At 33.1% G+C, this 449,667-nt stretch carries 350 protein-coding genes and 2 pseudogenes; 125 read left to right on the top strand and 227 right to left on the bottom strand.

The window, feature by feature from the left end; translation table 11 throughout:
- Positions 1-806: 806 nt before the first annotated feature.
- From ACWNT5_RS13310 to ACWNT5_RS13195, 24 genes are all read right to left on the bottom strand, one after another.
- Positions 807-1,250, bottom strand: a complete 444-nt coding sequence (locus ACWNT5_RS13310) for an RDD family protein (protein ID WP_299611420.1) — start codon at positions 1,248-1,250, stop codon at positions 807-809.
- Between the two features lie 96 nt (positions 1,251-1,346).
- The gene (locus tag ACWNT5_RS13305; RefSeq protein WP_456517598.1) at positions 1,347-2,165 is read right to left on the bottom strand and encodes a hypothetical protein; all 819 of its coding nucleotides are present in this window, start codon (positions 2,163-2,165) and stop codon (positions 1,347-1,349) included.
- Positions 2,166-2,348: 183 nt separating this feature from the next.
- The gene (locus tag ACWNT5_RS13300) at positions 2,349-2,699 is read right to left on the bottom strand and encodes a hypothetical protein (RefSeq protein WP_299611425.1); all 351 of its coding nucleotides are present in this window, start codon (positions 2,697-2,699) and stop codon (positions 2,349-2,351) included.
- Positions 2,700-2,714: 15 nt separating this feature from the next.
- A complete protein-coding gene (locus tag ACWNT5_RS13295; RefSeq protein WP_456517597.1) occupies positions 2,715-3,314 on the bottom strand; it encodes an FEKKY domain-containing protein in 600 nt (199 codons plus the stop codon).
- Positions 3,315-3,484: 170 nt separating this feature from the next.
- The gene (locus ACWNT5_RS13290) at positions 3,485-4,123 is read right to left on the bottom strand and encodes a hypothetical protein (protein WP_456517596.1); all 639 of its coding nucleotides are present in this window, start codon (positions 4,121-4,123) and stop codon (positions 3,485-3,487) included.
- Positions 4,124-4,142: 19 nt separating this feature from the next.
- Complete coding sequence (locus ACWNT5_RS13285) at positions 4,143-4,901, bottom strand: DUF6882 domain-containing protein (protein ID WP_456517595.1); 759 nt, start codon at positions 4,899-4,901, stop codon at positions 4,143-4,145.
- Positions 4,902-5,106: 205 nt separating this feature from the next.
- A complete protein-coding gene (locus ACWNT5_RS13280; RefSeq protein WP_456517594.1) occupies positions 5,107-5,574 on the bottom strand; it encodes a hypothetical protein in 468 nt (155 codons plus the stop codon).
- Positions 5,575-5,672: 98 nt separating this feature from the next.
- Positions 5,673-6,524: a hypothetical protein gene (locus ACWNT5_RS13275; protein WP_299611312.1), complete on the bottom strand. Its 852-nt coding sequence runs from the start codon at positions 6,522-6,524 to the stop codon at positions 5,673-5,675.
- Between the two features lie 197 nt (positions 6,525-6,721).
- Entirely contained in the window at positions 6,722-7,189 is a 468-nt protein-coding gene (locus tag ACWNT5_RS13270) for a hypothetical protein (protein WP_299611315.1), read from the bottom strand.
- 703 nt (positions 7,190-7,892) lie between these two features.
- Positions 7,893-8,492, bottom strand: a complete 600-nt coding sequence (locus tag ACWNT5_RS13265; protein ID WP_299611318.1) for a DUF4738 domain-containing protein — start codon at positions 8,490-8,492, stop codon at positions 7,893-7,895.
- Positions 8,493-8,566: 74 nt separating this feature from the next.
- Complete coding sequence (locus tag ACWNT5_RS13260; protein ID WP_299611322.1) at positions 8,567-9,337, bottom strand: hypothetical protein; 771 nt, start codon at positions 9,335-9,337, stop codon at positions 8,567-8,569.
- Between the two features lie 188 nt (positions 9,338-9,525).
- The gene (locus tag ACWNT5_RS13255) at positions 9,526-9,981 is read right to left on the bottom strand and encodes a hypothetical protein (RefSeq protein ID WP_456517593.1); all 456 of its coding nucleotides are present in this window, start codon (positions 9,979-9,981) and stop codon (positions 9,526-9,528) included.
- A gap of 194 nt (positions 9,982-10,175) precedes the next feature.
- A complete protein-coding gene (locus tag ACWNT5_RS13250; protein ID WP_299611325.1) occupies positions 10,176-10,553 on the bottom strand; it encodes a hypothetical protein in 378 nt (125 codons plus the stop codon).
- A gap of 76 nt (positions 10,554-10,629) precedes the next feature.
- Positions 10,630-11,361 carry a hypothetical protein gene (locus ACWNT5_RS13245; protein ID WP_456517592.1) on the bottom strand — a complete coding sequence of 244 codons (732 nt, stop codon included), beginning with the start codon at positions 11,359-11,361 and terminating at the stop codon, positions 10,630-10,632.
- Between the two features lie 194 nt (positions 11,362-11,555).
- On the bottom strand, positions 11,556-12,086 hold the full coding sequence (locus ACWNT5_RS13240) for a hypothetical protein (RefSeq protein ID WP_299611429.1): 531 nt from the start codon (positions 12,084-12,086) through the stop codon (positions 11,556-11,558).
- Between the two features lie 169 nt (positions 12,087-12,255).
- The gene (locus tag ACWNT5_RS13235; RefSeq protein WP_299611432.1) at positions 12,256-12,783 is read right to left on the bottom strand and encodes a hypothetical protein; all 528 of its coding nucleotides are present in this window, start codon (positions 12,781-12,783) and stop codon (positions 12,256-12,258) included.
- Positions 12,784-12,991: 208 nt separating this feature from the next.
- Positions 12,992-13,645: an SH3 domain-containing protein gene (locus ACWNT5_RS13230; protein WP_456517591.1), complete on the bottom strand. Its 654-nt coding sequence runs from the start codon at positions 13,643-13,645 to the stop codon at positions 12,992-12,994.
- Positions 13,646-13,725: 80 nt separating this feature from the next.
- Positions 13,726-14,613, bottom strand: coding sequence for a hypothetical protein (locus ACWNT5_RS13225; protein WP_456517590.1), 888 nt, complete (start codon positions 14,611-14,613; stop codon positions 13,726-13,728).
- A gap of 202 nt (positions 14,614-14,815) precedes the next feature.
- Entirely contained in the window at positions 14,816-15,289 is a 474-nt protein-coding gene (locus tag ACWNT5_RS13220) for a hypothetical protein (RefSeq protein ID WP_456517589.1), read from the bottom strand.
- Positions 15,290-15,470: 181 nt separating this feature from the next.
- Complete coding sequence (locus ACWNT5_RS13215; RefSeq protein WP_456517588.1) at positions 15,471-16,625, bottom strand: DUF418 domain-containing protein; 1,155 nt, start codon at positions 16,623-16,625, stop codon at positions 15,471-15,473.
- A gap of 79 nt (positions 16,626-16,704) precedes the next feature.
- Complete coding sequence (locus ACWNT5_RS13210) at positions 16,705-17,598, bottom strand: alpha/beta hydrolase (protein WP_456517587.1); 894 nt, start codon at positions 17,596-17,598, stop codon at positions 16,705-16,707.
- 134 nt (positions 17,599-17,732) lie between these two features.
- A complete protein-coding gene (locus ACWNT5_RS13205) occupies positions 17,733-18,386 on the bottom strand; it encodes a hypothetical protein (RefSeq protein ID WP_456517586.1) in 654 nt (217 codons plus the stop codon).
- Positions 18,387-18,567: 181 nt separating this feature from the next.
- Positions 18,568-19,383: a LytR/AlgR family response regulator transcription factor gene (locus ACWNT5_RS13200; RefSeq protein WP_456517585.1), complete on the bottom strand. Its 816-nt coding sequence runs from the start codon at positions 19,381-19,383 to the stop codon at positions 18,568-18,570.
- 121 nt (positions 19,384-19,504) lie between these two features.
- A complete protein-coding gene (locus ACWNT5_RS13195) occupies positions 19,505-19,858 on the bottom strand; it encodes a hypothetical protein (RefSeq protein WP_299608078.1) in 354 nt (117 codons plus the stop codon).
- A gap of 250 nt (positions 19,859-20,108) precedes the next feature.
- On the opposite strand from ACWNT5_RS13195, the gene ACWNT5_RS13190 reads away from it, so the two are divergent.
- The 3 genes from ACWNT5_RS13190 to ACWNT5_RS13180 are packed head-to-tail and all read left to right on the top strand — an operon-like array spanning position 20,109 to position 21,763.
- Positions 20,109-20,918: an RNA polymerase sigma factor gene (locus tag ACWNT5_RS13190; RefSeq protein ID WP_299608075.1), complete on the top strand. Its 810-nt coding sequence runs from the start codon at positions 20,109-20,111 to the stop codon at positions 20,916-20,918.
- On the top strand, positions 20,911-21,357 hold the full coding sequence (locus ACWNT5_RS13185) for a hypothetical protein (RefSeq protein WP_456517584.1): 447 nt from the start codon (positions 20,911-20,913) through the stop codon (positions 21,355-21,357). The genes ACWNT5_RS13190 and ACWNT5_RS13185 overlap by 8 nt, the downstream gene beginning before the upstream one ends.
- Complete coding sequence (locus ACWNT5_RS13180) at positions 21,344-21,763, top strand: hypothetical protein (protein ID WP_456517600.1); 420 nt, start codon at positions 21,344-21,346, stop codon at positions 21,761-21,763. The genes ACWNT5_RS13185 and ACWNT5_RS13180 overlap by 14 nt, the downstream gene beginning before the upstream one ends.
- Before the next feature lie 59 nt (positions 21,764-21,822).
- Here the strand turns inward: ACWNT5_RS13180 and uvrB are convergent, their stop codons facing one another.
- The 5 genes from uvrB to ACWNT5_RS13155 form a co-directional block, all read right to left on the bottom strand.
- The gene (gene uvrB, locus ACWNT5_RS13175; RefSeq protein WP_456517583.1) at positions 21,823-23,829 is read right to left on the bottom strand and encodes an excinuclease ABC subunit UvrB; all 2,007 of its coding nucleotides are present in this window, start codon (positions 23,827-23,829) and stop codon (positions 21,823-21,825) included.
- 80 nt (positions 23,830-23,909) lie between these two features.
- Positions 23,910-26,396: a T9SS type B sorting domain-containing protein gene (locus ACWNT5_RS13170; RefSeq protein ID WP_456517582.1), complete on the bottom strand. Its 2,487-nt coding sequence runs from the start codon at positions 26,394-26,396 to the stop codon at positions 23,910-23,912.
- 127 nt (positions 26,397-26,523) lie between these two features.
- Positions 26,524-29,943 carry a T9SS type B sorting domain-containing protein gene (locus tag ACWNT5_RS13165; protein WP_456517581.1) on the bottom strand — a complete coding sequence of 1,140 codons (3,420 nt, stop codon included), beginning with the start codon at positions 29,941-29,943 and terminating at the stop codon, positions 26,524-26,526.
- Positions 29,944-29,969: 26 nt separating this feature from the next.
- Positions 29,970-30,809: an ABC transporter permease gene (locus tag ACWNT5_RS13160; RefSeq protein ID WP_299608058.1), complete on the bottom strand. Its 840-nt coding sequence runs from the start codon at positions 30,807-30,809 to the stop codon at positions 29,970-29,972.
- Between the two features lie 4 nt (positions 30,810-30,813).
- Positions 30,814-31,713 (bottom strand): ABC transporter ATP-binding protein, encoded by a 900-nt coding sequence (locus tag ACWNT5_RS13155; protein WP_456517580.1) that lies wholly within the window; start codon positions 31,711-31,713, stop codon positions 30,814-30,816.
- Positions 31,714-31,876: 163 nt separating this feature from the next.
- On the opposite strand from ACWNT5_RS13155, the gene ACWNT5_RS13150 reads away from it, so the two are divergent.
- On the top strand, positions 31,877-32,944 hold the full coding sequence (locus ACWNT5_RS13150) for a hypothetical protein (RefSeq protein WP_299608053.1): 1,068 nt from the start codon (positions 31,877-31,879) through the stop codon (positions 32,942-32,944).
- Positions 32,945-33,100: 156 nt separating this feature from the next.
- On the opposite strand, the gene ACWNT5_RS13145 is transcribed toward ACWNT5_RS13150, so the two are convergent.
- Both ACWNT5_RS13145 and ACWNT5_RS13140 read right to left on the bottom strand, forming a co-directional pair.
- Positions 33,101-34,846, bottom strand: a complete 1,746-nt coding sequence (locus tag ACWNT5_RS13145) for a hypothetical protein (protein WP_456517579.1) — start codon at positions 34,844-34,846, stop codon at positions 33,101-33,103.
- 154 nt (positions 34,847-35,000) lie between these two features.
- Positions 35,001-36,512, bottom strand: a complete 1,512-nt coding sequence (locus ACWNT5_RS13140) for a hypothetical protein (RefSeq protein ID WP_456517578.1) — start codon at positions 36,510-36,512, stop codon at positions 35,001-35,003.
- Positions 36,513-36,755: 243 nt separating this feature from the next.
- Between ACWNT5_RS13140 and ACWNT5_RS13135 the strand changes: the two genes are divergently transcribed.
- Entirely contained in the window at positions 36,756-37,448 is a 693-nt protein-coding gene (locus tag ACWNT5_RS13135) for a hypothetical protein (protein WP_456517577.1), read from the top strand.
- 9 nt (positions 37,449-37,457) lie between these two features.
- Here ACWNT5_RS13135 and ACWNT5_RS13130 read toward each other — a convergent pair whose 3' ends face one another.
- From ACWNT5_RS13130 to ACWNT5_RS13100, 7 genes are all read right to left on the bottom strand, one after another.
- Entirely contained in the window at positions 37,458-38,516 is a 1,059-nt protein-coding gene (locus ACWNT5_RS13130) for a nucleoid-associated protein (protein WP_299608045.1), read from the bottom strand.
- Positions 38,517-38,528: 12 nt separating this feature from the next.
- Positions 38,529-39,038 (bottom strand): IS1096 element passenger TnpR family protein, encoded by a 510-nt coding sequence (locus ACWNT5_RS13125; protein ID WP_299608042.1) that lies wholly within the window; start codon positions 39,036-39,038, stop codon positions 38,529-38,531.
- A 43-nt stretch (positions 39,039-39,081) separates the two neighbouring features.
- Positions 39,082-40,122: a COX15/CtaA family protein gene (locus ACWNT5_RS13120; RefSeq protein ID WP_299608039.1), complete on the bottom strand. Its 1,041-nt coding sequence runs from the start codon at positions 40,120-40,122 to the stop codon at positions 39,082-39,084.
- Between the two features lie 35 nt (positions 40,123-40,157).
- On the bottom strand, positions 40,158-41,582 hold the full coding sequence (locus ACWNT5_RS13115; protein WP_299608036.1) for a CCA tRNA nucleotidyltransferase: 1,425 nt from the start codon (positions 41,580-41,582) through the stop codon (positions 40,158-40,160).
- Positions 41,583-41,685: 103 nt separating this feature from the next.
- Positions 41,686-42,255 (bottom strand): L-threonylcarbamoyladenylate synthase, encoded by a 570-nt coding sequence (locus ACWNT5_RS13110; RefSeq protein WP_299608034.1) that lies wholly within the window; start codon positions 42,253-42,255, stop codon positions 41,686-41,688.
- On the bottom strand, positions 42,255-43,241 hold the full coding sequence (locus ACWNT5_RS13105) for a glycosyltransferase (RefSeq protein ID WP_299608031.1): 987 nt from the start codon (positions 43,239-43,241) through the stop codon (positions 42,255-42,257). Before ACWNT5_RS13105 ends, ACWNT5_RS13110 begins: the two co-directional genes overlap by 1 nt.
- A 24-nt stretch (positions 43,242-43,265) precedes the next feature.
- A complete protein-coding gene (locus ACWNT5_RS13100) occupies positions 43,266-43,907 on the bottom strand; it encodes a class I SAM-dependent methyltransferase (protein ID WP_299899710.1) in 642 nt (213 codons plus the stop codon).
- A gap of 108 nt (positions 43,908-44,015) precedes the next feature.
- Here ACWNT5_RS13100 and ACWNT5_RS13095 point away from each other — a divergent pair, with 108 nt between their 5' ends.
- The 3 genes from ACWNT5_RS13095 (at position 44,016) to ACWNT5_RS13085 (ending at position 46,628) form a co-directional block, all read left to right on the top strand.
- A complete protein-coding gene (locus ACWNT5_RS13095) occupies positions 44,016-44,963 on the top strand; it encodes a hypothetical protein (protein WP_299608027.1) in 948 nt (315 codons plus the stop codon).
- A 12-nt stretch (positions 44,964-44,975) separates the two neighbouring features.
- Positions 44,976-45,776: a glycosyltransferase family 2 protein gene (locus ACWNT5_RS13090; protein ID WP_456517576.1), complete on the top strand. Its 801-nt coding sequence runs from the start codon at positions 44,976-44,978 to the stop codon at positions 45,774-45,776.
- Between the two features lie 69 nt (positions 45,777-45,845).
- A complete protein-coding gene (locus ACWNT5_RS13085) occupies positions 45,846-46,628 on the top strand; it encodes a lipopolysaccharide kinase InaA family protein (RefSeq protein WP_456517575.1) in 783 nt (260 codons plus the stop codon).
- 5 nt (positions 46,629-46,633) lie between these two features.
- Here ACWNT5_RS13085 and ACWNT5_RS13080 read toward each other — a convergent pair whose 3' ends face one another.
- Positions 46,634-47,395, bottom strand: a complete 762-nt coding sequence (locus ACWNT5_RS13080) for a glycosyltransferase family 2 protein (RefSeq protein WP_456517574.1) — start codon at positions 47,393-47,395, stop codon at positions 46,634-46,636.
- 18 nt (positions 47,396-47,413) lie between these two features.
- Here ACWNT5_RS13080 and ACWNT5_RS13075 point away from each other — a divergent pair, with 18 nt between their 5' ends.
- A complete protein-coding gene (locus ACWNT5_RS13075) occupies positions 47,414-48,283 on the top strand; it encodes a glycosyltransferase family 2 protein (protein WP_456517573.1) in 870 nt (289 codons plus the stop codon).
- On the opposite strand, the gene ACWNT5_RS13070 is transcribed toward ACWNT5_RS13075, so the two are convergent.
- The gene (locus ACWNT5_RS13070) at positions 48,280-49,344 is read right to left on the bottom strand and encodes a glycosyltransferase family 9 protein (RefSeq protein ID WP_456517572.1); all 1,065 of its coding nucleotides are present in this window, start codon (positions 49,342-49,344) and stop codon (positions 48,280-48,282) included. The genes ACWNT5_RS13075 and ACWNT5_RS13070 overlap by 4 nt on opposite strands.
- Positions 49,345-49,500: 156 nt before the next feature.
- A complete protein-coding gene (locus ACWNT5_RS13065) occupies positions 49,501-50,316 on the bottom strand; it encodes a 2,3,4,5-tetrahydropyridine-2,6-dicarboxylate N-succinyltransferase (RefSeq protein WP_456517571.1) in 816 nt (271 codons plus the stop codon).
- Between the two features lie 126 nt (positions 50,317-50,442).
- Between ACWNT5_RS13065 and ruvX the strand changes: the two genes are divergently transcribed.
- From ruvX to yidC, 7 genes are all read left to right on the top strand, one after another.
- A complete protein-coding gene (gene ruvX, locus ACWNT5_RS13060; RefSeq protein ID WP_456517570.1) occupies positions 50,443-50,853 on the top strand; it encodes a Holliday junction resolvase RuvX in 411 nt (136 codons plus the stop codon).
- Between the two features lie 33 nt (positions 50,854-50,886).
- Positions 50,887-51,231 carry a four helix bundle protein gene (locus ACWNT5_RS13055; protein ID WP_456517569.1) on the top strand — a complete coding sequence of 115 codons (345 nt, stop codon included), beginning with the start codon at positions 50,887-50,889 and terminating at the stop codon, positions 51,229-51,231.
- Positions 51,232-51,280: 49 nt separating this feature from the next.
- The gene (gene def, locus ACWNT5_RS13050) at positions 51,281-51,871 is read left to right on the top strand and encodes a peptide deformylase (protein WP_299608002.1); all 591 of its coding nucleotides are present in this window, start codon (positions 51,281-51,283) and stop codon (positions 51,869-51,871) included.
- Between the two features lie 111 nt (positions 51,872-51,982).
- Positions 51,983-52,402, top strand: a complete 420-nt coding sequence (locus ACWNT5_RS13045) for a DUF5606 family protein (RefSeq protein ID WP_299607999.1) — start codon at positions 51,983-51,985, stop codon at positions 52,400-52,402.
- Positions 52,403-52,573: 171 nt separating this feature from the next.
- Positions 52,574-53,263, top strand: coding sequence for a hypothetical protein (locus ACWNT5_RS13040; protein WP_299607996.1), 690 nt, complete (start codon positions 52,574-52,576; stop codon positions 53,261-53,263).
- 253 nt (positions 53,264-53,516) lie between these two features.
- The gene (locus tag ACWNT5_RS13035; protein WP_456517568.1) at positions 53,517-55,160 is read left to right on the top strand and encodes a CTP synthase; all 1,644 of its coding nucleotides are present in this window, start codon (positions 53,517-53,519) and stop codon (positions 55,158-55,160) included.
- 91 nt (positions 55,161-55,251) lie between these two features.
- A complete protein-coding gene (yidC, locus tag ACWNT5_RS13030) occupies positions 55,252-57,138 on the top strand; it encodes a membrane protein insertase YidC (protein WP_299607990.1) in 1,887 nt (628 codons plus the stop codon).
- A 41-nt stretch (positions 57,139-57,179) separates the two neighbouring features.
- On the opposite strand, the gene ACWNT5_RS13025 is transcribed toward yidC, so the two are convergent.
- On the bottom strand, positions 57,180-58,166 hold the full coding sequence (locus tag ACWNT5_RS13025; RefSeq protein WP_299607987.1) for a fasciclin domain-containing protein: 987 nt from the start codon (positions 58,164-58,166) through the stop codon (positions 57,180-57,182).
- A gap of 242 nt (positions 58,167-58,408) precedes the next feature.
- Between ACWNT5_RS13025 and ACWNT5_RS13020 the strand changes: the two genes are divergently transcribed.
- The 3 genes from ACWNT5_RS13020 to ACWNT5_RS13010 all read left to right on the top strand — a co-directional run bounded on the left by ACWNT5_RS13020 (position 58,409) and on the right by ACWNT5_RS13010 (position 61,664).
- The gene (locus ACWNT5_RS13020) at positions 58,409-59,098 is read left to right on the top strand and encodes a toxin-antitoxin system YwqK family antitoxin (RefSeq protein ID WP_299607984.1); all 690 of its coding nucleotides are present in this window, start codon (positions 58,409-58,411) and stop codon (positions 59,096-59,098) included.
- Between the two features lie 138 nt (positions 59,099-59,236).
- Positions 59,237-60,424, top strand: coding sequence for a tRNA 2-thiouridine(34) synthase MnmA (gene mnmA, locus ACWNT5_RS13015; RefSeq protein ID WP_456517567.1), 1,188 nt, complete (start codon positions 59,237-59,239; stop codon positions 60,422-60,424).
- A 295-nt stretch (positions 60,425-60,719) separates the two neighbouring features.
- Positions 60,720-61,664 (top strand): NAD(P)H-dependent flavin oxidoreductase, encoded by a 945-nt coding sequence (locus ACWNT5_RS13010; RefSeq protein WP_456517566.1) that lies wholly within the window; start codon positions 60,720-60,722, stop codon positions 61,662-61,664.
- Here the strand turns inward: ACWNT5_RS13010 and ACWNT5_RS13005 are convergent.
- On the bottom strand, positions 61,661-62,959 hold the full coding sequence (locus tag ACWNT5_RS13005; protein WP_456517565.1) for a glycosyltransferase: 1,299 nt from the start codon (positions 62,957-62,959) through the stop codon (positions 61,661-61,663). The genes ACWNT5_RS13010 and ACWNT5_RS13005 overlap by 4 nt on opposite strands.
- 122 nt (positions 62,960-63,081) lie before the next feature.
- Between ACWNT5_RS13005 and mazG the strand changes: the two genes are divergently transcribed.
- The 7 genes from mazG to ACWNT5_RS12970 all read left to right on the top strand — a co-directional run bounded on the left by mazG (position 63,082) and on the right by ACWNT5_RS12970 (position 77,712).
- Positions 63,082-63,855, top strand: coding sequence for a nucleoside triphosphate pyrophosphohydrolase (gene mazG, locus ACWNT5_RS13000; protein ID WP_299607972.1), 774 nt, complete (start codon positions 63,082-63,084; stop codon positions 63,853-63,855).
- Positions 63,856-64,141: 286 nt separating this feature from the next.
- Complete coding sequence (locus ACWNT5_RS12995) at positions 64,142-65,662, top strand: helix-turn-helix domain-containing protein (RefSeq protein ID WP_456517564.1); 1,521 nt, start codon at positions 64,142-64,144, stop codon at positions 65,660-65,662.
- Positions 65,663-66,157: 495 nt separating this feature from the next.
- On the top strand, positions 66,158-67,696 hold the full coding sequence (locus ACWNT5_RS12990) for a helix-turn-helix domain-containing protein (protein WP_456517563.1): 1,539 nt from the start codon (positions 66,158-66,160) through the stop codon (positions 67,694-67,696).
- 354 nt (positions 67,697-68,050) lie between these two features.
- Complete coding sequence (locus ACWNT5_RS12985; RefSeq protein ID WP_299607963.1) at positions 68,051-71,116, top strand: SusC/RagA family TonB-linked outer membrane protein; 3,066 nt, start codon at positions 68,051-68,053, stop codon at positions 71,114-71,116.
- A gap of 18 nt (positions 71,117-71,134) precedes the next feature.
- Complete coding sequence (locus ACWNT5_RS12980; RefSeq protein WP_299607960.1) at positions 71,135-72,592, top strand: RagB/SusD family nutrient uptake outer membrane protein; 1,458 nt, start codon at positions 71,135-71,137, stop codon at positions 72,590-72,592.
- Positions 72,593-73,330: 738 nt separating this feature from the next.
- Positions 73,331-76,339, top strand: coding sequence for a SusC/RagA family TonB-linked outer membrane protein (locus ACWNT5_RS12975; RefSeq protein WP_456517562.1), 3,009 nt, complete (start codon positions 73,331-73,333; stop codon positions 76,337-76,339).
- An 11-nt stretch (positions 76,340-76,350) separates the two neighbouring features.
- Entirely contained in the window at positions 76,351-77,712 is a 1,362-nt protein-coding gene (locus tag ACWNT5_RS12970; protein ID WP_456517561.1) for a RagB/SusD family nutrient uptake outer membrane protein, read from the top strand.
- A gap of 206 nt (positions 77,713-77,918) precedes the next feature.
- On the opposite strand, the gene ACWNT5_RS12965 is transcribed toward ACWNT5_RS12970, so the two are convergent.
- From ACWNT5_RS12965 to ACWNT5_RS12905, 13 genes are all read right to left on the bottom strand, one after another.
- Positions 77,919-81,359 (bottom strand): starch-binding protein, encoded by a 3,441-nt coding sequence (locus tag ACWNT5_RS12965; RefSeq protein ID WP_456517560.1) that lies wholly within the window; start codon positions 81,357-81,359, stop codon positions 77,919-77,921.
- A 269-nt stretch (positions 81,360-81,628) separates the two neighbouring features.
- Complete coding sequence (locus ACWNT5_RS12960; protein ID WP_456517559.1) at positions 81,629-82,258, bottom strand: class I SAM-dependent methyltransferase; 630 nt, start codon at positions 82,256-82,258, stop codon at positions 81,629-81,631.
- A gap of 20 nt (positions 82,259-82,278) precedes the next feature.
- Entirely contained in the window at positions 82,279-84,330 is a 2,052-nt protein-coding gene (locus ACWNT5_RS12955) for a DUF349 domain-containing protein (protein ID WP_456517558.1), read from the bottom strand.
- A gap of 139 nt (positions 84,331-84,469) precedes the next feature.
- The gene (locus ACWNT5_RS12950; protein WP_456517557.1) at positions 84,470-85,198 is read right to left on the bottom strand and encodes a shikimate dehydrogenase family protein; all 729 of its coding nucleotides are present in this window, start codon (positions 85,196-85,198) and stop codon (positions 84,470-84,472) included.
- A complete protein-coding gene (locus ACWNT5_RS12945; protein ID WP_299899679.1) occupies positions 85,195-86,223 on the bottom strand; it encodes a DUF368 domain-containing protein in 1,029 nt (342 codons plus the stop codon). Before ACWNT5_RS12945 ends, ACWNT5_RS12950 begins: the two co-directional genes overlap by 4 nt.
- A 7-nt stretch (positions 86,224-86,230) precedes the next feature.
- On the bottom strand, positions 86,231-87,196 hold the full coding sequence (locus ACWNT5_RS12940) for a DUF368 domain-containing protein (protein WP_456517556.1): 966 nt from the start codon (positions 87,194-87,196) through the stop codon (positions 86,231-86,233).
- 120 nt (positions 87,197-87,316) lie between these two features.
- Positions 87,317-88,714: a tetratricopeptide repeat protein gene (locus ACWNT5_RS12935; RefSeq protein WP_456517555.1), complete on the bottom strand. Its 1,398-nt coding sequence runs from the start codon at positions 88,712-88,714 to the stop codon at positions 87,317-87,319.
- 409 nt (positions 88,715-89,123) lie between these two features.
- Positions 89,124-90,314: an aspartate aminotransferase family protein gene (locus tag ACWNT5_RS12930; protein ID WP_456517554.1), complete on the bottom strand. Its 1,191-nt coding sequence runs from the start codon at positions 90,312-90,314 to the stop codon at positions 89,124-89,126.
- Positions 90,315-90,400: 86 nt separating this feature from the next.
- Complete coding sequence (locus tag ACWNT5_RS12925) at positions 90,401-92,284, bottom strand: OstA-like protein (RefSeq protein WP_456517553.1); 1,884 nt, start codon at positions 92,282-92,284, stop codon at positions 90,401-90,403.
- A gap of 162 nt (positions 92,285-92,446) precedes the next feature.
- On the bottom strand, positions 92,447-92,971 hold the full coding sequence (locus tag ACWNT5_RS12920; protein ID WP_456517552.1) for a hypothetical protein: 525 nt from the start codon (positions 92,969-92,971) through the stop codon (positions 92,447-92,449).
- A 143-nt stretch (positions 92,972-93,114) separates the two neighbouring features.
- Positions 93,115-96,918 carry a M48 family metallopeptidase gene (locus ACWNT5_RS12915; protein WP_456517551.1) on the bottom strand — a complete coding sequence of 1,268 codons (3,804 nt, stop codon included), beginning with the start codon at positions 96,916-96,918 and terminating at the stop codon, positions 93,115-93,117.
- A gap of 274 nt (positions 96,919-97,192) precedes the next feature.
- Positions 97,193-98,386 carry an enoyl-ACP reductase FabV gene (fabV, locus tag ACWNT5_RS12910; RefSeq protein WP_456517550.1) on the bottom strand — a complete coding sequence of 398 codons (1,194 nt, stop codon included), beginning with the start codon at positions 98,384-98,386 and terminating at the stop codon, positions 97,193-97,195.
- A 220-nt stretch (positions 98,387-98,606) separates the two neighbouring features.
- Positions 98,607-99,224 (bottom strand): trimeric intracellular cation channel family protein, encoded by a 618-nt coding sequence (locus ACWNT5_RS12905; RefSeq protein ID WP_299899672.1) that lies wholly within the window; start codon positions 99,222-99,224, stop codon positions 98,607-98,609.
- A gap of 272 nt (positions 99,225-99,496) precedes the next feature.
- Here ACWNT5_RS12905 and trxB point away from each other — a divergent pair, with 272 nt between their 5' ends.
- Positions 99,497-100,465: a thioredoxin-disulfide reductase gene (trxB, locus tag ACWNT5_RS12900; RefSeq protein WP_299607917.1), complete on the top strand. Its 969-nt coding sequence runs from the start codon at positions 99,497-99,499 to the stop codon at positions 100,463-100,465.
- A 60-nt stretch (positions 100,466-100,525) separates the two neighbouring features.
- Here the strand turns inward: trxB and ACWNT5_RS12895 are convergent, their stop codons facing one another.
- From ACWNT5_RS12895 to ACWNT5_RS12865, 7 genes are all read right to left on the bottom strand, one after another.
- The gene (locus tag ACWNT5_RS12895) at positions 100,526-101,383 is read right to left on the bottom strand and encodes a GIN domain-containing protein (RefSeq protein WP_456517549.1); all 858 of its coding nucleotides are present in this window, start codon (positions 101,381-101,383) and stop codon (positions 100,526-100,528) included.
- 216 nt (positions 101,384-101,599) lie between these two features.
- A complete protein-coding gene (locus tag ACWNT5_RS12890; protein ID WP_456517548.1) occupies positions 101,600-102,382 on the bottom strand; it encodes a DUF4440 domain-containing protein in 783 nt (260 codons plus the stop codon).
- A gap of 166 nt (positions 102,383-102,548) precedes the next feature.
- Positions 102,549-103,268 carry a head GIN domain-containing protein gene (locus tag ACWNT5_RS12885; protein ID WP_456517547.1) on the bottom strand — a complete coding sequence of 240 codons (720 nt, stop codon included), beginning with the start codon at positions 103,266-103,268 and terminating at the stop codon, positions 102,549-102,551.
- A gap of 49 nt (positions 103,269-103,317) precedes the next feature.
- Positions 103,318-105,078, bottom strand: a complete 1,761-nt coding sequence (locus ACWNT5_RS12880; protein ID WP_456517546.1) for a PspC domain-containing protein — start codon at positions 105,076-105,078, stop codon at positions 103,318-103,320.
- A complete protein-coding gene (locus tag ACWNT5_RS12875) occupies positions 105,075-105,416 on the bottom strand; it encodes a PadR family transcriptional regulator (RefSeq protein ID WP_027392197.1) in 342 nt (113 codons plus the stop codon). Before ACWNT5_RS12875 ends, ACWNT5_RS12880 begins: the two co-directional genes overlap by 4 nt.
- Before the next feature lie 54 nt (positions 105,417-105,470).
- Positions 105,471-106,004 (bottom strand): zinc metalloprotease, encoded by a 534-nt coding sequence (locus ACWNT5_RS12870; protein ID WP_299899662.1) that lies wholly within the window; start codon positions 106,002-106,004, stop codon positions 105,471-105,473.
- A gap of 6 nt (positions 106,005-106,010) precedes the next feature.
- Complete coding sequence (locus tag ACWNT5_RS12865; protein WP_299607899.1) at positions 106,011-106,463, bottom strand: DUF4870 domain-containing protein; 453 nt, start codon at positions 106,461-106,463, stop codon at positions 106,011-106,013.
- Positions 106,464-106,617: 154 nt separating this feature from the next.
- On the opposite strand from ACWNT5_RS12865, the gene ACWNT5_RS12860 reads away from it, so the two are divergent.
- The 3 genes from ACWNT5_RS12860 to ACWNT5_RS12850 all read left to right on the top strand — a co-directional run bounded on the left by ACWNT5_RS12860 (position 106,618) and on the right by ACWNT5_RS12850 (position 108,316).
- Positions 106,618-107,073, top strand: a complete 456-nt coding sequence (locus ACWNT5_RS12860; protein WP_456517545.1) for a DUF4442 domain-containing protein — start codon at positions 106,618-106,620, stop codon at positions 107,071-107,073.
- A gap of 113 nt (positions 107,074-107,186) precedes the next feature.
- Complete coding sequence (locus ACWNT5_RS12855) at positions 107,187-107,987, top strand: TIGR00266 family protein (RefSeq protein WP_299899660.1); 801 nt, start codon at positions 107,187-107,189, stop codon at positions 107,985-107,987.
- A gap of 131 nt (positions 107,988-108,118) precedes the next feature.
- Complete coding sequence (locus tag ACWNT5_RS12850; protein WP_246615842.1) at positions 108,119-108,316, top strand: hypothetical protein; 198 nt, start codon at positions 108,119-108,121, stop codon at positions 108,314-108,316.
- Between the two features lie 16 nt (positions 108,317-108,332).
- On the opposite strand, the gene ACWNT5_RS12845 is transcribed toward ACWNT5_RS12850, so the two are convergent.
- Positions 108,333-109,283 carry a LysR family transcriptional regulator gene (locus ACWNT5_RS12845; protein WP_456517544.1) on the bottom strand — a complete coding sequence of 317 codons (951 nt, stop codon included), beginning with the start codon at positions 109,281-109,283 and terminating at the stop codon, positions 108,333-108,335.
- 166 nt (positions 109,284-109,449) lie between these two features.
- On the opposite strand from ACWNT5_RS12845, the gene ACWNT5_RS12840 reads away from it, so the two are divergent.
- Positions 109,450-109,749 carry a hypothetical protein gene (locus ACWNT5_RS12840; RefSeq protein ID WP_299607885.1) on the top strand — a complete coding sequence of 100 codons (300 nt, stop codon included), beginning with the start codon at positions 109,450-109,452 and terminating at the stop codon, positions 109,747-109,749.
- Positions 109,750-109,832: 83 nt separating this feature from the next.
- On the opposite strand, the gene ACWNT5_RS12835 is transcribed toward ACWNT5_RS12840, so the two are convergent.
- From ACWNT5_RS12835 to ACWNT5_RS12805, 7 genes are all read right to left on the bottom strand, one after another.
- On the bottom strand, positions 109,833-110,252 hold the full coding sequence (locus ACWNT5_RS12835) for a DUF2141 domain-containing protein (RefSeq protein WP_456517543.1): 420 nt from the start codon (positions 110,250-110,252) through the stop codon (positions 109,833-109,835).
- A 201-nt stretch (positions 110,253-110,453) separates the two neighbouring features.
- Complete coding sequence (locus ACWNT5_RS12830) at positions 110,454-111,788, bottom strand: DUF58 domain-containing protein (RefSeq protein ID WP_299607881.1); 1,335 nt, start codon at positions 111,786-111,788, stop codon at positions 110,454-110,456.
- Complete coding sequence (locus ACWNT5_RS12825; protein ID WP_299608102.1) at positions 111,788-112,780, bottom strand: AAA family ATPase; 993 nt, start codon at positions 112,778-112,780, stop codon at positions 111,788-111,790. The genes ACWNT5_RS12830 and ACWNT5_RS12825 overlap by 1 nt, the downstream gene beginning before the upstream one ends.
- A 4-nt stretch (positions 112,781-112,784) precedes the next feature.
- Positions 112,785-113,969: a DUF4350 domain-containing protein gene (locus ACWNT5_RS12820; RefSeq protein ID WP_456517542.1), complete on the bottom strand. Its 1,185-nt coding sequence runs from the start codon at positions 113,967-113,969 to the stop codon at positions 112,785-112,787.
- Entirely contained in the window at positions 113,962-114,684 is a 723-nt protein-coding gene (locus tag ACWNT5_RS12815; protein WP_456517541.1) for a hypothetical protein, read from the bottom strand. The genes ACWNT5_RS12820 and ACWNT5_RS12815 overlap by 8 nt, the downstream gene beginning before the upstream one ends.
- A complete protein-coding gene (locus tag ACWNT5_RS12810) occupies positions 114,677-115,600 on the bottom strand; it encodes a hypothetical protein (protein WP_299607872.1) in 924 nt (307 codons plus the stop codon). Before ACWNT5_RS12810 ends, ACWNT5_RS12815 begins: the two co-directional genes overlap by 8 nt.
- A complete protein-coding gene (locus tag ACWNT5_RS12805; protein WP_456517540.1) occupies positions 115,581-116,549 on the bottom strand; it encodes a stage II sporulation protein M in 969 nt (322 codons plus the stop codon). The genes ACWNT5_RS12810 and ACWNT5_RS12805 overlap by 20 nt, the downstream gene beginning before the upstream one ends.
- A gap of 39 nt (positions 116,550-116,588) precedes the next feature.
- Here ACWNT5_RS12805 and ACWNT5_RS12800 point away from each other — a divergent pair, with 39 nt between their 5' ends.
- Positions 116,589-117,314 carry an RDD family protein gene (locus tag ACWNT5_RS12800; RefSeq protein WP_299607865.1) on the top strand — a complete coding sequence of 242 codons (726 nt, stop codon included), beginning with the start codon at positions 116,589-116,591 and terminating at the stop codon, positions 117,312-117,314.
- 12 nt (positions 117,315-117,326) lie between these two features.
- On the opposite strand, the gene ACWNT5_RS12795 is transcribed toward ACWNT5_RS12800, so the two are convergent.
- Positions 117,327-118,088, bottom strand: a complete 762-nt coding sequence (locus ACWNT5_RS12795) for a peptidylprolyl isomerase (RefSeq protein ID WP_456517539.1) — start codon at positions 118,086-118,088, stop codon at positions 117,327-117,329.
- Between the two features lie 38 nt (positions 118,089-118,126).
- On the opposite strand from ACWNT5_RS12795, the gene ACWNT5_RS12790 reads away from it, so the two are divergent.
- Both ACWNT5_RS12790 and ACWNT5_RS12785 read left to right on the top strand, forming a co-directional pair.
- Positions 118,127-118,726 (top strand): NUDIX hydrolase, encoded by a 600-nt coding sequence (locus ACWNT5_RS12790; RefSeq protein WP_299607859.1) that lies wholly within the window; start codon positions 118,127-118,129, stop codon positions 118,724-118,726.
- A 167-nt stretch (positions 118,727-118,893) separates the two neighbouring features.
- On the top strand, positions 118,894-119,697 hold the full coding sequence (locus ACWNT5_RS12785; protein WP_299607856.1) for a lysophospholipid acyltransferase family protein: 804 nt from the start codon (positions 118,894-118,896) through the stop codon (positions 119,695-119,697).
- A gap of 84 nt (positions 119,698-119,781) precedes the next feature.
- On the opposite strand, the gene ACWNT5_RS12780 is transcribed toward ACWNT5_RS12785, so the two are convergent.
- From ACWNT5_RS12780 to ACWNT5_RS12765, 4 genes are all read right to left on the bottom strand, one after another.
- Entirely contained in the window at positions 119,782-120,546 is a 765-nt protein-coding gene (locus tag ACWNT5_RS12780) for a YARHG domain-containing protein (protein WP_456517538.1), read from the bottom strand.
- A gap of 140 nt (positions 120,547-120,686) precedes the next feature.
- On the bottom strand, positions 120,687-121,475 hold the full coding sequence (locus ACWNT5_RS12775; RefSeq protein WP_456517537.1) for a cupin domain-containing protein: 789 nt from the start codon (positions 121,473-121,475) through the stop codon (positions 120,687-120,689).
- 95 nt (positions 121,476-121,570) lie between these two features.
- The gene (locus tag ACWNT5_RS12770; RefSeq protein WP_456517536.1) at positions 121,571-122,545 is read right to left on the bottom strand and encodes a helix-turn-helix domain-containing protein; all 975 of its coding nucleotides are present in this window, start codon (positions 122,543-122,545) and stop codon (positions 121,571-121,573) included.
- Positions 122,546-122,720: 175 nt separating this feature from the next.
- The gene (locus ACWNT5_RS12765; protein ID WP_299607843.1) at positions 122,721-123,137 is read right to left on the bottom strand and encodes a hypothetical protein; all 417 of its coding nucleotides are present in this window, start codon (positions 123,135-123,137) and stop codon (positions 122,721-122,723) included.
- A gap of 457 nt (positions 123,138-123,594) precedes the next feature.
- Here ACWNT5_RS12765 and ACWNT5_RS12760 point away from each other — a divergent pair, with 457 nt between their 5' ends.
- The gene (locus ACWNT5_RS12760; RefSeq protein WP_456517535.1) at positions 123,595-124,971 is read left to right on the top strand and encodes a hypothetical protein; all 1,377 of its coding nucleotides are present in this window, start codon (positions 123,595-123,597) and stop codon (positions 124,969-124,971) included.
- Positions 124,972-125,070: 99 nt separating this feature from the next.
- On the opposite strand, the gene ACWNT5_RS12755 is transcribed toward ACWNT5_RS12760, so the two are convergent.
- The 3 genes from ACWNT5_RS12755 to ACWNT5_RS12745 all read right to left on the bottom strand — a co-directional run bounded on the left by ACWNT5_RS12755 (position 125,071) and on the right by ACWNT5_RS12745 (position 127,382).
- Positions 125,071-125,256 carry a hypothetical protein gene (locus tag ACWNT5_RS12755; RefSeq protein ID WP_456517534.1) on the bottom strand — a complete coding sequence of 62 codons (186 nt, stop codon included), beginning with the start codon at positions 125,254-125,256 and terminating at the stop codon, positions 125,071-125,073.
- Positions 125,257-125,458: 202 nt separating this feature from the next.
- Positions 125,459-125,620 (bottom strand): hypothetical protein, encoded by a 162-nt coding sequence (locus tag ACWNT5_RS12750; protein ID WP_299607835.1) that lies wholly within the window; start codon positions 125,618-125,620, stop codon positions 125,459-125,461.
- Positions 125,621-125,765: 145 nt separating this feature from the next.
- Positions 125,766-127,382: a helix-turn-helix domain-containing protein gene (locus ACWNT5_RS12745; RefSeq protein ID WP_456517533.1), complete on the bottom strand. Its 1,617-nt coding sequence runs from the start codon at positions 127,380-127,382 to the stop codon at positions 125,766-125,768.
- Between the two features lie 155 nt (positions 127,383-127,537).
- Here ACWNT5_RS12745 and ACWNT5_RS12740 point away from each other — a divergent pair, with 155 nt between their 5' ends.
- Positions 127,538-129,412, top strand: a complete 1,875-nt coding sequence (locus tag ACWNT5_RS12740) for a T9SS type B sorting domain-containing protein (RefSeq protein ID WP_456517532.1) — start codon at positions 127,538-127,540, stop codon at positions 129,410-129,412.
- Between the two features lie 3 nt (positions 129,413-129,415).
- On the opposite strand, the gene ACWNT5_RS12735 is transcribed toward ACWNT5_RS12740, so the two are convergent.
- From ACWNT5_RS12735 to ACWNT5_RS12690, 10 genes are all read right to left on the bottom strand, one after another.
- Positions 129,416-130,171 carry a LytR/AlgR family response regulator transcription factor gene (locus ACWNT5_RS12735; protein WP_299607828.1) on the bottom strand — a complete coding sequence of 252 codons (756 nt, stop codon included), beginning with the start codon at positions 130,169-130,171 and terminating at the stop codon, positions 129,416-129,418.
- 171 nt (positions 130,172-130,342) lie between these two features.
- On the bottom strand, positions 130,343-130,648 hold the full coding sequence (locus tag ACWNT5_RS12730) for a 2TM domain-containing protein (protein WP_299607826.1): 306 nt from the start codon (positions 130,646-130,648) through the stop codon (positions 130,343-130,345).
- Between the two features lie 44 nt (positions 130,649-130,692).
- Positions 130,693-131,004 (bottom strand): 2TM domain-containing protein, encoded by a 312-nt coding sequence (locus ACWNT5_RS12725; RefSeq protein ID WP_456517531.1) that lies wholly within the window; start codon positions 131,002-131,004, stop codon positions 130,693-130,695.
- A gap of 20 nt (positions 131,005-131,024) precedes the next feature.
- Positions 131,025-131,339 carry a 2TM domain-containing protein gene (locus ACWNT5_RS12720; RefSeq protein ID WP_299607821.1) on the bottom strand — a complete coding sequence of 105 codons (315 nt, stop codon included), beginning with the start codon at positions 131,337-131,339 and terminating at the stop codon, positions 131,025-131,027.
- Between the two features lie 10 nt (positions 131,340-131,349).
- Positions 131,350-131,694, bottom strand: a complete 345-nt coding sequence (locus tag ACWNT5_RS12715) for a 2TM domain-containing protein (RefSeq protein WP_456517530.1) — start codon at positions 131,692-131,694, stop codon at positions 131,350-131,352.
- Positions 131,684-132,028: a 2TM domain-containing protein gene (locus tag ACWNT5_RS12710; RefSeq protein WP_299607816.1), complete on the bottom strand. Its 345-nt coding sequence runs from the start codon at positions 132,026-132,028 to the stop codon at positions 131,684-131,686. The genes ACWNT5_RS12715 and ACWNT5_RS12710 overlap by 11 nt, the downstream gene beginning before the upstream one ends.
- On the bottom strand, positions 132,021-133,373 hold the full coding sequence (locus tag ACWNT5_RS12705) for a 2TM domain-containing protein (RefSeq protein ID WP_299607813.1): 1,353 nt from the start codon (positions 133,371-133,373) through the stop codon (positions 132,021-132,023). Before ACWNT5_RS12705 ends, ACWNT5_RS12710 begins: the two co-directional genes overlap by 8 nt.
- Positions 133,374-133,421: 48 nt before the next feature.
- On the bottom strand, positions 133,422-134,042 hold the full coding sequence (locus ACWNT5_RS12700) for a hypothetical protein (RefSeq protein WP_456517529.1): 621 nt from the start codon (positions 134,040-134,042) through the stop codon (positions 133,422-133,424).
- Positions 134,043-134,142: 100 nt separating this feature from the next.
- The gene (locus tag ACWNT5_RS12695; RefSeq protein ID WP_456517528.1) at positions 134,143-134,571 is read right to left on the bottom strand and encodes a DUF2141 domain-containing protein; all 429 of its coding nucleotides are present in this window, start codon (positions 134,569-134,571) and stop codon (positions 134,143-134,145) included.
- A gap of 202 nt (positions 134,572-134,773) precedes the next feature.
- Entirely contained in the window at positions 134,774-136,927 is a 2,154-nt protein-coding gene (locus ACWNT5_RS12690) for a TonB-dependent receptor (RefSeq protein ID WP_456517527.1), read from the bottom strand.
- Positions 136,928-137,126: 199 nt separating this feature from the next.
- Between ACWNT5_RS12690 and ACWNT5_RS12685 the strand changes: the two genes are divergently transcribed.
- From ACWNT5_RS12685 to ACWNT5_RS12675, 3 genes are all read left to right on the top strand, one after another.
- The gene (locus ACWNT5_RS12685) at positions 137,127-137,930 is read left to right on the top strand and encodes a GLPGLI family protein (protein ID WP_456517526.1); all 804 of its coding nucleotides are present in this window, start codon (positions 137,127-137,129) and stop codon (positions 137,928-137,930) included.
- Positions 137,931-138,054: 124 nt separating this feature from the next.
- Positions 138,055-138,924 (top strand): GLPGLI family protein, encoded by an 870-nt coding sequence (locus ACWNT5_RS12680; protein WP_299607802.1) that lies wholly within the window; start codon positions 138,055-138,057, stop codon positions 138,922-138,924.
- 16 nt (positions 138,925-138,940) lie between these two features.
- Positions 138,941-139,822, top strand: coding sequence for a GLPGLI family protein (locus ACWNT5_RS12675; RefSeq protein ID WP_456517525.1), 882 nt, complete (start codon positions 138,941-138,943; stop codon positions 139,820-139,822).
- Here the strand turns inward: ACWNT5_RS12675 and ACWNT5_RS12670 are convergent, their stop codons facing one another.
- Entirely contained in the window at positions 139,823-141,121 is a 1,299-nt protein-coding gene (locus tag ACWNT5_RS12670; protein ID WP_456517524.1) for an NAD(P)/FAD-dependent oxidoreductase, read from the bottom strand.
- 207 nt (positions 141,122-141,328) lie between these two features.
- On the opposite strand from ACWNT5_RS12670, the gene ACWNT5_RS12665 reads away from it, so the two are divergent.
- Together ACWNT5_RS12665 and ACWNT5_RS12660 are read left to right on the top strand one after the other, a co-directional pair.
- Positions 141,329-141,823 carry an RNA polymerase sigma factor gene (locus ACWNT5_RS12665; RefSeq protein WP_219008303.1) on the top strand — a complete coding sequence of 165 codons (495 nt, stop codon included), beginning with the start codon at positions 141,329-141,331 and terminating at the stop codon, positions 141,821-141,823.
- 2 nt (positions 141,824-141,825) lie between these two features.
- The gene (locus tag ACWNT5_RS12660) at positions 141,826-142,449 is read left to right on the top strand and encodes a hypothetical protein (RefSeq protein ID WP_299607793.1); all 624 of its coding nucleotides are present in this window, start codon (positions 141,826-141,828) and stop codon (positions 142,447-142,449) included.
- A gap of 32 nt (positions 142,450-142,481) precedes the next feature.
- Here ACWNT5_RS12660 and ACWNT5_RS12655 read toward each other — a convergent pair whose 3' ends face one another.
- Entirely contained in the window at positions 142,482-143,663 is a 1,182-nt protein-coding gene (locus ACWNT5_RS12655; protein ID WP_299607790.1) for an LETM1-related biofilm-associated protein, read from the bottom strand.
- Between the two features lie 175 nt (positions 143,664-143,838).
- On the opposite strand from ACWNT5_RS12655, the pseudogene ACWNT5_RS12650 reads away from it, so the two are divergent.
- From ACWNT5_RS12650 to ACWNT5_RS12635, 4 genes and pseudogenes are all read left to right on the top strand, one after another.
- Positions 143,839-145,149, top strand: a pseudogene (locus ACWNT5_RS12650) (DUF4331 family protein).
- A gap of 152 nt (positions 145,150-145,301) precedes the next feature.
- Entirely contained in the window at positions 145,302-146,594 is a 1,293-nt protein-coding gene (locus tag ACWNT5_RS12645; protein ID WP_456517523.1) for a tetratricopeptide repeat protein, read from the top strand.
- 27 nt (positions 146,595-146,621) lie between these two features.
- Positions 146,622-148,853 carry a TonB-dependent receptor plug domain-containing protein gene (locus ACWNT5_RS12640; protein WP_456517522.1) on the top strand — a complete coding sequence of 744 codons (2,232 nt, stop codon included), beginning with the start codon at positions 146,622-146,624 and terminating at the stop codon, positions 148,851-148,853.
- 360 nt (positions 148,854-149,213) lie between these two features.
- Complete coding sequence (locus ACWNT5_RS12635) at positions 149,214-150,185, top strand: hypothetical protein (protein WP_456517521.1); 972 nt, start codon at positions 149,214-149,216, stop codon at positions 150,183-150,185.
- Positions 150,186-150,199: 14 nt separating this feature from the next.
- On the opposite strand, the gene ACWNT5_RS12630 is transcribed toward ACWNT5_RS12635, so the two are convergent.
- The 6 genes from ACWNT5_RS12630 to ACWNT5_RS12605 all read right to left on the bottom strand — a co-directional run bounded on the left by ACWNT5_RS12630 (position 150,200) and on the right by ACWNT5_RS12605 (position 154,208).
- Entirely contained in the window at positions 150,200-151,000 is an 801-nt protein-coding gene (locus ACWNT5_RS12630) for an anti-sigma factor (protein ID WP_456517520.1), read from the bottom strand.
- Between the two features lie 2 nt (positions 151,001-151,002).
- On the bottom strand, positions 151,003-151,533 hold the full coding sequence (locus tag ACWNT5_RS12625) for an RNA polymerase sigma factor (protein ID WP_456517519.1): 531 nt from the start codon (positions 151,531-151,533) through the stop codon (positions 151,003-151,005).
- Positions 151,534-151,638: 105 nt separating this feature from the next.
- Entirely contained in the window at positions 151,639-152,241 is a 603-nt protein-coding gene (locus ACWNT5_RS12620) for a superoxide dismutase family protein (protein ID WP_456517518.1), read from the bottom strand.
- An 86-nt stretch (positions 152,242-152,327) separates the two neighbouring features.
- On the bottom strand, positions 152,328-153,071 hold the full coding sequence (locus tag ACWNT5_RS12615; protein ID WP_456517517.1) for an LVIVD repeat-containing protein: 744 nt from the start codon (positions 153,069-153,071) through the stop codon (positions 152,328-152,330).
- Positions 153,072-153,082: 11 nt separating this feature from the next.
- A complete protein-coding gene (locus ACWNT5_RS12610) occupies positions 153,083-153,601 on the bottom strand; it encodes a hypothetical protein (RefSeq protein ID WP_456517516.1) in 519 nt (172 codons plus the stop codon).
- Positions 153,602-153,725: 124 nt separating this feature from the next.
- Positions 153,726-154,208 (bottom strand): YdeI/OmpD-associated family protein, encoded by a 483-nt coding sequence (locus tag ACWNT5_RS12605; protein ID WP_299607765.1) that lies wholly within the window; start codon positions 154,206-154,208, stop codon positions 153,726-153,728.
- 478 nt (positions 154,209-154,686) lie between these two features.
- On the opposite strand from ACWNT5_RS12605, the gene ACWNT5_RS12600 reads away from it, so the two are divergent.
- Positions 154,687-157,908, top strand: coding sequence for a M36 family metallopeptidase (locus ACWNT5_RS12600; protein WP_456517515.1), 3,222 nt, complete (start codon positions 154,687-154,689; stop codon positions 157,906-157,908).
- A gap of 40 nt (positions 157,909-157,948) precedes the next feature.
- On the opposite strand, the gene ACWNT5_RS12595 is transcribed toward ACWNT5_RS12600, so the two are convergent.
- Entirely contained in the window at positions 157,949-158,824 is an 876-nt protein-coding gene (locus tag ACWNT5_RS12595) for a DoxX-like family protein (RefSeq protein WP_456517514.1), read from the bottom strand.
- 164 nt (positions 158,825-158,988) lie between these two features.
- On the opposite strand from ACWNT5_RS12595, the gene ACWNT5_RS12590 reads away from it, so the two are divergent.
- Positions 158,989-161,250, top strand: a complete 2,262-nt coding sequence (locus tag ACWNT5_RS12590) for a fibronectin type III domain-containing protein (RefSeq protein ID WP_456517513.1) — start codon at positions 158,989-158,991, stop codon at positions 161,248-161,250.
- A 191-nt stretch (positions 161,251-161,441) separates the two neighbouring features.
- Positions 161,442-161,834 carry a hypothetical protein gene (locus tag ACWNT5_RS12585; RefSeq protein ID WP_456517512.1) on the top strand — a complete coding sequence of 131 codons (393 nt, stop codon included), beginning with the start codon at positions 161,442-161,444 and terminating at the stop codon, positions 161,832-161,834.
- A gap of 105 nt (positions 161,835-161,939) precedes the next feature.
- On the opposite strand, the gene ACWNT5_RS12580 is transcribed toward ACWNT5_RS12585, so the two are convergent.
- The 9 genes from ACWNT5_RS12580 to ACWNT5_RS12540 form a co-directional block, all read right to left on the bottom strand.
- Complete coding sequence (locus ACWNT5_RS12580) at positions 161,940-162,575, bottom strand: response regulator (protein ID WP_456517511.1); 636 nt, start codon at positions 162,573-162,575, stop codon at positions 161,940-161,942.
- Positions 162,572-164,512, bottom strand: coding sequence for a tetratricopeptide repeat-containing sensor histidine kinase (locus ACWNT5_RS12575; RefSeq protein ID WP_456517510.1), 1,941 nt, complete (start codon positions 164,510-164,512; stop codon positions 162,572-162,574). Before ACWNT5_RS12575 ends, ACWNT5_RS12580 begins: the two co-directional genes overlap by 4 nt.
- 53 nt (positions 164,513-164,565) lie before the next feature.
- Positions 164,566-165,447, bottom strand: coding sequence for a hypothetical protein (locus tag ACWNT5_RS12570; RefSeq protein WP_456517509.1), 882 nt, complete (start codon positions 165,445-165,447; stop codon positions 164,566-164,568).
- A gap of 16 nt (positions 165,448-165,463) precedes the next feature.
- On the bottom strand, positions 165,464-166,405 hold the full coding sequence (locus ACWNT5_RS12565; RefSeq protein WP_456517508.1) for a leucine-rich repeat domain-containing protein: 942 nt from the start codon (positions 166,403-166,405) through the stop codon (positions 165,464-165,466).
- 29 nt (positions 166,406-166,434) lie between these two features.
- Positions 166,435-166,905 carry a hypothetical protein gene (locus tag ACWNT5_RS12560; RefSeq protein WP_299899578.1) on the bottom strand — a complete coding sequence of 157 codons (471 nt, stop codon included), beginning with the start codon at positions 166,903-166,905 and terminating at the stop codon, positions 166,435-166,437.
- A gap of 112 nt (positions 166,906-167,017) precedes the next feature.
- Positions 167,018-167,485 (bottom strand): hypothetical protein, encoded by a 468-nt coding sequence (locus ACWNT5_RS12555; RefSeq protein ID WP_299899576.1) that lies wholly within the window; start codon positions 167,483-167,485, stop codon positions 167,018-167,020.
- A gap of 54 nt (positions 167,486-167,539) precedes the next feature.
- Positions 167,540-168,721 carry a fibronectin type III domain-containing protein gene (locus ACWNT5_RS12550; protein ID WP_456517507.1) on the bottom strand — a complete coding sequence of 394 codons (1,182 nt, stop codon included), beginning with the start codon at positions 168,719-168,721 and terminating at the stop codon, positions 167,540-167,542.
- Positions 168,722-168,855: 134 nt separating this feature from the next.
- The gene (locus ACWNT5_RS12545; RefSeq protein WP_456517506.1) at positions 168,856-170,070 is read right to left on the bottom strand and encodes a bifunctional alpha/beta hydrolase/OsmC family protein; all 1,215 of its coding nucleotides are present in this window, start codon (positions 170,068-170,070) and stop codon (positions 168,856-168,858) included.
- A gap of 156 nt (positions 170,071-170,226) precedes the next feature.
- Positions 170,227-170,448: a hypothetical protein gene (locus tag ACWNT5_RS12540; RefSeq protein WP_456517505.1), complete on the bottom strand. Its 222-nt coding sequence runs from the start codon at positions 170,446-170,448 to the stop codon at positions 170,227-170,229.
- Between the two features lie 123 nt (positions 170,449-170,571).
- Between ACWNT5_RS12540 and ACWNT5_RS12535 the strand changes: the two genes are divergently transcribed.
- Positions 170,572-170,727, top strand: coding sequence for a hypothetical protein (locus tag ACWNT5_RS12535; protein WP_299607719.1), 156 nt, complete (start codon positions 170,572-170,574; stop codon positions 170,725-170,727).
- A gap of 122 nt (positions 170,728-170,849) precedes the next feature.
- On the opposite strand, the gene ACWNT5_RS12530 is transcribed toward ACWNT5_RS12535, so the two are convergent.
- From ACWNT5_RS12530 to ACWNT5_RS12510, 5 genes are all read right to left on the bottom strand, one after another.
- Positions 170,850-171,566: a DUF547 domain-containing protein gene (locus ACWNT5_RS12530; protein WP_299607717.1), complete on the bottom strand. Its 717-nt coding sequence runs from the start codon at positions 171,564-171,566 to the stop codon at positions 170,850-170,852.
- 357 nt (positions 171,567-171,923) lie between these two features.
- Complete coding sequence (locus ACWNT5_RS12525) at positions 171,924-172,496, bottom strand: cysteine hydrolase family protein (RefSeq protein ID WP_456517504.1); 573 nt, start codon at positions 172,494-172,496, stop codon at positions 171,924-171,926.
- 5 nt (positions 172,497-172,501) lie between these two features.
- Entirely contained in the window at positions 172,502-173,179 is a 678-nt protein-coding gene (locus ACWNT5_RS12520; RefSeq protein ID WP_456517503.1) for a DUF2490 domain-containing protein, read from the bottom strand.
- Between the two features lie 18 nt (positions 173,180-173,197).
- Positions 173,198-175,156: a S9 family peptidase gene (locus ACWNT5_RS12515; RefSeq protein WP_299607709.1), complete on the bottom strand. Its 1,959-nt coding sequence runs from the start codon at positions 175,154-175,156 to the stop codon at positions 173,198-173,200.
- Between the two features lie 11 nt (positions 175,157-175,167).
- A complete protein-coding gene (locus ACWNT5_RS12510; protein ID WP_299607706.1) occupies positions 175,168-178,380 on the bottom strand; it encodes a VPS10 domain-containing protein in 3,213 nt (1,070 codons plus the stop codon).
- Positions 178,381-178,644: 264 nt separating this feature from the next.
- On the opposite strand from ACWNT5_RS12510, the gene ACWNT5_RS12505 reads away from it, so the two are divergent.
- Entirely contained in the window at positions 178,645-178,878 is a 234-nt protein-coding gene (locus ACWNT5_RS12505) for a hypothetical protein (protein ID WP_299607704.1), read from the top strand.
- A gap of 3 nt (positions 178,879-178,881) precedes the next feature.
- On the opposite strand, the gene ACWNT5_RS12500 is transcribed toward ACWNT5_RS12505, so the two are convergent.
- Positions 178,882-179,235 carry a hypothetical protein gene (locus ACWNT5_RS12500; RefSeq protein ID WP_299607701.1) on the bottom strand — a complete coding sequence of 118 codons (354 nt, stop codon included), beginning with the start codon at positions 179,233-179,235 and terminating at the stop codon, positions 178,882-178,884.
- A 266-nt stretch (positions 179,236-179,501) separates the two neighbouring features.
- Entirely contained in the window at positions 179,502-180,644 is a 1,143-nt protein-coding gene (locus ACWNT5_RS12495; RefSeq protein ID WP_456517502.1) for a serine hydrolase, read from the bottom strand.
- 235 nt (positions 180,645-180,879) lie between these two features.
- Here ACWNT5_RS12495 and ACWNT5_RS12490 point away from each other — a divergent pair, with 235 nt between their 5' ends.
- Together ACWNT5_RS12490 and ACWNT5_RS12485 are read left to right on the top strand one after the other, a co-directional pair.
- A complete protein-coding gene (locus ACWNT5_RS12490; RefSeq protein WP_299607695.1) occupies positions 180,880-182,010 on the top strand; it encodes a vWA domain-containing protein in 1,131 nt (376 codons plus the stop codon).
- A gap of 38 nt (positions 182,011-182,048) precedes the next feature.
- Positions 182,049-183,512 (top strand): magnesium chelatase, encoded by a 1,464-nt coding sequence (locus ACWNT5_RS12485; RefSeq protein ID WP_299607693.1) that lies wholly within the window; start codon positions 182,049-182,051, stop codon positions 183,510-183,512.
- Positions 183,513-183,520: 8 nt separating this feature from the next.
- Here the strand turns inward: ACWNT5_RS12485 and ACWNT5_RS12480 are convergent, their stop codons facing one another.
- The 9 genes from ACWNT5_RS12480 to ACWNT5_RS12440 form a co-directional block, all read right to left on the bottom strand.
- Positions 183,521-184,345 carry a DUF1853 family protein gene (locus tag ACWNT5_RS12480; RefSeq protein ID WP_299607691.1) on the bottom strand — a complete coding sequence of 275 codons (825 nt, stop codon included), beginning with the start codon at positions 184,343-184,345 and terminating at the stop codon, positions 183,521-183,523.
- A gap of 8 nt (positions 184,346-184,353) precedes the next feature.
- Positions 184,354-186,417 (bottom strand): response regulator, encoded by a 2,064-nt coding sequence (locus ACWNT5_RS12475; protein WP_299607689.1) that lies wholly within the window; start codon positions 186,415-186,417, stop codon positions 184,354-184,356.
- A gap of 11 nt (positions 186,418-186,428) precedes the next feature.
- On the bottom strand, positions 186,429-188,510 hold the full coding sequence (locus ACWNT5_RS12470) for a hybrid sensor histidine kinase/response regulator (protein ID WP_299607687.1): 2,082 nt from the start codon (positions 188,508-188,510) through the stop codon (positions 186,429-186,431).
- A 130-nt stretch (positions 188,511-188,640) separates the two neighbouring features.
- Positions 188,641-189,657 carry a pirin family protein gene (locus ACWNT5_RS12465; RefSeq protein WP_299607685.1) on the bottom strand — a complete coding sequence of 339 codons (1,017 nt, stop codon included), beginning with the start codon at positions 189,655-189,657 and terminating at the stop codon, positions 188,641-188,643.
- A 12-nt stretch (positions 189,658-189,669) separates the two neighbouring features.
- A complete protein-coding gene (locus ACWNT5_RS12460; RefSeq protein WP_299607683.1) occupies positions 189,670-190,131 on the bottom strand; it encodes a DUF3291 domain-containing protein in 462 nt (153 codons plus the stop codon).
- A 92-nt stretch (positions 190,132-190,223) separates the two neighbouring features.
- The gene (locus ACWNT5_RS12455) at positions 190,224-190,802 is read right to left on the bottom strand and encodes a YdeI/OmpD-associated family protein (RefSeq protein WP_299607681.1); all 579 of its coding nucleotides are present in this window, start codon (positions 190,800-190,802) and stop codon (positions 190,224-190,226) included.
- 9 nt (positions 190,803-190,811) lie between these two features.
- The gene (locus ACWNT5_RS12450; RefSeq protein ID WP_456517501.1) at positions 190,812-191,471 is read right to left on the bottom strand and encodes a DUF2490 domain-containing protein; all 660 of its coding nucleotides are present in this window, start codon (positions 191,469-191,471) and stop codon (positions 190,812-190,814) included.
- Between the two features lie 38 nt (positions 191,472-191,509).
- Positions 191,510-192,094: a hypothetical protein gene (locus ACWNT5_RS12445; RefSeq protein ID WP_299607677.1), complete on the bottom strand. Its 585-nt coding sequence runs from the start codon at positions 192,092-192,094 to the stop codon at positions 191,510-191,512.
- 109 nt (positions 192,095-192,203) lie between these two features.
- Positions 192,204-193,070 carry a hypothetical protein gene (locus tag ACWNT5_RS12440; protein WP_299607674.1) on the bottom strand — a complete coding sequence of 289 codons (867 nt, stop codon included), beginning with the start codon at positions 193,068-193,070 and terminating at the stop codon, positions 192,204-192,206.
- Between the two features lie 263 nt (positions 193,071-193,333).
- On the opposite strand from ACWNT5_RS12440, the gene ACWNT5_RS12435 reads away from it, so the two are divergent.
- Positions 193,334-194,971, top strand: a complete 1,638-nt coding sequence (locus ACWNT5_RS12435) for an ABC-F family ATP-binding cassette domain-containing protein (RefSeq protein WP_299607672.1) — start codon at positions 193,334-193,336, stop codon at positions 194,969-194,971.
- Between the two features lie 7 nt (positions 194,972-194,978).
- Here the strand turns inward: ACWNT5_RS12435 and ACWNT5_RS12430 are convergent, their stop codons facing one another.
- The 11 genes from ACWNT5_RS12430 to ACWNT5_RS12380 form a co-directional block, all read right to left on the bottom strand.
- The gene (locus ACWNT5_RS12430) at positions 194,979-195,509 is read right to left on the bottom strand and encodes a CIA30 family protein (RefSeq protein WP_299607670.1); all 531 of its coding nucleotides are present in this window, start codon (positions 195,507-195,509) and stop codon (positions 194,979-194,981) included.
- Positions 195,510-195,528: 19 nt separating this feature from the next.
- Positions 195,529-195,696, bottom strand: coding sequence for a Lacal_2735 family protein (locus ACWNT5_RS12425; protein WP_299607668.1), 168 nt, complete (start codon positions 195,694-195,696; stop codon positions 195,529-195,531).
- A 117-nt stretch (positions 195,697-195,813) separates the two neighbouring features.
- The gene (locus tag ACWNT5_RS12420) at positions 195,814-196,110 is read right to left on the bottom strand and encodes an ankyrin repeat domain-containing protein (protein WP_299607665.1); all 297 of its coding nucleotides are present in this window, start codon (positions 196,108-196,110) and stop codon (positions 195,814-195,816) included.
- Positions 196,111-196,138: 28 nt separating this feature from the next.
- Entirely contained in the window at positions 196,139-196,942 is an 804-nt protein-coding gene (locus ACWNT5_RS12415) for an arginase family protein (RefSeq protein WP_299607662.1), read from the bottom strand.
- Positions 196,943-196,976: 34 nt separating this feature from the next.
- A complete protein-coding gene (locus ACWNT5_RS12410; protein ID WP_299607659.1) occupies positions 196,977-198,617 on the bottom strand; it encodes a M1 family metallopeptidase in 1,641 nt (546 codons plus the stop codon).
- Positions 198,618-198,629: 12 nt separating this feature from the next.
- Positions 198,630-199,565: an alpha/beta hydrolase gene (locus tag ACWNT5_RS12405; RefSeq protein ID WP_299607656.1), complete on the bottom strand. Its 936-nt coding sequence runs from the start codon at positions 199,563-199,565 to the stop codon at positions 198,630-198,632.
- A 54-nt stretch (positions 199,566-199,619) separates the two neighbouring features.
- Positions 199,620-200,960, bottom strand: coding sequence for a M28 family peptidase (locus ACWNT5_RS12400; protein WP_456517500.1), 1,341 nt, complete (start codon positions 200,958-200,960; stop codon positions 199,620-199,622).
- 643 nt (positions 200,961-201,603) lie between these two features.
- A complete protein-coding gene (locus tag ACWNT5_RS12395; protein ID WP_456517499.1) occupies positions 201,604-203,331 on the bottom strand; it encodes an amidohydrolase family protein in 1,728 nt (575 codons plus the stop codon).
- A 182-nt stretch (positions 203,332-203,513) separates the two neighbouring features.
- Positions 203,514-204,692: a nuclear transport factor 2 family protein gene (locus ACWNT5_RS12390; protein ID WP_456517498.1), complete on the bottom strand. Its 1,179-nt coding sequence runs from the start codon at positions 204,690-204,692 to the stop codon at positions 203,514-203,516.
- A gap of 108 nt (positions 204,693-204,800) precedes the next feature.
- On the bottom strand, positions 204,801-205,922 hold the full coding sequence (locus ACWNT5_RS12385) for an MFS transporter (protein ID WP_456517599.1): 1,122 nt from the start codon (positions 205,920-205,922) through the stop codon (positions 204,801-204,803).
- 53 nt (positions 205,923-205,975) lie between these two features.
- The gene (locus tag ACWNT5_RS12380; protein ID WP_456517497.1) at positions 205,976-208,180 is read right to left on the bottom strand and encodes a bifunctional alpha,alpha-trehalose-phosphate synthase (UDP-forming)/trehalose-phosphatase; all 2,205 of its coding nucleotides are present in this window, start codon (positions 208,178-208,180) and stop codon (positions 205,976-205,978) included.
- A gap of 92 nt (positions 208,181-208,272) precedes the next feature.
- Here ACWNT5_RS12380 and ACWNT5_RS12375 point away from each other — a divergent pair, with 92 nt between their 5' ends.
- A complete protein-coding gene (locus tag ACWNT5_RS12375) occupies positions 208,273-210,033 on the top strand; it encodes a glycoside hydrolase family 15 protein (RefSeq protein ID WP_456517496.1) in 1,761 nt (586 codons plus the stop codon).
- A 180-nt stretch (positions 210,034-210,213) separates the two neighbouring features.
- Here the strand turns inward: ACWNT5_RS12375 and ACWNT5_RS12370 are convergent, their stop codons facing one another.
- The 6 genes from ACWNT5_RS12370 to ACWNT5_RS12345 form a co-directional block, all read right to left on the bottom strand.
- Positions 210,214-211,533, bottom strand: coding sequence for a DUF4302 domain-containing protein (locus ACWNT5_RS12370; RefSeq protein WP_456517495.1), 1,320 nt, complete (start codon positions 211,531-211,533; stop codon positions 210,214-210,216).
- A 20-nt stretch (positions 211,534-211,553) separates the two neighbouring features.
- A complete protein-coding gene (locus ACWNT5_RS12365; protein WP_456517494.1) occupies positions 211,554-212,480 on the bottom strand; it encodes a substrate import-associated zinc metallohydrolase lipoprotein in 927 nt (308 codons plus the stop codon).
- A gap of 8 nt (positions 212,481-212,488) precedes the next feature.
- Positions 212,489-213,967 (bottom strand): RagB/SusD family nutrient uptake outer membrane protein, encoded by a 1,479-nt coding sequence (locus ACWNT5_RS12360; protein WP_456517493.1) that lies wholly within the window; start codon positions 213,965-213,967, stop codon positions 212,489-212,491.
- 12 nt (positions 213,968-213,979) lie between these two features.
- Positions 213,980-217,429 carry a SusC/RagA family TonB-linked outer membrane protein gene (locus ACWNT5_RS12355; protein WP_456517492.1) on the bottom strand — a complete coding sequence of 1,150 codons (3,450 nt, stop codon included), beginning with the start codon at positions 217,427-217,429 and terminating at the stop codon, positions 213,980-213,982.
- A 738-nt stretch (positions 217,430-218,167) separates the two neighbouring features.
- Positions 218,168-218,965, bottom strand: a complete 798-nt coding sequence (locus ACWNT5_RS12350; protein ID WP_456517491.1) for a sugar-binding protein — start codon at positions 218,963-218,965, stop codon at positions 218,168-218,170.
- 271 nt (positions 218,966-219,236) lie between these two features.
- Positions 219,237-221,531 carry a starch-binding protein gene (locus tag ACWNT5_RS12345; RefSeq protein WP_456517490.1) on the bottom strand — a complete coding sequence of 765 codons (2,295 nt, stop codon included), beginning with the start codon at positions 221,529-221,531 and terminating at the stop codon, positions 219,237-219,239.
- A gap of 769 nt (positions 221,532-222,300) precedes the next feature.
- Here ACWNT5_RS12345 and ACWNT5_RS12340 point away from each other — a divergent pair.
- Positions 222,301-223,095 carry a hypothetical protein gene (locus ACWNT5_RS12340; RefSeq protein ID WP_299899523.1) on the top strand — a complete coding sequence of 265 codons (795 nt, stop codon included), beginning with the start codon at positions 222,301-222,303 and terminating at the stop codon, positions 223,093-223,095.
- A 117-nt stretch (positions 223,096-223,212) separates the two neighbouring features.
- On the opposite strand, the gene ACWNT5_RS12335 is transcribed toward ACWNT5_RS12340, so the two are convergent.
- The 10 genes from ACWNT5_RS12335 to ACWNT5_RS12290 form a co-directional block, all read right to left on the bottom strand.
- Complete coding sequence (locus ACWNT5_RS12335) at positions 223,213-225,021, bottom strand: acyl-CoA dehydrogenase family protein (RefSeq protein WP_299607632.1); 1,809 nt, start codon at positions 225,019-225,021, stop codon at positions 223,213-223,215.
- A gap of 33 nt (positions 225,022-225,054) precedes the next feature.
- Positions 225,055-226,245, bottom strand: coding sequence for an acetyl-CoA C-acyltransferase (locus tag ACWNT5_RS12330; RefSeq protein ID WP_299899521.1), 1,191 nt, complete (start codon positions 226,243-226,245; stop codon positions 225,055-225,057).
- An 85-nt stretch (positions 226,246-226,330) separates the two neighbouring features.
- Positions 226,331-228,736 (bottom strand): 3-hydroxyacyl-CoA dehydrogenase NAD-binding domain-containing protein, encoded by a 2,406-nt coding sequence (locus ACWNT5_RS12325; RefSeq protein WP_456517489.1) that lies wholly within the window; start codon positions 228,734-228,736, stop codon positions 226,331-226,333.
- Positions 228,737-228,755: 19 nt separating this feature from the next.
- A complete protein-coding gene (locus ACWNT5_RS12320; protein ID WP_299607627.1) occupies positions 228,756-229,211 on the bottom strand; it encodes a MarR family winged helix-turn-helix transcriptional regulator in 456 nt (151 codons plus the stop codon).
- A 193-nt stretch (positions 229,212-229,404) separates the two neighbouring features.
- Positions 229,405-231,177: an AMP-dependent synthetase/ligase gene (locus ACWNT5_RS12315; RefSeq protein ID WP_299607625.1), complete on the bottom strand. Its 1,773-nt coding sequence runs from the start codon at positions 231,175-231,177 to the stop codon at positions 229,405-229,407.
- A gap of 274 nt (positions 231,178-231,451) precedes the next feature.
- Positions 231,452-233,863 (bottom strand): M14 family metallopeptidase, encoded by a 2,412-nt coding sequence (locus tag ACWNT5_RS12310; protein WP_299607623.1) that lies wholly within the window; start codon positions 233,861-233,863, stop codon positions 231,452-231,454.
- 87 nt (positions 233,864-233,950) lie between these two features.
- The gene (locus tag ACWNT5_RS12305) at positions 233,951-236,350 is read right to left on the bottom strand and encodes a M14 family zinc carboxypeptidase (RefSeq protein WP_299607621.1); all 2,400 of its coding nucleotides are present in this window, start codon (positions 236,348-236,350) and stop codon (positions 233,951-233,953) included.
- A gap of 169 nt (positions 236,351-236,519) precedes the next feature.
- Positions 236,520-240,185 carry a phosphoribosylformylglycinamidine synthase gene (purL, locus tag ACWNT5_RS12300; protein ID WP_456517488.1) on the bottom strand — a complete coding sequence of 1,222 codons (3,666 nt, stop codon included), beginning with the start codon at positions 240,183-240,185 and terminating at the stop codon, positions 236,520-236,522.
- A 157-nt stretch (positions 240,186-240,342) separates the two neighbouring features.
- Entirely contained in the window at positions 240,343-242,160 is a 1,818-nt protein-coding gene (locus tag ACWNT5_RS12295) for an endonuclease (protein ID WP_456517487.1), read from the bottom strand.
- Positions 242,161-242,180: 20 nt separating this feature from the next.
- Positions 242,181-243,389: an RsmB/NOP family class I SAM-dependent RNA methyltransferase gene (locus ACWNT5_RS12290; RefSeq protein ID WP_456517486.1), complete on the bottom strand. Its 1,209-nt coding sequence runs from the start codon at positions 243,387-243,389 to the stop codon at positions 242,181-242,183.
- 75 nt (positions 243,390-243,464) lie between these two features.
- Here ACWNT5_RS12290 and ACWNT5_RS12285 point away from each other — a divergent pair, with 75 nt between their 5' ends.
- A complete protein-coding gene (locus tag ACWNT5_RS12285) occupies positions 243,465-244,523 on the top strand; it encodes a WD40/YVTN/BNR-like repeat-containing protein (RefSeq protein ID WP_456517485.1) in 1,059 nt (352 codons plus the stop codon).
- Positions 244,524-244,585: 62 nt separating this feature from the next.
- Here ACWNT5_RS12285 and ACWNT5_RS12280 read toward each other — a convergent pair whose 3' ends face one another.
- The 9 genes from ACWNT5_RS12280 to ACWNT5_RS12240 form a co-directional block, all read right to left on the bottom strand.
- Positions 244,586-245,029: a sensor of ECF-type sigma factor gene (locus ACWNT5_RS12280; RefSeq protein ID WP_299607608.1), complete on the bottom strand. Its 444-nt coding sequence runs from the start codon at positions 245,027-245,029 to the stop codon at positions 244,586-244,588.
- A gap of 95 nt (positions 245,030-245,124) precedes the next feature.
- Complete coding sequence (locus ACWNT5_RS12275; RefSeq protein WP_299607606.1) at positions 245,125-245,772, bottom strand: hypothetical protein; 648 nt, start codon at positions 245,770-245,772, stop codon at positions 245,125-245,127.
- A 31-nt stretch (positions 245,773-245,803) separates the two neighbouring features.
- Positions 245,804-246,343: an RNA polymerase sigma factor gene (locus tag ACWNT5_RS12270; RefSeq protein WP_299608097.1), complete on the bottom strand. Its 540-nt coding sequence runs from the start codon at positions 246,341-246,343 to the stop codon at positions 245,804-245,806.
- Between the two features lie 974 nt (positions 246,344-247,317).
- Complete coding sequence (locus ACWNT5_RS12265; RefSeq protein WP_299607604.1) at positions 247,318-249,144, bottom strand: ABC transporter ATP-binding protein; 1,827 nt, start codon at positions 249,142-249,144, stop codon at positions 247,318-247,320.
- A 29-nt stretch (positions 249,145-249,173) separates the two neighbouring features.
- Positions 249,174-250,904: a phospho-sugar mutase gene (locus ACWNT5_RS12260; RefSeq protein WP_456517484.1), complete on the bottom strand. Its 1,731-nt coding sequence runs from the start codon at positions 250,902-250,904 to the stop codon at positions 249,174-249,176.
- 157 nt (positions 250,905-251,061) lie between these two features.
- Positions 251,062-252,009 carry a glycosyltransferase family 2 protein gene (locus ACWNT5_RS12255; RefSeq protein ID WP_456517483.1) on the bottom strand — a complete coding sequence of 316 codons (948 nt, stop codon included), beginning with the start codon at positions 252,007-252,009 and terminating at the stop codon, positions 251,062-251,064.
- Positions 252,010-252,519, bottom strand: coding sequence for a DUF4199 domain-containing protein (locus ACWNT5_RS12250; RefSeq protein WP_456517482.1), 510 nt, complete (start codon positions 252,517-252,519; stop codon positions 252,010-252,012).
- 214 nt (positions 252,520-252,733) lie between these two features.
- Entirely contained in the window at positions 252,734-253,261 is a 528-nt protein-coding gene (locus ACWNT5_RS12245) for a DUF4199 domain-containing protein (protein WP_456517481.1), read from the bottom strand.
- A 143-nt stretch (positions 253,262-253,404) separates the two neighbouring features.
- Positions 253,405-253,935 (bottom strand): DUF4199 domain-containing protein, encoded by a 531-nt coding sequence (locus ACWNT5_RS12240; protein ID WP_456517480.1) that lies wholly within the window; start codon positions 253,933-253,935, stop codon positions 253,405-253,407.
- Positions 253,936-254,168: 233 nt separating this feature from the next.
- Between ACWNT5_RS12240 and ACWNT5_RS12235 the strand changes: the two genes are divergently transcribed.
- The 3 genes from ACWNT5_RS12235 to ACWNT5_RS12225 all read left to right on the top strand — a co-directional run bounded on the left by ACWNT5_RS12235 (position 254,169) and on the right by ACWNT5_RS12225 (position 256,512).
- Complete coding sequence (locus tag ACWNT5_RS12235; RefSeq protein ID WP_456517479.1) at positions 254,169-254,645, top strand: hypothetical protein; 477 nt, start codon at positions 254,169-254,171, stop codon at positions 254,643-254,645.
- A gap of 101 nt (positions 254,646-254,746) precedes the next feature.
- Complete coding sequence (locus ACWNT5_RS12230) at positions 254,747-254,998, top strand: type B 50S ribosomal protein L31 (protein WP_219008121.1); 252 nt, start codon at positions 254,747-254,749, stop codon at positions 254,996-254,998.
- 335 nt (positions 254,999-255,333) lie between these two features.
- Positions 255,334-256,512: a GlmU family protein gene (locus tag ACWNT5_RS12225; RefSeq protein WP_299899486.1), complete on the top strand. Its 1,179-nt coding sequence runs from the start codon at positions 255,334-255,336 to the stop codon at positions 256,510-256,512.
- Positions 256,513-256,609: 97 nt separating this feature from the next.
- Here the strand turns inward: ACWNT5_RS12225 and ACWNT5_RS12220 are convergent, their stop codons facing one another.
- Together ACWNT5_RS12220 and ACWNT5_RS12215 are read right to left on the bottom strand one after the other, a co-directional pair.
- Positions 256,610-257,671, bottom strand: coding sequence for a hypothetical protein (locus ACWNT5_RS12220; protein WP_456517478.1), 1,062 nt, complete (start codon positions 257,669-257,671; stop codon positions 256,610-256,612).
- 203 nt (positions 257,672-257,874) lie between these two features.
- Complete coding sequence (locus ACWNT5_RS12215; protein ID WP_456517477.1) at positions 257,875-259,395, bottom strand: ABC transporter substrate-binding protein; 1,521 nt, start codon at positions 259,393-259,395, stop codon at positions 257,875-257,877.
- Between the two features lie 241 nt (positions 259,396-259,636).
- On the opposite strand from ACWNT5_RS12215, the gene mtaB reads away from it, so the two are divergent.
- Complete coding sequence (mtaB, locus tag ACWNT5_RS12210; RefSeq protein ID WP_456517476.1) at positions 259,637-260,947, top strand: tRNA (N(6)-L-threonylcarbamoyladenosine(37)-C(2))-methylthiotransferase MtaB; 1,311 nt, start codon at positions 259,637-259,639, stop codon at positions 260,945-260,947.
- Positions 260,948-261,027: 80 nt separating this feature from the next.
- Here mtaB and ACWNT5_RS12205 read toward each other — a convergent pair whose 3' ends face one another.
- Positions 261,028-261,330 carry an N-acetyltransferase gene (locus ACWNT5_RS12205; RefSeq protein ID WP_299608094.1) on the bottom strand — a complete coding sequence of 101 codons (303 nt, stop codon included), beginning with the start codon at positions 261,328-261,330 and terminating at the stop codon, positions 261,028-261,030.
- Positions 261,331-261,612: 282 nt separating this feature from the next.
- Here ACWNT5_RS12205 and ACWNT5_RS12200 point away from each other — a divergent pair, with 282 nt between their 5' ends.
- The 3 genes from ACWNT5_RS12200 (at position 261,613) to ACWNT5_RS12190 (ending at position 263,734) form a co-directional block, all read left to right on the top strand.
- Positions 261,613-262,272 (top strand): alpha/beta hydrolase, encoded by a 660-nt coding sequence (locus ACWNT5_RS12200; RefSeq protein ID WP_299607581.1) that lies wholly within the window; start codon positions 261,613-261,615, stop codon positions 262,270-262,272.
- A gap of 72 nt (positions 262,273-262,344) precedes the next feature.
- Positions 262,345-263,292 carry a lytic transglycosylase domain-containing protein gene (locus ACWNT5_RS12195; protein ID WP_299607579.1) on the top strand — a complete coding sequence of 316 codons (948 nt, stop codon included), beginning with the start codon at positions 262,345-262,347 and terminating at the stop codon, positions 263,290-263,292.
- A 73-nt stretch (positions 263,293-263,365) separates the two neighbouring features.
- A complete protein-coding gene (locus ACWNT5_RS12190) occupies positions 263,366-263,734 on the top strand; it encodes a sulfite exporter TauE/SafE family protein (protein ID WP_299607577.1) in 369 nt (122 codons plus the stop codon).
- A gap of 111 nt (positions 263,735-263,845) precedes the next feature.
- On the opposite strand, the gene ACWNT5_RS12185 is transcribed toward ACWNT5_RS12190, so the two are convergent.
- From ACWNT5_RS12185 to ACWNT5_RS12175, 3 genes are all read right to left on the bottom strand, one after another.
- On the bottom strand, positions 263,846-264,988 hold the full coding sequence (locus ACWNT5_RS12185; RefSeq protein WP_456517475.1) for a glycerophosphodiester phosphodiesterase: 1,143 nt from the start codon (positions 264,986-264,988) through the stop codon (positions 263,846-263,848).
- Between the two features lie 233 nt (positions 264,989-265,221).
- A complete protein-coding gene (locus tag ACWNT5_RS12180; protein ID WP_299607574.1) occupies positions 265,222-266,061 on the bottom strand; it encodes a TlpA family protein disulfide reductase in 840 nt (279 codons plus the stop codon).
- Positions 266,062-266,209: 148 nt separating this feature from the next.
- Positions 266,210-266,725: a tetratricopeptide repeat protein gene (locus ACWNT5_RS12175; protein ID WP_299607571.1), complete on the bottom strand. Its 516-nt coding sequence runs from the start codon at positions 266,723-266,725 to the stop codon at positions 266,210-266,212.
- 171 nt (positions 266,726-266,896) lie between these two features.
- On the opposite strand from ACWNT5_RS12175, the gene rpmH reads away from it, so the two are divergent.
- The 3 genes from rpmH to ACWNT5_RS12160 all read left to right on the top strand — a co-directional run bounded on the left by rpmH (position 266,897) and on the right by ACWNT5_RS12160 (position 270,665).
- Positions 266,897-267,055, top strand: coding sequence for a 50S ribosomal protein L34 (gene rpmH / locus ACWNT5_RS12170; protein ID WP_081414554.1), 159 nt, complete (start codon positions 266,897-266,899; stop codon positions 267,053-267,055).
- Between the two features lie 110 nt (positions 267,056-267,165).
- Positions 267,166-270,018, top strand: coding sequence for a carbamoyl-phosphate synthase large subunit (gene carB / locus ACWNT5_RS12165; RefSeq protein ID WP_299607569.1), 2,853 nt, complete (start codon positions 267,166-267,168; stop codon positions 270,016-270,018).
- Between the two features lie 110 nt (positions 270,019-270,128).
- Positions 270,129-270,665, top strand: a complete 537-nt coding sequence (locus ACWNT5_RS12160) for a YybH family protein (protein ID WP_299607567.1) — start codon at positions 270,129-270,131, stop codon at positions 270,663-270,665.
- A 5-nt stretch (positions 270,666-270,670) separates the two neighbouring features.
- Here the strand turns inward: ACWNT5_RS12160 and ACWNT5_RS12155 are convergent, their stop codons facing one another.
- The 14 genes from ACWNT5_RS12155 to ACWNT5_RS12090 form a co-directional block, all read right to left on the bottom strand.
- Entirely contained in the window at positions 270,671-271,333 is a 663-nt protein-coding gene (locus ACWNT5_RS12155; protein WP_299607565.1) for a methyltransferase, read from the bottom strand.
- On the bottom strand, positions 271,333-272,856 hold the full coding sequence (locus ACWNT5_RS12150) for a B12-binding domain-containing radical SAM protein (protein WP_456517474.1): 1,524 nt from the start codon (positions 272,854-272,856) through the stop codon (positions 271,333-271,335). The genes ACWNT5_RS12155 and ACWNT5_RS12150 overlap by 1 nt, the downstream gene beginning before the upstream one ends.
- Positions 272,857-272,963: 107 nt before the next feature.
- Positions 272,964-273,857 (bottom strand): glycosyltransferase, encoded by an 894-nt coding sequence (locus tag ACWNT5_RS12145; protein ID WP_456517473.1) that lies wholly within the window; start codon positions 273,855-273,857, stop codon positions 272,964-272,966.
- A 2-nt stretch (positions 273,858-273,859) separates the two neighbouring features.
- A complete protein-coding gene (locus ACWNT5_RS12140; RefSeq protein WP_456517472.1) occupies positions 273,860-275,539 on the bottom strand; it encodes an ATP-binding cassette domain-containing protein in 1,680 nt (559 codons plus the stop codon).
- Positions 275,539-277,131: a glycosyltransferase family 87 protein gene (locus tag ACWNT5_RS12135; RefSeq protein ID WP_456517471.1), complete on the bottom strand. Its 1,593-nt coding sequence runs from the start codon at positions 277,129-277,131 to the stop codon at positions 275,539-275,541. The genes ACWNT5_RS12140 and ACWNT5_RS12135 overlap by 1 nt, the downstream gene beginning before the upstream one ends.
- Positions 277,128-277,868, bottom strand: a complete 741-nt coding sequence (locus tag ACWNT5_RS12130) for a glycosyltransferase family 2 protein (RefSeq protein WP_456517470.1) — start codon at positions 277,866-277,868, stop codon at positions 277,128-277,130. Before ACWNT5_RS12130 ends, ACWNT5_RS12135 begins: the two co-directional genes overlap by 4 nt.
- Position 277,869: 1 nt before the next feature.
- Complete coding sequence (locus tag ACWNT5_RS12125; protein ID WP_456517469.1) at positions 277,870-278,913, bottom strand: hypothetical protein; 1,044 nt, start codon at positions 278,911-278,913, stop codon at positions 277,870-277,872.
- A gap of 73 nt (positions 278,914-278,986) precedes the next feature.
- Complete coding sequence (locus ACWNT5_RS12120) at positions 278,987-279,967, bottom strand: hypothetical protein (RefSeq protein ID WP_456517468.1); 981 nt, start codon at positions 279,965-279,967, stop codon at positions 278,987-278,989.
- A gap of 552 nt (positions 279,968-280,519) precedes the next feature.
- Complete coding sequence (locus ACWNT5_RS12115) at positions 280,520-281,896, bottom strand: B12-binding domain-containing radical SAM protein (protein ID WP_456517467.1); 1,377 nt, start codon at positions 281,894-281,896, stop codon at positions 280,520-280,522.
- Complete coding sequence (locus ACWNT5_RS12110; RefSeq protein WP_456517466.1) at positions 281,893-282,684, bottom strand: class I SAM-dependent methyltransferase; 792 nt, start codon at positions 282,682-282,684, stop codon at positions 281,893-281,895. Before ACWNT5_RS12110 ends, ACWNT5_RS12115 begins: the two co-directional genes overlap by 4 nt.
- On the bottom strand, positions 282,677-284,140 hold the full coding sequence (locus ACWNT5_RS12105) for a B12-binding domain-containing radical SAM protein (protein ID WP_456517465.1): 1,464 nt from the start codon (positions 284,138-284,140) through the stop codon (positions 282,677-282,679). Before ACWNT5_RS12105 ends, ACWNT5_RS12110 begins: the two co-directional genes overlap by 8 nt.
- Positions 284,133-285,032, bottom strand: coding sequence for a nucleotidyltransferase domain-containing protein (locus ACWNT5_RS12100; RefSeq protein WP_456517464.1), 900 nt, complete (start codon positions 285,030-285,032; stop codon positions 284,133-284,135). Before ACWNT5_RS12100 ends, ACWNT5_RS12105 begins: the two co-directional genes overlap by 8 nt.
- A 101-nt stretch (positions 285,033-285,133) precedes the next feature.
- On the bottom strand, positions 285,134-285,670 hold the full coding sequence (locus ACWNT5_RS12095) for a YceI family protein (protein WP_456517463.1): 537 nt from the start codon (positions 285,668-285,670) through the stop codon (positions 285,134-285,136).
- A gap of 15 nt (positions 285,671-285,685) precedes the next feature.
- Positions 285,686-286,054, bottom strand: a complete 369-nt coding sequence (locus ACWNT5_RS12090) for a hypothetical protein (RefSeq protein WP_299607538.1) — start codon at positions 286,052-286,054, stop codon at positions 285,686-285,688.
- Positions 286,055-286,179: 125 nt separating this feature from the next.
- On the opposite strand from ACWNT5_RS12090, the gene ACWNT5_RS12085 reads away from it, so the two are divergent.
- Entirely contained in the window at positions 286,180-286,563 is a 384-nt protein-coding gene (locus ACWNT5_RS12085; RefSeq protein WP_456517462.1) for an OB-fold protein, read from the top strand.
- A 34-nt stretch (positions 286,564-286,597) separates the two neighbouring features.
- A complete protein-coding gene (locus tag ACWNT5_RS12080; RefSeq protein ID WP_299607534.1) occupies positions 286,598-287,452 on the top strand; it encodes a DUF5777 family beta-barrel protein in 855 nt (284 codons plus the stop codon).
- A 75-nt stretch (positions 287,453-287,527) separates the two neighbouring features.
- Here the strand turns inward: ACWNT5_RS12080 and ACWNT5_RS12075 are convergent, their stop codons facing one another.
- The 14 genes from ACWNT5_RS12075 to ACWNT5_RS12010 all read right to left on the bottom strand — a co-directional run bounded on the left by ACWNT5_RS12075 (position 287,528) and on the right by ACWNT5_RS12010 (position 307,202).
- Positions 287,528-288,349 carry a heparin lyase I family protein gene (locus tag ACWNT5_RS12075; protein WP_299899446.1) on the bottom strand — a complete coding sequence of 274 codons (822 nt, stop codon included), beginning with the start codon at positions 288,347-288,349 and terminating at the stop codon, positions 287,528-287,530.
- A 13-nt stretch (positions 288,350-288,362) separates the two neighbouring features.
- Positions 288,363-289,481, bottom strand: coding sequence for a T9SS type A sorting domain-containing protein (locus ACWNT5_RS12070; protein WP_456517461.1), 1,119 nt, complete (start codon positions 289,479-289,481; stop codon positions 288,363-288,365).
- A gap of 123 nt (positions 289,482-289,604) precedes the next feature.
- The gene (locus ACWNT5_RS12065; RefSeq protein WP_456517460.1) at positions 289,605-290,798 is read right to left on the bottom strand and encodes a T9SS type A sorting domain-containing protein; all 1,194 of its coding nucleotides are present in this window, start codon (positions 290,796-290,798) and stop codon (positions 289,605-289,607) included.
- Positions 290,799-290,971: 173 nt separating this feature from the next.
- Positions 290,972-291,652: a bifunctional 4-hydroxy-2-oxoglutarate aldolase/2-dehydro-3-deoxy-phosphogluconate aldolase gene (locus ACWNT5_RS12060; RefSeq protein WP_299607525.1), complete on the bottom strand. Its 681-nt coding sequence runs from the start codon at positions 291,650-291,652 to the stop codon at positions 290,972-290,974.
- A 1-nt stretch (position 291,653) separates the two neighbouring features.
- On the bottom strand, positions 291,654-292,658 hold the full coding sequence (locus tag ACWNT5_RS12055; RefSeq protein WP_299899440.1) for a sugar kinase: 1,005 nt from the start codon (positions 292,656-292,658) through the stop codon (positions 291,654-291,656).
- Positions 292,659-292,679: 21 nt separating this feature from the next.
- Complete coding sequence (locus ACWNT5_RS12050; protein WP_456517459.1) at positions 292,680-293,441, bottom strand: SDR family NAD(P)-dependent oxidoreductase; 762 nt, start codon at positions 293,439-293,441, stop codon at positions 292,680-292,682.
- Between the two features lie 43 nt (positions 293,442-293,484).
- The gene (locus ACWNT5_RS12045) at positions 293,485-294,792 is read right to left on the bottom strand and encodes an MFS transporter (RefSeq protein WP_456517458.1); all 1,308 of its coding nucleotides are present in this window, start codon (positions 294,790-294,792) and stop codon (positions 293,485-293,487) included.
- Between the two features lie 3 nt (positions 294,793-294,795).
- Positions 294,796-295,164, bottom strand: a complete 369-nt coding sequence (locus ACWNT5_RS12040; RefSeq protein WP_219008159.1) for a cupin domain-containing protein — start codon at positions 295,162-295,164, stop codon at positions 294,796-294,798.
- Positions 295,165-295,167: 3 nt separating this feature from the next.
- Positions 295,168-297,441 carry a heparinase II/III domain-containing protein gene (locus ACWNT5_RS12035; protein ID WP_456517457.1) on the bottom strand — a complete coding sequence of 758 codons (2,274 nt, stop codon included), beginning with the start codon at positions 297,439-297,441 and terminating at the stop codon, positions 295,168-295,170.
- Positions 297,442-297,474: 33 nt separating this feature from the next.
- Positions 297,475-299,022 carry a hypothetical protein gene (locus tag ACWNT5_RS12030; protein ID WP_456517456.1) on the bottom strand — a complete coding sequence of 516 codons (1,548 nt, stop codon included), beginning with the start codon at positions 299,020-299,022 and terminating at the stop codon, positions 297,475-297,477.
- 18 nt (positions 299,023-299,040) lie between these two features.
- A complete protein-coding gene (locus ACWNT5_RS12025; protein WP_456517455.1) occupies positions 299,041-301,455 on the bottom strand; it encodes a chondroitinase-B domain-containing protein in 2,415 nt (804 codons plus the stop codon).
- Entirely contained in the window at positions 301,455-302,948 is a 1,494-nt protein-coding gene (locus ACWNT5_RS12020) for a RagB/SusD family nutrient uptake outer membrane protein (RefSeq protein WP_456517454.1), read from the bottom strand. Before ACWNT5_RS12020 ends, ACWNT5_RS12025 begins: the two co-directional genes overlap by 1 nt.
- An 84-nt stretch (positions 302,949-303,032) precedes the next feature.
- Positions 303,033-306,179 carry a SusC/RagA family TonB-linked outer membrane protein gene (locus ACWNT5_RS12015; protein ID WP_456517453.1) on the bottom strand — a complete coding sequence of 1,049 codons (3,147 nt, stop codon included), beginning with the start codon at positions 306,177-306,179 and terminating at the stop codon, positions 303,033-303,035.
- 309 nt (positions 306,180-306,488) lie between these two features.
- Positions 306,489-307,202 carry a FadR/GntR family transcriptional regulator gene (locus ACWNT5_RS12010; RefSeq protein WP_299607502.1) on the bottom strand — a complete coding sequence of 238 codons (714 nt, stop codon included), beginning with the start codon at positions 307,200-307,202 and terminating at the stop codon, positions 306,489-306,491.
- Between the two features lie 843 nt (positions 307,203-308,045).
- Here ACWNT5_RS12010 and ACWNT5_RS12005 point away from each other — a divergent pair.
- From ACWNT5_RS12005 to ACWNT5_RS11940, 14 genes are all read left to right on the top strand, one after another.
- Positions 308,046-308,687, top strand: a complete 642-nt coding sequence (locus ACWNT5_RS12005) for a GNAT family N-acetyltransferase (protein WP_299607499.1) — start codon at positions 308,046-308,048, stop codon at positions 308,685-308,687.
- Positions 308,675-309,865 (top strand): argininosuccinate synthase, encoded by a 1,191-nt coding sequence (locus ACWNT5_RS12000; protein ID WP_299607497.1) that lies wholly within the window; start codon positions 308,675-308,677, stop codon positions 309,863-309,865. Before ACWNT5_RS12005 ends, ACWNT5_RS12000 begins: the two co-directional genes overlap by 13 nt.
- On the top strand, positions 309,862-310,839 hold the full coding sequence (gene argC, locus ACWNT5_RS11995) for an N-acetyl-gamma-glutamyl-phosphate reductase (RefSeq protein WP_456517452.1): 978 nt from the start codon (positions 309,862-309,864) through the stop codon (positions 310,837-310,839). The genes ACWNT5_RS12000 and argC overlap by 4 nt, the downstream gene beginning before the upstream one ends.
- A gap of 1 nt (position 310,840) precedes the next feature.
- The gene (proC, locus tag ACWNT5_RS11990; protein ID WP_456517451.1) at positions 310,841-311,635 is read left to right on the top strand and encodes a pyrroline-5-carboxylate reductase; all 795 of its coding nucleotides are present in this window, start codon (positions 310,841-310,843) and stop codon (positions 311,633-311,635) included.
- Between the two features lie 153 nt (positions 311,636-311,788).
- Positions 311,789-312,928 carry an aspartate aminotransferase family protein gene (locus ACWNT5_RS11985; protein WP_456517450.1) on the top strand — a complete coding sequence of 380 codons (1,140 nt, stop codon included), beginning with the start codon at positions 311,789-311,791 and terminating at the stop codon, positions 312,926-312,928.
- Between the two features lie 2 nt (positions 312,929-312,930).
- Positions 312,931-314,127, top strand: coding sequence for a glutamate-5-semialdehyde dehydrogenase (locus ACWNT5_RS11980; RefSeq protein ID WP_456517449.1), 1,197 nt, complete (start codon positions 312,931-312,933; stop codon positions 314,125-314,127).
- Positions 314,105-314,917 (top strand): glutamate 5-kinase, encoded by an 813-nt coding sequence (gene proB, locus ACWNT5_RS11975; RefSeq protein WP_456517448.1) that lies wholly within the window; start codon positions 314,105-314,107, stop codon positions 314,915-314,917. Before ACWNT5_RS11980 ends, proB begins: the two co-directional genes overlap by 23 nt.
- Positions 314,917-315,270 (top strand): four helix bundle protein, encoded by a 354-nt coding sequence (locus tag ACWNT5_RS11970; RefSeq protein WP_456517447.1) that lies wholly within the window; start codon positions 314,917-314,919, stop codon positions 315,268-315,270. The genes proB and ACWNT5_RS11970 overlap by 1 nt, the downstream gene beginning before the upstream one ends.
- A gap of 41 nt (positions 315,271-315,311) precedes the next feature.
- Positions 315,312-316,256 (top strand): N-acetylornithine carbamoyltransferase, encoded by a 945-nt coding sequence (locus ACWNT5_RS11965; RefSeq protein WP_299607478.1) that lies wholly within the window; start codon positions 315,312-315,314, stop codon positions 316,254-316,256.
- 208 nt (positions 316,257-316,464) lie between these two features.
- Positions 316,465-317,250 (top strand): acetylglutamate kinase, encoded by a 786-nt coding sequence (argB, locus tag ACWNT5_RS11960; RefSeq protein ID WP_456517446.1) that lies wholly within the window; start codon positions 316,465-316,467, stop codon positions 317,248-317,250.
- A 107-nt stretch (positions 317,251-317,357) separates the two neighbouring features.
- Positions 317,358-318,440 carry a M20 family metallo-hydrolase gene (locus ACWNT5_RS11955; RefSeq protein WP_299608091.1) on the top strand — a complete coding sequence of 361 codons (1,083 nt, stop codon included), beginning with the start codon at positions 317,358-317,360 and terminating at the stop codon, positions 318,438-318,440.
- 17 nt (positions 318,441-318,457) lie between these two features.
- Complete coding sequence (argH, locus tag ACWNT5_RS11950) at positions 318,458-319,735, top strand: argininosuccinate lyase (protein WP_299607472.1); 1,278 nt, start codon at positions 318,458-318,460, stop codon at positions 319,733-319,735.
- A 239-nt stretch (positions 319,736-319,974) separates the two neighbouring features.
- Positions 319,975-320,709: a hypothetical protein gene (locus tag ACWNT5_RS11945; protein ID WP_299607470.1), complete on the top strand. Its 735-nt coding sequence runs from the start codon at positions 319,975-319,977 to the stop codon at positions 320,707-320,709.
- A gap of 137 nt (positions 320,710-320,846) precedes the next feature.
- Positions 320,847-321,728 carry a carbohydrate kinase family protein gene (locus tag ACWNT5_RS11940; RefSeq protein WP_299607469.1) on the top strand — a complete coding sequence of 294 codons (882 nt, stop codon included), beginning with the start codon at positions 320,847-320,849 and terminating at the stop codon, positions 321,726-321,728.
- Here ACWNT5_RS11940 and ACWNT5_RS11935 read toward each other — a convergent pair whose 3' ends face one another.
- The 7 genes from ACWNT5_RS11935 to ACWNT5_RS11905 form a co-directional block, all read right to left on the bottom strand.
- Positions 321,729-322,538, bottom strand: a complete 810-nt coding sequence (locus ACWNT5_RS11935; RefSeq protein ID WP_299607468.1) for a 3-keto-disaccharide hydrolase — start codon at positions 322,536-322,538, stop codon at positions 321,729-321,731.
- A gap of 15 nt (positions 322,539-322,553) precedes the next feature.
- Entirely contained in the window at positions 322,554-323,606 is a 1,053-nt protein-coding gene (locus ACWNT5_RS11930; protein ID WP_299607467.1) for a sugar phosphate isomerase/epimerase family protein, read from the bottom strand.
- Between the two features lie 61 nt (positions 323,607-323,667).
- The gene (locus ACWNT5_RS11925) at positions 323,668-324,813 is read right to left on the bottom strand and encodes a Gfo/Idh/MocA family protein (RefSeq protein ID WP_456517445.1); all 1,146 of its coding nucleotides are present in this window, start codon (positions 324,811-324,813) and stop codon (positions 323,668-323,670) included.
- A 2-nt stretch (positions 324,814-324,815) separates the two neighbouring features.
- On the bottom strand, positions 324,816-326,048 hold the full coding sequence (locus ACWNT5_RS11920) for a nucleoside permease (RefSeq protein WP_299607463.1): 1,233 nt from the start codon (positions 326,046-326,048) through the stop codon (positions 324,816-324,818).
- Positions 326,049-326,069: 21 nt separating this feature from the next.
- Positions 326,070-327,056, bottom strand: coding sequence for a sugar phosphate isomerase/epimerase family protein (locus ACWNT5_RS11915; protein ID WP_299607461.1), 987 nt, complete (start codon positions 327,054-327,056; stop codon positions 326,070-326,072).
- A gap of 25 nt (positions 327,057-327,081) precedes the next feature.
- On the bottom strand, positions 327,082-327,720 hold the full coding sequence (locus ACWNT5_RS11910; protein WP_299607459.1) for a gluconate 2-dehydrogenase subunit 3 family protein: 639 nt from the start codon (positions 327,718-327,720) through the stop codon (positions 327,082-327,084).
- 10 nt (positions 327,721-327,730) lie between these two features.
- Positions 327,731-329,422, bottom strand: coding sequence for a GMC oxidoreductase (locus tag ACWNT5_RS11905; protein WP_456517444.1), 1,692 nt, complete (start codon positions 329,420-329,422; stop codon positions 327,731-327,733).
- Positions 329,423-329,757: 335 nt separating this feature from the next.
- Between ACWNT5_RS11905 and ACWNT5_RS11900 the strand changes: the two genes are divergently transcribed.
- The gene (locus ACWNT5_RS11900; protein WP_456517443.1) at positions 329,758-330,648 is read left to right on the top strand and encodes a hydroxypyruvate isomerase family protein; all 891 of its coding nucleotides are present in this window, start codon (positions 329,758-329,760) and stop codon (positions 330,646-330,648) included.
- A gap of 428 nt (positions 330,649-331,076) precedes the next feature.
- Here the strand turns inward: ACWNT5_RS11900 and ACWNT5_RS11895 are convergent, their stop codons facing one another.
- From ACWNT5_RS11895 to ACWNT5_RS11880, 4 genes are all read right to left on the bottom strand, one after another.
- Positions 331,077-331,430, bottom strand: a complete 354-nt coding sequence (locus ACWNT5_RS11895) for a hypothetical protein (protein ID WP_343914087.1) — start codon at positions 331,428-331,430, stop codon at positions 331,077-331,079.
- A gap of 71 nt (positions 331,431-331,501) precedes the next feature.
- On the bottom strand, positions 331,502-333,043 hold the full coding sequence (locus tag ACWNT5_RS11890; RefSeq protein ID WP_456517442.1) for an acyl-CoA carboxylase subunit beta: 1,542 nt from the start codon (positions 333,041-333,043) through the stop codon (positions 331,502-331,504).
- 2 nt (positions 333,044-333,045) lie between these two features.
- Complete coding sequence (locus ACWNT5_RS11885) at positions 333,046-334,488, bottom strand: acetyl-CoA carboxylase biotin carboxylase subunit (protein ID WP_456517441.1); 1,443 nt, start codon at positions 334,486-334,488, stop codon at positions 333,046-333,048.
- A gap of 48 nt (positions 334,489-334,536) precedes the next feature.
- Positions 334,537-335,022: a biotin/lipoyl-containing protein gene (locus tag ACWNT5_RS11880; RefSeq protein ID WP_456517440.1), complete on the bottom strand. Its 486-nt coding sequence runs from the start codon at positions 335,020-335,022 to the stop codon at positions 334,537-334,539.
- 252 nt (positions 335,023-335,274) lie between these two features.
- Here ACWNT5_RS11880 and ACWNT5_RS11875 point away from each other — a divergent pair, with 252 nt between their 5' ends.
- From ACWNT5_RS11875 to ACWNT5_RS11840, 8 genes and pseudogenes are all read left to right on the top strand, one after another.
- A complete protein-coding gene (locus tag ACWNT5_RS11875; RefSeq protein ID WP_456517439.1) occupies positions 335,275-336,921 on the top strand; it encodes a tetratricopeptide repeat protein in 1,647 nt (548 codons plus the stop codon).
- Between the two features lie 674 nt (positions 336,922-337,595).
- A complete protein-coding gene (locus tag ACWNT5_RS11870) occupies positions 337,596-344,597 on the top strand; it encodes a BspA family leucine-rich repeat surface protein (RefSeq protein ID WP_456517438.1) in 7,002 nt (2,333 codons plus the stop codon).
- Positions 344,598-344,821: 224 nt separating this feature from the next.
- Entirely contained in the window at positions 344,822-349,342 is a 4,521-nt protein-coding gene (locus ACWNT5_RS11865) for a BspA family leucine-rich repeat surface protein (protein ID WP_456517437.1), read from the top strand.
- Positions 349,343-349,659: 317 nt separating this feature from the next.
- Complete coding sequence (locus tag ACWNT5_RS11860) at positions 349,660-353,643, top strand: immunoglobulin-like domain-containing protein (protein WP_456517436.1); 3,984 nt, start codon at positions 349,660-349,662, stop codon at positions 353,641-353,643.
- A 309-nt stretch (positions 353,644-353,952) separates the two neighbouring features.
- Positions 353,953-359,307 carry an immunoglobulin-like domain-containing protein gene (locus ACWNT5_RS11855; protein ID WP_456517435.1) on the top strand — a complete coding sequence of 1,785 codons (5,355 nt, stop codon included), beginning with the start codon at positions 353,953-353,955 and terminating at the stop codon, positions 359,305-359,307.
- 301 nt (positions 359,308-359,608) lie between these two features.
- Positions 359,609-360,793: pseudogene (locus ACWNT5_RS11850) on the top strand (cytochrome-c peroxidase).
- A gap of 137 nt (positions 360,794-360,930) precedes the next feature.
- Complete coding sequence (locus ACWNT5_RS11845; protein WP_299607444.1) at positions 360,931-361,530, top strand: LysE family translocator; 600 nt, start codon at positions 360,931-360,933, stop codon at positions 361,528-361,530.
- Positions 361,531-361,586: 56 nt separating this feature from the next.
- Positions 361,587-362,087 (top strand): DUF1761 domain-containing protein, encoded by a 501-nt coding sequence (locus ACWNT5_RS11840; protein ID WP_343914096.1) that lies wholly within the window; start codon positions 361,587-361,589, stop codon positions 362,085-362,087.
- Positions 362,088-362,136: 49 nt separating this feature from the next.
- Here ACWNT5_RS11840 and ACWNT5_RS11835 read toward each other — a convergent pair whose 3' ends face one another.
- Together ACWNT5_RS11835 and ACWNT5_RS11830 are read right to left on the bottom strand one after the other, a co-directional pair.
- On the bottom strand, positions 362,137-363,150 hold the full coding sequence (locus tag ACWNT5_RS11835) for a metal-dependent hydrolase (RefSeq protein ID WP_456517434.1): 1,014 nt from the start codon (positions 363,148-363,150) through the stop codon (positions 362,137-362,139).
- A gap of 1 nt (position 363,151) precedes the next feature.
- Positions 363,152-364,339 carry a hypothetical protein gene (locus ACWNT5_RS11830; RefSeq protein WP_456517433.1) on the bottom strand — a complete coding sequence of 396 codons (1,188 nt, stop codon included), beginning with the start codon at positions 364,337-364,339 and terminating at the stop codon, positions 363,152-363,154.
- Positions 364,340-364,605: 266 nt separating this feature from the next.
- Here ACWNT5_RS11830 and ACWNT5_RS11825 point away from each other — a divergent pair, with 266 nt between their 5' ends.
- From ACWNT5_RS11825 to ACWNT5_RS11800, 6 genes are all read left to right on the top strand, one after another.
- Positions 364,606-365,037: a response regulator gene (locus tag ACWNT5_RS11825; RefSeq protein WP_299607440.1), complete on the top strand. Its 432-nt coding sequence runs from the start codon at positions 364,606-364,608 to the stop codon at positions 365,035-365,037.
- Between the two features lie 37 nt (positions 365,038-365,074).
- On the top strand, positions 365,075-365,485 hold the full coding sequence (locus ACWNT5_RS11820; RefSeq protein WP_299607439.1) for a response regulator: 411 nt from the start codon (positions 365,075-365,077) through the stop codon (positions 365,483-365,485).
- Between the two features lie 152 nt (positions 365,486-365,637).
- On the top strand, positions 365,638-366,060 hold the full coding sequence (locus tag ACWNT5_RS11815) for a response regulator (RefSeq protein WP_299607438.1): 423 nt from the start codon (positions 365,638-365,640) through the stop codon (positions 366,058-366,060).
- Positions 366,057-366,470, top strand: coding sequence for a response regulator (locus ACWNT5_RS11810; RefSeq protein ID WP_299607436.1), 414 nt, complete (start codon positions 366,057-366,059; stop codon positions 366,468-366,470). The genes ACWNT5_RS11815 and ACWNT5_RS11810 overlap by 4 nt, the downstream gene beginning before the upstream one ends.
- Positions 366,471-366,589: 119 nt before the next feature.
- Positions 366,590-369,301 carry a TonB-dependent receptor gene (locus tag ACWNT5_RS11805; RefSeq protein WP_456517432.1) on the top strand — a complete coding sequence of 904 codons (2,712 nt, stop codon included), beginning with the start codon at positions 366,590-366,592 and terminating at the stop codon, positions 369,299-369,301.
- Between the two features lie 62 nt (positions 369,302-369,363).
- Positions 369,364-371,187: a YfiR/HmsC family protein gene (locus ACWNT5_RS11800; protein ID WP_456517431.1), complete on the top strand. Its 1,824-nt coding sequence runs from the start codon at positions 369,364-369,366 to the stop codon at positions 371,185-371,187.
- A gap of 9 nt (positions 371,188-371,196) precedes the next feature.
- On the opposite strand, the gene ACWNT5_RS11795 is transcribed toward ACWNT5_RS11800, so the two are convergent.
- Positions 371,197-371,418 (bottom strand): hypothetical protein, encoded by a 222-nt coding sequence (locus ACWNT5_RS11795; protein ID WP_219009713.1) that lies wholly within the window; start codon positions 371,416-371,418, stop codon positions 371,197-371,199.
- A gap of 434 nt (positions 371,419-371,852) precedes the next feature.
- On the opposite strand from ACWNT5_RS11795, the gene ACWNT5_RS11790 reads away from it, so the two are divergent.
- Complete coding sequence (locus ACWNT5_RS11790) at positions 371,853-372,371, top strand: DinB family protein (protein ID WP_456517430.1); 519 nt, start codon at positions 371,853-371,855, stop codon at positions 372,369-372,371.
- Between the two features lie 11 nt (positions 372,372-372,382).
- Here ACWNT5_RS11790 and ACWNT5_RS11785 read toward each other — a convergent pair whose 3' ends face one another.
- Positions 372,383-372,958 carry a uracil-DNA glycosylase family protein gene (locus ACWNT5_RS11785; RefSeq protein ID WP_299899366.1) on the bottom strand — a complete coding sequence of 192 codons (576 nt, stop codon included), beginning with the start codon at positions 372,956-372,958 and terminating at the stop codon, positions 372,383-372,385.
- A 544-nt stretch (positions 372,959-373,502) separates the two neighbouring features.
- On the opposite strand from ACWNT5_RS11785, the gene ACWNT5_RS11780 reads away from it, so the two are divergent.
- The 13 genes from ACWNT5_RS11780 (at position 373,503) to ACWNT5_RS11720 (ending at position 395,533) form a co-directional block, all read left to right on the top strand.
- On the top strand, positions 373,503-375,143 hold the full coding sequence (locus ACWNT5_RS11780; RefSeq protein ID WP_299607425.1) for a TldD/PmbA family protein: 1,641 nt from the start codon (positions 373,503-373,505) through the stop codon (positions 375,141-375,143).
- A gap of 29 nt (positions 375,144-375,172) precedes the next feature.
- Complete coding sequence (locus ACWNT5_RS11775) at positions 375,173-376,489, top strand: TldD/PmbA family protein (RefSeq protein WP_456517429.1); 1,317 nt, start codon at positions 375,173-375,175, stop codon at positions 376,487-376,489.
- 173 nt (positions 376,490-376,662) lie between these two features.
- The gene (locus tag ACWNT5_RS11770) at positions 376,663-377,283 is read left to right on the top strand and encodes a DUF4159 domain-containing protein (RefSeq protein ID WP_299607421.1); all 621 of its coding nucleotides are present in this window, start codon (positions 376,663-376,665) and stop codon (positions 377,281-377,283) included.
- 14 nt (positions 377,284-377,297) lie between these two features.
- Complete coding sequence (locus ACWNT5_RS11765; RefSeq protein WP_456517428.1) at positions 377,298-378,299, top strand: AAA family ATPase; 1,002 nt, start codon at positions 377,298-377,300, stop codon at positions 378,297-378,299.
- A 22-nt stretch (positions 378,300-378,321) separates the two neighbouring features.
- Positions 378,322-379,218, top strand: a complete 897-nt coding sequence (locus ACWNT5_RS11760; RefSeq protein ID WP_299607419.1) for a DUF58 domain-containing protein — start codon at positions 378,322-378,324, stop codon at positions 379,216-379,218.
- Between the two features lies 1 nt (position 379,219).
- Positions 379,220-380,509, top strand: a complete 1,290-nt coding sequence (locus ACWNT5_RS11755) for a BatA domain-containing protein (RefSeq protein ID WP_299607418.1) — start codon at positions 379,220-379,222, stop codon at positions 380,507-380,509.
- A complete protein-coding gene (locus ACWNT5_RS11750) occupies positions 380,509-382,749 on the top strand; it encodes a tryptophan-rich sensory protein (protein WP_299607417.1) in 2,241 nt (746 codons plus the stop codon). The genes ACWNT5_RS11755 and ACWNT5_RS11750 overlap by 1 nt, the downstream gene beginning before the upstream one ends.
- The gene (locus tag ACWNT5_RS11745) at positions 382,742-384,496 is read left to right on the top strand and encodes a hypothetical protein (RefSeq protein WP_456517427.1); all 1,755 of its coding nucleotides are present in this window, start codon (positions 382,742-382,744) and stop codon (positions 384,494-384,496) included. Before ACWNT5_RS11750 ends, ACWNT5_RS11745 begins: the two co-directional genes overlap by 8 nt.
- 326 nt (positions 384,497-384,822) lie before the next feature.
- Positions 384,823-388,371, top strand: a complete 3,549-nt coding sequence (locus ACWNT5_RS11740; protein ID WP_299607414.1) for a hypothetical protein — start codon at positions 384,823-384,825, stop codon at positions 388,369-388,371.
- 12 nt (positions 388,372-388,383) lie between these two features.
- On the top strand, positions 388,384-393,057 hold the full coding sequence (locus tag ACWNT5_RS11735) for a DUF6443 domain-containing protein (protein WP_456517426.1): 4,674 nt from the start codon (positions 388,384-388,386) through the stop codon (positions 393,055-393,057).
- Positions 393,058-393,059: 2 nt separating this feature from the next.
- Positions 393,060-393,578, top strand: a complete 519-nt coding sequence (locus tag ACWNT5_RS11730) for a hypothetical protein (protein ID WP_299607411.1) — start codon at positions 393,060-393,062, stop codon at positions 393,576-393,578.
- Between the two features lie 151 nt (positions 393,579-393,729).
- Positions 393,730-394,353: a DUF922 domain-containing protein gene (locus ACWNT5_RS11725; RefSeq protein WP_456517425.1), complete on the top strand. Its 624-nt coding sequence runs from the start codon at positions 393,730-393,732 to the stop codon at positions 394,351-394,353.
- Positions 394,354-394,393: 40 nt separating this feature from the next.
- Positions 394,394-395,533, top strand: a complete 1,140-nt coding sequence (locus ACWNT5_RS11720; RefSeq protein WP_299607408.1) for a tetratricopeptide repeat protein — start codon at positions 394,394-394,396, stop codon at positions 395,531-395,533.
- Between the two features lie 114 nt (positions 395,534-395,647).
- Here ACWNT5_RS11720 and ACWNT5_RS11715 read toward each other — a convergent pair whose 3' ends face one another.
- The 14 genes from ACWNT5_RS11715 to ACWNT5_RS11650 form a co-directional block, all read right to left on the bottom strand.
- The gene (locus ACWNT5_RS11715; protein WP_299607407.1) at positions 395,648-397,069 is read right to left on the bottom strand and encodes a TolC family protein; all 1,422 of its coding nucleotides are present in this window, start codon (positions 397,067-397,069) and stop codon (positions 395,648-395,650) included.
- Between the two features lie 12 nt (positions 397,070-397,081).
- Positions 397,082-397,750: an ABC transporter ATP-binding protein gene (locus ACWNT5_RS11710; protein WP_299607405.1), complete on the bottom strand. Its 669-nt coding sequence runs from the start codon at positions 397,748-397,750 to the stop codon at positions 397,082-397,084.
- A gap of 184 nt (positions 397,751-397,934) precedes the next feature.
- Positions 397,935-398,678, bottom strand: a complete 744-nt coding sequence (locus ACWNT5_RS11705) for a GIN domain-containing protein (protein WP_299607403.1) — start codon at positions 398,676-398,678, stop codon at positions 397,935-397,937.
- Positions 398,679-398,732: 54 nt separating this feature from the next.
- Positions 398,733-401,156: an ABC transporter permease gene (locus ACWNT5_RS11700; RefSeq protein ID WP_456517424.1), complete on the bottom strand. Its 2,424-nt coding sequence runs from the start codon at positions 401,154-401,156 to the stop codon at positions 398,733-398,735.
- Between the two features lie 162 nt (positions 401,157-401,318).
- Positions 401,319-403,766, bottom strand: a complete 2,448-nt coding sequence (locus ACWNT5_RS11695; protein WP_456517423.1) for an ABC transporter permease — start codon at positions 403,764-403,766, stop codon at positions 401,319-401,321.
- 14 nt (positions 403,767-403,780) lie between these two features.
- A complete protein-coding gene (locus ACWNT5_RS11690; protein WP_456517422.1) occupies positions 403,781-406,135 on the bottom strand; it encodes an ABC transporter permease in 2,355 nt (784 codons plus the stop codon).
- 58 nt (positions 406,136-406,193) lie between these two features.
- Positions 406,194-408,578 carry an ABC transporter permease gene (locus ACWNT5_RS11685; protein ID WP_456517421.1) on the bottom strand — a complete coding sequence of 795 codons (2,385 nt, stop codon included), beginning with the start codon at positions 408,576-408,578 and terminating at the stop codon, positions 406,194-406,196.
- A 43-nt stretch (positions 408,579-408,621) separates the two neighbouring features.
- Positions 408,622-411,039, bottom strand: a complete 2,418-nt coding sequence (locus ACWNT5_RS11680; RefSeq protein WP_456517420.1) for an ABC transporter permease — start codon at positions 411,037-411,039, stop codon at positions 408,622-408,624.
- A gap of 14 nt (positions 411,040-411,053) precedes the next feature.
- A complete protein-coding gene (locus tag ACWNT5_RS11675; RefSeq protein ID WP_456517419.1) occupies positions 411,054-413,480 on the bottom strand; it encodes an FtsX-like permease family protein in 2,427 nt (808 codons plus the stop codon).
- Positions 413,481-413,505: 25 nt separating this feature from the next.
- Entirely contained in the window at positions 413,506-415,887 is a 2,382-nt protein-coding gene (locus ACWNT5_RS11670; RefSeq protein WP_299607391.1) for an ABC transporter permease, read from the bottom strand.
- Positions 415,888-415,923: 36 nt separating this feature from the next.
- Positions 415,924-418,308 (bottom strand): ABC transporter permease, encoded by a 2,385-nt coding sequence (locus ACWNT5_RS11665; protein WP_456517418.1) that lies wholly within the window; start codon positions 418,306-418,308, stop codon positions 415,924-415,926.
- Positions 418,309-418,333: 25 nt separating this feature from the next.
- Positions 418,334-420,739 (bottom strand): ABC transporter permease, encoded by a 2,406-nt coding sequence (locus tag ACWNT5_RS11660; protein WP_299607388.1) that lies wholly within the window; start codon positions 420,737-420,739, stop codon positions 418,334-418,336.
- Positions 420,740-420,776: 37 nt separating this feature from the next.
- Positions 420,777-421,454, bottom strand: coding sequence for an ABC transporter ATP-binding protein (locus ACWNT5_RS11655; protein WP_299607386.1), 678 nt, complete (start codon positions 421,452-421,454; stop codon positions 420,777-420,779).
- Positions 421,455-421,483: 29 nt separating this feature from the next.
- The gene (locus tag ACWNT5_RS11650; RefSeq protein ID WP_299607384.1) at positions 421,484-422,734 is read right to left on the bottom strand and encodes an efflux RND transporter periplasmic adaptor subunit; all 1,251 of its coding nucleotides are present in this window, start codon (positions 422,732-422,734) and stop codon (positions 421,484-421,486) included.
- A 208-nt stretch (positions 422,735-422,942) separates the two neighbouring features.
- Here ACWNT5_RS11650 and ACWNT5_RS11645 point away from each other — a divergent pair, with 208 nt between their 5' ends.
- From ACWNT5_RS11645 to ACWNT5_RS11630, 4 genes are all read left to right on the top strand, one after another.
- Positions 422,943-424,292, top strand: a complete 1,350-nt coding sequence (locus ACWNT5_RS11645; RefSeq protein ID WP_299607382.1) for a sigma-54-dependent transcriptional regulator — start codon at positions 422,943-422,945, stop codon at positions 424,290-424,292.
- The gene (locus tag ACWNT5_RS11640) at positions 424,282-425,625 is read left to right on the top strand and encodes a sensor histidine kinase (RefSeq protein WP_299607380.1); all 1,344 of its coding nucleotides are present in this window, start codon (positions 424,282-424,284) and stop codon (positions 425,623-425,625) included. The genes ACWNT5_RS11645 and ACWNT5_RS11640 overlap by 11 nt, the downstream gene beginning before the upstream one ends.
- 177 nt (positions 425,626-425,802) lie before the next feature.
- Positions 425,803-426,633: a GLPGLI family protein gene (locus ACWNT5_RS11635; protein WP_456517417.1), complete on the top strand. Its 831-nt coding sequence runs from the start codon at positions 425,803-425,805 to the stop codon at positions 426,631-426,633.
- 35 nt (positions 426,634-426,668) lie between these two features.
- Positions 426,669-429,404 (top strand): carboxypeptidase regulatory-like domain-containing protein, encoded by a 2,736-nt coding sequence (locus ACWNT5_RS11630; RefSeq protein WP_456517416.1) that lies wholly within the window; start codon positions 426,669-426,671, stop codon positions 429,402-429,404.
- Between the two features lie 33 nt (positions 429,405-429,437).
- Here ACWNT5_RS11630 and ACWNT5_RS11625 read toward each other — a convergent pair whose 3' ends face one another.
- From ACWNT5_RS11625 to ACWNT5_RS11610, 4 genes are all read right to left on the bottom strand, one after another.
- Complete coding sequence (locus tag ACWNT5_RS11625; RefSeq protein WP_456517415.1) at positions 429,438-430,052, bottom strand: pyridoxamine 5'-phosphate oxidase family protein; 615 nt, start codon at positions 430,050-430,052, stop codon at positions 429,438-429,440.
- Between the two features lie 127 nt (positions 430,053-430,179).
- Positions 430,180-432,924 (bottom strand): ThuA domain-containing protein, encoded by a 2,745-nt coding sequence (locus ACWNT5_RS11620; RefSeq protein ID WP_456517414.1) that lies wholly within the window; start codon positions 432,922-432,924, stop codon positions 430,180-430,182.
- 20 nt (positions 432,925-432,944) lie between these two features.
- Positions 432,945-435,668: an RICIN domain-containing protein gene (locus tag ACWNT5_RS11615; protein ID WP_456517413.1), complete on the bottom strand. Its 2,724-nt coding sequence runs from the start codon at positions 435,666-435,668 to the stop codon at positions 432,945-432,947.
- 43 nt (positions 435,669-435,711) lie between these two features.
- Entirely contained in the window at positions 435,712-438,228 is a 2,517-nt protein-coding gene (locus tag ACWNT5_RS11610) for a T9SS type A sorting domain-containing protein (protein WP_456517412.1), read from the bottom strand.
- Between the two features lie 696 nt (positions 438,229-438,924).
- On the opposite strand from ACWNT5_RS11610, the gene ACWNT5_RS11605 reads away from it, so the two are divergent.
- The 9 genes from ACWNT5_RS11605 to ACWNT5_RS11565 all read left to right on the top strand — a co-directional run bounded on the left by ACWNT5_RS11605 (position 438,925) and on the right by ACWNT5_RS11565 (position 445,193).
- Complete coding sequence (locus ACWNT5_RS11605; protein ID WP_456517411.1) at positions 438,925-440,367, top strand: arginine decarboxylase; 1,443 nt, start codon at positions 438,925-438,927, stop codon at positions 440,365-440,367.
- A 36-nt stretch (positions 440,368-440,403) separates the two neighbouring features.
- Complete coding sequence (gene speB, locus ACWNT5_RS11600) at positions 440,404-441,348, top strand: agmatinase (protein ID WP_456517410.1); 945 nt, start codon at positions 440,404-440,406, stop codon at positions 441,346-441,348.
- Positions 441,338-442,312 carry a deoxyhypusine synthase family protein gene (locus ACWNT5_RS11595; RefSeq protein ID WP_456517409.1) on the top strand — a complete coding sequence of 325 codons (975 nt, stop codon included), beginning with the start codon at positions 441,338-441,340 and terminating at the stop codon, positions 442,310-442,312. Before speB ends, ACWNT5_RS11595 begins: the two co-directional genes overlap by 11 nt.
- A gap of 2 nt (positions 442,313-442,314) precedes the next feature.
- The gene (locus tag ACWNT5_RS11590) at positions 442,315-442,620 is read left to right on the top strand and encodes a hypothetical protein (protein WP_456517408.1); all 306 of its coding nucleotides are present in this window, start codon (positions 442,315-442,317) and stop codon (positions 442,618-442,620) included.
- Between the two features lie 11 nt (positions 442,621-442,631).
- Positions 442,632-443,048, top strand: coding sequence for a VOC family protein (locus tag ACWNT5_RS11585; protein WP_343914144.1), 417 nt, complete (start codon positions 442,632-442,634; stop codon positions 443,046-443,048).
- A gap of 4 nt (positions 443,049-443,052) precedes the next feature.
- Entirely contained in the window at positions 443,053-443,832 is a 780-nt protein-coding gene (locus tag ACWNT5_RS11580) for an RMD1 family protein (protein WP_456517407.1), read from the top strand.
- 25 nt (positions 443,833-443,857) lie between these two features.
- Positions 443,858-444,274, top strand: a complete 417-nt coding sequence (locus ACWNT5_RS11575; protein ID WP_456517406.1) for an NUDIX hydrolase — start codon at positions 443,858-443,860, stop codon at positions 444,272-444,274.
- An 11-nt stretch (positions 444,275-444,285) separates the two neighbouring features.
- Positions 444,286-444,540, top strand: coding sequence for a hypothetical protein (locus tag ACWNT5_RS11570; RefSeq protein ID WP_456517405.1), 255 nt, complete (start codon positions 444,286-444,288; stop codon positions 444,538-444,540).
- A 299-nt stretch (positions 444,541-444,839) separates the two neighbouring features.
- The gene (locus ACWNT5_RS11565) at positions 444,840-445,193 is read left to right on the top strand and encodes a hypothetical protein (RefSeq protein ID WP_456517404.1); all 354 of its coding nucleotides are present in this window, start codon (positions 444,840-444,842) and stop codon (positions 445,191-445,193) included.
- A gap of 156 nt (positions 445,194-445,349) precedes the next feature.
- On the opposite strand, the gene mnmE is transcribed toward ACWNT5_RS11565, so the two are convergent.
- The gene (gene mnmE / locus ACWNT5_RS11560) at positions 445,350-446,753 is read right to left on the bottom strand and encodes a tRNA uridine-5-carboxymethylaminomethyl(34) synthesis GTPase MnmE (RefSeq protein ID WP_456517403.1); all 1,404 of its coding nucleotides are present in this window, start codon (positions 446,751-446,753) and stop codon (positions 445,350-445,352) included.
- A 239-nt stretch (positions 446,754-446,992) separates the two neighbouring features.
- Between mnmE and ACWNT5_RS11555 the strand changes: the two genes are divergently transcribed.
- Positions 446,993-449,422: a trypsin-like peptidase domain-containing protein gene (locus tag ACWNT5_RS11555; protein ID WP_456517402.1), complete on the top strand. Its 2,430-nt coding sequence runs from the start codon at positions 446,993-446,995 to the stop codon at positions 449,420-449,422.
- Positions 449,423-449,667: the final 245 nt, after the last annotated feature.

Below are 449,667 nucleotides of genomic sequence, written 5' to 3'. Positions count from 1 at the left end.
AGATCCAAATTCAATAGTATTGGAAATTCATTTTTGATATTTTTCGGTAAATGTCTAGAGCAATAAATAAGAAAGTTAGGAGCCATTTCAGACACAATTTCTTTCTTTTTGTTTAAAGCTTCCATGCATCTTCCCATAATTTTCGTTTTAATGACACAGAACGTTTTATATATGTGTCGTAGCAGAGCAAAATGTTACCCTACTTTTCATTTTTTCTGCGCATTGATTGCTAACTTTTACTTTCTGCAAGCATTGCGCCTTCATAAATATAAAACAACCATTGGATTGATCACTTTGCTGCTATGGCACATATATCGTGTTATCGCGCGTTTATTTTTTCAGTCACCAAGCTTAGCAAACATGCCAGGCAAGGTGATATACCTTGCGTAATTACTCCGTCAACTTTATTTTTCTTTTCTCGCGATCACCTTGCAATCATCGGGTAGGAGACAGGTGTTACCAAATTAGCCTGAACTTTTTTTTATTCCGATTGTGATCAGCCAAAAAAGCGATTTTTTAGCACGTTACTGCTCCGTAATCCTCCTAAATTTTGGTTTTTTCAATCGCTTTTTCTTGAATTAGTCCTTAACCATCACAAATATACTCAGACCATTGGGTGGTTAACCGTTCGTTGCTTTCGTTCTACTTTTTAGATTCCAAAAATGTTGCGATAACGTTCTGTGTATGGCTTGTTGCGGAATTTTCCGAAGGAAGATTCCAATGAAACACTAAGGTAGCAAATCTGCAATGAATTCCGTTTAAGGAATTCAGCCGCAATGAGCTATACACGTTGTTTCCATACGTTTTTATTTTTCCTTTTTAGGTTTTACAACTATTGTTTTCGCAACAATATCTCCAACCCGTTGATTTTTTTCAGAATTATTTATCGTTAGAATTCCAACTAACCCAAAAAAGAACATGTCAATTGGATCAAACAAATGCCTTAATAAAGATTGTCCGAATGATAATTTTTTGGAAATTCCATTTATTGAGATCGGTTTTAATCCTGCAATTGAATTCCCTATAGTAGCTCCGAATATTTGTTCAAGTCCGATCGTCATTATTGCCCAAAACAATATTGGTATCAAAGCGGGTAATCCATTCACAGAATAACCTCCGTCAGAACCCGGTTCTCCGTAAGTATATACATAAGCAGAGAAAAATCCGTAAATAATTAAATAGTCGATAAATCCAGCTAAAATTCTACTTCCAACATTAGATTCCGTTTTCGTATCCGTAGAGTTAGTCATTTATTTAGTTTTGATAATGTATGGTAACGTCTCTTGTATGGTGCGTTTGCTTCCCGAAGGGAGCAAATGAACTATACAAACTATTGTACACTGTTTTTATTTAATTATAAAATCCGAAATATTTAATTTTTCAGATTCCATTTTTTTCTCATTTAATATTCGGTCAAAAGGAATCCATCCTTTTTTGGTCAATTCTTTAGAAACTCTTTCCGCATATGAATGAGCAAAGTTTTCTTTTTCTTGTGAAGGTATTTTATCATAGTCAGCCCAAAAATCATATTCATAGTCTTTTCTTGATGGTCTCTCCACTTTTTCTAAATACTCAACATAATGTCCAACTTCGTGAATAAATGTCCGATAAAGCATCGTATTTCTTAATCCATTAATTGTTGGATGAATAGTGAAATCCCTTTTACTTTCGACCATTTTATGTCCATCACTAAATAATCTTTCGAATTCCTTTCTATCTTCGTTTTTTAGAGATTTGGACCACTTTATTTTTCTGTCAAAGTCAAAAGATTCCAACATTATGGCAGCTCCTTCGTGTTTATCAATTTCTACAAAATAGTTTAGTCTTCCCCAAACAGGTTTTAAAGTTTCTTCTCGTCTTTTAGGTTGTCTTAAAACAATTAAATTTAAGCCTTCCAAATCCTTTGGATTGAGTAGTTCAATAATTTTCGAAATATCATCTACAGTACAAGGATGGATACTATTCTTTCGGGTTTTTTCTACAAGAAATTTGTATTGTTTACCGTATATATTTCTTTTAACAACAGTATATTCCTCAAGTTTCTCCCAAAATATTCGAAGGTCATTCCAACTATTAGAAATTACATTCCGATTATTTTGTCCATAGCCTTGTTTGGCTGTTCCGATATTTTTATTTCTTCTTGTTGGATTAAACATTTTCGTCAATAGTGTACAACGTTTTATATATGTGTCGTAGCAGAGCAAAATGTTACCTTGCTTTTTGATTTTTCTACGCATTGGTTGTTAACTTTTATTTTCCGCAATCAGTGAACCTTACCAAAAATACAAGAACCAATCGATTGATCACTTTGCTGCTATGACACATATATGTTGTTGTGCAACGTTTTTTTATTCAGATTTTAATTTATTGAACTTGATTTCTATTCTTTCAGGTCTGTCTAAATACTCAATATATTTATTGTTGTAATAGGCTCTTTTACCAACTATAGGAATTGAGTCATAATAATTAAAATTAATGGAATCTTTTTCAATAACAGCCTTTCCTTTCCATATTTTACTTGTTGTAATTCCACTTAATTCAAATTCAAAAGTACTATCCTTGAATACTGTCAGATGTATATGTCCGAGAGGAGCTTCTCTATGTGCATAGAGAATAATATTTTCCATATTAGGTTTTCTAAAGCAAGAAGCTAAAGTTGTTAAAACTCCAATTATAATTACTAGTTTTTGAATATTCATAATTTACAACGTATTCTACTTATTTTTTAATCCGACTACATCTTTCCGTATTTCTTTCCGCCAATTTTTTCCGTATTTCTTGTCAAGATATTCAAAAACAGTTTTGTTGTATTCATAAAGACTTTCTTCAGGAACTGCTTCGCATCCAAATTCTACAAAATTTAGGTTGTATTTTTTAGAGAATTTTTCGTCAGACTGATAGACAATTGGAGCTATCCCTCCAGATAATAATAAATTAATTTTTCCAACCTTAATATGATCAAGAGCTTGCTGTCTGTCAATTCCAAGATTAGGTTTGAGTATAATATTCAGGTTAATATTTTTTCCACTAATTATATTTATTATAGTGTCCAATGGTTTATAACCCATCGCGATAGTTTCAATCCTTTCTATACTATCTCCGGGCCTCAAATTATAAACATATTTGAATTCTCCATTTTCACTTGTTGAAGCACCTCTTGATCTAGAATCAAAAGAAACAATAACATCAGATAATGGCTTGTTGTTAACAGAGGAGTAAACTATTCCACTTATCTCTACAGTATTTTCCTTTTCAGATTGAGCAATACTGGACAGAGTGATAAAAAAGAATAATATGTTTAAAATTTTTGTCATATGTTGTACAACGTTTAATATATGTGTCGTAGCAGGGCAAAATGTTACCCTGCTTTTGGTTTTTTTTGCGCATTGGTTGCTAACTTTTTCATTCTGCAAGCACTGCGCTTTGCCAAAAATACACGAACCATTCGATTCATCACTTAACTGCTATGGCATCATATATTTTGTTATCGCTCGTTTTTTGATTTTAAATGATCAATTATTTCCCGTTCCAAATTTTGGTCAGAATATTCATTTGGAAGAATCAAATATTGATATCCCCAAGCAGTATTGTCTATATTTAAAAGACCGTAGTTCTCCTTAAATAACATAGCTCCATTTCCATCAACTACAGGTTCTTTTAGTTCATACAAGTCAAATCCTTTATTTGAAAAAATACCGTTATAATAAACGTCATTTTTTATTTTCTGAAATTCAAATGAACCAAAGAATAATTGACTTGTTTTTGGTAAGAATTTCACATCAGTTATTCTAGTTGAATCTGGTAAGTTATAATAATGATATTTCACAATTGAATCCGTATAAATTATTTCCACTCTATATGGGATTTCATATGCAAGCGTATCTAATTTATATGAGTGCATAGTTCTGTTTTCCGTCCGATTATAGATTTCACTTTTTAATTTAAAGTACTCAGAATCAGTTTTACTTCCCATTATTGAAACTCCGAAAATTAAAATTAAAGAAGCTCCTACCACAATTATGGTGATGATCACTATTAGTATATGAATTATTCTTTTCAAATGAGAGATAACGTCTCTTGTATGGTGCGTTTGCTTCCCGAAGGGAGCAAATGAACTATACAAACTGTTGTGGTTAGTGTTTTTATTCGTCTAAATTAAATTCTTTTATTTCAAAATAACACTTTTCACAGACTAACTTAATTTTTGCAAATTCCATTGATTCGTCATTCCAACCGTCCGTTTTCACTCGTTCTTTTTCGCATTCAGAGCACCAAGCTTGAAAATCATCTTCTTCGCCTAATTCCATTCCACGAAAAGCTTCAAAAGCTTCTTCAAATCCAGTTTTGGTTTTGGTATTTAGATGTTGGCAGATAAAAGCTTTTCTTAATTTTCCGTGAACTCCACAGTCAATTAATTCGCTTTCTATTTTCTCAACATCTTCTTTTGTTATTTGCTCTGTGAGTAAAAAGTATTTTTCTAAATGATCAGAAATTACTCGATAAGTTCCAATTCCACCAAGTATATCAAACGCAATAGAAGTCAATTCCCAACCTGTGTATTTATCTCCGTCAAAATGAGCATTAGTAAGATTTTCATATTTCTTCTTTTCTCCGAACTCCTTAACTTTTATGGTCTTGAATTTTCTCGGTTCAACAGAGTGTTCATTTGCCCAAGCCCACATCCAAGTATTTGTCTTTTGAGAAAAAGTCCCAACAGGTATGTATTTGAAATAAATTTCTTTGTCATCTGAATACAATCTCAACGTTTCGCTGGATTGATTATAGAACCAATTTGCATAATTGTCAATGTCAAATTCCGTTCTGAATTCGTTTTGAAATTCAGTCAGCTTTTGACAAATATTGTCCGCATATTTTTCGTATTTCAGAGATCTAAATATCAATTCTGTTTGTTTTTTCTACATTAACCACAACGTTTAATATATGTGTCGTAGCAGGCTAAAATGTTACCTTGCTTTTCGATATTTCTGCGCATTGGTTGCTAACTTTTACTTTTTGCAAGCATTGCGCCACTGTAAAAATACACAGACTTTTCGATTCATCACTTAGCTGCTATGATCACATATATGTTGTTGTGTGTTCGTTTTTTTATAACTCATACATCCAATTCATGTCGGATTCTATCCAATACTGTCCGTCCAGGTCATTTCTGTCATAATCTCCAAACATTGCCTCAGCAAAAACTATTTGGTCATTATCAATTTTAAATAGTCCATAAAATGGATCTTGATAAGATTTATAGCATTCGTGGTCATTTGGCTTTGATAACCAGTTTATTTTTCCCCAATATTTTAAAAATTTATTCTTTTCTATTTCTAGTTTAAGAATAATCACATCATCCGCACCGAAATTCCGTTCGTTTTTATTCTCAGCAGACATAAACTTAGAATTCAATAATAATGCGGTTAAATATTCTAGATCACTTTTCCTGTCCAGTTTAGATAATTCTATTATACCATTTTTATTAAATAAAGGAATTATTATTGAACTGATTTTTGTCAAAAGTTCGATAACATTCTGGTCAGCATTATCCGTCCACTTTTTTTTATTCCCCATTAGTTTATCAAGTTCAGTTTAATGACACACAACGTTGTGTGTATGAATCGCTGTGGCTTTTGGCCACTATGATTTTATACACCTTGTTACCAGCTGTTTTATTTTTTATTCCACCATCTATTTAGAGTTCTGAATTCAGTTCCATCATTGAAGCTTGTCCATCCATTTTTTTCATACTTTTCACATATATGCATTTCACCATCTCCACAATCAAGATCAAATGTGAACGGAAGTCGATAATCACCCCAAATACACTTTTTTACTTTACCACTTTTATAGCTCTTCCAAGTTCCCACATAGGTTCGGTTGTAATAGCCATCGGCAATAGCAAAACTCTCATCTAACTTAATACTTTTAGTAGTATGATTTATTTTAATTGCACAATCAAAAGTGCCTTTAAAAGAGCCTACGTGGTTTTGATTTTTGTCCTCAAAAAACTCATACTTAGCAAAAAGTTCTCCTTGACCATTGAAATCATAACCCTCTTTTACTTCAAAAACCTTGAGTATTTTCAACTTACCTTTAAAATCACAAATGTTTCCTTTTACATTTGATTTTCCATAGATCAGGAATGTTAATTTATTTTTTTTATCAACTTCTGTTTTTGATATATGAATTCTTATTCTTCTATTATCTAATCCAATAATTCCATTCTGCTGTTTGTTGTAGGTATTAAATAAAGAATCTAAAACAAAATTATAGTCAGATATTTCTTCTGTTACTTCAGTAGCAACTTCCGATATTCTTTTTGTTTGAAGCTCTAAATACTCTTGGCTAAAATCAGATTGTTTTGGATCAAAGTTCTCGCAAAGATGTCCGTTATAATAAGGGTCAAAATGTGCAGAATTATCTGCTGATAAATTACATCCGGTCCATTCACAATAATTTTTGGTTTGTCCGAAACAAAAGGAAGTTGAAAAAATAAGAATTATTAAGTGGTTTAGTTTCATTTGTTTCAAATTGCTGGTAACGTTTAGCTATGCATAGTGCGGAAGCAGAAAATCGCTAGTCTTCGAATCAGCACTTAGCCAAAGTTTGTGTTTTATTTTTATCTTTTCCAAAATACTAAATTTAAATCTTTGGTGACAAACCAAACAGGCAAAGCCCTTTCGGTCAAACCCTAATCCGCATTATCGCATAGGTGTTGTTAGCTGGCGTTTTTTTCTATACAATTTCTTTCAAACTCTCCAAATATTTTATTCAATTCAGTCCGTTGCGATTCCGTTATTCCATATTCCAAATCATTTAAAACCTCTTTGATAACATAATATTCGTCAAGATTTTTAATCTTCTTTTTTTCGAGTACTTTTTTGGGTAAATTTTTGATTTGAGAAGTCAAAATATTTAATGAAGGAAATTTTTTCGAAGTCAAATTGTTATTCAGTTCCGTTTTTAAATCATTCGGTAAATCTTTAAGTTCAGTTAATGAATCTCTTAATCCCTCTCTCAATCCTCTTCTAGCTAGGGATTCACTTTCCTTTTCCCAATTTCGTAACACATTTACAGGAGAAAACTCCGCATTAGGATCCATTTTTGCATATTTCGCTTCAAATTCCCAAATAATTGTGAAAATTTCTTTGTAAAATTCGTAGTTCGATTTATTAATTTTTATCATTTCTAATGACAGCTAACGTTTAATATATGTGTCGTAGCAGAGCAAATTGTTACCCTGTTTTTTGATCTTTTTGCGCATTGGTTGCTAACTTTTCCATTCTGCAAGCATTGCGCCTTCATAAATATACAATAACCAATCGATTGATCACTTTGCTGCTATGGCACATATATCTTGTTATCGTGCGTTTATTTTTTTCCAGTCACAAACCTTAGCAAAGCTGCCAAGCAAGGTGATATTACTTGCGTAATTACTCCATTAAATTTATTTTTTCTTTCTCGCGATCACCTTGCAATCATAGAGTAGGAGACAGACCTTACCAAATGAACCTGAACTTTTTTAGTCAGAAGCTGGTCAGCCAAAAAGCCGATTTTTTAGCACGTTACTACTCCGTAATCCTCCTCATTTTTGGTTTTTTTATCGCTTTTTTCCTCGATTAGACACTAACCATCACAAACATAATCAGGTCATTGGGTGGTTAACCGTTCGTTGCTTTCGTTTTACTTTTCAGATTCCTAAAATGCACGGATAACGCTAAATATATGAATTGGAGCAAGGCAAACATACCTGAACTAATTGATCTATCTGCGCACTTTTATTTCTTATTAAACTTATAAAAATCTAGCGCCATTGCAAAAAGGAAATGACCTTTCGTTTAAGCGCTAAATTGCTCTGATTTCATATATAATGTTTTGTGTAGCCTTTTTTATATTTCTTCATCGACTGATTCTTTTATTTCAAATTCACCAGTATTTATGTCAAAGAAATGTTGAAATGCGAATGTCCAATCATCTCCTTCAGGTTTTGATATTACTCCAAATAATTCGATTTGTTGGTCTTTGATTTTGTTAAACCAATATCCATGAAACCTGGAAATATCAATTAACTGTTGACCAGCATTCTCCACAAATTTTTCTTTCTGAAATACTGTGTCGATTAGAACTTTTGTGCCTTTTTTTATCGTCAAGTGATGTTCAAAATCACGATACTTATGAATATTTTTTACTCCATCACTATCAAATTCATCGACAACATATGAGTCTAAAGAATTTTGAGTGATAGAAATTCGCATGTCCAAATTGTCAATCAAAGTATCTTTTTTGACAGTTTCTTTTTCTAGAGGAAAGAATCGTTCAATAGTATCATTTATCTTTTGTTTTTTTTCAACAGATTTCTCATTTTGGACGACCTCAATTTCGGTATTTAATTCCTTTTTTGAGTTAGAATTTATATTTTCAGGCTTTCGTTCAGATTTGCAGGAGATAAAACCTAATGTTAGCACAAGAATTATGATTTTTACTTTCATATAATATTTTGGGTTACACACAACGGTTTGTGTAAAATGCGTTTTAATGCATTTTTACACTTTGTTAGCCAAAGTTATTTTTCGTACTTATAATAAGTTTCTCTTACTATTTCTTTGGTTTCGTAATCTTTGACAACCTCCTTTTTAAGAAGTTTATCATTGGAATAGTAATGTTCTATTTCATCCATAAATTGAGCTTTCCCCATAATTTTAAGCCCCTTCCCAATTAAATTTTTTTTGTAAGTTAAATGGGGAAATTCAATTAGTTTGAATAGCATATTGTCTTTGTATTCATATTCCGTTTTTTTAACAGAACCTTCATACTGAAAATTTAAGCATTCTTTTAAAAAACCATTTTTGTCAAAAGTATATTTTACCCTTTCAGGTTCATCTATATGTATTACTTCACATACAGATTTATCTTTATTCCAATTATGTTGGATTATGTATTTAGAGTCAGGGTAGATATAATTTTCTTCTATTAAATACTCTCCAGAATATTTATAAGTGCCAGTATAAACTGTTGTTTTTTTACCATCTCTAATTTCGGTAAGATTTTCTTTTAGTTTTATACCGTTCGATTCAGAAATTTTTTTAATTGAATCTAGTTTTTTTTCAGTTATCGATTCTTCAAACAAATAAAATCTGATTTCAAAATCATTGTCATTTAAATATTGATATTCAGATAAAACTCCATTTAGGTAGTTAATTATCTTTATTACTTTACCATTTAAATAGTAATACTCTTTATGAATAAATTCTTTACCTTCTTCAATAGAGTATATGGTTGTTTTGGTGAAGTCTAATGGTTGTTTTAATAAATCAAAATGCCCTTTAAATATCATTTGTGTTAATTTTGGCTAACGTTCAATATATGTGTCGTAGCAGGGCAAATTGTTACCCTGATTTCGACAAAAACTGCGCATTGATTACTAACTTTTTCTGTCAGTAAGCATTGCGCCTTACCAAAAATACAATAACCTTTCGATTCATCACCTAACTGCTATGATCACATATATCGTGTTGTGCATAGTTATTTTATATTTATTTCATTCAGATTGAGCTCAAATAGGTTTCCAAATTTCTCATCATCTATTTTACTAATTTGAATATTACTCCAAGTCAATTCGGTTTGTATTTGTTCCTTTTTTCCGTTCCGTGTAACCGTAATATTGATTGGAATACTTTCTTTTTTCGTTTTGTAGAATTTGAGTAGGTTTTCAGCTTTTTCATAAAGATAGGAAGTCAAATGCGAAGCTAATTTCGTATCAATTTTATTTGAAGTTAGATTTATTTCTATAAATTTCTTTTCTAAGCTTTTATCTTCTAGTCCGTGCAGAAATTCTATTGTAGGGAGTTTTATTTTTTCAATTTTGGCAGATTCCGATTTTATAGTTCCGACATATTTTATCCTGTATATTCCACAAGCTTGTCCGAAAGAGTATTGAATTGTCAAACTTAAAATTGTCAGTAAAAGTATTCTTTTCATTCTCTCTTTTCTAATTATGCACAACGTTTAATATATGTGTCGTAGCAGAGCAAAATGTTACCTTGCTTTTCGATTTTTCTGCGCATTGGTTGCTAACTTTTACTTTCTGCGAGCATTGCGTCTTACCAAAAATACAACAACCATTCGATTGATCACTTTGCTGCTATGCCACATATATCATGTTGTAACCTGTTTTACTTTTTTATCAATTCAGATATTTCTTCTAGATTTAATTCTATCATTTTTTTATGAACAACTCCTACAAAAATTACAAATAACCCTGTCAAAACAAGTCCCAATAAGACTCCATTTTTATATATGATTGTGATTGTCCATAAAATTAAAACAACTAACGTCAAAATCAGAAGAGTTTTTTTAGGTTTAACCGTCAGTTTTACATCTGGAATATTTAGTTCGCAATTAAAGTCATAGAAAGCTTTTCCAAGCACTAATATTCGGTCATTTTCTATTTCCATTTTTTTACTGTCAAACTTTTTAAGAGAATCTATTACTTCGGATTTAGTTTTTTGAGTTTTTATGAGTTTATTTATGTCAAGTTTATTAATATTCATTCGAATAGGTTACAACGTTTCTTGTATGGTGTCGTAGTATCCCGTAGGGTGCTATGCACTATACAAATTGTTAGCATTAGTTTTTTATTTTCATAACTTCAAATCCCATTTCTAACATCATCTCAGCATAATCTTTTTCCGCTTTTTCAAATTCGGGCAATTTAAATAACTTATCATCAATTGGCTCTTTAGAAATGTCAATTAATGTCATTTTTATTGTAATAGAATTATTCAAAATTTTTATTATCTCTAGAGGATATGAATTACTCAATTCAAGAATTTCATTTAAATATTCAAAATTATGTTTTTTAAAAAGTTGAGGGTTAAGTTTAGCCGTCTCTGTGTTATAGAAATAATATTCTTCAGCCAGTTTTCCCCAAGAAAGCCTTATACCATTACAAGATATTCCATTAATAATTTTTGAAGAGTCTATTTTTTCAATTTTACGCTCTTTAAAATCGATATTCATTGAATTATATTTATTCGCATCGGTTATAGTAACGTAATCAAAGTCTTTTTGAAAAGAATAGATTTTATTTAAGTTTGATTTATAAATGGCTTTTTGCTCCAAATTAGTGTTTGCAATTTTTGCATAGTTACCTCCTTTAATAAATACACTAACCGAATCATAGAATTCTCCATCTTTCTTCATTTTTTCAATTATTTGCTCTTTCGAGATCTTAAAATCACCAATTTCTTTTGGTTTAATATCAAACTCAACTTTATAAATCAATTTTCCCTCAAAAGATTGTCCATACGATAATGAACAAATTATTGCAGTAAATATTCCGAATAGAATTTTTTTCATTTCTTTTTTGTAATTAATGCTAACGTTTTATATATGTGTTGTAGCAGGGCAAATGTTACCCTGTTTTTCGATTTTTCTTGCGCAGTGATTGCTCACTTTTCCATTCTGCAAGCATTGCGTCTTCATAAATATACAATAACCATTGGATTGATCACTTTGCTGCTATGATCACATATATGTTGTTGTGGTTAGTTTTATTTTTTCAGAAACCAAGACTTTTCAGTCAATTCAGATAGGTTATTAGCTGGAATTCCGTTCAATTCAGTCATTTTTTTACAAACTTGATCAAAATCCGCATCTTCATAATATGCCATATCCATTATATGATCAGTTTCTCCAAATCCACCAGCACCAATTAATATCTTGTCAGACATCCTAAATTCATTTGATAATTCTGTCAGTATTTTAAAGAGTTCTTTTGAGATGTTTCTCTCTTCAAAATATAAACTTGAAAACCTTTCGATACTCCCAATACAAATTACTTTTTTATAAATATCAATACTAAAACTATCACCTTCTCCCATTATATACTCGGGTTCTCCATTTTCAGAAGGGATGTGTTTAATCAACCAATTTCCATCTACATTTTTAGTAAATGTCCCGTGTTTTTCCAAATGCAAATATTCGGGTTTTAATCTTTCGAAAACTGTTTTCAGTTTATGTTTTATTTCCTCAACCGAATAATCTTTTTCCTTTGGGATTATACAGTCAATACTTGTTCCCATAATCTATTTTAATTAACCACAACGTTTAATATATGTGTAGTAGCAGAGCAAAATGTTACCCTATTTTCGACAAAAACTGCGCATTGATTGCTAAATTTAACTTTCTGCAAGCATTGCGCCTTACCAAAAATACAACAACCATTCGATTGATCACTTTGCTGCTATGACATCATATATCATGTTGTGCAACGTTTATTTTTTCAGTCAGTTTATCCATTTCGGATTTCACTAATGGTTTTAATTCGTAATCCTTTAGTTTATTCAAATATTCTTTTGCTGAGGATAATTCCTTCCGTTCATATTCAATATTTGCCAAATTCAACAATACAATTGAAGTGTCATTTTTTGTTCTAAGTCCAATTTCAAGAGCTTTGGTCAATTCAGATTTTGCTACGTCGAATTCATTTTTCTCAGATGCAATTATTCCAGTTGTGAAATGGTAGTAACTTTTTTGCTGTTTAGACAAATTATTGGGATTTCTCACTTTAGAAATCAATTTTTCAGCTTTGTTAGTGTTTTCTTTTTTGAGTTGTTGAAATGCAGCATAAACGGTTCCGTATCTAAAATATCCATATCCGAAAAGTCCAGCTGCTAATATCGTCAGACCAGTATTGATATAGTCTTCTCTTAAATAAAATAGAATTGCCATCACAAAACAGGCAATGATTAGAATAACTCTAATTAGTGGCGTAAACATAAATCTTAAGTGGTTTATTCAAATGTTGCACAACGTTTAATATATGTGTCGTAGCAGGGCAAAATGTTACCTTGTTTTTGGCTTTTTCTGCGCATTGATTGCTAACTTTTTCATTCTGCAAGCATTGCGCCTTTATAAATATACACAAACCAATCGATTGATCACTTAGCTGCTATGGCACATATATATTGTTGGCAAATCGTTTTTTTTATGGAATTAATATTAATCGTTGTTTCAATTTATTATTTCCGAAAACCCAAACTAATAAATAAGCTCCAGCTCCGTCACTATTCCATTGATGGACAATGTAATCACGATTATTTTTATTAATAACAATATTGTTGTCGCATTCAAATAGATCTTCGTAAAAAACTTGCGCGACATCGATTTCTATTCCGTTTAATTTAACCTCAATTTCAGTTATTTCCGTTTTTGGCAAGTTTCCATCCGTTCCATAAATCCTTCGTCCGTTTATCTTGGTTAGCCATTGTCCATCAAAATTGGAGATTTTATCCTTAACGTTAAACTCTTTGAGTATATATTTAAATGAAAATTCCGTTCCTTTGAATGTTTCCAGTTTTTCAATAGGATTCAAGCGACTTTTATGAATATATCCAATTAGATTGTCTTGTTCATCACAATTCAGGTGATATTTGTTTTTAGGTATATGTACTTTTATCCAATCACTTTCAGATTCTTCATAGCTGAATACTTCAGAGTCTTTTATTTTGTGTAGAATTTCAGATTTGGAGTCGGGAAGCTTGCGAACGTTCGTAAAACCATCTTTATCTTTTATAACAGCTATTTGTCCAAAAACACATTTACCAAGAAAAAGGATTATTATTAAAGCGAAACTCCTCATTTATTTAGATTTTATTCAATGTTTGCCAACGGTTTGTGTAAAATGCGTTTTAATGCATTTTTACACCTTGTTATCTATAGTTATTTACTTTTTTTATATAATTTTTTTAATTCTGATTTGAGGCTTGAATATTTAAAGTACTCGGGTTTTGTCATTATTGAATTTTGATAAATTTCTACTGTTACTTTTTTACCGTTAATATTTGATTCAGCATTTATATGAGCTAAAATAATTTCATATAAAAGTCCAATATGTCTTTCATTAAACATTTCCGTTTTCTTGTGTCCAATCCATTCAAAATCTTCATATTGGAAATCTGTATAATAAAAGTATTCTTTACTATTAAACTTTGGCATTCTTGATGAAAATTCAATTAGTTTTTGGTAATTCTTCATCATTTGAAGCACTCTAAATCTGGTACCTAGAGCATCCATTAGGTTTAGGAATACTATAGCTTTTTCAGTTTTAGATTTTAATCCGTAACTATCTAGTTCTATATTATGTTGGCTCAAGTCAGTTTTATTAAAAATCATAGCAACAGTACTATACAATCGATGATAATAATTGTCTAATAGCCACCTCTCATCAATCTTTTTACTAATAAACTCTTTAGCAACCTCAATACTAGTTTTAGGCTCGTTCTCTTTATCCGTTAAATTGTAATGTATTTCGCGAATTACATACCACATTACCAAATCATCATAATCCGGTCTATTCTGGTATTTTTTATCTAAAATCTCAATACTTTGTTTTGATTTAGTTTGAAGTATATCTATTATATTACTTAGTTTTTCGGTTCTTAACTTTTCTAAATCTTCCACAGTAGACTTTTCAGTTAACATTACATTCTTGGAATAATATTCACCGATTTCAATTAGTTTATTTAAATCAGAATCACTTATTTCAATTTGCGAATAAGTATGCTTTGATATAAAAAAAAGTAAAATCAGAAAGAATAGTTTTTTCATAAATAAGAGTTTCCTTTAATTATAGATAACGTTTAATATATGTGTCGTAGCAGGGCAAAATGTTACCCTGCTTTTTGATTTTTCTGCGTATTGGTTGCTAACTTTTGCTTTCTGCAAGCATTGCGCTTTCATAAATATACAACAACCATTGGATTGATCACTTTGCTGCTATGATCACATATATGTTGTTGTGCATAGTGTTTTATTTTTTTATCAGTTTTATAATCAAATATGGCATCAATATTCCTATTCCGATTAATATTGTTGAGTATAGATCAAAAGGTTCAGTCTTTAAGTAATTTGGAATCAAAGGGTTTGAATTTTTTGCTGAAAAAACCATTATATAAAGTCCAATTCCAAATATTACTAGAACAAATACCAAAACGGTTATTATATCCATAATTAATTCATTTATTTTGAATTCTTCTCTGGTCGAGTTATAAATCATTCCAAAAAGTGGAATTGTTGACAAAGCTAAATAATCAAGAGTATTTGTTGAGATTCCAAAAAAGTAATCTGTCAACCGTTGAATATTTTCCGTCAACTCGATTTGAAGTTTTGCTCCAAAACCAAAGTTCAGAGTGAGAAATGTCAGTCCGCAAAGTCCGTATATGAGATATTTTATTCGGTTCGGTATTTTATTCAATTTATTAGACTTTTTTTGAAGTGCTTTCATTATGCACAACGTAGTGGTATGTGCACTAGTGTGTATATTTATTATTATGTAACCGTTTACAAACGTATATTAAACGTTTAATTCGACGGTTGTTTTTTGTTTTGTGATCGGAATTTACTAAAAATTCTATCGATTGATATGGTAAGCCTGTTTTATTATCATTTATATTTCTAACCAAGCTTTAAATCCAAGTAGCTTTATACCATAAGGTTTCAAATGGTCCTTGCTTATATTGTTTTGCCCACCATTTACAGAATATACCAGTTACAATTGTAAGTGCTAAACCTATTAATAATCCATAGGTTGCGCCTGTATATTTGTATAAACCCAATCCCCAACCATAGAATATCGCTCCTCCCAGAATGGATTGTATGATATAATTAGACATGCTCATGCGCCCGAACCGAGAAAAATACATCAATACATTTCGAGCTTTTGTTTTATAAAAAAGTAAGGTAATTCCTGACACCAGTACCAGCATGAATGAAAAATTGGTAATGCTAGTTTCTATAGTTAAAGCAGATCTTCGAATTATGTCACTTTCGATAAAATGATCCATGTTTCGTTTTAAAAGATATAACGGAATGAAAGCAATTATTGAAATCTTTAGGATTTGTGTCCAAAATTCTAAGTTCTTATCAGTTTCATGAAATTTTTGATGTTTCCCTAATAGATATCCTAATAGAAAAAGCGCTAGAATAGTGAAAAACCTTCCGTTTTCCCAGTTCCAACGTAAAACGCCTATTTTTCCGTTCGTTAGATTTCCAATTATAGTATCCCATAATGAAGGTTCTCCAACGTATGTTAGCATCTTACCAAAATAACTCCAGGAGATAGGATCATTGATTTTTTCATCGGGATGCTGTAAGGCATATATTAGATTTGACCACTCATATGGTAATACTAAAAGGATTATTGCAATACCTAAAATGATACTGTCTTTCAACTTGGAAAATGGAATTAACAATACTCCTAATACTGCATATATAGTTAATACATCTCCTTGGAAAAATGCTGAATTAAGGATTCCAAAGGCAAGTAATAATATCATTCGCCAGGCAAATCTTCCTGCGAAAGATTGTCCTTTTTCCTTTTGTCTAGAAAGCTGAATGGCATAGGTGACTCCAAATAATAAAGCAAAAATAGAGTAGGACTTACCGCTAAATAAAAAGAACATGGTTTCCCATATGGCTTCATCTAAAGATTTCATCCAAGCAGGCAGGTGTTCGGGAAAATAATAAATGTCAAAATGTTCTATAGAATGTAAAAGCATGATAGAAACGATAGCGAAGCCGCGCAATACATCCAAGATGTGTATCCTTGTTTTAGTGCTCATTGTTCTTTTTAACTTTTTTAGATATCGTAATGTGTTTTATCAAATTCTAGTCTTTGTTATCGTGCATTTATGACTCATTTTATTCCAAATACTTATTGATAAATGCCATCAATTTCTTAGTATATGCTGCTCCGCCTTGCTCGGCAAGACCTACATGTCCGCCATCTTCCACAATGATAAGTTCTTTATCTTCTGATTTTAGATTTTCGTATAATTGTTTTCCATAGGTAACGTCAATATTTTGATCAGCATCACCATGTGCAATAAGTACTGGTTGTTGAATTTTTTTAACAGAAAGGATAGGTTTTACCTGATCGGGATCGAAATCTGCAATTTCTCCCGCTCTTCGTAGTGCATAATCCGAAATAGGTTTGATAATGATTCCTTTCATCATTTTCTTAGAGTAATCGTATACGATTTGATCCATTTCCGTGAATGTACTTTCGATAACTCCGAATTTAATTCGGTTGTCAAATGCTAATGCTTGGATGGCAATCGCACCACCAAGTGAGTTTCCCCATATCCCGATATCGATATTTTGGTTTTTTGCTTGGATCCAATCTACGATTTTAGAAATGTCTTTTTTTTCATAAAATCCATAGGTTGTAAATTCGCCATCACTTTCTCCATGCGCTCTTCCATCAAAAACTATGGTTTCGATACCCTGTTCCGAAAGTAATTTTGCAACTCCTAATCCATGTTCTTTGCAACTTCCGATTCCGTGTATAAAGATTATAATTCCTTTTTTGGTGTCTAGGTTACTTTTTATCAAATATCCTTTTAGTTTTATAGCATCAGTAGCCGAAATTTCAAAAGTTTCGCTTTCCAGTCCTAAATCCGATGGAGCTAGCTTTTCATTAATTCTTAGCGGTTTGATAATAGCATACGGAGCAGAATTGTGAACATAAAAACCCATAATAACACCCACTACAATAACTATAAGTAGAACAATTTTCAGGATTTTTTTTAGCATATGGTCTATAGGCTTTTGTTGTTATGGTACCAAGTAATTCTAAGTAGGTTCTGAGAAATAAATAAGAGACTCTTACAATATACTTTAATTAAATGAATACTTGCTTAGATACTTCTAGCATCAAGTTATTTTTATCATTTTGGGATTTTTTTTAATCCATTTTTGTAGACATATACCATAAAAGCAATAATCAAAAGCATGCTTAGTACAGATGGGATATATTGACTATGAGGTTGATATTTTTCTAATACTGTTCCGGAAAAAGCGGATAGTAAGGCGGAAAAAGCACTAATCATTTTATAAATATGTTCGTATATCCAAATTCGATGTTTTTTATAAGTACCAATCGGAATTAAATATTTTAGAAAATCATATGTGATTACAAATAGTAAAGCTCCAACTGTACTATAGATGACTATAGGTGACCAAATCATTCCAATGGATTTAAAATAATACAGAAAATACCCTAATACCAAAAGACTAACCACAGAAGCAAGAATATCTATTTTCTTCGGGATATTGGATTTTAGAAGTAATACCCGATATCCAGAAAATGAAACATATCCACTTAGTACGGTAATAACAAGTAAAAAAGTATTTCTGCCAAAAATAAATACTCCCATTAGGCTAGTTGCGATAACTATAGCTATAAGTTTTAAGAAGTATCTTCCAGTTTTGTTATGTGTTTTACCACCTTTGATAGCGGTTAAAGCAATTATTCCGAGTAGGAGTGCTATAGCTCCTGTAATAATGTGTGCCAATATGTTTAGTTTGTGAGCAATTTCCATAATTAATTATTTTAAAATTCAATGTTGTTTGAATTGCAAATAATTGAAATGAAGTTATTTATAAAAGCGAAAAAGGGTGAGTGGTCTGTATGATTGGCGAATGATACAGGGAAAAAGGTGAATGACATTCCATGCAATCTGTATGGAAGTCTTCAAATTACTTTTTATTTAATATGTAAGATTACTCGATTTTTATAAGCTTCCGAATCGTATCAATATAGCTCTTACTGCTGGTAATAGCTTCTAAATTTATGGTAAAAGCAATAATATAACGACCATTTAGATGAGGTGTTATTTTTTTGATATACGTTTTATTGACAATATATTTTCTATGGACTCTCGAAAAATTTTTATCCAATCGTTTTTCTAGAAATAATAAGGAATAGTCGCATAGTTTTTTTTCACCTTTATCATTATATACAAAAGAATAGTTGTCAAAAGCTTCAAAATAAACAATACTATCAATAGGTATGAGAAGAATATTTTCACCTTGCTTTACAGGAACACTCGTAATATTGGATGTATGTTCTGTTATTGTCGGCTCTTTTTTATCTTCAACCAGTGTAGATTTGGTGGTTTTATTTTTTAAAACCTGGTTTTGAAAAAAACTAAATCCTAATAGTAAAGAAATAATACCGTTAAAACAGTACATTTTTCCGGATGAAAATGGACGAAATTGTTGGCTCTTAAAAATCAGCGATCGGATCAAATGCTCTATTTCTGTAGCCAATATTCCTAGTAAGAAGAATATTATTGTAACAACGATATACATTTTGACTTTTGAAGTGAATAGTGTTGTGAACCATGATTTATTCAATCCAATAGCTACCAGCGTATAACCGATAATAAGACTTGTAGATAGTGATTGGATGCACCATTGTATCCAATTTAGAGAACCATTCATTATATAATTGGCAGTGCCAATTCCGATCCCAACTAATAAAATATGGGGAATGAAACGATTTGCTTTTTTTAATTGAAATGGAGTAGCGGTCATTATAAATTTATCTACTTTCTTAAAAGTACGATTCTAATTTATACAAAAAGTGGAGACAAACGTTAGTATTGTACTACAATTTATCTCCACAATGATGAACAATATTCGTTCTTGACCTATATTAAATAGCTAGTTCGGATTTGTGTAAACTTACCACAGTAAGTACAGCAGCTCCATTAATCCAGTAATAATAGGCATCAATACCTTTAAAGGAAAAAATAAAAGGAGCTATAATAAATACAATAGCTACAAGAAAGTCTACTAATAAATGTCCTTTATAAGGAATCACTTTAATGATACCTAAATGATGATCAGTTAATATGGTCAGTAATAATGCAGCCATACCAGTAGTAACAGAAAGCCATAAAGCTAAAGGGTTCGATTGACCTAGGTTTAATAAAAATGGGAGCGCCATTAATGCAATAGCAACAGGATAATCTAAGAAAGCGTGTATTCTTTTGGTTACAAATTTCATAGTTCTTGATTTTAATGATTATTGATATAAGTTGTATCACAATTGTTGTGACTAATTACATCACAAAGGTCTTTTATAATCAATGTTTTCATGCTACAAAAAAAAGACTAAGAATTGTACTTTTTAACAGTGATGGATAGAAAACTATAGATAGATAATTTGTTAGAACTCATAGTGAATATAGAATAAATGCATAATTTTTTCCATCCTATGTCACACTTATTCAGGTTATTTTGTCTAATATAATAGTATGGATCAAGAAACTTTAGAAACATTAGTGCGTCGTGCAAATACTGGAGATCAGGAATCTTTGGAAAAAATAGTATTGACAATTAAAGATTATGTGTATAATCTTTCTCTGAAGATGTTATTATTTCCTGAAGATGCAAAAGATGCTACTCAGGAAATATTGGTAAAAGTAATCACTCATTTGAGTACATTTAACCATAAGAGTAAATTTTCTACTTGGGTATATCGTATCGCTACTAATTATTTATTAACTCAAAAGCAAAAGAAAGCCAAAGAGTTTCCAATGCCTTTTGCCGACTACGAAGTATTGATTGATTCCGGACATTCTGATCGTGTATCTTATGCTTCTAATGATGGAGAATTGAAGTTGCTAGAAGAAGAAGTAAAAGTAAGTTGTACGCAAGGGTTACTATTGTGCTTAAAACCTATAGATAGGATCATTTATATCCTGTCTGATATTCTAGAATTTAATAGTAAGGAAGGAGCTGCTATTGTAAATATTACTCCCGAAAACTTTAGAAAAAAATTATCGCGTTCTAGAATGAAAATTAGAAATTTTCTGAAAAAAAAATGTGGTTTGGTGAATAGCAATAATCCTTGTAGGTGTGTGAAGAAAATTGATTTTTTGGTAGATCAAAACATTATTGAACCTAACAGATTACGATTTGCTGAACTTAGTAAAAGGAGTATTGACCTGATAGAAAAGATCGATCAAGTGGAAAAATCAATTGCGGTATATCGTTCCGTGCCTTCGTTTACTGCACCAGATATTATTTTTAAAAACATTAAAGCTATTTTATCTCATGAATAAACAAGGTTTTGATCTAAAGACGTTCGTTTTTGTAGTAGTACTTACCAGTATTTGGATTCATATTTCTGAAGTATTTAGATACTTTGTACTAGTCATGCCACGAGTAAAATCCTATTGGAATAATTCTGAATCTATTGCAGATATGAATTGGATGATTTTTGGTATTTGGGGAATATGGGATACAGTCTTAACGGCGATGATAGTATTTACATTTTGGCTATATAGTCAGCGATTTGGAAATACGAATCGTTCGGTTATTTCTTCGGCATTAGTGTCATGGGTGTTTTTCTTTGTGCTTTTTTGGGTTGGCGCTGCCAATATGGGATATTCTGATTGGTCCATACTTTTGATCACTTTACCATTGAGTTTCGTAGAGTTGCTCATTGCAAATTTTATAGCTTCTAAACTTTATAAAAAATACGAGTATGCAAAAGTCTAAAATTGTCAATATTCCAGTAGCTATGGAAAAATACTTCGGAAAAGGAACAATGCTTCATCCTTCAGTAACTGCTATTGAAGAATTGATTGAACAAATTCCGGTTGGAAAAGTGACAACGATTCAAAAGATCGCATCTCACTTAGCTAAGGTTGAAGGTACAGATGTTACTTGTCCAATGAGAACAGGTAATGCGATTAAAAAAATAGCAGAACGACATACATTGTTGGTTACAGATCTAAAAACTCCTTTTTGGCGAGTCGTACGAAATGACAAAAAACTGATAAAATCAAAAAACTATGAGCAGTGGATTTCTAAGATCGAAGATGAAGGTTTTGAAATTGAGTATACAAAAGGAGGAGAAGCCAAAATCAGTATTACTGATGATCTTATATTTTCTTTTGCATAAAAATTACAAAGAAATGCATATCAATAAATAGGTCACTGTATCCTTCCGTTATTTTTCCATTAAACTTTTTGATTCTGTATTTTTTCTTGCAACATTTTAATTTCATCCCTTAGTCTTGCTGCTGTCATAAAATCTAACTCTTTTGCAGCTTTTTCCATCTCTTTCCGAACATTTCGAATACGAGTTTCTAGTTGTTCTTTTGTGAAATAAGCAGTTTCTTCTTCTGCAGCTTTTAATGTTGGAGCAGTTTCGAATTGATAAGGCTCTACTTTTTTCCCAGCTAATGCATTATCCAACGACTTTTTAATTGCTTTTGGGGTAATTCCGTGTTTTGTATTGTAAGCTATTTGCTTTTCTCGTCGATAATTAGTTTGATCAATGGTTTCTTGCATACTTTGTGTAATCTTATCCGCATACATGATCGCCAATCCATTTACATTTCTTGCAGCTCTTCCTATGGTTTGTGTAAGAGATCTATTATTTCTTAAAAACCCTTCTTTATCAGCATCTAGTATTGCTACTAATGATACTTCGGGTAAATCTAATCCTTCTCTTAATAGGTTTACACCAATAAGTACATCAAAAAGACCTTTGCGCAGATCTTGCATAATTTCTACGCGCTCTAGTGTGTCTACATCACTATGAATATATCGACAACGAATATCTATTCTTGTTAGATATTTCGTTAATTCTTCTGCCATTCTTTTCGTTAAGGTAGTCACTAAGATACGTTCATCGACTTCAATACGTTTTTGCATTTCTTCTATCAAATCGTCGATTTGATTTAGGCTTGGTCGTACTTCGATAATAGGATCCAGTAATCCGGTAGGTCTAATAATTTGTTCCACATAGGTTCCCTCGCTTTTTTGTAATTCATAATCAGCAGGCGTTGCACTTATGTATATTATTTGATTTTGTAGTGCCTCAAATTCTTCGAATTTTAATGGTCTGTTATCCATGGCTGCAGGAAGTCTAAAACCATACTCTACCAGATTCTCTTTTCTGGATCGATCACCACCATACATCGCATGTGTTTGCGGAATAGTTACATGACTTTCATCTACAATCATTAAATAATCATCAGGAAAATAGTCTAACAAACAGAAAGGTCTTGTTCCTGGATCTCTTCCGTCTAAATATCTGGAGTAATTCTCTATTCCCGAACAATACCCTAACTCTTTGATCATTTCTAAATCAAAATTAGTACGTTCTTCCAGCCTTTTGGCTTCTAGAAATTTTCCTATTTCTTTAAAGTATTCTACTTGTTTTCCAAGGTCTAAGGCTATTTGATCAATAGCACCATGTAATACCTCAGGAGAAGTAACGAACATATTTGCTGGATAAATATTTAGACGGTCATATTTTTCAATGATTTCATTAGTTTGTACATCAAAGGCTTCAATTTCTTCGATCTCATCTCCAAAGAAATGTACTCTAAAGGCATCATCGGCATAGCTTGGATAAATATCTACGGTATCTCCTTTTATCCTGAAATTTCCATGTAAAAACTCTCCTTCCGTTCTGGAATATAAACTTTGTACTAATTTATGTAGTAATGCTGTTCTAGAAACAAATTGCCCTTGCTGAATAGATATTACGTTTTTCTGAAATTCTATAGGATTTCCAATACCATATAAACAAGAAACAGAGGCCACAACGAGTACATCTCTTCTTCCTGAAAGTAAGGAGGAGGTAGCGCTTAAACGTAGTTTTTCAATTTCATCATTAATAGATAAATCTTTTTCTATATACGTTCCAGTGGTAGGGATGTAAGCTTCTGGTTGGTAATAATCGTAATACGAAACGAAATATTCAATAGCATTTTCGGGAAAGAATTGTTTAAACTCAGAATATAATTGTGCTGCTAGGGTTTTGTTATGCGCTAGTACCAAGGTAGGACGTTGTACTTCTGCTACTACGTTTGCTGCTGTAAACGTTTTACCAGAACCAGTAACTCCTAAAAGTGTTTGATATCTTTCCCCTGCTTTAATAGCATTAGCAAGTTGTTTTATAGCTTCCGGTTGATCTCCGGTTGGACTAAATTCAGATGTAAGTTCGAACTTCATTATATAGGCCTATCTTTTCTGAATAAAGATACAGAATACTACTATGATTTCTCAAATAGAGTATAAGTTTTAGGGAAAGTTTATCGTATGAGAGAAAAGCTTCCAGTTCTCACCCTTCCATCATCTAATTCTACCCGATACCAATATTCACTAGAGGGCATTAAAGCACCACTGTAAGTTCCATCCCATCCATTACCAGAAGGGACTAGCTGCTTTAGAAGTTTACCGCTTCTATCAAAAATATATATGATAGAATTTCCAAGTACCTGCGCAGAAATACCTTTTACATTCCAGGTTTCATGAAACCCATCTCCATTAGGAGTAAAGTATTTAGGAAATCCAACTACAGAAATATCCTGAGTAGCTTCAGGACCACATCCATTTTTATCTCGAACATAAACCGTATGAAAACCGGGCGGAACATCTATAAAAGTTGGACTATCCTGATATGTTCTGATACTACTCCCGTTAAAAGCAATAGCATATTCATAATCCCCAGATCCAGATACATTGATGGTTATCGTATTATTATCTGAAGCATCATTAATTTCTATAGGTTGGATAATAGTTGCAGGTGTAGAAAGAGAAACTGTTACGGTTCTCATTTTAGCACAATTTGTTATGCGATTAGTTACCAGGACTTCATAAGTTCCTTCTTGCATTATGCTAATAGTTTCAGAGGTTTCACCAGTAGACCATAAATAATTAAAATCATTAGGGTTAATTCCAGGTTGGATACCAGCATTAATAGATACGCTTTGATTTGGACATATAATCACATTTTCTTGTTCTTCTATATCAGGTAATGGATTGACAAAAAGAGCTACTTCGTTAATACCAAAACACTGATTTAAATTGTCCTCTATTCTAGCGTAGATGATATCTTGACCTTGCGTTCCAGATGTTACGTTAGTATAAAAAGTGATAGCATCATTTTCACTAAGGGCGTTTTCGATAGTTTCGTAGTATGCTACAGAAAGGTTTGGGTTCCCGATTCCAGATAGTATTTGACTATCTGCTTGTGTTAGATCAAATTCACTAAAACCATCTTCAACACCATCATCATCACATTGGGCTAGTGATGCGTTATTGGCAGAGGTGACACTTACTAATAGATCTAAAGTAGTCACTTTAAAACAACTATTAGTATTGTCGATAACACGCGCATATAATTGTTGATTCGGAATCGTATTTTGATAATTGGTTATGTTCGTGATAGAGGGAGAACCATTATTTGCTGAGTTTAGATCTTCAAAAAAAAGAACAGAACGATCAGCGATTCCACCAGTTATAGAATTTATCGCTTCTGTAAGGTTGAATAAGGTAATCCCATCGGTAGGATCGTTATATTCATCACATTGTATTAGTGATGAGGTGTTCGCTATCGGTAAAGGGTCGACTTCAAGCTCAAAACTTACGGTACGGAAACAAGAAGTTGATCCGTTTTCTTGTACTCGAGCATAAATAGTTTGAGGATTTGAGGTGTTTATATATGAAATTGTTTTATCAATCACATTCATAGCTGTATCAGCATCGGATTGCGATAGGTGATAGGAAACAGTATAATTTGAAGGGTTTAGACCATTAAGAATTTCAACATCTTTAGTGCTTAATAAAAAGTCAGAAAAACCATTGGAATCATCTCCGTCATTCATATTATCACATACGGTAAAGTTACTTGGAGTACGTATTGCTGGACCAGGATTAGCGATTAATAAGAAAGTATCTATTATGAAACACTCCGTTATTGTATTTTCGATTCGTACATAAATTGTTTGATTGTTTTGTATACTTAAATAAGGACTGCTTAGAGGATTATTACCTAAACTAGCGTCTTCTTCCGTACTATGATATGTAATTACAGTATTTGTTTGAGTTCCTAATATTGCAGCTGTGTTACTTTCTAAATCAAAGTTGGTCTGACCATCATCTGGATCAGAAACAACATCACACTCTGTTAGGTCCAAGTTCACAGGAGTTCCAGTATCCGCAGTGTTAATCGGAGAATCTGGTAATACGGCTGTTCCTGTAAACTCCAAATCAAAACCACCATTTTGAGAAAAGTTATCAATCAAAATATAATATTCTTCTCCTGCTAGCGCATCGATAGATCTAACAAAACCATTTCCATCGCTTCCAGGCCCTTCACTCAGATCTGTTTCTGTATCGTTAAGACCAGTAAGAGTGGATACTCCCGCTGCTGGAGGATTCGTAGAAGAACATCGTATTGAGCTACCTAACGCATCACAGGTTACATTTGGGCCATAAACAGCAAAATCATAATCTTCTTCAGGACTAGTTGCTTCTGGTGTAATGGTAAAAGCTAAGGTACCAGATTGTACAATATTAACCCTAATCCATAAACTTTGACTTTCGGAAAATGAGCAATCTGGAGGATTGCTATTAGGTGATGCAAAATCATTTGTACCCACACCATTAGAGTTTAACTCTAAATTTGTATTACCACAAACAATGATACTATTAACACAGTCAGTAGGTTCATTTTGCGCATTACCTTTAAAAAATGATATTAAGAATACAAAGCCAAAAAGTAAAATCTTTTTCATCAAAGTTTTAGTTACCCCGCGAATATACTAAGAACTCATCTGCGGAATTGCTTTAGGTTAAAAAAATATACGATAATTGTATGATTCAGATTGTTTAAAAATGTCTAGCGGGGATAAATTGTTGTAATTATCTTATTAGAGAAAAACTACCAGTTCTTATACGACCATCTTGAAGTTCTACACGGAACCAATATTCACTAGAAGGCATTTTAGCACCACTATAAGTACCATCCCAGCCATTACCAGAAGGGACCAATTGTTTTAGGAGTTTTCCACTTCTATCGAAAATATAAATAATAGAATTGCCTAGTACTTGAGCCGAAATACCTTTTACATTCCAGGTTTCATGAAACCCATCTCCATTAGGAGTAAAATATTTAGGAAATCCAACTACAGAAATATCCTGAGTAGCTTCAGGTCCACATCCATTTTTATCTCGGACATAAACCGTGTGAAATCCAGGAGGAACATCCGTAAAGGTTGAGCTATCCTGATATGTTCTGATACTACTCCCATTAAAAGCAATAGCATATTCATAATCTCCAGAGCCTGATACATTAATGGTCACCGTATTATTGTCTGAGGCATCATTAATTTCGATAGGCTGTATTATAGTTGCTGGCGAAGATGATGTTACGGTTATGGTTCGATCTTTAGAGCATCCTGTAAGTTGACTTGTCATAGTAAGCAGATAAGTTCCTGCTTGCGATACACTTATAGTCTCGCTGGTTTCTCCATTTGGAGACCATGAATAATTGAAATCATTTGGATTTCCAGAGTCTAATCCAGAGCCAATAGTAATGATTGTTCCTTCACACAAAAAGGCTTCGGCTAATTCTTCTATATCTGGTAACGGATTGACAAAAAGGGCTACCTCATTAATACCAAAACACTGATTTAAATTATCTTCTACTCTGGCATAGATAATATCTTGGCCTTGAGTTCCAGAAGTTGTATTTGTATATACGACTATTGAGTTTGTTTCACTGAGAGCATTTTCAATAGTTTCATAGTACGCTACGGATAGATTTGGATTTCCTATTCCAGATAGTACTTGTATGTCAGCTTCTGTTAGATCAAATTCTCTGAATCCATCCTCAATACCATCATCATCACAGACGTTTAATATGGCATCATTTGCCGAAGTAGTACTTACTAATAAATCTAAGGTAGAGATCCTAAAACATCCTGTTATATCATCAATTACTCTAACGAATAATTGCTGATTTGCAGTGGTATTTTGATATGTATTCGTATTAGTAATAGATGATGTGCCTACATCCGCAGAACCCATATCTTCAAAAAATAGAACAGAACGATCCGGAGCTCCTTCTGTAATTTGATCTATTGCTTCGTTCAGGTTGAATAAAGTAATACCATCATTTGTATTTAAATATTCATCACATTGAGATAAAGAAGTATTATTGGCAACAGGCAATAAATTAATGGTAACTGGAATCTCCAGAGTATCAAAACAATCCGTATTTAAATTGTTTTCTAACCTAGCATACACTGCAGGCATGGTGTTAGACAATACTGCATTTGTTGGGTCAACTATGGGATTTGTATTGTTTTCTGCATCTACTAATGTATTATGGTAACTTAAGTTGAAATCAGCAGTACTTTGACTTCCATAGATATCATTATTGGCTGTAGTTAAATCATAAGTAATCATTCCATTGGTATCATTTCCATCATCAGCATTATCACAGGAAACAACTGAATTTGTAGGAAATGCGGTTGGAGTATCAAAAACTTCTATGAGAAAGCTCGCTGTGTTATAACAATTTATATTATCCACATTTTCTATTCTGATAGCGATGGTTTGTGGATTATTCTCTGTAATAAAGTTTTGTGGTAATTCATTATTATTAGCATCAGCATCTGCTATTGTTCGAAAGTAGCGAACTTGAAATTGAGTAGGATCTTGAGTTCCAAGTACTGTAGAAGTGTAAGTTGATAAATCTATTTCTGTTAATCCATCGTTATTGTCATCACAAATCATTTCTGTTGCTGGGATAGCTGCTATCATAGGAACTTCGAAAAACGTAACATTTGCAACTCCTACTAGTGGACAACTTCCATCATTAAGATCAACTTCTAATCTGTAATTTCCAGCAGTAGTTATATCTAAGAAAAATGTATTATTTGTAATTTGAACATCATCTACAAACCAAGTGTAAGTGGCTGTTGGAATATCTTGATGAGCTAATCTATAGGTGTCACCATCACACAACATAAGATTTACGTTGTTAGGATCACCACTATTTATGATATCAATCGTTTGGGCAAAAATTGATTGAATGAATGGAGGTAGTCCTATTCTAGATCCTCTATTTCCATCAATATTTATTAATAATCCTTGATCTCTGTAGGTAATATTTGCGGCTATTTCTTCGGGATTCTCGATAACACCAAGATAGTTTCCAACTCCTGAGTCAAAATCATATAAAGCTCTGTATATCTTTCCGTCAGGTCCTAATTGTAACGCACCAGCGCTAAAATTGGAAGTTTCTTGACCATTTTCGTTTATAATCCTAGTACCACTGGCGGCAATTTGATCATTAGGTAAGGTTAAATCGAACTGCATTAGAAATCCATCTCCAAAACCACCTATGCCTAATCCGACTGTTGTATACAAACGTTGTCCACTTTGAGAAAATTCAATACCATACGGCGCATCTCCGTCATATAATTCCACCTCATTGCTCACAATTCCGGTACTACTATCAAAATCATAAAACAACACTTTTCCAGGGCCATCGCCTCCTGTGATTCTTGATAAACCAAAGTGTACAACTGCAAGTTTATCTCCTTCTGGCGAGGCTTTGAGATACCCCAAAGCATTACGTCTATATCCTGAGATAGGAACAATTACTCCTACTTGCGAAGTAACGGGAGTAGTATTTACTCCAGTTTGATCTACACTAAACGCATAATAGGTATCTATAAAATGAGTGATTACCCAAAATGAATCGCAATCATCACTTTTAACTGCAGTAATTTTTTCGGAACATTTATATAGGCTTTCTCTGGTGTCCGATGTATTGTATGTTATTAATGGAAGGTTTTTTTGTCCAGAAACGACCGCTCCATTTCCACCGTCTAGAGACATATCAACTACCGAATACAAGAGTCCGTCATTTACACCATCACCATCGGAAGTACTACTATCATTATCAGCATTGAAATGATGAGGTTCATCTACCGTAAAAACAATGTAAATATTTGGAGTATTTGGCTGTGGAACAATAAGAGCCGAGGATGTACTGGAGGTATCTCCTCTTAAATCTGTACCATTTTGCATTGGAACATGATTTCTGGTAAAGATGGTAGATCCATCTGTGTAGAAAAGAAGGTCTCCAGTTGCATCAGAAATTGTCGTGCAACCTTCTAAAGTATTTACTCTACCATTCGTAAGTGGAGTGGGAGGTGTTGTACTAAAATTTATCCCCGCATTTTGTCCAAAATACCAATTGTTAGCTTCTCCTTGTCCAAAAACGGAGAAGCTAGCAAATAATAATAGAACAAAAATTACTTGTTTCATGAATTGAGTTCGAAAACTCAAATATATTATAAATCTCTCTTTTTAAGAAGATAATACGAAAGTCTCACAAATATTGCTGTCCAAACTAATACGATTAGTATCTCATACCAGTGTACAGCATAGTCTCTTTGGAAGTTTTCACCTAGTTGATTCGCTGCTGATTGTATGAAATTTAATCTTGTTATAGGTTCATTGATCAAATTAGACATACTATCCAAAGGTAAAAATGGTATTATTTTATCAATGATGTCTGAATCGAATTTCCATTTTATCAAACCAGAAAACAATCTAAAAGCCCCTTCGATAAGTTGCCAGAAAATTAAAAACCCTAAAGCAAATGCAGAGCGTTTAATGAGAATTCCTAAAAACATACAGAAAGAAAAGAAACCTACTAGCTTTAGGAAATACGCGAAAATAAATTCTAAATCAGAAAATATAATAGATACTTCGTTATAGTCTGAAAATACTAATCCAAGTATAAGAGAAACTAGGAATAAGAATATCGTGGAGACCAAAGAAAATAGAACTACTGTAAGAAATTTAGAAGCTAAAAACTCTTTTTTGCTTAATCCATCTATTAAATTTTGTTTTAAAGTTCTGTTAGAGTATTCATTGGCCATTATGGAAACGATAACAATAGCTAAGAATAATTTTAACCAAGCAGCAATCCAAGAATTGAAGTGCCAGATATAAGGAAAGTTAAAAATTCCTTGATCTGCTAATCTAAAATTAACTCCACCAAAACTAAATTCATAGGAAGCAATTAGAGAAATTAATAAGATTAAAACAAAATATGTGATCGTCAACACCTTCGCCGACTTATTGTATCGTAATTTTTGAAATTCTATATTGAGTAGTCGTAACATGGCTTTAGTTTAAATTGTTGGTTAATTGTAAGAATTGTTCTTCTAAACTTTCTTTTCGTTTTACAAGATGTGTTAACGTAATTCCAGCTTGGTGCAATTGCTTATTCAGACTTTCAGCATCCAATTCTCTATTTAGGAATGCAACAATTTTGTCGTCTTCCTCTTTTACGTTTCCAAAAATATCTTGCTCTGATAACCACTTAATGAGCACACTGTTTTGATTACTATTTAATTCGAAGAAACCATGACTAGCGTTCATTTCATCTACGGGACCAGAATATAGTTTTACTCCTTTTCGAATAATAACTACATGGCTACATACTTTTTCCACTTCATCTAATAGGTGAGAAGCTAATAAAATGGTAGTTCCCTGTGAAGCGATAACTTTTATGATTTCTCTGATCTGATGAATTCCTTGTGGATCTAGTCCATTAGTAGGTTCATCAAGTATTAGAATCTCAGGATCGTTTAATAAAGCAGAAGCAATCGCTAATCTTTGTTTCATACCCAAAGAAAACGTTCTGAACTTACTATCCTTACGGTCCAAAAGACCTACTAATTCCAGTTTTTCTTCGATTTTATTTGTTGAAACCCCCTTGATCTGACATACTAGTTTTAGATTTTGTGCTGCTGTCATGTAAGGATAGAAATTTGGACGCTCGATTATAGCTCCTACCTTTTTTAAGGCTTCATGGGTAGATGTAGATCCATCGAACCAAGTAAAGTCTCCCGAACTTCTATTTACTACATTAAGAACAATACCTAGGGTAGTGGATTTACCGCTTCCATTAGGTCCTAAAATACCGTATACGTTTCCTTTTTTTATCGTAAAGGAAAGATCGTTAACGGCTGTTATACTTCCGAATCTTTTGGTAAGATTCTTCAAGGTTAAAATGGTTTCCAATTGTGATTATTTTTTGGTGGTTATATTAAACTAGACGACTACACTAAGATTTTGTTACAATAAAAAATGGAATCTTAGACTTTAAAGGTTTTTACAATGAATATTGGAATAAGGTTGTTGAAGTGCGTTTCTTTTGTAAATTGCCACTAGAAAGTAGTTGCGTATGGATGAGAAATTGATGTCTAAAAAAAAACCTACCTATCCGATCAATGATAGTTTAGATAGTTATTTAAAGGAATGTAATCGTAAGATAAAAATCCCAGTATTTTATGATGATTTATTGCGGTTTTCAGGTTCGATTGTAGTGTATGATAACAATGATGAAGATACTTTATGGGTGCGTGTATATTATGAAGAACATGAGCGACCAGAGATTGAATCTAGCCTAAAAAAAGTATACACCATCTTACATTCTGACGGTAATGAGGATGCGATTGAGTTTTTAAATATTGATGCGATTGATTATTGTACGTTTGGAAATTCTAAACCATTTAGAGTACGAGTTCGAAATATATTAAATGATAACTATACGTACATTTATGTAAAAAAGGCAGATGCATCTCGTATTTATGGGTTGGAATTAGAGCATATGTTCTCACCAAATAGGATTAATTTTTTGGTATATAAAAACACATTGATCGAAGAGCATATTGCAGGCATTCCTGGTGATGTGTTTATCAAAGATTTCTTGCCAGACCTAAGTGACCAGGCAAAAGCACAAATTGCCAAGGAATTTGTAAAGTTTAATGAACGTTGTCAAATGCGTTTATTGGGGGATATGCGTTCTTATAATTATGTGATTATCCCAATTCATGATTTTGATCATGTGCAGTATCGCATACGAGCCATAGATTTTGATCAACAATGTTTTGAAGGGAAATTAAAAGTATATCAACCACAATTCTTTAAAGAAAACTTTGATATGGTGGATATCGTTTTAAATAGATTACAACCAAATTCAATTGAACAATATAAGAAAGAAGAACGTTCTGTTTTGGCAAAAAGGATACTCAATTCCAGATCTCGTTATGAAACGTTAATTGCTTGTATGTGTGCTGATACGATTTCTACTGAAGAACATTTAAAAGAACTACGAGAACATCTTTATAATTTTACACTGGATCTAAAATTTCGTAGAAGTAAATCCATGGGCGAAGTACTGAAAACTGCATTGGATTTTGTAAGAAGAAATTATGAAAATGTAAATATGAATCGATTGTTGGAAAGGTGATGGAGTTCGTACTTCCAGTGTTAGGTAATAGAAGTTTGAAGTCGGAAGTATTATATCGGATGTTTGTTACTAGATTTTTGAAGTCAGAAGACGGATGTCAGAAGTCTAATTATGTATTACACTCCTGACATCGGATATCCAACATCTGGCCTCAGACTATTTTAGTCTAGCTTCTAGCGCAGTATTTTTCTTTTTAAGTGTTTCTACCTCTTTTAGGAGAAAGTCCGTCTTCTTGTTCTGTTCAATCATGTAAAGTGTTAGCTGTTCGATTTTTTCGAGTAATTTTTTGTTCATTTCTCCTAATTGGATACCATTTTGAGCTACTTCTGCTGCAGAAGGGATGTTTTTTAAGTGTCCTTTTTCTGATATATGTTGTTCTACTTCTTGTAGTGTAGGCAAATTGTAGTCTTCTTCAAAGACATAATCTGGCCAGCCTACTAGATCTACTTTTACTTCTTGAGTATGAATATTACCGTTTACAGCTAATTTAGCATCAGGAGTGTATGTTCCAATACCAACATTACCATTATTAGAAACGGTCATTCTTTCTACTGGATAATTATTAGTATTATTAGAGGTAAAAAAACCTAATCTCGTGTTACTTCCCCAACCTGAATTTGCGATAGCTTTGATGATAGCTTTTCTTCCTGCTTGAGTTCCAGAAGTATTATTGGCGGTAGAATGTTCAGTGCTTAAAATAATTTCTGCACTATTGCCAACTGTAGCATCTTGTTTTCCTTGTACAATTAGAGAACCTGTCCCATTCGCATTACGGATATGTAATGATGAATTTGGATTCGTTGTTCCTATACCTACGTTACCATTGGTCATCAATACGGTTAAGAATGGATTGTTAGAGCTATTTCTAATATTTAACTTACCTCCGAAATGGTCAATCCATGCTTTGTTTTCTCCATTTTCTCTAAATAAAAATCGTCCTGGGAAATTAGTAGCAGGATCTACAATAATGTTTGCTGCGCCATAAGTTCCATTACTTATTGATTTGGCAGATATACCTCCTTCACCAGTAAATTGAACGTGTAATTTTTGACTTGGATTAGTGGTGCCAATTCCTACATTACCATTGGTGTTTAATACAATAGCATTAGAATTATTATTATAGTTATATAAACTAAATTTTCCAATTGTGGGATAGTTAGAAAGAAACCCCCAACTGCTTTTACCCGCATCTTGAAAACGCAAAATGGAAGGTTTTCCATCTGTAAAAGAATTTAGATGAATTTCTGCATTATTATTTACTTCTGATTTCACTTCAAGTTCTGCTGAAGGACTCGTAGTTCCTATTCCTACATTACCCGATACTGCTAAATGCGTATTAACAGGTAATTGTGTAGATGCATCATAACCAATACTTACTCCTCTATACTGCGATTTATCACCAACATCAGGTTGTAAATGTAGTGTAGAATAGTATTTTCCATAACTAGCAACATCAGAATGTCGAGCGATTATCCACGCTTTTCTATCGTTAAATCCAATTGAATTACCGAATTCCATTCCACTATTAGAGCTTCGTGATTTAAAAAATAGATCTCCACTACTGGAAGCTGTTGGATAAGATGCTGTACCATTAGGTAAATAGATGCTAAGTTTTGCATCTGGATTAGTTGTTCCTATTCCAACATTACCGTTTAGGTTAACTCTAAAAAGATTTTTGTAGGTGTTTGTTGTATTAAATTCTGAAAAGTCTTCAATTGAAAAAGCATTGCCATCATTCCATAATCCTAAGGAAAGTCTATTCCATTGAATTAGATGTCCACGATATAGCTCTCCAGCGCTATTTGTGTCTTCCAGATAATGTCCTTGATTAGTTGGTATTTGTGCCATACCACAAAATGATATCATTACAAATCCTATTAGTAAAATTACATTTTTCCTCATGTTTAATTTTTAATTGGTTTTAATTTGAAATATTTCTATCCCAAAAAAAATATAATGCTTTTAGATATGTGTCATATGGAGACTAAATGTTACCGTGAAAACTCGGATTTTCTAAAAAAAACATTTACTTTTTAATGTTTCATAAACCATTGTTCTAGCGTTTTACTTGTTGTTTTAAAAGATTGATTTCCTCTTGTAACATTTCAGATTTCTTAATAAGCTGCTCTGTCTTTTTATTCTGTTCTATCATATAAAGTGTTAGCTGTTCAATTTTTTCGAGTAATTTTTTGTTCATCTCTCCTAATTGGATACCATTTTCAGCTACTTCTGCTGCAGAAGGGATGTTTTCTAAATGTCCTTTTTCTGAGATGTGGTGTTCTACTTCTTGTAGTGAAGGTAAATGATAATCCTCTTCAAAAACGTAATCTGGCCAGTCATTATAAAGAGCAACTTTTACTTCTTCCGCGGCTATCTTACCCTTTACACCTAATTTATATCCTTGAGTATTAATTGTTCCAATACCAACGTTACCATTTGGAGAAACTGTCATTCTTTCTACGGGATAACTACTAATATCACTGGATGTGTAAAAACCTAATCGTGTATTTTGACCCCAATTAGAATTTGCAACAGCTTTGATAATTGCTTTTCTTCCAGTATTAGTTCCAGAAGTATTATTGGCTGTAGAATGTTCGGTACTTAAGATGATTTCTGCACTATTGCCAACTGTAGCATCTTGTTTTCCTTGTACAATCAAAGAGCCTGTTCCATTAGCATTACGAATATGTAACGATGAGTTTGGATTCGTTGTGCCAATTCCTACATTACCATTTGAAGCAATTCTCAGAGCGTTGATCTCTGAATGATTACCATTCCAAATGCTAGTATTAAATTGGAATGCTACATTTCCATGAGAACCCGATTTATCAGAGATCGCTTTTATAGAAGCTCTATGGCCTGGTAAATTATCATATAAATTACTTAAGCGTATTTCTGAAACAAGTTCATCATTTCCAGTGTTTGGAGCTTTACCAGTAATATTAACGATAGGTGTAGTATTTAAATCTTTTATTTGAAGTTTCTCTTCTGGATTAGTAGTTCCTATACCAACATTACCATTTCCTTTAATTGTCATTCTTGGATTTCTGCTATTAGATCCTGTATTAAAGTAGATCCCATCATAGGCATTGATATCTAATGCGTCTGGGCTATTATCTCCATCATCATATGTTAAGATAGATAAGTTATATTTATTAGAAGTTGAAAACCCTTCTCTAAAGAAAAGCCCTTTCTGATTCCCTAATTGATAAGCATCCAATAACAAAGACCCCTCTACGTGGAGTTTTTCAACAGGATTTGAAGTTCCAATACCAAAATTACCTGCACCATTTAATCTTGCTCTTTCGATACCACCACTTAAGAAAAGAATAGAATATTTATTGTTTTCATTTTCACCAGCATCCAAATAAATATGGTCAAATCTGGATTTAAATAACCATTTCCCAGGAAATGTGCCGCCAAAACTATGGATTCTATTGAAACCTCCATTTGCACTTGGAAATTGTAACTGATGTAATCCCATATTTAAATCTTGAGTTTGTGTTTGAGCTTTTAAACTATAAATAGCTCCAATAATTAGAATGATGAATGCAATATTTTTTCTCATGTTTCTTTTTGTTTATTTTTAATTTGCAGCATTTTAGACTCTGAAAAAAATGGCGCTTTTATATACGTGTCATTTGATTACTAAATGTTACCCTAAAAATTTAAGTTTTTCTTTTTTTGTTAAAAATCAGGCGCAAAAGTATAGAAAATGGATGGATTAGGGTTTCGTTTTTAAAAGGAATTGAAGCGGTGTTTTTTGTAACAAAACAACATTAATTGTCACTTATATGTAAAGTGTATTTTTATGAAAATAAATCCTTGGGCTTTTGGTGGTTTGTTTTTATTGGTATCTTCTATTTGGATGTATCATAATTTTGAGCTTCCTACCTTTTATCCTTTTGAGAAAACAGGGACAGTCAAAGCAGTTGCTTTTCAAGCTAAATTAGTAGTTCCTAGATTGCCTGGTATTGGAGGTGAGCATGATCAAATCGTACATTTTATCTATAAGATTGACAATATAGTATATGTGTCTAAACATAGAGCATATAGGTCTGGACAGTTTCAGGCAATTGGAGATTCTTTATTAGTTCGATATAGTGTAAACAATCCACAAAGAACAGATCCAACTCGATATTATCATAATGTATCTAGCAAACCAAGATATGATTATTTAAAAAAAAGTTTTTTACATACAAAGTCAAATGGGTACACAGCATTAGATCTACATGCCAATATATTTACCTATGAAGATTATGGTGCATACGGTAAGCTCTTGACAAAAACTACGGGTACTCACAAAATGCAAGACTCTACACTTGTTTTGACTCCCTTGATTTATTATAAGAATAGAAAAGTAGGAGATAGCATAATTGAAGAACCTAAACCGATGAATGAAGATTTTGAAAAAATCTATTTAAGTACTTTTAAACTAAATCCCAGTGGCAATCTTATTGAGATAAATTCAAATCTTACTTTTAACTTAACTGGTCAGAAGTAAGCGGTTTGGTTAGTCTTTTTGCTCTTTGTTAAAGTATACCAGGTAGTAGTACATTTGCTTTTCTTCATCCCAACCTTTTTCTACAAATTTTTCTGCAGATTCTGGATTGATAAAATCCATTTTAATTTGGATGTTGGTATCTAAATTAATCGTGTTTTTGATCTTTTTCCTAGCTGCAGAAACTGCAGTATTAGCAATAGGAAATTCTGTAAGATCTTCGATATGATATTTTGGAGCCTTTTCAGTTTTGTAATGTTTAAACTCGGGAATTAGATCCGGATTATCGATTACTTCATTTAAAAAAGCAGATTCTTCGAAGGTGTCGTTTTTGGCAAAGTGATTTACAGCACGATTCATAAACATCACTTCTTCTTTTTTGTCTTCTGCTGGTAGTACTACATCTTTAGCAAAATCCTGGCAGAATTTCATATACTTCTTGGTATAAAAATTTTCATCTGCAAAGGCTTCCACTCCTAAGAAGTGTTCTAACCAATACTTTGTGTCATAACGGTTAGAATCAACAGAAAGAATTTTATATCCTTCTTCTTGTTTATGATTAAAAATTAAACATCCTTTATCTAATTTATTTAGATTTACACCTTGTTGATGTAGTAGTTCTATATTCGTTCCTTTCTCTGCAAACTGAAGGAAATCATATTTCAATTCTGACTTGAAAATCCCTACGGCATTTGTTTTTTCATTATCTATAGAAAGATTCTCTAAATACACTACATAGACTTCTCCACTTTTGATATGCGGATGTTGGGATTGTTCATATAAAAGGGAAGCAATTCTCTTTGATTTTTCGTGAGCCGAAGATGGGTTATTGAATATTTCGGTAACGATTTTATATAGCGGATTAAATTCTACATCTACCTCATTGGTAAACTGAAAGTAATTCTCCTCTTTTTCTCTAAACGGTTTAAAAAAGTATTCCTTTAATAAAGCGGTTAACTCGTCATTAAGTGTGTAAGGAGCATCGGATAGAAATATGTTTTCATTTCTGCTCTTGTTACCTATTTTGTGAATCGATAACGATTCAATTTGGGTGCTATATAAATTGATCATACTTTCTTAATTTCAATTCCAATGTTCATCAAAACCTAATTCATCGTAATCATCAAGGTCTAAAAAGCCTTCCCCTTCATCATCTTGGTCTAAATCATCAGCTTTAAACTCTTTATCGGGCGCATTATCTGGTATTTGTCCGTGTACGAACATTACATTAGGATATTCTCTTCCGTTTTCATATTCAGCAATTTCCGCAAGCTCAACCAAAAATGTCCACATGCTTAAGAAGTCATAGACATAAATCAATCTAGGCGATGCCTCGTGTACCACATCGATTAATGTTGTTTCGTTCATTAATCGTACTGGCTGATTACCATCACTCATATCAAAAAGAGATATCTCTTCTCCTTGATTCCATTGCTCATCACTGACATAAAAAGAGGCCATTTCCATGCCATCAAAACCAAAGGATTGGTTAATAACATTATGAAACTGCTCTAATGTAGCGTCTTGTTCGATTTCGATATCTCTAAATACGTCTTCTTCTGTATCTAGGATAATTCTGAAACGGTAAACCATTCTTGTTTAATTTGGATTTGCAAAGATACAAACTTGTTAGTGACTATTTTAAATTTTCAGACGTCAATCCCTTTTTTTTAAACACTTCGAGTAGGATATAAAACTGAACTCCAAATAGTAAAGATGATATAACTAAATGTAAGGGTTGTGAAAGGAAAGGGAAATCAAAATAATACATTAAAATTCCAGTAAACGCCTCTAAACCGATAAAGGCAATGACCCAATTTAATTTAGATAATCCAAGTTGCATTTTGTTATTATACCACAACAGCCATAAGTTAATCAACACGATAAGGATAGAAAATGATCGATGAATATAAAAGTTCATTGTAGGTGGATCTAACCATTGAGATTTTGCTAGTTCACCAACAATTTTGATTTGTTCATCCACATACTGTCTTACCTGAGTACCTAAAGCAACCTGAACTAAAGTAAGCACTGCAGAAAAAAACAATACATTCTTAAAAGTTGAACTGATTTTGAATGTTTTAGTCTCCTTTTTTGTGAGAAATAAAATGTATAGCAATATGGCTAGTATTATAAATGCTACTAACATATGTATTGTAATTCTTAGCGGAAGAAGATTAGAATCTACTACTATTTTACCTAACCAAGCTTGAAATGCCATTGCTATAATGGTGAGTCCCGCATACAGCGTTATTTTTCTTTTTTCTTTCCAGAACCAAAGCGAAAGAATAAACATTAAAAGAATAGGGATTCCAGATACTACTGTAACCAGTCTATTAATATATTCGATCCAAGTATGCCATACATTAAATTTAGCATAGTCATGCTTTGTATAGGGTTCCCAATTGGTAGTTTCATATGTTGATGTAGATGTAAAATCTTTATTGGCGATTCTTAATTCTTCATCTACTATTACAATAAACCCTTCCTCATATTCATGATTGGGTTTCCATTGTATTTGACTTTCTTCGGTAGGAGGGATATAATATCCGAAGCATTTTGGCCAATCCGGACAGCCCATTCCAGAACCCGTCATTCTTACCACAGCACCTGCAATAATGATTAAATAGATAAGGACTACAGACGTAACTACAAGCGGTCTAAAATATTTTTTCATGTGTTAAGAATCTAAGTTTTAAAGGATTTAAGTTGCTAAGAACTTTTTAACCCTAATTCTTCCCCTTTTTTTATCATAAACTGAAATGCAGCTTCATGTTCATTTGGGATATCTCCTTCTAATATGGCTTCTTTTATCGCTTCTTTTATAATTCCAATTTCTTTAGAAGGTTTTATGTCAAAAGTTTTCATGATTTCTTCTCCACTCACTGGAGGCTGAAAATTTCGAATATGATCTCGTTCTTCTACCTCTACCATTTTCTGACGAACAATTTTAAAATTGTTATGATATTTTTTAAAACGCTTCGGGTTTTTAGTTGTAATATCGGCTTCGCAAAGCGTCATTAATTCTTCGATATAGTTGCCAGCATCAAACACTAATCTCCTAACAGCAGAGTCCGTAACATCTGATGCAATTACAATTGGTCGAGAGCTCATTAAAACCATTTTCTGAACAAATTTCATTTTATCATTCAGAGGCATTTTTAATCGTTTAAATAGTTTATAGACCATTTTTGAGCCTACAAACTCATGACCATGAAAAGTCCATCCAACTTTTTTACTAAATCTCTTAGTAGGAGCCTTTCCGATATCATGTAATAGCGCTGCCCAGCGTAACCAAAGATCATCCGTGTTTTCTGCAATATTATCTACTACTTCTAAAGTATGGTAAAAGTTATCTTTATGTCTCTGTCCTTCTACTTCATCAATACCTTTTAACGCAACTAATTCCGGTAATATATAGGGCAGTAATCCAGTTTTTTCCAAAAGTAAAAACCCAATAGACGGTTTTTCACTTAATAAGATTTTATGGAGCTCGTCTACAATTCTTTCTTTAGTAATTATTTTAATACGATCTTTATTCTTGGTAATGGCTTTTAAAGATCTTTCTTCTATCTTGAAATTAAGTTGTGTAGCAAATCTAATGGCACGCATCATTCTTAGCGGATCATCAGAGTAGGTAATATCTGGATCTAATGGTGTTCTGATGATTTTGGATCGAAGATCTTCTAATCCATCAAAAGGATCTAAAATATTACCAAAATTGTCTCTAGAAAGACTTAATGCCAAGGCATTGATCGTAAAATCTCTCCTGTTTTGATCATCTTGAAGCGTTCCATTTTCTACAATAGGATTTCTACTATTTTCTCGATAAGATTCCTTTCGGGCACCAACAAACTCAACTTCTATATCTCCCGCTTTTAGCATGGCAGTTCCGTAGGTCTTAAAGATTTGAATTTTGGGTTGGTTAGGAAGTAATTTAGAAACTTCTTTTGCTAGTTCGATACCACTACCAACTGCTACTATGTCAATATCCTTTGCAGATCCTCGTTGTAAAATATAATCTCTTACAAACCCTCCAATGACATAACTGTCTAATTCAAGATTGGATGCAGCTTGGGTTATCGTATTAAAAACAGCATGTTGTAATGCTTCTTTGTAATTATTCTCTTCCGACATGAATCAATATACTCGATAATCGAGATTTTAAAGTTTCGAGGGTATTCTCGAAATCAACAATTGTTCTTATTATATATACCTGGTATACAAAGGTGATGAAACTTTATTTCCTTATAATTTTAACGGTACTATCTCCACCGATTTTTATAATAGAAGAAGGTTTAGCATCTTTATTTTGTAAAGGCAAATTTACGACATAGTCAACGCCTTCCAAAATCTCTTTACTCATTTCTTGCAGGTTTCTCGGAGTCGGTTTGCCACTGATATTTGCTGATGTAGAAACAATAGGCCTTTTAAACTTTCGTATTAATTTACTACAAAATGGATCTCTCGCTACTCTTATTCCAAGTGTATTATCTTTTGCGATTAGATTTTCAGCAACTCGTAAAGGTCTATCATAAATAATTGTAGTGGCCTTTGTAGCATATTTTAGAATGTCATAAGCCACTTCGGGTACTTCCTCTACATATTGCTGTAACATTTTAAAATCACTTACTAAGCATAATAAAGCTTTGCTGTCCGCTCTTTTCTTTAGTGAATATATTTTATCCACAGCTTCTGCATTGGTTGCATCACATCCAATTCCCCAAACGGTGTCAGTAGGATATAAAATAAGTCCTCCTCTTTTAAGAATTTCTATTGTTTTCTCTATTTCTATTTTTTGATTTTCCATTAATTAAATTTTGGAACCATATTCTCTTTATCAAGGTATTTAGGGATCTCTTTATTTATAGTTTCGCCGGCAATTACCTTTTCATATAGTTTTAAATAAGATTCTGTCATCATCTTAGAGTTGAAATACTTTACCGCATACTCATGGCATCTTTTTGGGTTATAATCAAATTCTTTAATGGCTTTGGCGATGTCATTAGAATTATTGCCAGTATATCCAACTTCGGGAGTGATTAATTCTGGTAGAGAACCGTTTTCGGTACCAAAAACAGCACAACCTGCATACATACTTTCGGTAATAGCTATTCCAAAAGGTTCATGCCAAACTACAGGAAAAACCAAGGCTTTAGACCGCTGCGCAACTTCCATCTTTTTGTCATTTTCCACCATTCCATGGAAGATGATATTTTTATTTAGGATATATTTTAATCCTCTTTTAAAATTTCTAAATGTCCAACGTTCACCACCCATTACATGTAGTTTATTACCAGATTTTAAGGCGATATCTGCAGTGCCAAATAAGTTTTTTACTTTCCACGATGCTTTGGCAAGAAAATGAAGATAGGTTCTTTCATTATCAAGTATTGGATCAGGATAATCATCCCAATCAATACCATTATACACAAAAGCAGTAGATCCATATCTTTTTGCATGATTTCCAGAAACAAAAACCATGTTGATATCTAAGGTTTGATCTGGAGATGGATTGCCTTCCATAGTAAAGATATATGGTTTTCCAACCGATTGGTTTAAGGAATGGAAAAGATGTACTACATCTACATCACTTGGGATTTGCTCTTCTAATGATTTTTCTTCGTCATAGTGAATAACAGTAGCAAAATCTGAGCTAGACCCTTGTTTTGCTAAAAAATAGACTTTATGACCTAATTTAGAAAGTTCTTTTCCTAATCCCCAAATAACTCGTTCGGTACCACCATATTTTTTAGCAGGTAATACTGCCGTTTTATCTTCAATAAGTATATTCATTGTTTGTTTAGGTAATTTAGATAGTTACTTTTTTACCACAGTGGCATATTGTAGATACCTCATGTCCATCGCAGTAAATAGGAAAGGTAAGTTGTAAAAATATGGTTTGATGGATTTAGTTTTATTTATCCCTTTGTGGGTAATAATCTTATATCCTAATCTGGTATACATATTGGCTATACTTTTTCCCGTAAAAAACCTTAAGTGAGTTTTATCCATGATACCATGATCTTCATACTCCCAATTTTTATTCAGTACTAAATTCTTTAAAGCACTGTGATATCTCATATTCGGAATAGAACTAATGATTACGCCATCTTTGGATAATTTGCTTTTCATTTTTTCTAGCACCACATATGGATCTACTAAATGTTCCAAAACGTCATTGAAATAGATAGTGTCAAAATAGTCATCTGGGAGCTCATCTATAAAACCTTCTACTTCTCCAATAAATACTTTATCTAGGAGTTTTTTTGCTTTTTCTCCTTCTTCCTTCATTAATTCAATACCCCATGTTTCGGTTTGAAATTTTTCTTTTATCATAGAAGCAAAAGCCCCTTCACCGCATCCTACATCCAATAACGTTTTTGTGTTTTTAGGAAGAAAATCCAACATTTCATGACGTGTGTTATTAAAATAGTTATCGGGTTTATTATCGTAATCCATGGATCTTCTTATTTTTTGTTAGAGAAATTTGTTATGAGTGAATTAGTTTTATTCTAAAACAGTCTGGTTGTTTAATATAATTGTTAATATTGTACGATATTTGTCTATATGAAAGTTACACTAATAAGCCTGGATAATTGGGGTTTTAATCAATTTATTGCCAAAGAATTAGAGCGTCGAGGGATAAAGGTGAGTCAAATCAATTTTTATCAACTACGCTATAAGTATCCTTCATTCTTCCATAAGGTTTTTAATTTCTTTGCAAAACTATTTTTTAAATATAACATAAAAAAGAAGTTTTTAGAGAAAAAAATTCTTGAAGAACTAAATAAGAATGGGCATCAGGATAAAATTTTAATTATCAAAGGAGATTTTTTAAATCCTGATTTCATTCAACAAATCAAACCTTACACAGATACATTGCTTGGTTTTTTTAATGATAATTATAAAAGGTCTCCCAAGATTGCTAAAATATATAATGAGTTTGACAAGGCTTTCTCTTTTGAAAAAGATGATGTCAAACAGTTTGATTTTTCGTTTATTACCAATTTTATTTATAAAGAAAAATTAACAAGTCCTAGCAAACCACAGCAGGATGTTTTTAATATCAGTTCGTCTGGAAAACGCGATGGAGTAATTCAAAATATAGCCAGAGCTTTGGATAAAATTGAAGTCAATTACAAAATAGTAATTGTAGGAAAAACCGAAGGTTTTAAGGATGATACCCAAATTACATACACCAAGAATACTATGAACCTGGAGCAGGTAGAAGAATTTATTGCGCAATCCAATGTTTTATTAGATGTTCATAGAGAAAATCAATCTGGGCTAACTTTTAGAGTTTTTGAAAGTATGGGGTTTTCTAAAAAATTGATAACGACCAATAAAGATATTGCGACGTATGATTTTTATAACCCTAATAATATTTTGATCATTGACAAAAAAGATATAGATATCCCTAAAGCTTTTTTTGATACTCCGTATGAACCCATTCCTAAGGAGATTTATGATAAATATACTTTGCCTTTTTGGGTTGATGAGGTTTTTGGATTTTAGAAGTTTATACGTATGAAAGAATATCCTAGTGTAGCATTATTAATTTCTACATATAATTGGCCAGATGCCTTAAATTTAGTATTAAAAAGTGTTTTGAAGCAATCAGTTTTACCAACGGAAGTAATCATAGCAGATGATGGCTCTACAGAAGAAACAAAAACGCTGATTGATACTTATAAGAACAGTTTTTCTGTTCCGTTACATCATGTTTGGCATGAGGACAATGGGTTTACAAAAACTCTGATCCTAAATAAGGCGATAGCCAAAATAAAATCTGATTATATTGTTCAGATTGATGGTGATATTATTTTGCATAAACATTTCATAAAAGATCATTTAAATGCTAGTAGAGATAAAATGTTCTTGTATGGTACACGAGTAACATTAACAAAAGAAAAATCTAAACGGTTATTGTCTGCTAAGAAAATAGATCTTACTATTTTTTCTAGTGGTCTTAAAAAGCGAATGAGAATGCTGTATCTACCGTTTGTGTATAAAAACAGAAAACCTGATGAAGCCATTTCCACCAAGCTACGAGGAGCAAATATGTCTTATTGGAGAAAGGATGCTATTGCCATCAATGGATACAATGAAGATTTTTTAGGTTGGGGATTCGAAGATTATGATTTCGGACAACGCTTAACATTTATGGGGATTATGCCTAAGAGGTTAAAATTTGCTGGAATATGTTTTCATATCTATCATAAAAAAGCGGTGTTGGAAAATCCGGAGAAGGGTAATGAAATTCAAAACAAAACAATAGCAGAAAGAATTACAAGATGTGATAATGGTATTGATAAATACTTGAAGTAAGATTAAAGTATTTATCAAGATAAATTGTAGAATCTATAAAATTCAGGTCATTTATAAATCCGAAATAAAATGTCAAAAAGATTTGTAGTACATTCTTCTAAAATAAATCTAGAATCGGTAGTAAAAGATGCTATTGACAATTTCGATAGTTATACAAAGATATTAGGAGATGCAGAACGTAACGTGATCAAAATAGTAGATCTTGAAAGTAAGAATTACACTATAAAATCCTTTAAAATTCCTAATATCGTTAATCAAGTAGCATATCGATTTTTTAGGAAATCCAAAGCTGAAAGATCTTATATGTATGCTAATAAGCTACTAGACTTAGGGATTAAAACACCTTTTCCTATAGCTTATGAAATTAGAATGACTCCTCTTTTATTTAAAAAGAGTTTTTATGTGAGTGAACTTGTGGATTGTGACCTTACGTATCGAGAATTGACTACAGACTTTAGCATTTCTGATCATGAGAGCATACTTAGAGCTTTTACTAGATTTACCTATGAATTACATAAAAATGGAGTGAATTTCTTAGATCATTCACCTGGAAACACATTAATCAAAAGAACAACCGAAGGTTACGAGTTCTATCTTGTAGACTTGAATAGGATGGAGTTTGGTGAAATGGATTTTGAAACGAGAATCAAAAACTTTGCACGTTTAACAATTCACGAGTCGATGATACGAGTTATGAGTAATGAGTATGCAAAATGCACAGGAGAAGAAGAGTCAGAAGTATTCAGGTTAATGTGGCAGTATACTCAAGAGTTCCAAAATAGATATCATAGCAAACGAAAATTAAAACGAAAAATCTTCTTTTGGAAGAAGAAGTATCGCGATGAACAATAATTCTCTTACCGTCTGTTTTTCTGAATTAGCTCTCTTAGTTTAGAATATTTGAGAAAGGTAATATTGGCAGTTTGAACCGAAATTACAAAACCATTAAAACCATCTAAGAAACCAAGACGTAGAAAATAAGCTTTAAAAAATGCCCAAGTGGGATTAACTATAATTTTCCAAAGGGGTGCTTTCTTTCCTAACTCAAAATAAGATTGCGCAGATATAGAAGAAAACTTGTCTGTTTTTAAATTAAATTCTTGATAGGTGGCATAATTCCAGTGTAAGAGATCACCTTTGAGTTTTGATGCTTTTTTTGAGTCGTATAATTTAAAGGAATCATGGGGGTTAATGCCTTGCCATTCTCCTTTGCCTTTTATGAATGCTCTTAGTTTTTTATCAGGATACCAATCAGAAAACTGTATCCATTGACCGCAGAAGTTATTATATCTATTTACATAATAGCCATCATACATCCAATTGGATTTTAACTGTATTAGAGAATTTTGAAGTTCTGCTGATAAAGCTTCATCTCCATCCAAAGAAATAATATGATCATAAGAAGCTTTTGTGATTGCGAAATTTTTTTGTTCGATATATCCTAAAAACTGTTGTTTAATGAAAGTAACGCCGAATTGTTTACAAATCTCTTCTGTTCGATCTGTAGAAAAGGAATCTACAACTACTATTTCATCTGCAACACCCACAAGAGAGGATAAACATCTTTCTATTTTTTTTTCTTCATTATAGGTAATAATAACAGCAGATAGTTTAATCATTCGGATGTTTTAAGATTGATGAGGCTAAATATAGCGTATCGTGCAAAAATAGTTATTTTTACGGCAATGCAATTACCAGAAATAACAGTTATCATAAGTACGTATAATCAACCTATGTGGTTGCAAAAAGTTTTATGCGGTTATGAAAATCAAACAGTAGATCATTTTGAAATTATCATCGCAGATGATGGTTCTACCGAAGAAACTAAAACAATGATCAATGAGTTTTGCAAAACTTCAAGATTGCAAATAGAACACGTTTGGCATCAAGATCTTGGGTTTCGTAAGACGGTTATTTTAAATAAAGCAATACCCTTGGCTAATTCCGATTATTTATTGTTTACAGATGGAGATTGTATTCCCAGAAATGATTTTGTAGCAACTCATTTAAAACTTCGGAAATCAGGTTGGTTTTTATCTGGTGGTTATTTTAAATTACCTAAAGATATTTCTGAAGAAATTACAAAAAATGATATCGTAAGTCAACGATGTTTTGATGTGGATTGGCTTCTATCGAAAGGATTGCAATCTTCCTTTAAATTAAATAAGCTTACTTCCAAAGGATTTAAGGAACGGTTTTTAAATTTTATTACACCTACAAAAGCCACTTGGGATGGAATGAATGTTTCGGGTTGGAAAAAAGATGTTTTGCTAGTGAATGGATTTGATGAACGTATGCAATATGGTGGAGAGGATAGAGAGATAGGTGAACGTTTGTTTAATTTGGGTATTAAGGCGAAACAAATAAGATATAGTGCCATATGTCTGCATTTACATCACGAAAGAGGTTATGTTGCACCAGAAATGATCACCAAAAATAAGGCAATTCGAAAAGTCACTAAGCGCGAAAAAGTCATTAGGACTCCGTTTGGAATCGAAAAGGATTAACGATTTAATTTTTCGAGATATGACCTTAATTTAGGAATGATTAATTCGGAAGATAAGCTCTTGTATAATTCTAAAGCTTGATCTTTCATTTGTTTAGGAGTTTTATCTCCATATAATTCAGGTTTAAAATCGTACAGATGAACAGAGTCATGTTGATGTTCATCTTCAAACATATTCCAATCTTTTTTAATAATCCAAGGAGAAAAAATAGTGAAAGTTGATTTGCCTAGTGCTTTGGCCATGTTTACAGCGCCACCTTCATTACCAATTAAAGCATCACAATGCGAAAGTATGGCAATGAACTCTCGTAAGCTTTTTCCAAAAACGTTGAAATGAATATGTTCCTTAGTCACCTCAGAGGTTAACTCGTAAATAGCTTTTGCATCAGCTTCTTGATTTGGAATATAGTTAAATAAGATATTGGCTTTCGTACTAGATACAATCTCATCAATTACCGTTGCCATATATTCAAATGGTAGTGTTTTCCTAATTTCACTTCCTAATACACTTATCATAATAAGTTTTCTTTCAGAGGTAATTCCGTTTGTTTCCAGATACGATTTGGATGTTTTCTTTTCTTTATCTGTGAGGAAAATTTTCGGGCGAATAATATTAGTGGCTAATTCCTCTTCGTTATGTACTAATCGTAAACGGTTTTCTATAGCTATAGATGCATTAGTGATGGGTTCTGGTTTTCTTCGAATAACCTTGGTGTAAATAAATTGTGTATACCATTTGTAAAAAGATATTTTTTTGGGAGCTTTCGAAAAATAAGAGATGAGGTTGCTTTCTAGTTTGCCATAGGCATCAATTACTAAATCATATTTAGATTTTTTAATATTCTTTAAAAAAGAATAAAAGGCTCTCTTACTTTCTCGATATTCGTTTTTAAATTCTATGATGTTATGAAAATATGGATTTTCAAGAATTACAGGTTTTGTATTCGAGTTTACTAAATAGTCAATGGTAGCATCGGGATATTTATAGGTGAGTGCTTCACAAATAATGGTGCTCGTAAGAACATCACCTATCATCTTTTGCTGAATGACTAATATTTTCATCTGCTCTTTTTTATTTTTTAATTGTCATATGTAATTCGTCAAGAATTATTTAGATAAGTATCAACAGAGTTTTATGACTCATTTCATGTTTATGATTTAAAAAAATGAGCCTGTCTAGTAAAAGACAAGCTCACAAGTATACTGATTTATTTCTAATTATACAGCTACATCATGCTCTCTTAGAGCGTCATTAAGAGAAGTCTTTTTGTTGGTGCTTTCTTTTCTTTTACCAATAATTAATGCACAAGGAACATTATATTCTCCAGCAGCAAACTTCTTAGTATAGCTTCCTGGGATTACTACTGATCTAGCAGGCACCACTCCTTTCATTTCTACAGGTGTATCACCTGTAACATCTATAATTTTAGTAGAGGCTGTAAGTACAACATTAGCACCTAGTACAGCTTCAGTCTCCACACGAACTCCTTCTACAACAATACATCGAGATCCAATAAATGCATTATCTTCTATAATTACAGGAGCTGCTTGTAATGGCTCTAATACACCACCGATTCCAACACCACCACTTAGGTGTACATTTTTTCCTATCTGAGCACAACTACCAACTGTAGCCCAGGTGTCTACCATTGTTCCTTCGTCTACATAAGCTCCAATATTTACATAACTTGGCATTAAAATAGTTCCCGCAGAAATATATGCACCATGTCGAGCAACAGCATTAGGTACTACACGAATCCCTTTGGCTTCATATCCTCTTTTTAATGGAATTTTGTCGTGGTACTCAAAAATACCTGCTTCTAAGGTTTCCATTTTTTGAATTGGGAAATAAAGTACAACTCCCTTTTTTACCCATTCATTTACTTGCCATCCACCTTCTACAGGTTCTGCTACACGAAGGTCTCCAGCATCCAATAGGTCTACAACTTTTCTTATAGCCTCTTGTGTTTTTGATTCTTTTAAAAGCTCTCTGTTATCCCACGCTTTTTCTATGGTTTCTTTTAGTTGGTCCATGTATTAAAAAATTTTGGTAAAGATAATAGCTTCGATGGAAAAACATAGACAGATTAAATATTTTAGGATAGTCTTAATAATTCGCACTATATTATAATATTATCATACTTTTGCACAAAATAGTATATGGCAAGAATTCTGGCAATAGATTATGGAGCAAAACGATGTGGTATTGCGGTAACAGATGAATCTAAGATCATCGCATCTGGATTAACTACTGTGGATACAAAAGAATTACTAGGTTGGCTGCGAGATTATGTTGCTAGTGAAGATGTAGAATTGTTTGTTGTGGGAGAACCTAAAAGGATGCATGGAGAGGCGTCTGAAAGTGAGAAGCTGATTCAACCGTTTTTAGAAAAATTATCAAAAATTTTGCCTGAAATTCCGATAAAAAGAATAGATGAGCGATTTACTTCTAAAATGGCTTTTGATACAATGATCGCCAGTGGGATATCTAAAAAGAAAAGACAAGATAAAAAGTTAGTAGATCAAATTAGTGCCACTATTATATTACAGGATTATCTTTATAATTTATAATGAATATTTTTTAATGAATATTGTGTTTTTATTATGGATTTGAAGATAAGATCAAAAAATTTTGCTCATCAATGTGTTAAATTAGCACTTGATCTTCCTTCTAATAAGTTAGGCAAGCATGTAGAAGGTCAGTTAATAAGGTGTTCAACATCTGTCGCGGCAAATTATAGAGCAGCTTGTTTAGCTCAAACTAAAAAAGGATTCGTTTCTAAACTAAGTATTGTAATAGAAGAATCTGATGAATGTATATTCTGGATTGAATTTCTTAAAGATGAAGATTTAGTCCAAGGAAGTGAATTAGATAAAGCATTAAATGAGGCTAAAGAATTAACAACTATTTTTATTTCAAGCAGAATAACAGCTTCGAAAAACCTTTAAATTAATAAGTTTGGATTATTCATTATCCAATAAAAATTATAAATTCTAAATGATTTTACCAATTGTAGCATACGGTGATCCGGTTTTAAAGAAGAAAGCAAAGGAAATTAATAAAGACTATCCTAAGCTTTCAGAATTGTTAGAAAATATGTTTGAAACCATGTATAATGCACATGGTGTTGGATTAGCAGCTCCGCAGATAGGACTTCCTATTCGTTTGTTTTTAGTGGACGCAGAACCTTTTGCGGATGATGATGAGCTTTCTGAAGAAGAAAAAGAAGTATTGACAGGATTTAGAAAAGTCTTTATAAACGCCACCATTGTTGAAGAAACTGGAGAAGAATGGGGGTTTACAGAAGGTTGTCTAAGTATTCCAGATGTTCGTGAAGATGTCTTTAGAAAGGAAACGATCAAAATAAACTACTTCGATGAAAACTTTGTGGAGCACACGGAGACTTATAGTGGTTTGGCAGCGAGAGTAATTCAGCACGAGTATGATCATATCGAAGGAATTTTATTTACAGATAAACTATCCAGTCTTAAAAAGCGTTTGATTAAAGGAAAGCTTACGAATATCTCTAAAGGTAAGATCAATGCAGATTATAGAATGAAATTTCCGTTAGCTAAAAAGGGACGTTAACAGTTTATCGTATTTAATAAAAATATAGAAGTATCTTAATTATTTATGTTGGCTAAAGTTTGATTTTTAAAATTGAACTATTGATATTTGCCAACTTCGAAAAAGAAATTTATGAGCTTAGACAAAATTTTATCAATTTCTGGAAAACCAGGTTTATATGAATTAAAAGCGCAAACACGAAGTGGGTTTGTAGCCGAATCATTAGCAGATGGAAAAAAACTTTCTGTTAGTATTCAGAATAATGTTAGTATTCTTAGTGAGATTGCGATTTATACTTTTACTGAAGAAGTTCCTCTAAGAGAGATCTTTAAAAGGATTCAGGAAAAAGAAAATGGAGAAAAAGCGATAAGTCATAAAGAGTCCAAAAATAAATTAGAATCATACTTTAGTGAAGTATTACCGGATTATGACGAGGATAGGGTATATGTAAGTGATATGAAAAAAGTAATACAATGGTATAATATTTTACAAGCTAAAGGAATTACTGATTTTGAAGATCCGGAAGCATCAGGGTCTGATGAAGAAGAATAAAATTTCTTTTTTGGCAAAATTAAAATCCTATCCTGTATGGATGGGATTTTCTTTTTTTAAGAAAATATTAACTGTTTTTAATAATAACAAAATGTTTGCTCAGGTCACTAATGTAATGAAAGTCACTTGTGATGGGTGATTACAAATTACTAATTTAAAACCTAAATTAAAATGAAAAAACTGTTTTTAATCCTTTTATCAATTTTTATTATATCGTGCACTAAAGATGAAATAAATACTCTAGAAAATTTATCTTTGGATAAAAAAATTGAAGAATATAAATATATATATGAGGGCAAAACATTTAGTTTGCAAATTGATTTCTCTGAAAAGAATAAACCTAAAATAATCGAAGGAAGGGACAATGAAAATCTAAAGCAAATTTTTGAATTACGAGATTTGGTGTCTGTTGTTAATGGTGATGATTTGAATATATTTTACCTTTATGATAATCTAAATGTTTATAAAAAATCAGATGTGTATAAAAAGTCAATCGAAACTTTAGTCGAAAATCAAAATATAGAAAAAAATGATAATTTCTATGGAGTTAAAGTTTTTAGAGATAGAAATTTTGCTGGGCCTTCTCAGGTATTTTCTACTTCTCAGTATAATTTACATACTATATATATGCCTGTCGATGGTAGAATATGGGGTGATAATATAACATCACTTAAACTGTCTGGTGCTTTTAACTTAGGGATATATAAAGATGCTCGATACACTGATAGATCTACATTTATTAATAGTTATGGTAGGTTAACGGAGTATAGAGATCTAGAAAAACTCACATATGGATCTTGGCCCTTTGGAGTTAGGAACTGGAATGATGATATATCTTCTTTCAGGCTTTATAGAAGATAAGATTAATAATTCTATATTCTTATTTAAATTTAAACACTAAGAAAATAATAGAAAACTATATAAAAACCAGTCAACTGACTGGTTTTTTCTTGTTTGTGGAATGTTTTTTTGTTCATTTTCAGTTTTTTATACTGTTGAAGAATTATGGATAAGTAATGCAAATATTGCCTAGTTTTCAATGCTTTATTTGGGTTCTTCTTTGTATTTTTGCGCAAAATTTAAACACAACCCTACAATAAATAGTAAAGTTTACATGGCTAATACCAAATATGTTTTTGTAACTGGAGGTGTATCCTCATCTCTTGGAAAAGGAATTATAGCAGCTTCATTAGCAAAATTACTTCAGGCGAGAGGATATAGAGTTACGATTCAAAAACTAGATCCCTATATAAATGTTGATCCAGGAACTTTAAATCCTTATGAACATGGAGAATGCTATGTAACTGATGATGGTGCAGAGACTGATTTAGATTTAGGGCATTACGAACGCTTTCTGAATACTCCTACTTCACAAGCAAATAATGTTACTACTGGTAGGATTTATCAGAGTGTTATCGAAAAAGAACGTAGAGGTGAGTTCTTAGGTAAGACCGTACAGGTAGTTCCTCATATTACAAATGAGATAAAAGAAAGAATACAAATTCTTGGAAAAAGTGGTAATTATGACATCGTAATTACAGAGATAGGTGGAACTGTTGGTGATATAGAATCTTTGCCTTATATAGAAGCGGTAAGACAATTAAAATGGGAATTAGGAGATAACAACGCATTGGTTATTCATCTAACATTAATTCCGTATCTATCTGCTGCTGGTGAATTAAAAACAAAGCCTACTCAGCATAGTGTAAAGACCTTAATGGAAAGCGGAATTAAAGCTGATATTTTGGTATGTCGTACCGAACACGAATTATCAGAAGATCTAAGAAGAAAACTAGCCTTATTCTGCAACGTTAAAAAAGAGGCAGTTATTCAGTCTATTGATGCTTCTACGATTTATGATGTGCCTAATTTAATGCTTGAAGAAGGCTTAGATACAGTAGTTTTAAGACAATTAGTGTTGCGAGACGATAATGTTCCTAATTTAGATAAATGGAATGATTTCTTGAAAAGACATAAAAATCCGAAATGTGAAGTAACTATTGGATTAATTGGTAAGTATGTAGAATTACAAGATTCTTATAAATCAATTTTAGAAGCATTTATTCATGCTGGAGCTGAGAATGAAGTAAAAGTGAATGTAGAGAGTATTCATTCAGAGTATATAGATGAAAAAACCATTGAAAATAAAATAGCGCACTTAGATGGTGTATTGGTAGCTCCTGGTTTTGGAGAAAGAGGGATAGAAGGTAAAATTAAGGCTGTTCAGTTTGCTAGGGAGAAAGGATTACCATTTTTCGGTATCTGTTTAGGAATGCAAATGGCAGTTATAGAATACTCTCGTAATGTTTTAGGTTTAAAGGATGCTTGTTCTGTTGAGGTAGACGAAAACACTGCTAATCCAGTTATTAGTTTAATGGAAGAGCAAAAGAATATTACCGATATGGGAGGCACTATGCGATTGGGGGCATGGGATTGCGAGTTAATAGAAGGCAGTAAAGTATCCGAGGCATATGGAACTTCTTTGATCGCTGAAAGACACCGTCATCGCTACGAATATAATGATCAATATAAAGAGCAATTAGAAAAGGCAGGATTAAGAACTACAGGAGTGAACCCAAAAACAGGATTAGTAGAAATTATCGAAATCCCTGAACATCCATGGTTTGTTGGAGTTCAATATCATCCAGAATATAAGAGTACAGTTGCAAATCCTCATCCTTTGTTTGTGGCATTTGTAAAAGCAGCCGTAACGTATGCTAACTCCTCCAAAAGTGCCAAAGTGGCACAAAAATCTTAAGTGGCGAGATAATTGACAATAAAAAGTAACAAAAATTAAGAAAACGTGTCTGATTAGTTAATCATATACGAGAGTATTTATACACAGATCAATGGAAGAAAAGAAATTTGACCTTAATACAGTAATTGGATTTGTTCTAATATTTGGAATTTTTGCGTGGATGTTTTATATCAATAAACCTACACCAGAAGAAATTGAAGCTAAAAAAGCAGAACAAGAACAAGTTGAAGCTAAGAAAAATGAAAGTGAGAATGTAGCAACCGATTTTGTTCCCGAGAGCAAAGCTGTAGCAGTAGATCCTAAAGATTCATTGGCAATGGTACAAGCTAAATCTACTTTAGGAGTGGTAGCTTATTCAGCTAGTTTGCCATCTGCAGTAGATAAGGTTACCACAATTGAAAATGAAGTTCTAAGTCTAAAAATTAATAACAAAGGAGGATATATTGATGAAGCATTGCTTAAGAACTTCAAAACGTATGATTCCGTTCCACTATATTTAATCAAAGATGGAAAGAATGCATCTTTCAATCTGAATTTCGGAACTACAGACAATAGAATTTTAAATACGAGAGACCTGTTTTTTGAACCTTCATTGACCAAAAATGGTGAGAATAGTGTTTTATCTATGAAATGGAAGGTTTCAGAATCTCAATTTTTGGAATATCGTTATGAGTTGAAACCTAATGAATATATGTTAGATTTTTCGATAAGATCACAAGGATTACAGCAAGTATTCAATAGCAGTCAACCTATAAACTTAGATTGGAAATTACAAGCGATAAGACAAGCGAAAAGTGCTTCATATGAAAATAGATATACAGAAATTCTGTTTGAATATGATGGTGGAAAAGATGATTATACTGGTCAAGGTGATTTTGCAGAGGAAAAAGAAGAAGATGTAACCTGGATTGGGTTTAAGCAACATTTCTTTACTTCGGTTTTATTAACGGATACTCCGTTTAAAACAGCCACTATGGCTTCTAAAAATATTGCAAATACCAGTGATTTAGATGATAAGGATATAAAGGTTACTAAAGAATTTGCAGCTACAGTTCCTTTAGAGTTAAATGGAGGAGAATTAAATTATAATATGGACTGGTATTATGGGCCTACGGATTATAAAATCTTAAGTTCTTATGATCGCAATCTTGATGAGATCGTACCATTAGGATGGGGTATTTTTGGGTTCATTAATAGATATTTATTTATTCCGTTTTTTAGCTTACTAAGTGGTTTCTTGCCTTATGGTATTGCGATCATAGTAATGACTATTGTAGTGAGAATTGTATTGTCCCCTGTAACCTATAAATCTTATGTTTCTCAGGCTAAAATGAAAATTTTACGCCCTGAAATCAATGAGATTAATGAAAAGTATAAGGATAATGCGATGAAAAAGCAACAAGAAACTATGGCCTTGTACAGCAAAGCAGGTGCAAGCCCAATGAGTGGTTGTTTACCAGCTCTAATGCAGATTCCAGTTTTCTATGCCTTATTTAATTTCTTTCCAAGTGCTTTTGATCTTAGACAGAAGAGTTTTTTATGGGCAGATGATTTATCTAGTTATGATACCATAGCGAAACTTCCATTCGAAATTCCTTTCTATGGAGATCACATCAGCTTATTCCCAATATTAGCTTCGATTGCTATTTTTATTTATATGATGATGACTACAGGTCAAACCATGCAACAGCAGCAACCAGGAATGCCAAACATGAAGTTTATCATGTATTTATCGCCATTGATGATGTTAGTATTCTTTAATAATTATGCGAGTGGGTTATCATTATACTATTTTATCTCTAATTTAATTACTATTGGTATTATGCTAGTGATTAAGAATGTTATTATAGATGAAGATAAAATTCATGCTAAAATTCAGGAGAATAAGAAGAAACCGAAAAAGCAAGGAAAGTTCCAGAAGAAGATGAAAGAATTAATGGAACAAGCAGAGCAACAACAAAAAGCTAAAAAGAAATAATTTAAAAACCCCCCATTTCTCGTGAAATGGGGGGTGTTTTTTTAATTTGGTAAAGATGGTGAGGCCACCATTACACGATCAATTAGGTGAATAACTCCATTTGATGCTTGTATATCTGTTGATATAATCGAACTAGCATTAGATGAATCTACACCATTTGCTCTTACAGTTTTAGCAGTAGCATCAATAGTAATTTCTCCAGATAATGTGGTAACATTACCATCAGTTAAATCTGCTTCTCTAACATTATTATCAGGAATTACGTGAAGATTAAGAGCGTTTTCAAGTATATTTTCTTCTATATCTCCAGGGTTATTCCAAGAGGGGTTAGTAGCTAACAAGTTCTCAAATGCAGCATTATTAGGCGCAAAAACAGTGAAAGGACCATCACCTTGAAGCGTTGTTACATAGTCAAAGTTATAAGCAGTTAATCCTTCAAGCAATCTTGATAAATTAGGGTCTACACTAGCAAATGTTGTAAGATCTGGTAACTCTATAACGGCATCTATTTTATGGATCACTCCATTTGAAGCTGAAATATCAGCAGATGTCACAGTTGCTGTACCATTGAAAACGACTCCATTAGTGGTGTTAAAATATACACTTAAATTAGTGTTGTCCGGTCCCGAGGTAGACGAAGTTTGCGTATAGCCAGCTACATTATTCGCTAATGTAGTGGAAGTTACTTCTCCAGCAATTACGTGATTGAGTAAAATTTGCTGTAATTCATCAGTAGGAATCGCATTGATATCAGCGTAATTGTTCGCAGCTAAAAATGCTTCCATAGCGGAATTTGTAGGAGCTAAAATAGTGAAAGGACCATCACCATTTAATACAGAAACGAGATCTCCATCTGCAGCTGTCAAAGCGCTGACTAAAAGCGACAAGTCCGAATCTCCAGTAGCGATAGTAACAATGTTATCTGTTGAAATGATTACATCTCCGTCATCATCACTACCACAAGAAAAAGTACTTAATACCAAGACTGCAAGGAACAGTGCATTGGTGATTTTTGAAATAATTTTCATTTTTTTGAGTTTTAAAAGTTTATTTGTTCAATTTGACTAACGAGGCGTTTGTTTTATATATTTTTAATTTTTAGTTAAACAAAAGTTAACTTAGGTTGTTTTTATACTTAGTTAATTGTTTTTTTAGAAGTTTTAATGTTTTTTTTGTAAGATATTTATTTAAAAGTATACCCTTGTAAAAAATCAAACTTTCCAAGCTTGGTATACTTTTTGGTCTATGAAGTTGGTTTAAATTTTATACTATGCAAAGAATATTTTTGTTTCTGTTTTTCTTGGCTCTTGCTTCTAATGGCTTGTATAGCCAGGTGTTTAACGCTTTTGATTCAGAAGGTGAAAGACATGGGAAATGGCAAAAAAAGTATGATAATAGTAATCAAATTAGATATGAAGGAACTTTTGACCATGGCAAGGAAATAGGAGAGTTTAAATTTTATAAACCTAATAGTGGGAAAATACCAACGGCTATTAAAATATTTTCAAAGGATAATGATAGTGTACAGGTAAAATATTATACAGCAAGAGGAAAGGTGATAAGTGAAGGAAAGATGTTAGGAAAGGATCGTGTTGGAATATGGGTATATTATCATAGAGGATCAACAAAAGTGATGATGACTGAGGAATATAAACAAGGTAAGCTTGATGGAGAACAGAAAACGTATTTTGAAAATGGACAACTTACAGAAAAAACTGTTTACGTAAATGGTGAAAAACAGGGTAAGAGAATAGTGTATTCCGAAAAAGGTATAATGATAAAGGAATTCACCTATGAAAATGATCAATTACATGGAGTAACAAAGTATTATGATGCGAATGGGAATGTACAAATTGAAGGTAATTATAAAAGAGATCGAAAAGATGGAGTTTGGAATTACTATGAGAATGGAAAGCTAATTGAACAGAAGAGATTTCCTATCGAAAAAAGTAGATCTTAGTATAATATTTAAAAATATTGGCATAGATAAAACCTTAAAGTAATGCGAGAGCATTACTTTTTTTATTTATTACTTTTGCAAAAGATTTGAGTACCGGTTTTACTTTAATAATTTAGGTAAGTAAGAATAAATAATATAATGAAAAGGGTAGTAGTAGGTTTATCAGGAGGAGTAGATTCTAGTGTGGCAGCATATCTATTGAAAGAACAAGGATATGAAGTTATTGGTCTTTTTATGAAAAATTGGCATGATGATTCTGTGACTATTTCTGATGAATGTCCTTGGTTAGATGATAGTAATGATGCATTATTAGTAGCTGAAAAATTAGGAATTCCATTTCAAACGGTAGACTTAAGTGAAGAATATAAAGAGCGTATAGTGGATTATATGTTCAATGAATATGAAAAAGGTAGAACTCCAAATCCAGATGTTCTGTGTAATAGAGAAATTAAGTTTGATGTTTTCTTAAAAATAGCAATGTCTTTAGGAGCGGATTATGTCGCTACAGGTCATTATTGTAGAAAAGATACGATTATACAAAATGATAGAGAAATACATCGTTTACTAGCTGGTAAAGATCCTAACAAGGATCAATCTTATTTTCTATGTCAATTATCCCAAGAGCAATTATCAAAAACATTATTTCCAGTTGGAGAATTATTAAAACCAGAGGTAAGAGAAATAGCCAAAGAGCAAGACCTTATTACTGCAGATAAAAAAGACTCACAAGGTCTATGTTTTATAGGGAAAGTAAGATTACCCGAGTTTCTTCAACAAAAGTTACAACCAAAACAAGGAGATATTATAGAAATACCTTCTTCAGAAGAAATGTTTCATAGAATAGTACCTGATTTCAACTCTAAACAAGAAGAATTGGAGTTTTTATCATCAAAATATGAATATAATGTAAATGATGGTAAAGTAGTCGGTAAACATCAAGGAGCTCATTATTATACTAAAGGACAACGCAAAGGATTGGCTGTAGGTGGTACTCCCGAACCATTATTTGTTATAGAAACAGATGTCGAAACAAATGTGATTTATACTGGTCAAGGAAAATCACATCCTGGATTATATAGAAAAGCATTATTTATTAGTAATGATGAATTGCATTGGGTAAGACCAGATCTTAAATTGGATGTAGACGAAGAATTACAGGTGATGGCTAGAATTCGTTATAGACAGCCTTTAGATAAAGCTACTTTGCATCAGGTGGACTCAGGAATGTATATTGTATTCGAGAATCCTCAAAGTGCTATTACCGAAGGACAATTTGTTGCTTGGTATATCGATGATGAATTAGTTGGATCAGGCGTAATTTCTTAGATTAACCTTTGCCCGAAAACAATTTTTTTAATTTATTGTTTAGTGCTGATTTTGTGGATTTTTATTAAGTGGGTACTCGTAGTTGTTTAAATTCGGTTATAGATAAATTATTTTTTAAATCTTAGTACCTTAAAATCACTTAAAATTCGGATTTTTACCATTGAAGGTAGATTGGTTTGGACTAAAATGTTAGAGGGAACCAAAATTAAGTTGTAAGGTAATCTATCTAATAGTCTTTATTTAATGGAATTATTAATAGATAATTCCAAATGTGTACTAAAGATATCAAAAACGAATGAATAGAATCAAAGATCTTTTTAAAATTCAATACCCAATAATACAGGGAGGAATGATTTGGGCAAGCGGTTATAAGCTCGCTAGTGCTGTTAGTAATTCTGGAGGATTAGGACTTATTGGAGCAGGCTCCATGTACCCAGATGTTTTGCGAGAGCATATTCAAAAATGTAAAAAAGCAACAGATAAACCTTTTGGAGTAAATGTTCCTATGTTGTACCCAAACCTTCAAGAGGTAATAGAGATAATTATTGAAGAAGATGTAAAAATAGTGTTTACCTCTGCGGGTAATCCCAAAACATATACTTCTTTTTTGAAATCTAAAGGTATAACAGTAGTTCATGTGGTAAGTAGTTTAAAGTTCGCTTTAAAAGCTCAAGAAGCTGGTGTAGATGCTGTTGTAGCTGAAGGGTTCGAAGCTGGAGGACATAATGGAAGAGACGAAACAACAACTTTAACCTTAATACCAATGGTGAAAGAAAAGGTTGATATTCCATTAATTGCTGCAGGAGGAATTGCTACGGGTACCTCTATGTATGCAGTAATGTCGTTAGGAGCAGATGGAGTACAATTAGGGAGTAGATTTGTTGCTAGTGAAGAAGCTTCATCACATCAGGATTTTAAACAAATGGTAGTGGATGCGAAAGAAGGAGATACTCATCTTACCTTAAAAGAATTAGCACCAGTTCGTTTATTAAAGAATAAGTTCTATCATGATGTCGCAGAATTGTATACAAAAGGTCCATCTATCGAAGAGTTAAAAACGTTGTTAGGTAGAGCTAGAGCAAAAAGAGGAATGTTTGAAGGTGATCTCGTAGAAGGAGAATTAGAGATAGGTCAGGTATCTGGATTAATTCATGATATCAAACCTGTCAGAGAAATAGTGAAAAAGTTGATTTCAGATTTTGAGATTACTAAACAAAGAATGCAACAGTTAGAAATTTAATCATTGGATGAAAAAAGCAGGTTTTCGATATACTTTTCGCAAATTTCTAAGGTTTTATATGAGTTTAAGAGGTTTTGTACTCGTTTTACGTTCTTTTTGTAGCTATCATTCATTAAAATTTGATCAACTGCTTCTTTAACGGAATAGCTTCTTGGTCTTTCGGTTTTTAAATCTATACCTAATCCACAATAATCTATACGAGCACATATTTCATTTTTACCTTCATTGATACCAGCTGTGACCATCGGAACACCATGTTTAATACTGATCATAGAGCTTCCATATCCGCCATTCGTAATAAATAGATCTGTCAAAGGCATGATTATCTCAAAAGGAATAAAATCTTCTATATAAATGTTTTTCTGAGGATATTGATTTTTTAATAGTTTAGTATCGTTATTTCCCGTTACTACGACAATATTAAAAGAACTGTTTTTAAAAGCTTCCAAAGAAGGAATAATCAATTTTTTATGATTTTTTTCTACAGTACCTTGAGATACTAAAATTGTTTTTTTCTTAGGATCTAATATCGTTCCCCAATCTTTATTATGATTGTTGATAGATTTTTTATTCCAAGTATTTAATGCACCAACATATTTTATAGATTTAGGAATAGCATTTCTTGGGTAATCCATTTCAGGAATTCCATTTTGCAAAAATACCGTTGCATTTAATGGAGAAATGTCAAATATATTATGATCTGTTGGTGGCAAGTTCAAGCTCGCCAATAATTCATTATATGCAAATTTGGTTTCCTTGAAAATTAATTTTTCAGCCATTAATTTTATGAAATTTTGCTTTCTTTTGCTTAAAAAGTTGCCAGCAGGCTGATGTCCCAGTCCGTATTGCGGAATATCTGCTGAAGATAAAGCTAAGGGAACAACACCTATACCAACCACTGGAACATTCAATTTATCCTTTACGATCGTTCCTGGAAAAGTGTTGTCAAATATCAGAAGATCAAAAGGGAAAGAGCTAAAAATATCTTTCACATCTTCATAATAGTCTTTCATTCGGTGTATAAAAAGATTTATGATGTCAAATTTAATATGTGAAATCCCTTTTAATTTCTTCCGTTCTGGATAAGCTTCGTCTAATTCAGAGATTTTAATTTCCTTTGCAGTTACAAAAGGAATATATGGAATTTCCATTTGCTTTAGTTTGTTCTCATAGCTTTTTCCAGTGTACCACCGTACGTCATATCCCTTGTCCTTTAGATATACAGCTAGCTCAGTCATTGGGTTAAAGTGACCATCTGCAGGAATACAGGCAAACAAAATCTTTTTCGGAGGCATATTGTACGTATTTACAAAATTTATAAGGCCTCAAATCTATACTTTTTTAAGAGAAAAAGACTTTCCCGTTAAAATTAAATTGAAGATTTTATAATCGTTACTTTTGATATAAAACTAAACTAATGAATTCTAGAGCAGATCAACTAAAAGCCTTTGATAGATTACTAACTATAATGGACGAGTTAAGAGAGCAATGTCCATGGGATAAAAAACAGACCTTACAGTCATTAAGATATTTGACTATTGAAGAAACGTATGAATTAGGGGATGCTATCTTAGAGAATGATTTAAATGAAGTAAAAAATGAATTAGGAGATTTGTTACTTCATATAGTTTTTTATTCAAAAATAGGCAGTGAGACAAAGGATTTTGATATTGCAGATGTTGCTAATGGTATATGTGAAAAATTGATTAACCGTCATCCACATATTTATGGTGATGTGAAAGTTGATAATGAAGAGGACGTGAAACGAAACTGGGAAAACCTTAAGTTAAAAGAAGGTAAGAAAAGTGTTTTAGAAGGAGTTCCTAAATCTTTACCTGCCATGGTAAAAGCAAGCAGGATACAGGATAAAGTTGCTGGTGTAGGTTTTGATTGGGAAGAACCAAAACAGGTTTTTGAAAAATTAGAAGAAGAACTTTCAGAGTTGCAGTATGAAATCGAAAAACAGGATATAGATAAAATAGAATCCGAGTTTGGAGATGTGTTATTTTCCATGATCAATTATGCCAGATTTCTAAATATTAACCCTGAAGATGCTTTAGAAAGAACCAATAAGAAATTTATAAAACGCTTTCAGTTTTTAGAACAAAAATCTAAGGAAAAAAACAAAAACTTAAAGGAAATGTCTTTAGACGAAATGAATGTTTTTTGGGAGGAAGCCAAAAGACTATAGTATGTTTCTTATCCACATAAAAGATGATCAATACATTTTCTTAGTGTAAAAAGTGTTCAAAAAAAGTGATTTTATTCACTTTTTTTTGTTTTTTCGAAATACGTTTTTGATGTGTTTTTTTACTTATTTTACGGTAAACCCATATTTTATAAGAAAATTTTATATTTTGCAAACCCTTGATTTTACTGGTTTTTTTAGTAAGATATTATCGGGAAATCCTCTGTTATGAAAAATTTATGAAAAAGTTGTCGTAAATTAGGAGTTATAATTATGTAAAAATAATTGTGTGGCTAACTCAAACAAAAATACATCAATACCATTATTGAGTATTCTTTTATTAATGCTCGTTTACTCTAACTTCAAAAGTTGGAGCAATACTTCATTTTATAGTAATGAGGTAAATGGTGTTTCTTCTTTTGAGATAGTTCAGAATGACGATGAGGAAAAACATCAACAAGACGTTATAGACAAATATCTTCAGAGTTTGAATGATAAGAGGGCAGATTCCCTTGCTGTTTTTCAAAAGTTAGCTTTCACTTATTCTGAAATGAACGAACCAGAACTCGCGGTTCAGTATATCGATAGATATGTTAAATCAAGTTTAGATATCAATTTTGTCGGACATAGTTTCTTCGATTCGATCAGTGATTCGCCAGCGTATCAATTAATAGCTGCTAAATATCTTAAAAAGATAAATTTGTGGTCCATTATTTGCTTATATATAAGTCTTATCGGTTTTTTCGTTGCAGTAGTTTTAAATCTAAGGAAAAGATCGGATAAAGTGTCGAATTTACTAATGAGTTTTTTCGTTTTACTGCATTCATTTTTTATTCTTCATATTTGTGCGCTATTAACAAACTACCAATATTATTTTGCTCATAGTTTATATATTTCTACTTCTTTTTCATTTTTATATGGACCTCTTATCTACTTCTATTTTAAGAGGGTTATTCAGAAACATAAATTTAAGACTTTAGATGTTTTACATATAGTACCTACAATAGGATTAATCGTTTTTCTGCTTTTGCCAGTCTATGTGCAGTCTTCAGAAGAAAAGCTCAGAATGCTATTGAACAGAACAGTTCCGCATGGAGCATTGATAACGGTAATGAAGTTAGTATCATTAGTGTTTTACGGAATTTTGGTCGTAAGAATTTATGTAAAAGCATTTAAAAGCAAACGGAAAGTTTCGCGAGAGGAATTTGTTTGGCAAAGAAACATCGTCATCTTTTGTTCTGTTTACATTCTAACATATAGTATATACGCGTTTTTAATAATATCCAAGATTTATAGTGGTTTCTTGTTTAATATGCAGGTTGGCCTAATGGCTTCTCTAGTGTTGTATGTAAGTTATACAGCTTTTGTGCAGCCTAGTATTTTTGGTAGTCTCAAAATTATTAGAACGCAACCGAAGGAAAAAATACAGGCTACAAAATATGTAAAATCTGGACTTACAGAAAGTTTGTCAATAGAATTAAAGCAAAAACTACTGCACTTATTAAATGATCAAAAGGTGTATAAGCAAAATGATATAACCTTGCAGAAGCTATCTGAATTAATGGATACAACAAGACATAATACTTCTCAGATTATTAACGAACATTTTAATTTAAACTTTTTTGAATTAATTAATAAATATAGAATTGAAGAGGCTAAAGAGCTATTAAAAGAAGAGAGACATAAAAACTTTAATATTATTGATATTGCCTACGAAGTTGGTTTTAATAATAAAGTTACTTTCAATAAATCTTTTAAAAAATATAACCAAGTTACTCCTTCTGAATATCTTAAATCATTGGTTGCCTAATTTTTCATGGTTTTTTAGTAAACTTTCTTCGGAAAAAGTAAAATTTATTCGGTAAAGGTAAACCTTGATAAGGTTTGCCTGTTTTTGTTTTGATGATTACTTCTTTTGTCTTGTAATCATTAAAAGGAGGTGCGGTTCTTTTATAAACCTTGTTTAGTTTTATAAAATGAAATATTTGAGTTAGCCATGAAGATATTTTTGCCCTCCTTTTATTATTGCTTTATGGCTTTGATAAATTAAAAATTTAAGAGGCTAAGAATTCATAAAAGAAGAGTATTAATTTAGTGTTAATTAACACTGATATTAGTTAAGAATTTAACAAAAAAACAGAAAGGGTTATTTAGTTTTTTTACTTTTAAAAGATTGCTTAACAGGAGTTTATTTTTTTAGATTCCTCTTAACATCGTTTTATTATCTCCTATATGTTCGAAAAATTTTATGAAAATAGTTCTACACAAATAGTATTTTTAGCCATCCCTAATTTGCCAAGTGATTATGTGTCAAACTCAACAAAACGTAAAGTCTACGATCACGCGAACTATTATTTTATATTTAATTTGTGTAATAGGTTTGTATGCTAATGATATCGCATTTATTCCTCAAGATAATATGGTAAAAGATACCATTAAAAAAAGCAAGGTTCAAGATGCTTTTTTTGGTTCACAGAATTATGATACAACTATCCATAAGTATAATGCTTTACCTAAAACTAGCTATAGCGATTCTATTGATATATTTAAAAAGGCAGCTTTTTCTTATGCTCAATCTAAGCAATCAACAGAAGCGGCTATATTTATAGAAAAATATATTGGGGCAACTTTAGATGTTTCATTTATAAATCATAGTAATTTTGAATTAATAAAGGACTCCGCTGTTTTTAAAAAGCTGCAAAAGAGATATCAACGGAATATTAGTGGATGGGCATTGTTTTGTCTTTATGTAGGATTTATCGGGATTTTTATTTCAACCATATTAATATTTCGACCAGTAAAAGATAGAAAAGCTAATTTCCTAATCGGTTGTTTTCTTTTATTGCATTCATTCTTCGTTTTAAGAATTAGTATTTTTATTACCAATTATGAGTTCTATTTACCTCACACACTATACGTTTCAGCATCTTTTTCGTTTTTGTATGGGCCATTGATATATTTTTATTTCAAACGGATAAACGAAAATTACACCTTTAAGAAAAAAGATTTGTTGCATTTAATTCCTACGGTGCTATTCGTAGGGTTAATGTTGCCTATCTATATGTTATCAGGTACGGAAAAACTTCGAATTATTATTGATAATGATAGACCTTATGCTTTGTTTATTATGATAGCTAAATTGTTGTCTTTAATTATATATGGGGTTTTATTAATTTCCAAATATTTGAAAAGAGAAATTGAGGATGAAAATGTAAATCAATCCGAAATAAATTGGCAGAGAAATTTAATCCTGTTTTATAGTTTGTATACTATTTTTTATGGGTGTTATGTTCTTATTTTCGAAAAGTACGAGATAGGTAGTTTATTGTTTAATTTACAGGTGTTTATAATGACTTTTTTGGTGCTCTACATAAGTTACAATACCTTCTTTAATTTAGCACTAATAAAAGAGAAAAAAGATGTATTAGCATTACCTATCAATGAAGTAAATAAGCTACCTAGTACTTATAAATATAGTTCTTCAAGTTTAACAGCTAGGTTGTCCGTTGAGTTAAAAGATAAGCTTGTTTATTTAATGGATGTGGAAAAAGTGTATCGCGATAACGATATCACTTTACAAAAATTAGCAGATCTTTTGGATACAAATCGACATAATACTTCACAAGTTATCAATGAACATTTTGGTCTTAATTTTTTCGACTTAATTAATTCATACAGGATTAACGAGGCTATGAGTATCCTAAAAAATGATAAATCAAAAAGTATAAATATTATTGATGTAGCTTACGAAGTTGGATTTAATAACAAAGTTACTTTTAATAAATCTTTCAAAAAATATAATCACGTTACTCCTTCAGAATATCTTAGGAATTTTAGTGTCTAAAATTAAATTTTCTTTTTTCTTAGATAGTTTTTCCCTTTTAAAATTTAATAAATAGAGCAGAACATTGGTGTGTATACTTCTAGACAAATCTTCAAGCATAAAAGTTAGGTAAATAGGTAAATTTTTATCGGTAAAAGGGTAAAGCTTGATCAGTTTTAACTGGTTGACCCCCCATAATTACTTGTTTTGTCAAAAAATTGCAGAAAAGGAGTAAGGGAAATTGTTCTATCTACGAAATTATGTTATTCCTTTTATAATATATCGCAAGATAAATTGAATTAGCCATCAATTTTCAATTTACCGTACTCCTTTTCTGCAATTTCTAACTGAGGTTTAATTTATGAAAATTTATTTATGAAACAACTTAATTACAAATTATTACTATTTGTGTTTTTTGTCACCAGTTTTGTTTTTGCGCAGCAAAAGATAATCACTGGTAATGTCACAGACAGTGACGGATTGCCCTTACCGGGCGTAAACGTGGTGGTAAAAAATACTGCAAATGGAACACAAACTGACTTTGATGGTAATTATAGTATTACAACAAACAGAGGGGCTGTTTTGGTGTTTAGCTATGTCGGTTTTACCAATAAAGAAGTTATTGTAGATACTGCTGAAACTATTAATGTTAGTTTGGTAATATCTGCATCTGAACTAGAGGAAGTAGTAGTAACTGCTTATGGATTAGGAAAGAAATCAACTGTAACTTCTGCAATATCTACGGTAAGAGCAGATGATATTGAAGATTTCGTTCCATCTACTAGTATTGATAATATACTACAAGGTCAAGCCGCTGGGGTTCAGGTAACGGCAGCAAATGGTAGACCAGGAAATACTGCTTTCGTTCAGATTAGGGGTGTTGGTTCTATTTCATCTAGTACTACTCCGCTTTATGTTATTGATGGAGTGCCAGTTCCTATCAACGAAAATGAGCAATTCAATCCACTTAATAACTTGAATCCTAATGATATCGAATCGTTAGCAATTTTAAAAGATGCAGCTTCTGTGTCTAAATATGGTTCTAGAGGGGCTAATGGAGTTGTATTAATTACTACTAAGAAAGGAAGATCTGGAGATGCAAAAATCACCTTTACTTCTTCTTATGGTTTTGGAAAACGAATTGCAGATCCTTTTGATTTATTAAATGCAGAACAAAAACTAAATTTAGAGCAAGAGTTTGCTAATTTGGGTGTAGGAGCAGCACAATCATTACCAGGAGCTACAGCTACACCTGAAGAAAGACAAAGGTTGATTTCTTTTGATACTGATTGGGAAGAAGAATTACTTAGAACATCAGTGATTCAAAATAACAATTTATCTATATCTGGTGGATCTGATAAGCTTACGTACTTTTTATCTTTAGGATACAACCTAAATACGGGTATTATTGATCGTATTGACGGTTTTGAAAGAGTATCTGCAAGGTTAAATACTACCTATCAGGCAAAAGATTGGTTAACTGTTGGAGCAAACGTTTCTGCTTCTAGAAGTACTACGGATCTTCCAAGAGATAGAAATAATGTTCAAAATGCATTTAGAGGTTTATATGATTATAATCCATATGCGCCATTGTTTGCTAGAGATGCAGACGGAAATGTTGTAACAGATGCTGATGGTAACCCAGTATTTAATAGAGGAGGAGGGATATTCTTTCCAATAGCAGAGGCATTAATAACAGAACCAGAAGATAATAGAAATGTGTTATTGATAGGATCACTATCAGCTGATATCAGATTATCTGATAAGTTTTCTAATCGCTTTCAGGTAGGTGTAATTAATAATAGATTTAATAGAACAGCTAGATCGCTTCCAGGCGGAGTTTTACAAGGTTTTGTTGGAGATAGCCAATTCCCAGGTACGCAGACAGAAAATGTTGCCTTAGATTTAGAATATAATGTGTCTAATATTCTTACTTATGCAGATCAGTATGGTGATTCTCACAATCTTTCAGCGAGTTTTCTTTTAGAATATAATGAGAATATCAGAAATGAATTATTCGTAGCAGCAAGAGGGTTTCCTTCACCGGATATTCCTTTCATAGATGTAGCAGCAGAGTCCACGAATCAAGGGTCTAATGAGGCTAGAAGAATTCTATGGTCTCAAGCATTATTCGCTGATTATGATTTTGAACAGAAGTATATATTGTCAGCTTCGTTAAGACGTGATGGTTCTTCAAGATTTGGTCCTGATAACAAATTTGGTACTTTTTATAGTGGTAGCGTTGCATGGAATTTAGCAAAAGAATCATTTTTAAGTGATTCTGCATTCAATAATTTAAAACTAAGGGCTTCATATGGTACATCTGGAAACCAAAACATACCAGATTTTCAGTTTTTAAGTGTTGCCGGATTCAATACATATAACGGTAATACTACTGTAATACCATTACGTGTTGGAAATCCTGAAGTACAATGGGAAGCACAATCTATTTTAGATATCGGATTAGAATTCGGATTGTTTAATAACAGATTAAATGGGGTTGTTGATTACTTTAAAAAAGTGTCTGACGATTTATTATTAAACAGACCTATTTCACAAACAGTGGGAGATGAAGATAATGGTATATTCCAAAATATTGGAGAGATTCAAAACTCTGGTGTAGAGATAAGTTTAAATGCTGATATTATTAGAACTGAAAACCTACAAGTTTCTTTAGGAGGAAATATCACATTTATAGATAATAGGGTAAATAAATTAGTAAATGGACAAGATATTATTACAGGTTCGTTCGGAAATATTATTTTAAGAGAAGGAGAAGAACTATTTTCTTATTATTTAGTGGAGTATGCAGGTGTTAATCCTGATAATGGTGCACCTCAATATGTTGATCTTGATGGTAATTTATCAGAGACCTATAGTGATTCGTTCCTGAAAATTCAAGAAGGGAAGTCTCCACTTCCAAGCTATCAAGGAGGTTTCTTTGGTAGTGTTAATTACAAAGGATTTGGTTTAAGAGCTGACTTCGTGTATCAGGGAGGTAATTATATTTTGAATAACCAAAGAGCACAAGGTGAGTTTATTGGAAATATTGATGCTAATTTAAGAACGAGTGCTTTTAATTACTGGAGACAACCTGGAGATACCAATGTGTTACCAAGTCCATTATTTCAAGCAGATGCGGATCAAGCAGGTACTACAAGATTCTTAGAAAAAGGTGATTATATAAGATTAAGAACATTAACTTTAGAATATAATCTTCCTAATAAATTCTTAGAGCCACTACCGATAAACCGTCTTCGTCTTTATGCTACAGGTCAAAATATTCTTACTTTTAGTGACTATGAAGGAGATCCAGAAATTGGGATTGGATCTGGTGAAACAGGAGAACCGGGAGATGCTAACTTCGTTCAAGGTGAGTTTTCGTTATTTAGTTATCCTCAAACGAAGGCTTACATCTTTGGTATGGAAATAGGATTTTAATAAAAAATAAAATATAAAATGAAAAATAAGTTTTTTAAAATATTTCTTGTCTTTTTCACATTCACTTTTATGGCATGTGACGACGAGTTAAACGATTTGCAACCATTTGTAGAGGTAAATCCGGATGATTTCTTCGGAAGTGTTTCTTCATTTCAGAATGGAGTAGATGGAATATATAGTCAATTATGGAATTATTACTCAAATCCAGGGTCAGGATTGCAGTCAATTCCTGATATTATATCTGATAATGTAATACAAGCGCAAAGCGGAAGACGTTCAAATGATGATTATTATGATTATCGATATGTTCCGACTACAGGTGGTGCAATTGCATTATATTGGAGTGAAGCATATGAAGCAATTAATGCTGCTAACATATTAATCCGTAATATTGATAAACTACCAGAAGGAGATGATAAGGATAATATATTAGGACAAGCTCTAGGAGCAAGAGCATGGGCGCATTTTGATTTAGCTAGGATTTATGGACCTATACCAACACAAAGTGCTGGTGCTAACGGAGAGTTAGGAGTAGTTTATATAAAAACAGAAGATGGGGATACTGGAGATCCTTTTGCACAGCCAGCAAGAGAAACTATAGGCTCTAATTATGCAGAGATCATTGATGATTTAGAGCGTGCTAGTCAACTTATAGGAAGTGATAATGGTGAAGGTCGTCTTAATAGAAATGGAGTTTTTGGACTTTTATCAAGAGTTTATCTCTACAACGGAGATTATCAGTTAGCTATTGATGCAGCTAATGAAGTTACTACAGATTTGGCGAGTGCAGATGATTTACCAGGTGTTTATACAGATTCTAATAACTCAGGAATTGTGATTGAATTATCAGTAAATACTTCTTCAGAAGCTAACTTTAACAATGTTGGAGTTCTTTTTAGTCAGTCTAACGCTGATAACGATATATTAGAATTCGTAATCGACTTTGATTTCTTTAACAGTGTTTCTACAACAGACGTAAGAAGAGATGTTATGCAGTTCGTTGGTAATAATAATGGAGTAGAATATAATGCTGTTAAGAAATTCCTAGGTGAAGAAGGACAAATTAATGGACGTGTCGATATAAAAGTGTTGAGAGCTGCAGAAGTGTTATTAAATAAAGCTGAAGCACAGTTTGAGCTAAACCAGCAAGCAGCAGCACTGGCTACCTTAAATGAGCTACGAGCTACAAGATACACTCCTTTTACTGCTGGAACGGAAACAGGTCAGGCTTTAGAAGATGCAATTCAATTTGAAAGAAGAGTTGAACTTTCTTTTGAGGGGCATAGATTTTTTGACCTTAAAAGAAGAGGAGAGGCTATTGAAAGATCTAATAATGGAGATGTGATTGATGGTACTGGTACACCACCAGAAGTACTTACTATCGAACCAGGAAATTTTAGATTTTTATTTCCAATTCCTCAAGCAGAGTTAAACGCAAACACTGTTATTGCTGAACAGCAAAATCCTGGTTACTAATTTAAAATTGTGATAGGAATGTAATAAGAGATTTTTAGAAATAATTATTTCTTATTCTTTAAGCAAAGGTCATTGTTGGCATATCGCCTTCAATGACCTTTTTTTATTCTAAGAGGGTTTACCCCTAGGCTTACTTTGCCAGTAAAACGTAAACGGTTTGAAAATGAAAGGTCCTTTGATTGCTCTGTTAACTTGCTCCGGAGATTTTAACTTATATCATTTAAGACCTCATTATATCTAGAAAAGGGAGGTAACTTCATTTTAATTTATTTAGCGCTAGCTAAGAAGTTTCTAAACAATTTCTTAACTGTAAGTTAAACCATTATAAAGTTAGTTTAAAGAATTCAAGCACGGTATCTTCTTTGTTTTAATATATGAATGCGATGACAATTTTAGAAATTGTCAGAAAAAAGAGAAGATTATTAATTACTGTTTAATAATCTTCTAGAATACTACATATAACTGCAATTCATAGTTATGTATTTTGAAATCAATTTGTTAGCGGGTAAAGGGTAATTTTTATCGGCAAGGTAAATGTTTATAGGCTTTACCTGATTTCTTTCCCTCTATAACTTCCTTTACATGGTAATCATATAGCTTAGGCAAGAGAATTACCGATAGTGGTCGTGTAGTTTATTCTTATCGGTGATGTATTATTGAGTTAGCCTTCAATATACTCTTGCCTTCCTTTATGATTAGATCAACAATTGGAGTATAAATCTTGAAAAAAATTAATGTATGAAAGTAAATCATTACAATTTGTTAATGCTTGTTTTTTTTATTTCGGGCATTGCAATGGCTCAGCAAAGATCAATTTCTGGGTCTATTAAGGACAACAAAGGAATTCCTTTGCCAGGTGTAAATATCCTTATTAAGGATACGAATAGGGGAACTCAGAGTGATTTTGATGGAATGTATACTATCGAAGCAGCTAGTGGCGAAACAATTATGTTTTCTTTTTTAGGATATATTACAAAAGAAATTGTGTTAAACAATCAAAATATAATAGATGTTATCTTGGATGAAGATGTAAGTGCTTTAGAAGAAGTAGTTGTCGTGGGTTTTGGAACACAATCGAGGCGGAAAATTACTGCGAATATTGCTTCTATATCTTCCGATGAAATTAATGAAATTCCAACACCAAGTTTACAAAGTAGCCTAACAGGAAAGGCAGCGGGTGTACAGGTAACTCAATTAAATGGTAAGGTAGAAGGAGGGATAAAAGTAAGAGTGCGAGGTGTAGCTACGATATCTTCTTCACAAGAACCACTCTATGTTGTAGATGGAATCCCTATTACTAATGCGGATGAATCTATTAATAATTCACCTATTAATCCTCTTATTGCATTAAATCCAAATGATATCGAATCTATCGATATACTTAAGGATGCTTCTTCTGCAGCAATTTATGGGGCTAGAGGAACAAATGGGGTAATTATTATTACTACAAAACAAGGTAAAAGAGGAAAAACAAAGGTTTCTCTTAATTCATCTTATGGAATCAGTAGTGCTACAAATAAAAGAGATTGGCTAAATGCAGAGCAATATGTGGAGTTAATGACTGAATCAGCCTTGAACGCAGGATTTAGTCAGGCAGGAATAGAAGGACAGTTTGATTTCTACGCCAATGGTCTGGATTGGAGAAATGGAGAGGTTGATACAGATTGGCAAGAGCTTGCTCTAGTAGATGGATCAGTACAGGATTTTGGAGTGTCGGTTTCGGGCGGAAGTGAAAAAACTAGATTCTATATGTCTACAGCTTATAACAATACAGATGGTATTGTAAGAGGCAATGAATTAGAGAGATATTCATTTAGAACAAATATCGATCATACGCTTTCCAAGAAATTTAAAGTAGGAACTAATGCAAGTATCTCAAAGTCGATAATAGACAGGATTGCTAATGATAATGCATTTGCAACACCACTTCAAGCAATTGCACAATCACCGTTATCTCCAGCTTATTTGGAAGATGGTATTACTCCTAATAATGAGTCAACTGAATACTATAATTTCTTAGGCGATGAATTTAACGGTAGTTTTAAGACAAATATCTGGAGAATTTTAGCCAATACTTATGCAGAATATCAAATTTTACCAGATTTAAGTTTTAGATCCGAGATTGGATATGATTTTCTATCCCAAGTTGCAGAGAGATTTTCAGGAAGTCTTACGCAATCGGCGTCCGTTGGTGGTTTTGGAACTGTTAATGCAGTACAAACAGAGAAATATAATTTGAATAATTATTTTACTTATGCCAAAAGATTTGACAATACGTTTGATTTGGAAACAACTGTGGGGATGAGTTATGAGGATAGTCAGAGAAGATTGCAGTTTGCTCAGGGACAAGGATTTCCTTCGGATGACCTACAAACATTAAATAGTGCAGCCGAAATTACTGCTGGGGGATCTACTCGCACAAGATTTAATTTCCTTTCATATTTTGGTAGAGCTACTTTATCTATTGCGGATAAATATTTATTGAAAGCAAGTTTGAGATATGATGGTTCTTCACGTTTTGGTGAAGAAAATAGATTTGGTTGGTTCCCAGCAGTGTCAGCCGGATGGATTGTATCAGAAGAATCATTTCTTAATAACTCAGAAATACTTTCATTACTGAAACTAAGAGGAAGCTGGGGGATTACAGGAAATGCTGGTATTGGGAATTTTGCAAGTTTGAGTTTGTTCCAAGGAACTCCATATAATCAAAGAGCTGGATTGGCACCAACTCAACTAGGAAATCCTGCATTAAAATGGGAAAAAACTACACAGTATGATATCGGATTAGACTTTGGTATCCTTAACAACAGAATTTCTGGAGAAATTGATTATTATGAAAAAGCTACAGATGATCTATTGCTTAATGAACCAGTTCCTGGTACTTCTGGTTTCCCAAATATTACAAGAAATGTTGGGGAAATAAAAAATAGTGGATTTGAATTTGTAATCAATACTAAGAATATTGTTTCTTCTGATGCTAGTTGGAGTACTTCTTTAAATCTTTCTACGATTGATAATGAAGTGACTAATTTACCTGGAGGAGATATTATCGCTGGTAGAAATATTGTTAGAGAGGGAGAAACAGTATCTTCTTTTTACTTAGTAGAATTTGCGGGTGCTGATCCTGCTAATGGAGATGCATTATTTATTCGAAATACAGTAAACGCTGATGGTACGATTGATAGAAGTACAACAAATAACTTTAATGAGGCAAGTAGAGTTATTGCCGGTAGTCCATATCCAGATTTAATTGCTGGATTGACAAATAATGTTACCTATAAAGGAATTGACTTTTCATTTACGTTTCAAGGAGAATGGGGTGCTTCTATTTACAATAATGGAGGTCGATTCCAATCTGGTAACGCTAGATTCTTTGATAATCAAACTACAGATCAGTTAAGAAGATGGCAACAACCAGGTGATATTACAGATGTGCCACAAGCGAGGTTATTTTCGACTAATGGTCAGCAAGCTTCTACTAGATATCTTCAGGAGTCTGATTTTATCAGGCTAAGAAATTTAACATTAGGATATACCGTACCTCAAGAAGTTACTAAGAAGTTTTATATGGAGAGGATAAGAATATATTTTACAGGTTTTAATCTGTTAACTTTTACTGATTTTGATGGATATGATCCAGAATCTACAGCAGATTTTAATGGTAACTCTAATATTCAAGTTGGAGAAACATTTTATTCGGCACCTCCCGCTAAAACATACACTTTAGGTATAAATATCGACTTTTAAAATATAAGAATATGAAGACAATAAAATATAAAATATTAGTATTACTTTCCGCAGTGGTTTCCATTGTTGGATGCGAGGATAATCTCGAATTAGAACCAGAACAAAGTTTGTTGCCTGAGGTAGTGATCACTAATCCGGCTAACCTTCAAAATGTTTTAACCGGAATTTATGATGAAGCAGGACAAGGTGTTTCTTATGGAGGGCAGATTAATCTAGCTGCAGAATTATTGGCTAATGATACAGACCTTTCTTGGAATGGTACATTTGAACAACCTGCGCAATTAATAGAAAAACAACTAACACCAGATAATACTTTTGTAAGAGATTATTGGTTAAACGCATATGAAGTAAATAATCAAGCCAATATCGTTTTAGCTAATTTAGACGTATTCGAGGACGAGTCAGATCGGAATAGAGTCGAAGGAGAAGCAAAATTTTTACGTGCACTAGCTTATTTTGATCTTGCTAGGTTATTCGGGCAATCATATGAAGCAGGTGGAGGAAATACTCAACTTGCAGCTCCAATAGTACTAAATGCAATTTTAAATCCTGCAGATATTACATCTCCTTCTAGAGATAATGTCGAAGATGTTTATGCTCGTGTAATAGAAGATTTACAAAGTGCTTACAATTTGTTACCAGATAGCAATGGAGTTTTTGCAGATAAATACGCTGCTCAAGCCCTTTTAGCTCGTGTGTATTTACAACAAGGTAATTATAGCGGAGCAAGAGATGCCGCTAATGATGTGTTACAAAATAGTGGACATGCACTTACAGCAACTTATGACGGAGCATTTAATAATGATGGGGATTCTAGTGAAGATATTTTTGCATGGCAAGTAACTAGCCAAGATGGAGCTAATCTGATGAATACTTTTTGGGCAGGACAAGATTTTGGAGGAAGACAAGGGAATCCTGATGTGTCTATTAATGCATCGTTTTTCAATATTTTTGATGATCCTAACGATGATAGATCACAGTTTTTTTATACAACCTCTAGTGGAACGGCTACAACTAAATGGCAATCTCAGTTTGCAAATATTCCTTTTTTACGTGTAGCAGAGATGCATTTGATTAGGGCTGAATCTAATTTTAGACTATCTACAGCAATAGGATTAGCACCTCTTGCAGAAATTAATGCGCTTCGTGGTAGATCAAATGCGGTGGCACTTGGAGCAATTACATTACAAGATATTATTGATGAACGTAAAAGAGAATTAGCATTTGAAGGATTTGCATTGCACGATATAAAAAGGTTGCAAGGTACAGTTGGTACACTAAATTATGATGATAATTCCTTAGTAATGCCAATTCCACAAAGGGAAAGGGATGCTAATCCTAATTTGATGCAAAATCCAGGGTATGGAAGTTAATTGTTGAGTTTTTATACTTTTTTAAAACTGCCTAGAAATGAACATTGAAATTATATTCGTCAGTAGAGTGGTACGTAAAAATGATTTTTCAAAATAATTTTCTAGGTAGTTTTTAATGTAGGATTTGCTTAATTTATAATAGAAAAGCCCCTTACTTATAGTTGTGTAACTTAAGTAAGGGGCTTTAGTTATTAAATCCACACTTGCTAGCGTTTAATTACCTTTTTTGTTAAAGATTTACCATCCATAGTAATTTTACAAAAGTAAATTCCACTTGCTAATGGGGTTTTACCGAGCTCATATTGATGAATTCCTTCATTTATTTTACCATTTATAATGGTTTGTGAAGCACCGTATACATTTATTAATTCAATTTTTACCAGACTTGTTGATTGTCTAACTTGTAGTTGTAGTACAGATGTTTCTTCAAGAGGATTTGGAAATACCTTTACATCTTCAACAGATAGTTTGTCATCAGTATTGTTTAATCTAAGGTTGTCTGGGTTTTGGTCATACCAAGTACCGTTATAATACCATCCATTCTGACACCTATTGAGATCTGGTGTTTGGGATCCACCATTATTGCTAAATATTAAATTAGAACAAGAAGTATTAGATAAGGTATAACTATACCAACCATTAGCGTCTAATGTCATAGCTTCTCCAGGCCAAGCTGTTGTTATGCCAGATGGTGTAGTATTCCAAAAGTAGATCGTTGGAGATGTAAAAGAATCTGATTTAAAATATAAGGTAAGATCTTGATTTTCTTCTGGATTACTGTCATACCAAGTGCCATTGTAATACCATCCATCTCCGCATCTTTGAAGATCTTCTGTTTGTGATGATCCATTATTGCTAAATATAATATTGGCACAACTTATAGTATCAAAAGTAAAAGAATACCAGTCGTTGCCAATAGGATTCATTACCACTCCAGGCCAAGGTATATTACTTGCTGTCGGAGTAGTGTTCCAATAGTATATAGAAGGGTTTGTTAAATTACCTTTGTAATATATAGTCATTGAATCAGTAGTGCCGTCTGTAAATGTGAAAGAATTGCTTGCTATTGGAGAAGTTAATCCTTCTGAATCATATGCAATTGCTTTTATGGTAGTATCAGATGTAATGGATATTGGGTTCGTATAACGAGTTGAGGATGATGAAGGATCATTACCATTTAATGTATAATAAATTTCAATTCCTGCGGAAGAATTGTCTGTAGCACTTAATGTAATGTTTACAATTTCTCCGATGTTAAAAGTTCCACCGTTAGGAGATATAGATACTACTGGAGGGGTATTAACATTAACTCTAGGATCAGTATCATACCATACTCCATCATCGTACCATCCATCTCTATCTCTTATTAAGTCATCAGTTTTAGCACCACCATTATCATTGAATAGTAAATTAGTACTCTGAACGCCTTCAAAAATATATTCATACCATTCAGAATTGTCTATTTGATTCATTTGAGGACCTGGCCAATTACTAGTTGGTAATACATCTGGTGATTCATTCCAATAATGAACATTCGCCTGAGACCAAGAAGATGGTTTCTTAAAATATACGTGTAATCCTTCAATAGGACCAATTCTATAATTTTTTGTTAGAATATCTGAAGCTACTCCATCTCTATCATAAACGATAGCTTTGATAGTGGTAGATTCTGTGATCGTAAATGCACTGTTATATAAAGTACTCGAACTATTTGGAGTGGATCCATCCAACGTATAATAAATAGCGTATGGAGCACCAGCTCCTCCAACACCATCCATAGTAATTTGAATAGGATCTTCGGAGTTGGTAGTATTTGGATTCATTATAACTACAGGATTACTTGGTCCATTAACGCAATTCTCGAAGAAACCACCACCGCAGCCTCCAATGAGTCCAGGTCCATTAAGTACATAGATCCCTGCAGATCCAGAAGTTACAGTGAAATTCAACACTCCGTTTTGCGCAAAAATTTCTCTTCCCGTTACAGCATCTCTATACACACCATTAGTCATTCCGGAGATGCTAAAAGATGCATTTCCATCTTTTGCTAACCCTACAGCAACTTCACTATTTTGATGTACTCTACGATACGATACGGCATTTCCCGGAGCTTCTTTCCAGTCCCAACTTCCTTTTTGGAGTGCTGGAACAGCTTTTCTAATAGCATTTAATTTTCTTATGTGTTGGTATATTTTGTGACTAGGAGCTTGGTCTATTACATCTCCGTAGTAGGCTCTACCAGTTTTATCAATTGATTGTTCGATACCTGCAGCATTATGAATATCATTAAATTCTCCAGCTTTAAATCTCATTTCAGTTCCATAATACACTACTGGAATTCCTCGCCATGTAAACATAAAGTTCATACACGCGGCTAAATTTTCATCGGTACCGCCATATCTTCTGTTCCAATCATTATTAGGACCAAAATCATGATTATCTAACCATGTTATCAAAGTAGAAGGATCACTATATAAATGGTCATAACGTGCTGCTGCTTTCACTGTTGGGAAAGATTGTCCTTCTTCGAAAGTTCCGTGAAATGTCGCTTCACCAAAGAAATCAATTACAGCAAGTTCTAAAGGTTCTGAATTGTTTACTGCACCTCTCCAAGTATAATAATGCGGATTGATTTCATCAACAGGATGTAACTCGTGTCTTAGTTGCGCAACTTCTCCAAAAATAAAGAGATCAGGGTTAATAGCCTTAAAAGCATCGTAGAAATAGATGATATCTTCTTTACTCATATGCTTAACTGTATCCCAACGAAATGCATCAACTCCCATATTAATAAATGTAGCATATGCATTTACAAGATAGTCTCTAACTACTTGACTTCCTGTGTTTAAGTCTGGTGTGTCTCCAGCTAAAGCTCTATTGTGTAAATTTTCTATATCATCAAAACCTTGTGCAAATCCATTCCCTGAATGATGATACCATTCTGGATCCGAAGTATCTACATAGCTTTCTTTGCTAGGAAAATTAAAGGCAGAAAGATCTTGATTATAAGGAGGTGGCATTTCTGCAAGGTTAGCACGACTCCAGATTAGTCCATCTTCTGGATTTGGTGTTAAACCATCATACTCCCAATTGGGGTTGTCTGGTGCGTACCAGGGTTTTGTAGGATCTGTGTTATATTTTATTTCTGCAACATCTTTAATCCCAAAACGACCTGCATGATTGGTAACAACATCTAATACAATCTTCATATCACGCGCATGAACTTCATTTATCAAATCCTGAAACGTAGCTCCAGGAGATTCTAAACGGGGATCTACTTTAGTAAAATCCCAAGCATGATAACCATGATAGTCTAAAGGGCTTCTGTTGTGCACGATAGGAGTGATCCAAATAGCTGTGAAACCAAGATCCTTTATATAGTCTAGTTTTTGGATTAATCCTTTAAAGTCACCTTTCCACGTTACATCATTGGGATCCGTAATAGTAGGATTGATATTCGGGTCCGGATTGTAAGAGGACCATTCTGTAGGTACATTGTTATTAGGGTCACCATCAAAAAAACGAGTGGTTAAGAGGAAATAAATGGTTTCTTCTCTAAAATCAGTTTGTGCATTTACAAAAAATGAATTGAGTGATAAACTCCATAGACAAATAATGCCTAAGAGTTTAGGTAGTGAGTTTTTCATAAGTTTTAGTGTTTGAATTGTGTCTTGTGTAATAATCTTCTTTTGAAAGAAGTTGGTGTTTAAATTGTCATATAGTTATTAAATTTTAAATATTATTATATTAGTGATATTATTTTATCGATAAAAATGATAATTATGCAATTTAGGGAATAAATAAGTACTAATAGAAGTAGTTAATTACTCAAACGTTTTCGTGTTAATAAGATTTGTAATGAGAGTATTGTAGAAGGTATAATATTTGAATTTTGTTAGATATAAAACAAAATACATTATCGTCTAAAACAAATCAGCTTGTCCGAAATAATTAGTTTGCTAAAATTAAATTTAGATTGTATCCATTGCAATGTCTTTTCTGTGTAAAAGAAAACGTGAGTAGGGTCGTTTTTATACCACCAAGAATTAAAATTAATGGATGAATTATAAAGATACGTTTTACAATATAAAGTACCATTTTCTTCAAGTAAGGAATGTAGTAGAGCAAATTCCTTATTCGGATTGTGAAAATGTTCCATTACTTCGCAGCAAGCAATATAATTATAGGTTTGTCTTAATGCATTGGGATTGAGATCAAAAAAGGGATCATACGTGGTAATATCATACCCTTGTTTTCGGAGCATTGTAGTTATAACCGGTCCTGTTCCACTACCAAAATCTAAACCTTTATGATGTGGTGTATAGTTTTTAGCGATAGCATTAACAATAGGAGATACGAAGTTCTGGTATCCAGAATCGGTTACATCGTTATTATGAATTTCATACCGTTCTTTTTCTTGTTCATCTGTTAGGTAAAAAGAAGGGTCTAATGATATTCCACTACAGTTAATGCATTGATAATATATGCGCTCTTGTATTTCAGTAAATTTCTGGGTTTCTGAACCGCAAAGAGCGCAATTAATCATTAATTAAATCTATGGACTTATTAAAGTTCTTTGATTTTTTTGAGTTTATTTTTCCAAACGACTAGACTCTCTTTATGTTTTTCGATATTTTTTCTTACATCAATCACAAGAGGGTTAGAGTCATCGGCATTCTTGAAAAACTGTAAATTATTTTCTAGTTGTCGAATTTCATTATGAACCTCTTCTATTTTTTTACGAATAAAGTTTTGTTCATTTCGTAGTGCTCTATCATCTGATTGGTTGGCTAGAGAATTTAGTTTATTCTCGTATTTAATCATTTCGGTTTCTTGACGACTTAGATTTAATTGCTCAAAAAAGCCGTCCAATACCTTATGATAGTCAGACTCTATATTTCTTTTTTTATAGGGTACTCTCCCTAAACTTTTCCATGTTTTTATATTCTCCTTAATGGTATCTAAATCGTTTTTAGGATCACCAGATAATTTCAATTCTTTGAGAGCTTCAATATGTGCTAACTTTTTCTCGTAAGAAACTAATTCTTCTTTATTTGCTTCATTTTTCTCAGCATGAATTCTATCGAAATAAAAGTTGCAGGCATCTTTAAATCTTTTCCAGATTCGGTCGCTGTCTTTTCTAGGAACATGACCAATCTTTTTCCAGTCTGCTTGGATTTTTTTCATTAATGGGGTAGTAACAGAAAAGTCATCACTATCCTTATTATCCTCAGCAATTTTGATCAATTCCATCTTTTTGTTTAGATTATCGAATTGATCTTTTTTAAGACCTTTATAAAAGGCATTTTTATTTCTGTTAAAATCTCGAACCGCACTTTTAAACTGACTCCAGGTTTCTTCGTTAGCACTTAATGGAACTTTTCCCGCTTTAAAGAAATCTTCTCTTAATGCTTCTATTTCTTTAATTTTTTGTTGCCAACCATTATGATTTTTTGGGTGGTCAGAAGAAACTTCGATTATTTTATTGATAATTCCTTGCTTTACCACTAAATTCTGTTCATAAACTTTATCCTGAACTTTGAAAAATTCTTGTCGGTTTTCATGAATTTGTTTGGTAAGAGCACTAAATTTCTCCCAGATAGGCTCTCTATATTCTTTAGCAACAGGACCTAAATCTTCTTTCCACATTTTATGAAGAATTTGTAATTCTCTAAAAGCTCGATTTACATCTGTTTCTTGTGCAAGTTCTGTGGCACGTTCTATAATTTTTAGTTTCTGTTCTAGATTGTGCTTGAAATCAAGATCCCTAAAGTCTCTATTGAGATGAAGGAAATCATAAAAATTTTCGGTATGGTGATGATACGTATTCCAAACGGTGTTGTATTTATCTCTTGGAATTGGTCCTGCATTGTGCCACCTTTCTTTAATTTCCTTAAAGTGATTATAAGTAGAATTAATGTTTTCTTCTACGTTTAATAGCCCTTTAAGTTCTTCAATAATATCTAATCTCTTTTGAAGGTTTACCTGAAGGTCTTTTTTTAGATTTTGGTAGTAAGCGTTTCTTTTTTCTTTATAATCAAAATAAACAGAATTGAATTCTTTTTTGAGTGGAGTAGAATAGTAAAAATCAATAATATTACCTCCTTCAGCTAAAAACTCATCTTTTTTCTGTTCTACTTCTTCATTAAATTTAGCGTTAAACTCAGTCTTAATCTCTTCTACATGTTCTTTTATAGCTTGAATTTTCTCATTTTTTATAAGATGCCTTAATTCTGAGATAAGCTGATCTTTGGTCATGGCATGATAATCTTTCTTTTCAATATCATGACGTTCTAATTTTGCCTCATCTTCGCTATCCTTAGCTACTGCTTCATCCATTTCATTTTGAATCGCATCATTGGAAGATTCTGTAGGAACTTCTTCCTTAGAAATTTCTGCTACCGCTTCTTCTTTTTCTGAAGATGATGTTTCTTCTGTTGTAACTTCAGTATTAGAAGCTTCTTCTAATTTTGCGCCATCATTGGCAGCATTTTCTTCTACTACAGGTGTAACAGATTCAGATTCTTCGGTAGTAGGATTCTCTATACTTTCAATAGGAGATTCAGCCTTTTTTTCTTCATTTCCATCTGCCTGAGGCAGGTTATCGTGTGTGGACATCGTATTAATGTTTTTGTTTATCGGAGACTAACGATTGTCTAAGATACTAACATCTTATATAAACTCAAAGCAAATACTTCGTTTTAGGAATTACATTTGTAGGAAAAGTATATTATTTATTAGGAAGTGATATTAAAAATTAAGAATTCCAGATTTCCCAGGATCTTTCTGCTTGTAGCACGAGCATCCGTAGGCCATTAATAATTTTGGCACCTTTATCTTTACCTTTTCTCATAAAGGTTGTTTCTTCTGGATTATAGATAAGATCGTATAAAATATGATTCTCGCCAAGATGCTCAAACGGAATATCTGGATGATTTTGAACTTTAGGGTGTGTTCCTAAAGGAGTACAGTTGATGATTAATTTAAAATCTCTAATGATATCTTCATCCAAATCGTTATAACTAAGTTCTTTAAAGTCTGGATTTCTAGATACAAAAGTATACTTAATATCTAGTGTTTCTAGCGCATAGGCAATTGCTTTAGAGGCGCCACCAGTTCCAAGAATTAGTGCTTTTTTTACTTTTGGGGTAAGTAGTGGTTTTAGAGATTCAGTAAAACCATAATAATCACTATTGTATCCTGTAAGCTTTCCATTATTTTCAAACTTGATAACATTAACAGCTCCGATTTCTTTTGCTATTGGATCCAAAGTATCTAAATATGGAATCACTTCTTCTTTATAAGGAATAGTGACATTCATACCATGTATTTCCTTATTTTCGAGTACCTCTTTAAGCTCTTCAATAGATTTAAGATCAAAGTTTACGTAATGATGTGGTAGATTTTCTTTTTCGAATCTATTAGAAAAATAATTTCTGGAAAAGGAGTAGCCTATATCTCTTCCTAATAATCCATATGTACTCATATTGGTTTGGTTTTTACAGTTTTTTCTCCATACCATTCTAACCACAGCACAATTCCAATACCCACAAGTATGAAAAAGAAAGCAATGTATGTAGACATGATTGAAAAATCTGGTAGATATCGATCGTAGTTATCAAGTATTGGATTGCCTTGTGCATCTATTAAAATTTGACCTACTTCATCTTTTTTATACATTTTATATTTCCATGGCCAAACTACTCCTAATGAGCCTGTAATAAAACCAATAATCGATGCAAAAGTGGCATTTTTATAATGTTTTAATACGTATCCTAAAAAATGTGATAACGTTACTAATCCAGTAATAGAGCCAAGACTAAAAACTACGAGAACTTTTAATAATCGGATTCTATTTTCATTTTCTGTAAAAGATAAATCCCATCGTATAAGATCTGCTATGGTATCGTATAAAGCATTTACAGAATCTACGAGTAACAGCACATAGTTTCCAAATAAGATAAGAATAAAAGAACCTGACAAACCAGGCAAGGTCATACCAGAAACACCAACAATTCCACAGAAAAACACAAAAAATAAGTTGTCATTTTCTTTTGCTGGCTCCAAAAGACTAATGCTAACTCCTACGATAGTACCGATAATGATAAAACAAATATTTCGTCTGTTCCAGTCATCAAAGTCTTTTACGATATAATAAATAGATCCGATAATCATCCCAAAAAAGGCGGACCACACATATAACTCATAATGAATGATTAAATAATCTAGTATTTTAGAGACACTAAAATAGCTAATGAGCATTCCTAAGATTAACAGTGCTAAAAATCTACCATTAATATATCTCCAGAAGCTAGAAAATCTAAAATTGATAAATAATTTGAATGCTTTGAGATTTATTTTCTGCAAAGAGTATATGAATTCTTCATAAAAACCAGCAACAAAAGCAACTACTCCTCCAGATACACCAGGTACTTTGTTAGCAGCTCCCATAGCCAACCCCTTGATGACTAAAAAAAACTTATCGCTTAACGTTCTGGTGTTTTGGGCCATGAATTATTTACTTTTCCTTTTTTGTTGCAAGTCGCTCTAATATAAGAATTAAAAGAAAACCAATAGTAACAAAAATAAGCACCCACATTACTCTAGGATCTCCTTCATAACTCGCTGGTAGAATACTTTTTTCTATAAAAGGCACTTCTATGCCTTCAGAGTTTGTTCTCCATGAGAGTACTTCTTTCCAAGGCCAAAGTTTATTTAAAGAACCGATCATAAAACCAGTTAGTAATGCTAAAGTGATATTTTTATGATTGTCGAACATCCAATTGAGAACTTTAGAGAATAGTTTTAAACCGGCTACAGCTCCAATTCCAATTATTACGATTTTATAAAAAGATTCCCATAGCAAACTAATATTAAAGGTCGTGAGTCCTTCTCGAAACTGATTCAAGATTCCGATAAAAGTTTCATAAGCTCCTAGAATCAATAAAATAAATGCGCCCGAAACTCCAGGTAAGATCATAGCAATTATAGCAATGAACCCGCAAAACAATAAGTACCAAAGACTTTCTGGAGAAGCCATAGGTTCTGCAATTGTAATAAAATAGGAGATTACAGCAGCTAATACAATACTAATAAGGACTTTTGGGCTCCATGCAGTAATCTGTTTTCCTATGTAAAGGATACTTGCGAGTACTAATCCGAAAAAAAAGGACCACAATAATAAGGGTTCATTATGTAATAGCCATTTAATTATTTTGGCAAGAGATAGAATACTAATGGCAATTCCAACAAATAATGCTACTAGAAAAGAAAGATTGTATTTTTTCCAAGTATCTTTTAATCCATCTTTTTTCCAGTCTTTAAAAAATGCAATATTAAGATTGTTTATCGTAGAAATTAATTCTTCATAGATGCCAGATATAAAGGCGATCGTACCTCCAGAAACTCCAGGAACAACATCAGCAGCTCCCATAGCAATTCCTTTTAGTGAAACTAATAGGTAGTCCTTAAGACTTCGTTGCATTTTTTGTGCTTTTACAATGGTTATACAAACAAATGTATGTATTTTTTGTTGTAAAACATGCGGTTATCTAAGGAAATTGAAAGACTCAATTTTATTGTAAAATAAACAATAAATCAGGTATTATCTTTTGTATTCTGAGATAATATTTTGAACTAAAGAAAGGTTGAAAACTGACTCAAACAGCTCTTCTAAAACAATCGTATATTCTTGATCTAATTCCAAACCTTTTCTAAGGTGGAATTCACCTTTGCTATATTCTTGTTGCTCATAGTATAATCCAGCTAATCGATATTGAATCTCAGCATTTTCGGGATAAAATTCTATGGCTTGGTTCATGTTTTGAATCGCAGCATCTGATTCACCAATATATTTTAGGATATCAGATCTATTAAGCCAAGTTTCTAACTCGTAATTACCCAGTTCTAATGCTTTTCTGTATCCACGTTCTGCTTCTTCGAAAAATGCCAGGCGATTATTAATCTTGGCATAACGTTTCCAATAAAGTACATTTTCTGCATCGATACTAATTGCTTTATTTGTATAGTAAAGTGCTTTTTGATAATTACGCTTTCTCATGTAAAAATCAGTAATTGCAATCCATCCTTTATCTAATAACGGATCTTCATGTACCGTTTTAGAGAAATGTTGAATTGCTAAATCATCGCTTCCAAGTTTTTCAAAACATTTTCCTATTCTTAGTAAAGCAAATGAAGTTGGATCATCTAGTTCTAAGGTGATACGATAATTTTCTATTGCCTGTTCATATCTCTTTAGCTTTTCTAATACTTTTCCTTTTTCTAAGTATGCACCGATAAAGTATTCATCACTAATGATAGCAAAATCAAAAGCAGCTAATGCTTTTTCATATTCTTTGATGTCAAAATATTGCTTGCCTACCTGATGCCAGGCTACTTCGCAATATGGGTTTTTATCCAAGAACATATTAAGATACGTAATAGCTTCTTCATGTTGTTCCAAGAAATCAAAACAGTAAATAATGTTATACAAAGCTGAGTAGTCTTGATCATCTGCCTCTAAGCATCGCATGAAGTTTACTTTCGCATTTTCGAAGTCATCCATAAACAGATATTCCATTCCTATGAGGGAATAAACATCTGCTTCATCTCCAGTATATTGCAATGCAGTGGTTAATAACTCAATTGCTTTTATATGATCATTTTGTTTAGAAAGGATGTTAGCTTTCTGAATATAAATTTCTTCGTTTTCAGGCTCTAAAGCATGAAGCTGCGCTAAAAGATGATCTGCTTTATCCAAACGATCTTCGAAAACTAAAACCTCTACTTGTAGTAGCTTTAAGTTAACAGAAGATGGATGTTGTGAAAGCCCTAAAGAAATAGCTTTTTTCGCTTTAGCAATTTTCCCATTTTCTAAATAATGATGGATTATTGATTCAAACTCATCAGAATCAAAAAATTTCACATCATTAGATCTCAGCATAGACTCGTAACGACTAATTGAGAAATTGTTGTCTTCGAATTCTTCGTGGTTAAATTTCATCCGCTTGTGTTATTTAATAATATCAGATGTCATTCGCATGATTATATCTCTATTATAGAAACGTAATATATGCTCATTTCATACACGTTGATTAAAGATGCTCAATAAATCATAATCGTATTACAAACTTTTTTTGTCTTCCCCAACAAATAAGAGTAATACAAAATACTTTACATAATTTATTGTTAGCATTATTGATTTCCTCTGTATTAAAATTACGAATGAAATGTCATCATACTACTTCAGAAATCAATTGTTTTTAACAAACTAATTAACAAAATGTGTACCATTTAAAAATGAATGGTTTAACATGTCCATTAAAAAAAGCCAGATGTTCTATCGAATTGTGTTTTTGGTGAGATAGTCCTTTAAATATAAGGAATTTAAATGAATTTAGTATAGAATATAATTAGTTTTTTGGATATTCAATATTATCTAATACCTCTAGGATAATTTGGCATCCTTCCTTTATTTCTTCTTTAGAAATAGTCAATGGAGGTGTTATTCTCACTGCTTTTGGTTCAAAAAGCAACCAAAATAATATCAAACCATTGTCTTGGCATTTTAACACAATTTCATTAGCAATATCAGGAGTAACGGTCATTAAAGCGAGCATCAATCCTACACCTCTAATTTCTGTGATTAAAGGATGTACTAATAAAGATCTAATTAATTTTTCTTTTTCTAGGGTTTCTGACATTAAGTCACTTTGTGAGATTTCTTCTAAAGTTGCCAAAGCGGCAGCTGCAATAACCGGATTACCTCCAAAAGTGGTAATATGACCTAGTTTTGGATTATCCTGTAACTGATTCATCATTTCTGAAGAAGCCGTAAAAGCTCCAATCGGTAATCCGCCACCCATACCTTTACCCATTACTATAATATCTGGAGCCATATCGTAATTCTGAAACCCGAATAACTTGCCCGTTCTACCAAATCCAGGTTGGATTTCATCAAGAATTAACAGGGCTCCAACTTCTTCACAGCGTTTTTTTACTTTTCTTAAATAGTCATTTTTAGGAGTAATAAATCCTGCACCACCCTGAATTGTTTCCAAAATAACTCCTGCTGTTTTATTGGTGATTTGTTCTAGATCATCCTCTTCATTAAAGGATATGAAGGATACATCTGGAATTAGTGGTCGAAAGGCTTGTTTCCTTTCTTCATAACCCATCACACTCATAGACCCCATTGTGTTACCATGATAGGCAAGCTTAGCAGCAATGATTTGACTTCTTCCTGTAACTCTTCTTGCTAATTTTAGAGAACCCTCTATTGCTTCAGTACCAGAGTTGGTTAAATAAGTTTTCTCCAAAGGATCTGGTAGGAGAGAAGCTAAGAGTTTCGTAAGTGCTACGGCAGGCTGTTGGATATATTCTCCGTAAACCATAACGTGCAAATATTTATCTAGTTGCTCTTTTATGGCATTTACCACTTTTGGGTGTCTATGGCCTAAACTACAAGCAGAAACACCAGCAACGAAGTCTAAATACTTTTTTCCATTAGTAGCAAAAATATAACTTCCCTCAGCATGAGATATTTCCATCGCTAATGGATGCGGAGTCGTCTGGGCTTGATATGTAAAAAAATCTTCTTTCACCTTGGCAAAGGTAATCCAAACTAATGGGAGTTTAAATATCTTATGAAGTTTATCTTACTGGTGAGTTTTAACGTAAAAAGAAGGTATTACTTTTCTCTGTTAACAGTGTCTGTTTTTTTCGTGTTTTTAAGCGTTGTTACTGTAATGCTATCTCTTTCTTTTGCAGTGCGATTTAAGTTTGGGTCTACAAAGCTTACCTTTTTGGACTTCTTTTTGGAAGAGGTAGAATCTTTTTTCTTAGCGTTATTCAATTCCTCATTGATTTTTTTCTCAGTAGATTTATCTAGCTCTTCATTTGTTTCTTTGAGTTCTGCATCCTCTAGCCTTTGTTCTAATAAACGAGAACCTTCGGACTTGTTTTCCTCCAATCGTTTTAAGGTTTCTTCATCAAAGAAATCTTCATCTTCTACGGGTAATGGAATTCCAGTGATCTTCGTTAGTTTTGGAGGAGATTCTCCTCTAAAAAGATCTTTTTTGCTAAGTATCTGTTCATCGCCACGCCATACAAAACCAGATAATTCTCTTGCATTTTCTGGTAAATCGATTTCTCTATATAAAGTGCCATCAATATTTTGATAATAATAAACATCAACAATTTCTCTTTGCTCGAGTAGCAGTTTTATAGAACTGGATAATACTTTATTAATACCTATCAATTTTAATTCACCTTCACTTTCCCTTTGATAAAAAATTGTCTCGGTATTTTTGTCAATATCTACTTGGTATATCTCATTATCTTTAAAAAGTCCATAGAGCGTTTGTCCTTTGACCTGATTGTAACCAGCTTTAAGAGTATCTTCTTGAACAAGAAATGCATTTTGATATACAACAAGAGAATCTAATTTCTCAGTTTCTGTATTAGAAATGATTTTGATTGTATCTCCTGTCATCTGATTTCTCTGAGACCATAAAATGGGTCTGCCTACCATTTTGGTATAACCAGTAGTTTGATCTACATTTATAGAATCACTCTTTCCACTCATATTACTTTTAAAAATTCGAACATCATAAAAGCCATTCATGATTCTATGTTCAGGTTTTCCTGTAACCATAAGTGTGTCACTATGGATATAAATAGAGTCTTTTTCTTGTAATGTAGCTGCTAAGGCCCTTTTGGTAATAAAAACCGAATCTTTGTCTTTAAAAACTTCGGCATAATGGCCCGTGATAACAGAATTATTAGCTGTATCTAAAACTTTGATATTATTAGTAGCAGAAGCAAATTGTATAGCACTGTTATAGAAGATACTATCTCCAAATACAGTACGATTGTCATAATCAATTCGTGCATTTTTTATCGCATAGCCTGTTTTTACTTTAGTATCATAAAAACCACGTTCACAATATAACGTACTTTCTTTTCCTTTTACGGTAGAAGGACCATATAAATACGCATGTCCATTTTCGGTGTAATAATCTAATCGATCGGAATCTACCGTGTTTTCTGGATTTACAATTTTCACTTGAGTATTAAATGAATATTGTTTTCTATCCATAAAGTACCTTCCGATTTTACTGGTTAACGTATTAGAAGAATCTTTTACCGTTCCACCACTTCGGTAATATGCTTGTTGACGAAGTCTGTCAAAGAATAGCGTGTCTGTATTTAAAGTATTAGAAGGAGTCTCTAAAAAAACATTTTCTCTAGCATAAGCGAATTTACTATTCCCATTATATTCTGCATACGCACTTGTCATAGTTAGGGTGTCACCTTGCTTCATTTTTACATTCCCAAAAGCTCTTACAAATTTGTCTTCTCCATAATGAACAGCTTGATCACACCAAATTTCAATTCCCTCATGTTCGATAAATACCTGTTTATTCACCTTCGCCAAAATGGTAGCTCCTGGAAAACGCTCTTCATTTTTTATGGTACGGTCTGATTGAACCTTAATTTTCTTGCTCTCTTGAGAAAAGGCAATTGAAGAAAACAGTAGTGTAAAAACTATATAGAAAAATGTATTTTTCAAGTATTTCTGATTTGTCTGCAAAATAACGAAATTTGTATGTAATGATTGTACGTCTTCCGTTATAAATACTTTTCAAATGTTGTTTTGTTGCATTTTATCACTTAATCAAAAGATGATAGTGTAAGTATGTTACCCGTAGTTTTGGTTTCATGGAATTAAAGACTATAATCCCAAAGCTTTAAGCATTTTTTGCGCTCTTCCAGAAACTGATTTTCTAGTATCTGAAGTCAACCTTTCTAAGTGCGGAATGATCCATAATTTTAGATTCTCATCTTTTTTAGACCATTTGGTTAGCGTATTCATGGTCTGATTCAATACAATCCAATCATTATGATTAGCTAGGTTGTTTTTCATGATTTCCTTTGCTTTTTTGATTTGTCCATCACTCATTTCTTTCTCTAACATTTCGAACAATTGAGACAAAGTCCATTGTGTAGAAGCTTGATCAATTTTGGAAATCTCTGATAAAAATCTATCTATATATGGAATCAGTAAAGGTCTATTAACTTTACAAACTCGTTTCATAGCGTTAGAAGTTCTTAACCTAACAATTTCATCATTACTAAAATAACAATTGAATAGCTCATTAAAAAGTTCGTTTTCGGCTAATACTTCTTCAACTACTTCTACCGTATCACCTAAAGAATTGGGATGCCCACCTGTCAATCTTTCCTCAAAGTTTGTCATAAATAATATAGATACAAATCAATTTATTTATAAAAGTAGTCAAAACTAATGTTTCTAATTATTAATTGCATTTTAAGAATAAAAAACCAGCCACTTTAGTTAGTAGCTGGCTGAGAAAGGATGTATTTCCAAGTTATCAAAATTTAGTTTCCTAAAAATGGTTGTTCATGAGCAAATAATAGTTGATTTGCATGTTCTTTCCATATTTCTGGTGCTTTATGTTCTGAAATAATATATCCCAAAGCATACATATGTCCTTTGAAATATAGCCGTTGTTCTTTAATAATATTTTCGGCAGCCGTATAATTATTAGATTTAATGGACTCAATGAATTTATTCAGGTCTACAAAGGAAACCCCCATTTGGTTAATTTCATTGATGATTTTTGAGTATTCATTTTTTTCTAGGATATTCCAGGCTAATGCATACCATATTGAATGACTATTTATACCTTCTTTCTCATCTAACAATTTGACATCATTTTTCATTTCTTCGCTAGCTCCTTCAGAAATGGCAAGAAACCTAAGAATAAATGGTTTAAATGTTTCGTTGGACTTAATAAAGCTATATGCCTCTTTTAATTTTCCTTTCGACATAAGTACGTATACATAGTATGGATCACCATTTATTTTATTAAGTTTTCCTTGGTCAATATTTAGATAATATTCCAGATCATCACTAGTAAAGTTTATTTTTAAAGGTCTTTTGTTTTTATTGATTTTTCTTCGAACTCTTTCAGCATCTAAAGCAATTACTCCTTTAAGACCATTTATCTTACTAGCTTCGTTAAAAGCTTCAAGACTCTTTTCCCAATTTTCATTTTGACCATAAATATTTGCAGCGGCGTAAGCTAACCATGAATGATTGGGCCATTTTTCATATCCTTGGACAAAAGTATTGTCTTGATATTTAGAATCTTCTAAACACCTTGTGTTTAGGTAGTATAAATCTGGATTGTCTTTTTCTTTCTCAAAGGACTGCTGAATTTCATTACATATTTTGTTTTTCTCATCATCGCCAACCATATCCATTTTGGCTCTTTTTGCAATAATGTCATTTCCTAAACGCTCTATTCTTTTATCAATTATGGAGTTAGGATTTTTTACATAGGGTAATAAACTCATCCAGGATAATAAATTGTTACTAGTGCTAGAATCCCATAAAACATGAGTATTAATTAGTTTGTTTAATTCTGTAGAATCCTCTACAATCGATATCATATCATAAGGATTATCACTATAGGCTACTAAAACGTCTTTTCTTGTTCCTTCATCATCCATTTCTGGTGGGGTTTCTAAAATATAATCCGCGTTGCTATGAAACCATCTGGAGGCTCCTATATTACGCTGCTTAGGTCTAAAACCATTTCCTGGTCCGTAGTAAGCCGTATATTCAAAGAAAACACCTGCGTTACTTACATTATAAACATACTCTTTGCCAGGAGAACTTGTAGACTCCATAAAGTTTTCAATAACTTCTCCATTTGGATCATAGGCAACGATATGATAATCTGTGTTATGATCTACAGATACTGTAATATTATCTTTTGTTTCAACTTCTAATTCCTTTTCTCCATTTAAGACTACGGTAACATCCATTTCTAGTCCGTTGTAAATGGTTAGATCTGTAGATTGAGAAAAGCTTCCTAGAAACAATGCTCCTCCGATTAAAGTTAAGGAAATTGCAAATTTAGCAGTAGCGCCAAAAAAGCCTTCACCTATGATAAATCGGTCCCATAGTTTTAACTTTCGTTGAATAGGTCTTTCATTACCACGAGTAAGCAATTTGTATGAATTTACAGTGTTGATCGGATCGGGTAATGTCCTTGTAATAGGAGTTTTGTTAAGAAATGATTTTTTAATTTCTTCTTCTATGTCTAATAGATGTTCTAATGAAGAACTTCGTAAAAAGTTTAAGCCGTTTAATGCCTCTCCAGCCCATCCATCGACTACCTCCGACCACTTACTTATATTATCACTTGTTGGTGAGGATAGTTTTAATTCTTCAAAAAAATCGGAGAATTTCTCTTTTGTGGAGTTAGCTAGTAGTTCTTTATTTAGTTTTATTTCGGTACTCTTCTGAAATGCAGAACGAATAGATTTGTAATAATCATTTCCGGAATTTATAATATCTGTAAGTTCATCTGAACTAACATTTCCATCTGCTAGCGCTATATTAACAACATTGTGATATTTTGTTGCAGCATCGTTTAAATCGGCAATAGCATGTTCGGCATAATGGACCAAACTACTAACAGATTTTAGATAGTCGTTCCAGTTACCACCTAAAAAAGTAGCAGCGTGATAATATGTAGATCGACATATCGTATCGTGTTTTTTAAGATCATCTAAAATCGAAGATTCTTCCTGTTCTAATTTTTGAAGAATTGTTTTAACATCTTTTCTTTTAATTCGTTCACCTCGATGCCAGATTTCTCTTTTTTCGATTGTTACTGCTTCATTAATGATAAGGTTTAAAGATAAAATTTCTTCTTTAACTTCCTTTAAAGCTTCTAGTTTTTCCGTGAGATTTGATTGATAAATAACATCAAAATTAGAAGTAATTTCACTTTCGGTCATATTCATAGAATACATCTCATTCGTATCTTTAAAATTTAAAGTGAAAAACCTATTTAAAAAATTAGATCGATATTTTGGATCTAAAAAAGTCCAGCTGAAATATTCTTTATCTTGAAATTTCAGAGATTCTTCATCAGATATTATCTCTGATTCAATTTTGCTGGTAGCGATTAATTTTGCAGTCATCTCTACTTCATATTTAGTAGCATCTGATAATAGGATTTCTGCGGGTCTTTCATCTATAGGAGCCGATATGTATATTTTTTTAGCGTTTTCTTCTCTGTCTTTATCGGCTGGATGAGTAGACCACATTTTTGGAGGGTTAAAAGCTCTATTTCCAAAAACTCTATGTAGCTCAGGATTAATATCTAATACTTTAGGTGATTTTCCATAAGTTGGATCGTCCAATACCCAAGACATTTTTTCTATATAATTAGTCTGTAGTTTGTATAAATTATAAATAGCCTTTTTATCGTCTAATTTGGTGTTTACAGTATTTAAAGCATGGTCATATGCTTCGTCTGCAACTTGTAATTTGGATAGTGCATGAATCAATGCATCGCTACCAGTTAATGATACGGCAACAAGATCTGCTTGAAATTCCATCTCTCTTGATAGTGCTCTTTGAGCAATCATAACCACGCTAAAACATGTTTCGATTAATGAACGAACTGCCCAAACCAGTATGGATAATATCCAACCTATCCAGGCTATCCGAATGTCTATACTTGAAATACCAGCTAAGAAATTATCGAAAATGTCTCTTTTGTTAATTATTTGTACAGCTATCTGCTGTGCGATATAGACATATCTTCCAAGTAACATAGAACGTTGAGCGAAATGACCAAATTCATGTGCTAATACAGCTTTAAATTCACCAAGATTTAGAACATTCATTAATCCTAAACCAATTTCTAAGTTTTTCTTCGAGGGAAAGATTAAGTTGATAATTGATAAATCATATGATACACTTGCGTTAACACGAGGAGATAAAAATACTTTTTTTGGTCTGGGAGCTCCAGCTTCGTCGGCTAATTTGTATAAATAATCAAAAAGTACAGGTTCTTCTTTTTCTGTAATGAATACATCTAGTGGTTTTTTTTCTCGTTTGTTAAAAATAAAAAGAGATTTTATCATGAATAAGCTTAAAAAAGCATATCCACCAGCTAGTATGTAATTCCAAAAAGTATCACCTTCCATAAAGGAATAATAGGCTAATCTTCCAAACCAGATAATTAATGTAATATAAATAATAATAAAAAATAGGAGTCCAAGTACAGACAGCCAAACAAACTTTTTAAAAGAAGAAGAAGGTTTTGTTAGTCCCTCTGGGATACTATGAGAACTTTTAGAGTATAAACTTTTCATTATACGCATTATTTGATGGTTAGTTAAAAAAGAACATTAGTCTATAAGAAAGCTCGACAACAATTGCCATGCATTTTGGAGACTATTGATTATGATGTTCTTAGGTAAGTGTCAAATACGTATAAAATGTTACCCTTAATAATCCATTTTTTTATATTAGGGATCAAATTATTAACTATCAAGTGTTTAATAATTACGAGAAACTATTACAAACACTAACAATTAGATATCAAATACAGGTTTATAAAAAATGATTTTATAAGACTCAGTTAAATTAATTCTGCAAACCAGGAATTTCCACGATTTCATTCACATCTTCATCATAATTCACTCCTTCTACTTTAAAACCAAAAAGGTTGAAGAAATCAGTGTTATAACCTTCGAGATCACCAATGCTTCCTAAAGTCTCCGTGGTTGCATTGTCCCATAAATCCTTTATTTGAGCTTGAATATCTTCTCTCATTTCCCAGTCGTCAACTCTTATTCTACCTTCCGTATCAGTATTTGGTTGCTCTGTAGTGTATAATCTTTCTGAGAATAGTCTTTCCATTTGCTCTATACAACCTTCATGAACATTATTTTCTTTCATGATTTTGTATAGCAACGAAATATATAATGGGATTACCGGAATAGCTGAACTTGCTTGTGTAACTAAAGCCTTATTTACAGAAACATATGCTTTACCATTAATACTTTTAAGACTATCGGAAATTTTAAAAGCAGTAGCCTCTAAATCATCTTTGGCACGACCAATAGTTCCTTTTCTATACACTGGTTCTGTAAGTTTAGGACCGATATAGGAATATGCTACAGTAGTAGCATTTGGAGCTAGTAGATTTTCTTTTTGTAGAGCATCTATCCAAAAATACCAATCTTCTCCACCCATAACTGCAATGGTATTCGTGATATCTTCCTCTGTTGCAGGATCAATAGACACTTGCGAAACATCACCTGTATGAAAATCAACGGTTTTATTCGTGTAAACACCACCAATTGGTTTTAAAACTGATTTATGTTTTATACCTGTCTTAGGATGTAATCTCACTGGCGAAGCAAGACTATAGATAATAAGATCAATTTGTCCAAGATCTTTTTTAATTAGTTCGATTGTTTGCTGTTTGATTTCATCAGAAAAAGCATCTCCATTAATGCTCTTCGCATATAAACCTGCTTGATGTGCTTGCATTTCGAAAGCTGCACTATTGTACCATCCTGGAGAAGCAGGTCTATTGGGCTTGGGAGGTTTTTCTAAAAACACTCCGATTGTTGCAGCATTAGAACCAAAAGCACTGGTAATTCTGGAAGCTAAACCAAAACCTGTAGAAGCACCAATGACTAAAACATTTTTTGGACCTTCTATAGGATCTTTTGATTTGACATAATTTATTTGATTTAGGACATTTTTTTCACATCCTTTTGGGTGTGCCGTTAAGCAGATAAATCCGCGAGTTCTTGGTTCTATGATCATTGTGCAATTTCTTTTCCGATGTTACGAACATAGCCCAAAAAGTACCTATTTCCAAAGAAATAATGGGATATTAGTATTTTTTTTAAATAAGATAAATTTAATCATGAAATCTATAAAAGTTTTCTAAAAAGAATATTATTTCTAATTAAGTTCGAATCACTTTCAATAAAAAGGTAAAACGTTTAGTTCTAGATAGTGAGTTTTTATGACAAAATTATTATTACTTTTTGGTAATAACTGTAAATAAAGGTAATGATATTCGATATTTTACAACTATTAAACGGATGACAATAATCAAGAGTGTTGTGCTTACGTAAATGATGTTCATAGGCGTATTGAGTTGATATAACACCATAAAACAAATTCCTCCAGCTATCGATGCAGTAGCGTATATTTCTTTTCTAAAAATAACAGGTATCTCATTACATAAGATGTCTCTAATAACGCCACCGAAACATCCTGTCATGGCTCCCAGAGCAACCGAGACTATAGGTGCAAGATCTGTTTGTATTCCTTTTTCTACTCCAATAATTGTAAAAATTCCTAATCCGATAGTGTCAAATAAAAAAAGAGATTTTTTAAGATAATCCAATTTATTTCTAAAGATGATAGATAAGATAGTAACGCCACTAATTAAATAAAGGTTTAGTGTATTTTGCATCCAGGAAACAGGTGTAGCACCAATCAATACATCTCTTAGTGTTCCGCCTCCAATAGAAGTTACAAAGGCAATAATGAATATTCCAAAAAGATCAAATTTTCGGTTCATTGCACTCAAAGCTCCTGAAATAGCAAATGCGATGGTTCCTAAGATGTCTAAAATATCAAAAAAAGTCATCCTTTTTAATTTTGATTAAATGTAGGGTATCTAATCTTAATTATGATTTTTTATGTTGATAATTATGGTTTTTCTTTAAGAATATTTGTTTTAATTTTTATTTTTATTTTAAAGTTGTCTGATAGTCAATTACTTATTTGAAGATGTTCCGTAAAAAGTTCCAAGAAATGATCTATTTAAGATGTCTATAAGTGGATAACAATTCTTAATAACTTTAGTGTAAGGTTTCTCTTCAAATTGCTACTTTTACATCAGTAATTAAAGTGAAGATTATGTCAGATACTATAGAAAGAATAAAATGCCTTATTATAGGTTCAGGGCCTGCAGGTTATACTGCGGCTATATATGCAGCTAGAGCGGATCTTAAACCAGTTATGTATACAGGTATGGAACCTGGTGGTCAATTAACTACCACAACAGAAGTTGACAACTTTCCTGGTTATCCAGAAGGGATTGATGGTCCAACGATGATGGTGCAGTTACAACAACAAGCAGAGCGTTTTGGAACTGAGGTTCGTATAGGAATGGTAACTGCAGTAGAATTTAGTACAGAGGTTGGAGGAATTCATAAAGTTACTGTAGATAATACAAAGGAAATAGAAGCAGAAGCAGTAATTATTTCTACAGGAGCGACTGCTAAATACTTAGGCTTACCAAGTGAGCAAAAGCTAAGAGGAGGAGGAGTATCTGCTTGTGCGGTTTGTGATGGATTCTTTTATAAAGGACAAGATGTTGCGATCGTTGGAGCAGGAGATACAGCAGCAGAAGAAGCAACTTATTTAGCAAATATATGTTCTAGTGTAACAATGCTAGTGCGTAAAGATTATATGAGAGCTTCTAAGGCGATGCAGCACAGAGTAAATGCTACACCTAATCTGAAAGTGCTTTATAATACCGAGGTAGATGAGGTTTTAGGTGATCAGGTAGTTGAAGGTTTACGAATGGTAAACAACCAAACAGGAGAAAAATCGGAAATTTCAATTACAGGTCTTTTTATAGCTATTGGGCATAAACCTAATACAGATATATTTAAAGGTCAGATTGATATGGATGATACTGGATATATTATTACTGAAGGTAAATCAACAAAAACAAATCTTCCAGGTGTGTTTGCTTCTGGGGATGTACAAGATAAAGAGTATAGACAGGCTGTTACTGCGGCTGGAACGGGTTGTATGGCAGCCTTAGACGCAGAAAGATATCTTGCCACAGTTGAAACTAGTGAAGAAGTTTCTGCTTAAAAATACATTTGTTAAAAAAAATAGCCTGATAAGTTTTAAAATTTATAAGGCTATTTTTTTCTATAATTTCAATAAACCGGGACTGTAATCTATTTTTTTCTTATACAAAGTGGCTTCATTAGCAAATTGAGTCATTTTGATAATAGGTTCTCCTAAAAGATAAATTTCAGTTTCATCTTTTGCTTCAATAGTGATTTCTTGATTGGTTATAACATAACAATCACTAGAACCTTCTGCGATTAGCGATGTTTTTTCTGAAGTTAACTTTTCTCCATAAAAATCTGTATTACCATCTGCTCTTAGTAGCATTGAAGTTGTTTTTCCTTCTAATTTTGCATATCCTTTTTGGTATAAATCTACTTTTAGGCTATCTGTTTCTACAATTCCTTTTAGTTCTGCATCATCATTTACTTGGTAAAAAGCCTCATTTGTTTGTACATGTAATTCTACATTTGATTTACCATTAGAAACACTGGTAGTTTGATCAGCTTCGATACTAAGGAATACTTCAGTGTCATCATTGGATTCGATTCTAATCGCAGGAGTTTTAATAAGAGCAGTTGATTTAAGGTGTACCTTATTATAAGACACTATTTTCTTTAAATCCTGAGCATATCCAATTTTAATATTTAGTGCTTTGGAGCGCTTTATTCTTTTGTCTGATTTAATTGTTAGAACACTATCTTTTACGCTTATATTAATGATTTCCTGTAAGTTACTGTCTGCTTCAATACTAATTAGATTATCACTGTCTTCCTGAATTGTAACTTCGAAATTATCATTGAGTTGTATGGTATGGAAGGCGTCAACGGATTTTTGTTCTGTCACAACAATTTTATTCCCTTTTATTTTTTCTTTCTGAGCATATATATTTCCTAAGCTAATAATAAATAATGCAATAAGCATCCAAGTTCTCATAGTGCGAAAGTTTTTATTTTTAAACTTTAATTTTTTCATTTCAGTATAATTAATTTGCTAAAACTATCTGTGCAAATCATATTTGTACTATAAAGATAATTTTACAAAAGGACATATTCCAAAAGGTGTACCAAAAAAATAACCTCTATAGGATTAGAGGTCATTTTTATCTGTAAAGAGCAGAATGGACAGGTTGTGGTTTAAGTACAATATTAGTTAATTCAATTTCTTAGCTTCTTCTACTATTTTCCCGTTTTCACGAACGATCATCTTTGAAACTATCTTATTCTCTGTTACAAACTCAAAGGTTAGGGGACTCTGCTTATGAAAAAATAAGGTTTCGGATTGTGGATGCACAATGGATTGCATTTTACCAGCTTTAATTTCTAATAAATTGTCTTTTTTGGTGATAACCACGGTTCCTGTTTGTGGAGCTTTATAAGTGCCTAAATATTGCTCTAATATTTTATCTGATAGTAAAATTTCTTTCTTATCTGTATTCTGCGGAGCTGGTTGATGGTCATAACTCAATACTCTGGTCATTACCCATTGATCGTTTTTATGTTGCCATACATGTGTAAATTTTGCAATTTGGGTTAATTGTTCTTCCTTACCCTTTTCTGTTACATAAAATAGGTGTTCGCCACTAATAATAGCTCCGTAGTTGTTAAGCGGATATACCGCTACAGTTCCTTCTACTACTTCTCTTCGAACTCTAGGACCAGCTGGATTACACAATCCATTTTCTACAGTAGACATCATTTTTTGAAGCCCTTTGGTAAGTCCTCCTTTATCATGATAGAATTCGAAATCTTCTCTAAAAAAAGTTCGAAATTTTTCGATATTACAAGTGTTATAAGATTCCCAGAATTCTGAGTCTAGTTTTAGAATTGTTTGGGTTAGATCATTTTTTGGATTTGGTTGTTGTGCTTGGATATGAAAGTTCGCAAACAATAGGATGCAAACCCATAGGGTGAAATAGTTTGATTGTGATTTCATTTTGTTTTTTGATTGATTGCGTTTTAAAAAAAATAAACCACCTGAAAAGCGTAAAATATCTAAATAACTTGTCTGTCAACAGTGGATGCTTTTCTGGTGGTTCGTATTTTTGGTTGGTGTGGTTGGTGTGGTTGGCTAGTTTGTATTTATTGGTTAGGTTTTAATTTTAGTGTCTCTTTACATTTCCTCCAGAATTTTCTACTTCATCAACTTTTTCTGGTGCTCCATAATAATTGATATTAGCTCCACTAGTTGCTTTTCCAGTGAATTGGTTTTTGGCATGAATTCTAATCATAGCACCACTAGTAGCTTTTGCTTCAGACACGAGACTTAATAATTCGTTAGCTCTAATGTCTGCGCCACTTGTAGCACTTGCTTTATGGTTATTTACTTTTCCAGTAAGATCCATCATAGCGCCACTAGTTACTGATGTGGTAAGGGTTTCTGCTTTTACTTTTAATTCAATATCCGCACCGCTTGTTCCGCTAATTGCTAAATCTTTTTGAACAACAGGTCCTTGAGAAGTTACTCGAGAACCACTAGTTGCAGAGATTTTACCTAATTTATCATAAGATACATATACAGTTTTTTCATCTGCCTGATAGATGTTTTTATCAGAAGTAATATAAAGTGTTTCTTTTTCTACATAAACCTCTATATGTTGATGTAGATTTTCATTAGCTTCTATAATTACTTTTCTATCTTTTTTGTTTGTCAAAACTACGTCTAAACCTCGACTTGATTTTATAGTATCAAAGTTTTCGTTAATGGTCTTCTCTTTTCTGATTACTTCGCCTTCTCCTCTAATTCCGTCAAAAGCTATATTACAAGAGCAACATAAGGCAGTAACACATAAAGTAACGATGATTTTTGCTATTGTTGTCATAATTAGGATTGATTAATTTATTAAACTGTTCGTTTTTTGATTATTATTTTTAGTTATCGGTTTGAATTTTTATTCCGTTCTCGTCTATTTTAATATCAACTTCTTCGCTTTTGATTTGAACACCATCCTCATCAATTTTTAGGTTGGCGTTTTCATCTTCAGAGTTGATATTGATTTTTACACCGTCGTTAGTATCGTTATCATCATCTTCCCACTCATTGTATTGCCATTCGTCTTTTGGACAGTCCTGACAAGTAAGCTTACCATCTGTTAATGTTAAATACTTTTCTTCTTTTCCGTCTACTGTTAAGTAATCATTGTATTTCCAAGAGTTGTTAAATCCTGATGTGTTTTGATCAACAAATACAGTCATTCCTTCAGGGATGGAAATTATAATTTCGATTTCCTGATCATTGTATTTTTGTGCATAATCGGTGATGGCATATCCATCTAATAACAAGGTGTTTCCTTTGATATCGTAATTGTATTTTAATGCAGCAGCTCTTTCTTTTGCCTCATCATAGCTACTTCCTTCTGCATTTTTTCTAATTTCCAATTTAGGAATAGAATCTTCTCTATTTTCTTTTAAGAATATTTCTATATCCTGGATTACAATTACTTTGTTATCATTCTCATCTCGTTTGATTTTAAAATCATTTCTATGGTACAGACCTCTTACATATCTATCGTTACCGACCATTTTAATGTTTAAAGTATCAGTTGGGTTTAGATATAAATTTCTAGAATCTTCAATCACTTCTGCATCATAAGCTTCTTGAGTTGCCTGACGAATTCCAACTATAGTTAATCCGATTACAGAAAAGATCCAAACCGCTAATAATCCTAATTTTGCTGGTGTTCCTATAGATTTTAAGTTGTTTATTACAATTTTTAAGCCTAGAATAAATAGGAAGAAAAATGGAATTCCAACTGCAAATAATGTTAACATGGATACTAACCAAATTGGAACATTAGGACGATTAACCACATCGATATATTCTGTAAAAGGAGTTTCGATAAAACCAAATGTACCTACAGTAAATAAACTAATAAACAAACTAATTAAAGTGATACCAGCTACCAGGATTAGAAGTACTCCGATAAACTTTACAAATATTTTCAGTATTACTAATAAAACATCTCCAAGTGCTTCAAAGAAACTCGTAGATCCACTTTTTACTTTATCACTATATTTTTGGTAATCTACATCCTTTACTTTATCGGCAACATCATTAAATCCTTCTTTAATTTTTTTTTCAATATTACTGATGTTTACAGCTTCACCTTTCATCGCCAAATAATCTGCTGTGCTTATTGCTTCTGGAACAAAAATCCAGAATGCTATATAGATAAGAATAAAAGCTCCACTAGAAAAGATGGTGAATAATATCCATGCTATTCTTAACCAAATAGGATCAATTCCTAAATAATGTCCTAATCCAGAACTTACCCCACCTACATAAGAATTAGAGGTGTCTCTAAATAATTGTTTAGATTTTGTTGGTCTCTGGTAAGATGTTTTAGGCTCGTCTTCAAAGATTTCTTCATCTAATCTATAATCTTCGGGTTGTCCCATTACTTCAATTACTTCATCGACTTCTTTAATACCGATTACTTGTCTTTCGTCTTTTATTTTTTCACTGAAAAGCTCGGCTATCCTAGCTTCGATATCAGCAATAATCTCATCCCTTCCTTGAGAGTCAGTAAATGAACGTTTTATCGCCTCAATATAGCGCTGCAGCTTTAAGTAAGCGTCTTCATCTATGTGAAAAAATATGCCTGCTAAATTTATATTAACTGTTTTGTTCATTTTTGTTTCTTTTTTTGTTTAGTAACAATGGTTACTGCATTTTGTAATTCGTCCCAAGTGGTATTTAGTTCTTTTAGGAATAGTTTTCCTGTTTCAGTAAGTCCGTAATATTTACGAGGTGGTCCTGATGTAGACTCTTCCCAGCGATAGCTTAGTAATCCGGCGTTCTTTAACCTAGTTAATAAAGGGTATATTGTGCCTTCTACAACGAGCATCTTTGCGTCCTTAAGTGTTTCTAAAATCTCCGCTACATAAGCATCATCGTCCTTAAGAATTGAAAGTATGCAATATTCCAGAACACCTTTACGCATTTGCGCTTTTGTGTTTTCGATCTTCATAAAACTGAATTTTTAAAAAGTTAAACTGTTCATTTTTTGATTAATGATTGATGGTTATTTAAGTATATATTGATCTGAAAATACAACTCCTGCGATAAAGACAGTAGATAAAAAATAATTGATTAGGTTAAATTTTAAATTGTATTTCTGCTCTTTCGATGTTTTAACTAATAATATAAATAATGTAAATCCTACTGTTAATGGTAATATCCAATATCCAAGTCCTAACCAGGCACTAATTCTAGCTTCATCATTGGGATTAAAAATAGATATAATCATTGCCAGTACTCTAGAGTAAAATGCAAAAAATAAAAATGGATACCAGTATTTATTGTTTGTTTTTCTAATAAAATAGAAAATAACAAATGCCTGAATAATAGTAAACATTGGTCCGGCTGCACTTACCAATTGTTGATGCCAACCATACTGGTATTCTCCTTCTAACAAAAATGCTGAATTTAGAGTCATTCCCATTTCATATCCTAAGAGTTTCCCAGTGATGAAGTGAGCTAACTCATGAAAAAAGAAGGAGGATACCACTGCTATGGCAGTAATTAGAATATATTTTATGTTGATTGATGAATTCATTCTAATTTACTTTATAAATCTTATGGTTAATGGATACCTATATATTTCTCCTTTATTACTTTTTAGCGCAGCGGATATGATGAAAATAATTTCTAAGAAAAAACCTATCAGTGCAATTACTCCAACAAAAGAAGCACCTATTAACGTTCTAAATCCACCATCCGTGGAAAAGTTGATATCAAAACCATTGTGATTGAAAATATCGAATAAGGTGGCATCTCCAAAAATGTTAAAAATGAAAAATGGAAAAGATATCATTCCTAATATGATTGTATACAACAGTACACTTAACTGAAAATTAATAGCTTCCTTACCGTGCTCATTTATGAAGTCTGATTTTTCCTTATTCGTAGTCCAAAGTAGGATAGGAACAATGAAATTTCCAAAAGGTATAAAGTATTTACTGAATACTCCAAGGTGCATAAAAGTTGCGATGTTATTATGGTTATTAGTTGACATTTTTAAAAGTATATAATAGTTTCTTATGCAAATATATATCTAAAAGAAGGTATTATGCAAAACATAGTACCGTAATTTAACATAAATTTAAGATTTAATAATGTTTTGTATGTCCATTCTTTTTCAATATTTTAGAAGACTTAAAATGTATTTTATGAAGATGACACCAGGAAAAATCAACACCTTCGCAATGTTTAAGTTGCCTTCTGCTTGGCTATGTGGGGTGCGTGTAAAAAAGATTAATGAATCTAGTTGTACAGTTAGTGTTAAACACCGATGGATGAATCAAAATCCATTTAATTCTATGTTTTGGGCTGTTCAGGGTATGGCTGCAGAGATGAGTACAGGAGCGATGGTTTCTGGTCAGATATATCAGAGTGGTAAGAAAATATCCATGCTTGTAGCTACTAATAATGCTACATTTACGAAAAAGGCTACAGGAAGAATAACTTTTGTTTGTAACGATGGGGATTTGATTAAGGAAGCTATTAAGAAAACCATCGAAACAGGAGAAGGACAAACGATATGGATGAAATCTGTAGGAACGAATAAAGATGGTGTAGAAGTTTCCATCTTTAATTTTCAATGGACGATAAAACTGAAAAGTTAATTCTCTTTCTTGAGAATGATTTTATTGATTTACCAAAAATAGTTTGTAACGTTTTTGCGTAATTATGAACTCATATATAAAGATATTCATTAATCAATAAATAAATTACAAATATGACAGCACACGAAATTGACTACACCATTTATGGTGAAGAGATGCAATATGTAGAAATAGAATTAGATCCTCAGGAAGGTGTTATTGCAGAAGCAGGGAGCTTTATGATGATGGATGATGGCATAAAAATGAGCACCATTTTTGGAGATGGTTCCCAAAAGGATCAAGGAGTGATGGGAAAGATCTTTGGAGCAGGGAAAAGATTACTTACGGGAGAGAGTTTATTTATGACAGCCTTTTATAATGAGGTAGTAGGAAAAAAGCGTGTTAGTTTTGCCTCTCCTTATCCAGGAAAAATTATTCCAATTGATCTTACTGAATATGGTGGAAAGTTTGTTTGCCAAAAAGATGCATTCTTATGTGCTGCAAAAGGAGTTTCTGTGGGTATAGAGTTTTCTAGAAAATTAGGAAGAGGTTTATTTGGAGGAGAAGGTTTTATCATGCAAAAATTGGAAGGTGATGGAATGGCATTTGTACATGCTGGAGGAACAACAGCCAGAAAGGTATTACAACCGGGAGAAAAATTAAAAATAGATACAGGTTGTATTATAGGATTTTCCAAAGGAGTAAACTATGATATCGAATTAGTGGGAGGTATCAGAAATACCATTTTTGGTGGAGAAGGATTATATTTTGCTACTCTCACGGGACCAGGAGTAGTATATATTCAGTCTTTACCATTTAGTCGATTAGCTAATCGAGTATTAGCAGTGGCACCAAGAGCAGGTGGTAAAAGTAGAGGAGAAGGCAGTATTCTCGGAGGTTTAGGAGATTTATTAGATGGCGACAATAGTTTTTAATTAAGTTAAATAAGGGTTAAAAGACGGTTTTTTAGTTTTATTTGACTATATTAGACTTAACAACTTTAAAAATGTAAGTATAATCCTACAATTACTTGTGTTAAACTAATAACTTAATCCCTTATTAATTTATGGCGAGAGCGATGTTTGATTACACAAAAACTGTACTAAAAAAAGTTAGTTTTGATGTTAATCTATTTACAAAAGAAGTAATTAAAGCACTAAACAGATTACTTCCCCACGAGATTGAAGAATTAAAACTTTGGATTCAATCTTTAGCAGTAAATAAACCAGAGTTAGAACCTTGTTTAATCTATTTAAAATCATAAAGAAAAAAGCGACTTTTTAGTCGCTTTTTATTTTTGCTATAGGGCTAATAATTTCCACATTCTGAAATGTAATCGCTCCTTTTACTACACCAGCTATGGTAGTATGTAATGCCTCAATGATTTGCATTTTGAGTTCGCTTTTATGATAAATCAAACTTACTTCTCTTGCCGGAGAGGGTTCATTAAAGAAATGTAGATTACTTTTTTCTTTATCGTTAATATCTAAGGTATGCAAATAAGGAAGTAGTGTCATGCCTAAGCCTTCATTAGATAATTTTACTAATGTTTCGAAACTTCCACTTTCTAATTGAAAATGGTCTTCGTCATAGCTCTTTTGTGTTTTGCAAAGATTTACAATACCATCTCTAAAACAATGTCCATCCTCTAAAAGTAACATATCGTCTATATCTAAATCAGCAACATCTATTTTTTTCTTTTGGTTTAATCTATGACTTGGAGGAATGTAACCAACAAATGGTTCGTAGTATAATACACGCTCTTTTATACTCTCGTTCTGCAATGGTGTTGCTGCAATTGCCGCATCCAAATGTCCATCGTGTAATCTTTCTATAATTGCCTCTGTAGTAAGCTCTTCAATTTTTAATTTTACCTTAGGATATTTCTTAATGAAATTATGTAAGAACATTGGGAGTAATGTTGGCATTACAGTTGGAATGACTCCTAATTTAAATTCGCCGCCTATATATCCCTTTTGTTGATCTACAATATCTTGTATACGTTCACTCTCATTAACAATATTTCTTGCCTGCTGCACTAATTTTTTGCCTACTTCTGTTAATTCAATAGGCTTTTTACTTCTGTCAAAAATTAAAATAGCCAATTCTTCTTCCAGTTTTTGGATTTGCATACTTAAAGTTGGCTGTGTTACAAAGGTTTTTTCTGCTGCTTTCGTGAAGTTTTGATGCTCAGCAACAGCTAATACATATCGTAGTTGTGTAATGGTCATGATGTTAATTTAGGTTGACAAAAATAGAAAAGCTATCGATAAAACTTATTAAGAATATGCTAAAAATTTGTTTTTTCTATTGAATTTTTTCTTTAAAAATGTTTACCTATTTCTTTTTGTATACACTAAACATTGAAAAAACTTTACTAATAAAAAAAGATAAGTGATGAAATCAATTACAAAAAAAACATTAATACTAGGATTAGGACTATTTACATTTTTTACTTCTTGTTCTGAAGAGGATGTTATTGAAGATCTAACAGGAGGATGTGTGCCTTTAGCTGCGGTAGAAAACTATAGTGCTACATTAGAAAGATATTCTAATGATCCCACTGCAGAAAATTGTGAAGCTTTTAAAGCTGCTTCCATTGCCTATTTAAATGAATTAGATAGATGTCCGTTGGTAGAAGATGCAGACTTAGAAGAAGCATTACAAGATGCTAGCGAACTTGATTGCGAAGGGTAATATATTATAGAATTTATAAAGGGTTTTACTTTAATTAAAGCAAAACCCTTTTTTTTGATTGATGTATATTGTTTTTCGGACGCTTAGAATCTGATTTCTAGTTCTAAATCTTCATTACCAACTTCGAATTTAGCATCGCTCCATAATGGAGGTCCAAAACTCATATTGTTATTAGATATCCCATAACTTTCTTTTGGCATACCATTTTCTTCAAAATCCATTCTTTCATTACTATTAGCATCATGTACACAGGAGATTCCATATTCTCCAGGAGTAATATTGGTAAAAGTAATTTTAGCAATTCCATCTTTAATTTCACCTTTAACAGATTGAATAGGAGCAGTTTTCATAAAAGTAGCCTCATCATACAATCCAAATAGTACAGCACCATCAGAACTAGATACATTAGGAACAGTAACTGTGATGGTTATGCCTTGGGTGTCTTGTGCATTCATTACAAAGTTGATGGCTGTCATGGTTAAAAATAATACAAGAGTTTTCATAAGAGTTTAGTTTTTTGATTTTTATTATTCTGTTTTGATGATTCAAAAGTCTAAAAATCATGGTACTCTTTATAAAGTATCTAACTCAACTGTAGAATTTGGCTGATGAAATGTAGTATGTTGAAGGAGTAGTGAATAACATAAGTTTTTCAGACCACCTAAGAACAACAAAAAACTGAAGATAGAAGTATGAATTGATAGTTACAATAAACCTCTGGCTTTAATCTCAAGGTATTTATTAATAGTGTTGACTGTAAGATCTTCTGGAGCGGTTAGTATAGAGTGAATACCATGTTTGCTCAGTTCGTTAACAATCATTTTCTTCTCGTAAACAAATTTTTCGGCAATAGTTTTTTCAAAGATTTGTTTTGTAGAATGAGCTGGTTCATCTAGAAAAGATTTCAGTTCAGTATTTTTGAAGAAAATAACCACCAATAGATGATTTTTTGCGATAGCTTGCAAATATGGTAACTGTCTGTTGAGACCATCTAATGTTTCAAAATTAGTATATAATAGCAATAGACTTCTTTGATTAATATTTCTCTTTATATCTGTATATAGTCTAGCATAATCCGACTCTGAGAAATCGGTATTAATATTATATAAAGTCTCCAGAATTGTATTCATTTGACCTTTTCTCCTTTGAGCAACAACCATGTTTTTTACATTTCTTGAAAAGGTAAACATTCCAGCTTTATCTTGCTTTTTTATGGCGATGTTAGAAATTACCAACGTAGCATTTATGGCATAGTCCAATAGACTTAATCCATTAAAAGGCATTTTCATAACTCGACCAGCATCAATTACCGAATATATAGGTTGAGATTTTTCATCTTGGTACTGGTTTACCATTAGATGATTTCGTTTTGCGGTCGCTTTCCAGTTTATGTTACGAATATCATCTCCAGTAACATATTCTTTAATTTGTTCAAACTCTAAAGTATTACCAATTCTTCTGATCTTTTTTAAACCATATAACTTTAGCTTATTGGTAAATGCTATGAATTCATATTTTTTAAGTTGTAAAAAGGATGGATAGTTAGGCACCATCTCTTCATTGGAGTATTTTTGCTTGCGTTCTATTAATCCTATTGGCGAACTGGTAAATATATTAACATTTCCAAAATGGTATTCTCCTCTTTCAACAGGTTTTAGTTCATAATTAAACTGTTTTTCCTGAGATGTTTTAAGAGTAGATGTTATTTCAAAATTTCGTTCTTGAAACTGAATTGGAATTTCGTCAATAATTCTTATGCTAATTTTAAAACGATAGCTATTAGAAACCCTAATATGGATGGGGTTTTGATCTCCATTGGATAGTTTTTCAGGAAGAATTCTTGCAGCTTTGGCTCCGGTTTTATTTCTGTACAATAATAGAATATCGAAAAAAGTAATAACTAGTAAGGTGTATATTAAAAGTTTAGCTACACCAAAAAGACTCTCGTAGAAATAGGAAACTATAAAAAGTGCCGTAATTGAAAAAAATACGGTAAAGAATAATTTTTTAAAATATAAACTTTTCAAAAAGGCTTTCACTAACGAGGAATTTCTATGGTTTCGATAATTTGTAATACTACTTTTTCAGTTGTGAACCCTTCCATTTCCCTTTCAGGAGTTAATATAATTCTATGTCTTAACACAGAAGGAGCTACTTTTTTAATATCATCTGGTGTAACAAAATCTCTTCCATTAATAGCTGCATGCGCTTTAGAGGCATTCATAATCGCGATTGATGCACGTGGAGATGCCCCCAGATATAAATTTCCGTTATCTCTGGTATTGCTAATAATAGAAGCGATATAGGTCAAAAGATTTTTTTCAATAATCACACTCTTAATGATTCCTTGATATTCTGCAATTTGACTAGCAGTTAAAATCGATTGAATAATATCGGTAGGAATTTCATTTTTTCGTTGATCGTGTCCTTCTAGGATGCTGATCTCTTCTTCCATTGATGGGTAACCTACGTTTATTTTGAATAAAAAACGATCTAACTGAGCTTCTGGTAATGCGTAAGTTCCTTCTTGTTCTATTGGGTTTTGAGTTGCAAATACAAGAAATGGTGCTTTCATTTCATTTTTAATACCATCTATAGTAATTTGCCTCTCTGCCATTACCTCAAAAAGTGCTGCTTGTGTTTTTGCAGGAGCGCGATTGATTTCATCAATTAGAATAATATTGGAAAATATAGGACCCTTTTTAAACTCAAACTCTGAAGTCTTTACATTAAAAATAGACGTACCAAGAATATCACTTGGCATTAAATCAGGTGTAAATTGTATTCTGCTGAAATCCACAGCCATTGTTTTGGCAAGAAGTTTTGCTGTTACGGTTTTGGCAACACCAGGAACTCCTTCTATTAATGAATGGCCATTAGCTAATATGGAGATAATTAATAATTCGATCATTTCTTGTTGACCAATAATGACCTTGCCTAATTCTTCTTTTATCTTTTGTACAGATTCTTGCAAGTCTTTTAGATCAATTCTATTATTGAATTCTAAAGGGTTTTCTGTCGTTTCTTCCATAGTATTATAATCTAAATTCTTCAATTTTTTTGTTTAACTCAACGACATCTCCTTCATTATGAAGTGTTCTATTGCGTAAACTATTAATATAATCAATTAGTTCTTTTGTTTCATCTTCAGACTTGTTACTTTTTACAGCTAGTCTATGAATAAAGTCGTTATCTAATTTATTCGTATCGATATAAAATTTACTCCTTATTTTTTCCAAAAAATAGGTGATTTTTTGAGCTATTATATTGCTATAATCTTTATGCTGAAAGTATAAATCTCCTATGGTTTTAGTGAATTCAATAGAGGTGTTCTCTAAAGGTTTAATAACAGGTATAATCCTTTGTTCTCTCTTTCCTCTGAAAAGAATGAAAATCAAAACCCCAAGGATTAGTAAATAGTAAGCCCAACTCAATGGGATTTGATTTAATACAAATCGCATAGGAGATTCTATGACTTTTCGTCCTGATTTGATATAATCATCCCAGTAGAACGTATCTGTTTCTAAAAACGAAATAAGCGCTGCTGTATAATGTGCATTATCCGTTAGCATGTAGTAATTAGAAAATGCTTCGGGCAATGTATTCAAATATAGTTTACCCTTACCTTCAGAGATCTCAATGAAATTAATTTGATCCAATGGCTCTAGATCGTTTTTGTAATAGCCTAAAGCTTTTGTTTTTAAGGTGTCAAAACTTTGAAAAACAGTTTTGTAGATTTTCTTCTTGAATTTTACTGAGTCGCTATTTTTAAATGTGTTCGAAAAGAAGTTGGGCTTTATTTCTTCCTCAGTTAACTGGTAATCAGTATTTGTTTCTATATTAAGAGAATCTTTAAATACTTTTCCAAAACTTGTTCCGGCTAAAAAAACTTTATTTCCAGATCTTACAAATTCTATTAATTTTTCATAGGATCTTTTATCTAGGTTGATGCCAGAATTAATAAATAAGTACGCTGAATTTTCTTCATATGAACTATTGGATAAAAAGTCGTAAGGATTTTTGTTAATCAAATTTACTTCACTCTGTCCATTATAGGTTTTTAGTTCTTCAAAAGCAATATAACAACCAAACGGAATTTTATCGCTCGATATGTAGCTCGAGTTCCAATTTATAGGTTTTGGTCGAGTGACTTCAACGATTATAATGGTTAAAAAAGCTAACCCAAAAAGAATTAATATGTTTCTCGATTTTTTATCCAATTTTCTCTATGTTACCTTTTATTTCGTCAAAGGATATTTTTGCATTATGATACTTTTCTTGATTTAGATCAAACTTTCCGTACCAGATATATTCATACAAGTAAGAAACCTTTTTAAAAAGTGATCTTAATTGTTCATTCTTAATTTCTCTTTGATAATCACTATTGGTTTTTTCAAAATGATAATCGATGATCTTCTTTACAGACAATTCTTGTAAAGTCTTCATATACATATATCTAATGGCTAATCGATAATCATTTATAGATAGTGCATCCTGTATTAATTTATCTAAATCTATTTTTTCAATATGTTCTTCCGAAAAATGTATAGGTGCAACTACATTATTTTTTTTGCCAAAAAATGAAGCTACTTCCTTTCCTGCAAGAACTCTAATAAGTATGTAAATGACGATAGCTATAAAAATCAGATAAATCAGGTTTTTTAGTATTTCCGCTAATTCAGGACTTATTTCTATACCAAATATATCTTGTAAGCCATTAAAAAACCAGTTTATAATTCTTGCTAAAATATTTTCAGCTTCTCCTTCTGCAGTGGTATAATCAAAATCTTTATCAGAGTACCTTTCTGGAATATCTTCTTTAAATTCATGAATAGTAATTTCGGCGGTATCTATAGAAACACTAAGAGAATCCGTCTGAGAATACGTGAAGTTTATTAATAATAAGATGAATATGTAGAAAATGTTCTTATTCACTTGCACCAATTTGATCAATCTTTTGTCTAGTATTCACATTATATTTTTCTTCATGAAGTGCATAGTACAAAATACCATTTATGAATTGTGAAAGCGATTGTGAATAGGCAATTACCACAAAAAATATACACAGTCCAAAAGTATAAATAACCTTGGCTAAAACAGATTCACCAATTGCAGTATCTATACTAACAGCATGGTAGGTATAAACACCAACAATAATTCCTGGGATCATCAATATCAAAAGAAGAATTAACCCTACAAGAATACCTAAAATAAAATTGGCACCAACCGTTTTCCAAAAATTACTTTTTACTAAATCCCAGCCTTCTCCAAATGCATCAATAGGGCTTTTATTTTCATTCAACATTACCATAAAAGAAATACCGAACCATGCCGTTAATGCAAAACCAATAACATTTTGAGCAAGAAATCCAATTAGCGGTATAAAAGATAATACTAAGGATATGATCATGTAGATGACATAAATTACAGCAAGTAAAAGAATAAAAATTAAAATACGGCCTATATTATCTCGAACTATATTCCAGACTAGTTTTTTATCTGTTACTACCTGCTTTTGTTCATCATAATTTATCATGTAAGACGAAGCTAAACTATAATTAAGTGCCGCAATGATAATAAAAACAACAAAAAACAACAACACTCCGAAACCAACTAACATTGCAGATTCATCTTGAGTACCATTACCAAAACCGGTTTCTACATTATACATGCCTATAAAACCGGTAACCATTAGATAGCTAATCCCTAAAAGAAGAAAAATAAAAATACCATTGTAACTTATAAATACATTTGTAAAACTTTTTAAGTTAAGTTTAAAAAACTCAAAGTATGTATTTATAATGTCACCAAAATCTCTACTTTCTTTTAACTCAATGTAATTCTCTTTCATAAATTTTATTTAGATATCTGGGGTATATTATATAATAGAATATTATCAATGCTAACGAACTGAATATAATGGTCATTGCTAACCAAACAGGCATATTGGAATATCTGGTAATAAATCCTTCTATAAAGCCAGCGATAATAAAAAAGGGTATCGTACTAACTACAATTTTTAAACCATCTTTTGCTCCTTTCATAAAAGAAACTCTTCTAGAAAATGTCTTAGGAAACAATATACTATTTCCCATGACGATTCCAGCGCATCCGGCAATAACAATTACCGAAATTTCTATTGTACCATGCAACCATACTGATTTAGAAGCCTCAAATAACAACCCTTTTGTGTAGAAAAACGTCATAAATGCGCCAAGCATAATTCCATTACTAAATAATACGTAAACAGTTCCTAAAGAAGTGATTACTCCAAAGGCATATGCTATAAATGCCACTCTAATATTATTAATAGTGATACCTAAAAACGAACCTACCATGCTACCACTTTTATAAATTCCTGTAGGATCACCTTTGTCGATATTGTTTAAAGTTTCATTTACATACGCATCGCCAAGAATAAGTCTTAGAAAAGAAGAATCGTTAATTGCGGAAATAATACCAATACAACAGGCAATAGAAAAAACTAAGAATGTAAATAACAGTGTTTTTTGATGCTGATAAAAGAAAAGGGGGAATTCCGTCTTCCAAAATTCTACAATCCTATTTTTACTCTCCTTTTTATTGATGTATATTTTTTGGTGTGCTTGAGATGCTAAAGAATTTAAGTATAATAGTGTTTTACTATCTGGGTAATATGTCTGCGCATACGACAAATCATTTGTGAGATGAACATAATACTCAGCAAGTTGATCTGGGCTAATCCTTAAATTTTGTGTAATAGCTTTTTCAAAAGCGATCCATTTTTCTTTATTTTGCTTGACAAAAGCTGCTTCCCGCATCGATCAATTTTTTACTCAAATATAATTAGTTAAATATAAATGGCAAATATAGCAATCAATACAACACAAAATGTAAACTTGGATTACAAAACTGCTGGGATAGGGGAAAGGATGCTAGCTTTTTTAATTGATTTTGCAATATTTTGGCTTTATCTATTTATTGTCAATTATATTACCTCACTAATTGGTACTGCTTTTTCTGATAATTGGACTGTTTTTGGTATTCAATCTCTTTTGTTTTTACCTGTTTCTTTTTATTCTTTGTATATGCATATTATTTTTAATGGTAGAACTGTAGGTAAAATGTTATTAAAAATAAGAGTTGTAAGAGTAGATGGGTTACCAGTACATTGGAGTAATTATTTGGTGAGATGGATGCTTAGATTAGTTGATATTTGGATTTTTCTTTCATCCGTGGGTGTACTTAGTATTATATTTTCTAACAAACATCAACGATTAGGAGATGCTGCAGCAGGTACTATTGTCATTCGTACTAAACAAAAAGTAAAAATTTCTCATACCATTCTTGAAGATCTTAATGAAGATTATGAGCCTAAGTTTTTAAACGTGACTCAGCTTACCGATAAGGATGTAAGATTGATAAAAGAGACGTACAGAGTTGCAGTTAGATCAAATGACTTTCAGACACTTACAGCTTTACGAAACAAGGTAGAAGATGTACTTCAGGTAAAATCAGAATTGTACGATCGTCAGTTTTTGGATATTGTCTTAAAAGATTACAATTATTTTACTCAGAAGTTATAAATCCTTTGTGGATTATCGAATTACTTCTGCTTTTATAAATATATTTTCCTTTGGCCATTCACTTCCGTCTACTGGTACATTAGAAATTTTATCAGCAACATTCATTCCTTTTACCACTTTGCCAAATATAGTATGTTCTCCATCTAAGTGATGTGCTCCTTGTTTAGCAATTACGATAAAGAATTCATAAGGGGTAGAACGATTGGAAGGATTATCTACCCATTGTTTAGAAAGGGCAACAGATCCACGATTATGAGTCAGTCCTTTAATAGGTTCCTGAGGCAAGGTGTAATCACCAATCTCATGACGTCTTTGCGCCATTTGTCTTCGATCACTATTTCCACCTTGTATTACAAAACCCTTCGCAACTCGATAAAAAAATGTTTCGTCAAAATATTTCTCTTTCACCAGATAAATAAAATTGGCGCGATGTATTGGAGATTCTTTATAAAGCTGTATGTCAATATTCCCGAATTTGGTTTTTACACGAACTAAGGTTTCAGGGTTATTTTTACCATACTCTAATAAGAATTCTCTCATATTCTCATTAGTAAGTTTAAAAGGTTCTTCTTCTTTTTCCGCTGTGTTTAAAGTCTTGGAGTCGTTTTTAGGTATTGAATTCTCAGTTTTTTGTTGTTCAACCTCTTTGTTAGAAGTCTCTTTCTCATTTTTTAGTACATCCTCTTTAGTTTTTTTAGAATGTGTATCTTCACAACTGCAGAAAATTAAAGAAATAATACAACTACCTATTAAAATTACTCTGGTAAATGACATTCGAAACATTTAAAAGTTTGATTCCAAAAATACAGAAAATGTCAGTACCTGGAGAATCTTCTCATTTTATAATGGCTCCCGAAATTCGAAAACAAGAACTCTATAAAATTAAAATCGAAGAGAGAAATCCCAGGAATGCTGCTGTTCTAATGCTTTTTTATCCAAAAGAGCATCAGACCTATTTGGCCTTAATACTTCGTCCGACATATGAGGGTGTACATTCTGGACAAGTAGCATTGCCTGGCGGTAAAGTTGAAGAGTCGGATCATAGTTATGAATCTGCAGCATTGCGTGAAACCTGGGAAGAAATAGGAGTATCTTCTGATATCATTCAGGTATTAAAATCATTAACTAAAGTGTATATTCCACCTTCGAATTTTTGGGTACATCCGTTTTTAGGATATTCTCAGTCATTACCCAATTTTGTGCCTCAGGAAGAAGAAGTAGCTAAGGTTATAGAGGTATCGTTGTCACAATTGTTGGATGATCAATATGTGATTTCTAAAAAATTATCAACTTCTTATGCAGAAAATATCGAAGTACCTTCCTTTGAATTAAATGGTTACGTAGTTTGGGGAGCAACAGCAATGATGCTTAGTGAACTTAAAATGCTCTTAAAATCTGCTATAGAACACTGATTTTGTATATTTGGCACCTGATTTCTTCGAAATATTTAGAAGAATTTAACTGAAATTGTATCTATTATATGATTAATTGTAATTAGTTTTAAATGTAACTAATTAAAAATCAGGAGCTGTTTGTGTACGGACGATTAATGATAGATATTAGGTAAATAAAATTTTTTATGGGATTATTTAAAAGAAATCCTTTTGGTCATATATTATTTTTAAAAACCTGGCTTATTAGAATCATGGGCGCTATGACGCATAGGCGTTATAGAGGTTTTAATGAATTACAGATAGAGGGAAGTGAAATTTTTAAAGATCTTCCTGATAATAATGTTCTTTTCGTTTCAAATCATCAAACGTACTTTGCGGATGTAGTAGCGATGTTTCATGTTTTCAATGCTAGCTTAAGTGGTCGTACGGATTCTATTAAAAATATAGGATATCTATGGAAACCTAAGTTAAACTTGTATTATGTAGCAGCAAAAGAAACTATGAATGCAGGTTTACTAGCAAGAATATTAGCATATGCAGGGGCTATAACCGTGGAAAGAACCTGGAGAGAGAAAGGTAAAGATATCAATCGACAGGTGAAAATGAGTGATATTACGAATATTAAAAGAGCACTTGAAGATGGTTGGGTGATTACTTTTCCGCAAGGAACGACTAAACCTTTTAAACCTATTAGAAAAGGAACAGCTCATATTATCAGACAGTATAAGCCTATTGTGATTCCAATAGTAATTGATGGTTTTAGAAGATCTTTTGATAAGAAAGGTATTAGAATAAAGAAAAGAGGTATTCTGCAATCGATGGTAATTAAAGAACCATTACAGATTGATTATGAAAACGATTCTATAGATGATATTGTTGGTAAATTAGAGTTTGCTATAGAACAACATCCATCTTTTCTAAAGGTTATTCCGCAAGAAGAAATTGAGGCAGAGGAAGAATTAAATAAAAAGCGACAGTGGGAGTATTAGAACAAAACTAGTAAGCTTAACTAATAGGTTTTTTATGATAATTCTTACAGTTTTTAGAGGTAAACCTGATAACAATAGAAAATATTATCCTGCAACAGTTACTTTATGGAATTTGTAAGAACAATTATTTTCGATAATAAACTGTATGATGATAGATTGTTCTGAAATCTGATCCTCTTCTCCTTTTTCTCTATATAAAGAACAGTTATTTATCTGAATAGAGATCCACTTATTTTCATCATCATATCTAAGAAAAATTTCATCTTCGCATTCATCATCTTTGATATGGTCTAAATCCCAGTTTCTTTTTAAATAGTAGGTTTTAGAAAAGACATATCCGTCTTCATCAGTATTCAAATCATTGATATCAATACTCTTTAGAAAATCCTTTAGCTCTTTTGAAAATATTCTATATCTGCCTAAAAAGTCAAAATCACTTTTGGCAAATTCAGGTTTTAATTTTTTAATAGTCTTATTAAGACAATTTGATGATTTAGCGGTTTTTTGAGTAGAGTTCGCAGCATATTGTTTTTCTACTTTTTTGATAAGTTCAATATTTTGCTTCTCAATATCAGTAAGTATAATCTCTTTTTGTTCATTTGGTTTGTACCAATTCTTTTTCAAAAAGTAATCGTTTAGAATAACGTCTTTAAAGACATAACCTTTTCTTGCAAATATTTCATTTCGTAAAAGCCTTAATTCGATAGCCGTTTTTCCTTGTAGTTGTTCTACCGTTATAAGAGATTCGCTAATATCTCCTAAAGACTGAGTTGAACTTGCGGTTTTATTTTCCTGTTGTGTACAACAGGATAGGAGTATCATGACGATATAAAGAAGAGGTTTTTTCATGGTGTAATTATTGCTTAACGTTGGTATGGGCAAAATATGATATTACATTCAATTTTTCTATGAAATACCTAAAATCTCCCGAAAAGATAATTACTCATGTTTAGATGGTCAAATAACCATAAAACCTTATAGTATATTTATTAATTATTTATACTGCTTGTTTTTTCAATTGTTAGATATTTTATTAATCCATGTCCTTTCGATTTCCAAGTTCCAATCATCTTTTCAGGAATTATAAAGAAGTCCCCACTATAAAAAGTTGTTTCGGTATTGTCTGATGTCTTTATCGTGACCATACCCGATAATAATTGGATCAATATTTCTTTAGTATCTTTTATTTTTGATAGAGAAGGCTCTTCCGCTTTTAAGCTAATTGTTAATTCTACACCTTTTCGTAAGGTCTGAGTAAACTTACGATTCTTATCTAATTGAATATGTGCACCTGATAAGACAGATTTATCAAATAATTCATGCGTAAGATTTTCTGAAATAATTGTTGAATCAGCTCTTTTGGTGGTGATTACTGATAGTTCATAATGAAGGTGTTTGCCAGCTTTTATTTCCCATTCACCAGTGTATCCTTTTGGAGCAAAAAAGTAATCATTGGAGTGAAATAATTGGGCTTTTCCATGTTTAGGTTTGATAATGGCTTCACCATGATACATATATATAAATTCATCGAACCAAAAGTTTTCGAATTTATTATTCCAGGTTTCCGTTGAAACTACATAAATACTGATGTCATTGCCACGATATAAACGCTTTTGATAAAAATCTTTTTCAGGCTCATCTTTTAAATCTATTTTTTTTAGGCCAACTCCAGATAAAACAGATTTATCCAAAAGAATAGGATTTTTAACTTTGTCTTGCCCTGTTGTTATTGCTGATAGCAAGACCAACAATAGTATAGTAAATGTTCTTTTGTCCATTGTGTTTATAAAGTTTAAGAATTGTGTATACGAATATGAAACTTTATAGTATATAGAGACTTACTTTAAAGAGAAGAAAAGTGCCGTTTTCTAAATCAGGAGTTATTTTTGATAAATTCTTTGGGAGTCATTCCTACTTCAGCTCTAAAAACCTTAAAAAATGTTGTTTTGGAACCAAATCCAGCTTCTTCTCCTATAGCTTCAATAGTAAGTCTTGTTTCTGAAGTAAGCATCTTTTTGACTTCTCTAATTCTAAGTTGATTGATAAAGGAGGTAAAACTTAGTTGAAGATTGTCATTTAGAATTTGAGAAAGCACATGTGGTTGAATTCCTAATTCATCTGCCAACTCTTTTACTTTTAAATTTTGCTTTTTATACAATTGATGGTCAATAACACATTGTTTGATTTCAAGAATTAGTTTCTCTGCAGTTTTATCTTCAATTTTTCTATTTCGATACTTATTGCTTTTTCTGGCACTTAAGAAAAACTTTAAAATTGTTACATAAATAATAATGGTAGCACCTATAGGCCCAATGATATAGCTAGTGAATAATGAAATAGAAAAGGATAGACACAATAAGGTGAACGCTGTTAAAATTATCAGTTTGGTATAGATTTTTTGTTTTGCCCTATGTTTCTTATACAATTGGAACCATGATGCTACAATATAGATAGTTAATATCCCATGAATTATAAAACGTATCGTATGATCCCATAATAGGAAAAAAGAGGAGAACGGGATCGCTATACTAAAGATGACAAGTACAATTACAACCGAAAAGAAATGGATAAAATCTTTTGGTTTTATATGCTTACTACTTATAAAAATATACAAACTTACACCCATAAGTAAGTTGGATAACAAACCAATTTGAATAAGTATTGGGGCGATCTTACCTTGAAAAAAATAAAAACAAGAAATTCCAACTCTAGCAGTTACGAATAATAGAAATATCGCTAGAAATAGATAAGGCTTAAATGTTTTATATCTCAAGAACAGATATATAGATATACATAACGTATTAAAAATCCCTAAAGCACTAAAGAAGAATAAAATTTCATTTTGCATCTTCAAAATAGGTCTATCATTATATGAATACAAGAAGTTTATTTAAGTAATTAACTTCGAATAAAAATAGGGAATTATATTTTTCAAAATGATGTATTCAAAAAAACTATAATACTAAAATAGCATCTAAACTCCGATTAAGAGTTCAGATGCTATTCGTTTAAATTTTTACGTTTTAAATAGTAAGGTCTACATCCCCAGAAACTAGATTTATATGACAACAATCTGAACTTATAACATAGTTACTTCTAATAACTTCTTGATTGTCTATAAATCCTCTAAATTGAATTTCTTGTTGTAAGTTCACTCCGATGCTACCATCTTCTGCCAAAGGATATCTCCCTTGTCTTAACCATTCTTCGAGTTCTTCAGGTAGCAGTGAAACGGTAATATTTTCATTAGTATCAAGATTGATAACTTCAAATGAATCTAGTTCTACAGGATCTTGATTTTCATCAGTAACTGTTACAGAAAGTCGTATAAGCACTAAGGTGCAAGCTACATCATCACACTCATCTTCGTCACAGGACATTTGAGAGGTTGCCAATAGAAGCGATAGTGCTATGGCAATTAATTTAAATGGTTTGTTCATTGTTTTTTGCTTTTTTATTAGATGTAAAAAAATATTATTGGTTGCGTATGCGCTAAGTTTCTGTTAGCTAGCTAACATTTACAGTAATACTGCTATGTTAAAGCATTTTAGATAAAGTGTTAATGTTCTTATAAATTCTGTGAATTTTTCATTATGCTTGATGCATAGTGGCTTTGGTTTTAACTAATTGTTTTTGAATCATTTATGTGGTTTTGGTAAGTGTCTTAAGTTTTTGACAGCTAATAATTACCTTTTGTTAATGCTGTAAGTATGCAGAAATCGAAGCGTACCAAATTATAGTCAAGAATTTTAAAGAGTAACGAACTTCCTTTCTTGATGTTTACATCATATTCGGCCGAATAGACAGTAGATAAAAATTGAATACATGTTTTACTATTTGTATGGATGTTATTCAATACGTAACGTAAACATAGACTTAAACTCAAAAAAGAATAAAATGAAAAATCTAAAATTAAGCTTATCTGCGCTTTTGGCTGTTGTACTTCTTGTTACCTCATGTAATGACGATGATGATTTTATCTCCGATGGAGGAGGAGAGCCTGATGCATTTGTTGGAGCTGTATATGCAATGACAAATGGAAATGGTCAGATTTCTGGAATTATACAAGGAGCAAATACTATAGTTTCTTATGGAAGAAATGCAGACGGAACCCTAACACCAATTGGCCCTGTATCTACTGGTGGAAATGGAGGAGATTTTGATGGAGGAGAAGGACTGGATCCACTAATTTCTGCATACGCACTTACAAAAACCGATGACAATGAAAACTTACTGGCAGTAAATGCTGGTAGTAATACCATCACATCATTTAATATTCAAGATGATTTCTCTTTAGAAATGGCTGGTACCCCACAGCCTACAGGAGCAGAAGGACCTAATAGTATTGCCTATACTTCTGTAGATGCAGATGGTGTAAAAGGAATTGTGTATGTGTCGAATATTTCGAGAACAGAGTTTTTGGGAGAAGGAGAACCAGGACAACAAGGAACGGTAACAGGATTTTGGTTGTTAGAAGATGGAACTTTATCACGCATTGCAGGTTCTACCAGAAATTTAGCAAACAGACCTTCTGCTGTTCAGTTTTCACCAGATGGTAATTGGTTAGTAGTAGCATCTATAAATTCTGGAGCAGCAGCATTAGCTTCTGGAAGCGAAGATGAACTTGTGGTATATGCTGTGAATAATGATGGTACCTTATCCGCTAATCAAGTAGCAGGAGCAACCTCAACACTTAGAGATAATGTAGAAGGTAGAAATCTACCATCAGCCATAGGATTTCAGATTGTAGGAAATAATTATGTGGTGGTAACAGAAGCAAGAGAATTTCAACCAGACGGAACTCCACCCGCATTTCCGGCTTTGCAAGATGGATCAGTATCTACTTGGCAAATTCAGGGTGATGGAAGCTTAAACCCTATTAGTCTGGATGTGAGATCTGGAGAAGGAAATACAGGTAGAACTGCTTGTTGGCTAGATTTTACAGCAGATGGAAGTACTTTCTTTGTGTCTAATGCGATTGAAGCAGGATTGGCATCCTTTAGCTTTAATAACGGAGTAGTAACCTTATTGGATCAGGTAGCTGCGCAAGGAGTAGGAGCCACAGGTAATACTACGGATCCTGGTGCTGCATTCGGAACTACCCAAGGATGGATCGATATGTGGATTAGCGATGATGGTCAATTTTTATACCAATTGTATGGGCTAGACGGCACAATAGGAATCTATAGAGTAAATGGACAATCGTTAGAGTTCATTGGCGAAGAATCAGGAAACTTACCAGATACCAATACCCAAGGTATTGTAGCGATATAAAAATTAATTGTTTGTTTTAGTAATTATTATTTTTCCTAAAACCCCAAAAGATGAGTTGTCTTTTGGGGTTTTTTATTGGACTTATAAAATAATAAGTTATTACATAATCTGGCAATATCCCCAACGACAGAAGAATTCTTCATATTCGAATCCAGGAATGCCGTTTAGGGCACTACAATCTGAATGACTGCGACATTGCATACCCGTATTCCCTCCATTAATGGTTTTTTGTTCTTCTTTTTTTAGTGTTGTTACTCCTGTAGTGTTTAAAAGATTTTTAAGCATGATTATATGTTTTAGATACCTACTCTGTTGCTAAGGTTTTCGGTTACCCCTTATCAAAATGAAGCCAGAAAGCTATTTTGATTCGGATACCAAAGTAATAAGTGATCAACCTGTTAAAAAACAAGTATTCGCTATTTTAAACAAAATAGCCATAAAAAAAACCTGCAAATTTTTGCAGGTTCTAAATACTTACAAGTATTATTTAATCAGGTATATAACAAAAAGGAATCACTGCGCCACCCTGTTCCCAATAATTACTTGTTAAAACGGTACTTCCACCTTCAATTTTAGTCATGGAATCGTTACTAATCCTTGCTACAGTTAGCTTTTTTAGAGAGATCTTTTGTGTTTTGTTGTTTTTCATTATTCGAATTGTTTGATCGTTAGTACAGTATCCCTTTTTTTTGAGATATTCTTATCTGGAAATAAATGTATTTCGATAGAAATATATTTGGTTTAAAGCATCTGTGGTAATCTTATATGGCTAAATTGTTTAAAATAGCGATCATTTATACCTTGATTTCTGATGTTGTTTCTTGCTTATTTAAGCTCTTGATATAGTAAGAAGGATTGATTCCTGTTTTAGCTTTAAAATGCTTTACCAAAGAGTAACTACTTTTATATCCAATCTCGGAAGCTATGGATTGAATAGCATAGGATCTAAATTTTGAATCCTCCTGTAATCTCTTTAGAACATAGGTAATTCTAAGATCATTGATATATTCGGTAAAACTTTTCTCTTTGTGTTGATTGATGGTTTGTGATAAATAGGTGGCATTTGTTTTTAACTTCTTTGCCATAGTTCGCAAATTACAATCTGATTTTAGAAAATATTCCTGCGTCTCTAATTTTTCGATTCCTTTGATGATCTCTTGCACCTTTTGGTCATCAATACTAATTTCTTTTTTAGATTGTTCTTGAATTTCTGTTTGTTTGTTTACAGATTCTAATTGATTGATTTCTTGCATTAAGTTTTGAAATACAACTTTATTAGATTTTTGTTTCTTGATGTAATTGTAGGACAGTATTACCATTGCTAGAGAAATTACCAACAAAAAAATAAACAATTTGGTTTTTGCTTGTTGCTGATTATTTTCGAGATCAGTTATTTTTTGTTGTAGTTGGTTAGTCTCTTTTTCATGAATGATATCTATCGTTTGATCTTTATCTTTTTGATAAGCGTCATTAAGTTCCATGTATTTCTTTTGCCAAAAGCTTCCTTTTTCGTAATCCTTTTTTTCGTTGTAACAATTAGCTAAAAGTAAATGTGCTCTTATCGCAGGAGGTTTAAAGAAATCTGTTTCTTCAAAATTATTAATGCCATCTTCTAGTATGGGAATTGCTTTATCATATAATCCTTGCTCATAATAACAACTACCTGTGTAGTAGGTGGTGTTTATGATAGGAAATGCTTTGTTACTAATTTCTTGAGTAGCTAATATATTTTTAGCTTTCAATAAATAATCTAGAGAAGCATTATATTGTTTTTTATGATAATAGACCATTCCTTTTTTAATATACAAATCCAGAATAGCCTCTTTATATGAAAGTTCTTTACTGATTTCTAATGCTTTTTCTACATAAAATAGGGTTGAATCATATTCTTCTCTAGCCAAATACACTTCACTACTAAGTACAAGAATACTTACATGTGCATCTTTTCGATACATATTTGTTTTTGGAATGATTTCAAGAGAACGAAGCGCAATGTTTAATGCTTTTTCCGACCGATTCATCCTTCTTAAAATAACGATTAATCCAGCATTGGCTTTAACTTCTAATTCTTTATGCTCTGTAAATTTAGCAAACTGTAATCCTTTCGTATATTCTTGCAGTGCATCTTTATTTTTTCCATTTCTTAAGTATATGTGACCTTTTAATGTATGTATTATAGATACTAAAGAATCATTTTTGAGTTCTTTACTGATTTTTAAAGCCTGATCATAGAATTGTATACCTACATCATAATCTTCAGAACTATATAAATCAAATCCTTTATCAACTAAAAAAACCGCTTTTTGTAACTCCTTGTTTTCTTGAGAAAGAGTGTGAGTAGTAATTGAAAGAAATAGTATTATAATAGGAAAGACGTACTTATTGAGAGTGTATGGGTATAGAGTAGTCATTTTAGATGATTTGTGAATAATGTAAAAGTGGATCGGACGCTATTCTTTTTTAGAATTTGCAACATAATTTACTTTCTGTTGCAAAATACTTAAAAATTTAAAGTTTGTACTGGGATACCAGTTGTCTATTTACGGTAATAGTCTATATTCGGACTATGAAGCGATCTCATTACACTTTTTGTGTTCTGTCTTTACTCTTGTTTTCTCCGTTTGCCTTGGTGGCGCAATTGGGCTTTTGTAATGGGAATTCTGGTGACCCAATTTTTAATGAAACTTTTGGAACAGGAACGACTATTGGACCCGCATTACCTCCGGGTAGTACAACGTATAGATATGTAAATACCGCGCCAGATGATGGAGCATATACGATTTCTAGTTTTACGGGATATTTCGATTGGCATGATACCGAGGATCATACGCCTGGAGATACGAATGGAAAATGTTTTATTGTCAACGCAGATTTTACGGCAGGAGAATTTTTTAGAAGACCAGTAACGGGATTATGTGAAAATACTTCTTATGAATTTTCAGCTTGGTTGTTAAATTTATTGCCATCTAGCGGATGTGGAGGAAATGGAATTCCAGTGAATGTAAATTTTCAAATATGGGATGTTACTGATACTAATTTATTAGCTTCTGGGAGTACTGGTGATATTTTTTCTACGGCAAGTCCAAATTGGGAACAGTATGGTTTAGTATTTCAAACTTTGCCTGGGCAAACATCTGTTGTATTGAGAATGAGTAATAACGGTGATGGAGGTTGTGGAAACGATTTGGCAATAGACGACATTGTTTTTAGAACATGTGGAGATTTTATCGATGTTACGGATACACTAGATAATTCTAGTATTACTGAATGTGAAAGTGATGCTCCAATCTCAACAACTTTAACTGCAACTCCAGATTTTTCGATTTATACAACCCATGCTTATCAATGGCAAGAAAGTTCTGACAATGTGAATTGGACTGATATTCCCGGAGAAACTAATGATATGTTTACTACACCTTCATTGTCAACAACAACTTATTATAGAGTAAAAGTTGCAGAGGATGCTATAAATCTTATTAATCCATTGTGTATCGCTTTATCAGAAACCTATGAAGTAAATATAATAACACAGCCTGTTGCACCTGTAAGTAATGGAAATGTTATTAATTGTGATAACGAAAATCAGGGAGTCTCTGTAAATGTTCCTAACGGTATTACGGTAAATTGGTATGATAGTGTAGCAGGCGGAAGTCTTTTGCAAGCTAATTCTACAACATATGTTACGGATGTTTCAGGTACTTATTATGCCGAGGCTATTTCTGAATTGGGCTCTTGTATATCGAATACCCGAACTGCCGTTAGCTTGGATTTTTTTGAATCTCCAGAAGTAACAGATGAAGAAACCTCTTTTTGTTCAGGAGGAAGTGTGGTATTGGATGCCGGAATTACTAATGTAACGTATTTATGGAATACTGGTGAAACAACTTCTAATATTACTGTAAATGTTGAAGATACATATACTGTGACAGTTACGGATAGCAACATGTGTTCTAGTGTGAAGACTATTGTAGTTATAGAAAGTGAAGCTCCTGTCATTGAGGCTATTACATCTATTGGTGATACCATTACTATTACAACTGCAAATACTGGCGAGTTTGAATATTCTATAGATGGTGTTAATTACCAAAGTAGTAATGTGTTTACGAATTTAGAAGGTGGCCTATATGAAGTAATGGTAAGAGAAATAAATGGATGCGGTACGGATTCAGAGGAATATATATTGTTAGTATATCCAGAATATTTCACACCAAATAATGATGGTTTTCACGAGTTATGGCAGATAGAAGGGATACAGCAGTTTCCCTCGGCTTCTATCTATATTTATGATCGCTATGGTAAACTACTAAAGCAATTGCTTCCTGACAGCACAGGTTGGAATGGTACGTATCTAGGCAGACAAATGCCTTCTTCTGAATATTGGTTTCGAATAGATTTACAAGACAGGTCTAGTGTTACTGGGCACTTTTCGTTGATTCGGTAATAATTATTCTAACCAATCTTTAAAATCCTTTACACGTTCTCTTGCCACTATAATTTCTTGCTCATTAAAATGATGTAACTTTATCTGTAACCTGGAATTCGTATAGGAAATAATATCCTTTATTGCATTGATGTTGATATAAAACTTGCGGTTTACCCTATAAAACTGTTTCGGATTCAATTCACTCTCCAAAGACTCTAAAGTGGTATCGATCAAATAATTCCGATTTTCATTTGTATGAAGATAAGTTCCTTTATTTTCAGAATAGAAACATTCTATATCTTCTACAGAGAATATTTTAAGATGTTGACCTACACGTGCTGTAAACCGTTTCTTATATTCTCTATCCATAGGGTTTACCAAAAGTTTTTTGATATCCTCAAAATCTACTTGTAGTGATGGAGTAGTAGGTAATTGCTCTTTGTATTTTTTTACAGCGGATTCCAATTCTTCATCATCAATAGGTTTCAGTAAATAATCAATACTATTTAATTTAAAAGCTTTTAAAGCATATTCATCATAAGCAGTTGTAAAAATAATAGAGCTCTTAATCGTAATAGAATCAAAAATCTCGAAAGATAAACCATCACTTAACTGAATATCCAGAAAAATAAGATCAGGATGTGGATTATTACTAAACCATTCTATGGATTCGCTTACAGAATGCAGCATCGTATCTACTTTAATATCAAGATCATCAAGCATACGACTAAGTCTCCTTGCTGCGGGTTTTTCGTCTTCTATTATGAGTACATTCATATTTTAGTTTGGATTGTTAGATTGTTGGATGAATTAGATTATTGTTTTTTTTATGTGATTTAGACTTGATGTTTGCAAAAGCTGATTAACTATATTTATTGTAATATAACAAAAAAGATAAGGTTAAATATGCCAATTTCACGCTTCTGTAATTCAATCTAATTATCTAATTTATTCCCAAAGTTGCTTCTCTCTATCTTCTTCATCCATATACTTTCGTATTCTTCGCTCTTCCCAATCTTTATCAAACATCGGATTGATTCTATAAGCTTTTACCGCATGAAATGCTAAACCGATTCCCCAACCAAATGCTGCCCATAAAAACCAAGCGTAGCGCCATTCATTTTGATAATAATTTAATCCCGCTAAAAATCCTATAATGATGATATACGAAAATAGGTTATTATAAAACTTCTTTAGTTCTTCTACGCGTTCTTTTGCACGTTCGTATCTTTTTTGTTCTTCGAAATCTTTCATTGGTTACTGTTTTGTTAGTTATTGTATTATTTTACATCGAATGATCATACATCTAGCGTATCATCTTCGTCCATAAGCTCTTTTATTTTCCTTTGTTCCCAGCTTTTTCCAAACACAAAATTGCGTTTAAAGACTCTCAGTCCATGAAATAGCAATCCTATTCCCCAAAAAAATGGAGTAGCATATAAGTGCCATTGTGCCCAGTTTTTAAATCCCTGACTGCTAAAGTTGGTATTGATGAAAAGGATGATGATATTAATGACAATATAAAAAGTAAGGTGTGTATAGAAACCTCTTTCATCATCAACTCTTTTTTTAGCTTCTTTATATCTCTTATCTTCTTCTATTGGTTTCATGACGAATAGTATTATGATTTTTATAGAAAATTATTAAACTTTTCTTTATCCAAAATCTCTTTGATTTTTCTTTCTTCCCATTGTTTGCTAAATATTATGTTAGGATTGAAAACCTTTACCCAATGAAAAAATAAACCAATACCCCAGAAAAACGGAGTGATATACAAATTCCAGTTAAAGAAGTCACTAAAACCATTATCTAAAAAATCAGCATTAATGAATAACAAGAAAACATTGACAATTACATATGCGGTAAAATGGCTATAGAATCCTTTTTCTGCTTCAACTCGTTTTTTTGCGTTTAAATATTTCTGTCTTTTTTCTAAATTTTCCATGATTCTTTTTTTATTGATTAGTATCGTCCATTAATTCTTTGATCTTTTTTTCTTCCCATTTCTTACTAAATAAAGAAAGGGTAAATGAATTTTTCTTCAATTTTCTATCTCTAAATACCCATAATCCATGTGCAAGTAAAAATATTCCCCATAATACTGGAGAACTGATCAAATTAATCACTAAATATCCATCATATATATACTCTTGAAATTGTAAAATTACTGCTGCAATAATTACATTAATTATCAAGTAAACACCCAAATGTGTATAGAATATACGCTCTTCTTTTACTCGTTTTTTAGCGTACTCATATTTTTTATTTAATTCTGATGTTTCCATGATATTACAATTCATTGTTTTTATTCATAAACTCTTCAATCTTTTTTTCTTCCCATTCTTTACTGAAAATTGAGCGATTAAAAAGTTTTCCTAATCCGTTTCTATGTCTAAATGTCCATAATCCGTGACCTAATAATCCTATTCCCCATAACACGGGAGTACTTACTACATTCCATGGCAGGAAGTCGTTGTATCTTTCACTATTCACATAATCGCCTATTTGTATCTTAAAAATAAAAATGATAATGTTCATTACTACATATACTGTGGCATGTGTGTAGAATCCTCTTTCTTCGGCTACGCGTTTTTTTGCACGATTATAGGCTTTTCTTTTATCCATCTTATTCATAATCTCCTCTTTTAGATTCTTCCATATACTTTCTGATTTTCTTTTTTTCCCAATCTTTGCCAAATATTGGGTGATGATCAAATGCTTCTGCATAATGGAAGATTAATCCTAATCCCCAACCTGCCATTGGAAAAATAAACCAAGGAAGACCAAAACCAGTGGTTTTATAATTGATGAATATCAAGAACGGAATTACGATGCAGTAGGCGACCAAACTTCCGTAGAATTCTTTCATTTTCTTTACTCGATCTTTAGCTCTTTTATATTTTAGGTCTTTTGCGATTGCTATATTTTGTGATGTTGTCATATCGATTGATGTTATTTTTTTAGTTAATATCGGGAGCTTTGCAATGAAAGCTGTTTCAGTCTTGAATACAGAAAACTCTCTTTTGGTAAGTAATCCATATCGTTGCTGTACATTTCCTAAACCTACACCGCTGCTTTGTTTGATAACTTCTTTGGTTTGTAAGTTGTTTTCTACAATTAGAAAACCATCATCTTCATAAATTTTGATATGTAGTGGTTTATCCGGCATTACTACATTATGCTTAATGGTGTTTTCTAATAAAATCTGCAAAGACAAGGGAACAACTTTGGCCTCGGGATTAGAAGCTTTTTCGGGCATTTCAAAAATAATGCTGTCTTCAAACCTAAGCTTTAACAAGGTCATATATGTTTTTGCAAATTTTAGTTCTTCATCTACGGTTACCAATTCTTTATCTTTTTGTTCTAATACATATCGATATACTTTAGATAACGACGTGGTAAACTTTTGAGCCATTCTTGGATTTTCATCAATTAATGATGTCAAAACATTTAGACTGTTAAACAAAAAGTGGGGATCTAATTGATTTTTTAGAGCATCAAATCTTGCTGATGCTGTACCTGCTATTATTTTTTGTTCGGTTACCTTTTTTTCTTGTAAGGCTTTATAAAAGTAAATGGTATGAAAGAACAATGAAATAATTGCTGTGATCAATAGTGGGAATACATAATCTCCAAAAGATTGATCTGCTAAAAACTCATTAGTTGTTTGTCTTTGTAGTACTACAACACTTGCAATAAACTCACAAATAAAGTATCCTAACATGGTTACTACTATAGAGCCACCAGCACCAATTAATATTCGTTGTATTCCTTTATTTTTCCATTCAAATTTATAATTGATATATCTAAAATATAACACATTGATATACGTGAGAAAGAAACTATATAAGAAGTTGATAATCCAGTATTGTATGCTTAAGAATCTATCAATTTTGAAACCGTTAGCGAATAAGTTAACGATAGTTATTGCGATAGATACTCCGAATGCAATGATCAGTACTCTTCTTAAATCCTTCATAGTATAATTTTGGTATTATATCGAATCGATGAACAAGTCTGCTACGCCTTATTCGCAGTTTTGTTGTATCCTTTTTATCTGATCTTTTCCCCAATCTGGATAAAAAGGTGTTGTGTTCGATTCTTTTTCAAAGTACAAGATAGCTTTTTCTATTTCAGGACAAAAGGCCTTTGGATCCTTACCCCAGAATTTAGCAGCTCCCATTTGCCACTCTGCATGATATAAGGTTGCTCTTGGATTTTCGGGCTCTATTTTTTTTGCTCTTTGATATAATTCTTCGACTTTAGGCGAATGTGTCATTCCATATTTTGTTCCATCATACACTACATATGCTGTATTTAGCATTGCTTCCAGAATTAAAATTTCGGCATTGTCTTTGGAAAAGGTCTTAGCTTCATTCAAATAATTCTGAGCTTTCTTTAAACGGGATTCAATTTCCTCAGCGTCTTTGGTATTAAATGTTTTTATAATATGTATTTGCGCTGCATAATAAAAAGGTAACCAATTGTCTTTTTCTGCTCTACCGATTCGTTCGAATAGATTTGCTGCATCGTCGTTTTTTTGATTGCCCCAAAGCTCAAAAGCTTTTCCCATTCCTTTTTCATATGCTTGTTGTGCGTTTGATGTTAGTACTATAAAAAAGGAAGCTATAAGGATAATTGTTTTCATAATTTTTTGTTGTTTTAGTTTTACATGGTAAATATCCTTCAACAACAGAAAATTTGGAATTAAATCATACCGAACTGTAGTTTATGATGGATGAATTGTATCAAAATTTAATAGATTGGATCACATCTCCATTAGAAACTGAGAATTTAGCATCCTCCCAACTTGGTGGGCCAAAGTTTCCTTTAGCATTATTACTAGTGCCGTAAGGTTCTTTAGGTATTTTAAAAAAGTTTGTATCTAGTTTTTCGTTATCATTTTCGTCATGAAATAATGAGATAGCATAGGTGCCCGCTGGAATATTTTCTAAAGTAACGGTAAGCGCTCCTTCTTTACTTTTTACTTTGGTAGATTTGAATATCTTTTTATAGAAGTTTTCTTCGCTATTATACAACCCAATTCTGATGGTGCCTTCAGAAGATTTGATATTTGAAATATCAATTTGGATGGTGTTTTCATCGTTTTGTGCATAAGTAGTAAAAGAGCTTACTAGACAAATAATAATAAAAGTGAAATAATAAGTGGTTTTCATGGCTTAGTTTTATTTATAAAATTAAACATATGTTTTTGCAAGTGTTTGATTTGTAGTTTATTTTAAGATTACTTTTGGTTGTGTTTATGAATTTAAAGACAGTAAACAAAAGTTTACATTGTCGTTTTTGAGTTTTCTCTTGATACAGAAAATGTCTGGAGATGTAGTACTAAGTGGATTTATTAGTTTGATGACATTTATTTTATAGATTATCGAGTTGATTATCGGTTTTATCATCGCTAATGGTCCAGAAGAAACCAATGATAAAAAAACGATCAGCAGTTGGTCTGATAGCGCGTCTGGCAAAATTTCCATTTACATCAGGAGTATTGGCATATTGATAATTAAATACATTGTCAAAACCTAATACATTGGATACAGAAACGAACAAGATCTTCTGTTGACTTATTAAATAAGCCCAACTCATATTCAAAGAATTAAATGTTCTGGTTTTTGAGCCTAGAAAATCAGGAGTGTTTGGGTCTGTATACGGCCGTCCCGAAGCAAAATTATAGGTGGTACTAATTAATGATTTCCAATCTTGGACCCAATATTTACCTACTAATGATAAATTATGCTTGGCAGCAAAATTTGGAGTGGCGCGTTCTGGATAATTCCTATAATTTCTTTTTGTATCCAGATAAGAATAGCTAGCCCAATACTCAAAGTTTTTAAAAGATTTATTATCTCTCCAATATAAATCTAATCCAGCTGCATATCCATCGCCATTATTAGTAAAAGTACTTCCGAACTCAGGAAGTTCTGTATCGAATTTAACTAAACGATCATAGCCTTTATAATATGCTTCAGCTCTTAAAGTTCTCCCATTGTTCTGATACAAATAGTTAAGGATATAATGTGATGATTTTTCTGGATCTAAAGAACTGTTGTATTTTAAAACGTCTTGTTGAGGTGCTTGATAAAAATCTCCATACGCTAAAGAGACTTGTGATTTCTCTGCAATTTTATATGCTAGTGATGCTCTTGGCGATATTCTGGTAATATCTAATAAGGAATTATGTGTACCTCTTATTCCAACTTGCATCGCTAGCTTTTTGTTAAAAAAGATGTTTGCTTCCCCAAAAGCTGCTGTACTATTGTTATTGAAACTACTTTGAAAATTTCCGAAGGTAGTAGCACTAACATCTTCTTTAAAATCTCCCAGAAATTGCTCTATACCAAAATTTAGTTTAAATCGATTATTAAATCTTTTTCTAAGTTTTACTTTTAAATGAGCACTGTTGTCATCTGAATCAACATTTGTATCTTCAATTTTAATGTCATTATGATCATTAGCAAAGCTCACACCTGTTGCAAGAGTCCAATCATTCCCTAATTCACCTTTATAGGAAGCATTGAGATATAAATTTCTATTGGTTAAACCAAAGTTAATACCTTCAGGAATATTGATGTCTTCTTGAATTAATTCGAAATCGGCATAATTCAATCCTCCATATAGTTTAAACAAACCATTGTTAAATTGATGTCTATATACAGCTTCTCCAGACAGTGATTCAAAAGGTTTTATCCAATCTACTCGTTGAGAAATAACTTCTTGATAAGGTTTTAGATTCAAGTAAAAAGCATTGATACTTAATGAATTTTTCTCCCATTTTTGAGTATTACCTACACCAAGACCTACTGAAATAAAGGAGAGGTCTGTCTTTTCCTGGTCGGGTTGATCAATGGTGTTGAGAAGAAGTACACTTGATAGTGCGTCTCCATATTCTGCTGAATATCCTCCAGTTGAGAAATTAGTTCCTTTGAATAAGAAAGGGGAGAAACGACCACGTGTAGGAATATTGTTTGCAGTTGCAGAAAACGGTTGGAAAACACGAAGTCCATCAATATATACATTAGCTTCATTGGCATCTCCACCACGAACAAAAAGTCTACCATCTTCGGCAACTGTAGAAGTTCCTGGTAGTGTTTGGAAAGCACCAATATAGTCTCCAGCAGCACCAGCGGTAGTAACAATATCTAAAGGTGTTAGCACAGATGCTTTGCTATTGTCTCCAGCAGAAAATGTACCAGCATTCAGGATTACACTTCCGAGAGAGTTAACATCTTCTTTCAAAGTGATTTTTAGGTTTTTCATTTCGTTTACTATTGCGTTTAAAATAAATGTTTCAAAAGAAAGAAATGATACTACTAAGATTTGATCTCCTGTTTCTGCAGTCGTAAAAGAAAAGCTTCCTGTATCCGTGGAAGATGCACCATCATAAGTTCCTTCTAGATAGATGTTTGCACCAGGAATTGGTATGCCAGAAGGGTCCGTTACAGTTCCTGAAATAGTGGTTTGAGCGGTTAAAAAAAGAGAGGCAAGTAGTGAAATGGTAAATAATAAATATCTCATTTGATGTACTGTTGTTTTTTGATTGACAGTTCAAAAGTGTATTAAAACGAAGATTCTAAAAATTGATTCTTACTGAATTGTAGAAAATGTAGGATGGATTGTTAGGAAAGGGAAATAGTATATTTTGAAAAAATAAACTAAAAAATTAGTTGAATCTTTTAACTAATTTTTTAGTTTTACATTTCTTAATCAATGAACTATGAAAAAAATACTCTTTTTATCAATTTTTCTTATCGCAATAGGAGGGAATTCTCAGGAGATGACGGTTTTTTATAAAGAAGAACGTAAATCTGATTATTATCAATTAAGAACATATGTTTTTGAAAAAAGAATGAGTAAGCAAGATTTACAATTGATTAATGATAAAGCGAAGGATCATAGCGATGAACTTGCTAATTATGGTTATGCAAGTGTACTTAGAATTGATCATGAGAAATCAATTTATTATCCATTAGAGCGGCAGTTTAATGATACAATTAATAGTACTGTTTCTTATGGAAAGGACGGGAAACAAACTTTTATTAGTAGAGAGACCTCGGAAAAAGAGTACAAAATTGTTTATATAAATCAAGATACAAAACAAAAATCAAGTGTAGAATATGCTTATGGTAAAGAATATCTGATCGATGAAGAGCTGGTTGATCTAGAATGGAAGTTTACCAATCAGACAAAAATTATTTCTGGATATTTGTGTAAGAAAGCATTGGTTTTTAAAAGAGAAAAGCAAGAGTATACAAGTTATAGCTATGGAAATTATCGAGTAAAAGGGCGTAAACCTGTTGAGGTTTGGTATACGGAAGAAATCAAATCGTCATTTGGACCTTTAGGATATTGGGGGTTACCTGGTCTGATAATAAAAGTGATTGAAGAGGATGCAACTATCTTTTTAGATAAAATTCTTTATACGCTGGATGATTTTGAAGTAAAACCACCAACTCAGGGAGAAAAAATTACTAGAGAGGGATTAGAAGAAATACCAGCGTTACTTTTTCATGAACATTAATTTTTTAATAAACTTATGATTTGAGGTAACATTTTTAGACGAAATGACACATACTTATATAGTCTAAATTTATTATCAAAGGATCCAATTCCTTAGACGAATCATCATTAACCAAAATCTTTACATGAAAATTAAATTATTGATCATACTTTTCTTTATTTCCTTTTTAGGGAAATGTCAGGAAATTACTGTGTTTTATAAAGAAAAGCGTAAGCCAGCTCAAGTATCAACAAAAGAATCTTTTGACACTGATGAAATTTCTGATTATTACAGAGAACAGTTTGCTAAAATTAAGGAAGCTATAAAGTCAGGAGTCAGTAAAGATTCTATTATGTTGATTAGAGAGGAACTTGAGAAAGAAGGAGAACGTATTTCCGCAAGGATTAGTGAAAGAGAGAAGAATAAAAAACCACTAACTATACCGTACTATGACTATATTACTGTATTAAGGATTAATAAAGAAAAATCATTGTACTACCCACAGAATGAAGTGAGTAATGATACCGTTTCTCATAGTCGTACCAATAAAAAAGGACGTGAATTAGTAGATGAGAGAATAAACTATAATGATTCGGAAATTATCTATTTGGATACCTCTAAAAAGAAAAAGATAAGTTCTCTAAAAGTGCATAAGTTTGATTATAAAGGAAGAAAATTTCTTATAGAGGAAACATTAGAGCCACAGGAATGGGAACTAACGAATAAGGTTAAAAAAATCGATCAATATATTTGTTATAAAGCCATACTTAAAAATACGGATAAAAAAGTAGAAGCTTGGTATACCAATAAAATCAAAGCTTCTTATGGACCAAAAGGGTATTACGGACTTCCTGGTCTTATATTAGAGCTAAAAGAAGGGGAAAAGATAGTAAGCTTTGATAAGGTTTCCTTATTTCCTTCGGAACCGATCATCATAAACCCACCTAATGAAGGTGAAAAAATTACTAGAGAAGAGTTAGAAAACTTATCTACTAAGATATTTAATGAATATTAATGTACTCAGAAGTGATATGAAAAAAATCTTAATAAGTATTATAGTATTGACTTCATTTATGGCAAAATCTCAAGAGTTAACAGTCTATTATAAAGAAAAGCGTAAACCGGCTCAAGTCAAAAAGAAAGAATCTTTTGATTACACTGAGATTGATTCATTTCTAATAGAAGGAATGAAAAAATTTAGGGCAACACATAAACCTGGTGTTGGTAAGGACTCTATCCAACTCTATAATCAAAAATTTAGAGCAGTGTCAGATAGTCTATACGCTATAGTAAAAGAAAAATTGAAAAAGAAAGAAAGGAATAAAGCGCCATTGGCAATTCCATCTTATGATTATATCACTATTTTGAAGGTTAACAAGAAGGAATCGTTATATTACCCGCAAGACAACGTAAGTAATGATACAGTCTCGAGAACTAGTTTCAATAAAAAAGGTAAAGAATTGGTTGATGAACAGATTAATTACAACGATTCAGAAATTATTTATCTAGACATTTCTCAAAAGAAAAAGATAAGCGCTTTAAAAGTACATAAATTTGATTTTAGAGGGAGAAAGTTTTTGATCGATGAAACATTAGAGCCACAGGAATGGGAGTTAACCGAAGAAACCAAGAAAATCGATCAATATCGCTGTTATAAAGCAATACTGAAAAACTCGGATAAAAAAGTAGAAGCTTGGTATACTAATAAAATTAAAGCTTCTTATGGGCCAAAAGGGTATTACGGGCTTCCTGGTCTAATATTGGAACTAAAAGAAGGTGAAAAGAAAGTAAGCTTTGATAAGGTTTCCTTATTTCCTTCTGAACCAATCATTATAAATCCACCAACAGAAGGTGAAAAAATTACCAGAGAAGAGTTAGAAGGTTTGGCTCAGAAACTATTTGATCAGTATTAATTAAACCCTTTCAATTGCATTTTCTTCTTTGTTCTTAAATGGTCTTACAATTAATCTAGCGGCTTTGTCGTAGTTGATATAATTGTAGGTCCAATTAAAAAAGGTTACAAAACGATTTCTAAAACCTACTAAAAACCAAAGGTGTATAAACATCCATATAAACCAGGCAAAGAACCCTCCAAAACGAAATTTACCTATATCAACAACGGCTTTATTTCTTCCGATTGTTGCCATAGATCCTTTGTCAAAATAAGAGAAAGGAATCATAGGTTTTCCTTGTAATTTACGCTTTATGTTTTTTACTAAATGACTTCCTTGTTGTATCGCTGGTTGTGCAACCATAGGATGTCCTTTAGGATACGCTTCTGTTTGCATCAATGCAATATCACCAATAGCAAAAACATCCTCATACCCTTCAATTTGATTAAATTCGTTGACCTTATAACGATTTGCTCTAGGAATAAGAGCATCCGCTTTTAACCCTTCTACAGGAGCACCAGTAACACCTGCAGACCAAATGAAGGTAGCACTTTGTAATGATAACTCCGTATTGGTAGAAACTACGTTGTTCTCGTAATTGGTTACTTGAGTATTAGTATGAATATGCACTCCCATTTTCTGTAAAAACTTAGAAGCTTTTTCGGAGGCATTCTGACTCATAGGTGGTAACACTCTATCTGCTCCTTCAATAAGATGGATCTCCATTTCGCTAAAATCCATATCAGGATAATCTCTGGGGAGTACGTTTAATTGTAACTCTGCAATTCCACCAGCTAACTCAACACCTGTAGGTCCAGCTCCAGCTAGCACAAAGCGAAGCAGTTCCCTTCGTTTTTCTGGATCAGTAGTAATTACCGCTTGTTCCAGGTTCTCTAACATCAAACTTCGTAAGTTCAAGGCTTGCGGAAGGTTTTTCATTCGCATGGAGTTTTTTTCGATTGTCTGATTTCCAAAAAAATTGGTACGTGCTCCAGTGGCGATAACCAGATAGTCGTATGTAATGCTGCCAATAGATGTATGAACTTCTTTATTTCCTGGATCTATAGAGGTAACCTCTGTCATTCTAAAATAGGTGTTCTTACCTCTTTTTACGATTTTTCGTAATGGATAGGCAATAGAATCTGGTTCTAATGATGAGGTTGAAACTTGATATAATAAAGGCTGAAATGTGTGATAATTGTGTCTGTCTAATAGCACGAGTTGTACATTTTCTTTCACCATTTTTCTGGCTAAAGCTACTCCTGCAAAACCACCTCCGATAATCACTAATCTTGGTAAATTAGTATAAGGAATGTTCATAAATAAAGTGTTGTTCTACAAAGATAAACTGATAATGTCATATAGACTACAGAATATTTATTTTTGTTGATTGCTTCGGTAAAACTGATTGAAAATCAGTTGCTAAAATATTTTTGTTCTAAAAATAGTATCATTAAAAATAAATTTTAGTTCAGAATGTGTAACGTATTTGTTTTATTATCTACTTATAAGATGTAACTAACTAAAGTGAAGAAAGAATTAGAACATAGTTTTGTAACCAATCTTGAGCAAAATCAAAATATAGTGCACAAGGTCTGTAGGATATATACCAATGACCCAGAATCGCATAATGATTTGTTTCAGGAAATTACTATCCAGTTATGGAAAGCGTATCCAAAATTTAGAGGTGAATCTAAATTTAGTACCTGGATGTATAGAGTTTCATTGAATACTGCTATTACACTTTATAGAAAGTCAAAACGAAGTATTAAAACTTCTGATTTTGATGCGATGGATTTTAAAATCACCGCAGAAGAGTATGACGATGGAGTAGAGCAGCAATTAAAACTTATGTACGCGGCAGTAAAACAATTAAATGATATCGAGAAGGCGTTAGTTTTCTTGTATCTGGAAGACAAATCATATAAAGAAATTGCAGAGACTATGGGAATCTCTGAAGTAAATGCAAGAGTAAAAATGAATCGAGTGAAGACGAAGTTGAAAAAAATATTAAACCCATAAAGATGGATGAATTAGAATTATTAAAAAAAGACTGGAAAAGCCGAGATTCGGAACTTCCAAAACTATCATATAATGAGATCTATAAGATGATTTTAAAGAAATCATCATCTATAGTTAAGTGGATCTTTTTGATAAGTGTCATAGAGTTTGTTTTATGGTCTTCGATAGACATTATGGTGAGGCTATCTGGTGAGTATGATGATCTTGAGATTTTAGGATTAGAAAATTTTTCAGTGATATCTACGATTTTATCGTATGGAATATTAATCTACTTTATTGTCCGTTTTTATATCAATTACAAAAATATAAAGACTACAGATTCGGCATCGGTGTTGATGAAAAATATCCTGAATACAAGGAAAACTGTAAAACAGTATGTTTGGGTGAATATTAGCTTTTTGTCTTTAACAACGTTGGTCGTTATTATGTACATGACTTTTTATACAGATACGTATGAAGCTCAATCCGCTGATCAGAACATTCCATTATATGTAGTAATCATTACCTCGGTATTGGTGTTAGCAGTTTTCATTGGATTATTAGCATTGCTGTATCGAGTGGTATATGGAATACTAACCAGAAGGCTTAAAAAGAATTATCAAGAACTTCAGAAACTTGAAGTATAAACAAAAAATCCCTGTTCAATTCAGGGATTTTTTTATTTATTTTCATTAAATGCCGAAGGTAAAAGCTGAGGTATAAATTTTACCAATAACGGTAAAAGGAGACTTCCTCCAGGCAATATAAAAATAGCTAATGACGGAATGGTTTTACAAACGTCTAATAGCTGCTGTTTCATTTGTTGTTTTTCTTCCTTAGAAAGGTCTCTTACTGCAGATTGTCCTAATAATATCATTAAATCCTTACTCTCAGAGATTTCTTTTATAAGTCGTTTCTTATTTCTTAGGATAAGAATACTTACAGTTCTTGAAGTCTGTTTGTAAAAATGAAGCGCTGGATTCGAATAATTGAAAAAAGAAATCTCATCTTTATGATCATTTACAAACCTAAGAACAGAATCCAATGATTCCTGAACCCATCTGTTTGATAATGCTAACTCTGCTCCCAAAGCACGCATAAAATCCTGTTCTCCAAGATCAATTTCTTTATCATTCCAAACGGCTAAACTTGTAAGATCAAGAATATAACGTTTCTCTAAGTCATCGGTATAAGTATCTAGATCGACTTGGTCAAAACTTGCATCCTCCTCCGTACTAATCGTGGTATATCGTACCGAAGAAGCGAAAAGTTTTACTAACAATTCATAATAATCATCTTTCTCTATTTTAGAATTTAATGCCAGAAATACAATATTTGTTAAGGTTTCTTCCAGCGACGCTGCATATTCTATTGGGTTGATATCATGAATTAGAAAATGTTCAAAAGCAAGTACATCAATAAAGAGTAATGCATTTGTAAGCAAATGACTAAAGTTCTTTTTAAAAATAGATTCATTCGTTTGGATACGAGTGTTTATAATCTTTTCAAGTTTTTCACTCTTGTTAGAAGTCAATGAATTGATAAAAGAAAAGAAAGACTTTTTCGTATCTAAATATTCATAAAACTCAACTAATGCATTGATACAATCTTTAGAACTTCCATTGTCGATAGTTTCATAATAGGTCACTACCAATGCAGAGAAAAGATTAATTTTTGTTTTCTCTTCTTCCGAGTAGGTTATTTCGGAGTCTAACGATATCGCTAATGAAATGGAAGTGCCATAAATAAAACCAGCTTCTCTCAGTTTTGGATACAATTCATCTAGAGATGATACTGGGAGAGCGTCTAAGTCAAATTCTCTTAAAAACTTATCTATCCAACCAGAAGTTGATGGGTTCATGAGTCTATTGGTTTATGGCAAAGTTAAATTTATTTTTCTTCTAAAGACAAACTCAAAGGATTAGTATATGCAAATTTAATACTTAACTATTTTTTAACACTTTTAGGAAAACCGTCTTCTTCATAAGCTCGTAAGTAAAAGCGTAAACATTTAAAATTAAATAAAAATGAACAAGATTAGAAAAACAAATTTATACATCCTTGGCGGGCTTTTAAGTTTAGGGATTGTTTTAATGGCGGCAGACCACATTGATGCACCGGATGTAGTAGGCAGCACAGCAGACATTACGGATCTTTATGCATTTGAAGGGGGTAACCCAGATAATACGGTATTCGTAGCAAATGTTCAAGGATTACTAGCTCCTGGAAGCTTGGCAAGTTTTGACGAAAATGTCTTAGTAGAGATCAATATCGATAATGATGGGGATCTTGTAGAGGATTTGGTCATACAAGCAATACCAAGAGATGGTATAATGTACTTTTTTGGACCTTATCAGCCTACTCAAACAGGCCTGAATAGCACAATCAATGAAGATACTCAGTATTTAGGACAAGTAGCCATTAGTACAGGTGCCAATGCTACAACTTCTGAAGCAAATGGTATATCCTATTTCGCTGGTTTAAGAGAAGACCCTTTCTTTTTTGACTCCAATCAATTTAATGCAATTATTGGTGGAATGGCACCTGGAGGATTTAATAATCCAGGGAATGATGATTTTGATGGTACCAATGTATTATCTATCGTAGTAGAAGTTCCTAATTCACTATTAGGTGGAACCTTCAGCCATCCGGCAGGAACAGGTGTTGAAGTATTTAATACTTGGGCAGAAGCTAAAAGAAAACAATAATCAAAAATTTAATAATACATAATTATGAAACTTAATAATTTTAAAAATATATCAGCAATATTCATATTAACTCTAGGATTTGTTAGTTGCAGCAGCGATGATGACGTTATAGTAATTGATCCACCAGTAGCGGTAGATTTTTCTGGAACATTTTCTCAGGAAGATCAGATGGGAAGACCAGGAATCAATACAGTTTTTAGCGCAACACCAGATATCGAAAACGATTTTAATGTTACTATTCCTTCTCAACAGGGAGCAGCTTTTCAATCCTTATTCGAAACGCAATTGGCCAATCTTCATGGAGCATTTGGTGTTACTTACGAAAACAATATTTTAGGATTAGACATTACAACCTTAACAACAGTTCTTGCTTCTGATGTATTACAAGTTGCTCCAGATGCACCGACAACATATTTTGATGGAACTAATGTGTTAACTGGTAGAACTTTAACGGATGATGTGATTGACGTTTCTTTAATATTACTTTTCGGAGGTCAAAATGGAGATCGCTTTAATGGACAAGATATTGACGGAGATGGAACTCCAGACTTGCCAATCTTGGTAACAGATGGTGTTAGTAATGCCGGAGAAACTCCCTCTAATACTTTTCCGTATTTAGAAGCACCACACGGTTCTTAATATTATAAACAACATAATTTACTGTCAAACTGAGTCTGCCTTTTAGCATAAAAAGTCAGCCCTCAAATGACTTTGTATACCCTATAATGAAAGGGAAAGTAGACTCAGTATGGGCAGTAATCTTTAATTAACAAAATCAAAAAACAATACTTATGAGAATTCTAATAAATATAATGGTCTTTCTTATTAGTGTATTAGTACTATCCTGTGGGAATAAAGAACAACTAATTACTAATTCAGAGGAGTACGCTCAATATCTTGGCGTAACAGAAAACCAAGCATCTAAAGAGGCAAAATTACAACTAGAGTTTTGGAATAAAAGAATAAAAAAAGATAGTTTACAACTTACAGCACTGGGGCCAGTGGCTTCTGCCTATACTCAACTTTTTGAATCTACTGGAGAGATTAAATACCTAAAATTAGCGGAAAAAGCATTAACCAAATCTTCAGCAATAGCTACGATTGGAAAATCAGATCATCTTTTAGCACTTGCTCATAACTATATCTCTCAGCATCGCTTTATTGAAGCTAAGGACGCAGCTATGGGAGCATATGTATTAGGAACCAATACGAATGCTACTGAAATGGTACTTTTTGATGTGTCTATGGAATTAGGGGAGTATGATAATGCGCACAAATATTTAGAAAAATTTGCAAATCAAAATGATTATAACTTTTTAATTCGCTTGGCAAAATGGAATGATTATAAAGGAAATCTAGATGCTACTATACGAAATATGGAGAAAGCTTTGAAAATAGCACTAAGTAGTAAAAATGATAACTTATTACTTTGGTCATACACTAATTTAGCTGATTATTATGGTCATGCCGGACGAATAAAGGAATCATACGCACACTATATAAAAGCCTTAGAAATAGATCCTGCAAATGCTTATGCAAAAAAAGGAATCGCTTGGATCACATATTCTTATGAAGATAGACCAGAAGAAGCTTTGAAAATATTAGACGCAATAACAGATACTCATCAAAGTCCAGATTATTTTCTATTAAAAGCAGAAATAGAAGAATACCTTACTAATGAAATAGCAAAAAAGATAAACTTAATCAAGTACAGCAACGCTATAAAAGATAAATCATACGGTGGTATGTATAATGTACATACAGCATTACTATTAGCCGAGGAGTATGAAATATTTGATAAAGCACTGGAAATAGCTGATGTGGAAATAGAGAATCGGCCAACTCCACAATCATATGATCTAAAAGCATATATATTACTTCTAAAAGGAGAGCATAAAAAAGCACTAAAAATAGCTGAAGAATTTGTTGTCAATAAAACTTTTGAACCTGTCGCTAATCTTCATATTGCCCAAATCTATAAGGCAAATAATCTATTAGGAAAAGCAGATCCAATTTTTGAGGATTTAAGGGAAAGCTCTTATGAATTAGGTCCGGTCATGTCCAGTGTAATAACTAACCTATAATTATTTAAAAGGTCTAAATAAAATACCATGCAAAATATTCTAGTAATACTTTCACTGATATTCGGTGTGTACGGCTACACCCAAAACCAAACCGTAAAAGGAAAAGTTGTTGATACGTTTGATGTTCCACTTGGTGAAGTATATATCTACAGTAATGAAACTAAAAACCATACACATACATTAGAAAACGGAACTTTTATCCTAGGAGATATTAAGGTAGGAGATACATTAACCGCGCGATTGCTAGGTTTTGAAACGAAAAACATCGTTCTGAAAAAAATGGACATTGAAAACGGAATTACACTAGTATTAGAAAATAAAATCTTCCAGTTAGATGAGTTGATTCTAAAACAAGAAATTAATCCTTTACAGTTGATTAATAAGTTAGATATGAAAGTTAATCCTGTAAACTCGTCACAGGAACTATTGCAAAAGGTACCAGGTTTGTTTATCGGTCAGCATGCTGGAGGAGGAAAAGCAGAGCAGATTTTTCTAAGAGGTTTTGATGTAGATCATGGAACTGATGTTTCAATTTCGGTAGATGGAATACCTGTGAATATGGTATCTCATGCACATGGACAAGGGTACGCAGATTTGCATTTTATCATTCCAGAAACGATAGAAAGCATACGTTTTGGAAAGGGTTCATATACAGCTGATCAAGGAAACTTTAATACTGCAGGATATGTGGCTTTTAACACTAAAGACAGTTTTGAGAATAATCAAATTAAAGTAGAAGCAGGTCAATTTAATACATTAAGAACCGTAGGTTTATTCAATTTTTTAGGAGCTTCTAATCAAGGAAGAGGAACGGTAGCACTAGAATATTTAGAAAGTGATGGTCCATTTGATTCTCCTCAAAACTTTAATAGAATTAATTTTGTGGGAAAGTATACAACCCAATTACAGGATACGCAAAAGATAACTTTTTCTGCCTCACATTTTACCTGTAGATGGGATGCTTCTGGTCAAATACCGAATAGAGCTATAGTTCAGGGATTAATTTCACGATTTGGTGCTATAGATGATACCGAAGGTGGTAATACATCCAGAACTAATTTCAATTTTACCTATAACAAGTATTTAGGAGACTATAGTTCTTTTAGAACGAATGTGTTTTATTCACTTTATGATTTTGAACTATATTCTAATTTTACATTCTTTTTAAATGATCCTATAAACGGAGATCAGATTAGACAAAAGGAGCAGAGAAATTTATTCGGTTTTAATAGTGTTTTTAACACTAAAAAATATTGGGATCAAGTAGAAGCAGTTTTTAATACTGGAATAGGACTTAGAAATGACGCTGTTAAAGGGAACGAATTATCCAGAACTGTAAATAGAAATGAAACTTTAGAAAACGTAAGTTTAGGAACAGTAAATGAAACCAATGCCTATGTCTTTGCGGATGCAACCATAAACTTTGGGAAATTAAAAATAACGCCAGCAGTTCGTCTGGACTATTTTAAATATACGTACGAAGATGCTTTATTAACTCCTTTTCGAATACAATCAGAATCCAAAGCTATTATTGCTCCCAAATTACGGATTGAATATGATCCAATTGATAACTTACAACTGTTTGCTAAGTCTGGAATTGGATTTCATAGTAATGATACCAGAGTAGTAGTCACCCAAAAGGGAGAAGATATTTTACCAAAATCTTATGGAATCGATGCAGGGATTAATTGGAAACCGTTTTCAAAAGTATTTTTAAATACGACATTTTGGTATTTAGGTTTAGAACAAGAGTTTGTCTATGTAGGTGATGAAGGTATTGTAGAACCAAGTGGGGAAACGAGAAGGTTTGGGATAGATTTCAGTGGACGATATCAGGTTAATGATTGGTTGTTTTTAGATACAGATCTTACTTATACTCATGCCAGAAGTGTAGATGCGTCCGATGGAGAGGATTATATTCCGTTAGCACCAAAGGTTACAGCGGCAGGAGGAATTAGTATAGAAAATTTTAATAATTTCTCCGGAAGTCTACGATACCGTTATTTAGGAGATCGTCCTGCCACCGAAACGAATAGTATTGTTGCAGAGGGATATACAGTTATCGATATGTCTTTAAATTATCGATGGAAACAGTTTGACTTCTCCGTTAGTCTCGAAAACTTATTGGATACAGAGTGGAATGAAACGCAATTTGCTACCGAATCTAGACTTGCAAACGAAAGTGAAGCCGTAGAAGAAATTCATTTCACACCAGGAACTCCTTTTTTTGCAAAAGCAGGTATAACCTACAGATTTTAGAAATTAATAGTAATTAGAAAAACAGGAATAAGTAAGTTAATTGGTTTTGTTTTTTGATGTTGTTAGAAGAAGCTTGTTTGTTGAGGTACAAACAGGCTTTTTATTAATGAAGTGTTTTAAACTTTTTTGATTTAAGTGAAAAATAGCAGTTTTGTGATCAGATGAAGTAATTTTTTAGTTGCATAGCAGCGCTACGGAAGTCAAAAATTGCGGAATATGGGTGCAAAAAAGCATTTTTTTAGCAAATTGAAAAAGTTTAAACCACTTCAATATATACAGAAATAATATTTCACCGAAAACGGGTATTCTAAAATAATTTCTGTTGTATATCTTTGGTTACCATATGTAATACGCTAATCAATGATTAATTCAAAGTGCTTTTTATTCGGTTTTATCTTTTTTTGTGTCATTTCTTTTTCTTGTAATTCTTCAAAAACATCCAAAGTAGAAGATACAAGGCCATATTTTGAAGGGGAAATTAAATTATCCGAAGCCAGAGGATTGTATGGTGCTTTAACCAAGGTAAATACCACCTACTATATTTCAGAAAATCGAATAAAGAGAGAACAAAGATGGGGAGGAGTCTATAGTGTTCTAGATAATTATGCGGGTATTATTATCGATATGGAAAAGGATAGCGTAACGATGTATTATGCGGATAAGTTTAGTAAGGTGAAAAATAAGCATACACTTAGTATTAAAAAGTATAAAACGTATTTAGAAACCAAAACAATTCCTAACGGTATTCCATCTCCAGTAGACCATACATTCGAGCTTCTACCAGAGTATAAACTAATACATCATGTTAAAGATTCTACGGTAATCCATGGCTTTACTTCAGATTTTTCCAGATATCATGATAATTCTGATTTTTTAAAACAGGATATTTTTGATTCCAAAGAAATAAAAGTGAAAAGAGATTTTTTAGAGCTGATTTTTATAAATCTTCCTAAAGAAATTAATTTTCCACTAGCGTCAGAATCAAAGCTTACATTTTCTGAGATCAGTAACGATTCCATTATCAAAGGAAAACAAACCAAGGCTTTAGATCAATTTGCCAGGAAATTACTACGTAAAAAAGACTCAACTATTAACAAAGAAAGTGATTTAGAAAAACTAGCTAGCAATAAATGGTTGAATCTTGGTCTTAAAATATTAAAAAAGGGAGTAGATCTTAATATTCACGTAACTACAGAGGTTTCTGAATTTTCTGCTAGAGAACTTTTAGATATCGATATATCTTTGCCCTCAGGAGATTTTACAAGTGTTTTAGAATTTGATGATTTTTTAGAAGATCTCCCAACTGGTGGTGGAGGAGATTTCGATGATTAAGTAGATTTTTTTATTTAAGAAGCTACCGTTCCCAAGGTGTATAATTGCTCTAGCGTAGGAGATTCACTTCCACCTTCAGGTTCTAAAGTAATACCAAAAGCTTCAGATTCATTGGCGTTTTTTAGAGAGAATATTTTGTTTTCATCTTCCGTAAACGTATCTAAAATTCCTAAACTTGTTGGAGTAAGAGGATTAAGTTGTAAAGACCATACTTGGTAAACCTTTCCTGGAGGAGGTGTAGGCAATCCAGCTACATCGATATATGCAGTTTGTTTGTCTTTGTCCCAATAAACTGTAGCATAGGCATTAGGATCCACTTTTTGAGCTTCTAAAGGAATCTGTAATATATCTTTATTTCTAAGGACACTTAATAATGATTTTGTATTGGATAAATCACTTTCTATAACATTCAGTTTTCCTTCTAATACGTTTTGTTCTATCTGGGATTGTACAACTTGCTGTCGTAATTCTTTATTCTTCGCAAATTGAATAAACAATCCAACTAATAGTGCAATAGAGGCTGCCCATCCTAGGTATGCTGTCCATTTGGTTCTTTTAGCATGTATAGGAATAGTCTTTACATCAGTGTCTCTAGAACTTAGTTTGCTTTTAATCGAATTAAAAACCGTTTCCGGATTATAAGGCGCAGTGGTTGCAGAAAGTTGTAGTAGCGATTTTTCAATTGCTCTTACTTCTTCTTCGATTTCAGGATATTCCTTTAGAGCCTTATATACTTCAGCATTTTCTTTTTCAGAAAGTGCTCCATATACGTAAAGCTCTAAAATTCCAGACGATATGTATTTTTCGATATCCATTTTTATTCTGCTAAGACTTCTCTTAATTTATTAATACAAATTCTGTTCCGAGTTTTAATAGTTCCTATTGGGATGTCTAATTCCTCTGAAGCCTCCTTTTGTGTATATCCCTTAAAAAATAGTAAGTCAATGACTTTTCTACAAATTGGTTCAAGTATATCAATATACTTTGTAATACCAATAGCATCCATTTTATTAGAAAAATTACTTTTTTGTTCTAATATATCTACGAAATTATCAGCGGTTTGGTTTTGCTTAGCGTTTTTAAAAGCAGTAGATCTTGTTTTATCAATGGCAGCATTTCTTGCAATGTTTAGTATCCAAGTAAAAAATCGACCTTTCTTCTCTGAATAGGAACTTGAATTATTCCATATTTTTATGAATACATCCTGTAATACTTCTTCTGCAAGGGTTTCATCTTTTAGAATGGTATATATAATTCCCAAAACATTTTCAGAATACATTTCGTAAATACGTTCAAAAGCCTTTTCGTTCTTTTGTTGTAATTGCAAAATTAATTCGTTAGGCTGCATAAAGATGAAATCGTGTAGTACGAATGTACTGTTTTTCTATAAAAAACAAAAGAGTCTAGTAGAGAAGACTATTAGACCCTTTTGATATATTATTTTGTAGTTAGTTTATTTGATAATTCCTCCACAACTCACTCTGCTTCCAGCAGCGCCAGAAGGTTGCGATTTAAAATCATCAATACCCTGATGTACAATAATTGCTTTTCCGACAATATCTTTTTTATCATCTCCACAACCGATACACCATTCGTTAGTAGCAAATGTAATGGCACCTTTTCCATCCGCAGTAGCATTGAAATTACCAATATCTCCTTTATGATATCCTTCGATTGCTCCCCATTTTCCATGAGGTTCCATAGTAGGATTCCAGTGCCCTCCAGTAGACTTTCCGTCATCTGATGAACAATCTGCTTTTTCATGGATATGGATAGCATGCTCTCCTTCTGCTAGTCCATTTAAATAGGCTACCATGGTAACTACACCACCATCTTCGGTAAAAGTTATATTTCCGGATACTTTACTGCCACTCTTCGGAGATAAGGAAATCGCTAATGTTTTTACATTTTGAATTTCTTCTTTTTCCTCGTTAGTTTCCTTCGAAATTTCTTCATTTACCTGTTTGTCATATGCTTTTCCTTCTTTCTTTTCACCATTGCAACTAACAAGAATGATGGATAAAAAGGCAATTATCGCAAAACTGAGCGTTTTCATATTTCATGGGGTTCTTTCGTTAAGTGCTACCTAAGATAGGGTTGTTTTCGCTTATAGCAAAGGATTTAAGAGGTTTTTACGTTTTGTTATATAGAAATTGTACTTAATTGTGTGATGCTAATTCCTGTATTATTGTCAGCAGCTAGTCTATATTGATACAAACCTGTCTCTCCGATAGCAATTAAAAGATCTTCAGAAATAATCACGTCAAAAGCTTGTTTATTTACAGAAGTAACCAAATTAGATTCTGCAGGATTCGAGATGTCGAACACTTTGATTTCGTCATCACAAACTATTAAGAAATCCTGATATAATCCTAACCCTCTTGGGAAAGTCAAATTTCTGGAACTTACCAATATAGGTTCTGTTACCGTTGTAATATCATATATTTCTAAAAGGTTTATATTGTTACCACAAAAGGTGTCTGAGTGTAAGGTAACGTAGGCATGCGTATCATTTGCAATAACAGGATCACAGGCTGTAAAATGTGCTACTTCAGATAATTTTTGAGGAAATTCTGGATTAGTCAATCCATAGATAAACATTCCGTTTCTAGAACCTATGTACAAGTAATTCTTGTAACTAAAAAGAGTTTCGATATCAAAACCAATAGGAATAGTATTTACCTGGACAGGATCTTTTATATCGGTAATATTAAAAACAGTGAGGTCGGTGTTATCCACGGTATATAGATAATCTCCTACTAGCGTAAAAGTCGCTAATGATCCTCCCTGACCGTCGGAAGAAATAGGAGCTGAAGTATCAGAAGAATCAGAATCGCAACTAAATATTATAAAGGAAGTGAGAATCATATAGATATATTTTTTCATAATGTTTTCTTTTAATTGATTAGAGTCCAACCTACAACGACGTTATCCGTGGGAATATCAAATGGTAAAAATCCATCTGGTGAGCGTAATTCTGGAAATACATTGACTACTCGTTTTGTGAGCGTAATTCCATTTGCAGTATCATATTCTACTGCGATGAGGTCAGTAGCTTGATTGATATAAATCATGTTATCCCTAATCGCCAAATCCGTAGATCCTGGAGCTTCTAAAAATTTGATGGGAGTTGGAGAAGATGGATCACTATTATCATACACATGAAAACCTTTATGTACTTCATTGATAAAAAGTAGATCATCTTTTATATAGATTTTTCCAGAAGTAGTAATAGAGATTGGGTCTTTTAATGAAACCGAATTTTCAAAATCATTTCGATTTATTAAAATTGGTTCATATTGTGATCCCATTATGATAAAATCATCATCATTGTCTTCGCAGTCCGCAAAAAAAGGACAGCAGCTTTGCAGTAAAATAAGGAAGGTCCCTAATAGAAGTAATTTCGTTTTTTTCATCTTTTGATTGTTTGCTTAAAAGATGAAATGATTTAAAAAAGGTTGCGTATAGGTTTTCTAGTTTGGTGAATTTTCAAATGGTATTCCTTTGGAATCTCTACTTTTTTGAGGTGTTTTTATAAGATTATAATTTCTTGATTATTTGTTTTTTATCTCGGATTCCGAGTTTTATGTTTTCAGTGATAATAAGTGATTTATCTATTCTGGTTTGGGAGTTTTTGTATTGCAATACATAGTAAATAAGACTTCTTTTCATTCCATCAGTAAAAGATTCAAAAACTTCAGAAGCTTCAGGGTCACTTTGCAATACAGCTTCTAATTCTTCGGGCATTTCTACACCATATTTAGAAGTGTCTTCTAATAATTGTACTTCAAAATAATCATTTGGAAAGACGTTTACTACTTTTTGATTTTTTTTACTAAACATGAAATAATACTGATCCTTTCGTTTTAATAATGCTGCATGAAATTTAATGGAAAATTCCCCAAAACTTATTTTTACAATAACTCTTTTATGATTTTGAAGAATGAAAGGTGTCACAATATCTTTTGGGATCAATACAGTATGCGTAGATAGTAGGGTAGTTTCGAAAATGGTACTTTTCATTGATGCTATTTAGATGTTTAATAAGTTATGATGTCTTTTTACTTTTTAAGGTGGTAAAACCATGGTTAAAGTATTCAAAAATATATAAATATTTGAGTGTAAAGATTTAGTATCAGAATAAGTTGTTTAATGTTTTTTTGACTTTGTTAGTCAAATTGATAAAAATTGATCAGTAAAAACGATTTTTTGCCCAAAAAGAGAAAAAAAAATCTACAGGTATACCGTAATTAGAGAACGGGATAGTTATTATTCTGATTCTTAGGAATTTTAATTTAACCTAATGTTAATATTTTCTAAACTCTAGTGTTTATATAGGTTAACTAACAAATGATAGTTTGATAAAAAGCCCTCTTTTTTTTAATGAAGAAAAATCAATGAAAATGTAAAATTGTTAAACTTCTTTCAGAGTTTTGATATATGTGCAGGAAACATTTGGGTTTTTGTTAACTTTATTTAACACAAATTCAAATTTATACATATGAGAAAAATGTACTCGTTTGTCTTACTGACATTACTAGTAGGGCAGGCAATGTTTGCACAAAGCATTATGGATGGTATTGTTAAAAACCATCTAAACGGAACGACCGCAAAGTCGGCACTCACAATGGACGATGTTTCTGAGTGGAAAGTAACGGATGTTGTTCCTTCACTAAACCCAGCGATTCAGCATGTTTATGTTCAGCAGTATCATTTGGATATTCCTATTCAATATGCTACGTATAAACTTACTGTAAAGAATGGGCAGGAGGTAACTTGGGAAATTGATCAATTTGTAAAGGATGTTAAGTCCAAAGTAAATTCTGCAAAAGCGTCTTTATCTCCTGAGACAGCAATTATGAATGTGGCCAAAGCTCATAATCTAAGTACGCCTAGATTAACCAAATCTAATAGTAAAGTTAAGGGTGATTGGGTATATGAAAATTCTGGAATTTCATTAGAACCTATTAAAGCTAAACAAGTTTACATTAAACAAGATGATCAATTGATACTTACCTGGAAAGTTAGTTTGTATCAAAAAGATGGTCAGCATTGGTGGAATGCTAACGTAGATGCTACTACGGGAAGGATTTTACATACCGAAGATTGGGTAATCAAATGTAATTTCGGTGATTCAGATCACGCGGCTCATGATCATGACGGTCATAATCATGGAAAATCTGTACTTTTTGGAGCTGATATTCCAACTGCACCTACAGAAGCCGAAGCAAAGGCTATGGCTTCGTTTGCACCAGATTCCTATAATGTTTATCCACTTCCTGTAGAATCTCCAATTCATGGAGGTCGTTCTATTATAACTGATCCGGCGGATGCAACGGCTTCTCCTTTCGGATGGCATGATACAAACGGTAGTGCGGGAGCGGAGTTTACGATTACACGTGGTAATAATGTATGGGCTCAAGATGATAGTAATGGTAATAACGGGACTGGTTTCTCTCCAGATGCAGGAGCTAGTTTAGATTTTGACTATCCAGTAGATTTAACACAGCAACCTAGTTCTTATAGAAGTGCTGCAATCACTAATTTATTCTATTGGAACAATGTTATCCACGATATCTTCTATCAGTATGGTTTTGATGAAGCTAGTGGTAATTTCCAAGAGAATAACTATGGACGTGGTGGAGCAGGAGGAGATTCTGTAAATGCAGATGCTCAAGATGGTAGTGGAACAAACAACGCGAATTTCTCTACTCCTGGAGATGGAGGAAATCCACGTATGCAAATGTTCTTATGGAATCAAACGAATCCAGGAAGAGATGGAGATTTTGATAATGTAATTATCGTACACGAATATGGACATGGAATTTCTATAAGATTAGTAGGAGGACCAAGTTCTAATGTACTTGGTGGTTCTGAGCAAATGGGAGAAGGATGGTCCGATTACTTTGGATTAATGCTTACCATGAAAGCTGGAGATGTTGGTACCGATGGAAGAGGTGTAGGTTCTTATGTATTAGGTCAGGCACCAGATGGAGCTGGAATTCGACCAACAAGATATTCTATTGATAGATCGATAAATAACACAGATTATGCTGATATAGGTGGTTTAGCAAGACCTCATGGAGTAGGATATGCATTTGCTACGATTTTATGGGATATGACATGGTTACTAATAGATGCTGAAGGATTTGATCCAGATTTCTATAATGGAACTGGAGGAAATAATATAGCATTAGCTTTAGTAACAGAAGGATTAAAAAATACGGCTAATAACCCTGGTTTCGTTTCTGGTAGAGATGGAATTCTTCAGGCTGATCAAGATTTGTATGGAGGTCAGTATGAGTGTTTAATTTGGAAGGCATTCGCAGAGCGTGGTGTTGGTCAAGGAGCTAATGAAAATAATAATGGAGGAACTAATGGTCAAACGGATCAGACAGTTTCTTTTGACAATCCTTGTGATGGTGGTGGACCTGGACCTGGTGGAGACGAGTGTTCTGGAGATATTGCTTCGTTCCCATATAGCGAAAGTTTCGAAGGATCAATTGGAGATTGGTCACAAGTAACAACAGATGACTTAGACTGGACTGTAGATTCTAATGGAACTCCTTCTAATGGAACTGGACCTAGTAGCGCTGCAGATGGAAATTCTTATATCTACGTGGAAGCTTCAGGTAACGGAACAGGATATCCTAATAAGAGAGCTATTCTAAATTCACCTTGTTTGAATTTCAGTGGATTAACTTCACCAACATTAAGCTTCCAGTACCACATGGTTGGTAGTGCAATCGGAACTTTTGCTGTTGAAGCTAGAACGGACAATACAGGAGAGTGGACTAGCGTATTCAGCAGAACAGGAGCTCAGGGAACTGACTGGAATACTGCAAATGTAGATTTATCTGCTTATGCAGGTGAAGCAAGTGTACAACTTCGTTTAAATACGGTAACCGGATCAAGCTGGCAAGGTGACGTTACGATTGATGATTTAAGCATTACGGATGGAACTACTCCTCCAGATCCAACTTGTGATTCAATCGACTTTAACGCTTTCACAATTACTTCATTCTCTAATCAGGATGCAGCTGGAGATTTCTCTATAGTAAGTGGAGGAGCTGGTTTATCATTAAGCAATAACACTTGGAAGTTTATCGCATTAAACTATACTGTTACTGCTAATACAGTAATAGAGTTTGACTTTAGCAGTACTTCGCAAGGAGAAATTCATGCAGTTGGTTTTGAAAATGATAACTCTTTAACTTCTACTAGATATTTCAAAGTACATGGTACACAGAACTATGGAGTAACGAACTTTGATAATTACTCTGGTGGAACAACTACTTACACCATTCCAGTAGGTAATTTCTACACAGGAAGTATGGATCGATTAGTATTCATTAATGATAATGATGCAGGATCAGGTAATAACTCAATTTTCTCGAATGTGAAAATATATGAAGGATCTTGTGGTAGTTCAGCGGTAGTAGCGGACTTCGGACCAACAACTCCAATTTTAGGAGATGAGGATGAAGAAAGTGTATCTATATTCACTATTGCTCCGAACCCATTAAAAAGAGGTGGAGTATTACAACTTTCTATGAATAATGCTAAGAGCACAAATACTACTTACTCTATCATGAATATGATTGGTCAGGTAGTTGGACAAGGAAACGTAAGTGGTAGTCAAACTATCAATGTAGGAAACCTTGATGCTGGTATGTATTTATTAAAAGTGCAGGGAGAAACAAAGAGATTCGTAATCAAGTAGATTAGATTAATATCTTAAGTTAGTTAGAAAGCCGTTTTACTTATAAAACGGCTTTCTTCGTTTTAAACAAGGTACTGTAAGAGATTGTTTTACCATATAGAATAACTAATAAAGGCGTTAACCCATGAGGAATTCTGAATACCACTTCGTGTATATTTTGATGAATGGATTGTAATGGGAAATCCAAATAGAAATTTGCCGCAATTCTGGCAATTGCAGTTAGTAATCCCCAAATAACGGCATACCATAAAGCGTATAACTGAAGCTTCGGAATAAAAATAAGAATAGCAAGAATAAAATCGATAATACCTGCTATGTATAAAAATGTAATCGCATTTTCTTCAGAAAACCCAAGAATTTGAATAACCATATCTACAAATTTTCCTGGGACTGGATAAAAACCAAAAGCATATAATCCATGACAGAAGAAAGTAAAAGCGATAAGAAGTTTAAGTATAAAGATGAACTTTTCTAAATTAAATTTTTCTGAGAAACTATACAGTAGAACAAAAGGTAATCCGAATTGAATACTATGCTCAAAAAACTGTGCAGCATGATAAAATTTTTCCTTAGTCATTAATACTATAAGTAATATTAAACTAAATCCTCCAATCAATATCGGAATTCGAAACCATTTTCTATTGATGTTTTTTATCAGAATAACGGAAATAGCAGCTATCAGATACAGTACTCCGTTGAGTTTTATAATAGTCTGTATTACACTATCGGTTTTAGCACTTGTTACATATTCTTGCCAAGGAGTTTTAAATAACCCTTCGATGATTGGTTTTAAGGTGGATTCATCCCAAAAAAAAGTGCGATAAGGTGCATCCCAAAATAAATGTTGATAGGCTCTACCTATAAAAATGAGAAATACGCAGGTCTTAAGGAGTAGTTGAGTTTGATTACTTTTCATTTTGCAAAGTAACATAGCAGTATGTTAATAGACTGTGAAATGATGGTTATTTTTTTTCTAGGTTAAAGGTGTGAAATTTAAGTATGAATTAAATATCAGGAATTATTAATTATTTACAAATCGATACACTAAATTTGAGTAACTAACTTAATCATATTACCAAAATGAAACAACTTATTACACTACTTTTAGTGGTTTGTGGGCTGCAACTCCATGCTTCAAATGATAAATATCGCTTAACCCTAAGAGGAAATCCATCGACCTCAATTGTGATAGGATGGAATCAATATTCTGGCAATAATGTAAGAGTATACTACGGAACTACAGATTACGGAACTAATTATAATAGTTATCCATTTACTAAAACACCAGATAGAACAGTATCTTACAAAGGAATGAATAATACATTTGCCAGACTGACTGGTTTACAGCCTGATACTGCATATTATTTTGTGATAAGAGATAGTCAGGGAACGAGTGAGCGTTTCTGGTTTAAAACAGCACCTGCTGATAAAAGTAGATTGTCATTTATTGCGGGAGGTGATTCTAGAAACAATAGAACACCAAGACAAAATGCCAATAGATTGGTGGCTAAACTAAAACCTCATGCAGTATTATTTGGAGGAGATATGACTGATGATGATACGAATAGTCAATGGAGAGATTGGTTTAATGATTGGCAGTTAACAATTGCTTCTGACGGCAGAATGTTTCCTATTGTAGCGACCAGAGGAAATCATGAAGATAGCAATAATAGTGTTTATAATTTATTCGATACTCCATCATCAAGTGTGTATTATGCACTAACTTTTGGGGATAATCTCGTAAGAACATATACATTGAATACGGAGATTTCTATTTCTGGTAATCAGACTACTTGGTTACGAAATGATTTGAATGCAAGTACGAACGTTATTTGGAAAATCGCACAATATCACAAACCTATGCGACCTCATGTTTCTTATAAATCGGAAGGATACAGCCAATATAATAACTGGGCGCAATTATTTTATGATAAAGGAGTAAGGTTGGTGGTAGAATGTGATGCACATACCGTAAAAACCACTTGGCCAGTAAGACCATCTACAGGATCAGGTAGTGATGAAGGTTTTATAAGAGATAACCAAAATGGAACAGTGTATGCCGGAGAAGGATGTTGGGGAGCTCCATTACGATCTAATAATGACAATAAAAATTGGACTAGGAATTCTGCTAGATTTAATCAATTTAAATGGATTTTTGTTGATGAAAATAAAATCGAAACCAGAACGATAAGAGTTGATAATGCTTCGCAGGTTGGTTCTGTATCTAACAGTAATGTTTTTCAAATACCTTCTAACTTAGATATCTGGAATCCTTCTAATGGTAGTGTAGTTACGATCAATAAGGGAACTACTACAGATCCTGATACAGGTCGTATAGAAGTAGCGATAAGTAGCGGAAGTGACGATGTAGAAGAACGACAAAATGGAGATATGTATACCAACAGTAGTGATTTAGAACTGGTATACGATAGTCATAGTAATGCTGGTAATCAGGTGATTGGTCTTAGATTTAGATCTTTGGCATTACCAAAAGATGTAACCATCACAAACGCCTATTTGCAATTTACAGCAGATGAGAGTAATAGTGCTAATGCAGAATTAGAAATTGCTTTACATGATAGCAGTAATTCTTCAGCATTTAGTACAAGTGATTATAATGTTTCGAATAGAGCTTTATTTTCAAGTAAAGTAGTTTGGAATCCAAGTTCTTGGTCTAGCAACCAGAGTGGTTCTGGACAGCGAACTCCGAACTTGAAAAATATGGTGCAGCAATTGGTTAATAAAAACAACTGGTCTTCTGGGAACAATGCTACTTTTATTATCAGAGGAATAGGAGTTAGTTTAACCAACACTTCTGCAAAAAGAGTTGCGGATTCTTACGAAGGAGGAGCCAGCAAAGCCGCAAGATTAGTTGTAGAATATAGTACGGATGGAGGAACAGATCCAGTAGATATTTGTTTAGGAATTGCTCCTTGGCAAAGTGGAATTAGCTATTCTGTTGGTGATAAAGTGACTTATCTAGGATATTTGTATGAAAGGACTGCATCGGGTTGGACAAACCTTGGTGCCTGTGGTACGACAAGAAGTGCTACTGAGACTTCTAAACTTATATTTCCTCCGCTAGAAGATGATATGACTTTTAATATACATCCTAATCCTTTCCAGGATGAGATTTATATTACGACGTCTAAAAAAATAGATCATAAATATCAAGTTAAGGTATTTGATTTGGGAGGGAAAGTCATGTATCATAAAGAATTAAATAGTAATTCTGGAGATACGATGATTATTAATAACATACAGCAATCTGGAATCTATATACTATCCATAAGTGATGATCATGGAAAAATCATAAGAACACAACGATTGGTAAAAAAGTAGTGTTTATCAATACATCGAAGATGTTTACAAACCACTAACCTATATGGATTAGTGGTTTTTTTGTTTTTCCGTTGAGAAATCTTAGCCATATTGTTACTAATTATATTATATAACATTTTGATAATCATTAGATAATCGATATTGGAGCTTTAATAAAGAACTTTGTAGGAAACTCTTAAACCAAAACTACCATGAAACTACTAAGGTACATTACATTGATATTGATCGTTTGCTTTTTTGTATCCTGTGAAACTGAGCAGGTAGTAGATCAGACCATAGCAATTGAAGAAAAAAGTGATGTTCGTTTTGATGTGATTATAAAACTGGTAGATGAATGGTCTGGACAAGAAATTCCAGCAAGTACCTTACCTGGTTATGGTGCTACCAATCTTGAAACAGGAGAAATCTATTTTGATTCCAGATACGAAATTGGATTGTTCGAAAGTCTTCCTGTAGGAACCTATCGATTCGATGCACGTGATGGGTATTTTGATGGAGCGTCTTCGGCAATTGTAGAAGTAAGTGGAGAAAATGAAACTCCAGAAGGTTGGATCGAAGTAACACTACGATATTGGTCAGAATAAAGACCTAAAGAATTTTTATACTTTTCATAATGGAAAAAGGGAAGCGTGAGTCCTGTATAGCTTCCCTTTTTGTTTTTAAGTTTATGATAAATTAGGTGCAGGAATCTATAACAATCCTTTTTCAATAGCTTTTTTGATGATACCAACACTGTTTTTTGCTCCTAGTTTGCTCATGATATTCATGCGATGGGTTTCGATTGTTTTTACGCTTACAAATAGTTTTTCAGAAATCTCTTGTGTAGTTAATTCTTCGGCAATAGCTTCCAATACTTCTTTTTCTCGTCTGGTGAGTTTTACTAAAAAACCTTTGTTTGTCTGCATGCCCAAAGATTCATTGAGTAATTTTTTCTCTATATCTCTTTGAATGTATTTTCCGTTTTCTAGGACAACTTTAAATGCAGATAAAAGCTCTAATTTACCTGTGTTTTTTAATAAATACCCATCTGCGCCATTACTGAGCATTCGTTTTATAAAAGAAACTTCATCGTAATTAGAAATAGCAATGATCTTTAATTTGGTATGTAGTTGCTTTAATTTTTTGCAAAGTTGTATGCCATTAATATCAGGTAGATTAATATCCAGTAATAAGATGTCCGGTTGGTCAGTTCCAATAGATTCTAGGGTCTGAGCGCCGTTATTGTAAAGTCCTACAATAGTAACTTCGTTTACACCTTCGAGCATTGTTTGAATACCTTGTAGTACAATTTGATGATCATCTGTTATGGCGATTTTGGTGGTCATGCTAATTTTTTGGTATTAATATCAATTACATAAGATGTTCCTTGTTCATCAGAAGTTACGTCCAGTTTTCCATTTAAATAGGTTATTCTAGAGTTTATGTTTTGAAGTCCTATTCCTTCGATATTGGTTTCGGAAGTGTCAAACCCTATTCCATTATCTTCAACCGTAAGTTGTATAGTGTTATTTTCCTGATAACTTAATTGTACGTGTATTTCTGATCCTTGAGAATGTTTCAAGCTATTATTTACTAATTCTTGTACAATCCTAAAGATATTGACTTCAGCTTTCTTGGGAATCTCTATTGTAGAACCTACAGTCTGAAAAGAAACTTCTACATCCTGAATGCTATTAGTAGTACTGCAATAATCCTGTAAGGTTTCTACCAAACTAAAGTTTTGCAGAGCAGGAGGGACTAGATTATGGGAAATGGCTCTTACTTGTTCACAGGATTTATCTATCATGGCCACAGCTTCATGAATCACTTTGTTATTTCTTTCCAGTAATGAAGTGAGTTTATATTTTATAGCAGATAAATCTACGTTTACTCCATCATGTAATTCTTTTGCCAATCGTAAGCGTTCTTTTTCTTCACCTTCTATCAATGATTCTAGAGTTTTTACCTGTTGTTCTCTTTTAAGGGTTAAAATCTCTTGATCTTTTCGTTTTTGACGTTGTTGATATACAAACCAGATTAAAATTGAAGTCAATAGTAGAAAAATAGCTAATCCTGCCATTATTACGTTTTGAGATTGTTGTTTTTGAATCTTAGCTTCTTGGGATTTTAATTCTAATTGTTGCTTTGTGATTTCTTTGTCTTTTTTTTCGGTTTCATATTTAACATCTAAGTCATTGAGTTTTTCCTTTAACTCGAGACTTTCTAAACTATCTTTTCTTGTATAATATTGATGTAATAATTCATTTGCTTTTTGATGGTTTCCGCGCTTAGTTTCAATGGTACTTAGATAGAAATACATTAAATTCTCGTTAGAAACTGTTTTATTTTCTCTAAATATCTCAAGAGCTTCCTTTATGTGTCTTTCTGCTTTATCTAATCTGTTGGTTTCTATATAAACATTTCCTAAGTCGGATAACGAACCACCAATAGCAGATTTATTATTCATTTTCCTTCTTAAGACGAGTGCTTTTTCCAGATATTCTTCTGCTTTTGTGAAGTCTTTATTTTTAGAATAAATCATGCCAATGTTTCTATATTGGTATGATTTTACTCTGGTGTTATTTGTTTTTTCTGCAATACCCAAAGATTTTTTAAAATAGCCTAACGCTTTCGAAGTACTATCCTGCTTCATAGAAACCAAACCCAAACCGTTGTTTACAATAGATAATAAGGTAGAATCTTTTTCTGCTATCGCAATATTTGCAGCGCTTATATGATATTCTTTGGCTTTGTTATACTGACTCGTATTCTTATAAATAACTCCAATAGCGTTTAGTATTTTTGCTTTTTGGAGTTGCATGTCTTTCATATTCTCTATATATGATATAGCTTTGAGGTATGTGGATAAGGCTTGCTCTTTTTTATCCTGATACACTTGAACCGTTGCTAATTGATAAATAGATTTTACAAATTCAATACTGTCCTTTGTTTTATTGGTATATGCCAAGTATTTTTCAATAAAGTTTTCAGCTTTATTATAATCCCCTTTCATTCTGTTTAGAACTCCGTTATTATACACGGCGTTCATCTTCATTTCTTCATTATTTTCTTTATTGCTTAAATCGAATAAGGAATCATTATACTTCTCAGAGGCCACAATATCTATATTAACCAGAGCGCGTGATAATTGGTTATATAAATTCATTTTAACTGTAGTGGTGGGATTCATCCTTAATTCATTCTGAATACTGTCTATGATTTTATTTTGAGAAAATCCAGAAGAAAGAAATAGGAATAATAGTATTCGTAGTGTGCCTTTCATAAATGATAAGATGTAATTCAATAAAGATAATTTATAAATCATTTATAAATGAGTTAATTACATTTTAAATTTAATCGATAATATCTTGTGTTATCTAAATAAGTACCACCATCTTTGCCATAAGTAACATGATAGTATCTGGACTCCCCATTATTGTAGTGCAAATACAAAAATACTTTTCCTGCTTCATCCTTAAATTCCCATTCGCCCTGATTATCTTGAGTACCTCCGCTATATCCATGTGCATTTTCACTTTCTACAGAAACATTAGAACCTCCGTAATACATAAATGTACCAGATGCACATAAGTCTATAATTCTAGTAACGCTGTAACTGCCACTCACACCACCAACACCACCAGGAGAGAATGTATTCTTTTCATGCTTCAGTCTTTTTCCACCTAACTCACGTTTACATATGGATGCATTGAAGCTTTCGTTTACTTTGGGTCTGGTAAGTTTTAAACTGTTTTTTATTTTTAAAAGAATGCTTTTATGCACGTCCGAAAAATCATTTGTTTTTGTCATAATCATGGCTGTTACACCATAACCATTGGGATTAAGACAACCATACGCCAATACTTTTACAGCTTGTCCTTCAGCAGTTCCGGTATAATAGCGTTTTACATAATTGGTTTTTACTTCGATATTATTTTCTGGGGTAAGAGAAATTCCATGTTCTACAATGTTTTTAGAAAATTCCTCTTTAAGCGCATTAATTGTTTTTAGCTCGTTTACAATAAGCATAACGAGTCCAGTTTCGGTTTGAGATTGCATGGCATATCCATCATTCATCTCTTTGCCAAACCATCCATTAGGAATCGTAAACTGTACTCCATATTCTGGATATTGAACAATTCCTGTTTGTAATTGCTGAGCGTTTAAAATATTGATCATTATTATTAAAAATAAAGAAGTTATGAATCTAGTTTTCATTAGTAGTTAGTTTTAGTTATTGGCAGACCACATTGGAGTCGAAGTTGATAACAGTTCCATTTTGTGTTTCTAAATCGCAAATACTTTGAGGAATAGTTGTAATTTGATTATCGGTGATGTCCAGAGATTCAAGTTGTTGTAAATATTTCCATTGCCAAGGAATAGAAGTTAGATCATTACTATTTAGTTTTAGTTCTTTTAAGGTTTTTAGCTTTCCTAAATATTGATTAGAACTTGTGCTGATAATCTGGTTTCTATCTAAAAACAGTTTTTTAAGTTGCTTTAAACCTGAAATGTTTACGGGAATAGTTGTGATTTGATTCCTAGCAAGATTTAACTCTTCAAGTTTTTCTAATTTGTAAATGTTATCTGGAATGGTATAGATCTCATTCCAAAAAAAGTTAAGTCCTACTAAATTTTCTATCTCTAATACTGCTTCTGGTATGTTTTGAAATTCATTAAATGAAAATGATAACCATCTTAAATGCTCTAATTTGTTGAAGTTCGATGGTAAAGTAGATAATTGATTAAAGCTAACATCTAAGTGTTGTAAATTGGTAAGTTTCCCTATTTCATTGGGCAAAGTATCAATATTATTACTACCAATAAATAACTGGGTTAAAGACGTTAAGTAATGTATTTGAGAAGGTAAAATGTCTAAATTCTTGTCTTGAAGATTTAGAATTATAATTTGACCTGCTGGATTTGTAATTACTCCAGAAAAATTATGGATATCCGTTGCGTAAAAATCAGTTTTGTTAAATACCCAACCCAAAGAATTACCTGGATTTTGTTTATCTATGGTATATAATACTTTAAGCTGATTTTTAAGATAATCATCATTATCTGATTTGAAATCATTATCATATAAACTATAGGATGGTAAATCTTCTTGTTCAGAACAACTAATAAGTAGTAAAGACATTAGAAAAACGAATCTAAATATGGATGTTTTCATAATCATTATTATTTGTCGTGATTTTGTTTTTAAAGTTTGGTTAGATGCAGAATTTCTGGTGGGTTATTACTTACACGCTCTTCAAATTCTATAGTAGTTCCATTATCGTTAATAGCGGTAACGATCCATTCTTCTATCAGATCTCTAAGTAGATTGTTTACTATTGTTGATGAACTATCTTCTCTAAAAGAGATATCAACTATAGTATATGTTTGACCGTTAATTTCGTCACTAAATAAGTCGTATTCTCCATCGATATTTAAATCTTCCACATCTGCTTCTACATGATCAATAGCGTTAAATAGAAAGCGGAATTCTTCATAATCCAAAGTTCTATCTGTTTGGTTCTCAAAGTAGCTTATTACCCAGGTTCCGCTAAGTTGTTCTTTGGTTAGTGTTGGAGGAGTATTATTAGCACTTATAGTGTCGTCATCATTACTGCAACTTAAAATCAAGATAAGTACTAATAAAGGCGTGATTCTTTTAAAAATATTTTTCATGTGTTTGTGTTTTATTTTTTTGTAATTGTCACATAGAATTCACCATTAATCACTTCAGTGGGTATCACCTTATTATTATGGTTCATTTCATGATATAAAGTTTGTTTTTGGATTACTCATTGGTATTGGTAACTCTTTCAAGATGTAATACTTCTAGATCAAATTGTGGATTGAGTGCTTTTTCAAATTCTATTTTTGAAGCATCTAAGAGCACTTGTTTTACAGGCCAGTTACCACGTATGTTTTCTAAAACTTCATGAGCATCATCAGTAATGTCTAATCCAATCTGTAGTTGCCAAACTCTCTCGGAATCTATTTCGAATGGATCTACCTCGTAGCTACCAAGTGTAGTAGCCTCCTCATTGAATGCTCGTAGCGCTGATGATTCTCCATCAAATTCTAATAAAATATTAATTCCGTCATAGCTTATATTCCGAACTTGATCTTGATATAAGCTGATACGCCATACACCTTGTAATTGTTCTGGTGAGAATGGAATAATTTCTTCATCATCATCACTGCTACAGCTGCATAGCAATACAAATAAATAGATGCTTAAAATTTTCGTTAGTGTTTTCATTGTTTTCTAATTATAAAATTTGATTGTTTTGTAAAGATGTGGGTAGTTGATTGCTTATTCTTGGTAAACCCATTTAGGGAAAAGGGATATATCGTTTACCGAATATCTTGCAGAAATCGGATAACCAGATTCGTTGTATTCGTACGCTATATTGAATTCGATATTTAGGTCTCCATTTCTATAATCTTGTAAATTGATTATATTATGATTTCCTCTTACAAATTGAATTCCATATCCATCGATATTAAAAGTACCAACTCGAAAAGACCTATACTCTCTCGGGACAGAAAATAGGGTTGGGATGTTAAATTGAAACTGCTCTTTGATGATGGGGGTCCAGGGATTTTTTTTGTTGTCATAGGCATAAACCTGTCTACGTGATGTTTCATAGGTGATACCTTCGTCATCACTAGTTTGAAATGTACGCTCCACTAAATTTCCAACATTATCATAGGATAATAACCATCTGTAAAAAGTCAATTGAACTCCATCTGTATTATCAGAGGTATGTCTCCTTTCAAAATGTAGCACGGTAAGATTTCCTGAAGTGTCATAGGTGTACTTCATTTTGGATACACCGACATAATTATTATCTCCGGTTCTGAGGATGTTAAGTTCGCGTATACGATCTTGATCATCATAAAGAAATTTTAAATCTCCTTTGCCAGTACCATCACTAACTTTTGTGAGTAGTCCGTTAAAATTATAAGTATATGTGGTATTACCTATGGATAATAAACGACCATTATCGTCATAAGCCATAGTATTAGTAACACTTTGGAAGCTTTGTATAGACTGTACTAATACATTATTATTGTCATATTCATATAGGAAATTATTATCCGAACCATTATCAGATTCAAAAAATAATAGTTTCATATAATCGGTTTTGAAGGTAAATGGTACTTCTATTTCATTTCCATTACCATCATTGGCAATGATGCTACCTTGATACTCTCGATCATATAAAAGGTCATCTATGATAAAACTGGTTGTATTTTGTGAAATGATTGGAGTGTTTTCCAGCATTACAGTATATTCTATAGTATCATTTTCAGGATCCTCCGCATTTGTCCAGCTTAACTGAGCTGTGTTTTTATCAATAGCTATATTGATTGTAAACTCCGTTGGTGATTGATTTTCTATTGATAATCCTTCGGTCGAGTCATCATTACTGCAGCTTAATATTAACAGTAGTAGAATAAATAAGTTGGAAATTTTAATGCTATTCCTCATCGTTACATAGTTTATTATTTACTTCTGCAAGCTATTATGATAGCATCTAAAAAAGGTAAGGGCATACCTTGATTTATAAAAATCAGGGTATACCCTTAGATGTATAAAGTACTAGAATATCGGATTATTCCATGTTACGATATCAGTTTAGTAATTACTTGTGTTTCTGTATGTAAAGTTTTGTGTACTGGACATTTATCAGCTATCTGAAGAATTCTAGCGATTTGTTTTTCATCTAAATCACCCTCCAATTTAATTTCTCGATCGAATGTATCGATTTTAGCAGTTGGATCTTCACAATTCTCACAATCGTCTATATGCCTTCTATCATAACTGGTGTGGACTTCTACATTTTTTAGGTCCCATCCTTTTCGGGAAACGTACATCTTAATGGTCATTGCCGTACAGGCGGATAATCCTGCAGAAACTAATTCATATGGAGAAGGTCCAAAATCATTACCACCGACACTTTCTGGTTCATCAGCTACCATATAGTGATTCCCTACTTTCATTTGAGTAGTGTATCCTTCATCATTTCCTAAACTGACTACTACCTGATGTGTACTCTTTAGTTTAGGTTCTTCAGGAATGTCTATATATCTAGATGACCAACCAGCAATTACATTTCCTACGTATATAGAATCTTCTTTACGCATTAGTAAATGATCTGCTCCATCTAAAGTAACGAAGCTTTTAGGATGTTTTGCAGCGTGATATATATCTTCTGCATTTTTGATACCTACCGTAGTGTCTTGTGGAGAATGCAACACCAGTAAAGCTTTATTTAGGTTTTTTGCTACTGTAGCTAATGATTTTGTTTCTAAATCATCTAAGAATTGTTTTTTGATGGTGAAATCTCTACCACTTAGATTGATTACAGCTTTTCCATTGGCTTCAATTTCATCTAATCCACTGCGTAACAAATGCTGTACATGAGTTGGATCTGAAGGAGCTCCGATAGTAGCCACCGTTTTGATAGCATGAAGTTTTGAAGCGGCGAATATTGCTGCAGCACCTCCTAAAGAATGACCAATAAGTAGGGAAGGAGCTTGATAATTTTCAGTAAGAAAATCTGCAGCTGCTACTAGATCTTCTACATTACCCGAGAAATTGGTATCGGCAAAATCACCTTCACTTTCTCCTAATCCAGTAAAATCAAATCTAAGAACACCAAAACCTTGAGAGGTTAACGCTCTGCTGATATTACGAACGGCACCTAAGTTTTTATTACAAGTAAAACAATGTGCAAAAAGTGCAAAATTATGCGGATGTTGATCTGCAGGAAGTTCTAAACGACCAGAAAGGACCTGACCCTCGGCGTTGGTAAAAGAGATTTTAGATAGACTCATTGGATTGTTGTTTTTCTAAAAGTCGAAATTTTTATTCTTTTCTAACTTTTAGAATAGGTTAAAAATGTGTTAACATCTATGAAGTCGATCTATGATATATAGATAAAATCATACCGATTCAAAATGATGAATTGGTATGATTTAATAGATTTGTTCTTATGCTAAATGTGCTTCGCAAGGTATCCAAACCTCATCTCCATCTGCATCGATAGATGATCCGCAATCCATCATTACGGATCCCTCTGGATAATACTGAACAAAAGTACAGGTATTTACCTGTTCTGGCGTGCATTGATCTCTTTGTCCACCGCCAATTTTGATAAGTTCTACTCTAGAAAGTTTTTTAAAATGACCGAATTTTTCTACTAATGTTTTCATAAGTTTTAATGTAATTAAAAGAATAAAATATACTTCCTTTAAAAATACATTAAAAAGTGATTTTTTCCCCTTTTTTAAATTAATTTAACTAGCTTTAAGATGTTCAATCAAAATTTTAAAATTATGCTACAAAAAATTCTTAATCTAAAAGGAGTAAATGAGTTACCAAAAGCTCAAATGAAAATTGTAAAGGGTGGATTGGCTTGCTTTGGAGATGATGCTATATGTCCAGCACATTCAGTATGTGTCAACAATTTTTGCACAAGTAATGGTTGCTAAATAGAAGATTTAGTTATAGGTAGACTTTTAATCTACCTATAACTGTTTGTTTGATAAAATATTTTGGGGTAATAATATCTTTGTTGTCCCGTGGAAGGACCTTAAAATTTATCGAGATTGGTTTATTTTTGTTCATTCAGACTCCAATCATATTCCAGATATGCTATTTTGGATGATTTTTGAATTTTTTCTTTAGCATACTGATTTACATAATCTTTTATATCTCCGTTATTAAAATCTTTCGCATACCATTCAAATACTTTGGACAGCTTAACATCATCATTAGCTACCAAATTCTTCGAAGGATCGTTTATGTATTCGATAGTTTTATCTTCTAGTGCTTGAGTAATATTTCTACTCGTGTACGCTCTATTCCATAGTTTTGGCGATGAGGTGGCAGCGCAATTAAGAAGGAAATGAATTCTTGGTTCATTCATTTTTCTTAGTACTTTATGTTCTATATCATCAAGACTATATTCTTTATTATTAATCGTTATGGATTTTTTCTTCCAAGGATTTTCTAAATCATTAATGGATTTAATGGGATAATGATCGATGACCATTTTCATAACAATGGCATTGTATAAGTTTACCCAATACGCAAGCTTTTCTGTAGCCTCGGAATTTTCTGCAGGATAGTTAGTAGATAAAGATTTGAAGTATTTATCGAATAAAAATTTATCTCTAATAAAACCTTTATAATCTACTTTACCGTCATTAGATACGTTCAGCAATAAAAGCTGATCCCATACCATATGATCGATATGATTTTTTTGCGCCTGTATATCAGTAATAAAACTGAATAAAGTTAAGACAGTGAATATTAGAAATTTTTTCATAACAAAACTGTATTAGATTTAGGGGAAATTACAACTTAAATTATGTTAATTACGGTTATACCGTAAATCTATGAAATTTTTATCGATAAAAAGCAAATTTTAACGATAAAAATACAATAATTTATGATTTTAACATTTTGAAAGCTTCTAATATATAGGCTTATACTACGAATTCAAGGAGTTTTTGTGGTGAAAAAATCACCTGTTTTGTCTTAGTTTTATGGAAAGAATTGATAGATTTTTGTTTTTTAACTCTGCTACGTATTTCAAATCAAAATTGAGATATTATCTCTTAAGAGTTATTGCGATTATTAGCATAAAATATCAACCAAGTAGCTATAAAATTATTGAAAAAATTTATTCAAAATTACTGAGTAAACTCTCGGTTTTTATGATAGTTGCGAATTCATCTTTTAGATTTGCAATTTCAATATCATGAACCATTTGAGCACTATACCTTTCTCCATTAACACCTATTTTGTCAAAAGCAGCAACACCATCTTCTATCAGAAATGTTTTAAAACCAAAGTTAGAAGCCATTCTGGTACTCGTAGACACACAATGTTCTGTAGTAAGCCCAACAATAACCAGTGTGTTGATCCTTTTATGAGTTAGTTGTTCTCTAAGATCTGTACCTATAAAGGCACTATTTACATCTTTTTCTATGATTGGTTCATGAGCTAAAGGCTTGATAAAATCCTGAAAATCATTCCCGGATTTACCTTTTGCCAGAGGAGATTCAGGATTTGTAGAACAATGCTTTACGTGATATATAGGAAGTTCTTCAGATCTCCATTTACGTAGTAAAGCTTCAATATTTTTTTCTGCATCAGGATTATTCCGTTCTGTACCATAATATCCTGGACTATTGATCCCTTTTTGAACATCTATTAATAATAGTGCCGGATTATCCTTTTTTGTAATTGTCATGATTTCTATTGCTTACTTCTAAAATCAGTATTATAGATAATACCTAGTTGTACTCTGTCAAAATTAATTCCTGTAAAGTGATTTTTTAAATATCCTACCTGAATGCTAAAGTTGGACTTTACGTTATATCCAATAGCTCCGTATAGTCTGTTTTGACCAAAAATTGGTTCTTGTAAATTGATAAAAATTTCATCATATACATTCAGAAACCATTTATCATTAAAAGGGTAGGTGAGTTGCAAACGATACCTAGCTCGATGTTCTGTAAAATCATCTGCTTGTGTACTGATAAAACGTTGTTCTAATCGATATCTATGTTCGAATGCTACTTTTCCAACTTTATTTTTGAGGATAAACTGTTCGAAAATTCGATGTTCATTGCTATTTTCCTCACCAGGAATATCGGCAAAGGTTCCATCTGTGTTAATATATCCATATCCAATTGTAGCAATTGCATTGTCAGTAATATGATAATTAAGCCCAGTTCGCAATAGCAATTGGTTAAAAGTGTTTGCTACTTCATAAAATCGAAACTGTGCCTCGGAATGAATGCTAAGTTTATCAGTTATTCGATTTGTACCAAAATACATATACCAAGCGCCTAACTCATCTTCACCAGTATTTTGCGCATTAACTTGAGTGATACAGGCTAACAATGCAATTGCTAAAATTGTTTTCTTCATAAAAATATACTTATTCTTTTAAGAATCAGATTCTACAGTTTTTACTTCTTTTTTTCCATCATTAATGACATCTGATCCAGATCCTTTAAGGTAAGTATTCAGAAATTTTAAAACTTTTCCGTAAGCTTCAATTTGATTTTCTTTTTTAACAAAACCATGACCTTCATCTTCAAATAGAACATACTCTACTGGAACACCATTTTTTCTAACTCCTTCAACGATCTCATCAGATTCTACTTTTAATACTCTTGGATCTTGAGCTCCTTGTAATACAATCAGAGGTTTCGTTACTTTTTCTGTATGAAACAAAGGAGAGATTTTACGTAATCTTACAGAATCAGCCGTATTGGGATCTCCCATTTCTGTATATAAAGCATCTTTGAAAGATTCCCACCATGGCGGAATGCTTTTTAAAGTTCTTAACCAATTGGTAACACCAAATATATTCACACCAACCTTAAATTCTTCGGGAGTATACGTTAATGCAGCCATTGTCATATAACCTCCATAAGAACCACCGATAATTCCAATTTTGTTAGGGTCGATAATATCTTGTTCAGCTAACCAATCTTTACCGGCTACGCAATCTTTTAGGTCCTTATCACCATGATTTTGGTCATCCATCTTATAAAATGTCTTTCCATAACCACTACTTCCTCTATTGTTAACAGCTAAAATAGCATATCCATGATTTACCAAATACTGAATAATTGAGCTAAATCCTTGTCTTGATTGTCCTCCAGGTCCTCCATGCACCCATACCAAAGCAGGAACTTTATTGGTAGCTGATGCTTGCTTAGGTTTATAATATATTGCTGGAATTTCTAATCCATCAAAAGATTTAAAACGCACAACTTCAGATGCTACTAAATGATCCGCATTGATATCTTTATTTAATACATCTGTTAGCTGATGGTATTCTTTGGTAGCTATGTTATATGAATATACGTTTCTTGGTGTGCTAGAACCGGCAACATTTAGAAAAGCCATCGTTTCATCTCTAGAAAAACTAGCGCTAGAGATTTCTTTATCTTTAAAGGTGGGGAAATCCATTGGTTTTCCAGTAGCCACATCTTCTACAGCCATCACTGTTTTAGCATCCTCATTGGTGAACATTACTTTGTATTTTCCGTTTCTGGTAAAGTAAAAAGAAGTGATATCCCAATCTTTCTGAGCTACTTTTTCCTTAGTTCCATCCTCGAGATTGTATTTCATCAAATAACTAAATTCTGCACCATCATCACTGGTGTAATACAAAAATTTGTTATCAGGAGAAAAATCTTCCGGAGAGTTACCACTTAGGTTCTCATTAATCTTAGTTCTCTTACCAGTTTCAGTATTTAATACAAATAAGTCCGTGTCGTTTGTATTTACTGGCTTTAATAAAGCGATATATTTTCTATCATTAGACATACCAGCAAAATCAAATCCATCTTTATTTTCATAAATCACCTTAGACGAGAAGTCAGAAATATTCATTTCATAATGATCCATAAACTTCGGATTTCTTTCGTTACTTCCGTAGAAGAAACTTTTTCCATCTTTGGACCATCCTCTAAACAAGGCGCGTACATTCTTTTCTGGAGTAAGTCTTTTAATTCCAGCGCTATCTTTCATGAAGATTTTAAAAATTTCATCTCCATTACCATCCATTCTGAATAAAATCCTATCATCTTCTGGGAAATATGATATTCCGTATATAGACGAACTATCGGATTTAGTTACTGGGATCAATTCACCTCCTTTTACCGAGGTGGTATACATATTATAGATTCCAGAACGATTGCTGGTCATCAGCACTTTGGATTTGTCTTTTGAAAACCCATTGGCAAATGCATTTTCATTGTCCATAAACTGTTCTATAGAATATTCTTCTATTTTTACAGATTGTGCAACATCTTGCGTTTCTTCTTTAGCTTCTTTTTTACAGGAATAGAATAAGAGAAGTCCCATTCCCAGGATAACGAGTTTTTTCATTGGTGAACGTTTTAATTGATTGTGAAAGTCTTTATTTCCCTAAAAGGAGAAGTGTCTAATTTTTCAATTGCCTGTTGGTACGGTAACCATTCATCTTTAAAAAAGTTGTTGGTTTTATTAATCGCATCAGTAAGAGCATCTTTTGCATGCTTCATTAGCGTTTTTTCGGTTGTGGTTAATCCATTTTGTCTACTGCCTGTGTACCATCCTGCGGTGCCCATTCGTTGCATTACAGTGACTTCTGGATTTCTGGTAATTCCTTGCCTTTTATCTTCTTTACCTAAATAAATAGCAATTACTGAATCTATTTTCTTCGTAATTTCTTTGGAAGATTTTATTTGATCTTTAAACTTCTCCTTATCTAGTTTTTTAAGCTCTTTCTGATATTTTGTAGCAATTTCTTTACTTTCTACTAATTGCTTTACGGCATCTGCAGCTGTTTTTTGCATACTTTCTAGCTCTTTTGAAGCCGCATATATTTCATTAATATTCTTTTGAGAAACTTGTAATCTTGGATCAGATTTTACCGTGATATTGGTTTCAGATTTTTGATCACCATATTCCATAACCAATTTGTAAGTTCCTGGTTTTACACCAACACCTCCTGGCTCTCTTTTCTGTTTTTGAATTTTTCTAGAAGGGCGTTGTACACCTTTTTCATCCATAAACCATCTCATTTTATGAATACCAGTAGAGTCTGGAGTCTTTCTTTTAAGCGTTCGAATAAGCTTATCTCCATTATAAATTTTTAAATGTACAGAATCCCATTTCACTTTATTCTCTTCTTTTTCGTCCTCTTCTTCTTTCTCATCCTCTTTCTCATCTTCTTTTTTATCCTTAGACGCTTTCTTTTGTTCTACGGTTACAAAAAATGAAATATGAGCTCCACCATCACGATTTTCACCATTAAATAATGCATCCCCACCGAAACGACTTCCTGTTGGTTGCTGATATGCCGCTTGGTATGCTGTTGGTGGTTCGAATAATTGTAATTTTTGGGTAAGGATGCTTTTGTTTTTAGCAATGCCTCTTAATGGTCTGATATCATCTAACACCCATGCAGCTCTACCAAAAGTTCCTATTACTAAATCATGTTCTCTCGGTTGGATTACAAGATCTTTTACCGATACAGTAGGGAATCCAGACGTCCATTTTGTCCATTTATTTCCAGCATCCACAGAAATATATAATCCGTCATCTGTTCCTAAGAAAAGTAAATTTTTCTCTACAGGATCTTCTACAATACTTAATGCGTAACTTTTTACGTCATTACTATCAACAATTCGTTGCCATGTTTTACCATAATCTACCGTTCTATAGGCATACGGAGTATAATTAAATCTTCGGTAGTCATTAGCGACTAATAGCGCTTCTCCTTTTTTCTTGTTAGATGCTTTGATCTGTACTATCCAGCTTCCAGTAGGCAATCCTTTGATATTACTAGAAATATCTGTCCAATTTGTTCCTCCATTTCTAGTTATATGTACTCTACCATCATCGGTAGCGGCCCATAGCATATTTTGTTCTAGCGGAGAAGGTTCTATGACTAAAACGGTACAATGGTTCTCTGCTCCGGTAGCATCCATGGTTAGTCCACCGCTTTCTGCTTGTTTTAGTTTCTCAGGATTGTTGGTCGATAAATCTGGAGATATGACTTTCCAAGTAAGTCCTTTATCGGTACTTTTATGCACAAATTGACTACCAAAATAGATAGTGCTATTATCAAACGGATCAATATTGATAGCAGCATTCCAATTAAATCGTAACTTAACTTCTGGATCTGGGTGTGTAGGTTTTACAGTATAATTATTTCCTGTCATCCAATCATAGCGACTTACAAATCCTTGTTGACTCATGGACCATCCGTATCTTGAATCGTCTTTGTCTGGTACCACATCAAATCCATCACCAAATGATATTTCTTGCCAATAAGAATTTCTTATTCCTTGTGCTTTCCATACATAAGCTGGTCCTCTCCAACTTCCATTGTCTTGCATTCCTCCGTAGACATTGTAAGGATATTCATTATCTACATTGATATGGTAAAACTGTGCAACAGGAAGATTGCCAATAAATCTCCAGTTTTTTCCACCATCTTTTGTAATATTTAAACCTCCATCATTTCCATCAATCATAAAGTTACCATCTTCAGGATGAATCCACCAAGCATGATGATCTGGATGTACACCGTTATCAACGCCGTAAGCAGGCATTAATTGAGTGAAATTCTTTCCTCCATCTTCTGATACATTCACATACGTAAAAATAGAATATACTCTATTTTCGTTTTGTGGATCTACATATATTTCAGAATAATAAAATGGTCTGTTACCTATATCGTTTTTATCATTTACCTTTTTCCAATTAAAACCTCCATCTTCAGATTTGTATAGGGCATTTTTCTTTGCTTCGATTAATGCATACACAATATTTGGTTTGTTCCTAGCGATTGCTATTCCCATTCTTCCTAAATCTCCTTTTGGTAAACCATCTTTGTCTGTTCTTTCTTTCCATGTTTTTCCACCATCATGGGTAATGTATAAACCAGAACCTTCTCCTCCAGATTTAAAAAACCAAGGATCTCTTTTGTGTTCCCATAAAGCTGCAATTAGTTTATTGGGATTTGTCGGATCCATAACCAAATCTGCGGCACCAGTTTTATTATTTGCAAAAAGAACTTTTTTCCAGGTTAGTCCACCATCCGTAGTTTTAAAAATACCTCTTTCAGGATGTTCTCCCCAAGGAGAACCAATAGCAGCTACATAAACGATATTAGGATCGGTAGGATCAACAATAACTCTATGAATATGTCGAGTTTTTTCTAATCCCATTAATTTCCAATTTTTTCCACCATCTAATGATTTATAGATTCCATACCCACCATTAAGACTGTTTCTAGGATTTCCTTCACCAGTTCCTACCCATATTACTGATGGATTAGATTGCTGGATTGCAATAGCACCTATGGAGGCAGTAGCCTCGTTATCAAAAATTGGATCCCATTTAATTCCACCAGATGTAGATTTCCATAAACCACCAGAAGCGGTACCAGCATAAATAATATCAGGATCCGAAACAACTACATCTATAGAGGTAACCCGACCACTCATTCCACCAGGACCTATGTTTCTAGGATGAACTTTTTTAACATAATCCATCGAAAAATCTTGGGCGTACATTCCGGAAACCAGAATTATAGATAGTAGAAATAGTAATTTTTTCATTTTAGTGTAGAGAGTTAATTAAATTGAAATTGTTTTAAAACCTATGCGTGATTTTAATAGGAGAATATTTCCATTGGATTGGGCAATATTTCTATTAGAATGATTAGAGTTGTCGTGTTTTGGAAGCGTTAAAAGAAAATATCTTTTTAACATTTTTGATTGATTATAAAATTGAAAAGCTAAAGTTAAGAAAATGACAATGCGAAATTCTTAAAGGGGTGTTAAGGTGAAAAAGCGATACCTTTGGAGTATAAAATAGATCTTATGAAATTTATTGAACTTACTTTACATAATCATATCATTGTACACGGATTTGATGCAAGAAATCAAGAAATCACAGAAGAAGTAACGGTAGAGATTCCATCCAAAAAAATAGTTTCTGTAGATAGAATTTTATCTGTTAGCGAAAAATTTATCCTCATCAAATATGCTTTTGATAGAATAATTTATTGGGAATATATAGAAGATTACAACAGCGTAAAAGAAATGCTTACGTAATTATTAAGGTATCATAACTTTAGCTTTCTTACTATCCCGAGCGGATATTAATTCGAAATCCTTATTTACTTTAACAATAATAATCTTTCCAGTATGCAGATTTATCATTTTCCATCGAAATCCATAGGAGGTTTCAAAAATTGCTGATCTTGCCATCTTACGCAAATCAACCTCGTCAATTTTTTCGATAACTTCTGTAGCTAATACATCTAATCCACGCTGTTTTACTTCTTCGTCAGAAAGTTTGCGATCTTTTTGAATTTCTGTTAAAAAGGAGCAATCCGATCTATCTAAAAAATCATTTGGATATATAAAAGTGTAAGAAAATAAAAAGAAGAATAGTATATGTTTTTTCATATGTAATCAGTTTTAAGAATCATATACTATTATTAGTAATAGTATGTGATTACTGGATTATAAATTGTGTAACCATACTGTTGTTGTTATTTTGTACTATATGCTGACGTTCTTAATGTAAGGGGAATTATAAATTTAACTCTTTTATGTTCGATTAAATATATAATTTTGTTAAAAAATAATTATTAAATCTTAAAAAAGATTGTTTTATAATAATATATTAATAGTTTTTTTGAAAAATTCTTAAAATATAGGAAGATGTAGCATTACTTTTTTCTTTCTAATTCTAACTGATATATTTTTCTGCCCAATTCTGCTAAGAATGGAATTCCAATTTCATCATATTCGTATTGATCATCGTTGAAAATCTCATTTTCATTTACATGAATGGTAGCAGATAAAAGAAATTCTATATTGTTTTCTGAATCCTTAATGTAGGCGCAATCCGTTAGATATCCATACGCATATCCTACTTTATTATGGATCTCAATATGTTGCGGAATGTCATCTTTGGTATCTCCGAACATAAAAAACTTTACATAACCGTCATAATATTTGGTTTTATCATAACCAGATTCATGGGGCAATAGTTTCATCGTCTTTAATAGGAAACGATGATCAGCTTCGGAAATATTAAATGATTTTTTTTTGTCATAAACTTCGGGAAACTGAACTCTTTTCATTAGCTCATGTAAAGACCTTAGCGGAAGATAATTCTTCTTAGAAAAATCTTTAGGTTGTTTTATAAGAGAGTCGTTTTCGTAATAACCTTTTCCTTTGGAGATGTTGATTAAATCCAATTTTGAAGGTGTACTATTAAATATAATCTCTTGACTATAAATAGTCAGACTATCTGTGATACGTTTTTTAAAAATAATCGGTTGCGTCTTTGAAGCATCTGCGTTACTCGTAGATAATCTGTGAGAAATTCTCCCGGATATTTCTTTTGATGTTAAGTTTTGATTAATGTAGTCTTGTCCTAAAAACTCAAATAAACGATTATAGGCATCATTATCACTCACAGAAAAAATTTGGATAATATCATTTTCAATAGATGAATATAAGTTTCCTTGATTCACACTATATTTCGTTTCTCTATTAATAGGAATCCCATTATCCTTTAAATTGTTTAGCTTTTCTAATGCCATTACGGCTATTGGAAACTTAACGGAACTTGCTGGATAAAAATAAATGCTGTCCGCTACATTAAATTCATAATCGGTAAAGGAAACTTCGTTTTTTGAATTTCGATCAATCTGAGTATATAAAATTTGAATTTCATGTTTTTCGAGCTTATTGATCACCCTTGATATATTCGGAGACTCGGATTGTAAAATAGTATCTAAAGGGTTTTCTGAAGTACAAGAACATATTAAAATACCAAGAAGAATAAGTAGTTTTAATTTCATAGACATGTATTAAATAAGGCGGGTAAATGAATCATTTGTGTTTTTTAAATTAAAATCTTTGCTCTAAGAATTAGCTGTCATTCATCATACTAAGTTAAATATAAGAATTGTTTTGCTAGCCTGTTCAAATAAAAAAAGGGAACCCAATAGAAACAATTCCAAAACATTTGTTAATTCTGTGTGATTCCATAATAGTTGGGGCGGTATCTTTTGTAAAATATACTAAATTTATATAATGAAAGAGAAAAAGGGAATTTTTAAAAAAGGTTTTGCTTTTAGACATTATGAAGCTCCAGAACAATCTCCATTCGAAAAACTTTTCGACATTTTTCAGGAAATAATAACTCATACTTCGGGTGATCTTGATGAAGCACTAGACTGGATGAAAGAATTAGATAAAGAGTATCAGCTTACTAGTGAGGATTATACTTTAGATGATTTTGTAGAAGACCTTAAGAAAAAAGGTTATATCCGAGAAGAAATTAAGCCAGATGGAAAAGGAGGAATGTCCATAACTGCAAAAACAGAACGTGCAATTAGAAAAAGAGCCTTAGATCAAATTTTTGGTAATTTAAAACGCAGTGGATCTGGAAATCATCGTACTAAATATACAGGACGAGGTGATGAGCATGCTGGTGAGTATAGAAACTATCAATATGGTGATGCATTAGAAAGGATATCGATTACTGAGAGTTTAAAAAATGCCCAAATTAATCATGGCATTGGTGATTTACATCTTACCGAAGATGATTTGGTAGTCGAAGAGACTCAGTTTAAAGCTCAGATGAGTACAGTATTGATGATCGATATTAGTCATAGCATGATTTTGTACGGAGAAGATAGAATTACTCCTGCCAAAAAGGTAGCTATGGCTCTAGCAGAGCTAATAACAACGAGGTATCCTAAAGATACACTAGATATTCTTGTTTTTGGGAATGATGCTTGGCCAATAGCTATTAAAGATCTACCGTATCTGCAAGTTGGCCCTTATCACACCAATACCGTTGCAGGTCTTCAATTGGCAATGGATATGCTGAGGCGGAAGCGAAACACTAATAAACAGATTTTTATGATCACGGATGGTAAACCTAGTTGTTTAAGACTTCCAGATGGTCAGTATTACAAAAACAGTAATGGTTTAGATCGTAATATTGTGAATAAATGCTATGTGATGGCACAACAAGCAAGAAAATTACACATACCCATCACCACTTTTATGATTGCGCAAGATCCTTATTTAATGCAATTCGTAAGAGAGTTTACTTACGCAAACCAAGGAAAAGCATTTTATACTGGTTTGAAGGGGTTAGGAGAGATGATCTTCGAGGACTACGAAACAAATAGAAAAAAAAGAATTAAAGGATAAAACAATATTGAGTTTATAATACTTCCGAAAAAGAAAATATGGACATTAACAGCATAAAGACTTTAGAACAGTTAGAAGCATCAGGATATAAAAGTAAAAGTATAAAAGACGAATTACGAGATAATCTCAGAGAAAAAATTAGTAATAATCAAACTACATTTACAGGAATTCATGGTTATGAAAATACTGTAATTCCTGAATTGGAAAGAGCTATATTATCTCGACATAATATCAATTTGTTAGGATTACGAGGACAGGCTAAAACACGTTTAGCTAGGCAAATGGTGAACTTATTAGATGAGTGGATTCCTATTGTAGAAGGATCAGAAATTAATGATGATCCTTTACAGCCAATATCTAGATATGCGATTAACCTTATTAAAGAAAAAGCAGGTGATACTCCAATATCCTGGATTCATAGAGATGATCGTTTTGCAGAAAAATTAGCTACTCCAGATGTAACAGTAGCAGATATTATTGGAGATGTAGACCCTATAAAAGCCGCGAATTTAAAATTGAGCTACGCAGATGATAGGGTGATACATTTTGGAATGATTCCAAGAGCTAATCGTTGTATTTTTGTGATTAATGAATTACCAGATTTACAAGCTCGTATACAGGTAGCTTTATTTAATATTTTACAAGAAGGTGATATCCAAATAAGAGGTTTTAAGTTACGTCTTCCTCTGGATATGCAATTTGTATTTACCGCAAATCCAGAAGATTATACTAATAGAGGAAGTATCGTTACTCCATTAAAAGATAGAATTGGTTCTCAAATTCTAACGCATTATCCAGAGACTGTAGCGATTGCAAAAACTATTACTCAGCAAGAAGCTCAGTTAGATTCTAGACAGAGTAGTTTAGTTCATGTTCCTGAGCTCGCTAAAGATTTATTAGAACAGATTAGTTTTGAGGCGAGAGAAAGCGAGTTTATCGATGCCAAAAGTGGTGTTAGTGCCAGAATGAGTATTACTGCTTTTGAGAATTTATTGAGCACGGCAGAATATAGAGCACTGAAATCTGGTGACAATCAAACATTGTTACGATTAAGCGATTTTATGGGAGTTGTTCCGGCTATTACTGGTAAAGTAGAATTGGTATACGAAGGAGAACAAGAAGGTGCTGCTTCTGTTGCGCTTACACTAATTTCGGATGCAATTAAATCATTGTTTCCAGATTATTTTCCTAAAATAGAACGTCTTGAAAAAGAAAGTGAAACAAGTCCTTATCAAGAATTAATTGACTGGTTTTTTGAGGAAAGTGGTTTTGAACTGTTGGATGAAATACCAGAGGCAGAATATATCGAAAAGTTAGATGCTATAAAACCACTTAATGATCTTCTGAATAAGTATCAGGAAGATATCGATAAAAAAGACAGCTATTTTATGAAAGAGTTCCTATTATGGGGACTGGTAGAGCATAAAAAATTGAGTAAATATAGATTGTCCGAAGGTTTTAGATTCAGAGACTTGTACGGAAGTTATATAAATGATCTTTAGATCTTATTTTACCACCAAACAATAAAACATTTGTCATAAGAATCTTCATTACGTTTTATCCAAAGTAATGGAGATTTTTTTTTCGAGAGTTGTACTTCTAAAGACTCGTGAATTGTATTGTAGGAATGCCAAATTCTATGATCTTTTGGGTTTGTAACCCAATCTTTTTTTGAAGGAATATAGTATAGATAATGGTGATATTTTTCTGAATTGAAATCATGCCAATGTATCCAGAAACCAGAGATACAATCATTATTAATTTCGGGTAAAATTTTGTTTTGAAAAGATAAAGGAATAAATAACTGACCAAAAAAAGAGACTCTTTGTTTTATTGTATCCGTAGAAATGTCTAGTTTTTGTAAGGCTTTAATCGTCTCAGACTGGTAGAGTAGAGGAAATTGTTTATGCTTTAATTTTGCTACTTTTTCTAACAAGCTGTCTTTTTGATTAGGACCAATCCATCGTTCTAATTCATTTTTGCTTCTTTGAGGATCATAGAGATAGAACTTGTATACTAATTCTATGTGTAAAAGACATTTTTTAGAAATGTCTTCAATAACAAAGTCTAGTTCTCCAATGGTAATTTTATCCTTAAATATTTGTAGGTTTTTTACGAGTAGTTGATAGTCTTTAGATGAGTTTATATAGTATTCAAAGAAATGTTCGATTCTTTTTCCTAAAACTTCATTATCTCTAATTTTAATGTTTGTTGGGTTTTTTATAACACATTCGAAATTTTTTAAATCTAATTGAGATAATCCAAAAAGAGAATCACCGTTCCATAGTGGTTTACTACTAATAAATCCATTGTATTGATGGTCGATAGAAGTCATTAAGAGTTCTATTTCTTAAAAATGGAAATGTATTTATCCAGAATAGGGCGTAATATTTTTCGATCTACGGGTTTAGCTAAAAAGTCATCGCATCCTGCGGCTAATGCTCTTTCAATATCTTCTTCGGTAGAATAGGCAGTTTGTGCAATAACCGGTAATTCTGGTCTTAATTTTTTGATCTGTTTGGTAGCATCATATCCATCCATAATGGGCATTTTGATATCCATTAACACCAAATCAATTTTGTCGTTTTTTTGGCAGATCTCAACTGCTTCCTGACCATTTTTGGCTCTATAAATAACGAATTCAAAATCAATCATTTTGGTTAAAACAGTTCTCAAAAATAGGAAATTGATTTCTCCATCTTCTGCAATAAGTACTACATGTTTTTGCAATGTTCTTTCTTGTAAATTAGTAGTTGTCGGTTCTAAATTATTCAGCATTGAATCTGGGGTAAATGGTATTTTTAATATAAAGGAACTACCTTCATTTTCTTTGCTAGAAAACGAAATTTTCCCTCCAATTAAATCTGTATATTCTTTTGCTATTGCCAGTCCTAAGCCTAAACCTCCAAAATTTTTAGAAATTTCTTTTTCGGATTGAGAGAAACTCTTAAAAATAATGTCTTGGTCTTTTTGTTTAATTCCGATGCCAGTATCTTTAATCGATATGGTAACAAAATTTTCTACAATATAAGAAAATATTGTTATGGATCCGGTACTGGTAAATTTAATGCTGTTATCTACCAGATTACTTATGATCTTATATAACTTTGGTTGATCTGTAAGAATGATATTTTCCCCTGGTTTTATTTCATTTTTGAAATAAATCTCTAGATTTTTTTCTTTAGCCTTATCTGTGTATTTAGTAATTATCCGCTCTAATAATTCTTTTAAATCCGTTTTCGAGAACTTTACTTTGCTCTGTTTTGTTTCTAAGACTGAAATTTCCAATATGTCATCCACTGAAGCAATTAGATCTTTTCCACTTTTTATAATGATATCGGTATACTCTCTTCTTTCTTCTTCGGTTAATGTATCTGATTTTAGTAATTCAGAGAATCCCATGATACCATTCATCGGTGTTCTAATTTCATGTGAGATGTTTTGAATAAAATTAGTTTTTATTCGATTACTCTCTTCTGCTTCCTCTTTTGCAATTCTAAGTTCTTTTGTCTTTTGTTTTATTTTAAATTGTAAATAAAAATATATTGAAACGACACCTAATAGCACTAATGTAAAAATTAGTGAAAAAATAATCCAAAATTTTGGCTTTTTATAAAATGGTTTAACCATATCAAATAGCCAATTATCTAATATTGCCTGCTTTTCTTCGTTGGAAATAGCTTTTGAAGCTTTAGAGATGATGCTGTTGAGAATTTTTTCTTCTTTACGCACAGCAATGCTAGGTATATAACTAAAATCTATTTTATTAATAACTTTTAGGTCATTAAGTCCTTCAGATTTAATAAGATAATTTACTACCGCTCTTCCTCCAATATATGCATCTGACATTCCTGTCTGAACACTGCGTAGGCATTCAATATCATCAGAATAATTATTGATCATTAGATTTGGGTAGTTTTCTTTTAGATAATCGTCAATGGAATACCCTTTTGGTACAGCAACTTTTTTGTTGAGAAACTCTGAGAAATGTAGCCCGCTATCCACTTCTTTTCTAGTCACCAAAACAAAGGGAGTTTCAAAAAACTTAGTGTAAAAGTTTAAGTATTCTTCTCTTGTTTCAGTTTCTTGCATCTCGAGAATAATATCAACTTTTTTTGTTTTAACGTCTTTCAATAAAAGGCTCCAATTGGAGTAATATTTTTTTTGAAACTTATAATTGATCTTATTTTCAATTAGATTAAAATAGTCAACTAAAATACCATCAATACTATCTTTTTTGTTTATAAATTGATAAGGCGGATAGTATGGGTATACTGCCACATTTACAGAAGTTTGCTGGGCAAGCCATTCTTTTTCCGACGTACTAAGTATTTCCTTCTTAGAACAAGAAAAAGTGATACATACAAAGCATACTAAAATGGAAATATAAAATATTTTATTTGGCATAGTTTGTCGATTTAAGAAGCTTTGTTTCTTTTATTGAGTACAGAAAAATATTTATTTAGAATGGGCTTTAAAATTTTTCTGTCTACAGGTTTGGACACAAAATCATCGCATCCTGCATCCAGAGCTTTTTGAATATCTTCTTCTATAGAGTAAGCGGTCTGCGCAATTACGGGTAAATTCGGTCTCATTTTTTTTATATAAGCAGTAGCATCATATCCATCCATAACTGGCATTTTGATATCCATTAGTACCAAGTCAATATTTTTATTTTCCTGGCAAATGGAAACCGCTTCTTTTCCGTTTTTAGCACGATATATCGTAAAGTCATAATCATTCATTTTAGTAAGAATGGTTTTTAGAAATAGAAAATTGGTTTCTCCATCTTCAGCAATTAATATGATGTTCTTTTCTGGCTTGGCAATAGGCTTGGATGTTCGTGTTGTTTTTGCGCTTATTTTCTTTAATGGATTATATGGCACTTTTAGGGTAAAGGAAGTACCCTTATTTTTTTCACTGATTAGCTGTAGTTGCCCTCCAATAAAATCTGTATTCTTTTTTGCAATAGTTAACCCTAATCCCATTCCACTATAATCACCAATTGTTTTATCTGTGCTAGATGGTATTGTTAAACTTTCTATGATTTTATTTTTAGTAGTTTCACTAATACCGATACCTGTATCCACAACTGAAATTGTTAAAAATTCTTCTTCTACGTCGCAGAAAAGTTTAATAGATCCGTCTTCGGTATATCTAATGGCATTATCAATAAGAATATTTAATATCTTGTTTAATTTAGGCCTATCCATCAATACTATGTTTTCTTGATCTTTTAGCTTGTTTTCTATAAGAAATTCAATGTTTTTTTCTTCCGCTTTTATTTTATAATTAGAAATTAGGTTTTGAAAAACATTCTGAAGATTAACTTCTATAAGTCTTAATGTAAATCTATTTGATTGTAATTGAGAGATTTCTAAAATATTATCTATAATAGAGAGTAATTCTTTACTATTTCCGATAATCATTTGAGTATATTTTTTCCTGTCTTCAAGACTTAGATCTTCATTATTAAGAAACTCGGATAACCCTATGATTCCGTTCATTGGGGTTCTAATTTCTTGAGGGATATTATAAATAAAGTTTGTTTTTAATCGATTACTTTCTTCAGCAATATCCTTGGCAATCATCAATTCATCAGTTCTTTGTTTGATTTTATACTTTAGATACGAATTAAATGACATACCAAATAATAACGACAATAACGCTACCAATGCGATAATGGTCCAAAATTTAGACGTTCTGTAAAATGGAATGACATTGGTATAAAACCAGTTATTTACGATAGCTTGCTTTTCTTCTTTGGTGATTTTGGAAATTGTTTTGGAAATTATACCGTCTAAAACAGTGTTAGTTTGATTAATAGCAAAACCAGGTTCATAATATAGGTCAGTCCCAGACTTTATTTTTAGATTATCCATTTTTTTTGATCGGATATAGTAGTTAGCTACTGCTTTAGGACTAATAGTAGCATCATAATCACCTGCGTTCACTTTGGACAAGCAAGTAAGTTCATCATATAGTGTTATAATATTAAAATTAGGATATTTCTTTCTTAGATTTTCGGTGATAGCATAGCCTTGGGGTAAGACAATAGATTTTCCTGAAAGACTTTCTACATCATTTCCGAAATCTACATTGTTTCTAGTAACAATTACATTTTGAGATTCGAAAAGAGGTTCGTAAAACTTTAAATAGTATTCTTTTTCATCAGATTGTTGTATTTCTAATATTAGGCTGGCATCATTATTTTTAACACCTTCTAATAGCTTGGGCCAATCATCATATCTTTTTCTTTTGAATTTATAGTTGATTTTTTGTTCAACGAGTTCTAGATATTCGATAAAAATACCATCGATTTGATTCTGTTCATTAATAAATTGATAAGGCGGATAGTATGGATATATAGCAACTGTTATACTATCATTTTGAGCTAACCATTTTTTTTCGTTTTCATCTAATAATGAAGGTTTTGAACAAGATTGAATTATAAAAAATATAGGGAGTAATGGAAGTAAACAAAGTATTTTTTTTGGCATAAGCTTTCATTATTTAAATACTTAACTTTTTTGATTCCATTAATAAAGATAGTACTTTAATCATAGTTTTAAAAGGAGAATCTTTTGAAAACTATGAATATAGTATGTGAAATGTAGTTATTTAAAAGCTTTAACTAGGTTTAATAATTTCTGTTCCATCAGGATATAGAGCAAAACGCCCTTTTGATTTTTCATGTACATGGTCATGACTAGGCCAAGGCCAACCACCAAATTCGGTTTGTTGATATTCTAAAATAGCATCCCTTATTTCATTATGATTATTCATCACAAAAGGCCCTTGTTGAACAACAGGTTCATTTATAGGTTTTCCTTGTAGCAATAGAAAATGTGCTTCGGTATTTCCATTGGTAATGGTTAGTTCTTTATCGGCATGGACTCTAATTTCATGATTAACCGAGATTTTATATCCATCAACAATGATCTCATCTCCTTTGAAGAAATAGAGAGAACGATTAGCATCTTTAGAAGCGTTTGGAAAGGTGTAAGTAGCGTTAGGAGCCATTTTAATTGTCCAAATAGCAATTTCATTATTAGTATCAGCTGCCCAAGAATCGGGAGCAGGAGCAATTGCATGAGTTGTATCAAGACTACCAGCAATTAATGTAATTTCTGTAGAAAGATTATTATCATCTACTTTGGTAAGCTTTGGGATTTCTTCATTCCATAACATTTTAAAATGAGGGGCAACCATTTTATTTGCTTTTGGAAGATTTAGCCAAATCTGAAATAGTAAGAATGGGTTTTTCTGATCGGTATTAAGAAGCGGAAACATTTCAGAATGTTGCACTCCTTTTCCTGCCGTCATCCATTGCACGTCACCATTACCAAAACGCCCAGCAGCTCCCAAAGAATCTGAGTGATCTACCAGTCCTTTTTGTACAATCGTTACTGTTTCAAACCCACGATGCGGATGTGCAGGAAAGCCAGGTACTGTCTGACCATGATACATTCTCCATCCATCTTTTCCCTGGAAATCTTGCCCTATATTTCTCCCTTCTAAAGAAGCATCTGGCCCCAATTGTTGATTCCCTTTTGGATATAGATCTTCATGATAGGCACAGAATAAAAAAGGATCCTGAGTTTGCCAGGTAAACCCGAGAGGTTTTATAGAGATAATTGCAGCCATGAATATAGAATATTATAACTTTTGGTAATTGGTAGCATCTTCTGGAGTAAACTTACTTTTAAAAGAAAATGCATAAGGAGTTTCACCATGTTCTTGTAGATAATATAGTCGCTCTTTTGCTTCAGCTGGACTGGGTTCATGGCCATCTTCTACATACCAAAAAGCCATATGCATACGAGGCATTTTATGAAACCATTCTTTCTTACGTTTTAGAATTTCTACATGTGCAGATTGATATGTGAAATTAAAAAGGTCTTGCATGCTTTCCCAGACAGACATGTTGATGATTAAGAATAAATTATCAAAAACTGTAATGGCGGTTGCATTTCCTTCATCTCCTTTTAATCTCCATACGAAACCATCACTTTTTTCAGCTAATTCATTAATACGATCTAGATTATTTACAAAATCAGCCATAATAGGATCATTTATAGGCGCTAACATCTCTGCTATGTTTACTTGTGCTAGTTGCATTTGTTTGGTTGTTTTAACTCTAAATTAAATATAAAGAAATCAAAATATCTTAAAGTGTTGTTAAGTAAGAATATCAATATTCCTCTTTTCATTTATCTCCCTTGATCTCTAGCTTTTATATTCGCTTTACAAAGCCTGATGATTTCTTTTATTCTTTTATCTCTTGTTTCGGGTCGTTTTGCCTGATAAAGCCAATACAAATAATTTTTTCTATAGCTTTTAGAAAAACCTAGGTAGTTATTAAATGCTACTGGTGATTGGTCGAAAGCTGTTTGTAGGTCTTGTGGTATAATGCCATTTTCTACATTGTCAAGTGCGGTCCAAGATCCGTTTTCCTTTGCGATTTCTATAGATTTTAATCCGCTTTCATGCATTAAATTATCTTTTATTAAATCTATGATATAGGTCTTATTTAATTTACTCCAAACACTTTTAGGTTTTCTCGGACAGAAATATTGTCTTCTTTTTTCGTTATCAATTTTTTTAACCGTAGAATCTATCCAACCATAACAAAGAGCTACTTTTACAGCTTCTTCCCAACGCATACTAGCCTGATCACTTTCTACTTTATAAAAAATTAAATAAATACCATCACTTGCTGCATGATTTTGATGTAACCAATTTCTCCATTCCTTATCATTTTTAAAATACAGTTCTGGTTTGGGTTTCATATGGGTTTCTTATTTTTTGTTTGTAAAGGCATGATAATAATTGATACTTAACCATAATCTATTTTTAGTAGGTGAATTAAGAAATTGACTAATTCTATAATCAGGACCTATCTCAATTTTACTTTTATCATTCATGTTATAACCTAGGAAAGGAATTAACCGTAGTTCTAAATCTGAATTGGAAGCTTGATACGATCCAAGATATTCGTTATTAATTTTTAAGTAAAATTCTTTAGGGTCAACTCGATATCCGTTAAATGGAATTTCTACAGTAAATCGATATCGTAGTCTGAATTCTGGAGATTCTTTAGTGCTAAATGTTTGATCAGTTACAAAACGATGAGCTATTCGAATAGCTTCTAATTGTTGGGCTATGGAATACTGAAATATAGAACGATGCACAAGTTCATCTTTTTCAATGCGCAATAGATAGCCAACATTAAAAACATGATCAGATGATAGTTTGTAAGAGAGAATATTGGTTATATCTGTTAAGAGGTATTCATACGAAAACTCTTCTGAAGGACTATGTTCCCATAGTTGTTGACGAGATTCGATACTGTTAATTAATTTGAAACGATCCGAAATTTTATGAGAGATTACGATTTTAGGTAATAATCCAGAAGTAAATGATGTTTGGGCATTCGTATAACTATTTAAAGAACACATACAGAATACGATAAGGAGACAAAATCTTTTCTTCATCACTAATATAGGAGATTATCAGTGTTATCATTCACTACTTGTAACATCTTCAATAAAACTCCATCATTAGAATAAAGTAATTCATAATAATGAGAATGTTTCTCTTTTTTACCCTTTACAATTAGTTCGTAGTTTGTTGTGTACGCTGCTTTGGTATTTTTTTTATTTATCAATGAAATTAAGGTAGACCGATCACTGACCCATTGTAATTGAGTTTTTTTGATTTTTGATTTTGTGAAAATACTATCTAAAGAAGATTGAATTGTTTTTTGTAAATCGATGGAAAGTTCTGAGAAAGGAATTTTTATTTCTACATCTTCAGGCTTGCCTTCGTTTGTAAACTCTATACTATACTTTCTTTTTTGATAAAAAGTTTTGGCTTCTATGCTTTTCCCATTTTGACTTTCTTCGATATACCATTTGATTTTTTTTTTGAAAGGACATTTTTTAATAAAATCCAATGCTTCTTTTGGTACCTGTGAATATTTGATACGATATTCTTTTTCTACTTTATTTTGAGCATTTACCGAAAGGGTAGAACCCATGCTGAAACAACAAATCCATATCCATAAATAACGTGCAAACATAAGCTTTGAATTCTTTTATGGAATGTACAAAAAATAGATAAATTTCATAAAAGAACCCATACTATAATTAAGATAGTATGGGTTGAATGATTTTGTGTAATACATCGATCTAGTAGAACCTCGTATATGCTCTAAAGTTTCCTGTATTATATGGTCTTGTACGTTTTACTTGTCGTTCTGTATTGGTAGACGTATAGTAATAGTAATACCAATACCCATTTGGTAAATCTACCTGATATTTTAGTACCCATTTCCAGTCACTAAATGGCCAAGAAGCAGTGTTTTCCCAAGCGTAAAATTGCAATCTTGTTAAACCACATACCACATTCGTTCTAGTGTAGGTGTCGTCTAATTCTTTCCAATCACCACCGTAAAAAGAACTACGAGTTAGAGAATTCCATAATCCATTATCACAAAATCTAATATCAGTTGGTGTAGAAGTTACAGGAACACCACCACAGTAGGAATTCATAAATGTGGTTGCTCCTATATCATAACAAGACTTTTGATCAATATTTGTATAATTAGGGTCATTGATTTCTAATAATGCTCCACTATTTTCTATTTGTCTGCCAGATGATTGTAATGCTGATGGCGAAGCTGTCTTAGCTATACGATCAGGAATAGATACCGATGTCTTTGTCAAAGAAATAAATAAATTAAAAGGCGATTGATCAATACTATGTAAGCTTTCTTCTTTATTGTTAGCAGCTTCACCATACAGCGTTTCTGCTACAATCATCTCATCATCGTCTCCTAGCGCAATAAAATGATATTCATGACCATCTTTTTGGATTTTGGCTACTTCAAAGGATGTTTGAGTTAATTCATTGATATATTTTGCATCTTTCGTTGGACTATCTTGTAGTTCTTGTACAGAATCATCGTATAATTCTTCTTCTTTGTTTTCACAAGATAAAAGTGAAATACTAAGTATTCCAACAAAGATAAACGGTTTAAAAATTGATTTTTTCATTTTTTTAAGTTTTAAAAGTATTCAACTAATTGATTAAGGTGTTCCGGAAATACCATGTTGTAGACAAAATTATTTATTAACTAGTTGTTAGTCAATGAGTAAATAACGGTTTTTGTATAGGTGTATCACCAGTTTTAGATGGGGCTTTTTCCCGAAAGCTTTAATTTTGTTAAGGTTTCCATAGATATGAAGTAATTCTATGACAACGATTTTCGTTGATCTCAACCTTTTTTATAGTTTTGCATTTTTAAAAATGAAAACATATGATTTCTGTAGATGGATTAGCGGTAGAGTTTAGTGGAACAACCTTGTTTAACAATGTTTCTTTTGTTATCAACGAAAACGACAAGATCGCTTTAATGGGTAAAAATGGGGCCGGAAAGTCCACTATGATGAAAATCATTGCAGGTGCTCAAAAAGCAACCAGAGGTAATGTTAGATGTCCTAAAGAAACTGTGATTGCTTACTTACCACAGCATTTACTTACAGATGATAATTGTTCAGTATTCGAAGAAGCTTCTAAAGCTTTTAGTGAGATTCATGAAATGCAGCAGGAAATAGATCGGTTAAATAAGGAATTAGAAACTCGTACAGATTATGATTCTGAGGAATATATGGGAATCATCCAAAAGGTAACTGATTTAGGAGAAAAGTTTTATGCAATTGAAGAGGTGAATTATGATGCTGAAGTAGAAAAAGCATTGCAAGGATTAGGTTTTAAAAGAGAGGATTTTACCAGACCAACCAGTGAGTTCAGTGGTGGATGGAGAATGAGGATTGAACTTGCTAAAATTCTATTACAAAAACCTGATTTAATTTTGTTAGATGAGCCAACCAATCATGTAGATATTGAATCTGTAATATGGTTGGAAGATTTTTTAAAAAATAAAGCTAAAGCTGTTATAGTAATTTCCCATGATAAAGCTTTTATAGATAATATTACGAATAGAACTATAGAAGTTACAATGGGTAGAATTTATGATTATAAGGCTAATTACTCTCATTATTTACAATTAAGAGAAGAGCGAAGATCTCATCAGATTAAAGCTTATCAAGAGCAACAAAAGTTTATAGCAGATACCAAACAGTTTATCGAAAGGTTTAAAGGAACTTATTCGAAAACAAATCAGGTAAATTCTAGGGAGCGAATGTTGGAAAAATTAGAGTTAATAGAAATTGATGAAGTGGACAACTCATCTTTAAAACTTCGATTTCCTCCTTCTGCCAGATCTGGGGATTATCCTGTGATTGCAAAAGAATTGTCTAAAAAGTATGGAGATCATGTTGTTTTTAAAGAGGCAAGTATGTCGATTGCTAGAGGAGAGAAAGTATCTTTTGTAGGTCGTAACGGAGAAGGGAAGTCAACAATGATAAAAGCTATTATGGGAGAAATTGATTTTGAAGGTGAATGTGCTTTAGGGCATAATGCCAAAGTAGGATATTTTGCTCAAAACCAAGCCTCATTGTTAGATCCAAATCTCACAGTTTTTCAGACAGTTGATGAAGTTGCTAAAGGAGATGTGAGGACTCAAATCAAGAATATTTTGGGACAATTTATGTTTAGTGGCGACAATATTGATAAAAAAGTGGGCGTCCTTTCTGGAGGAGAAAGAACTAGATTGGCGATGGTAAAATTACTTTTAGAACCTGTAAATGTGCTGATCTTGGATGAGCCTACAAATCACCTAGATATTAGATCTAAAGATGTATTAAAAGAAGCACTAATGGCTTTCGACGGAACATTAATTCTAGTATCGCATGATAGAGATTTTCTCTCAGGATTATCTAATAAAGTATTTGAGTTTAAAGAGAAAAGAGTTATTGAACATTTTGAGACAATTGATGCATTTTTGGAGCGTAACAGAATGGAAAACTTGAGAGAAATACAATTAAAAAATTAGATTGAATCTATTCCAACACGATTTTATCGATCTCTAATCTAAATTTTTCTTGTTTTTTGTTGCCAATTAAAAATGCTATTTCTTCCATTTGTATGGAAGGATAGTTTTGCATATCCAACGATACACCTCTAAAAACTGGATACATTTCGGATAATGGTATTTCAATAGTTTGCCATTCTCCTGAAGTTTCGAAATGAGCTATGTATGAATGACGATCATAGGTATTCGTTTTAACTCTAAATTGATATCTCTTTTGATCACCTTTTAACGTAATCAAGGCTTTTGTATACCCTTTTACTTTTTTGGTCGAGAATCGGTACCGTACCATCGAAAAACCTCCATTGTTTTCTAAAGAAATGGCTCCAGAGAAAATAGCATTTCCTTTATCATTCAGCGTTATTTCACCTTTAGATAAGCCTCCCATTACGCCGTCGTTAACAACAATCCAATCGGAAAGCTTATTCGTTTTTTTAAAATCAAAAATAGTGAGAGAAGGAGTCGTCAATCCAATAAAAATTAAAAATAGATATGTATTCACAGAATTAATGACTATTTATCTAATCAGGTAATTGTTCTATTTGTTCTAAGATCTCAGCAGCTTCGGCCTGTTTTTCGTCACTAGCCTTTCGATTGGTATGAGACAACTTATACGATTCTTCCATCAACGTTTTATACTTTTTTTGTAAACGCTCTTTCTCAGTTTTCTTCTTAAATATAGCAAACATAGTTTTTGTTTTATCTAAAGATAAAGGGTAAGCTTTTAAACAGATGAGAAAGTTATCTTAAATAACTTTTTTATAAGAGTCTTTATATTAATTCTAGATAATATGTACTAGTAAATATTAGTTTGTAAGGTAGGTCTTTAGTAACTCTAAAGCTTCGATGTTTGATTTTTCTTTCGCTAAGGATAAAGCAGTATCTCCACTAAACCCTTCTTTGGCATTAATATCAGCACCATGTTCTAAGAGATATTTAGCAATCGAAAGATTATCAAATCGTATACTTTCTATTAGCGGTGTGGTCATCGCCTCAGGATGTTGATAATTAATATCTACACCATTGGTAACATAATATTTTACAAGCTCTAGATCTCCAGTTTGTGATGCTAATAGCATATCTTTCCAATTACCCCCAGACATAAAAGTTATATATTGATAAAAACCTTAATTAGACCAATAAGTTAATGATTTTTTTGATAGGAGTTAATTCGGAAATTTCCGTGGTAACAGATTCTAAGACACTACTTCCTACAATGGTAAAATGTTCTTGTAATGTTTGAATATAGTTTTCGGCCTCAAGAATTTTTACACCTTTAGAAACTTGGTAATATGTTTTATCATAATCATTGGGTTCCAAACAATCAAAGTCGAAGTGAAGATAAAGATGTGTGATTTTTTTAGATTGTAAAGTACCTACAAGATCTAAAATATTTACTTTTTTAGGGGCATAAATATTGCCATCCTCAATTCTAGTTTGTTCTGTGCTATCTATATCTCTAACTCCAATATAATGAATTTGAGAAGCGGTAATGGTAGAAAAAAGTAATGGATTCATATGCTCTGAACCTTCTCCTAATAATGTTCTAAGCGGCATGCCATGAAAATTACAACTAGGAGAATCGCAAGGGCGGTTAATATCGGCATGAGCATCAAACCAGATAACTCCCAGGTTTGGATAAAGTGCGTTTAGATACGAAACAGGAACAATCTCTAATCCACAATCTCCTCCAATGGTAGTAATGGTTTTTGGTTGTTCTGCATCAATCTTATTTTTAAGACGAGTTAGTTGTTCGAAAATCGCATCATAGTTATTAATGTCGTGCTTTTTCTCTCCATTTGGACCTGCTTCAATGTTAGATAATGGGATTTTAATAAATCCTGGATCTTCTACATATTCTAAAATAGTTTGTGCACCATTTTCTATCGTTTTACCAGTACCAGATCCTTGCCATTGAGGAAAATATATTTTCACAGATTTTAAGTTTTAGAGATGAATATGTATTTGATTATATAGATTTTCCTTTTACATAAAAATTAGGGTCTATGTCAATTTTGTCAGCTTTTACCTGAAGAGTTTGCCAAGAAGCGTTTGGCTGTATCCATTTTTCTTTCCCGTCTATTTTTAATCGCACAGGCATATCAAAACCTTTAACAATATCGATATATCGATATTTAAGCTCTTTATTATCTAAACGATATTCCAAAGTAGGAATTCTGGTATCACGTAAATATTGATTAAAAAATTCAGTGAGGTCAATTTTTGATTGCTCACTTATATAATCTTCAATTTCTTTTGTAGTTACTGTTTTATGATAAAACTCTTTGTTTAGTCCTCGTAGTATAGATCGCCATTTGTCGTCATCTTCAATAAGTTGGCGTAGCGTATGTAGCATATTAGCACCTTTATAATACATGTCGCTAGATCCTTCATTATTCACATCATAATGACCTATAATCGGTTTGTCATTTCTAATTCCTTTTCTTGTGCCAATAACATAATCTGAAGAAGCTTCTTTTCCATAATGGTAGTCCAGAAATAAATTTTCTGAATATGCGGTGAAACTTTCATGTATCCACATATCGGCAATATCCTTATAGGTAATATTATTAGCAAACCATTCATGACCCGATTCATGTATTATTATAAAATCGAATTTTAATCCCCAACCTGTTCCGGATAAATCATTACCTAGATATCCGTTTACGTATTTATTTCCGTAAGTCACAGAACTCTGATGCTCCATACCTAAATAAGGAACTTCTACCAGTTTAAAGCTATCCTCATAAAAAGGGTAGGGGCCAAACCAATGTTCGAAAGCTTTCATCATTTTTGGCGCATCTTTAAATTGCTTCTTAGCAGCCTCAAGATTATATCTTAGTACATAATAATCCATATCTAACAGGCCTTTTTCTCCTTTGTATTTTTCTCCAAAATGGACATAATCCCCAATATTAATGTTTACGCCATAATTGTTTATTGGATTATTAACAAACCAATGATAGGTCTTTGTATTTGGGTTTCGCTCTTCAATCTTACGCAGTCTCCCATTGGAAATATTCATTAAATCTTTTGGCACAGTAACACTCACCAACATACTATCTACTTCATCGTACATATGATCTTTATTTGGCCACCAAACACTTGCTCCTAATCCTTGACAGGAGGATGCTACGAAGTGTTTGCCATTTGTGTCTTTTTTCCAGGAAATACCACCATCCCAAGGAGCTCTGACGGCTTCTCTTGGTTTGCCACTGTAGTGAACAATTATAGAATTAATACTTCCTTTTTTCTGTTTTTTGATCAATTCTATAAAATGAGCATTTTCTTCAGAACGAACTTTTAGTAGTTTTCCATCTTGTTCTACTTTTTCTATAGTTAATGGAGGCTGCAGATCCACTTGTAACGTGCTTTGATTTTCCAATACTTTATATTGAATTGTATTTTTACCTGAAATCGTTTTTTTTTCGGGATCCACTGTGATGTCTAAATGGTAGTAAGTAAGATCCCACCATGATCTTTCTGGCGTAATGGAACCTCTTAAAGTGTCTTGTCTTGTGAATTTTTGATGCGAATCAAAAAGAGATGTCTGTCCGATAATTGGAATACTTGAGCATATCAAACATACTACTAAAAAAAACTTATTCATTTTCAATTTAATTTATTGTAATAGGAACTCTAATGGGATGTGTACACGTTCATTCCAACTTTTCTCATTATGACCATCTCCTTCAAATTTTTTGGTGATCCAGTTCTTTCCTTCTTCATACCCTTTATCTTTCATCATTTGGTCCACTTGTTTCTGAAAAGGTTCATATTGAGCGTCTAAACCTTCGGTTCCAAAATCAAAATATATTTTATGTGTTTGAGGATCGGGTAGAGTAGATGGTAAGGTTTTGATATAGGCTTCGCCCAAAATAGGAACTGGCCAATGAGTAGATACACATCCTGCAGCTCCGAAAACTTCTGGATATTTGCATATTCCGTATAACGATATTAATCCACCCATTGAAGATCCCATAATTGAAGTATCTTCCATTTTAGTGGATACATTATAAGTTTTATCAATAAATGGTTTTAATTCTTCAACTAGAAATTTCAAATATTCATCAGAATATAAAGAATCGAACCCTGTATTTTGTTTTAAAGCTGCTTTTGCTTCCGGATTGTTTGTAGCTTCAGCTGGAGCTTCTGGCATATATTCTGAAAAACGCTTTCTCTCAGTGTTCCAAGGGGCAACAACAATAGTATTTTTTATGCTACCAGCTTTAATTAAGCTATCTATCGTTTCATCAACTCCCCAATCGATACCTGTATAAGATGTTTTAGGGTTAAAAACATTCTGTCCATCATGCATATACAATACTTTGTATTTCTTATTAGAAGTATCGTATCCATTAGGCAAGAACACTTCTACGTTTCTAGGGATTACGTATGCGGATTTAAAGTTCTCATGAATAACAACTTTTCCCTTGGTTTCAATGGATAATTTTTCTGCTATATCAACATTTACGGATGATTTTTCTTTTACGGTTTCTTGTTTACAAGAAAATGTAAATAATAGCGCTGTGATGATGAAGAAGTTTAAGAATTTCACACGTTTACATTTAAGTTGTTACACATTAATAATTTAATTTAGAACATACTCCATTTACTTTCTAAAAATGGCAGTAGGGAACACAACCTGACTTTCAAATCCGTTTTTTCCTACAGTTGCTATTCCAAAAAAGTAATTATCAATAACAATACCATCGAGTACAAAGTTATCTACATTACCAACAAATCTACTATAATCCCAGGTAGGCGATGTAGTATCTCTCCAATATATTTTATATCCTTGGATATTAGGATCATTTGATTTTTCCCATTTAAACTTCACAGAAGGTTCCACTATTCCACCAATTTTAACTTCTGTTGGAGTTGGTGGAGCCCATGCGATGGATGCAAGATTGATTGCATTAACAGCAGTTAGTTTAGCTGCATATTCAAAGTTTACATGTTCTACTACATCTCCATATGCAATCCCATCTTCTTTTCTAATGTCTTGGTGTTGCTGAGTATAGTTTTCATGAGCCTCCATAATTCTAATTCCAGCGAATCCAGCATCATTAAAAGGACGATGATGACCACCACGACCAAATCTATCTAGTCGATAGATCATCATAGGATTCATTTCTGGCATATATGTTTTGGTAGTTTTATGAATATACCGAGCCAACTGACGAGAAATTCCATCCACTTCGCCTCCATAAAAACGTCTGTTTTTAACTGTTCTTTCATTGTCAGTTAGATTGGTTGGTTCAGAGAAAATTCTAAATGTTCTATTATCGATAACACCATCTACACCTTTGATATTACCAATCATATCATTATTCATAACTCCAACAATATCCCAATTGTTCTTTTTGGCATAGTTGGCCAATCCTTTTCCGCCAAACAGTCCTTGTTCTTCTCCAGAAAGGCCTACGTAAATAATACTACTTTCAAATTTGTATTTGGACAATACTCTTGCCGCTTCCATCGCTCCAGCCATTCCTGTTGCATTATCATTAGCACCAGGAGCATCATCAGCAAAGTTATTTGGGTCAGAAATACGGGAATCGATATCTCCACTCATAATAATGAAGCGATTAGGGTATTTAGTTCCTCGTTGTATGGCAACTACATTTACAACCATTACATCTTTGGTAATACGTTGATTTGTTCCCTTTTTAACAAGGTCTTTTTGATAAAAAACTTCTAAACAATTATTACATTTTTTGGATATGGTTTCAAACTCAGATTTGATCCACCTTCTGGCAGCACCAATTCCTCTTATATTGGAAACTGTATCGCTTAAGGTATGTCTGGTACCAAAACCAGCTAATGTTTTAATATCTGCTTCTATTCTTTCGCTAGAAATAGCATTGATAATATCATATATTTTTGGGTTTGTTTGTGCGCTAGCAATTATTGAAAATAAAAAAAGTGTTGAGGTAAAAAAAATCTTCATTTGTGTTAATTTGATCGCGTAATTTAAGTAAAAGCAATCATTGGGAGTGACTCCTTAACAAATTTATAAGACCTACACGATGGCGCTTTAATATGAAACATAAATGAATTGATTTATCATAGTTATCTTTTAAAATGTACAAATATGGATTTTCGAACATGTATTTATACGATGCTCTTTTCATATCTAACTTTTTGTTCATGTATAAGAGTGCCATAGCAATCTGATACTAGCATTTTACCATTCAATTGAGTTTTGATTTTAAGAAAAATTTCATTTGTAGATTTAGCTATTAAGTTTATCTCTATTATCAAAAGATATGTAAGGTGGTTCACGATCTTCTAGATAATTAACATTGATTATAGAAGGAGCTTCATAATCTGTAATCCACCAATGTTCTATAGCAAAACGAAGAGTATGTTCTTTGCGTTTCTCATTTAAAAAAATAGCTTTTATACAAAACCTTTAGTAGTCTAATATTATTTTTACAACTTCTCATTCTTGCACCAAATATTGATGCCTCCGTTTTTTAGTAGTTTTAAAATGGCTCAACATAAAATCAAACTCTTTGTCCGTTAATGGAACAATTTCTTAAATATGTAGTTGCACAGGATGTTTCATTTGACTGTAACCTCTATTCGATTCATCTTAAGAAGGTAACTTTAGCTATTTTACCATTTTCTACTTCATAGATTGCTATAACATTGGAGTAACGATCTCCAAATCTTACATATTCTCGATCGACTACTTTATTACCAAGAACAATACGGTTTTTAATTTCACAGTATAAGTTTGGAACCTTTTCAAACATAGTTTCAAAACTTTTTTTCATGTCTGCTTTACTAGAAATGGATAGCTCATTAGGGAAGTTGTAGATCTTTATGTCATCCGAATAAGTGTCCATAAAAGCATCTATATTTCTAGCATTGTAGGCATTTACTTGTCTTTGTACAATTTGTTCTGCAGTTTCTTTTAAAAGCTCTTTAATATTCAATATTTCTCCACTTTTAATAACTTCTTCTATTGAATTTAAATTTTCAATATTTTCAACAGGATTTTTAGATAGAATAACCAAATCGGCTAATTTTCCTTCCTTAATAGATCCAATATCACCTTCTAGCCCAAAACCTAAAGCAGCATTAATTGTAGAAGCTTTTATAATATCAAAATTAGATATGTTTGATTTTTTCATAGCTTCAATCTCTTGGATGTATGAAGAAGCGTGGATTGTACCTATATTTCCAGCATCTGTTCCAGTAGCTATATTAATTCCTTTTTCAGTTAGTTTTAAAAGGTTTGTAAGCATTATGCTATCGCGAGTTCTATTTCTTTTTTCTAAGGATTTTGGATCTTTTCTTAGTTTTTTTATTCTGTCTGGAATTTCATTATCAGAAAATCTATTCATATCGGTTAATGTACCATATACTTTTGGATTTGCATAGGTTAGATCTTGTATATGATTGCTAGGGTTAGCTAGATATGCCTTGCCATAATTTTTACCAACAATTAAAGTTGGTATATATGTTACTTTATGATCTTTAAGCATTTTGATAAATTCATCATCTACAAGTTGATCATTTACACTATGCACTAAAATATCGGCACCTGCTTTTACCGCTAGTTTTGCAGTTTTTAGATTAGTTGCATGAACTGTTAATTTCAGGTTGTTTTTATGAGTTAACTCAGCAATATGAGCAACGATAGGATAGGTTTTCTCTGCAGGTAATCCATTACCTGATATATACCATATTTTGATAAAATCAGGTTTGTAAGCAATCATTTTATTAAATAGTTTCGTGGCTTCTTGTTTAGAGTTGATTTTTTCTATAGGGATGTCTTCCAGACTGGAAAAAGCTTTAGGTTGATATGGAGAAAATAAAGGACCTGTAACATAAACATTTGGAGAAATATTATGTTTAGCAATACTATCTCGTACAGTAAAATTATAAAAAGGACCTCCAACATCCATTACCGATGTGATACCTAATTTTAGATAGCGTTTAAAATTATCGGGGATTATATCTTTTGCAAACTGTATCTCATCTTCATAAGAAAAGTTATTTGTTAGATCGATTGCATCTGGTCTGGTATATAAGCTTCCTGTTTGAAAAAAATGTATATGAGTATCAATCATACCAGGAATTAGAAACTTATCTGTTCCGTCAATAATCGAAACTTCATTATTTACTTTTATTTCGTCAGCAGTAATTTTTGATATGCGATCTTTTTCAATAAGTATATTCCTGTTTTTTTGAATTTTACCGTTTTCTACATCGATAAGATTTATGTTTTTGAGTAAAATTGATTGAGAAAAACCTGAAAAAGTCGAGCATATAACTACAATAGTGATTAAAACGAAATTTCTATTCATTAGTGATTTGTGTGATTGTTAATTTTATTAATACAAATGTCAAGTATAAAAAAATATTAGATACGTGAAAAGAAAAAATAATTCTAAATAAATATGTGTTTCCGTTTAAATTATATTTATGAATCTTATTAATTAAATTTTGATACTAAGAAATGTTATTTTGCCTTTATTATTGATGAATTCTAAAAAAAAGTAACCTTAGCTATTTTACCGTTTTCCACTTCATAGATCGCTACAGCTTTTATCTTTTTACCATTTATGAGTACTGATTCTTCGTCAATGACTTTGTTTCCGTATATAATTCTATTCTTTACTTCACAGTGCAGATCTGGAGTATTTTCAAAAAAGGATGCGTACCCTTTTTTTAGATTATCTATCCCTTCATAACTTAATTTATTAGGATAGTAATACACTTTTACATTTTTTGAGTATGTTGAGGCGAAGGCGTCAATGTTTCTAGCGTTATAGGCATCTAATTGCTGCTGAACGATACGCTCTGGTGATACATCAGAAACTATGGACAGTAAAGTGCTAATGGAATTTGTGGCAATTCTTGTAATATTCCCAAGTCCTGGATCTGTAGAAGTATAAAACAAGCTCCAATTTTTATCTGTTTTTGGATTAAACTTATAGATTATATTTCCTTTAGGCATTAAAATAGTTCCGTTTAGTAACCAATACATATCTTCGGCCTCTGGAATCGTATTTATAATTTTTTTCGTTTCTCCAGAGATTGGATTTAATGACTTTATTTCCCATTGTTCATTTTCTTTGCTGATATAACTGATGAGCTTAGAGTTTGGAATTTTATGTAATGATCTTCCTATTTTCTTTTGAAGAGTTGCATTCGTCTTATTTTTTAGGTTAGAAATCACCAGTGACAGACTCTGATCCTCTAATACAGAGGAAACAATTATATCTTTATCATACCAACAGTGATATCCAACTACAAGATTTTCTAATAATACCTTAGGTTTCCCAGTTTTAAAATCATACGAGTACAATAGTTGCTTGCCTGTGGTATCCAATCTAATAGCCGAAATAGCCCTTTGATTCGGGATTTTAGTAGGTGAATATTCACTTCCTTCTAAAGTATTAGAAATCCAATCAATTTTGTTGTCTCTAATATTATACGCAGCTATATCAGTTTGTCCATTTCTGGTAGAAGAAAACAAAACAATATTATCGTTATAAAAAGAAGGCTGATTGTCATAGCCTGGATTGTTTGAAATATTTCTTTGATTGGTAAGCTTTAGTTCATTATTCTCTGTTGAAATGTCGAATAAATATACTTCTGTATCCGTTTGAGCTGTACTTAAAAAAAAATGGGATAGTATTACGAAAAAAAGAATGTTTCTCATCGGTTTTGTTTTCTAAAATACAGGTAAATATCAAGTATTTTCTTAAGTATTTGTTAAGAGTTATTTCCGATAATTAAGAGTTAATAAATATCAACTTTAAAATCAAGTTTACTGTTTTCGAGAAGCGTAAAGACCAATTAGTGGACCAATTCCCAAAAAAAGGAATATATACATAGAATCCATATGGTTGACTAGATAGGAAAGTAATTGAATACTAAGAATCGTTATTGCAAAACCAATACAATTTACAATCGTAAGTCCAGTTCCTCTAAGTTCTGGAGGAGCAGCACTAGCTACCATTGTAGAAAACTGAGGAGAATCAGATATCACCACCATACCCCAGAAACATAACAGGCCTAAAAATATTTCTACTGGTAATTGAAATAGGAGCGGAGAGATTAAGCAAAAAAGCCCAGAAATAATTAGTGAATACCGTGCCACTTTTCTACTTCCAGTTTTCAAGGAAATATAACCACCCAAAACACACGAAAAGAAACCAATAGCAATGATCGTAAATGACCAGAGGGATATTGGAATTCCTATTCTATGCTTTTCGACATAGGTTTTTAATAGTACTGGAACAAAGCCCCAAAATGCATAAAGCTCCCACATATGACCGAAGTATCCGAAAGCAGCTTTTCTAAAACTAATAATTCCAAAAAGTTCAGTGATTACTCCTAATTGTAATTTAGAAACGGGTTTTCTATAAGGACCATTAGGAATACAAAAATAAATTAATAATCCGCCAAGTAAGGCTAGCAAACTAGTAGATTGGATTACGATTTTGTAGTCGCTATTCCATGATAGTTCTTTTAATAAATGAGGAAGTGCAGTACCCATAACTAAAGCACCTACCAAATATCCTAATGCTTTTCCTAAACCATCTTTGTAATAATCGGAGGCTATTTTCATACCAACAGGATAAATACCGGCTAGAAAAAAACCAGTTCCAAATCGTGCTGTTAGAACATTAAGAACAGTAATGTTGGGTATTAATAGAGCAATATTACAAAGCGCTCCCAAGATTGCTGAAATCATAAATACTTTTGATGGAGAAAATCGATCTACCAATGTAAAAAGGGCAAAAGTGAGCGTACCGATAATAAAACCAAATTGAACCGTTGATAAAAGATATCCTAGTATATTAAAACCTACATTAAACTGAGCTGCAAAATCATCTATAACAGCGTTTCCTGCAAACCACAAAGACGTACAGAAAAACTGCGCAATAATAATAACAGGAAGTATATAGATCTTTGGTTTCAGAATATTTATATTAAAAGTTAGTTAAGCTCTTGTAATAATTGATGAACCTGATTTGTATCTTCTACGTAAAACTTGGCAATCGTTTTTTTCAACCCTACTTTAATGGTATATGAAGAAGATGGTAATTCTTTGAACATATATTCATCTGTCCAATCATCACCTATGGCAAAAATAAAATCATAGTCTTTTTCTACAAGCATTTTGCAAGCAGATTTTCCTTTGTTGATACCACTTACTTTTATTTCTAATACCTTATCACCTTCTAAAATTTCGAGATTATGGTTAGCGATGAGGTGTTGTATTGTGGTTTTTAATTCCATAGATCTTAGTTTACCAAGATCTGGATCTACGTTTCTAAAATGCCAAGCTAACGAATAATTTTTTTCTTCGATAAGAGAACCTGGTGTTCTGTCTGTAAACGATTCTAATACAGGAGCAATAGACTCGAACCAATCGTTATTTACTCTTTCTAATAGTTCCCAATCTTTATCTACGTCTTTTAGCCAAGCTCCATGTTCGGTAATTAAGGTATAATCTTTATGACCGAACCATTTATTAAAAGTAAATTTATCTCTACCAGTTATCAATATGACTTTATTTCTTTTATCTTTTTGAAGACTATCTAAAATATCAAATATTTTTTGAGTGGGTTTAGCATTTTCAGGAATTTTCTCAAAAGGAGCTAAAGTTCCATCATAGTCAATAAATAAAATTCGATTTTTAGAAGTTTCGAAATCTGATAATAAATCTTTCTTTAGTTCGGGAGTTAATTTCTTTAATGAGTACTTTTTAGCTGTGGTTTTAGTGTTTTCTAGAGATTCCATGAAATCTTTGGCCCATTTCTCTACATTATATCTTTTCAATCTCTTTTGGAGCGCAGTATTTCTTTTTATCTGTTCTTCTTCAGGCATCTCTAAAGCAAACTTTAGGGTATCCGCTATTTCTTCAAAATTATTTGGATTGATAATAAGTGCTTCGCTCATCTCTTTTGAAGCACCTGTCATTTCACTTAAGATAAGAACCCCTTTTTTATCAACCCTAGAAGCGATGTATTCTTTGGCAACCAGATTCATTCCATCTCTTATAGGAGTTAGCAAAGCCACTTCACTAGAAGTATATAAATCAATTAAATTCTCAAAAGGCATCGAACGATAAAAATACCAAATAGGAGTCCAGCTTACTTCCGAGAATTTGCCATTAATTCTACCTACCAGTTGATCAATTTCATTTTTTAGTAGTTGATATTGTGGAACGTTAGATCTAGAAGGTACCGCAAGCATTACTAATCTTGCTTTTCCTCTAAATTGAGGGTATTTATCTAAGAAATATTCAAAGGCTCTTAATCTGTTAGCAATCCCTTTTGTATAATCAAGTCTATCTATGGATAAAATGAGTTTTGCACGATCTCCATCTGCAAGGTGCTCATCTATTTTTTGTTGTATTTCAGTTTGATCCTGTTTTTCTTTTTCATTATGTAAGGTAGCGGCATCATGAAACTTTTGATAATCAATACCCATAGGGAAAGAATCTACTTTAACAATTCTGTTATCCAGCTGTACATTGTTAAAGTTAATTTCTAATCCTAAAATTCTTTGCGCGGAACTTAGAAAATGTCTTTCATAATCATACGTATGAAATCCAACTAAATCTGCTCCTAATAGTCCTTTTAGTATTTCTTTTCTGCAAGGAATTGTTCTAAATACTTCATATGAAGGAAAAGGAATATGCAAAAAGAATCCTATGGTTACATTCGGTTTCTTTTTTCGGATCATTTCGGGTAACAGCAGTAGTTGATAATCGTGTACCCAAATAGTATCATTTTCATCAAGGTTTTCGATGACAATATCTGCGAATTTTTGGTTTACCGATTGATATATATTCCAACTATCTTTTTCAAATTTGGTATATTCCATGAAATAGTGGAATAGTGGCCATAAAGTATTATTACTAAAACCATAATAAAATCCATCAATTTCTTCAGAAGTTAATGGAACTCCAACACATTGATGTTTTGTCAATGCATTTTTTACCAGAATTCTTTTATTATCGTCTAATTGTTCTTCAGTAAGACCACTCCAACCGATCCAAATACTATCACTTCCAGAATGAACAGATTTCATTCCTGTTGCTAATCCTCCAACACTTGGTATCGTATTAATGGAATTATTGTCAATTTCTAATTGTAAAGGCAGTCGATTTGAGATTATGATAGTTTTACTCATAAAGCTTGGTGAAAGTTGGTTGACTAATTTTGATTGATTAAATTTCGGTTCAGCGAATAAAGGTACGTTTATTTAAAAGAACTTGAAATTATATGAATAATTTGGACTACGGAATTATTGGAAATTGTAAGAGCGCAGCGTTAATTTCAAAGAAAGGAGCTATTGATTGGTGTTGTCTTCCCAATTTTGATTCATCTTCAGTTTTTGCAAAAATTCTGGATGAAGATAAAGGAGGAACTTTCGAAATTTTAGTGAGTGATGATTATAAGGTTTCTCAGAAATATATAATTAAAACAAATATTCTGGTAACGGAATATAATAATGGAACGGATGTTTTTGAAAGTATTGATTTTATGCCGCGATATCAAAATGAAGATGGTTCTTATCATGCACCGGCAGATATCATTAGATACATTAAGTTAATTTCGGGTAAACCGACTTTTAGGGTAAATTATGATCCTAAGCTAGAATATGCAAAAGAGGATACTTACTCAAAAGTAACTGAAAATTATATTAAAAGTATCACAGATAAAGATAAGTATGATACCTTATATCTATACTCTGATCTTGATTTAGAAACCATTCTGAATTCTGAAGAAATTACATTGACTGATAACGCTTATTTTTTGATAAGTTATCATGAAAAGATCTTGAATCAATCTTTAGAGCTTTGTTATCTTAAACTACAAAGGACAAGAGTATATTGGATGGATTGGAGCGAAAAAACAACTTCTTACAAATTGTATAATCAAGAAATCCTAAGAAGTGCTTTAGTGCTTAAATTATTGAGTTATGAAAAGTCAGGAGCTGTACTAGCGGCTGCAACTACTTCACTGCCAGAAACCATAGGAGAGGTACGAAATTGGGATTATCGTTTCTGTTGGATTAGAGATGCCTCTATGGTGATAAAAGTGATTTCAGATCTTGGGCATAAACAAGTAGCACAACGCTTTCTAAGATTTATAATCGATATCATACCTGATAAGGATGAAAAGATTCAGATTATGTATGGAATTAATGGAGAGAAGGATCTTACGGAAAAAACACTTGATCATCTTAGTGGTTATAAAAATTCTAGTCCAGTTCGAATCGGAAATGCTGCTTTTCACCAAAAACAAAATGATATCTATGGTATCTTAATGAATGTAATTTATCAACAGTTTGTAAAGTTTGATGCTGCTGTAGATGATAGCGAAAGTCTATGGACAATTAGTAAAAGTATTGTACATATTGTGAATGTAAACTGGGAAAAACCTGATAAAGGTATTTGGGAATTTAGAACAGAAGAACGACATTTTACATTTTCCAAATTACTTTGTTGGGTAGCTGTGGATAGAGCCATAAAAATTGGTGAATTAATAGGAAAAACTGATAATAATGAAAGGTGGAGAGAACTGAGAGATCGAATTTATAATGATATATATGAGAATGCTTGGAATGAAGAGGTGCAAGCGTATACACAATCTTATGGGTCGGCTGACCTAGATGCTTCTACTTTATTAATGGAGTCCTATGGATTTATAGAAGCAAAAGATCCGAGATTTGTGAATACCGTAAAAGCTACCGAACGAGAGTTATGTAATGATGGATTGTTGTATAGATATAAAAATAAAGATGATTTTGGATTGCCTTCTTCTTCATTTACAATCTGTAGTTTTTGGTTTATAAATAGTTTAAACAAAGTAGGAGAGAAGGAAAAGGCCCGTAAAATGTTTGACCAATTATTATCCTACAGTAACCATTTAGGGTTGTTTAGTGAGGATATAGATTTTAAATCTAAAAGATTACTGGGTAATTTTCCACAAGCATACTCTCATCTAGCATTAATAGAAACTGCAGTGAATTTTTCATAAAATGTAATCGAAGAGGAGGAGTTTATAGAAACTATAATAAAACTACGAGTTGTTTTATAGAGTTTGAGTTAAGTGTAAAGGAGAAGTTAGATTTATAAACAATACGATTTACGTAAAAAAGAAAATCTTTGGGAATCAAAATTCCCAAAGATTTTAAAAATAGGCTAACTCTCATTCTTACTATATTCCGTAAACAGAGAAATTAAGATTTGGTGCAGCTACGCTTGTGAATTTATAGGATGGATTGCTACTAAACTGACTTTCATTTGTTTGTGTCATATAAAATCCATCTGCACTAAATAACAAGGCGAATATATTAATAAGACCATCCGGATCTCCGAAGAATTCAGAAAAAGTAAAAACTACTCTCTCATTTGCAATAACTTCTCTGGTGAATGTAGCAAAATTGAAACTTCCGTCATTCATATTAAAAATAAAATATGATTGATTAGAAAAGAAAGGATCATCAAGAACCATATCGACTCTATACAGGTTACTCACTTTACCTAGGTTTATGAAATTCTCTGAAGTTTGACTAAGAAAAGTACTTCCAAAAGATTCGTCTAAGTAGGAGTAGGTTGAAAAATCCACTCCAAAAGAATTTACATCAGAAGAGGCAAGATCAGGGATGATTTCGGTAGCTACAGGGGCTAAGTCATATCCTATTATGGTTGTCACACCGCTATCTACAGAGGTGTAGGTGCCAAAATCTTGATCATAAACAAAAGTAGTAATACTTAAATCTCCAAGTGTTAATGGCTGTAAAAAGCGAAAACCTTCATTGGTAACCGTAATAGGTAAAATTTCCGTAGAAATAGATCCGTTAGCGACATCAAAATTAGTAACTCCAGCAGTTCTTTCTAAATCATCAAAATAGGTAAACGTCCTATTATATAATATTTCATTGGAGTCATTTAGGACTACTAAGTTCCGAATAAATCTAAAAGTGTTATTCTCATCTTGTAATTGTGTATAGAAATCTCTTAGATTTTCAATGATTTCTTGATCTTGTGCTGATGCTTTTTCAAAAATTATTTCTGTTGGGTCAGAAATATCTGTTTTACTCCTAAATATGATCTGAGTGTCACTTACTTCTTCGAATATAAACTCAAATTCAGCACCAAGACTAAAGTTTTGAGCTTCGAACAAAGCGTGGAACGTAGTATAATTTTCGAATACTAATTCGGGAAATTGGCTAATTCCTACTCTATAAGTTGTTTCTAAATCATTCTGACCACCTAATACATCTGAAACAATATCTACTGTGTTATCTTCATTAAAATTTAAATAAATATTATTTCCGCCAAAATTACTTCCTGGCTGGTATACAGTTTTCCACCCAAATTCTGAATTAATTAAGACATCGCGATAAGATTCTAATAATTGATTTACTCTGGTATCAGAATCTTGTTCGAACAAAGGTTGAACATCATCATCACTACACGCAAAAACCGCTAATAGTAAAAAAAATAATGAACTAATTTTTATATTTCGTAACATATTATTTATGTTTTGTGTTATTAATTAAGGGTATTTAAAAATTCGTCTCTCACTATTAACAAATCAATACCAACATCTTCTTTCATGTATCGTAAAACAGCGTTATACTTCTCCTGAATTCTTTGACGCCCAATATTTCTTTGAAAACAAGCTTCATCTCCACCAGCACAGCTTTCTAAAGTTAAATAGGTGTTTTCAAATTCAACGGGATCTGTAGTAATTATTCTGGCAACAATTTCGGCAAAGTCTTCCGCTACAGATGAAGTACCATAAGGTGTAACCATACCGCGTGAAATAGCGTTGTTTATAGATTGAGTGCTGTTTTCGCTTCCGGAAATCAAGGTAGTCCAAGTTCCTGGAGAAGTATAATCTTCTCCCGAGATTTCATAGAATGATTCTACATCGAAGTTGAAATTTTGATCTATAATATGAGCAAATTCATGATGCAATGTTCTAAATGATTGTATAATCCATTGATTATTATCAGGACTATAATCATTAACCTGAGTTAAAGTTACTCGTACTCCAGCATCTGCCGTTCCCAAAGTAATAGTACCATCACCATTATAAAGGGGAGATCCTAAAAAGACAATCTCTGCTGGAAAATATCTCTTCAAAAACTCTTCTCCTTGGTCAGATCCCAAATTGTATGGTTCTATCCAAGCTTGTTTTATTAATTCTGCAACTGGTTGTACTACATCTCTTCTAGGAGGAACTGCAGTTCTGTTTGGGTCTATATAACGATCTACAAATTTGTAGATGATAACACTTCCGTATGGGTCTCTAAACTCCTCTTTTAAATAAATATCCAGTGGGTCTGTAGACTCTTGCTCTTGTTCAAAAATATTTTCGGCCGTAATGCTTTTTTCTCTTTCACAACTAATAAGTGTAATACTTAACAAAGAGATTGTAAAAAGCTTTTTTATAGAATTATTTGTTTTCTTCATGTCTAATATTATCTAGGATTAGGTGCGATTCCAAAATCTATTGCACTATCTGGGATTTGAATTGCTTTTCTTAAATCGTTTGTAGAAAGTTCTAAAGTCTCTCCTCCAAAATTTTCGGGAAGTCTATGTGATATTGAAAGATTAAATCTTTTTATGTCAAACCAACGAAGGCCATGATCCCAGAATTCTTTTTTTCTTTCATCCAAAATTAGTTGTTCAATCGCATTAATTGCATCAGTAGCATCGTAATAGGTGATTAACTGATTGATATCGTTATATTCCTGATTGTTATATCTCAATCTTGCAAGTACATTAATATCTAATAAAGCGTCGTCTTGCGATCCGTTAAATAATAACGCTTCTGCACGGTTTAATAAAACTTCTTCACCTTTTAATTCTATAGAAATGTGGTATGGTAATCCGGAGTTAGAGCTTAAATTTTCTCTGAAAAAGTATTCTCTTAATCTAGCCGTGTATCTTGCGTCTGTTCCTACATTCCAAATACCTGTTGAAGTTCTTTGGTCAAATGCATTTAATGGATTGTTAAATAAAACTCCTAAGTCGGTGATGTTTAGTCGAAAGCCTGTTGCATATCTTTGATGATTACTGAATTTTTGCATTACTAATACATTACTGTCATCAGTCGTCTCATTGTATTTGTCTGCAATGTCATTATATGTTGATCCTTGTAGATTATCATATTTTTTAACATATAACTCTGGATTTCCATCAAGGAAAAGGTCACTATATTTAATGCAATTTTCATAATCTCTTTTCCATAGATAAAAGCGGGAGGCAAATGCTAATCCTGCTTTTTTTGTAAAATGATATTTTTTTGATCCAGAGAAAAACTGATCGTTTATGAGAGACAATCCTTCCAAAAGGTCTTTTTCTACTAAATCATATACTTCTTGTACCGTGTTTCGTTCGTAAGCAGGAAGAAAACGGGTTTCTGGTTGAAGCACGTATGGGATGCCTAAATTTGTAGATGCGTTTTGATCATAATGCAAAGCAAATACATTAACCAACATAAAGTGGCTATAAGCTCTTGATAATAATGCTTCTCCTTTAATTGCATTTTTAAAATCAGCATTTCCAGGTAAATCATCTATTACAGCTAGCACCTCATTGGTTTGTGCAATAGCTTCGTAGGATCTATCCCAGAAATAAGTAGGAGTATCCTGTGAGATTCCGTCTACATCTTGCCAGGTGTATAATTGAAGTGAATTTTGATCAATAAAATTACCTCCAGCATTGGATATGACACCACCATTTTCTAATCCAGTTGGACCAGCTAAATCTGTGTACATATCTGTAAAAGCGTAACTACCTTGCGAATAAGAGTCAGCAACAACTTTTGCTGCTTTTTCTGCAGTGTCGAGTTCTAATCGGTCATCTGGTAATTCATCTAAATAGTCATCACATGATGTGAATGACAAAATAAATGAAACCAGTAGTATATATGGTGTTAATTTATATTTATTCATTTTTTTTAATTTTTAGAAACCAACGTTAAGTGAAAATGTAAGTGATCTAGCTACGGGTAGTGCTGTTCCTCCTGAATTGAAAAATTCTGGATCTTGTCCGTTTAGAGCTTTGTCAGAATATATAAGGAATAAATTTTCTCCTTGGATTCTAAATTGCGCTGATTCAATGCCTAAACCTTCTATATAGTTTATGGGGATATCTAATCCTAACGCCATCGATCTCATTCTTGCATATGTGCCATCAGCAACTCTTGCGTCACTTATGTTATACAAATCGTAAGCGTTATCAGCTCCTAGTTGATTTTGTATGGTTCTGTCACTTAGGATAGCAGGTATATTGGTTGTGTTTTCGTCTCCAGGTAATCTCCATCTGTTTATCAAATCACCTGATAAAGAGTTGAAATCAGTATAAGAAGGTCCAAAATTACTATTAAGACGGATCTTGTAATCAAATTTAAAAGTGATATTTGCACTTAGTGTCAGATTTTTATACCTAAAAGTGTTATTAAAACCACCTGCACCTCTTGGTTGTGTGGGACCTTCATATTTTAATATTTGTTCAAGATTTTCTCTTTCCTGAAGATTTATATTTGTGACAATATTGTTGTTTTCATCAAAGAAAGTTGGAATACCAAACTCATTTAATCCTGCAAATCTCGTTGAGTATAAGGCAGAAATCTCTCTTCCGGAATATGGAGCTCCGGATGGCTGTGTTAACTGTACTAAGGTAGGGTCAAAAAGCAATTCTGTGATTTGCTCTGTATTATATCCAACATTAATATTGGTATTCCATTGGAAGTTAGAAGTTTTTAAATTCACAGTAGAAATTCCAAATTCATAACCTTCGGTTTTAAGATCTGCATAATTTCCACTCTGAAAAGCCTGTCCGCCAACACCACTGGTTTTCACTATCCCAATTAAGTCAAATGAATTTCTGTTATAGTAACCAATTTCTCCACTAAGTCGATTCTCGAAAAAAGAAAATTCTATTCCCGTACTAAATTCTTTAAGTTTCTCGAATGTTAAATCGTCATTAGCCAATGAGTTTATAGCGATTACAGTTTCTTGATCGGTTGGTCTTAAAGGAACCCTACTACGCAAGTCCAAGGTGGCACTGGTTAATGGCCCTCTTCCTCCAGAAAGTCCATAAGTAGCTTTTAATCTTAATTGATTGATCCAATCTGCTGTAATGAAATTTTCTCGATGAATATTCCACGCACCACTTATGTTATAACTGGTAAGATATCGTGATTTAGAACTAGTTCCTTGTAAATTTGATCCATCGTAACGTAAGGTACCGTTTAAAATGTATTTGTTTTTCAGGGTATATCCTGCGTTGGCAAAGAATCCAACAAATCTGTCTCTTAGATTACTTATTCCAAAATATTGATCATTCTGATTCGTTAGTTGGTCAATAGCATCGGGATCTGTATTTACTATATACCCATTATCGTAAGATATGCCAATACCCGTGTACTCTCTGGAACTTCTTGTAGAAGATTTTATTTCTTGTCCTAAAAGGAAGGTGAATTGATTGTCGTAATTAATTTCTGGATTCCAGGTAATCGAATTTCTTATGTAGAAATAATTTAATACATCTTCGTTATAAATATTTAACCCTCCTTCTGGTAGAATTGAATATGCTGGTCTTGTAGGATTTTCAGGATCTTGGTATAGGAAAGGATTTATATTTACTAAAACACCTTCGTCAGCTCTAAAAGCTTCTGCTTGGTTAGAATTATCACCAATTATGTGCTCTCGTCTGGTGATAGCTTGTCTATAATTTACAATAGAATTGAACGTCAAATTATCTTTTATCTTATAATCGAGGTCTAATTGTGCAGAAATATCAGCAACATCAATGTTAATGCTATTATTATTTAATTCGTTAATGATATTAAAAGGGGCATAGTTTTTTCTGAAATACTCTAAATTACCATTTTCGTCATAAGGGGTAACGCTACGACTATTTGTAAGTGAGTAATTATATGGATTAATATCAAACTCTCGATTATATTCACCGGTAATTGGATTAAAAGTTCTATTATTCGTTCCAGGAACAACTTGATCTCTGATGCTAAGTGCAAGAGTTGTGCCTAACGTTACTTTTTCTGAAACTTTAAAAGTATTTCTTAATCTTGTTGTTAATCTTTCTGCTTGATCTCCGATCGTAACACCCTCATCCCGTAAATAACCTAAAGAAAATAGATATGTAGCATTATCAGATCCTCCAGATAGGCTTACTGAGTGATTCTGGACTGTAGATATGTCAGAAAAAAGTACTTTGAACCAGTCTGTGTTTGCAGTTTGGTATCTTCTAAAAAAATCGTCTGATAGTTGTCCATTAGCTCCGATTTCTACATCATTTGTTCCTCTTAGATTAAAATAACTTCCTAAAACCCCATAAGATTCAGCAAATTGCGCTGTAGTAAGATCGATTAAATTTTTGTCTACTAATTCTGCGTAAACAGATAATTCCTGTTGTGAGTTTAAGACGTTAAACTGTTCATATCGAGGTCTTAATCTGTAAGAGAAATTACCTGAGTAATTTATTTTTAAGGCTCCATTTTTACCTTTTTTAGTGGTAATAACGATTACACCGTTTTTTGCTCTTGCTCCATATAAAGCGGTTGCAGAGGCGTCTTTAAGTATTGAAAAAGATTCTATATCATCCGGATTTAATCCAGCAATGGAAGATCCAATGACAGAACTTATATCTCCTGAGCCCAACTCGTCTTGAGATAATTCTATATTGTCTTCTAGGATAACTCCATCAACAACCCAAATAGGATTGTTATTTCCATTTAAAGAAGTGTTACCACGAATTCTAATACGTGGAGAAGCACCGAAAGTTCCAGACAAATTATCCACAACTACTCCGGCATCTCTACCTTCTAAAAGTCTAGATGCATCTCTTGCACCATCAATTTTGATATCCTCGGCTTTCAGTCTAGTGGCTACACCGGCAAATAACTTTTTGTAGCTTTTTCTATATCCATCGGTAATAATTACTTCATCCAATGACTCAACCATAGCTTCCATCTGAATAGAAAATTCTTTTCTGTCTCCAGTTATAAGTATTTCCTGATCCAAAAATCCTAAACTTTGAATTTTAAGAGTTTCTCCTTTTGAAACAGAAATGGTGAAATTTCCGTCAAAATCAGTAATCACTCCGCGTTGCGTGCCAATAACCGAAACGGTAGCTCCGGGAAGAGGCATGCCTCTATCATCCGTGATTTGTCCAATAATTTCAAATTTTCCCTGAAATAAAATTATTTCGGTAGTATTAAAAGAGGTTTTGGGGTTTAATGAAAATCGTTCCGAATTATTCATTTCAGTAATACGACTTTCTCCATTAATTACATTTAGACAACACAAGATAAAGACGACAGAGAGTAAAGGTCTGCTATGCTTTGTGTCTAAGGTGATTCCATAATGAAACTTGAGTAGTTTTTTTTTCATAAGCTTTGTTAAGTTTTAAAAATACAATTAGGGATTGGTTGTGCGTAAAAAACTACATTTTTATTCGTTTTTTTTAAATGAAAGTTTATTACGAGATCGCGAAATTAACAAATTTTACGGATTTTTAGAGTTTTTAACACAAAATATTTACGTTTAAACCGTAATTAGTAAATTTTTATTTATAAAGGGTTAACAATAATTTATTTTTATATTTTGTATATAGGCGGTTATATTGTTGTTTTTAACGATACTTTTGAGGTTTGTTTTGTAGAAAATTACTCGTTTTTGTTGGAAAAGATCTCTACCTACTGGTTCTGCTGTTATTTTGAAAGATTTTGCAGTTAAAAACAATCATATATTGCTATGAAATAACAGATTATTCTAAGCTCTAACTAGGTGAAAGCTTCTGTTAATTATAGACTTGTAGATAAGCAGATTGTCAAAAAAACAGAGGAGATGGAAAAAACAGAAGAGATGGAAAAAAACAGAAGAGATGAATAAATCCTATTATGAAAATAGGGAGAAACGCCATTTTGCCATTTTTAAGAATCAGACTTTTTGCAAAATTTACTGAATGATATTATTGAAGTTAATCAGGAGTTTTAATAATCATTTCTATAATTCCACATTTTGTAAGATGGATTTGTGAAATATCTAAGTTGGTTAATTAAATTTTCAAAAGACTAGAGTTTATGTTTTTGTTTAGAGCCTTCTTTGTTATTTTAAGGCGGTGGTTTGTTATTCTACTAAAACAATAGTGCCAAAGATATCTGCATTGATCCAACCTTGGTTTTTATCTTCTCCTGGTACAAAAACAGAACCCATAAAGTTTTCTCTTTCTTTGCTGGCATCGTTATCATTGTATGCAATCGCAAAACCTAGCTTTTGATCTTTAGATAATACAACAGGATCATTAGTTTTCCCTTCTTCATAGGTATCATCAAATACAATCATTTCGAATTCCCAAACAGTAACATCACCATCTGTCTTGCGCTTCATTTTTACATGATTGTTGTATAACAGAGGTTTTTTACTGGCATCTAAATCTACCACATTACCATCTAATGCTACATGATATGCAAATGCGTTATTATTATATTGGTGTTCACCTCCAGAGTTATCAGCATCTATAAAAATCTCTACACAATCATCATCCCACCAAAGTTTTAAAGGATCTTTATATTGATCATATAATACATCATCTTTTATTTCTACTAAAATATATAGTGCTTCTGGTGTCCATGCCATTTTATAGCGTCCAAAGAAATCGTTGACATCTGGAAATTCTCCTATCCAATTTTGATCCATAGGATACCATTTCGTTTCATTCCAAATAGGATCATTCATATCACCGTCTATAGTAGGAGTAATTTCTGCCTTCTTTATATTTCTTAGCTGATGGTCTTTTTTTTCTTTTTTAGCAATTTCTAAAGGTTGTTCTGTACTATCAGCAATTGTTTTATCCGAATTATTATTTTCCTTCTTTTTACAAGAAATGATTAAGATTAATGAAAGTAAGAAGACTATTTTTTTCACAAGATTATTATTTATAGTTATTGAATTTAAATTTAACAGGATCGGAAAGATATTAAAAACATTCACTCATTTTTGAGGAATCTATAAAAGTTAAGATTTTGTAAAGTTGATAATCAATATTTAAATGCTCTAAGGATTGAACCGAGGATGATTAACTTAAAGGAAAGGGTGAATTCTAATCATAAAAAAAAGCGGTCGTTTACTTCAAACGACCGCTTTTTGACTGACATATCAACATGTGATATGATGGTAAGTAATTAGGACAAAAAAATTATTGTTTTACAATTTTAATTCTTTTCAGTTTTGCTCCATTAAGGGTAACCGTACAGAAATATATTCCAGATTCGCGCATATCATTAGCGTTGATCTCAATAGTTTGATTTCCTTTTAAGGTACTTTCGCTATAAATTGTTTTTGTCTGACCTAAAATATTCGAAATAGACACACTTAAGACACCGTTTTCTGGAGTATTAACACTTAAGGTTCCTCTTTCTCTTACAGGATTTGGCCACAGCGTAACGTCTGTTTCTATAATCGAACTATTTCCTTTATCAGCTTCATCAGCTAATTCTAGTGCTCTTGTAGAAGGACAGTTATTCGGACAATTTGCAGACCAAGTTCCTGTTCTTTGTCCGCTACTACTTCCGGTAACAGTAAACCATCCATCTGTACCTCGAGTAAGGTCTACAGTTTGTTGACCATTTCCATTATTGAATACAACTCCGATATCATTTGCGGATACTCCGTTTGGTATTGTAAATGTTTTTCTTGCCCAAGAAGTTCCACTTAAATTGGTCATCACATCTCCTGGCCATCCAGGGGTTCCAGCTAATGTTTGGTTTGTAGCTCTATTGAATAGATATAAATTAGCATTAGTACCCCATCCACTACTAGGTTTTTGGAAGTTTAATGTAACATCATTAGATCCTCCTCCAGATGAGCTACAGTCAGATGGACAAGTATCAGACCACGTTCCATTGGTATACCAACCGTCTGTACTTCTGGATAAATCTCCAGTTTGATTGCTTCCATCGTTAAAGATTACTCTTATGTTAACAGCAGATACTCCAGCGGGTGGTGTTAATGTATAAGAATACCAAGGAGTACCAGAGATGTTAGTCATCTGTTGTCCTGGCCAACCAGCAGTTCCTGAAATAGTTGCATTAGCTGAAGCATCAAAGAAATATGCGTTGATTGTATTTCCCCAAATAGATGGTTTTTTGAAATTAACAGTAAAAGGAGCTACAGTTTCTCCACCACCTGTATTATCTCCACCACCTTGTGTCCAAACAGCGTAATCACTTCCAGAAGTTCTTAGAGTCCATCCACTTCCATTAGGAGACCAATTACCACTTCCTAATTTCATGGCAATAGTACCATTTCGTCCATCGATATAGGCTGCATATAAATCATTTCTTGCTTCTGCAATGTTAATAGAAGATCCAGCAAATACTCTTACATCTTTTCTAATTGCGATTAAATCTCTAATCGCGTTTTGTACTCCGGCTCCAGCATCAAAGAAGTGTGTCCAGAATACCATTGGATTACCAGGGTGTGTTAAAATGTAAGCGTATCCTTTTCTTAAATTGGTTTCTCCTCCGGGAAATACAAAATTAGATCCACAACATTGTTGCGCTTCTCCAGTGTCATGATTATCTAAAAAAGTTACGGATTTTGTTGGGTTGATTCCGATCATTCCAGATGGATTACCAGAAAAGTCTCTTAGGTAAGATAAATTATTATCTCTTAGCGCATTTTGAAGACTTACTTTAGTATTAAAATCAAATGCAGATGAAGATCCTTGTGTCCAGTTTACAAAATTGTTGGTTTGTACTCTGCTACTTTCTAGTAATTCTCCCACTGCAAAATAAGGATTTGTAGCATCGTTATATTCTTTGTTGTATATAGGATTATATCCATGTACGAAATCATATCTCCAACCATCGAAACCTAAATCATTTCTTAAGAAATTCATCCACGCGATGATTTCTTGTCGTACTTCTGGATTTTCATGATCTAAATCTCTTGCAGCAGCAAATCCACCACCAGATCCATCTGCTTTTAGAGCATTACCAGGAACAAAATCACCATTGATACTAAACTCTACTGGGAAGTTTACAAAATTTCTACCTTCATCATCGGCAGTAATAAAATAAGTTGGCCAAGCAGGATTGGTAAAAGTAACGGCGTCATTGCTACCAACTCTATGGTTGATTACAATATCACTAATTACTCTTACATCCTGAGAGTGATACTGGTTGATTAGATTTCTCAATTGTGTTTCTGTACCGTAGGCACTGTTAAAATTATAAAGTTCCCTTGGAAGGTATCCCTGTGGCGCTGCTGAGTTACTTGGAGGCGGCATCCATATTAGATCAATACCAGCATCGCTAATCGTACTACTTACACTGGTTACTACATCATACCAAGTTTGACCAGCAGGTTGGTTTTGAACATTCCAATCAAAGGCTTGGAACATAACGTCTTCATCTTGTGCTTGCATCTGCATAAGCGGGAAGCAGCATAAGAAGCTTACTAAAATTTTAAAAAGGGTTTTTCTTTTCATTTCATAAGATTTTTTGTGTTCTTTAGTGAGAACGGAGGTTTTAAATACGTAAGTAAATTTGTGTTTTTCTCAAATTTTCGCTGTCGGAAAAAAGAGCCTGAAGAGATTAATAATAAGCTGGTCGTATGTATTTGAAATAGGAATAATCGTAACACTGATTTACGTTACACCATTTTAAAGAATTTTTAAACTAATAGTCTTTTGGTAATTATTCGACTGATGACATATTAGTTATAACGACAAGTAATAAGTAATTTTTTCTCGGCAATCTTTATTTTAGAAATTTATTCTTGTATTCCTGACTGAATATTTAAAAGAAAAGTTTGTTTAATTAGAGTAGCTCAAACAATTTAGAAATTTTCGGAGGAGGTGAAATTGTTTTCATAATTCGTAAATTTTAGTTTGTAAAAGTGTTTCTTGTGTTAAATTTCCACTAAGTTATTACGAAATATTCAATTTTTGAGTTTCTAAAAGTTACTACAACGTTTTCGTGTTGATAAATTCTTACTATTTCACATAATATGTTGAGAAACAAGCTATAATTAACAATTTTTTATAGTATTTCGGTAATTTTTAGGATTTTGCTAGTACGCGCTACTTTTTGTTGTATCCATCATATCTTCTAGAAATCATCAGTTTAGAATTTTTTAGGTTTACTTTTAAAGACTGTCTTTACGTTATAATAGATTAATGTTTTCATAATATTTTCTTTGTCTTTAAAGAATTTTACTAGGGTATCTTTAAGGAACCAACTTAAATATATTTTATTATGAAAATTCATTTTAGATTTTACGGATTATTTTTTTTATTCCTTTTGGTGTTATTTTCTTGCGATAAACAAGAAGATATACAAACAAAAGAAGTGCTTGGTTTAGAAGTGCACCAAGAAGACCATTTAGAAGGAAATAAAGAAATAAATGGCTTTCAGATTGGTTATAAGGTAACCAGTAAGGATTTGAATTACTATCAGGTTAAAGTTTCTATTAATGATGTAAGAATTACAGCTTCGATAGATTACAGCAACGAGTTTATTGAAATTGACGGAAAAAATGTAATACTTTCTACCAAAGAAAAAGAAACGCTATTGATGTTAGGAGAAGAGTTATCAATGTATTTATTTAAAGATGGTTCTGTAGATAATTTTACAATGGCGGAGTTTACCTTATTACGATTATTAGAGTATTGGGCGAAATCACCGAATAATTATCGTTACGAGAAAATCGTAATAAAAGGTTCTCAAACAAATTTGTCGAAAGGTAATGATGAAGGTATTACCTGTATCAGAAAGAACACCTATGTTACAGCCGAATATGATGATAACAATGGACAATCCTTTAGTGATCGAAAACTAGTTAATGGAGATCGTTGTTTAGGTCGCTGTGGATCTGGATGTCCAGGAATTTTTACTATTGCCAGTGCTTGGACTAAAGATTGTTTAGATCATGATCAGTGTGGAAGAGTGCTTGGAGGAAGTACGAATCCTTTTGATAGAAATTGTGGAGATGAGTATGGGCAAGCTGCTGATGACTTCCTTTTTGGTGTGATCCGTGGTTGTAGAGGATAATTATATAATATAAGAAATAAAAAACCGCCTTTCCCCAACAGAAAGGCGGTCTATTAAATCAAAATTAAACAACTTTCCTAGTTTTAATCCTTAGGATAGGATTTATTAAAATTATTATTAGAAGCAGTATCCGTTTTCTGCGGCTACTTTATCTGCAATTTTAGTTCTTAATGCAACAACATTTGGCTGGTTTGCATATTTAGTAAAACGCTTAAGTCCCATAAGCATCATACGCTGCTCATCACCTTCAGCAAAAGAAACAATCGCTTCTTTTCCTTTCTTGATAATAATGTCTACGGCATTGTATAAATATAATTGAGACATAGCGATCTGGATTTCCTGAGAATCTTCTCCAAAACGTTTTGCATTTTTCTCTGTACGTAAGATCGTAGATTCAGCCATATAGATTTCGATAAGAATATCTGAAGCAGCCATCAATAATTGTTGGTGCTCTTCTAATTGTGGACCGAATTTCTGAACAGCAGATCCTGCTACCATTAAGAATACTTTCTTAAGTTTAGCAAGAATTTCTTTTTCTTCAGAAAATAATACGGAATAATCCGGAGTATCAAAAGAAGGAATTCCTGTTAGTTCATCAGCAACTTTCATTGCTGGTCCTAAAAGATCTACATGTCCTTTCATTGCTTTCTTCACTAACATTCCCACAGCTAACATTCTGTTGATTTCGTTAGTACCTTCATAGATACGAGAAATACGAGCATCTCTCCAAGCAGATTCCATAGGCGTGTCTGCAGAGAATCCCATTCCTCCAAAAATCTGGATACCTTCATCAGTAGTATTCTGAACGTCTTCAGAAACTGCTACTTTCAAAATAGAACACTCAATTGCATATTCTTCAACTCCTTTTAATTCAGCTTCTTGATGCGTATTTCCTTCCGCTTGACGGATAGCAATTCTATCTTCAATATTTTTCGCAGCTCTATAAGAAGCAGATTCATCAGCATACGTATTCGTTGCCATTTCAGCAATCTTAGCTTTGATCGCTCCAAAGTTCATAATTGGAGTCTTAAACTGAATACGCTCATTAGCATATTTTGTAGCTTCTCCAATTACTCTACGTTGTGCATCCAAACAAGCAGCTGCTAATTTGATACGTCCAACATTTAAGGCATTCATTGCAATCTTAAATCCGTTTCCTCTTTCAGATAACATATTCTCTACAGGAACTTTAGTGTCGCTAAAGAATACCTGACGAGTAGAAGAGGAGTGGATTCCTAATTTCTTCTCTTCATCTCCAAGAGAAATTCCATTAGAAGGATCATTTTCTACGATAAATCCTGTGATATTTTTATCATCTCCAATACGAGCAAATACAATAAATACATTACAGAACCCTGCATTAGAGATCCACATTTTTTGACCAGATATTAGGTAGTGTGATCCATCTTCTGATAATACGGCTTTTGTTTTACCAGAGTTTGCATCAGAACCAGCACCTGGCTCTGTAAGACAGTACGCTCCAAACCACTCACCAGAAGCTAATTTAGGAACATATTTTTGTTTTTGTTCTTCATTACCATATAATGTAATTGGCATAGTACCAATACCAGTATGTGCTCCAAATGCAGTACTAAACGATCCTGTAGCACCAGAAATGTAATCACATACTAACATCGTAGAAACAAATCCCATTCCTAGTCCACCATACGCTTCAGGAACTGCTACACCAAGAAGACCAAGCTCACCAGCTTTCTTCATACATTCCTCTGTAAAAGCATAATCTTTTGATTCAAATCTTTCCCAGTGTGCCCAAAGTTCGCGATCAACGAATTCTTTAGTACTATCACGCATCATCTTTTGCTCTTCAGAAAAATCTTCTGGAGTAAATACATCTTCAGCTTTCGTTTCTTTAACAAGGAATTGTCCTCCTCTAAGAATGTCTTTATTTAAAGTTTCTGTACTCATTTTATTAGTGTTATTTCTTTATTCTAGTTTTTTTTAATTCAAAAATTCAAAAATACCTGCAGCACCTTGTCCGGTTCCAACACACATGGTTACCATTCCGTATTTTCCTTTCATATCACGTTTACGCATTTCATCAAATAGCTGCACGGATAGTTTTGCTCCAGTACATCCAAGCGGATGTCCTAATGCGATAGCTCCTCCGTTTACGTTTACTATATCCTGATTGATATTAAGTTCGCGCATAACCGCTAAAGATTGTGATGCAAATGCTTCGTTAAGTTCAATAAGTTCTATATCGTCTTGCTTAAGACCTGCTTGTTTTAATGCTTTAGGAATAGCTTTTACAGGACCAATACCCATAATTCTTGGTTCTACACCTGCAGCAGCATAGTTTACTAATCTAGCAATTGGTTCTAGATTAAGTTCTTTTACCATGTCTTCACTCATTACCATTACAAAAGCAGCACCATCACTCATCTGTGAAGAGTTTCCAGCGGTAACACTACCACCAGCAGCAAATACAGGACGTAGTTTACCTAATACTTCTTTGCTTGTTCCAGCACGAGGCCCTTCGTCTTTAGTTACAGTATATGATTTAGAAGCTTTTTTACCATTTTCGTCAACATAAATTTGCTCTACATTGATTGGAACGATTTGATCCTGGAAACGATTTTCTGCCTGTGCTTTTAAAGCTTTCATATGAGAATTGTAAGCGAACTCATCTTGATCTTCTCTAGAAACCTTAAACTGATTCGCAACAGCTTCGGCAGTATTTCCCATTCCCCAATAATAATCTTCATGACCAGATTTTGCTAAATCATAGTTTAATTCAGTCTTATATCCGGTCATGGGAACAGAACTCATACTTTCTGCACCACCAGCGATGATACAGTCTGCCATTCCAGCTTGTATTTTTGCAGTAGCCATACCAATAGTTTCTATTCCTGAAGAACAAAATCTATTAACAGTTACTCCTGGTACATCTATAGATTCTAATCCCATTAATGAAATTAAACGAGCCATGTTTAATCCTTGTGATCCTTCTGGCATCGCATTTCCTACGATCACATCGTCGATACGGCTCTTATCTAGTTGAGGAAGTTCTTTCATCATGTGCTGAATTGTTTCAGCGGCTAACTCATCAGTTCTTTTAAATCTGAAGACTCCGCGAGGTGCTTTTCCTACGGCTGTTCTATATGCTTTTACTATATATGCGGTTTTCATTTCTTTATGGATTTTTAGATTATTTGATTTTTAGATTGATTGGATAGTTGATAACCTTGCAATCTTGTAATCTAATTACTTAATGCTAGTTTCTTAAAGGTTTACCTTTTTTAAGCATGTGTTCTATACGCTCTAACGTTTTGCGTTCTGTACATAATGATAAGAAAGCTTCGCGTTCTAGATCTAACAAATATTGTTCTGTCACGAAAGTTGGTTCGGATAAGTCTCCTCCAGCCATTACGTAACCTAACTTATTTGCTATTTTATGATCATGTTCTGAGATGTATTTACTAGCTTCCATAGAATCTGTACCTACTAAGAACATTCCTAGTGCTTGTTTACCAAGTACTTTTACATCTTTTCTTTTCACTGGCTGTGTATATCCTTGCTCAGCCATTAATTTAGCATATGCTTTAGCAGTAGCAATCTGACGATCTTTATTAACTACTACGATATCTTTTCCTTTTTGAAGAAGATTAGTATCAAATGCTTCGTAAGCAGAAGTCGATACTTTTGCCATTCCGATAGTTAAGAAGTGCTCCTGAAGAACATTTAGCTCTACATCATCTTTTCTAAAAAGATCTGATGCTCTTAGTGCCATCTCCTTGGATCCACCACCACCAGGAATTACACCAACTCCGAATTCTACTAATCCCATATAGGTTTCTGCTGCAGCCACAACTTTATCGGCATGAAGTGAAATTTCACATCCACCACCTAATGCCATTCCGTGAGGAGCAACTACTGTTGGGATAGCTGAGTAACGCATACGCATCATAGAATCTTGGAAGTATTTTACTGCCATATTCAATTCATCATATTCTTGCTCAACAGCCATCATAAAGATCATTCCAATGTTAGCTCCTACTGAGAAATTAGCTGCTTGATTACCAACTACTAATCCTTGGAAATCCTTTTCAGCAATATCGATAGCTCTATTTAATCCTGCAAGCACATCTCCACCGATAGTGTTCATCTTACTTTGGAATTCTACATTTAGGATTCCATCTCCAAGATCTTCAACTACAACACCACTGTTTTTGAAAACTTCTGTGGATTTACGGATATTATCTAAGATGATAAATGCATCTTGTCCTGGAACTTTTACTTGTTCTTTTTTAGGAATATCATAGTAATAAGTAGCACCTTCTTTTACAGTATAGAAAGAAGTACTTCCTGAAGCGATCATATCATTTACCCAAGCAGCTGGCTCATATCCTTCTGCCTTCATCATTTCGATTCCTTTTTCAACGCCTACAGCATCCCAGATCTGGAAAGGTCCATGTTCCCAACCAAAACCAGCTTTCATAGCGTCATCAATCTTATAAAGGTCATCTGTGATTTCAGGAATACGATTAGATACATAAGCAAAAAGAGCGGCTAAGTTTTTACGATAAAACTCTCCAGCTTTATCCTTTCCTGCTACTAATACTTTAAAACGATCTACTACTTTATCAATAGTTTTGGTCATTTCTAAAGTAGCAAATGACGCTCTTTTCTTTTCTCTATATTCTAGCGTATCTAAATCAAGAGAAAGAATGTCCTTTTTTCCTTCTGGAGAAACGTGCTTTTTATAGAACCCTTGTCCTGTTTTGCTTCCTAACCATTTATTTTTCATCATGGTATTGATGAAATCAGGAAGTTTAAATAATTCATGGCGTTCATCATCCGGGCAGTTATCAGCAATACCATTTGCCACGTGAACTAAGGTGTCTAAACCAACCACATCTACAGTTCTAAAAGTTGCAGATTTTGGGCGACCTATTACAGGACCTGTTAATTTGTCTACTTCTTCTATAGTTAATCCCATCTCTTTTACCATATGGAATAAACTCATGATACTAAAGATACCAATACGGTTACCGATAAAAGCAGGTGTATCTTTTGCTACAACTGAAGTTTTACCCAAGTATTGCTCTCCATATCCATTTAAGAACTCAAGTACTTCAGATGAAGTGTTTGGTCCAGGAATGATTTCGAATAATTTTAGGTATCTAGCCGGGTTAAAGAAGTGCGTTCCACAAAAATGCTTTTGAAAATCTTCACTTCTTCCTTCATTCATAAATTTAATTGGAATACCAGAAGTATTAGAAGTAATTAAGGTTCCTGGTGTTCTATACTTTTCTAAATTTTCAAAAACTTGTTTCTTAATATCAAGTCTTTCTACGACAACCTCGATGATCCAGTCTACATCAGCTACTTTTGCGATATCGTCTTCCAGATTTCCAGTAGTGATACGAGCAGCAAATTTTTGACTGAATATTGGTGAAGGTTTGGATTTAAGAGCGGCAGTTAGTGAATCATTTACTAACCTGTTACGAACCACTTTACTTTCTAGTGTAAGGCCTTTTGCCTTTTCTTTGTCGTTTAATTCTCTTGGTACGATATCTAATAATAGTACTTCGACACCGATATTGGCGAAATGACACGCAATACCTGAGCCCATTATTCCTGAACCAACGACTGCAACTTTTTTAATGACTCTTTTCATTTTTTTTAACTTCTGGTTGTTAAGATGTTATAGATTCTTTATTCGTGTAAATTTTCTTTGTAGCTATGAGATCATTAATCATTTGAAAAACCTCTAAGAAAGTATCAAGTTTCTCTTTTGGAACATGCTTTCGTACAGCATGATCGAAAGTAAATACTACGTCTTTAGAAAAGTTTCTCATTTCTAATCCAAAAGGAGTTAGATAAATTAATACGCCACGTCCATCTTGAGGATTTTTCTTTCTGAAGATCAATCCTTTTTCTTCCATGGTTTTCAAAGTTCTTGATAGACTAGTGGCTTCCATACCCATTTTTGGGCCTAAAGAAGTAGATGGTGTTCCATTTTCGGGATCAATGCTTATTAAAGCAAATCCGGTTGCCATAGTACTTCCTTTTTTACTTGCTTCCTCGTTGTACATCTTGGCTACAGCCATCCATGTAGCGCGGAGTGCATAATCAATTGTTTTTTCTCTCATTCAGAAAATTTGTTATGCTGTAAAGGTAAGAAAAATTTATTATGCACGCATAATAAATTGGATAAAAAATTACAAAAAGAGCAAGTAATTTACATTTTTCTGATGAATTAATAAAAAAACTCCCCATAAAATGAGGAGTTTACTGATTTAAAGTTAAAGTTTTACACCATACATTTGTAATCAGTGAATTGAATTAGCCATAAATCTTAGCGTATAAATCTTGGTATTTTGCCTTGATTACACGTCTTTTTAATTTCATAGTAGGAGTAAGGTGTCCAGCATCGATACTCCACTCATCTGCAGTTAGTTCAAACTTTTTGATGCGTTCCCATTTTCCAAATTTTTCGTTATGTTCGTCTACTTCTTCTTGGAAACGGTCAATTACTGTTTGGTTGGAAACAATTTCTTCATGAGTAGCACCAATCGAAATTCCTTTTCTCGTGGCCCAGTCTTTCACAAATTCAAAATTAGGTTGAACGAAAGCAGCTGGCATTTTTTCTCCATCTCCAATGACCATAATTTGTTCTATAAAACGAGATTGTTTCATCGCATTTTCGATTACTTGAGGAGCAACATATTTTCCTCCAGAAGTTTTGAACATCTCTTTTTTACGATCTGTGATGCGTAAGAAACCTTCACCATCTATTTCTCCAATATCTCCAGTATGGAAATACCCGTTTTGTAACACTTCTTTACTTTTTTCTTCATCCTTATAATATCCCATCATCACTTGAGGACCTTTTACAAGAATTTCTCCATCTTCTGCAATCTTAACTTCGGTTTCGGGAATCATTTTTCCTACAGTACCTATTTTAAAACCTCTATCGCGTACATCGTTTACAGATACTACAGGAGATGTTTCGGTTAATCCATAGCCTTCCATCACACTGATTCCAGCAGCGTTAAATACTCTGGCAAGTCGAGATTGTAATGCAGCACTACCAGAAGCAATTACTTTTAGATTCCCTCCTAAAGCTTCTTGCCATTTACTGAATATAAGTTTTCTTGCTATTCCTAGTTTCTTTTCATACCACCAACCGTTGGCTTCGTATGGCTCATATTTAAGACCTAATTCAACAGCCCAGAAAAATAATTTCTTTTTGATTCCAGTAAGATCTGTTCCTTTAGCAATAATCTTATCATATACTTTTTCTAATAATCTAGGAACCGCAGTCATTACGTCTGGTTTTACTTCTTTTAAATTATCACTAATTGTTTCTAGTGATTCTGCGAAGTAAATACCAACTCCTCTATATTGATATAAATACATCAACATTCGCTCATATATATGACATACAGGTAAGAAGCTCAATGCTTTTGTTTCTCCATCTACAATTGGGAATCTTGTAGAACTATGCAATGCATTGCTTACCACGTTTTTATGGCTTAGCATTACACCTTTTGGTCTTCCGGTAGTTCCGGATGTATAAATCAAAGTTGCTAGATCGTCCTCTTTTACAGACGCCATTATTTTTTCTACCTCTTCTTGATTGCTGTCGTCTTTTCCAAGTTCTAAAACTTTATTCCAACTATCACAACCGTCAAGGTCAGTAAAAGAATATACTCCTTTTAGTGAAGGAACATTTCCTTTAATGTTATTTACTTTTTGTAAAACTTCGTCATCAGACACGAAGCAATACATAGATTCAGAGTGATTTAATACATATTCATAATCTTCTTGAGAAATAGTAGGGTAGATAGGCACATCCTGAGCCCCAATTTGTAATACACCGATATCTACAATATTCCATTCGGTTCTGTTATTTGAAGAAATAATAGCAACCTTATCATTTGGTTTTACACCTAATCGTAAAAGACCACGACTGATCTGATTTGCTTTTTCTACATATTCTTTCGTTGAAGTAGCGACCCATTCTCCATTATATTTGGTGATTAAGGCTTTGTCTAGGTTATATTTCTCTAATTGGTAATGCGGAAAATCAAATAATCTAGTAATTGTATTCATACGTTTTTCAGATAGTTTTACTCTGTTTTAAAGAACTTCGATCACTTGGTACGTTCTTATAAACATAACTGTAACCGTTATTATAAAGTTGCACAAATTTTTTGGTTTATTACTTAAAATTCTCTTACTTTTTAATTACAAAAGAATTTTAAAAACTACTATGCGTGCATAGTTTCGCAAATTATAAAAAATATAACAATACACAACCCTAATATATAAAAAAAGGAGCTATCTTTTGATAACTCCTTAATTTTTATAGGTTTTAATTGAATTTTTATTGTTTTATGATTTTAAAAGTTTTTACACTTTCTCCTAATTCAATCGTTAAAAAGTACAATCCAGTGTTTAATTTTGAAAGATCAAATTCTTGATTTCCAGAAGCTTGTTTTTTTGTCATTACTTCTTTGCCTATTACATCTCTCAATTGAATATTAAAATTACTCGTAGCATTCGGAGTAATAGTTAGTATATCTTTTAAAGGATTAGGGAAAACTACAAATTCAGACAATATGTTCTCCTCAATGTCTAGTGTGTTTTGATTTAAAGTATTTATAACGAGATCATCAAAGTAAAAACCATCTTGCTCTACTTGATCATCTGATACAAACTGAAACCTAACTTTTATAGTTTCTCCAATATAATCACTCAGACTAATTTCTTCTAATACCCAATCAGTTTGGGTGCCATCATATAAGGGTTCTCCAGTAGGTTGTATTATATTACTACTTCCAGAATTAGTGAATTTACCACATTGCGGAATCCAGGAAGCTCCGTTGTCTATAGATACTTCAAACTGAGTGTAATCCCAATTATTTTCAATATCCCATTTCGCATAGAATTGAACATTTGCTGCAATAACGCTGGTAAGATCAATATTTTGATCAAGTTCGATTATTTTTCTTTGATTTGGGCCATAATTACCACTTGGTGATTCGGTAATAGATGATGAAGCGGAAACAAAAGTAGTACTGGTAGTGCTCCATCCAGCTCCAGTAAAATCATTTAGAGTGTCGGCGTTATTATTAACCAATGCTTGAAAAGAACCAAATCTTTGAGTTACTGTGGTAGAATATTTGATGATGCCTCCATCTGCTTCTATGGTATAAACGATTTCATCTCCCGTATTGACGGTATTTTTTAAATTGATCACTATTTGATCATTGATAGGATTTCCTATAGTAAGATTTGTATAACTTTTAGAAGCTCCAACGCTTTCGATATTGCTGCTTACAGGAATGATACTTACTGTAAAATTACCATTGCCATTCAGTCCTAAACGATTTATAACATAATCTGCATTATAGGTTATATTATCACCAATAAATTCAGTCTGATTACTCTCAACCTTTGCAAAATTATGAGTCATTTTAGCTGCAGTAATATTTAGATACATCATCTCTTTACAAATACGATCAATCAGAACGGAAGTAGGCCAGAATGAAGTCCCTATTTCTGGCGAAAATCCAAAAATTCTATTATGTGGTTGTATAGTACCGCCGTACATATAATCAACACTTCCGCCAGCAGCAACAGTTAAATCAGTGATAAGTATGTTGCTATAATTATTCTGTGATACTAATTCTTCTGAGATTGTTTGGTAAATATCTCCTTCTGGTGTGGGGTTATTGGGTTCATAACCATATGGCATCAGTAGTAATTCGCCAGAAGTATGATTATCCATAGATATTGTAAAATTATGCTGTTCTACAAACCATTTCATGGCTCGTGTTTCTACTTCAGAAAATGCGCTAGTACCTGCATAAACATTAGAGGAGGTGTCATTGGAAGTTCCTACAGTGTTCCAAGTGGATGTAGCGATAGTGCCATCTATATAATGGTCATAATTTCGGTTATTATCTACTCCATGGGTGTTAAACCTATTTTTTCTCCATAAGCCTCCTCCATTTGGGTTTGTAAGCTCATTATACAGATATCCGTCTGGGTTTACCACTGGTATAAAGTACAATTGTGTGTTATCTAGGATCGCTTTGATTTCTGAATCAGTTTCATAATTTTCTAGTAAATACCACATAAAGTAAATTAGCTGTGATAAGCTTGCAGGCTCTCTAGCATGGTGTATTGAATTGTATAATATTTCTGGTTCAGAAGACTCATCGGTATTAGGATTGTCTGAAATTCGAACCCATTGCAAAGCATTTCCTCCAATTGATGGAGAGACATTGTTATCGGGAGTTCCATTAGTTAAAAAATTACCTACATCAGCTCGGGCAGTGATTAGGTTTGGGTATTTAGAGTGCATTTCGTCTAGATTATCTAACATTTCCTGATATGTCAGATATCCCCCCATAGATCCTAAACTAAAATTTGAAGGAGTAGGGTATATGATAATAGGATTGTTATTTGCTGGACAAGAAAGGTTTTTAGTTACTTTTTGATTTTTAGCAATTTTGTTTTTTTTAAGAAAATCGGATGTAACATCTTCGATTAAAATTTCAAAATCTATACCAAGGCGTTTTATAATTTCTATCTCTCTTTCAGAATAATCTGAAATGATAAAAATTCCTTGTTTATGAATACCATGATCCATTGGAATCCCTTCTTTTTCTAAAAGTCTGTAATTGTCAGGGGTGTTATAGTTGATTTTAACTTTTTTATAAATAGATGATTCCTGAGCTATTGCAAAACAACAAACTAGGGACATCATTATGAAAAGTACTGTTTTCATCGATTTTAAAATTTTGTTTAATGATATTAAGGTTTTTTTGATAATCAAAAGGACAAATAGATAATCTTAAGTTGATACTAAGTTTTATTATTGTTTGATAATTTTAATTGTTTTCGTGTTTCCAGAAACTTCAATATTTAAGAAGTATAGACCAGATCTAAGGTTCGATATATTAAATTCTTGTGTTCCTGTCATTTGATTCCTACTCATCACTTCTTGCCCCAATATATTTTTTATATAAATATTGTAATCTCCCACATTTGCAGGTGTAATGGTTAGCATGTCTTTTGCAGGATTTGGGAAAACTTTGAATGCAGACAATAAATTTTCTTCAACATCCAAAACATTTGGATTTAAAATATTGACTATTAGATCATCAAAATAGAATCCATCTTGTTCAATTTGATCGTCTGATACAAATTGAAATCTAACTTTTATGGTTTCACCCAAATAATCACTAAGACTAATCTCTTCTAGTATCCAATCATTTTGTACGCCGTCATACAAAGGCTCGTCTGTTGGTTGCCCCGCATTTGTACTTCCAGAATTGGTGAATTTACCACATTGGGGAATCCAAGAAGCTCCATCATCTATAGATACTTCAAACTGAGCGTAATCCCAATTATTTTCAATATTCCATTTCGCATAGAATTGAACATTTGCGGCAGTAGCATCTGTGAGATCAATCATTTGTGAAAGTTCTATAGATTTATTTTGATTAGATCCATAGTTTCCAGTAGGTGATTCTGTTATAGAACTGTTAGATGAAACAAATGTAGTTGTTGTTGTAGACCAACCAGATTGGGTGTAGTCATTTATATCACTGGCATCATTATTAACTACTTGTTGTAATGCTCCAAACTTTTTGGTAACCTGAATAGATTCGGTTAATAAACCTCCATCTACTTGAATTATATACTCTATGTCATCATTTGTATTTACAGAATTGTCTAGAACAATCTCTATGCTATCTGATATATCTGTACCTATCTGCGTGTTCGTGTAATTTTTTGGATTTCCTACATTAGAAATGTTTGATGATATGGGAGTAATCGTTACAGTGAAATTTCCATTTCCAGTAATTCCTAATCTTCTTAATGTAAAATCAGCGTTAACAATTAAATTGTCTCCTACAAAAACGCTCCCATTACTTTCTATCTGCGCGTAGTTGTTGGTCATTTTTGCAGCGGTAAGATTGAGATACATCATTTCCTTGCAAATTCCATCTATCTGATTAGATACGGGCCAAAATGAAGTTCCAACCTCTGGTGTGAAAGAAAATATCTTATCATGAGGTTGTGTAGTTCCTCCATACATAAAATCATCACTATCTCCAGAAAAAGGAGCGTCTCTTAGTGGACTATATCCATTTTGAGAAGTAAGTTCAGCGCCAATTGCGATAAATATATCTTCATCGGGAGTAGGGGTATTGTCTGCATAAGAATATGGAAAGTATAATAATTCACCAAATGTATGATTGTTCAAAGCGATAACAAATTCATGCTGCTCTGTAAACCATTTCATAGCTTGATTTTCTACTTCAGAAAATGCACTCGTCCCATGATATGTCTGAGCACTGGTGCTACTAGAAGATCCAGGACCTCCCCATGTAGCATTTGCGGCATTTCCATTTGGATAATGGTCGTAGTTTCTATTGTTGTCAACACCATGTGTATTAAACCTATTTTTTCTCCAAAGACCACCTCCGTTGGGGTTAGTTACTTGATTATAAAGGTATCCATCTGGATTTATGACTGGAACGAAATATAATTCGGTGTTATCAACGATTTGCTTTACTTCTGGATCAGAGTCATAATTCTCTAGAAGGTACCACATATAATAAATCAATTGAGAGAGACTTGCAGGCTCTCTGGCATGATGAATTGCATCGTATAAAATTTCTGATTCGTTTTCATCAATATCCGGATTATCAGATATGCGAACCCATTGGATGGTATTACCGCCGATCGAAGGAGTTACTAAATTATCTGGGGTTCCATTGGTAACAAATGTGCCGATATCTGCTCTTGCCGAAATTAGATTGGGATACTGGTTTCTCATCGCATCTAGATTATCTAGCATCTCTTGGTAAGTAAGGTATCCACCCATAGATCCTAATGCAAAATTTGATGGAGTAGGATAAATATTTATTGTCCCATTTCCTGAAGGACAGGTAGGATTTCGGGCTGCTTTTTGATATTTAGCTATTTCGTTTCTCTCAAGAAAATCTGCTTCAGCATCTTTGATTAGGATTTCTACTTTATATCCTAGATTTCGTGCGATATCAAGTTCTTCTGAAGAAAAATCTGAAATGATGAAGATTCCTTCTTTATGCTGGCCATGATCCATAGGAATTCCTGCATCCATAAGGACTTTATAATTAGCTCGAGAATTATAGGTGATTTTAGCTCTGCTATAGGTTGGTTTTGTTTGAGCAATAGATAGGGCTGAAACCAAAAAAAGTAGGGTACATAGTAATTTTTTCACGGTTTACGTTTAAGGTTTTAAAAAATAGTTATTTATACTTTAATTAAGTATATAACAATTTAGGATCTTGTTTGAGGATCCAAATAACTGTTATATGTTAATAACAGTTATATTAAAATAAACCCTAACTTTTTTTAACAATTAACTATAGTAAATTAAACTATTGCTGTTATTGTTTTGCAATCCATTCTCTAGCATTTACAAAAGCTTCTATCCAAGGAGATACTTCATCGGCTCTTCCATCTGGATAATTAGCCCAGTTCCATTGAAATGTGGAACGCTCGATATGTGGCATCATTACTAGGTGTCTCCCAGTTTTATCACACATCATAGCCGTGTTATAGTCAGATCCGTTTGGATTTGCAGGATAGGAATCATATCCATATTTAGCAACAATATTATACTGATCTTCAGAAAGAGGAAGGTGGAATTTACCTTCTCCATGAGAAATCCAAACACCTAATGTACTTCCAGCTAATGATGATAACATAACCGAATTATTCTCTTGTATTTTTACAGAAGTAAAATTACTTTCATGCTTATGAGAATCATTATGATGCATTTTTCCATGCTCACTATGATTAGGGTTAATAACTTCTAGTTCCATAAATAACTGGCAACCGTTGCAAATACCTACCGATAGTGTATCTTTTCTTTCGAAGAATTTTTTTAATGTGTTGTTCGCTTTTTCGTTATAAAGAAAAGCTCCTGCCCATCCTTTTGCTGATCCTAAGACATCACTATTAGAAAATCCTCCTACAGCTCCAATGAATTGTATGTCTTCTAATGTTTCACGTCCAGAGATGAGATCGGTCATATGCACATCTTTTACATCAAAACCAGCTAAATACATGGCATTGGCCATTTCACGCTCCGAATTACTTCCTTTTTCTCTAATAACAGCTGCTTTCGGTCTTGGTTTAGAAGCATCAATTACAGGTAGTTTTCCAGTAAAATGTTTTGGAAATTCGTATTGTAATGGCTGATTCGAGAAATTCGTGTAGCGATCTTCCGCTAGATTATTTGCAGTTTGCTTTTGATCTAAAAGATAAGAGGTCTTATACCAGGTTTTTCGTAAACTTTCTATTTCAAGTGTATGTGAATCATCTCCATTTGTAATTCTTAAGGAAGCTTCATTTGTAACACTACCAATATTGAAGAATTCGATATTGTTTTGAGATAAAACGGTTTCTACATCTGCATTAGCAGTACTCTGGAAAACAATACCGGCATTTTCAGCAAAAAGTACCTTGATAGAATCTTGCTCTCCTAGTTTAGATAGATCAATATTTGCTCCTAAGTTTATATCTGCAAAACATAGCTCTAATAATGTAGTAATCAGTCCTCCAGAAGCTACATCATGACCGGCAACAATCTTTCCATCTCGTATTAATCCTTGAATTGTATTAAACACATTCTTGAAATTCTCTGGGTTTTTTATACTCGGAGCTTCAGTGCCTATTTTATTAACGATTTGAGAAAAAGAAGATCCTCCGAGTTTAAAAGTATCTTGAGATAGATTTATATAATAGATGTTCCCTTCATTTTTCTTAAAAACAGGTTCTACTACTTTGGTAATGTCATTACAGTTAGCAGCAGCTGATATAATTACTGTTCCAGGAGAGATTACTTCTTCATTAGGATATTTTTGTTTCATAGAAAGAGAGTCCTTTCCTGTAGGTACATTAATTCCTAAATCGATAGCAAAATCAGAAATTGCTTTTACTGCTTTATAAAGCCTAGCATCTTCTCCTTCATTTTTACAAGGCCACATCCAGTTAGCAGATAGTGATACGGATTGTAATCCATCTTTAAGTGGTGCCCAAACAATATTTGTTAGTGCTTCAGCAATAGAGTTTTTACTACCAGCCTCTGGATCTATTAATCCTGAAATAGGGGAATGACCTATAGAAGTGGCAATACCTTCTTTAGATGTATAGTCCAATGCCATGACTCCACAATTATTTAGCGGTAATTGCAGAGGACCTGTACATTGCTGCTTAGCTACTTTTCCGCCTACACAACGATCTACCTTATTTGTTAACCAATCTTTACAAGCAACTGCTTCCAGTTGTAATACTTGTTCTAGATAGTCTACTATACTTTCGTTTTGATATGTAATACTACTGTAGTTACGATCAATAGTTTTATCAGTCATGATCGTTTTAGGAGAACTACCAAACATATCACTTAGTTCTAAATCCATAGGAGTATCTCCTTTGGTTTTAGACTGAAATGTAAAACGATCATCACCAGTAACATCACCCACTTGGTACATTGGAGAACGTTCTCTTTCCGCAATACGTTCTAAAGTTTCAATATCTTTTTGTCCGATAACAAGCCCCATTCTTTCCTGAGATTCATTACCAATGATCTCTTTCGCAGAGAGTGTTGGATCTCCAACTGGTAATTTATCTAAATCAATATGACCACCTGTTTCCTCTACTAATTCTGATAAACAATTAAGATGTCCGCCAGCACCATGATCATGAATAGAAACGATGGTATTAATATCACTTTCTACCATTCCTCTAATAGCATTGGCAGCACGTTTTTGCATTTCAGGATTAGAACGCTGAATAGCATTTAATTCGATACCGCTACTAAATTCTCCTGTATCAGCAGAGGATACTGCAGCACCTCCCATACCAATTCGATAGTTCTCTCCTCCCAGAATAACAATTTTATCTCCAGTAGCCGGTTGATCTTTTAATGCTTGTTCATTTTTTCCGTATCCTATACCACCGGCTTGCATAATTACTTTATCGAATCCTAATTTCCGTGCATCTTCTTCATGCTCAAAAGTAAGTACAGAACCCGTAATCAAAGGTTGTCCGAATTTGTTTCCAAAGTCTGAAGCTCCATTCGAAGCTTTAATTAAAATATCTACGGGTGTTTGATATAACCATTTTCTTTCGTCCACAGCCTGTTCCCAAGGGCGATTCTCTTCTAATCGAGAATAAGAAGTCATATATACAGCGGTTCCTGCAAGAGGTAAAGACCCTTTTCCACCCGCTAGACGATCTCTGATTTCTCCTCCAGAACCTGTAGCAGCACCATTAAAAGGCTCAACAGTGGTTGGGAAATTATGGGTTTCTGCTTTCAATGAAATAACGCTATCAAACTTTTTTTCTTCGTAAAAATCTGGCTTGTCAGCACTTTTTGGTGCAAACTGCGTTACGCTTGGTCCTTTAATAAAGGCAACATTATCCTTATAAGCAGAGATAATATCGTTAGGATTGGTCTCTGAAGTTTTCTTAATCAATTTAAATAGAGATGTAGGCTTTTCTTCTCCATCTATAACAAAAGTTCCATTGAATATTTTATGTCTGCAGTGTTCAGAATTCACTTGAGAAAAACCAAACACTTCAGAATCGGTAAGTTTTCTCCCGATTTTTTTAGCAACTTCTTCAAGATATTCAACTTCATCTGGGCTTAATGCTAATCCTTCAGCTTTGTTGTAAGCATCAATATCCTCAATCTCTAAAATTTCTTCTGGCTTAATATCTATAGTATAAATATCCTGATCTAAACGATTATACTTTTGCGAAAGCATAGGATCAAAATCAGAAAAATTAGAATCAACAGCTTTGAATTCTTCTATTCTAATGATCCCTGAGATCCCCATATTTTGAGTAATCTCTACAGCATTCGTACTCCATGGAGTAATCATAGCGGCTCTAGGACCAACAAAAAAAGCGTCAATAGACGCCGTAGATATCTTAGGTTGGTTTCCAAATAACCAGCTTAACTTTTTATTATTTTCTGTTGAGATTTCATCAGTAGTTTGTACTGCAAATACTTTCTCATTTTGGTTTCCGAAGAAATGGATCATGCTCCCAGACTTTGAGTTGTTTTTAATAAGCTGCAAATTTACTACTTTTCTATAGAAAGTGTTATATAAAAATTCAGTTGAATTATGGAGTTATTCACTAAATTTTAAACAATCCTTAAAGAAATAAAAAAGCGGCTTTCTTTAGCCGCTTTTCTTATTATCGTATCAATACTTTTTTGGTAATACTCCGTTTGGAAGAAATAATTTCTACCAATAACATTCCTTGCGGGAGGTTGGATATTAGGGTGTTTTCTAATAAATTTTTCTTTGAAAATATCAGCTTCCCTATAATGTCATAAACATTTATTTCAGCACCAGTAATATTTGCTGTGTTTATTGTTATACTTCTGTCTGAAGATGGATTTGGATATACTGTAACAAGTTTTTCCAAGTTAAGATCATCAATTCCCAGTGTAGGGTCATAACAACTCCAAGATAAATCATCAATAATTACTCTATCACTGGTAGTGGTTTTATCTGTAAAAGAAACTATAATATTTCCAGTAACATCAATGTTGTTTATAGTGGTCGTTTCTTGGACATCGCTGTAAGGTATTGTTCCTACTACTGTTCCGTTAACTTTAAGATTAAATGTTCCCGTACCACCACTAAAGGCTCTTAGCGTAGTTACGGTTAAGGATCCAATTCCTCCAGAAATTGAAGAAGATGTTAGTTCACCATTTCTAATAGTAATTGCGCTTCCTGTTAATGTTTGATCTGTTCTGGCGTCTGTAGCAGTCCATTCTCCACCGTCGTCACCAGTCCACATACGTTCAGCATATGCACTAGAAGCAGCTCCAATATTACTAAATGTTTCGGTGGCGCAATCAGTTCCGCCAGTTCCACCTGCTAATGTAGTTCCATTTACAGAAGCACTTTGTGAGGATTCATTTCCAGCTGCATCTTTTGCCAAGATGGTAAAAGCATATGTGGTTTCTGAGTTTAAACCGGTTACAGTGGTAGTAGTAGAAGAGGTAGATTTATTAAAAACACTATTTACATATACATCATACTCTGTTACTGCTATATTATCTGTAGAGGCTATCCAGGACAAATCAATACTATTTGACGTCTCATTAGAAACCATCACATTAGTCGGTACCGATGGTGCTTCTGAATCAATTGTAGAACTCCAGATCATTTCCACGTATTCCGGATGATCTATAAATGGATTTCTATTATTTTGTCTGCCAAAAATTGCATTATTTCTGTCCATCTCTCTTGTAGATACAGGATCTTGATTGTGCCAAGTGATAAGGATGTTTAAAAATGTTTGATCAAAAACTTGATCACTAGTTCCATTAAACATACTATATGAATAACTAGCTACATCATCTTCATAACGAGTTGCAAAATAAAAATGCATTCTAGCGATATCGCCTTTAAATTCATCTATAGGTTCAAAAACAGTGGCGGTATATCCTGCAGAATAACCAGAGTTCAGATTATTACCTCTTTTCGAACCATTTGTTGTAGTTAAGTTCGCTGTTTCCACCCTTCCGAAAGGAAAACTACCACGAGCCCCATTAACAAATTTGTCTGAGGGAACGACAAAATGGGCATCCGAGCGTTGCGGAGTAACCTGATTAAAAACAGATTGCGGAATGATATGTTCTCTATTATAAAATTCTCCTTCTGAAGTTCCTCCAGTTCCAGGGTCTTGATCTGTAAAGTGAGTATATTCGTAATCATCAGCACCTGTAGGGTTTTCTGAATACATGTCTAGGACACTTCCATTATTTTCATAATAGGAATCCGAATCTGATGCTACATAAGTAGTGTACAATCCACTATATCCAGGATCTGTTGATTGAAACTCAGGAGATAATCCATCATTATCACTATCAATAATATTTTTTAACTGCGTTTTTAGTGTATATCCAGACCCTGTAGCCGAATTGTAATATCCAGTAGGAACCTGACTAAACCCTATACAAAATGTACAAAGCGCAATAAGAAGTAGTTTTGTTTTCATTGTTTGTTACGTAAGTTGAGTTATTTTCTTTGTAGCAATGCCATATAGAATCCATCAAAACCTGATTCTGATGAAAGTACTTTTTTGTCTTTTACAAAGGTAAATTCTTTTCCTATTTCTTTGTTTAAGAAAGTTTTAACCTGTTCTTGGTTCTCAGAAGGCAAAATGGAACAAGTAGCATACACTAGTTTTCCTCCTGGTTTTACCATTTTAGCATAACTCTCTAATATTTCAGATTGTGTTTGCTTTATTTTTTGAAGAAACTCTGGTTGCAATTTCCATTTGGCATCAGGATTTCGGCTTAGTACTCCTAATCCACTGCAAGGCGCATCAATGAGCACACGATCAGCTTTTTTATGGAGTTTTTTGATATCCTTAGAACTTTCTATTATTCTAGTCTCTATATTATGAGCACTTGCTCTTCTGGCTCTTCTTTTAAGTTCCTTTAGTTTGTTACCGTAGATATCCATGGCAATCACCTGACCTTTATTTTCCATTAATGCAGCAAGGTGCAATGTCTTTCCGCCGGCTCCAGCACAAGTGTCTACAATTCTCTGTCCTGGTTGTACATCTAAGAAACTAGCGACTAGCTGAGAAGAAGCATCCTGAACTTCAAACAATCCTTTTTTGAAAGCTTCTGTAGAAAATACATTGGCTCTTTCTGTAAGTTGTAATGCAAATGGATAACCTTTAATGAATTCTGTATCAATATTTTCATCTTCTAAAATACCTCTAAGCTTATCTCTAGAAATTTTTAATGTATTTGTTCTTAGTACAACAGGTGCTTGTTCATTAAGTGCTGCTATTTCTTTTTCCCAAACAGGTCCAAGTTCTTTTTCGCCCAATGCATCCATCCAATCGGGAATGGATTCTCTAAACTTTCTAATTTTACTGAGTTCATCAAATCGTCCTTTGATACGTCTTGTTGGTGTGGGACCAATTTGTTTCCAATCAGGTAATGTGATTCCACGTAAGGTGGCCCAAACAGCAAATATTCGCCAAAGATTTTCTCTGGTAAAAGGTTCAGAAACATTTGCTATCTCAGCATATAAGCGTTTCCAACGTACAATGTCATAGGTAGTTTCAGCAACGAAACTCCTGTCTCGAGATCCCCATCTCTTATCACGCTTTAATAATTTTTGAACTACCTTATCAGCATAAGCATCCTCGTTAAAAATTTCATTGAGTCCATCAATTACAGCAAATACCAAATTCCTATGTAAACGCATCCTTTATTTTTTTAAGGGATGCAAAGGTAACTCTTTGCTTTAGAATAGTATTATATTTGATCAAAAATATTGGGTATGAGATTTTTACTATCGATATCAGTTATATTCCTTTTTATAAGCTGTATACCTAAAGAACCTGAAGTGGTTGCTCACAATTTTTCTGAGATTGTAGTCACACCTTTTTATACAGATTCTGTTAGTATTCGGGCAATAACAGTTTCAAATGATGAGGTTTTCTTTGCTGGTAGTAATAGTATATATGGAATATTTCAAATAGAAGAAAACTTTGATATAAGAAAGAAAAAAGTGAGTACGTTAGAATTTGAAGGAAAAAAGATTCAATTCAGAGCAGTTGCAAGTACGAATACTCATTGTTTTTTGCTCAGTATTGCTTCTCCAGGACTTTTGTACAAAATAAATAAAGTAACTGGCGAAACGAAGCTAGTTTATAAAGAAGAACATGAAAAAGTGTTCTACGATGCTATTGCCTTTTGGAATGATAATGAAGGTATCGCGATGGGCGATCCTACAGAAAATTGCTTATCTATAATTATTACTAGAGATGGAGGAGAAAACTGGACTAGAATTTCATGTGATCAATTACCAAAAGTGGTAAAAGGGGAAGCTGCCTTTGCTGCAAGTAATGGAAATATTAGGATCGTAGGTGATAATGTATGGATTGTCTCTGGTGGAATGGCTTCTAGAGTGTTTTATTCTAGTGATAAAGGAAATACTTGGAATGTATACGATACTCCTATAATACAAGGAAAAGAAACAACAGGAGCGTATTCTATGGATTTTTATAATGAAACTACCGGAATTATTTATGGAGGCGATTACACAAAACCAGAAGAGAACTCACAAAATAAAGCGATTACAAATGATGGAGGTATAAGCTGGAAACTTATTGCAGATGGAGTAGGAGCAGGGTATAAAAGTTGTATAAGGTATATTCCTAATAGTGGTGGTAAAGAAATGGTAGCTGTAGGTTTTACCGGAATCTCAATTTCTAATGATGCTGGAAATACTTGGAAAGAAGTGAGTAAAGAAAGTTTTTATACCATTCGTTTTATAAATGATAGCCTTGCTATCGCTGCAGGTAAAAATAGAATAGCAAAAGTATCTTTTAAATAAAAAAGGTAAATGAAATAAAGTTTCCATTTACCTTTTAGTATATGTTATTGTAAAATCATCTACTAATTTGCTCTTCTTCTATCTCGTAATTGTTTTAAAAGTCGTTTGTTAAAATCCATTTCGGCTTTTACCAGTTTTAGAATCTTTTTATGTGGAATTACGGTACTTAGATTTTTAATTAACTGTTTACGTGCTAAGAATTTTTTCTCTTCGGCAGATACATAATTAGTCAAAAAATCTTCAGCTTCTTGTTCACTGATATTTTCTAGGCCATTAGCTTCTTTTATGGCGCGTATGGATTTACGTTCGTTTCTCTTTAGATTTTCCATAGCTTCTTCGTGCTCATTGTAGATGGGCCAAAATTGCTGAGCTTCTTTAGTACTTAAATCTAACTGTTCTGTAATGTATGCGATTTTTAATGCTTTTACTTTTTCTCTTGGTCCTCTTTGACCAAATGAGAAATTAACGGTAAAAATAACTACGCATAATAGTAATATCTTTTTCATGTTTTAATATCTTGTTTTAGAGATTACATGGAAACGACGGTTCATTTCCTTTTCGTAAATCCAAATATTTTTTATAGTTTGTTTCATGCTTTCTCTTATTCTGTGTATATGATATCATCCGACAATTCTTCATCAGAAAGATAAGATTCTAATTCTTCTTCACTAATCTCTTCATCTACGAAGGTATCAGTTAAACTAATTTCTTCATCTAATAATTCCGCTATTTCCGAGTCACTAAACTCTGCGTTACCATCATCAAAATACTGTTGGATGTCTGCAATTGCTACACTCCCGAAAGCATCTTCAATTTTTTTATCTGAAGGAAACACCACTGAAATTAAAATTGCAATCATAGCTGCTATACTTATTACATATACTATATTCTTACGAGATACCAATGATATCACCTTTGGTTCTGCATTAGCTTTGGTAACAGTTTTTTCTAAAATATTTTTTTCTACTGTTTCAAAATAGTTACCAGGAGTAGTGAAATTATTTTTCGAAATTAGATCTAGAGAAGGAGAATCTTCCTTATGTATTGCTAGTGTATCTAATAACTGTTCTTCTAAGTTGTTTAGATAACCTTCTGGTGCTGTAAAGCCTGATTTTAAATCATCTGAAAGAATAGAAGATGCTTCTTTATCCTTAGCAATTTTATCAAAAAGCTTCCCTTCGAAAGTATCGAAATAGTCTTTCGGGATTTTAAATCCTTGTTTGTCGTTATGTAGATTATTCTTTTTCACTATATATAAGACGATGTAAAAGTAAAAAGGTTTAATTGGTTTTTAAGAATTCTTCTATTTTTTTAGAAGCCAAATGGTAAGAAGCTTTTAATGCTCCTTCGCTGGTTTCTAAAATATCAGACATTTCTTTGTATTTTAATTCCTGAAAATATTTCATATTAAACACCTGTTGCTGCTTTTGAGGTAATTGTGCAATTGCTTTTTGTAACTTAAGCTGTATAGCATTACCTTCAAAATAGACATCAGCTTCTAAGTTTTGAATCAGTTGCTGTTGTAACTCTTCATTACTGATATTATATTTTTTTGCTTTCTGGTTTAAAAACGTAATGGATTCGTTCGTAGCTATACGATACATCCATGAGTATAATTTACTTTCTCCCTTAAACTTACTAATGTTTTTGTACACCTTAATAAATACATTTTGAAGGACGTCATCAGTATCATCATGACTTTTTACCATGTTTCTGATATGCCAATATAGTCGTTCCTTATATAATGAAACGAGTTTTGCAAAAGCTTGATTGATATCCTTATCAGTTTGTAATGCTGTAAGTAGGTTTTCTTCTTCTATACTATTCAAAAGCAAATTATAGTTTTAAACGGTTAGTGGTAACATACGTTAATTTACTCTTAGACTAAGTTAAGTAAAAAAGGTTTAATGCGTATTTAAATTTATTTTTTGTAGGAAAATGTAGGAATATTGTTATATTTAATAGATAAAATACGTTAAAATTAGATAAAAAACGTTTTTTATTTGGAAATTAAAAAATAACTCTTATCTTTGTCATGTAATTATGAGTTAAAGTTTTCATTTCCCCCAAAATGAAAAAGTTTTTTAAAAGTTGAGTTTTTATTTTATAAAATGCCCCCTAGATTAAAGATGATTTGTTTCGAAAAAGAGTGCTATTAGGCACTCTTTTTTGTTTTATTGATGTTTATTTAAATTTACGCATCAATCTAATGATTATAAAAAAGTAAGAAAAATACTACTTTATTATAATTTTTGATTTTTAAACAAAGATAAAAAGCTTTTTTTTTGGATAAAAAGCTTATAAAATTTGTTTAAATGAAAAATAGTAGTATCTTTACAGTGTAATTAAGAGTTAGTACTTTCATTAAACCCCAAGATGAAAGTTTTTAATAAAAGTGAGTTTTAATTTTAGATTAAGCCCCTAAATTAAGATGATTTGTGTGAAGAAAAAGAGCGTGGAGACGCTCTTTTTTATTTTTATATAATTGAGATTCATGTATGTGTTATTTTGTGTTATTGAAAGAAAAATACTACAAAATGATATATTTAGGTATATATAAATGTTAAAATGCATTTTTTTTAGATAAAATACACAAAAAAGTTTGTGTATTCGAATTTGAGTTGTATATTTACAAAGTGAAAATGAGTTAGTGCTTTCATTTCCCCCAAAGTGAGAGTTTTTATAAAAGTGAGTTTTAATTTTAGATTAAGCCCCTAAATTAAGATGATTTGTGTGAAGAAAAAGAGCGTGGAGACGCTCTTTTTTATTTTTATGTAATTGACAATCAGTTTGTTTAGTTGTCAAAAGATTGCATGGTTACTAATTTTTGATAAGCACCGTTTTTAGCAATCAGTTCCTCATGAGTACCTTGTTCTACAATTTTTCCTTTTTGCATTACAACGATTAAATCTGAATTTTGTATTGTAGATAGTCTATGCGCAATTACAATACTCGTTCGATTCTTCATCATATTTTCTAATGCTGATTGTACTAATCGTTCACTTTCTGTATCCAGCGCAGAGGTAGCTTCATCTAAGATCATGATAGGAGGGTTTTTAAGAACAGCTCTTGCTATTGATAGTCGCTGCTTTTGTCCTCCACTTAATTTATTACCACTATCTCCAATATTAGTATCAATACCTTTTGGTAAATCCTTTACAAATTCCCAGGCATTGGCAATCTTTAAGGCTTCTAATATATCCTCTTCAGAGGCATTTTCATCTCCAATAAGCAAATTGTTTTTTATAGTATCATTGAAAAGGATAGAATCTTGAGTTACCAATCCCATTAATCCTCGTAAAGAATTTTTACTAAGATCTCTGATGTCTATATCATCTATTTTTATAGCACCTTTATTTACATCATAAAATCTGGTGACTAGATTAGCAATTGTAGATTTACCACTTCCTGATTGCCCAACAAGAGCGACAGACTTCCCCTTTGGAACTTTTAGTGTAAAATCATTCAGTACATATTCATCTTCATATTTGAACGATATATTTTCTAAGAGAATATCAGAGGTGAAATCATCTTTCTGTTTTGCAGTTGGCTTGTCCTCTAGTGGAGAAGTGGTATTAAGGATTTCCAATACACGTTCTGCAGCTGCATTTCCTCTTTTTACACCATAACTTGCTTTAGAAATAGCCTTAGCAGGTGTAAGTATATTATATGCAAGTCCCATATAAACTATAAAAAGACTTGGATCAAGGGTTTTTTCAACGAGTACCATTTGCCCTCCAAACCATAATAATATTGCTATGACCGCAATTCCTAAAAATTCACTAGTAGGAGAGGCTAGATTTTGCCTATTTAATAAAGTATTGGAATAATTGTAAAACCTTGATGTAGAATCTCCGAATTTCTTTCCAAAAATCTTCTCTGCATTAAACCCTTTAATTACTTTAAGACCGCCAAGTGTTTCTTCAACAATCGAAAGAAAAAAACCTTGTTCCTGTTGTACTTGATCAGAATGTTTTTTTAACTTCTTACCAATAAGAGATATTAGAAAACCTGAAACTGGAATAAAGACAAAAACAAAAATAGTAAGCTTAACACTTATTAATAACATAGCAAAAATTGTAAAGAGAATCATTAAGGGTTCTCTAACAATTAGTTCCAGTATGGAAAGAAAGGAATGTTGTATTTCTAAAACATCTGTAGAAATTCTTGCAATGGTATCGCCTTTTCGTTTTTCGGAAAAATAAGATAGTGGTAGGTCAACGGTTTTCTCATATAGTTCATTCCTAATATCTTTTAGAACACCATTTCTTAAAAATGTTATGAAATACATGGCTAAATAGCTAAAGATGTTTTTGAGAAAGAACATACTTATTACCAATATTACCATAAAAATTAATACATCTTCATTTCCTTGTTCTGCTTTTTGAGTGACAAAATAGTTCAGATAGCTTTCAGAATATTCTCTAACCTTAAAAATTCCTAACCATTCTGGTTTTTCATGTACTCTTTTGGTTTTATCAAATAAAACACTTAGCATCGGGAATAATGAAACCATTGCTAAAGTTCCGAATAATGCGTAAAAAATATTAGAAATTATATTTAAAACAGCATAGATTCTATAAGGCTTCGCAAAGCGAAGAATTTGTTTAAAGTAATCCATTCAATGTTTAGAGACGATAAATACCGTCGTTAATTTATTTGTAAATCTTTTTTGATGGTTGCTATTTTAGTATTCAGTTTTTGTTCCACAGTATCAAAAGCTGACAAATCGTCAAGCGTTTCTTGTACACTCATATAGAACTTAATCTTAGGTTCGGTACCACTTGGTCTTGCTGCTATCTTACTTCCAGCTTCTGTATAAAAAATTAATACATTGGATTTTGGAATGTCGATTGCCTTTTCTGTTCTATCCAAAACATTCGTTGCAATACTTGTCTGGTAATCTTCAATAAGAACGATTTTCTCATTGTTTACATGAGTAGGAGGATTGTTTCTAAGATCGATCATGGTCTGCTTAATCTCTTCAGCTCCTTTAATTCCTTTTTTGACTAGTGAAACCAGATTTTCTTTATAAAAACCATGCTCCACATATAGATTTAACAGTTCTTCATAGAAAGAACTTCCATTTGCTTTTGTGTATGCTACAATTTCACAAGCTAATAGAGTAGAGGTAACTGCATCTTTATCGCGCACAAAATCTCCAACCATATACCCAAAACTCTCTTCACCACCTCCAATAAAATGCTTTTCAGGAAAATCTTTGATCAATTTTGCGATCCACTTAAATCCTGTAAGTACTTCCATATATGATACATCGTAGGCTGTAGCTAGATTTTTCATCATAGGTGTAGATACAATAGTGGAGGCGATAAATTCATTGCCTTTTAGTAATCCTTTTTCTTTATAATGCTTTAATAAAAACCAAGTCATTACAATCATGGTTTGATTTCCATTGAGCAATTGTAATTCTCCAGCAGTATTTCTAACGGCAATCCCTAAACGATCACAATCAGGATCTGTACCAATAACAATGTCTGCGCCTACTTTATTCGCTAATTCCATAGCCATGGCTAATGCCTCTGGTTCTTCTGGATTCGGAGATTTTACTGTCGGAAAATTTCCATCAGGCACCTCTTGTTCTTTTACGATATGTACATTTTTATATCCAGCTTTTTTCAAGGTATCCGGAACAGCGGTAATAGATGTGCCGTGCAAAGAAGTAAATACAATGGTGGTATTGTCTTTGGCCTCTTGATCAGCAGCAAAACTTCCGTTTTTAACACTATTTTCTATAAAAGGAACATCGATCTCTGTATCGATCTTTTGAATAAGATCTGAATTCGTATCAAACTGAATATCTGCATAATTCAGAGAATTAATCTCTGCAATGATTTCACCATCTTGTGGAGGTACCAACTGACCACCATCTTGCCAATATACTTTATATCCATTATACTCTGGTGGATTATGACTAGCCGTTAATACAATACCACAATGACATCCTAATTCTTTTACGGCATACGAAAGTTCTGGAGTAGGTCGTAAGCTAGAGAAAAGATATACTTTAATGCCATTGGCAGAGAACACATTGGCCACCACTTCTGCAAGAGTATCACTATTATTACGGCAATCATAAGCAATTACCGTTTTGATTTCTTCGCCAGCAAATACTTTTTTTAGGTAATTACTTAATCCTTGTGTGCTTTTTCCTAAGGTGTATTTATTAATACGATTGGTTCCCACACCCATCACACCGCGCATACCACCGGTTCCAAATTCCAGATCTTTATAAAAGCTTTCTTTTAATGCTTCTGCATCTTGCTTTTGTAAGTTGGTGATTTCTTCTTGAGTTTGCTGGTCAAAAACTGGTGATAACCACTCTTCAATTCTGGTTTGTAGTGAGGTGTCTGATATTTGCATGTTTCTAGGTTTTAGTAACAAAAATACTATTTAATTTTCGTTTGTGGGGTACTTAGAAAAGGTCGTATTTGGTTAAACTTTGGTTATATATTAGTATATTAAAAAATCCTCAATTTGTCACCTGTAATTTTAATGATACCAGTATTTTCATACGGTTCTAAAGGTGAATTTTTTCGGAAATATGATATCGTTCTTTGGTTCTTTTGCTGGTAAGCATGATTTCTCCCAGAAAACCGGCTAAGAAAAACTGAGTTCCCAAAATCATAGCTGTTAGGGCGATATAAAATTCTGGTCGTTGCGCAATAAGTCTTCCTTTTTTTGCAATAAATAATTTGTCGATTCCTAAGTATAATGAGAAACAGAAACCAATGATGAACAATATAGTTCCTATCAATCCAAAGAAGTGCATCGGTCTTTTGCCAAAGCGCGACATAAACCAGATCGTTATGAGATCTAAGAATCCATTGACAAAACGATTCATCCCGAATTTCGTTTTACCATATTTTCTGGCTTGGTGTAATACTACTTTTTCACCAATTTTATTAAAACCAGCATTCTTTGCTAATACAGGAATATATCGGTGCATTTCGCCATGAACATCAACATGTTTTACAACATCTTTTTTGTACGCTTTTAATCCACAGTTAAAGTCATGTAGTTTTAATCCCGATGTTTTTCTAGCAGCAGCATTAAAAAGTTTAGAAGGCAGATTTTTAGCAATTACAGAATCGTAACGTTTCTTTTTCCAACCAGAGATTAGATCGTATCCGTCTTTGCTAATTAAATCATATAGTTCTGGGATTTCCTCAGGATTGTCTTGTAAATCTGCATCCATGGTGATGACTACTTCTCCATTCGCGGCTTCAAAACCTGCATGGAGTGCTTGGGACTTCCCATAGTTTCGTAAAAACTGTATTCCTTTTACATTAGGATCTTCTTTTGATAAGGTTTGTATAGTATTCCAGGAACCATCAGTACTACCATCATCGATAAATAAAATCTCATAGGAATAGGAATGCGTACGCATCACTTTTACAATCCACTGATATAGTTCTGTAAGAGATTCTTGTTCGTTTAATAAAGGTATTACTACAGAAATATCCATTTATTTTGATGCTTCTTTTGTTTTGTAAACTGATCCAGCGATTAAAGAAATCACTGTTCCTAAAAATACAAACCAGATGGTGTACATAATTACTCCAAAATACGATTTACTGCGATCTTGATTGGCCAGATTCTGTTTTGTTTGCTCTAACTGATCAGGACTAAATTGCTCCGTAAATCGTAATGTCATATTTGTCTGAAAATCTGGATCTATATACATATCATATATATAAGCCATTGTACAATACAATAGTCCAATCACTCCCATTATAATAATACCTGTTTTTAATGCATCAACAATCGTTAATGGGTTTTTTAGCTTTTTGTACTTTTTGATCACAAAAACAATAATATATATCTCTAATATAAATGCAAGTATAAAAGTAAAATAGTAAGCAATAGGAGAGAGTTCTAGTATTCTGAATAGATAATCTAAAGCAACTCTGGCAATTCCTGATATAATAGCTACACCAACAATATATGAGAGAAAATTTTTCTGAGAAACCTCCATAAATCGTATTAAAATGATTTGGTTGACAAATATAGGTATTCCATCTTAAGAACATTGCATAAAAAAAGACTATCTAAAAAGTTGCTTTTCGGTGTCAAACTGAGCTTGTCGAAGTTTTAATATCTAGACTTTTAATTTGTCTTCGACAGGCTCAGACTGACAATACGAGCTTTTTAATACTTTTTAGATAGCCTTTTTAAAGAATATAATTTTTTTAGTACAGAGGTTCTTTCTTTTTAACTGCAAGACAAGCTAATAAACCTACAATGATATAAATTAGGATTCCCCAGAACCAACCTTTTATTTGAGTTACTAGACCGAACTGGTTTTCTTCTTCCATCTTAGCCACTGCTTTTTCGATTTCAGATTCTGGTGTTCCGAATTTTTCCATAAAACCAACTGAAGATTCTATGATTTGTTCGTTAATTGCTGTTGCAGCATCTGGATCTATTACCACATAAATTAAGATATTAACTACCATACTGATTAGTGTACCAATAGCTACCGTAATGAGGTAAGAGGTAAAAGCATCTTTAAAACTTATGTGGCCACCTAGTAATTTTCTACTTTTTACGGCAGATACAATACCAAAGACAATAATTAAGATAGCAATACCAATTCCTGCCATCCAATTGGTGTACATACCTTGGTAAGCAGTATAAGCAATAACAGTAATAAGTGCTAAGACTACGCCTAATATTACACCAAGAGATATTGCATTAGATTTAACAGATTTTTCCATATTTATAAAATTTTTGGTTATTTAGATATAACACATAAGTACACAAATGTAGTAATTTGTTACATTTTTGATCAAAAAAGATCTGAGTGGATAGAGAAGTATGAAAGAAATTGCTAGATAAAAAACAAGCAATTAGTCAGTTTTTATTTAAAAGGATCTCTTTTCTTTTGAACGATTAAACCTCCAATTAATGAGAATAAAAAACCCATAAATAGATTTACTCCTATAGCAGCAACAATTTGAATAAGAGGTGAAGTGTATTTTTTTGTAATAGCTATTTTTCTATCAATATTTTCTTGAGTGAAATCAGTTGCATTTTCAGCAATAATTTTGATTTGTTTGTCTCCTAATTCTGTTATAATACCAGGATCAATTACTTTGATTAATATGAGTTTCCATAAAACAGCTATTAATCCCCCTAAAATTGCAACACCAATTCCAATTTTGAGTGCTTCCTTCAAATTGATAAAGTTATCATTAGATTTTTTAAAACTAATTATTGCTGTTATAATGCTAGAGATAGTAATCAAAGATAAAACTGATGCATGAAATAAATTTTGTTTTGCATAATCTCCTGTTAAGTATGTGTACAAACCAAAAAGTATAGTTAGTAAACCATAAATTAAGCCATATTTTAGGATATATTTTTTTATAGGAATACTCTTACTTTCCATTACATTATTTTGGGTTATTGTACTGTTTTCTCCCTTCAAATATAGTAAAATGTTAGTAACAAGACAGTTATTTTCTACTTTTTAGCGTAATAATTAATAAAAAAAGACTATATTTACGTTGTAAAACTACGGGTAAACCATCATTTTTATTGTTTTTTACAAGTCAAACATAATAAAAGGTAAGATGCACTTTAGCCGTTTTTTTCGCTCTTTAACTCCCAAAATATTGTAATATGAAAACAAAATTACTTTATCTAACAAGCTGCATGCTTGTATTATTTACTGCTTGTTCTGTAGATGAACACCAAAATGAACTTGAAATCGAAGAAAATAAAACTAAGGTTGTAGAACTTTTCAAAAAATTTTCTAAGGATGTTGTGGGTTCTCCAGAGTATACAAAAATTATTAATCAAATAGATGTTAAAAATTCTGAAGAATTAACAGCCGAAGAACGGGAAAGATTAGAACAAGAGTTGTTAAGTCAGCAAAGTCCAGAATTTGTTATTTTATATAATTATGTTGTTGATTTGGAATTATCTCGAGAGGAACTTCGCACTATAGTGTTTGAATACTATTCTATTTCAAAAAGAAATGCATTAGAAGTTAAGAATGATGGAGATGGTTGTGCAGTGACAAGTGCTTTAGGAGATATGTTTATATGGCTTGCAGAGTTGGTTTGTGAAGTTAAGAGTGAGCAAGTTGATGGCTGATTTCATTAAGTGATAGATTTTTTGCTTAATTAATTTTATTTCATCTTGCTATTTTATAAAAAATACTTACATTTGCACCTCGAAAATGATAAGATATAACCATGAGAAAAGATATTCACCCAGAAAATTATAGACTAGTTGCCTTCAAGGACATGTCCAATGATGAGGTTTTTATTACTAAATCTACTGCGAATACTAAAGAAACACTTGAAGTAGATGGTGTTGAGTATCCGTTAGTGAAATTAGAAATTTCAAGAACTTCTCATCCTTTTTATACAGGTAAGTCTAAACTTATCGATACTGCAGGACGTATTGACAAGTTCAAAAACAAATATGCTAAATTCAAAAAGTAATTTAGTAAATACAACAAACAGAAAGCCTTTCGATAAAGAAAGGCTTTTTTGTTTTTATACGTTACCGTATTTTTGATTCCGAATTATGAAAGTGGGTGGCGGAAGATATTTTGAAACAATAAATGTCACACTGAGCCTGTCGGAGCAAATTGTAGGTTATATTTCCTTCGACAAACTCAGGATGACACGAAGTTATTGATAAAATATATCGGATTATGGACTCATTAAAATATTTTTTTGATCTTCGACACTTGTTCGCCTATGAAGGAAGATTAGATGAACAAAACAAGTATCAATACAAAACCAATTAGAACAAACATATCATCTAAACAACTATGAACTATATTCTTTTTGATGGGGCTTCCAGAAATGCATTATTGCCTTTTACTTATACGCGTCCTGTGGCAGATATTAGAATCGGAGTTTTAACCATTCGCGAAAAATGGGAAAAATATCTAGGATATACTACTTCTACTGTTACTGAGGATTATCTAAGTGAAAAATATCCAATGGTAGAAGTCGAAGAAAATGTAATGATCAATGCTTCGTTTCTACCAACAAAAAATTTGGTAGTAATGATTCAGAACTTACAGTCAGAGCAAGCTATCTTTTATGAAGATGAACCTCTAGCTTTTTATACCAAAGAAGATCAGGAGGTGGATTTTGACACCTATGACGTGATTCAATATAGTTATGAGGTATTAACGGTAAAAAATACATGGGATATTTTTTCTAAGAATGAAGAGGCAATCAAAGAAGATTTTGCCTTACTTACAGAGGATAGAACCAGTGAGCCGATTCCAGATAGTGTTCAGGTAATTGCACCAGAGAACATATTTATCGAAGAAGGAGCAAAGCTAGCATTTGTTACTTTAAATGCTTCTAATGGTCCTATTTATATTGGTAAGGATGCAGAGATTATGGAAGGTAGCTTAATAAGAGGACCTTTTGCCTTATGTGATCATGGAACCATAAAAATGGGAGCTAAGATATATGGAGGTACCACAGTAGGGCCGTTTTCTAAAATAGGAGGAGAGGTAAGTAATTCTGTCATATTTGGATATTCTAATAAAGGGCATGATGGATTTATTGGAAATACAGTACTTGGAGAATGGTGTAATTTAGGAGCTGATACGAACACATCTAATCTTAAAAATAATTATGCTCCAGTACGATTGTGGAGTTATGAAACCGAAGGATTTGCAAAAACTGGATTGCAATTTTGTGGATTAATGATGGGAGATCATTCTAAATGTGGAATCAATACCATGTTTAATACCGGAACTGTAGTAGGAGTAAATGCTAATATTTTTGGGAGTGGTTTTCCACGTAATTTTGTGCCTAGTTATAGTTGGGGAGGAAGTAACGGCTTTTCTACCTACTTAACCAAAAAAGCTTTTGAAGTGGCAAAAGTAGTAATGGCAAGACGCAAAATAGATTTTACCGAGACAGATCAAAAAATCTTGGAGCATGTTTTTGAAGAAACAAAAACTTGGCGAAAGAGTTATGAGTAAAACCTTAGTAAGTTATAAAACGAAAAAGGGTAGTAAGTTTTCTTACTACCCTTTTTATATAAACTAAGATACACTTTTAAATAGTGCTATTTCTTTTTTATTGTCTAGTAAAGAAAGACTTTATAGCTTCTTCTCCAGGATCATTTACTGTAAATGTTGAGCTAGTAACTTCTTCTAAAGTAACGGAATAAGCGTCACCGTTTTCATATGTTGCAGGATCTCCATTTGTTGTTTCGTTAAAAATAACTAGCGTTAGGCTAGATTCTTCTTCATCATATGCCCAATATCCAGTGGCAGCATAATCATACTCTTGAGAGTCAAAATATGAAGCTTGGCAATTTTCTATAGTTGCTGAATAGTTATAGTCTCTGTAAGACTCATTAAATGTTTCGGATAGTGTTCCGTCTGCATTAAACGTGATTTTAGCTAAATTGATAGTGTAACAATACGCATCGTCTATGGTTAAACTAGTATCATTGTTACAGGTAACTGTGCTAGAATCACAAGTTTCTTCACCGACAATATCGGTGTCTGTTTCTCCTCCATAAGTAACTTCTTCTTTAGTAAGATTCCAAGTACCAACTAAATTTGGGTTTCCTCCCCAAGCTTCAACTTCTACACATACTTCTACAGGTGCACTAATATTCCCATCAGTATCATAGATACAGATTAGATAGCAAAAGGTACCTGGTGATACAGTATCTTCAAAATCTACATCAATTTCAACATCCTGATTTTTGGATTGATTTTTAGATTTACCAAATAATGTCTTTGCTTTACTATTAGATCTATTAGGTCCAGTAACATTCCAGTATTCATCTGCCATTGTTCCATCTGCAGATTGTACCTGAATGTAGGCTCCTGCATAATTTGTAGGAGCAGTAAAACTGATATCAAAACCATTTTTCTGAAAACCAGATTGTGATGTTGTACTTAGGCTAAACGGTAATGTTCCTGTTGGTGTTGGAGCATCTCCAGGAACTCTAGTACCATTAGTAATGATAATTCCGTCAGAAACATCATCAGGATTTAATGAGATTTCTTCAGTAGGGTCAGGAGTTACTGTTACGATTCCTGGTCCATTATTGGAGTCATCATCACTACAGGATACTGCGGCCAAAAACAAGGAAGCCATGGCAAATAGATAGGTTTTTTTCATTTGTTGTTTGTTTTAGATGTTAAGTGTCAGATAAAATTTACCAAAGAACGTTGGAGTTTTTGATACTCCAATTTCAATAGTTAATTCTAAAAGATTTAGGTTAATTAAAATTAATCGATGCCGAATATAGGGAAAATTCACCGATAAAATACCGTTTTTATCGATAAAAAGTTAATTTTCTTACTTTGATGATTTTTAGGAATTTATTTTTCTTTCCAAACTCGTTTTAACACCAAGAAGTTTTGTGGATTATTGGTAAGTCCCTTCACATTTTTTTGAACAAATCGTGTAGCCTGATCATAATATAAAGGTACAATAGGTGCGTGGGCAATCACAATAGAATCCATTTTTATATATAGTTGCTCTCGTGTTTTTGGATCGGTTACAGAAAAACTTTGCTCATATAATTGATCAAAAGTCTCATTTTTGAAATGCGTATAATTAGGGCCGTTTGGCGTAAAGTTTTTGCTATAGAAAGGAGATAAGAAGTTTTCGGCATCTGGATAATCGGCAATCCAACTAGCTCTGAATGTATCCAATTCACCACTCCATTTCTTCTTTCGAATGGTAGCAGGTGTCATAACATCTACAACAACAGTAAGTCCTACTTTCTCCATTTCTCTCTGGATAAACTCAAATAGGCTTTGGTAATTGTTATCCGTAGCAATCCTTATGGTAGGAGTTTTATTTCCACTTATTCGTATGTATTCTTTAATCAATTTCTCTGCCTTTTCAGGATGATACGTATATCCTTTTTGTTGGTTGTATCCTGGTAGTCCGTTTGGTATAAAACCACTATTTGCGGGTGTTCCAACTCCGTTTTTGAGATAGGTGATCATTTTTTGTCGATCAAAACCATAATTAATGGCCTTTCTGATGAGTTCTGATTTTACTTCATCATTTTCGCCATCAAGATAAAATCCCAAATATTCAGAATTTAAATAAGGGCTTTTTGTAAATGTAATCTTATCCTTGAATTTTTCTCTTAACTTACCACTAGGTGTTAATAGTTCATCTTTATAAGAAGCATCTAAACTGTTTAGGAAATCAATTTTGCCTTTTGCAAATTGTAAAAATTCGGTTTGTTTGTCTGGTAAAAAAGTTACAGAGATAGCTTCAAGATAGGGTAGTTGTTTTCCAGTTGCGTCTTTTTCAAAATACAATTCGTTTTTACGAAGAACGAGTTTGATATTTTCTTCCCATAATTTGAATTTAAACGGACCAGTGCCAATAGGATTAGCTCTAAAATCACTTCCGTAAAATTCCACAATTTCCTTAGGTACTACAGAGCAGTAGCGCATGCTCATTAGTCCGAGAAATGCAGGAAACGGTTTCTTTAATTTAATCTGAAAGGTAGTATCGTTAATAGCTTTATATTTTTCGACATTTTTTAAAACCCAATTTCCTGGAGAAGCTACTTTTGGATCTATAAGACGATTGAAGCTATATTCAAAATCTTTGGCGACAACAATTCTGGTACTGTCTGTTGTTTTGAACTCTGGATGTTTATGAAATTTTACATCATTTCTTAAAAAGAAGGTGTATGTTAGGTTGTCATCACTAATATTCCAGTGTTTAGCAATATCAGGTTGTACGTGCAATGAGTCATCAAGTTGTACTAAGCTGTTAAATAGTTGATTTGTGGTCCAAATAATCGGAGGATTTCTGGCAAAAGCTGGATCTAAGGTTTGGATATTAGAATATTCGTTATAGCGAAATATCAAATGTTCTTTATTCTTATTGTTAGTCTCATTACAAGAAATACAAAGAAGGCAAAAGTAAGTTGCTACAAAATAGTTAGTTAAAGAAGTTAATTGGTTGATTTTCAATTTTAGTAAACGAATTATTGTTGGTATCTTTGACGGCTTTTAATTAGGATACTAACAAAAGTTGGAATCATGGATTAAAAACCAGTGTAAATATAAATAGATTTCTTTCCCTGTGGAAATGACTTTATAAATGTTGATGAGAAAAAAAGTTGCTTTTTATACCTTAGGTTGTAAACTGAATTTTTCGGAAACCTCTACCATTGCCCGAAGTTTTACGGATGAAGGCTTTGATCGTGTAGATTTTTCCGAGAATGCAGATATTTATGTAATCAATACATGTTCTGTTACTGAAAATGCTGATAAAAGATTTAAAACCATTGTAAAGCAGGCACAAAAGTCTAATCCGGATGCTTTTGTGGCAGCAGTAGGTTGCTATGCGCAATTGAAGCCAGAGGAACTCGTAGCGGTTGATGGTGTTGATTTGGTATTGGGTGCCACAGAAAAATTTAAGATCACCGATTATATCAATGATTTATCGAAAAACGAGTTTGGAGAAATCCATTCTTGTGAGATAGAAGAAGCAGATTTTTATGTAGGAAGTTATTCGATAGGGGATCGAACCCGTGCTTTTTTAAAAGTGCAAGATGGGTGTGATTATAAATGTACCTATTGTACAATTCCTTTGGCTAGAGGAATCTCTAGAAGTGATACTTTAGAAAATGTGTTGAAGAATGCAAAGGAGATTTCAGAACAAGGAATCAAAGAGATTGTTCTTACTGGAGTAAATATTGGTGATTATGGAAAAGGGGAATTTGGAAACAAAAAACATGAGCATACCTTTTTTGAACTAGTTCAAGCCTTGGATGACGTTGATGGTATAGAGCGTTTGCGAATTTCTTCAATAGAACCGAACTTGTTAAAAAATGAAACGATAGATTTTGTTTCTCAGTCGAGAACTTTTGTTCCTCATTTTCATATTCCTTTACAATCAGGAAGTGATGAGGTGTTAAAAATGATGCGACGCAGATATTTGAGTGATTTATATGTAGATCGCGTAAAAAAGATCAAAGAGGTTATGCCTCATGCGTGTATCGGAGTAGATGTTATTGTTGGTTTTCCGGGAGAAACAGATGATTATTTTTTAGATACCTATAACTTTTTGTCAGAATTAGATATATCTTATTTGCATGTTTTTACCTATTCTGAAAGGGAAAATACGGTGGCAGCTTCCTTGGATGGAGTAGTGCTGCAGAATATACGAAAAAAGAGAAGTAAGATGTTACGAGGGCTTTCTGTAAAGAAGAGAAGAGCTTTCTATGAGAGTCAGATAGGAACGGAGCGAACAGTCTTATTCGAATCTGAGAATAAAGAAGGATATATTCATGGTTTTACCGAGAATTATGTAAAAGTAAAAATGCCTTGGGATCCTTCTTATGTAAATACCTTGCGAAAGGTAAAATTGACGCATATTGATGATGATGGGATGGTACGTTTTGATTTACTATAAAAGCAATCTTACAATGATTCTATTAAAATAAAAAGCCTGCTGATAAGCAGGCTTTACTTTTTTTAATTTACTCGGTGCGACTATATATTAATGCCAACAGGAAGTAAATCTTTGTATTTTCTTCTATTCTTTCGCATAAACTTAGCGATGATAGGGCTCGTAGGAACAAGTCTAATATTACGCTCTTCGATAATATTAAAAACAGCTACTATAAAATCTTCTGAATATCCCTTTTCTATTTGCTCTTCGCTCATTACAAGCTTGGTAAGGAATATTTTTCTCTCTTGTTGAGCATACTCGATCTTTGATTTCTGACCTTCAATAGTAGTTTCGAATTGTCTTAGGAATTCATTGTCTACTATCTCTAATTCGACATCGCTCATGTTCTCCATATGTTTTAATTTACTATTTAAAAAATTAAAAGATTTTCGAAAGCTATAGCTGCTTTTTAGAAAATTAAAATAGCATAAAAACCATGTAAAAGTTGGATGAAATTTTGTTAATTTGTAACAAGCCTAACTAAGATTTGTTAGTCTATTTTTTTCCTTTTACAATAATTTAATACCCTGTTTACTTTTTTCTGATAAAGTATTACTATAGTTTTGAGCTGCAAAGATAAGAAAATTAGAACTTTAAACTGATAAATCACTGTTAAAATACCTAGTATGAAGGAAGTTACCCATGTTTATTTCGTTCCAGGCATGGCTGCAGATGTATCCATTTTTGAATTTATAAAATTACCTGAGGTATCTTATCAAACTCATACACTTCCTTGGAAGATTCCGGATAAAAATGAATCGATAGAAGCGTATGCCAAGCGAATGTGCGAAGAGATTGAGCATGAAAATTGTGTGCTAATAGGTGTTTCTTTTGGAGGGATTATGGTTCAGGAAATGAGTAAGTATTTGAAATTAAAGAAATTAATAATTATTTCGAGTGTTAAAAACAAGTACGAATTACCTAAACGAATGCATATTGTTCGCAAGACTAAGGCGTATAAATTAATGCCTACTTCTTTGGTTTCTAAAATTGATAATTGGGAAAAACTAGCTTTTGGAGACTTCGCCAAAAAAAGAGCAGCGATGTATCAAAAGTATTTATCTGTAAATGATAAAACGTATTTAGATTGGGCCATAGAAAAAATAGTATGCTGGGATCAGGAAGAATCTATTGATGGGATAGTTCACATCCATGGAGATAAAGATATTGTTTTTCCTATTTCGTATGTAGATAGCTGTATAACAGTTGAAAAAGGTACTCATGTCATGATTATTAACCGTGCAAGGTGGTTTAATAAGCATTTACCTGAAATTATTGAGAATTAATTGCCGATATTCCAATATTTTACATTATTTTGGAAACTTAGAAAGTATTTCCCCTATAAAACCTACTTAAACATGAAGATGATTAGAAAAATGCTGATTTTTTTAGGTGCGCTATTTACCTTTAGTATTTTGGTTAACGCCACCCAAGAAGAACCTCAAAAACCAATTGCGCAAGAACTTTTAGAAGAAAAGTTGATTAATGACTACAATGTCTATGCTGTACCTATGCCAGAGAATATCAATTTCGCTGGTGAGTTAGTTCCGGTTGAAAACCCTGATATTCGAGAGCGAATGGATAGAGAGCTATTAGTAAATACATACTGGCAATCTAACGGTTTGTTGCTTTTTAAAAGAGCTAATAAATATTTTCCGATTATAGAACCGATTCTAAAAGAAGAAGGAGTTCCTGATGATTTTAAATATCTTGCTGTAATCGAAAGTAGTTTAACACAAGCTGTTTCTCCAGCGAGAGCTACTGGTTTCTGGCAAATTCTAAAGACAACTGGAAAAGAATATGGTCTAGAAGTGAATAACAATGTAGACGAGCGTTATCATATAGAAAAATCTACAAGAGTTGCCTGTAAGTATTTAAAAAATGCAAAAGAGCGTTTTGGTAGCTGGACACTAGCTGCAGCTGCATATAATGCTGGTCCTGCTGGGATAAACAAGCAATTGCAGCGACAAAAAGCAACTTCATATTACGATCTTTTATTAGGACAAGAAACAGGAAGATATGTGTTTAGAATTGCTGCGGTAAAAGAAATCCTTAGCAATCCTAAGAAGTATGGATTTAATTTTAGTCAAAAAGACTTATATGAATATATTCCTACTTTTAATGTATTAGTGGATGAGCCTATAGCAGATTTTAACGAGTTCGCAGCAAAATATAATATCAATTATAAAATTTTAAAATTGCATAACCCTTGGTTACGCGAAACACACCTGAACAATGGAACAGGTAAGGAATATCTAATTAAAATTCCTAGAGAAGGATATTATAAAACAGGAATGGGACAATAAACTTCATTGCTTTTCCATAAAGATTACGTGTTTTATGTATGTACGATTACCACAATTATTGTAAAATTGTGGTATGGATACAATGACTATTATTTCGTTAGTGGTAATTGGACTACTAGCGGGTTTTCTTAGTGGAACTATGGGCATAGGTGGGAGTGTTGTCATGATACCTCTTCTAATCTTATGGGTTGGCTTTACGCAGCACCAAGCACAAGGTACAAGTTTAGCGGTGCTTTCTGTTCCTGTAACACTATTAGCAGCGTTTAATTACTACAAAGCAGGACATGTAAATTGGAAATTTGCAGCTATTATTGCGATAACGTTTATTATAGGTGGCTACTTAGGTAGTAAATTGGCTATTTCTGTTAATCAGTCAATACTAAAAAAAATATTCGGTGGTGTATTATTATTGGTAGCACTGAAAATGATTTTTGGAAAATAAACCCTTTATTCAAACTAAAACAATTTTTTAATATCAATGAAAAAGCCTCTTTTTGATTAAAAAGAGGCTTTGATATAAATAGAATAATTTCTTGGTCTACATATAGACTTATTAGTTTTGCCAAGTGTCTAATGCATTAACTGCTTCATCTGTATAATCTGTAAAAAGACCATCTACGCCTGCATCAAAAAATAAGTGATACTCTGTTTCAGGGTTACCAGCACTCCATTGTGTATTTTCATTACGAAAGGTATATGGGTGTACTAATAAATTGTTTTCATGTGCTAAGGTTACAAAATCCGTTGGAGGTAATAAAGTAAGCTCTCCAGAATCTTCGGTTTTGTACGAAATGATGAAAGGTTTCCACGGACCAATTCCGTCAGCGTAACTAGCAGCGAATTCCATTCCTTCTCTAGTGGTGAAAAATTCGTAGGTTCTAGTATCTCCATTGCTGTAAAAATCGAAAGGAGCACCATAAGATATGAAGTCTCCTACAGGAACATTGTAGTCTAAAGATCCATCCTTGTTAATATTATAAGTAGAAATTAATTGTACAAGTTTTACAGAAGACTTGTTATTGATATATTGTAATGGTTCTACTTCAAAGCATTGAACAAATACTGGAGCACTTTTTCTGTTTATATGATATTTAGAAAGCACTTGTAATAATTTGTTTTCCATAAAATGTGTTCCAAAAATCTCATTATGAAATAAAGGATGTTTAATCTCAGGATAGATACCTACAGTTCTACCTCTTTTAATAGATTCTTTTTTTGCCAGTAAGATGATCTCCTCGAAAGTTGGGATATCAAATAAGTTGTCAAAGACCGTAGGTCTTCCATTAAACGGTTGTATTGCTTTAAGAGTTTTGATTTGGGCAAGAGTAAAATCTGAGGCAAACCAATCAGTGATCATTTTACCATCTAAGTTTTTAGTGGTTTTTAAATTAGCAAACTCAGGAAGTTCAGAAACATTTGTTGTGCTGGAAAGAAAAGGTTCATGACGAGCAATTAAATGACCGTCTTTGGTAAGAACTAAATCTGGTTCGATAAAATCTGCATCCAATTCAGCAGCTTTGGCATATCCTTCTAAAGTATGTTCTGGTAAAACTGATTGTGCACCTCTATGAGCAATTATTAAAGGTCTTTGACCATCACCAGATCCTGGATCACCACTGGAATCATCAATGAAGTCACAAGAAGTAATCATTGTAATAATTAATGATAATAGTGTAATACGTTTAAGAGTTTTCATTTTTGTAATTTTAAATTTCGCACAATAAATGAAACTTAAATTAGCTTATTGTAAAACTAAGGTTACACTACGATCACTTTAATACTACTAAGGTTAAATTTTTGAGAGATGTGATATAAATACCTTATATAAAGGGGTAAGATTATCAATGATTATCCATCTTGATAATCTGATTAAATATAATTGTAATCTTGATAAATAATAATTAAGGATTAAGAGATAAAAGGATGTTCTTATTTATTATCTCTTCTTCTTTGATTTTCTAAAGAGTCTTTTTCTCTTCTATAGCGTTCGTACTCTTCATCGATGTCACGTTCTTCTTGGGTACGAGTATCTCCTCTTTCTCTAGACTTTTTCTTTTCTTCCTCTTCAGCTTTAGGGACTAATTCACCTTTAGCATCAAGATCTGCTATTAATAAAGAGACACCTTTGGATAATGAGTTATAGTGTATCGTATAAGAGTTGCTTAGTGTTTCACTAGAGTGATGTGTAACAATTTTACGAATATCCAATAACTTCTTTTCGTTATCCATAAAATACATCATCGGAAAACCTAACGAATGTTTTAGGTTGTTAATAATGTAGGAGTTTTGATTCGTAAGCTCATTAACATATAGAAGCTGTATGTTTTCACTATATTCACCTACTTTCTCCTTTAACCTTTCTTTTGTGTCCCAAAACAAGACAATAAAATCAATTTGATCATGGAATTTATCAGCAAGGTCATTTAGTGCTGGTATTTCTCCTATACCAGGAACACACCAAGTGGCATAGGTAATAAGGAAGATAGGCTTTTCTATTTCTTTAAATGAGATAGGCTCTCCTTTTAATGGACTCATTTTAAAATCGTCCATATAGGTTCCAACCAGATGGTTTTGAACTAAAGAATCAAATAAGAATTGCGCATATTCCAGATCTTGGTCTTTGTATGCCTCATTACTTTTGAGATTATATTTTTTGATATGAGCTGCAACAGCTATGGAAAAAGGAACTTTTCTTTCTGTTTGTCCAATTTGTCCAAAAGTATTTCCAATACACAAAAAGAGTATTCCTAGAATTAATATTTTCTTCATTACAACCTTGTTACGATAGCTAAAGTACTATAAAGTCTTTAAAAATAACAGTTTTCGTAGTGTAAAACGTTATTTTTTGGTCTCAGTACACTATTTATTTCACCCCTAAAACTAATAGATAACGTAATTGTAGGTACAATTAGTGTGCCTAAATTCTTTTCATTTGTTGTTTCATCATGGAGATTTGCTCTTTTAGCATACCATGCTTATCTAACTTTTTAGCTTCGGTAAGTAAATTTTGAGCTTCACGCTTTCTGCGTTTGGTCATTGCAATTCCTGCTAGGTTAAGTTTAGCAACGGCTAGATCCTGATTCATCGATAGACCAAGTTTGATTGCTTTCTTTAAATATTTTTCTGCTTGCGTAATATTTGTTTGAGACAACATGATCCCTAAAAGATAGTTATAATATCCTTGTTGTTTCGTTGTTAAAGCACTTTCTGGATTTTTAATTTTATCCAACCATTTCTTTGCTCCAGGAAAATCTTGTTTACGTAATCTTAGAAAAGCTAATAAGATTAATTCGTTTTTAAAATATAAGAATACAAAAACTGAAGCTAGTAAAATTAGCATGATCCCATTACCAATATATCCTTCTATCATTTGCCAAATGGCAGTTCCAACAATTAATGCGGCTATTACTAATTTAATATTTTTGTTATACATGAAATCCGTTATTTTTTAATCGCGGCAAAGGTAATAAAAACAATTAAAAAATTTTGATAATTAGGTTTGCGAAAGTAAAAACTCTTCGTATATTTGCCCGCAGTTTTGGGATGAGATGCCCAATAGGTATTTAAAAAGAGATTTCAAGAAGATATATAAAGAGAGATAGCAATGAAAAGAACGTTTCAACCATCGAAGAGAAAGAGAAAAAACAAACACGGTTTTAGAGAGCGTATGGCTTCTGCTAATGGTAGAAAGGTCCTTGCTCGTAGAAGAGCTAAAGGTAGAAAAAAGCTATCTGTTTCTTCTGAATTAAGACACAAGCACTAATGATTGTAGTGCAGTGAAAATATTAAGGTGTTACTTTTAGGAGTAACGCCTTTTTTTATATCTAGTCAATACCTATAAAATATTTTTAATTTTTCAATACCAACACCAAAATGCCAAAAGATCAAAAACTAAAAAGTATACTAATCATTGGATCAGGTCCAATTATCATTGGACAAGCTTGTGAGTTTGACTACTCAGGATCGCAAGCACTACGTTCATTAAGAGAAGATGGAATAGAAACAATATTAATAAATTCTAATCCAGCGACTATAATGACGGACCCTTCCATGGCAGATCACGTATATCTAAAGCCATTGAATACTAAATCTATTATAGAGATTCTTAAGAAGCATCCTAATATAGACGCAGTGTTACCAACCATGGGAGGACAAACTGCTTTGAATTTATGTATCGAAGCGGATGAAAAAGGAATTTGGGAAGATTTTGATGTTGAGATTATAGGTGTTGATATCGATGCAATCAATATTACTGAAGACCGCGAAAAGTTTAGAGAATTAATGCTTCAAATTGGTGTTGGAATGGCACCGCAAGCAACTGCAGGGTCTTATTTAAAAGGAAAAGAAATTGCTCAGGAATTTGGATTTCCTTTAGTAATTAGAGCTTCTTATACCTTAGGAGGAGCGGGAGCATCTTTTGTATATAAAGAAGAAGATTTCGATGAATTATTAACTCGTGGATTGGAAACATCTCCAATCCATGAAGTAATGATTGATAAAGCACTAATTGGTTGGAAAGAATATGAATTAGAATTATTAAGAGATGCCAATGATAACGTAGTTATTATTTGTGCTATCGAAAATATGGATCCTATGGGTATTCATACTGGAGATTCTATCACAGTAGCTCCAGCAATGACACTTAGTGATAAGACATATCAGAAAATGCGTGATATGGCGATCCATATGATGCGTAGTATTGGTGAATTTGCTGGTGGTTGTAATGTACAATTTGCTGTGAGTCCTGATGAGAATGAAGACATCATCGCAATTGAAATCAATCCTCGTGTATCTCGTTCTTCGGCATTGGCATCCAAAGCTACTGGATATCCGATTGCAAAAATTGCTGCTAAATTGGCGATTGGTTATACACTAGATGAATTAGATAATCAAATTACAAAATCTACTTCGGCATTATTTGAGCCTACATTGGATTATGTAATCGTAAAAATTCCTCGTTGGAATTTTGATAAGTTCGAAGGTTCTGATCGCACTCTTGGACTACAAATGAAAGCAGTAGGTGAGGTAATGGGAATTGGACGTTCTTTCCAGGAAGCATTACACAAAGCTACACAGTCATTAGAAATTAAAAGAAATGGTCTTGGTGCAGACGGAAAAGGATACAAAAACTACGATCAGATTATCGAGAAGCTAACTTATGCTAGTTGGGATCGAGTTTTTGTGATCTATGATGCTATTCAGATGGGGATTCCGTTAAGTCGTATTCATGAGATTACTAAGATCGATATGTGGTTCTTAAAGCAATACGAAGAACTACATTTACTAGAAAAGGAAATTTCTACTTATACCATCCAATCATTAACTAAGGATTTGATACTGGAAGCGAAACAAAAAGGATTTGCTGATAGACAAATTGCACATATGGTTGGTTGTTATGAAAGTGAAGTATATAATAAGAGAGATGAACTCGGAATTAATAGAGTTTATAAACTGGTAGATACTTGTGCTGCGGAGTTTAAGGCGCAGACACCTTATTTCTATTCTACGTTCGAAGCAGAAACGCAAACTCCAGAAGGAGAAGTAATTGTTGCTAATGAAAGTGTAGTTACAGATAGAAAGAAAATCGTGGTATTAGGTTCTGGTCCTAACCGAATTGGACAGGGAATCGAGTTTGATTATTGTTGTGTGCATGGAGTTTTAGCATCTGCAGAATGCGGATATGAAACGATTATGATTAACTGTAATCCAGAAACTGTTTCTACGGATTTTGATACAGCGGATAAATTATATTTCGAACCTGTTTTCTGGGAGCACATCTATGATATCATCAGGCATGAAAAACCTGAAGGTGTTATCGTACAGTTAGGAGGTCAAACAGCATTGAAATTAGCCGAGAAACTTGATCGTTATGGTATTAATATCATCGGAACGAGCTATGAGTCTCTTGACCTTGCTGAGGATCGTGGAAGTTTTTCTACACTGTTAAAAGAGAATAATATTCCTTATCCAGAATTTGATACAGCAGAAACTGCAGATGAAGCGTTGGCAGTAGCGGATCGTTTAGATTTTCCAATATTAGTACGTCCATCGTATGTATTAGGAGGTCAAGGAATGAAAATTGTGATCAACAAGCAAGAATTAGAAGAGCATGTAGTTGATTTACTTCGTAAAATTCCGAATAACAAGTTATTATTAGATCACTATTTAGATGGAGCAATCGAAGCTGAAGCAGATGCGATTTGCGATGGAGAAAATGTATACATCATCGGAATTATGGAGCATATTGAACCTTGTGGTATCCACTCAGGAGATTCAAATGCAACATTACCTCCGTTCAACCTTGGAGAGTTTGTAATGCAACAAATCAAGGATCATACACATAAAATTGCTTTAGCATTAAATACAGTTGGTCTGATTAATATTCAGTTTGCTATAAAAGATGATACGGTTTATATCATAGAAGCGAATCCAAGAGCATCTAGAACCGTACCTTTTATTGCAAAAGCATACGGAGAACCTTACGTGAATTATGCAACTAAGGTAATGTTAGGGGAAAAGAAAGTTACAGATTTTGATTTCAAACCACATTTAGAAGGGTACGCAATCAAACAGCCGGTATTTTCTTTTAACAAATTCCCAAATGTAAATAAGAAATTAGGTCCAGAAATGAAGAGTACTGGAGAAAGTATTTTATTTATAGATGATCTTAAGGATGATCAGTTCTATGATCTATACGCTAGACGTAAGATGTATTTGAGCAAATAATTTTATACTGCATATAACTAAAATCCCGTTTTCTGACGGGATTTTTTTGTTCGAATATATTAGTTATAGATTATTAGTATACCTTTAGATAGACTAAAATTTAAATATCGATGATGATTAATAGCAGAATGGTAATACGAGTATGTTTTCTTTTTGGGTTTATACTATCCAGTTTAAGTACTTTGGCACAAACCAATGTTGAAGCAATACAACAACATATTGATAAAACTGTTTGGGCTTCTTTTCAGAAAGCATATGAAGCAAAAGATGCCGATGCGCTAAACGCAATTTATGCTACTGGTGTCATACGAGTAACACCTAATGGTATTGATACAAAGGATGATTTTAAACGTAAGAATATAGAGAGTTTTAAAGCTTCTAAAGAAAGTAAGACTCAAATCAAACTCGACTTTTGGTTTGATTCCAGGCATACTAATGAAGATACCTCATATGAAGTTGGTTTCTATAAAATAGGACTTACTACCAATGACAAAACTCAGCTTATTTATGGTCAATTTCATATTGTATTAAAAAAGATAGAAGGAGTTTGGAAGATTACTCAGGATTGGGATACCACTATGATTAATGGTCATAAGATATCTGAAGAAGATTTTAATAAAAAAGAACCTATAGTTTTTTCTGAATAAATGACCTATTTAGATGCGATCTTAAAAATATAATTGATTTCTCCCAAGATCTTTTTTTCAAAGAAGATTTTCAAGTTAAGATCAAATTTCGAGGTTATACTCTTTATATGCTCGATATCACAATCGTTAGATAGAATCATAAAGACATTAGATGAATTTGTGATATGATTCGGAATTTGTTTAAATAATTTTTCAAAATACTCGAAGTTCTCTCCACAAAACCAAGCTTTCTCTTTCGTGTTTTTTGGGGTTCTTGGGTAATATGGAGGATTTATAATGATGTAATCATAGATTCTATTTTGCAAATTATCAAAAAGATCTGATTGTATTATTTCTAGATCTAGATTGTTCTTTAGTGATGCTTTTTCTAAATATTGCAATGCAATTTTATTGATATCTGTAGCCGTTACAATAGCTTGTTTTTTAGATGCGTATAACGAAATGATGCCAGATCCACAACCTAGTTCGAGAAGTGTTTTGTTTTCCAGATTCATGGGGTTGATAAAATCTAGCAAAATTTTTGTGCTTAACGTAAGATGAGGAGGGAATACTTCTGGATGGACAAGTACCTTAATTCCATCATAACTGTATTTTCTTGGTTTTAAATAGAATAATTTTAAACCTAGTTTTAAAAATGGATGTGTTATTTTCTTTAAAAAAAGCCTCACTATTCAGAATAAAATCCTTGTATTTCCGGTTGTCTATATTTCCATATTTTGTGCAGTGCCTTTATCTCATATGGATATTTGTAGATTTGATTTTGATATCTAATACTGGCAATGATTTGTAATATTTTTTTCTTTAAACCTTTAATTCTAAAATCCGAAGCTGTGGGATAATAGCCATTTAACACGGTTTCAAAGTCTTTGATTTTATCAACCATTTCTGGAGTTAGCCAAGGTGTTAGAGGATTTTTTCTTAAGTCAAATTTTTCCCATGCAGGATCTAACCAGTCTTCAAGTTTTTTAGGAAAACTAAATCCAGCATCTTGGATTTGTTCATACAATTCAGATCCCTCAGTTGCTACAGGACTGTAGAGGTAAATAATAATTTCAGCATTGGGATTGATCTCTTTAATTTCTCTTATAAATTGAATATCCCAATTAATCTGATCAATCACTTTTTTAGGAGAATCGGCGGGCATACCAAGTACGAAAGAAAATTCGGGAATTATCCCTATTGGAGCTAATCTTTTTGCAAAATCTTTTATCGTTTGGCCTGTTTGGGTACCACCTTTATTCATTTGTTTTAGGATCTCGTCATTTCCAGTTTCTGCGCCAAGAAAGATCATTTTGCATCCCGCTTTTTTCATTGTTAGGAGATCGTCATCACTATATTTATTAATCGTATCGATTCTTCCTTCTCCCCACCAAGTAATTCCATCATTCATGATTAATTCAGAAAATTCGATAACTCTCTTTCTGGAAGTGAAAAAGTTGTTGTCATGAAATTCAATAGCATCTATTCCGTATGTGTTTTTAAAATATTTTACATCTTCATATACTGTTTGCGCCGATTTCGCTTTCCAACGACCATCGTAGATAGGAACGACAGCGCAAAATGAACAGGTAAAAGGACAACCTAAACTAGAATGATAAGAAAATGTTTTCTTTCCTAAGAAGGTCTTACTCAGGTAATGTTTTAAATCATAAAAGGTATTTAGATGTTGATATGGTAATGGAGGTAAAGTATCTTGATCAAGTAATTTTTCTTTTTGCGTTTGTATGATATTGCCTGCTGGATCAAGAAAAATAAGATTTTTAATATCTTTTATTTTGGCGTATTCCTTTTGTTCTAAAGCATCTAATAACGAAGGGAAAGCAACGTCTCCTGGTCCACTAACTATATAATCTACATAACTAGCTTCGATACAAACTTTGTATTGATTAGAGGCAAAATATCCTCCCCAAATAGTGATGCACTCAGGAAATTGTTCTTTTAGTCTTTTGGTAAAAGGAATTGCTTCTTTTAGCTGAGGTCCTGGCATCACAGTAGAGCAGAAGTACTTGTATTCTCCGGTAGAGAAATAACTAAGTATTTTTTTCCAAGGGTCTCTTTCTAAATTACCATCTATAAAAACAAAATCGTACTTTCCATAAATAGAGGCACCAACTTGTAATATAGAATTAGGAATTCTATGTTTGGCATTGGCACTTCTGGGATTAAATATGATTATTTTGTTTTTAGTCATTATTTAAAAAACTTACGTTATAGTAGTATGTAATTATTTTATGTTTTTAGATACTGTGAATATCAAATAAACTTGATAGGAAATGTTTTACCAATTAGAAGTTTAATCTATTTTAGAAAAACAACATAAGATCTTCTAAACAGATAGAGTTTCAAGTTTTTTATGATTATTTTAATCCCTTCAATATTTAATTTGATATGTGCATTTGATTTTTTTAGAAACGTTTTAAATTGAACGTTGTCTGCATTTATTCTTGCCATTTCACTATAAATATAGCTCTTTCTATTTAGATAGTGTGGTCTTAGAATTTTTTTACTTTCATATAAATGTTGTAATGTTTTTAAGTATTCGATAAAAGGTCCTTCGCTTTCTCTCGATGACATATTATCTCTGTGTTTTCTAAGTTTGATAAGACTTTTGTGTATGAAGTATGTTTCATGGATACTTACAATTCTTGCAAAAAAATCATGTTGTCCGTCATGAAAACTCTCATCTAATAATCCTATAGTTTCTAGAATGTTTGATGTAAAGGTATAGGAAGAATAGGATTGAATTCTATTATATAACAAGTCCAGAAGTATATTCTTTTTAAAATCTTTATGAAATTGATAAACTTTGTTTTTATACATTCCTTCTTTGCTAAACAGCGACAAATTATGCGCACTCATCTGTAAGTTTTTATGTTTTAGAAATGTTTTGAGTGTTTGATCAAGTTTCTCAGGATGTAGGAGATCATCAGAGTCTAAAAAAGTAATGAGCTCACCAGTTGCATTTTTAAGACCAATGTTTCTTAAAACACTTAGTTTTCCAACCTTATTAATTTTGTGATATATAATTTTATCATCTTTATAACTTCGTATTACCTCTTCTGTATTGTCATTAGAACCGTCGTCTATTATAATGTGTTCATAATGTTGATAAGATTGATTTCTAACACTTTCTATGGTTTCTCCAATCAATTGAGCTCTATTATATGTAATGGTTATGATACTAAATTTCATGATTACTTTTTTAGTTCAATTACGGAGTCATACATGTTTTTAGTCTCGTCTATATGATGAGATACGGTAATGATTGTGCAGTTGTTTTTGGACGCATAAGTTTTTAGAAAGCTTAATGTTCTAATCTCAGCTTCTTTGTCTAGATTATTGGTAGCTTCATCCAATATGAGGATTTCTGGGTTATTAATGATGGCTCTTGCTATACAAATTAGTTGCAATTGACCACCAGATAAATTACCAGCATCCGATCCAATAAAAGTATGTATCCCATCTGGAAATTGATTTATTATTTTATCTATTTTTAAATCAGAAATCAATCCGTTAAGTTCTTCCTTATTGTAATCTGTTTTATTTAAAACGATATTTTCTAGAATCGTACCTTCATAGATAAAAGGTTTTTGTGTGAGGTAGGTGAAAAGATTAAAATATTCATATTTATTTTCTTCCGTGATTTTAATATCATCTATATAGATATTTCCAGAAGTAGGTTTTATAAGTTTAGAAATAACATTTAATAGGGTAGTCTTTCCAACTCCTGAGTTTCCAGAAATAGCAGTAAACTTTCCTTTCGAAAATTTTAAATTCAGATTGTCTAAAATCTTTTTATCCTGATCATAGTAGAAAGAAATATCTTGTAAAGAAATTTCCTTTTCAAAAGAAATTATAGGGTTAGTTGTTCTTTTGTCTTTGGAAATATTAGTCTTCTTTTCAATAATATCTAAGGTATATAGGTGTGCTTTGAAATTGGTAAAGGCAATATTTAATTTATTTAGTGATGGGATTGCTTTAAACAATAAGGCTGCGAATACGGATAAAAAAACCGTAGCGTTAGTTTTGTCAGTGATCAAAACATTAGTAATCATGAAAATTACGCATAAGATTAAAATCAAAATAATCTCTGTTTGCTTTGTACTATTTACCCTTTTGGCATGCAGTATTGCATAGCTTTCGTTAAGCGCTTTGTTAGAGTTATGAAATGCATTTAGGAAATATGCAGAGATATTCGAAGATTTTAAAGAAAGATAACCGTTTAGCAAATTATTTAGGTTACTAATATTTTGGTTGTAATCGTTAATTCGTGTTTTGTTTATTTTTTCTAAATCAGCGCTATTATATTTTTTATGAACCATAAAAATCACAACCATAATCATAATGATAAGCAGAGTAGTTATGTAATTAAAGAAAACACCTATAAGACATAGTATAAATAACAATAAAAGTTCGCTAAGTATGGTATTGAGAGATAGTAATACGTTACTAACAAAATCGTTTGGAACAAATATGATATCCTTTGCAACTGTAGACTTTTTTTCTTGCTTGAATGCTACGTAATTTTCTAACAAGTAAAATTTTGATAACAATGAAGAATATTCTGAACCTAGTTCAAATGCTTTTTTAGCCTGGTATTTATTTATTTCTATGGCTATATAATTTTTTGCAACAAAAAATAAGATGACCACACCTAGTAACACATATCGGGTATTGGTTTCAATAGTGACATTAAGAAAATCGAATGAATGTTTTTGCCCTAAAATGGATATGATTACAGGAATCAATAAAAAGATAGAAAAGGCATCAAGAATTAATGAGAAAAATGAAAGCAAGGAGAAATACTTCGAAGTCTTTCGATACTCTTTTGGAATCACCCGTTGTATTCGTTTTATTAAAATCAAAAAATTCATTAATACTTATTTTTTGTCAAGATTATCTTTCTAAAAGTGTAAAAACCATAGCCTCTTTGAGTATCCGAAAGATAAATCAAAGTATCTTCATTGATAATTGCGGGTTTATATTTGTTAGAAGGATCATCTGTAATTTTGGTTGCACCATGATAGATCTGATTGTTTTTTATGCTAATTTCATAATTTATACTTTTTACATTGATGTCTGTCGGCTTAGTTTGACTTCCTTCTTCTGTCCAGTACTTATACATTAACACCTCATTTTCTACATAATAATCATATATCAACGCTTGGTGTTGATCTTTTTCGAGTAGGTAATTTGTATCTGGATTTATCTTTTTTTCATCATTATTCCACAAGAATATAGCGGAAACACATAGGCTAATAGGCAAGATACTTAGATGCCATTTTGCTAAATTTATTTTTTTGAAGAAAAGGAGACACCATAATGATAAATATAGGAATAGTTTTAAAAAAGAAAAGGGTAGAGGTAAATTGTAGGTATAGTGAAATGGAAAATTACAAATAAGAAATAGAATAGCTACTCCAAATAAAACCAGATAGTCTTTTGAATTTTCTCTGAGTAATTGAATTAAAAGTATAATAAGTAAAATATTGCTATAACTACTTCCGTATGGAGACAGTAAATAAGATGCAAGTATCCAGTATGAAAACCTAAGAAGTTTTGACTTTTGATTCCAAGTAATTAATAATCCATATCCTATGATTAGTAGTTTAGATACTATTAATAGCAAATAATATATGCTGGGACTATGAATTATAGCATCCGGATTTTTGATCTCATTGTGTATAAAAACATGTTTTAGAAACATTAATATGGATTGATACCCTTTAATAAACTCTCCTGATATCTCTCCTTTATTGGCTTTTGGTAGTATGTTTTCTATAAAATACATCCATGCATCGAAACCGTTTACAGAGATGGAAATAGCTAAAATTATAGCAGTACAAAACGCTAAAACCAGAAAGCTTTTTATTTTTTTTTGGAAAAGTAAAAACCCAAAAAGAATTAAAGGAAATACTTTTAGGAGTATTGCAATGGACCATAAGATTCCCATTTTCAATCTTTTCTCCTGCTTATAAGCTAAAAAACCTTCAGAAATTAAAAAGAAGAGTAACAAGTATACCTGACCAAAAAGGATATTATTTTTGATAGGAATTAAGAATACCAGAAAAACAGTAACATAATGGATGTTTGAGATTTTATAAGTAGTAAATATGTTTTTTAGTGTATACAGAAATAAGATTAGACTTAAAGAATTAAAAACAATTTTTGCGGTAGAAAAACTAAATAATGTAAAAGGAACAAAGAACAAAGCCAGAAATGGAGTGTTCGGCGAATAACTTGCAAAAACGTTTTTTTGAATCTCGAAGATTTTTTGATTAAACCATGTAGGGTCATAAATAATTTTAGAGAAACTTCCGTTTTCTAAGAAATAAGCTCCAAAGTAATAATTAGCAAAATCATGAGGTAAAAAGAAATAGGATTTTATAATATATATAATACCCATCAATAGTAGTGGTAAGATATATAGTATCCATTTCTGTTCTTTTGCTAAAATCCCTTTCATTCAAATAAACGTGATTTTAATATTTTACTATTATGAAGAAAATATTGGATTGATACTCTAACAATACCTAAACCATAGATAACACTTCTTCTAAAGTTTATGGAAGAAGCTTCTTCAAAATATTTGGTCGGACAAGATACTTCTCCAATACGAAAGCCATGAAAGCAGCATTGTGCTAATATCTCATTATCAAAAATAAAATCATCCGAATTGTCTTTAAAATTAATTTTTAGCAGCGCTTCTTTAGAAAAACATCGATATCCCGTATGATATTCTGATAATTTCTGATTGATCATTATGTTTTGGAAAAGGGTGAGAATTCGATTCGCTATATATTTATAGATAGGCATTCCTCCCTGTATAGCTCCTTTTCCTAATATTCTGGAACCAAGTACTACATCATAGATATCATTTGCTACTAAATAAGCCATCGAAGGAATGAGTTTGGGAGTGTATTGATAATCTGGGTGTAGCATGACTATGATATCAGCACCAATGGCCAATGCACGTTTATAACATGATTTTTGATTTCCGCCGTACCCAATATTGGTTTTGTGTTCTATAATATGTTGAATTCCAATTTCATTTGCAAGCTGAACGGTTTGATCCGAACTAAAATCATCTGTAAGAATTACTTCATCAACAATATCAAAAGGAATTTCTTCAAAAGTCTTTTGTAATGTTTTTTCTGCGTTGTAGGCAGGGAGAATAACTACTATCTTTTTTGAATGTAACATACTATTTTAGATGATTAACCTCATTAGCAGATTTCTCGCGCATACTTTCGGGAATCTCTAAGGATTTCCAAGGTGCTAGTGCATCAATATCTTTTCTATGGTATAAATCACCAATAAATCCAAATTCATGATGTCTGTGTGTTTTTAAATGTTTTAATTTGGTTTTTACTTCTTCAATAGAAATACCCCACTCATTCGAAATATGTTCTGCAGAAGGTTCCATAAATGAAATATAGGATATTTCCATTTCAGTATGTAATCTCTTATTTCTAATTTCTTTATCCTGCCAATGTTTGTCCTGATATGATCGTAGAAGTTTATTATTCCTATCCAAAGAGTCTTTTAATTCTGGGTACGTTAAATATCCAGGATAGTTATTTTGTTTGCTAAATAAAGGTTGTATTCCTGTTTCATGACACCAAATACACTTTGCTGGTTTTCCAGCATTTGTGACCGTTCGATCTGCAACGTCTTTAATATTTCCATTGCGGTCATATATTCCAAACTTTAGTTGACCATTATTCATTATTTCTAAAGTTTCATATTCGAATATTTCTTTTGATACAGAATCTACTTCGGCGGAGATATATGCTTGTCTATTTTCTGTGTTATTTTTTGATATAGAAATAATTCTGTCTACGAGTGATACACTGGAATCATCGATATAGCCTTTTATAGTATCAAAAGCATATGAAGTATGATACTCTTGAAGCTTGTTAGGTATATCTACAATTTTGTAATAATGATAGGAGCTACCAATAGTAAGTGCTATGTATCTTCCGAGATCAATAGCATTGTTTTTTTTATATTCTTCTGTTTTTTTTAATTGAGAATGAAGTTTCTTTAGGTATTTGGATGCATTTTTATTGAATTTTAATTGTTGGATATTTAAAGTTATTATAGGTTCTTTATTTGTTGAAATACCTACCGTTTTCGTATCTGCTACCAGATCAGAACCTAAAAAGGATAAACACCATTTTAGAGCAATCACATTTTTGGTAAACGTGTCCTCGGGATATGATTTATTCCATTTTAAATTAATCATATTACTCTTTTTTGGATAACTAAAAGAGAGTATCAATAGCGTAATTGTAATTAGCAATATTGGAATACCGTATTTATATTTTTGATATTTCATATATATAATAACTTTCTTGTTTGACAATACTACTATTAAAACCTTTCAAGAATTTATAGTTTAAAGAATTTGAAAGTGTCATTTGTTTTTCAGTATTTAAAGAATGGGTAGATATAAAAATAACACTCTGATTTACATTGTTTAGCACCTTTTGTAAAGAATCATTTAAAGCTTTCTCTGGATTTTGTACTATTGGAATTCTACGATTCCATTTACAAAAACTTTCATAGCTGTCTGCATCGAGGAAAAAAATAGGCTTTTCTAGATAACTGCTCAAAGGAGTGCCGCCACATCCTTGGGTAATGACCATTTTATTATTGAGATTGGATGTTTTTAGATAAGTAATGGTTTGTTTGGAATTCGAAAAGGGTAAGGATAAATCTATACAAAATGTAGTTATTCCAACGATCATTTGTGTTATTAACATGCTGTAAACAAGACTCTTTTTTATGTTTTTTAATAACATTAATGAAAGTTTAGAATTGACTATGTTTGCTTGAAACGGGTAGTAGTGATTAATCCATAATCCTGTGATTATTAAAAGAAAATGTACTCCAAAAAATCTAGGTGCTGATACTTGAGTAACAAAGAAGAAAACTATCGTTCCCAAAATTCCTAAATAAGCATAGATTAGAACCAACTTATTTTTAAAAAATAAGAAGCAAGGAATGAATATACTTATAATTCCTAGTATGATTGCAAACGGTTTGCTAAGATTTACAATCAAGTGGGTGTTCCAAAAATGAAGCGTTCTAAAATCAGGAATAAAAAATACTCCTTTAAAAAATGTAATTGCACTTTTAGAAAGTTTTTCAAATACAGAAAGATCTGTTGTTCTTTCAAAATATAAACTATCGGAAGGAGGAATGATTTGAATAACTGAAAGCGCTGTGATCCCTACAAAGATTAGAGTACCAATAAGAAACTTCTTTTTTAAAAAGAAATCTTCTTTCGGGATCATTTCAAGAAAAATGATACCAAGCAATGCGAATGAAAGTATTATAAAAATTGAATGGACATGATTTGCAATAGCCAGAAAAGTAATAAAAAGAATAAATTTTTCATGTCTGTCTTTATAGATTGCTAAAGCACAGAATAAAAATAAAACTCCTAATCCATAATTTCTGCTAATTATATTGTACTCAAAAAATATAAAATACCCGAAAATGAATAATATCTTAAATAATAAAGAAAAAGGGGCTTTTTTAAGAAATATGAAGACTGCTATGCTAGAAATAATAATGTGTAGCAATTGCATCCAAAAAGGGTTCGAAGAAAACCGGTTAATGTAAAATAGTATTATATTCCAAAGTATCGGGTGTCCTTCATAGCTGGTATTTATTATAAGATCGGATAGAGAGTTGCTATCTCTTCCTAACAACCAACTGTGGGATTCATCTAACCAAAGTTCATGATGAGTAATCCCTATAAAGCTTAGAATAAAAAAAATGAAAACTAAGGAGTAAGGAGCAAATTTTTCCGAAAATAAAATTAAAAAGCTACCCATTATCTATTATCTAAACTTGTAATATTTCATTAAAACCAAAGCAGCCATAGATTTGAGTTTTAATTTATATTTCGAGATTAATCCATTACCCTTTTTAAAATAGTTTACTTCATTTACAATTCTTCTTACGGCATAGTCATAAAATTTACGATGGTAAGTTCGTTTAAAATCAATATCTCTATCTGTTGAGGTATTCCAATCAGGTTGTATGGTAATATCATTTTCTATTTCATTATAAAGTGATGTTCCTTTGATAGGGTAGGCAACTGTAATGGTAAAATGTGTAGGATTGGCAATTTTGAGATGATGAATAGTTTCTGCAATATCTTTTTCGTCTTCTCCAGGATATCCAACCATGATAAAAGTTCCTGTTTCAATACCTAATTTATTGGTTTTTTGAATGGCTTCTCTAACAGTTTCTACTTTAACACGTCTATCCATAGCATCCACAATTTTTTGTGAGCCACTTTCTGCACCAATCCAAATACGATAACAACCAGCTTCTTTGAGTTGCTGTAGTACTTCATCATTTAATCTTTCGGCTCTGGTAATACATTCAAAAGGGATGATAGCATCTTGTTTGATTACTTCTTTATGAAATTCTCCTAACCATTTATGACTTACAGTAAATACATCATCTACAAACCAAATAGTATCAGGATTATATTCTTCTTTTAACATCGCAAGTTCCTGCGCTACTAATTTTGCAGGTCTTCTACGATAACTTTGACCATAAACCGCTGTACTACACCATTTGCATGTATATGGACAACCACGTTGTGTACTAACAGTCATAGAACTTTGTCCATGATTGTTTTTCCAGGTTTTTAAATACAATTGCATATCTATCGCTTTCCTATTTGGTAATGGAAGGACGGATAGATCCTTCATTTTAACCCTTGCAGAAGTTTTGATTACTTTTTCATTATCCAGATATGCAATTCCAGAGACATTATTAATTTCCGTTTTATTTTTTATAGCTAAATAAAGTTCATATAAAGTTTCTTCGCCTTCGCCAATTACGATATATTGTGCTCCTGATTTTAAATAATTTTCGGTATTGTAAGTGACATCTGGACCTCCTAAGACTATTTTTGGGAATCCATATACAGCATCCGTACTAAGTATTTTTATTAGTTCTATAACTTCTACTTTAGTCATAAGATTTGCATATATCGCAACAAGATCTGGTTTTTTAGCTTGAATAAATTGTAACTGTTCTTCTTTCGAACTAAAAGTAGTATCAAAAACATAATTTTTTACATCATACTTCTCTAGATATGAGGAAATATATAACTGACCTAATGGAGGATATGGTTTCATAATCCTATGTTCTTTAGGATCTGTACTTAGGTAATATGCATGGGTTAATACGATGCTCATTTCTTAGATAATGAGATTATGTAATGATCACTGAAGCTGGATATAAAAGTAGTGTGTTTGAAAAACGAGTCTAAACGATTTAATAATTTTAATAATCCTAATCTGTTTTTAAAAAAGCTTTCGAGGTAGGAGGGAGGAATAAAAAAACCAATTGGTTTAGTTTTCTGAATGCGAAAGTAACTGCTAGAGTTCTTTTTTATATCCTTAGAATTATAGTACCAAGTTTTGACCGAAGTATTTTCAACGTTTGCGAGAACTGCCTTTTTCGTATTTCGTCTAAATACGTTGCTGAAATTACCTTTCATTATAAAATAAAGGCTTTCCATAAGGCAATTTTTAGGCATGATAACCGCTACGATTTTACCGTTAGGTTTTAGTTTTTTTGCTGCAGCACTAAAAAAGTTTTCTAATTCTAGAGGAGAAAGACAATTTAAACCACCAAAATCTGAAAAGATAAGATCAAAAGACCTATTAAAATCTGTGTTGTCTAAACTATTAATGTCTAATTGTCTAAAATCTGGTTGGTTACTTTCTTTAGTAAGTTTTGAATTTGCTACAGCGATCATTTCTGTTGATATATCTGTAGCTATAATATGATGGCCTAAGGTTGAAAGCCAGATTGCGTCATGACCAGTTCCGCAGTTGACCTCTAAAATGTCTAAGCTGCTATTTTTAGGAAACGTAGTTATTAGAAAATCGTGCACTCTTTTTCTTTGAAGTTTGCCGATATGACTATTTGTGAAAACAGTATCATAAGAAATAGCGGATATGTCAAAACTTTCATTCATTTAAATGTTCCATTCTTTTTAAAACTTGTGCGTCTATAAAAGCACTTGGGAAATAATATAAAAGGTAAGCTATTCTTTTCACGGCAATGGCAGATACTTTAGAAGGGCTTTTGAATATTTTTTTTAAAAATTGTAATCCTTGACTTTTTCTGTATTCTTTATGCACATATCTGTGTAATTTTCTATAGTATTTAGAATTGTAAGTTCCCTTAAACATCATAGCTAAATCATCAGAATCAGTCCAATTTGCTTTAAACTTTAGATCATCTTTAACCTTTTCATAAAACTTGGTTCCAGGAAGCGGATAGGATACAGAAACTCCCAAATCATCAGGAATAAGTTCTTTGATCATTCTGATAGTCTCGGAGATGTCCTTTTTAGTTTCTCCCAAGTATCCAAATTGTATAAAAAATGCTACTCGGATGTTTTTTTCTTTTAATAGATGAGTTGCCTTATATATTTCTTCAACTTTAGTTCCTTTATCCATAGCATCTAATATAGACTGGGAACCACTTTCTGCTCCTACCCAAACTTCTTCCAAACCAGATTCTGATAAAGCTTCTATAGTGTCTTCTTTTAGCAATAAATCTACTCTGCTTTGGATATAATAATTGAGCTTCGTATTTGTTTTCTTTAGCTCATAATTAAAGCTTTGTACCCAACCAGGAGTAAGTCCAAAAATATCATCGCACATCCAAAAGCGAGATACCTGATAGTTTTTTTGTAACAATTGTATATGTTTAACAATGTACTCTGGTGAATGATTGTTATATCTATTGCCATAAATAGGTTTAGCACACCAATTACATTTAAACGGACATCCTCGTGTAGTAGCAAGATTTAAGGTAAACTCTTTGCCACTACGTGTCCATATTTCTTTATAAGATTTTATGTCGACTAGATCCCAAGCAGGTAACGGAAGATCATCTAAATTTTTTAGAACTTCTCTTTTTGGATTTGTAATAGTTTCTTCATTTCTAGAATATACAATTCCTTTAATTTTTTCAGTTGCCCCTTTTTGATTAAGCGTTTCAATTAACTCTAATAGTGTGTTTTCTCCTTCTCCTTGAATAATGTAATCTGCACCATTATAAAGATATTTAGAATAATGATCAGTGGCATCAGAACTATTTACAATAATAGTACAATTATGAGTTTTTCCAATTCTCATCATTTCAAATGCTGCTTCTCGCATCGTGGTAAGACACATTTTGGTTAAATAGTTAAAACCATCATCGTACAATACAAGAAATTTAGGTTTTTTATGAATAATCTCTTTTTCTATTTCATAAGGGTTATCTTTTAGATTCGTGTCAAAAAGATCAACTTTAAACCCTTTTTCTCTCATTAAAGCGGCAGCATATATTGTTCCTAGAGGTGGATAAGGAGTTTTGTTATCCCATTGCTTCTGGTCCAGTGGATAATAATAAGAATGTGAAAATAAAATATCAAGCATGTTCTTTTTCTAATTCTATATTATACCTTGATTGAAATTCTTGGTATTTTTTATTTAGTTTATTAATTACTTGTTTTTGAAAGTTTTGAGGGTGATGTTTCGATACACCTTGTGTGGACTTCATAGCTATTTTGAAATCTTCTTTGCTTAAAGTCTTAAATTTATTGTTCCATTTCTTAAGAGTAAGTTTTAGAAATGTTGATTCCAAAATGTTTCCGAGTTTACTAAGCAATAAGAATTCGATGGATCTTGAGGTTATAGGTTTTCTTTTTGCAGAGATAATTGAAGGTTTTCCAATTTCTAGATTAGGAAGAAAATTAGAAACCCAGCGATTTTGATTGTAAAATTCTGTAAAATCACCAGTAATTGGAATCAGCGTTAAAAGTTCTGTAGCGGTAAAAATATTTTTCTCAGATATTTCCAGAGAGTTTTCGGTTACGAAATAATTAATACAAAAAAACTTTCTGGAGTTCAATAAAAAAATCTTTTTGTATAACATTAATAAGGTTCTAGCAACCCATAATCTTTCAGATTTGGTAATTACAAAATAATCAACGTCTCCATTTATATCATGATAATTTTTAGATAAGGATCCTGAAATTCCAACTGCTTTTACGTACGGGAATTTGGAAATAAATGCTCCTTTCCTAATTGCCTTGTCCATAACAGAATTAGCCATTTTATTACCTTTAATTCGTCGTTTTACCAAAGAAGGATTATTGTCTAAAAAATAGAAGTCATTATCGATAGATACGACTCCTTTTTGTTTTAAAAGATCCAATTCATGATTTACTTCATTTTCATCAGCTGCAGAAGAAAATAAGAAAATTTCCCTAGCCGAAAGGGGATACTTAAAAATTGAAAAATAAAGGAGTGTTTTAAGTGAGTTCATTCGGGTTGTAAGAGTTAAGCCTTTTAAAATTAAAATTTGTGTTGAAAAAAATGAAAATGTCTGTTCGTATAGAATTTATTTTAATTTATTACCGTTGTTATTTATTTCTTTATTAGAAGAAAATTTAAGGATACCGAGATATCATCTGCAATTTTTTTACTTACAATACTTGGTATTTTAATATCAAAATCTTCTGGTTTTGCAATGAATGTTGATGAAATAGAAATTGTATTTCCGTCTTTTGTTATGATCCCTTTAGTTTGTATCTCTTTTGATTTTCCGTGTAGCGATAACTTCCCCTTAATGATATATTCTTTTTGTAAATTTTCTACATCAAAGTCTACTAGTACGCCTTTAAAAGTAGCTTTTGGAAAATCATCAGATTCGATATAGTTTTCATTAAAATGTTCTTCCATTAAGGCATTTTTAAATCTAAAACCTTTTACCAATGCTAGAGAAGCAATTTCTCCATTATCAGTATTTAAGATCGCCGTTACTGTCGTGTTTTTTGCTTTTACTTCTTCGAAAGAAGGTACGGAAGCTTCAAAACTAATAACACCTTTTTTAGTAATGAATTTTCCTTGGGCAAGGACAGTTCCAGAAATAATAAAAAGAAAAACGAATATGATATTTTTCATAGAATGGTTGTTATTTTATTGTTCTAATAATCCATCTGTATTCCACTGTAAAATGATATCAATAGTTGCCTGTGGAAGTCTTGGGCCACCTGCAGGCATCAAAAAACTAATATCTTCAGAGGATACTCTATCTAGCAGGCCACGATTATCTACAGCTTCTTTTACCTGTGTAAAATTTAATAAAGGCATTGGAGCAAAGTTAACAGGAGGGTCATTATGACAAGCAATACAGTTTGTGTCGATAATAGATTTCACGTCAGATTCATAGGTAACTAAGGTAACAGGAGGCGTTGTGTCAACCAAATCATCTTCGCTATCATTCTCGCAACCAATATGTATAAATAGTGCACAAAAGACAAAGAATTTAAGAAAATGTACTTTCATAAGTGAGTTATATATTAAGTTTTGGTCGGTAGAAATTAGATCAAATTTCATTCATATGCAAAAATATGTTTCATTCGGAGGATAATTTTCATACTTTTAAAACAACTTAAGCCTAATACTTCGTTATGAAAAAGCTTATAATAATTCTAGTCATTTTAGCCATTGGTGGTTTTTTTGGGTATAAATATCTGTATCAATCTCATAGAAATATTGAAAAGGAAGAAGCGTCGTTTAATTTAGAGGCAATTAGTTTGGTGAAAGAGTTTTCCAAGGATGCAGAACTAGCTTCGAAGAAATATTTAAACAAAACTATCATTGTAAAAGGAGCACTTACAGAAATTGAATCAAATTCTTTAATGCTTGCAAATGCTGTCTACTGTACTTTTGATGCCAATCATGGTATCTTGGAAACCAATTTGAATTCCGTTTACTCCATAAAGGGAAGATGTATTGGGTATGATGAATTGTTAGAAATAGTAAAACTTGATCAGGCATCCATAGTAAAATAGTAAAAACACTTATTCTTATTATAATATCGTCTTAATGAAAAAACTCATTTTAATTTTATTAATATTCCCTTATACTCTATTAGCTCAGGATGATTTGTTAAATGAATTAGAGTCCGGTATACAGGAAGATAATTATGTATCCTCAACTTTTAAAGGGTTGAAGATTGTTAATTTTGAATCCACAAAACTGGTTAATAAGAGAAATCTATTTTTTATTGTAGCGCATCGATTTGGTAGTGTAGAAAACGGAATTGATGACTTCTTTGGATTGGATCAAGCGGTTACTCAATTAAAATTTATTTATGGGATCTCTGATGCCGTTAATATTGGAATTGCCCGAAGTTCATTTCAGAAAACTTATGGAGGTCACGTAAAATATAGGTTATTTAGACAAAAGAAAAATGGTTTTCCGTTAACAATCGTAGGATATAATTTAGTAACCGTAAATACTGGTTTAGATACAGATCAATTGCCAAAATTAGAATTCAATAACAGATTGTCTTATGTTTCTCAGGTTTTGATTGCTAGGAAATTTGGAAAAAGGTTATCTCTAGAACTTGCGCCTTCCTATCTTCACGAAAATTTTGTAAGATTTGATGATCAGGATAATTCTCAATTTATTATGGGTGTTGGTGGTCGTTATAAACTTACAAAACGATTTAGTTTAAATGTAGATTATGGATATCATTTAAACAGAAGTAGTAGTTCTGCGTTCAAAAATCCACTGTCCATTGGCGTAGATATAGAAACTGGTGGTCACGTTTTTCAATTACATTTTACCAATGCACAACCTATGTTCGAGAATGGATTCCTTGGTCAGGCTTCTGGTGATTGGGGTGATGGAGATTTTTTCTTCGGTTTTAACCTAAGTAGAGTTTTTGATCTTTAGTATAAAATTTCAGTCGAGCTAATTATTATTATTATGTAAAGTTTTTGCAGGTAATGATTTCGTTGTTTTTTAGAGCTATAATTCAGTGATCACAAAGTCAGCGAATAATATTTCTTCATCTCTAAGATCTTGTGAATTTTTTAGACTCCTATAGATACCCCATTTAGGTCTAATGAAGTCGGCTTCTGTTTTCCACATTTTTAGGTCATTGTTTTTATACTCTAATATAGTTTTACCTGTTTTTAGATTTTTAATAATTATAGAAAATTTAGCTTTTCCTTTTTCGTCATAAGTTACTGTTTCGATCACATCTACCCAATTACCTTTCAGCTCGTCTAAATTTACCTTGGTTAGGGTGTTTTGATCCAAACCAGAGGCATATCGTAATTCTAAACGATCAACACTTCCTTTTCTGGCAGTTAATGTAATAAGAGGCATATCTTTATCCAATCCTCCTACAGCTTTTAGTTGATGTAAGTGGGTAAATCTTTTAGAAGGTTGAAAACCTTTATCCAGTTTAAATTTCCATCTATATTCAACTGTTTCTCCTTGTACTCCTTTGAGATGATCAGGTGAAGATTTGTAGCTTTTAATTTCGTTACGTTGTCGATCGAACTTCTTACAACGATCATTATCTTCTTCTACATGGATTACAAATTTAAATACATGTTTCTGTAATTCTTTGCTAAAAATCTCACTAATATGAGTGTCTTTAAAATTAGAATGGTTATCACAATCACCTTTTTTTATTCCAGGTGCTTCTATAGGGTTGTAACCAGGAGCTAATTTAGAAGCAATAAGCTGATAGGTGTCTCCAGGTCCATCGGCACTAAGCGAAACTTGGGTATATGAGGTAGCATATAAGAAAAAGATAGATAGAATGACAATTGATCGCATATTGAATGTGAGATTAGTTCATTTTTACAATTTTCTCCACAGAAAAGGTATTGGTTTTATGATCTATTAGTTTAATAAAGTAGAGTCCATTAGAAAGAGTAGTGATATCAAATGCATCAGTTTTTAATATTCTACTTTTACGAACTAATTGTCCAGATTGGTTAGTGATTACTATTTCGTAATCACTGATGTTTTCTAAAAAGGTAATATTTATGGTAGCGTTTGCTGGATTTGGGTATATATCAAATAATTTTTTTTCTGACACAGTAGGTACTGATAAATTAGGATTTTCGGTAATGGAAAAATTAGCGTATAACACTTCTTCATCTCTTAGATCGGAAGCAGAATTTAAACTTCTATAAATACCCCATTTAGGTCTTATAAAATCTGCATTTGTTTTCCACATTCTTAAATTAGAAGAAGAGTAGTTTAGAATTTCTGCACCACTATCAACATTGGTAATAATAATACTATAGTTAGAGTTCCCAGTTTCTCCATAGGTAACCGTTTCAACTACTTCTACCCAATTTCCTTTTAGTAAAGAAAGATTTGCAGTGGTTAGCGTAGATTGCGATGTGGTAGGTGCGTATCTTAGTTCTAATCGATCTTCAGTTGCTTTCCTTGCAGTTAGCGTGATTAATGGTTGACTTTCTTCTGCAGCATCCGCACCAACTGATTTTAATTGATGTAAATGGGTGAAACTGGTAGAGGGTTGAAAATTAGCATCGATTTTAAACTTCCATTTGTATTGAACTGTTTCTCCTAATGTACCTTTTAGGTTATCAGGTGAAGGTGCGTACGTTTTGATCTCATTACGTTGTCTATCGGTAGTATTACATTTGTCACGATCTATATCTTCATCTACGTGGAGAAGAAACCTAAAAACATTGATACCTAAATCAGAATCAAATAGCTCATCTATATGACGATTTCCATCCGTACCAACATAAGTAGAATGATTGTCACAGGTACTTCCTGTAATTCCAGGAGCTTCTATTACATTTCCACTGGTAGGTGCAAGAACGCTATTAATGAGTTCATAAGTATTTCCTGGACCATTAGCATCTAAGGTGACCTGTGCGGTTATACTATAACTTACAATTAAACCAAAAAATAAAATAAAATGTTTCATCGATTACAGGGCGTTAAGTTATTGATTTTAATCATGATATCCCCACAAAAAATGCAGGGATATCAAATAGATAGTAGTAAACTCAAATTTAAAATCAAACCATTATTTTGATTTTATGCGTTCTTATTTTTTTACGATTGCTTTGGTGATTTTTGCACCATCACCGTATATATTTAAATAGTACAAACCAGTAGCAAATGGTGTTAGATCAACAACATCTAAGTTTTCTTTTTTGTTCAATAAAATTTGACCTGTAACATCCACAACCTCTAAGGATTGTATAATATCATTTTTAGAATTTATGTTAATTACATTCGATGTCGGATTGGGATAGAAAGAAATATCATCAGTCAATTCTTGTTCTGTTACGGATAATAACGCAACAGTAGGGTTTAAAGCTCCATATATATCACTAGGAATAACATAACCAGCGAATTCTTCTGGAGATACACGTGCTGTATTACTAGAGAACTCCCAATTAGGACCTGTTCCATCAAAAGAAGCTGCTATCCAATCTGAAGCTGCAAAACCTGTAGAGGTACCTTGTCTACCCCAGAAGTGTACATTACTTCCTGTGTTTTCTATTACTGTAGCACCAGTATCTGTAAAAATACTAGCAGAGTTTTCAGCTAAATCTCTTACAACGATAATTTGCCCATATCCGAACTCTCCATTATCTCCAGCATCAAGTAAGTCATCTTCATCTAAAAAGCTTACTGAATCATATCGTGTCCACATCGTATGATCACCTGTCGCATCGATAATACCATCGTCATTAGCATCTATATCAATACCACTAGGATCACTAGGAGCCTGTATTAGCATATAAGTAGCACTCCAATCTTCAAAATTTCCATCATAACCAATGTCTGGCGTAAATGAAGAAACATTACTACTAGAAGATCCAGTAACATCGTTTCCTACAAGTTCGATAGTAACCACAGTAGTCCCCGCTGCGATAACGCTAGAATAAGGGTTTGTAGTAACTACACTTGTATTTTCATCAGTATAATTTGCTACAATAGCTAGAAATCCGTTAGAACCAAAAGTTCTTGTTCCATCACCTAATTGAATCACTTCTCCAACTTCTCCATAGTCACTTCTAGATGCTTCTCCGTCACCTTCTACATTTATCAGATATAAATCTGAAGGGATTACAGCATCTGGAGTACCTCTTATCTCTATATACTCATTAGTTAAATCTGGACCATTAGGACTTAAAATCAATTTATTGATATATGTACCTGATCCTGAAGGGATTTGAGAAAACCCCAAGGTCATAGTTAGCATTGTGCAGATAAGTAATAAATTTTTCATAATTATTTCATTTAGAGAATTGGTGAAATTATATTTGGTCAACCAAATTGGTTAACCAAATATATAGATTATTTTTATTTAAGACAATTTTTGTGAAAAATTATTTAATTTAATTGTTTTTGTATCAATTTGATATTTTAAAAGAGGGTTTTACTGTAATATCAAAATAGAGGTTATAGAATGCGATTTCGTAAGCTTTTTACAATGTTTATTGAGTTTTTAGTAAGCTCCGTGATCTTGTCATAATCTAGTTTTCCATTCTTATCTTTTACGATAAGTTTAGATCCCATACCAACACAATGTACGCCTGCATTGAACCAATCAGTTAAATTTTCTTTTTCAGGAGTGACTCCACCACTTGGCATAATACTAGTCCATGGGCATGGAGCTTTTATACTTTTTACAAAATCAGCTCCACCGATTTGAGCAGCAGGAAATATTTTTACAATTTCAGCGCCCAATTCTTCAGCATAGTTAATTTCTGTAAGAGTAGCACAGCCAGGTAACCATGCAACTTTTCTGCGATTACAGACTTTAGCTATTTCTTTATTTAAGATTGGAGAAACAATAAAGTTAGCTCCTTTTTGAATGAATAAAGAAGTGGTGCCAGGATCTACAATAGATCCAACACCTAAAATCATACCTGGTAATTCTTTTTGTATCCATTTGGCAACTTCGCCGAAGATATCTTGAGCATGATCACCTCTATTTGTAAATTCAAAAACACGTGCACCTCCATCATAACATGCTTTGATAACTTGCTTTACAATATTAATATCCTCATGATAGAATAAAGGTACTATACCTGTATCCTTTGTTATTTGCGCTACTTCGATTCGTGTATAATCTGCCATATTATCTTTTTATACGTCCTGATAAGTTTCCTTCAATTATATGTAATACTTCGGCTTCTGAAACCAGATTTGCATCTCCTTCTATAGTGTGTTTTAAAGCACAAGCAGCATTGGCAAATTGTAAAGCTTTTTGATCATCATAATGCATTAAACCATGAATTAATCCAGCAGCATAAGCATCACCTGTTCCAATTCTATCAACCACGTGGGTTATTTCTAGTTCATTGGTTTCATAAAAATCAACACCATTCCATAGGCGCGCTTTAATTTTATGCCAATTAGCATTTAGGGATACTCTTGTTTTATCAAAAACACCTTTTAGATTCGGGTACTTTTGGATAAGAAGCTTGCTTGCTTGGATAAAATCTTCATTTTCGTAGGAAAAACTGGTATCTAGTAATTCATTAATTTCATTAGGTCCGCCAATGAATACGTTTGATAATTCTACTAATTGATTAAGAATATCTTTTGCCTTGTGTCCATAATTCCAAAGTCCACTGCGATAAGCTGGATCTGCGGAAATGGTAATTCCTTTTTGGTTAGCAATCTCTAATCCTTTTTGCAAAGCTTTATATGCATTTAAGGAAAGGGCAGGAGTAATACCTGTCCAATGAAACCAATCACAATCTTCAAGAGCTTTTTCCCAATTAATAACATCTGGATCAATATGACAGAAAGCAGAATTAGAACGATTATATGCAATCGTACTTGATCTCATGACCGCACCAACCTCCAGGAAATAAAGTCCCAGAGGATGATACGAGTCAATAATCAAACCAGTATCTACTCCCAGTTTCTGCAAGTAGCTCTTTACTGCGTCACCAACAAAATCATTGGATACTGCAGTGATATGTTTAGTATTATTTCCGAACTGTGCCAAGGAAATGGCGACATTGGCTTCGGTTCCACCAAAGTAGTATTCTAATTGGTTAGATTGTTTTAATTTTTTGTTTCCCAAAGGAGCAATACGCATTAAAACTTCTCCAAAGGTTACTACTTTTTTCATTTTATATTTTTCAGGATGTTATTAAATACCTAACGCTTGTCCACCTCCGATTTGGATAGTCTCGGCAGTTATAAACGCTGCACTATCACTTGCTAAGAACGAAACAACAGAAGCTACATCTTCTGGCTGTCCTAACCTTCCTAGCATAATATTGTTTGCCCAAGACTTAAACACTTCAGGTTTAGTAGATTTAATTTGTTTATGGAAATCAGTATCAATTGTACCAGGAGATACTGCATTAACTCTAATTCCGTACTCTGCTAAATCTTTTGCCAATCCTCTTGTAATTGCATGAACTGCAGCTTTAGAAGTTCCATAAATTCCTGCTCCTGGTCCTCCAGCGGTCCATCCAGCATTGGAAGTATAGTTGATAATAGAAGATCCTTCTGCTTTTTTAAGAAATGGGATGGCAGCTCTTGAAGCAAAAAATGTAGAATCAAGATTTAATGCCATTACGAATCTGTAAAACTCTGTGGTCATTTCCTCAAATCTAGATCTACCACCTAGTCCACCAGCGTTATTTACTAGTACGTCTATTTTACCATATTTCTCACCGATTGCAGTAATATTTGATGTAACGGCTTCTTCATTAGTGACGTCAAATCCATAATATTCTGCAGTGATACCTTGTGCTGTAAGTTCTTTAACTCTTTCAGCTCCTTTTTCATCTTCGATACCATTTAAAATCACGATATATCCATCTTTTCCTAATCTTTCCGCAACTGCAAATCCTATTCCACCAGTTGCACCTGTTACTACAGCAACTTTTTCTTTTAAACTCATTTTTTAAACTTTATTTATGTTGATTAATTTTAATTCTTATTATTTAGCTCTTTACCTTTACTGGTTCAACTTTTGGTATAAGCACCCATACAGAAAAAACTACAATGGCTACAAGTGCAGCTCCAATTAGAAATACAAAAGAGTATTTGTCTATCGGTAATTTATTTCCAATGTACCATGTTAAAACTGCTGCTGCGAATTTTGCAGACATGCCTGCTAATCCAGATAAAGTTCCTACCGATTTTCCGTTGTATAAATCACTTGGTAGCGTTTGGATATTACCAATTGCAGTTTGAAAACCAAATAGAATAACTGCCATAATGAGTACAGCAATTAGTGGACTACCCGGATTACTTAAAGAGAGTAATGCTGGAAGCATAATAGCGCATCCAATGGCAATGGTTGTTTTTCTAACTTTGTTGGTACTCCAGCCTTTAGCAAAAAATGATTTAGCTATTAATCCACCAAACCAAGCTCCTATCATGGCTCCAAGGAAAGGAACCCAACCTAATTTGGTGATTCCTGCGATATCCATTTCAAAAACATTAACCAAATAATTAGGTATCCAGATTACAAAAATCCACCAAATTGGATCAATCGCCGCTGAGGCTAGAATAACTCCCCAGCTCTGTTTGTTTTTCAAAAGCTTGCCGTAACTTAAACTCTTCTTTTCGGTCTCTTCACTAGAATTTGATTCATTCTTTTGTCCATCGATAATTAAATTTCTTTCCTTATCAGTTATCCAAGGGTGTTTTTTTGGCGAGGTTTTTACATAAACAAACCAAGGAATTAGCCAAACAAATCCTAGAATAGCAATAATTAAAAAGACAAATTGCCAATGTAATTGTTGTGCTAAAAGTCCTATAAGAGGGATGGAGATTAATGCTCCAAAAGATGCTCCAAAGTTAAAAATTCCTTGAGCAACTGCTCTTTCATTTGTGGGGAACCACTCAGCATTTCCTTTTGCTGCTCCAGGCCAATTACCAGCTTCTGATAATCCTAACAACATTCTTACTAAAGTGAAGCCTAAAAAACCTCTCACTATAGCATGTAAACCTGTGGCTAATGACCAAAAGCCTATAGAAATGGCAAAACCTAATCGGGTACCTACTTTATCAAAAATTCTTCCAAATAGTGCTTGTCCTAATGCATAGGCGATAATGAAATAAAAGCCAATATCACCATATACTTTTTTGCGTCCTTCTTGGTCCAAATCAGGATAAAGCTCATCGGCAATACCTCCTTCAGTTTCCCATAAAACAGAAAACGCTTGTCTGTCTATGTAGTTGATAACAGCTGCCAAGGCAATCAAACCTATAACCCACCAGCGTAATCCTTGTACCTTCTTCATCAATTATTTCTTTTTGAAGTCAATTTCTAAAAAGTCTTCTCGTATTGGACTGAAAACATCAATTAATACTCCAGCTTCTAAACAAACTGCTCCATGAGAAACATTAGGAGGGATGAAAAATCCATCTCCTGCATTTAATATTTTCTTCTCATCTCCAATTGTCACTTCAAAACTTCCTGATTCCACGTATGTTGTTTGTGAATGAAAATGGTCATGGATATACCCTATAGCTCCTTTTTCGAATGCTACTTTTACCATCATGATGTTTACATCATAACCAATCATCTGACGTGTAATTCCTTCTGCTGCTTGCTCCCAAGGTTTGTCTTTTGTTACAAAAAATACTTCGCTTTTTATTTTAGAATAGCTCATTGTTTAGTTGGTTTTTAAATTATAATTTCCTGTCCATTGAAATTCTAGATCTTCAATGGTTACTGTATGTTTTTTGTGTGGATCGTGATCGTTATTCACTATTGCTAGCGTATAGCTTTCATTATTATTGAATATTGCTTTTACGATAGTGTAGTTTTCATCTGAAAATAATAATTGAATGTGTTTCACACGAGAATGCGGATTCTGAACGGATTCTAACTTAGGATCAAAATTTCCGTGCGGCTCAATAATATTCACGAAAACATGGTCTTTTTTATCATTTTCTCGCAACATATAAGAAGCATCATTTCTGAGATTAAATTCGGGATCGTTAGCTCCTAATAACGAAAAAACCATTTTACTATCCTTAGAAACAAGACTCGAGATAGAGTAGAAGCGGTTCTTATTAAGCCAAGTAAATGTGGCTAGGTTATGATCACTTTTACCTTCTGCAAGTTTCCATAAATGTTGATATCCGTTTTTTGTACCAAGTGGTGATAATGTATTTGCTTTGATATACTCAAAATTAGTTTCCATTAAATGTCCTTGATACATAAAATTAAAATCATATTGATGTTTGTTAGCAGAAGCTATGCGATACACATCGATTATAAAAGGAGGTTGTTCTGAATTTTTACCCTCTACTAAAGCAATTGTTCTTTGCATAGTTATGTCATCATATGCATTTTCTTCTTTAGCACTAACAATTTGAAGATCTTTATCTCTTACGTTAGAAAATAATAGTTTAGGACTTACCTCGCTGGAAGCTTTGACATTCGCTCCAAATTGCGATGTTTCATTTATAGTAACCGTATTATGAGCGATTGTTTGTTTAGCCCAAGTTTTGTTTTCTGGTAAATAGCGACCTCCTTGCTTAGATTCTACATTTAAGAATCTTGCAGCACCATAATCTTGAATGATTTCTTGTTTTCCGTCGTAAAGGAATAATGAAAGTCGGTCAAAATGTCCATGTCCCATACCTTGCGATGCAAACTTAAAGACCGTAGTGAGTTTTTCATTATCTTGTAAATTTGGCATACGCAACAATGCTAATCCACCATCATTTCCATCTTTACCATCGGTAATAAGTAGTGATTTTTTTTCGTATTCTTTAGCATTGAAATTCTGAAGTGCTTTTGCAACAGAAAGTCCTGCACCAGATATACTTACTTTATTATGCTCATGGGTAATAGGCAGTAGCGAACTATCATTATAGTAGGCATAAGCAATATTGCTGGCGAATATCAATTCACTGGTTAAATAGTTTTTTTCTTTTAATGCATCATTAAAAGGGAAAAAAGCTCCATTTTCATCAGTAAGTTGCAATACTGTGGTTACAGCTTTGCCTAATAATTGATCTCGGTATTCGAAGATTTTAAGATCAGGTTGATTACGTTGGATAGCCTGCCCGAAAAGCATAAAGGGCATCATAGCGTATCTCTGATAATAAGGTCCTTCAGAATAATATCCTTCTGGAGAAAAAAGCATGTCTATTTGTTTAAGAAAACCGGTTTTCTTGTCCTTATTACTTCCGTACAGAGCACGGTCTACCATATCCTGGTCTTTGAGAACATATCCTGTCATACCTACGCCCGCTACTGCCCAGGTTCCATGATTATGAATTTTATTAAAGGTTTTTTTGGAATCTACACTTATAAATTCAGCTACTTTTCGGAAGACATTGTTTTCTATTGTTTTTTTATCTTCTGATGAAATAGCATCACTTACCAAATTGTAAGCTTGAATAGAATTAACTAACCATACACTTTCGTTTAATCCTTGCCAAAATAATTTTCCTGCAGGATGATTTTCTTTTCTTTTTGGATGCAATGGTAACTGAGGATACATATCCGCATAGGCAAGTAACATATTTGTTACGAACTCAGAATACTTGCTATCTTTAGTAATCATAAATGCAATTCCCGCAGCGTACATTTCTCCATAATTACGCTTGTGTTTTTCATGAGAATAACCGCCACCTGGATCTTTTGGTACTGGAACTTCTATTCCATTTACGATTGCTTTATCAGCCTTTGTTTTTTGTTCTTCAAATGAATTTCTTAAAATCTCATTTGAGTCTAGTAATTCTTTTATTTCATTTGCTTCCGAATTGGATAAAGAAAGTACAGGTTTTTGATTTTTGGTTTCTGTTTTTACTTCAGCTTTAGCATCTGTTTTTAGTTCTGAGTTACAACTAAAATTGAGGATGCATAGGGTTAGGGCTAGACAAAGAATGTCTAACCTTAACCGTATAATATGTGAAGGTGATGGGATCATATATGCTTTTATGATTGTTATTATATATTGTTCTTATCCTTGGTCTTTCCAAAAAGTTTCATCAGTAACTGATGCTGGTGAATAATCTACAGCTCCGAATTCTGTAAGTACTCTATCTGTAACAATGATCCAGTCGTAATCCGCAGACCTAGGAATGTTATCAGAAGAGCTTCCTGCAGTAAGACGGAAATGAAATCTAGAGAAATCCGCCGCATTGTCCATAAATCCGTTAAGTCTAACAGCTACTAATACCCATTCTCCTGCTGTATCTAATAATTCTCCATTAGATTCTCTTCGTTGAGCACTAGAAGTTCCTAGATATATTTTAGTTCTACAGTTAGCACCATTAATTCTCATCCAGAAATGCAGAACTGGATTTCCTCCAAATCGACCATCTGGATCTACCAATGCTGCAGATTCTTCTCCCATTTCCTCAGTTCCATATGCATCACTAAAATCATATCCATAGATAGATGCCAATGTACTTGTAGTAGCTGTAGGATAATCTATATGTAGATATCTACTTCCAAAAGGTTCTGTCATCCCCGTAAATCTAGGCTGTTCAGAAGCCTCTTCACCCAATGATAAAACTACTTGGCTAGGATCATTTTTGTTATCTCGTACAGTTTCTAATGCTTTAGTATCAAAATCATAATATTCGTAGTATGGGCCATTAATGTATGGAATATTAAATGTTGTCTGACGATCTTCGGTATCTGTTATGATCACCTCAGAAATACCTGTCGATACTCCAGATGGCACCATAAAAGTTAAATCTGTCGGAGATGTGGTTATTGTAGCTTCTATACCATCTACAGTTACCGAGGTGGTAAAATTGATATTAGCACCAGTTATCGTTACCATATTATCACGAGTCATTATTCTCGGAACATTATCTGGCTCTGGAGTAGGTATATTTACCAGAAAAGAAGAGCTTAATTCTTGTCCTATTTCTCCAGTATTGCTATTGTAGTTTAAATTTACTGCAACCGGATCCAAGGTCCCTGGATTAGGTACTGTTACTACAATTACACCAGTTTCCTGAAATGATATTACACCTGCTACATCACCAAAGGTAACACTAGAAACCACTCCTAGATTAGCTCCTTCGATAATAAGAAGGTCATTCGCTGTAGCCTCATCTGGGATAACACTTGTTACCGATGGAACAGGGTAGGAAACATTAACAGTTTCATTAGAAGTAGCTGTAAATTCAAGATTTTCGGCACCTTGTCTACTTACATCATTTATTAAAACTATTTGTCCAGAAACTACTGCAGGATCTACTCTTAGTAAAATCTGAGTGTCACTTATTTTACTTTTAATTTCTGTAGGGATACCTCCGATAGTTGCTCGATCTACAAATTGTAGAAACTCTCCCTCTACTAATACATCCTCAAGAATTTCTACATTAGACGGAGAAAAACCTGTAATAATTGGTGTAGCAGACTCAATTTCTTCCACAGTCTGATCTACTTCAATATCTGCGTCGCAAGAAGAGGATATAACGAATATCAACATTAAACAGAAAACTAGCAAACCTGCTAAGATTCTTTTAAAAGATGCTTCATAATTTTTCATAATTCTATGGTGTTAATTTTATTTTTTAGTTTCCCATTTCAGACCAATAGCTTGTTGCCTTAGTAAAGGTGACTTTTTACTTGGAATGAAGTTTTCTTTATCGTCCCATTTCGGGTTTTTATAAAATACATCTTTTGCAGATGCTCCTTTTGTTGCTTTTACCGTTCCGCAATCAAAAATGACACAGTTGGTAATCTCATTTTTGTTTCCTTTTAAACTTACAGGGTTTATAACTTTATAGCTTTTTTCAAATACTGAATTTTTAATAGCTATGGTAACAATTCCTTTAGTCCTTAAAACAGTTCCTTTTTCCATATTTCCTACATTACTGAATACAGAATTATCAACTAGGAGTTTACCTCCTAAAGTAGATTCATCGTTACCGCCACGGAAATAATTTATAGCCCATTGATCGATATCTTTAAAAATCGTATTTTTTATGATAACTACTTGAGCACTATACCTTCCTAAATCATCTTTTTCTTCACCTAGGTTGATACCTCTGTAGGCATTTTCAATTCTTGAATTCACGATGCTTATAGAATCAGCAAAAGTTCCTTTATATCCTTTAAAAATACTACCGCCATTTTTGTTTTTGAAACCTTTTATATGACAGTTATTAATAAATACAGAGTATGGATCGGAAATTCCTTTATCAGGAGAAACTACAGCATATTTTATAGGAGTATTCGATGTAGCGTTTATCTCAATGTTATCTATTTTTAAGGATTTTCCACCTTCGACTCTAAAAAAATAGGTTGGTTTTTTTTCTAAACCTTCCTGTATTTTTAAAATTGCCTTAGGTTCGTTTGCGCTTCCTTGTATGGTAACACTGTTTGTGATTTTTATGCCTTTTTCCAGAGTGTAGGTTCCTGGTTTTAATTTTAGAATACTTCCATCAGGTGCTTTTTTCAATGCTTTACGCAAAGTACCTACACCTGGTTCCACTTCAATAACTTCGGTAATTGTCTTAGTTTTTTGTGGTACGAATTTAGAATCCCATGAAGTTCCACTTTTTAATAGTAGTGCTTTCGGGTATTTTTTATTCCCTAAGTTAAAAGCTCCTGCGACAAAAGTCGTTCTTTTAGCTCCAGTGATATCCAATCTTGTAGGTTTGCCTTCACTCTTGGAATTCTTTAGTAAGGCTTCGTTTTCAACTTTTGGTATATATAAAATGTCTTCAAAAGTATCCCAGTTTACTTTTACTTTTGTAAAACCGTCTTTCTCAAAAGTACCTTTTGTATCAAGTATATTACCATAGAATTTAAACCCATCTAAGGAGTCATATACAGAAGCTATTTCACCATTATGAGTATTGAAAATTATATTATTAGCAAATACAGTATTTTCTGGTGCTAATGATCTTTCTTCATCTTTACCAGCGCAAAATTGAATAGGAGAACAATTGATTACTGTATTATTAACAATGCTTACATCCTTAACTTGGTGGTAACGATTAGCGGGGCTGTTTGGAACCCCATTCATTACTACAATAGGACCTCTAAAACCATCACCAGTTAGATTCATCATAAGATTATTTCTAATCATATGGCCCGCATTAATCACTCTGATTCCTCCGGTATTTGGTTTTTGGTTTCCAATAAAGACATTACTTTCGATTAAGCATCTATTACCATGTCTTAATGTTAACACGCCTTCACTTTCTAGAAATAAATTATTGCTATAGACATTATCACAGGATTTGTTAGATATAATTTCTACTTCTCCGTTACATTTTTCGAACACATTATCTTCTACAATCGTTCTGGATGATAACAAAGAATTTTTGCTAGTTCCGATTCTGATAGTCTCGCCTCCATTAAATCCTAAAGGAGGTCTTTCTCCGAAATAATTATGATCAATTCTATGATTGTTTTCAATGTGTTTTTCACCTTTTAACCAAACCACAAGAGTAGTTCCTGAATGAGTTTTACCAGCAAAGTAATTATGATCTACACGATTGTTTTTACCCCAAACGCTGATCCATTTATAATCAATAGATTTAGATCTAGGGTTGAAATAGGTAATAGCACAATCTGTTAATCTAGAATGATTAGCAAATTCCTTAGAATTTACTCTAAAGGAGATAACTGACTTACCAGAAGAATATCCATTTTTGAACCATAGCCCTTTGACTATTAGATGTTCTCCAGCCATTTTTAAGTTAGAATCACCTGAAATAACAACTTTACCTGATTCTTCAGCTTCAATAGTTATAGGGTTTTCAGACGTTCCTATACCTTTCACCACTAATTTTACATCTTTCCATTCTCCGTTTTTAAGAATGATACGATCGCCAGCTTTTACAGATTTTATAGCTTCATTAAACTCAGAAAGAGTAGCTACTTTAATCTCGTTTGCAAGTCCTGCATATCCTACAAAAAGTAGAATTGGTAAAGTAATAGTGATGATATGTGTTTTTATAAACATCATTAATAACCTACGTTTTGAGCTAAATTAGGGTTCAAGTCAATTTCTCTTTGCGGAATCGGTAACAGTAACTGGAAGTCCGAGATTGGACTTGCATCTAAATCCGGATTATCAGGATTGTTATAAGCAAATTCAGTTACGAAATGTTCATTGATTACTGTTAATGCTCTATTAGTTCTTAATAGATCAAAAAATCTATGGTTTTCGAAAGCGAACTCTAAGCGTCTTTCATCCTCCAAAGCAAGTTTAAAGGCAAAACTAGAACTTACATCAGCTTCTACGATTGCTGTCAGACCTGCTCGTTCTCTCACTTTATTAAGCTCAATTAAGGCTTCTGAAATTCCTCTAGCATCTACATATGCTTCAGAAAGCATTAATAGTACATCAGCAAATCTAGTTACTGGCCAATCTACGTCTCCATCATCTAATGCATTAAAATCTGAATTGTATTTAGTAACATGTTTGTTAAATATTTCAGTTCCATTTGTTGCTATGTAGCTATCAGCCATGGAAGAAGGTTTTCTTTGGTCATCAGTTGCATAAGAATCAGACACATCTTCAGTAGGAACGTTAAGTCCATCACCATTACCGAAAACTACATTTCCATCACTCTGTAGTGGTGCAAAGAAATTTGGGAAAGGAGATCCTAAACCAATTAATCCTTGTTCATATCTAACTGAGAAAATTACTTCGTTATTGATTTCATTTCCAGGTTCGAATAGTTCGTCATAATCAGGGAGTAAATCATTTAATCCTCTATCTCTTACATACTCCAATTGAGTGATAGCAGCCTCCAAGTCTCTAGTAGGACTTGATAGGTGAACTTTCCCAAGTATTGTTCTTGCTGCAATTCCAGTTGCTCTTCCAAATTCTGAATCGTCATACTGCTCTGGAAGCAATGCTATGGCATCCGTAAGATCTTGAATAATAAAATCATATACTGCTGTTTGCGGTTCTCTGGATAATTGAAACCCTTCTTCACCGATAAGGATTCTATCAACAATTACAATACCTCCGTATAATCTGGTAAGATTAAAATGCATCAATGCTCTTAAGAATTTAGCTTCACCTTCATATTGATTTCTTAGATTCTCATCTTCTGCAACATCTAGGTTAGCTAATATTCTATTTGCTAAAGCAATTGTTTTATAACAACTCGAGTAATAACTCTGATTAATAGAATTATTGGTGTCTACGGTTAGTCTATCTAAAGTAAATCTTGGAGCGTCCGATTCTGGAGATCGATCCGGATTCGTAAATGTGTTATCAGAACGAAGTTCTGTAACGTTCCATTCAACTGCCATTACATCGTATAAACTAGAATAGGCGGCGATGATTCCTCTATTTAATTCTTCCTGATCTTCATAGAAGTTGTCATCCGTTCTAAACGAAATTACATCTTCTTCAAGATCACAAGACACCATTAATAATGTCAAGAAAAAAACATAAATCTTAAAATTTATGGATCTGTTCTGAAGTTTAAAAATATGTTTCATTATCTAATTTTTTGTAGTCAATATTTCGGTTTTTCAAGTCTGTTGTAACAGAAGTTTTTCGAAATGGACTATTATTATTTGCTTTTAGAAATTGATGTCTAGTCCCAGTGCAAGTTGTCTTTGTACTGGTGTAACACCTCTTTGATATCCTCTAATTAGAACATTATTACGATCAGTATTTCCTTCTGGATTATTACCCAGATAATCATCAGCGGTTTGGTACCATAAATTTTGACCAGAAAGGTAAATTCTCAATTTTTCTAGTCCCATTTTTTTCACGGAGTGTGTAGGTATAGAGTATCCTAATACAACTTCTCTTAGAGAAGCGTAAGAAGCGTCTTGTACTGCATAATCTGTTTCTAACCATGGAACTCCAATTCTAATTCCTGGTCTGCTTGCTGGGATGTTTTCATTAAACCATTGTCCTTCGGCATATACAGAACCATATCTCGCAACTTCATTATAGAAAGCTTCACCCCAAACTACTTCACCTCCTTGTGATCCTTGGAATGAGAAGTTTAGATCAAGGTTTCCATAGTTAAAAGTACTTGTGAATCCCCAAATAAAATCTGGGAAAGGATCTCCAATAACTGTTCTGTCATCTTCATTAATGATTCCATCACCATTTACATCCACACGTTTCAATCCACCAACAGCATCAGTAATACCACTTGGACTGTTAGCTAAATCTTCTGCATTCTGAAAAATACCATCAGTTTTATATCCATAGAACTGAATATAAGGTTCACCTACACGTGTAATGTATTGATCTGTACGTTCTCCATTGTTAATAGCTCTCTCAGATCCACCAAAAGATATAAGTTTGTTTTCATTAAAGGAAATGTTAGCACTTCCTTGCCATTTTAGTTTTCCTGTACCAAGATTTGTAGATAGAGCAAATTCCCATCCAGAGTTTTGTACTTTTCCGATGTTGTTCCACTGCTCATCAAAACCAGTAGTATTAGAAATTTGCTGCCTTAATAATAGTTTTTCAGATAATTTATAATAGTAGTCGACTGTAAGATTTACAGAACCATTAAAAAGTCCAAGATCTACACCATTATTAAATTCTGTATTTGTTTCCCAAGTGATATCAGGATTTCCTTGTAAAAAGTCTACTTCTCCCTGACCTGTAGTTACTCCACCAGTATTTCCTAAGCTATAATTACTGAAGTCTACAATGGTTTGCGATAAGAAATCGAATAGAGGAGGAGCTGCTCCACTAATTCCCCAACTAGATCTTAACTTTAAAGTATTCACGGTATTTCCGATACTGTTTCGCCAGAAATTTTCATTAGCTACATTCCAACCTACGGAAACAGATGGGAAAAACCCGTATTTGTTGTTTTTACCAAACTTATTAAAACCATCTGCTCTACCTGCTAAAGAAATTAAATAGCGATCTTTAAAAGCATAATTCACTCTGGCTAAGTAAGAAGATAAAATAGTTTCATCTTTTATAGTAAATGTGTTGTCTAAATCTATAATAGTACCACCATTAAGTGTAGTGATATTTTCGTCATCAAAGTTTGTAATTCTTAAATTACTTAATCGCTCGGCAGTATTTTCGTAAGTAATACCAACTAATAGTCCAAGGTCATGACCATTAAAGTCTCTATTATACGTTAAAGTATTTTCATTTATGTATTTTACAGTAAGTTGATCAGCTAATAATCCTTCAGTTTCTCCATCTCTATCTCCGTCAGAACCAAAAAACTCTTCTCCTGTTCTGTATCGTACATATCCACCTAAAGATGATCTAAGAGTTAATCCAGTGGCTATTTTCCATTTTACAGAACCATTAGATAATAGTCTATATTCAAAACGATTTCTCCTACTAGCTTCTTGTCTGGAAATAGGGTTAAAATTGGATGAAGTCCAAAGTGCTTCTATATTTCCGGTATTTTCTACCTGTCCAGTAACTGGGTCTACATAATCAAAGTTTAAATCTCTAAAATGTAATGCATGAGCAAAACTTCCAACAGGTTGTCCTGTTAAGTCTGATGTATATTGATTATGTCTAACAGGAATCCAAGTCTCATATCTTCCAACATCTGTAAAATTGATAGAAGATCTTCTGGTAAGGGTATAAGAAGGATTTATTTTAAGATCAAAACTTAAATTGTCTGAAAGTTTCGATTTTAGCCTTGCAGAAAGATTTAATCTTTCTAAGTCATTATCTTTTCTTAGACCTTCGTTATAGATGTAGTTGGCAGATACTAGATAATTTGTTCGAGCACCTCCACCAAATACATTTAATTGATAGTTTTCGATTCTTGCCTGATTTCTAAGAGCTTCTTCTTGCCAGTCTGTTGCACCACCAATATTTTGAGCGATGGTTCTTTTCCCTATTTGTACATTATCATAGTATACGAGATTAGGTTCTCTATTTTCTTGTTGTGCATTAAAATTTTCAACTAACTGATCTCTACTTCTGTCTAGGTCTGCAAATTCAATGGCATCAAGGATATCGATACTTCTAGCTGCCTGTTTAATTCCAGATAAGGATTTAAACTCAAAAGACGTCTTTTCAGCTTTTCCTTGTTTTGTTGTAATTAAGATTACACCATTTGCACCTCTAGATCCATATATAGCGGTAGAACTTGCATCCTTTAATACCTCTATAGATTCTATGGTACTCGGGTTTATAAATTGAAGTCCATCATCAAACGGAAAGCCATCTACTACTACTAGAGGAGCAGAACTAAGACTTATCGAACCGATACCTCTTACGATAATTTCAGGGTCATCACCGACATTACCGCTTGGGTTTCTGATCTGAACTCCAGCAATTTTACCTTTTATACTATTTGATACATCCGAATATGGAAGCTCGTCTAGATTGGTGTTTTCTAGTTTTGCAACAGAGGCTGTTAAACTTGATTTTTTCTGAACTCCATAACCTATTACTACAACTTGTTCAAGTTCTGAAGCTTCTTCTTGAAGTGAAACATCAAGTCTGGTTTGATTTTCCACAACTATGGTAACTGTTTTTTTACCTGTGAAAGAAAAGGAAAGAACGTCTCCTTTAGTAACGTTTATCTGGTAATTCCCATCAAAATCGGTAGTAGTTCCTGTATTTGATTCAAGTATTAATACGTTAACTCCAGGAATTGGAATTCCATCTTCTAGTGAAGTGACCGTTCCCTCAAGGGTAATGCTCTCTTGAGCAAGCATTGTACTATGATATAGAACAATCAGGATGATTGTTATGATCTTTTTGAAATACATAAGTAATTAGTTTTGTTTTTTTAATGCTTTCTTTTAAATCAATAATTGGTCATCAATGAGTAAAAGCAAACCCTAATTTTGTAATTACTTATCACTGAACAAAGCATAAAAAAGATATACTAATTAGCATTTATCAATTTTTAGTATCTTTGTTTTAATCTATCTATAAGTAATTATAGTTATAATTTTACTTCTTAGACCAAGTAAAGTTTGAAAATAAAGGGATTAGTGTGGTAGCTGTCCCTTTTTTTAGTTGTATATCACATAATTTGATTGGTATTAAAATTGTTTCTTTAGTATTGTTAAGTTTTAATCATAGCAATATTTGTATAGATCTTTAAAGTGTTCCTCTAGTTTAGCAACTGCTCGATCTGGGTCTCTATCCACGATAGCATCTATAATAGCTTGATGTTCTCTAATGAGTAGATAATTTTCATCTTTATTACAAACTTTGTTAGCAACAAAATGGGTTATTATTTCTGGGGTAATTACAAGCATTAAAGAATTGATTACACTATTGCCACTAGCCTCAGATAATTTTAGATGAAACATTAAATCTTCTTCTACTGCGCTTAGCCCATTTACCGCTTTTTCACTATAAGCCTCATGGGCAGCAAGGATTTGCTTTAAATGTTCATCTGATCTTCTTGTAGCAGCTAGTCGAACAGCATGAGTTTCTAATATCAATCTGGTTTCTACCAGTGATTTAAAGTCTGGTTCTTGTAACTGCAAAATATCCGTCATCATTCCGTTTAATGCAGTTACACCTATATTAGATACTCTCGTTCCACTCTGAGGATACTTTTTAACAAGTCCATAGAATTCTAATCTTTGAATTGCTTGTCTTAATTGATTTCTACTTACACCAAGTTGCTCAGCCAGCACTCGTTCTGCAGGAAGTTTATCTCCTGGTTCGAGTTGCTTAGAAACAATTAGTTCTCTTATTTTAGAAATAATTATCTCTTCAGAACCTTTTTTAGAATTGGATGAAACGTCCGATTCTTTTTCTGTTTTAATACTCATATACTGGTTTTGATTTTAACTGGTTGACCAATCTGGTTAACCAAAAGTATAGTTTTTTTTTATTATCACAAAATTTAAATGTTAAAAATATTATGAAACTGTAAAAAAAGCATTGTTTTTTCGTCGAATATTCATTCTAAATCCTTTTCGTATTATATTATCGATACTTGTAAGCCCAAGTGATCATTAGTAAAAATGACTATTTGGTCTATAAATTCGCCTTACAATAATATTTATTCAATAATATGGTGTTAATATATTAAAAAGTAAGTTGTGTTCTTAATAAAGTGTTTAAAATGAGTATAATGTAATTTTTTGATGGTTTTTTTGAAACAAGTTCTTTATTAAGAATCAAATTTTGCGTTTGTCGTAATTTTTGTGAAATTTGATTTTTATTTTTCTTCATCAAAACTATTTTGCGTAATATTGTATCATCTAGTTAACGAAAGGGGCTTCGGCCGACGATTTAGAGTTACTATTATGAAAACGGCAATAAACATTTCGAGAAAAGTGAAAGTTCAATTTCAGAACATATCTGTTACTACTGCATTCAGAGTGCGCCGCTTTCGTCGCCCCTTGGGGGTTTAAATTCATTTAGAAGTAGGTGCGTCCTGCTTCCTTCCAAATTCCATTTTAGTTAAATAATAGTATCAAAGATGACTTTGTACTAATTCGAGTATGGTTATATCCATATTTTATTTTCACTGGAATTATCAAGAAATTTTAAGAATCATACACTAGTCTATGTTTCATTTTACTGTGGATTCATAGCTTCTGTATACTAATATTTATCATTAATTATATCTATATCTGATGTAGAAAGCAGATAGTAGAAATAACAATATGAAACAGATAGAAATTATCATAGCAACAGACAAGCATTTACATTTTGCTCAGGAAATATGTGATGTAATATCGGATTCTGCAAAAGTCAGAGGAACTGGTATTGCTAAGCGAACGCCTGAGTATATACAAACAAAAATGATAAACGGTAATGCTATTATCGCTTTATACGATGATAAGTTTGCAGGGTTCTGTTATATAGAGGTTTGGGGACATGAAAAGTATGTTGCACATTCAGGTCTTATAGTTCATCCTGATTATAGAAATCAAGGGCTGGCAAAAAGAATTAAAGAATTCACTTTTAATTATTCTTTGAAGAAGTATCCTCACTCTAAAGTATTTGGAATTACAACGGGATTAGCCGTTATGAAGATCAACTCTGATCTAGGATATAAACCAGTGACTTTTTCTGAGTTAACAGATGATCCTAAGTTTTGGGCGGGTTGTAAAACATGTACAAATTATGATATTCTTAAAGCAAAGGAACATAAAATGTGTCTATGTACAGGTATGTTATATGATCCTGCTAATAAAGTAAAGAAAAAAGAAAAATGGTACGATAAAAAAGTACTTAAAAGATTAAAAAAAATAAAACAAACAATGCTTACAAGCAATAAACAATTATTGTTATGGAAAAAGTAGTAGTAGCATACAGCGGAGGTTTAGATACTTCCTATTGTGTAAAGTATCTAATTCATGAAAAGAATTTAGAGGTGCATACGATCTTGGTAAATACAGGTGGTTTTTCTGATGAAGAATTAGACCAAACAGAGAAGAGAGCTTATGAACTGGGGAGTACATCACATGTGAATAAGACCATTCTAAATGAGTTTTATCAGAAAGCCATTAAGTATCTAATTTTTGGGAATGTCTTAAAAAATAATACGTATCCGTTGTCAGTCAGTGCCGAAAGAATTTTTCAAGCAATCGAAGTAATCAATTATGCGAAAAAAGTAGGAGCTAAATATATTGCTCATGGAAGTACTGGAGCTGGAAACGATCAGATAAGATTTGATGTTATTTTTCAAACACTTGCTCCAGAAATTGAAATCATCACACCGATTCGAGATTTAAAATTATCCAGGCAAGAAGAAGTAGAATTCCTTAAAAAGCATAATGTACACTATAGTTGGGAAAAAGCACAATATTCCATTAATAAGGGTATTTGGGGAACGAGTGTAGGAGGTAAAGAAACGTTAACATCTCATGATCCACTTCCGGAAGCTGCATATCCTAGTCAGCTAACAAAGGATAAAGAAGAAACAATCACTTTAAATTTTGAAAAAGGAGAACTTGTAGGTCTCGATGGTATTAAAGATACACCTGTAAAAAATATTCAAAAATTAGAAGAATTAGCAAGTGCTTTTGCGATTGGTAGGGATATTCATGTAGGTGATACGATTATAGGAATCAAAGGAAGAGTTGGATTTGAAGCTGCTGCGCCACTAGTGATCATAAAAGCACATCATTTGCTAGAAAAGCATGTACTTACTAAATGGCAACAATATTGGAAAGAACAGTTAGCTAATTGGTATGGAATGCTATTACATGAAGGTAACTATCTAGATCCCGTGATGAGAAATATTGAAGTTTTCTTAGAAGATTCTCAAAAATCAGTAACTGGGGATGTGACTGTAAAATTGAAACCTTATCACTTTTTATTAGAAGGAATTGAATCTCCTTTTGATATGATGAAATCAGATTTTGGTCAATATGGAGAAATGAATAATTCATGGACTTCTGATGACGCTAAAGGTTTTATCAAGATTTATGGAAATGCGAATAAAATATATCATAATGTAAATCCTACAGAATCATGATAAAAGTTGGAATCATAGGAGGATCTGGGTATACAGCAGGAGAATTAATTAGGTTGTTAATTCATCATCCAAATGTAGTACTAGATTTTGTGTATAGTACAACAAACGCTGGTGTGTCTATTAGTGATCAGCATGTGGATGTTTTAGGAGATATTGATCTAGCATTTACGGATACTATAAATCCTAATATAGATGTTTTGTTTTTATGTTTGGGACACGGACGATCAAGAGCTTTTTTAGAAGAACATACCTTTTCTAATCATACTAAAATTATAGATTTAGGAAATGATTTTAGATTAGAAAAAGATCATGTGTTTGATGGAAGAGAGTTCGTTTATGGATTACCAGAGCTACAAAAGGATAAGATTAGGTCGGCTCAGAATATTGCAAATCCAGGGTGTTTTGCTACAGCAATTCAATTGGCATTATTACCATTAGCATCTGCTAACAAAATCCAAGATGCCGTACATATTAATGCAACTACGGGAAGTACTGGAGCAGGAGTAATGCCTGGTGGGACTACCCATTTTAGTTGGAGGGATAATAACTTTTCGAGTTATAAAGTGTTTACGCACCAACATCTCGATGAGATCAATCAGAGTATTCATCAATTACAAAATAATTTTAATACTCCCATTTTCTTTATTCCGAATAGAGGAAATTTTAGTAAAGGCATTTATGCAACTTTATATACGAAGTATGATGGTTCCGAAGAAGAGGCATTAGCGTTATATAAAACCTATTACAAAGATTCCAAATTTACAGTGGTTTCCGAGAAGGAAATTTATTTAAAACAAGTAGTGAATACCAATAAGTGTATTCTTCATCTTAGTAAAAAAGATGGAATGCTACTGATCACTTCTGTAATTGATAATTTGATTAAAGGAGCTTCTGGTCAGGCAATTCATAATATGAACTTAATGCTGGGAATAGAAGAAAAAACAGGACTAGAATTAAAAGCAAGCGCGTTTTAAAATGAACAAAATAACAATCATAGGAGGAGGTAACTTAGGTAAATCAATTATATCAGGTTTAGCTAGTAGTGATTTATTTGAAGCAAAGAATATTACCGTTGTTGATAAATCGAAGTATAATTTAAAAGAGGTAGAAACAAATTTGGGTGTATCTACATCACAAGATATTTTAACTTCTATAAAAGATGTAAAGTGGGTTATCTTATGTGTGCAGCCCAGACAATTAGATGCAGTTCTTCAGGAGATTAAAGATGAAGTAACAACAGATCAGATATTAATATCTACCGTAACAGGTACATCTATAAAAGAGATAAATGAGGTAGTCCCTAATAACAAGGTTGTGAGAGTAATGCCGAATACGGGAGCGGCAAAAAAACTATCAATGACCTGTATAGCGGCTAATGAAGATGTGAAAGAAGAATTATCAATGGTCGAAAAGATGTTTGATACGATCGGAGAAACCTTGGTGATCGAAGAACGGTTAATGCAAGCAGCTACAGTATTAGGAGCAAGTGGTATTGCATTCTTCTTAAGATTCTTGAGAGCTATGATACAAGGAGGTATCCAAATGGGATTTCATCCTCACGAAGCTCAGATTATTGCTGTGCAGACCGCTATTGGAGCAGCCACCTTAGTAGCAGAAAATGGAACACATCCTGAACGGGAAATAGATAAGGTGACAACCCCACAAGGATGCACTATAGAAGGATTGAATGAAATGGAACACCAAGGGCTTAGTTCCTCGGTAATTAAAGGAGTAATGGCATCCTATGAAAAAATTAATACAATAAAGTAGTTGACTGTTTTTGGTTATTAGTTGATAGCTACCTACTAATAACCATTAATAGTAAAGCTATATGAATATAAGAATTAGATAATACAATGATTAATTGTTTTGCTTTAACCATAAAAACTAATAACAATTAACCAATAACAAATAACAAATAAAATGAAACTATTTGATGTATATCCTCTTTATGATGTAGAGCCAGTAGAAGCTCATGATAGTATCGTAGTGGATAAAAATGGAGTGGAGTACTTGGATTTATATGGAGGTCATGCAGTAATATCAGTCGGACATGGACATCCTCATTATATAAAAAGGATGAAAGAACAATTGGATAAGATTGGTTTCTATTCTAATGCCGTTCATAATAGTTTGCAAACTGATTTGGCGAATAAATTAGGTCAATTATCGGGATACGAGAGCTATCAGTTGTTTTTATGTAATTCTGGTGCAGAAGCTAATGAAAATGCTCTAAAGTTGGCTTCATTTTATACACAGAAGTCTAGAATAATTTCATTTCATAACGGATTTCATGGTAGAACATCTGCAGCGGTAGCAGCAACTGATAATGCCAAGATCAATGCGCCTTTAAACAAACAACAAGATGTTACTTTTTTGCCTTTAAATGATTTGGATTTACTAAAAACCGAATTATCCAAAGGTGATGTTTGTGCTGTTATTATAGAACCTATTCAAGGTGTAGGAGGTTTAGATGAAGGAACTACGTTCTTTTTTAAAGAATTAGAAAAATTATGCAAAGAAAATGAAGTCGTATTAATTCTGGATGAGGTACAATCAGGATTTGGAAGAACCGGAAAATTCTTTGCGCATCAATATCATGGAATTACTCCTGATATTATTTCTATTGCCAAAGGTATGGGAAATGGATTCCCGATTGGAGGCATTATGATTGCTCCGCATATTGAGCCGAGTTATGGCATGCTCGGAACTACTTTTGGAGGCAATCATCTTGCTTGTACAGCAGCTTTAGCAGTCTTGGAAGTATTAGAAGCTGAAGAATTGATTGATAATGCAAGATTGACAGGAGAGTATTTTATTACTAAAGCTTTAGAAATCCCTGGTGTTCAACAAGTAAAAGGAAAAGGGTTGATGTTAGGATTAGAGTTTGATTTTGAAGTAGCCGAACTAAGAAAAAAGTTAATCTATGATGAGCATATTTTTACTGGAGGTGCTATGAATAAAAAGTTACTAAGAATTCTTCCACCATTAACAATTGGTAAAACGGAAATAGATCAATTTATAAAGGCATTACAAACCGTGTTAGTGCCAGAAAAGATATAAAAATGAATACTATACTTGATATATCAGAAAGAAATGCTGTTCTGAAAAAAATGGCTGCGTTAATTGCAGAGCACAAGGATACTATTATTGAAGCTAATAAGAGTGATCTTAATTCATATTCTGGAGATGATTTAGCAATGGGAGACCGATTAAAAGTGGATGACTCCAAAATAGATATAATGATTGCTTCCCTAGAACAATTGGCTAGTCAAGAAGATCCTGTTGGGGTAGAACGTTTTCGATTTACCCATGATAATGGAATGCAAGTATATAATAAAACGGCTTCATTTGGAACGGTTTTAATTATCTATGAATCTAGACCAGATGTTACAGTGGAGGCGGCAGGAATAGCTTTTAAATCTGGGAATAAAATTTTACTAAAAGGAGGAAAAGAATCCTTGCAGTCTAATCTTGCGATAGTTAAGCTATGGCATCAGGCTTTAAAAGATAACAATATATCAAGTGATTGGATAGAGTATCTAAACTACAATAGAACCGAGACTCAATCTTTTTTAGAAAAGCCAACCCAAAATGTGGATTTAATTATTCCAAGAGGAGGAGAAAAGCTAATCGCCTTCGTAAAGAAACATGCCACTTGTCCGGTAATAGTAAGTGGAAGAGGAAACAATTTCGTGTATGTGCATAAGGAAGCAGATCGTGCACTGGCGTTAGATAATATTATTAATGGTAAAACAGATAAAATCTCCGCTTGTAACGCTGTAGACAAGGTTCTTATCGATAAGAACTTGCCTAATAAAGAAGATTTTGTAAAAAACCTGATCATCACCTTAAAGAATTTTAATGTTGAAATACTAGGAGATGCTTCGCTCTCTAAATATGATGAAGTAGCTCAAATTTCAAATCCTAATATATGGGAAGAAGAATTTTTAGATTATAAAATAGTAATCGGAGAAATAGAAAACGCTCCCGAAGCAGTTTCTAAGATTAATAAATTTAGTGGAGGACACTCTGCCGCAATAATTACTAGAAATCAAAAAGAAGCAGAATCCTTTATGGCATCTGTAGATTGCGCAGCAGTATATCACAATGCTTCTACGCGATTTACAGATGGATTTCAATTAGGTTTAGGTGGAGAATTGGCGATTAGTACAGATAAACTGCACCAAAGAGGTCCTATTGGACTGCAACATTTGGTAACAAATAAATGGTATATACATGGAGATGGGCAAATCAGATAAAAAGAGAATTGTCCTAAAAATAGGATCCAATGTTCTTACCAAAGAAACGGATCATATTTCTAGAGGCAAAATTGAGGATATAGGTAATCAGATAGTTGCGTTACAAGATCGTTATGAGTTTGTAATTGTAAGCTCTGGTGCAATTGCAGTAGCAAAGCAATTTGTAAATCTAGAGAGTAATGGTAAAGAGATTACCGTAAAACAAGCTTTAGCATCTATTGGGCAACCACATTTGATGCGAATTTTTCAAGAAAGTTTTAGGGATTTAGGGTTGCTTACTTCTCAATGTTTATTGTCGTATTCTGATTTTGAAAGAGAACAGTCTAAAAAAAACATTGTAAATACGATTAATGTCTTGATAGCGAATAACTACATCCCAATTATCAATGAAAATGATACGGTTGCAACAGACGAAATTAAATTTGGAGATAACGATAAACTGGCGGCGTTAACAGCTTGTTTATTAGATGCAGACTTATTACTTATTGCTACCAATACCAATGGTATATGTACCAAGGAGTCAGTAGAAAATAAAACCTTCAAAACAATAGATGAAGTAGATGATTTAGAGCTTTTGAATAATGAAATTGTTTCTTCAACATCTAAACATGGAACTGGCGGAATGAAATCAAAAGTACAAGCCGCTAGCATAACTCAGGACTGTGACATAGAAACATGGATAGCCAACGGTCTCGAAGACAATTTTATGGTAAATGCAATTAATAATACTGTTCCTTTTACTAAGATTAAAATATCAAATAGAAAAGAGACTATAGAAAATAGATATTAATGAGTAAAAGACATAATTATAAAAATCTAAAAATTTGGAAACTTGGGTTGGAGATAGCCAATGACGTTTCAGATGTTTTATTGAAATTTCCGAAACATGAAATGTATGAACTAAGTTCTCAAATGAGTAGATGCTCTGTCTCAATACCTAGTAATATTGCTGAAGGTTCCGCAAGAACTGATAAATCGTTTAGTCATTTTATAAACATTTCCTTAGGATCTTCTTTTGAATTAGGAACTCAATTATTAATAGCTAAGCATAGAAATTATATAGATAATAACGAATTAAAAAAACTAGAGAATAAGTTAGAAGAGTTTCAAAGAATGACTATGAGTTTTCAAAATAAACTTTAAAAGTCTCCACTCTATTTTCTTTATTCTTAAATCTAGAAAAAATGAATAATTATTTTTCAGTACACGATATAGATGTTCTTACTTCTTGGGTTGAAGAAGCGATTGATTTAAAGAAAAACCCTTTATCTCACAAAGAATTAGGAAAAGATAAGACAATCGGTTTATTGTTTTTTAATCCTAGTTTAAGAACTAGGTTAAGTACGCAGAAAGCCGCTTTAAATCTTGGGATGAATGTGATGGTAATGAATTTTGGTGGAGAAGGATGGTCCTTAGAATATGGAGATGGAACCATCATGGATCAAGGTAATTCGGAGCATATTAAAGAAGCAGCACAAGTAGTATCTCAATATTGTGATATCGTAGCAATACGTGCTTTTGCGAAGTTAGAAAATAAGGAAGAGGACTATGAAGAAAAAGTTTTAAAAAGCTTTATGAAATATGCCAGCGTTCCTATTATTAATATGGAAAGTGCTACAGGTCATCCGCTACAAGCGTTAACAGATGCAATTACAATAACAGAATATAAGCCAATACATAAACCAAAGATTGTACTTTCATGGGCACCGCATCCGAAAGCCTTACCGCAGGCTGTCGCCAATTCTTTTGCAGAAATGGCACAAAAAATGGACGCAGAGTTTGTAATTACCCATCCAATGGGGTTTGAGTTAGCCAGTCAGATTACCAATGAGGTGTCCATAGAGTACGATCAAGCAAAAGCATTCGAAAACGCTGATTTTGTATATGTGAAAAACTGGAGTTCGTATAAAGACTACGGAAGTTCTTCGCAAGATGAAAGCTGGAGAATTACAAAAGATAAAATGGATCTTACCAATAATGCGAAGTTTATGCATTGTTTACCAGTAAGAAGAAATGTAGTGGTTGATGATGCAGTCATTGATAGTGAGAACTCTGTAGTTATTGAACAAGCAAACAATAGAACCTATGCTGCACAGTTGGTGATGAAAAAGATTTTAGAAAAGAGTTAAGGTATGAAAGTAAAAGATAAATTATTAGTTGCTAAATAAGTAGAGTATAAGCGGTATTGAGTAAGAAGAAAATAAACTATATGTCACACTGAGCTTGTCGAAGTGTATTTTACAACTGTAGTTAATATGGTCTTCGACAAGCTCAGACTGACTACGCAGCCTTTTAAATTAGTGATTTTAGATGGCGCGTAGGCTATAAATGATAATTATGAAAACAAAAGATAAATTATTAGTTGCTAAGATTGGTGGTAACATCATCGAAAATAAAGAAGCGTTGGATTCTTTTCTGCGAGATTTTTCCAAAGTAAAAGGACCAAAAATTTTGATTCATGGAGGAGGAAAATCTGCTACAAAATTAGCATCTAAATTAGGTGTGAAGACAGAAATGATTGATGGAAGAAGAATCACATCGGCAGAGAATTTGGATATCGTGGTAATGACGTATGCAGGTCTTTTAAATAAAACTATTGTTTCAGGTCTTCAAAAATATAATTGCAATGCTTTGGGGCTTACGGGTGCTGATGCAAATGTGATCGTAGCGAATAAAAGACCAGTACAGTTTATAGATTATGGATATGTGGGTGATGTTACAACGGTAAATAAGGATACGTTAAAGGGATTTATAGATTTAGGAATAACACCTGTGTTTTGTGCGGTAACACATGATACCAATGGTCAATTGTTTAATACTAATGCAGATACTATTGCATCCGAAATTGCTTCAGCGATGAGTACAGATTACGAAGTAGCGTTGTTTTACTGTTTTGAACTAAAAGGAGTTCTCGAAAATATTGAGGATAAAGATTCTGTAATAGAGCATATTGATTTAGAAAAATATTCTGAATTAAGAGATCAAGATATCATTGCAGATGGTATGTTGCCCAAATTAAAAAACTGTTTCGATGCATTGCATAAAAACGTAAATAAAGTGCATATAGCCAATGCAGATTTTATAAAAGATAACTCAATAAAACATACGACTTTGAGCTTATAAATATAAGATGATAAACTTTTAAAATCTGGACTAATAAAGAGAGATAAATTATCATGGAGAAAGAAGATAATACCATAAATACAACTGTGATAGACAACCATACTACTATGAATAATTCAGCTTTAAGTATTCCTGAATTAACTAAAAAAGCAATAGATCTGTTGCATCAGTTAATAGAAACTCAATCTTTTTCTTCAGAAGAAGAAGGAACAGCTTTATTGATAGAAAATTGGTTCCATCAATATGAAATACCTTTTGAAAGAGAGAACAATAACATTTGGGCATATAATAAGAATTTTGATAAAGCAAAACCTACAATTCTTTTGAATTCTCATCATGATACGGTAAAACCTAACGGTAATTATACCAACGATCCATTTAAGGCTTTTGTAGAAGATGGAAAGTTATATGGCTTGGGAAGTAACGATGCTGGCGGATGCTTGGTATCTCTCATAGCAACTTTCACCTATTTTTATAACAAACAAGATCTGAATTACAATTTTGTAATAGCAGCCACGGCAGAAGAGGAAAGTAGTGGTCCGTTAGGATTAAAAAGTATTCTGAAATATCTAAAAAATGTAGAGTTTGCTATTGTGGGAGAGCCTACATTGATGCAACTAGCAATTGCTGAAAAAGGATTATTGGTATTAGATGTTTCGGTAAAAGGGACTGCCAGTCATGCTGCACATCCTAATGATGATAATGCAATATATAATACACTAAAGGTGATTGAATGGTTTAAGGATTACAAATTCGAAAACAGTTCAGAGACGTTGGGAGATGTAAAAATGACTGTGACTCAGATTAATGCTGGCAATCAACATAATGTGGTGCCATCTCACTGTAATTTGGTTGTAGATATTAGAGTAAATGATAAGTATAAAAATGAAGAAGTCTTAGAATTAGTTAAAGACTCTTTGCCGCAGAATGTAGAGGTAAAACCAAGATCACTGCATTTAGGGTCGTCATCTATACCAAAGGACCATCCAATTGTTACCTCTGGAATTTCATTAGGAAGAACCACCTATGGATCTCCAACACTTTCGGATCAATCGGTATTAAGTTGTCCATCGCTAAAATTAGGACCAGGAGATTCTACAAGATCGCATTCTGCAAATGAGTTTATCTATGTAGAAGAAATCAAAGAAGGAGTCGCTTTGTATATAAAGATATTAGAAGGTATAATTTAGAAAAATAAAAATAGTAGATGAAACTTTGGGATAAAGGATTACCAACCGATCAGAAGATAGACATGTTTACTGTTGGAAACGATAGGCAATTGGATTTGGTAATTGCTAAATATGATGTGAAAGCAACGTTAGCACACGCTAAAATGTTACATAAAATTCAGTTGCTCTCAAATGAAGATATCGTTGCCATCGAAAAAGAACTCGATGTCTTGGCACAACAAATTGAGCAAGGTACTTTTGTAATTGAAGATCAGTTTGAAGATGTGCATTCTAAAATAGAGTTTGAGCTTACTCAAAAAATTGGAGATGCTGGTAAACGAATACATACTGCCAGATCCAGAAATGATCAAGTTTTAGTAGCAATGCATTTATACCTAAAGGATGAATTACAACAGATAAAAGATCAGGTAAAAGAATTATCTGAAAATTTATTAAAGTCTGCAAAGCAGTATGAAGAGGTGTTGCTACCTGGATATACACATCTTCAGATTGCCATGCCATCCTCATTTGGATTATGGTTTTCTGCTTACGCAGAGAGCTTTGTGGATGATCTTTATTTTGTAAATGCGGCTTTAAAGGTAGTAGATCAAAATCCATTAGGAAGTGCAGCTGGATATGGAAGTTCATTTCCTATAGATAGAGAGTTTACTACAAAAGAGCTAGATTTTGAGACATTGAAATACAATGTAGTTGCCGCTCAGATGAGCAGAGGAAAATCCGAAAAATCTACTGCTTTTGCCATGAGTAGCGTGGCAGGTACCTTATCCAAATTAGCAATGGATGTTTGTTTGTATATGAGTCAGAATTTTGACTTTATGAGTATTCCTTCAGAATTTACAACAGGCTCTAGTATTATGCCACATAAAAAGAATCCTGATGTATTTGAGTTAATAAGAGGAAAGTGTAATAAGATTCAAGCATTACCGTATGAATTGAGTTTGCTTATGAATAATTTACCCAGTGGATATCATAGAGATTTACAGTTATTGAAAGAAGGCATCGTACCTGCAATTCAGGATTTAAAAGCGTCTTTAGAGATGGCGATTTATGCCCTAAAGAATGTGAAAGTAAACGAAAGTATATTGGAAGACACCAAATATGATTATTTATTTAGTGTAGATACGTTGAATGCGTTGGTAATGGAAGGAATGTCTTTTAGAGATGCCTATGTAAAAATCGGGCAGAATATCGAAAAAGGAAATTACAAACCTGAAAAGAACACAAAACATACACATATAGGAAGTATTAACAATCCGTGTATTGATAAGATTAAAGAGAAATTAAATTCAGTATAAAACAATAGTATTTAGTTATTCCAGCAAAGGCAGGAATCCATTTTAGATAAAGAAACATAAGATATATAAGAGAAGCTGAAGCTGTTAATTGAGTGTAAGTTGAGTTAGTTTAATTTTTTCGCTTCAGCCTAGACCCTCAGAGGAGTAGTTAACCACTGAGGGTTGTTTTTTCGCAGATGTTTACTTTCGGGTGTCTTTTTTTACTAACGGGTATATGTTTAATCTTAAAACCAATTATGATGAAAAAAGTAAGTAAACTTTTTGTAGTATTTCTATGCGCCACGATGGTCATTTCATGCTCAAAAACTGAGACAGAAGGCACTATTCCAGAAAATGTTCAAACTAAGAATTTTCAAAAGTCCGAAGGAATTTATACAACCAAAGCAAATAAGGCATTACTATATGCGCTGGTTCATATTTACGGTTCTATAAATGCTAAGGAGAATATGTTAGAATTATTAGAAAAAGCAACCGTAGTTAGTGGTAAAGGGATTTTGGAAAAGATCGATTTAAAAGCACAACCATATCCCGAAGAAGAATCAGCTTTTGTAAAAGAAATGGTTTACCAAGAAAATAGTAGAGCAATATTGATATCTGGTATTTATAACCCAAAAACAAATAGAAAAGGAGATTTAGTTTTCTTGAGTTATTTGAATGAGGTTACTGTTCCGGAAAATCTAGGAAATCAAGATGGAATTTTTCTGTTCGGGGAAGGTATTCTAGCTAATAATTTCGAAGAGGATACCAAAACCTGTTATACCGGTTTTACTGGTTGGGACTGTTTTTCTTGCAACTGGTATATCTGTCCTGTCTCTGAATATTCTAGATGTTATATTTGTCCATATGTACCAGATGATTTTATGGAATATCTTGATATGCTTAGTATTCCCGAAATGTATCTTGACTTTTTTGTAGAGCCAATAGATTTTGAAGATATTAAACCAGAAACTCCAATCATTGAACAGTTTTTTTAGAATTTGGAATACATTTTAGAACCAAAAACCTTGATACTTTTATTTCAAGGTTTTTTTATGTTTTCACCTAAAACTTCAAGTATTGGTATTTCTTTTTATAAAGACAAAAGAATATCTTTAGTACTTAAATTATTTTTATGCAAATAAGCTGTTTTGGAGAAGTACTTTGGGATATATTTCCTTCTCATAAAAAAATAGGAGGCGCACCACTGAATGTGGCATTGCGTCTAAAAACTATGGGAATTAATACCACTATTATTACCAGAGTCGGTGATGACGAATTAGGAGATCATATTACTTCTTACATTCTAGAAAAAAGCCTTTCAACCAATACGGTTCAGAAGGATCAAGAATATAAAACGGGAGAAGTTTTAGTAAACTTAGATCACGAAGGTACTGCTTCTTATGAAATTACCAGACCGGTGGCATGGGACTTTATTGAGAATTCTGAAGCTCTCAAAAAGGAAGTAGCCACTTCGGATGCATTTATTTATGGGAGTTTGGCGGCTAGAAATGATGTTTCTAGAAAGACTTTGTTGGAGCTGTTAGAGCTTGCCAAGTTTAAAATATTGGATGTTAATCTTCGCCCACCACATTATGATGCAGCTTTACTTTTAGAATTGATGCAAAAGGCTGATTTTATAAAACTCAACGATGAAGAATTGGATGAAATCTGTACCTTTTTCAACATACAAGAAAACACAGTTGAAGATCAAGTAAAAGCTGTAGCAAAACATACAGAAACTTCCCAAATTTGTATTACCAAAGGAGGAAAAGGCGCTACCTTATTTTATAACAATAGTTTTTACAATAATTCTGGATACGAAGTAAAGGTAATAGATACGGTAGGAGCTGGGGATTCCTTTTTAGGCACCTTAATTTCGAAGCTAATCCAACAAGCCGATCCACAAACAGCCATAGATTATGCATGCGCTATTGGTGCTATGGTAGCAGGTAGCGAAGGAGCGAATCCTGTTTTTACAGATAAAGAGATTCAAGCATTTATAAATGCTCAGTAGCTACTTCAATTCCCGTATCCATATATTGCGATAATGTACTGGATTGCTATGATCTTGTAATTTTATAGGACCTTTTCCATGAGGAATATTCTTCGGCGGACCTATATATTCTGTAGTTCCTAAAATCTCTACATGATCCTGCACCAATACACCATTATGAATTACCGTAAAAGATCCTGACGTTTTCTTTTTACCGTTTTCAAATTCAGGTTGGTGGAATATGATATCATAAGTCTGCCACTGATCATTAGGTTTGGTAGCATTGACCAGAGGAATGTGCTGTTTATAAATAGAAGTAGCTTGTCCATTAGCATACGTACGATTTTGATAACTATCTAAAATCTGTACTTCATATCTATTTTGAAAAAACACACCACTATTTCCTCTTCCTTGTCCATCACCCACCAAAACATCCGGCGCTTTCCATTCTAAGTGTAATTGAACGCTACCAAAATTTCTTTTAGTTTGTATATCTCCTGTACCTGGTTTCACCGTCATGGTGTTATCAGGATTGATAGTCCAACCAGCTTGTGCAGAATCTTTGGTCGCAATCCATTGCTCCAAATCCGATCCATTAAAAAGAACAATAGCATCGGAAGGAACATTCATCGAATCAAAAGAAATGGCTTTTGGTTCTGGATCCCAAACTTCAGTTTCTTTAGGATCTGTAATTTCTTTTGTGGGAGTAGGAGTTTCTTCCATCTCTTCCTCAATCTTGTTTTCCTCAGCAATAGTAGTGGTCTCTTTTTGTTTCGTATCACAAGCATATAACATACCGCTGATGATAAGAAAATAAATAAGGTTCTTCATTTTGAGTTTTTTAAATTATAATCCTAGTATTTTTTTTAGTTGCTCTTTGTCAATATCAGCACCAGCAAAATCATCAAATGCCTTTTGCGTGGCTTCAATAATATGACTTTGGATAAACGGAGCACCTTCTCGGGCACCTTGTTCTGGAGATTTAATACAACATTCCCATTCCATTACCGCCCAAACATCACATCCGTATTGAGTAAGCTTAGAGAAAATAGTCTTAAAATCTATTTGTCCATCTCCTGGAGAACGATATCTTCCTGCACGATCTATCCAATCACTATATCCACCAAACGCACCTTTTTTTCCGGTGGGATTAAATTCAGAATCCTTCACATGAAAAGCTTTGATAAATTCATGATAATGATCAATATATTCGATATAATCCAATTGTTGTAACACAAAATGACTTGGATCATATAGTATGTTTACTCTTTTGTGGTTACCTGTAGCTTCTAGAAAACGTTCAAAAGTAACACCATCATGTAAATCTTCTCCTGGATGAATTTCATAACAAACATCTACGCCTTGCTCATCAAAATGATTCAAAATGGGTAGCCATCTTTTTGCTAATTCTTCAAATCCCATTTCTACCAATCCGGCAGGACGTTGTGGCCAAGGATGCATCGTATGCCATAAAAGGGAACCAGAGAAGGTGCCATGCGCACTAATTCCTAAGTGGTTACTAGCGGTTGCAGCATTTTTTACTTGAGTTATCGCCCATTCTGTACGCTTTTTAGGATTGTTTTTGCAATCATCAGGAGCAAAATTATCAAACATCAAATCATAGGCGGGATGCACTGCTACCAATTGTCCCTGCAGATGCGTAGATAATTCAGTGATTTCTAATCCGTAATCTGCAATCTTACCTTTGAGTTCATCGCAATAGGTTTGACTTTCTGCAGCAGTATCCAGATCAATAAGTCTGGTCTCCCAAGTAGGGATTTGAATACCTTTATATCCTAAATCAGAGGCCCATTTGCATAATCCATCAAGTGAGTTAAAAGGAGCTTTGTCATCCATAAATTGAGCAAGAAATACTGCAGGCCCTTTTATTGTCTTCATTGTCATAAGTTTTTAGTGGTGGTTTATATGTGTGATTGGTTAATTAAAAATTTTACTAGGATCATAATGTTACCCAAGCGGCATTATTATTACTACTTTCTACGGCAGCATAGATGAATTTCATTCCACGCACCCCATCTGCTACGGTAGGAAAATCTAATTGATCTGAAATCGAGTTTCCATTTTTAAACGCGAGGACTTCTTTGGCAAAACTTCTATAAATAGTAGCAAACCCTTCTAAATATCCTTCGGGATGTCCTGCAGGGATTCTTACATAGTCAGAAGATTCAGGATACGTTCCGTTTCCACCTGGAGTATAGATCTGTTTGGGTTGCTCTAACCATTTAACGATTAACTGATTTGGATTCTCTTGATACCATTCTACACTTCCTTTGGTACCATAAATTTTAACACCCAGATTATTTTCTTCTCCCGTTGCGATTTGAGAAAAAGAGATGATTCCTTTGGCTCCATTCTCGAAACGAACTAATATATTGCCATCATCATCTAGACTACGACCTTCGCCAAAAGCGGTTAAATCTGCCGCAAGTGCTTCAATTTTTATATCTGTGATATATTCAATCAAGTTTTCGGCATGTGTGCCGATATCACCCAAAGCACCTCCAATTCCTGATCTCTTTGGATCTACTCGCCATGCAGCTTGTTTTTGACCAGTTTTTTCTACTGAAGTAGAAAGCCAGCCTTGCAGATAGTGAGCGTTTATTTTTCGAATGGTTCCTAAGTCTCCTTTGGCGATCATAGCTTTTGCCTGTTTTACCATAGGATATCCTGTGTAATTATGAGTTAGCGCAAATATTTTTCCAGTAGATGCAACTACTTTTTCTAATTCGATAGCTTCTTCTAAAGTTAAGGACAGTGGCTTATCACAAATCACATGAAACCCATATTCTAGAGCGATTTTAGCAGGAGGGAAGTGCATATGATTAGGAGTTACGATAGATACAAAATCCATTCGTTCCTCTTCAGGAAGTTTTGCCTCTTCCAGGATCATTTCTTCAAAACTGCCATACACCCGTTCATTAGGGATGCCTAGTTCTTTCCCAGAAGCAAGACTTTTTTCTTTACTAGAAGAAAATGCACCACAAACTAAATCAACCATTCCATCAATACTGGCGGCTTTCCGGTGCACATCTCCAATAAAGGATCCTGTTCCACCACCGACCATTCCCATTTTAAGTTTAGTCATAGTTAGCTTTCTTTATATTCTATTTTTTCATTTTTGAAGAAGATAGCAAATAATAGCATTACTGCAGCTGCAAAAATTGCTGGGAATATCCAAATGCTATTCCAGTTATGTTCTCCATCTGCGATTACATTAGCATCCGTAATTTTTCCAGCTACATAAAACCCAATAAGCATTCCTAATCCATAGGTTGCTAGTGTAATTAAACCTTGTGCAGCACTTTTAAATTTTTCTCCTGCTTTAGAGTCTGTATAGATTTGTCCAGATACAAAAAAGAAATCATAGCAAATACCATGTAGCGCAATTCCAACAATGAGCATAAATGCAAGTTCGCCCGAATTTCCGTAGGCAAATAATAGGTATCGTACTCCCCAAGCTAACATTCCAACGATTAATGTTTTCTTGAAACCAAAACGTTTAAAGAAAAATGGTAAAAGTAACATGAACAGTACTTCGGATATTTGACCAATAGTCATTTTACCTGCAGGATTGCTAACACCAATTTCACCTAAGAATTGTCCAGCATGTTGATAATAGAATGCGAGAGGAATACAGATTAATATTGAGGCTAGGAAAAACATGAGAAAGTTTCTGTCTTTTAGCAGTTTGATTGCTTCCAACCCTAAAATGTCAGAAATAGTTACTTTCTGATCTTTTCCAACCTTTGGAGGTGTTTTGGGTAATGTAAAACTAAAAACTCCTAGAATTGCAGATGCAATTGCTGTCATTAAAAAGGTGTTTTTCAGCATTCCATTAGCTACACCTTCTGGAGAATCCCAATGAAAAACATAACTAATGACTAAACCAGCAACAATCCATCCAACGGTTCCAAATACTCTTACAAAAGAGAATTGTTTCGCCGGATCTGTCATTTGGTTAAACGATACAGAATTTACCAATGCCAATGTTGGCATATATACAATCATATATCCCAAAACATAGGGAAAGAATACCGAAAAATCAGTAGCGTTAGACATTTGATACATTAGCAATGCTCCGATGAGATGTAGTACTCCCAAAATACGTTCTGCGTTAAAAAAACGATCAGCAATAAGCCCGATAATGAAAGGAGCAATGATAGCGCCCCACGATTGTGTAGAATATGCCATCGCAATTTCACCACCACTAGTATCGAGAGAGTTAGGTAAATAGATTCCCATAGTAACAAACCAACCACCCCAGATAAAGAACTCTAAAAACATCATTAGAGATAACTGAAATTGAATAAATTTCTTCATAATTTAAGAACGATTACCTGGTTACTTAGATAGCTTTATTAATAGATCTCTGGTGGCAATGATGCCATCAATTTCGCTTAGTCGTTCTCCTTCATATTCAACCCCAATATATCCTTGATATCCTGCAGTTTTGATGATATCCATCATTTTTTTAAAGTCGATAGTCGTTTCATTTCCATCGGCGTCAAAATCATACGATTTAGCACTTACTCCTTTGGCAAATGGCATCATTTCTTCGATACCTTTATATTTTGGATATTCTTTTACGCATTTGGCACCCCATCGCGCACCGCCTTCACGTTCTAAACAAAAGTTCCCAAAATCCGGAAGTGTTCCGCAGTTTTTCATGTTCACATTTTGCATCACTTTTACTAATAAAGATGCATCAGATGATAAATAGCCATGATTTTCTACAATTACGTTGATACCCTTAGTAGCTGCATACTCCGATAATTTCTTTAATCCATCAGTTGCAACTTCAACCCATTTTTCGGGATCATTGGTGCCAAATAGATTTACTCGGATCGAATGACATCCTAAAAACTGAGCAGCATCTACCCATTTCTTATGATTTTCAACGGTTTGGTTTCTTTCTTTTTCACCAAGAACGGCTAGATCACCTTCTCCATCTACCATGATAAGTAGATTTTGCACATTGTACTGATCACTTTTATTTTTTAGCGCATTGAGAATCTCATGTAATTCCTTCTCTGGGTCACCGGCATCTTTATATAGATGCGTGTATAACTGACTTACATATTCAATACCGGTAAAACCAAGTTCTTTTGCTTTTTTTGCAAAATCCATAGGATCTAATTTTCCAGATTGGATTTCTTTATGAAGCGACCACTGGGCTAAGGATAATTCGAAGAATGGCTCTGGTTCCTTGGGTGCTTCTTGTATGGTTTCTTCTTCTTGAGTTTCGGTTACAGTAGTTTCTTTAGAGGTATTCTTGCAGGAACTAATAATAAGCATACATATAAGCCCCTTAAAGATTGTTTTGTACATAATTTTAAATTTAGTTAGGTAATAATTATAAAGCCCAGTCCTTTCCACCAGTAAGATTTTGAACAGAATCACAACCGATATATTCTCCAGGAACAGGGAGGTAGTTTAATACGTTTTCGCCAATTTCTTTTGAGGTTTTAAATCCTAAAATAGAAATATCTCTTACTGAATATAAGAAATTAAATGATATAGCCTCTTGAGATACATTTTCTATATCTTCGGGAGTATTTACTTTAGATATTTCTTCCCAATGTGCTTTTCGTGTTTCTTTAGGAAGTTTTAAGTATTTAGCTAATAAGGCATCATATTCTTCTGCGGTAACATCATCAATATTTTTTTCTTCACTAACTCCTAATTTTTTCAGGATCACACCAGCACCATATTTAAACATCTGCGTTTCTTCAGTTTCTTCGATACCGTGATTTATAAATTTATCAATAAACATAGGTATGTGTAATGCTTTCGCGCCAGGAATATCTGTTTCTGGTAAAATAAGATCCACGATGTGATCTAAGGCTTTTCCTTCATCCACAGATAATAGTTCTGGTGTCCAATCCAATATGTACTCTTTTTTACAGCTTTGCAATAGACTGAAAAGGGTGGGAGTAGCAGCAATATATCCTGCTGATAGTCCAATATTTCTTAATGCTTGTCTTCTGTTCATAATACTTAGATTAAGCGTTTTTTTGAATTTGTTCTGCGGCATGATTTGCTGCACGAGCCGTAAAAGCCATGTACGTAAGTGATGGATTTACACAACTCGCTGAGGTCATAAAAGAACCATCGGTAACATAAACATTAGGAACTGCGTGAATTTGGTTATTTCCATTAAGTACAGACGTTTTAGGATCTCTTCCCATACGAGCGGTTCCCATTTCATGAATTCCTAAACCAGGTGCTCCAATATCATCCCAAGGCTGTATATCTGTAAATCCTGCTTTAGAAAGCATATCCATTGCTTGTTGTATCATATCCTTACGCATCTCTAGCTCATTTTCTTTAAACTCGGCATCAAATGTTACGGTAGGTAATCCCCATTCGTCTAGATTATCATAATCGAGCGTCATTTTATTTTCATGATAGGGTAGACACTCACCAAATCCCATTAGTCCGAATCGCCATCCTCCAGGTTCTAATATTTTTTCTTTTAATTCGGCGCCATAACCAAGCTCAGCAATAGTTTCTTCCCAGTTGGATCTGCTAGCTCCTCCCTGATATCCGTAACCTCTTTTAAAATTCTCTTGATCTGTTTCGCCACCAATGTTTCTAAAACGTGGAATGTAAATACCATTAGGTCTTCTTCCTTTATAAAACTTGTCTTTATAGCCATCATATTTTCCAATAGCTCCAGCTTTAAAATGATGGTCCATAATATTATGCCCTAATTCTCCAGAATCATTTCCCATTCCATTCGGAAAACGTTCTGATTTTGATTGCATTAATATACTTGCCGAAGCAATGGCTGAAGCACATAAGAAAATAACTTTGGCTGTAAATTGCATTTTCTCCTTAGTAAGTGTATCAATGACTTCTACTCCAGTAGCTTTCCCAGTTTTATCATCATAGAGTACTTGATGTACGATTGAATTGGGTCGCAAAGTCATATTACCTGTTCTTTCTGCGGCTGGTAAAGTGGATGAATTACTGCTAAAATATGCTCCAAATGGGCATCCACGCATACATCGATTACGATATTGGCAGTTCATTCTGCCTTCAAAAGTCTTGGTTCCGGTAATATGAGCGGTTCTTCCGATGGTTAGCAAGCGATCTTCATAATTTTCTGCGATATTCTTTTTTAGATGCTCTTCTACGCAGTTTAATTCCATGGGTGGCAAAAATTGACCATCTGGTAATTGTTCCAAGCCTAATTTTTCTCCGCTTACTCCAATAAACTCTTCTACTTTATCATACCAAGGTGCAATATCTTTATAGCGTACCGGCCAATCTACAGCAATTCCTTCTTTCTTATTGGCTTCAAAATCAAAATCACACAGTCTATAACTTTGTCTTCCCCACATTAGTGATCTTCCACCTACATGATATCCTCTAATCCAGTCAAAACGTTTAGTTTCATTGTATGGGTGTTTAAGATCATTTACAAAAAAGTGACGGTGTGCTTTATCAGTAACATACCCTGTTCTATGTTGTTTAGGTTGTTCGGCAATTTCTTCTCGAGAAGGTTCTCCTTTAAATTCGTAATCCCACGGATCATCATTAGCAGTGGTGTAATCGTCGATATGCGTTACCATACGACCTCTTTCTAATACGAGTGTTTTTAAACCTTTTTCACAAAGTTCTTTAGCAGCCCAGCCACCACTAATTCCTGTTCCAACGACAATAGCGTCAAATTGAGGTTCTTGTTCCATACTTTTTTGATGTTTACAGACAGTCTATACGTTACATTAAAAGATGAGAGATTGCGATCAATCTTCTCATTTTATGTTAAAATAAATTAATCTCGAATCAAGCTGATCATTGCTTAATTGAGTACGCTCTGATAGTAGTTTTTTGTTTGTCTGTTTTCTTCTTGTTCTCGAAGAAAGGTATTTTGAAAAATGAAAAATTATAGATTCATCTTTCAATTGTTATTGTTTGCACAATTTTGCTTCTAATATAAGAAGTTTGTTTCTGTATTAACAATAAAATTAACAAATCATTAATTAAATTAGCTGTGTTTTATGAACTATTCAATTTTGGGGTTATGGCTAAGCTAAATAGAAGAAAAGCAATTCAGAATATATCTTTGGGTTTTGGAGCATTGAGTATCAGTGGTTCAGCGTTTGGGAAAACGATATCACAAGATTTTTCGAGAACTTTTTCGGATAGATTAAAAGGAAATGTAAATCATGCAGTTTGTAGATGGTGTTATCAGAGTATACCATTAGAAGAATTCGCAGAAAAGTGTAAAAGCATTGGGATCAAGGCTATTGATCTTTTAAAACCGGAAGAATGGGAAGTAGTGCAAAAAAAAGGACTTTCTTGTTCTGTAGCTACGGATACATTTGCTAGTATTACAGAGGGTTTTAATGATGAGAAGAATCATGAAAAATTACAAAAGCAATATATAGAGCTTATTTCCAAAGCTTCTCATGCAGGAGTACAACAGGTGATTGTGTTTTCTGGAAATAGGAATGGGATCTCTGATGAAGAGGGTTGGGAGCAATGTGCTAAAGGATTAGCACCTTTGGTGAAGCATGCAGAGAAGAATAATATTACGTTAATCATGGAACTGCTAAATAGTAAGGTTGATCATGCAGATTACCAATGTGATCATACTCCTTGGGGTGTTCAACTTGTGGATAAGATAGGTTCTGATAGTTTTAAATTGTTATATGATATTTATCATATGCAAATTATGGAAGGAGATATTATTGCTACCATTAGAAAGTACAAAGAGTATATATCGCACTATCATACAGGAGGTGTGCCAGGAAGACATGAAATAAATGACTCACAAGAATTAAATTATCCTGCAATTTTGAAAGCAATTGTGGAAACTGGATTCAAGGGATATGTAGCCCAAGAATTTATCCCTACTTATGAGGATAATCTGGCAGCCCTTAAAGAGGGAATACTAATATGTGATGTATAATTTTTGATCGTACTAGAATAGATCAATCCTTAATATTTTTTTAACAAAAACAGACTCAAATGGCTAAATACCCACTTATCTATGTGGGGAGAGGGTACATATATAGGTAGGGGTTTCATGTAAGATATAATACAAAGGGGTACTTATATAGGTGGGGCATTGTTTGTAAAAGGATTATGAGGGGTACTTCCAATAGTGGGTTAGGGTACCTCAGAGCTTAGTGCAACCTAGTAAAAAGCAAAGTGACACTAAGTTTAGAGGAAAGTGAGACTTCCCTTTTAGCTTCGACCATCTTAGTAATGAGGGTAGGAAGAGGGGACTTCAGAAGTAGAGGGAGGGTACTTAACAAGTACCCCTAGTTGGTAAAAAAAACTTAATATTTTAACTTTTTGAATGCAGTTTAAACCACTTCAGTTACACCTTTGTTCCTAAATGATGGTTTTTAGATCCTGCACCACATTTATATTATGGCGTAAATATGCGAAAAGGATAAATAAAATAATCATAGCTACCGTAAACCCTAATAAGTTTCCATTTTTACTACTAGATACCTTTTTGGAAGTTTTTAAATAAGCTTTGGATAATTTTTTAGTGTATTTAGAAACTAAAGCAAAAGCAGGTGCAAAAATCAATACTACTATTAGCATATCGATTAGCACCAAAAGATAGCCTTGTTCATGAATTTGTTTTTTTACAAGTTTAATAACAAATTCGTTAATCAAAGCTGCGCAAAGAACAGCAATAGCATAGATCGCAAATTTAGTGAGTTGTCTATTATTCATGGGGCATTTTCCTATAATTACTTCATCGTAAAAATAGGAAAATGTTTGTGACTTCTCCCCAAGAAATTTATTTATAAAGGAATATTGCCGTGTTTTCTTTTTGGTTGATGGATCTCCTTATTTTCTAGCATGCTAAATCCTTTGATCAATTTTCTTCTGGTATCTTCTGGTAAGATCACTTCATCTACGAATCCGCGCTGTGCGGCTCTGTAAGGATTCGCAAAAGTATCTGCATACTCAGTTTCTTTTTCTGCTAATTTTGCTGCTGGATCATCCGCAGCTTTGATTTCTTTTCTAAAGATAATTTCACTAGCTCCTTTGGCACCCATAACCGCTATTTCGGCAGTTGGCCAAGCAAAATTAAGATCTGCACCAATGTGTTTAGAATTCATTACGTCATAAGCTCCTCCGTAAGCTTTTCTCGTAATTACTGTTACCTTAGGAACAGAAGCTTCGCTTAAGGCATATAGTAATTTGGCTCCATGGACAATAATACCATTCCATTCCTGATCAGTTCCTGGTAAAAATCCTGGAACATCCACCAATACCAATAAAGGAATATTGAAACAATCACAGAAACGTGTAAAACGAGCAGCTTTTTTAGAACTATTTACATCTAAAACTCCTGCTAAAAACATAGGTTGATTCGCCACAATACCAACACTTTTACCTCCAATTCTGGCAAAACCTACAATAATATTTTCGGCGTAGTTTTTATGAATCTCAAAGAAAGAATCTTCATCAATAATTCCACCAATCACCTCATGCATATCATAAGGTTTGTTAGGATTTTCGGGAATGATATCTGCTAGAACAGCTCTTTTCTCGTCACCTAAGGTATACGGAAGCGCTTTTGTGGTTTCTTTATTGTTTTGTGGTAAATAACTCAGTAATGTTTTAAGATCTTCTAAACACTGAATGTCATTAGAAGAAGTGATATGCGCTACACCAGATTTTGTAGAATGTGTGCTTGCACCTCCTAATTCTTCAGAAGTAACTTCTTCATTAGTCACTGTTTTTACTACATTAGGTCCTGTTACAAACATGTAACTAGTATCTTCTACCATTAATGTGAAATCAGTAATCGCAGGAGAATATACGGCACCACCAGCACAAGGTCCCATAATGGCAGAGATCTGAGGAATAACACCAGAAGCTTGTACGTTTCTATGGAAAATGTCTGCATATCCACCCAAAGATCGCACTCCTTCCTGAATTCTAGCACCTCCAGAATCATTTAGTCCAATAATTGGCGCTCCCACGTTAACCGCTAAGTCCATAACCTTACAGATTTTCTCGGCATGTGTTTCGGATAAGGCTCCTCCAAATACGGTGAAATCTTGTGCAAAAACATAGACCAATCGTCCGTTTACAGTTCCATATCCTGTAACGACACCATCACCATAGTATATTTCATCTTGCATACCAAAATCAGTAGTTCTGTGAGTAACCAGAATACCAATTTCTTCAAAAGACCCTTCATCCAAGAAGTATGAGATACGTTCCCTAGCGGTTAGTTTCTTTTTTTGGTGTTGCTTTTCGATACGCTGTTTACCACCACCAAGATGTGCCTGATCAATCTTTTCTTGTAAAACTTTTATTTTCGAGTTCATATCTAGTGTGTTGGTAATCTTAGTTGTTTTTGATCTTCTTGATATTGTCGTAATGCTATCAATGCAGCAATTCTGGCTTCTTCTTGCATTTCTGTTTTCAGAGCATCAGCGGTATAATATTTCTTTACAAAATGAGTGTCGAAATTTCCTGATCTAAAGGCTTCGTGTTGGCATACAAATTTTCCAAAGGATAAGGTAGTCTGCACACCTTTTACTTGATAGTGATCAATAGCTTTGATCATTAATTCGATTGCTTCTTCTCGTGTTTCTCCATAAGTGATTAATTTGGATAGCATTGGATCATAGTAAATAGGAATATCCATTCCTTCTGCGTACCCATTATCTACACGAATACCATCACCAACGGGTATTTGATAGGTTTCCAGATTTCCAACACTTGGTAAGAAATCATTCATAGGGTCTTCTGCATAGACTCTTAATTCTAATGCATGTCCTTTAATGGTTAAATCTTCCTGTTTGATGTTTAACTTTTCACCTCTGGCAACTTTGATCTGTAGTTCTACAAGATCCACCTCAGTGATTAATTCAGTTACTGGATGTTCTACTTGTAGACGTGTATTCATCTCTAAGAAGTAGAAGTTGTGCTGCTCATCCAATAAAAATTCTACTGTTCCGGCACCCACATAATCACAAGCTTTAGCTACTCTAACCGCAGCTTCTCCCATTTTAGTTCTCAATTCTGGACTTAGTACAGCAGAAGGAGCTTCTTCCACTACTTTCTGGTGTCTTCTTTGTACACTACATTCTCTTTCAAAAAAGTGTAATACATTTCCATGGGTATCAGCCATCACCTGAATCTCGATATGTCTTGGAGAACCTACATATTTCTCGATAAAAACAGAACCATCACCAAAGGCAGAAACAGCCTCACTAATGGCACGTTGCATTTGAGATTCTAGATCTTCTTCCTTTTCTACTACACGCATTCCTTTTCCTCCACCACCAGCAGAAGCTTTGATCAAAATAGGAAACCCGATTTCTCTGGCAATTTCTTTAGCTTTTTCAGGATCTGTGATCGCTTCTTCGATACCTGGTACCATAGGGATGTCATATGCTTTAACCGCTTCTTTTGCCGCTAGCTTACTTCCCATAACTTCAATCGCTTTGGACTTAGGTCCAATAAAAATGATATCATTCTTTTCTACTTCCGAAGCAAAATCAGCATTTTCACTTAAGAATCCATATCCAGGATGTATAGCATCCACGTTTAATTCTTTGGCGATTTCAATAATCTTATTTCCTAATAAATAAGATTCACTAGAAGGAGCTTCACCAACGCAAACGGCTTCATCGGCAAATGCCACATGTGGTGAGTTCCTATCTATAGTAGAATAGATAGCTACCGTTTTAATCCCCATTTTGCTAGCCGTTTTCATTACCCGTATAGCAATCTCGCCTCTATTAGCGACCAATATTTTTTTCATAATCGTTTAGAACTTATGATAGATTTATAATTAGTGTGATAAGAACTATTATTCGAACTCGATTAATAGTTTTCCTTTATCTACTGCATCTCCTTTTTCGACTTCGATGGATTTAATAGTTCCTGCTCTTGGCGAAGTAATGATATTTTCCATTTTCATGGCTTCCAACACTAATAGATAGTCTTCCTCTTCAACTGTTTGTCCAACGGCTACCTGAATATCTATAATTAATCCTGGCATTGGAGATTTGATAGAATTTACTTGTTTAGAAGCACCAACAGAAAATCCCATTTCTGCAATCATCATCTCTAATGAATCAGCAATGTCCACTTCATAGGTATTAGAGTTTACTTTTATGCTGTATTTCTTATTGTTGAAATCTGATTGGATGATCTCACTATGATACGATTTGTTCTTGTCGAGAAGATGAAATTTTGAATCAGAAGTCTGGATAATATCCGTTTTGGAGACTTCTTCCTGGTCTATAGTATATTCAAAATCCTTATTTACTTTTACCTTATATGTTGCATTCATAAATAATCATTCATTTGGTGGATAAATATAGGTATTTATATTCAGCATAGGGATTTCTTGTGAAATTTTTAAAAATTGTTTCATAAAGGGTGTCTTTTCTGAGAAAATGAAAAAAAGAAAGTACTGCGTATTTTAGAGGGTGGGGTTGCAAAAAGGTGTCAAAAGGGTTTCATTGTGGTAGCAAATAAATTATCTTGTATTTTTGAAACTAATAAACCTTTTGTCATACACGATTAAAACCTAATATTCCTTTTGAAACTTTTATACCCTATCATTTTTATCTTTTTAAGTACGATACAATGCTTTGGTCAATCCCATGATAGTTTGGCTACTGTTTTGAAATATAAAATAGAAAGCGCTACGACAGATTCTGCACGAATTAGTTATAAAATACAATTGATAGAACAAATGCGTCGTTTTGATGTGGATACCACCAGAATTATAATCAACGATGTATTAGAACAACTTAAAAATATCCAAAGTCCGAAATCATATCATAAGAGTAATGAGGCGCAGGCTATCAATTATCTTGGTATTCTAGATATCAAACAAGGTAAAATAGAAAATGCTTTGGAGAATTATCTGAACGCACTTAATATCAGTGAAACTATAAATGACTCAACTACGATTGGATTTTCATTACATAATTTGGGCATGTTTTACAGACGCCAAAAAGATTTTAAAAAATCAAAACAGTATTTTAAAAATGCAATTACAATCAAAGAAAAGTTAGATGATATCGAAAGTTTGGCAGTATCTCATCATATGTTGGCAGTTGCCTATTATGAAAATAAACAACTAGATTCTTCCAGAAATCATTTGGCTATAGTTAAAGGTTTACCTTGCTCTGCTCTTAGAAAATCGAAAGCGAATGGAAGTTTAGCGGCAGTGTATTATTCAAATAAAGAGTATGATAAAGCCATTCAGATCTATAAAGAAAACATTGGTATTTCTAAAAAAGCAAAAGATTTGAATGAGTTAAGCGTAAGTTATTTAAATGTAGCAGTGTTATACAATGCTTTACAACAATATGACAATGCCGTTCCATATTTAGATAGTGCTATTGCAGAAGCTAAAAAGATCAAAAATAATGGACTATTAAGAACGCAGTACTATAGTAAAAGTAATCTGAATGAAACTAGGGGAGCGTATGAGCAAGCATTACAAGATTACAAGATCTATAAAATGTATAATGATTCTATTAATAATACAGAAAAAACCAAACGTATTACAGAATTAGAGCTCAATTATAAATTTGATAAAGAAAAGCAGGCAAGTGAATTACGATTGGAAAATGAAACCTCTAAGAAGCAATTGTACTTATTACTTTTTGTAATTGCAACTATTATGGGAGGTATTATTTTCTGGTTGACACGTAAAAACGCAAAGCAACGAATAGCCTTATCAAATAAAGAGTTAGCAACTGAGCAATTAGAAAAAGTAAAAGCAGAATTGGCATTAGTTACGAAAGAAAAAGAATTGAGGAATGCAGTTATAGAAAATTCTTTACGACAAGAAGTATTGAGTAAAACTTTGGGTGATATTAAAGATATTATCAAACTAGAAAATGAAAAAGAACGTAAAGCTGCTTTACAATCATTATCAGCATCCTTACTTTCGGAAAAAGCAACTACCACCAGTACTACAGATCTAAAATCTTATATGGATACCGTAAGTATGGATTTTAAAGTGATTTTGGATAATAAATTTCCCGATTTAAAAGAAAAAGAAAAAGAGTTATTGTGTTTAATGACCTTAGGACTCAATGCTACGGAGATTAGTAAACTACAAAACAATACCGTTTCAGCCATTAAGTCTGCACGCTCTCGTATTCGTAAAAAAATAGGAGTAGATTCTAAACAAGACATTATCGAGTTTATTAAGAATTCCAATATTTAATTAGTCCATAATTTTACTGCAGGAGTTATGATGTCATACTGAGCCTGTCGAAGTATAACTTTAGAACTTCTCTTTTTGGGCTTCGAGAACCTCAGCCCTCGATGAGCATGTACTCTTTGGTTTTCGAAGGATCTCAGTTCTAGATGTGTTCGGACCCTGAGGTTCTCGAAGGGTCTCACACCTTGATATGTATATATCTTCAGTCCTAGATATGATGAGGTCGGGCTTCGAGAGCCTCAGCCCTCGATGTGTATGGCCCCTTAATTACTAAAAAGGTCAAATTTTGAATATAACATATCGTCAGTTCGAGTGTCCCGATGTATATCGGGATGTATCGAGAACCAATTCTAGTCTTCATCATGTCGGGCTTCGAGAGCCTCAGCCCACGATACGAGTGAACTCTCAAGTTCTCGAAGGGACCGATATAGCAACTATAAAGAAAAGGAAAACAAACCTGCAACCCCAAAAACACCCCGTTGCATCCCTTTTGCAACCCCTAAATTCTTTGTAGCCCTTAAAATCCTGTTAATTTTGCACTCGATTTTAAGAATTTATTTCAACTCTTTTTTTAATAAAAAGCCCCTTATGAAATGAGCCATTAAAATGATTTTTATTGAACTGATCATTACTATTGGTGAATTCCATCTGGCTGATAAACCTTATACAAGCAACAGATGAAACACTTTTACATTACACTATTTTTTATTGTTAGTTTTTTTACTGCTGGATTTGCTCAAAATGAATTTATTACCACTTGGCAAACCACAACAGCTAATGAAAGTATTACCATTCCCACTACAGGATCTGGATATAATTATTCAGTTGATTGGGGTGATGGAACTTTAGAAACGGGTTTTACAGGAAATGCTACCCATGAATATGCTGTAGCAGATACCTATACCGTTAAAATTACAGGGGATTTTCCAAGGATTTACTTTGCAAAAGCGGGTGATAAAGATAAAATTAGAACCATAGAACAGTGGGGGACTATTCGATGGACTAGTATGGGAAACGCTTTTGATGGATGTTCGCAATTGATATTGAATGCAGATGATACCCCAGATTTATCTTTGGTTACTAATCTATCTTCAATGTTTGAAGATGCAAGTAGTTTAATGGATACTAAGGGTAGTATTAGAGACTGGGATGTTAGTGCGATTAGAGATATGACGGGCATGTTTGCGTCTGCAAATGATTTTGGTCAAGACTTAGGTAATTGGGATATTTCTAATGTTACTAGTATGGTAAGTATGTTTTTTAGGAGTGGTTTATCTACTGAAAACTATGATGCTACTTTAATTGGTTGGGCTAGCTTGGATGTAGGTGAAACCATACCTTCTAATATTTCGGTTGATTTTGGGAGCAGCACTCACTGTTTAGGTACTTTCGCTTTGAATACATTAACATCAACACCAAATAACTGGATGGTTTTAGATCGGGGATTCAATTGTGATGATAGCGACGCATTTATAACTACCTGGAGGACTTCTTCAAATAATGAGACCATTACGATTCCAACTATAGGCTCAGGATATGAATATTATGTAGATTGGGGAGATGGTTCGGTTGAAACTATAGAAACAGGCGATGCAACTCATCAATATATCTCAGGTCCTGGCGATTACCAAATTAGAATATGGGGTAATTTTCCACGAGTCTATTTTAACAATAATGGAGATAGAAATAAAGTTATTTCCGTAGATCAATGGGGAACGAACAAATGGCAAAGTTTTGAATCTGCCTTTAATGGAGCAACTAATCTAGTACTAAATGCCACGGATATACCAAACCTATCTGAAGTTGAGAATTTAAGCAGAATGTTTCAATCTACAACAAATTTTGTTGATAATGGTGGAAGGATGAAGGATTGGGATGTAAGTGGTATTGAAGATATGTCCAATATGTTTACGGATTCAAATTTTAATGAAAATATTGAAAACTGGGATACTAGCAATTTAAGTAATTGGGTTGATATGTTCTCAGGGGCGATTAATTTTGATCAAAATTTAGGAAATTGGGATTTAAGTAAAATAGCGGATAGAAGTTTTATTACTTTTTTTACCCTTTCTGAGGAAAATTATATTAAAACATTAAATGGTTGGGGGATTGATGATAGTGGAATGGATGGAGATGGTATTGATGATATTCCTTTTGAGGTTTTACTAATTTTTCAGCAACTAACTAGCTATTGTTTGGGTATGCAAGCAGAGGCTAACTTAACTTCAGATCCCTATAACTGGCAGGTTATTGGTGTAAGTGAAAATTGTGATAATGCTTTTATCACTACCTGGCAAACCACAGCAGCAAATGAAACCATCACCATACCTACAACTGGATCTGGATATGATTACCATATCGATTGGGGAGATGGTACTGTAGAAACTGGTTTTACAGGAAATGCTACACATGAATATGCTACCGCAGATACTTATACCGTTAAAATTACAGGGGATTTCCCAAGGTTTTATTCTCCAGGAATGGGAGGGTATTTTACTAATGCAGCCAAGATTCAATCCATAGAACAATGGGGCACGCAACAGTGGGAAAGTATGGAAAATGCTTTTGATAGTACAACCAATTTGGTGATTAATGCTACCGATGTTCCAGATCTGAGTATGGTAACCAGTATGCAAGGAATGTTCTTTTTAAATTCTAGTCTTGTTGATAACGGTGGTGCTATAAGCACATGGGATGTAAGTAATGTGCAGGATATGGGGTACCTATTTAGAAATACTCCCTTTAATGAGGATATCAGTAGTTGGAATACTCAGAATGTTACCAATATGAGTAATATGCTGGCTAACTGTCCAAATTTTGATCAAAATCTTGGTAATTGGGATATTAGCAGTGTAACTAATATGTCTGATATGTTGGTTACCTCAGGACTTTCTTTAGCTAATTATGATGCTACCTTACTTGGTTGGGCAACGGACTTTAGTGGAAATACAACTGATGGAATTGATGATATTCCTGCTAATATTACTTTTCATGCAGGTTCTAGCAGCTATTGCTTAGGAGTGGATGCTCATAATACGCTTACAAGTGCACCTTACAATTGGACCATAAGCGATGATGGAACCACTTGTGCTTCTACAGATTTTTTTATTACCACTTGGCAAACCACTTCAGATAATGAAAGTATTACCATTCCAACGTTTGAAAATGGATATAACTATTCAGTTGATTGGGGAGATGGAACTGTTGAATATGGATTTACAGGAAATGCAAGTCATGAATATGCTACTGCAGGAACTTATGTAGTTAAAATCAATGGTGACTTTCCTAGAATATACTTTTCTGGAAACACATCTATTGCAACAAAAATTTTAAGTGTAGAACAGTGGGGAACTATTGCCTGGAATTCCATGTCTGATGCGTTTAATGGATGTTCTAATTTAGTAATCAATGCGACGGATGCTCCAGACTTAAGTAATGTTGTTTTATTAAGTCAAATGTTTGCGGCTTGTACTTCTCTTACGAATGAAGATTTTAATCATTGGAATCTCTCAAGCGTAACAAAGATAAACGGAATGTTTGCAGGCGCAACAAACTTTAATGGTAGTATCAACGAATGGGATGTGAGTAATGTTGATAACATGGAGGCAGTTTTTGGAGGAACAGGATTGTTTAACCGGGATTTGAGTGATTGGGATGTATCTAATGTTGTTGATATGGGATTCATGTTTTTTAACGCTACAGGTTTTGATCAAAGTCTTGGTGCATGGGATATATCTAGTTTAAGAATCACAACCGGAATGTTTAGTAATGTAGGGCTTTCTACAGCTAGTTATGACGCAACTTTAATGGGTTGGGCAAGCTTAGATACTGGAGAAACACAAATACCTACAGGAATTTCTATTGTTACAAATCACCTAACGTATTGTCTTGGAGTAGATGCGCACAATACGTTAACCAGTGCTCCCTATAATTGGTCTATTACCGATGCAGGAACTACTTGTGCTTCCACAGATTTCTTTATTACCACTTGGGAAATAGCCACAAATAATGAAGAAATAGCACTTCCTATCACAGATACGGGGCTGGATTTTATAGTAGATTGGGGAGATGGTATGATTACCAATGAAACCGAAGAGGCTTACCATACCTATGCGAATGCAGGAACGTACACCATCCGTATTTCAGGAAACTTTAATCGTATGCGTTTTAATGGAAATGCAGATAGGAATAAAATCCAAACCATAGAACAATGGGGAAGCAATACTTGGACTTCTATGGAGGATGCTTTTAACGGTTGTACGAATTTAGAAGTGAAAGCAGTGGATAGTCCGGATTTATCAAATGTTACTTCACTTGAATCGATGTTTCGCTCATGCCATTCCTTAGATAAAGATTTCAATGTTGATTTTTCTGGATGGGATACCAGCGGGGTTGAAAATTTTACCTGGGCATTTGCAGATGCGATCGCATTTAACAGTAGTAGTATTACTAATTGGGATGTAAGCGAAGCAACCCGCTTTGATTTTATGTTCCTAAGTGCTACCTCTTTTGATCAAGATTTAAGTCAATGGGATATTAGCAGTGCCACGAGTATGGACACAATGCTTCGAGATGCAGGAATGTCTACAGAGAATTATGACGCGACTTTAATCGGTTGGGCGACTTTAGAAACGGGAGAAACACAAATTCCTAGTGATATTGTATTAGATGTTGATGCCACCTATTGTTTAGGAGAAGCTGCCAGAAACACATTAACAAGTACCTTGTATAATTGGCTCATCTTTGATGAAGGAGCTGTTTGCTCAGCAACAGATTTCTTTGTTACTACTTGGCAAACGACTACAGCGAATGAAGTAATCACTATTCCTATTAGAAGTACAGAAACTTATAATTATAGCGTAGACTGGGGAGATGGAACTATAGAAACGGGTCTTACAGGAAATGTAACACATACATTTGCAACAGCAGGAATCAAAACTATAAAGATAACAGGAGACTTCCCAGCGCCATTTTTTACAAGATTAACAGGTGGTGATGAAGGTAAATTGTTAACTGTAGAACAATGGGGTACACAACAATGGACTTCAATGCAGAATGCTTTTCAGGGTTGCTATAACTTAAAATTGAATGCTGATGATATTCCTGATTTATCACAGGTAACAAATATGTCAAGTATGTTCAGGGATTGTACTAACCTCGAAGACTTAAAGGATGTAATGAATTCTTGGGATATGAATACTATCGAGTCTATTTCTTCTATGTTTAAAGAGTGTACTCTATTTGATGAGAATATCGGGAGTTGGACATTTAATAGTTTAACTGCAGCTTTTAATGCCTTTGAGGGTGCTGTAACTTTTAACCAGAATATTTCAAACTGGGATGTGAGTAAAGTAGATCAATTAGACGCGATGTTTAAGGATGCTACTTCTTTTAATCAACCAATCGGGAATTGGACTTTAGGAGTTGTAGATTATATAGATAGAATGTTCCAGGGAGCAACCGCTTTTAATCAGGATTTAAGTAATTGGGATTTTAGTAATGTGTATGATGCAGGAAACATGTTCGAAGGTGCTTCATCCTTTAATCAGGATCTTTCTAATTGGGATATTAGTAATGTAGAATCATTAGATAACTTTTTTATCGGTTCGGGAATGTCTCAGGAAAATTATGACAACACTTTGATCGGATGGGCAACTTTAGAAGCTGGAGAAACTACAATCCCAGCTAATTTAACACTGGATGCTACGGTTGCTCATTGTTTAAGTGTCGATGCAGTAAATACGCTAACCAACGCACCTTATAATTGGACCATCAATGATGGAGGACAAGGATGTGTTGACCCAGTGATAACTTTATTAGGAGATAATCCACAAGTAATAGAAAGAGGTGATGCGTATACAGAGCTAGGTGCTGAAGTTACCTATGGTGCAATAGTAACAATCAATGCAACTTCTGTAAATACAGATGTGGTAGGTAGCTATTCGGTTGCTTATGATGCTGTAAATACGGTATCGGGAGCCACTGCAACACAAGTAACCAGGACTGTGGAGGTTGTAGATACTACCGCTCCAGTAATTACCTTAAACGGGCTAAATCCACAAATCATTGAATTAGGAGATCCGTATGTAGAACTGGGAGCAACAACCGATGATGGTAGTCCAGTAACTTTAGATACTAATATTGGTCTCTTGGTTAGTGATGTAGGTACATATTCGGCAATGTATTTTGCTGTAGATGCTTATGGTAATAGTTCTACAGTATTTAGAACAGTAGAAGTGGTAGACACTACCGCTCCAGTAATTACCTTAAGCGGAGCAAATCCACAAATCATTGAATTAGGAAATCCGTATGTAGAACTGGGAGCAACAACCGATGACGGTAGTCCAGTAACTTTAGATACTAATATTGGTCTCTTAGTTAGTGATGTGGGTACATATTCGGCAATGTATTTTGCCGTGGATGCTTATGGTAATAGTTCTACAATATTTAGAACTGTAGAAGTGGTAGATACTACCGCTCCAGTAATTACCTTAAACGGACCAAATCCACAAATCATAGAATTAGGAGATTCGTATGTAGAACTGGGAGCAACAACCGATGACGGTAGTCCAGTTACTTTAGATACTAATATTGGTCTCTTAGTTAGTGATGTGGGTACATATTCCGCAATATATTTTGCCGTGGATGCTTATGGTAATAGTTCTACAGTATTTAGAACAGTAGAAGTGGTAGACACTACCGCTCCAGTAATTACCTTAAACGGACCAAATCCACAAATCATAGAATTAGGAAATCCGTACGTAGAGTTGGGAGCAACCACCGATGATGGTAGTCCAGTAACTTTAGATACTAATATTGGTCTCTTGGTTAGTGATGTAGGTGCGTATTCTGCAATGTATTTTGCAGCAGATGCTAGTGGTAATAGTTCCACAGTATTCCGAACAGTAGAGGTGGTAGATACGACTAATCCAACCGTGGTATGTCAAAATATAACCGTACAACTAGATGACACAGGAAATGCTAGTATTACCGCGGCTATCATCGATAACGGTTCTACAGATCTTTCAGGCATAGTATCACTAGCAATTGATGTGACTGATTTGGATTGTACAAACGTTGGAGACAACATGGTTACCCTAACGGTTACCGATGCTAACGGAAATACAGATATGTGTATGGCTACTGTTACGGTAGAAGATTCCATTTCTCCAGAATTTGATATAACCACAGTACCAACAGATATGGAAGTGCCTTTTGATACAGGTGATATGTATACGTTGGCTGATTTTACTACTGATGTAGTGGTGACTGACAATTGTGATAGTAACAGTGTGTTTGCGACGACGATTACACAGAGTCCTGTGGCAGGTACATTATTAGCAGCAGGGGATCATGTCATTACACTAATAGCAACAGATGATAATTCGAATATAGAAACAGTTTCTTTTACGATTACTGTATCCGCGATATTGAGTGTAGAAGAAAATGAAGAGTATCTGTTCACGATATATCCAAATCCAGCGAAAGATCAGGTTTGGATCACTGGATTACAAGGTGAAGCAGAAGTAACGATTTCAGATATCAATGGTCGCATATTAAGAACAATAAAAGTGATGAACGATCAAGCGATTTCTACCACGGATTTATCTGAAGGAGTGTATTTGATTACGATAGAACAAAATGATATCAATCAAACCATGAGATTGATGAAGAATTAGAATACTAAATAATCATCGGCAAAAGGAAGTGTTACAAAGTTAAGGGGTTGTAACATGGAAATTTGCCAAACAAAACCATCCGCCTCAGACGGATGGTTTTTTGTTTATAGTATTTTGCAACCCCTTTGCAACCCCTGTTTTCTTGGTAAAACTTAATATCTTGTTAATTTTGCACTCGATTTTAAAAAATGTATATCAACTCTTTTTCTAAAAGACCCCTTAATATGAAACACATTTACACTGCACTTTTTTTGATTGTTAGCTCTTTTACTGTAGGATTTGCTCAGGATGAGTTTATAATTACTTGGCAAGCCACTGATGATCAAAAAGAACTTTCTATACCCACCTCTGGATCTGGCTATAATTATACTGTAGATTGGGGAGATGGAGTTATAGAATCCAATCAAACAGGAATTAGTTTTCATACATACGCAAGTAATGGTATTTATACTGTGAAAATACAGGGAGTATTTCCTTCGATAACCTTTGGTAACAATCCTGATTTTAGAGTTCCAGCTCAATTAGTATCCGTAGAACAATGGGGATCAAATGCCTGGACGGATATGACCAGAGCGTTCTCAGGTTGTACAAACCTAGTGATTAATGCTACAGATATACCAGATTTAAGTAATACTACTTCTTTGGAAAAAATGTTTGATGGGACTACCAACTTTGTGGATAATGGAGGACAACTTGGAAATTGGAATGTGTCAACTATTGAAAACATGATCGATATGTTCAGAAATTCTGGAATGAATGTAAATATAGGGTTATGGAATGTGGGAAACGTAATAGATTTTACAGGGATGTTTACCGGAAATACCGCATTTAATCAAAATATAGATGGTTGGAATATTGGGGAGTTTGTGACTGGTACTATAAATATGAGGGCTATGTTTGACTCTGCTAGTAGTTTTAATAGTCCTTTAAATACATGGGATATAAGTAGAGTCATAAACATGTCAAGTATGTTTGGGTTTGCTACAGCGTTTAATCAGCCTCTTGATAATTGGGATACGAGTAGCGTAGAGAATATGGGAGGAATGTTTTTTGGAGCATCAGACTTTGATCAAAATGTTGGTGATTGGAATCTTTCTAGCGTAACCGCTATGGGGGCTATGTTCCAGTTAGCTGGACTTTCCACAACAAATTATGATGCTACCTTAATTGGTTGGGCTACACAAGATGCGGGAGAAACGATACCATCAAATATTAGCATCAGTTTTGAAGGAAGTCAATATTGTATTGGAGAAGCAGCAAAGAATACATTAACCAGTGTTCCTTATAATTGGTCTATCATAGATGATGGTGCAGCGTGTGCTTCTACAGACTTTTTTATAACCACATGGCAGACCACTACAGATAATGAAAGTATTACTATACCGACTACAGGAGCTGGATATAATTATGCAGTAGATTGGGGAGATGGTACTATTGAAACAGGATTTACGGGAAATGCAACACATGAATATTCAACTTCAGGAAACTATACAGTAAAAATTATTGGAGATTTCCCAAGAATTTTCTTTAATAATCAAGGGGATAGAAAAAAAATTATGTCGATTGAGCAATGGGGAGATCAAGAATGGCAAAATATGGCACAAGCTTTTAATGGCTGTGAAAACTTAAAATTAGAAGCAACTGATTTACCTAACCTTAGCCAAGTAATCAATGCTACTAGAATGTTTGCAAATACAACAAATTTCGAAGATTTAGGAGGAGTTATTGGTCAATGGAATACTGGAAATATTAATAACATGAACGCCATGTTTATTAGTTCTGGATTTAATGAAGAAATAGGAAATTGGGATGTATCTAAAGTAACTAATTTTAGTGGGATGTTTTATGATTGTCCTAATTTTAATCAAAACTTAGCTAATTGGGATTTAAGTGAAGCAGTTAACATGCGCTCTTTTATAAGTACCACTTCACTAGCTACAAGTAGTTTCTCAATGGAAAATTACGATAAAACCTTAAAAGGTTGGGCAACACTCACTACAGGAGAAACAAGAATTCCTAGAGATCTTGTTGTAGGTGTTAATTTAACCAGATATTGCGATGCATTTGTAGAACGTAATTTATTAGTTAGTGACTACGGTTGGAGAATCTCTGATCTTGGTTTAGGGTGCCCAGAAAATGATAAATTTATAACCACATGGGAAGTTGCAGCTGGTGAAACTATCACGATACCTACATTTAGTGGAGAATCATATCGTTATGTAGTAGAATGGGGAGATAATACAACCAGTGCAGCCGTAGATGATACACCATTATCACATACTTATGAATTTGGTAGAACTTATAGGGTGAAAATAACAGGAGAGTTCCCAAGAATTTATTTTAACAATACGGGTAGTAGAAACAAAATTATTTCCATAGATCAATGGGGAACACAGCAATGGGATAGTATGAATCGTGCTTTTGCTGGTTGTAGTAACTTAGTGTTAAATGCTGATGACGTACCAGATTTATCAACCACAACAGACATCTCATTTATGTTCGCTGGGGCGACTTCTTTTGAGGATCATAAAGACATTATGAATAGTTGGGATGTTTCGAACATTAGCAATATGTGGGGTGTTTTTGATACTGCTACGGCTTTTAATGAAAATATAACTTCATGGAATGTTGGAAATGTGACCAATTTTAGTAGAATGTTCTATCAAAGTGGTTTTTCTCAAAATATAGGTGGTTGGAATATTGGGGAACAGGTTACAGGTACTATAAATATGACCGAAATGTTTGCTAGAGCAACATCCTTTAACCAGGATCTTAGCAATTGGGATATGAGCAAGGTAAGTAGCTTAAGAGAAATGTTTCGACAAAACTTTGGTTACGATCAATCACTAGGGGATTGGGATATATCGAGTGTGACAGATATGAGAAATATGTTGTTTAGTTCAGGATTATCGACAGAAAATTATGATCAGACCTTAATCGGTTGGACAACATTAGATGCAGATGAGACTCAAATCCCAGTGGGAATTACATTTAATGCAGGAAATAGTACCTATTGCTTAGGAGAATCGGCACGAAATACTTTAACTGCTGCACCTTATAATTGGATAATCAACGATATGGGGCAAGCTTGTATAACCCCAATAATTACTCTATTAGGAGATAATCCACAAGTAATAGAAAAAGGAGATATGTATACCGAATTAGGAGCTGAAGTTACCTATGGAGCTACGTTAACTATCAATTCGGCGTCTGTAAATACAAATCAAGTGGGTAGTTATACGGTTACTTATGATGCTATAAATACAGTTTCTGGTGAAACTGCAATGCAAGTAACCAGAACAGTAGATGTCGTAGATACTACCGCACCAATAATTACCTTAAATGGAGCAAATCCACAAACTATAGAATTAGGAGCTGGATATACTGAGTTAGGAGCGACTACCGATGATGGATCTGCGGTAAGTATTGATACTTCAGAATTTATGGATGCAGTAGGAAGTTATACGATCTATTATGACGCTACCGATGCTGCTGGTAATGTAGCTATTCAAGTGACCAGAACAGTGGATGTCGTAGATACTACCGTACCAGTAATTACCTTAAACGGCGCAAATCCGCAAACCATAGAATTAGGAGCTGGATATACTGAGTTAGGAGCTACAACCGATGATGGTTCTGCAGTAAGTATAAATACTTCAGAATTCATGGATGCAGTAGGTAGTTATACGATTTATTATGATGCTACCGATGCTGCTGGCAATGCAGCTATTCAGGTGACCAGAACAGTGGATGTAGTAGATACTACCGCACCAGTAATTACCTTAAACGGAGCAAATCCACAAACCATAGAATTAGGAGCTGGATATAATGAGTTAGGAGCTACTACAGATGATGGATCTGCGGTAAGTATTGATACTTCAGAATTTATGGACGCAGTAGGAAGTTATACGATCTATTATGATGCTACCGATGCTACTGGTAATGCAGCTATTCAGGTAACCAGAACTGTGGATGTAGTAGATACTACCAATCCTACTGTTGTATGTCAAAATATAACCGTACAATTAGATGATACAGGGAATGCTACTATTACGGCCGCTATGATTGATAATGGCTCTACAGATCTTTCAGGCATAGCATCAATTGTTATTGATGTTACAGATTTTGATTGTACTAACATTGGAGATAACATGGTTATGCTAACAGTTACTGATACTAATGGAAATACGGATATGTGCATGGCTACTGTTACGGTAGAAGATGAGGTAGCTCCAGAATTTGATATGACTACAGTACCTATGGATATGGAAGTACCTTTTGATACTGGTAATATGTATACGTTGGCTGATTTTACAAGTGGAGTAGTGGTTACAGATAATTGCGATACTAACAAAAGTGCATTGGCTACGACGATTACGCAGAGTCCAGTAGCAAGTACATTATTAGCAGAAGGTGATCATGTAATCACACTTACAGCAACAGATGATAATTTGAATATCGAAACAGTTTCTTTTACCATTACCGTATCTGGTGTACTAAGTGTAGAAGAAAATACAGAAGACATATTCTCGTTATACCCAAATCCAGCTACGGATCAATTTTGGATTACAGGAGTAAGCGGAGAAGCAGAAGTAACTTTTTATGATATCAACGGTCGTATGTTACAAACCATAAAAGTTATGAATGAACAAGCGATTTCTACGACTGATTTATCCGAAGGAGTGTATTTGATTAGGATCGAACAAAATGATATCAATCAAACGATGAGATTGATGAAGAATTAGAATACTAAATAATCATAGGCAAAAGGAAGTGTTACGAACTTTAAGAGATTGTAACATGGAAGATTACCAAACAAAACCATCTGCTGCTGCGGATGGTTTTTTTTTATATCCAATTGTTAAAAATTAAATATTTATTAAATGTCTCCCATTTGTCTCCTTTTTCTTTTTATGGATACTTAAGTTGTTGACTACTATTGCAAAAAAAAGTTTGTACCCCCATGTGTACCCCCACGATTATTTGTACAATAAATAGTAAGTAGTACCATTGCACCAAAATTAATATAGAATATCCAAGTAATTTATAAAGCTCTTAGTTTATGCAAAAAAAATACCTTTTAATTATTTTACTTTTTTTAGTAGGAATTACAACAACTAATGCGCAATATACCAGTATTCCTGATGCTAATTTTGAGGCTGCTCTGGTAGCTTTAGGATATGATAGTGTAAGTGGTGATGGACAGGTTTTAACAGCCAATATCGAAAATGTTACCACACTTGATTTAGATAGTAAATCTATTTCTGATCTTACTGGTATTGAAGATTTTATTAATCTAGAAACCTTAGACGTACGTGATAATACACTAACTGTTTTAGATCTTTCTTCGAACATAAAATTATTAAGTTTGATTGCTTTACGTAATCAATTAACTTCTTTAGTAATTTCAGGTTTAACGGAGCTGACGTATATAAGTGCTGGTTACAATAATTTAACAGCTTTAGATGTATCGACTAACATAGCCTTAGAAGAACTTTATATAAGCTATAATGACATTGTAAATTTAAATATATCGGATTTAACACGATTAGAAGTGATTAATCTCACAAGAGTGAATGAGTTAGAAACATTAACACTAAAAAATAATATAGCTTTAAGAAGTATTGGTGCATCGCGTTGTAACTTATCTAGTTTGGATTTAGTAGAATGCCCCAACCTAGAGACAGTGGCACTTAGTGTGAATAATTTTACATCCTTAGACTTTAGTAATAACCCTTTATTAACCACTGCTTACTTAAGTGAAAACGAGTTAACCTCTATAGATTTTAGATTAAATCCTTTACTTACAACTCTTAATATGTCAGAAAACCAATTGACCAGTGTAGATTTACGTACAGGAAATACTCAAGCCTTTACTAGCATACTTTTGGAAGATAATCCAAATCTTACTTGTGTATCCATAGATGATCCAGTATATGCATCAATGCTGTTAGCAGAAAGATTGGATGCTCAAACAGTTTATAGTAAGGAGTGTGGAACATATACTTATATTCCTGACGAAAATTTTGAAGCAGCTTTAGTAGATTTAGGTATTGACAGTACACCAAATGATTACCATGTTTTAAATACAAGTGCAGAAGCTGTGACCGATCTTAATGTTGCCAATAGGGGAATAACAGATCTTACTGGAATCAAAGCTTTTACTGGAGTAACTACATTAAACATAAATGAAAATCAGATTCAGGAAATTGATCTCTCTGCAAATCTCCTATTACAAGACCTTGATGTTTCCGAAAATCTACTACAGTTATTAGATCTATCGATGTTACCAAATCTTACTAGTGTGAACATTCAAGAAAATTTATTGTTTGATTTCAACCTACAAAATGGTAACAACACAAATATTACCAGTTTTACAGCAACAGATAATGATGATTTGGCTTGTATTTTGGTAGATGATGAAACCTTTGCTACTACCAATTTTACGAGTATCGATCCTCAAACTAGTTTTAGTAGTACCACTTGTGGAACAGTGTATACAGCAATTCCAGATGCTAACTTCGAAAATGAATTAAGTGCATATGATGATGTCCCAAATGATGGGCAAGTGCCAAGATTAGCTGTTTACAATGTATTGTCTTTTGACTTTGCTAGTAGCAATATTGCTGATATGACAGGTATTGAAGATTTTTATAATATCGAACGAATAGATTTAAGGCGTAATAATATTAGTTCTATTGATCTTTCTAATAATCCTAAATTAAGAGAATTAGAAATAGACGATAATGTTTTAACAACTCTGGATCTAACAAACAATCCAGCGCTTCAAGAATTAATTTTGAATGACAATGATCTTCAGACATTAGATTTAACTCAAAATACTTTATTAAAGATATTAGATCTAGAAGATAATTTTAACCTGAATTCTATAGACTTAACTAATAATGTTTTATTGGAATATTTAATTTTATCTGATACAAATCTTAGTACTATAGATTTATCAAAAAATGTAGCGCTAAAAGACTTAGAGTTTGATGATCCTAAAATTGCTCATATTGATCTATCTCATAATATATTGTTAGAGGATATAGAGTTTGATGGAGCACCAGAATTAGAAAGTGTTGATTTAACTGGATTGACCAAACTCGATTACTTTTATATTGAAGAGAGCAAACTAAGTTCTATAGATTTTAGCACAAATATTGCATTAACAGAACTAGAATTTTATGATACTGCGGTTACAAGAATAGATTTTTCAAATAATGTATCATTAGAGGATATCTACATATCAGATAATACATTGTTAACAGAAGTAATCTTCTCTAATCAGACATATCCCAATCTCGATTATATCTCCGCAGAAAATACTCAATTAGAAAGTATCGATGTTTCAAATTTACTAGTATTGAATGAACTAAATATTAGTAATACAAAGGTAAAACGACTTGATCTTTCCAGTAATCCTGCAATGGATGAGCTATATGCATCAAACGCACAATTAGAATTTTTAAATGTACAAAACGGCAACAATAGTAACTTTACAGATTTTGAAATTGATGGAAATCCAAATTTATTCTGCGTACAGGTAGATGACGTGGATTATGCAAATGCTAACTTTACAGTTAAAGATGTACAAACAACTTTTGGTCTAGATTGTACACCTCCTGTTATTACTTTATTGGGAGATAATCCACAATTTGTGGAGTGGAAATCATCGTATACAGAACTTGGAGCTATAACGGATGATGGTAGTACGATTGTTATAGATGCTTCTTTGGTAGATGTAAATCAGTTAGGTAGTTACCAAGTTACATATAATGCTACCGATGCTGCTGGAAATATGGCTGAGGAAGTTGTGAGAACTGTAGAAGTTGTTGATACTACCGCACCAGTAATTACCTTAAACGGCGCAAATCCACAAACTATAGAATTAGGAGCTGGATATACAGAATTAGGAGCTACTACGGATGATGGTTCTGTAGTAAGTATTAATACTTCAGAATTTATGGACGCAGTAGGTAGTTATACGATTTATTATGATGCTACCGATGCTGCTGGCAATGCAGCTATTCAGGTTACCAGAACAGTGGATGTAGTAGATACTACGGCACCAATAATTACTTTAAACGGCGCAAATCCACAAACCATAGAATTAGGAGCTGGATATACAGAGTTAGGAGCTACTACAGATGATGGTTCTGTAGTAAGTATTGATACTTCAGAATTTATGGATGCAGTAGGTAGTTATACGATCTATTATGACGCTACCGATGCTGCTGGCAATGCAGCTATTCAGGTGACCAGAACAGTGGATGTAGTAGATACTACCAATCCTACTGTTGTATGTCAAAATATAACCGTACAATTAGATGATACAGGGAATGCTAGTATTACGCCCGCTATGATCGATAATGGTTCTGCAGATCTTTCAGGTATTGCATCAATTGTTATTGATATAACAGATTTTGATTGTACTAACATTGGAGATAACATGGTTACGCTAACAGTTACCGATGCTAATGGAAATACAGATATGTGTATGGCTACTGTTACTGTAGAAGATGAGGTAGCTCCAGAATTTGATATGACTACAGTACCTACAGATATGGAAGTACCTTTTGATACAGGTAATACGTATACGTTGCCTGATTTTACAAATGGAGTAGTAGTTACGGACAATTGCGATACTAACAAAAGTGCATTTGCTACGACGATTACGCAGAGTCCAGTAGCAGGTACGTTATTAGCGGAAGGCGATCATGTGATTACGCTAACAGCAACAGATGATAACTCGAATATAGAAACAGTTTCTTTTACTATTACTGTATCTGGTGTACTAAGTGTAGAAGAAAATACAGAAGACATATTCTCGATATACCCAAATCCAGCAACGGATCAATTTTGGATTACAGGAGTAAGCGGAGAAGCAGAAGTAACGTTTTATGATATCAACGGGCGTATGTTACAAACCATAAAAGTTATGAATGAACAAGCGGTTTCTACCACAGATTTATCTGCAGGAGTCTATTTAATTACAATAGAGCAAAATGATATTTATCAGTCTATTCGATTGATCAAGAATTAGCATAACAAAAATTAGCAACTAAGTACTGCGGAGGTAAGGGGTCGTAGTACGGAAGTTTGCAAGATAGGACTATCCGCCTTAGGCGGATGGTTTTTTATCTCTAATTGTTAAAAATTGAATAGTTAAAAAAATGTCTCCCAATTGTCTTCTTTTTCCTTTTATGGATACCTAATATCTTGATTACTATTGCAAAAAAATGTTTGTCCCCCTATATGTACCCCCAATATAGTTTTTTTAACAAGCGGTAAGTAGTACCATTGCACCAAAATTAATATAGAATATCCAAGTAATTTATAAAGCCCTTAGTTTATGAAAAAAAAATACCTTTTAATTATTTTACTTTTTTTAGTAGGAATTACAGTAAGTCATGCTCAATACACGAGTATACCTGACGCCAATTTTGAAGCTGCGTTAGTAGCTTTAGGTCACGATAGTGTTAGTGGTGATGGACAGGTTTTAACAGCCGACATAGCAACAATAACAGAATTAGATATACGGAATGAACAGATTACAGATCTTACCGGTATTGAAGATTTTAGCGCATTGGAAGAATTAAGAGCTAATTTTAATAGTATTTCATCGGTAGATTTAAGTCAAAACACAGCATTAGAAACACTCTTTATAGGAGATAATAATCTAACTGCTTTAGATGTTTCTGCCAATGTAAATCTTGATTACTTAAGTATTAATGATCTTAATTTAACGTCAGGGATTGATATTTCTCAAAATACCAAACTAACGAATTTCGTTGCGGAAAATTCTAATTTAAGTACCATTGACCTTTCTAATAATGTTTTATTGCAGCAACTTGACTTAGAAGATAATAACCTCACAACCTTAGATGTAACTAATCTAACAGCATTAGAGAGTTTGTTAGTTTCGGATAATCAATTAACTACTATTGATCTATCAAATAATACACAGCTAGAATTTTTTGGTTTTGAGAGTAATAATTTTGGAAGTCTCGATTTTTCAGGTTTAAGTAACTTAACCATAATTGATGGGAGCGGTAACAATAATCTGACTACGGTCAATTTAGCAGGAGTAACAGCATTAGAGGTTTTTCAGGTAAATACCGCATCTATAACTTCTTTAGATTTTAGTGAAGCAACCAATTTAAATTTTTTAAGCGCTATTGGTAGTCAGTTGGAAACTCTAGATTTAAGAAACAATACAGCACTAACTGTTATTCAGATTCCAAATAATAACTTGACCAGTTTAGATCTGCGTAATATTGATGTTACACAAATTAATTTATCTGCATCTGGAAATAATGATTTGGATTGTATATCAGTGGATGATGTAGCTTTAGCAGAAGCAAATCTTACTTCAGATTTTAGATATAGTATTGATTGTGCTTTGTATACCTATGTGCCAGATGACAATTTTGAAGCTGCGCTAGCAGTCTATGACGATATACCAGGTGATAATAGTGTGCCAAAAGCAGCAATCGAAATTCTAACAACTTTAGATGTTTCTTCTCTGGATATTGCTGATTTGACTGGGATTCAAGATTTTATTGCATTATCATCACTTAATGCCAGTACTAACAGTCTTAGAAAGGTTGATTTATCAAATAATACAGATCTACAAATTGTTAATCTAGAAGAAAATTCTTTAAAGACATTAGATGTATCAAATCTGGTAAACCTAACCAGTCTCGAAGTAGATAAAAATGACTTATTCGCTTTAAATATTCAAAATGGAGCAAATACCAATCTTACTTTTTTTGACGCGACCGAAAATGCAGATTTAAACTGTATTTTGGTAGATAGCGAAACCTATGCTAATGCTAATTTTGTCAATATAGATAACCAAACTTCATTTAGCGAAACAGATTGTACGATCTATGTTGCTATCCCTGATTCGAATTTTGAAGCAGCATTAGCTGCCTACGATGATATTAGTAGTGATGGTCAAATTCCATTAGAAAACATTTACGATGTAGAAGAGCTGGATGTAGAAGGAAATACTATTTCGGATCTTACAGGAATTGCATCTTTTGAATCCTTAACAACACTTAATTGTAGTGGAAATAATTTAAGTACGTTAGATCTTTCTAATAATGAGTTATTAGAAACTTTGACTTGTGGAGACAATAGCTTTTCAAGTTTGGATTTATCTAATAACAACCAATTAATTAGTTTATATGTTGATAATTGTGGATTACTTACATCTATAAATCTTAACGGTTGTACAGTATTGGAAACGCTGGAAGCAGATGATAATAACTTGAGTACTATCGATTTGTCTACTAATATTAACCTGAAATCATTAGATTTAGATAATAATATAATTACCACACTAGATCTTAGTAATAATATACTACTTGAGTTTTTAGATCTGGACAATAATAACCTTTCTGCATTAGATTTGAGTAATAACTCGTTATTAGAATTTCTGGATATAGAAACGAATAACATCTCAACTTTAGATCTAACGGTTCTACCTAATCTGGAAAGAGCTGATTTGGAGAGCAATCCATTAACGGCAATTGATTTTTCTCAAAACTTATTGTTGGAAGATGTAGATACGGATGACACGCAGATTGTAAATTTAGATTTTTCTAATAACACAGCGCTTACCAGATTGGATATAGATAATACAGCTACGTTGACTACAGTAATTTTTGGAAATGCAATTGGGCTGACTCAACTTTATATTGATGAAACTGCTATCGAATCCATAGATGTTTCACCACTTACAGGTTTGAGAGTACTAGATGTAGGAGATACCAATTTGAAGACCTTAGATATCTCAGCAAATATCGCGTTGACGGATTTGAGAGTTGATAATGCTGATTTGGTAAGCTTGGATCTTAGAAATGGTAATAACAGTAATTTTAGTAGGATGGAGGCAACATCTAATGCAAGTCTTACCTGTATTATGGTGGATGATGCTACAGCGGCGATTACTGATTTTACTGATATTGATATGGGAGTAACCTTTAGTGAAACAACCTGTGGATATACATTAATTCCTGACGCAAATTTTGAGGCAGCTTTGAGTGCCTATGATGATATAGCAAATGATGGTTTGATACCTACAGATCGGATAGAAAATGTTCCAATCGTAAATGTAGCAAATAGTGGTATCTCTGATCTAACGGGGATTGAAGCTTTTGTAGATTTGGAAACTTTGAATGTGAGTTCAAATAGTTTATCGGTAATTGATCTTTCAAATAATGCTAATTTAGAGATTTTGAATGCTTCGGATAATGCACTTACTTCAGTGGACCTATCTGAGAATGCACAAGTGCAAATAGTTTATTTAGGAGAAAATCAACTTTCTACTATCGATGTTTCTACAAATACATTTTTAGAAATTTTAGATATCCATGATAATAATATAGCTATACTTGATCTTTCTTCAAATGTAAACCTAGAAGAATTAAATGCGAATAATAACGGAATATCTAGTATAGATTTATCTAACAATACACTTCTAGAAAATGTGTCTTTAGATGCTAATGATATTACTACAATTAATATATATGGTCTTGTAAACCTAGAATTTCTTTATTTAGATGAGAATAACTTATCAAGTATTGATGTAAGTGGTAATACAAGTTTATTGGAGTTATTTGCAAATGACAATACAGCTTTGTCTTCTTTAGATTTAACTACTAATGGAGATATTCAACTGGTCTATTGTAATAACTGTTCTGACCTTTCATCAATAATTTTTGGGAATAGCACAGATTTAGAAACAATTCAATTAGATAACACGGCACTAACCAATATCGACCTTAGCTTGTTGGTAGATTTACGAGAAATAAGTCTAAGACAAACAGATATCACTTTTTTAGATTTATCTCATAACCCTATACTGTTAGATATCTACGCTACAGATGGAAAGTTAACAGGAATCAACTTAAAGAATGGTGGTAACACGGGTATCGACGAATTAGAAATAACTGGAAATCCAGATCTGTATTGTGTAGAAGTGGACGATGTGGATTATGCGAATACCAATTTTATAGATAAAGATGTACAAACTAGTTTTAGTTTAGATTGTATAGCACCTGTAATTACTTTAAACGGAGCAAACCCACAAACTATAGAATTAGGAGCTGGATATACAGAATTAGGAGCTACTACCGATGATGGTACTGCGGTAAGTATTGATACTTCAGAATTCATGGATGCAGTAGGCAGTTATACGATCTATTATGATGCTACCGATGCTGCTGGTAATGTAGCTATTCAGGTAACCAGAACGGTGGATGTAGTAGATACCACTGCACCAGTAATTACTTTAAACGGAGCAAACCCACAAACTATAGAATTAGGAGCTGGATATTCAGAATTAGGAGCTACTACCGATGATGGTACTGCGGTAAGTATTGATACTTCAGAATTCATGGATGCAGTAGGCAGTTATACGATCTATTATGATGCTAACGATGCTGCTGGTAATGTAGCTATTCAGGTAACCAGAACTGTAGATGTAGTAGATACTACAGCACCAATAATTACCTTAAATGGAGCAAATCCACAAACCATAGAATTAGGAGCTGGATATACTGAGTTAGGAGCTACTACAGATGATGGATCTGCTGTAAGTATTGATACTTCAGAATTTATGGATACAGTAGGTAGTTATACGATCTATTATGACGCTACCGATGCTGCTGGTAATGTAGCTATTCAGGTAACCAGAACGGTGGATGTAGTCGATACTACCGCACCAGTAATTACCTTAAACGGAGCAAATCCACAAATTATAGAATTAGGAGCTGGATATACAGAATTAGGAGCTACTACCGATGATGGTTCTGTAGTAAGTATTGATACTTTAGAATTTATGGACGCAGTAGGTAGTTATACGATTTATTATGATGCTACCGATGCTGCTGGCAATGCAGCGATTCAGGTGGCCAGAACAGTGGATGTAGTAGATACTACCAATCCTACTGTTGTATGTCAAAATATAACCGTACAATTAGATGATACAGGGAATGCTACTATTACGGCCGCTATGATCGATAACGGTTCTACAGATCTTTCAGGCATAGCATCAATTGTTATTGATGTTACAGATTTTGATTGTACTAACATTGGAGATAACATGGTTACGCTAATGGTTACGGATGCTAATGGAAATACGGATATGTGCATGGCTACTGTTACGGTAGAAGATGAGGTAGCTCCAGAATTTGATATGACTACCGTACCTACAGATATGGAAGTACCTTTTGATACTGGTAATATGTATACGTTGGCTGATTTTACAGTTGGAGTAGTAGTTACAGACAATTGCGATACTAACAAAAGTGCATTTGCTACGACGATTACGCAGAGTCCAGTAGCAGGTACGTTGTTAGCGGAAGGCGATCATGTAATCACACTTACGGCAACAGATGATAATTCGAATATAGAAACAGTTTCTTTTACCATTACCGTATCTGGTGTACTAAGTGTAGAAGAAAATACAGAAGACATATTCTCCATATACCCAAATCCAGCAACGGATCAATTTTGGATTACCGGAGTAAGTGGAGAGGCAGCAGTTACGTTCTATGATATCAACGGGCGTATGTTACAAACCATAAAAGTTGTGAATGGACAAGCTGTATCTACCACAGATTTATCTGAAGGAGTGTATTTGATTACAATAGAGCAAAATGATATCAAGCAAACCATACGATTGATAAAAAAATGATAATTCAATAGTTCTTGTGCAAGGAAGATTTATATAATTATGGGGAACATAAACTTCTTTGCAATTATAAACCATCTGCCTCATCAGGTGGATGGTTTTTATATGTATCTGATTTGTAAATAGAATATAACCTTTTTAAAATCAGCCATAAAATGATGTTTTTTGAAGTTGCACCCCTTTTTGTACCCCTATATAAGCTTACATCTTTGGAGAATTAAAATATCTTTGAGAATGAAATCGTTAAGCCTTTTTAGGTTTAGAAAGTCTAATAATTTATAAACAACCCTCAAATCCCAAAATAATGAAAGTAACAGACCTACTTTTACTACTATGTACTTGCATATTCGTAGCATGTTCCAATGAAGAAAGTAACTATGTAGAAATTGATGAAGATCAAAATAATGAAGAAATTTCAGAAACCCTCCAAGCCACTTTTGGTCAAAATATAGATTTAAATAATCTAGCGAATTATGCAGCACAAAATATTCCTAATTATATAACAAGAGATAATACTAATGGAAATGCTATAACTGATGAAAAGGCAACATTAGGAAGGGTATTGTTCTATGATAAGAATTTATCTTCCGATAATACAATTTCTTGTTCTAGTTGTCATCAACAGGCATTTGCATTTAGCGACGGTTCAGATGTGAGTACAGGAGTCAACTGAACTACAGGAAGGCATAGTATGCGATTGGTAAATGCTAGGTTTTCTGATGAAGTTCATTTCTTTTGGGATGAAAGAGCAAGTACATTAGAGGAGCAAACCACACAACCAATTCAAGACCATGCAGAGATGGGGTTCAGTGGTGAAAACGGAGATCCATCTATGACAGATCTTTTAAGTAAATTAGAACAACTGTCATATTATCAAGAACTCTTCCAGTTCGCTTATGGAAATACTGCTATTACAGAAGAGAGACTTCAGGAATGCTTGGCACAATTCATTCGTAGTATACAATCATTCGATTCAAAATACGATGATGGTAAGGCAGTAGTAGCAAATAATAATATGGACTTTCCAAACTTTACAGATCAGGAAAATCTAGGAAAAACTATTTTTATGCAACCTCCAAATGAAGGCGGTGCAGGATGTATTACTTGTCACCAAGCACCAGAGTTCTCTATTGATCCCGAAAGTTTAAATAATGGGGTTACCGGTGTCTTTGGAGTTGTTAATGATGCTGATTTCACGATTACACGATCTCCTTCATTACGAGATATCATGAATGCAAACGGGACTATGAACGGTGCTTTAATGCATGATGCTAGTATCCCAACAATTATGGATGCAATTTTACACTATAATGATATCGATGCCACAGGAAATACTAATTTAGATAATCGCCTAAGAGGAGGAGCTGGAGGAAATGGTCAAAATTTGAATCTTACTAATGAAGAAATGTTAGCGCTAGAAGCTTTTCTCAAAACATTATCAGGATCAAATATGTATACAGATACAAAATGGAGCGATCCTTTTTTATAAACTAATAATCACAAATTAAGTAGTTTAGAAAAAACCACCTTATTAGAATAAGGTGGTTTTTTTATATTAGGAATTCAATACATTTAGATTAATAAGCATATTTATAAAACTATATTTGTTAAGCAACAATTGTAGATATGTCATTTATAGAAGGGTTTTTGATTGGTTTGGCAATGGTAATTTTTGTTGGACCAGTATTCTTTTTGTTACTCAATAGTAGCTTTGAATACGGCATGAAAGCAGGGATATCTGTTGCTTTGGGTATTATTGTTAGTGATATTGTTTGTGTAATACTATGTTATTACGGAATATCAAAGTTTATAACAGCATCACATAATCAATTTTGGATAGGTGTTATAGGAAGCTGTATTCTTTTTGGATTGGGCATTAATTATCTTTTAAAAAAACCTCATATTTCAAATAATCTTGCGATTGACTCCAAAAAGGGTAGTACTTTTTTTATAAAAGGATTCAGCGTTAATTTTTTTAATCCTTTTGTATTTGTAGTTTGGATTGGAGTTTTTAAATATGGTTCTCAGAAATATTTCGAAACATTAGAATTATACATGTTTTTAAGTGCGGTACTTATGGGAATATTAACAACTGATTTGTTAAAAGTATTCCTCTCTGATAAACTTAAGAGATTTATTTCCGTGGATAGGTTAAAAGTATTTTTTAGAATTACGGGTGCAGTGCTGTTAATCTTTTCGTTTCGGTTATTGTATTTGGTATGGTGAAAATGATACTTTAGATTTTTGCTATATTTGAGTAACAACTTTAAAAACAAACCAATATGGAATTTAATTTAGTGATTACGGCACTTGCCGCTCTTATCCCTATGGTATTAGGATTTATATGGTATAACCCAAAGGTTTTTGGAACTGCGTGGATGAATGTTTGTGGTTTTACCGAAGAAGATCTCAAAGGAGGAAATATGGCGTTAATTTTTATCCTTAGCTACGTACTCAGCTTTTTTCTTGCAAGTTTTGTTCAAACTTATGTAATTCATCAGTTCGGTGTTTTTCAAGTTCTTATGGAGAATCCTGATGTTCTAGTAGAAGGGACTGAAGCATACAAATATGCTCAGGATTTTATGGCAGATCATGGAGATAATTTCAGAACCTTTAAACATGGCGCTCTACATGGTACCATGATGGGAATATTAGTAGCGTTACCAATTTTAGGAACCAATGCAATGTTCGAGAGAAAGGGCTTTAAATATATTGCTATTAATGTAGGTTACTGGACGGTATGTTTAGCATTAATGGGAGGCGTTATTTGTCAGTTTGCTTAATATTCTTTTTTAAATACACAAAAGAGGGATACCATAGCGATCCCTTTTTTTATGATTTATTTCCAAATACTCGAGCAAACAGTTTTTCTAACATTGGACCAGCTTCTTGCATATCTCGCTCTCGCTCCTTGGCTTGCAATTTTCCGGAAGTATCGTAAAAAAGCTCGTAGCTAAAAACAAAGCGCTTTGCACTTTTTCCTAACCCTAACAAACCAAATCTAAGATCATTAAAATATATGTTGTTCTCAGTTTTTTCTATGGTGTACCAGCCATGAGATAACTTTATGAGACGTTGTATAAGTGGATCGTCTTTCATTTCACCTAATAAATGATGATTTTGAGGAAACTCTATAAAATCAATAACATCAGGTTCATCGAGATAGGAATAATATCCGATAAGAAAGGAATCATCTGTTTTTATATTAGCAGTCCATAGAATACTATTAAGCGGTGTAGGACGAGTTTGTATATCCTGATATTGAATATGCTGATTCTCCAAATTGGTAATAAAATTTGAGCTAGCTCCTTTTTGCAAAACCAAGGTAAGTAAAAGATATGTGGAGCTTATGTATAACCCAATATTATTAACACGTCTCCTTTTGGGATTTGTTCGTTTGTAAAACATAACAATGATTACAAATATGAGAAAGGGAACTGTATATAGTGGATCAACAACAAAAATATTATTAAAAGCTAATCTGTTACCAAATGGCCAGAATAATTGTGTTCCCCAGGTAGTAAAAGCATCGAGTATCGGATGCGTAAAGAGCCCTAAAAACATGAGCTTCGTCCAGTCTTTCCAATCGGCTTCTTTGTTTCTGTAAATTTTGCTCACAAGCCAACCGAGTATTGGAGCCATCAGAACGCTAAAGAGTATTGAATGGGAAAAACCTCTATGCAACTCATTGGCAGTTACAGGATCAAAAAACCATTTAGCAATTACATCTAAATCAGGAATAGTTCCAGCAATAGCACCCCATAACATGGCTTTGTTACCAACTTTTTTACCAATAGCAGCTTCACCAACGGCGGCTCCTAATACAATTTGGGTTAATGAATCCATACTATCCTAATTGTAGCTTAAAAGGATTACGAATTTCATACTCACTGGGAGAAATAAGTTCTATCAACGGTTTTATTAATTGATTAGAAAGGGAATTTCCATGTCGTGCATATAATTTCATTTCCACGGGTTTAGCTCCCACAGAACTTTTAATGATTTCTGCAGTTCTTCCTAATCTTAATTCGCCGACCTTGCGACTAATGGCAAGATTCACATAATCATATAGCATTCTCTGATAGATATCATGAGATTTATTGTAAGAATAATCAATTCCAATATGATTAGCTTCCACGATATTATCCAGAATAAAAGCAGTTGTAAAACCAACAAGAGAACCTTCAAGAAAATATCCTTTAAAAACAAATGAGTCGTTAAGAGTTTCTTTTAAGTTCTTAAATGTAATGGCATTCAATTTCCCTATTTTGAAATCTGCTTTATCTAAAACAGAAAGGTATAAAGCATCAATGATTTCTTGGTGTATTTCAATGTCATTGGCTGTAAAATCTTTGATAACTAATTCCTTTGATTTTTTAAGTACTTTTTTTGCTCTGGTTCTAAATTTTGTTTTCATGCTAGCTAAGTAGTCATTAAAACTTGTCCAATCTTTTTGAACCTCTAATACCATATTCACATCAATACTAAACTCTCTAAAATCTTGTTTCTTGATGTAATCACTCTTAGTAAAAGAAGAAGGCCAGAATTCTTTTAGTAAAATGAAAGAAGGTTTGTCTGCTTTTTCGGTTTTTCGTATTTCTTTAAGCGCTTCAGATAAATTTTCGAAAGCTTCTTGATCCGTAATTTGATCGGAATACACAAAACCATGTTCTCCACAAGAAAATAAATTGCCACATATCAGTACGCGAACGTCCATACTTTTAATTAGAGTATTTTTAATAGTATCACTAATGCGACAAGGAAATTCCTGTAGTTTTAGATCCTGAGGATTAAATTTTATCAATTGATTTACAGCGATACCAACGGCCTCGTCTCTCCGATAAAAAATGATATAACGAAAATCAATGGTATCTGCTAAGGTGTTTTCTAAAGTTCGAAGATATGATAAGGATAAAAACAGATTATGCTGTTCATTTATAGCATTCCATTCATTAATTGGAATCTCCGAAGTATTGGTAAATATCGAATATTGAAGCGAGGTGCCTTTGCACCTGTTTTTTATTTTATTAAGCATAAATCCCTTACAAATATTTTTCGTGTAGCCCCTAGGATTAATATCAAATTTACATTTAATTTTATTAGTAGTTTGTTAAACCCTTCTCAATTTTGGCAGAAGCCTTATTTTTGGTGTTTTGTAGCCGTAATTTATTTACGGAAAAACATTTAAAGTTATTTTGTCGTTTAAATGATGTTTTTGAACGAAAACTCATTCGAAAAGTCTGATTTTATGGTGCATATGTCAAATAAGTTTACTTTTTTTGGGTGTAATTGGAAAGTCTTATGGGGAAATCAATCACTTGTGTGCTCTTAATCGATGATGATAGAGCCATTAACTTCTTTAATGAACGAGTAGTTACTAAGCACAATAGTTTTGATAATGTAAATACGGTGCAGAGTGGGAAAGCTGCGCTGGAATATCTCGCTAATGTGGAGAATGAATTGGCAATAAAACCAGATCTTATTTTCTTGGATATTAATATGCCTGCTATGAATGGGTGGGAGTTTTTAATAGAATTTGCTAAGTTGAAAAAAAGCCTTACCGAAGGTATAAAAGTCATTTTATTATCTACGTCTTCTAATCCTGATGATGTTAATGAGTCTATAAAAAATCATTCTGTAGATGATTTTATCAATAAACCACTATCATTGGATTTGTTAGACAATGTGATCAAAAAACATTTCTCAAATAATACCGTTCCTGCAGATAAGTAAATTGAATTACTTATTTTGTGGATTATTTTAGGAGCTTATGAGAAAGTTGAAACGTTTTCTTTTAATTGACGATAGTAAAGCAACGACATTTTTTAATAAAACGATTATTTTAAAAACGGAAGTCGTAGAAGAAATTGCTGTTGCTTATAATGGAAAAGAGGCGTTAGAGAGTCTGCAGTCAGATAGCGCTCCAGAACTAATTTTTTTAGACTTAAATATGCCTGTCATGAACGGATGGGAGTTTTTAGACGCTTATCATCATCCTTCGAATCCATTCCAGAATTCAAAAATCGTTATCATGCTTGGGGTAGAAATAGGCAAAGAAGAACGAGAACGGCTTTTATCTTTTTCTCAAGTGGTAGAGTTCAGAGATAAAATGTTATCTAAGAAAGTCTTAGAAGAAATTATTCTGAAATATTTTGCACAAGAAGTATCCTCAAAACTTTAATAAAACCGTCCAAATTATATTCGATTCTAAATAGTTAATGCACTTTATCGTGTTTAGTTGTATTTTGTCTATAAATTTAGATTGATTCTCAGGTAAATACACCTTTCTAACGCTGTATCTATTTCTTTTGCGCCAACCAACAAAGATATATTATGAATAATGTTGTTGACTGTGTATTATTAATAGATGATAGTAAGGCTACTAACTTCTTTAATAGTACCGTTTTGGCTAAGCATAAAAGCTTTGATAAAATACTCATCAAACAAAGTGGAAAGGCTGCTTTAGAATACTTGTCAGAGGTCGAAAAAGGTAATGCGAAAAAACCTAAGTTAATCTTTTTAGATCTGAATATGCCGGCTATGAACGGATGGGAGTTTCTTATAGAATATGAAGGACTAAACCCTAGTTTAACCAACGATATTACCGTAATCATACTTACTACCTCTTCAGATCACAGAGATATAGAAAAATCAAAATCCAATGATCTAGTTACAGATTTAATTAATAAGCCTTTATCGTTACCCATATTAAATAACGTAATTAACAAACATTTTTTTAACACCCCACAGTTATGAAAAAAATAAGAACGGTTCTCTTAGTAGACGATAGTGAGGCTACAACTTTTTTTAATAAAACAATACTTTCCAAAACAGGATATATCGATGAGATATTAGTGGCAAAAAATGGTTTGGAAGCATTAACTATCATTAAATCAGGAGTAGTTCCCGATATCATATTTTTAGATATTAATATGCCTGTTATGAATGGATGGGAGTTTTTAGAAGAATTTAAAAGTTTGAACAATGCCTTAGAAAATACGATCATCGTTTTAATGATAGGAGCACCTTTATCAAATGAGGATAAGGATAAGGTACTGTCTTTTCCACAGATTAAAGAATTTCAGGGAAAGATGCTTTCTAGGATTGTTATGGATGATATTATGAGAAAGCATTATCAAGAAGAATTTGCCTTGCTACAATCATAAAGACGTACTTGTGTTTGTTGTACTTTTTAAAAGATTTCACGTTAATTTTTTTATCTTTCAGACATAAATAGAACGCAAATACATTCTTTAAATAGGAATTAAACTAAAATTACCCCCTTATGGTCAGATTACAATATGTAGCCTGTATCGCTTTGTTATTCTTTTTTAGTACTATAGGAAATGTTGTTGCTCAGTCCAGAGGAGTTATATCAGGTAATGTATCTGATCAATTTGGTAGTTTGCCTGGAGCAAAAATTAGTATAGAAGGGACAAATAAAGTTACAACTACAGATGTAAATGGAAGTTATAGCTTTGATGTGGATGAAGGAGAATATGTGCTAACAGCAGCTTTTGTTATGTATACTTCCATTTCTAAAACTGTTACGGTTAAGGTAGGAGAAAAGGTAACCGTAGACTTTATATTAGAAACAGGTTTTTCTATAGACCAACCTATTGCTGTTGGATCCAGAGCTAAACCTAGATCTTCTCTAAAAACCACTGCTCCGGTTGATATTATATCTCCACAAGAAATTACAAATGCCTCCCAAATAGAGCTAAGCCATATTTTACACTATTTAGTACCTTCCTTTCACTCTACACATCAAACCATTGCGGATGGAACGGATCATATTGACCCTGCCACATTAAGAGGATTAGGACCAGATCAGGTGTTAGTGCTTATTAATGGAAAGCGAAGACATAATAGCTCATTACTAAATGTAAATGGTACCGTAGGTAGAGGTACTGTAGGAACAGATTTTAATGCAATACCAATTTCTGCTATTGAGCGAATAGAAATTCTTAGAGATGGCGCTACTTCTCAGTATGGATCAGATGCGATTGCAGGTGTAATTAATATTATACTGAAAAAACAGACGGAGGTAATACAGGTAGATAATAGAGTAGGAATCACTACAGAGGGAGACGGTTTTACTACATATTCATCAGCCAATTTTGGGTTAAAAATTGGGGAAGAAGGGTTTGTAAACGTAACCGCAGAATACAGGAATAGAGAATCAGTAAATAGAGCTGGTGATTACACAGGAACAGTGTATACCGATGATGCGGTTGAGGATGAAAGATTAATTCAGGAGAATAATTTTTTTGGTCAAACAGGTTATGATGATCGTCGTGTCATGGAAATAGGAAGTGCAGAGACTCAAAACTTGGCTTTAGGCATTAATGGAGAGATAAAAATGTCAGATAATGCTACCTTTTACTTACAAGGAGGTAGAAATTACAGAGAAGGAATGTCCGCTGGATTTTATCGTTTCCCAAAAGATCAGGATAGAGTAGTTCCAGAGCTATTTCCTAATGGATTCTCCCCCCAGATATTAACGGATATTAGAGACGATGTAATTGCCGGAGGAATTAAAGGTATTAAGAATGGATGGAATATTGATTTTAGTCACTCAATAGGGATCAATCATTTAGACTATACAGTAAATAACTCTAATAATGCGTCTCTTGGTGTAGCCTCACCAAGAACATTTTATGCAGGTGGATTTGAATACCAGCAGAATACCACGAATTTAGATTTATCTAAATCTTTTGATTGGTTAAGTGGAGTAAGTATTGCTTTTGGAGCAGAGCTACGAGTGGAGAATTATCAGATTATAGCAGGAGAAGAAGCGTCTTATGTAGATGGAGGTAGCACCTATTTTGATACTTCTGGTCAAGAACTTCCAAGAGCAGTAGGAGCACAAGTTTTTCCAGGGTTTCGACCAGAAAACGAATTAAATCGTTTTAGAACCAATAGTTCAGCATACTTAGACGTGGAAACCAATATTTCAGAAAAGTTATTGGTAAAAGCAGCAGGACGGTATGAAGCGTATAATGATTTTGGTGGTCAAGGTATTTGGAAACTCTCTGGGCGTTATATAGTAAAGGACGATATCAGTGTAAGAGCTGGTTTTTCTACTGGTTTTAGAGCACCTTCTTTACATCAGGTGTTTTTTCAAAATATAAGTACTCAATTTGTAAATGGCGAAAGCATCCAGGTAGGAACTTTTAATAATGAAAGTGCAGTTACTGCCGAAGCATTCCAGATTGGACGTTTAAAACCAGAACTGTCAACACACTTTAGTGCTGGTATTAGTGGAAAGCTAAATGATAAATTTACCTTCGCTTTTGACTATTATTTAATTAATATAGATGACAGAATTGTTCTTTCTGGTAGATTTGCAGAAGGATATGAGACTATCTTAGAACCGTTTGGTGTTGGTGCAGCACAGTTTTTTACCAATGCAATTGATTCCAGAACTTCTGGTGGTGATTTTGCGGTTGCTTACAAAACTATACTCGGTACGGGTGAATTAAACGCGTCGCTGGGAGCAAATGTTACGAGTACAAAAGTAAAAGGAGGCATCAAAGTATCTCCATCGCTTATTGGACAGGAGAATGTCTTGTTTAATAGAGAGGAAATTGCAAGAGTAGAATCTTCTCAACCTAATTATAAAATTAATTCTGGAATATCCTACGAATTCGATAAATTCAGATTGCAAATGATGAATTCTCTATTTGGCGAAGTGGAATTTGTACATCCTGATGATGGAGACGCTGCAAATTGGGTGCTAAATGAATTTACCGGAGTAGTAGAATCACGTGACCAAACCTTTTCTCCTAAACTAACTACAGATCTAGCAGTTTCCTATCAATTTAATGATTACGTAAAATGTACTATAGGCGGGAATAATATTTTTAATGTGTATCCAGATGAGCATACACATTCAGCAAATACGAGTGATGGTAATTTCGTTTACAGCAGAAGAGTGCAACAATTCGGAGTTAATGGCGCGAATTACTATCTTCGATTATTCTTACGGTTATAATGAGGATCTTCCACCAACATCTTTTTAATACTAAATTGGGCAGGCGATATACTATAGGTATATTGATATTATTCCTTGTTCTTGGTAATATACAAAGGGCGGAAGGACAAGATCTTGGAAATGAAGAGGTAAAAAGAGCACAGCGAACGATTTTTATCTACAATTTTGCCCAACAAATAGGATGGCCACAAATAGCAGAACTAGAAACTTTTAAGATAGGAGTTTTAGGTCCTGACCGTACGGTAATAGATTTAAAGGCGATCGCACAAAAACGAAAGATTTTTGGAAAACCGATAGAGGTTGTTCGATATCAGTTTGTGAAAAATATTAAAGATATTCAATTGCTTTATGTACATAATAAGTACAATTATGATATAGCTTATATCTTGCGCAAAATTTCTAAACAAAATATACTATTAGTTTCAGAGGATTATTTTTATAATTCTTCGATGATTAATATGGTGAATGTTGGAGATTCTTTCGAGTACGAAATCAATGAGAATAGAATAGAAAGAGAAGGGTTTGTGATCGCACCTTCGTTAAAACAATACGCGGTAACTTCTTCACAAAAATGGAAAGGGTTATTTAAATCCACAGAACAATCTTTAGTGAATGCTTTGAATGAAAATGAAGAGCAGAAAGCAGAAATTAAAAGTAAAAATGATCAGTTAAAACAACAAGAAAAGAAGATTGAAAATCAATCTAAAACTCTTGATAATATTCAGGAAAAAATTGTTGAGAATAATCAATGGATAAAAGAATTATCTAATCAGAATCAAATTCAGGAAAAGAAATATGAAGAGAAGCTTCTGATAGAAAAAGAATTAGAGAAAAATATTCAGGAGCAGGTTACTTTTATCAAAGCTCAAGAGGAAAGAATTAAACAGAGCGTAGTCGAAATAGAGGAGAAGGAACGTTATTTAGAGGAACAAAATAAACAGATTAAGGAACAAGAAAGTATTTTAGACAGGCAACGAGGAGAAATCGAAGATCAAAAAACAATTAACTGGTATCTTATTGCATTAATTTCTCTAATTCTCATAGGTGGATTCTTTGTGTATAGAAGTTATCTCAATAAAAAGAAGTTGAATAAAGTTTTACAAGCGAAGAATAAAGAAATTCATGAGCAATCTTTAGATCTGGAATCTAAAAATAAGGAGTTAGAACAGTTTGCATATATCGCTAGTCATGATCTACAAGAACCTCTTAATACGATATCTAGTTTTATAGGATTGATATCAGAGGATTATGGTGACAGTTTTGACGAGGTAGGAAAAGAAAGTTTGAATTATATCAGTGATGCAAGTATTAGAATGAAAAAACTGATTGATTCATTATTAGAATACTCCAGATTAGGCAGATCTACTGACTTTGTGGATACTGGTATGGAAACTATTTTACAGGAAATTAAAGAGGACTTTAGAAACGTATTAGAAAGAACAAACGCAAAAATACATTCAGTAAAATTACCCGTAGTATTTGGAAATCCAATAGAGTTAAGACTCTTATTACAAAATTTAATTAGTAATGGTATAAAATTTACAGATAAAGAGACGATACCGGAAATTCATATTAATGTGACTACCAAGAACGTACCAATCAATAGTCAGACAGAAACATTTTGGGAATTTTCAGTAAAGGATAACGGAATCGGTATACCCAAAAAACATCAGGATAGGATATTCGCTATTTTTCAAAGATTACATTCTAGAGAACAATATCAAGGTACAGGTATAGGACTTGCACACTGTAAAAAGATAATTGAATCTCACGGTGGTAATATATGGCTAGAATCAGAAGAAGGAAAAGGAACTACCTTTTACTTCACTATTCCTAAGAAGGAAAATATACTATTAGATAAATCTGGGATAAAAATCGATTTGTAGACTAGACTTTTATATTTCTGGTCTACCTTTAAGTCTTTTTTCGATTTTTTGCTTTTTAGCAGTAATGATTTTCATCATATCCATTATTTCAGGATCTTTATTTTGCTTATAAATTTCATTAAGACTTAAGACAAGATCTTTAGCTTCTCTTGATGCTTCAACTCTATCACTAGTGGACATATTGCTCATACTCCTGTTCTCAAACTCCCTTGCTTTCTCCATTAATTCCATAACTCAATATTTTGTATAAAATAAAATGTTTAGTAGGTTATATTTTCTAAAATTTGGTACCCAAACTTAACATTTTCGGGCGTAAATATATAAAAAAAATAGGCATTTACATCCTCATATAAATAACAGAAATTAATAAGAATATAAATGTTAATTATACAGCTTTTGATAAAAAAGAATATTTCATTAAAAAACGTATCATAAATTTTAACGATTTAACTAATTTAATGAGAAATTTCTTACTTTCCTAATCTTTTTGTAGTGAATTATTTTCCTTGATTCTCTATGGATTATCCTATTAATTCTTAACTAGTACATATTTGATTTTTAATTCATTTAAGAGTGTATCGAGTGAAACTGGAATAGCGGTTATTCAAAAACTGGACTACAACGTATATATAGATAAATAATATCATTGTATCAAAATAATTATAATGACTATTACAGACTTAGGTACACAAGAATATGATTCCTACTACAAGAGATATATCGATAAATTATCATCACACTTGGATTTACGTGAAGCTTTTGAAATAGGAAGGGAAAATATTATCGCGTTTTTTCAATCAATTCCAAGGAGTAAGCATAATTATCAATATGAAAATGATAAATGGACAGTAAAGGAGATTTTACAACATCTTATTGATACGGAAAGAGTTTTTATGTATCGATGTTTTCGAATTGCTCGTAGAGATAAAACTCCGTTAGCAGGTTTCGATCAAGATATTTATATCAAACCTTCTGGAGCAAAGGATAAACAAATAGATGAGTTACTTGAAGAATATACCATATGTAGACAAAATTCAGTTTCTGTATTAGCCAGTATTTCTGATCACGATCTTCAATTTATAGGAAATGCCAACGGAGGTGATATGTCGGCAAGAGCAGCAGCATTTACTATTATAGGTCATGAGATTTGGCATATGGATATTATAAAAGAAAGATATTTATAAACCAGAAAAGATTAGGAAGTTATAATCTTTTCAATTGTCCGTTGTAATGTTGGTAGGACTTCATTCTTAAACCATTCGTTTTTGGCTTGCCATATATTATTTCTTGGAGAAGGATGCGGAAGCACAAAATAATCAGGTAAGTATTCTTTATAATTTTTAACAGATTCAGTAAGGGTTCTCTTTAATCTATTACCTAAATAATAATTTTGGGAATACGCTCCTATTAAAAGGGTAAGTTGCACATTAGACATCTGATTTAATAATTTTGGATGCCATAGAGGAGCACATTCTTTGGTGGGAGGTAAATCACCAGACTTTCCTTTTCCTGGATAACAAAACCCCATAGGAATAAGGGCTACTACTTCTGGATTATAAAAGGTCTCATTATCAATTCCCATCCAACTCCGTAGATTCTGCCCGCTTTTATCGTCCCATGGAATGCCAGACTTATGAACAACGCTACCAGGTGCCTGTCCGATAATAACAATTTTACTATGCTCGCTTGCAGAAACTACAGGCCTTGGTCCCAATGCTAATTTAGAAGCGCAAACATCACATTTTGAAATATCAGACAACAAACTTTCCATAAAATAGTGAATTATAAAAATTGAAATTACATTACAAATAATATAGATACTCTTTAAGAATACCAGAATTATGATGCTTAATCATAATTTTAGTATCATTAGGTATATCGTTCGGCAGTATTTTTTTGCAAAACAACTGTTTATGATATGGCTTAAGTCGATAATTTGAATAATTACCAAAGAATAACTTGAAAGTTTAACAAAAATTTAAGCAAATGTGATTTTAGTGCGTTTTTTATTGAGTTTGGATGGTTTTGATGAGAATTTTTTAATTCTTTTTTGGTTTTTATGTTATTGTATATCAGGTGTTTATGTTATTTAATAGTGTTGCTTTGATAAGCGGAATTTTACACGTTAAGGTTATGGGTTTACCTGTTTTTATGGTATGGTTGTTTGATATAATTTTTCTACTTTTAAAGCTAACAGAAGTTAGTCTTGTAACAATCTTTTAAGAATATCTTCTAGTAATTGGTGAACTTAGATATTGTTACAAGATCAATTCATCAAACTTATTATAATATTCACTCAATCAAAATAGAGGTTTATGAAACGTAGAGATTTTATTCAATACACAGGATTAGGTGCTGGAGCTTTAATGATGCCATCATTACTACTAGGAAATGATATTTCGGCAGAGGCTTTACTTAATCCAGGAATGGATATAGCCATTAAAAAGAGGATGGCTGATGTAGCCCTCAATACAGCAAAATCGCTTGGTGCTACCTATGCCGATGCTCGAATCGGTAGATATTTAAACCAATATGTGTTTACTAGAGAAGATAAAGTGCAAAATGTAGTAAATACGGAATCCTTTGGTATAGGTATTAGAGTAATCGTAAATGGCACTTGGGGATTTGCATCTACCAATAGTGTTAATGAAGATGGAATTAAGAAAGCAACAGATCAAGCAGTTGCTATCGCAAAAGCCAATTCTAAAATTCAGAAGGAAGAGGTAAAATTAGCTCCAGTAGCATCCCATGGAGAAGTAAGCTGGAAAACACCGATAAAAAAGGATTTCAAAGAAGTTCCAGTTTCTGAAAAGGTAGATCTGTTACTATCTGCAAATGCGGCAGCTTTAAAAAACGGAGCAAACTATGTGAATTCTGGATTGTTTATGGTAAATGAGCAGAAGTATTTTGCATCTACTGATGGTTCTTATATAGATCAGGATGTACATCGTATTTGGCCAACATTTACAGTTACTGCCATCGATAAAAGTACAGGAAAGTTTAAATCACGTCAGGCAATGAGTGCTCCTATGGGAATGGGATATGAGTATATGGATGGACTGGCTTCTGAAAAACTAAAAGGTCCAGAAGGCTTAAACTTGTATCGCAATAGTTATGATATTGTAGAGGATGCAACTGTAGCTGCTCAGCAAGCCAAGCAAAGGTTAACTGCTAAATCGGTAGAAGCAGGTAAGTATGATTTGGTGTTAGAACCAAATCACCTTGGGTTGACTATTCACGAATCTGTAGGTCATCCTTTAGAATTGGATAGAGTACTTGGTTATGAAGCAAATTACGCAGGAACAAGTTTTGCAACGTTAGACAAATGGAAAACAAAGAACTTTAAATATGGTAGTGAAATTGTTAATCTGGTAGCCGACAAAACTCAAGTGGGGTCTCTAGGGGCTGTAGGCTATGATGATGAAGGAGTAAAGACTAAAAAATGGGATCTGGTACGTAATGGTATTTTAACCAATTATCAGGCAATACGGGATCAAGTTCATATGATTGATCAAAAAGAATCTCATGGATGTTGTTATTCCCAAAGCTGGAATGATGTGCAATTCCAAAGAATGCCAAATGTTTCTCTAGAACCAGGAAAAGAGAAATACTCTATAGATGATATGATTAAGGATGTAGAGAAAGGAATTTATATAGCTGGTAGAGGTTCTTACTCTATTGATCAGCAACGATATAATTTCCAATTCGGTGGAACCGTTTTTTATGAAATCAAAAATGGAAAGATAGTGGGTATGTTAGATGATGTAGCATACCAATCTAATACGCAGGAATTCTGGAATTCTTGTGCTAAGATATGTGACAAAGATGATTATCGAATGTTCGGATCATTCTTTGACGGAAAAGGACAGCCTTCGCAAATAAGTGCTGTTTCTCATGGAAGTTCTACTACACGTTTTAATGGTGTAAATGTGATCAACACAGGTAGAAAAATTTAAATCACTGTCTTATTACAAATAAAAATATCATGGCAATATATACGAAAGAAGAAGCAAAGAAGATCATGGAAAAGGCCTTAAGCTTTTCTACTGCAGATACTTGCGAAATCAATTTAAGTGGAAGCGAAAGTGGTAATATCCGCTATGCAAGAAATACGGTATCCACTGCAGGACATAGATCCAACCAAACACTAGTAGTACAATCTAGTTTTGGAAAAAAATCAGGTACAGCAACAATTGATGAGTTTGATGACGAGTCACTTAAGAAGGTAGTAAAGAGGGCAGAGGAGTTAGCAAAACTTTCTCCAGAAAATCCAGAATTTATGGCACCATTGGGTCCTCAAGAATATGATAAATCTATTACTTTTAAAGAGTCTACTGCTAAGATAACACCTGATTACCGTGCTGAAGTTGCTAATAGTAGTATAGGACCAGCAGCGGCTAAAAATGTAACTGCAGCAGGTTTTTTTAATGATTCATCAGGTTTTAGTGCAATGATGAATTCTAATGGTTTATTTGCCTATAATCAATCTACGAATGCCAGTTTTACAGTAACGATGCGTAGTAACGATGGTACAGGATCTGGATGGGTAACACGTGATTACAATGATGTATCCAAATTTAATGCTGCGGAAGCTTCAAAAATAGCGATCGATAAAGCGGTTATGTCTAAAGAAGCGAAAGCTATAGAACCTGGTAAGTATACAGTTATTTTAGAACCAGCAGCTTCTGTAGGTCTTTTAGGAAATATGGCATTTGCATTCAATGCTCGTACTGCAGATGAAGGTAGGAGTTTTATGTCTAAAGAAGGCGGTGGAACAAAACTAGGAGAGAAAATTGTAGATGAACGTGTGAATATTTGGTCTGATCCATTAAATCCAGATGTGCCAACAGGTACTTGGAATGGTTCTGGGCAACCTTTGAAAAAGACAACGTGGATAGAAAATGGTGTGGTGAAAAACCTAGCCTATAGTCGTTTTTGGGCTCAAAAGAAAGGCGTAGATCCAGTACCTTTTCCTAATGGATTTATCATGCAAGGAGGAGATGCTTCTCTCGAAGATCTAATCAAAGGAACTAAAAAAGGAATTTTAGTAACCAGATTATGGTATATCAGAAGTGTAGATCCACAAACCTTATTATATACTGGTCTTACCAGAGATGGAACGTTCTACATAGAAAACGGTAAAATCAAACATCCGGTAAAGAATTTTAGGTTTAATGAGAGCCCGATTATCATGCTTAATAATCTCGAAACTCTTGGAAAACAAGTAAGAATAGATGGTAATTTAGTGCCTTATATGAAAATAAGAGACTTTACTTTTACCAGCCTTTCGGACGCTGTATAACGGATATCACAATATATCAAATAAGTATAGTTGTTAGGTGTTACAAAGTAATACTTAACAACTATACTTGTTATTTTGATGTATTTCTGGTAATAGAATCCTAATTAACTTTAATTTTAGATCATCTTCATAAGTAATAGTTTATATTGCTGTTTTACCTAGTTAGTTAAATATTGAGTGCCAAGTTTTTCTTTACGCGATTACAGTATGAGTCTGGAGATTGGGATGTAGATCAAAGAATGCCTTCCAATTTGTTGAACTCGTTAGTAGAGTATACTACATTAAAAGTAGATACACAGGAGAAGATTATTTCATTAAGTAGCGATGAGATTTTTAAAAGTCCATTTTGCTACATCTCCGGTCATAAGCTTGTTCAATTTACTAAAAAAGAAAGGGAAAACTTTAAAAAATATGTGAATAATGGAGGTTTTGTATTTGCAGATGATTGTAACCATGATATTGATGGTTTGTTTTCAAAATCTTTTGAGCGTCAGATGGCAGATATTTTTGGTCCACAAGCACTAAAAAAAATACCAAATAATCATGAGTTATATAAAGTGTTTTTTGAATTTGAAGATGGTCCTCCTACCACTTCTCAAGAATTAAATGGATGGGGAGATGATATCGTTCATGATTATCTAAAAGCAATAGAAATTAATGGCAGAATAGGGGTTTTATACAGTAATAAAGATTATGGATGCGAATGGGATTATGATTTTAGAAACAAGCGATGGTACAAAATAGATAATACACGATTTGGTGTTAATATTGTTATGTATGCATTGACGTCTTAAAATAATGTATGTAAATGAATAAAGAGTTGGCTAGTATAGAACGAGAGATAGATACGCTCACAGAAAAATTACAGAATTTACGTAAAGAAATCGCTAAGGTCATTACAGGGCAAGAAGAAACTATTGAACAACTATTGATTACTTTTTTAGCTGGCGGGCACGCATTATTAGAAGGTGTTCCAGGTTTAGCAAAAACCCTAATGATACGAACGTTAGCGCAAGCGATAGACCTCAAGTTTAAAAGGATTCAGTTTACGCCAGACTTAATGCCTTCTGATATTATAGGTACCGAAATATTGGAAGAAGATTACAGTACTGGGAAGAAGTTTTTTAAATTTAATAGAGGGCCAATTTTCTCAAATATCATTTTGGCAGATGAAATTAATAGAACACCTCCAAAAACCCAGGCAGCTCTGTTAGAAGCAATGCAGGAGTTCGAAGTGACGTATTCTGGAAAAACATACGAGTTGGATAAGCCATTTTTTATTCTGGCAACGCAAAACCCAATTGAACAATCAGGAACTTTTGTGCTTCCTGAAGCACAACAAGATCGATTCTTATTATATATCAAGATAGGGTATCCAACAGCATCTGATGAAACCACCATTTTAAAAAATACCACTGGAGTAAAAAAAGCAACGTTAAATAAAGTGATCTCTGGAGAAGATATTATTCGATTACAACAGCTTGTCCGAGAGGTTCCTATTAGTGACGATCTAATCGCTTTTGTTAGTAAGGTAATAAGAGCGACCAGACCAGAGACAACAAGCGTTTCTTATGTTAAAGAATGGGTGAACTGGGGAGCAGGACCCAGAGCTGGGCAAGCGATGATATTAACTGCGAAGGCCAGAGCCTTGGCACAAGGAAGGTTATCAGTTACCTTAGAAGATTTAAAACAAGTGGCGATTCCTGTATTACGTCATAGAGTAATTGTGAACTTTAGAGCGGAATCAGAAGGAATTACATCAGATGAAGTTACCAATCACTTATTAGAGCAGATCCAGGTAGGGAAATAAAGAATTACTAATATAAGTAGCCGTGAGACAAGATTATCATCAATTACTTAAACCAGAATTGATCAAAAGCGTATCTGGATTGTCTCTTATAGCGCGTATTATTGTAGATGGATATTTATCTGGATTAACCCGAAGTCGTAACGTAGGAACCGGAATGGAATTTAATCAGTTTCGGAATTATGAACCAGGAGATGATTTGCGGCTGTTAGATTGGAAAATGTTAGCCAGATCAGGTAGATATTATATCAAACAATCAGAAATAGAAACCAATATCTCCGTCAACTTTATTATAGACGCAAGTGCATCCATGTTGCATACCGAACATACCTTTTCTAAAATGGATTTCGCAAGAGTATTAGTCGCTTCCTTGGGATATCTGTGTCAAAACCAAGGTGATGCTATTGGATTGTTTGGTTTAAATGAAGATCAATTGTATGACTTATATCCTAGAATTCAAAAACAGCACTATAATCGATTTTTGTTAGAACTGACCCAGATAGAAAACAAAGGGAAATGGCCTGAGAATTTGAATACTTCTAAAAGTCTTCATAATAGAAATCAAAAGGAATTGATTTTTTTTATTACAGACCTCTACGAACATACAGAAGAATTAACCAATTTTATAAAAAGACTTAAGACTCCTAAGAATGAAGTGGTTGTATTGCATTTGATGGGAGAAAACGAGCTTACTTTTAATTACAAAGGGACAGTTACTTTTGAAGATTTAGAGACAGGTGCCAAGCTTAAGATAGATACTAAAACCGCTAAAAAGCAGTATTTAGCGTCATTAGAAGAGATGATTAAAAAGGCAAAAAACACCTTGCTAATGAATGATGTTGATTATCATTTATGTGAACTGAATCAACCTATTGAAGAGACCCTTCGCTTATTCCTTAAAAAACGAAATAAACTAGTCTGAGATGTCTTTTTTATATCCTACATATCTCTGGGCGTTGTTGGGACTTATCATCCCGATAGTAATCCATTTTTGGAGTAAGAGAGAAGGAAAAACAATAAAAGTAGGTAGTACTAAATTATTAAGTGAATCAGATTCTAAACAATCTAAAAGCATTCAACTGAATGAGATCTTTTTATTGATGCTAAGAATGTTACTATTAGGTGTACTTGTATTACTTATTTCCGGAATACGAATTAATAAAAAAGAAACAACGTTACCTGTTACCTATCTTTTTGAACCTTCTCTACTGAAACATGATCGTGTAATGAATATCTTGGATACGATAGATGAAGGAGAGTCCCTACGGTTATTGGCAAGTACGTTTCCGCTGCTAGACAAAGATGAATTAGATGTAGATCAAAAAAGCATTCCGAATTACTGGCAATTAGCCAAAGAAATGGAAAACTTAAAAACAGATAGTATAGTAGTATTTACCAGCGCTTTCTTATCTGGACTTAAAGGAGCCAGACCAACGATTTATAAAAATATAAACTGGATTTCTATCGATAGAAAAGAATCATATAACTATGCTCTTAAGGCTATTAAAGAAGAAGATACTACCCAAGTCCTAATGTTAAGGAGTAATTCGGATCAATTAACTTTTATAAAAGAAAAGGTGTCAAATGAAGACCTTGAGTTTTCAAAAAATAATGATAGTATAGTTTTTACAAAAAATGATCTGAAACAACGAGTTCCTGTTTCTAATTTTAGTGCTAAAAAAGTAGCATTGTTTTATGATGATAGTCTCTTAGATCAAAAAAGATTAATAAAAGCTTCATTACAAGCCATTGCGAAGTATACGGATAGAACTATTGAAATAAAAGAGTTTACAAATACTGCAGATACCATTACAGGTTTTGATCTTATTATTTGGTTGTCTACAGATCCTGTACCTAATACCAATTCAAAATTATTGGTGTTTAACCCCGATGAATATGCAAAAAGAAGTATAGAAACTACTGATGCATCTAAGATATTCTACCTTACGGAACTACTTACCGTAGAGCGCAGTATAGATCAACATTTTTCAGAACAGCTTTTAGAAGTGTTAGATGATTATCAGGATATAAAAAATGATATAGCAAAACATGATAGACGAGTGATAGAAGTTTCTGAAATAACACCACTAGTGACTTCAAAACAGACGATAAAAAAACAGTTTGCGCTTTTAGATATTTCTAAATGGTTGTGGTTGGTATTTGGAACATTGTTAATAGCAGAACGTTGTATAGCAAAATATAGAAAACAGTAGTGAGCTCAGGATATAACATATTAGTAGGTTTTAAACGAAAATGGCAAGTCCTACTTTGGTTAGAAACCCTTTTGTATGGGGTGGGTACTTCGATACTGATATACACATTGTTTTCAAAAATACTGTTGGCAGTTGTAGTAGCTATCCTTATTGTAGGAGTACTACTAATTTTTACGAAACCATGGAAACCTTCTTTAGAAAGCGCTGCCAGTTATATGGATCAACATTTGGATGCGATCGAGTATAGTACAGGTCTGATACTAATTCCGGAAAATGAATTATCCGGATTGGCTAGAATCCAACAAAATAGGGCGGGCAATATTCTGGTTGAAAAATATAAAACAATACAACCACCTAGTCATCTAAAATGGAGTTTCTTGTTTTTTGCATTATGTCTGGGAATAGGATTAATTTTAAATACTATTGGCATATTTCCTTTTTCTCAAAATCCAGTATCACCACTAAACGTGTCAGATGAAATTGTTTTTATAGCAACGGATAGCAGTATCGCAATAACTGCTCCTCCGAAGTTGATAAAACAAGAATTAGAAATTAAATATCCGGCATATACGAGAATAAAGTCTGTGATCACTTCCGATATGGATATTAAAGTGATAGAAGGTACTAAAGTAACATGGCGACTAGAATTTGATAAAGAAATTAAGGAAGCTTTTGTAGAAAGTGCTGGAAATAGCTATGTAATGAAATTCACTGATGGAATTTATTTTGGTGGTTCGGAAATGAGAAGTTCAGGCTTTTATAATTTTAAGTTTATTGACTTAGACGATAAAGCTCACGTTTCTAAATTATATCCGATAGAAGTTACGAAAGATAAGAGTCCCGAGACACAAATTCTAGGAATTAAGCAGTTCACATCTTTTGAATATTCAGAGGATAAAAAACTTGCCTTTAGAACCAAGATTACAGATGATTTTGGAATTGGAGATGCCTATATTATTGCTACAGTAAGTAAAGGTTCTGGGGAGTCTGTAAAATTTAGAGAAGAAAAATTAAGGTTTAGTAATCTACAAATAGGAAGTAAAGATTTGGACTTATCTAAAGAAATCGATTTGGATAAGATGAAAATGGAACCTGGTGATGAATTGTATTTTTATGTAGAAGCTACAGATCAAAAACGACCACAAAAGAATGTTTCACGTAGCGAAACCTATTTTGCCGCGATTAAAGATACCATTTCGGATACATTTGCAGTAGAAGGAACTATGGGAGTAGACTTGATGCCAGATTATTTCAGAAGCCAGCGACAGCTTATTATAGATACCGAAAAATTACTGAAAGATAAATCGAAACTATCTGCTAAAGAATATAAGTCAAGAAGTAATGAGCTAGGTTTTGATCAAAAAGTATTGCGAATTAAGTATGCTGAGTTTATGGGAGACGAAACCGAAGAAGTTCATGCAGCCGAGGGAGATGGGGATGATCACGATCATGAAGAAGAACATGATCATGATCACGATGAACATGAAGATCATGAAGAAGAAGATCCTTTAGCAAAATATACACATAAACATGATCATGAGAACGAACATAACCTTGTACCAGAAGAAGAAAAAAAAGAGAAAGATCCTTTAGAAGAGTATTTACACAATCATGATGATCCAGAAGAATCTACTTTGTTTACACAATCGTTAAAAAGTAAATTACGACAAGCACTAAATGAAATGTGGGATGCTGAATTGTATCTACGATTATACAAACCAGAAAAGTCATTGCCGTATCAGTATAGAGCTTTAAAACTTATTCAGGAAATAAAGAATAGTGCTCGCATTTATGTACATCGTATAGGATTTGATCCTCCACCCATAAAAGAAGAGAAGAGATTAACCGGAGAGATTGATAAAGTACATGGGTTTCGAAAAATAGCCGATATAACTGAAGTGGATACTTATAAATCCATACGGTTAACATTGAACAGATTGCAAACATTAATCACTGCAAGAGAAAAAGAGGAAATCGCCGAAACCGATAAGCAACTGTTTAGAGAAGCAGCAAATGAGTTGGCCATAAAAGCAATCGAAAAACCTGGAAAATATCTAACAACATTGCAGCAATTAAAATGGATATCAGAGGATGTAGAGATTCCTTATGAGGCCTTGATCGAGTTGCAACAAGGATTGTTGCAGGCACTTCCTGCAATGCCTCCAAATGCTTTCAAAAAAGAGCAACCGTTAAGTGAAATCAATGAGTTATTGTTAAAAGAACTTGAAATTAATGAATAACGAGATTACCTTTTTGCATAACCATTGGATGATACCTATTGTAGTTTGCTGTCTCATCATTTGGGGTATCTTTATCTGGAAAGAATGGGGTCATTTTTCAAAACCAAAGTTTTGGATTCGTAGCGTCGTAGCTTCTTTAGCAATCCTTACGATGGGAATACTTGCATTACAACCTGCATTACCCATACATCGTAAAAACGCCAAAGTAGTTATTCTTACCGATGACTATAAGAAAAGCACGTTGGATAGTCTAAAAAATCAATATAGAAATCTAACCACAATTACTTATCAGGAAAACCAAACAATTCTGAAAGAAATATATACTTCTGATACTATTTTTGTGATTGGAAATGGGTTAGCATCCTATGATTTTTGGCAGTTAAAAGATCAGAACGTTACTTATATCAATGGTGCCGCACCTTCTGGAATTATAAAATATACCTATAATCAAAAAGCTACTGTTGGAGAGCAGCTAGTATTCAAAGGGGTTTATAACGATGCTAAAAAAGGAACTCAATTATTTTTAGAGGAACCATCGGGTGATGTAATAGATTCTGTAACATTACAAACTGATAAAAACTGGAAATTTGAGTTATCTGCTACCCTAAAAATAGCTGGAAACTATACTTATAAAATTACTGAGAAAGATTCCTTAGGGACTTTACTTGCTAAAGATTCTATACCTATTCAAGTTGCAAAACGTAAAAATCTAAGAATACTGATCATAAATGATTTTCCGACCTTCGAAACGAAATATCTCAAAAACTACTTAAGTGAAAAAGGGCATAAAGTTTTAGTGAAAACTAAAATCACAAAAGGTAAGTATAAGTTTGAATATTTTAATACAGATCGGATTCCGATAGGAGGGTTTACAGAAAAAAGTCTAGCACCTTATGATTTAGTGATTTTGGATGCTCTTACGGCTAAGAATCTTAGTAGGAATTCGAGAGTAGCTTTAGAAACCGTAATACGCACTAAGGGATTAGGGCTTTTTATACAACCAGATGAAAGTCTTTTTAGGACAAACAATAGCTTACTGTCTTTTGATGTAAGCCGAGAAAAAACTTCAGAAGTTCGTTTATATAATGAAACTAGTGCAAAGGTGCGTAAGTATCCATTTACAATACAACAAGGATTGATGCTTCAACCTATTCATATTGCTGCTAATGAATCCGTGGTTTCTGGTTGCAAACATATAGGTAAGGGTAAAGTAGGTACTACCTTATTAAAAGAAACCTATGAACTCTTGCTAAATGGAAAGAGTGCTACTTACCAAAGAATATGGTCAGATATTATCAATAAAATTGGTAAAAAAGATAGTAAAGCGATTTATTGGGATGGTGGTGAGGTACCTATCCGTAAGGATGAACCTTATGAATTTACTTTAAGAACTTTTATACCAAATCCTGACGTAATTACTGAGAATGGATATCAAATTTCGATGGCAAGAAATATCGACATTCCTAATTTATGGAAAGGAAAAATATATCCTAAAACAACGGGATGGAATCATATTATAACAGCACAAGATACTACTACGGTTCTTAATTACTACGTAACAGATACTACTACATGGCAATCCAATAGTAAGTATAATCGAATTCAGGCTAACCAAAGGAATTTCGAAACTTCTCTATCCAAAGATACCAAAACAACTTCTCCGGTAGCCCCCGTAAATCCTATTGGATTATATGTGTTTTTAATTTGCTGCCTTGGATATTTATGGTTAGCACCAAAACTTTCATAGAGTAGACTAGATAAAATACTTTACTAAAAAGATTTTCTTTTAAACTTACAGCCTATATAGAGTAATTTCTTTCTAAATCTTTAACCTCATTAATTTTAGTTCAAAACTCTTCATTTTGATTTTGTCAAAAGGTCAATACATTTCTTTATTCAATTAATACGCCTTATGAATCCTCAGAAAATCAGCTTTTTTCAAAAAATATAAAAAAAAATCAAAAAATAGGGGTAACACAAGTATGGATTATGACACATACATATGACGCGGAAAGTTTTTCATAAGTTTGCCGCCGCAAAAAAGTAAGTAATCAATTTGTAAGTATCGTTTTTATGAAGAAAATTCTTTTGATGTGTATGATAACCGTTAGTATGGTGTCAATAGCACAAGATAACTATTACGGAGGGTATACTCCATCAGCCACTACGACTCCGACAGCCGCTAAGATTAGTGGAGGTGGTAGTGCTACCGTAAGTCTCACTAGTGGTAGCGCACAACAGTATGTGCCAATTTATACCATAGAACAAAATGGAGTGTCATGGAGCACAGGATTACAGTATCGTTATTCTGGATTAAGAGTGATGGAAGAACCTTCTGCTATTGGATTAGGGTGGGATTTGGCAGCAACAGGTATGATATCGAGAGAAGTAAGAGGATTGCCAGATGATCACCCAAAAGGATATTATGGATCCGAAAATTTGAGAGCCACTATTTTAGATCCATTCTATTATTTTAACCCTAATGGCAATAATACTGCGACCAATGGAAAACAAGTAATCAAAGAACATCATGCCTATTTGCTTGCACAAGGAATGATGGATGGAGAACCAGATGTGTTTCATGTAAATGCAGGTAGTATTAATTTTTCATTTAAACTAGGAGAAAATCTAGAACCCGTATTATTATCACATCACAATGTTAAGGTAACCTTTAATTGGAATCAGATAGAAGTTATAGATTCGGAAGGTGTACTTTATATTTTTGCGGCAAAAGAAATTTTTACGCCAGTACCAGAGGATGATATTGTACATACTTTAGGTATTGGTGGAACAGCGCTTTTGCCAATTGAACCTAATTATCCGTACACACGGAGTTGGTATTTAACAAGCATACAACCTCCAAATACAACACAACAAATTAATTTTACCTATCAAAATCATTTATTTAAAACTAAGGCTTTTTTACCAAAAATATATTCATATAAGGGATTACAGGCGCAGTTTTTAGAAGGATTGTTGGTAAAACCCGTGTTAACTCCATTTGGACAACAAGCACCACCATCTGAATTACAAGAAGGACAAGATCCCAATGTATATACCCATACACGATTGGATGTAGATGTAACAGTACCTGTATTACAGAAAATTACATTTGCTGACGGTACATTGCATTTTAATGAAGCATCTGTTCCTAATGGAGCACATCATAAGTATACATCTATCGATCTTGAAGATTTTAATGGAAACTTAATCAATACTTATGAGTTCTTTACACAAGGAAATAGAGATTTACTAAAAGAAATCCGAACCAATAACGAGTTTACTTTTGGATTTGATTATTATTATGAAAATATATCTTCAACCATTCCAGCATTCGAATATAATAATAAAGAAGTAGGTTCTACGATGGATGCTTGGGGATACTACAATGGTTCTCAAACCCCTACCGATCAATTAAAAGAAGAAGCAAGTGTAAATCCTATTTTGAGCCATACAGTCGCAGGTGCTTTGCAAAAGATACGGTATAAAACTGGTGGGGAAACAACAATCCAGTATGAGTTAAATCGTATTCCCCAAGAATATGCCAATAATAACACGATTAACGGATCATTTACGGTATCCAGTCGTAATACCAATACTATTGGAACATCAAGAAAAGAGGTGCGTTCTGGGACATTTACCAGCGCTACACAAATTGAGATAGAGCATAAAGCAAGTATTACCAAATATGGTTCTAGAGTACAACTTAGAATCTTTAAACAGGGATATACTGGAGCATATGTTCCTTATACAGATTGCAGCAATACCGCAGGTGTTGCTCAATTGTATATAAACGAAGTAGGAGAACGATCAGAACTGGCTGACGGATTGGTGCAATATGATAGTTATGGAAAATGTACACTTACCGTACAACCAGGAACCTATACATTTTATGTAGAAACAGAAGCAAATACAGAGGCAGAAATAAATGTAAAAATTTCAACTCCTCAGAATTATGTAAATACCTCTCAAGACCAAATATACGGAGGGATTCGTGTAGCAAGTATTCGCAGTTGTCCAATCGATACGGGCCAATGTACCGAAAAAAGATACGAATATATCAATGATCAGAAAGTTTCTAGTGCTAAAATTTATACAGCCTTAAAACTAGAACCGCAAAAATACTGGTATGGTACTTCACATCAGTATTACATCCCGTTTTATGTAGAGAGAAGAGGGCTACCAATTTATTATTCGCAAGTAAATGAATCCGTTGTTTCTTCTGATCCTATGAGCAGTGCAAAAAATGGAAAAACAGTGTATCGCTATGAAGATCCTTATTTCTTTAACGAACCTTATGATTTTAGAACAAGAGCATATTATGATCGCGCTCCTAAAGGTATCAATGAAGGAGGATTACGAATCAGCACTATTAAAACGTATAAGACAGACGTTTCTGCAGTGATTCCAAAAGAGCAATTGATATCAGAGCAAGCTTACGAATACGAGGCAGTAACACCTGCTACGGATTTCTTTGGTAACGCAACTGCTACTGACTATCCATACGGGATAAAAGTAATAGCAAAAACCCAAATCAAGCGAGATATGCATTATGATAAGTTGATACCGATCATTATGCAACAAAATAATATGAACGTATTACCACTTGGATTGCAGAACTTTAGAGAATATTATGAAAACCGCACACAAGCAGAATTCGAAGACTATGCCAGACAAATGATAGGGTACACAGGCTTCCCAGTAAATTCAGTTGGTTGGAAAACCCTATTCAGGATGGCCAAAGGAGTGGGCATGGTAGAGGCAGACCTAGCCGAACCTGTGGGGGATAGACAAGAGATGTATACCGTAATTAGTTATAAAGATACTAATGTACAATATCAACGAAAACGAGTAGTAAGTAAAACGTATTCTGATCTTGCACCAGATCAGTATCAGGAAAGTGTTCAGGAGTTTACCTATGACAATAACCAACAGGTGATAGAACAAAGGAGTACCACTTCTAAAGGGGATACTCAAAAAGCAACCTATTTTTATCCGTATCATAGTGCCGTTAATAATAGCACCTTAGTTTCAGATAATCGTATTGCTTCTCCTATAAAAACAGAAACCTTTTTTAATAATAAAAAACAGAGTACTGCTTTGGTAAATTTTGATTCCTGGAATACGGGAGGATACCTCCCGAAAACCATACAATCGGCTAAGGAGAATGCAGCATTATTGGATCAAACTATTTTTCATAAATATGATGTATACGGAAATCCTCTAGAAACTTCCGCTAGAGAAGGTATACATACCATTTATGTTTGGGGATACAATCATACAACACCCATTGCTGTCATTACAAATGCATCCTACACAGGAATGCCATCTGCAGTACAAAATCTGATTAACGCAGCTATCACAGCATCCGATAATGATACCAATGCTTCTACAGAAAATCAATTAAGGACAGCATTACAAAACTTGAGAAACCATAGCTATTTTGCTGCATCGCAGATGGTCACCTATACCTACGATCCTTTGATCGGTATGACCAGTACTACGGATGTTAGAAATAGAACGGCCTACTACGAATATGATAGTCTCCATAGACTAAAACAAGTAAAAGATCAGGATGGGAATATCCTGTCAGCCAATGAATACAATTATAAAAACAACTAATACAGTACAAAGATGAAGACATTACAAAAAATCGTAAGTGTAGTTGCTGTATTAGTAGCTACGATAGTAAGTGCGCAGACACCAACAGAAAATTATGTAAAAACTACGGTATATCAAACCGAAGTAAAAGAAGGACAACAAGCTCAGGTATTAGAAAGTGATCAAATTGTTACGGTAGCATACTCGGATGGATTGGGTAGAACGAAACAAACGGTGGCAGTACGCGCAGGAGGACAACAACAAGGTACGAATATCTTGGATTGGACAAATGATTGGAAAGCAGGTACAGGAGCTACCCCTTTGTTTAATTTAAACGGTCAATCTTCTGATAACCAAAGAATATTTGGTAGCAATCCTTTTGGAGAACAATCCCTTTTATGGAGATGTGGAAATGATCCGAATAGAGATGCAGATGGTGGATGGAATACAGATTACATCCCTGTAGATAAAAATGTTGCGTATCGATATACCGTTTGGGTAAAGCGTACAGGATCACAGGATGGAAGTACTTATCATGGTACACAAAATGTGAATAACCTTAGTGGAAGTGCTAATAACAACCCGTACTTTGTCGTAGGTGATACACCTAATCTGAACCAATGGTATTTATTAGTTGGAGTCATACACCCATATACCTATAGTGGTGGTAATTCTGGTGTTAGCGGTATGTATGATATCAATGGAACTAAAGTAAAGTCAGGAAATGATTTTAAATGGAGAAGTAATACAACCACTTCTAGATTTAGAAATTACCTGTACTATTCAACTGATATCAGTGTACGTCAATACTTTTGGAATCCTGTATTGACAAAGATTGATGGAAATGGAGTGCCAGTTACAGAACTAATCCAACAGACCAAGCCTAAGGATATTATATCTCATTATGAGTATGACGATTTTGGAAAACAAACCAAATCCTATTTGTCCTATGCATCAGATAATACAGCACAAGGTGCTATACATACCGATGCCTTAGCCGAGTTACAAGCATTTTATAATACACCAAAATATGAAAATACACTAAATCCTTATAGCCAAACGATTACAGAAGCTTCTCCTGCAAACCGAGTGATGGAGCAGGCAGCACCAGGAGGCCCTTGGGGATATGATGAAAAAAATATCCAGTATAAAAATCCAGTGTATGCATCATACCCTACCGATGTTACTTTTAGTAAGGCGTGGGCTGCCAAAGGTGTTTTTTATGTTCCTGGACAAGGGACACCTCCTAATGAAGAGGCAGTAATTAATCCACTATTTAGTAATAGTTATGTGTGGATTTATTTTAATGCAGGTAAACTAAAACTTAGAATCAAAAGTACGTCTAGTGATGGTCTACAAAGATTACCAACAGGTAAGTTGCGTAAACTAGATATTACACCAGCGATTGAATATTTGGATTTAGGGTATATCAAAGATGCTTCTGGTAATAATATGGATTACAAAGTATATATAGAAGATAACTACTTTGCTGTAGAGGCAATTAATCAAAACCCGAGATTGATTACCGCAGGAATCAATACAAGCAGTGATCATAATCTAAACCAACTACAAGTACTTACAGGATATGATGAGGTGTATTCCACTAATACTACTACCAAGGCATCTTACGGACTCAATACAGGTAGTGAGGTAAAACGTTTTGATGTGGCAATGCAAAATGGAGATAGCCAGAAACCAACATTGGTAGCTAATGGAAACTATGCCGCAGGACAGTTAACTAAAAACATCACCAAAAACGAAAATTGGATTGTAGCAGATGGTAAAAACAAAACTGCTGAAACCTTTACCGATAAAAACGGGAATGTAGTACTAAGCAGAGCGTATAACAATGGAGCTGCCCATGATACCTATAATGTATATGATGATTTTGGAAATCTTACGTATGTTATTCCGCCCAAGGTAACTGTAGATAATGGTGTGTCGGCTACAGAGCTTAGTGAGCTGTGTTACCAATATAAGTACGATAACCAAAACCGATTGATCGAAAAGAAAATACCAGAAAAAGGTTGGGAATATATTGTCTATAATAAATTAGACCAACCTGTAATGACACAGGATGCAAAACAACGTGCCCGAGACGAATGGTCATTTACCAAATATGATGCATTTGGTAGAGTGGCTTATACAGGAATAATATTCAATGAAGGAAATCGAGAGTATATGGAACAGGTTTTGGATAATAGTGATCAGCAATACGAAACAAAACTTGAAAATGCTGTTACTTTAGCAGGAACAACCCTATATTATAGTAATGATGCAAAACCTATTGGGATTAGTAAAATTTATACCATCCACTACTATGATGATTATACTTTTGATAGAGATGGAATGAACAAACCAGCTACCATATACGGAGTAGCTACCACCAATCAGACCAAAGGTTTGGCTACGGGTTCTAAAGTACGTGTATTAGGAACTAATAATTGGATTACTACGGTAAATGCTTATGATGATAGAGGTAGAGTAATCTGGGCAGGAAGTAGAAATAGGTATTTAAACACTATTGATAAAACAGAAACAAAACTCGATTTTGTAGGTAAAGCTATAGAGGTAAAAACAACACATACAAAAGGTAGTAATACTGCCATAGTCACTATAGATAGGTTTACCTATGATCATATGGGCCGTTTGCTTACCCAAAAACAGCAAATCAATAACCAGGCAGAAGAATTGTTATCTCAGTTGATATATGATGATTTAGGGCAGGTAGTACAGAAAAAAGTAGGAAATGCAGAGCAAGCACCTTTACAAACGGTGGATTATACGTATAATGTAAGAGGATGGATGACCAAAATCAATGATCCTAATGCTCTTGGAGATGATTTGTTTGCTTATAAAGTAAACTACAATACACCAACTCATGGTGGCACAGCATTATACAACGGTAATATTGCCGAAATAGAATGGAAATCTGCGACAGATAATGTGCTGAGATGGTATCGATATAGCTATGATCATTTAAATAGATTAACTAGGGCAGTAGATAATGCCAATCGCTATAGTTTATCTAATGTTTCCTACGATAAAAATGGAAATTTAAAGACGCTAAAACGTCATGGATGGAAGAATAGTAGTAACTATTGGGATATGGATAATCTGGTATATAGTTACGACTCGGGTAACAAATTAAGCAAAGTTATTGATTATGGAGATGATAATTACGGCTTTAAAGACGGTACGAATACCAATGATGATTATGTGTATGATGTTAACGGTAATATTACCTTAGATCGTAATAAAGGAATTACCAGTATACAATACAATCATTTGGACTTACCTACTTTTATAGAGTTTGATAATGCTGATAGTGGAGAAATATGGTATACATATGACGCAACTGGAGCAAAATTAAAAAAGAATACGGGAGTATATGGAACGGATGACGTCTATACAGAAACCGATTACGCAGGTAACTATGTATATGAAAATGGGCAGTTAAAACTTTTTCATCACTCAGAAGGGTATATAGAACCCGAAAGTGATGGAACTTTTACTTATATTTACCAATATAAAGACCACCTTGGTAATAACAGATTAAACTACTCTGATAAGGATCATGATGGTCAGATAGACGTTCTTAGAAATGATACTAGCGATCTGGATGGTGATGGGGATTATGCCCATGAGATTTTACAGGAGAATAGCTACTATCCTTTTGGATTAGAACATAAGGGCTATAATAGCCAGATTACAGGACAGGAACATAACTATAAGTATAATGGGACAGAACTTACCGAAGAGCTTGGACTTAACTGGTATGAAATGCCCTTACGTTCTTACGATCCAGCCATTGCCAGATGGAATCGTATCGATCCTGTAGTGCATCATGGATTATCTCCGTATAATGCGTTTGATAATAATCCGATAGTATATGCAGATCCATCTGGAGGGAATAGTGAGTACAGTCACATGGATGATCAGATATTTTCTGAGGGTAGACATATAGGTGTACAGGAAAGAAGAGCTATGGGTGGTTCTGGATATGGAGGTTATACACCTTATGATTATGCGTCTTCTCAGGTTAGTGAAGCTATGGGGGTTATGGAATTTTTGGTGAGTATTCAATCTGTTGATAATAATTCTAAAAAAGGAAGAAAATTTAAATGGCTTGATGAAGGAGAATTGAATCATAATATATCTAGTAAAGAATGGGATAGTATACGTTCTAACTTTGATTCTGATGGAGATAAGCCAATTGGCCAAAATTATAAGGGAAAGAAGCAAACAGGTCCACCCACACCTTTTTTTGATAAGAATGGTAATATAAATGTGAATGCTTATAACTGTCATTCTTTCGCTTGGTGCAATTCTAAAGGGGATCCTATGGATCCTTCTAATAAAAAATTGGTTCTTGCTGGAATTACAAAATGGGATAATGATCCTCTTAATAATACTGGGGGGTATAAACCTTTAAATTTTAACGATCCTAATCAAGTTGGGGATAGGTTAATTTATTACCAATGGGATATCAAATCTCAAACTATTATACCGACGCATTCTGCTATAGTTACTGCGATAGATCAATATGGTAATACAATCGAGGTTGAAAGTAAATGGGGTAAATCAGCTAGATACAAGCATCATCCGAGAGATATTCCATCTAGTTATGGAGCTCTTACTCCTACTTTTGTAGCACCTAATGGAAAAACATATCCAAGTAGAATATATTTTAGAAAAAAACCATAAAAATGAAAAACACAATAATATACTTAATTATAATCTTTAATATTAGTTGTTCAGAAGATTATGATTCTATTTTAAACGATTTATCATATAATTATGTTTTAATAAAAGATGAAATTGGTGATGACTTGTATTATGAGCATTATAATATCAACGAAAAGGAACATGAGATGAGGTTTAATATTTATAAAAATTCGGTTCGAAAGTTCTATAGTTCAGATATAAAAATCATTGATTATTTATTAAAATATAGAAATGAGGATAAGGAGTTTTGTAATTGGATCAAAACTAAGAATCCTTATTTATCAACAATTGGTGATTTGGATTTATTGACAAAATCGGAATCCGCTCTTATTTTAATTGATAATTATTTTTCGAATTTTAAATCAGGCAAAATCGAAATACCCTCTTATTTAACCAATTTATCATATGAAAGGTTTATAAAATTTTATAATGAGAATAAAGAATTAAATTTAGAGGAGTTAAGAAGAAATTATAAAAAGAAATTTGGAATTTCCAGATAGCTTGCGCGAGCGTCGTCCCCTCGCTCGCGCCCGAATCTTTCGGGTGCCGACATAGTTTGTAAGGCAATTATAGATATTAGATAAAGATAAAACCAGTTACATTATATGGTATTAAGATGTAACTGGTTTTATTACATAAAAAGAACTACACATGAATAAAATACAATATATACTACTGTTATTTCCAATGGTAATACTTGGTCAAAAAGATATTAAAGTTGGTGATGATATCATTCTATGGGAAAAAGGAGTGTTTTTAGAGCCGGAAGATTTTAGAATCGTAAAAGAAGTAGATCCTTATGATACTAGGAATGGTTTAACTACCTATAAAATAGAGATCTTACCCAAAGAAGTCTTGGTAGACGAAAATAATCAGATTGCTAATTACCTAAAAATGAATCTTGCCACCTATTTTTATAAGAATAAGTCATGGCTAGGCAAAAAAAATGACAAACAGTTATTGGCTCATGAACAGAATCATTTTAATATTGGAGAACTATTTGCCAGAAAAATGAGAAAAGCTTTTGAAAAGCTAAAAGAAAAGAAGATTAAAGACTTTAATGCTTATCAAAATGTATATACTACCTATTGGAAAGAATGCAAGGCGTATCAAAGAAAGTATGATCAAGAAACATTTAATGGTACGTTGGCAGAACCAAGTAGCGATTGGTTACTAAAAGTAGATCAAGAGCTATATGAATTAGAAGAGTATTCCTATGCTAAAGTAAAACAACGTTGGCGAGCGAAGCTCAAAAAATTATCATCAGGATCTTAAGGATAAAAAGTCATCTTTTCTATAAACGATATAGTATCACATGAGAATAAGAAAATACATTGTTTGCATACTGGTATTGATTTCCAATATACTTTCTGCACAGGATATACAAGATGTTTTGAAAAATGATATTTGCTACTGTTTGGATGAACAATTTAAGAATGGAAGATTACATAAAGGTAATTCTATATTAGAACAATGTTTAAGTAAAAAAATGAAGTCATATAAAACAGAACATAAAGAAATTCTCTTACAGGAAAAATTTGCCGTTAGAAATGATGAATCTTATACCTCAGATTACAAAATAAATCCTAAAAACCTTAATGCTTTTATTGCTGGACATCAAGAATATTTCGTGAATGAATGTCAACCCTATTATTGGTATGTAAGTGCTCAAAGAGCCAAAAAATTGATCAATGTTAGATATAATGTTGACGAAAAATATTTTAAAACAATATCTAAGAAAATAAGAAAAGGAAAGCATAAGAAAGAACATCTTTTTCAACGAGCTCTTATCTATATGTCACGAGGAGAATTTGAAAATGCCAAAGCAGATTTTTATACCTATCAGGAAGATGATCCGAATGATGATAAAATAACATATCATCTTGCTTGGGCTTGTGAGCTTAATGGGGAGTATGGTGTTGCAAAAGCTTGGTATAAACAAATGATCAAAAAGAATAATCATTTTGATGCGATTCTTGGACATTCGATTGTAAATAGAAAAATAAGGGATAACGCTCGTTTAGATTCTGTAATTACCGATATCACTTATCATAATATGAATCAATCAAATGAAATAATAAAGCAAGAAGATATCACTACAGATAGGGAATTAGATAGATATCCAGCACCTACGGATTGCCAACATCTTAAGGATAATGAAGAATTAAAAAAGTGTTTTTCTTCTTATTTTAAAAGTTTTGTAAATAGTAATTTTGATCGAAATGTAATAGAATATGCAAATCTGAAACCAGGATGGCATCTCATATTAAGTAAGTTTAAAGTATCTCACAAAGGAGAGATTACAGACGTTTTTGTTTTGCATGATGATCCTTTTATTGTAAATGAGATTACCCGAATATTATATGCAATTCCTACTTTACAAACAGGAGAGTTACAAGGGAAATCAGTTGATGTATTATATGGTTTTCCTTTTTCAATATTTATTTCAGAATAATATAAAAATATATCTCATAAAAGGAGAATATTGTTTTGATGAGTTTTATTGTTAAATACTAAAGAAAAGCCACTAGTTACAAACTAGCGGCATCGAATTTTAAAAGCATTCTATTTACAATGCATTTCCACGATAAAACTCTAATACTTTTACCCGTAATAAATATTCATATTGTGCATTGGTAAGATTGGTTCTGGCATTATCTAGATTATTTTTACTAGTGATGTAAGCGATAAAATTAGATACGCCATTATTAAAGCGTATTTCGTTTACACGATAGGATTCTTCAAAAGCAGTTACCTGGTTCTGTAAACTTTGATAGCGATCATAAGCAGTTTGCATATCAAAATGTACCTGATCAATTGCATTTTTTACTTGTTGTGATGTTCTCTCTAATTCGATGAGTGATTCTTCAGCTCTGATTTTTTCCAGCGCCACATTGTTTTTTGCTCTAAATCCATTAAAAAGTGGAATATCTACGGCAATCCCTACCACTGTATTTAGGTTGTTATCAAACTGATCTAAGTAGTCAATACTTTCTCCTCTAAACTGCGTTTGATCAGTAAATACAGAAAGTTGTTCGTTATTAACGGTTACAAAGTCACCAGTTTCTACAATTTCAGATCCAGTTTCGGTAAAAGTTTCTGCCACACTAGAATAATTGGTGTTTATCTGCCCAAAGAATGAAATCTCTGGTATGTATTGCGCTCTTGCCACCTGAACTCCTTTTTTCGCAGCTTTTACTCTTAGTTCTTGTGCTTTAAATGTGGCTAGGTTTTGCATGGCATCTTTAAACACATCATCAGAACTTAGGGTATACTCTTTAAAATCTAAGAGGATAGATGCCTTATCAGCCGTAATATTAGCATCTGTATTTAGTAATTGTGCCAGACTTAGTTTTGCATTATTTAAGCTACTTTCTGCTATCAGAATATTAGTTTCATCAATGGTTTTTTGTCCTTTGATATCTGCGAAATCCGCTGGATTCCCAAACTCTTCGTTATAGAGATCTTCTTGTTGTTTTAATTGTTTATTCGTAGCAACTAATCGGTCTTTGGCCAGCGTTAAAACATCCGTTTGGTTGAGTACCTGCAGATATGCCAAGGTCACATTAAGAATAAGCGTCTGCTTCGCTTCTTCGATTTCCATTTCAGAAGCTAATCGATTATAGCGTTGCTGTTTTACGGTATTTAATATCCGAAAACCATTAAAAATCGTAGCATCCAGGTTTAATCTTGCATTAGAAAACGTAAGCTCTTGATTGATAAAATCATTCGTAAAAGGATCAATACTTCTACCATTATTTACTCCTATATTGTAATTACCATTTAGGCTTGGAAGTATATTCGCTTTTGCTTGTCTATGATTAATGAGCGCAGTATTGGCGCGCAATGTAGTAGACTTTAGATCTAGATTATTTTCTAAAGCCATAGCTATACATTGGTCAAGAGAGTACTTCTCTGTGTCTTTTCTTTGTGTAAATCCTGTAAAAGATAAAAGAAAAGCACTGATATAAATAATTGATTTCAGTGACATGTGATTGTTGGATTATTCGCTGACGATTCGTCCGTCTAATAAATTAATAATTCTAGAACCATAGGAAGAGTTTTTCTCTGAGTGAGTGGCTTGTATAATCGTTACACCATCTTTGTTTAACTCAGAAAATAATTCCATGATTTCTGTACTTTGTTTAGAGTTGAGGTTTCCAGTAGGTTCATCTGCCAAAATAAGTTTCGGTTTGCTAATCAATGCTCTTGCAATACCTACCAACTGCTGCTGACCACCACTTAATTGTGCTGGAAACAGATCTTTTTTACCTACGATATTAAATCGGTCTAGCATATCAGCTACTAAAGCTTTACGTTCTGACGACTTTACATTTTTATAGAGTAGGGGAGTTTCGATATTTTCATACACATTAAGCTCATCGATCAGATGATACGCCTGAAAAACAAATCCTATATATTCTTTATATAATTTAGAACGTTGTTTTTCTTTTAGCGTATGCACCTCTTCGTCTAAAAAGGTGTAATTCCCAGCAGTAAAACTATCTAACATCCCAATGCAATTAAGTAAAGTAGATTTTCCCGAACCTGATGGTCCCATTAGAGAAATAAACTCTCCTTCTTTTACTGCTAAGTCGATGTTGTCTAGTAATGCTATTTTCTTTCCTCCAGAACTAATTACTCTAGAAGCGTTGTTAAGTCGTAAAATCATAATTATTTTTTGATGATGATTATCTATGTTGTTTACTTAGTTGCTATAAAAAATTAGCTAGTGTAATTTTCTATAAGTCTTCTGAGAGATGCGTCTGGGTCTAATGGTATTAAAAACCCTAGAGTTTTCATGTCTCAGACAGACATAATTTTCGGAAATTGAATTCATTTTTTCGATCATGATATTATTGAATTTCAGAAATTTCTACTTCTCCAATATTTAATCCCTTATGGATACTAGCATCTCCTTTATAATATAGTTTTGCTTCTCCAAAAGCAGTAAGCTTAATACGATTAGAAGAATTAATTTTAAATTCTGCTTCTCCAAAAGCTTTGATTTTAGTGTTCTTGTTGTCTACTGCAATAAGATCCGAAAAACTTTCTCCAAAAGCCGTGATTTTTTGATTTTCGATACTTCCTTTTTTGATCGTTAAGGTACTAGCTCCAAAAATATCTGCATCTAAATATTTTAAATCTACTTCGTTTAAGGTAATTCTAGACTCTCCAAAAACTTTTAGTCTAAAAGATTCTGAATCTAATTTACTTTCACAGGTAGCGTCTTGTTCACCACGAACAGAAAGTGATTCCAGGTCTTTATAGTTCACGGTAATGGTTAATACTCTTCCTTTATAGATCGGTACTTTTCGCTCGATACCATTTTTTACAACAACCTTATGTTTTGTAGTTTCTTTGGCACCATCTAGATATACACGTAGTGTTTTTCCGTTTACTTCAATATTAATCTTATCGTTTGGTTCTGTACTTTCTTCTATAATTACAGAGGCTTCGCTACTTTCTACAAATCTTGCCTGAATGTGTGGGCTAATGATTACTTTATCAAAATCAGCAACGTTTTTCTTTGTTTGTCCAGCTAACAATTGAGCGATAGTTAAGGCTACAAGTGCTAATAAGTATTTTAAATGTTTCATGATGAATGAGTTTTTAATGTTCGTTTTATTTGATTGAAATGATGATATTATTTTTTATTCTGTTTTTAAACTTTTAATAGGGTTTGCAACGGCTGCTCTAATCGTCTGAAAGCTTAGCGTAATAATAGCTACCAGTAGGGTGATGATTCCTGTAAGGGCAAAAACCCACCAATTAAGTTGAATTCTGAAAGCAAAATCTCGTAACCAACTGCTCATGAACCACCATGCAATTGGTGTGGCGATGCAAAAGGCAAATACAATTAGTTTGATAAAATCTTTGGATAGTATCTTTACGATAATCGCTGTAGAAGCTCCTAAAACCTTACGAATTCCAATTTCTTTGGTACGTTGTTCTGCGATATAGGTGGCTAATCCAAACAATCCTAACGCTGCTATAATCACAGCAAGTACCGTAAAAATTAAAGCAATTGTTCCAATTCTTTTTTCTTGTTGATACATATCAAGATAGGAATCATCTAAAAAGCTATAGGTAAATGATAGTTCGGAAGAAACAGCTTCATATTTATTACGAATTTTGCTAATAAAACCTTCTACATCTCCTGTATTAAATCGATAGGCAGTTCTCCAACTATTATCTCCTAGTCTAAGACTTAAAGGACCAACATCTTGTCGTAAAGACTCGAAATTAAAGTTTTTTACTACTCCGATAATCGTGTATACAATCTTGTCGTCTTTACCAATAGTTTTATAAAGCTTCTTGCCGATTGGATCATCAAAACCAGTTAAAGCAACCGCTTTTTCATTGATGATAATGGCTGTGGAATCTGTTCCAAAAGAACGAGAGAAGTTTCTACCTGCAATAAGTTCCATGCCCATCGTTTCTATATATTCGTAATCTGCTCTCCAATACTGCATATTAAAACCATTATCTGCGGTGTTTACACTTCCAGTATTAAAGGTGGTATCCGATCTAGCAGATTGAGATACTGGAATATATCCTGCAAATGATGCTGATTTTACTTCTGGAAATTGTTCGATTTCTGATTTTAAAGACTTTCTTGTTTCGTTCGTTAATCCAGAATTATCTACGATCAGTACTTGATCCTTGTTAAACCCTACATCTGTAGTCTGGATATGATTTAATTGTTGGTAGACAACAATGGTACCGATGATCAATATAATAGAGGTGGTGAACTGAAAAATAACTAAGAAATTTCTCAGGCTGTTTTTATTGCCTCCTTTAGATAGAGTTCCTTTTAATACACTTATCGGTTGAAATTTAGAAAGGAAAAATGCTGGATAAATACCTGCTAGAGGTCCCACTACAAAAGGTAATAAAATTAAGAAAATCAGAAATTGTGGTTGTAGTAATGCTTTTATGGAAATTTCCTTGCCAGAGACGTTATTAAACCACTCCAAAGAAAGAAATACAAATATAATAGCGATACTATGCGCTAGTACTACGATCAGTGTAGATTCGCTTAAAAACTGTAATACCAAAGATTTTTTCTCTGTACCTAATACTTTACGAATACCAACTTCCTTTGCTCTACCAGAAGATCTAGCTGTAGTAAGATTCATAAAATTGGTACATGCAATAAGTAGAATAAACAGCGCTACTGCAGAAAAAATGTATACATACTTTATCGAACCATTAGTACTGAGTTCTATATTTTGAGTTGAATGCAAGTGAATATCAGTAAGAGGAATTAAAGAATATTCTAATTTATTACCAGAACTTTCTATATCTTCTATACTTTTAATATTAGTGAACTGAGATATCTGCGGTAAGGAATATTTTGCAATTACTTCTCTAAAATTGTTATTAAACTTTTTATAATCAGCACCTTCTTTTAGTACAATATAGGTGTGGAAATTATGACTTAGGTAATCTCCAAAGTTATAATCCACATTAGCCATAGATAGTAAAACATCTAGATGAAAATGTGAGTTTTTAGGCATGTCTTCAATAATAGCAGTAACCTTATACAAAGTATTATTTACTTCTAATGCTTCTCCAATAGCTGTATCTACACCATTAAAATACTTTATTGCTGCTTTTTCAGATAAAACAACCGTATTAGGTGCTTTCAATGCTATTTTCGGGTTTCCTTTTAAAGCTGGAAAGGTAAATACATTAAAAAAAGTCGAATCCACATACGCAATGGCATATTCATCAATAAGTTCCGTTCCTTTTCGGATTAGTTTTGATCCTTCAGAAGCGTATATTCGGGTATATTCCTCTACTTCAGGATAATCCTTTTTTAGTGTAGCTCCCATCGGATCAGAACTCACAGCCATATGCATTTCGGTACCGCCAAAGAGGATATCAGAATTGATTCTATAAATTTGATCCGCTTTTTCGTGAAACCGATCATAACTTATTTCATCCGTCACAAATAATGCAATAAGAATAAAGCAACATATTCCTAACGAAAGTCCAACGGTATTAATAAAAGTAATCCCTTTATTCTTAATGAGATTTCTCCACGCTATTTTAAGATAATTTCTGATCACGGTGTTGATTTTATTTTGATTGTTGAATTTGGTATGTATATAGTGAAGATGATGCCAAAAAAATAAAACACTGAAAATCAGTGTTTTAAAATTATTTTTGAAATAAAAAGTGTTCGGTTTTGATACACTTTTTGTTCAAAATCGAACACTTTACAATCCTTGTTATTCTGATCGTAAAGAATCAATTGGATTTGCATTAGCAGCTTGCAAGGTTTTAGCACTAATCACCATAAGTGCTAAAAGAATCATCGCACTACCTCCAAGAAGAAATATCCATACGCTAATATTAGTTCTATAAGCAAAATCATTTAGCCAATTTTGTATCCCATACCATGCTATAGGTGCTGCGATAACAAAAGCAACAGCTACCAATACTAGAAATTCTTTGCATAAGATAGTATTAATTTGCAGTAGAGATGCTCCTAAGACTTTACGTACTCCAATTTCTTTGATACGTCTGTTGGTAGTATAAATAACGAGTCCTAACAATCCTAAACAACTTATTAAAATAGATAAGCCTGTTGCCCAATTTAGCAACTTAGAAATATTCTTTTCTCTATTGTAAAACTTAGCAATGGTTTCATCCATAAATTCGATACGATAATCATCAATCTCTGTATAAACAGATTTATAAGCGGATTCAATTTTAGATAGAACAGGTGTTAACCCTTCTTCGGTATTGTTTTGAAAAGCAATATGTACTGCCTGAAATCTACTAAAATTTGGTCTATACCAATCTCCAATCAATCCCATTGGACTTATGTCAGATTTTAAAGAGCGTTGATGAAAATCTCCCATCACTCCTACGATAGGAATTTTTTCATCTCCAAAATCCACAATAGTTCCCAGTGCCTCTTCCGGAGTTTCAAAGCCATATATTTTTCGAGCAGTTTCATTGATAACAATTTCTCGTATCGTATCATTCTTGTAAACACGACCAGCCAATAACTGTAGCTCGAATAGATCTAGATAATCAGTATCTCCAAAAATGAAGTGTAATTCAGATTTCACTTCTGTTTTTCCATTATGCACTGTAGTGTTAGAAATGTTCGTATTTCTTGATGCTGGCGGTACTCCTCCAAGGCTAATGGTTTTTATTTGTGGTATTGCTTTTAGTTTTTGTGCATATATTTCTTTCTTAGAAAGCTCTCTTTCGCTACGCGGACTATAAACGGAGACTACGGCCTCGGTTTTAAAGCCCATGTCTTTGCTTAATACATAATTAATTTGTTTGCTAACTAGCAAGGTTCCAATTATAAAAACCTGAGCTATGGTAAATTGAAAAACGGTTAGAAACTTTCTGAGTCCTACTTTCTTTTCGCCAATACCTAAATGATTTTTTAAAACAGAAACCGTATTGAATTTTGATAGTACCAAGGCAGGATAAAAACCAGCTAAGAAAGTAACGACCATCAATACGATCGCAATACCAAATATGATTATTGGAGTTCCTATAAGCTCGAATTCCAAATTTTCGGGAACAAAGTCTGAGAATAACTTGATTAACCAACTAGTACATGCTATAGAAATGATTGCAGATAACATCACTAGTATAAAGGTTTCTCCCATAAATTGTTTAATAATTTGTTTGCGAGAACTACCCAGTGTTTTTCGTATTCCAATTTCTTTAGCTCGCTGTGTGGCTTGCGCTGTATTAAGATTAATGAAATTAATACACCCCAATAGTAAAAGAAATAAGGCTACTAACGCGAGGTTTCGTAGCAAAGATTTACTTGCCTGAGTACGTGTCCAATCATAGATACCATAACGATCATCAAAGTGAATCTCTCTAAGTGGTTGTAAAACATATTGTCTTGTTTGTCCATATTGTGCTACTTCTTCATCTATATGTGCCTCGGCTAATGCATCAAAATCTTTTTGAATCTGATCAAGACTTGCATTCTTATTAACCTTTACATATAGCTGTGAAGCAGAGTTAGTACTATTCCAGTTTTTTTCTAAGATGTTTTCTCTAAGTCGGGTTTGTAATAGGGTAGGACGTGATATAAATTCCTGAAATACTAAATCAGTGCGTCTTGCAAAATTTTCAACTACTCCAGAAACAGTAATAGGAATTGAGTCATTATAAATCAAAGTTTTACCAATAATCTCAGTGGGTTTTAGTTTTGGAAAATACTCCAAAGCTCTTGTCTTTGTTAGAATAACTTGATTAGGTTGTGATAATATTTCATCTGTATTTCCTGCTAAGAATTCATATTGAAACATATCAAAATAATTTTGCTCTGTAAAAATCACAAAATTGGGCCACTTCAGCGTAAGATCATTTTCTTTGTTTTCTACTTTTGCGGGTCTTTCGCTATAAAAACCATTCACCATTTCAAAGTTTGAATTTTCGCGAATAGCATCTTCTAAAGCTATAGTAACTCCAGAATTATAAAATTCACCTTCTGGGTTTTTAAAATTTGTGACCACTCGATAAATTCGATCTCCATCCTTATGAAAATCATCAAAAGTATAATCATAATAAATCATAAGACCTATTACAAAAGAAGCACTTAGACCAATAGTAAGTCCAATAACATTAATAAAAGAAAACACCTTGTTTTTTAAGATGTTTCTCCATGCTATTTTAAAATAATTCTGGATCATAATGTTAGTTTTTATTACTCGGTTTTTAGACTGTTAATAGGGTTGGCTATTGCCGCTTTAACAGCTTGAAAACTTACAGTTGCTAATGCAATGAGAATTGCGACAATTCCTGCGATGACAAACACTATCCAATTAATTTCTATACGATAAGCATAGTCTTGTAACCAGTTGTTCATAAAGAACCAAGCTAAGGGTACTGCTAATACAATGGCAATGCAGACTAATTTTAGAAAATCTTTGGATAGTAATTTTACAATACCGGTTACACTGGCACCTAATACTTTTCGTACTCCTATCTCTTTGCTTCGCTGTTCTGCGGTATATGCTGCTAATCCAAAAAGTCCTAAACAGGATATAAAAATTGCCAACAAAGCAAAGATTCTAGATAGCTCACCGATAAGTTGCTCACTTTTAAATTTAGCATCAAAAGCTTCATCCACAAAAGTATATTCGAATGGGAAAGCAGGATTGTGCTTTTTCAGTACTTCTCCTATTCCGGATATTGCCTGATCAATTGGCGTGCCCTGTTTTGTTTTGATATACATATATCTTGCAAAATTTGGGTTGTTTATAAACAATACCGGATCACTGGTATCGAACATATCATCGTAGAGATAATCCTTAACAACTCCTATGATTTCGTAAGATTCATCACCTCTATTAATCTTTTTACCTACTGGATTATCAGTATTCATTAGTTTAGCTAGTGATTGAGAAATCATCACATTGGTGCTATCGGCATCTACATTTGTCCCAAAACCACGACCTTCAACAATTTCCATGCCTGTAGTTTCAAAAAAACTAGCTGTTATATTTCTAAAGGATAGCAAAACATCTTGGGTATTAACACCTCCTTGCCAGGTAAATCCAGAACCATTATTACCTCCAGATAGGATTTGAGAATTACACAATGCAGCATTATGAGCATATCCGCTTTTAATTAGATCTTGCTGAATTACAGAAAACTTGTCAATAATTTCATCATTAACACGCATAGAAATCAATCGTTCTTTATCATATCCTAGCTCTCTATTTTTAGCATGCTGAATTTGTTGATATACGATGATTGTACAGATGATAAAAACAATGGAAATAGTAAATTGTCCTACCACTAATCCTTTTCTTATAAATGAAGCGGAACCACTTTTAACTTTTATGCCTTTTAAAACTTCTACTGGTCTAAAAGAGGATAGGTAAAAGGCTGGATATAAACCAGCAAACAATCCACAGACTACAGTAATAACTAATAATATACCAATATGAGAAGGTTTGGATAAACCAAGAACAAGATTTTTATCAATCAGGAGATTAAACTGCGGTAATAATACTACCAATAATATCACACTTATGATAGCTGCAAAACAAGCCATCATCATAGATTCTGATACAAATTGAATAATCAAACGAGATCGACTAGAACCGATAGCTTTTCGAACACCTACTTCATTTGCTCTCTTTTCGCTGCGAGCGGTGGATAAGTTCATAAAATTAATACAAGCAATCAATAATATGATCAGTGCTATTAGAGAAAATAGGCGTACATAGGTAATTTTTCCACCAACTTTTTTGCCTCCTTCAAACTTGGAACGCAAATACCAATCTTTCATAGGATGTAAAAAAGCGTAAGTGTCACTTTCAGGATCTTTTGCAGGGATCAGAGCTTTAACTTTTTCATTCACTTCGGCTACGTTAGCTTCTGGCGATAACTCTACAAACGTATCAGAGAAATTACTACCGTATTCTGTCATCCATTCAGCACCATTTCTGTAACGCTCAAATGGAGCTACCCAATCAAATGGAAAGGAAACATTTTCTGGTAAATTTTTTACAACTCCAGTGATAAGGTAATTGTCTTTATTATTGAGTTTTACTGTTTTTCCGAGTACTTTTTCGTTTTTACCAAAGAGCAATTCAACTGTTTCCTGAGTAACGACTATGGCCTCTGGATTCTCAAAGGCTCTTTTTACAGAACCTTCTATAAATTCTAAACTAAAAATATCTAGAAAATCGGCGTCTGCATATCTTCCAGTCCTATTGATAGCACGATCACCAACCGTAAAAAGTCGTTCTTCAGAACTAGACCTGGTAGCTCTAATAACACCAGGAATTTCATTTTTCATTGCCTGAGCAAGAGGACCTGGAGTAGAGTAGAAGGTTCTCCATTCTTCTTCATAATTCTGATTGGTAGGTGTATAATAGATATGATCTTGTCTCGCAAAATCCTTATTGAAACTTACTTCATCTTCTACCCAGAGAAAAATAAGACTTGCACAAGTAATACCAATAGCTAATCCAAAAATGTTTAAAAAGCTATATCCTTTATTTTTTAATAAACTTCGGAAAGCAACTTTTATATAATTAGTGATCATAATTGTTCGTTTTTGATTTGTGTTATTAGATCCACGATAGGCGGACACATTGATTGATTTATTCCGTTTTAAGGCTTTTTATCGGATTGGCAGTGGCTGCTTTAATAGCTTTGTAACTAATGATAAGTAAAGTGATAATTAATAGTAACCCCACAGCAACTACGAAAATCCACCAGTTTATTTCTGTTCGATACGTATAATTTTGTAACCAGTTATTCATAAAATACCAGGCTATTGGCGATGCTATAGCACCTGCTAATAAGATTAATTTGAAGAAATCCTGCATTACAATAGCTAGGATATCCTTAACTTTTCCTCCTAATACTTTTCTGATACCAATTTCTCTTGTTTTTAGTGCGATAAAGAAAGAAATAAGCCCGTAAAGCCCTAAACAACTGATAAAAATTGCAAGACCAGAAAATATTTTAGTCATTGATAAGAAACGTTGTTCTTCAATATATTGCTGAGCTATGCGCTCGTCTAAAAACTTATATTGATATACAAATTTTGGAAACACTTCCTTCCAGCGACTTTCGATAGCTTTCAATGTAGTACTTATATCGGCACCATCTATTTTAACAGCGAGTTCGCTATAACCAGTTTTTTCTGGTGCTATAAAAACAGGACCAATACCGCTTAAGAAGTTTTGATCGTGGAAATTAGCAATAACGCCAACGATGGTAGCTTTTACTCTTCCACGATTGGCTTCTATTTGTTTTCCTATCAGTTCTTCATAGGAGGAGAGTCCCAGCTTATCTGCTACTCTTTGATTAACCACAACTTCTGTTATAGAATCCGAAGTAAAAAAATTACGCCCAGTAATTAGTTTTAAATCAAATGTATTTAGATAATCCTCGTCGGCAAGTTTAGCACCTATGGAGAACTCTTCATACTGGGGTCTATTATGATATCGAAAACTAGTTCCCCATTCATTTTCTGCTGCTCCAGGACTTGATAAACATGCTGTGGTATTTGATACTCCAGAAATACTATTTAATCTGTTTTTTAGTCCTTGTAATTTTAATAGTTCAATTTCTTCTGGAATTTCTAACATTACAATAGCTTCTTTATCAAAACCTAGATCGGAAGTAATTGCAAAATTGATTTGTTTACCGATTACGATAGTTGCTACAATAAGCATAATGGAAATTGCAAATTGAGTGGTTACTAATACTTTTCGTGTGAACTTACCACCAGTATCATTCTGGGTAAGTTTCCCTTTTAATGCCAGAGTAGGTAGAATTCTTGCCATTAAAATCCCAGGATAGCTACCTGCCAAAAGTGATACTAGTAATAAAAGTGTGATAAGAAAACTTATTACCTTAAAGGAAAGTAAAGATTGGATACTTAACTGCAATTCAAATAATTCATTGAACTTGGGTAATACTCCAATAGAAATCCCAATTCCTAGTAGTAATGCGAAGAGACTTATTAAAAAAGTTTCTAATATAAATTGCCAGAATAGTTTGGTTTTACTTACACCAAGTACTTTTCTAACTCCAATTTCCTTAGATCTGGAAAATGCTTGTGCTGTGGAAATATTAATAAAATTAATACAACCAACTGCTATTAGAAATATCCCAATTAAAGAAAATATCCATAGTAAACTCACATTAATACCACCATATTTTTGTTCTAAATGAACATCACTAAGTGGTTGTAACTTGTATCTGTGAACGTTTTTACTTTTTGGTCTGTATTTAGAAACCAAAGGAATAAGTGTTTTTTCTATATGAGAGATGTCTTGATTAGGTCTTAAAAGGGTATAACACTGTAAACTGTTTGTGATACCTCCCCAACTCTTGCTATATGCAAATTGACTATAATTTTTAAGACTCTCATAGGATATAAATACATCTCCTTGTACAGAAGAATTAGTAGGGATATCATTAAGTATTCCTATAACTTGTATAGTTCCTGTATTCTGAAGTGTAAATGTTTTTCCCAAAGAAGATGTACTATCGCCATACATTTTCTTAGCAAAACTCTTGGTGATGTATGCAACATTAGGTGCTGCGAAATTATGAGTACCTAGAGATTCTTGTAGGGGAAAATTGAATATCTCAAAAAAATCGGGCTCCGCAAAAACTACATCTTCTAATAAACGATTGGTGTTAGAATCCATTCCATCGATTTGCCATTCTTGTCTAATAAAGATGTTCGCTACTTTTTCAGAATAATTAAAATCAGATCTGAATACACTTGCAAAACCTGGAGGAACACTTGCTTCATATTCTATAGCATCTTGATGTTCTTCGGTGACAACTCTATAAATCCTATCAGAATTGTTATGAAAATTATCGAATTGTAAATGGTAGTTTACAAATAGAAATATTAAAATCGAACATCCAAACCCAAGCGCTAATCCTAAGATGTTTATAAAGGAAAACACTTTTCGTTTCTGTATATTTCTCCAAGCTATTTTGAAATAATTCCTAATCATAATTGTCTGCTTTTAGATCTGCTTTGGAGCAGAAAAATTGATATTATTCTGTTCGTAATGAATTCACCGGATTTGCAGTTGCAGTTTTAACCGTTTGGAAGGATATTGTAAGTAAAGCAATTAATAAAACAATACCTCCAGCTCCAAGAAATAATACTATATTCAAATCGATACGATAGATATAGTTTTGTAACCACTTGCTCATCATCCACCAGGCAATAGGTGCAGCAATCAAAAAGGCAATAGAAACTAACTTTAAAAAGTCTTTGGTTAGAAGCATAGTAATTGCTGTAATATTTGCTCCAACAATTTTTCGAATGCCTATTTCCTTTTTTCTTTTTGCAACAATAAGCAAGGTCATCGCAAAAAGACCAATACAGCTTAAAATAATTGCCAATAAAGAACCACTACTAATCATAGAGATCATATCGCGTTCTCTTTTCAGAGTTCTGTCAACATTTTCGTTCAAGAAGGAAGCTTGAAACTCTGCGTTAGGTTCTATAGTAGCCCAAGCATTTTTTACAATATCATAAGATGCTTCTAGATTCTGAGGAGCAACTTTTACATATACGTTTCTCAGATTCCAATCAGGTAGTGCAAAAAGAGACATTGGCGCAATATTTCTATCTAAATCCTGAAAATTAAAATCTTTAATAACTCCAACTATAGAATAGAATTTATCATCTATGTTTAACTGAGCGTTTAGTATTTGATCTTCATTTAGTTGTCTTGCCATAGACTCATTGATAATGACTGATAGACTGTCACTTGCCAGATTTTTCCGGAAGGCTCTACCTTCTAGCAATTCTAAATCCAAAGTTTTGATATAATCTGAATCAACTACAAGCATATGAGTTTCAACGCCGACACCTTTATGATCAAACCCAAGAACACTTGTTGATCGGGATCCATCTTTACCTAAACCTAAGATATTGTTGGATGCAGATACGCTTAAAATGTTTGTCTGATCTTTTAATTCATTTCGCAAAAGTTGTAAAGCTTGTTGATCATTTCGCTTTCCGTTTAATGGGAAGGCAATCACTTGTTCTTTATTGTATCCTAAATCTTTGGTTCGTAAGAATTGTACTTGTTCCCAAACCACAAGAGTTCCACATATCAATATCGTAGCAATTCCAAATTGCGCTACGATTAAACCGTTTCGTAAATAGTTTTTTCCATTGTTATTTAATTTACCTTTTAAACTTTGTATGGTATTCAAACGACTCATTAATATCGCAGGATATCCGCCTGCTATTAGTGTGATACCAACTATTGCTAATAGTAAGAAGACTATAGATACAGGATCTAATAAGGTACCAAAAGTTGCTTTGGTTTTAAAAAGTACTTTAAAATGGGGAAGTAGAAGAATGGTAGTTAAAATACCTAGAATTACTGAAATTATAAAAACAAGAACGCTTTCTCCCCAAAATTGGAAAAATAATTGCTTTTTATTGGCTCCAAGAGTTTTTCGCATACCAATTTCTCGGAGTCTTTGATCACTTTTGGCAACACTCATATTTACAAAGTTTACGCATGCTATAAACAGGATGAGTAGTGCTATACCTAAAACGATGTACGGCATTTTTCGATTTACTTTGGCAGGACCTTGATCAAAATTGGCAAACTTTTTATCTAAAAATGATAGTAATTTTATTTGTTTGTACTCCCCATTAACAATCGGTTGGATACCATCTCTTTTTGCACTTTCTATAGCATCTTTATAATGTAATTTTGTAAAATCTTTTGTGCTGTTTTCAAATTGCTCGGGTGTAATTCCTTGAGCTAATTTCATGTACACTTCATGGTTTTCAACATCCCAGCGACCCACAGTTCTGCCATATGCATGTTGCCCTTGACTTTTAAAGTTTAATACGATATCAAATCCTATGGAACTTGTATCAGGAAAGTCTTCGATAAGCGAACTAATGGTAAATGGTACTTGCTTTCCATCCCTAAGAATTGTTACCGTTTGTCCAATCGGATTCTTATCACCAAATATTCGGTTAGCAGCAAATTCTGTAATGGCAATAGAAGATTCTGATGTAATGGGGTTTTGTGTATCTCCTTTAATTATGGGAAAACTAAAGATGTCGAAAAAGTCCAGATCTACAAAAGCACCATTCATTCTCAATTCTTTATCCTCATAACTTAATAATAAATTTCCACCAGCACGACGTGTTATTTTCTCAACTCCGCTTATTTCTTTCTGTAAAGTTTCTGCAAAAGGTTCTGATTTGGAAGTATTGGCTTCTATGCCATTAGGGGTGCTGTCTTCTGAGTATACCATATAGATTTGATCTCCATTTTCGTGAAAATGGTCAAATGATAATTCAAAAACAGCATAGATAGTTAATAACAAAGCTGCCCCAAATGCTAATGTCAATCCTACAATATTAAAGGATGTGAAAATTCTATTCTTCCATAAATTACGAAAGGCTATTTTGATATAATTCTTAATCATAATTATTCGTTTATTTATTCTGTTCGTAATGAATTTACTGGATTTGCGGTAGCTGCTTTCATAGCTTCGATACTAACTGTTAAAAGGGTGATAGCCATAGTTATGATACCAGCCAATAAGAATACCCACCAACTTATTGATATTCTATAAGTGAAGTCTTGCAACCAGTTCTCCATCAAATAGTAGGCTAGAGGAGTAGCTATGATTAGTGCTATTGTAATTAAGATAAAAAAGTCTTTGGTTAGCATTTTTACTACCGTACTTACACTAGCACCAAGTACCTTTCGAATTCCAATTTCTTTTTTCTTTTGTTCTGCCATAAAAGAGATTAATCCAAATAATCCCAGGCAGCTGATCAATATAGCGAGTGTAGTAAAGGCAACTGAAATATTCGCTAGGCGTTTTTCTTCGGCAATTAGTTTTTCAGCTTCTTTATCGACAAAAGTGTAAACAAAAGGAGTTGTTTTATTTACCTCATTCCAAGCAGTTTTTAATTGACTAAGAATGGTCTCGAAATTAGATGTTTCTGTTTTTACTAATAACCATTCTGGTGTATCATCTACATACATTAATAAAGGTTCTATTTCTTCTTTTAGCGAAGCATAATGAAAGTCTTCGGTTACTCCGATTACTTCTACAGTAGTAACATCACCACCAGTAGAGAAAAGAATTTTTTGTCCGATAGCATCCTCTAGACTTATGTTAAAGGCATCTATTGTGGCTTTATTGACTAATACTTGAGTGGTGTCTTGTTTTTTAACAGGACGACCCGTAAGGAGTTTAGTCTTAGTGGTTTGTAAATAATTAGCATTGATACCATTTGTTTTTACCAATTTAGGTTTTGTAGGATCTCCACTTGGTAAATAGGCACCAACGTCACTTCTTAATAATTGAGAAGGGAAAATATTACATCCAGAGACAGATTTTACGCCTGATACGGCACTCATATTTGTTTTAAGCGTTTCATATTGCGCAAAGGCCTCTTGGGTACCCAAACGAACAGCGATTAGATTATCAGTTTCATACCCCATATCTCTATTTTGAGCAAATCGAACTTGCTGCGTAATAATGTATACCGTAGCGATTAATCCAATCGATACTACGAATTGAAAAACGACTAATCCTTTGCGTAATAAAGTGCCTTTAGGGTTTGTTGATACAGATCCTTTTAATACACGAGTTGGTTTTACAGAGGAAAGTATGAGTGCAGGATAAATTCCAGCAACAAATCCTGTAAGAATACCTACTACCAGTAGTGTTGTTAATACTCTCCAATCTAATATATCAAGATAAGCTACATTACCTTGGGTAAGCAAATTTATGACAGGAAGAAGAATTGTTGTTAGAGGAATACTTACTAAGGTAGCAAAAAGAGAAAGTAATATAGATTCTCCCAAAAACTGACCGATAAGTGATTTTTTGTCAGCTCCAATGGTTTTACGAACACCAATTTCTTTAGCTCTTTTGTTGGCTCTCGCAGTACTTAGATTGATAAAATTCACACAAGCTACTAATTGAATAAATAAGGCTAGAGTGATTAAAAGATATAGATAACTAATATCTGATATAGGTCCGATTTGTCTGGATATGCCTTTGGAATGTAAGTGTATATCACTAACTTTTTGAAGGAACAGTTGTTTTGTGAAATTTAATTTAGCAAAATCTTTCGCTCCACGAGCATTTAAAAAGCCCGGAAGTTTACTTTGTACTAAGTCCTCATTATCTGACGAGTTTAGCTTTACATAGGTATAAATAAAGTTTTGTGTTGCAAAGTTTTGTACTGTTCTTACAAACTCTCCAAGACCTGGAGTATTCATCGTAACCAGATAATTAGGATTGATATGAGATTTTTCTGGATTACTATCATCAAAAACACCGGTTACTTTTAGTGATAATTGTTGCTCTCCACTTCCTGATAATACAGTTTTATTAATGGCAGGCACATTACCAAATAGTTTTTGAGCTAATGAAGCAGATAGTACGACGGTATTAGGTTCCACTAATGCAGTCTCAGGATTTCCTTCTAAAAACTTAAAAGTAAAAATATTAAAAACAGTAGCATCTGCAAGATAACCTCTTGGTTCATAAAAACCTTCATTCTGATCACTTGCTCTAATAAGTTCTTCTGTACCCTCACCCATATATACCAATCGAGTCGCTTCTATAACCTCAGGAAAGTCTTCTTTCATAGCAAAACCAATAGGAGGTCCGCTGGATGCAGCATTGAATTGAACAGAACTAGGATCATCGATAATTGTTCGTACTCTATATAAAGCCTCAGCGTCCTTATGATGATCATCATAACCTAACTGCGCAAATACATATAATAATATACTCAAACAACAGACTGTACCTACTGTAAGCCCTAGCAGGTTAATTGTAGTTTGTAGTTTGTTTTTTTGAAGGCTTCTCCATGCTATTTTAAAATAATTCCTGATCATGATTGTTCGTTTTTTGATTGATGATTTATTCGGTTCTAAGTGCGTTTACTGGATTTGATAGAGAAGCTTTTACCGCATGAAAGCTAACGGTGAATATGGCTATAAGGATCGCTGAGCCACCAGATAATAGGAACATCCACCATTGTATATCAATCCTAAATGCGAAGTTTTGTAACCAATTATGCATCACATACCAAGCAATAGGAGAAGCAATAGCAAAAGCAATCATTACAAGTTTTAGGAAATCTTTGGATAAAAGATTTACAATTTCAGATACCGAAGCTCCGATTACTTTTCTAATACCGATTTCTCGTTTTCTTTGTAATGTACTGTAAGCAGCAAGTCCCAGTAAACCTAGACAGGATATTAGTATTGCTAAACTAGCGAAATACAGAAACAGATTTCCAAATCGCTCTTCACTTTCATATTGTTCGTTGAATGCATCATCCAAAAAGTAATAATCAAAAGGCTGTTCTGGTAAAAATGACTCCCATAGTTTCTCTATTTCACCAATAGTTTGTTTCATATTATTAGAAGCTAGCTTTACAGTAATTAAATCATTTCTATTCGTCTCCATTCTCATGGTTAGAGGTCCAATCTGATCATGAAGAGAGTTGAAGTGGAAATTTTTAACAACGCCAATTACCTGACCTTCACGACCCCATTGTTTAAATTTGGCACCAATAGCATTCTGTGGATCACTATATCCTAGTAATTTTACAGTTTCTTCATTAATGATCATCGCTTTTGTAGAATCTGAAGCGAAATCTTTAGAAAATGCTCTTCCAGCTAAAATTTCAAGATCAAATTGTGGGATATAATCATGATCAACAAAGTAGAGGTCTAGATTTGCTATTTGCAAATCCCCTGATTTATTTTCTATTTCTGAATAAGCTGATGAATTTCCTCCTCCAGGTACACTAGAACCTAAACTTGTGAATTTTACTCCAGAAATATTACTGATAGCATTCTTTAATGCCAATTGAGATGTAGATGATTCTGCTTCAAGAATTAATAACTGATCCTTGTTAAACCCTAATTCCTGATTACGCATATATTCCATTTGATTATAGATAATAATCGTACCAGTAATAAGTATAATCGAAATAGTAAATTGTATAATTACAAGACTTTTACGAAGCAAAACACCTTTACCACCAGTAGAGAAATTACCTTTAAGGACTTGTATAGGTTTAAAAGAGGATAATACTATGGAAGGGTAGATTCCTGCAAAAATTCCTATGGCTAATGAAATTCCAAATAATTTAAAAATATTGGAATAATTAGAAAACAAGCCTTCGCTAATTACCTTTCCTGAGATATCATTAAAAAACGGTAAGATTAGCATGGTTAAGACCGTTGTAATGCAAAAAGCTATCAAACAAGTTATAATTGATTCTCCAATAAATTGGAGTGATAACTGTTGTTTTTCGGCACCCATAACCTTTCGGATACCCACTTCTTTTGCTCTTTCTACGGAACGAGCGGTAGTAAGGTTAATGAAATTGATAGACGCAATAAGAAGAATAAAAATAGCTATGATAGAAAATATATATACATTGGTCATACTCCCACCACCAGTTCCACCTCTGGTGGATTGCAGATATAATGTTTTAAGAGGTTCTAAGTGTAATGTGACGAACATTTTACTTTGTTTCATAAATTCTCCGCTATGCTTCTCTAAGAATGCTGGAAATTTAGAAGTTAGTTGATCTATATTAGTATTTGGATTTACCAACACATATGCTGCCGCGTCATAACTACCCCATCTGGTATCTAATTCTTTGTCTAAATTTTGTGTAAATGTGGTTAGCGATAGTATCATATCCGCTTGGATGTGAGAGTTTTCGGGAAAATCCTTCATTACTCCAGTTACTACAGAGTTGAACCCTTCTTCAGTTATTTTTAATGATTTCCCAACAGGATTTTGGTTTCCAAAGTATTTTTTTGCTGTAGTTTCGGATAATACAATACTAAATTGCTTTTTGAGTACTTCTTTTGGGTTTCCTTGTACCAATTCGAAATCAAAAACAGAGAAAAAACTGGAATCCGCTGCAATAGCATTGGTTTCTTTAAATTTTAGATCATCTTTGCGAACGATCATATTTAAATCATTTATCCGTACTGCAGATGTAATTTCAGGAAAATCCTTCTCTAAATTAGGAGGAACAGCCCAAGCGGTTATATTCGCTTCTATATTATCAGAAGGAGTTTTAATATCTGCAACAACCCTGTAGATATTATCTGTTTTACTATGAAAGTTATCGTAACTTAATTCGAAACTAACATATAAAAGCATTAGAAAGCTGGCTGTCATTCCTATCGATAAGCCCGTGATATTAATAAATGTAAAACCTCTTCTTCTCCAAAGGTTTCTCCATGCTATTTTAAAATAATTCCTTATCATGATTGTTGGTTTACTGTTCGTTTGTTGATTGATGATTTATTCCGTTCTTAATGAATTTATTGGATTTGCCATAGCGGATTTAATTGCTCTTATTCCTAATGTAAATGAGGTAATGCATACGGCAATAACAGCAGCCAATCCAAACATCCACCATTTAATTGAGATACTATAGGCGAAACCATTTAGCCAAGAGTTCATTGCGTACCATGCAATTGGAAATGCAATAAGTGCGGCGATTCCTACAAGGAAGATGTAATCTTTAGATAATAAGAGTACTATCTTGGTAACACCAGCACCTAAAACTTTGCGAACTCCAATTTCCTTTACTCTTCTTTTCGCAGAAAAAGAAATGAGTCCGAAAAGGCCTAAACATGAAATAAAAATTGCGAGTATTGCTGTAATACTTACAGACTTTAGAATTCCTTCAATTAATAAATATTGACCACTAACTTTATCCGTTAACCTGGATTGTATATAAGTTTTTCTCGAAGGGATATTCTCAAATGCGGTAGTAATCATTTTCTCAATACTGGCTTCATGACCTTCTTGTACACGTACTGTTAAAAACCTATGCTTGTCTAATGTTTTTCGATCTCTGTAAATGTGAACCAAAGGTTCAATAGCATTTTGTAAATCTTGATAGTGAAAATCTTTTACGACACCTACTATAGGTTGTTTTATTGTATTTTCTCCTTTAGACCCAAGTGTTTTTCCATCGATTGTTTTCCATCCAAAAGCTTTTAACGCCGCTTCATTTATGATGACTGGATATTCATCAGCCTGATCCAGATTTTTATCAAAATTACGCCCTTTGGTTATTGGAATGCCTAATGTTTTAAAATAAGAATCGTCTGCATATGACCTTCGGATTCTTACATCCCTATTATTTTCTTTATCATAATACGTGGTATAGTTGAAATAATACTCTGATGGCACTGCTTGACTCGTAGAAACACTCTTTACATAAGGATTAGACTCTAATTCATTTAAAAGCGCATTAAATTTTGATTGAGCAATATCAAAGTTTTTATAATCTAGATCTATATTACCTACCAAAACATTAGTACGTTCAAAACCTAAATCTGCATTTTTCATAAAGCCTATCTGTTTGTTGAGTATAATAGCAACGCTTATGCATAGGATAGCAATAGTAAATTGAAGAATTATAAAAGAGTTGCGTAACAAAAAGCTACTTTTTACTTGCTGGATTTTTCCTTTAATACCTAGAGTCACAGGGATTTTTACAAAACGGAGACTAGGCAATATAGACACTACTAAGGTTGCAACAATTCCAATAAAAATAATTCCTAAAATAACTGGATAATCTTCGATCAGATTAAAGGAAATTCTTCCAAATTCTGGACCGAAGGTATCATTGAATCTAGGAAGGTTTACGGTAAAGAACAGCAACATGGATATAAGTATAGAAACGAAAACCAGGATACCATTCTCTATACAGTATTGTAAAATGAGCCCTTTCTTATCACTTCCTAATACTTTTCTCACAGCAATTGTTTTTGTGCGACTCAGCATAGTAGAAGTGTTTAGATTCAAAAGGTTAACTAATATGATAAGTAAAATAAACAACGCTGCGGCAATGGAACTGTTAATGATAATGTCAACAACAGGAATAGCATCCGTTCGCAAATCTGTGAATGGTATTATCTTCATTTCGGCAATCGGGCTTCCCTCTGTACGGTTTCCGATAATCAATTCCGATATACTAGTTTTAAGTTTGGTTAGATCACTATTAGGTCTCATTTTAAAATAAGTAGGAGAAAAGGTATTATCCCAGTTATTCTGAGCGATAAAAGAAGCATTTGTTTCAAGAATTGTATTAGGAAGTAAAACTTCAAATCTAAAAGACGAATATGGACTAATAGGTTCAAAAACTCCAGTAACTTTTAAGTTGAGTGTATCCGCTCCAACGATAGTTTTACCAACTGGGTTGATATCTCCAAAAATCTGTTTGCTTACTTTATCTGTAAGTACTATAGAGTATTTTTCTTTTAAAGCGGTCGTTTTATTTCCATATTTAAAGGGAAGATCGAATACTTCAAAAAACTCAGGATCAGCATAATTCGTATTATTTTGAAAATCTTTTCCGTCGGAAGCTAACCAAATAGTATTCCAACTATGTAAATGCGTTCCTGCAATAACATCCGGAGAACTATTCAACACACGATCTAGTAATGGGTAGGGCACTTCGTTATAATCATTACCATCTGTTAAAATCGTTTTTGCATAGAATATATGCTCTTTATTGGGTATTGGACTATCAGCGTTATAGTATGCATATACAGAAAACAATAGTGTTAATACACTTGATATTCCTATACTTAGACCAATAAGGTTTAACAGAGAAAGCGTTTTGTTTTTCTGTAAGTTTCTTAAGGATATTTTTAGATAATTTCTAAACATTACTGTTCGTTTTTTGATTGATGATTTATTCCGTTCTTAAAGAATTGGCTGGGTTGGTAGTTGCGGTTCGTATGGCTTGGATACTTACCGTAATGATTGTGATGAGCAATGCACCTAAACCAGCAATTAAAAAAGTTGTATAGGATATATTGATTCTATAAGGAAATTTTTGAAGCCATTGACTCATAAAGTAATATGCCAATGGAGCCGCCATGATAAGTGCAATCATTACTAAAGTGATGAAATCTTTAGATAATTGCATCCACAAGTGTGTAATCGAAGCTCCTAATATTTTACGAATTCCTATTTCCTTAGTACGTTGTTCTGCAACGAATGAAGCAAGTCCAAATAAACCTAAAAGGCTGATAAAGATTGCTAATACCGTAAATACTTTAGAAAGGCTTGCAACTCGTTCTTCGGCTCTAAACTTTTTCGCGTATTCTTCATCTATGAATTGATAATCAAAAGGAACGTTAGGGAAATTCTCTTTGAAAACTCCTTCTATGATTTCTAAGTTTTTTCGAACACTATTTTCTGGATTTAGTCTTAAGTTCCAATAAGAAACATTTCCGTGTTGATCAAAAGCATACATAGATTGTTTTACCGGGCTATAAGGCGACTGCATAATGATATCATCGATTACACCAATAATTTTAAGAGGTGGGTTAGGGTCATTTTCATCAGAATGTCTGATTAGTTTTCCAATAGGATTTTTAATACCCATATATGCCACTGCGGTTTTGTTTAAAATAACTGCCGATGAATCGGATGGAAAATCTCTGGAGAAACCTCTTCCTTCAATAATTTCAGCGCCTAATGTTTCTACAAACTCATAAGACACATCTGTATAAGCAAGATTTTCCTGAAACCCTACTGGTTTACCTTCCCAAGTGTATCCACCTCGATTAGACCAGACATCTGTTGTAGGACTACTGGTAGTTGCCATTTCTATAGCGCCTCCAGAAGCTATGAATTGATCTCGCATTACATCAGCTTTTCCGATAAATTCACTACTCATTACAGGCATTTGCACCAATCCTTCTTTATCATATCCTGTGGGTCTGTTTTTACTATGTTGAATTTGATTCATGACAATCAGCGTTCCTATAATTAATGCGATAGATACCGTAAACTGTGTGACCACCAATATCTTTCTTGGAAGTGCAGAAAAACGACCAGCTTTAAAAGTTCCTTTTAATACCGATACTGGATTAAATGATGATAAGTAGAGTGCAGGATAACTTCCGGATAAGAATGCTGTAAGTAAAATAAATAATACAGAAATGATCCAAAAGATTGGGTTAGCCCAAGGAAAAAGAATCTCCTTACTAGCCAAGTTATTAAATCCGCCTAAGCTGATGAGTACAATGGTTATTGCTACAACGAATGACAACACAACGATTAAAAATGATTCACTTAAAAACTGGAATATAAGTTGTCCTCTTTGTGAACCAATAGATTTTCTAATCCCAACTTCCGTTGCTCTTTTTTCGGAACGAGCGGTACTTAGATTTACGAAATTGATACAAGCAAGCAATAAAATGAATATTCCGATGATACCAAATAACCACACGTTTTCGATACGTCCTCCTGTTTGAATTCCATTTTCAAACTCACTTCTCAAATACCAATCTTTCATTGGAAAAAGAAATATTTGCGGATTAAATTCTGCTTCTTCTGGAGAGGCATTTTTCTTTACATCAATGATTTTAGAAGTAATAGCTTCCATAGTGGTGTTATCATTGATCTGCACAAATAACTGAAATGAATTATTACCCCAAGCAGTTTTGGCACGTTCTAACCATGGTTGTGTAGTGATATAGTATTTCCAAGGCACTAAATAATCCATGTCTTTAAAAGAAGTATTCTCTGGATTATCTTTAAAAACAGCTGTAATCGCAAGATCATCACGATTATTAATTTTTACTATTTTTCCAATAGCTATACTTATGTTATCTCCGAATAATGCTTGAGCACAGGATTCGGATAACATAATGGAGTTTTTTTCTTTGATTCCATTTTTTTCTCCTACAATGATTTCTAGATTTAACATTTCTGGAGCACCTTCTTGCATCGCATAACCACGTCTGTTAATATTGGTATTTCCATATCGGATATACCTTGGTTGTTCCCAAGAAGACATAATGATATGCTTAAAATTATCATTGTGTTTTTCTCGCAAAGCAAATTCTAATGGTCTTGGAATTGCAGGTCCTGTTCCTACGACGTTGTTTGAAGATTCATGCTGGAACACTTGAGCAATCGTATCATGATTTTCAAAATGCTTATTGTGATTAAGTTCATCGTGTATCCAAAGACCTATAAGTATCGTGGCCGCCATTCCTATAGCTAAACCGGATATATTGATAAAAGAATAGACCTTATTCTTTAAAAGATTTCTCCACGCTATTTTAAAATAATTCTTAATCATGATTGCTCGTTTTTTTTGATGATTTGATGAATGACCTCTACACTAATACATTTTCTGTTACCTTCTGACCGTCTAACATTCGGATAATGCGATGGCTGTATTTGGCATCATGTTCGCTATGCGTTACCATTATGATTGTAGTTCCCGCTTCATTAAGTTCTATTAATAAATCCATAACCTCATTACCATTTGTACTATCTAGGTTTCCAGTAGGTTCATCGGCAAGAATTAATTTTGGATTATTTACTACAGCTCTTGCTACGGCAACTCTTTGCTGCTGACCACCTGATAATTGCTGAGGGAAGTGATTACGTCTGTGCATGATTTGCATTTTTTCTAAAACTTCTTCTACACGTTGTTTACGTTCTGCAGGTTTTACACCAGTGTAAATAAGAGGTAATTCTACGTTTTCAAAAACAGTAAGCTCATCAATAAGGTTAAAGCTCTGAAATACAAAACCTACATTATGCTTACGAAGATCTGAACGCTTACGCTCGTTATATCCAGCAACTTCTTCTCCATTGAATTTAAAACTTCCTCCATCTGGATCATCGAGCAATCCAAGGATGTTTAATAAGGTTGATTTACCACATCCAGATGGTCCCATGATGGCTACGAATTCACCTTCCTTTACTTCAAACGATAATTTGTTTAATGCGATAGTTTGTACTTCTTCAGTTCTGTAGAACTTTTCTAAATCAGTTATTTGTATCATTTTCGATCTATTTTTTTAATTGATTGCTTTTACTTTAATATTAATTCTTCGGTATCTCCAAAACTGTCGTAACTAGAGGTTACTACCTTATCTCCAGGAAGTAATCCATCGATAATTTCATAGTATTCAGTGTTTTGGCTACCTAAACTTATGTTCACTTTATATGCTGAATTTCCGTTTTCACTTATTTTATAAACCCAGTTTCCACCTGTTTTTTGGAAAAATCCACCTTTAGGGATTAACAGGGCTTGTTTTTCTGCACTAAGTGCCACTCTTATTTGTAGATTTTGTCCTCTTCTAATTCCTTCTGGAACATTACCTTCGAATTGCATATCTACTTGGAAACGACCATTATTTACTTGAGTGAATACTTTCTTGATCACTAGGGTATACATCTTGTTATTAAAACTGAAGGTTCCTTTTTGACCGTTGTATATTCTGGAGATGTAGTGCTCGTCGATATCAACTCTTACTTTATATCCACTAAGTACATCTATTTGACCTAATCGCTCTCCTTTGTTTTTAGATTGTCCGATTTCCGCATCTAAAGAAGTCAATTGACCATCTACCGGTGCTCGAACGACAAGATCTCCTACTTTTTTTCGCATTAATTCTAAAGCATTTTGAGTTCTGGTATAAGAGCTTTGTGCTTGATTTAATTCTAGTTTAGTAGAGATAGAATCTTGACTTAATACTTGTTTGGCTAACTGCATTCTTTCTTGCTGGTATTTGTAATTGTTCTCAGAGGATTCATACTCTTGTCGTCCTACAGCTCCTTTATCATATAGTCTTTTGTTTAATTCATATACTCGCTTTGCCTCGATAAGGCTATTTTCTACATCCGTAAATTGATTACGACGATTAATCGTATTTTGTCTTGCTGCATTTTGAGAAATCTGCATCTGAGTAAGTAGATTGTACACCGATGTTTCCTGATTGATCAGACTTAATTCTAAGTCTGTATTAGATAATCTTAGGATAGGCTCTCCTTTTTTCATAATTGCTCCATCTTCGACATATTTTTCTTCAACTCTTCCGCCTTCTAATGCATCTAAATAGATTGTTGTAATAGGTAGGACAATTCCGTTTACAGGAATGTTTTCCTGAAACACATCTTTTTTAATAGTACTGATAGCGATACGCTCCTTTTCTACATTTAATTTAGATCCTCCCAGAGATTGAGAAAAGACAAAGATGATGAGTGCTACTACTAATAAACCACCTATTACCATCGCTATACGTGATTTAGAAAATTTCTTTTTTTGAATTGGAACGTCCATTGATTGATTTTTTAATTACAATCTTTAGATAGTCAAGATGATGCCAAAAAAATAAATATCTGATTATCAGTATTTAATGTTTTTTTGTAAAAATAAAAGTGTTCGGTTTTGATACACTTTCTGTTCGGAAATAGTACATTTAGCAATCCCAAAATATTTTGTTTTTATAATTTTTACGACATCAGGATAATATTGTAATATTGTATCAATGGTATTAAAGGAAGCTACGATTTTAGTTATAGATGATGATGTAGATGTATTAACTGCATTGCGTCTTTTATTAAAGCCTTTGGTAAAGGAGGTAATTATTGAAAAAAATCCAAGTAATATTGGTGCTCAGATAGACAAGAAGAGTTTTGATATTATCATCTTGGATATGAACTTCAATGGTTTGGTAAATACAGGTAATGAGGGCATATTTTGGTTAAATGAAATTAAAAAATCTAGACCTGATACCGATGTAGTCTTAATTACAGCGTATGCTGATATCGATTTGGCGATTAGAGCCCTAAAAGAAGGAGCTTCGGATTTTTTGGTAAAACCATGGAAGAATGAAAAAATAATAAATACTATTAGTTCATTATTAAAAGCCCGAAAATCTAATACAACCAACAAAAATCCTCAAACACTTTCTACGAGTACCATCATTGGAGAAAGCGACGCGATAAAAGATGTTTTCTTAAAACTTAAAAAAGTCGCTCCAACAGATGCGAATGTTTTGATTCTTGGAGAGAATGGTACTGGTAAAGATTTAATCGCAAGAGCATTACATGATAATTCTAATAGGAGGAATAAGCCATTTGTAAAAGTAGATGTTGGAGCGCTTACTTCTTCTCTTTTCGAAAGTGAATTGTTTGGATATAAAAAAGGTGCTTTTACAGATGCGAAAGAGGATAGAACAGGAAGGTTTGAAGCTGCCAACGGCGGTACTTTATTTTTAGACGAGATAGGAAATATCACCCTAGGACAACAGGTACGATTATTAACCGTATTACAAAATAGATTAGTAACTCCTTTAGGTTCTAATCAGGAAATACCGATCGATATACGGTTGATATGTGCAACAAACCTGGAACCCAAAGTATTGGCAGATGAGCAGAAGTTTAGAAAAGATCTGATTTATAGAATAAATACGGTGGATATCGTTATGCCACCATTACGAGATAGAGGAACTGATATTACGTTATTAGCAAAACACTTTATCGGTATCTATGCGGATAAATATAATAAAGCACAGTTTTCGTTGGATTCTGGATTTATATCTAAATTAAAAAAACACGATTTCCCAGGTAACGTTAGAGAATTACAATATGTTTTGGAAAGAGCAGTAATTATGACAGATGGAAATGTTTTGAAACCAGAGGATTTGGTGTTTTCAACTATCGAACGCCAAACAACCAAGACTTCATCGACCACTACAATGAATTTAGATAGTATAGAGAAAAATGCAATTCTTACAGTTCTGGAGAAGAATAAAGGAAATGTTTCTAAATCAGCAAAAGAATTAGGAATCACAAGAGCAGCGTTATACAGAAGGTTAGACAAATATGAATTATAACGGTTATATCACCCGCCTTTTTTTAAGGATTTTAGTTTTGGTAGGGCTTATCTTAGGTGTGGTATATGCTTTTGATAAGGGATATACTAGTATTGGAACTATAGTAAGTTTTGTAATTGTTTATTTCGGCTACACCACCTATGTTTTCGTAAAACGTCGTTTTGTAGTGATGGATGATTTTTTTGAGGCTGTAAAATATAGAGACTTTTCACGATGGTTTCCAGAAGATAGAGGTCCTAAAGATATTCGATTTTTATATAGAGGTTTTAATGAAGTAAATCGTACTATTAAAGAAATTAATTCTAAGAATGAAGCGCAATATGTATATCTCCAAAAAATATTAGAAATGGTAGACATAGGAATTATTGCGTATAATCTGGATACAGGAGATGTTTTGTGGTCCAATGATTCCTTTAGAGAAACACTTGATTTTCCATCGTTTAAAAATATTCGCTTTGTAGAAGGTAGAAAACCAGAATTGTATGATGCTATTTTTGAAACCTATCATAGAGAACCCAATTCCATTTCTATAGCAGTACAAAATGAAAAGATAAAAGTTCTCATTTCTGATACTGTTTTTCAGGTAAAGGATGATCCGTTTAAACTAATCGTACTGCAGAATATTGATGATACTTTAAATAGAAATGAATCAGAAGCTTGGAAAAAGTTATTGAGTGTGATGACTCATGAAATTATGAATTCTATTGCTCCTATTTCGTCATTGGCAGATACATTGCAAACACATTTACAGTTAACATTAGATAATCCAGAGGAATATCCGCTAGAATTACAAGACATCAATGCAGGTATCAAAACTATTCAGAATAGGAGTGAGGGGCTACTAAAGTTTGCTAAAACCTATCGTAGTCTTAGTAAAGTAACGCATTTGAGCTTGGAAAAGAAAATGGTAGTAGAACTATTCGACACCATAAAGCTATTGATGCAACCCTCACTGGATGTAAAGAACATTCATATAGATTTTAAAGTAACACCTCCGAAATTAGAATTAAATATTGATAGCTACCTCATAGAGCAAGTGCTAATAAATCTAATTGTAAATGCTGTAGATGCCTGTAAACATAGAGAGCAACCACAAATAAGAGTAATTGCAGAGCAAAAACCAAATAGGAATATTGTTATTAAAGTATACGATAATGGTTCTGGAATTCCTCAGGATATAATGGAGAGTATCTTTATTCCATTTTTTACGAGTAAATCAACTGGTAGCGGTATTGGTCTTAGTTTATGTAAACAGATTATGTTATTGCATAAAGGTAAAATACTCGTAAATAGTAAAGAAGATGAAGGAACTGTGTTTAGTTTGGTTTTTTAGACAATAGCAAAGAAATTCATAAGAAGAGAAGAAAAAACTGAGGTTATTTATTGCTTACAAAGTTTTGTGATTTTCCGTTTTGCTCGAGTTTACTTTCTACATTCCGTTAATGTTTTAATAAAGAATAGTTTATTTGTTTAACATTTGTATATATTCGTTAAACAAAACTAATCTCAGATGAAAAATTTTACTAGTAGCCTCTTACCGTTTTTCTTTTTTCTTTTTTTCTCATTAAATATTTTCTCTCAAGATTTTCAGGGAAAAGCCTATTACTATTCAAAATCCACAATGGAATTAGGAAGTTGGGGAGCACGATTGAGTGAAGCTCAGAAAAAACAAGTAGCTGCACGTTTGAAGAATCGATTAGAAAAAACATACATCTTAACTTTTGATAAAGCTGCATCGACTTTTAAAGAAGATGAGAAATTAGATGTGGATGTACTTTCTGGAGCGACAGATACTTGGGGTAAGAATTTCTCACCTGGAGCACAATATAAGAATGTAAAAACCAATGAACTTGTTCAAAAGCAGGAGTTTTATGGAAAAAATTTTTTGGTAAAGGATAAACTTCCATCGATAGATTGGAAAATGGGAGCCGAGACCAAACAAATAGGTGGTTATACCTGTTATAAAGCAACAGCTGCGATACCTACCGCCGATCTTACGTGGTATGATTTTTCGTGGAGTGAATTACGAGCCGCTGATAAAGAAAACGGTGAAGAAGTTAATATGACTGAAGTAACTGCATGGTATACGCTTAACATTCCTGTCAGTTCCGGACCTTCTGAATATTGGGGATTGCCAGGTTTAATTCTAGAGGTAAATGTTGGAAATACGACCATGCTGTGTTTTAAAGTTGTTATGAACCCAGAAGAAAAGTCATCTATAGAAGCTCCTAAAAAAGGTAAGGTTGTAACTAAAAAGGAGTATAAGGAGATCATTACTGGAAAGATGCAAGAAATGCGGAATAATAGAGGAAGACAACGACCAGGAAGAACAGGAAGATAATAGAGTTATTGTAGATCCTTATCTATCGCAGATCCATGAGAGTTTTACTTATTTTATTATTTAGCTGTATTGCTATATCTAATTCCTTTTGTCAAGTTCAGCTTCAGGGAATTGTAAAAGATAGCCTTGGTAATCCTTTAGAACTTGCTAATGTTGTAGCTTTTAATCAGGAAACGAACATTTTACAAGCCTACGGTACTTCTGATACTAATGGAAAATATAAGCTCGAACTGAGTACGAATACCAAATATAAAATTACCGCCAGTTATGTAGGGATGGAAAGTTATGAAGAGATTATTTCTACAGGAGAAGAAGACATTACTAAAAATATTGTTTTAAAGCTTGGCAATGCTCTTGATGAGGTTCAGATCACCTATGAAATGCCGGTAACTGTAAAAGGAGATACACTCATATATAATGCAGACTCTTTTAATACAGGAACAGAACGTAAACTGGAAGATGTATTAGAAAATTTACCAGGAGTAGAGATTAATGAAGAAGGACAAGTAGAAGTAGAAGGTAAGGTAGTAAACAAACTGATGGTGAATGGAAAAGATTTTTTTGATGGAGATACTAAGGTAGCCACTAAAAATATTCCGTCCAAAGCAGTTGATAAAATACAAGTATTAAGAAATTATGCTGAAGTAGGTCAATTACGTGGAGTAACGAATAATCAAGATAATGTAGCACTAAATATTAAACTGAAAGAAGGAAAAGAAAGTTTTTGGTTTGGAAACGTTACGGTTGGTGGAGGAGCATCAACTGATGAAGGGTTATATGTAGTACAACCCAAATTGTTTTACTACAGTCCAAAGTATAGTGTTAACTTTATTGGGGATTTTAATAATACTGGAGATGTTGCATTATCCAGAAGAGATATTCGAAGTTTTGGAGGTGGATTTAGAGCTCCAAGTAGGAGCAGTGGAACTAGTATTAACTTAGGTAATAACGACTTAGGATTTTTGACCAATCAGAATAATGCTACCGATATCGAAAATATATTGGGAGCTGCAAATTTTAGTTATTCACCTAATAAATCGCTAGATATCAGTGGATTTGCTATTTTTAATGTAAGTGATCTATCCTCGAGACAATTAAGTTTTAATCAATATACAGATGCTGATCTGGGTATTCCGGATGAGTCAACCGAACAAAATAATCAAGAAAAATCAGATCAAGGACTCCTTAAATTAAGTGCATCTTATAAGCCTAATGTGAGTAATCAGGTAGATTATGATGTTTTAGGAAGAATTTCTAAAGATGTTCAAAATCAAAACTTTTTCTCTTCTGTTTTAGGTAGTACAACAGAAAATGAAGAAAATACACCTTATAGTATCAACCAAAGTTTGAAATATTACTATACACTTAATGAGAAAAGTATTTTTGCGTTAGAAGCAGAACATCTGATAAAGGATGAAGATCCTTTCTATAATGCTCAACTTACTAATGATCCTACTAACAATACTGATCCGGATTCTAATGATCCATTTGATAACACTGCAGAAGTTCTTGGTTTAGATACAAGCCTTGAGAATTATAATCTTGGTCAAAATAGAAGAATTAAATCGAATCAATTAGACGCAAAGCTTGACTATTTTTATATTATCAATGCAAAAAGTAATCTGAATATAACTTTGGGATCAATTTTTAGTCAACAACAGTTTGATTCTAGACTGTTTCAATTTTTAACATCAGATACAACATTTGATCCTATTCCTACTTTTAATGAAGGAAGAGCAACAAATGATACCAAATATACCTTTAGTGATTTTTATCTAGGAGCGCATTATCGCTTTAAAACAGGTAAGTTTATCATCACGCCTGGTGTATCATTACATTCCTATGGAAATAAGAACACCCAATTTGGAGAACGTTTTGAAGAAAACTTTTTTAGAGTACTCCCAGATTTTGAAACGCGTATTCAGTTTAAGAAAAATGAAAGTCTTACATTTCGCTATGACATGAGGAATCAATTTACGGATGTAACTCGATTAGCCCAAGGCCTCGTGCTAAATAATTTTAATAGTATTCAATTTGGAGAACCAGAATTACAGAATGCGTTATCTCATAATTTGAGTTTGTTTTATTCTAGTTTCAACTTATTTAATTACACCAATATTTTTGCAAGACTAGCTTATTCTAAAAACATAGATCAAATTCGCGGTTTGACTAGTTTTGACAATGTTATTACCACTAGCACATTTTTTAATTCTAGTTTCGCGGATGAAAATCTTTCTGCTTTTGGTCGTATACAACGAACTTTTGGCAAGCTAAGGGCAACGCTAAATGTAAACTACAATTATAACAAGATTAATCAATTTATTCAGGATCGACGTTCGGTAAATGAAGGCTTTACACAGAGTTATACTCCAGCTTTACGAACAAATTTTAAAAAGGCACCAAATATAAGTGTGCGCTATAATTATAGTATTACAAACAATACACAAGGGTCTAATAAAACCACTTTTTATACGGATGCTCCTTCTATAGATTTTGATGCATATATCTGGAAATCCTTCACTTTTGTTACCGATTACACCTATACTAGACAACGTAGATCAGGAGGTAATGCTCAGTCATTTGATACATGGAATGCTTCCTTATCTTATAGAAAAGATAAAGATGCTAAATGGGAATATGAACTTAGAGCCACGAATATATTAGATGTGCAATCTAGAGTAAATAATACAGCAAATAATTTGTTTGTTTCTTCTACAGAGACTTTTATTCTTCCCAGATTTATTACTTTTAGAGTTCGTTATGTTTTGTAATTTCGGTACTTCTTTTAAAGAAACAGATTAGTGTTATTTCTTATCCTGAAATTCCTTTAACTGTTTTTCTAGTTCTTCTATTTTATTTTCTAATCGTTGTATTCTAGGTTGAAATTCCTCTATCGTAAATCGTTGTTCTATATGTTGAGGACAGTTTACATCCCAAGCATTGATTTTAATTTTAATAATCCGTTCTACTTTAGCTGCATAATCTTTATCTGAAACTTTTTCAAAAAGAGTAACGTCTTCTTCAGTCTGAGGAACGATTTCTCCCCAAATTTTTATTCGCATTCTATTTGGATAGTCCATTAAAAAGAGATGTACTTTGTTATTTACATCAAAATTACCCACAGAAATATATTGTCTGTTTCCAGAGTAATCTGCAAAAGCTAAATGTTTTTCATCCAAAACTTTCAGGAAACCTTTCGGTCCACCTCTATGCTGAATGTAAGGTTGGCCTTCGTTGTTTGCAGAAGCCATATAAAATGAATCTCTTAGCGCAAGAAATGATTCTAAACCTTCCGTTATAGTATCTTGCCAATCTCTACGCTCTGCCATTTTTTGATAGGTCTTTCGAGAACCCATTTCTTCTTGGCGCTTTTTAACTTCTGGACTAAAAGCGATATCACTAATAAAACTTTTACTCATGCTACTAGTTTTTTGATGAGTAAATAGTCTGCTTATTTTGCAAGAACTTTCAATTTTGTGATAGAATACTAAACTAAATTATCGATTTGTATAATTTAGTTTAGTATTTACTTCATTTTTAAAGGGTTTATAGCTTTACAAATTTTATTACCCTATTTTCCATATCACCGAGAATCTTTAGATAATACATTCCTTTAGCAAAAGTGTGTATATCTATGATCTCATTTTCGGAGCTTAAACTTTTGTTTAAAACAACCTTTCCATTGATATCGTAGATACGGACTACAGCATTTGAAGCGCCTTCAATAGTAATAGAGTTGGCAGCTGGATTAGGATATAAGATGATATTGGTATTTTCTGAAATTTCTGGTGCTTTGATATCATCAATTGGAGTAATAATCCAATGTAGATTTTGACTTGTATTAGAAGAATCATATAGGTTAACGTTTTGAGCATTGGATCCCGCATTACCACCATTGATGGCAAAACCTGAAGCATTACGTTTAACTAATTGAAAAGCTCCATCTCCTACATCAACTTTTAACCAATGCTGATTTTGATTGTTTTCGGCACAATTCCATAAATACACATTTTGTCCATTTGTACCACCATGATCTCCATCGATACAATAATTTGTTCCAATCTTTTGATATGAATAATATCCATTACCACGATCAATCTCAATCCATTGTTGATTCACATTGCTAGAATTCTCAGACCATAAATACACATTTTGTCCATTAGCACCACCATGATCTCCGTCTAGAGCGAAACCTGGAGCATTACGCTTAGTGATATGTACTATGGTAGTTGTCGGAGAATTATCTATGATTTCGAAATCAAAAGTTTCCCATGTGCCATCCGCATTTCCAGCAGGAAAAAGTGATGTGTTATTGATATTCCAATTAGCTTGTACCCATCCATTATTAAATAAACTTTTTAATGCAACTTGATTATTTCCTTTAGGTTCCCAACCAAAATTTTCCCAAGTTCCTGGAGCGTTACCTGTAGCACGAATAGGTGTGGTTCTCGAATTACGAACTACTTGTACATATTTATCGTTAGCTACCGATTTAAGAGCAATACAACCATTGGGATGTTCTTCTACATAAAATAATGCTCTATCAGCAATTTCACCATCTGCAATAAGGCTGGAATTAGAAGGATCGATAGTAACCCATTTTTGATCACCACCGGATTTTTTAAGCGCAATCATTTGTCCTATGGGAGCATCAGTATCACAGGTTGGAGTAGGAGTAGTGTCATCGCCCCATCCTAGTGTTGCAACATCTTCTGCTGGGAATTCAGTTTCTGACTTTATCCTAATATTTCGATAGTATAATTCTGCTCCTTCAGATTGTATTTGTATTTGTCCGCTGGTTACTGTATTTCCATTCCAGGTAGCATCTTGCAATGCATTAACCATAACACCATTTACATAATGAATTGCTCTATCACCAATTACAATAATTTCTAATAAATTCCATTCTCCATTTGGAAATTCTGGGTTTGATCCAGCTCTAATTAGTGTTCCCGTATTCAATGGGGCCATAGGAGTAAAGGTTAATCCATTTCTATTTTCTGACGGAACCAAACCTTTCGTTCCTGCTAAACCAATATAATCTCCTAGGTCTCCTTCTTGCACTTGAAACTCTAATGAAGATTTCCAAACATCCCAAAACGTTCCGTGTTCTCCATTACAATGATATAAAATACCACTATCTCTAAGGCGATTTAATCTGGGTTCCCACTTTAGCTCTCCCCACTTAAATTCCATGCTTAGATGATAATTCTCGAATTCATTTAAAGTAGTTAATCCTCCGTAAACTTCACCAGTTATATAGAGTTGTTTTTCACCATTTTCTTCAATTATAGAAAACACATTTCGAGGATCATTGTTTAATCCCAAAGGAGTTCCAGATCCATTAGTAACATTATCACTAGCACCTGGTAATCCAGTTGTGCTATGTGGCACTCCCATCCATATTTCCCAACAATCTAAATCATTTTCAAGAAGATCTGTCCATTGACTAGTTAAAGTGGCGCCACAATCATTAACTGGCTCATTTGTATCTAATCGATCTGCTACCCAAAGCACTGCTTTTTCGATCATTCTTCTAAAAGTCTCATTATCATTATATGTAGTAGCATTATGACCTAGAGCTGTATAAAATGATCTTCCTCCGTCAAATTCTTTTAACCAAGTAATAGGACGAGTGGCATCATAACTTTGATTTCCTGTTGTCTGTACTTCTAAAAGATCAAAATTAGTATCGCTTAATTGTCCGCCGTTTAGTTCCCAATAATACCATTCTTCTTCATGAGACCATACATCTCCTGCATTTCCTATATGGTTAGTGACAGGATGGTCTACCAGCACATTCATTACGCCTGGTAGATTATTAGAAGTATGATTCGGACTGGTTTGTACAATGGCACCAACAAGCTCATTATACCATGGCCATGTAGAACCTGCATTGGTGCCTCTGTATGTATCACTAGCTGCATGAAAACCAACAAAACCACCACCGTTTTGTATGAATGTTTCCATGGCATTCTTCTGATTATCATCTAATAAATCTCCACCTGATGTATTTGAAAATATAATAACATCATAATTGGCTAGATTTTGATCCGTAAAAACAGATGCATCTCTGGTATCATCAACAGACCACGTATCATGATCTGCATTGGCCCCTAAATCTTCTAACATAGCTATACTGGCATTAATAGCGCCAGTATGTCTAAACCCATTGGTTTCATGGAATACTAATACATTGAAATCCTGAGCATAACTAAACTGAACAAGTAGAGCGAAAAAACAGTATAGTATTATCAAAATACTGTTTTTAGATGGGGTTACATTTTTCATGGTTTTAAGTTTAAAGAGTTTTATTGTTTACTAATTTTAATTGTACGGATGCTTTTGGATGTATTCACCTTTAGGTAATACAGCCCTTGAGCAAATGAGCTTATATCAATGGTTTCTGAATCCTGGGAAATATGTTTGGTAAAAACCTTTTTTCCATTTATATCATATATTCGAATTATGGAATTTTCAGCTCCTTCTATGTTAAACTTATTTACCAAAGGGTTAGGGTATACGACGATAGTTTTATCTTCGGAAGGTTCTGGAGCTTTGATGTCATTAATTGGTGTGATAATCCATTGCAAGTTTTGGCTCGTGTTAGCTGAATTATAAAGCTGCACGTTTTGTCCATTTGCCCCGTTGGAACCTCCATCTATTGCATATCCTGAAGCATTGCGTTTTATCAATTTATAGGCGCCTCCACCAACAGCTACTTTTTGCCACAGTTGGTTTTGGTTGTTTAGATCACAGGTCCATAAATGGACATTCTGTCGATCCGCTCCTCCGTTATTACCATCTATACAGTAATTTGTATCTTTTTTTCTATAGGAGTAATATCCATTACCCCGATCGATCTCAACCCATTGTTGGTTTGCATTGTTTTGATTGGATGACCATAAATACACTTGATCTCCATTGGACGGAGTAGATCCCGGAGCATCAATAGCAAATCCTGGAGCATTTCTTTTGGTAATATGTACGATTTGTTCACCAGGGACTACTTCTGTAAACCTAAAGGATTCCCAAGTACCATTGGAGGTAGTAGGGAAAAATCGAACCTCGCCATTAGGAGTCATCTGTAATCGTTTAAAATTAGTTGGACCATCAGGAAGTGTAATAAAGTGGGTGTTATTTATTGCCCCTTCTGTAAATTCATAATAAGTATAGGTTCCTGAATTAGCAGTTGCCTGCATATCTGCATATAAACTATTATCTGTTCTAAGTCTCGGAACACTCCCTCCAGCTGCTCTTTGTATATGCCAGTATCCATTTCCTTTGTCTACAAATTTCCATTCTACATCTGCTCCTGTAGTATTGATAGAGGTAGCATAAGGATCTTCACTGCTGCCATTTGCTGCTAACCGAAGATTATGATGCGGTGCATCAATATAATACGTTTTATTGGGATCGGGAGTGAATGAATTATCCACACAACTATCATTGGCAATAGAGCTACATTCACAAGGTTCTTGGTTTATGCTAGATACATTTATGATGGTATTGCTACCATTACTAGAATCTACTACGTTTCCAATAGAATAAATTGTGGAGTTGGTTACATTATTGGATAATGTTACAGATTGTTTAGTCATATTGCAGAGCAAAATACCTGAGGTAGCTTGATTACCTACTTTTATGACTAGGTCTTTATCCAGGGCTTGTCCATCACGTTTCCATAATCGGAGTTTATGATCACTACCACTTATTAGTGCTAATGCTGTAGAGCCAGACGGGCGTAAATAGCCATTATCCGGATCTAATACTTCAATATCAGCTGTAACTTCTTGTCGTGCTCCAGCAAGTTCTAAAACTGTGGCATATGCAGCATCAGCTTGTGCATTTTTAATAACCGCATAAGAGGGAACACCAAAAGCGGTAGCATCGCCTTCACCTCCATTGGCACTATTCCAGGCACCGTTACATGCAGGAACTCCATGACCAGCAACTCCTTTTACTGTCATGCCTTCAACTACAAAACCTCGATTGGCAATATCCATTGCGATACCACTTCGTGCTCCTTCAACATAAGCATTACGAATGGTAAGGTTTTCTATTTCACCTTGGGTATAACCCCTAAATGCACCTTCGACCAAACTAAATTGATAATTATTACGGATTGGAGATCTTTGAGAACCGCCATCTAAATTTTGACACTGATCTAAATTATTTGCATCAAAAAGATCAAAAAAAGTATCATTATCTGAAGCCCCAAACAAAACATTTCCTTGATAATTAACTCCAAAGGGTACTCCATTACGATCTATACCACCTATACCATTTTGACGAAGATCATTTGTGGATCTGGACTCACCTATAATGGTTACATTTTCTACAACAACATTATTAATAGGTCCATTAAAAAATAAAGTATGGCCAAAAGCACTATGGTCTACTAAAACATTTGTAAAAGTACTATTGGTTAAATCTGAAAGGATAACACCACTCTTTTTTCCCAAACGAGATCCAGGTAGCATGCCACTACTACTACCTGTTTTTCCGTAGAGCGATCCAAAACCATATGGATGAGAATAACGTGCTTTTAGGGTAAAGTCTTCAAAACGATGTCCACTTCCAGTTATTTCAACAACCACACCACCCGAAACATGAATGTAGTATCCATAGTTTCCATTGCTATTAGGCAATTCTTGCAAATTAAATCCTATCCAGGTATTACCAGTTCCTCCCAATCTTACCAAGCTTCCATGCGCTAAATTAGGCATGTCATTGATTATAGTAGAATCAAAAGTGAAGGTTACCCCAGTTAAATCGAAGATATTATTACTACCTGTAAAGTTAAAAAGCCCCGGCCACGAACCTGTTGTACGCACAATCCAATCATCACCATCAAATAAAGTTTTTGTTGACAATGAGATATGATAAGTACCTGGTGTCATTTTGATATTCTGATTACTTGCATCTTGAAGTTCTATAAATTCTTGAAGACTAGAAATTGTTCTTTGAGCAAAACTTAGTTGTGAAGCAAATAGACCTACTAAAAGCAAAGAAATTGATACTATTTTTTTCATTGTTATTTTATATTGATATTAAATTATATTCTTAATTATGGGATTATTGTTTTGCTATTTTAATTGTAGAAATGCTTTGTGAGCCATTTACCTTAGCATAATAAATGCCAGAAGGAAGAAAACTTAAATCTATAGTTTCGTTATTACTAGAAACATATTTTGACCATACCTCTTTTCCATTCATATCATACACTCTGATAATTGAATTATCAGCCCCTACTATAGTTACAGTACTTACTACGGGATTTGGATATAATACTGTACTACTTTCGTTAGAAATCTCAGGGGATTTAGTATCACTAATTGGTGTAATAAACCATTGTAAATTATACGAGCCATTTGTGGCATCATAAAGATTTACATTTTGAGCATTAGCTCCATTGTTACCTCCATTAATAGCAAATGGCGCATTACGTTTAATCAATTTAAAAGCTCCACCGGTTGTAGCTACCTTTTGCCATTGTTGATTTCGGTTGTTTTCATTACATGTCCACAGATATACGTCCTGTCTGTTAGCGCCAGAAATCCCTCCATCAATACAATAATTAGTATTCATTTTTTGATACGAATAGTAGCCGTTTCCTCTATCAATTTCTATCCATTGTTGATTTACATTATTCTCATTTTCAGTCCATAAATAAATGCTCTGCCCATTTTCTCCTCCATTATTTCCATCGATAGCAAAGTTCGGAGCATTACGTTTGGTAATATGAACTATATTAGTACTGTTTATCTCGGTAATTGTAAATGATTCCCAAGTACCATTTAAACTAGAACTCATAAAACGAACTAAACCTGAATTGTTGATTTGTAAGCGTTGACGCCCTGAAGGACCATCAGGAAGTGTTATAAAATGTGTGTTAGCACTAGCCCCTTGAGTAAAATTATAATAGGTATATGTACCTGAATTAGTGATTACTTGCATATCTGCCAGTTCTGAATTATCTGTCCGTAAGCGTGGTTTAGGACCTCCGGCTGCTCTTTGTATATGCCAGTATCCATTACCTTTATCTACAAATTTCCAGGCTACATCATCTCCTGTAGTCTGAGTAGATGTAGTATATGCATCTTCGCTAGATCCGTTAGAAGCTAATCGAAGGTTGTGATATGGGTTGTCTATATAATAAGTTTTATTAGGATCTGGAGTAAAGCTTGAACTTGGCGGTGGAACAGTATTACAATCATTTAGTTGTGAGATAGTATTATTGGAACCATTATTAGTCACAGTAGAACAGGTTTCAATTTGATTTCCTGAACTTTCGGATGATATTAAAACTGGTGCAGTTGTATAATTAATAAGAGAAACATCTTTTGAAGGGTGATCTACATTGGTATCATCACTTAAAAAACGATGTGCTAAAAAATCTCCTCCAAACATGATCGCTAAATCAGAGGGTAAATTTGGCTCAGCATTTCTAAGAATTACCTCATGATTATTTCCACCTAAATAAGCCAAGCAATAAGCTCCATTGTAGTATCCATTTTCTGGTGGAATAACAGTGATCTCACCTTCAAAATTATTAGTAGTATTGTAAGCATTTCTGTAAACAGGTCCTATTGCGGCATCTGCAAAGCAATTTACTACTTGACCACCATTACCTGCTCCAAAACCAGTTTCGCAACTAATAGCAGTGGTGTTTTCAATATATTTTGTTCCAGCTGTTAACGTTATTGAACATCCAGAGCGCATCTTTTTTATAATACAATCTTTAATGGTAATATTTGTTGTTCTTCTATCAGATATTGTTTCTCCATTAATTATAGTAGTCCCTCTGGTGTACGTTCTAATTCCATCTTCCTGTAGACTCATTGTATGACCAGCGGGAAGCGGAAACCCCCAAACAGTCATCCAATCCACATCTTCACCGGTGACTCCATCTCCTTCATAAGCTCCGGCCAACATATCATCAGTAGATCTCACTTCTCCTTCTAGATAAACACCTTCAATCAAGGCATCAACTGCTCCTTGCATAAAGACTCCATGCCCATAGGCTCTATGCTTTATGTTACAGTCTTTTACATGATTTCTATTTCCTCCAACTAATATTGCTGAATGTTTGAAATGCTTGATAACATATCCAGATCCTTTACCAAAAGCATCACCGTATCCATATGGTTGAGATCCTACAATGGTCATGTCGAAACCTTCGATCAAATTATCTTGGCCTTGTAAACTTATACCAAGTGCTGTTCTTGTAGGTCTATCATATACACTACCTACATCTACCATCTTTAAATTTTTAAGCACATTGTTATTACCAATTACTTTGAGTTCTTCAACACCGATGTTTCCAAATGCTGTAAAAATATCTGTATCAAAATTGATAGTAACACCTGTGAAATCATAAGTACTGTTATTACCTTCGAAAAGAAAAAGTGGGTTGCTAAATTTTCCTGCAGCAACATCAGTAGCTGAAATATTATAGATGCCAGGTGCTAATTTTACTTGTACATTATTGTCGTTTAAATAAGGTAATAATTGTTGTAAAGAATTGACTGTAATTTGAGAAAAGGAATTCCAGGTGGTAAAGGTTAATAAGAGTAATAGTATTTTTTTCATTGTTGTTAGATTGATAGTGTAGTTTTAATTTTTTTATGGAGTTTATCATTATTATAAAATTGGTTGACCAATTTATAATTGTCTAAAGTATGTTTATTATCTGTGGAGAAGAGAGTTAAATGATTTTTCGACTTCATAAAAGTAGAATTCGTAGAGGAGTGAAAATAATTCGCAGTTTTAAATTATAAATCTTGAAGTTATTGTTTGTTAAGGTGTTGGTATTTATAGTGTTAGGTATTGTTTTTGACTGAAATTTGCAAAGCGAAATAAATTTTAAAAAAATATGTAAAAAAGTTTTTGATATTTGTTTTTTTACTATGTTTGATTAACTGTTAACAAATGAGTCTGTACAATCAGACGCATTGCCTAAATAAAATGGAATCTTTTTTCAGATTCGGGCTTAGGAGAATAAAGAAGTCTACTCCAAAAGCTGCCTTAGGGATAGGGAACCGAATTCTCAGGCTGACTTCTAAAAAATATACAATTGCACTTCAGTTTTTAGAACGGATAAAATTCGTTCCCCATACGATTTCAATTATTCGGATATGAGTATAAATTGATAAGATGCTTTTATCATTTTATCTACAATTTGTAATTTTTCAAATATGACATCATAGAATCTCGATTAGATATAGTTTAACGATGTTAATCTTTATATCTATTGATTTCTTTTATATGCAAAACAAAACCGAATAAATGAAGACTAAATATATTGATCTTATCGATCAAACTTTTGATTTCCCTCAGCAAGAATTTAACCTGAAGAATGATCAGCTGCAGTTCCATGAAATAGATTTAATGGAATTGATTGCTCAATATGGAGCGCCTTTAAAATTTACATACTTACCCAAAATATCTGAAAATATTAACAGAGCCAAAAAATGGTTTGATAACGCGATTAAAGCGAATAATTACGCAGGTACTTATAACTATTGTTACTGTACCAAAAGCTCTCATTTTCAACATGTGTTGAATGAGGCATTAAAAAATGATATTCATATCGAAACTTCTTCTGCTTTTGATATTGACATTGTTGAAAATCTAAAAGCTCAAGGTAAAATTAATGACCATACTTATGTCATTTGTAATGGTTTTAAAAGAGATCAATACATCCAAAATATAGCAAGACTTATAAATAATGGTCATCAAAACTGTATTCCTATTATTGATAATTATGAAGAATTATCTTTACTAAGCGAAAGTATTAATGATAAGTTTCAAGTTGGTATTCGTATTGCTTCAGAAGAAGAACCAAAATTTGAGTTTTATACTTCTCGTTTAGGAATAGGCTATCGTAATATTGTTCCTTTTTACAATAACCAGATTAAAGCGAACCCTCAAGTAGAACTAAAGATGTTACATTTCTTTATAAATACAGGAATTCGTGATACTGCTTATTACTGGAATGAATTATTAAAATGTCTAAAAGTATATATAAGCCTCAAAAAAATATGTCCATCCTTAGATAGCCTAAATATTGGAGGTGGTTTCCCGATCAAAAACTCCTTAGGATTTGATTACGATTATGAGTATATGGTGAATGAGATTGTAAATCAAATTCAAATAGCTTGTGAAGAAGCTCGCGTAGATGTACCAAATATTTTTACAGAGTTTGGAAGCTTCACAGTAGGAGAAAGTGGAGGAGCTATTTATGAAGTATTATATCAAAAACAGCAAAATGATCGCGAAAAGTGGAATATGATTAATTCTTCATTCATTACTACTTTACCAGATACTTGGGCTATTAATAAACGTTTTGTAATGCTTGCTGTTAATCGTTGGAATGATGAATATGAACGTGTGTTATTAGGAGGTCTAACTTGTGATAGCGACGATTATTACAACTCTGAACAGCACATGAATGCGATTTATTTACCTAAGTATAAAAAAGAAAAACCACTGTATATAGGTTTCTTTAATACAGGAGCATATCAGGAAACCATTGGAGGATTCGGAGGATTACAACATTGTTTGATTCCACAGCCAAAACATATTATTATTGATCGAGATCAGGATGGAAATTTAGTGACTTCTGTCTTCACAAAACAACAAACTTCAGAACAATTATTATCTATTCTTGGCTATCAGAAAGAATATCAACAAGATCCTTTACAGTTAAAGGTATCAAACATCATTTAAAGACTATAATTTAAAAACCATTTATAATTTAATACAATGAAAACTAGTAACACATATGCCGGCATTTCTGAAAAGTTTGCGGGCTATGAAAAATCTCAAATAGTATTAGTACCCGTTCCGTATGATGGAACCAGCACTTGGGGTAAAGGAGCCGACAAAGGCCCTGAAGCATTTCTAGAAGCTTCTGAAAATATGGAATTGTACGATATAGAAACGGACAGCGAAGTATATACAAAAGGGATATGTTTATTAGAACCAATTACGGAGAATGATACTCCAGAATCTATGGTAGAGGCAGTATATAATACAACCAAAAATAATATAAAGAGGAATAAGTTTGTAACCCTATTTGGAGGAGAACATTCTATCTCAATTGGTGCTATCAGAGCTTTTGATGAGTGTTTTAATAACCTTACGGTGTTACAGATTGATGCACATGCGGATTTGAGAAAGGAATATAATGGTTCTAAGTATAATCATGCTTGCGCTATGTATGAGGCCAATGAGAAAACCAATTTGATTCAAGTAGGGATACGAAGTATGGATGCTTCAGAAAACTTGGTAATGAATGATGATCAGGTGTTTTTTGCCCATGAAATGGCAAATGACGATTATTGGATGGATAATGCAATCGAACTTATGACGGATAATGTATATATCACGTTTGATTTAGATGCATTTGATCCTTCTATATTACCAGCAACCGGAACACCGGAACCAGGAGGATTGTTCTGGTACGAAACCTTAGAATTCTTGAGAAAAGTTTTTTCAGAAAAGAATGTTGTAGGATTTGATATCGTGGAATTATGTCCTAATGAAACGAGTAAACCATCTGATTTTGCTGCTGCAAAATTATACTATAAAATGTTGTCTTATAAGTTTGAGGACACAGAAGATACAATCGATGAAGAGGATGAGATTACAGAAAATGAAGCATTAAGAAAATTTAAATCTAGTTACGAAGAATACGATGAAAGGTAAAGGTGAAATTTCAAAATTTATAGAAAAATATTTTCTTCATTTTAATGCAGCGACTGTTGTAGATGCAGCAAAAGGATATGAATCTCAATTAGAAAAAGGAGGAAAGATGCTTGTTTCTCTTGCAGGAGCTATGAGTACTGCAGAATTAGGGAAAATATTTGCTGAAATGATTCGAGAAGATAAAGTACATATCGTTTCTTGTACTGGAGCAAATCTTGAAGAAGATATTATGAACCTAGTGGCGCATAGCCATTATGAACGGGTACCAAATTATAGAGATTTAACTCCACAACAGGAATGGGAGTTATTAGAAAAAGGTCTCAATCGTGTTACAGATACTTGCATACCAGAGGAGGAAGCTTTTAGAAGGCTGCAGGAGCATATTTTTAAAATTTGGAAAGATGCAGAAGAAGCAGGAGAGCGTTATTTTCCGCATGAGTTTATGTATAAACTTTTACTCTCTGGAGTACTGGAAGAATATTATGAAATTGACATCAAAGACTCTTGGATGTACGCTGCTGCCAAAGCTAATCTACCTATGGTAGTTCCTGGGTGGGAAGATAGCACTATGGGGAATATTTTTGCGAGTTATGTAATGAAGGGAGCGTTGAAAGCAAGCACCATGAAATCTGGAATAGAATATATGACATTTTTGGCAGATTGGTATACAGAAAACTCTAAAGACGGTATAGGGTTTTTCCAAATAGGAGGTGGTATTGCAGGTGATTTTCCTATTTGTGTAGTACCAATGTTATATCAGGATTTAGAAAGAACAGATACTCCATTTTGGAATTATTTCTGTCAGATAAGTGATTCTACCACAAGTTATGGTTCTTATTCTGGTGCGGTACCTAATGAAAAGATTACATGGGGTAAACTAGATATTGATACTCCAAAATTTGTTATAGAGAGTGATGCAACCATCGTAGCACCATTAATATTTGGCTACTTATTAGATATGTAAAAATGAAAAGACAAAGAAACGCACATTTAAAACGAGTTATTGTAGATTATAAAAAACTAAATAATCAGATTTTAGATCTATTAGTCAATAAGTACCCGGATGGATATGGTGATGGAGATGTTATCACTTTTAGAAATGCGCAAAATGAAATTGTGGAATGCGTAGAGGTAACAACAGAAGATACACTTTATCTTGTTAAAGTAAGTAAACGTTTAGTGGCCGCTATGGAAGATTTTGATGACACTGATGAAAGTTCTAGTGAAAAAAATCAGGATTTACCAGATGGTTCTAATGTGGAAGAAGAATAAAATGTCATAAGATGAAAAAAGCTGAATTCCATCTGGCACTTCCTTGCGAAGATCTGGAAAAAACAAAAGACTTTTACACCTATAAGTTGGGTGCAAAACTAGGAAGAGATACAGATAACTGGGTAGATATCAATTTGTACGGAAATCAAATTACATTTACCAAAGCTGGTACTTTTAATTTCGATTTTAAGAATTATCGCTTAGGAGATCAGATATTACCGTCTTTTCACTTCGGAGTAATAATTGATGTCGAAACTTGGGGGAAATTGTATTCACGTTTGTTCTCTATGGATCTGGAAGTGACCACCGAAGTAACCTTTTTTGAAAACAAAGTAGGGGAGCATCTTTCCTTCTTTGTCAAAGATCCTAATGGGTACATGGTAGAGTTTAAAAGTTTTAAGAATTCTGGTGAGATTTTCACCGTTTGATGAAATGAAAACAAAGGCATACGCCGTTCAAATTGCTGAGGCAATTTCGATAAGAAATTGTAAAAAAAACTTTGAGGCAAAGCTGTTATTCTCTGATAGCGATGAGTTGTTTTATGAACTGTATTCTATGCAATACATATATGTTTTCAAATATGGAGTGATTTGTTTTTACAATCTTTCAGATGAAGATATAAAGAAGAACTATTTAGAAATTTTAGAATATAGTAAAAATAGCATTTCAGAAGAGATCTCAGAAAGTATGGATATTATAGTCGATAGTAATGTTAATACGGTGTCTTTCGGAAATGTGTCATTACAACAGTTTGATGTAGAATCTATACGACTAATAATGCTTAATGTTGCTCAATCTGTTGCCTTGGATAAGTATGCTAATATTTCTGAAAAAATATTAGAAGACACCAGAGTACATACTTCCTATCTCGAAGAAAATGGGAGATTAGATATCAGTGGCAAAAAATTGAAAAGGTATATAGGACGTGTGTTGAATATTAAAAACAAAATTTCTGAGAATCTTTACATTTTTGATTCACATGATGTCTCTTGGGAAGACGAAACTTTAAATAAGTTAGATCAGGATTTAAAAAGAGTTTTTGATGTAAAAGACCGCTATCGAAGTATTCATGATCAAATAGAAATTATTAAGGAAAACTTGGAACTCTTTAAGGATATTATGTTCCATAGGCAGAGTAGTACACTCGAATGGATTATTATCATTCTGATTATGGTTGAGGTAGTAGATCTTTTTGTACAAAAATTAGCATAGTTTATATAAGTTTCAATGAGTCTTTATGAAAATTAAGAAACACAAACAAAAATCAAGATTAATAGTCTATCAAGGAGATGAACTATTAGTATTTCAAAAGATCAGTAATCGATTAGAATATGGATTAATAGGAGGGTTTTTAAAAAAAGGAGAAACTCCAGAAAAAGGTCTTATCCGAGAAACGTATGAAGAGACAGGTGTACAACTTTCTGAACAAGATATGGACTATTACGATTCTTTAACGTTGGATTGGGGTGAGAATCAAAAGCTTTCTAAACATTATTTTGTTTGTAAAAATGCAGATAAATCTTTTTCACTTAGTGAGCCCGATAAGTTTGCAAAAATTACATGGATATATTGGAAGGATACATTAAAATATTTTGGTAAGTCGGACCGAAAAATGGTGAAATCTTTATTTAAACCCTGTAAGATTAATTATTAAAATCAATATCTATGAACGGTGTTTTTATTAATCAAAATGTAGAGTACGGAGTGTTTAAAAAATACTACGATGGGTACCTTCAATTTGAGATGGAAAATGGTGAAACCATTGTTTTTGAAGAAGTGTCAAATCTTGCACTTAGAAAATTTGATCTTAAATCAGATTCTTTTAAAGGCAAAAGTTTTGAAATCACATACTCAGAGTATGTTGAGGATGATGATGAGGATTTTGTGTCCTTTAGAATCGAAAAATTAGAACTTGCATAAAAAAAACTAAAGATTGTATAATCGATATAGCTTTAAAGAATATCGTAGATAAAAAAGTATAGAAAATCATCACGTGTAAGTATCTAAGAGATTATTTACTAAAAGCACCAGACTTGAAGTGATAACAATCTGGTTTTATATCATAAAAAAACTTAAATCTTACATATCATGAAATGGAGTATAAACAGAATTAATTTTTTGCTTATCTATTAGTAAGTAAACTTTCTTACGGAAAAACTGTAGCGGTTATCCAAGCAGGAAATTTTTATTTGATTCATTTCTGACAAAAAATAAAACAGATGAAAAATTTAATAAATACAACATTCATTATAATAGTATTATTTTTCGGTGTCACTACAGTAAAGGCACAAGAAACAAATCAGGAAAAGGAAACCATTGAAGGAGTTTTTGATGGTTTTGATGGTGAAAATTTCACATTTAATTATATTACGGAAGATGGTGATGAAGATATAGTTCTTTTTCCTAAAGTAGCACCTGAAGTATTGGAAAAATACAATCTTAGTGATGAGAAATTTATTGGAAAAAAGTTTAACATCACTTTTAAGACAGAATGGGAAACAGAAACAGATGAAGATGGTGATGAACAGGAATATGAGGTTAGAACTATTATTGATTTAGAATTATTGGACTAAATGTAAAACTAAATAGAAGATATAAAGTATACAATTTTGTCCTTTTAAGTATCAGAGAAAAGTATTGGTGATAATCAGGTTACCGATACTTTTTTTGTTAAGAATAGGTTGTTCTTCTTAGGTAAATTAGATAAATGAACTTCAAAGGTTCTTATTTTACTTCCCAATACAGAAATTAGCAAAAATGTTTCCTAGCAAATCATCAGAGGTGATTTCTCCAGTAATTTCTCCAAAATGATATAAAGCCTGGCGAATGTCGATAGCCATTAGATCTCCAGAAAGTCCAGTATCCAATCCATATTGTACTTTTTGTATTTCCTCTAATGCTTTTAATAAAGCATCATAATGTCGGGTATTCGTGACTATTGTTTCATTATTGCGTAGAGCTCCTGTATTTACAAAATCTAATAATTGGTTTTGTAATTCTTCAACTCCTGTCCCAGATTTTGCAGATAATAATTGTAAAGTAACACCTTCTACTTGTGATAGTTCATTGGTTAATACTTCAAGAGATTTGGTATCAACTTTATCAATTTTATTCGCAACTATAATTAGTGGTTTTTGAGGGTATTTATTCTTAATTTTTTCAATTTCAACAATAAAAGTTTTACCCGAAACCAGAAATTTATCCGCTTCTAGTAAATAGATGACTACCTGTGCTTGTTCTATTTTTTCAAAGGTTTTTTGGATACCAATACTTTCTACAACATCTTCTGTTTCTCTAATTCCGGCTGTATCGATAAAACGAAAGCTAACTCCTCCGATGTTAATTTCATCTTCGATAGTATCTCTTGTAGTACCTGCAATATCGGATACAATAGCTCTTTCTTCATTTAGCAATGCGTTCAATAATGTAGACTTTCCTACATTAGGTTCTCCAACAATTGCTGTTGGGATTCCATTTTTGATCACATTTCCGACAGCAAATGAATCTATCAGTCGTTTTAGGACATTGGTAATTTTGGATATCAAATCCTTAAACTGACTGCGATCCGCAAACTCTACATCTTCTTCCGAAAAATCTAGCTCAAGCTCTATAAGAGAAGCAAAATTCATCAATTCTTCACGAAGTTTTTTAATTTCATTAGAAAATCCACCTCGCATTTGTTGCATGGCAATTTGGTGCGAAGCTTCTGAATCAGAAGCGATAAGATCCGCCACGGCTTCTGCTTGCGAAAGATCTAATTTTCCATTTAAAAAAGCTCGTAAGGTAAACTCACCAGCATCAGCCATTCTACATCCACTGCGTAATAATAACTGAATGATCTCTTGTTGGATGTAAGTAGATCCATGACATGAAATTTCTACCGTAGGTTCTCCAGTGTATGAATTAGTGTCTTTAAATAGTGATACTAATACTTCATCCAAAACACGATTATTGTCTACAATATGACCTAAATGAATCGTATGGGTTTTTTGAGCAGCCAAATCTTTTCCTTTAATAGATTTAAATAAAGGGTTACAGATTTTTATGGCGTCTTTTCCCGAGATTCTAATTACAGAGATGGCACCTGCTCCCGATGGTGTAGCTAATGCCACAATAGTATCTTGTGTAATCATACATTTCAAAATCAAAATACAAAAATAGACATATTATCACGGTAGCATTCTATTTTTAAGTTGAAACTTTTTTGCAGAGAGGATTTAGTTCCTTACATTTAAGGCTTAGGGGTTGAAATTTTTATAATTTCAGTAAAAAATAAAAGGAAATAATATGGAATGCAGCTTAAGGTCTAACTAACCGAAAGCGAGAGATTTAGTAACTAAATTTAATTTCTATATACTAAACTTTTATTTTTATGAATTTTCACAGCACAAACTCAATTAGCAGAAGCAAACTGCTAATCAAACACAAATTATCTACTGTCATATGCGCAGTAATTATGCTAATTCCTTTTGTCAATTTTGCACAAACGCAGAATTTAGCTAGACATGAAACACCATATAATCTGACTCTAAAATCAGACGACATTTCAGGTAAAAGTGGATCTAATACAATAACAGAAAATGTTTCGGAAAAGGGAGCAACTTGGCTTCGTTTATTCTTTAAGGATGTAAATCTTGGTAAGAATAGTACCATAACTATCACCTCAAAATTAGACGGCGCTACTCAAGTGTTAAACTCACAAACAATTAAGGATTGGAAAAATTCAAGTGCATATTTTAATGGTGACGAAGTAACGGTAACTTTAACAATTGCACCTAATGATGCTACAGCTAATATCAACATTTATGAGTTAAGTGTTGGGGAATTGGATCCGACTGTTAAATCTCAATGTGGATCCGCAGATGATCGTATCGACTCTACTGATGATGCGATTGGAAGAATTGTACCTATCGGTTGTACTGGATGGATCATCACCAATGGGAAATTTGTAACTGCTGGGCATTGTTTAACCAGTAGATCTGAAATTATTGAATTTAATGTACCTAAATCTAATCCTGATAGAACGATAGTACATCCTGGACCTGAGGATCAATATCCAATAGGTAATTTTGTTTCTCCATATATCAATAGTCCTAGTCAAGCTAATGACTGGGGTGTTTTTGAAGCAAGTGCCAATTCTCAGACTGGTTTAACACCTTTACAAGCACAAGGAAAATCGTTCAATGTAGTACAGGATGCTCCTGGAAACACAATTAGAATTACTGGATTTGGTACCGATACAGGAATCGATAACCAAACACAGCAAACACATTCAGGACCATTAGCTAGTGTAACTAATACATTCGTACGATATAGAGCAGATACTACTGGAGGTAACTCTGGGAGTCCAATCATAGATGAAGCGACTGGTAATGCAGTTGGAGTTCATGCCTATGGAGGTTGTACAAGCTCTGGAGGTTCTAACTCTGGAGAAAGAGCAACCATTCCTGCTTTTTGGGATGCTATGGGATTAGGAACACCTCCGCCACCACCAAATGAAGATTGTACAGGAGATATTTCTTCATTCCCATATTCAGAAAGTTTTGAAGGATCGATAGGAGCGTGGTCACAATCCTCAAGTGATGATATTAACTGGACAGTAAACTCCGGAGGAACACCTTCTAACGGAACTGGACCGAGTGGAGCAGTTGACGGTTCTTCATATATATATGTAGAAGCTTCAGGAAATGGAACAGGATATCCATCTAAACAAGCAATTCTTAATTCTCCTTGTTTAGATTTTAACGGAGTTTCTTCTCCAACACTAAGCTTTCAGTATCATATGGTTGGTAATGCTGTAGGATCATTAAATGTAGAAGCAAGAACAAATAATTCAGGTAACTGGACTAGTGTATTCAGTAGATCTGGTTCACAAGGATCTAACTGGAATGAAGCTAGTATTGATCTTTCTGCTTATGCAGGAAATTCTAGTGTACAGTTACGATTAAATGTAGTTACTGGAACTAGCTGGCAAGGAGATATTACTATTGATGATTTAAGTATCACAAATGGTTCAACTCCACCGCCTCCAACATGTGATGCAATCGACTTTAATGATTTTACAATCACAGGTTTCTCAAATCAAGATGCAGCTGGAAATTACTCAATTACCAATGGAGGAGCATCAATATCCATGCAAAATAATACTTGGAAATATATTGCATTGAATTATACCGTAACTGCTAACACCGTTATTGAATTTGATTTTAGCAGTTCAAGTCAGGGAGAAATTCATGGAATAGGATTCGAGGATGATAATGCATTAACATCTAGTCGATATTTTAAAGTTCATGGTACTCAGAATTATGGAGTGACTAACTTTGATAACTATTCTGGAGGAACAACTACATATACGATACCTGTAGGAAACTTCTATACAGGTACAATGGATAGATTAGTATTTATTAACGATAATGATGCTGGTAGTGGTAACACATCAGTATTCTCCAACGTTAAGATTTACGAAGGATCTTGTGGTCAATCGGCTAGTGCAGAAAGTTTAGTTGCAGAATTAGCATCTACAGAGGCAATCTTAGGTGATGAACCAGAAGGAATTTTTGCAGATGTTCGCATTTCACCAAACCCTGCAACGAATAACTTCTCTATACATCTAGATTCTTATGTTAAAGATGCAAAAGCGACTATATTCTCTATTTTGGGTCGTAGACAAGCAGTTATCGAATTACAATCAGGAGTTAATACCATTTCTGCCAAAAACTTCTCAATGTCACAAGGTATCTATTTGATAAGAATAGAAAGTGACGGAGAATCAACCACACAAAAACTAATCATCAATCAATAAAAAGATATAGAATTAAATTTAGTTATATAAAGGAAGCATCCCAATTAGGGGTGCTTTTTTTGTGATCACAAATATGTAACATTTTTAAAGTTTTTGCGTCATATAAGTAAAGAGTGCTAATTTTATTCTGGGAGGGTTTAATACCCCGAGGCTTGCCTCGCATGAAAAAAAATAGTAATCTTGAGCGTGAGCTCAAGCATCCATATTCATAAAAGTCACAATGTTTCCCTGTTGTTATATCATTT

The organism is Aquimarina sp. 433, assembly GCF_054054605.1.
Note: the sequence above shows the minus strand (reverse complement) of the source record. Positions and strands in the feature narration are given on the sequence as shown.

What these genes read in the sequence shown, in the direction of transcription:
- ACWNT5_RS12470 (WP_299607687.1), bottom strand. Translation starts at nt 188,510, where the DNA reads ATGCCAAAAAAAATACTTTGTTTACTTCCATTACTCCCTATATTTTTT.
- ACWNT5_RS12770 (WP_456517536.1), bottom strand. Translation starts at nt 122,545, where the DNA reads ATGCAAAATGAAATTTTATTCTTCTTTAGTGCTTTAGGGATTTTTAAT.
- ACWNT5_RS12530 (WP_299607717.1), bottom strand. Translation starts at nt 171,566, where the DNA reads ATGAAAAAATTTCTAATATTCACTGTCTTAACTTTATTCAGTTTTATT.
- ACWNT5_RS11620 (WP_456517414.1), bottom strand. Translation starts at nt 432,924, where the DNA reads ATGAAAAATGTAACCCCATCTAAAAACAGTATTTTGATAATACTATAC.
- ACWNT5_RS11775 (WP_456517429.1), top strand. Translation starts at nt 375,173, where the DNA reads ATGGCAATATATACGAAAGAAGAAGCAAAGAAGATCATGGAAAAGGCC.
- ACWNT5_RS11710 (WP_299607405.1), bottom strand. Translation starts at nt 397,750, where the DNA reads ATGATTTTACGACTTAACAACGCTTCTAGAGTAATTAGTTCTGGAGGA.
- ACWNT5_RS11965 (WP_299607478.1), top strand. Translation starts at nt 315,312, where the DNA reads ATGAATAATTATTTTTCAGTACACGATATAGATGTTCTTACTTCTTGG.
- uvrB (WP_456517583.1), bottom strand. Translation starts at nt 23,829, where the DNA reads ATGAAGTTCGAACTTACATCTGAATTTAGTCCAACCGGAGATCAACCG.
- ACWNT5_RS11570 (WP_456517405.1), top strand. Translation starts at nt 444,286, where the DNA reads ATGAACGGTGTTTTTATTAATCAAAATGTAGAGTACGGAGTGTTTAAA.
- ACWNT5_RS12245 (WP_456517481.1), bottom strand. Translation starts at nt 253,261, where the DNA reads ATGGAAAAATCTGTTAAATCTAATGCAATATCTCTTGGTGTAATATTA.
- ACWNT5_RS12555 (WP_299899576.1), bottom strand. Translation starts at nt 167,485, where the DNA reads ATGAAAACACTAACGAAAATTTTAAGCATCTATTTATTTGTATTGCTA.
- ACWNT5_RS12480 (WP_299607691.1), bottom strand. Translation starts at nt 184,345, where the DNA reads ATGACTTCTATCGACCATCAATACAATGGATTTATTAGTAGTAAACCA.
- ACWNT5_RS13295 (WP_456517597.1), bottom strand. Translation starts at nt 3,314, where the DNA reads ATGACAAAAATTTTAAACATATTATTCTTTTTTATCACTCTGTCCAGT.
- ACWNT5_RS12845 (WP_456517544.1), bottom strand. Translation starts at nt 109,283, where the DNA reads ATGACCATTACACAACTACGATATGTATTAGCTGTTGCTGAGCATCAA.
- ACWNT5_RS12015 (WP_456517453.1), bottom strand. Translation starts at nt 306,179, where the DNA reads ATGTATTTCAAAAAGATCATAACAATCATCCTGATTGTTCTATATCAT.
- ACWNT5_RS12310 (WP_299607623.1), bottom strand. Translation starts at nt 233,863, where the DNA reads ATGAAAACAGTACTTTTCATAATGATGTCCCTAGTTTGTTGTTTTGCA.
- ACWNT5_RS13150 (WP_299608053.1), top strand. Translation starts at nt 31,877, where the DNA reads ATGGATGAGAAATTGATGTCTAAAAAAAAACCTACCTATCCGATCAAT.
- ACWNT5_RS11885 (WP_456517441.1), bottom strand. Translation starts at nt 334,488, where the DNA reads ATGAAAAAAATATTGGTCGCTAATAGAGGCGAGATTGCTATACGGGTA.
- ACWNT5_RS12795 (WP_456517539.1), bottom strand. Translation starts at nt 118,088, where the DNA reads ATGTCATTTACCAGAGTAATTTTAATAGGTAGTTGTATTATTTCTTTA.
- ACWNT5_RS12775 (WP_456517537.1), bottom strand. Translation starts at nt 121,475, where the DNA reads ATGGACAAAAGAACATTTACTATACTATTGTTGGTCTTGCTATCAGCA.
- ACWNT5_RS11925 (WP_456517445.1), bottom strand. Translation starts at nt 324,813, where the DNA reads ATGACTAAACTTAAAATGGGAATGGTCGGTGGTGGAACAGGATCCTTT.
- ACWNT5_RS13090 (WP_456517576.1), top strand. Translation starts at nt 44,976, where the DNA reads ATGAAAGAATATCCTAGTGTAGCATTATTAATTTCTACATATAATTGG.
- ACWNT5_RS12705 (WP_299607813.1), bottom strand. Translation starts at nt 133,373, where the DNA reads ATGAAGGATTTAAGAAGAGTACTGATCATTGCATTCGGAGTATCTATC.
- ACWNT5_RS11625 (WP_456517415.1), bottom strand. Translation starts at nt 430,052, where the DNA reads ATGAGTAAAAGTTTTATTAGTGATATCGCTTTTAGTCCAGAAGTTAAA.
- ACWNT5_RS12265 (WP_299607604.1), bottom strand. Translation starts at nt 249,144, where the DNA reads ATGGATTACTTTAAACAAATTCTTCGCTTTGCGAAGCCTTATAGAATC.
- ACWNT5_RS12605 (WP_299607765.1), bottom strand. Translation starts at nt 154,208, where the DNA reads ATGAAAAGTACCATTTTCGAAACTACCCTACTATCTACGCATACTGTA.
- ACWNT5_RS12240 (WP_456517480.1), bottom strand. Translation starts at nt 253,935, where the DNA reads ATGGAAAGTAAGAGTATTCCTATAAAAAAATATATCCTAAAATATGGC.
- ACWNT5_RS12250 (WP_456517482.1), bottom strand. Translation starts at nt 252,519, where the DNA reads ATGGAGGTTTCTCAGAAAAATTTTCTCTCATATATTGTTGGTGTAGCT.
- ACWNT5_RS12000 (WP_299607497.1), top strand. Translation starts at nt 308,675, where the DNA reads ATGGAAAAAGTAGTAGTAGCATACAGCGGAGGTTTAGATACTTCCTAT.
- ACWNT5_RS12345 (WP_456517490.1), bottom strand. Translation starts at nt 221,531, where the DNA reads ATGAAAAGAAAAACCCTTTTTAAAATTTTAGTAAGCTTCTTATGCTGC.
- ACWNT5_RS12045 (WP_456517458.1), bottom strand. Translation starts at nt 294,792, where the DNA reads ATGAAGAAGGTACAAGGATTACGCTGGTGGGTTATAGGTTTGATTGCC.
- ACWNT5_RS12660 (WP_299607793.1), top strand. Translation starts at nt 141,826, where the DNA reads ATGGATGAATTAGAATTATTAAAAAAAGACTGGAAAAGCCGAGATTCG.
- ACWNT5_RS12840 (WP_299607885.1), top strand. Translation starts at nt 109,450, where the DNA reads ATGAAATCAATTACAAAAAAAACATTAATACTAGGATTAGGACTATTT.
- ACWNT5_RS11690 (WP_456517422.1), bottom strand. Translation starts at nt 406,135, where the DNA reads ATGATCACTAATTATATAAAAGTTGCTTTCCGAAGTTTATTAAAAAAT.
- fabV (WP_456517550.1), bottom strand. Translation starts at nt 98,386, where the DNA reads ATGATCATAGAACCAAGAACTCGCGGATTTATCTGCTTAACGGCACAC.
- ACWNT5_RS13235 (WP_299611432.1), bottom strand. Translation starts at nt 12,783, where the DNA reads ATGTTTACGCCACTAATTAGAGTTATTCTAATCATTGCCTGTTTTGTG.
- ACWNT5_RS11855 (WP_456517435.1), top strand. Translation starts at nt 353,953, where the DNA reads ATGAAAAAAAAATACCTTTTAATTATTTTACTTTTTTTAGTAGGAATT.
- ACWNT5_RS12425 (WP_299607668.1), bottom strand. Translation starts at nt 195,696, where the DNA reads ATGTTTGCTATATTTAAGAAGAAAACTGAGAAAGAGCGTTTACAAAAA.
- ACWNT5_RS12810 (WP_299607872.1), bottom strand. Translation starts at nt 115,600, where the DNA reads ATGAAAGAGAATTACATTGAGTTAAAAGAAAGTAGAGATTTTGGTGAC.
- ACWNT5_RS13145 (WP_456517579.1), bottom strand. Translation starts at nt 34,846, where the DNA reads ATGAGGAAAAATGTAATTTTACTAATAGGATTTGTAATGATATCATTT.
- ACWNT5_RS12135 (WP_456517471.1), bottom strand. Translation starts at nt 277,131, where the DNA reads ATGAAAGGGATTTTAGCAAAAGAACAGAAATGGATACTATATATCTTA.
- ACWNT5_RS12495 (WP_456517502.1), bottom strand. Translation starts at nt 180,644, where the DNA reads ATGAAATTAAAACTACTTATTCTTCTTGGTATTTTAATATGTTCTTGT.
- ACWNT5_RS11910 (WP_299607459.1), bottom strand. Translation starts at nt 327,720, where the DNA reads ATGAACAGAAGACAAGCATTAAGAAATATTGGACTATCAGCAGGATAT.
- ACWNT5_RS11725 (WP_456517425.1), top strand. Translation starts at nt 393,730, where the DNA reads ATGAATAAAATACAATATATACTACTGTTATTTCCAATGGTAATACTT.
- ACWNT5_RS12080 (WP_299607534.1), top strand. Translation starts at nt 286,598, where the DNA reads ATGAAAAAACTCATTTTAATTTTATTAATATTCCCTTATACTCTATTA.
- ACWNT5_RS13225 (WP_456517590.1), bottom strand. Translation starts at nt 14,613, where the DNA reads ATGAAAAAACTATTCTTTCTGATTTTACTTTTTTTTATATCAAAGCAT.
- ACWNT5_RS12895 (WP_456517549.1), bottom strand. Translation starts at nt 101,383, where the DNA reads ATGAGAACTTGGATGCTTATTGCATTATTTATTATTAGCTTAGGAAAT.
- ACWNT5_RS12955 (WP_456517558.1), bottom strand. Translation starts at nt 84,330, where the DNA reads ATGTCCACACACGATAACCTGCCTCAGGCAGATGGAAATGAAGAAAAA.
- ACWNT5_RS12855 (WP_299899660.1), top strand. Translation starts at nt 107,187, where the DNA reads ATGACAGCACACGAAATTGACTACACCATTTATGGTGAAGAGATGCAA.
- ACWNT5_RS12100 (WP_456517464.1), bottom strand. Translation starts at nt 285,032, where the DNA reads ATGAACTCACTTAAAACACTCCTTTATTTTTCAATTTTTAAGTATCCC.
- ACWNT5_RS11605 (WP_456517411.1), top strand. Translation starts at nt 438,925, where the DNA reads ATGAAGACTAAATATATTGATCTTATCGATCAAACTTTTGATTTCCCT.
- ACWNT5_RS11630 (WP_456517416.1), top strand. Translation starts at nt 426,669, where the DNA reads ATGAGAGTTTTACTTATTTTATTATTTAGCTGTATTGCTATATCTAAT.
- ACWNT5_RS12790 (WP_299607859.1), top strand. Translation starts at nt 118,127, where the DNA reads ATGTCAGTACCTGGAGAATCTTCTCATTTTATAATGGCTCCCGAAATT.
- ACWNT5_RS12570 (WP_456517509.1), bottom strand. Translation starts at nt 165,447, where the DNA reads ATGAAAACTAGATTCATAACTTCTTTATTTTTAATAATAATGATCAAT.
- ACWNT5_RS12475 (WP_299607689.1), bottom strand. Translation starts at nt 186,417, where the DNA reads ATGCCAAATAAAATATTTTATATTTCCATTTTAGTATGCTTTGTATGT.
- ACWNT5_RS12865 (WP_299607899.1), bottom strand. Translation starts at nt 106,463, where the DNA reads ATGTCAACTAATAACCATAATAACATCGCAACTTTTATGCACCTTGGA.
- ACWNT5_RS12255 (WP_456517483.1), bottom strand. Translation starts at nt 252,009, where the DNA reads ATGGATATTTCTGTAGTAATACCTTTATTAAACGAACAAGAATCTCTT.
- ACWNT5_RS12670 (WP_456517524.1), bottom strand. Translation starts at nt 141,121, where the DNA reads ATGAACATTCCTTATACTAATTTACCAAGATTAGTGATTATCGGAGGT.
- ACWNT5_RS11675 (WP_456517419.1), bottom strand. Translation starts at nt 413,480, where the DNA reads ATGATCAGGAATTATTTTAAAATAGCATGGAGAAGCCTTCAAAAAAAC.
- ACWNT5_RS11835 (WP_456517434.1), bottom strand. Translation starts at nt 363,150, where the DNA reads ATGGATTCATTAACCCAAATTGTATTAGGAGCCGCCGTTGGTGAAGCT.
- mnmE (WP_456517403.1), bottom strand. Translation starts at nt 446,753, where the DNA reads ATGATTACACAAGATACTATTGTGGCATTAGCTACACCATCGGGAGCA.
- rpmH (WP_081414554.1), top strand. Translation starts at nt 266,897, where the DNA reads ATGAAAAGAACGTTTCAACCATCGAAGAGAAAGAGAAAAAACAAACAC.
- ACWNT5_RS13140 (WP_456517578.1), bottom strand. Translation starts at nt 36,512, where the DNA reads ATGAGAAAAAATATTGCATTCATCATTCTAATTATTGGAGCTATTTAT.
- ACWNT5_RS12850 (WP_246615842.1), top strand. Translation starts at nt 108,119, where the DNA reads ATGGCGAGAGCGATGTTTGATTACACAAAAACTGTACTAAAAAAAGTT.
- ACWNT5_RS13070 (WP_456517572.1), bottom strand. Translation starts at nt 49,344, where the DNA reads ATGAAAATATTAGTCATTCAGCAAAAGATGATAGGTGATGTTCTTACG.
- ACWNT5_RS12485 (WP_299607693.1), top strand. Translation starts at nt 182,049, where the DNA reads ATGGACATTAACAGCATAAAGACTTTAGAACAGTTAGAAGCATCAGGA.
- ACWNT5_RS12860 (WP_456517545.1), top strand. Translation starts at nt 106,618, where the DNA reads ATGAAGATGACACCAGGAAAAATCAACACCTTCGCAATGTTTAAGTTG.
- ACWNT5_RS12825 (WP_299608102.1), bottom strand. Translation starts at nt 112,780, where the DNA reads ATGGAAGAAACGACAGAAAACCCTTTAGAATTCAATAATAGAATTGAT.
- ACWNT5_RS12710 (WP_299607816.1), bottom strand. Translation starts at nt 132,028, where the DNA reads ATGAATAAGATGGATAAAAGAAAAGCCTATAATCGTGCAAAAAAACGC.
- ACWNT5_RS11660 (WP_299607388.1), bottom strand. Translation starts at nt 420,739, where the DNA reads ATGATTAAGAATTATTTTAAAATAGCGTGGAGAAATCTTTTAAAGAAT.
- ACWNT5_RS12745 (WP_456517533.1), bottom strand. Translation starts at nt 127,382, where the DNA reads ATGACTACTCTATACCCATACACTCTCAATAAGTACGTCTTTCCTATT.
- ACWNT5_RS13200 (WP_456517585.1), bottom strand. Translation starts at nt 19,383, where the DNA reads ATGACCGCTACTCCATTTCAATTAAAAAAAGCAAATCGTTTCATTCCC.
- ACWNT5_RS11920 (WP_299607463.1), bottom strand. Translation starts at nt 326,048, where the DNA reads ATGAAGAAATTTATTCAATTTCAGTTATCTCTAATGATGTTTTTAGAG.
- ACWNT5_RS13300 (WP_299611425.1), bottom strand. Translation starts at nt 2,699, where the DNA reads ATGAATATTCAAAAACTAGTAATTATAATTGGAGTTTTAACAACTTTA.
- ACWNT5_RS11585 (WP_343914144.1), top strand. Translation starts at nt 442,632, where the DNA reads ATGAAAAAAGCTGAATTCCATCTGGCACTTCCTTGCGAAGATCTGGAA.
- ACWNT5_RS12785 (WP_299607856.1), top strand. Translation starts at nt 118,894, where the DNA reads ATGGGATTATTTAAAAGAAATCCTTTTGGTCATATATTATTTTTAAAA.
- ACWNT5_RS11815 (WP_299607438.1), top strand. Translation starts at nt 365,638, where the DNA reads ATGAATAATGTTGTTGACTGTGTATTATTAATAGATGATAGTAAGGCT.
- ACWNT5_RS11865 (WP_456517437.1), top strand. Translation starts at nt 344,822, where the DNA reads ATGAAACACATTTACACTGCACTTTTTTTGATTGTTAGCTCTTTTACT.
- ACWNT5_RS12960 (WP_456517559.1), bottom strand. Translation starts at nt 82,258, where the DNA reads ATGATTAATTGCGCTCTTTGCGGTTCAGAAACCCAGAAATTTACTGAA.
- ACWNT5_RS11895 (WP_343914087.1), bottom strand. Translation starts at nt 331,430, where the DNA reads ATGAATAATAGACAACTCACTAAATTTGCGATCTATGCTATTGCTGTT.
- ACWNT5_RS12635 (WP_456517521.1), top strand. Translation starts at nt 149,214, where the DNA reads ATGATTAATTCAAAGTGCTTTTTATTCGGTTTTATCTTTTTTTGTGTC.
- ACWNT5_RS12225 (WP_299899486.1), top strand. Translation starts at nt 255,334, where the DNA reads ATGAACTATATTCTTTTTGATGGGGCTTCCAGAAATGCATTATTGCCT.
- carB (WP_299607569.1), top strand. Translation starts at nt 267,166, where the DNA reads ATGCCAAAAGATCAAAAACTAAAAAGTATACTAATCATTGGATCAGGT.
- ACWNT5_RS12520 (WP_456517503.1), bottom strand. Translation starts at nt 173,179, where the DNA reads ATGAAGAAAACAATTTTAGCAATTGCATTGTTAGCCTGTATCACTCAA.
- ACWNT5_RS12905 (WP_299899672.1), bottom strand. Translation starts at nt 99,224, where the DNA reads ATGACTTTTTTTGATATTTTAGACATCTTAGGAACCATCGCATTTGCT.
- ACWNT5_RS12195 (WP_299607579.1), top strand. Translation starts at nt 262,345, where the DNA reads ATGAAGATGATTAGAAAAATGCTGATTTTTTTAGGTGCGCTATTTACC.
- argB (WP_456517446.1), top strand. Translation starts at nt 316,465, where the DNA reads ATGAAAACAAAAGATAAATTATTAGTTGCTAAGATTGGTGGTAACATC.
- ACWNT5_RS12990 (WP_456517563.1), top strand. Translation starts at nt 66,158, where the DNA reads ATGTGTCAAACTCAACAAAACGTAAAGTCTACGATCACGCGAACTATT.
- ACWNT5_RS12675 (WP_456517525.1), top strand. Translation starts at nt 138,941, where the DNA reads ATGAAAAAAATCTTAATAAGTATTATAGTATTGACTTCATTTATGGCA.
- ACWNT5_RS12220 (WP_456517478.1), bottom strand. Translation starts at nt 257,671, where the DNA reads ATGAAAAAAACCTATCTATTTGCCATGGCTTCCTTGTTTTTGGCCGCA.
- ACWNT5_RS12965 (WP_456517560.1), bottom strand. Translation starts at nt 81,359, where the DNA reads ATGAAAAACTCACTACCTAAACTCTTAGGCATTATTTGTCTATGGAGT.
- ACWNT5_RS12160 (WP_299607567.1), top strand. Translation starts at nt 270,129, where the DNA reads ATGATGATTAATAGCAGAATGGTAATACGAGTATGTTTTCTTTTTGGG.
- ACWNT5_RS12200 (WP_299607581.1), top strand. Translation starts at nt 261,613, where the DNA reads ATGAAGGAAGTTACCCATGTTTATTTCGTTCCAGGCATGGCTGCAGAT.
- ACWNT5_RS12940 (WP_456517556.1), bottom strand. Translation starts at nt 87,196, where the DNA reads ATGCAACGAAGTCTTAAGGACTACCTATTAGTTTCACTAAAAGGAATT.
- ACWNT5_RS12535 (WP_299607719.1), top strand. Translation starts at nt 170,572, where the DNA reads ATGCTACAAAAAATTCTTAATCTAAAAGGAGTAAATGAGTTACCAAAA.
- ACWNT5_RS13100 (WP_299899710.1), bottom strand. Translation starts at nt 43,907, where the DNA reads ATGGATTACGATAATAAACCCGATAACTATTTTAATAACACACGTCAT.
- ACWNT5_RS12390 (WP_456517498.1), bottom strand. Translation starts at nt 204,692, where the DNA reads ATGAGAAACATTCTTTTTTTCGTAATACTATCCCATTTTTTTTTAAGT.
- ACWNT5_RS12735 (WP_299607828.1), bottom strand. Translation starts at nt 130,171, where the DNA reads ATGAATGTACTCATAATAGAAGACGAAAAACCCGCAGCAAGGAGACTT.
- ACWNT5_RS11755 (WP_299607418.1), top strand. Translation starts at nt 379,220, where the DNA reads ATGTCTTTTTTATATCCTACATATCTCTGGGCGTTGTTGGGACTTATC.
- ACWNT5_RS12130 (WP_456517470.1), bottom strand. Translation starts at nt 277,868, where the DNA reads ATGTTACATTCAAAAAAGATAGTAGTTATTCTCCCTGCCTACAACGCA.
- ACWNT5_RS11555 (WP_456517402.1), top strand. Translation starts at nt 446,993, where the DNA reads ATGAATTTTCACAGCACAAACTCAATTAGCAGAAGCAAACTGCTAATC.
- ACWNT5_RS11795 (WP_219009713.1), bottom strand. Translation starts at nt 371,418, where the DNA reads ATGGAATTAATGGAGAAAGCAAGGGAGTTTGAGAACAGGAGTATGAGC.
- ACWNT5_RS13210 (WP_456517587.1), bottom strand. Translation starts at nt 17,598, where the DNA reads ATGCTAAAAAAAATCCTGAAAATTGTTCTACTTATAGTTATTGTAGTG.
- ACWNT5_RS12525 (WP_456517504.1), bottom strand. Translation starts at nt 172,496, where the DNA reads ATGACAATTACAAAAAAGGATAATCCGGCACTATTATTAATAGATGTT.
- ACWNT5_RS12060 (WP_299607525.1), bottom strand. Translation starts at nt 291,652, where the DNA reads ATGGCAGATTATACACGAATCGAAGTAGCGCAAATAACAAAGGATACA.
- ACWNT5_RS11645 (WP_299607382.1), top strand. Translation starts at nt 422,943, where the DNA reads ATGGTATTAAAGGAAGCTACGATTTTAGTTATAGATGATGATGTAGAT.
- ACWNT5_RS12005 (WP_299607499.1), top strand. Translation starts at nt 308,046, where the DNA reads ATGAAACAGATAGAAATTATCATAGCAACAGACAAGCATTTACATTTT.
- ACWNT5_RS12505 (WP_299607704.1), top strand. Translation starts at nt 178,645, where the DNA reads ATGAAATTTATTGAACTTACTTTACATAATCATATCATTGTACACGGA.
- ACWNT5_RS13250 (WP_299611325.1), bottom strand. Translation starts at nt 10,553, where the DNA reads ATGAATATTAATAAACTTGACATAAATAAACTCATAAAAACTCAAAAA.
- ACWNT5_RS12185 (WP_456517475.1), bottom strand. Translation starts at nt 264,988, where the DNA reads ATGAAAACTCTTAAACGTATTACACTATTATCATTAATTATTACAATG.
- ACWNT5_RS12565 (WP_456517508.1), bottom strand. Translation starts at nt 166,405, where the DNA reads ATGAAAACATCCATATTTAGATTCGTTTTTCTAATGTCTTTACTACTT.
- ACWNT5_RS11720 (WP_299607408.1), top strand. Translation starts at nt 394,394, where the DNA reads ATGAGAATAAGAAAATACATTGTTTGCATACTGGTATTGATTTCCAAT.
- ACWNT5_RS12835 (WP_456517543.1), bottom strand. Translation starts at nt 110,252, where the DNA reads ATGAAAACTCTTGTATTATTTTTAACCATGACAGCCATCAACTTTGTA.
- ACWNT5_RS11845 (WP_299607444.1), top strand. Translation starts at nt 360,931, where the DNA reads ATGTCATTTATAGAAGGGTTTTTGATTGGTTTGGCAATGGTAATTTTT.
- ACWNT5_RS12040 (WP_219008159.1), bottom strand. Translation starts at nt 295,164, where the DNA reads ATGAGCTATTCTAAAATAAAAAGCGAAGTATTTTTTGTAACAAAAGAC.
- ACWNT5_RS12110 (WP_456517466.1), bottom strand. Translation starts at nt 282,684, where the DNA reads ATGAATGAAAGTTTTGACATATCCGCTATTTCTTATGATACTGTTTTC.
- ACWNT5_RS11665 (WP_456517418.1), bottom strand. Translation starts at nt 418,308, where the DNA reads ATGTTTAGAAATTATCTAAAAATATCCTTAAGAAACTTACAGAAAAAC.
- ACWNT5_RS12230 (WP_219008121.1), top strand. Translation starts at nt 254,747, where the DNA reads ATGAGAAAAGATATTCACCCAGAAAATTATAGACTAGTTGCCTTCAAG.
- ACWNT5_RS12180 (WP_299607574.1), bottom strand. Translation starts at nt 266,061, where the DNA reads ATGAAGAAAATATTAATTCTAGGAATACTCTTTTTGTGTATTGGAAAT.
- ACWNT5_RS12450 (WP_456517501.1), bottom strand. Translation starts at nt 191,471, where the DNA reads ATGTGTTCTTTAAATAGTTATACGAATGCCCAAACATCATTTACTTCT.
- ACWNT5_RS12095 (WP_456517463.1), bottom strand. Translation starts at nt 285,670, where the DNA reads ATGAAAAATATCATATTCGTTTTTCTTTTTATTATTTCTGGAACTGTC.
- ACWNT5_RS12105 (WP_456517465.1), bottom strand. Translation starts at nt 284,140, where the DNA reads ATGCTTGATATTTTATTTTCACATTCTTATTATTATCCACTGGACCAG.
- ACWNT5_RS12640 (WP_456517522.1), top strand. Translation starts at nt 146,622, where the DNA reads ATGCAAAATATTCTAGTAATACTTTCACTGATATTCGGTGTGTACGGC.
- ACWNT5_RS12150 (WP_456517474.1), bottom strand. Translation starts at nt 272,856, where the DNA reads ATGACTAAAAACAAAATAATCATATTTAATCCCAGAAGTGCCAATGCC.
- ACWNT5_RS12030 (WP_456517456.1), bottom strand. Translation starts at nt 299,022, where the DNA reads ATGAAAAATTATGAAGCATCTTTTAAAAGAATCTTAGCAGGTTTGCTA.
- ACWNT5_RS12560 (WP_299899578.1), bottom strand. Translation starts at nt 166,905, where the DNA reads ATGAAAAATATTTTTAAAAGAATCACGCCTTTATTAGTACTTATCTTG.
- ACWNT5_RS11650 (WP_299607384.1), bottom strand. Translation starts at nt 422,734, where the DNA reads ATGGACGTTCCAATTCAAAAAAAGAAATTTTCTAAATCACGTATAGCG.
- mnmA (WP_456517567.1), top strand. Translation starts at nt 59,237, where the DNA reads ATGAAAAGGGTAGTAGTAGGTTTATCAGGAGGAGTAGATTCTAGTGTG.
- ACWNT5_RS13185 (WP_456517584.1), top strand. Translation starts at nt 20,911, where the DNA reads ATGAATAAACAAGGTTTTGATCTAAAGACGTTCGTTTTTGTAGTAGTA.
- ACWNT5_RS11565 (WP_456517404.1), top strand. Translation starts at nt 444,840, where the DNA reads ATGAAAAATTTAATAAATACAACATTCATTATAATAGTATTATTTTTC.
- ACWNT5_RS12375 (WP_456517496.1), top strand. Translation starts at nt 208,273, where the DNA reads ATGAATAATTTGGACTACGGAATTATTGGAAATTGTAAGAGCGCAGCG.
- ACWNT5_RS11615 (WP_456517413.1), bottom strand. Translation starts at nt 435,668, where the DNA reads ATGAAAAAAATAGTATCAATTTCTTTGCTTTTAGTAGGTCTATTTGCT.
- ACWNT5_RS13065 (WP_456517571.1), bottom strand. Translation starts at nt 50,316, where the DNA reads ATGGACCAACTAAAAGAAACCATAGAAAAAGCGTGGGATAACAGAGAG.
- ACWNT5_RS11955 (WP_299608091.1), top strand. Translation starts at nt 317,358, where the DNA reads ATGAATAATTCAGCTTTAAGTATTCCTGAATTAACTAAAAAAGCAATA.
- ACWNT5_RS11880 (WP_456517440.1), bottom strand. Translation starts at nt 335,022, where the DNA reads ATGAATGCAACATATAAGGTAAAAGTAAATAAGGATTTTGAATATACT.
- ACWNT5_RS12725 (WP_456517531.1), bottom strand. Translation starts at nt 131,004, where the DNA reads ATGAAACCAATAGAAGAAGATAAGAGATATAAAGAAGCTAAAAAAAGA.
- ACWNT5_RS12070 (WP_456517461.1), bottom strand. Translation starts at nt 289,481, where the DNA reads ATGAAACATTTTATTTTATTTTTTGGTTTAATTGTAAGTTATAGTATA.
- ACWNT5_RS11930 (WP_299607467.1), bottom strand. Translation starts at nt 323,606, where the DNA reads ATGAAGACAATAAAAGGGCCTGCAGTATTTCTTGCTCAATTTATGGAT.
- ACWNT5_RS11670 (WP_299607391.1), bottom strand. Translation starts at nt 415,887, where the DNA reads ATGATAAGGAATTATTTTAAAATAGCATGGAGAAACCTTTGGAGAAGA.
- ACWNT5_RS12890 (WP_456517548.1), bottom strand. Translation starts at nt 102,382, where the DNA reads ATGAAATCACAATCAAACTATTTCACCCTATGGGTTTGCATCCTATTG.
- ACWNT5_RS12320 (WP_299607627.1), bottom strand. Translation starts at nt 229,211, where the DNA reads ATGAGAGAAAAAACAATTGATTATGCACTCCGCGCTACATGGATGGCT.
- ACWNT5_RS13055 (WP_456517569.1), top strand. Translation starts at nt 50,887, where the DNA reads ATGGATTTGAAGATAAGATCAAAAAATTTTGCTCATCAATGTGTTAAA.
- ACWNT5_RS12610 (WP_456517516.1), bottom strand. Translation starts at nt 153,601, where the DNA reads ATGAAAAAAACGAAATTACTTCTATTAGGGACCTTCCTTATTTTACTG.
- ACWNT5_RS12685 (WP_456517526.1), top strand. Translation starts at nt 137,127, where the DNA reads ATGAAAAAAATACTCTTTTTATCAATTTTTCTTATCGCAATAGGAGGG.
- def (WP_299608002.1), top strand. Translation starts at nt 51,281, where the DNA reads ATGATTTTACCAATTGTAGCATACGGTGATCCGGTTTTAAAGAAGAAA.
- ACWNT5_RS12360 (WP_456517493.1), bottom strand. Translation starts at nt 213,967, where the DNA reads ATGAATAAATATAAATTAACACCATATATACTACTGGTTTCATTTATT.
- ACWNT5_RS11655 (WP_299607386.1), bottom strand. Translation starts at nt 421,454, where the DNA reads ATGATACAAATAACTGATTTAGAAAAGTTCTACAGAACTGAAGAAGTA.
- ACWNT5_RS11840 (WP_343914096.1), top strand. Translation starts at nt 361,587, where the DNA reads ATGGAATTTAATTTAGTGATTACGGCACTTGCCGCTCTTATCCCTATG.
- ACWNT5_RS12490 (WP_299607695.1), top strand. Translation starts at nt 180,880, where the DNA reads ATGAAAGAGAAAAAGGGAATTTTTAAAAAAGGTTTTGCTTTTAGACAT.
- ACWNT5_RS12465 (WP_299607685.1), bottom strand. Translation starts at nt 189,657, where the DNA reads ATGGCTGCAATTATCTCTATAAAACCTCTCGGGTTTACCTGGCAAACT.
- ACWNT5_RS13310 (WP_299611420.1), bottom strand. Translation starts at nt 1,250, where the DNA reads ATGACTAACTCTACGGATACGAAAACGGAATCTAATGTTGGAAGTAGA.
- ACWNT5_RS12730 (WP_299607826.1), bottom strand. Translation starts at nt 130,648, where the DNA reads ATGAAAGATTTCGAAGAACAAAAAAGATACGAACGTGCAAAAGAACGC.
- ACWNT5_RS12575 (WP_456517510.1), bottom strand. Translation starts at nt 164,512, where the DNA reads ATGAAAGGCACACTACGAATACTATTATTCCTATTTCTTTCTTCTGGA.
- ACWNT5_RS12325 (WP_456517489.1), bottom strand. Translation starts at nt 228,736, where the DNA reads ATGAAAAGAGTCATTAAAAAAGTTGCAGTCGTTGGTTCAGGAATAATG.
- ACWNT5_RS12445 (WP_299607677.1), bottom strand. Translation starts at nt 192,094, where the DNA reads ATGTTTGCACGTTATTTATGGATATGGATTTGTTGTTTCAGCATGGGT.
- ACWNT5_RS11715 (WP_299607407.1), bottom strand. Translation starts at nt 397,069, where the DNA reads ATGTCACTGAAATCAATTATTTATATCAGTGCTTTTCTTTTATCTTTT.
- ACWNT5_RS12175 (WP_299607571.1), bottom strand. Translation starts at nt 266,725, where the DNA reads ATGTATAACAAAAATATTAAATTAGTAATAGCCGCATTAATTGTTGGA.
- ACWNT5_RS13280 (WP_456517594.1), bottom strand. Translation starts at nt 5,574, where the DNA reads ATGGGGAATAAAAAAAAGTGGACGGATAATGCTGACCAGAATGTTATC.
- ACWNT5_RS11735 (WP_456517426.1), top strand. Translation starts at nt 388,384, where the DNA reads ATGAAGACATTACAAAAAATCGTAAGTGTAGTTGCTGTATTAGTAGCT.
- ACWNT5_RS11610 (WP_456517412.1), bottom strand. Translation starts at nt 438,228, where the DNA reads ATGAAAAAAATACTATTACTCTTATTAACCTTTACCACCTGGAATTCC.
- ACWNT5_RS11970 (WP_456517447.1), top strand. Translation starts at nt 314,917, where the DNA reads ATGAGTAAAAGACATAATTATAAAAATCTAAAAATTTGGAAACTTGGG.
- trxB (WP_299607917.1), top strand. Translation starts at nt 99,497, where the DNA reads ATGTCAGATACTATAGAAAGAATAAAATGCCTTATTATAGGTTCAGGG.
- ACWNT5_RS12355 (WP_456517492.1), bottom strand. Translation starts at nt 217,429, where the DNA reads ATGAAAAAAAAACTACTCAAGTTTCATTATGGAATCACCTTAGACACA.
- ACWNT5_RS13045 (WP_299607999.1), top strand. Translation starts at nt 51,983, where the DNA reads ATGAGCTTAGACAAAATTTTATCAATTTCTGGAAAACCAGGTTTATAT.
- ACWNT5_RS12455 (WP_299607681.1), bottom strand. Translation starts at nt 190,802, where the DNA reads ATGAAACCCAAACCAGAACTGTATTTTAAAAATGATAAGGAATGGAGA.
- ACWNT5_RS11905 (WP_456517444.1), bottom strand. Translation starts at nt 329,422, where the DNA reads ATGGAACAAGAACCTCAATTTGACGCTATTGTCGTTGGAACAGGAATT.
- ACWNT5_RS11730 (WP_299607411.1), top strand. Translation starts at nt 393,060, where the DNA reads ATGAAAAACACAATAATATACTTAATTATAATCTTTAATATTAGTTGT.
- ACWNT5_RS11935 (WP_299607468.1), bottom strand. Translation starts at nt 322,538, where the DNA reads ATGAAGAACCTTATTTATTTTCTTATCATCAGCGGTATGTTATATGCT.
- ACWNT5_RS12340 (WP_299899523.1), top strand. Translation starts at nt 222,301, where the DNA reads ATGAAAATTCATTTTAGATTTTACGGATTATTTTTTTTATTCCTTTTG.
- ACWNT5_RS13135 (WP_456517577.1), top strand. Translation starts at nt 36,756, where the DNA reads ATGAAAATAAATCCTTGGGCTTTTGGTGGTTTGTTTTTATTGGTATCT.
- ACWNT5_RS12020 (WP_456517454.1), bottom strand. Translation starts at nt 302,948, where the DNA reads ATGAAACATATTTTTAAACTTCAGAACAGATCCATAAATTTTAAGATT.
- ACWNT5_RS12645 (WP_456517523.1), top strand. Translation starts at nt 145,302, where the DNA reads ATGAGAATTCTAATAAATATAATGGTCTTTCTTATTAGTGTATTAGTA.
- ACWNT5_RS12285 (WP_456517485.1), top strand. Translation starts at nt 243,465, where the DNA reads ATGAGATTTTTACTATCGATATCAGTTATATTCCTTTTTATAAGCTGT.
- ACWNT5_RS12985 (WP_299607963.1), top strand. Translation starts at nt 68,051, where the DNA reads ATGAAACAACTTAATTACAAATTATTACTATTTGTGTTTTTTGTCACC.
- ACWNT5_RS13255 (WP_456517593.1), bottom strand. Translation starts at nt 9,981, where the DNA reads ATGAAAAGAATACTTTTACTGACAATTTTAAGTTTGACAATTCAATAC.
- ACWNT5_RS13095 (WP_299608027.1), top strand. Translation starts at nt 44,016, where the DNA reads ATGAAAGTTACACTAATAAGCCTGGATAATTGGGGTTTTAATCAATTT.
- ACWNT5_RS11575 (WP_456517406.1), top strand. Translation starts at nt 443,858, where the DNA reads ATGAAAATTAAGAAACACAAACAAAAATCAAGATTAATAGTCTATCAA.
- ACWNT5_RS12655 (WP_299607790.1), bottom strand. Translation starts at nt 143,663, where the DNA reads ATGAACCCATCAACTTCTGGTTGGATAGATAAGTTTTTAAGAGAATTT.
- ACWNT5_RS13125 (WP_299608042.1), bottom strand. Translation starts at nt 39,038, where the DNA reads ATGGTTTACCGTTTCAGAATTATCCTAGATACAGAAGAAGACGTATTT.
- ACWNT5_RS11915 (WP_299607461.1), bottom strand. Translation starts at nt 327,056, where the DNA reads ATGTACAAAACAATCTTTAAGGGGCTTATATGTATGCTTATTATTAGT.
- purL (WP_456517488.1), bottom strand. Translation starts at nt 240,185, where the DNA reads ATGATCCATTTCTTCGGAAACCAAAATGAGAAAGTATTTGCAGTACAA.
- ACWNT5_RS11640 (WP_299607380.1), top strand. Translation starts at nt 424,282, where the DNA reads ATGAATTATAACGGTTATATCACCCGCCTTTTTTTAAGGATTTTAGTT.
- ACWNT5_RS12540 (WP_456517505.1), bottom strand. Translation starts at nt 170,448, where the DNA reads ATGAAAACATTAGTAGAAAAATTCGGTCATTTTAAAAAACTTTCTAGA.
- ACWNT5_RS12050 (WP_456517459.1), bottom strand. Translation starts at nt 293,441, where the DNA reads ATGAGTTTAAAAGAAAAAGTTGCTGTAGTAACAGGTGCAACTGGTGGA.
- ACWNT5_RS12365 (WP_456517494.1), bottom strand. Translation starts at nt 212,480, where the DNA reads ATGAAGAAAACAAATAATTCTATAAAAAAGCTTTTTACAATCTCTTTG.
- ACWNT5_RS12620 (WP_456517518.1), bottom strand. Translation starts at nt 152,241, where the DNA reads ATGAAAACGCTCAGTTTTGCGATAATTGCCTTTTTATCCATCATTCTT.
- ACWNT5_RS11745 (WP_456517427.1), top strand. Translation starts at nt 382,742, where the DNA reads ATGAATAACGAGATTACCTTTTTGCATAACCATTGGATGATACCTATT.
- ACWNT5_RS12090 (WP_299607538.1), bottom strand. Translation starts at nt 286,054, where the DNA reads ATGAAAGTACATTTTCTTAAATTCTTTGTCTTTTGTGCACTATTTATA.
- ACWNT5_RS12945 (WP_299899679.1), bottom strand. Translation starts at nt 86,223, where the DNA reads ATGGCCCAAAACACCAGAACGTTAAGCGATAAGTTTTTTTTAGTCATC.
- ruvX (WP_456517570.1), top strand. Translation starts at nt 50,443, where the DNA reads ATGGCAAGAATTCTGGCAATAGATTATGGAGCAAAACGATGTGGTATT.
- ACWNT5_RS12800 (WP_299607865.1), top strand. Translation starts at nt 116,589, where the DNA reads ATGGCAAATATAGCAATCAATACAACACAAAATGTAAACTTGGATTAC.
- ACWNT5_RS12715 (WP_456517530.1), bottom strand. Translation starts at nt 131,694, where the DNA reads ATGAATTGTAATATCATGGAAACATCAGAATTAAATAAAAAATATGAG.
- ACWNT5_RS12690 (WP_456517527.1), bottom strand. Translation starts at nt 136,927, where the DNA reads ATGAGATATTTATTATTTACCATTTCACTACTTGCCTCTCTTTTTTTA.
- ACWNT5_RS12010 (WP_299607502.1), bottom strand. Translation starts at nt 307,202, where the DNA reads ATGAGTATTAAAACAGAAAAAGAATCGGACGTTTCATCCAATTCTAAA.
- ACWNT5_RS11590 (WP_456517408.1), top strand. Translation starts at nt 442,315, where the DNA reads ATGAAAAGACAAAGAAACGCACATTTAAAACGAGTTATTGTAGATTAT.
- ACWNT5_RS13245 (WP_456517592.1), bottom strand. Translation starts at nt 11,361, where the DNA reads ATGAAAAAAATTCTATTCGGAATATTTACTGCAATAATTTGTTCATTA.
- ACWNT5_RS12120 (WP_456517468.1), bottom strand. Translation starts at nt 279,967, where the DNA reads ATGATCCCGAAAGAAGATTTCTTTTTAAAAAAGAAGTTTCTTATTGGT.
- ACWNT5_RS12975 (WP_456517562.1), top strand. Translation starts at nt 73,331, where the DNA reads ATGAAAGTAAATCATTACAATTTGTTAATGCTTGTTTTTTTTATTTCG.
- ACWNT5_RS13270 (WP_299611315.1), bottom strand. Translation starts at nt 7,189, where the DNA reads ATGATAAAAATTAATAAATCGAACTACGAATTTTACAAAGAAATTTTC.
- ACWNT5_RS13215 (WP_456517588.1), bottom strand. Translation starts at nt 16,625, where the DNA reads ATGAGCACTAAAACAAGGATACACATCTTGGATGTATTGCGCGGCTTC.
- ACWNT5_RS12025 (WP_456517455.1), bottom strand. Translation starts at nt 301,455, where the DNA reads ATGATGTTTATAAAAACACATATCATCACTATTACTTTACCAATTCTA.
- ACWNT5_RS13220 (WP_456517589.1), bottom strand. Translation starts at nt 15,289, where the DNA reads ATGAAAGCACTTCAAAAAAAGTCTAATAAATTGAATAAAATACCGAAC.
- ACWNT5_RS12805 (WP_456517540.1), bottom strand. Translation starts at nt 116,549, where the DNA reads ATGCGGGAAGCAGCTTTTGTCAAGCAAAATAAAGAAAAATGGATCGCT.
- ACWNT5_RS12065 (WP_456517460.1), bottom strand. Translation starts at nt 290,798, where the DNA reads ATGAAAAATTTATTACTTATCTGCACAATGCTAACTATGACCTTGGGG.
- ACWNT5_RS11860 (WP_456517436.1), top strand. Translation starts at nt 349,660, where the DNA reads ATGCAAAAAAAATACCTTTTAATTATTTTACTTTTTTTAGTAGGAATT.
- ACWNT5_RS12380 (WP_456517497.1), bottom strand. Translation starts at nt 208,180, where the DNA reads ATGAGTAAAACTATCATAATCTCAAATCGACTGCCTTTACAATTAGAA.
- ACWNT5_RS12950 (WP_456517557.1), bottom strand. Translation starts at nt 85,198, where the DNA reads ATGAGTACATATGGATTATTAGGAAGAGATATAGGCTACTCCTTTTCC.
- ACWNT5_RS11830 (WP_456517433.1), bottom strand. Translation starts at nt 364,339, where the DNA reads ATGCTTAATAAAATAAAAAACAGGTGCAAAGGCACCTCGCTTCAATAT.
- ACWNT5_RS12700 (WP_456517529.1), bottom strand. Translation starts at nt 134,042, where the DNA reads ATGAAAACAATTATCCTTATAGCTTCCTTTTTTATAGTACTAACATCA.
- ACWNT5_RS12600 (WP_456517515.1), top strand. Translation starts at nt 154,687, where the DNA reads ATGAGAAAAATGTACTCGTTTGTCTTACTGACATTACTAGTAGGGCAG.
- ACWNT5_RS13075 (WP_456517573.1), top strand. Translation starts at nt 47,414, where the DNA reads ATGAGGCTAAATATAGCGTATCGTGCAAAAATAGTTATTTTTACGGCA.
- ACWNT5_RS11580 (WP_456517407.1), top strand. Translation starts at nt 443,053, where the DNA reads ATGAAAACAAAGGCATACGCCGTTCAAATTGCTGAGGCAATTTCGATA.
- ACWNT5_RS13170 (WP_456517582.1), bottom strand. Translation starts at nt 26,396, where the DNA reads ATGAAAAAGATTTTACTTTTTGGCTTTGTATTCTTAATATCATTTTTT.
- ACWNT5_RS11805 (WP_456517432.1), top strand. Translation starts at nt 366,590, where the DNA reads ATGGTCAGATTACAATATGTAGCCTGTATCGCTTTGTTATTCTTTTTT.
- argH (WP_299607472.1), top strand. Translation starts at nt 318,458, where the DNA reads ATGAAACTTTGGGATAAAGGATTACCAACCGATCAGAAGATAGACATG.
- ACWNT5_RS13265 (WP_299611318.1), bottom strand. Translation starts at nt 8,492, where the DNA reads ATGAAAGTAAAAATCATAATTCTTGTGCTAACATTAGGTTTTATCTCC.
- ACWNT5_RS11790 (WP_456517430.1), top strand. Translation starts at nt 371,853, where the DNA reads ATGACTATTACAGACTTAGGTACACAAGAATATGATTCCTACTACAAG.
- ACWNT5_RS13085 (WP_456517575.1), top strand. Translation starts at nt 45,846, where the DNA reads ATGTCAAAAAGATTTGTAGTACATTCTTCTAAAATAAATCTAGAATCG.
- ACWNT5_RS12585 (WP_456517512.1), top strand. Translation starts at nt 161,442, where the DNA reads ATGAAACTACTAAGGTACATTACATTGATATTGATCGTTTGCTTTTTT.
- ACWNT5_RS13240 (WP_299611429.1), bottom strand. Translation starts at nt 12,086, where the DNA reads ATGGGAACAAGTATTGACTGTATAATCCCAAAGGAAAAAGATTATTCG.
- ACWNT5_RS13025 (WP_299607987.1), bottom strand. Translation starts at nt 58,166, where the DNA reads ATGAAAATTATTTCAAAAATCACCAATGCACTGTTCCTTGCAGTCTTG.
- ACWNT5_RS12205 (WP_299608094.1), bottom strand. Translation starts at nt 261,330, where the DNA reads ATGAGCGATGTCGAATTAGAGATAGTAGACAATGAATTCCTAAGACAA.
- ACWNT5_RS12395 (WP_456517499.1), bottom strand. Translation starts at nt 203,331, where the DNA reads ATGAATAGAAATTTCGTTTTAATCACTATTGTAGTTATATGCTCGACT.
- yidC (WP_299607990.1), top strand. Translation starts at nt 55,252, where the DNA reads ATGGAAGAAAAGAAATTTGACCTTAATACAGTAATTGGATTTGTTCTA.
- ACWNT5_RS12280 (WP_299607608.1), bottom strand. Translation starts at nt 245,029, where the DNA reads ATGAAAAAGATATTACTATTATGCGTAGTTATTTTTACCGTTAATTTC.
- ACWNT5_RS12055 (WP_299899440.1), bottom strand. Translation starts at nt 292,658, where the DNA reads ATGAAAAAAGTAGTAACCTTTGGAGAAGTTTTAATGCGTATTGCTCCT.
- ACWNT5_RS12075 (WP_299899446.1), bottom strand. Translation starts at nt 288,349, where the DNA reads ATGCGATCAATTGTCATTCTATCTATCTTTTTCTTATATGCTACCTCA.
- ACWNT5_RS13115 (WP_299608036.1), bottom strand. Translation starts at nt 41,582, where the DNA reads ATGTCGGAAGAGAATAATTACAAAGAAGCATTACAACATGCTGTTTTT.
- ACWNT5_RS12510 (WP_299607706.1), bottom strand. Translation starts at nt 178,380, where the DNA reads ATGAAAAAATTACTATTTCTACTATCTATAATTCTGGTTTCCGGAATG.
- ACWNT5_RS12260 (WP_456517484.1), bottom strand. Translation starts at nt 250,904, where the DNA reads ATGCAAATATCAGACACCTCACTACAAACCAGAATTGAAGAGTGGTTA.
- ACWNT5_RS11980 (WP_456517449.1), top strand. Translation starts at nt 312,931, where the DNA reads ATGAATACTATACTTGATATATCAGAAAGAAATGCTGTTCTGAAAAAA.
- ACWNT5_RS12580 (WP_456517511.1), bottom strand. Translation starts at nt 162,575, where the DNA reads ATGACCACCAAAATCGCCATAACAGATGATCATCAAATTGTACTACAA.
- ACWNT5_RS11740 (WP_299607414.1), top strand. Translation starts at nt 384,823, where the DNA reads ATGAAGAAAATTCTTTTGATGTGTATGATAACCGTTAGTATGGTGTCA.
- ACWNT5_RS13080 (WP_456517574.1), bottom strand. Translation starts at nt 47,395, where the DNA reads ATGATTAAACTATCTGCTGTTATTATTACCTATAATGAAGAAAAAAAA.
- ACWNT5_RS13040 (WP_299607996.1), top strand. Translation starts at nt 52,574, where the DNA reads ATGAAAAAACTGTTTTTAATCCTTTTATCAATTTTTATTATATCGTGC.
- ACWNT5_RS13120 (WP_299608039.1), bottom strand. Translation starts at nt 40,122, where the DNA reads ATGAAAAAATATTTTAGACCGCTTGTAGTTACGTCTGTAGTCCTTATC.
- ACWNT5_RS12760 (WP_456517535.1), top strand. Translation starts at nt 123,595, where the DNA reads ATGAAAAATCTAAAATTAAGCTTATCTGCGCTTTTGGCTGTTGTACTT.
- ACWNT5_RS13190 (WP_299608075.1), top strand. Translation starts at nt 20,109, where the DNA reads ATGGATCAAGAAACTTTAGAAACATTAGTGCGTCGTGCAAATACTGGA.
- ACWNT5_RS13020 (WP_299607984.1), top strand. Translation starts at nt 58,409, where the DNA reads ATGCAAAGAATATTTTTGTTTCTGTTTTTCTTGGCTCTTGCTTCTAAT.
- ACWNT5_RS11940 (WP_299607469.1), top strand. Translation starts at nt 320,847, where the DNA reads ATGCAAATAAGCTGTTTTGGAGAAGTACTTTGGGATATATTTCCTTCT.
- ACWNT5_RS11705 (WP_299607403.1), bottom strand. Translation starts at nt 398,678, where the DNA reads ATGAAACATTTAAAATACTTATTAGCACTTGTAGCCTTAACTATCGCT.
- ACWNT5_RS12935 (WP_456517555.1), bottom strand. Translation starts at nt 88,714, where the DNA reads ATGAAATTTAACCACGAAGAATTCGAAGACAACAATTTCTCAATTAGT.
- ACWNT5_RS12500 (WP_299607701.1), bottom strand. Translation starts at nt 179,235, where the DNA reads ATGAAAAAACATATACTATTCTTCTTTTTATTTTCTTACACTTTTATA.
- ACWNT5_RS12625 (WP_456517519.1), bottom strand. Translation starts at nt 151,533, where the DNA reads ATGCAGCCTAACGAATTAATTTTGCAATTACAACAAAAGAACGAAAAG.
- ACWNT5_RS12550 (WP_456517507.1), bottom strand. Translation starts at nt 168,721, where the DNA reads ATGAGGAATAGCATTAAAATTTCCAACTTATTTATTCTACTACTGTTA.
- ACWNT5_RS11945 (WP_299607470.1), top strand. Translation starts at nt 319,975, where the DNA reads ATGAAAAAAGTAAGTAAACTTTTTGTAGTATTTCTATGCGCCACGATG.
- mazG (WP_299607972.1), top strand. Translation starts at nt 63,082, where the DNA reads ATGAATTCTAGAGCAGATCAACTAAAAGCCTTTGATAGATTACTAACT.
- ACWNT5_RS12720 (WP_299607821.1), bottom strand. Translation starts at nt 131,339, where the DNA reads ATGGAAAATTTAGAAAAAAGACAGAAATATTTAAACGCAAAAAAACGA.
- ACWNT5_RS11810 (WP_299607436.1), top strand. Translation starts at nt 366,057, where the DNA reads ATGAAAAAAATAAGAACGGTTCTCTTAGTAGACGATAGTGAGGCTACA.
- ACWNT5_RS12140 (WP_456517472.1), bottom strand. Translation starts at nt 275,539, where the DNA reads ATGAATTTTTTGATTTTAATAAAACGAATACAACGGGTGATTCCAAAA.
- ACWNT5_RS12330 (WP_299899521.1), bottom strand. Translation starts at nt 226,245, where the DNA reads ATGAAAACCGCATATATAGTAAAAGCATATAGAACAGCCGTAGGAAAA.
- ACWNT5_RS12765 (WP_299607843.1), bottom strand. Translation starts at nt 123,137, where the DNA reads ATGAACAAACCATTTAAATTAATTGCCATAGCACTATCGCTTCTATTG.
- ACWNT5_RS11680 (WP_456517420.1), bottom strand. Translation starts at nt 411,039, where the DNA reads ATGATTAAGAATTATATCAAAATAGCCTTTCGTAATTTATGGAAGAAT.
- argC (WP_456517452.1), top strand. Translation starts at nt 309,862, where the DNA reads ATGATAAAAGTTGGAATCATAGGAGGATCTGGGTATACAGCAGGAGAA.
- ACWNT5_RS12460 (WP_299607683.1), bottom strand. Translation starts at nt 190,131, where the DNA reads ATGCAACTAGCACAAGTAAACATAGCAGAGATGTTAGCGCCTATAAAT.
- ACWNT5_RS12145 (WP_456517473.1), bottom strand. Translation starts at nt 273,857, where the DNA reads ATGAAATTTAGTATCATAACCATTACATATAATAGAGCTCAATTGATT.
- mtaB (WP_456517476.1), top strand. Translation starts at nt 259,637, where the DNA reads ATGAGAAAAAAAGTTGCTTTTTATACCTTAGGTTGTAAACTGAATTTT.
- speB (WP_456517410.1), top strand. Translation starts at nt 440,404, where the DNA reads ATGAAAACTAGTAACACATATGCCGGCATTTCTGAAAAGTTTGCGGGC.
- ACWNT5_RS11870 (WP_456517438.1), top strand. Translation starts at nt 337,596, where the DNA reads ATGAAACACTTTTACATTACACTATTTTTTATTGTTAGTTTTTTTACT.
- ACWNT5_RS12875 (WP_027392197.1), bottom strand. Translation starts at nt 105,416, where the DNA reads ATGAAGATCGAAAACACAAAAGCGCAAATGCGTAAAGGTGTTCTGGAA.
- ACWNT5_RS12335 (WP_299607632.1), bottom strand. Translation starts at nt 225,021, where the DNA reads ATGAGTACAGAAACTTTAAATAAAGACATTCTTAGAGGAGGACAATTC.
- ACWNT5_RS11685 (WP_456517421.1), bottom strand. Translation starts at nt 408,578, where the DNA reads ATGATTAGGAATTATTTCAAAATAGCTTGGAGAAATATACAGAAACGA.
- ACWNT5_RS12035 (WP_456517457.1), bottom strand. Translation starts at nt 297,441, where the DNA reads ATGATCCCATCACCTTCACATATTATACGGTTAAGGTTAGACATTCTT.
- ACWNT5_RS11785 (WP_299899366.1), bottom strand. Translation starts at nt 372,958, where the DNA reads ATGGAAAGTTTGTTGTCTGATATTTCAAAATGTGATGTTTGCGCTTCT.
- ACWNT5_RS12750 (WP_299607835.1), bottom strand. Translation starts at nt 125,620, where the DNA reads ATGAAAAACAACAAAACACAAAAGATCTCTCTAAAAAAGCTAACTGTA.
- ACWNT5_RS12400 (WP_456517500.1), bottom strand. Translation starts at nt 200,960, where the DNA reads ATGAAGATTTTTTTTACCTCAACACTTTTTTTATTTTCAATAATTGCT.
- ACWNT5_RS11695 (WP_456517423.1), bottom strand. Translation starts at nt 403,766, where the DNA reads ATGATCCAGAATTATTTTAAAATAGCATGGAGAAACATCTTAAAAAAC.
- ACWNT5_RS12115 (WP_456517467.1), bottom strand. Translation starts at nt 281,896, where the DNA reads ATGAGCATCGTATTAACCCATGCATATTACCTAAGTACAGATCCTAAA.
- ACWNT5_RS12880 (WP_456517546.1), bottom strand. Translation starts at nt 105,078, where the DNA reads ATGAACAAAACAGTTAATATAAATTTAGCAGGCATATTTTTTCACATA.
- ACWNT5_RS12315 (WP_299607625.1), bottom strand. Translation starts at nt 231,177, where the DNA reads ATGAATACAATTACTAGATTATTTGATTTTCCGCATTACCAATTAGAG.
- ACWNT5_RS12680 (WP_299607802.1), top strand. Translation starts at nt 138,055, where the DNA reads ATGAAAATTAAATTATTGATCATACTTTTCTTTATTTCCTTTTTAGGG.
- ACWNT5_RS12410 (WP_299607659.1), bottom strand. Translation starts at nt 198,617, where the DNA reads ATGAATAAGTTTTTTTTAGTAGTATGTTTGATATGCTCAAGTATTCCA.
- ACWNT5_RS12515 (WP_299607709.1), bottom strand. Translation starts at nt 175,156, where the DNA reads ATGAAAAAACTCGTTATCCTGGGAATGGGACTTCTCTTATTCTATTCC.
- ACWNT5_RS11595 (WP_456517409.1), top strand. Translation starts at nt 441,338, where the DNA reads ATGAAAGGTAAAGGTGAAATTTCAAAATTTATAGAAAAATATTTTCTT.
- ACWNT5_RS11890 (WP_456517442.1), bottom strand. Translation starts at nt 333,043, where the DNA reads ATGAACTCGAAAATAAAAGTTTTACAAGAAAAGATTGATCAGGCACAT.
- ACWNT5_RS13195 (WP_299608078.1), bottom strand. Translation starts at nt 19,858, where the DNA reads ATGAAATTTGTAACCAAAAGAATACACGCTTTCTTAGATTATCCTGTT.
- ACWNT5_RS11780 (WP_299607425.1), top strand. Translation starts at nt 373,503, where the DNA reads ATGAAACGTAGAGATTTTATTCAATACACAGGATTAGGTGCTGGAGCT.
- ACWNT5_RS13165 (WP_456517581.1), bottom strand. Translation starts at nt 29,943, where the DNA reads ATGAAACAAGTAATTTTTGTTCTATTATTATTTGCTAGCTTCTCCGTT.
- ACWNT5_RS12085 (WP_456517462.1), top strand. Translation starts at nt 286,180, where the DNA reads ATGAAAAAGCTTATAATAATTCTAGTCATTTTAGCCATTGGTGGTTTT.
- ACWNT5_RS11635 (WP_456517417.1), top strand. Translation starts at nt 425,803, where the DNA reads ATGAAAAATTTTACTAGTAGCCTCTTACCGTTTTTCTTTTTTCTTTTT.
- ACWNT5_RS12915 (WP_456517551.1), bottom strand. Translation starts at nt 96,918, where the DNA reads ATGAAAAGTTTATACTCTAAAAGTTCTCATAGTATCCCAGAGGGACTA.
- ACWNT5_RS12435 (WP_299607672.1), top strand. Translation starts at nt 193,334, where the DNA reads ATGATTTCTGTAGATGGATTAGCGGTAGAGTTTAGTGGAACAACCTTG.
- ACWNT5_RS13035 (WP_456517568.1), top strand. Translation starts at nt 53,517, where the DNA reads ATGGCTAATACCAAATATGTTTTTGTAACTGGAGGTGTATCCTCATCT.
- ACWNT5_RS13105 (WP_299608031.1), bottom strand. Translation starts at nt 43,241, where the DNA reads ATGAATATACTTATTGAAGATAAAACGGCAGTATTACCTGCTAAAAAA.
- ACWNT5_RS12290 (WP_456517486.1), bottom strand. Translation starts at nt 243,389, where the DNA reads ATGCGTTTACATAGGAATTTGGTATTTGCTGTAATTGATGGACTCAAT.
- ACWNT5_RS12870 (WP_299899662.1), bottom strand. Translation starts at nt 106,004, where the DNA reads ATGAATTCATCAATCAACATAAAATATATTCTAATTACTGCCATAGCA.
- ACWNT5_RS12755 (WP_456517534.1), bottom strand. Translation starts at nt 125,256, where the DNA reads ATGCTTAAAAATCTTTTAAACACTACAGGAGTAACAACACTAAAAAAA.
- ACWNT5_RS11820 (WP_299607439.1), top strand. Translation starts at nt 365,075, where the DNA reads ATGAGAAAGTTGAAACGTTTTCTTTTAATTGACGATAGTAAAGCAACG.
- ACWNT5_RS12190 (WP_299607577.1), top strand. Translation starts at nt 263,366, where the DNA reads ATGGATACAATGACTATTATTTCGTTAGTGGTAATTGGACTACTAGCG.
- ACWNT5_RS13260 (WP_299611322.1), bottom strand. Translation starts at nt 9,337, where the DNA reads ATGATATTTAAAGGGCATTTTGATTTATTAAAACAACCATTAGACTTC.
- ACWNT5_RS12420 (WP_299607665.1), bottom strand. Translation starts at nt 196,110, where the DNA reads ATGTCTGGGGGTAATTGGAAAGATATGCTATTAGCATCACAAACTGGA.
- ACWNT5_RS12920 (WP_456517552.1), bottom strand. Translation starts at nt 92,971, where the DNA reads ATGACAAACTTTGAGGAAAGATTGACAGGTGGGCATCCCAATTCTTTA.
- ACWNT5_RS11985 (WP_456517450.1), top strand. Translation starts at nt 311,789, where the DNA reads ATGAAACTATTTGATGTATATCCTCTTTATGATGTAGAGCCAGTAGAA.
- ACWNT5_RS12235 (WP_456517479.1), top strand. Translation starts at nt 254,169, where the DNA reads ATGAAAACAAAATTACTTTATCTAACAAGCTGCATGCTTGTATTATTT.
- ACWNT5_RS13205 (WP_456517586.1), bottom strand. Translation starts at nt 18,386, where the DNA reads ATGGAAATTGCTCACAAACTAAACATATTGGCACACATTATTACAGGA.
- ACWNT5_RS11900 (WP_456517443.1), top strand. Translation starts at nt 329,758, where the DNA reads ATGGCTAAGCTAAATAGAAGAAAAGCAATTCAGAATATATCTTTGGGT.
- ACWNT5_RS12370 (WP_456517495.1), bottom strand. Translation starts at nt 211,533, where the DNA reads ATGTTACGAAATATAAAAATTAGTTCATTATTTTTTTTACTATTAGCG.
- ACWNT5_RS11765 (WP_456517428.1), top strand. Translation starts at nt 377,298, where the DNA reads ATGAATAAAGAGTTGGCTAGTATAGAACGAGAGATAGATACGCTCACA.
- ACWNT5_RS12740 (WP_456517532.1), top strand. Translation starts at nt 127,538, where the DNA reads ATGAAGCGATCTCATTACACTTTTTGTGTTCTGTCTTTACTCTTGTTT.
- proB (WP_456517448.1), top strand. Translation starts at nt 314,105, where the DNA reads ATGGAGATGGGCAAATCAGATAAAAAGAGAATTGTCCTAAAAATAGGA.
- ACWNT5_RS12590 (WP_456517513.1), top strand. Translation starts at nt 158,989, where the DNA reads ATGAAACAACTTATTACACTACTTTTAGTGGTTTGTGGGCTGCAACTC.
- ACWNT5_RS12440 (WP_299607674.1), bottom strand. Translation starts at nt 193,070, where the DNA reads ATGAAAAAATCAATTTTTAAACCGTTTATCTTTGTTGGAATACTTAGT.
- ACWNT5_RS13230 (WP_456517591.1), bottom strand. Translation starts at nt 13,645, where the DNA reads ATGAGGAGTTTCGCTTTAATAATAATCCTTTTTCTTGGTAAATGTGTT.
- ACWNT5_RS12615 (WP_456517517.1), bottom strand. Translation starts at nt 153,071, where the DNA reads ATGAAAAAATATATCTATATGATTCTCACTTCCTTTATAATATTTAGT.
- ACWNT5_RS13130 (WP_299608045.1), bottom strand. Translation starts at nt 38,516, where the DNA reads ATGATCAATTTATATAGCACCCAAATTGAATCGTTATCGATTCACAAA.
- ACWNT5_RS11825 (WP_299607440.1), top strand. Translation starts at nt 364,606, where the DNA reads ATGGGGAAATCAATCACTTGTGTGCTCTTAATCGATGATGATAGAGCC.
- ACWNT5_RS13180 (WP_456517600.1), top strand. Translation starts at nt 21,344, where the DNA reads ATGCAAAAGTCTAAAATTGTCAATATTCCAGTAGCTATGGAAAAATAC.
- ACWNT5_RS12980 (WP_299607960.1), top strand. Translation starts at nt 71,135, where the DNA reads ATGAAAAATAAGTTTTTTAAAATATTTCTTGTCTTTTTCACATTCACT.
- ACWNT5_RS12630 (WP_456517520.1), bottom strand. Translation starts at nt 151,000, where the DNA reads ATGGATATCGAAAAATACATATCGTCTGGAATTTTAGAGCTTTACGTA.
- ACWNT5_RS12295 (WP_456517487.1), bottom strand. Translation starts at nt 242,160, where the DNA reads ATGAAAACAAAACTACTTCTTATTGCGCTTTGTACATTTTGTATAGGG.
- ACWNT5_RS13110 (WP_299608034.1), bottom strand. Translation starts at nt 42,255, where the DNA reads ATGGAAAATCAAAAAATAGAAATAGAGAAAACAATAGAAATTCTTAAA.
- ACWNT5_RS12885 (WP_456517547.1), bottom strand. Translation starts at nt 103,268, where the DNA reads ATGACAACAATAGCAAAAATCATCGTTACTTTATGTGTTACTGCCTTA.
- ACWNT5_RS12595 (WP_456517514.1), bottom strand. Translation starts at nt 158,824, where the DNA reads ATGAAAAGTAATCAAACTCAACTACTCCTTAAGACCTGCGTATTTCTC.
- ACWNT5_RS12125 (WP_456517469.1), bottom strand. Translation starts at nt 278,913, where the DNA reads ATGATTAATTTAAAATGGAATAAATCATATCCCGAGGACACGTTTACC.
- ACWNT5_RS13010 (WP_456517566.1), top strand. Translation starts at nt 60,720, where the DNA reads ATGAATAGAATCAAAGATCTTTTTAAAATTCAATACCCAATAATACAG.
- proC (WP_456517451.1), top strand. Translation starts at nt 310,841, where the DNA reads ATGAACAAAATAACAATCATAGGAGGAGGTAACTTAGGTAAATCAATT.
- ACWNT5_RS12695 (WP_456517528.1), bottom strand. Translation starts at nt 134,571, where the DNA reads ATGAAAACCACTTATTATTTCACTTTTATTATTATTTGTCTAGTAAGC.
- ACWNT5_RS13005 (WP_456517565.1), bottom strand. Translation starts at nt 62,959, where the DNA reads ATGCCTCCGAAAAAGATTTTGTTTGCCTGTATTCCTGCAGATGGTCAC.
- ACWNT5_RS12780 (WP_456517538.1), bottom strand. Translation starts at nt 120,546, where the DNA reads ATGAAAAAACCTCTTCTTTATATCGTCATGATACTCCTATCCTGTTGT.
- ACWNT5_RS12545 (WP_456517506.1), bottom strand. Translation starts at nt 170,070, where the DNA reads ATGAGTCTATCTAAAATCTCTTTTACCAACGCCGAGGGTCAGGTCCTT.
- ACWNT5_RS13160 (WP_299608058.1), bottom strand. Translation starts at nt 30,809, where the DNA reads ATGTTACGACTACTCAATATAGAATTTCAAAAATTACGATACAATAAG.
- ACWNT5_RS13275 (WP_299611312.1), bottom strand. Translation starts at nt 6,524, where the DNA reads ATGAAACTAAACCACTTAATAATTCTTATTTTTTCAACTTCCTTTTGT.
- ACWNT5_RS12970 (WP_456517561.1), top strand. Translation starts at nt 76,351, where the DNA reads ATGAAGACAATAAAATATAAAATATTAGTATTACTTTCCGCAGTGGTT.